The organism is Paenibacillus sp. FSL K6-0108, assembly GCF_045040695.1.
GTDB classification, from domain to species: domain Bacteria; phylum Bacillota; class Bacilli; order Paenibacillales; family Paenibacillaceae; genus Paenibacillus; species Paenibacillus pabuli_B.
Genome location: NZ_CP150288.1, coordinates 2,306,855 through 2,768,227, shown reverse-complemented (window position 1 = coordinate 2,768,227; position 461,373 = coordinate 2,306,855). Strand labels below are relative to the sequence as shown.

The 461,373-nt window shown below is 46.6% G+C and carries 407 protein-coding genes, 3 tRNA genes, 1 other RNA gene, 3 pseudogenes and 1 riboswitch (2 of these 415 only partly in view); of the genes and pseudogenes, 79 read left to right on the top strand and 335 right to left on the bottom strand.

What is annotated here, in order from left to right; genetic code table 11:
- From argS to MHB49_RS12785, 3 genes and pseudogenes are all read right to left on the bottom strand, one after another.
- A protein-coding gene (gene argS, locus MHB49_RS12795; protein ID WP_405156343.1) for an arginine--tRNA ligase crosses the window boundary here: on the bottom strand, positions 1–1,589 show its 5' portion. Its footprint begins 145 nt before the window's first position; only the first 1,589 of its 1,734 coding nucleotides appear in the window; the start codon lies at positions 1,587–1,589; the stop codon falls past the left edge of the window.
- Between the two features lie 604 nt (positions 1,590–2,193).
- Complete coding sequence (locus MHB49_RS12790; RefSeq protein ID WP_247902225.1) at positions 2,194–2,529, bottom strand: four-helix bundle copper-binding protein; 336 nt, start codon at positions 2,527–2,529, stop codon at positions 2,194–2,196.
- Positions 2,530–2,597: 68 nt separating this feature from the next.
- Positions 2,598–3,747, bottom strand: a pseudogene (locus MHB49_RS12785) (CobW family GTP-binding protein).
- A 168-nt stretch (positions 3,748–3,915) separates the two neighbouring features.
- Between MHB49_RS12785 and MHB49_RS12780 the strand changes: the two are divergent.
- The gene (locus MHB49_RS12780; RefSeq protein ID WP_405156342.1) at positions 3,916–4,434 is read left to right on the top strand and encodes a molybdenum cofactor biosynthesis protein B; all 519 of its coding nucleotides are present in this window, start codon (positions 3,916–3,918) and stop codon (positions 4,432–4,434) included.
- Positions 4,435–4,474: 40 nt separating this feature from the next.
- Here the strand turns inward: MHB49_RS12780 and MHB49_RS12775 are convergent, their stop codons facing one another.
- From MHB49_RS12775 to MHB49_RS12260, 104 genes are all read right to left on the bottom strand, one after another.
- The gene (locus MHB49_RS12775) at positions 4,475–5,029 is read right to left on the bottom strand and encodes a hypothetical protein (RefSeq protein WP_405156341.1); all 555 of its coding nucleotides are present in this window, start codon (positions 5,027–5,029) and stop codon (positions 4,475–4,477) included.
- Positions 5,030–5,103: 74 nt separating this feature from the next.
- Positions 5,104–6,123 (bottom strand): acryloyl-CoA reductase, encoded by a 1,020-nt coding sequence (locus tag MHB49_RS12770; RefSeq protein WP_405156340.1) that lies wholly within the window; start codon positions 6,121–6,123, stop codon positions 5,104–5,106.
- A gap of 95 nt (positions 6,124–6,218) precedes the next feature.
- Complete coding sequence (locus MHB49_RS12765; RefSeq protein ID WP_405156339.1) at positions 6,219–6,872, bottom strand: hypothetical protein; 654 nt, start codon at positions 6,870–6,872, stop codon at positions 6,219–6,221.
- 307 nt (positions 6,873–7,179) lie between these two features.
- Positions 7,180–8,634, bottom strand: coding sequence for a nicotinate phosphoribosyltransferase (locus MHB49_RS12760; protein WP_405156338.1), 1,455 nt, complete (start codon positions 8,632–8,634; stop codon positions 7,180–7,182).
- A 201-nt stretch (positions 8,635–8,835) separates the two neighbouring features.
- The gene (locus tag MHB49_RS12755) at positions 8,836–9,405 is read right to left on the bottom strand and encodes a cysteine hydrolase family protein (RefSeq protein ID WP_405156337.1); all 570 of its coding nucleotides are present in this window, start codon (positions 9,403–9,405) and stop codon (positions 8,836–8,838) included.
- A gap of 65 nt (positions 9,406–9,470) precedes the next feature.
- Positions 9,471–10,274, bottom strand: coding sequence for an NUDIX domain-containing protein (locus tag MHB49_RS12750; RefSeq protein WP_062326181.1), 804 nt, complete (start codon positions 10,272–10,274; stop codon positions 9,471–9,473).
- Between the two features lie 58 nt (positions 10,275–10,332).
- Positions 10,333–10,758 (bottom strand): PaaI family thioesterase, encoded by a 426-nt coding sequence (locus MHB49_RS12745; protein ID WP_247902218.1) that lies wholly within the window; start codon positions 10,756–10,758, stop codon positions 10,333–10,335.
- 304 nt (positions 10,759–11,062) lie between these two features.
- Positions 11,063–11,527 carry a RicAFT regulatory complex protein RicA family protein gene (locus tag MHB49_RS12740; RefSeq protein ID WP_405156336.1) on the bottom strand — a complete coding sequence of 155 codons (465 nt, stop codon included), beginning with the start codon at positions 11,525–11,527 and terminating at the stop codon, positions 11,063–11,065.
- A gap of 252 nt (positions 11,528–11,779) precedes the next feature.
- On the bottom strand, positions 11,780–13,336 hold the full coding sequence (gene miaB / locus MHB49_RS12735) for a tRNA (N6-isopentenyl adenosine(37)-C2)-methylthiotransferase MiaB (RefSeq protein WP_405156335.1): 1,557 nt from the start codon (positions 13,334–13,336) through the stop codon (positions 11,780–11,782).
- Between the two features lie 310 nt (positions 13,337–13,646).
- Positions 13,647–14,219 carry a phosphate propanoyltransferase gene (gene pduL, locus MHB49_RS12730; RefSeq protein WP_247902215.1) on the bottom strand — a complete coding sequence of 191 codons (573 nt, stop codon included), beginning with the start codon at positions 14,217–14,219 and terminating at the stop codon, positions 13,647–13,649.
- A gap of 239 nt (positions 14,220–14,458) precedes the next feature.
- Complete coding sequence (locus MHB49_RS12725) at positions 14,459–15,445, bottom strand: dipeptidase (protein ID WP_405156334.1); 987 nt, start codon at positions 15,443–15,445, stop codon at positions 14,459–14,461.
- 91 nt (positions 15,446–15,536) lie between these two features.
- A complete protein-coding gene (locus tag MHB49_RS12720; protein WP_019005392.1) occupies positions 15,537–15,797 on the bottom strand; it encodes a stage V sporulation protein S in 261 nt (86 codons plus the stop codon).
- 117 nt (positions 15,798–15,914) lie between these two features.
- On the bottom strand, positions 15,915–16,709 hold the full coding sequence (locus MHB49_RS12715; RefSeq protein ID WP_024630289.1) for a TIGR00282 family metallophosphoesterase: 795 nt from the start codon (positions 16,707–16,709) through the stop codon (positions 15,915–15,917).
- A gap of 162 nt (positions 16,710–16,871) precedes the next feature.
- Positions 16,872–18,416, bottom strand: a complete 1,545-nt coding sequence (gene rny / locus MHB49_RS12710) for a ribonuclease Y (protein WP_247902213.1) — start codon at positions 18,414–18,416, stop codon at positions 16,872–16,874.
- A gap of 310 nt (positions 18,417–18,726) precedes the next feature.
- Positions 18,727–19,461: a regulatory protein RecX gene (locus tag MHB49_RS12705; protein ID WP_405156333.1), complete on the bottom strand. Its 735-nt coding sequence runs from the start codon at positions 19,459–19,461 to the stop codon at positions 18,727–18,729.
- 229 nt (positions 19,462–19,690) lie between these two features.
- Positions 19,691–20,755: a recombinase RecA gene (gene recA / locus MHB49_RS12700; protein WP_282189462.1), complete on the bottom strand. Its 1,065-nt coding sequence runs from the start codon at positions 20,753–20,755 to the stop codon at positions 19,691–19,693.
- 239 nt (positions 20,756–20,994) lie between these two features.
- Positions 20,995–22,251 (bottom strand): competence/damage-inducible protein A, encoded by a 1,257-nt coding sequence (locus MHB49_RS12695; protein WP_247902211.1) that lies wholly within the window; start codon positions 22,249–22,251, stop codon positions 20,995–20,997.
- 107 nt (positions 22,252–22,358) lie between these two features.
- Complete coding sequence (gene pgsA, locus MHB49_RS12690; protein WP_405156332.1) at positions 22,359–22,946, bottom strand: CDP-diacylglycerol--glycerol-3-phosphate 3-phosphatidyltransferase; 588 nt, start codon at positions 22,944–22,946, stop codon at positions 22,359–22,361.
- Positions 22,947–23,272: 326 nt separating this feature from the next.
- Complete coding sequence (locus MHB49_RS12685; protein WP_247902209.1) at positions 23,273–23,764, bottom strand: YajQ family cyclic di-GMP-binding protein; 492 nt, start codon at positions 23,762–23,764, stop codon at positions 23,273–23,275.
- Positions 23,765–23,916: 152 nt separating this feature from the next.
- Positions 23,917–24,087 (bottom strand): hypothetical protein, encoded by a 171-nt coding sequence (locus tag MHB49_RS12680; protein WP_157258470.1) that lies wholly within the window; start codon positions 24,085–24,087, stop codon positions 23,917–23,919.
- A gap of 67 nt (positions 24,088–24,154) precedes the next feature.
- A complete protein-coding gene (locus MHB49_RS12675; RefSeq protein WP_405156331.1) occupies positions 24,155–25,186 on the bottom strand; it encodes a RodZ domain-containing protein in 1,032 nt (343 codons plus the stop codon).
- A gap of 66 nt (positions 25,187–25,252) precedes the next feature.
- Entirely contained in the window at positions 25,253–26,020 is a 768-nt protein-coding gene (locus MHB49_RS12670; protein WP_247902207.1) for a DUF3388 domain-containing protein, read from the bottom strand.
- A gap of 197 nt (positions 26,021–26,217) precedes the next feature.
- The gene (locus MHB49_RS12665; RefSeq protein WP_247902206.1) at positions 26,218–26,481 is read right to left on the bottom strand and encodes a DUF3243 domain-containing protein; all 264 of its coding nucleotides are present in this window, start codon (positions 26,479–26,481) and stop codon (positions 26,218–26,220) included.
- Between the two features lie 174 nt (positions 26,482–26,655).
- Positions 26,656–27,426 (bottom strand): elongation factor P 5-aminopentanone reductase, encoded by a 771-nt coding sequence (gene ymfI, locus MHB49_RS12660; protein WP_405156330.1) that lies wholly within the window; start codon positions 27,424–27,426, stop codon positions 26,656–26,658.
- 1 nt (position 27,427) lies between these two features.
- A complete protein-coding gene (gene yfmH, locus MHB49_RS12655) occupies positions 27,428–28,708 on the bottom strand; it encodes an EF-P 5-aminopentanol modification-associated protein YfmH (protein ID WP_405156329.1) in 1,281 nt (426 codons plus the stop codon).
- A 3-nt stretch (positions 28,709–28,711) separates the two neighbouring features.
- Positions 28,712–29,992, bottom strand: a complete 1,281-nt coding sequence (yfmF, locus tag MHB49_RS12650) for an EF-P 5-aminopentanol modification-associated protein YfmF (protein ID WP_405156328.1) — start codon at positions 29,990–29,992, stop codon at positions 28,712–28,714.
- Between the two features lie 126 nt (positions 29,993–30,118).
- Positions 30,119–30,949 (bottom strand): spore cortex-lytic enzyme, encoded by an 831-nt coding sequence (gene sleB, locus MHB49_RS12645; RefSeq protein ID WP_405156327.1) that lies wholly within the window; start codon positions 30,947–30,949, stop codon positions 30,119–30,121.
- A 190-nt stretch (positions 30,950–31,139) separates the two neighbouring features.
- On the bottom strand, positions 31,140–33,869 hold the full coding sequence (locus tag MHB49_RS12640) for a DNA translocase FtsK 4TM domain-containing protein (RefSeq protein ID WP_405156326.1): 2,730 nt from the start codon (positions 33,867–33,869) through the stop codon (positions 31,140–31,142).
- A gap of 90 nt (positions 33,870–33,959) precedes the next feature.
- Positions 33,960–34,190 carry a YlzJ-like family protein gene (locus MHB49_RS12635; protein ID WP_405156325.1) on the bottom strand — a complete coding sequence of 77 codons (231 nt, stop codon included), beginning with the start codon at positions 34,188–34,190 and terminating at the stop codon, positions 33,960–33,962.
- Positions 34,187–34,966: a ClpP family protease gene (locus MHB49_RS12630; RefSeq protein WP_247902199.1), complete on the bottom strand. Its 780-nt coding sequence runs from the start codon at positions 34,964–34,966 to the stop codon at positions 34,187–34,189. The genes MHB49_RS12635 and MHB49_RS12630 overlap by 4 nt, the downstream gene beginning before the upstream one ends.
- Before the next feature lie 215 nt (positions 34,967–35,181).
- Positions 35,182–36,861, bottom strand: coding sequence for a ribonuclease J (locus MHB49_RS12625; RefSeq protein ID WP_053783840.1), 1,680 nt, complete (start codon positions 36,859–36,861; stop codon positions 35,182–35,184).
- A gap of 475 nt (positions 36,862–37,336) precedes the next feature.
- Positions 37,337–38,212, bottom strand: a complete 876-nt coding sequence (gene dapA, locus MHB49_RS12620) for a 4-hydroxy-tetrahydrodipicolinate synthase (RefSeq protein ID WP_247902198.1) — start codon at positions 38,210–38,212, stop codon at positions 37,337–37,339.
- Positions 38,213–38,259: 47 nt separating this feature from the next.
- Complete coding sequence (dapG, locus tag MHB49_RS12615) at positions 38,260–39,477, bottom strand: aspartate kinase (protein WP_247902197.1); 1,218 nt, start codon at positions 39,475–39,477, stop codon at positions 38,260–38,262.
- A 423-nt stretch (positions 39,478–39,900) separates the two neighbouring features.
- Positions 39,901–40,497 carry a dipicolinate synthase subunit B gene (locus MHB49_RS12610; protein WP_024630269.1) on the bottom strand — a complete coding sequence of 199 codons (597 nt, stop codon included), beginning with the start codon at positions 40,495–40,497 and terminating at the stop codon, positions 39,901–39,903.
- Entirely contained in the window at positions 40,494–41,393 is a 900-nt protein-coding gene (gene dpsA, locus MHB49_RS12605) for a dipicolinate synthase subunit DpsA (protein ID WP_405156324.1), read from the bottom strand. Before dpsA ends, MHB49_RS12610 begins: the two co-directional genes overlap by 4 nt.
- A gap of 231 nt (positions 41,394–41,624) precedes the next feature.
- A complete protein-coding gene (gene dut, locus MHB49_RS12600; RefSeq protein WP_405156323.1) occupies positions 41,625–42,071 on the bottom strand; it encodes a dUTP diphosphatase in 447 nt (148 codons plus the stop codon).
- Complete coding sequence (locus tag MHB49_RS12595) at positions 42,031–43,314, bottom strand: M16 family metallopeptidase (protein ID WP_405156322.1); 1,284 nt, start codon at positions 43,312–43,314, stop codon at positions 42,031–42,033. Before MHB49_RS12595 ends, dut begins: the two co-directional genes overlap by 41 nt.
- Positions 43,315–43,413: 99 nt before the next feature.
- A complete protein-coding gene (locus tag MHB49_RS12590) occupies positions 43,414–44,367 on the bottom strand; it encodes a polysaccharide deacetylase family protein (protein WP_405157117.1) in 954 nt (317 codons plus the stop codon).
- A gap of 265 nt (positions 44,368–44,632) precedes the next feature.
- Positions 44,633–46,735: a polyribonucleotide nucleotidyltransferase gene (gene pnp, locus MHB49_RS12585; RefSeq protein ID WP_247902192.1), complete on the bottom strand. Its 2,103-nt coding sequence runs from the start codon at positions 46,733–46,735 to the stop codon at positions 44,633–44,635.
- Positions 46,736–46,988: 253 nt separating this feature from the next.
- Positions 46,989–47,258, bottom strand: a complete 270-nt coding sequence (gene rpsO / locus MHB49_RS12580) for a 30S ribosomal protein S15 (protein WP_056700672.1) — start codon at positions 47,256–47,258, stop codon at positions 46,989–46,991.
- Between the two features lie 158 nt (positions 47,259–47,416).
- A complete protein-coding gene (locus MHB49_RS12575) occupies positions 47,417–48,355 on the bottom strand; it encodes a bifunctional riboflavin kinase/FAD synthetase (protein WP_405156321.1) in 939 nt (312 codons plus the stop codon).
- Between the two features lie 66 nt (positions 48,356–48,421).
- The gene (gene truB / locus MHB49_RS12570) at positions 48,422–49,345 is read right to left on the bottom strand and encodes a tRNA pseudouridine(55) synthase TruB (protein ID WP_405156320.1); all 924 of its coding nucleotides are present in this window, start codon (positions 49,343–49,345) and stop codon (positions 48,422–48,424) included.
- A complete protein-coding gene (locus MHB49_RS12565) occupies positions 49,339–50,316 on the bottom strand; it encodes a bifunctional oligoribonuclease/PAP phosphatase NrnA (RefSeq protein ID WP_247902190.1) in 978 nt (325 codons plus the stop codon). The genes truB and MHB49_RS12565 overlap by 7 nt, the downstream gene beginning before the upstream one ends.
- A 19-nt stretch (positions 50,317–50,335) precedes the next feature.
- Positions 50,336–50,695 (bottom strand): 30S ribosome-binding factor RbfA, encoded by a 360-nt coding sequence (gene rbfA, locus MHB49_RS12560; protein ID WP_175381343.1) that lies wholly within the window; start codon positions 50,693–50,695, stop codon positions 50,336–50,338.
- A gap of 25 nt (positions 50,696–50,720) precedes the next feature.
- Positions 50,721–53,303 (bottom strand): translation initiation factor IF-2, encoded by a 2,583-nt coding sequence (gene infB, locus MHB49_RS12555; RefSeq protein ID WP_405156319.1) that lies wholly within the window; start codon positions 53,301–53,303, stop codon positions 50,721–50,723.
- On the bottom strand, positions 53,296–53,625 hold the full coding sequence (locus tag MHB49_RS12550; RefSeq protein WP_029880929.1) for a YlxQ family RNA-binding protein: 330 nt from the start codon (positions 53,623–53,625) through the stop codon (positions 53,296–53,298). The genes infB and MHB49_RS12550 overlap by 8 nt, the downstream gene beginning before the upstream one ends.
- Entirely contained in the window at positions 53,615–53,923 is a 309-nt protein-coding gene (rnpM, locus tag MHB49_RS12545) for an RNase P modulator RnpM (RefSeq protein WP_053783828.1), read from the bottom strand. The genes MHB49_RS12550 and rnpM overlap by 11 nt, the downstream gene beginning before the upstream one ends.
- Positions 53,924–53,949: 26 nt before the next feature.
- On the bottom strand, positions 53,950–55,047 hold the full coding sequence (gene nusA / locus MHB49_RS12540) for a transcription termination factor NusA (RefSeq protein ID WP_247902188.1): 1,098 nt from the start codon (positions 55,045–55,047) through the stop codon (positions 53,950–53,952).
- A gap of 123 nt (positions 55,048–55,170) precedes the next feature.
- Positions 55,171–55,632 (bottom strand): ribosome maturation factor RimP, encoded by a 462-nt coding sequence (gene rimP, locus MHB49_RS12535; RefSeq protein ID WP_247902187.1) that lies wholly within the window; start codon positions 55,630–55,632, stop codon positions 55,171–55,173.
- 259 nt (positions 55,633–55,891) lie between these two features.
- Complete coding sequence (locus MHB49_RS12530; protein WP_405156318.1) at positions 55,892–60,211, bottom strand: PolC-type DNA polymerase III; 4,320 nt, start codon at positions 60,209–60,211, stop codon at positions 55,892–55,894.
- A 152-nt stretch (positions 60,212–60,363) separates the two neighbouring features.
- On the bottom strand, positions 60,364–61,818 hold the full coding sequence (gene proS, locus MHB49_RS12525) for a proline--tRNA ligase (RefSeq protein WP_405156317.1): 1,455 nt from the start codon (positions 61,816–61,818) through the stop codon (positions 60,364–60,366).
- Positions 61,819–61,880: 62 nt separating this feature from the next.
- Positions 61,881–63,152 (bottom strand): RIP metalloprotease RseP, encoded by a 1,272-nt coding sequence (gene rseP, locus MHB49_RS12520; RefSeq protein WP_405156316.1) that lies wholly within the window; start codon positions 63,150–63,152, stop codon positions 61,881–61,883.
- 113 nt (positions 63,153–63,265) lie between these two features.
- The gene (locus MHB49_RS12515; RefSeq protein WP_405156315.1) at positions 63,266–64,405 is read right to left on the bottom strand and encodes a 1-deoxy-D-xylulose-5-phosphate reductoisomerase; all 1,140 of its coding nucleotides are present in this window, start codon (positions 64,403–64,405) and stop codon (positions 63,266–63,268) included.
- A 67-nt stretch (positions 64,406–64,472) separates the two neighbouring features.
- On the bottom strand, positions 64,473–65,267 hold the full coding sequence (locus MHB49_RS12510; RefSeq protein WP_247902182.1) for a phosphatidate cytidylyltransferase: 795 nt from the start codon (positions 65,265–65,267) through the stop codon (positions 64,473–64,475).
- Between the two features lie 16 nt (positions 65,268–65,283).
- Entirely contained in the window at positions 65,284–66,051 is a 768-nt protein-coding gene (locus MHB49_RS12505) for an isoprenyl transferase (protein WP_024630247.1), read from the bottom strand.
- A gap of 89 nt (positions 66,052–66,140) precedes the next feature.
- On the bottom strand, positions 66,141–66,695 hold the full coding sequence (frr, locus tag MHB49_RS12500) for a ribosome recycling factor (protein ID WP_024630246.1): 555 nt from the start codon (positions 66,693–66,695) through the stop codon (positions 66,141–66,143).
- Positions 66,695–67,423, bottom strand: a complete 729-nt coding sequence (gene pyrH, locus MHB49_RS12495; protein WP_024630245.1) for a UMP kinase — start codon at positions 67,421–67,423, stop codon at positions 66,695–66,697. Before pyrH ends, frr begins: the two co-directional genes overlap by 1 nt.
- A 229-nt stretch (positions 67,424–67,652) precedes the next feature.
- The gene (gene tsf, locus MHB49_RS12490; protein WP_062326078.1) at positions 67,653–68,303 is read right to left on the bottom strand and encodes a translation elongation factor Ts; all 651 of its coding nucleotides are present in this window, start codon (positions 68,301–68,303) and stop codon (positions 67,653–67,655) included.
- Positions 68,304–68,419: 116 nt separating this feature from the next.
- On the bottom strand, positions 68,420–69,118 hold the full coding sequence (gene rpsB, locus MHB49_RS12485) for a 30S ribosomal protein S2 (RefSeq protein WP_024630243.1): 699 nt from the start codon (positions 69,116–69,118) through the stop codon (positions 68,420–68,422).
- Positions 69,119–69,391: 273 nt separating this feature from the next.
- Positions 69,392–70,024 carry a hypothetical protein gene (locus tag MHB49_RS12480; protein ID WP_405156314.1) on the bottom strand — a complete coding sequence of 211 codons (633 nt, stop codon included), beginning with the start codon at positions 70,022–70,024 and terminating at the stop codon, positions 69,392–69,394.
- 3 nt (positions 70,025–70,027) lie between these two features.
- Positions 70,028–70,600, bottom strand: coding sequence for a hypothetical protein (locus tag MHB49_RS12475; RefSeq protein ID WP_405156313.1), 573 nt, complete (start codon positions 70,598–70,600; stop codon positions 70,028–70,030).
- Between the two features lie 65 nt (positions 70,601–70,665).
- The gene (locus MHB49_RS12470) at positions 70,666–70,980 is read right to left on the bottom strand and encodes a hypothetical protein (protein WP_405156312.1); all 315 of its coding nucleotides are present in this window, start codon (positions 70,978–70,980) and stop codon (positions 70,666–70,668) included.
- A 52-nt stretch (positions 70,981–71,032) separates the two neighbouring features.
- The gene (locus tag MHB49_RS12465; RefSeq protein WP_405156311.1) at positions 71,033–72,442 is read right to left on the bottom strand and encodes a DUF342 domain-containing protein; all 1,410 of its coding nucleotides are present in this window, start codon (positions 72,440–72,442) and stop codon (positions 71,033–71,035) included.
- Positions 72,443–72,509: 67 nt separating this feature from the next.
- Positions 72,510–73,298, bottom strand: a complete 789-nt coding sequence (locus MHB49_RS12460) for a FliA/WhiG family RNA polymerase sigma factor (protein ID WP_247902176.1) — start codon at positions 73,296–73,298, stop codon at positions 72,510–72,512.
- 15 nt (positions 73,299–73,313) lie between these two features.
- Positions 73,314–73,757: a hypothetical protein gene (locus MHB49_RS12455; RefSeq protein ID WP_247902175.1), complete on the bottom strand. Its 444-nt coding sequence runs from the start codon at positions 73,755–73,757 to the stop codon at positions 73,314–73,316.
- Between the two features lie 4 nt (positions 73,758–73,761).
- Positions 73,762–74,259 carry a chemotaxis protein CheD gene (locus MHB49_RS12450; protein WP_247902174.1) on the bottom strand — a complete coding sequence of 166 codons (498 nt, stop codon included), beginning with the start codon at positions 74,257–74,259 and terminating at the stop codon, positions 73,762–73,764.
- Positions 74,252–74,845 (bottom strand): chemotaxis protein CheC, encoded by a 594-nt coding sequence (locus MHB49_RS12445; protein WP_090807429.1) that lies wholly within the window; start codon positions 74,843–74,845, stop codon positions 74,252–74,254. Before MHB49_RS12445 ends, MHB49_RS12450 begins: the two co-directional genes overlap by 8 nt.
- Positions 74,846–74,882: 37 nt before the next feature.
- Complete coding sequence (locus MHB49_RS12440; RefSeq protein WP_053783811.1) at positions 74,883–75,344, bottom strand: chemotaxis protein CheW; 462 nt, start codon at positions 75,342–75,344, stop codon at positions 74,883–74,885.
- Between the two features lie 42 nt (positions 75,345–75,386).
- A complete protein-coding gene (locus tag MHB49_RS12435) occupies positions 75,387–77,462 on the bottom strand; it encodes a chemotaxis protein CheW (RefSeq protein WP_405156310.1) in 2,076 nt (691 codons plus the stop codon).
- 33 nt (positions 77,463–77,495) lie between these two features.
- Entirely contained in the window at positions 77,496–78,923 is a 1,428-nt protein-coding gene (locus tag MHB49_RS12430) for a chemotaxis response regulator protein-glutamate methylesterase (RefSeq protein ID WP_405156309.1), read from the bottom strand.
- Positions 78,924–78,956: 33 nt separating this feature from the next.
- Complete coding sequence (locus tag MHB49_RS12425; protein WP_405156308.1) at positions 78,957–79,844, bottom strand: MinD/ParA family protein; 888 nt, start codon at positions 79,842–79,844, stop codon at positions 78,957–78,959.
- Positions 79,841–81,196 carry a flagellar biosynthesis protein FlhF gene (gene flhF / locus MHB49_RS12420; protein ID WP_405156307.1) on the bottom strand — a complete coding sequence of 452 codons (1,356 nt, stop codon included), beginning with the start codon at positions 81,194–81,196 and terminating at the stop codon, positions 79,841–79,843. Before flhF ends, MHB49_RS12425 begins: the two co-directional genes overlap by 4 nt.
- On the bottom strand, positions 81,193–83,226 hold the full coding sequence (flhA, locus tag MHB49_RS12415; protein WP_247902169.1) for a flagellar biosynthesis protein FlhA: 2,034 nt from the start codon (positions 83,224–83,226) through the stop codon (positions 81,193–81,195). Before flhA ends, flhF begins: the two co-directional genes overlap by 4 nt.
- Positions 83,227–83,251: 25 nt before the next feature.
- A complete protein-coding gene (flhB, locus tag MHB49_RS12410; protein ID WP_247902168.1) occupies positions 83,252–84,334 on the bottom strand; it encodes a flagellar biosynthesis protein FlhB in 1,083 nt (360 codons plus the stop codon).
- 23 nt (positions 84,335–84,357) lie between these two features.
- Positions 84,358–85,146, bottom strand: a complete 789-nt coding sequence (fliR, locus tag MHB49_RS12405; RefSeq protein WP_247902167.1) for a flagellar biosynthetic protein FliR — start codon at positions 85,144–85,146, stop codon at positions 84,358–84,360.
- A 10-nt stretch (positions 85,147–85,156) separates the two neighbouring features.
- Positions 85,157–85,426 (bottom strand): flagellar biosynthesis protein FliQ, encoded by a 270-nt coding sequence (gene fliQ / locus MHB49_RS12400; RefSeq protein ID WP_024630226.1) that lies wholly within the window; start codon positions 85,424–85,426, stop codon positions 85,157–85,159.
- A 25-nt stretch (positions 85,427–85,451) separates the two neighbouring features.
- The gene (fliP, locus tag MHB49_RS12395; protein ID WP_247902166.1) at positions 85,452–86,207 is read right to left on the bottom strand and encodes a flagellar type III secretion system pore protein FliP; all 756 of its coding nucleotides are present in this window, start codon (positions 86,205–86,207) and stop codon (positions 85,452–85,454) included.
- Positions 86,204–86,740, bottom strand: a complete 537-nt coding sequence (locus MHB49_RS12390; RefSeq protein WP_405157116.1) for a flagellar biosynthetic protein FliO — start codon at positions 86,738–86,740, stop codon at positions 86,204–86,206. Before MHB49_RS12390 ends, fliP begins: the two co-directional genes overlap by 4 nt.
- Positions 86,741–86,751: 11 nt before the next feature.
- Positions 86,752–87,117 (bottom strand): response regulator, encoded by a 366-nt coding sequence (locus MHB49_RS12385; protein ID WP_017689175.1) that lies wholly within the window; start codon positions 87,115–87,117, stop codon positions 86,752–86,754.
- Positions 87,118–87,145: 28 nt separating this feature from the next.
- Positions 87,146–88,408, bottom strand: coding sequence for a flagellar motor switch phosphatase FliY (gene fliY / locus MHB49_RS12380; protein WP_405156306.1), 1,263 nt, complete (start codon positions 88,406–88,408; stop codon positions 87,146–87,148).
- Positions 88,398–89,396 carry a flagellar motor switch protein FliM gene (fliM, locus tag MHB49_RS12375; RefSeq protein WP_024630222.1) on the bottom strand — a complete coding sequence of 333 codons (999 nt, stop codon included), beginning with the start codon at positions 89,394–89,396 and terminating at the stop codon, positions 88,398–88,400. Before fliM ends, fliY begins: the two co-directional genes overlap by 11 nt.
- A 39-nt stretch (positions 89,397–89,435) precedes the next feature.
- On the bottom strand, positions 89,436–89,897 hold the full coding sequence (locus MHB49_RS12370; protein WP_405156305.1) for a flagellar basal body-associated FliL family protein: 462 nt from the start codon (positions 89,895–89,897) through the stop codon (positions 89,436–89,438).
- Complete coding sequence (locus MHB49_RS12365) at positions 89,897–90,118, bottom strand: flagellar FlbD family protein (RefSeq protein ID WP_024630220.1); 222 nt, start codon at positions 90,116–90,118, stop codon at positions 89,897–89,899. Before MHB49_RS12365 ends, MHB49_RS12370 begins: the two co-directional genes overlap by 1 nt.
- Positions 90,119–90,183: 65 nt before the next feature.
- Positions 90,184–91,002, bottom strand: a complete 819-nt coding sequence (flgG, locus tag MHB49_RS12360) for a flagellar basal body rod protein FlgG (RefSeq protein ID WP_405156304.1) — start codon at positions 91,000–91,002, stop codon at positions 90,184–90,186.
- A gap of 82 nt (positions 91,003–91,084) precedes the next feature.
- Positions 91,085–91,468: a TIGR02530 family flagellar biosynthesis protein gene (locus MHB49_RS12355; RefSeq protein ID WP_405156303.1), complete on the bottom strand. Its 384-nt coding sequence runs from the start codon at positions 91,466–91,468 to the stop codon at positions 91,085–91,087.
- Positions 91,465–92,010: a flagellar hook capping FlgD N-terminal domain-containing protein gene (locus MHB49_RS12350; protein ID WP_405156302.1), complete on the bottom strand. Its 546-nt coding sequence runs from the start codon at positions 92,008–92,010 to the stop codon at positions 91,465–91,467. Before MHB49_RS12350 ends, MHB49_RS12355 begins: the two co-directional genes overlap by 4 nt.
- A 19-nt stretch (positions 92,011–92,029) precedes the next feature.
- Positions 92,030–93,409 carry a flagellar hook-length control protein FliK gene (locus MHB49_RS12345; RefSeq protein WP_405156301.1) on the bottom strand — a complete coding sequence of 460 codons (1,380 nt, stop codon included), beginning with the start codon at positions 93,407–93,409 and terminating at the stop codon, positions 92,030–92,032.
- Positions 93,410–93,451: 42 nt separating this feature from the next.
- On the bottom strand, positions 93,452–94,387 hold the full coding sequence (locus MHB49_RS12340; RefSeq protein ID WP_405156300.1) for a MotE family protein: 936 nt from the start codon (positions 94,385–94,387) through the stop codon (positions 93,452–93,454).
- A 42-nt stretch (positions 94,388–94,429) separates the two neighbouring features.
- Positions 94,430–94,882 carry a flagellar export protein FliJ gene (fliJ, locus tag MHB49_RS12335; protein WP_072732398.1) on the bottom strand — a complete coding sequence of 151 codons (453 nt, stop codon included), beginning with the start codon at positions 94,880–94,882 and terminating at the stop codon, positions 94,430–94,432.
- An 11-nt stretch (positions 94,883–94,893) separates the two neighbouring features.
- Entirely contained in the window at positions 94,894–96,213 is a 1,320-nt protein-coding gene (gene fliI / locus MHB49_RS12330) for a flagellar protein export ATPase FliI (protein WP_247902159.1), read from the bottom strand.
- The gene (locus MHB49_RS12325) at positions 96,200–97,060 is read right to left on the bottom strand and encodes a FliH/SctL family protein (protein ID WP_247902158.1); all 861 of its coding nucleotides are present in this window, start codon (positions 97,058–97,060) and stop codon (positions 96,200–96,202) included. Before MHB49_RS12325 ends, fliI begins: the two co-directional genes overlap by 14 nt.
- Positions 97,053–98,078: a flagellar motor switch protein FliG gene (gene fliG / locus MHB49_RS12320; protein ID WP_405156299.1), complete on the bottom strand. Its 1,026-nt coding sequence runs from the start codon at positions 98,076–98,078 to the stop codon at positions 97,053–97,055. The genes MHB49_RS12325 and fliG overlap by 8 nt, the downstream gene beginning before the upstream one ends.
- A gap of 2 nt (positions 98,079–98,080) precedes the next feature.
- The gene (gene fliF, locus MHB49_RS12315) at positions 98,081–99,664 is read right to left on the bottom strand and encodes a flagellar basal-body MS-ring/collar protein FliF (protein WP_405156298.1); all 1,584 of its coding nucleotides are present in this window, start codon (positions 99,662–99,664) and stop codon (positions 98,081–98,083) included.
- A 137-nt stretch (positions 99,665–99,801) separates the two neighbouring features.
- Positions 99,802–100,113, bottom strand: coding sequence for a flagellar hook-basal body complex protein FliE (gene fliE / locus MHB49_RS12310; protein WP_405156297.1), 312 nt, complete (start codon positions 100,111–100,113; stop codon positions 99,802–99,804).
- 64 nt (positions 100,114–100,177) lie between these two features.
- Positions 100,178–100,630 (bottom strand): flagellar basal body rod protein FlgC, encoded by a 453-nt coding sequence (flgC, locus tag MHB49_RS12305; RefSeq protein ID WP_247902155.1) that lies wholly within the window; start codon positions 100,628–100,630, stop codon positions 100,178–100,180.
- A 5-nt stretch (positions 100,631–100,635) separates the two neighbouring features.
- Positions 100,636–101,043 carry a flagellar basal body rod protein FlgB gene (gene flgB, locus MHB49_RS12300; protein ID WP_053783790.1) on the bottom strand — a complete coding sequence of 136 codons (408 nt, stop codon included), beginning with the start codon at positions 101,041–101,043 and terminating at the stop codon, positions 100,636–100,638.
- Between the two features lie 988 nt (positions 101,044–102,031).
- Positions 102,032–103,432, bottom strand: a complete 1,401-nt coding sequence (gene hslU, locus MHB49_RS12295; RefSeq protein WP_247902154.1) for an ATP-dependent protease ATPase subunit HslU — start codon at positions 103,430–103,432, stop codon at positions 102,032–102,034.
- Between the two features lie 136 nt (positions 103,433–103,568).
- The gene (gene hslV, locus MHB49_RS12290) at positions 103,569–104,111 is read right to left on the bottom strand and encodes an ATP-dependent protease subunit HslV (protein ID WP_062326042.1); all 543 of its coding nucleotides are present in this window, start codon (positions 104,109–104,111) and stop codon (positions 103,569–103,571) included.
- A 26-nt stretch (positions 104,112–104,137) separates the two neighbouring features.
- The gene (gene trmFO / locus MHB49_RS12285) at positions 104,138–105,481 is read right to left on the bottom strand and encodes an FADH(2)-oxidizing methylenetetrahydrofolate--tRNA-(uracil(54)-C(5))-methyltransferase TrmFO (protein ID WP_371121177.1); all 1,344 of its coding nucleotides are present in this window, start codon (positions 105,479–105,481) and stop codon (positions 104,138–104,140) included.
- 23 nt (positions 105,482–105,504) lie between these two features.
- Positions 105,505–107,595: a type I DNA topoisomerase gene (topA, locus tag MHB49_RS12280; protein WP_405156296.1), complete on the bottom strand. Its 2,091-nt coding sequence runs from the start codon at positions 107,593–107,595 to the stop codon at positions 105,505–105,507.
- A 124-nt stretch (positions 107,596–107,719) separates the two neighbouring features.
- On the bottom strand, positions 107,720–108,850 hold the full coding sequence (gene dprA / locus MHB49_RS12275; protein ID WP_405156295.1) for a DNA-processing protein DprA: 1,131 nt from the start codon (positions 108,848–108,850) through the stop codon (positions 107,720–107,722).
- Positions 108,851–109,096: 246 nt separating this feature from the next.
- Positions 109,097–110,026, bottom strand: a complete 930-nt coding sequence (gene sucD / locus MHB49_RS12270) for a succinate--CoA ligase subunit alpha (protein ID WP_024630202.1) — start codon at positions 110,024–110,026, stop codon at positions 109,097–109,099.
- Between the two features lie 80 nt (positions 110,027–110,106).
- Entirely contained in the window at positions 110,107–111,267 is a 1,161-nt protein-coding gene (sucC, locus tag MHB49_RS12265; RefSeq protein WP_247902151.1) for an ADP-forming succinate--CoA ligase subunit beta, read from the bottom strand.
- Positions 111,268–111,521: 254 nt separating this feature from the next.
- Positions 111,522–111,977: a MarR family winged helix-turn-helix transcriptional regulator gene (locus MHB49_RS12260; RefSeq protein ID WP_109999820.1), complete on the bottom strand. Its 456-nt coding sequence runs from the start codon at positions 111,975–111,977 to the stop codon at positions 111,522–111,524.
- 525 nt (positions 111,978–112,502) lie between these two features.
- Between MHB49_RS12260 and MHB49_RS12255 the strand changes: the two genes are divergently transcribed.
- Complete coding sequence (locus MHB49_RS12255; protein WP_405156294.1) at positions 112,503–114,107, top strand: YifB family Mg chelatase-like AAA ATPase; 1,605 nt, start codon at positions 112,503–112,505, stop codon at positions 114,105–114,107.
- 219 nt (positions 114,108–114,326) lie between these two features.
- Here MHB49_RS12255 and MHB49_RS12250 read toward each other — a convergent pair whose 3' ends face one another.
- From MHB49_RS12250 to rplS, 10 genes are all read right to left on the bottom strand, one after another.
- Positions 114,327–114,878 carry a nitroreductase gene (locus MHB49_RS12250; RefSeq protein WP_405156293.1) on the bottom strand — a complete coding sequence of 184 codons (552 nt, stop codon included), beginning with the start codon at positions 114,876–114,878 and terminating at the stop codon, positions 114,327–114,329.
- Between the two features lie 277 nt (positions 114,879–115,155).
- Complete coding sequence (locus MHB49_RS12245) at positions 115,156–116,253, bottom strand: carboxypeptidase-like regulatory domain-containing protein (protein WP_405156292.1); 1,098 nt, start codon at positions 116,251–116,253, stop codon at positions 115,156–115,158.
- A 220-nt stretch (positions 116,254–116,473) separates the two neighbouring features.
- The gene (locus MHB49_RS12240; protein ID WP_405156291.1) at positions 116,474–116,584 is read right to left on the bottom strand and encodes a paeninodin family lasso peptide; all 111 of its coding nucleotides are present in this window, start codon (positions 116,582–116,584) and stop codon (positions 116,474–116,476) included.
- A 493-nt stretch (positions 116,585–117,077) separates the two neighbouring features.
- The gene (locus tag MHB49_RS12235; RefSeq protein ID WP_405156290.1) at positions 117,078–117,476 is read right to left on the bottom strand and encodes a YraN family protein; all 399 of its coding nucleotides are present in this window, start codon (positions 117,474–117,476) and stop codon (positions 117,078–117,080) included.
- Positions 117,470–117,778, bottom strand: a complete 309-nt coding sequence (locus MHB49_RS12230; RefSeq protein ID WP_247902146.1) for an EscU/YscU/HrcU family type III secretion system export apparatus switch protein — start codon at positions 117,776–117,778, stop codon at positions 117,470–117,472. Before MHB49_RS12230 ends, MHB49_RS12235 begins: the two co-directional genes overlap by 7 nt.
- On the bottom strand, positions 117,775–119,826 hold the full coding sequence (locus MHB49_RS12225) for a DNA ligase (RefSeq protein ID WP_405156289.1): 2,052 nt from the start codon (positions 119,824–119,826) through the stop codon (positions 117,775–117,777). Before MHB49_RS12225 ends, MHB49_RS12230 begins: the two co-directional genes overlap by 4 nt.
- A 30-nt stretch (positions 119,827–119,856) precedes the next feature.
- The gene (locus MHB49_RS12220; protein WP_405157115.1) at positions 119,857–120,561 is read right to left on the bottom strand and encodes a ribonuclease HII; all 705 of its coding nucleotides are present in this window, start codon (positions 120,559–120,561) and stop codon (positions 119,857–119,859) included.
- Positions 120,562–120,971: 410 nt separating this feature from the next.
- A complete protein-coding gene (ylqF, locus tag MHB49_RS12215) occupies positions 120,972–121,835 on the bottom strand; it encodes a ribosome biogenesis GTPase YlqF (RefSeq protein ID WP_405156288.1) in 864 nt (287 codons plus the stop codon).
- A 167-nt stretch (positions 121,836–122,002) separates the two neighbouring features.
- A complete protein-coding gene (gene lepB / locus MHB49_RS12210) occupies positions 122,003–122,623 on the bottom strand; it encodes a signal peptidase I (RefSeq protein ID WP_247902143.1) in 621 nt (206 codons plus the stop codon).
- A gap of 255 nt (positions 122,624–122,878) precedes the next feature.
- Positions 122,879–123,220, bottom strand: coding sequence for a 50S ribosomal protein L19 (rplS, locus tag MHB49_RS12205; RefSeq protein ID WP_024630190.1), 342 nt, complete (start codon positions 123,218–123,220; stop codon positions 122,879–122,881).
- A gap of 330 nt (positions 123,221–123,550) precedes the next feature.
- On the opposite strand from rplS, the gene MHB49_RS12200 reads away from it, so the two are divergent.
- On the top strand, positions 123,551–124,516 hold the full coding sequence (locus MHB49_RS12200) for a polysaccharide deacetylase family protein (RefSeq protein WP_405156287.1): 966 nt from the start codon (positions 123,551–123,553) through the stop codon (positions 124,514–124,516).
- Here the strand turns inward: MHB49_RS12200 and MHB49_RS12195 are convergent.
- The 20 genes from MHB49_RS12195 to MHB49_RS12100 all read right to left on the bottom strand — a co-directional run bounded on the left by MHB49_RS12195 (position 124,506) and on the right by MHB49_RS12100 (position 143,841).
- Complete coding sequence (locus MHB49_RS12195) at positions 124,506–125,774, bottom strand: hypothetical protein (RefSeq protein ID WP_405156286.1); 1,269 nt, start codon at positions 125,772–125,774, stop codon at positions 124,506–124,508. The two genes, MHB49_RS12200 and MHB49_RS12195, sit on opposite strands and share 11 nt — an antisense overlap.
- 216 nt (positions 125,775–125,990) lie before the next feature.
- Positions 125,991–126,758: a tRNA (guanosine(37)-N1)-methyltransferase TrmD gene (gene trmD / locus MHB49_RS12190; protein WP_405156285.1), complete on the bottom strand. Its 768-nt coding sequence runs from the start codon at positions 126,756–126,758 to the stop codon at positions 125,991–125,993.
- 1 nt (position 126,759) lies between these two features.
- A complete protein-coding gene (gene rimM / locus MHB49_RS12185; RefSeq protein WP_247902139.1) occupies positions 126,760–127,272 on the bottom strand; it encodes a ribosome maturation factor RimM in 513 nt (170 codons plus the stop codon).
- A gap of 282 nt (positions 127,273–127,554) precedes the next feature.
- Complete coding sequence (locus MHB49_RS12180) at positions 127,555–127,785, bottom strand: KH domain-containing protein (protein ID WP_024630185.1); 231 nt, start codon at positions 127,783–127,785, stop codon at positions 127,555–127,557.
- Between the two features lie 23 nt (positions 127,786–127,808).
- Complete coding sequence (gene rpsP, locus MHB49_RS12175) at positions 127,809–128,081, bottom strand: 30S ribosomal protein S16 (RefSeq protein ID WP_024630184.1); 273 nt, start codon at positions 128,079–128,081, stop codon at positions 127,809–127,811.
- 54 nt (positions 128,082–128,135) lie between these two features.
- Positions 128,136–129,512 carry a signal recognition particle protein gene (gene ffh, locus MHB49_RS12170; protein WP_247902138.1) on the bottom strand — a complete coding sequence of 459 codons (1,377 nt, stop codon included), beginning with the start codon at positions 129,510–129,512 and terminating at the stop codon, positions 128,136–128,138.
- A 65-nt stretch (positions 129,513–129,577) separates the two neighbouring features.
- Complete coding sequence (locus tag MHB49_RS12165) at positions 129,578–129,928, bottom strand: putative DNA-binding protein (RefSeq protein ID WP_405156284.1); 351 nt, start codon at positions 129,926–129,928, stop codon at positions 129,578–129,580.
- Positions 129,929–130,202: 274 nt separating this feature from the next.
- Positions 130,203–130,850: a hemolysin III family protein gene (locus MHB49_RS12160; protein WP_247902136.1), complete on the bottom strand. Its 648-nt coding sequence runs from the start codon at positions 130,848–130,850 to the stop codon at positions 130,203–130,205.
- Between the two features lie 142 nt (positions 130,851–130,992).
- A complete protein-coding gene (ftsY, locus tag MHB49_RS12155; protein ID WP_090993444.1) occupies positions 130,993–132,006 on the bottom strand; it encodes a signal recognition particle-docking protein FtsY in 1,014 nt (337 codons plus the stop codon).
- A 75-nt stretch (positions 132,007–132,081) separates the two neighbouring features.
- Complete coding sequence (gene smc / locus MHB49_RS12150) at positions 132,082–135,651, bottom strand: chromosome segregation protein SMC (RefSeq protein ID WP_405156283.1); 3,570 nt, start codon at positions 135,649–135,651, stop codon at positions 132,082–132,084.
- A 189-nt stretch (positions 135,652–135,840) separates the two neighbouring features.
- A complete protein-coding gene (rnc, locus tag MHB49_RS12145) occupies positions 135,841–136,539 on the bottom strand; it encodes a ribonuclease III (RefSeq protein ID WP_024630178.1) in 699 nt (232 codons plus the stop codon).
- Positions 136,540–136,552: 13 nt separating this feature from the next.
- Positions 136,553–137,791, bottom strand: a complete 1,239-nt coding sequence (gene fabF / locus MHB49_RS12140; RefSeq protein ID WP_247902133.1) for a beta-ketoacyl-ACP synthase II — start codon at positions 137,789–137,791, stop codon at positions 136,553–136,555.
- Between the two features lie 181 nt (positions 137,792–137,972).
- Positions 137,973–138,206, bottom strand: a complete 234-nt coding sequence (acpP, locus tag MHB49_RS12135) for an acyl carrier protein (RefSeq protein ID WP_024630176.1) — start codon at positions 138,204–138,206, stop codon at positions 137,973–137,975.
- Between the two features lie 151 nt (positions 138,207–138,357).
- Positions 138,358–139,107 carry a 3-oxoacyl-[acyl-carrier-protein] reductase gene (gene fabG, locus MHB49_RS12130; RefSeq protein ID WP_247902132.1) on the bottom strand — a complete coding sequence of 250 codons (750 nt, stop codon included), beginning with the start codon at positions 139,105–139,107 and terminating at the stop codon, positions 138,358–138,360.
- Positions 139,108–139,144: 37 nt separating this feature from the next.
- Positions 139,145–140,077, bottom strand: coding sequence for an ACP S-malonyltransferase (fabD, locus tag MHB49_RS12125; protein WP_405156282.1), 933 nt, complete (start codon positions 140,075–140,077; stop codon positions 139,145–139,147).
- 27 nt (positions 140,078–140,104) lie between these two features.
- The gene (locus MHB49_RS12120; protein WP_405156281.1) at positions 140,105–141,094 is read right to left on the bottom strand and encodes a beta-ketoacyl-ACP synthase III; all 990 of its coding nucleotides are present in this window, start codon (positions 141,092–141,094) and stop codon (positions 140,105–140,107) included.
- 8 nt (positions 141,095–141,102) lie between these two features.
- Positions 141,103–142,098: a phosphate acyltransferase PlsX gene (gene plsX / locus MHB49_RS12115; RefSeq protein WP_247902130.1), complete on the bottom strand. Its 996-nt coding sequence runs from the start codon at positions 142,096–142,098 to the stop codon at positions 141,103–141,105.
- Positions 142,095–142,643 (bottom strand): transcription factor FapR, encoded by a 549-nt coding sequence (gene fapR / locus MHB49_RS12110; protein ID WP_247903116.1) that lies wholly within the window; start codon positions 142,641–142,643, stop codon positions 142,095–142,097. The genes plsX and fapR overlap by 4 nt, the downstream gene beginning before the upstream one ends.
- A gap of 449 nt (positions 142,644–143,092) precedes the next feature.
- Complete coding sequence (gene rpmF, locus MHB49_RS12105; protein ID WP_017689233.1) at positions 143,093–143,266, bottom strand: 50S ribosomal protein L32; 174 nt, start codon at positions 143,264–143,266, stop codon at positions 143,093–143,095.
- 68 nt (positions 143,267–143,334) lie between these two features.
- On the bottom strand, positions 143,335–143,841 hold the full coding sequence (locus tag MHB49_RS12100; RefSeq protein WP_247902129.1) for a DUF177 domain-containing protein: 507 nt from the start codon (positions 143,839–143,841) through the stop codon (positions 143,335–143,337).
- A 452-nt stretch (positions 143,842–144,293) separates the two neighbouring features.
- On the opposite strand from MHB49_RS12100, the gene hmpA reads away from it, so the two are divergent.
- A complete protein-coding gene (gene hmpA / locus MHB49_RS12095) occupies positions 144,294–145,529 on the top strand; it encodes an NO-inducible flavohemoprotein (protein WP_405156280.1) in 1,236 nt (411 codons plus the stop codon).
- A gap of 300 nt (positions 145,530–145,829) precedes the next feature.
- Positions 145,830–147,065, top strand: a complete 1,236-nt coding sequence (locus MHB49_RS12090) for a nucleotidyltransferase (protein WP_405156279.1) — start codon at positions 145,830–145,832, stop codon at positions 147,063–147,065.
- A 45-nt stretch (positions 147,066–147,110) separates the two neighbouring features.
- Here MHB49_RS12090 and MHB49_RS12085 read toward each other — a convergent pair whose 3' ends face one another.
- Positions 147,111–147,254, bottom strand: a complete 144-nt coding sequence (locus MHB49_RS12085) for a hypothetical protein (RefSeq protein ID WP_405156278.1) — start codon at positions 147,252–147,254, stop codon at positions 147,111–147,113.
- A 102-nt stretch (positions 147,255–147,356) separates the two neighbouring features.
- Complete coding sequence (locus MHB49_RS12080) at positions 147,357–148,397, bottom strand: SepM family pheromone-processing serine protease (RefSeq protein ID WP_405156277.1); 1,041 nt, start codon at positions 148,395–148,397, stop codon at positions 147,357–147,359.
- A 204-nt stretch (positions 148,398–148,601) separates the two neighbouring features.
- On the opposite strand from MHB49_RS12080, the gene MHB49_RS12075 reads away from it, so the two are divergent.
- Complete coding sequence (locus MHB49_RS12075; RefSeq protein WP_405156276.1) at positions 148,602–149,918, top strand: nucleoside recognition domain-containing protein; 1,317 nt, start codon at positions 148,602–148,604, stop codon at positions 149,916–149,918.
- Here the strand turns inward: MHB49_RS12075 and coaD are convergent.
- The 18 genes and pseudogenes from coaD to MHB49_RS11985 form a co-directional block, all read right to left on the bottom strand.
- The gene (gene coaD, locus MHB49_RS12070) at positions 149,896–150,402 is read right to left on the bottom strand and encodes a pantetheine-phosphate adenylyltransferase (RefSeq protein WP_090807427.1); all 507 of its coding nucleotides are present in this window, start codon (positions 150,400–150,402) and stop codon (positions 149,896–149,898) included. The two genes, MHB49_RS12075 and coaD, sit on opposite strands and share 23 nt — an antisense overlap.
- A 1-nt stretch (position 150,403) precedes the next feature.
- A complete protein-coding gene (rsmD, locus tag MHB49_RS12065; protein WP_405156275.1) occupies positions 150,404–151,015 on the bottom strand; it encodes a 16S rRNA (guanine(966)-N(2))-methyltransferase RsmD in 612 nt (203 codons plus the stop codon).
- 328 nt (positions 151,016–151,343) lie between these two features.
- On the bottom strand, positions 151,344–151,907 hold the full coding sequence (locus MHB49_RS12060) for a GyrI-like domain-containing protein (RefSeq protein ID WP_405157114.1): 564 nt from the start codon (positions 151,905–151,907) through the stop codon (positions 151,344–151,346).
- Between the two features lie 12 nt (positions 151,908–151,919).
- A pseudogene (locus MHB49_RS12055) lies at positions 151,920–152,111 on the bottom strand (helix-turn-helix transcriptional regulator); the annotation flags it as partial.
- A 71-nt stretch (positions 152,112–152,182) separates the two neighbouring features.
- Entirely contained in the window at positions 152,183–152,620 is a 438-nt protein-coding gene (locus MHB49_RS12050) for a hypothetical protein (protein ID WP_405156274.1), read from the bottom strand.
- Positions 152,621–152,647: 27 nt separating this feature from the next.
- The gene (locus MHB49_RS12045) at positions 152,648–152,938 is read right to left on the bottom strand and encodes a hypothetical protein (RefSeq protein ID WP_405156273.1); all 291 of its coding nucleotides are present in this window, start codon (positions 152,936–152,938) and stop codon (positions 152,648–152,650) included.
- A gap of 139 nt (positions 152,939–153,077) precedes the next feature.
- On the bottom strand, positions 153,078–153,383 hold the full coding sequence (locus tag MHB49_RS12040; protein WP_405156272.1) for a hypothetical protein: 306 nt from the start codon (positions 153,381–153,383) through the stop codon (positions 153,078–153,080).
- Positions 153,384–153,616: 233 nt separating this feature from the next.
- Positions 153,617–156,667: a glycoside hydrolase family 2 TIM barrel-domain containing protein gene (locus tag MHB49_RS12035; RefSeq protein ID WP_405156271.1), complete on the bottom strand. Its 3,051-nt coding sequence runs from the start codon at positions 156,665–156,667 to the stop codon at positions 153,617–153,619.
- A 159-nt stretch (positions 156,668–156,826) separates the two neighbouring features.
- Positions 156,827–157,657: a carbohydrate ABC transporter permease gene (locus tag MHB49_RS12030; RefSeq protein WP_090895861.1), complete on the bottom strand. Its 831-nt coding sequence runs from the start codon at positions 157,655–157,657 to the stop codon at positions 156,827–156,829.
- Positions 157,650–158,549 (bottom strand): carbohydrate ABC transporter permease, encoded by a 900-nt coding sequence (locus MHB49_RS12025; RefSeq protein ID WP_111619183.1) that lies wholly within the window; start codon positions 158,547–158,549, stop codon positions 157,650–157,652. Before MHB49_RS12025 ends, MHB49_RS12030 begins: the two co-directional genes overlap by 8 nt.
- A gap of 133 nt (positions 158,550–158,682) precedes the next feature.
- A complete protein-coding gene (locus MHB49_RS12020; protein WP_405157113.1) occupies positions 158,683–159,975 on the bottom strand; it encodes an ABC transporter substrate-binding protein in 1,293 nt (430 codons plus the stop codon).
- A 363-nt stretch (positions 159,976–160,338) separates the two neighbouring features.
- On the bottom strand, positions 160,339–162,108 hold the full coding sequence (locus MHB49_RS12015) for a sensor histidine kinase (protein ID WP_111619184.1): 1,770 nt from the start codon (positions 162,106–162,108) through the stop codon (positions 160,339–160,341).
- Between the two features lie 18 nt (positions 162,109–162,126).
- Positions 162,127–163,674: a response regulator gene (locus MHB49_RS12010; protein ID WP_405156270.1), complete on the bottom strand. Its 1,548-nt coding sequence runs from the start codon at positions 163,672–163,674 to the stop codon at positions 162,127–162,129.
- A gap of 412 nt (positions 163,675–164,086) precedes the next feature.
- Complete coding sequence (locus MHB49_RS12005; protein ID WP_405157112.1) at positions 164,087–167,167, bottom strand: X2-like carbohydrate binding domain-containing protein; 3,081 nt, start codon at positions 167,165–167,167, stop codon at positions 164,087–164,089.
- Between the two features lie 369 nt (positions 167,168–167,536).
- The gene (locus MHB49_RS12000; RefSeq protein WP_405156269.1) at positions 167,537–168,412 is read right to left on the bottom strand and encodes an SMP-30/gluconolactonase/LRE family protein; all 876 of its coding nucleotides are present in this window, start codon (positions 168,410–168,412) and stop codon (positions 167,537–167,539) included.
- Between the two features lie 14 nt (positions 168,413–168,426).
- Positions 168,427–169,089, bottom strand: a complete 663-nt coding sequence (locus MHB49_RS11995; protein ID WP_405156268.1) for an SGNH/GDSL hydrolase family protein — start codon at positions 169,087–169,089, stop codon at positions 168,427–168,429.
- A gap of 106 nt (positions 169,090–169,195) precedes the next feature.
- Positions 169,196–169,984, bottom strand: a complete 789-nt coding sequence (locus MHB49_RS11990; protein ID WP_405156267.1) for an alpha/beta hydrolase — start codon at positions 169,982–169,984, stop codon at positions 169,196–169,198.
- Positions 169,985–170,184: 200 nt separating this feature from the next.
- Entirely contained in the window at positions 170,185–171,018 is an 834-nt protein-coding gene (locus MHB49_RS11985) for an AraC family transcriptional regulator (RefSeq protein WP_247902112.1), read from the bottom strand.
- 134 nt (positions 171,019–171,152) lie between these two features.
- On the opposite strand from MHB49_RS11985, the gene MHB49_RS11980 reads away from it, so the two are divergent.
- The 3 genes from MHB49_RS11980 to MHB49_RS11970 all read left to right on the top strand — a co-directional run bounded on the left by MHB49_RS11980 (position 171,153) and on the right by MHB49_RS11970 (position 175,278).
- Complete coding sequence (locus MHB49_RS11980) at positions 171,153–173,180, top strand: beta-galactosidase (RefSeq protein ID WP_405156266.1); 2,028 nt, start codon at positions 171,153–171,155, stop codon at positions 173,178–173,180.
- A 418-nt stretch (positions 173,181–173,598) separates the two neighbouring features.
- The gene (locus MHB49_RS11975; RefSeq protein ID WP_405156265.1) at positions 173,599–174,570 is read left to right on the top strand and encodes a helix-turn-helix transcriptional regulator; all 972 of its coding nucleotides are present in this window, start codon (positions 173,599–173,601) and stop codon (positions 174,568–174,570) included.
- 18 nt (positions 174,571–174,588) lie between these two features.
- Positions 174,589–175,278, top strand: a complete 690-nt coding sequence (locus tag MHB49_RS11970; protein ID WP_405156264.1) for a hypothetical protein — start codon at positions 174,589–174,591, stop codon at positions 175,276–175,278.
- A 105-nt stretch (positions 175,279–175,383) separates the two neighbouring features.
- Here MHB49_RS11970 and MHB49_RS11965 read toward each other — a convergent pair whose 3' ends face one another.
- Together MHB49_RS11965 and MHB49_RS11960 are read right to left on the bottom strand one after the other, a co-directional pair.
- Complete coding sequence (locus tag MHB49_RS11965) at positions 175,384–176,898, bottom strand: UxaA family hydrolase (protein ID WP_405156263.1); 1,515 nt, start codon at positions 176,896–176,898, stop codon at positions 175,384–175,386.
- A complete protein-coding gene (locus MHB49_RS11960) occupies positions 176,898–178,412 on the bottom strand; it encodes a tagaturonate reductase (RefSeq protein ID WP_405156262.1) in 1,515 nt (504 codons plus the stop codon). Before MHB49_RS11960 ends, MHB49_RS11965 begins: the two co-directional genes overlap by 1 nt.
- 202 nt (positions 178,413–178,614) lie before the next feature.
- Here MHB49_RS11960 and MHB49_RS11955 point away from each other — a divergent pair, with 202 nt between their 5' ends.
- The 3 genes from MHB49_RS11955 (at position 178,615) to MHB49_RS11945 (ending at position 182,316) form a co-directional block, all read left to right on the top strand.
- Complete coding sequence (locus tag MHB49_RS11955) at positions 178,615–179,496, top strand: helix-turn-helix domain-containing protein (protein ID WP_405156261.1); 882 nt, start codon at positions 178,615–178,617, stop codon at positions 179,494–179,496.
- A gap of 136 nt (positions 179,497–179,632) precedes the next feature.
- On the top strand, positions 179,633–181,621 hold the full coding sequence (locus MHB49_RS11950) for a GTP-binding protein (RefSeq protein ID WP_405156260.1): 1,989 nt from the start codon (positions 179,633–179,635) through the stop codon (positions 181,619–181,621).
- Positions 181,622–181,638: 17 nt separating this feature from the next.
- Positions 181,639–182,316 (top strand): tetratricopeptide repeat protein, encoded by a 678-nt coding sequence (locus tag MHB49_RS11945; RefSeq protein WP_405156259.1) that lies wholly within the window; start codon positions 181,639–181,641, stop codon positions 182,314–182,316.
- A gap of 221 nt (positions 182,317–182,537) precedes the next feature.
- Here the strand turns inward: MHB49_RS11945 and MHB49_RS11940 are convergent, their stop codons facing one another.
- From MHB49_RS11940 to rpiA, 13 genes are all read right to left on the bottom strand, one after another.
- On the bottom strand, positions 182,538–183,593 hold the full coding sequence (locus MHB49_RS11940) for a phosphotransferase (protein WP_405156258.1): 1,056 nt from the start codon (positions 183,591–183,593) through the stop codon (positions 182,538–182,540).
- A 121-nt stretch (positions 183,594–183,714) separates the two neighbouring features.
- Positions 183,715–184,341, bottom strand: a complete 627-nt coding sequence (locus tag MHB49_RS11935; RefSeq protein ID WP_405156257.1) for an SGNH/GDSL hydrolase family protein — start codon at positions 184,339–184,341, stop codon at positions 183,715–183,717.
- A gap of 194 nt (positions 184,342–184,535) precedes the next feature.
- Positions 184,536–187,703: an MMPL family transporter gene (locus MHB49_RS11930; RefSeq protein ID WP_405156256.1), complete on the bottom strand. Its 3,168-nt coding sequence runs from the start codon at positions 187,701–187,703 to the stop codon at positions 184,536–184,538.
- Positions 187,700–188,158 (bottom strand): MarR family winged helix-turn-helix transcriptional regulator, encoded by a 459-nt coding sequence (locus MHB49_RS11925; RefSeq protein WP_405156255.1) that lies wholly within the window; start codon positions 188,156–188,158, stop codon positions 187,700–187,702. Before MHB49_RS11925 ends, MHB49_RS11930 begins: the two co-directional genes overlap by 4 nt.
- Before the next feature lie 209 nt (positions 188,159–188,367).
- Positions 188,368–188,805 (bottom strand): GNAT family N-acetyltransferase, encoded by a 438-nt coding sequence (locus tag MHB49_RS11920; RefSeq protein ID WP_405156254.1) that lies wholly within the window; start codon positions 188,803–188,805, stop codon positions 188,368–188,370.
- Between the two features lie 63 nt (positions 188,806–188,868).
- The gene (locus MHB49_RS11915; RefSeq protein ID WP_405156253.1) at positions 188,869–189,855 is read right to left on the bottom strand and encodes a BadF/BadG/BcrA/BcrD ATPase family protein; all 987 of its coding nucleotides are present in this window, start codon (positions 189,853–189,855) and stop codon (positions 188,869–188,871) included.
- A 128-nt stretch (positions 189,856–189,983) separates the two neighbouring features.
- Positions 189,984–190,697 carry a class I SAM-dependent methyltransferase gene (locus MHB49_RS11910; RefSeq protein WP_405156252.1) on the bottom strand — a complete coding sequence of 238 codons (714 nt, stop codon included), beginning with the start codon at positions 190,695–190,697 and terminating at the stop codon, positions 189,984–189,986.
- 17 nt (positions 190,698–190,714) lie between these two features.
- On the bottom strand, positions 190,715–191,065 hold the full coding sequence (locus tag MHB49_RS11905) for a hypothetical protein (protein ID WP_405156251.1): 351 nt from the start codon (positions 191,063–191,065) through the stop codon (positions 190,715–190,717).
- A gap of 56 nt (positions 191,066–191,121) precedes the next feature.
- Positions 191,122–192,093: an alpha/beta hydrolase gene (locus tag MHB49_RS11900; protein ID WP_405156250.1), complete on the bottom strand. Its 972-nt coding sequence runs from the start codon at positions 192,091–192,093 to the stop codon at positions 191,122–191,124.
- A gap of 58 nt (positions 192,094–192,151) precedes the next feature.
- Complete coding sequence (locus tag MHB49_RS11895; protein ID WP_405156249.1) at positions 192,152–192,661, bottom strand: response regulator; 510 nt, start codon at positions 192,659–192,661, stop codon at positions 192,152–192,154.
- 174 nt (positions 192,662–192,835) lie between these two features.
- Positions 192,836–193,294 (bottom strand): MarR family winged helix-turn-helix transcriptional regulator, encoded by a 459-nt coding sequence (locus MHB49_RS11890; protein ID WP_247902092.1) that lies wholly within the window; start codon positions 193,292–193,294, stop codon positions 192,836–192,838.
- A 23-nt stretch (positions 193,295–193,317) separates the two neighbouring features.
- Complete coding sequence (locus MHB49_RS11885; RefSeq protein WP_405156248.1) at positions 193,318–193,968, bottom strand: GNAT family N-acetyltransferase; 651 nt, start codon at positions 193,966–193,968, stop codon at positions 193,318–193,320.
- A complete protein-coding gene (gene rpiA, locus MHB49_RS11880) occupies positions 193,934–194,605 on the bottom strand; it encodes a ribose-5-phosphate isomerase RpiA (RefSeq protein WP_405156247.1) in 672 nt (223 codons plus the stop codon). Before rpiA ends, MHB49_RS11885 begins: the two co-directional genes overlap by 35 nt.
- Positions 194,606–195,237: 632 nt before the next feature.
- Here rpiA and MHB49_RS11875 point away from each other — a divergent pair.
- Together MHB49_RS11875 and MHB49_RS11870 are read left to right on the top strand one after the other, a co-directional pair.
- A complete protein-coding gene (locus MHB49_RS11875) occupies positions 195,238–196,980 on the top strand; it encodes a methyl-accepting chemotaxis protein (RefSeq protein ID WP_247903111.1) in 1,743 nt (580 codons plus the stop codon).
- A 46-nt stretch (positions 196,981–197,026) separates the two neighbouring features.
- The gene (locus MHB49_RS11870; protein WP_405156246.1) at positions 197,027–200,734 is read left to right on the top strand and encodes an amino acid adenylation domain-containing protein; all 3,708 of its coding nucleotides are present in this window, start codon (positions 197,027–197,029) and stop codon (positions 200,732–200,734) included.
- 106 nt (positions 200,735–200,840) lie between these two features.
- Here MHB49_RS11870 and MHB49_RS11865 read toward each other — a convergent pair whose 3' ends face one another.
- Entirely contained in the window at positions 200,841–201,461 is a 621-nt protein-coding gene (locus MHB49_RS11865; RefSeq protein WP_405156245.1) for a TraX family protein, read from the bottom strand.
- 51 nt (positions 201,462–201,512) lie between these two features.
- Positions 201,513–202,010, bottom strand: coding sequence for a GNAT family N-acetyltransferase (locus tag MHB49_RS11860; RefSeq protein WP_405156244.1), 498 nt, complete (start codon positions 202,008–202,010; stop codon positions 201,513–201,515).
- A 204-nt stretch (positions 202,011–202,214) separates the two neighbouring features.
- Here MHB49_RS11860 and MHB49_RS11855 point away from each other — a divergent pair, with 204 nt between their 5' ends.
- The 4 genes from MHB49_RS11855 to MHB49_RS11840 are packed head-to-tail and all read left to right on the top strand — an operon-like array spanning position 202,215 to position 206,194.
- Positions 202,215–203,660 carry a spore germination protein gene (locus MHB49_RS11855; protein ID WP_405156243.1) on the top strand — a complete coding sequence of 482 codons (1,446 nt, stop codon included), beginning with the start codon at positions 202,215–202,217 and terminating at the stop codon, positions 203,658–203,660.
- Positions 203,657–204,808, top strand: coding sequence for a Ger(x)C family spore germination protein (locus MHB49_RS11850; protein WP_405156242.1), 1,152 nt, complete (start codon positions 203,657–203,659; stop codon positions 204,806–204,808). Before MHB49_RS11855 ends, MHB49_RS11850 begins: the two co-directional genes overlap by 4 nt.
- 43 nt (positions 204,809–204,851) lie before the next feature.
- Complete coding sequence (locus MHB49_RS11845; protein WP_405156241.1) at positions 204,852–205,058, top strand: hypothetical protein; 207 nt, start codon at positions 204,852–204,854, stop codon at positions 205,056–205,058.
- A gap of 14 nt (positions 205,059–205,072) precedes the next feature.
- Positions 205,073–206,194, top strand: coding sequence for a GerAB/ArcD/ProY family transporter (locus MHB49_RS11840; protein WP_405156240.1), 1,122 nt, complete (start codon positions 205,073–205,075; stop codon positions 206,192–206,194).
- Positions 206,195–206,201: 7 nt separating this feature from the next.
- Here the strand turns inward: MHB49_RS11840 and MHB49_RS11835 are convergent, their stop codons facing one another.
- Positions 206,202–206,675, bottom strand: coding sequence for an RbsD/FucU family protein (locus MHB49_RS11835; protein WP_405156239.1), 474 nt, complete (start codon positions 206,673–206,675; stop codon positions 206,202–206,204).
- A gap of 295 nt (positions 206,676–206,970) precedes the next feature.
- Between MHB49_RS11835 and MHB49_RS11830 the strand changes: the two genes are divergently transcribed.
- Both MHB49_RS11830 and MHB49_RS11825 read left to right on the top strand, forming a co-directional pair.
- Complete coding sequence (locus MHB49_RS11830) at positions 206,971–207,399, top strand: MarR family winged helix-turn-helix transcriptional regulator (protein ID WP_405156238.1); 429 nt, start codon at positions 206,971–206,973, stop codon at positions 207,397–207,399.
- Between the two features lie 31 nt (positions 207,400–207,430).
- A complete protein-coding gene (locus MHB49_RS11825; protein WP_405156237.1) occupies positions 207,431–208,750 on the top strand; it encodes an MFS transporter in 1,320 nt (439 codons plus the stop codon).
- A gap of 107 nt (positions 208,751–208,857) precedes the next feature.
- Here the strand turns inward: MHB49_RS11825 and MHB49_RS11820 are convergent, their stop codons facing one another.
- The 4 genes from MHB49_RS11820 to yicI all read right to left on the bottom strand — a co-directional run bounded on the left by MHB49_RS11820 (position 208,858) and on the right by yicI (position 216,745).
- The gene (locus tag MHB49_RS11820) at positions 208,858–210,159 is read right to left on the bottom strand and encodes an MFS transporter (protein WP_405156236.1); all 1,302 of its coding nucleotides are present in this window, start codon (positions 210,157–210,159) and stop codon (positions 208,858–208,860) included.
- A 178-nt stretch (positions 210,160–210,337) separates the two neighbouring features.
- On the bottom strand, positions 210,338–213,250 hold the full coding sequence (locus MHB49_RS11815; RefSeq protein ID WP_405156235.1) for a glycoside hydrolase family 3 C-terminal domain-containing protein: 2,913 nt from the start codon (positions 213,248–213,250) through the stop codon (positions 210,338–210,340).
- Between the two features lie 20 nt (positions 213,251–213,270).
- Entirely contained in the window at positions 213,271–214,284 is a 1,014-nt protein-coding gene (locus MHB49_RS11810) for a phosphotransferase (RefSeq protein WP_405156234.1), read from the bottom strand.
- 142 nt (positions 214,285–214,426) lie between these two features.
- Positions 214,427–216,745 carry an alpha-xylosidase gene (yicI, locus tag MHB49_RS11805; RefSeq protein ID WP_405156233.1) on the bottom strand — a complete coding sequence of 773 codons (2,319 nt, stop codon included), beginning with the start codon at positions 216,743–216,745 and terminating at the stop codon, positions 214,427–214,429.
- Between the two features lie 172 nt (positions 216,746–216,917).
- On the opposite strand from yicI, the gene MHB49_RS11800 reads away from it, so the two are divergent.
- The gene (locus tag MHB49_RS11800; protein ID WP_405156232.1) at positions 216,918–217,832 is read left to right on the top strand and encodes a helix-turn-helix domain-containing protein; all 915 of its coding nucleotides are present in this window, start codon (positions 216,918–216,920) and stop codon (positions 217,830–217,832) included.
- A gap of 77 nt (positions 217,833–217,909) precedes the next feature.
- Here MHB49_RS11800 and MHB49_RS11795 read toward each other — a convergent pair whose 3' ends face one another.
- The 20 genes from MHB49_RS11795 to MHB49_RS11700 all read right to left on the bottom strand — a co-directional run bounded on the left by MHB49_RS11795 (position 217,910) and on the right by MHB49_RS11700 (position 247,292).
- Entirely contained in the window at positions 217,910–218,830 is a 921-nt protein-coding gene (locus MHB49_RS11795; protein WP_405156231.1) for a hypothetical protein, read from the bottom strand.
- A 390-nt stretch (positions 218,831–219,220) separates the two neighbouring features.
- On the bottom strand, positions 219,221–221,077 hold the full coding sequence (gene ade / locus MHB49_RS11790) for an adenine deaminase (protein WP_405156230.1): 1,857 nt from the start codon (positions 221,075–221,077) through the stop codon (positions 219,221–219,223).
- Between the two features lie 317 nt (positions 221,078–221,394).
- Positions 221,395–223,770 carry an RNA polymerase recycling motor HelD gene (helD, locus tag MHB49_RS11785; protein ID WP_405156229.1) on the bottom strand — a complete coding sequence of 792 codons (2,376 nt, stop codon included), beginning with the start codon at positions 223,768–223,770 and terminating at the stop codon, positions 221,395–221,397.
- 241 nt (positions 223,771–224,011) lie between these two features.
- A complete protein-coding gene (locus MHB49_RS11780) occupies positions 224,012–224,473 on the bottom strand; it encodes a pyridoxamine 5'-phosphate oxidase family protein (protein WP_405156228.1) in 462 nt (153 codons plus the stop codon).
- 149 nt (positions 224,474–224,622) lie between these two features.
- Positions 224,623–225,690: an aromatic acid exporter family protein gene (locus MHB49_RS11775; protein WP_076289428.1), complete on the bottom strand. Its 1,068-nt coding sequence runs from the start codon at positions 225,688–225,690 to the stop codon at positions 224,623–224,625.
- 262 nt (positions 225,691–225,952) lie between these two features.
- Positions 225,953–226,678, bottom strand: coding sequence for an HD domain-containing protein (locus MHB49_RS11770; protein ID WP_405156227.1), 726 nt, complete (start codon positions 226,676–226,678; stop codon positions 225,953–225,955).
- 1 nt (position 226,679) lies between these two features.
- Entirely contained in the window at positions 226,680–228,119 is a 1,440-nt protein-coding gene (locus MHB49_RS11765; RefSeq protein ID WP_405156226.1) for an NAD-dependent malic enzyme, read from the bottom strand.
- 233 nt (positions 228,120–228,352) lie between these two features.
- Positions 228,353–230,425 carry a beta-galactosidase gene (locus MHB49_RS11760; RefSeq protein WP_405156225.1) on the bottom strand — a complete coding sequence of 691 codons (2,073 nt, stop codon included), beginning with the start codon at positions 230,423–230,425 and terminating at the stop codon, positions 228,353–228,355.
- 39 nt (positions 230,426–230,464) lie between these two features.
- Complete coding sequence (locus MHB49_RS11755) at positions 230,465–231,574, bottom strand: arabinogalactan endo-beta-1,4-galactanase (RefSeq protein ID WP_405156224.1); 1,110 nt, start codon at positions 231,572–231,574, stop codon at positions 230,465–230,467.
- 32 nt (positions 231,575–231,606) lie between these two features.
- Positions 231,607–232,485, bottom strand: a complete 879-nt coding sequence (locus MHB49_RS11750; RefSeq protein WP_405156223.1) for a carbohydrate ABC transporter permease — start codon at positions 232,483–232,485, stop codon at positions 231,607–231,609.
- A 29-nt stretch (positions 232,486–232,514) separates the two neighbouring features.
- Entirely contained in the window at positions 232,515–233,405 is an 891-nt protein-coding gene (locus MHB49_RS11745) for a sugar ABC transporter permease (protein ID WP_062321959.1), read from the bottom strand.
- 247 nt (positions 233,406–233,652) lie between these two features.
- Positions 233,653–235,344, bottom strand: a complete 1,692-nt coding sequence (locus MHB49_RS11740; protein ID WP_405156222.1) for a sugar ABC transporter — start codon at positions 235,342–235,344, stop codon at positions 233,653–233,655.
- Positions 235,345–235,468: 124 nt separating this feature from the next.
- On the bottom strand, positions 235,469–237,091 hold the full coding sequence (locus MHB49_RS11735; RefSeq protein ID WP_405156221.1) for a response regulator: 1,623 nt from the start codon (positions 237,089–237,091) through the stop codon (positions 235,469–235,471).
- Between the two features lie 62 nt (positions 237,092–237,153).
- Positions 237,154–238,926, bottom strand: a complete 1,773-nt coding sequence (locus tag MHB49_RS11730; protein ID WP_405156220.1) for a sensor histidine kinase — start codon at positions 238,924–238,926, stop codon at positions 237,154–237,156.
- A gap of 327 nt (positions 238,927–239,253) precedes the next feature.
- A complete protein-coding gene (locus MHB49_RS11725; protein ID WP_405156219.1) occupies positions 239,254–239,952 on the bottom strand; it encodes a hypothetical protein in 699 nt (232 codons plus the stop codon).
- Between the two features lie 115 nt (positions 239,953–240,067).
- A complete protein-coding gene (locus tag MHB49_RS11720) occupies positions 240,068–241,603 on the bottom strand; it encodes an ABC transporter substrate-binding protein (RefSeq protein WP_405156218.1) in 1,536 nt (511 codons plus the stop codon).
- Between the two features lie 181 nt (positions 241,604–241,784).
- The gene (locus tag MHB49_RS11715; protein ID WP_053783705.1) at positions 241,785–242,693 is read right to left on the bottom strand and encodes a carbohydrate ABC transporter permease; all 909 of its coding nucleotides are present in this window, start codon (positions 242,691–242,693) and stop codon (positions 241,785–241,787) included.
- A gap of 17 nt (positions 242,694–242,710) precedes the next feature.
- A complete protein-coding gene (locus MHB49_RS11710) occupies positions 242,711–243,706 on the bottom strand; it encodes a sugar ABC transporter permease (protein WP_247902059.1) in 996 nt (331 codons plus the stop codon).
- Between the two features lie 174 nt (positions 243,707–243,880).
- Positions 243,881–245,500 carry a helix-turn-helix domain-containing protein gene (locus MHB49_RS11705; RefSeq protein WP_405156217.1) on the bottom strand — a complete coding sequence of 540 codons (1,620 nt, stop codon included), beginning with the start codon at positions 245,498–245,500 and terminating at the stop codon, positions 243,881–243,883.
- A complete protein-coding gene (locus tag MHB49_RS11700; protein ID WP_405156216.1) occupies positions 245,475–247,292 on the bottom strand; it encodes a sensor histidine kinase in 1,818 nt (605 codons plus the stop codon). The genes MHB49_RS11705 and MHB49_RS11700 overlap by 26 nt, the downstream gene beginning before the upstream one ends.
- Positions 247,293–247,661: 369 nt before the next feature.
- On the opposite strand from MHB49_RS11700, the gene MHB49_RS11695 reads away from it, so the two are divergent.
- Positions 247,662–249,098, top strand: coding sequence for a hypothetical protein (locus MHB49_RS11695; protein ID WP_405156215.1), 1,437 nt, complete (start codon positions 247,662–247,664; stop codon positions 249,096–249,098).
- Positions 249,099–249,112: 14 nt separating this feature from the next.
- On the opposite strand, the gene MHB49_RS11690 is transcribed toward MHB49_RS11695, so the two are convergent.
- From MHB49_RS11690 to MHB49_RS11680, 3 genes are all read right to left on the bottom strand, one after another.
- Positions 249,113–249,703, bottom strand: coding sequence for a DUF4269 domain-containing protein (locus tag MHB49_RS11690; RefSeq protein WP_405156214.1), 591 nt, complete (start codon positions 249,701–249,703; stop codon positions 249,113–249,115).
- 21 nt (positions 249,704–249,724) lie between these two features.
- The gene (locus MHB49_RS11685; protein WP_063564738.1) at positions 249,725–249,931 is read right to left on the bottom strand and encodes a YwbE family protein; all 207 of its coding nucleotides are present in this window, start codon (positions 249,929–249,931) and stop codon (positions 249,725–249,727) included.
- Between the two features lie 126 nt (positions 249,932–250,057).
- Positions 250,058–250,531, bottom strand: a complete 474-nt coding sequence (locus tag MHB49_RS11680) for a hypothetical protein (protein WP_247902053.1) — start codon at positions 250,529–250,531, stop codon at positions 250,058–250,060.
- Positions 250,532–250,732: 201 nt separating this feature from the next.
- Here MHB49_RS11680 and MHB49_RS11675 point away from each other — a divergent pair, with 201 nt between their 5' ends.
- On the top strand, positions 250,733–251,368 hold the full coding sequence (locus MHB49_RS11675) for an HlyD family efflux transporter periplasmic adaptor subunit (protein ID WP_405156213.1): 636 nt from the start codon (positions 250,733–250,735) through the stop codon (positions 251,366–251,368).
- 8 nt (positions 251,369–251,376) lie between these two features.
- Entirely contained in the window at positions 251,377–252,918 is a 1,542-nt protein-coding gene (locus tag MHB49_RS11670; protein ID WP_405156212.1) for a DHA2 family efflux MFS transporter permease subunit, read from the top strand.
- 146 nt (positions 252,919–253,064) lie between these two features.
- Here the strand turns inward: MHB49_RS11670 and MHB49_RS11665 are convergent, their stop codons facing one another.
- From MHB49_RS11665 to MHB49_RS11655, 3 genes are all read right to left on the bottom strand, one after another.
- Positions 253,065–253,841, bottom strand: coding sequence for a polysaccharide deacetylase family protein (locus tag MHB49_RS11665; protein WP_405156211.1), 777 nt, complete (start codon positions 253,839–253,841; stop codon positions 253,065–253,067).
- 67 nt (positions 253,842–253,908) lie between these two features.
- Complete coding sequence (locus MHB49_RS11660; protein WP_405156210.1) at positions 253,909–254,847, bottom strand: aldo/keto reductase; 939 nt, start codon at positions 254,845–254,847, stop codon at positions 253,909–253,911.
- Positions 254,848–254,935: 88 nt separating this feature from the next.
- Positions 254,936–256,960 carry a Na+/H+ antiporter gene (locus MHB49_RS11655; protein WP_405156209.1) on the bottom strand — a complete coding sequence of 675 codons (2,025 nt, stop codon included), beginning with the start codon at positions 256,958–256,960 and terminating at the stop codon, positions 254,936–254,938.
- A 213-nt stretch (positions 256,961–257,173) separates the two neighbouring features.
- Here MHB49_RS11655 and MHB49_RS11650 point away from each other — a divergent pair, with 213 nt between their 5' ends.
- On the top strand, positions 257,174–257,473 hold the full coding sequence (locus tag MHB49_RS11650) for a hypothetical protein (protein ID WP_405156208.1): 300 nt from the start codon (positions 257,174–257,176) through the stop codon (positions 257,471–257,473).
- Positions 257,474–257,560: 87 nt separating this feature from the next.
- Here the strand turns inward: MHB49_RS11650 and MHB49_RS11645 are convergent, their stop codons facing one another.
- Positions 257,561–258,043, bottom strand: coding sequence for a MarR family winged helix-turn-helix transcriptional regulator (locus tag MHB49_RS11645; protein ID WP_076289407.1), 483 nt, complete (start codon positions 258,041–258,043; stop codon positions 257,561–257,563).
- Between the two features lie 189 nt (positions 258,044–258,232).
- On the opposite strand from MHB49_RS11645, the gene MHB49_RS11640 reads away from it, so the two are divergent.
- A complete protein-coding gene (locus MHB49_RS11640; RefSeq protein WP_247902046.1) occupies positions 258,233–258,757 on the top strand; it encodes an NAD(P)H-dependent oxidoreductase in 525 nt (174 codons plus the stop codon).
- Positions 258,758–258,999: 242 nt separating this feature from the next.
- Positions 259,000–260,109 carry an FAD-dependent monooxygenase gene (locus MHB49_RS11635; protein ID WP_405156207.1) on the top strand — a complete coding sequence of 370 codons (1,110 nt, stop codon included), beginning with the start codon at positions 259,000–259,002 and terminating at the stop codon, positions 260,107–260,109.
- A gap of 213 nt (positions 260,110–260,322) precedes the next feature.
- Here MHB49_RS11635 and MHB49_RS11630 read toward each other — a convergent pair whose 3' ends face one another.
- The 9 genes from MHB49_RS11630 to MHB49_RS11590 form a co-directional block, all read right to left on the bottom strand.
- Positions 260,323–262,899 carry a glycosyl hydrolase 2 galactose-binding domain-containing protein gene (locus MHB49_RS11630; protein WP_405156206.1) on the bottom strand — a complete coding sequence of 859 codons (2,577 nt, stop codon included), beginning with the start codon at positions 262,897–262,899 and terminating at the stop codon, positions 260,323–260,325.
- Between the two features lie 92 nt (positions 262,900–262,991).
- Positions 262,992–264,572 carry a helix-turn-helix domain-containing protein gene (locus MHB49_RS11625; protein WP_405156205.1) on the bottom strand — a complete coding sequence of 527 codons (1,581 nt, stop codon included), beginning with the start codon at positions 264,570–264,572 and terminating at the stop codon, positions 262,992–262,994.
- Positions 264,569–266,365, bottom strand: coding sequence for a sensor histidine kinase (locus MHB49_RS11620; protein WP_405156204.1), 1,797 nt, complete (start codon positions 266,363–266,365; stop codon positions 264,569–264,571). Before MHB49_RS11620 ends, MHB49_RS11625 begins: the two co-directional genes overlap by 4 nt.
- Before the next feature lie 29 nt (positions 266,366–266,394).
- Positions 266,395–267,249, bottom strand: coding sequence for a carbohydrate ABC transporter permease (locus MHB49_RS11615; protein ID WP_405157111.1), 855 nt, complete (start codon positions 267,247–267,249; stop codon positions 266,395–266,397).
- 39 nt (positions 267,250–267,288) lie between these two features.
- A complete protein-coding gene (locus MHB49_RS11610; protein ID WP_247903109.1) occupies positions 267,289–268,167 on the bottom strand; it encodes a carbohydrate ABC transporter permease in 879 nt (292 codons plus the stop codon).
- Between the two features lie 140 nt (positions 268,168–268,307).
- Entirely contained in the window at positions 268,308–269,621 is a 1,314-nt protein-coding gene (locus tag MHB49_RS11605) for an extracellular solute-binding protein (protein ID WP_405156203.1), read from the bottom strand.
- A gap of 227 nt (positions 269,622–269,848) precedes the next feature.
- Positions 269,849–271,951: an acyltransferase family protein gene (locus tag MHB49_RS11600; protein WP_405156202.1), complete on the bottom strand. Its 2,103-nt coding sequence runs from the start codon at positions 271,949–271,951 to the stop codon at positions 269,849–269,851.
- Positions 271,952–272,463: 512 nt separating this feature from the next.
- Positions 272,464–273,024: a flavin reductase family protein gene (locus tag MHB49_RS11595; RefSeq protein WP_405156201.1), complete on the bottom strand. Its 561-nt coding sequence runs from the start codon at positions 273,022–273,024 to the stop codon at positions 272,464–272,466.
- A 132-nt stretch (positions 273,025–273,156) separates the two neighbouring features.
- Positions 273,157–273,807 carry an HAD-IA family hydrolase gene (locus MHB49_RS11590; RefSeq protein ID WP_405156200.1) on the bottom strand — a complete coding sequence of 217 codons (651 nt, stop codon included), beginning with the start codon at positions 273,805–273,807 and terminating at the stop codon, positions 273,157–273,159.
- A 193-nt stretch (positions 273,808–274,000) separates the two neighbouring features.
- Here MHB49_RS11590 and MHB49_RS11585 point away from each other — a divergent pair, with 193 nt between their 5' ends.
- The 3 genes from MHB49_RS11585 (at position 274,001) to MHB49_RS11575 (ending at position 278,248) form a co-directional block, all read left to right on the top strand.
- Positions 274,001–275,761, top strand: a complete 1,761-nt coding sequence (locus tag MHB49_RS11585; protein WP_405156199.1) for a DEAD/DEAH box helicase — start codon at positions 274,001–274,003, stop codon at positions 275,759–275,761.
- A gap of 2 nt (positions 275,762–275,763) precedes the next feature.
- Entirely contained in the window at positions 275,764–276,990 is a 1,227-nt protein-coding gene (locus tag MHB49_RS11580) for a YqhG family protein (RefSeq protein WP_405156198.1), read from the top strand.
- A gap of 229 nt (positions 276,991–277,219) precedes the next feature.
- Positions 277,220–278,248, top strand: a complete 1,029-nt coding sequence (locus MHB49_RS11575) for a hypothetical protein (protein ID WP_405156197.1) — start codon at positions 277,220–277,222, stop codon at positions 278,246–278,248.
- 113 nt (positions 278,249–278,361) lie between these two features.
- Here the strand turns inward: MHB49_RS11575 and MHB49_RS11570 are convergent, their stop codons facing one another.
- Positions 278,362–278,562, bottom strand: coding sequence for a YqzE family protein (locus MHB49_RS11570; RefSeq protein ID WP_405156196.1), 201 nt, complete (start codon positions 278,560–278,562; stop codon positions 278,362–278,364).
- A gap of 197 nt (positions 278,563–278,759) precedes the next feature.
- Between MHB49_RS11570 and MHB49_RS11565 the strand changes: the two genes are divergently transcribed.
- Complete coding sequence (locus MHB49_RS11565; RefSeq protein WP_405156195.1) at positions 278,760–279,533, top strand: N-acetylmuramoyl-L-alanine amidase; 774 nt, start codon at positions 278,760–278,762, stop codon at positions 279,531–279,533.
- On the opposite strand, the gene MHB49_RS11560 is transcribed toward MHB49_RS11565, so the two are convergent.
- The 4 genes from MHB49_RS11560 to MHB49_RS11545 all read right to left on the bottom strand — a co-directional run bounded on the left by MHB49_RS11560 (position 279,508) and on the right by MHB49_RS11545 (position 284,238).
- Positions 279,508–280,464 (bottom strand): divergent polysaccharide deacetylase family protein, encoded by a 957-nt coding sequence (locus MHB49_RS11560; protein WP_405156194.1) that lies wholly within the window; start codon positions 280,462–280,464, stop codon positions 279,508–279,510. The genes MHB49_RS11565 and MHB49_RS11560 overlap by 26 nt on opposite strands.
- A 160-nt stretch (positions 280,465–280,624) precedes the next feature.
- On the bottom strand, positions 280,625–282,229 hold the full coding sequence (locus MHB49_RS11555) for an extracellular solute-binding protein (RefSeq protein ID WP_405156193.1): 1,605 nt from the start codon (positions 282,227–282,229) through the stop codon (positions 280,625–280,627).
- Positions 282,230–282,362: 133 nt separating this feature from the next.
- The gene (locus tag MHB49_RS11550) at positions 282,363–283,253 is read right to left on the bottom strand and encodes a carbohydrate ABC transporter permease (RefSeq protein ID WP_029880772.1); all 891 of its coding nucleotides are present in this window, start codon (positions 283,251–283,253) and stop codon (positions 282,363–282,365) included.
- A 28-nt stretch (positions 283,254–283,281) separates the two neighbouring features.
- Positions 283,282–284,238 carry an ABC transporter permease gene (locus MHB49_RS11545; protein WP_405156192.1) on the bottom strand — a complete coding sequence of 319 codons (957 nt, stop codon included), beginning with the start codon at positions 284,236–284,238 and terminating at the stop codon, positions 283,282–283,284.
- 222 nt (positions 284,239–284,460) lie between these two features.
- On the opposite strand from MHB49_RS11545, the gene MHB49_RS11540 reads away from it, so the two are divergent.
- Positions 284,461–286,218: a sensor histidine kinase gene (locus MHB49_RS11540; RefSeq protein WP_405156191.1), complete on the top strand. Its 1,758-nt coding sequence runs from the start codon at positions 284,461–284,463 to the stop codon at positions 286,216–286,218.
- A gap of 66 nt (positions 286,219–286,284) precedes the next feature.
- Here the strand turns inward: MHB49_RS11540 and MHB49_RS11535 are convergent, their stop codons facing one another.
- The 14 genes from MHB49_RS11535 to pelA form a co-directional block, all read right to left on the bottom strand.
- Positions 286,285–288,405: an alpha-galactosidase gene (locus MHB49_RS11535; protein ID WP_405156190.1), complete on the bottom strand. Its 2,121-nt coding sequence runs from the start codon at positions 288,403–288,405 to the stop codon at positions 286,285–286,287.
- Between the two features lie 166 nt (positions 288,406–288,571).
- A complete protein-coding gene (locus MHB49_RS11530) occupies positions 288,572–293,149 on the bottom strand; it encodes an S-layer homology domain-containing protein (protein ID WP_405156189.1) in 4,578 nt (1,525 codons plus the stop codon).
- A gap of 298 nt (positions 293,150–293,447) precedes the next feature.
- Positions 293,448–294,980 (bottom strand): response regulator, encoded by a 1,533-nt coding sequence (locus MHB49_RS11525; RefSeq protein WP_405156188.1) that lies wholly within the window; start codon positions 294,978–294,980, stop codon positions 293,448–293,450.
- A 100-nt stretch (positions 294,981–295,080) separates the two neighbouring features.
- Entirely contained in the window at positions 295,081–297,408 is a 2,328-nt protein-coding gene (locus tag MHB49_RS11520; protein WP_405156187.1) for a glycosyl hydrolase family 95 catalytic domain-containing protein, read from the bottom strand.
- A 156-nt stretch (positions 297,409–297,564) separates the two neighbouring features.
- Positions 297,565–299,622 (bottom strand): alpha-galactosidase, encoded by a 2,058-nt coding sequence (locus MHB49_RS11515; RefSeq protein WP_405156186.1) that lies wholly within the window; start codon positions 299,620–299,622, stop codon positions 297,565–297,567.
- A 129-nt stretch (positions 299,623–299,751) separates the two neighbouring features.
- Complete coding sequence (locus MHB49_RS11510; RefSeq protein WP_405156185.1) at positions 299,752–302,127, bottom strand: glycosyl hydrolase family 95 catalytic domain-containing protein; 2,376 nt, start codon at positions 302,125–302,127, stop codon at positions 299,752–299,754.
- A gap of 29 nt (positions 302,128–302,156) precedes the next feature.
- Positions 302,157–304,004, bottom strand: a complete 1,848-nt coding sequence (locus MHB49_RS11505) for a right-handed parallel beta-helix repeat-containing protein (RefSeq protein ID WP_405156184.1) — start codon at positions 304,002–304,004, stop codon at positions 302,157–302,159.
- Positions 303,988–305,631, bottom strand: coding sequence for an extracellular solute-binding protein (locus tag MHB49_RS11500; protein WP_405156183.1), 1,644 nt, complete (start codon positions 305,629–305,631; stop codon positions 303,988–303,990). Before MHB49_RS11500 ends, MHB49_RS11505 begins: the two co-directional genes overlap by 17 nt.
- A gap of 97 nt (positions 305,632–305,728) precedes the next feature.
- Positions 305,729–306,628 carry a carbohydrate ABC transporter permease gene (locus MHB49_RS11495; protein WP_076289382.1) on the bottom strand — a complete coding sequence of 300 codons (900 nt, stop codon included), beginning with the start codon at positions 306,626–306,628 and terminating at the stop codon, positions 305,729–305,731.
- Positions 306,629–306,643: 15 nt separating this feature from the next.
- Positions 306,644–307,528 (bottom strand): sugar ABC transporter permease, encoded by an 885-nt coding sequence (locus MHB49_RS11490; protein WP_143805411.1) that lies wholly within the window; start codon positions 307,526–307,528, stop codon positions 306,644–306,646.
- Positions 307,529–307,856: 328 nt separating this feature from the next.
- A complete protein-coding gene (locus tag MHB49_RS11485) occupies positions 307,857–310,067 on the bottom strand; it encodes a helix-turn-helix domain-containing protein (protein ID WP_405156182.1) in 2,211 nt (736 codons plus the stop codon).
- A gap of 302 nt (positions 310,068–310,369) precedes the next feature.
- Positions 310,370–314,287, bottom strand: coding sequence for a X2-like carbohydrate binding domain-containing protein (locus tag MHB49_RS11480; protein WP_405156181.1), 3,918 nt, complete (start codon positions 314,285–314,287; stop codon positions 310,370–310,372).
- Between the two features lie 352 nt (positions 314,288–314,639).
- A tRNA-Leu gene (locus tag MHB49_RS11475) sits at positions 314,640–314,723 on the bottom strand.
- 116 nt (positions 314,724–314,839) lie between these two features.
- Complete coding sequence (gene pelA / locus MHB49_RS11470) at positions 314,840–315,799, bottom strand: pectate lyase (protein ID WP_405156180.1); 960 nt, start codon at positions 315,797–315,799, stop codon at positions 314,840–314,842.
- Between the two features lie 412 nt (positions 315,800–316,211).
- Positions 316,212–316,343: riboswitch (cyclic di-AMP (ydaO/yuaA leader) on the top strand.
- A 4-nt stretch (positions 316,344–316,347) separates the two neighbouring features.
- Between pelA and MHB49_RS11465 the strand changes: the two genes are divergently transcribed.
- A complete protein-coding gene (locus MHB49_RS11465; protein WP_090895654.1) occupies positions 316,348–316,812 on the top strand; it encodes a C40 family peptidase in 465 nt (154 codons plus the stop codon).
- Between the two features lie 112 nt (positions 316,813–316,924).
- On the opposite strand, the gene MHB49_RS11460 is transcribed toward MHB49_RS11465, so the two are convergent.
- The 4 genes from MHB49_RS11460 to MHB49_RS11445 form a co-directional block, all read right to left on the bottom strand.
- Positions 316,925–317,254 (bottom strand): carboxymuconolactone decarboxylase family protein, encoded by a 330-nt coding sequence (locus MHB49_RS11460; RefSeq protein WP_062322073.1) that lies wholly within the window; start codon positions 317,252–317,254, stop codon positions 316,925–316,927.
- A 118-nt stretch (positions 317,255–317,372) separates the two neighbouring features.
- Positions 317,373–317,591, bottom strand: coding sequence for a hypothetical protein (locus MHB49_RS11455; protein WP_076289379.1), 219 nt, complete (start codon positions 317,589–317,591; stop codon positions 317,373–317,375).
- Positions 317,592–317,715: 124 nt separating this feature from the next.
- Positions 317,716–318,045, bottom strand: coding sequence for a hypothetical protein (locus tag MHB49_RS11450; protein WP_024629266.1), 330 nt, complete (start codon positions 318,043–318,045; stop codon positions 317,716–317,718).
- A 98-nt stretch (positions 318,046–318,143) separates the two neighbouring features.
- Complete coding sequence (locus MHB49_RS11445) at positions 318,144–318,725, bottom strand: xanthine phosphoribosyltransferase (RefSeq protein WP_247902015.1); 582 nt, start codon at positions 318,723–318,725, stop codon at positions 318,144–318,146.
- A 202-nt stretch (positions 318,726–318,927) separates the two neighbouring features.
- Between MHB49_RS11445 and MHB49_RS11440 the strand changes: the two genes are divergently transcribed.
- On the top strand, positions 318,928–319,986 hold the full coding sequence (locus MHB49_RS11440) for a hypothetical protein (RefSeq protein WP_405156179.1): 1,059 nt from the start codon (positions 318,928–318,930) through the stop codon (positions 319,984–319,986).
- Between the two features lie 91 nt (positions 319,987–320,077).
- Here MHB49_RS11440 and MHB49_RS11435 read toward each other — a convergent pair whose 3' ends face one another.
- The 6 genes from MHB49_RS11435 to MHB49_RS11410 form a co-directional block, all read right to left on the bottom strand.
- Positions 320,078–321,208: a glycosyltransferase family 4 protein gene (locus tag MHB49_RS11435; protein WP_247902013.1), complete on the bottom strand. Its 1,131-nt coding sequence runs from the start codon at positions 321,206–321,208 to the stop codon at positions 320,078–320,080.
- Positions 321,209–321,661: 453 nt separating this feature from the next.
- Positions 321,662–322,216 (bottom strand): GNAT family N-acetyltransferase, encoded by a 555-nt coding sequence (locus MHB49_RS11430; RefSeq protein ID WP_405156178.1) that lies wholly within the window; start codon positions 322,214–322,216, stop codon positions 321,662–321,664.
- Between the two features lie 113 nt (positions 322,217–322,329).
- Entirely contained in the window at positions 322,330–323,385 is a 1,056-nt protein-coding gene (locus tag MHB49_RS11425; protein ID WP_405156177.1) for a hypothetical protein, read from the bottom strand.
- A 96-nt stretch (positions 323,386–323,481) separates the two neighbouring features.
- Positions 323,482–324,285, bottom strand: a complete 804-nt coding sequence (locus MHB49_RS11420; protein WP_405156176.1) for a Cof-type HAD-IIB family hydrolase — start codon at positions 324,283–324,285, stop codon at positions 323,482–323,484.
- A gap of 420 nt (positions 324,286–324,705) precedes the next feature.
- Positions 324,706–325,452 (bottom strand): pseudouridine synthase, encoded by a 747-nt coding sequence (locus tag MHB49_RS11415; RefSeq protein ID WP_405156175.1) that lies wholly within the window; start codon positions 325,450–325,452, stop codon positions 324,706–324,708.
- Positions 325,449–327,137: an RsmB/NOP family class I SAM-dependent RNA methyltransferase gene (locus MHB49_RS11410; RefSeq protein WP_405156174.1), complete on the bottom strand. Its 1,689-nt coding sequence runs from the start codon at positions 327,135–327,137 to the stop codon at positions 325,449–325,451. The genes MHB49_RS11415 and MHB49_RS11410 overlap by 4 nt, the downstream gene beginning before the upstream one ends.
- 220 nt (positions 327,138–327,357) lie before the next feature.
- Here MHB49_RS11410 and MHB49_RS11405 point away from each other — a divergent pair, with 220 nt between their 5' ends.
- Complete coding sequence (locus MHB49_RS11405) at positions 327,358–327,906, top strand: thioredoxin family protein (RefSeq protein ID WP_405156173.1); 549 nt, start codon at positions 327,358–327,360, stop codon at positions 327,904–327,906.
- Between the two features lie 220 nt (positions 327,907–328,126).
- Here the strand turns inward: MHB49_RS11405 and MHB49_RS11400 are convergent, their stop codons facing one another.
- From MHB49_RS11400 to MHB49_RS11390, 3 genes are all read right to left on the bottom strand, one after another.
- Positions 328,127–328,621 (bottom strand): DUF309 domain-containing protein, encoded by a 495-nt coding sequence (locus MHB49_RS11400; protein WP_405156172.1) that lies wholly within the window; start codon positions 328,619–328,621, stop codon positions 328,127–328,129.
- Positions 328,608–329,423 (bottom strand): GTP pyrophosphokinase family protein, encoded by an 816-nt coding sequence (locus MHB49_RS11395; protein WP_063564788.1) that lies wholly within the window; start codon positions 329,421–329,423, stop codon positions 328,608–328,610. Before MHB49_RS11395 ends, MHB49_RS11400 begins: the two co-directional genes overlap by 14 nt.
- Positions 329,424–329,558: 135 nt before the next feature.
- A complete protein-coding gene (locus MHB49_RS11390; RefSeq protein ID WP_405157110.1) occupies positions 329,559–330,656 on the bottom strand; it encodes a quinone-dependent dihydroorotate dehydrogenase in 1,098 nt (365 codons plus the stop codon).
- 263 nt (positions 330,657–330,919) lie between these two features.
- Between MHB49_RS11390 and MHB49_RS11385 the strand changes: the two genes are divergently transcribed.
- Complete coding sequence (locus MHB49_RS11385) at positions 330,920–331,075, top strand: hypothetical protein (RefSeq protein WP_274570599.1); 156 nt, start codon at positions 330,920–330,922, stop codon at positions 331,073–331,075.
- Positions 331,076–331,165: 90 nt separating this feature from the next.
- On the opposite strand, the gene MHB49_RS11380 is transcribed toward MHB49_RS11385, so the two are convergent.
- The 5 genes from MHB49_RS11380 to tnpA form a co-directional block, all read right to left on the bottom strand.
- On the bottom strand, positions 331,166–332,602 hold the full coding sequence (locus MHB49_RS11380) for a L,D-transpeptidase family protein (RefSeq protein WP_405156171.1): 1,437 nt from the start codon (positions 332,600–332,602) through the stop codon (positions 331,166–331,168).
- Positions 332,603–332,774: 172 nt separating this feature from the next.
- On the bottom strand, positions 332,775–333,017 hold the full coding sequence (locus MHB49_RS11375; protein WP_062322102.1) for a ferredoxin: 243 nt from the start codon (positions 333,015–333,017) through the stop codon (positions 332,775–332,777).
- 119 nt (positions 333,018–333,136) lie between these two features.
- Entirely contained in the window at positions 333,137–334,441 is a 1,305-nt protein-coding gene (locus MHB49_RS11370) for a DNA polymerase IV (RefSeq protein ID WP_405156170.1), read from the bottom strand.
- A 221-nt stretch (positions 334,442–334,662) separates the two neighbouring features.
- Positions 334,663–335,742: an RNA-guided endonuclease InsQ/TnpB family protein gene (locus tag MHB49_RS11365; RefSeq protein ID WP_405156169.1), complete on the bottom strand. Its 1,080-nt coding sequence runs from the start codon at positions 335,740–335,742 to the stop codon at positions 334,663–334,665.
- Positions 335,743–335,747: 5 nt separating this feature from the next.
- Complete coding sequence (gene tnpA / locus MHB49_RS11360; RefSeq protein WP_047840510.1) at positions 335,748–336,146, bottom strand: IS200/IS605 family transposase; 399 nt, start codon at positions 336,144–336,146, stop codon at positions 335,748–335,750.
- Between the two features lie 632 nt (positions 336,147–336,778).
- Between tnpA and cimA the strand changes: the two genes are divergently transcribed.
- Positions 336,779–338,398 (top strand): citramalate synthase, encoded by a 1,620-nt coding sequence (gene cimA, locus MHB49_RS11355; RefSeq protein WP_405156168.1) that lies wholly within the window; start codon positions 336,779–336,781, stop codon positions 338,396–338,398.
- 93 nt (positions 338,399–338,491) lie between these two features.
- Here the strand turns inward: cimA and MHB49_RS11350 are convergent, their stop codons facing one another.
- Entirely contained in the window at positions 338,492–339,043 is a 552-nt protein-coding gene (locus MHB49_RS11350) for a TlpA family protein disulfide reductase (RefSeq protein WP_405156167.1), read from the bottom strand.
- Between the two features lie 184 nt (positions 339,044–339,227).
- Between MHB49_RS11350 and MHB49_RS11345 the strand changes: the two genes are divergently transcribed.
- Positions 339,228–339,716 (top strand): Mov34/MPN/PAD-1 family protein, encoded by a 489-nt coding sequence (locus tag MHB49_RS11345; RefSeq protein WP_090895618.1) that lies wholly within the window; start codon positions 339,228–339,230, stop codon positions 339,714–339,716.
- Here the strand turns inward: MHB49_RS11345 and MHB49_RS11340 are convergent.
- Genes MHB49_RS11340 through MHB49_RS11330 form a run of 3 tightly spaced genes read right to left on the bottom strand, consistent with a single transcriptional unit; the run spans position 339,702 to position 342,964 of the window.
- A complete protein-coding gene (locus MHB49_RS11340) occupies positions 339,702–340,439 on the bottom strand; it encodes an exonuclease domain-containing protein (RefSeq protein ID WP_405156166.1) in 738 nt (245 codons plus the stop codon). The genes MHB49_RS11345 and MHB49_RS11340 overlap by 15 nt on opposite strands.
- Positions 340,436–341,530, bottom strand: coding sequence for a DUF294 nucleotidyltransferase-like domain-containing protein (locus MHB49_RS11335; RefSeq protein WP_405157109.1), 1,095 nt, complete (start codon positions 341,528–341,530; stop codon positions 340,436–340,438). Before MHB49_RS11335 ends, MHB49_RS11340 begins: the two co-directional genes overlap by 4 nt.
- Before the next feature lie 33 nt (positions 341,531–341,563).
- Positions 341,564–342,964 carry an ammonium transporter gene (locus MHB49_RS11330; protein WP_110002278.1) on the bottom strand — a complete coding sequence of 467 codons (1,401 nt, stop codon included), beginning with the start codon at positions 342,962–342,964 and terminating at the stop codon, positions 341,564–341,566.
- 354 nt (positions 342,965–343,318) lie between these two features.
- On the opposite strand from MHB49_RS11330, the gene MHB49_RS11325 reads away from it, so the two are divergent.
- Positions 343,319–343,747, top strand: a complete 429-nt coding sequence (locus MHB49_RS11325) for a MerR family transcriptional regulator (protein WP_405157108.1) — start codon at positions 343,319–343,321, stop codon at positions 343,745–343,747.
- 29 nt (positions 343,748–343,776) lie between these two features.
- Positions 343,777–344,457, top strand: coding sequence for a zinc metallopeptidase (locus MHB49_RS11320; RefSeq protein ID WP_062322116.1), 681 nt, complete (start codon positions 343,777–343,779; stop codon positions 344,455–344,457).
- A gap of 36 nt (positions 344,458–344,493) precedes the next feature.
- Here the strand turns inward: MHB49_RS11320 and MHB49_RS11315 are convergent, their stop codons facing one another.
- Positions 344,494–345,405, bottom strand: a complete 912-nt coding sequence (locus MHB49_RS11315; protein ID WP_247901996.1) for a LysR family transcriptional regulator — start codon at positions 345,403–345,405, stop codon at positions 344,494–344,496.
- 70 nt (positions 345,406–345,475) lie between these two features.
- Entirely contained in the window at positions 345,476–346,102 is a 627-nt protein-coding gene (locus MHB49_RS11310) for a rhomboid family intramembrane serine protease (RefSeq protein WP_247901995.1), read from the bottom strand.
- Between the two features lie 146 nt (positions 346,103–346,248).
- Between MHB49_RS11310 and tpx the strand changes: the two genes are divergently transcribed.
- A complete protein-coding gene (gene tpx / locus MHB49_RS11305) occupies positions 346,249–346,767 on the top strand; it encodes a thiol peroxidase (protein ID WP_247901994.1) in 519 nt (172 codons plus the stop codon).
- A gap of 73 nt (positions 346,768–346,840) precedes the next feature.
- Here tpx and MHB49_RS11300 read toward each other — a convergent pair whose 3' ends face one another.
- From MHB49_RS11300 to MHB49_RS11285, 4 genes are all read right to left on the bottom strand, one after another.
- On the bottom strand, positions 346,841–347,233 hold the full coding sequence (locus MHB49_RS11300; RefSeq protein WP_024629239.1) for a DUF1499 domain-containing protein: 393 nt from the start codon (positions 347,231–347,233) through the stop codon (positions 346,841–346,843).
- 185 nt (positions 347,234–347,418) lie between these two features.
- Positions 347,419–347,610: non-coding RNA, 6S RNA (gene ssrS, locus MHB49_RS11295), on the bottom strand.
- A gap of 51 nt (positions 347,611–347,661) precedes the next feature.
- The gene (locus tag MHB49_RS11290) at positions 347,662–348,498 is read right to left on the bottom strand and encodes a YesL family protein (protein ID WP_405156165.1); all 837 of its coding nucleotides are present in this window, start codon (positions 348,496–348,498) and stop codon (positions 347,662–347,664) included.
- A gap of 183 nt (positions 348,499–348,681) precedes the next feature.
- Positions 348,682–350,256 (bottom strand): DEAD/DEAH box helicase, encoded by a 1,575-nt coding sequence (locus tag MHB49_RS11285; protein ID WP_247901992.1) that lies wholly within the window; start codon positions 350,254–350,256, stop codon positions 348,682–348,684.
- A gap of 313 nt (positions 350,257–350,569) precedes the next feature.
- Here MHB49_RS11285 and MHB49_RS11280 point away from each other — a divergent pair, with 313 nt between their 5' ends.
- From MHB49_RS11280 to MHB49_RS11265, 4 genes are all read left to right on the top strand, one after another.
- Positions 350,570–351,382, top strand: a complete 813-nt coding sequence (locus tag MHB49_RS11280) for a YitT family protein (protein ID WP_405157107.1) — start codon at positions 350,570–350,572, stop codon at positions 351,380–351,382.
- A 175-nt stretch (positions 351,383–351,557) separates the two neighbouring features.
- Positions 351,558–351,746 carry a hypothetical protein gene (locus MHB49_RS11275; protein ID WP_170867818.1) on the top strand — a complete coding sequence of 63 codons (189 nt, stop codon included), beginning with the start codon at positions 351,558–351,560 and terminating at the stop codon, positions 351,744–351,746.
- Between the two features lie 158 nt (positions 351,747–351,904).
- A complete protein-coding gene (locus MHB49_RS11270) occupies positions 351,905–353,086 on the top strand; it encodes a putative glycoside hydrolase (protein WP_405156164.1) in 1,182 nt (393 codons plus the stop codon).
- A gap of 208 nt (positions 353,087–353,294) precedes the next feature.
- Positions 353,295–354,656 carry an MATE family efflux transporter gene (locus MHB49_RS11265; RefSeq protein WP_405157106.1) on the top strand — a complete coding sequence of 454 codons (1,362 nt, stop codon included), beginning with the start codon at positions 353,295–353,297 and terminating at the stop codon, positions 354,654–354,656.
- An 80-nt stretch (positions 354,657–354,736) separates the two neighbouring features.
- Here MHB49_RS11265 and pfkA read toward each other — a convergent pair whose 3' ends face one another.
- Both pfkA and MHB49_RS11255 read right to left on the bottom strand, forming a co-directional pair.
- Positions 354,737–355,708 (bottom strand): 6-phosphofructokinase, encoded by a 972-nt coding sequence (pfkA, locus tag MHB49_RS11260; protein WP_247901988.1) that lies wholly within the window; start codon positions 355,706–355,708, stop codon positions 354,737–354,739.
- Positions 355,709–355,762: 54 nt separating this feature from the next.
- On the bottom strand, positions 355,763–356,842 hold the full coding sequence (locus MHB49_RS11255; RefSeq protein ID WP_405156163.1) for a tetraprenyl-beta-curcumene synthase family protein: 1,080 nt from the start codon (positions 356,840–356,842) through the stop codon (positions 355,763–355,765).
- A gap of 302 nt (positions 356,843–357,144) precedes the next feature.
- On the opposite strand from MHB49_RS11255, the gene MHB49_RS11250 reads away from it, so the two are divergent.
- From MHB49_RS11250 to MHB49_RS11225, 6 genes are all read left to right on the top strand, one after another.
- Entirely contained in the window at positions 357,145–357,423 is a 279-nt protein-coding gene (locus MHB49_RS11250) for a hypothetical protein (protein ID WP_024629231.1), read from the top strand.
- An 81-nt stretch (positions 357,424–357,504) separates the two neighbouring features.
- Positions 357,505–358,119 (top strand): class F sortase, encoded by a 615-nt coding sequence (locus MHB49_RS11245; RefSeq protein ID WP_405156162.1) that lies wholly within the window; start codon positions 357,505–357,507, stop codon positions 358,117–358,119.
- A gap of 180 nt (positions 358,120–358,299) precedes the next feature.
- Complete coding sequence (locus tag MHB49_RS11240; RefSeq protein WP_247901985.1) at positions 358,300–359,235, top strand: amidase domain-containing protein; 936 nt, start codon at positions 358,300–358,302, stop codon at positions 359,233–359,235.
- Positions 359,236–359,316: 81 nt separating this feature from the next.
- Positions 359,317–360,801: an oligosaccharide flippase family protein gene (locus tag MHB49_RS11235; protein WP_405156161.1), complete on the top strand. Its 1,485-nt coding sequence runs from the start codon at positions 359,317–359,319 to the stop codon at positions 360,799–360,801.
- 199 nt (positions 360,802–361,000) lie between these two features.
- Complete coding sequence (locus MHB49_RS11230; RefSeq protein WP_247901983.1) at positions 361,001–362,341, top strand: multi antimicrobial extrusion protein MatE; 1,341 nt, start codon at positions 361,001–361,003, stop codon at positions 362,339–362,341.
- A gap of 36 nt (positions 362,342–362,377) precedes the next feature.
- Positions 362,378–363,547, top strand: a complete 1,170-nt coding sequence (locus MHB49_RS11225) for an MFS transporter (RefSeq protein ID WP_247901982.1) — start codon at positions 362,378–362,380, stop codon at positions 363,545–363,547.
- Positions 363,548–363,683: 136 nt separating this feature from the next.
- Here the strand turns inward: MHB49_RS11225 and MHB49_RS11220 are convergent, their stop codons facing one another.
- On the bottom strand, positions 363,684–363,881 hold the full coding sequence (locus MHB49_RS11220) for a cold shock domain-containing protein (protein ID WP_017689394.1): 198 nt from the start codon (positions 363,879–363,881) through the stop codon (positions 363,684–363,686).
- A gap of 163 nt (positions 363,882–364,044) precedes the next feature.
- Between MHB49_RS11220 and MHB49_RS11215 the strand changes: the two genes are divergently transcribed.
- From MHB49_RS11215 to MHB49_RS11195, 5 genes are all read left to right on the top strand, one after another.
- Positions 364,045–364,278 (top strand): hypothetical protein, encoded by a 234-nt coding sequence (locus tag MHB49_RS11215; RefSeq protein WP_024629225.1) that lies wholly within the window; start codon positions 364,045–364,047, stop codon positions 364,276–364,278.
- Positions 364,279–364,281: 3 nt separating this feature from the next.
- Complete coding sequence (locus MHB49_RS11210; protein ID WP_247901981.1) at positions 364,282–364,467, top strand: hypothetical protein; 186 nt, start codon at positions 364,282–364,284, stop codon at positions 364,465–364,467.
- 200 nt (positions 364,468–364,667) lie between these two features.
- A complete protein-coding gene (pepF, locus tag MHB49_RS11205; RefSeq protein ID WP_405157105.1) occupies positions 364,668–366,458 on the top strand; it encodes an oligoendopeptidase F in 1,791 nt (596 codons plus the stop codon).
- A gap of 136 nt (positions 366,459–366,594) precedes the next feature.
- The gene (locus MHB49_RS11200; RefSeq protein ID WP_247901980.1) at positions 366,595–366,981 is read left to right on the top strand and encodes a lipopolysaccharide assembly LapA domain-containing protein; all 387 of its coding nucleotides are present in this window, start codon (positions 366,595–366,597) and stop codon (positions 366,979–366,981) included.
- Positions 366,982–367,103: 122 nt separating this feature from the next.
- Entirely contained in the window at positions 367,104–368,144 is a 1,041-nt protein-coding gene (locus MHB49_RS11195; RefSeq protein WP_405156160.1) for a M42 family metallopeptidase, read from the top strand.
- Between the two features lie 194 nt (positions 368,145–368,338).
- On the opposite strand, the gene MHB49_RS11190 is transcribed toward MHB49_RS11195, so the two are convergent.
- The 9 genes from MHB49_RS11190 to MHB49_RS11150 all read right to left on the bottom strand — a co-directional run bounded on the left by MHB49_RS11190 (position 368,339) and on the right by MHB49_RS11150 (position 377,815).
- Positions 368,339–369,277, bottom strand: coding sequence for a hypothetical protein (locus MHB49_RS11190; protein WP_405156159.1), 939 nt, complete (start codon positions 369,275–369,277; stop codon positions 368,339–368,341).
- 178 nt (positions 369,278–369,455) lie between these two features.
- On the bottom strand, positions 369,456–371,390 hold the full coding sequence (locus tag MHB49_RS11185; RefSeq protein ID WP_405156158.1) for an ABC-F family ATP-binding cassette domain-containing protein: 1,935 nt from the start codon (positions 371,388–371,390) through the stop codon (positions 369,456–369,458).
- A gap of 73 nt (positions 371,391–371,463) precedes the next feature.
- Positions 371,464–372,042: a TetR/AcrR family transcriptional regulator gene (locus tag MHB49_RS11180; RefSeq protein ID WP_247901976.1), complete on the bottom strand. Its 579-nt coding sequence runs from the start codon at positions 372,040–372,042 to the stop codon at positions 371,464–371,466.
- Between the two features lie 13 nt (positions 372,043–372,055).
- Positions 372,056–372,865 (bottom strand): DUF92 domain-containing protein, encoded by an 810-nt coding sequence (locus tag MHB49_RS11175; RefSeq protein WP_405156157.1) that lies wholly within the window; start codon positions 372,863–372,865, stop codon positions 372,056–372,058.
- A 236-nt stretch (positions 372,866–373,101) separates the two neighbouring features.
- Positions 373,102–373,875, bottom strand: a complete 774-nt coding sequence (locus MHB49_RS11170) for an ABC transporter permease (protein ID WP_076292050.1) — start codon at positions 373,873–373,875, stop codon at positions 373,102–373,104.
- Positions 373,876–373,891: 16 nt separating this feature from the next.
- Entirely contained in the window at positions 373,892–374,668 is a 777-nt protein-coding gene (locus tag MHB49_RS11165) for an ABC transporter ATP-binding protein (RefSeq protein ID WP_405156156.1), read from the bottom strand.
- A gap of 26 nt (positions 374,669–374,694) precedes the next feature.
- Complete coding sequence (locus MHB49_RS11160) at positions 374,695–375,687, bottom strand: ABC transporter substrate-binding protein (protein WP_405157104.1); 993 nt, start codon at positions 375,685–375,687, stop codon at positions 374,695–374,697.
- 84 nt (positions 375,688–375,771) lie between these two features.
- Positions 375,772–377,211 (bottom strand): aryl-sulfate sulfotransferase, encoded by a 1,440-nt coding sequence (locus MHB49_RS11155; protein ID WP_405156155.1) that lies wholly within the window; start codon positions 377,209–377,211, stop codon positions 375,772–375,774.
- 46 nt (positions 377,212–377,257) lie between these two features.
- Complete coding sequence (locus MHB49_RS11150) at positions 377,258–377,815, bottom strand: MarR family winged helix-turn-helix transcriptional regulator (RefSeq protein WP_247901971.1); 558 nt, start codon at positions 377,813–377,815, stop codon at positions 377,258–377,260.
- Between the two features lie 356 nt (positions 377,816–378,171).
- On the opposite strand from MHB49_RS11150, the gene MHB49_RS11145 reads away from it, so the two are divergent.
- Positions 378,172–378,579, top strand: coding sequence for a hypothetical protein (locus MHB49_RS11145; RefSeq protein WP_405156154.1), 408 nt, complete (start codon positions 378,172–378,174; stop codon positions 378,577–378,579).
- 117 nt (positions 378,580–378,696) lie between these two features.
- Here the strand turns inward: MHB49_RS11145 and MHB49_RS11140 are convergent, their stop codons facing one another.
- The 6 genes from MHB49_RS11140 to hemE all read right to left on the bottom strand — a co-directional run bounded on the left by MHB49_RS11140 (position 378,697) and on the right by hemE (position 385,247).
- Complete coding sequence (locus tag MHB49_RS11140) at positions 378,697–379,332, bottom strand: fumarylacetoacetate hydrolase family protein (protein ID WP_405156153.1); 636 nt, start codon at positions 379,330–379,332, stop codon at positions 378,697–378,699.
- A 105-nt stretch (positions 379,333–379,437) separates the two neighbouring features.
- On the bottom strand, positions 379,438–380,190 hold the full coding sequence (locus MHB49_RS11135) for a glycerophosphodiester phosphodiesterase (RefSeq protein WP_405156152.1): 753 nt from the start codon (positions 380,188–380,190) through the stop codon (positions 379,438–379,440).
- Between the two features lie 31 nt (positions 380,191–380,221).
- A complete protein-coding gene (locus MHB49_RS11130) occupies positions 380,222–381,631 on the bottom strand; it encodes a CapA family protein (RefSeq protein ID WP_405156151.1) in 1,410 nt (469 codons plus the stop codon).
- Between the two features lie 184 nt (positions 381,632–381,815).
- Positions 381,816–383,240 (bottom strand): protoporphyrinogen oxidase, encoded by a 1,425-nt coding sequence (gene hemY, locus MHB49_RS11125; protein ID WP_405156150.1) that lies wholly within the window; start codon positions 383,238–383,240, stop codon positions 381,816–381,818.
- A complete protein-coding gene (hemH, locus tag MHB49_RS11120; protein WP_405156149.1) occupies positions 383,240–384,190 on the bottom strand; it encodes a ferrochelatase in 951 nt (316 codons plus the stop codon). The genes hemY and hemH overlap by 1 nt, the downstream gene beginning before the upstream one ends.
- Complete coding sequence (gene hemE, locus MHB49_RS11115; RefSeq protein ID WP_405156148.1) at positions 384,183–385,247, bottom strand: uroporphyrinogen decarboxylase; 1,065 nt, start codon at positions 385,245–385,247, stop codon at positions 384,183–384,185. Before hemE ends, hemH begins: the two co-directional genes overlap by 8 nt.
- Before the next feature lie 204 nt (positions 385,248–385,451).
- Between hemE and MHB49_RS11110 the strand changes: the two genes are divergently transcribed.
- Positions 385,452–386,663 (top strand): MFS transporter, encoded by a 1,212-nt coding sequence (locus tag MHB49_RS11110; protein WP_247901963.1) that lies wholly within the window; start codon positions 385,452–385,454, stop codon positions 386,661–386,663.
- Between the two features lie 128 nt (positions 386,664–386,791).
- Here MHB49_RS11110 and MHB49_RS11105 read toward each other — a convergent pair whose 3' ends face one another.
- Entirely contained in the window at positions 386,792–387,997 is a 1,206-nt protein-coding gene (locus MHB49_RS11105) for a cytochrome P450 (protein WP_405156147.1), read from the bottom strand.
- Between the two features lie 507 nt (positions 387,998–388,504).
- Here MHB49_RS11105 and MHB49_RS11100 point away from each other — a divergent pair.
- Positions 388,505–389,716 carry an asparaginase gene (locus MHB49_RS11100; RefSeq protein ID WP_405156146.1) on the top strand — a complete coding sequence of 404 codons (1,212 nt, stop codon included), beginning with the start codon at positions 388,505–388,507 and terminating at the stop codon, positions 389,714–389,716.
- Positions 389,717–389,952: 236 nt separating this feature from the next.
- Here the strand turns inward: MHB49_RS11100 and MHB49_RS11095 are convergent, their stop codons facing one another.
- The gene (locus MHB49_RS11095; RefSeq protein WP_405156145.1) at positions 389,953–390,585 is read right to left on the bottom strand and encodes an O-methyltransferase; all 633 of its coding nucleotides are present in this window, start codon (positions 390,583–390,585) and stop codon (positions 389,953–389,955) included.
- Positions 390,586–390,824: 239 nt separating this feature from the next.
- Here MHB49_RS11095 and MHB49_RS11090 point away from each other — a divergent pair, with 239 nt between their 5' ends.
- From MHB49_RS11090 to MHB49_RS11075, 4 genes are all read left to right on the top strand, one after another.
- Positions 390,825–391,976 (top strand): class I SAM-dependent RNA methyltransferase, encoded by a 1,152-nt coding sequence (locus tag MHB49_RS11090; protein WP_247903104.1) that lies wholly within the window; start codon positions 390,825–390,827, stop codon positions 391,974–391,976.
- Positions 391,977–392,190: 214 nt separating this feature from the next.
- Positions 392,191–394,188, top strand: coding sequence for an LTA synthase family protein (locus MHB49_RS11085; protein ID WP_405156144.1), 1,998 nt, complete (start codon positions 392,191–392,193; stop codon positions 394,186–394,188).
- 96 nt (positions 394,189–394,284) lie between these two features.
- On the top strand, positions 394,285–394,710 hold the full coding sequence (locus tag MHB49_RS11080; protein WP_405156143.1) for a cytidine deaminase: 426 nt from the start codon (positions 394,285–394,287) through the stop codon (positions 394,708–394,710).
- Positions 394,711–394,867: 157 nt separating this feature from the next.
- A complete protein-coding gene (locus MHB49_RS11075; protein WP_405156142.1) occupies positions 394,868–395,602 on the top strand; it encodes a DsbA family oxidoreductase in 735 nt (244 codons plus the stop codon).
- 318 nt (positions 395,603–395,920) lie between these two features.
- On the opposite strand, the gene MHB49_RS11070 is transcribed toward MHB49_RS11075, so the two are convergent.
- Positions 395,921–396,751 (bottom strand): aldo/keto reductase, encoded by an 831-nt coding sequence (locus MHB49_RS11070; protein ID WP_405156141.1) that lies wholly within the window; start codon positions 396,749–396,751, stop codon positions 395,921–395,923.
- 175 nt (positions 396,752–396,926) lie between these two features.
- A complete protein-coding gene (locus MHB49_RS11065; protein WP_405156140.1) occupies positions 396,927–397,208 on the bottom strand; it encodes a hypothetical protein in 282 nt (93 codons plus the stop codon).
- Between the two features lie 205 nt (positions 397,209–397,413).
- On the opposite strand from MHB49_RS11065, the gene MHB49_RS11060 reads away from it, so the two are divergent.
- Entirely contained in the window at positions 397,414–397,812 is a 399-nt protein-coding gene (locus MHB49_RS11060; RefSeq protein WP_405156139.1) for a hypothetical protein, read from the top strand.
- A 61-nt stretch (positions 397,813–397,873) separates the two neighbouring features.
- Here the strand turns inward: MHB49_RS11060 and MHB49_RS11055 are convergent, their stop codons facing one another.
- From MHB49_RS11055 to MHB49_RS11010, 10 genes and pseudogenes are all read right to left on the bottom strand, one after another.
- Positions 397,874–398,095 (bottom strand): DUF1450 domain-containing protein, encoded by a 222-nt coding sequence (locus MHB49_RS11055; protein ID WP_247901953.1) that lies wholly within the window; start codon positions 398,093–398,095, stop codon positions 397,874–397,876.
- 21 nt (positions 398,096–398,116) lie between these two features.
- Positions 398,117–398,419 (bottom strand): heme biosynthesis protein HemY, encoded by a 303-nt coding sequence (locus MHB49_RS11050; protein ID WP_053783595.1) that lies wholly within the window; start codon positions 398,417–398,419, stop codon positions 398,117–398,119.
- Positions 398,420–398,620: 201 nt separating this feature from the next.
- The gene (locus MHB49_RS11045; protein ID WP_405156138.1) at positions 398,621–398,821 is read right to left on the bottom strand and encodes a hypothetical protein; all 201 of its coding nucleotides are present in this window, start codon (positions 398,819–398,821) and stop codon (positions 398,621–398,623) included.
- 233 nt (positions 398,822–399,054) lie between these two features.
- Complete coding sequence (locus tag MHB49_RS11040) at positions 399,055–400,263, bottom strand: M14 family metallopeptidase (protein ID WP_405157103.1); 1,209 nt, start codon at positions 400,261–400,263, stop codon at positions 399,055–399,057.
- A 250-nt stretch (positions 400,264–400,513) separates the two neighbouring features.
- A complete protein-coding gene (gene racE / locus MHB49_RS11035) occupies positions 400,514–401,323 on the bottom strand; it encodes a glutamate racemase (RefSeq protein WP_282189460.1) in 810 nt (269 codons plus the stop codon).
- A gap of 225 nt (positions 401,324–401,548) precedes the next feature.
- Positions 401,549–401,935, bottom strand: a complete 387-nt coding sequence (locus MHB49_RS11030) for a YtxH domain-containing protein (protein ID WP_247901951.1) — start codon at positions 401,933–401,935, stop codon at positions 401,549–401,551.
- A 187-nt stretch (positions 401,936–402,122) separates the two neighbouring features.
- Entirely contained in the window at positions 402,123–403,028 is a 906-nt protein-coding gene (locus tag MHB49_RS11025) for a DUF4261 domain-containing protein (protein WP_405156137.1), read from the bottom strand.
- 11 nt (positions 403,029–403,039) lie between these two features.
- Complete coding sequence (locus tag MHB49_RS11020; RefSeq protein WP_247903102.1) at positions 403,040–403,501, bottom strand: DUF86 domain-containing protein; 462 nt, start codon at positions 403,499–403,501, stop codon at positions 403,040–403,042.
- Between the two features lie 173 nt (positions 403,502–403,674).
- Positions 403,675–403,962: a Dabb family protein gene (locus MHB49_RS11015; RefSeq protein ID WP_247901949.1), complete on the bottom strand. Its 288-nt coding sequence runs from the start codon at positions 403,960–403,962 to the stop codon at positions 403,675–403,677.
- 285 nt (positions 403,963–404,247) lie between these two features.
- Positions 404,248–404,631: pseudogene (locus tag MHB49_RS11010) on the bottom strand (holin family protein); the annotation flags it as partial.
- A gap of 448 nt (positions 404,632–405,079) precedes the next feature.
- On the opposite strand from MHB49_RS11010, the gene MHB49_RS11005 reads away from it, so the two are divergent.
- Positions 405,080–405,676, top strand: a complete 597-nt coding sequence (locus MHB49_RS11005; RefSeq protein ID WP_247901948.1) for a helix-turn-helix transcriptional regulator — start codon at positions 405,080–405,082, stop codon at positions 405,674–405,676.
- Between the two features lie 444 nt (positions 405,677–406,120).
- Here MHB49_RS11005 and MHB49_RS11000 read toward each other — a convergent pair whose 3' ends face one another.
- The gene (locus MHB49_RS11000) at positions 406,121–407,275 is read right to left on the bottom strand and encodes a sn-glycerol-1-phosphate dehydrogenase (protein ID WP_247901947.1); all 1,155 of its coding nucleotides are present in this window, start codon (positions 407,273–407,275) and stop codon (positions 406,121–406,123) included.
- Between the two features lie 160 nt (positions 407,276–407,435).
- Here MHB49_RS11000 and MHB49_RS10995 point away from each other — a divergent pair, with 160 nt between their 5' ends.
- Entirely contained in the window at positions 407,436–407,615 is a 180-nt protein-coding gene (locus tag MHB49_RS10995) for a hypothetical protein (protein ID WP_247901946.1), read from the top strand.
- A 51-nt stretch (positions 407,616–407,666) separates the two neighbouring features.
- On the opposite strand, the gene MHB49_RS10990 is transcribed toward MHB49_RS10995, so the two are convergent.
- Positions 407,667–407,750 (bottom strand) — tRNA-Leu (locus tag MHB49_RS10990).
- Between the two features lie 235 nt (positions 407,751–407,985).
- Between MHB49_RS10990 and MHB49_RS10985 the strand changes: the two genes are divergently transcribed.
- The 4 genes from MHB49_RS10985 to MHB49_RS10970 all read left to right on the top strand — a co-directional run bounded on the left by MHB49_RS10985 (position 407,986) and on the right by MHB49_RS10970 (position 411,231).
- A complete protein-coding gene (locus tag MHB49_RS10985; RefSeq protein WP_405156136.1) occupies positions 407,986–409,173 on the top strand; it encodes an adenosylhomocysteinase in 1,188 nt (395 codons plus the stop codon).
- Between the two features lie 40 nt (positions 409,174–409,213).
- The gene (locus MHB49_RS10980; protein ID WP_405156135.1) at positions 409,214–410,206 is read left to right on the top strand and encodes a Gfo/Idh/MocA family protein; all 993 of its coding nucleotides are present in this window, start codon (positions 409,214–409,216) and stop codon (positions 410,204–410,206) included.
- 57 nt (positions 410,207–410,263) lie between these two features.
- A complete protein-coding gene (locus tag MHB49_RS10975) occupies positions 410,264–410,659 on the top strand; it encodes a DoxX family protein (protein ID WP_405156134.1) in 396 nt (131 codons plus the stop codon).
- A 212-nt stretch (positions 410,660–410,871) separates the two neighbouring features.
- Positions 410,872–411,231 (top strand): helix-turn-helix domain-containing protein, encoded by a 360-nt coding sequence (locus MHB49_RS10970; RefSeq protein ID WP_109999659.1) that lies wholly within the window; start codon positions 410,872–410,874, stop codon positions 411,229–411,231.
- An 80-nt stretch (positions 411,232–411,311) separates the two neighbouring features.
- Here MHB49_RS10970 and MHB49_RS10965 read toward each other — a convergent pair whose 3' ends face one another.
- The 5 genes from MHB49_RS10965 to MHB49_RS10945 all read right to left on the bottom strand — a co-directional run bounded on the left by MHB49_RS10965 (position 411,312) and on the right by MHB49_RS10945 (position 415,997).
- Positions 411,312–412,928 carry a diguanylate cyclase gene (locus MHB49_RS10965; protein ID WP_405156133.1) on the bottom strand — a complete coding sequence of 539 codons (1,617 nt, stop codon included), beginning with the start codon at positions 412,926–412,928 and terminating at the stop codon, positions 411,312–411,314.
- A 130-nt stretch (positions 412,929–413,058) separates the two neighbouring features.
- The gene (locus MHB49_RS10960; protein ID WP_405156132.1) at positions 413,059–413,808 is read right to left on the bottom strand and encodes a spermidine synthase; all 750 of its coding nucleotides are present in this window, start codon (positions 413,806–413,808) and stop codon (positions 413,059–413,061) included.
- A 96-nt stretch (positions 413,809–413,904) separates the two neighbouring features.
- The gene (locus MHB49_RS10955; RefSeq protein WP_079694876.1) at positions 413,905–414,807 is read right to left on the bottom strand and encodes a LysR family transcriptional regulator; all 903 of its coding nucleotides are present in this window, start codon (positions 414,805–414,807) and stop codon (positions 413,905–413,907) included.
- 146 nt (positions 414,808–414,953) lie between these two features.
- Positions 414,954–415,691, bottom strand: coding sequence for an SDR family oxidoreductase (locus MHB49_RS10950; RefSeq protein WP_405156131.1), 738 nt, complete (start codon positions 415,689–415,691; stop codon positions 414,954–414,956).
- Positions 415,692–415,721: 30 nt separating this feature from the next.
- The gene (locus MHB49_RS10945) at positions 415,722–415,997 is read right to left on the bottom strand and encodes an Atu4866 domain-containing protein (RefSeq protein ID WP_405156130.1); all 276 of its coding nucleotides are present in this window, start codon (positions 415,995–415,997) and stop codon (positions 415,722–415,724) included.
- Between the two features lie 167 nt (positions 415,998–416,164).
- Here MHB49_RS10945 and MHB49_RS10940 point away from each other — a divergent pair, with 167 nt between their 5' ends.
- The gene (locus tag MHB49_RS10940; RefSeq protein WP_405156129.1) at positions 416,165–417,097 is read left to right on the top strand and encodes an AraC family transcriptional regulator N-terminal domain-containing protein; all 933 of its coding nucleotides are present in this window, start codon (positions 416,165–416,167) and stop codon (positions 417,095–417,097) included.
- Positions 417,098–417,159: 62 nt separating this feature from the next.
- On the opposite strand, the gene MHB49_RS10935 is transcribed toward MHB49_RS10940, so the two are convergent.
- Positions 417,160–417,597, bottom strand: a complete 438-nt coding sequence (locus tag MHB49_RS10935) for a MerR family transcriptional regulator (RefSeq protein ID WP_405156128.1) — start codon at positions 417,595–417,597, stop codon at positions 417,160–417,162.
- Between the two features lie 169 nt (positions 417,598–417,766).
- Between MHB49_RS10935 and MHB49_RS10930 the strand changes: the two genes are divergently transcribed.
- Both MHB49_RS10930 and MHB49_RS10925 read left to right on the top strand, forming a co-directional pair.
- Positions 417,767–418,651, top strand: a complete 885-nt coding sequence (locus MHB49_RS10930) for an SDR family NAD(P)-dependent oxidoreductase (protein ID WP_405156127.1) — start codon at positions 417,767–417,769, stop codon at positions 418,649–418,651.
- A gap of 171 nt (positions 418,652–418,822) precedes the next feature.
- Positions 418,823–419,986, top strand: coding sequence for an oxalate decarboxylase family bicupin (locus MHB49_RS10925; protein WP_405156126.1), 1,164 nt, complete (start codon positions 418,823–418,825; stop codon positions 419,984–419,986).
- 25 nt (positions 419,987–420,011) lie between these two features.
- Here MHB49_RS10925 and MHB49_RS10920 read toward each other — a convergent pair whose 3' ends face one another.
- From MHB49_RS10920 to MHB49_RS10900, 5 genes are all read right to left on the bottom strand, one after another.
- A complete protein-coding gene (locus MHB49_RS10920) occupies positions 420,012–420,716 on the bottom strand; it encodes a L,D-transpeptidase family protein (protein WP_405156125.1) in 705 nt (234 codons plus the stop codon).
- 129 nt (positions 420,717–420,845) lie between these two features.
- Positions 420,846–421,631: a class I SAM-dependent methyltransferase gene (locus MHB49_RS10915; RefSeq protein WP_405156124.1), complete on the bottom strand. Its 786-nt coding sequence runs from the start codon at positions 421,629–421,631 to the stop codon at positions 420,846–420,848.
- Positions 421,632–421,826: 195 nt separating this feature from the next.
- The gene (locus MHB49_RS10910; RefSeq protein WP_247901930.1) at positions 421,827–423,821 is read right to left on the bottom strand and encodes a PTS fructose transporter subunit IIABC; all 1,995 of its coding nucleotides are present in this window, start codon (positions 423,819–423,821) and stop codon (positions 421,827–421,829) included.
- A gap of 136 nt (positions 423,822–423,957) precedes the next feature.
- Complete coding sequence (gene pfkB / locus MHB49_RS10905; protein WP_405156123.1) at positions 423,958–424,869, bottom strand: 1-phosphofructokinase; 912 nt, start codon at positions 424,867–424,869, stop codon at positions 423,958–423,960.
- A 2-nt stretch (positions 424,870–424,871) separates the two neighbouring features.
- The gene (locus MHB49_RS10900; RefSeq protein WP_247901928.1) at positions 424,872–425,618 is read right to left on the bottom strand and encodes a DeoR/GlpR family DNA-binding transcription regulator; all 747 of its coding nucleotides are present in this window, start codon (positions 425,616–425,618) and stop codon (positions 424,872–424,874) included.
- Positions 425,619–425,879: 261 nt separating this feature from the next.
- On the opposite strand from MHB49_RS10900, the gene MHB49_RS10895 reads away from it, so the two are divergent.
- Complete coding sequence (locus MHB49_RS10895; protein ID WP_405156122.1) at positions 425,880–426,563, top strand: G1 family glutamic endopeptidase; 684 nt, start codon at positions 425,880–425,882, stop codon at positions 426,561–426,563.
- A gap of 110 nt (positions 426,564–426,673) precedes the next feature.
- Here MHB49_RS10895 and MHB49_RS10890 read toward each other — a convergent pair whose 3' ends face one another.
- The 4 genes from MHB49_RS10890 to MHB49_RS10875 all read right to left on the bottom strand — a co-directional run bounded on the left by MHB49_RS10890 (position 426,674) and on the right by MHB49_RS10875 (position 430,830).
- The gene (locus MHB49_RS10890) at positions 426,674–427,162 is read right to left on the bottom strand and encodes a hypothetical protein (protein WP_405156121.1); all 489 of its coding nucleotides are present in this window, start codon (positions 427,160–427,162) and stop codon (positions 426,674–426,676) included.
- A 131-nt stretch (positions 427,163–427,293) separates the two neighbouring features.
- A complete protein-coding gene (locus tag MHB49_RS10885) occupies positions 427,294–428,721 on the bottom strand; it encodes an NAD(P)-binding domain-containing protein (RefSeq protein WP_405157102.1) in 1,428 nt (475 codons plus the stop codon).
- A 519-nt stretch (positions 428,722–429,240) separates the two neighbouring features.
- On the bottom strand, positions 429,241–430,191 hold the full coding sequence (locus MHB49_RS10880; protein WP_247901925.1) for an NAD-dependent epimerase/dehydratase family protein: 951 nt from the start codon (positions 430,189–430,191) through the stop codon (positions 429,241–429,243).
- Positions 430,192–430,308: 117 nt separating this feature from the next.
- Complete coding sequence (locus MHB49_RS10875; RefSeq protein ID WP_405156120.1) at positions 430,309–430,830, bottom strand: TetR/AcrR family transcriptional regulator; 522 nt, start codon at positions 430,828–430,830, stop codon at positions 430,309–430,311.
- 411 nt (positions 430,831–431,241) lie between these two features.
- Between MHB49_RS10875 and MHB49_RS10870 the strand changes: the two genes are divergently transcribed.
- The 3 genes from MHB49_RS10870 (at position 431,242) to MHB49_RS10860 (ending at position 432,725) form a co-directional block, all read left to right on the top strand.
- Positions 431,242–431,661 carry a MarR family winged helix-turn-helix transcriptional regulator gene (locus MHB49_RS10870; protein WP_247901923.1) on the top strand — a complete coding sequence of 140 codons (420 nt, stop codon included), beginning with the start codon at positions 431,242–431,244 and terminating at the stop codon, positions 431,659–431,661.
- A 27-nt stretch (positions 431,662–431,688) separates the two neighbouring features.
- Positions 431,689–432,339, top strand: coding sequence for a nitroreductase family protein (locus MHB49_RS10865; RefSeq protein ID WP_247901922.1), 651 nt, complete (start codon positions 431,689–431,691; stop codon positions 432,337–432,339).
- 89 nt (positions 432,340–432,428) lie between these two features.
- The gene (locus MHB49_RS10860) at positions 432,429–432,725 is read left to right on the top strand and encodes a putative quinol monooxygenase (protein WP_079694890.1); all 297 of its coding nucleotides are present in this window, start codon (positions 432,429–432,431) and stop codon (positions 432,723–432,725) included.
- 316 nt (positions 432,726–433,041) lie between these two features.
- Here the strand turns inward: MHB49_RS10860 and MHB49_RS10855 are convergent, their stop codons facing one another.
- From MHB49_RS10855 to nrdR, 10 genes are all read right to left on the bottom strand, one after another.
- Positions 433,042–434,049: a FecCD family ABC transporter permease gene (locus tag MHB49_RS10855; RefSeq protein WP_405156119.1), complete on the bottom strand. Its 1,008-nt coding sequence runs from the start codon at positions 434,047–434,049 to the stop codon at positions 433,042–433,044.
- On the bottom strand, positions 434,046–435,053 hold the full coding sequence (locus MHB49_RS10850) for a FecCD family ABC transporter permease (protein WP_405156118.1): 1,008 nt from the start codon (positions 435,051–435,053) through the stop codon (positions 434,046–434,048). The genes MHB49_RS10855 and MHB49_RS10850 overlap by 4 nt, the downstream gene beginning before the upstream one ends.
- A 12-nt stretch (positions 435,054–435,065) precedes the next feature.
- Positions 435,066–436,040 (bottom strand): iron-hydroxamate ABC transporter substrate-binding protein, encoded by a 975-nt coding sequence (locus MHB49_RS10845; RefSeq protein ID WP_405156117.1) that lies wholly within the window; start codon positions 436,038–436,040, stop codon positions 435,066–435,068.
- 115 nt (positions 436,041–436,155) lie between these two features.
- Complete coding sequence (locus MHB49_RS10840; RefSeq protein ID WP_405156116.1) at positions 436,156–437,802, bottom strand: helix-turn-helix domain-containing protein; 1,647 nt, start codon at positions 437,800–437,802, stop codon at positions 436,156–436,158.
- Between the two features lie 220 nt (positions 437,803–438,022).
- Positions 438,023–438,544, bottom strand: coding sequence for a MarR family winged helix-turn-helix transcriptional regulator (locus tag MHB49_RS10835; protein ID WP_405156115.1), 522 nt, complete (start codon positions 438,542–438,544; stop codon positions 438,023–438,025).
- 53 nt (positions 438,545–438,597) lie between these two features.
- A complete protein-coding gene (locus tag MHB49_RS10830; protein WP_405157101.1) occupies positions 438,598–439,407 on the bottom strand; it encodes an alpha/beta hydrolase in 810 nt (269 codons plus the stop codon).
- 390 nt (positions 439,408–439,797) lie between these two features.
- Positions 439,798–442,848 carry an IPT/TIG domain-containing protein gene (locus MHB49_RS10825; protein ID WP_405156114.1) on the bottom strand — a complete coding sequence of 1,017 codons (3,051 nt, stop codon included), beginning with the start codon at positions 442,846–442,848 and terminating at the stop codon, positions 439,798–439,800.
- A 373-nt stretch (positions 442,849–443,221) separates the two neighbouring features.
- Positions 443,222–443,425: a winged helix-turn-helix domain-containing protein gene (locus MHB49_RS10820; protein ID WP_405156113.1), complete on the bottom strand. Its 204-nt coding sequence runs from the start codon at positions 443,423–443,425 to the stop codon at positions 443,222–443,224.
- A 254-nt stretch (positions 443,426–443,679) separates the two neighbouring features.
- Positions 443,680–443,755, bottom strand: a tRNA-Ala gene (locus MHB49_RS10815).
- Between the two features lie 179 nt (positions 443,756–443,934).
- Positions 443,935–444,402, bottom strand: a complete 468-nt coding sequence (nrdR, locus tag MHB49_RS10810; protein WP_247901829.1) for a transcriptional regulator NrdR — start codon at positions 444,400–444,402, stop codon at positions 443,935–443,937.
- A 115-nt stretch (positions 444,403–444,517) separates the two neighbouring features.
- Between nrdR and MHB49_RS10805 the strand changes: the two genes are divergently transcribed.
- Entirely contained in the window at positions 444,518–444,739 is a 222-nt protein-coding gene (locus tag MHB49_RS10805; RefSeq protein ID WP_053783555.1) for an alpha/beta-type small acid-soluble spore protein, read from the top strand.
- A gap of 108 nt (positions 444,740–444,847) precedes the next feature.
- Here the strand turns inward: MHB49_RS10805 and MHB49_RS10800 are convergent, their stop codons facing one another.
- The 12 genes from MHB49_RS10800 to MHB49_RS10745 all read right to left on the bottom strand — a co-directional run bounded on the left by MHB49_RS10800 (position 444,848) and on the right by MHB49_RS10745 (position 458,036).
- Complete coding sequence (locus MHB49_RS10800; protein WP_247901828.1) at positions 444,848–445,411, bottom strand: lytic transglycosylase domain-containing protein; 564 nt, start codon at positions 445,409–445,411, stop codon at positions 444,848–444,850.
- On the bottom strand, positions 445,408–446,004 hold the full coding sequence (gene coaE, locus MHB49_RS10795) for a dephospho-CoA kinase (RefSeq protein ID WP_405156112.1): 597 nt from the start codon (positions 446,002–446,004) through the stop codon (positions 445,408–445,410). Before coaE ends, MHB49_RS10800 begins: the two co-directional genes overlap by 4 nt.
- A 9-nt stretch (positions 446,005–446,013) precedes the next feature.
- On the bottom strand, positions 446,014–446,793 hold the full coding sequence (locus MHB49_RS10790; protein ID WP_405156111.1) for a manganese efflux pump: 780 nt from the start codon (positions 446,791–446,793) through the stop codon (positions 446,014–446,016).
- Between the two features lie 153 nt (positions 446,794–446,946).
- Positions 446,947–447,777, bottom strand: a complete 831-nt coding sequence (mutM, locus tag MHB49_RS10785; RefSeq protein ID WP_247901825.1) for a DNA-formamidopyrimidine glycosylase — start codon at positions 447,775–447,777, stop codon at positions 446,947–446,949.
- A gap of 119 nt (positions 447,778–447,896) precedes the next feature.
- Positions 447,897–450,551, bottom strand: a complete 2,655-nt coding sequence (gene polA / locus MHB49_RS10780; RefSeq protein ID WP_405156110.1) for a DNA polymerase I — start codon at positions 450,549–450,551, stop codon at positions 447,897–447,899.
- 218 nt (positions 450,552–450,769) lie between these two features.
- Positions 450,770–451,429: a phosphate signaling complex protein PhoU gene (phoU, locus tag MHB49_RS10775; protein WP_090895411.1), complete on the bottom strand. Its 660-nt coding sequence runs from the start codon at positions 451,427–451,429 to the stop codon at positions 450,770–450,772.
- A 63-nt stretch (positions 451,430–451,492) separates the two neighbouring features.
- The gene (pstB, locus tag MHB49_RS10770; protein ID WP_247901823.1) at positions 451,493–452,248 is read right to left on the bottom strand and encodes a phosphate ABC transporter ATP-binding protein PstB; all 756 of its coding nucleotides are present in this window, start codon (positions 452,246–452,248) and stop codon (positions 451,493–451,495) included.
- Positions 452,249–452,466: 218 nt separating this feature from the next.
- Positions 452,467–453,660 carry a methyl-accepting chemotaxis protein gene (locus MHB49_RS10765; RefSeq protein ID WP_405156109.1) on the bottom strand — a complete coding sequence of 398 codons (1,194 nt, stop codon included), beginning with the start codon at positions 453,658–453,660 and terminating at the stop codon, positions 452,467–452,469.
- A gap of 152 nt (positions 453,661–453,812) precedes the next feature.
- Positions 453,813–454,541, bottom strand: a complete 729-nt coding sequence (locus MHB49_RS10760) for a response regulator transcription factor (RefSeq protein ID WP_405156108.1) — start codon at positions 454,539–454,541, stop codon at positions 453,813–453,815.
- A 116-nt stretch (positions 454,542–454,657) separates the two neighbouring features.
- A complete protein-coding gene (gene pnpS, locus MHB49_RS10755) occupies positions 454,658–456,487 on the bottom strand; it encodes a two-component system histidine kinase PnpS (protein ID WP_405156107.1) in 1,830 nt (609 codons plus the stop codon).
- 35 nt (positions 456,488–456,522) lie between these two features.
- Complete coding sequence (locus MHB49_RS10750; protein ID WP_405156106.1) at positions 456,523–456,867, bottom strand: cupin domain-containing protein; 345 nt, start codon at positions 456,865–456,867, stop codon at positions 456,523–456,525.
- A gap of 299 nt (positions 456,868–457,166) precedes the next feature.
- Positions 457,167–458,036, bottom strand: coding sequence for an SDR family oxidoreductase (locus MHB49_RS10745; RefSeq protein ID WP_405156105.1), 870 nt, complete (start codon positions 458,034–458,036; stop codon positions 457,167–457,169).
- 309 nt (positions 458,037–458,345) lie between these two features.
- Here MHB49_RS10745 and MHB49_RS10740 point away from each other — a divergent pair, with 309 nt between their 5' ends.
- Positions 458,346–459,905, top strand: a complete 1,560-nt coding sequence (locus MHB49_RS10740; protein ID WP_405156104.1) for a histidine kinase N-terminal 7TM domain-containing protein — start codon at positions 458,346–458,348, stop codon at positions 459,903–459,905.
- A gap of 244 nt (positions 459,906–460,149) precedes the next feature.
- Here MHB49_RS10740 and MHB49_RS10735 read toward each other — a convergent pair whose 3' ends face one another.
- Together MHB49_RS10735 and mdh are read right to left on the bottom strand one after the other, a co-directional pair.
- Positions 460,150–460,575, bottom strand: coding sequence for a hypothetical protein (locus tag MHB49_RS10735; RefSeq protein ID WP_405156103.1), 426 nt, complete (start codon positions 460,573–460,575; stop codon positions 460,150–460,152).
- A 138-nt stretch (positions 460,576–460,713) separates the two neighbouring features.
- Positions 460,714–461,373 carry the 3' portion of a malate dehydrogenase gene (mdh, locus tag MHB49_RS10730; protein WP_247901816.1) on the bottom strand. Its footprint extends 282 nt past the window's final position, so the window shows 660 of its 942 coding nt (coding positions 283–942); its start codon lies off the right edge, out of view; the stop codon is at positions 460,714–460,716.

Genomic DNA, 461,373 nt, shown 5'->3' with positions numbered 1-461,373 from the left:
GCTTGGGCAACATCTATCGCATATTTGGCAATAACCGAAGGCTCGTTGCGATGAATTGCTTTTTCCAGATACTGCGGGTAATCCGCCAGCAGTTTCAGCAATGCCCATGAAGTGTCACCAACCATGACCGACTTGTTTTCTGAGTTTGCCGCAGCATTGCTACCACTACTGTCATGGTCCAATTGGTTTTCATTTTCCACGCGCTCTGCCTCTGCTGCCTTCGCAAGCACACTCTTAATCCGAGCATGTGTGTATTGCACATAAGGTCCCGTCTCCCCTTCAAAGCTCACCGCATCTTCGAGCGAGAAGTCGACGTCATTCAACCGGTTGTTGCGCAGATCACCGAATACAATCGCACCCACACCAACCGCTTCCGCAGCCTCCTGCGAATTCGGCAGATTCGGATTTTTCTCCTGAATGATCTGTAATGCCCGAGCAACCGCCTCATCCAGTACCTCCTGCAAAAAGACAACTTTCCCCCGGCGGGTAGACATCTTCCGGCCTTCGAAACGCATCAAGCCAAACGGAATATGTTCACAAATCTCAGACCACGCATATCCCATCCGGGATAATACCGCAAATACCTGACGGAAATGAAGCTTCTGCTCACCCCCGACCACATACAGCATTTTATCCGCCTTCATCACATCATGACGATAAACGGCTGTTGCCAAATCCCGTGTTGGGTAGATGGTTGTTCCATCGGTTTTGATAATCAGGCAAGGTGGCATATTCTCCTCCTCCAAACGCACCACCAATGCGCCTTCGCTCTCTTCAAGCAATTCTTTGGCTTTCAGTTCTTCAACTATCGCGCCCATCTTGTCATTATAAAAGCTCTCACCCAGCGTATGGTCAAACTGAACATTCAGACGCTCGTACATCCGGTTAAATTCTTTCATGCTTACCTCTACAAAAAAGGTCCATAATCGCTGTGCCTCTTCATCCCCTTGCTCCAGCTTGCGGAACCAATCTCGTGCCTCGATCTCCAGAGATGGATCATTCTCCGCCTCATCGTGAAAGCGCACATACAGTTCCAACGATGTCCGAATCGGCTCAGCCTGTAAAGCTTCATCATTGCCCCAACGTTTGTACGCTGCAATCTGTTTGCCGAACTGCGTTCCCCAATCCCCCAAATGATTCACACTGACCGAAGTATAGCCTGCCTCGTTATATAATCGATACAATGCTGCCCCAATCACGGTGGAGCGCAGATGACCGATTCCGAATGGCTTGGCAATGTTAGGCGACGACATGTCGATCACAACACGTGCACCTGCCCCCAGCTGCAGCTTGCCAAATGTTTTATGTCCCAGTTCTTGCAGCAGCTTCGGCGCCAGTTCTTCCCGATTGAAACGTATATTTATATAGGGCCCTGCCGGTGAAGCATCCAACCCACTTGTCTGCAATTCGGCTGCAATATCAGCCGCGATGACCCCGGGTGCTTTCTTCAATGATTTGGCCAGAATAAAGCAGGGAAACGCCACATCCCCCATCTCCTCCTTTGGTGGAACCTCCAATAATCTCAATACCTCGTCTTGCTCCAAACCCGTTAGGGAAGCAAGTTGTGCTGCTGCCTGATTCATCAACATGTTGAACACTCCTATTCTTATCGTAATTAGCCATAGTAAATAAAAAAGCCCTCGTCTCTATATCAGAGACGAGAGCTGATCTTCACAGTTCCCGCGGTACCACTCTAGGTGAACAGACTGCAATGCACATTAAAGCACGTTACAGTCTGCTCCGCTCGGTGCGATTAACGGCCGCCTGCCGGATTGCCCTCTACTACCTGTTATGCATCCTCTCAAGGATGTAAACATTCCTTCGGACAACCATCTCACGGGTGCGCTTCACTCAGGTCATGTCATACCGGCTTCCACCTGCCCCGGCTCGCTGTCATGCATGGATTCTGGCTACTCTCCCGATCACAGATATTCATCGTTTCAATTCATTGCCATCATTATACAGATCACGCTCTGCTTTGGCAACCTGCCAATGTAGTACCAGCTGTCGATAGAGATGCTCACCGTCCAATGATGAGGATCAGTTACTATGCTGAACCATAAAAAATCCCCTCCAGCAGGCAACGTTGAAGTTCATCTATCCGATGTCCTTATTTCGTTGTCTGCTGTGAGGGGATTAGCCTGGCATCTTGTATTGCCAGGGCTTTTTATTTTCAATCCAATGGAGTTATATTTATGCTACCGCGGCCATCAGGCGGCAAGCCTCTGCACATTTGCGGCAGGCTTCCGCGCAAGCTTGGCAATGATCATGTTCATGTTTGCCACACTCAGCAGCACAAGCTTCACATGCTTTCACACACAGTTCGCAAATTTCTGCGATGAAATCACTTCCACGTGTCATGGCTTGAGCAGCAAAACTGCAAATTTCCGCACATTCCCGATCCAAACGAATGCAATCACGCAGCATCGCCAGATCATATTCTTTTAGACTCGATATGTAACATACGTTGCAAGCATTCATACATTCCAGGCAAGCATCGATACATTGTTGGTATTGTTGTTGTGTCATTTAAAGTTACCTCCCAGACTAAGTTTGCTATGCTTCTTAATACCCTGTCTGGAGGAACTTTGAATCATTTAAGACTGATTATTCGCCTCTAATTCCAGCAATTGGTGGCGAATGACCGACTGATCGAAATGTTCACCTATAAACACTGCTACGTTAGGCACGTCCCCTTGAGGCGTGATTTTCATATAATCCGATTCCCGGTAAGCATATTGGAACCAGAACCGACTGGACGTATCGCTAAAGGATAAAATCCCTTTTGCCCGGTACACGTCGCGCGGTAACTCGGCGATCAAACGCTCAAAGGCCTCGCTGTTCACTGGCTGGGTGAAATAGTGTGTATATACCATGACATGCTCATGCGAAGCATGGGGATGGACATGATTATGACTATGGTCGTGGTCATGAGGATGATCATGGACATTCCCCTGAGAATGTTGACGGTCTTTGTGATCATGATTCATATGCTCATGATGTTCATGTCCATGATCATGGCTGCATCCATGTTCTGCACAAGCCTCGGAATGCACGTGATGTTCCTGCTCTGCGTTTTTACTCGTTTCCTCAACAGATTGATAGGCATGCACATTGTCCCCGCTACGAAGCAGCACATCCATGTCGACCTCACACTTTACCGTAGGCAGTACCGGAGCGAAACCGTTCCAGCGTGCCAACAGGTCCTGCAGATCTGCCAACTGCTGCTCATTCACCCGGTCCGTTTTGTTCAGGAGAAGAACAGACGCACAACGAATCTGTTCCTGCATCAGCTTTAAAGGTCTGTCCCTTCTGCTCCTGGTACAGCCCTGACAGATGCGCGGCATCTACTACTGTAATCAGGCTTTTCAGCTCCAATCGCATATAGAGAGACGTTTCTGTTACTGCATCCAGAATCTCCATCGGGTTCGCCGCTCCCGTTGCTTCGATGATAATAACATCAGGTGATTCCTCCTGCACAAGATCCGCAAGTTGCAGCCCCAAGTCACCGCGCACGGTGCAACAGATACACCCTCCTAACATTTCCGTCATTGGCACGGAAGCATCCACAATCTGACCATCCAGATTCACTTCGCCCAATTCATTCATGACCACGGCGGGCCGAAGACCTTGTTGTTGCCAATGTTCAATCAATTGAACAAGCAGTGTCGTTTTGCCACTGCCCAAGAAGCCTGACAATATATATACAGGTATGGATGATTCATTTACTTTTAGTTCACTCACCATTGTTCACCTCTCTATTTGTCCAATGAAACTGGTTATCTCTATCCTAGCGAGTGTACACTATCCTGCAATCTTTGCGCAATCCTGACCTTCTCTTCTGTATACGTCCATTGCCTCTATCTACTGAATGGTCTATGCTATGAGGACATGTTGATTGAAGGAGGATGCGTTATGACCAATTCAGTGGAACAACATCGTCAGGAAGCCCCTGACACGGTATCCTGCTTGATTGTAACTGTATCGGATACCCGCACCAAGGATAACGATACAAGCGGACAGCTTATGCATAAGCTGCTGACTGAATCAGGCTACCAGATCGTTGATTATATTATTACACCGGATGAAACTGAAACGATTCGAAGCATCCTGCAGGATGCAGCCGTTCGTGACGATATCGAAGCCGTACTGCTCAGCGGCGGGACCGGAATAGCCCCCCGCGATACGACATATGAGGCAGTATCCTCTCTACTCGATAAGGAGCTTCCGGGCTTTGGAGAAATATTCCGTTTCCTCAGTTATACTGAGGATATCGGTTCTGCTGCCATTCTTAGCCGGGCGGTTGCCGGAACAATTGGGCGCACAGCCGTATTCTCCATGCCAGGCTCCAAGGGAGCGGTCAAACTGGCAATGGAAAAACTCATTTTGCCGGAACTTAGGCATGTTATGCGTGAAATATATAAACCCGTCTGAAAGATCAGACGGGTTTCCGGGTTTATTTTAGGCTAGTCCATTACTTCAGTTGCTCAAGCACATGCTGGAATATTTGCATGACCTCTTCTTCATAATCATCCTTTTCCCCACCGGAAGCCGTATACACGAGTGAGACGTACGCTTTGCAGCGAATCGTCGTTTTGCTAAGTCCATTTTCCACTACAGCCTCATCGCTCTCACGACCGTACATTTCCTTCATCCGGGCTACTCGCATGTGATCATCGCTGAAAATATGGACCTTAACAATGTGTCTTCCGCTTCCATTCAACAGGTACTTATAAGAGATTCCACCCTCATCATCATCTTCATACATATTGTTCATCAATTGGATGCCTTTAGCTGCAAAAGCGTCATTCAGCTCATGAATCAGTGGACCGTTTAACCCGTGGCCCTGGCTCTTTGCCCGAACTATGCCTTCATCCGTCGCTTGTCGGGTATAGATTTTTCGTTCCTGCTCAACATTGGATGCCGAACACGCCACTGCAGATATTGTACATAACACCACGATCATACTGAACAGAACAGACTTCACACGTCCAGATTTATGAGGAAATCCTTTTCCGTTAACACGCATACTCATCCTTCCTTTCCCGCCACATGCACGGTGACGCTCTCAGGTAGAGTTAGCATGTCTAGGAGAAAAGAATCTTATTCGGCAGGTATTTCCGACATCGTATTAACTACAGTGCGACCTACAGCACCACCCTTAAGAATCGTTTCAAGTGTCTGAGGAAGTTGTGCCCATGAGATTTCCTGAATCCCCAGCTCCAGTGCCCGATCCGGCTTCCATTCTCCGCCAAGCAGCTTCCATATCCGTTCCCGCCGTTCCATCGGGCAATAGACAGAATCAATCCCAATCAATTGAATCCCCCGCAAAATAAACGGAAATACGGTGGACTCGAACGCAGCCCCTCCGGTTAAGCCTGATACGGCGACAGCGCCTCCGTATTGAATCTGTTTCAGACGCTCGCCCAGTGCCGGACCTGCTGCCGGATCAATTACACCTGCCCAGAGCTGTTTGCCCATTGCTCCTTTGGCTGGCGCGTCCGCTTCTTCGCGTGAAATGACATGTGAGGCTCCCAGATTCTGAAGAAGCTGCTCCTGTTGATCTTTTTTGCCTGTACTTGCTGTCACTTCAAATCCCAGCTTCGCCAGAATAGCCACCGCCATACTGCCTACCCCTCCGGTAGCGCCCGTTACCAGAATATGGCCCATCTTCGGAGTCACTCCAGCCTGCAACAAAGCATCAACCGAAAGTGCTGCCGTAAACCCTGCCGTTCCAATCGCCATCGCTTCCTTTTCACTGAGTCCATGCGGCAGAGGAACAAGCCATTCACTTCGCAGACGTGCATATTGACTATATCCGCCAAAATGGGATACACCTGGCTCAAATCCCGTGCTGATTACCCGATCCCCCGGTGCAAACCGACCACTCACGGATTCCTCAACAATTCCTGCAAGGTCGATTCCAGGTACGATGGGATACTCACGCACCACACCGCCCTTTTCTATTGTGGCGAGTCCGTCTTTATAATTCACACTTGAATATTGAACCTGTAAGGTTACGTCACCATTTGGCAAATCCTCTTTTTTCAGCTGCTCCATAGCAGCCTTAACGCCACCCTGTTCTTCTTTACGTACGACATAGGCAGGAAAAGTATTTTTCATCGCTATCCTCTCCTCAAGTAATAAATTTACTTATTTTTCTATTCACATCATGAATTGTTCGCATTCAGATTAAACAAATACAAGGGTGACATCCGTCAAACCCACTCTCTCCTGCTGGTCATTAAATAGATGAGTGGGCCTATCAATGGGATTACCCCTGCAACGGCCCACCCGCGAAAACGACGATTGTCAGAAGCATCCCTGAACAATGCGATCAATGAAAGCAGCGTCAGGATGACGAAATCCATCGTCATAATATGTACAAAGGAAGACTCCCTGAACGCTTCCATGTATACATCCGGATGGCCTTGAGTCACTGCATAGAAGCCTGTGCCCAATGTAAGCAGCAAAAGAACTACATGGGTCAGCTTATGAGCTGCCACACGTCCAATACCTGATTCACGGTGACTGCCAAAGGAGAAGCGTTCGTATCTCGAACCTCTGTTCGTTGGCGAAGACCATGCAAAATACGGCAGCAACGCAAAGGCTCCCAAACCGAAAGACAGCAGTACAAACGGCCAAGCCGGTACACGAGTTCCTCTCGCTTTTGCCGACTTCCTGAACAGCAGACAAGCGAAAATTACCGGATAAATTCCAAGCCACGAAAATACGGTTAATAGCCAGGGTTCCTTGCTTTGCAGTGTAACCAGTTCCTTAAACACAGGGTCACTCCCAAGTGGCTGCCCAGGTACCCAGAACCATGCATAAGCAATGAAGGCCAGCCAGGTCAGTGCCAAAATCCATCTCATGGCTGCACCTCCTCTTTCATTCATCCCCGGCCTAGACGCAGTTGAAACAGACACAGAAACGGAACATGTCGAAAGGCAAGCTCGGAAAGATGCGGGATTTGACGTCTCCTGCGCTTTCCCGAGAAATAATTGCTTTATTTCCTAGTGAGCCTACGTCCGTTGGAAGATACAGTATACCTCAGTTCATATGCAGTCTGTCCATGATGTTTCACACACCCCGTCGTTCTGCTTGACACACAATGCTGAAAAGAGGATACCAAAAAGGCATAACCCGGTCTGCTTCCTTCCGGTTATGCCCTTAATTTGATTATTCTTCGGAAGATTGCACATGCTCAGCAATAAGCTTCTGCTTCATATTCCAGGCCGCAGGGCTGATATTTACACGGTAAATCTCAGGATTGAGTTTACGCAGATATTCCGGCCAGAAGAGATCCATCTGTTCGCGGTGATAACTGCGAATCTCATCCAGTGTAGGCAGTTCATATACTTTGCGCCCATTCACAAAGATCGGTTCCAGCATGTTCACTGCTTTGTAGCGGGTTACCGTCTTCTTCAGATAAGGGTGTAGCGGGTTGAACAGCTTGAGCGGCCCGCCCTGTAGCGGCTGCTCTTCTCCTGGATAGCAGATGTAATCTGCAATTGCCTTGCCATGTTTCGGATCAATGATCCGGAAGACTTCTTTTTTACCTGGTGTGGAGACTTTTTCGGGATTCGCTGAGATTTTGATCGTAGGCAGCATGGCCCCGTCCACTTCACGTTCCACCAATTTGTACACACCACCCAGAGATGGCTGGTCAGAAGCGGTAATTAGCTGTGTACCGACTCCCCATGTATCGATGCGAGCTCCTTGCGCTTTAAGGTTGAAAATCGTATTTTCATCCAAGTCGTTGGAGGCTACAATCTTGACGTAATCCAGTCCGGCGTCGTCCAGCATCTGCCGAGCTTGAATGGATAAATACGCAAGGTCACCGCTATCCAGACGAATCGCGTTCATCTTTTTGCCTTGGCTTTCCAGCTTCTTGGCAGTTTTGATTGCATGAGGAACACCGCTGTTCAATGTATCAAAGGTATCCACCAGTAGCGTCACTTGATCTGGCAGCACTTTGGCATAGACGTCAAACGCCTCCTGCTCACTCATAAAACTCTGCACCCATGAATGGGCATGTGTCCCTGCTGTCGGAATTCCGAAGCGCTCTCCGGCCAGCATATTCGACGTTGCATGGAATCCTGCCACATAGGAGGCTCGCGCTCCCCAAATGGCCGCGTCCGCTTCCTGTGCACGTCGTGTTCCGAATTCGAGCAGAGTGTCCTGATTTGCCACCTGTTTGATCCGGGAAGCCTTCGTTGCAATTAACGTCTGATAATTCATGAAGTTAAGGATCGCCGTCTCCACCAGTTGTGTCTCCATAATGGAGCCTTCTACCCGAATGAGCGGTTCGTCAGGAAAAACGATTGCCCCTTCCTTCATGGAATGAATTGTCCCCTGAAACGAAAACTGGAGTAACTCTTCCAGAAAGACCGGATCGTAATTCTCCTCTTGCCTGGACAAATATTTGATGTCCTCCATCGTAAACCGAAGCTGGCTAATATAATTCACAATGCGTTCCAACCCAGCAAATACAGCATATCCATTGCCAAAAGGAAGCTTGCGGAAATAGGCTTCAAACACCGCTTTCCGTTTGTGAGTTCCATTCACCCAGTGGGCGTACATCATATTGATTTGATATTTATCCGTATGTAAAGCCAGGCTAGTCGTCTGCATTTGTCTCATCCTCTCTGACTTCCGCTTGCGCCTGCAGGCCTAGCCTGCAGACACGGGTCAACATGTGGAGACTCGTTCCTCAATGATCCATGTTTCTGTCAATGTACCATTGCAAGAGTCTCCGGTTTATTTCATTCACCACATTCCCCAGCAACATAACACTTGTTCAGCAGCATATGCTGGTCGGGCTCACTGGTTCGTTTACAGGTTCAAGCCTGCGAGAACGGTATCGCTCGCCTTGACCACCTGAGCCCCAAGGCTGGAACGAAAATGTCCAAGCGCCCAATCATGTCCCGCTGGATTGAAGCTCGCTACGGCGTCTTCATATACCGTTATGTGAAAACCTTTATTATAAGCATCCACTGCCGTGTGCAGCACGCAAATATCCGTACATACACCGATCAGTGCAATGTCTGTTATTCCACGTTCACGCAACCGAAGCTCCAGATCCGTACCGCAGAATGCGCTGTATCTTGTTTTATCCATCCAGCGAATCTGAGATTCGCGTTCTTCCATAACCTGACCCAGACGGCCATAAAGCTGTCTTCCCTCTGTGCCCCTGATGTTATGAGGCGGAAAGAGCGCAGTCTCCGGATGGTAAGGATCGCTCTCTTCATGCAAATCCACAGCCATTACTACCTCATGGTTGTTTTTGCAATAAACCTCCGTTATCGCTGCAATCGTCTCCTCAATCTCCACAGCAGGCTGTCCTACAGGCAAAGAACCTGTCACAAAATCACGTGTAAAATCGATTACAATCAGTGCTTTCATCGTCCACACTCCCTTTTTTGAGAATAGGTTGATCCTGATTCAATCCATCATGATTCGCTTGCGAATTAAGTATAGATGGAAAGACGAGGTACAAGCTCGGTAAAACGGTATAACTGCGCTGGACGCTGTGAATATTGATTGGAGCTTAGCAGGTTGCCCTCCTCATCGCGAACCTCTTCTACAATACCTTTGCGGCTGCGTGTAGAAGTTATCTTCCGAATGAAATTCGGTTCCTCAAAGTCGGGTACAACACTCTGAATCACTTGGTATAACTCGCTTAGAGTAAAATCACGAGGCAGGAATTGTCGTGCAATCGTCGTTTCCAGCATTTGCTGCTGAATACGCCGGTATGCATCTTCTATAATCGTGCGGTGATCAAAGGCGAGCTCAAGTTCCTGCAATGCTTCCTGAATCGTAAACAACCCCACATCCTCAGCATCATCCGCCGCTTGACGGTGTTCCAGCATCCATTCCTCTACCAGCGCAAAAAACGCATGTGAGATAATCCATCCTCTGGGGTCACGCCCAGGCTGACTATATACATTCAAATACTCCAGATGTCCACCATCCACACCTGTCTCTTCCATCAACTCGCGCTTTGCAGCACCATAAATGGATTCATTTTCCTGACAAAATCCACCTGGCAACGCCCATCTTCCCGCAAAAGGCCAACCTTTACGTTTGATCAGCATGACCTTCAACTCCCGAATGGGGAGTGTCTTGGTTACCGTCTTGCGCTCCCGCTTGGTCAAGGTGAACATAACGATATCCGCAGGAACGCCATCGGGTGTACGATATTTCTTGGAACTATAGGCACGTGCTGCCTGTTCATCACTCTCAGCATTGAATTGTTCGTAGTTTTCGCTCATGGGCACCACCGACTATTTTCATTTTGATATTTTCATTATGACATAATAATATCTTTTGTCAACCTTGGGATTCCGTGTTTGGCTTTTTTGCTCCTGCTATACGGAATGTTGCAGTTGCCATACATCCCAGCGTACCTGATGCGTCACGTACCTCCGATTGTGTTGTCACACTACGACCAGCCTGATGCAGTATTGTGGACGTCACGATTAATTCCCCTTGTTTCATGGGTGCCAGGAAATGCACATTCAGGTTGGTCGTTACACAACTGTCTACTGCCATTGCGGCAGTAGCTACCATACCCATCGCCTGATCCATCAGGGAGGTCAGTACACCACCATGAATAATTCCCATGGAGTTGGTGTGGTGTTCGCCTGCTGTCAGCGCGATCTGTACTTCTTTCCCGTCCCCTTTAATAAACCGACAACCGAGAAAGCCCCAAAATCTTCCGTTTCCTTCTTCAACCATTTTGTCCAAAATACCCATTCTTCATTTCCCCTTTAGTACACTTTAAGTATAAAGCCCATGATGTATGTTGTTTCGGAAGATAAATTAGTTTCCAGCATTGATTCTTATCGTAGATGTTCCAGAGTGCTTCGTCATTATATAAAGCCTGCTCTTACCGGACAAGTCTTATCCAGTGGAGTTGCTAGGTACAGCCTATCACAACAAAGAACCCCACAGGATGGAGCTTTCGATAAGTGTCATGGTTTGGATCGGCCACTCTTTTTTCTCATGCTTCAGAGATGATCAAAAAAGGCGCGGACTGCGTCCGCACCCTTCCGTTTATTTACCCGCAGCTGGTCGGAGGTGAATCCGTACCTGCCTCCACGTTCACTTTCTCGGAGACGGTATCCCGAATTACAGAAATGACAAGCTGAAGCAAATAATTGATATCGCTCTGACTTTGCTGGAATTCCGTAACGAGTGGGATACCATCCAACTCTTCCTGCAAGTCCTCAATTTCCTGTTCAATTTTGCTGACCATGTCTGCATTTTTGAAGCTCTCAAAAGCAACGATCTCCTTTTGTTTCTTCTTAATCGTTGCAATCAATTGCTGGATGCGTTCATGATCCCGAATTTTGGACTCAGCCTGTTGGAACTGTTTTACTTCTTCGCTCGTTCCAAGCATATCAGCCAATTCTTTGGCTTTTCCCATAATGTCTTCGCGTATAACCAGATTGCGCGTATCGTAGGTAGGCATTCCATAATGGTTGTACTGCACTTCTTCCTGCGCCACTCGAAATCGCTCCATTCTATGAGATGATATAAGATGAAATACTCCATGTTGCACTAAGCTTAGTTGACGGCTTGAGTGACCGCTGCGGTTACGGATCGTTCTTTCGATCGCTGTTGTCACCAAATTTTTCTGATTGTAATTGTCCGTGGTTAAAATTTGGAGACAAAGGCGAACGCTTCGCTTCTACAGAATCGATTCCGTCACCTTCGCTACGCTAGGCCGTAATGCGCTAAGTGCAAAAGACATTCATCTTATTTGGTTTGTGTATTACTGATTGGCGGCTACTGGCTCTGTGAGCAGATTGCCCCGAATATAGAAAGTCATTGGATCGGTGATTTCCACATGTACAAAAGTACCGATCAATTCTTTAGGTCCTTCAAAGTGAACCAGTTTGTTGCTGCGTGTACGTCCTGCCAGAACATTGGAATTCCGTTTGCTCTCACCTTCAACAAGCACTTCAACAACCTTGCCGCGCTGCTTTTCATTGCTGCTATGGCTGTATGCGTTGATCGTCTCGTTCAAGCGTTTCAAACGTTCCTTCTTCACGTCCATCGGCACGTTATCCTCCATCACCGCAGCAGGTGTACCTTCACGCGGAGAGTAGATAAACGTATAGGCAAAGTCGTAGCCAACTTCCTTAACCAGTGACAGCGTTTCTTCAAACTGTTCTTCCGTCTCACCCGGGAAACCAACGATAATATCAGTGGTTAACACGACATTTGGAATTGCAGTTTTAATTTTGTCAGCAAGCTTCAGGTAGTGTTCCCGACTGTACTTACGGCTCATACGTTTCAGCACTTCCGTGCTGCCAGATTGCACGGGCAGATGGATGTGCTCCACCAGGTTCCCGCCCTTCGCAAGCACCTCAATCAGATGATCATCGAAGTCACGTGGATGACTGGTTGTAAACCGAACCCGTGGAATATCAATTTTGCGAATCTCATCCATCAGGTCACCGAAGCTGTACTTCAGATCCGTGAAGTCCTTACCATAAGCATTGACGTTCTGGCCAAGCAATGTGATTTCCTTGAAGCCTTGTCTTGCAAGTTCACGAACTTCGGCAATGACATCTTCAGGACGTCGACTGCGCTCTTTCCCCCGTGTGAACGGGACGATGCAATATGTACAGAACTTGTCGCAACCATACATAATGTTTACCCAGCCGCGCATGCCCTCACGTTTTTTCGGCAGGTTCTCAATGATATCGCCTTCCTTGGACCATACCTCGACAACCATTTCTTTACTGAACAGTGCTTCTTGAATCAGATGTGGAAGCCGATGCACATTGTGTGTACCAAAAATCATATCCACAAAGCCATGCTTCTGCATAATCCGGTTCACGACGCCTTCTTCCTGCGACATGCAGCCACATACACCCAACAATAAGCCTGGACGTTCGGTTTTCAGGGTTTTCAGATGACCCAACTCACCGAACACTTTATCTTCCGCATTTTCCCGAATCGCACAGGTGTTTAACAAGATGATATCTGCCTCTTTGCGATCCTCGGTAGCCTGATATCCCATTGATTCAAGCAGTCCCTTAATGGTCTCTGAATCATGCTCGTTCATCTGACATCCATACGTATATACGATATAGTGTTTGCCTTTCCCCACGTTTTTCAGTTCATCGGGGACGGCTGTTTCGTAAAGCACCTGAACGTCTTCCTTGCCCCGCTGTTTCTCCTGACGATGATTGGGTTCGGACTTGATATTAATCTCCCGACCCCGGATTCTTATCTTTTTGCTGAATTCATCTTGCGAAATTACTTTGGCATCGGAGAAATCAAAATATTGGGAGTAATCCTTTTTTGAGTCTTTAGCCATTTCCTTCGGTCACTCCTTACAGCCTCTATTAATAAAAAATCGTTATTTCATTTTGTTTCACATGATTTGCACGCTTTATACATCAAAAGAGCATTACAGCAAATTATAACATGAATTGGGCTGTAGTTCCACATCCAAAGCCACTGCCCTTTCGCCTATCCCGAAATCTGCGCAGGTCAGCTGAACAACCCGAAAACACACAAAAACCTGAGAGATCCTCAGGTCGGAATGTAACGACGCTGTGGATATACTCAGGTTTATACGTTCATTCAAACCGTCAGAATCACGGCTGAAGATTGTTCCAATGTGATTAGTCGATAATTTCAGCAGTATCGCCGGTACGAGCTCCGGCTGCATTAGCTTCATCTGTATCAATATGCATGTCCAGTGCAAAGGAATCCGACACACGAGCCAGTACATTTTCCAGTACCAGACCTCGGTCTCCACCCAGGCGAACTTTCAGCATTTGTTTGTCTTCAATACCCCATTTGGCAGCATCCGAAGTATGGAAGTGGATGTGACGAGCAGCAACGATAACACCTTTATCAATGGTTACTTCGCCAGCAGGTCCTTTAATGGTGATACCTGGAGTACCTTCGATGCTACCGGATTCACGTACAGGTGCCTTAACACCAATAGCGAAAGAGTCTGTCATCGAGATTTCCAGTTGTGTTTCTGGACGAACAGGTCCAAGAATACGCACTTTATCAAACTGTCCTTTCGAACCAATAACCGCTACAGTTTCATTAGCAGCATATTGTCCTGGTTGAGACAGAGGTTTAAACTCAGTCAATTCGTAGCCTTTACCAAACAAAATTTCAACGTGCTCTTGAGATACATGAATGTGACGGGCAGATACGCCCACAGGTACTGTTTTGCTCATTGTGAATTTCACTCCTTGTTTATCTATGGCCTGCCTGTAGACAGGCTCTTAACAATCCTATGGTATTATACCCCTTTTTGAAGTGAAATGAAAACGAACTGCTGAAAATTCATGAAATACACTTATTTTGCAATCATCAATCCTTTATAGTTGGTAAATAAATCTTGAACATGGATGATTTCGCTTTTACCCCTTTTTTCAGAAAACTCTTCAACAGACGCTTCGAGAGACCTAAAGCTTCATCCTTTCGAATGTTCCGTCTTCCCATTTTTCTCCGGCAAATTCTCTTCCAAATAGCTCATGGCATTGCCCCACATCCAACCCTGAACCAGTGATTCATCGTAATGCTTGAGCAGCGTGTTGATCAGCTTCGGATATTGCCCGGTATGTTCAAGTTCATGGATATACGTTGAAATGCCGTCAAAATCAGACCCCATCATCAGATGATGCTCCCCTCCCAGGGAACATATCCGCTCAATATGAGGCAACAGATCTTCAATACGTACTTCACCTTCCTGTTTCACGAACCAGGGTACAAACGTCAGACCAATGCGCCCTTCCCGGGCAATAATGGCCCGAATCTGATCATCCTTCAGATTACGCACATGCGGGCATATAGCGTAACTGTTGGAATGCGAAGCGATAAAAGGCCGTTCACTAAGATCGGCAAGTTCCCAGAAGCCTTTCTCGGTCAGATGTGACACATCCAGCAGCATGCCAATTTGGTTACAAAGGTGAACCAGCCCCCTGCCCTTCTCCGTAAGGCCCGCCCCACGTTTCTCCAGTACACCATCAGCTGCCCAATTCGCATAGTTCCATGTAAGCCCAACGATCCGCACTCCCATTTGATAACATAACTCCAGATAAAAGAGGTTGCCTTCCAGTCCATCGACACCTTCAAGAGTAAGCAGTCCCCATGGTCTGTCCGTCTGCCCGATCTGCGTAAGCTGTTCCCGCCATAACAATGTATGTGTACCTTCAGATTGTTTTTTGGTTATCTCCACACGCTTGCGGTAGATGTCCAACTGCCCCATCACATGTTCAAACTTTCCTCTGCCAAGCACTTCGGGCAAATAGATAGCAAAGGCCTGTAAACCGATGTTACCTTCTTTCATGCGTCTCAGATTCACATCCAGCTGTGAAGCATTTTCAAATGAAAGGCTAGGATCCATAAGCATTTTACTCAAAGCATCACAATGAAAATCGGCTACTCGCCAGTTGTGCATCGCAATCTCTCCTTTTACCGGTTATGTTATGGAAAAAAACGCAAAAAAACCTGTCTACTTCGTAAACAGGTTCAATGCATAAATGCATGTATTATCTGGGCTCCACAATCAGCTTAATGGCCGTTCGGTCCTCGCCGTCAATCACAATGTCTGTAAAAGCTGGAATACAAATCAAGTCAACTCCGCTTGGTGCTACAAATCCCCGGGCTATCGCTACCGCTTTAATGGCTTGGTTCAGTGCTCCCGCTCCAATTGCCTGCAGTTCAGCATTTCCACGTTCACGAAGAACACCTGCAAGAGCGCCGGCTACGGAATTGGGATTGGACTTTGCTGAAACTTTTAATACTTCCATGGTAAGTACCTCCCTGGGAATGTTGAATGTTTGTTTCCACTTACTAGATGTTATTCGCGGGAGGCAAAAAAATTCCTTCTTTTTAGATGGGTTTCCCTGCAAAATGGGACAATACCCCTATTCCATGCGCCACTCGTCCTCCATCAGACGAATTTTCTCAATGCGCGTTGCAGCACCTGTAGCTTCATCAATCTCCACAAATACACCGTGGAAATGCCATTTGCCATCATCAACAACAAATCGTACCGGAAGCTGGGTATAGAACTTGCGAAGCACCGCTTCACGCTCCATGCCCAATATGCCGTCACGCGGCCCTACCATGCCCGCATCGGTTAAATACGCTGTTCCTCCTGGCAAAATGCGATCATCATTGCTCTGCACATGTGTATGTGTGCCTACGACCAGCGAAGCACGTCCATCTAAATGCCAGCCCATGGCAATCTTCTCTGATGTTGCTTCAGCATGCATATCGACCAGAATACATTTATGATCTTGACGCAGCTCATCCACAATTTCATCGGCAACACGGAATGGACAATCCAGAGCAGGCAGGAACGTCCGCCCTTGTAAGTTGACAATCGCCAGCTCCTTGCCTTCTCCTTTAACTACTGTATACCCCCGGCCTGGTGTTCCCGGCGGGAAATTCGCAGGGCGAATCATACGCGGCTCATCATCTATAAAATCAAATATGTCCTTATTGTCCCAGGTATGGTTACCAAGGGTGATGCCATGCACACCCCAGTTGAAAAATTCATTCGCAATTGCGCCGGTAATACCTCGACCTGCCGCTGCATTTTCACCATTTACAATGACCACATGTGGCTTATACTTCGTTTTGAGATAGGGCAGGTTTTCCTTCAATGCCTTACGCCCCACGTTCCCCACAATATCACCAATAAACAAAACTTTCATGTTACTGCCTCCTTAATCCCTACCAAGCCGCAGCTTTCTTCAAAACATCCGAAACTTCGCAGGACCTCTATCTCTTGCTCATCATTTTATTATGAAAATGCCTTTTAACAGGCTATCAACAGGAAAAGTGGCCCACTACTGCGGCCACTTTTCCGTAATGCTCTATTTTGCGTATTCAACCGCACGGGTTTCCCGGATGACGGTGACTTTGATGTGACCTGGATAATCGAGTTCATTCTCGATCATCTTCGTGATGTCACGCGCGAGGCGGAAGGCTTCAGCATCGTCGATTTTTTCAGGCTGTACCATAACACGAACTTCGCGTCCGGCCTGAATAGCGTACGATTTCTCGACACCTTCGAACGATTCCGAAATCTCTTCCAGCTTCTCCAGTCGCTTGATATACGTTTCCAGCGTTTCGCGGCGTGCGCCTGGTCTTGCTGCGGAGAGCGCATCTGCTGCGCCAACCAACATGGCAATAACCGAAGTCGCTTCGCAATCCCCGTGATGGGACGCGATACTGTTGATTACAACCGGATGTTCTTTGTATTTCTTCGCTAGTTCCACGCCGATTTCGACGTGTGATCCTTCCACTTCGTGATCCAGCGCTTTACCAATGTCATGCAATAGACCTGCACGTCTTGCCAGGGTTACGTCTTCTCCGAGTTCGCCAGCCATCAATCCAGCCAGATAAGCGACTTCCATCGAATGTTTCAAGACGTTTTGACCATAGCTTGTACGGAACTTCAACCGGCCCAGAATTTTAATCAAGTCCGGATGCAGACCATGCACGCCCACTTCAAAGGTAGCTTGCTCACCGTATTCACGGATACGCTCATCCACTTCTTTGCGGGATTTCTCCACCATCTCTTCAATCCGTGCCGGGTGAATACGTCCATCAGCCACCAGTTTTTCGAGGGCAGTACGGGCGATTTCACGGCGAATCGGGTCAAAGCCCGACAGAATAACAGCTTCTGGCGTATCATCGATAATGAGGTCAATCCCGGTAAGGGTTTCAAGCGCACGGATGTTACGTCCTTCACGACCGATAATCCGGCCTTTCATTTCTTCATTTGGCAAAGTAACAACGGATACCGTTGTCTCCGCCACGTGATCAGCCGCACAGCGTTGGATAGCGAGTGTAATAATCTCGCGGGACTTTTTGTCCGCCTCTTCCTTCGCTTGCTGTTCAATGTCCTTGATCATTTGAGCCGTCTCATGACGAACTTCCTGTTCTACGTTGGACAGTATGATACTGCGTGCGTCTTCCATGGTGAGGTTGGATATGCGCTCCAGCTCCGTCACCTGGTTTTTGTAGATCATCTCGATTTGCTGCTGTGTCTCATCAATTCGTTTCTCTTTGTTAGCCACTTGCTCTTCTTTGCGTTCGAGTGATTCCAATTTTTTATCCAGCGACTCTTCTTTTTGCAACAATCGTCTTTCTTGTCGTTGAATTTCGTTCCGACGTTCACGAGTGTCTTTTTCAGCTTCGGCGCGAATGCGATGAATTTCATCCTTCGCTTCCAGCACCGTTTCTTTCTTCAGTGCTTCTGCCTCTTTCTTCGCGTTCTCCACGATTTGTACGGCAGCTTCTTCCGCACTGGAGATCTTAGCTTCTGCAAGAGATTTGCGAATAAAATATCCTACTCCGAACCCAATGAATAGCGCGGCAACAACGAGAACGATCATGATTGCAGTAGTTGGCATACTGTTCACCTCCTCGTTGGTTCCTCCAAGGCATTCCTTGGGTCAATTTGCAGTTTTCAAACCTTACATATTTTTGGGAATAACGAATACTTACGGCGATCCCCCGCCGATTTTCATTTCAAGTGTACATGTCTCCACGCACTATCCGCCGTCTCCGACGAACCCATAATCATGAATGGTATAAATCTTCAAAAACAGAAACCGCTTTTTTGGAAGGAAAAAGGGTTGTCCATTTCTTACAGACTCATGTCCATTTTAGTATTTGACGAAAGAAATTGTCAAGAGAATGCGGTATTGTGAGTCCAGTCTGCTAATCCCATAACAACGCTTCGCCATCTTCGTGGTCTTGTTCCTCGTCTTCTTCAATTAAACAATTTACGACTCGACGTACCATATCCATGGAAAAACCTCGTCTCATCAAGAAGGGAAGCGTTTTACGTTTCTTCTCCTGGATGTCTCCTTTGACCTGATTCCATTTTTTGCGTCCTGCGGTTAGAGCTGTTTCAAATTCCGTATCTGTACTTACACCTTCCAGTGCTTGGGCAATCAGTTCATTGGCAATGCCCTTCTGACGAAGCTCTTGCCTTATCCACAGTTTTCCCTTCCGCTGGCCCTCCATACGCTGGCGTGTCCATTCCTTCGCAAACAGTTCATCATCGACCAAATTCTCCCGCTCAAGCCGATCCAGAGCCTCTTCAATTAACGGTGCAGCAAACTCCTTCTGACGAAGCTTCTGACTTAATTCGTGGCGTGTACGGGGTTTATGTTCGAGATATCGCAAAGACTGCACATACGTCCGCTGTCGCTCGTCAGCTATGATAATCTCTTCCAAGTCTTTTTTCATAAAGGTATTCCCTCGGGTCATCCGATATTTAATCATTACATCTTCAAGCACCGTAATTGAATATAAACCAAAGGTAATTCGATAACGAGCCTCTCTACTCTTCGTTCGTTCAACTCGTGTAATGGTAAGTTCTTCGTTATCCGGGAATTGGGAAATACCCTCCAGCTTGGCTTCTTCATTTAAATCTTCATGTTGATCCATCTTGGTCTCCCCTTCACGTTTGTTTCTCCAAATATGCTAAACATATCTTCTACGAAGATAGCGTACAAATACAAAAGGCCGGGATCCTAACCCGGCCTCATCCTTATCAGTAAGCGTGCCAACAGCCTCTGTCCACTGGGACAGAGGCTGTTGGACAGCATGAGAACACCTTCCCCCTTAGCTAAAGGTTGAGCTAAGCTCAATCAGATCATTCCGGGAGTCTGGAGAATTACTCGTTAATTTCAAACAATTCTTGTTCTTCAGCTGCTTCTTTTTGCTGATCTTCCGTTGTAGGTACAGGAACTGCAGTAGTTAGATTGCTGGCTTCACGAATTTTTTGTTCAATTACTTGAGCAATCTCTGCATGCTCTTTCATGAACTGCTTCGCGTTCTCACGTCCTTGACCTAAACGCTCACCCTCGTAAGAGTACCATGCACCGCTTTTGTTCACGATATCCAGCTCTGTACCAATATCAATGATACTGCCTTCTCTTGAAATACCTTCACCGTACATAATATCCACTTCGGCTTGTTTAAACGGTGGCGCCACTTTATTTTTTACAACTTTGATACGAGTACGGTTACCGATGATGTCATTGCCTGATTTAATACTCTCAATACGACGTACATCCAGACGTACTGTAGAGTAGAATTTCAGGGCACGACCACCAGGTGTTGTCTCCGGGTTACCAAACATAACACCGACTTTTTCACGAAGCTGGTTGATAAAGATTGCGATGGTTTTGGATTTGCTGATTGCACCAGACAGTTTACGCAACGCCTGAGACATCAGACGGGCTTGCAAACCGACATGGGAATCGCCCATTTCACCTTCAATTTCCGCTTTGGGTACCAAGGCGGCAACCGAGTCAATAACGACAATATCTACAGCCCCACTACGTACAAGCGCTTCTGCGATTTCAAGCCCTTGCTCACCCGTATCTGGCTGGGACAGAAGCAACTCATCAATGTTAACACCCAGTTTGCTTGCGTAATTAGGGTCAAGCGCATGCTCAGCATCGATAAATGCTGCTTGTCCACCAACACGTTGCACCTCGGCAATCGCGTGCAATGCTACAGTGGTTTTACCGGAAGATTCCGGTCCATATATTTCAACAATACGGCCTTTGGGCAAGCCGCCTGTTCCTAATGCAATATCCAAAGCTAAGGAACCACTGGGAATTATTTCCACATTCATATGAGTGGACTCACCCAGTTTCATGATGGATCCTTTACCAAATTGCTTCTCTATTTGACGGAGCGCCATATCAAGCGCGGCACGACGGTCTGACAATAAGCTCACACCCTTTACTGTTTATAAGATAATGATACCTTGTTTTAACACGTTTGCCAAGCTTTTTTTCGAACATACATTCGTTTTTTTTATAAAGGCCGAGGCGCCTCTTCCTCTGGGAAACCTTCCATTAAACAGAAAAAAGAACCGTAAACAAGGCTGTTACGCCTAATTCTGCGGTTCTTCCGTCTTCCTTTATTATACTTGTTTGCCTATACAAATGCAATCCGGACTATGAATTAGTCCATTTCCACAAGTTTGCGCCACAAACGATAAAGAATCGCTTTTGCTGAACGAATCCGAACTGTTTCCCGGTTGCCATTAATGCGCAGTTCATGAATTTCCGTTTCTTGACCACGTTGAGCCAGACCAATGAAAACAAGTCCTGGCGGTTTGCGTTCGGAATAACCGGGGCCGGCCACACCTGTAACCGACAGACCGAAGTCCGCATCCCCAATCATGCGAATCTGCTCTGCCAGCACTTTGGCCACTTCCGGACTGACCGCGCCCGGTGCATCTTCACCTTCGAGATAGGCATGTGGCACATGAAGCAGTTTTTCCTTGATTTCATTGGAGTAACATACAATTCCGCCCTTAAGCATCGACGCACTGCCAGGGACTGATGTCAGACTCTGCATGACGAGCCCTCCCGTGCAGCTCTCAGCCGCACTAAGGGTCAGACCCATATCAGACATCATGGTTACAATTGTGTACTCTATAGGCACATCCTCGTTCGCGTAGAGATGCTCCGGCAAGCGTTCCCGAATCTGAACTTCCATTGCATCCAGCTTCAGCATCGCTTCACTCTCACTTGGAGCCTTGGTGGATATGCGTACTGTAACTTCTCCCTCACTTGCATAAGGAGCAATGGTAGGATCTGTCTGTGTATCAATTAGATCCAGGAGCCGGTCTTCCAATGCCGATTCGCCAATACCTGCAAACTTCAGCATTTTGGAGTAAATCGGCATTTCTTCTGTCAGCACATGCTGGAACAACCATGGCTTAACTTCCTGTTCAAACATAGGTATCAGCTCTTTCGGTGGTCCAGGCATAACGACATAATGCTTGCCATTGTCGGAAATCGCATTCCCTGCGGCAAGGCCTGTTTCGTTTGCCAGCGGTGTCCCGCCCTCTATAACAATCGCCTGACGACGATTGTTTTCAGTCATGTCCACATTGCGATTCCGGAAGAAGCTCTCAATTTTGTCCATAGCCATCCGATCTATATGCAGCTTGCGATTCAAGACTGCCGCAATCGCATCCTTGGTCAGGTCATCCTGTGTAGGCCCGATGCCCCCGGAAAATAAAATGACGTCTGCACGACCCTGAGCGATACGAATGGCGTCACAAAGTCGATTTAGATTATCACCAACCACCGTTTGGAAATACACATCAATCCCGATTGCAGCCAATTCACGGGATAGATATCGAGCATTGGTATTCACAATTTGTCCAAGCAACAATTCTGTGCCAACTGCGATGATTTCTGCCTTCATTCAGCATCCTCCTGTAAACGTGATGAGTGATCAAAGGGCAATAGGATGATTTCCTATTGCCCTTTGTACAAATGATTTCTTCCTGCTACCCATTTATCCTCAAACCGTTATGCTTTTGATAATTGAAGCAAATTTTTGTTTTTGATAAAGTAATCAATGCCTGACCAAATCGTAATAATCGCTGCGGCCCAAACGGCAATAATATCCATATGAATACCCGTGAACGAGAACGGAAAATTATTCAACAGCAGCAGCACAATCGCCACAATTTGCACGACGGTCTTCAATTTGCCCCAGGCACTTGCCGCAACAACCGAACCATCCAATAATGCAATCTGACGCAAGCCGGTAACCGCAAACTCACGACTAATGATGACCACAGCAATCCAGGAATCCAACTTGCCCATCTCCACAAGCGAAATCAGCACCGCAGTAACCAATAACTTGTCAGCCAGTGGATCAAGCAATTTGCCCAGGTTGGTAACCATATTATTTTTCCGCGCCAGATAGCCATCAATTCCATCGGTGCTTGCTGCAATAATAAAAATGACTGCAGCAATCAACTGATTATACGGAAGCAATAAGCTTCCCAATTGCAATGGTTCTGGATAAAACGGAAAATCCACGAGCAGGAATACCATCAAAAAAGGGATTAAGCAAATTCGTGCAAGCGTAATCCGGTTGGGTAAATTCACAAGACGCCCTCCCTCTTATCCTCCATTACTCCAAACATTCATCCTAATCCCGTATTCATCATCCGGAACATGAAATTTTCAGGTTTCACTGTCAAATCAGCACTAAAGTGCTCTCACTATGTAAAAAACGCAAAAAATAAAGTCAACCGTTCAAACGCAAAACCCGTTTTAAACGTTCCGGCGACTTCCAGAAGATGTACTGCTTTTCACAAAGTCAGCAAACGATGATGACTGGGCTTTGATGCTTATCTGCCAGCAATGCACACTTAGTATAATATACGCCAATTGCAGTGTCAAAAAACATATCCAGCTACAATGAGGAAATATTACTTAAAATTTGTATATTGCAGATCCAGAGGTAAATTGGCGCCATTCAACAACTGCATAACGGCTTGCAAATCATTCTTGCTCTTACCTGTTACCCGGAGTTGATCTCCCTGAATCTGACTTTTCACTTTCATTTTGGAGTCACGAATCAGAATATTGATTTTTTTAGCGACATCCTGATCAATCCCCTGCTTGAAATTCAAGCGTTGACGGACTGTACCTGAAGAAGCCGGCTCTACTTTTGCATAATCAATGTTTTTTAAAGGTAACCCACGCTTAGCCATTTTGGATTGCAGCACATCAATGACAGCCTTGAGTTTGGTCTCATCATCAGATACGATCGTTAACGCATCCTTATCCAGTTTCAGACTGCTCTTGCTGCCCTTGAAGTCATAACGCGTGCCAATTTCCTTTTCCGTTTGTGTAACGGCATTTGTCAATTCTTGCAAGTCCATTTTGGACACGATATCAAATGAATTTTCTGAACTCAAACCAGTCACCCTTTCAGTAATCATATGTTCTGTAACATTATAGAGGATACGCCAAGCAAAAGTCTAATTTTATGAGGTTTTTCAAAATAAAAAAGCATTTTTGGCTGCCATTTGAAATGGTTGCCAAAAATGCATGCCTTGCGGCTGCCATTCTAATAACGGCTGCGATTAGGCTGTCTGAACATGTCGAGCACTCCCAGAAGCACATGCGCAAGTCCAAAGCCCAAAATCCCGTAACCCCAGGCAGTTGGAGTCAAGTAATAACCCAGGAGGCTGACAATAATCCCCAAACCTGTTACGATCCAGCTGACTGTCACAGCCATCCACCTCACTTCACCAAAAGTTAACTGCAAGTTAAGACAAGGTTAGTCTCTCCCGCAGAAACTTTGGTTATTCACCGCTTGTGCCTGTGGTTCCTTCGGTCGTGCTTCCTGTTTCATTCGTCGAAGTGCCTTCAGAACCTGTCGAGGATGTATCCTGACCAAGTCTTAACCGAATGCGGTTGGTCGCTTTGCCGTCTGTCACAACCTGCCCTGCAACCTCAATTGTGGTCGCCGCAGCGTAACCGGACTTAATGTACATTCCTGAACTGTCCAATTCAAAAGTATAGCTGTCTCCCTCTGCGGTGTTGCCGTACTCCAACTTCTCTCCACTAGAGTTCTCGCCCTTGTATACTTCCAGCCAACTATGGCCCGTTGCTTTAATCGTAACCGTTACAGGCTGCCCTGCGCTGCCGTTAACCTTAAAGTTCGTAATATTGCCTGATTTTCCGTCTTCAGCAACGGTTACAGAAGCCGGCGGAATATTATCTGTTGGGTTCTCTTCATTTTCCCCTGTCGTTTGTCCGTCCGTCTGCCCCTCTGTCGTTCCGCCACCGTTACCGCCTGCCTCGCCTTCATTCGTTTCTCCACTACCTGATTCATTAGCTGGAGGTTTAGTAGCTTGGCCATTATCTACCGGCTTATCCGGCTCATCTTGCGGTTGCTGTTGACTGTCTGTGATCTTCGTCTGATCCAGCCCTTGTGTATCCGAATCATCCTTGTTCATCACCACATACACATATAACAGCACAAGAATCAACACCGGAAAAGTCCACATCAGTGCAACAGACATCCAGCGGTTGCTGCGCTCTACCGGACGACTTGAACGCTTTTGAATAACCGGCTCCATTGTTGCTTCCGTTTCTTCTGCAGGTACATCTTTCTTATGTCCCTCCAACAGCTCATCAGGATTCAGTCCCACCGTTTCCGCATAGGTTTTGATAAATGCACGCACGTAGAAGCTTCCAGGCAGCACTTTGTAGTCTCCTGCCTCTATCGCCTCCAGATACCTCTTGCGAATTTTAGTCATTTCCTGTACATCGTCAAGACTCATCCCTTTTTGCAGCCGGGCCTCCCTTAACTGCTGACCCAGTTCAGACATGCCATCTCCTCCTTATGTTTATCTCTTAAGTTGTTGCTTATCTATTTCATGATTCCGTAGGGAGCGTTACAGTTCGTCGGTGTAGCTACCCGTAAACGTATCATAAATAATTTCTTCATTCGGATTGTTTCGAAGTTCAATAATAATGTCAAAATCGTTGAAATCATATTCGGATTCCTGAACAAAAATGTCCGGATGTTCAATGACTTTGGTGCTGGGCATCGTCATAATATCCTGCAACAGATTATAGTGCCGTTCACTTGAACGGATGGTGCTGACAATGCCGTCAATGATAAACACATTGTTTGGATTCAATTCGTCCTCGGACATCTGGCTCCGGATGGTCTGACGAAGAAGTGTGGAGGAAACAAACGTCCAGCGTTTCATCGCACATACGCTGCCCGCAATAATCGACTCCGTTTTGCCTACACGCGGCATTCCCCGCAATCCGATAACCTGATTGCCTTCCCTCTTAAATACTTCACCCAAAAAGTCCACAAGTAACCCAAGTTCATCTCTTGTAAAACGAAATGTCTTGCGATCATCCGAATCACGATCAATATACCGACCATGACGCACAGCCAGAATGTCTACCAGTTTCGGTTGACGTAACGCAGACACAGTTATGCTGTTGACTTTGCCCAGCATTTCACCCAGCAGACGAATCTTCTCGTCATCGTCCGACTCCAGCAGCATGCCCCGGGTTTTGCCTTCAACACCGTTAATGGTCAATATATTCACTTCAAGCATCCCCAGCATAGAGGCAATATCGCCTAATAGACCAGGTCTGTTCTTATGTATTTTATACTCCATGTACCATTGTTTAGATTCCATTTAAACACCCCGTAAAGCATTATTCCACATTATTCGACAGTAACAGAACGTGTCCATTGGACAGCAATCTGAGATATCTTCTAAAAATGGGTCACGTTAATGATATATAAAATGAAAATGAATTACAAGAACAGGTCTGTAATCAATGTGTAATCATTAGAGAAAAGCCCCCTTGCGGGAGCTTTCCATCTGTAATCTTATGCGTTTTGTTTGGCCAATTTGACCATCAGGCACGCAATCGTGCGACGTTCATTCTCGTCGCCGACTTCCCATAGTTCTTTCAATGCCCGGTTGGAAGGGTTCGCCGGATCTACTTTCTCTTCCAGGAAGTCACCGATTTCATACGCAAGTTTGTTGATGGTTTCTTCGTTCATTCCCATCTTCTCTGCTTGCTGTACGCGGTCACCCAAAAACTTCTTCCAAGTGTCGAAACTCGTGAGCACCGTTTTTTCTGTTGACATGATAAATCCTCCTTTGCTTGACGCATGAGATTTAAAATCAACAGTTGTAATATGTGCTTCCCAGGCATTTTATATACAAGCATTTTGAATTAATCGAAAATCATCATCGAATCATTAATTTCCATCAAGACGCTACACGAAGTTAATTCAAATTTGAATCCGCACCCCAATACGTTAGGTGAGCCAGCCACCATTTGGACTTATGATCTGCCCGTTAATGTAGCCAGATTCGGGAAGTGCCAGGAAGTAAACCAATGATGAGATTTCATCTGGCTGTGCAAGTCTGCCTGCCGGAATTTCCTCTTCCAGCATTTTGAGTTCATCCTGATCCAGATGGTTCAGCATGGATGTCTGAACTGCACCCGGAGCTACAGCATTCACTGTTACGCCAGATGGAGCCAGCTCCTTGGCGAGAGCTTTGGTGAATGCATTTACACCACCTTTGGTTGTAGAATACAACACTTCACAAGAGGCACCCGACAATCCCCAGATCGATGACACGTTAATGATTCGGCCATATCTTTGTGAGATCATGTGAGGCATCAATTCCTGCGTACACAAGAACGTGCCTTTCAGATTGATCGCCATCACTTCATCCCAGATTTCTTCCGTTACATCGGATAACATTCCGTAATGTGATATCCCTGCATTATTTACCAGAATGTCCGGCATCAGCCCATGTAATTCCAGCTTCTCACGCATACGAGCAATTTGCTCCCGACTGCGAAGGTCAGCAGACACCGTCATGACTCTACCACTGCCTTGTTCCATGCATCTTCTCGCCGCTTCATTAGCTGCTTCATGCGATTTCATGTAGTGAATGACTACATTCATGCCAACCTTGGCAAAACGCTCTGCGATGGCCGCTCCAATGCCTCCGCTTGCGCCCGTTACAAGTACCGTCATTTCTCCAATCGGCTTCAATTGTCCTGTTCCCCTCTCCATATTAAGGACTCACAACAAGTGATATCGCCAGTTGATCCCAACGAATATGCTCTTTCAATCTGCGATTTACTTCTTCCAAGGTAAGCGATTCATACAACGGGAGCATGTTGAAAAAATCACCACCACGGAATTGCTGTCGCGTGAATTCATTTGCAATATTTTCAGGTGAATTGAGCATGCGCAAATATCCACCTATTTTCTTCTTGCGTGCGCGCTCAAAGTCGGTTGCATCAAATCCTTTTTCCACAATAGCATCAACTTCTTCACGGATACGGGCAAGCAGTAGATCTGGATCTTTGGTGTCCCCGCCAATAGCAGAAAAAGCATATTGCGGCGAACTGTTATATTCATGTCCAAAACTGTCTGAAATCAGGTCTTCATCATACAATTTTTGAAATAGTGGAGTACTGGAGCCAAATAACAGATCCATCATTAGTTTGGTTGTCATATCCCGGCGCAACAGGTCTTCTCCAGTAAGTCCCACATCCGTCTCCTTAAAACCAAACAAACATTTGGGCAGAGATACGGCCAGTTTGGATTCACGTCTGGCTTCACCCACTTGCTTAGGTTCCGGTTCAAATATTCGTTCGATTTGTCCTTGAGACTTGTAATCTTTCTTCGACTGGTTCGAACGTACCATATCGATCACTTCTTGTGGGTCTACTCCTCCCACGACAAATAAAAGCATGTTGCTTGGATGATAAAAAGAATTGTAGCATGTGTACAACGTTTCTTTCGTTATCGTACCTATGGATTCAACGGTTCCGGCAATATCAATATGCACGGGATGCTTCTGATACATTGCCTCGATCAAGCCAAAATAAACGCGCCAATCCGGATTATCCGCATACATGTTAATTTCCTGAGCAATGATCCCTTTTTCCTTCTCCACATTCTGATCAGTGAAGTAAGGATTTTGCACAAAATCAACTAATGTTTGTATATTTTCATTAACGTATTCCGTCGCTGAAAACAGATAAACCGTCTGGTCAAAACTGGTGAAAGCATTGGCTGAAGCTCCATGAGAAGCAAATGTGGCAAAAATATCGCCTGTAGGTTCTTCAAACATTTTGTGTTCTAGAAAATGCGCAATTCCGTCGGGAACTTTCACTTCCTCTTGTCCTTCAACCCGAAAATGATTGTCGACCGAACCATATTTGGTTGCAAACGTCGCATATGTTTTCTGGAATCCCGGTTTAGGCAAAATGTAGACCTGCAGCCCGTTATCCATCACTTCATAATACAGCGTTTCCTGCAAACGATCGTATGTTATGCTCTCCACCGATTATTCCCCCTTCTCATCACGCAAGAAATAAATCGTATCCAGACGGAATTTCTCTGCCGCCTCACGGACATTTTCTTTGCTGATCTGTTCTACCTGGGCCAGCAGTTCCTCGGCTGTGCGCTCTTTGCCAGACAACTGTCGATTAAAATCATAAGCAATCAGCTCAAATGCTGAATCCTGCATTTCTTTGAGCAGATTACGAATCATCGCCTTGGTCTGAGACATCTCCAGGTCAGTGATATTTCCATTCTTCATTTCATCCAGCTGCTGCATGATAATCTTGACGGCTTTTTCGTAATTGGGAATCTCAATCCCTGATTGAATCGTTGCGATACCCTTATGTCCGTCATAACGAGAGGAGGCATAATACGCCAGACTTTCTTTTTCACGAACATTAACAAACAGCTTGGAATGAGGATATCCTCCGAGAATACCGTTATACATCAAAGCTGCTGCATAATGAGGGTCACCATAAGTAATCGAAGTGCGAAGCCCCATGTTGAGCTTACCCTGATTAACATTAAGCCGTTCTACAACGGTTTGAACTTCTTTATCACCACGAATAGCTTCCTGTGTGTGATAGTCGGAAGAGGTCACACGGTCAACATTGAAATAACGCTGCACCAGGTTCTCTACCTCTTCCAGCGTTGTATCGCCCACCACATACAAGTCCATACTTGCCTGCTGCAACCATTCCTGATACGAAGCCGTCAAAGTATCTGGATCAATGCCGGGCAAATCCTTACGCTCACCAAGCGGGTGCAAGCGGTAAGGTTCGTTTTTACACATCTCCTCAATACTGCGTTCTGCAGCATAGCGCATTTTGTCATTGACGATGGATTCCAGCATTTTGCGAACAGTCTCCCGCTCAGCTTGAACATAAGAGGTTCGGAAATGTCCATCCTCCTGTGCGGGGCGTGTGAGCACCTCTCCCAGAAAAGCAAAAGAACGATCCAACAACTGCTCGTCCCCGCCAACAAAGGAATCGTTAATGGTATCCATACGGAACTGAACGATCTGGTAATCTCCACGTTTATAGACATCAAAGCCAAAACCCGCTCCATACAAATGTTCCAACTGTTCACGAAATTGCGTTGTTTCCGGATACGATTCAGTTCCGCGCCGGAGCACGAAAGGTGTTAGTGCTACTTTGGTTACCGTATTTTCCTGCAGGGGAACCCCTGCGTAAAGTGAGATCGCAAATGTCTTAAAACGTTTCGTAGGAAGAACATGTATGCGGAATTCTTTCCGGTTTCCTCGTTCAAATCCTGATGTATTCAAATGTCAAAACCCCTTTACGGCGTCATTTGTCATGCAATATGTGAAGCTTAAGCGTAACAACCATTTTAACCCATTCAAAAGGCAAGAAGCAACCGAAGTCACGCCTTCTGGTTGCTTCTAAGATCATCACATACAGAATATATGCTGCCCGATTGTTTTTACCTGAGGACGTGTCCAGATCCATTTGGATGTTGCTGTCTTCGGATTAAAATAATAGAGGCATCCACCGGATGGGTCCCAACCATTTATCGCCTGTTCAACTGCTTTTTTAGCTTGTGCATTCGGTTCCAAATAAATCTGGCCATCCGCAACGGCTGTAAATGCACCCGGCTGGAAAATTACACCTGACGGTGTGTTCGGGAAACTAGGTGATTTAACACGATTCAGGATAACCGCCGCTACAGCCACTTGACCTTCAAACGGCTCTCCGCGAGATTCACCATATACGGCGTTAGCCATAATTTTGATTTCGTTCTCCGACAACCCCATGGAATTGGCAGACCCCATATTGTCCTGCTCTTTATCCGCAGCATTGTTATTGTTGCCACTATTACCTGAATTTTGATCCTTGTGCATCGGTGTTTCTGTTGGTGACCATTGTTTTGAAGCATTGTAAAGTTTCAGCTTGGTTTTGGCCCCAACCACGCCATCTACCTTCATACCGAATTCCGACTGAAACCATTTTACCGATTTCAATGTGGTGCTGCCAAAATTACTGTCAATTTTACCATTGTAAAATCCCAAATACTTCAGCCGGCCTTGAAGCTCGTATACATCCTGACCATAACTTCCGTATTTCACAGCATTGGTGCTAAAGGTGGGTAAGGACTTCTCTTCAACCTGCGGGCTGCTCTGGTTTGGACTTTCGCTTGCTGTATTCCCAGGAAGTAAATATCGAATTCCCAATGCGGATATCAGCAAAATAGCAGTGAAAAGCCATATGTTCATTTTTCGCATCGACTGTGCTCTACCTTTCTCTTGTGGGATTAACAGAATCGCTAAGGTTATTATGACAAGCATACTTCGTTCCTATGCACCAAATCCTCCGATCATTGGGCATCATGGCAAATCTTCAGTCCAATGGCATGCAAAAAGCCCTCAACCATTACGGTTAAGGACTTGATTTATATCGTTTGCATATTGCGTATTACGAGCTTATTTTATTCTGTTGATACTGCTCCAGCGAAATCAATACTTCCCTTGGTTTGCTCCCCTCGTAAGGACCAATTACGCCTCGGGCTTCCATAGAGTCAATCAATCGAGCTGCGCGGGTATAACCAACTCGCATTCGGCGTTGCAGCAGAGAAACCGAGGCCTGTTTCGCCTCCAAAATAATCTGCACAGCCTGTTCATATAACTCATCCTGTACTTCATCTGCTGCCTGAACGGAATCATCCACCTCAGGAACAAGAGAGTCGTCATACTGCGCTTCACCCTGACCACGCACGTAATTCACGATATTTTCAACTTCCTCATCACTCATGAAGGCACCTTGTACACGAACCGGCTTTGAAGCTCCCATAGGCATAAACAGCATGTCTCCCCGACCCAACAGCTTCTCGGCTCCCCCCATATCCAAAATGGTTCGGGAATCCACTTGAGAGGATACACCGAAAGCAATCCGGGAAGGGATGTTGGCTTTGATTACACCCGTAATAACATCCACAGATGGGCGCTGAGTGGCAATGATCAGGTGGATACCCGCTGCACGTGCCATCTGAGCCAATCGTGCAATCGCGTCTTCCACGTCACCAGCGGCAACCATCATGAGGTCAGCCAGCTCGTCCACGATAACAACGATATAAGGCAAAACCGCCGCTGGATTGTCCTTCATCAGATTGTTGTAGCCTTCAACGTTCCGTGTACCCGATTTGGAGAACAGCTCATACCTTTTCTCCATCTCAACAACGATCTTTTTGAGAGCAAGCGAAGCTCTTTTGGGATCCGTGACGACCGGTGCCATCAGATGCGGAATACCATTATATACGTTCAGCTCGACCATTTTGGGATCGACCATCAGAAATTTCACTTCATCCGGCTTCGCTTTGTACAGAATGCTGGTAATAATGCCATTGATACATACGGATTTACCTGAACCCGTTGCACCAGCCACCAGCAAATGGGGCATACGAGCCAGATTACCAATAATCGTCTGTCCAGAGATATCCCGTCCAAATGCAATGGTCACTTTGGATTCGGCTTCCTGGAATGTAGCTGTCTCCATGACCTCCCGCATCGTTACAACCGACACCTCTCCATTCGGTACCTCAATACCGATAGCGGATTTGCCGGGAATTGGCGCTTCCATCCGGATATCCTTTGCCGCCAGGGCTAATGCAATATCATCTGTAAGACTTACAATTCTACTCACCTTCACACCAATATCCGGTTGGATCTCATATCGTGTAACAGCAGGCCCTCTGACGACTTCAAGTACTTTGGCGCGAACACCGAAGCTCTCCAGCGTTGCTTCCAGCTTGCGTGCAGTCTGCATATAGTCCTTCTGGTCGCCGCCCTTACCTCCGTTGTTGGGCTTCGAAAGAAGCCTGAACGATGGAAGTTTATATGGCTTGGGAGGTGGTGGAGGCGGCTTAACAGGCTGCACTTCCTGCCCCTCCGTATCCGAAGCATCCAATCCTTGAGCCGCATGGCTCAACGTAGATGCAACGTCTGAACCACCCTCAGCAGCATCCATCCCATCTGTTCCGGCATCTGCCGCTCCGGGCCACTCCATGTTATCCACAAGTTCATCTGAAATCTTGATTGGAAGCTCATCTGTCTGCATATTATCCGTTAGATCATCTGGGAAAGGATACGCATCATCCAGATCATCATCTTTACTCGCATCCTCGGATCTGACATGTTCAAAGAAGTCACGGATGATTGGAGCCGAATTAGGTCTTGATTGCACAGGAACTGCTGCGGAAGCCATTACATCGGATGCGATGATTGACTCGTCATGCCATGAATCTGCTGGAGTTTCCTGCTCAGCTCGGTAGACAACATGTTCCGTGTCTAAAGAATTATCCTCGTCCAAACCACGCTCATTCTTCGTCCGATCAGAACCCCATTTTCCAAAGAGTTGGAAAAATATCGGGGCTTTTCGTTTCGGTAGCTGCTGATCCTGCAGATCATCGTCATCATCTTCCTCATCGTCCACTGGAACAGGAACCACTTTGCGGACATTCCCGTTTTTCTTGCCGGTAGAGGTTGAGGCTGCCCGGGCTGTTGGTCTAGCCTCCAGCTTTTTGTACATCGCACTTCCTGCATCCCATATCTTGGTTCTGAAAATGCGAATCAGATCAACGTAAGAAAGATTGGTAACCAGCATGAAGCTGATAACAAACATCACGATCATAATCAATCGTGCTCCCAAGCTGCCAAACAACCACAAGAATAAGGCAAACTGCGCTGCTCCAATATAACCGCCGCTAATGTCCTTATTGAGCATCGAATCCCGTTCACCCGGCGCGGCAGGCGTGAGCAGCTCGGTTTGCATATCATTATGTATCTGCGTAAGTACAGCACCAGGCTCAAGGGCTCCAACCGGTATAAGCTTCTGGTGCATGGCAGAGACGGTACTCATCAGGGTTAAGGCAAACACAAGCAATACAAGTCCTGTCTTGCGTGTTGTCCAACCGCTTGGCCATTTTCGGTGAATCATCACCATTAAGCCATAATAAATTCCTATAAGCGGAATCGCAAAATAGAACTTGCCAAGCATTAAACCAAACATCTTGGAAAGCGAGCGCCCTACGGTTGCTTCACCTGACAAAGCAATGACGGCTAAGGTAATAAGCACAATGCCGTAAATTTCATATTTTAAAACGCCGCTAAAAGCTGCGGCCTTTTTTTTCCTCTTTTTTCTTCTGGCCAAAATCAGGTCACCCCCAGAAGAATATTATACCATACAAATATAATCCGTACATATGTTCTTTTTCTGCCCAATTTGTCTTAATTCGTCACGTTATGTTGGTCCCGGGTTACCCGAAAGCGGAACGATCGATCCAGGCATGTTGGCCGGATTCAGATATGCATCCAAGGGACATTCAAGCAAACGTACAATGACAGCCTCATTCTCATTAACAGGTCTGACCTGCATCAATAATCCGTTCATCCTGATCTCCCGAGTGTCTTCTCCCTCATTCCACATCCCTGACCACAGCAGCTCAGGTGGCATTACGGTGTAGAGTGTCATTGGGTATATCCTCCTCCTGCCTGCAGCGATTGCCTTTTGTCCCCTATGAGCTGATTCAACTGGACGATGGCCTGACCGATTCCGCCTACGGCATCCATCAGTCCGTATTTGACTGCATCTGCACTGCCCACAGCTGTTCCGATATCGCGATTGAGCTCTCCAGTCTTAAACATCAGTTCCTTGAACATTTCTTCCGAGATATTCGAGTGCGATGTAACAAATCGTACGACACGTTCCTGCATCTTCTCCATGTACTCAAATGTCTGAGGCACACCTATCACGAGTCCGTTCATCCGGATTGGATGAATGGTCATAGTTGCACTACCTGCGATCAGGGAGTAGGTTGAGGCAACCGCGATTGGTACCCCAATGCTGTGCCCGCCCCCAATGACGACGGTAACCGTAGGTTTGCTAAGTGAAGCAATCATTTCGGCAATAGCCAGGCCTGCCTCCACATCTCCTCCTACCGTGTTTAAAATGATCAAAATACCTTCGATTCGCTGATTTTGCTCTGCTGCAACCAGCTGCGGAATAATGTGTTCATACTTTGTTGTTTTGTTTTGCGGAGGTAAAATTAAATGCCCTTCCACCTGACCAATAATGGTCATACAAAAAATGTTCGACTCAGCTGCGGGTGACTGCGTTTGTCCAAATTGCTGAATGGCCTCCGTTACTGGGGAAAATGTCTTTTCCTCTTGTGCAGGTATTTCCGGTGCCTCGGTGCTCGGTTGTTGTTCCGATTTCGGTGTTTGCTTGCTTTTCATGTATTCACTCATTCAATTTATCCCCTTTTCCAAGAACATGTAATGTATTTCCTTAGTATGGGGAATGTTCCAGCTGACTTATACCCGCTTGCCAATCAATTTCTCCATAATCTGGTGTTGGGCCAGAAAACAACAAAAAAAGCCCCTTCTCTACGAGGAACCGTCCAATATTACTCGTAGAGAAGGGGCGACTGTGTGCCTGAATTTATGTTATTGTTTAATTTATTTTAAACTTCCATAATGATTGGCAAAATCATCGGTCTACGACGAGTTTGCTCATACAAGAAGCGTCCGAGTGCATCTTTAACATTCGTTTTGAGTGAAGCCCATTCGTTAACGTTCTCACTCATCAACTTCTGCAATGTGCTGCTGACGATACGATTGGCTTCATCAAGCAGTCCTTCCGATTCGCGTACATAGACAAATCCACGGGAGATGATGTCCGGACCGGAAACAATTTTGCCATCCTGTTTGCTCAGTGTTACCACAACAACCAGAATACCATCCTGTGACAGCAATTTACGGTCACGCAATACGATGTTACCTACATCGCCTACACCCAAACCGTCGATCAACACGTTACCTGCAGTAACTTTACCTGCCTTGCGTGCTGCTCCGCCTTGAATTTCAACCACTTCACCGATATCCGTAATGAAAATGTTGTCTGGATCAATACCTACAGATTCAGCCAGTACCGCATGACGGCGCTGCATACGGAATTCACCGTGAATTGGTAGGAAATATTTCGGTTTCATCAGGTTAAGCATCAGTTTCAGCTCTTCCTGGCTACCGTGACCGGATACGTGAACGCCACTGTTAGCACCGCTGTAATGCACGTTGGCACCCAAACGGAACAGTTCGTCAATCGTACGGCCTACATATTTCTCATTACCTGGAACTGGAGTTGCAGCAATAATGACCGTATCACCAGGCAAAATATCTACTTTACGATGAGTGGAACGAGCCATACGCGTCAATGCTGACATCGGCTCTCCTTGGCTACCTGTGCAGAGAATTACTACACGGTCAGCAGCCATTTTGCCTACTTCTTCCGGCTCAATGATCATGCCATCTGGAATCTCAAGGTAACCGAGTTCAGAAGCAATACCCACCACATTTACCATACTGCGTCCAATAACTGCAACTTTACGTCCAGTTACTTCAGCTGCATTGATAACCTGTTGAATCCGGTGTACGTTCGAAGCAAATGTTGCTACAACAACACGTTGGCTTGCTTTGCGGAAGATATCTTCCAGAACGATACCCACATTTTTCTCCGAAGGTGTAAATCCAGGTTTCTCAGCATTGGTACTATCGGACAAGAGGGCAAGTACGCCATTGGTTCCGATCTGTGCCATACGCTGGAGATCTGCATATTGACCATTGACTGGAGTGTGGTCAAATTTGAAGTCACCTGTATGAACAACAGCGCCTTCCGGTGTTTCGACACATACGCCGACGGAATCCGGAATACTATGGTTAGTAGCAAAAAACGTTGCTTTCAGTACAGAGCCAAGTTGGATCTCGGAATCCGCATCAATCAGGATGCGTTTGGTTTCACCAAGCAAATTGGCTTCTTTCAGCTTGTTCTCTACGAGTCCGAGCGTAAGCTTTGTTCCATATACGGGAACATTCAGATGTTTCAGAACATATGGCAAACCACCAATATGATCCTCATGTCCGTGAGTCAAAATAATTCCTCTTACTTTGTCACGGTTTTCAGTCAGATAAGAAATGTCAGGAATGACAATGTCGATTCCAAGCATATCTTCTTCCGGGAATTTAAGACCAGCATCTACGACTACAATGTCGTTCGCGTATTGGATGACGTACATATTTTTACCAATCTCGCCTACGCCGCCCAGTGCAAAAATCATCAGTTTATCGTTATTATTTTTCTTAGACAAATGAATCTAAACCTCCTATGGTAGTTGGACGTCGTACCTTATTATTTTATTGTAAGTTAAGAAAAGCAGTCCATTACACACATTCCCACGTAAAGAGATGAATGCAAAAGAGTACCTTTATTCACGATATTTGGAAGAAGTTCTTCGAAGTTATTCCCTTTCATCAACAAGATGGATTTGAAATGATCCTTCTTAGCCGTTCCTTCCTTTTTCACCACAAAGCTACACCAAGAAACGATGTCGCTTTCAATTTCAAAAAAATACCGCACCCAGTCACTTGACATCATTATACATGATTAAAAACAAAAAAAACAAGTCACTCTCTCGTTAACCTCTACGTTTGCCTTCAGTTGTGAAAAGAAACCTAACAATCATCGTCAAAAAAAGAACCGTCTCCTCTTGAGTAAGGAGCGGTTCTTTTGAAATCTATATCGATTTATAAAAGTTAACAAATCAGGTTCATGTTGTATTATTGCTAGTTAAACAAACCACGTATAAAGGCTTGCTCATCCTCTGTTGCGGCTATAAGCGGAAGGCGTACAGATCCTACATTCAGACCGCGCAGTGTCAGAGCGTATTTCACCGCTACAGGGTTCGGTAAAGGCTGCGGGCACTCAAACAGACCTTTGAACACCGGAAACAGCTTCTGATGTATCTGAGCTGCCTGTACAGGCGCACCTCCGAAGTAGGCATCAATCATTTGTTTCATTTCAGCGCCTACCACATGGCTAGCGACACTAACAATCCCGTGAGCACCTACTGCAATAGCAGGTAAGCCAGAGGCATCGTCACCGGAGTACACTCTGAAATGTACCGGCGCACCGGCAGCAATCTGCGTGACTTGCTCCAAAGATACACATTCCTTCGTAGCTACAATGTTTGGAATCTGCGCCAAACGAAGCGTTGTTGCAGCCGAAAGGCTGGCTGCCGTACGTCCAGGGACGTTATACAACATGATTGGCAGTTTCGTTGCATTCGCAATCGCTTCAAAATGTCTAAACATTCCCTCTTGACTTGGTTTGTTGTAATAAGGAACGACCAGCAAAACGCCATCTACACCAACACGCTCCGCGTCCTGAGTCAGATGGATTGAATGAGCGGTGTTATTGCTGCCCGTTCCAGCAATAATTTTGCACCGTCCTCCCGCATGTTTTACTGCGAATTCGAATAGCTCTACTTTTTCTGTGTCGGTAAGCGTGGGAGATTCTCCAGTTGTTCCTGAAATAACGAGCGTCTCTGACTTTTGATCTTCAATCAAATAGTCTATCAGACGTGCGGTCTCCTCCCAATGGATTCCCCCTTGTTCATTGAACGGAGTGACCATTGCTGTAATCAATCTTCCAAAGTCCAATTCGATTCCTCCTTCAAAACAGGCCCTGCTCCGTTGACTTCTAAGTTCTACAAGTGAAGTTCGAATGAGGCATGTAGCGCCCTCAGAGCTTGAACCATATCTTCTTTTTTCACAAGTACCCAAATCGTTGTATTGGAATCTGCAGATTGTAGGATCTGAATATCCGCCATAGTCAAGGATTCCACGATCCGTGCCATAATGCCTGGCACTCCATTGATACCTCCGCCAATGATTGAAACTTTGGCACAGCCGGAAAGACTTTGCGGTTTAAGACCAATTTCCTGCAGTACACGTATGGCTTTCTCGGAATCACTATCAAAAACGGTATAGACTGCTCCCAAGGGGGTAACATTAATAAAATCTACGCTAATCGAATTTTCAGCCATCGTTTTAAACACTTTTAGCTGCAGACGGTCAGCACCGCCTGGCACTTCCACCGTTATCTGCGTAACATTACTCACATAAGCAATCCCTGTTACATATCGGTCAACAATGCCTGTCTGCACATCCTGGAATCCTTCTGGATGCGTAACCAGCGTCCCTTCACTGTCTGCAAAGGTAGACCGGACACGCACTGGAATCTGGGATTGCATCGCAATCTCGACTGCACGTGGATGAATGACCTTGGCTCCTTGATGGGCCATATTACATATCTCGGCATAGCTCACAACAGTCAACGGCCTAGCATCCTCTACGATACGAGGATCTGCTGTAAGTATCCCATTTACATCCGTGTATATGTCCACCATTTCAGCGTGTAATGCTGCACCAAGCGCGGTTGCAGATGTGTCACTTCCGCCACGACCAAGCGTCGTAAAATCACCGTTCTCGGTCTGCCCTTGAAACCCTGTAACAATGACAACACGCCCACTCTGAAGCTGCTCCAGCACACGAACAGGACGGACATCCAAAATTCGGGCATTCCCGAAATTGTCGTCCGTCACAAAACCTGCCTGTGCACCGGTCAGCACCGTAGTTGGAATGCCTTCATGTTCAAGCAAACTGCTCAAAGTTGTTGCAGATATAATTTCACCGCAGCAAAGCAGTAAATCCTTTTCGCGTGCAGATAGTGCATTCCCGTTCTGTGCAGCCCATTCAAGCAACGTATCCGTAGCATAAGGCTCGCCGCGGCGGCCCATCGCTGACACAACAATAACCAGACTTAATCCTGCTTCAAGTTCACGTTTAACATGACGGAGCACATGCTCTCTCGCCTGAACGGTAGAGAGAGAAGTGCCTCCGAATTTCTGTACCATGATGCGCATCTTTATTCCTCCATTTGTGTACGCAAGAAGACTGGACACGGGTCAAATCAACAAATGGATCACCCTAGGGAGCGTTCCGATGCGATAATTTCAGCAATTTATACGGCATTTCATGCCGCTCCTCAATGAAGGATTGTGTGAGACCATCCCAAATGAAGGCCGCGGTTGTTATCGAGATCATGACGCACACGTTCCCCGTGCACTGGTCCCGCTTGCCTGACCTAAGGTTGCAAGCAGGAATTCCCTTTTAATGATTGGAACGCGGACACAGGCAGCTGGTTATGCCAGCATAACGTCCCCATGATTTTCTTTGTCTTTCGAACCATCATCATTTCTTCAAGCGTATAACCATTATCCCCGTAACGAAGTCTGTACAGAACCCTGTCTGTTAACAAACAGATGTTACGGCGGATCCATTAAACATCAAGCCTGTGCAGAACGCTGCACAATCATTGGCTGTAACTGTTTGCCTTCAAGCGCACTCCAGCATGCCTCCGGAATCAGCTCCATTTTGGCCACTAATGAGTTCGGTTTCTTTACCGGATCATCCTGCCCAAATGGTACAAAATACAAATATTTGGCCACCAGCAGTTTGGCGATGTTCGCAGCATTCAACCCCAGACCGTCATTGGTGGAAATGGCGAGTACCAGCGGACGCTGATTTCGCATCTGGGCTTTGGCTGCCATTAAAACCGGACTGTCCGTCATGGCGTTAGCCAGCTTACTCGTCGTGTTGCCTGTGCACGGAGCAATTACGAGCACATCAAGCAGCTTCGAAGGACCTAACGGCTCTGCCTCAACAATTGTAGAAATGATATCATTACCCGTTATATCTTTCAACTGTTTTTGCCAATTCTGCGCAGTCCCGAAGCGTGTATCCGTAGTCAGAACCGAATTGGAAATAATCGGGACAACATTGGCGCCTTCTGCCACGAAACGGCTAATCACCGGCATAACCTCTTCAAACGTACAATGAGAACCTGTAATTGCATAACCTACCGTTTTTCCCTGCCAGTTCATTGTTCAACCTCCCGTGCGTTTTGTTCTTCCAAAAGCAAACGGATTAACACGTCGGCAATAATGCCGCCAGCCGTTTTGGGAGCAACAATGCCGGGGAGACCAGGCGCAAGTAACGCTTTGATACCGCGTTTTTCAGCATACCTGAAATCACAGCCGCCAGGAGCGGATGCGAGGTCGATAATGACTGCTTTTTGCGGCATTTTGGACAGGATTTGTGCTGTGATTATCATAGTCGGTATCGTATTAAAAAGCAAGTCAACTTCCCCGGTATTAGCGGCCAAATCCGTTGTCACAAAAGGCTTCCAGCCCATTATAGCTGCTCGAGCAGCATCCTCTCCGCGCCTGATTCCCACCCGCACATTTGCCCCAAGTCCCTGAAGCGTTTTGGCCATTGTGAAACCTGTTCGACCCAAGCCAAGCACAATGCATTCCGAGCCGTGGATCGTGAAGTCCGTCTCCCGAATCGCCATGGCAATAGCGCCTTCGGCTGTCGGAATGGAATTGTATAGCGCGATATCATCACGATCGAGTACTTCAACAAGCCGCAGACCATTCTCCCGGCACAAATCACGTAAAAAAGGCTTCGCCATCCCCGTGAACACAATACAATGCTCCGGCAATGCCGCAACATGTTCCTTTTTCAAAAAAATCGGTCTATCACTGAACGAAGTGCTCACTTTTCCTTCATCGTCACACCCGACTACAGGAAGCACAAGTACATCTGCCGAAGCAAATACATCGTCCTCCAATTCCTGGTGTTCGATACCCGGGATGGAATGCTCCAGTTTGTCGAAACCCACCACACTTACCGTAGCATCCAGCTCTGCGCATTTTTGAATGACTTCAAGCTGCCGCGCATCTCCGCCCAGGACTATAATCCGGACACCGGTCAGCATCGGGACGTCACTCCTTTCACCACATGTATGCCTTATCGTATGCAGTGGCCCACAGGGGGGTGAAAACAATAAATTTGAAGCACCCTAAGAAACACCTCCATTATCGTCCATATAAAAAGAAAAAGAGCCGCCCCCCTTGGGGACGACTCTGCGAGAAATGCTCAGCAAATAAAGTTTGAAGCTCTTAGTATTTAGAAGAGACTGCGATTTATAGCTTGACTTCAGAACCTCTTATTTTCCGGTATGACCGAATCCGCCTTCTCCACGTACCGTTTGCGACAGTTCAGCTACCTCTGTTAATTCAACCGCTGGAACGGTTTGAAAGACGATTTGGGCAATACGTTCCCCACGCACAATTGTGAATGGCTCCTGACCCAGATTGATCAAAAGAACCTTGACCTCACCGCGATAATCAGCATCAATGGTGCCCGGTGTGTTCAGACAAGTAATCCCATGTTTAAAAGCCAGACCGCTGCGTGGGCGAACCTGTGCCTCCAATCCGGCTGGCATAGCCATTGCGAGTCCCGTAGGAATCAACGTACGCTGTCCAGGCTGCAATACAACCTCTTCCTGCAATGCCGCAACTACATCAAAGCCGGAAGCCAGCTCTGACATTTTTTGAGGCAGCTTAATATCTTCATTGCCCGGTAACTTTTGAATTTGAACGTAATGCAACAAAATCATCCCTTCTTAATCCAGCGATCGTTCGATCCGAAGCACCGACCATAGCGAGCGCAAACGGCTCGGCAAACATCAGGTCCAACACAGCATCGACATCGTTCATCGTCACTTCTTCAATTTTGGCTATCATTTCGTCCAGCGTGTGGTGTCTGCCCAGCATCAGCTCGTTTTTGCCCAGACGGTTCATCCGGCTACCTGTGCTTTCCAAGCTGAGGATCAGACTGCCTTTCAGCTGTTCTTTTCCTTTGCGCAGCTCATCTTCAGACAGACCATTAACAGCCAGATCATGCAGGACCTCTTTGGTCAAATCCAAAACTTCCTTCGTCTGTTTCGGTGCTGTACCCGCATATATGGTGAAGAGTCCACTATCCGCATGGGAACTATGATACGAATAAACGGAATAAGCTAGACCGCGTTTCTCCCGAATTTCCTGAAACAGTCTGGAGCTCATGCCTCCGCCAATCGCATTATTCAGCACGACCATGGCAAATTGAAGCGGATCTCCGATCTTACATCCCGGAAACGAGATACAGATATGATTCTGTTCCGTTTTTTTCTTGTGAAAGAGTTGTCCGCTCTGGAATGCAGGCAGTGTGACTTGCTCAGCTACTCCGTTGACATCAAACGCACCAAAATGCTTTTCCATCAAATCGATTACACTGTCATCAATATTACCTGCGATACTAATAACGGTATTTTCAATCGTGTAGTGCTCCTTCATATATGCACGGAGATGGCTGGAGTCCATCGCCTTGAGACGCTCTTCTGTACCCAGAATCGGATAAGCGAGCGGATGCTCACCGTAGGCCGCCAAGGCCATAAGATCATGGACCATGTCATCTGGCGTATCCTCATACATCGATATTTCTTCCAGAATGACGTTTTTTTCCTTGAGCAATTCACCATCATCCATTTTTGAGCGGAAGAACATATCGGACAACACATCAACAGCTATTGGCAGATGTTCATCCAATACTTTGGCGTAATAACAAGTGTATTCTTTCGAAGTGAACGCATTCACGTTACCACCAATGGCATCGAATTGCTCCGCAATCGCCTTGGCATCATAACGATCTGTCCCCTTAAACAGCATGTGCTCAATAAAATGCGATACTCCATTGTTTACAGGCTGCTCATTACGAGAACCTGTTTTGACCCATATTCCAAATGACACGGAACGACAGGTCGGAATCTGTTCCATGACAACCCTGAGGCCATTGCCCAGCTGAATTTTTTTCACGGTTGGCCCTCCTACATCTCTATAATTGCCCAGATTTCAACACAAAAATTGAAATCGACATTTGGTTCCAACTGTTTGATATTAACAAAAAAACATCATTCACTCAACCGCTGAGCCCTTAATTCGCTCCGATGACAACGTTTCGCTTACGGTTCCAAGTGTCAAACCCTTGGCTCGTATGGAATCAATCATTCCTTTTAAGGCTCCTGAAGAAGCAGCCGTGGGGTGCATCAGAATTAATGTGCCAGCTTCCACATTTTTAGCGATTTTGGCTACAACAGAATCAGAACTTGGTTTGCGCCAATCTACGGTATCCAGTGTCCAAAGTACCGTTTGCAGTCCCATGCGGGAAGCAATGTCAACCGTTTGTTGATTAAAATCCCCGGAGGGCGGGGCAAACCAGTGGTTTTCCACACCCAACTTTTCTTTGAGCAGGTCCTGGGTTTTACTGATCTCCAGCTTCGCCCGTTCCGTACTCAACCGACTCATGTTCGGATGTGAATATGCATGATTTGATAACTCATGTCCACGCTTTTGGATTTCTTTGGCCAGTTCCTCATTTTTGCTCAACCAGCTTCCATCCAGAAAAAAGGTAGCTTTGACTTTTTCGGCATCAAGCGTATCTAACATCGGGATAATGAATTCATTCCCCCACGCTACATTGATCATGAAAGACACCATTGGCTTTTCGGCATTTCCCCGGTAAATCGGGTGTGCACCCAAATCCTTAAGCTGAATTTCAGGTTCAGTCTGCCGATAGACATATGCTATCTTGGTATTCAGCGTGCCGCCGAGTGCTTTACGATACGTGGCTTCCACATCAATTTCTATTCCGTTATACCCAGGTATCGCTTTCCAGACCCGATCCACTCTGGCATTGATCGGAGCGATCTTCGTTTCGGCCGCTTTATCCCGGATCGCCGACAACAGCTGTTCTTCTCCAGTTGCCTCTTTGAACATATCAAATGCATTTTGCGTGCCCGGACCATCACGGATTTCCGTAATGTATGTACCTACACTGCCCACTTGTCCGATTAGTATGACAGCTGCCATACCTACCAGAACAGCCGCCAGCTTTTTGGATTGGTTTCTCACAGCTCCATCCTCCCGCCGTCTTTGTCCCCATCATATGAGGACAAGGGCAAGAATATGAATAAAACAAGCTGTTCAAGTAAAGTAACTTCAAAAGCTGGATTCAAAGGCTTTATGGAGTAGCCCACCGTTTTCATAAAGTATTTAAACGTTAAAAAAAGAGCCAGAAATTCACATTCTGTCTCTTCATTCAATCAATCTTTTCAAAAAAACGGTCGTGTGCAGCCTAAGATTGAGCCGGAGCTTCGGCAGTCAATACGGCTTTGCGGGACAAGTTGATCCGGCCTTGTGGGTCAATTTCCGTTACTTTTACCGTAATGGAATCACCAATAGCAACAACATCTTCCACTTTAGCCACACGCTCTGTGGACAATTGTGAGATGTGAACCAGACCTTCTTTGTTCGGCAGCACTTCAACGAATGCACCAAACTTCTCAACACGTTTCACTTTACCTACATAAATCTCGCCAACCAGAACTTCACGAACGATACCTTCGATGATCGATTTGGCTTTATCATTCATCTCTTGGTTGGAAGAAGCGATAAAGACACGGCCATCCTGTTCAATATCAATTTTAACACCGGTTTCTTCGATGATTTTATTGATAATTTTACCACCTGCACCGATAACATCACGGATTTTGTCCGGGTTGATGTGCATGGTTGTAATTTTAGGGGCATATTGTGACAACTGCTCACGCGGAGTTTTCATCACTTCGGTCATTTTGCTCAAGATATGCATACGACCTTCTTTGGCTTGAGCCAATGCTTCAGACAAAATTTGACGATCAATGCCATCAATTTTGATGTCCATTTGAATAGCGGTCACACCGTCAGGCGTTCCTGCTACTTTGAAGTCCATGTCACCGAGGTGATCTTCCATACCTTGAATATCACTCAGAATGGATACATGTTCTCCGTCTTTGATGAGACCCATAGCTACACCTGCTACTGGAGCTTTAATTGGTACACCTGCATCCATCATAGCCAATGTGCTGGCACAGATACTTGCCTGGGAAGTTGATCCGTTGGATTCCAGCACTTCGGATACCAGACGAATCGTATATGGGAAGTCCGTTTCGGAAGGAATGACTTTGGAAAGAGCACGCTCTCCCAGAGCACCATGTCCGATTTCGCGACGGCCTGGAGCACGCAATGGCCGAGCCTCACCTACGCTGAACGGCGGGAAGTTGTAGTGATGCATGAAGCGTTTTGTTTCTTCAAGACTGATTCCATCCAAAATCTGAACATCACCCAGTGCACCAAGTGTACAAATGCTGAGCGCTTGTGTTTGACCACGAGTGAACAGACCTGAACCGTGAGTACGTGGAAGCAGGGAAGTATCACATTCAATTGGACGGATCTCAGCGAGTCCACGTCCATCCGGGCGAACTTTATCATGTGTGATAAGACGGCGCACTTCTTCTTTCACGATATCGTGCAGCACTTCTTTCACATCTTTAAGCAGTTCAGGAGTTTCAATATACTTCTCTTCGAAGTGAGCAACGGTTTCGTCATTCACAACATCAATTGCGTCCTGACGGGCATGTTTCTCAGCAATTTTAACAGCTTCAACCAGACGAGCACTGGCGAACTCACGTACATTGCTGTTAACTTCTGCATTAACGGCATGTAATTTTACAGCCATTTTTTCTTTACCAGCCACTTGTACAAGTTGTTCAATGACTGCCACAATATTTTTGATCTCGTCATGTCCAAACATAATTGCCTCAAGCATTACTTCTTCCGGAACTTCGTTCGCTTCCGCTTCAACCATCATGATGGCATCTTTGGTTCCTGCAACAACGAGTTCAATCTCACTTACCTCAAGCTGTGCAATCGTTGGGTTAATGATGAACTCGCCATCAATACGTCCAACTTTTACGCCACCAATCGGTCCGCTAAATGGAACATCCGAAATGCTCAGTGCAGCCGATGTACCGATCATGGCAGCAATTTGCGGTTCGCAGTCCTGATCCACACTCATAACGATATTCAGAACTTGTACATCATTCCGGAAACCTTCCGGGAACAAAGGACGAATTGGACGGTCTGTCAAACGGCTCGCAAGAATCGCTTTCTCACTCGGTCTGCCTTCACGTTTAATAAATCCACCTGGAATTTTACCTACGGCATACAATCTTTCTTCATAGTTTACCGTTAATGGGAAAAAGTCCAGATCTTTAGGCTCACTTGATGCTGTCACGGTACACAATACAACGGTATCCCCGTACGTTACCTTAACGGCAGCATTAGCCTGCTTGGCCAAACGCCCTGTTTCAAGCGTAAGCTTTCTTCCACCAAGCTGCATTTCAACACGCTGTTCCATGAAATCCCTCCTTATAATTCGTTCCTAACACATTGGATTCTGCATTTTCACAGTATTTCCTGCTTGTCCTGCATTCATTAACTCCACAGCAACATGCTCACTTGCAAAACAAAAGCTCCTTGCGGAGCCATCAGCTACAAATATATGGCAACATGTTCATCTACAAAACAACCCGGCTGTAAGCTCCGCTTGTCCTTTTAGACAAAGGAATGACGGATAACAGCCAGGTTGATTTTGAAAACATGTACGATAATTAACGACGCAATCCGAGTTTTTCGATCAGTGCGCTGTAACGTTTAACATCTTTGTTTTTCACGTAAGCCAAAAGCTTACGACGTTGACCTACCATTTTCAAAAGTCCACGACGTGAGTGGTGATCCTTTTTGTGCGTACGCAAGTGGTCTGTCAAACTTCTGATGTTTTCCGTAAGGATAGCAACTTGCACCTCAGGTGATCCAGTATCGGACTCATGAGTTTTGTGCTCGTCGATCAGTTGTTGTTTACGTTCTTGAGTCAATGCCATCCTATTCACCTCCTTCATTATAATCGCCATTAGCCTCGTCGCCGCCGGTGAGAGCAAGCAACCAAGCCAAGGTTATTGTTGTCTCAAACGACAACGTAGTACATTATATCATAGTTGCCCAGATAAAGTAAATGTAAACATGCATTTTGTCCTGCGCCTTAAGATAACAGGCGGGCGGCGGTTAATGCATCTTCACGAATCTGACTGATTAAGGCATCAATCGAGTCGAATTTTCGCTCGGCACGAATGTAGTGAACAAGCTCAACCTTTAATTCCTGGTCATATATTTGCCCATCAAAATCAAGCAAGTGCACCTCAAACGTAGGTTTCATTCCATTTTCATGAAAGGTAGGTTTCACGCCAAGATTCATAACGCCACGCAGTTCCTGCTCCCCATATTGTACACGAACAGCATAAACGCCTTTTGCTGGCGTAACATAATGATCCGTAAGTTCAAGGTTAGCAGTAGGAAAGCCAATGGTCCGTCCACGTTTCTCTCCATGAATTACAGTTCCCCTGATGCTGTATGGTCGTCCGAGCCATTGACTGGCTTCGTCCATTTCTCCACGCTTCAACAGGCCACGAATAAGAGAACTGCTGACCTTCTCACCATTTAACAGGAATGGAGGTACAGTCTCCACCGTCATTTCTCCTTCTCCCAATGTGCGAAGAAGCTGCTCATCCCCTGCTCCCTTGTGACCGAAGCGGAAGTCAAAACCAACTACCGCTGTGCGAGTCTGAAGTGGAAGCAGCAGATCATGTGCAAATTGCTGCGGCGTCAACTTTGAGAATTCCTCATTGAATTCGACTACGTAGAGTACGTCTACCCCCATCTCCGCCAGGATGTCTTCTTTGTCTCTCAAGGGAGTTAAATACCCCTCGTAATCCCCTTTGCGCATAACTTCCTTTGGATGAGGATGAAAGGTCATCACCGCCGCCTGCATGCTCGTTTCGCGTGCAATGCGGACAGCAGACAAAATGACACTTGCATGTCCGAGATGCAGCCCGTCAAACTGACCGATCGCGAGCACTTGGGGACGTGTGCTCTGAACAGCCGAATGTAACGTCTGCGGATAGGTTAGCATTACGGTTTTCACAATCATTCACCTGCATTTCACTTGATAGGCCAAGCTTGAGTCAAACCACTCAAACCAGAAACCTGTTTATTCCGGCAAAAAGACTTTAACAGCTCTCACCGTTGCTTTCATTTCATCCCGTTCAAATATGCCCAGAAACGTCCCATCCTGATCATATAACCGCAATAAACCTGGTTGATCTGCAGGCGGTTCGAGCAAACGCGCCGACAATTTCTGGCCTTGAAGCGCTCCCTTGGCTTGATCCGAACCCACCGTATGTGCCGGAATGGAAGAGATGGCTTCATCCACTGGAATCAGCACTTCAGCTAATGTTCCATCGATCATGCGTTGTTCCACTTCTTCAAAGCGAAGGCAATGTTCTGCGGAAATTCCGGCCGACATCGTGCGCTCCAGCTGCAGCATGGTGGACGGGTACCCCAATTTTCTGCCAATATCCACACATAACGTTCGAATGTACGTCCCTTTGGAACATAAAGCACGAAATGATATATCCGTAGTATCGCCTTGATTCTCCATACCTGTCAATTCCAGCTCATAGATCGTAACTTCGCGACTCTTACGCTCTACCGTTTTACCTTCACGAGCAAGTTCATAGAGACGTTTTCCATCCACTTTAACCGCAGAATACATAGGTGGGACTTGAGAGATGGTACCCAGGAATTTCTCCAGCACCTGCTGAACCTGTTCCTCTGTCACCTCAACAGCAGTCTCCGACCGCTCAATAACCTCACCAGTCATATCCTCCGTGTCAGTAGAAAGACCCAGTCGCAGGGTTGCCAGGTATTCCTTGGGGAGCTCCTGCATGTACTCCACCACACGTGTTGCCCGCCCAAGACAAAGCGGAAGTACGCCAGTAACCTGAGGGTCCAATGTGCCTGTGTGACCAATACGTTTCATTTTGAGAATGCGACGCATTTTGGCCACAACATCATGAGAAGTAAATCCCGCTGGTTTGTACACTGGAAGTACGCCTTCAAATGGCTTTACCATTGAGCATTCACCTGCTTTAGTACCAATTCGACGATCTCCTCCAACTTGCCCTCCACGCGACATCCAGCTGCGAGTACATGTCCGCCACCACCAAAGTTCTGTGCAAGTGAGGCAACATCAACCTTGCCAGCTGACCGAAGAGATACCTTCACCGCATTGTCATTAATCACTTTAAAAAAGATGCCCACTTCCACCCCTTGAATGTTACGCGGGTAATTGACTACCCCTTCAAGATCTTCATTGGCCGCACCACAGGAGATCATATCTTCTGGTGTAATGACTACCCAGGCAATTTTGCCATCGTCAGTCATTTGTAGACTTGAGAGTGCCTGATTCAATATACGGACTTGGGGAAGTGTAACCTGTTCAAGCAAAAGCTGTGCAAGATAAGGCCCATCCACACCATGTTCAAGCAATTTGGATGCGGTGGTCATCACATTAGGACTCGTGTTGGCATAGCGGAATCCACCTGTGTCTGTTAGCAATCCTGTATAGACTGCTGTAGCCACGTCCTTATTCCATTTCACCGGGAAAAGATTGAGAAAATCAAACAAGATTTCAGCTGTTGCTGCAGCATCTGGCTTAATGATGTTTACTGTGCCGTAGCCGTCATTGGTCGGATGATGATCAATATTTAAAATGACTGCATCTTCGTCGAAATAATGACGAGTCAGGCCTACTCTGGAAAAGTCTGCACAATCCACACAGATTATCGCTTTATATTTCCGCTCCGGTGCTTGTTCGGTCATGTTCACAATTTTGTCAGCATTCCACAGAAAATGCATGCGCTGTGGAATTTCACCTTCATTAATCATTGTGAATGTCTTGCCCAGACATGACAGCAGCCAGCCCACCGTTACCGTCGAGCTGACTGCGTCACCGTCCGGCTGTACATGCGACACGACCAGGTAATCATCATGCTCCAGCAGAAATTGCTTTCCGTCCTGAAGCGCCTGTTCATAAGTGTGCATTGCCGTCTCCTTTATTCTGTTACTCGGATTCGTTCTTGTCGGTACCGATATCACCAAGCAGCTTCTCAATTCGGCTGCCATATGCGATCGATTCGTCGATCTTGAATATCAACTCGGGTACATGACGAAATCTAATACGCTTGCCCAGTTCAGAGCGCAAAAATCCATTTGCTTTTGCCAGCGCTTTAAGCGAATTATCCTTTTGTTCCTGTTCACCGAAGACACTCAGATAAACCTTGGCTTGCGACAAGTCGCCTGTAACTTCAACTCCCGTTACGGTAATAAAGCCGATACGAGGGTCTTTCAGTTCAGACTGGATGAGCACACTAAGTTCTTTCTTGATCTGCTCGCCCACTCTACCTGTACGAATCTTGGCCATCGTTGTTCACCTCATGCTTCCTTGCTTATCGTTGTACGGTCTCCATAACAAAGGCTTCGATAATATCGCCTTCTTTGAGATCGTTGTAGTTATCCAGTGTAATACCACATTCGTAGCCTTGAGCTACCTCTTTGGCATCATCTTTGTAACGTTTCAGGGAATCCAGTTTACCTTCGTAAAGGACAATACCGTCACGAATCAAGCGAGCTTCCGCGGAACGCGTAATTTTGCCTGAAGTGACCATACATCCGGCAATGGTACCCACTTTACTGATTTTGAACGTGCTGCGAACCTCAGCATGACCGATGACATTTTCTTTATAGATCGGATCAAGCATGCCTTTCATCGCTTGTTCAATCTCTTCGATAACACTGTAGATGACGCGGTGCAGACGAATGTCTACTTGCTCTTGATCCGCAGTCACTTTGGCCTGATTATCAGGACGAACGTTGAAACCGATCACGATGGCATTTGATGCAGCTGCCAAAATGATGTCGGATTCGGTAATCGCACCAGCGCCGCTGTGAATGATTTTCACGCGTACACCTTCAACTTCGATCTTCGCAAGTGAACCTTTCAATGCTTCAACCGAACCTTGTACGTCACCTTTAATGATTACGTTAAGGTCTTTGATTTCACCGTCTTTGATGTGCTGGAACAGATCGTCCAATGTCACACGTGTGTTTGTACCCAGATCGGATTCACGTTGTGTGATGGCACGTTTGTCGGCGATGGAACGCGCTTTACGCTCATCCTCAAACACCATGAACGGATCTCCCGCACCTGGAACCTCAGTCAGACCGGTAATTTCTACAGGTGTTGAAGGTCCGGCTTCTTTTAAACGACGACCTTTGTCATTCACCATCGCACGTACGCGACCGAAGCAGTTACCTGCAACAAAAGCATCTCCGACTTTCAAAGTACCGTGCTGTACGAGAATACGGGCAACTGGGCCACGTCCTTTATCCAGCTCGGCTTCAATCACTGTACCACGGGCACGTTTGTCCGGGTTTGCTTTGTACTCGTTCACTTCTGCAACGAGCAGGATCATTTCAAGCAGACCTTCCAGACCAATTCTTTGTTTCGCCGAAACGTTCACAAAGATGGTATCGCCGCCCCACTCTTCCGGAACGAGTTCGTAGTTGGTCAGTTCCTGTTTCACTTTATCTGCATCTGCACCCGGCTTATCAATTTTGTTGACAGCTACGATAATTGGCAGTCCAGCAGCTTTGGCATGGTTAATCGCCTCAACGGTTTGTGGCATAACACCATCATCTGCAGCTACAACAATAATTGTAATATCCGTAACCTGTGCTCCACGTGCACGCATAGCGGTAAACGCTTCGTGACCCGGTGTATCCAGGAACGTGATTTTTTTGTTGTTTATTTCAACTTGATAAGCACCGATATGCTGTGTAATGCCGCCTGCTTCTCCGCCCGTTACATTTGTTGAACGAATCGCATCAAGCAATGTTGTTTTACCATGGTCAACGTGACCCATGATCGTAACAACTGGTGGACGAGCTTGCAAGTCAGCAGGATCATCATTTTCTTCCAGTGTCTCGAAGCGGTCATCTTCAAGGACAATTTTCACTTCAACCTCAACACCGAACTCACCAGCAAGCAGCAGGATCGTTTCGATATCAAGCTCTTGGTTAATCGTTGCCATAACACCCATTGCGATGAGTTTTTTGATAACTTCGGAAGCATCTTTATGAAGCAGCTTCGCTGTTTCACCAACAGTCATGTCACCACGTACGATGATTTTCTTAGGTGTGTTATCAATTTTCTCACGTTGTTGATACTGTTGCTGATTTCTGTTGCGATTGTTCTTGCCACCACGGTTACCGCGGAAGTTGCCGCCACGGTTGTCGTCATAACGACGTCCACCGCCACCGCTGTTCGAACGGTTGCCGCTATTGTTGTTATTGCCGGAATTACCTTGACCGCCTCTGCGTTGGCCTTGTCCTGAGTTCTGCCCTTGGCCACCTGTACGGTTGCCGCCAGTGCCAGAGTTACCACCGCTATTCGGTCCAGCACTTCTTGCTTGACCGCCACCGCTGTTCGATGGACGTTGACCCGAACTTTGCGGACGGGATGCTGTACTGCTTTGTCCACCTTGAGCTGGTCTTGGACGATTACTTGATTGTCCTCCTTGGCTTGAGCCTTGGGAAGAGTTGGTTCTGTTGCGGCTATCTTGGCCGCTAGGTCTTTGGGAGCCATTGTTATTGTTGGAATTTGGTCTATTGTTCATACCTACCTGCTTTTCCTGTTGTATTTTTGTTTGTACGGGACTACCGGATGGGTTGCTGCTGTTCGGCGTGTTCACTCCGCCGGCCGGCTTGTTGCTGTCCACTGTTTTGTCACTGCGCACTGACGAAGTAGCAACGGATTTTGCTTCGTTGCTTTGTTTGGAAGCGGCAGTGGATTTTATATCTTTAAAAAATTGTTCCACCTTACCCACTGAACCATTCTCCATGACACTCATATGATTGTTTACGGGAATATCCAGCTTTTTAAGAATGGTTATAATTTCCTTACTACTCATATTAAGGGACTTCGCATATTCATAAACTCGCAATTTATCCTTGTTTTCCTGTTTACTCAATATACTCCACCTCCGACATTATACCGACTTGCTTGGAGATCATTTTTGCAAACCCTCGATCCGTTACTGCAAGAACAACCCGCGTTTCTTTACCGATACTTGAACCCAGACTATCCCGGTCAAATCCGATCACCAGTGGAACTTTATACGTCCCGCATTTGTCGCGAAATTTCTTTTGTGTATTGGCCGAGGCGTCACCCGCAACAATAACCATTTTAGCTTCGGAAGAACGGATCGCTTTAAGTACAATTTCTTCACCGGTTACAAGTTTGCCTGCACGCATGGAGAGTCCCAGATAAGACAATGTTTTATTATTCATCATGTTCACGCTCCTGTGCTGCTATGAATTCGTCCTCTACCGCAACGAAATCAGCTGCCAATTGCTCATAAATTTCCGGTGAGACTTTGCCCTTTAACGCCCGATCCAAAGACCGGTTTTTGAGTGCAAGCTTAAAACAGGACTCTTTGCCGCATAAATAAGCACCACGTCCGGATTTTTTGCCAGTCAAATCGATCAGCACTTCATCCTCTGGCGTTTTAACGATACGGATCAGCTGCTTTTTGGGCATCATTTCCTGACACGCCACACATTTGCGCAGCGGTACTTTTTTTGTTTTCATACGTTAGCGCCCCCCCGTGCTTTACTTTAGTCGACGGAGACGGAATCTTGGTGCATTTCCGAAGAAGAATCTTTCTCTCTGCCGAATTCCTGTTCCGCCTGGCTCTCGCTCTTAATGTCGATTTTCCAGCCAGTCAGTTTGGCTGCCAATCGGGCATTTTGACCTTTGATCCCAATGGCGAGGGACAGCTGATAGTCAGGAACAATAACCCGAGCCATCTTATCTTCCTCGAATACTTGAACTTCCAATACTTTGGAAGGACTAAGTGCATTAGCCACATATTCGTCTACCTGATCGGAGAAACGAACGATGTCAATTTTTTCACCGCGCAGCTCACCCACAATGGTCTGCACGCGCATTCCCTTAGGACCTACACATGATCCAACCGGATCAACTTCCTCATTGCGGGAATGAACAGCAATTTTGGAGCGGAAGCCCGCTTCACGTGCGACAGAGCGGATCTCGACTACACCGTCAAAAATTTCAGGTACTTCCAGTTCAAAGAGACGTTTCAACAAGCCCGGATGGGTACGGGACAAGATGATTTGCGGCCCTTTGGTCGTATTCTCGACCTTGGTGATGTACGCTTTAATACGGTCACCATGAACAAACTTCTCGTTCGGCATCAATTCGGTCAGCGGCAATGCCGCTTCGATTTTGCCCAGATCGATGTAGATATTGCGCAAATCCTGACGCTGCACCACTCCCGTAACGATATCTTCTTCCTTATCAACGAAAGCGTTGTAGATCAGGCCGCGTTCGGCTTCACGAATCCGCTGGGTCACTACCTGTTTGGCAGTTTGTGCGGCGATACGTCCGAAATCACGCGGTGTAACTTCAATCTCCGCAATATCTTCCAGCTGGAAGTGTGGGTTGATCTCTCGTGCAGCAGGCAATGAAATTTCGGTACGTGAATCCAGGACTTCTTCCACGATCAATTTACGAGCATACACCCGGATGACTCCCGTATTGCGGTTCATATCAACACGCACATTCTGGGCGGTGTTGAAATTACGCTTATAGCTGGAGATAAGTGCTGCCTCGATCGCTTCAAACAGCACATCCTTGCTGATCCCTTTTTCCCGCTCCAATTCATTCATTGCTTCAATAAAATCCATACTCATGAATGTTGATCCCCCTTTCAAACATGGCATCTCATACGTAAAACGGCGAAAGGCTCTAAACTCATGAGCACCTTGCCGTTATCGTGAGATGTGTCTTTTTTCATTAATAAGTGAACAAGGCACTTAAAACAGAATGGCCAGGCGCGCACTCGCAACCTTGTCATAAAGAATGGCATGCTGTTTCTTGCCTGATTCGATCACAAGTTCCCCGTTATCAAAGGAAAGCAGCTTGCCTTCAAATTCCTTTATACCATTTACCGGCTCGTAGGTTGTAACAAATACATTTTTGCCTACGGATTTGGCAACGTCCTCCGGTTTTTTCAGTGGACGCTCCGCACCGGGAGAAGACACTTCAAGGAAATAGATGGTTGGAATCGGATCATTCTCATCCAGCTTGGCGCTCAGCTTTTCGCTGATCAAGACACAATCATCGATGTCGATGCCACCCTCTTTGTCGACATACACCCGTAAAAACCAGTTGCTGCCTTCTTTGACGTATTCGATGTCAACCAGCTCGAAGCCTTGTTCGTTCAAGTAGGGTTGGATCATTTCTTCCACGGTAGATTTAATGTTCGTTGTGCTCAAAACCGATAACCTCCAACTTAGGTTACACCAGCAAATACTGACTGGCAATTTCTTCATTACCCAAGATTCTTGTATACCAAAGACTAAAGAGTGGGTTTCCCCACTCTTTAGAAATTCGTACTATCTCGTTCACTTCAAAAATTATAACATAGTCTGGTAATAGTGACAAGTAAGCGATCACTCAGCCATTTTAACCACTAATGAAGAAAAATTCGCGTAATCGCATATTAGAGCATAATCGAATACTCAAAACGCAGTTTTAGAACAAGGATAACTGATTGCTTTCCGGCAAACCTCTGAAGCATCCCATACCCGTCAGCAGCTCAACTATGGTTTTACTTGCTTTGGACTTCTGCTGGAAATCTTCAATCGACAGAAACTCCCCATGCTCTCTTGCCGCAGCGATATTGCGTGCAGCATTATCCCCGATTCCTCCCAATGCTGAGAACGGAGGAATAAGTGAATTTCCGTCAACAATAAACTTCGTCGCTTCTGAACGATACAGATCAATCGGTTTGAGAGAGTATCCACGTGCTGTCATTTCCAATGCCATCTCCAGGACAGGCAGCATGTTCTTTTCTTTTGGCGGTGCCTGGAAACCTAATTGCTCGATCTCTACGATCTTACGATAGATGGGCTCGTACCCCTGACATACCAGTTCAATATCAAACTCATCCGCACGGACTGTGAAATATGTCGCGTAATATTCAATGGGGTGATACAGCTTAAAGTAAGCTGTACGTACTGCCGAGATTACATAAGCGGCCGCGTGGGCCTTCGGAAACATGTACTGGATTTTCAGACAGGAATCAATGTACCATTGCGGCACTTTGCAATTTTTCATCTCATCAATCCATTCTTGCGGCAAACCACGACCCTTACGCACACTCTCCGTAATCTTAAAGGCAAGGCTCGCGTCCATGCCCGCCTTATAAATCAGGAACAACATGATATCATCCCGGCAACCAATTACCGTTTTGATGTTGCACGTCCCATTTTTGATTAGATCTTGTGCGTTGCCAAGCCATACTCCGGTACCATGAGACAATCCAGAGATCTGAAGTAGATCGGCAAAAGAAGAAGGCTGGGATTCGACAAGCATCTGACGTACAAATTTCGTCCCCATCTCTGGCACACCAAAAGTGGCCACTGGTGAACGAATCTGCTCTGGCGTAACGCCTAATGCCTCTGTCGAGTTAAACATACTCATGACTTTAGGATCATTCATCGGAATGGTGGTAGGATCGACACCAGTCAAATCCTGCAGCATTCGCATCATGGTTGGATCATCGTGTCCCAGAATATCGAGTTTTAGCAAGTTCTCTTCAAAGGCGTGATAGTCAAAGTGTGTTGTTTTCCACTCCGCGTTAACGTCATCGGCCGGGAATTGTACAGGTGTTACATCTTCCACTTCAATATAATCCGGTACCACGACAATACCACCGGGATGCTGTCCCGTACTACGTTTAACTCCGGTACAACCGGAAGCCAAACGGTTCAGCTCAGCCCCGCGCCATTTCTTATGATGTTCTTCCTCGTATTTCTTGGCAAAACCAAACGCCGTCTTCTCAGCCACCGTACCAATGGTGCCCGCACGGAACACACTCTTTTCGCTGAAAAGCACTTTCGTATAGTTGTGGGCATGCGGCTGATAATCACCCGAGAAGTTCAAGTCAATATCGGGAACCTTGTCCCCTTTAAAGCCAAGGAAAGTCTCAAAAGGAATATCCTGCCCTTCGCCTTTTAAAGGGCCTCCACATTGAGGGCACTCTTTTTCAGGAAGATCAAATCCACTCGGCACGCTGCCGTCGAGGAACCACTCGCTGTGCTTGCACTCCGGATTCACACAAATATAGTGTGCTGGCAGCGGATTAACCTCGGAAATCCCCAAAAAAGTAGCAACGACAGACGAGCCAACCGATCCCCGGGAGCCGACAAGGTAACCGTCCTGATTTGACTTTTTAACCAGACGTTCCGAGATCAGATAGTTGGCAGAAAAACCGTATTTGATAATTGGATTCAATTCTTTCTCCAGTCGTGCCACTATGACTTCTGGCAGTTCCTCACCATAAATCGACTTGGCCGTATTGTAGCACGTATTGCGAATTTCATCGTCTGCGCCTTCCAGAATCGGGGTAAACAACTTGTCAGGGAAAAGCTTGATTTCCTCGAATCGATCCGCCAATTCAACTGTATTCGTAACAACAACTTCGTAAGCTTTATCTTGACCCAGGTACTGGAACTCTTCCAGCATTTCATCCGTCGTTCTTAGGTGAGCATCCGGTTTACGTTGATCTTTGAGCGGGCTAAAGCCTGTTATCCCGTGAATGGTGATATCCCGATATAGCTTGTCGCGCGGCTCCAGGTAATGCACGTTACCTGTAGCTATGACCGGTTTCCCCAATTTAGCTCCTATGTCTACAACTTTACGAACCGCAAGCTTCAATTCCTCTGGTGTAGCCACCAGTCCTTTATCCACCAAGTGCATGTACATCGTCAGCGGCTGGATCTCCAGAATGTCATAGAAATGCGCGATCTCTTCCGCCTCTTCAAGCGATTTGTTAAGCACAGCCTCAAAAAACTCCCCTTTTTCACAACCGGATAAAATAATGAGGCCTTCACGCAAATTGATCAGCTTCGATTTTGGAATACAAGGCACCCGCTTGAAATGCTCTGTATGGGAGAGTGACACCAGTTTATAGAGATTTTTTTTGCCAACATCGTTCAAAGCATATATTCCGCAGTGGAATGGACGTGTATTTGAGAGATCAACTCCGACATAATCGTTAAGGCGATCCAGCATGGTCAGGCCTTTCAGCTGAGCAGCGTCATTAATCAATCCATTCAGGATCCCTGCTAGCGCAATCGTGTCATCAATCGCCCGGTGATGGCTTTCCAGTGCTACTTTATATTTATCCGCCAGCGTATTGAGACGGTGGTTCTTCATTTTGGGGTATAACAGCCTTGCAAGTTCCAACGTATCGAGGACAGGGTTCGGAAGCTCGGGCATCCCCAGCTGCTTCAGCGAAGCCTGAATAAAGCCCATATCGAATCGCGCATTATGTGCAACCAATACACCATCTCCGGCGAACTTTACAAAATCACGGATAACCGGCTCTAGTTCAGGTGCATCTTTCACCATATCGTCGTTAATGTTGGTCAACTGCTGAATGTTATACGGAATGCGCTCATGCGGATTTACAAACGTCGCAAAACGATCAATCTCTTTACCTTCCTCCACCTTTACTGCGGCAATCTCGATAATTTTGTTCTGGGTGACGGATAGACCTGTGGTCTCAATATCAAAGACGATATACGTCGCTGTTTTGAGTTCCAACGGCTGCGGTGCCATAACTACAGCAACCGAATCGTTTACCACATTGGCCTCAAGGCCATAGATCATTTTAATTCCGTTTTTCTTGGCCGCTTTGGACGCCTCCGGATACACCTGCACACCGCCATGATCACTTACCGCGATTGCTTTGTGTCCCCATTCCGCTGCAGTTTTTACGTATTTATCGATCGAAGTAACAGCATCCATCGTACTCATTGTGGAATGCAAATGGAACTCAACGCGTTTCTCAGCTGCATTATCCTTGCGGGATGGCGGAGCTTTCACTTCTACCAGATCCGATGGGATCATGGCCAGTTCCGGAATTTGCATAAACCGGTCATATTCGACACGACCACGGACTTTTACCCATTTTCCATTAGCCAGCAAGCTAAGGATTCTGACATCCTCTTTTGTTTTGGCAAACATCTTCATTTGCATGGAATCCGTGAAATCCGTCAGATAAAAAGTAAACAAGGTATTCCCGTTCCGCAATTCCTTGCGATCCAGACCGAAGACTGTTCCCTGCAACGTAACCTTTTTCTCTTCATCTTGAATTTCCTGCATAGGTACAGGTGGTTCCTTGATTTCATATCCCATTTGCAAACGAACATCGCCCTGTTCTTCCTCTTCAGGCATTTCTGTCTCCACTTCACTCATCATCTGTTCGATAACTTGAAGTTCTTCTTCCCGTTTCTTGAGCTGGAATTGCTCCATCGCTTCTTTGTTGCTTTCAACCTCACCAACCAGCAATTTGACCCGTAAGGGCAATTGAAAATACTTATTATAAAAAGTGGTAATGGCTTGATCAATCTGCTTCTTCTTTGCAAGCTCCATTGACATGGCATCACTCATCGTCAATTGCAGCAGATCTGCTTCACATTCAAACTTGGTACGATTCATCCAACCATTAACAGACGGAATCTCCCGTGTAACCCATTCAAGGAACAAGTTCCAATACTCACTGACAATATCACCAATCTCGACCTGCTCACTATATTTGAAACCAAACGTAATCTTGGAAATATGATTCATTTTCTCCTGGATGTGCAGGCAAAATGTTCGATAGATTGGAGCAGGTACCAGGGTATCCTTAGCAATCAAAATATTCCAGTCGCGGTTGCTACGGCTTGTCTCCACCCGTTCAATCCATCCATCCAAAAAGTAGGGCTCTATCAGGCCAGCCGGAAGCTCCGTCTGTTTCATCAACAACTCAAACCGTTTTCTCTTCTCCTCGAATCCACTCATCGTGTTCCTCCTTGTACCCCCTTGAAACAGGAAAAGCCTCTGCATTCAAAAATGTCCCCGATCCGAACCCGCACCGACTCATTTTATCCGACAGAAGCTCTCCATTCCTTACTCTTACGGTGAATAGGTGCTGTTAGTCAGGTTATCCTGACTTAATACGCTCTAGCAAACACTACCGTGTGTTTCGCTTGTTCACCACAAGCCAGGCAGGTATGCTTTTCTTCCGCAGGCTGGAACGGAATGTTCCGGCTCGTTGCACCTGTTACTTCTCTTACTTTATCTTCGCAAGCTTCTGAACCGCACCATCCAGCCAGTGTGAACCCGCGTTTGTTTTCCATCAATTCCTTCATCTCATCAAGCGTATCTACAGAGTAGAAGTTGTCCGACATAAACGTGCGAGCACGCTGCAACATATCGGATTGTACTTGAGTCAGCATGCTCTGGATCTCTTCCACCAGATTGGCTTGTTCAACGACTTTCTTCTCTCCAGTAATCCGGGAAACGAGAACACACACACCGTTCTCCATATCACGCGGACCAATCTCAAGACGAATCGGAACACCACGCATCTCGTATTCATTGAATTTCCAGCCTGGACGAACATCACTGCGATCATCCATTTTCACGCGAATTCCTGCTTGCTTCAGTTCAGCGAACAACTCGTCCGCACGGCCTACAACGGCATCACGTGTTTTTGGTGGTCCAATAGGAATCATAACCACTTGTGTTGGTGCGACTTTTGGAGGAAGAACCAAACCACGGTCATCCCCGTGAACCATAATTAACGCACCGATCAGACGTGTGCTCGTTCCCCATGAAGTCGTGTGAGCAAGTTCCAGCACGTTGTTGCGGCTAAGATACTGGATCTCAAATGCTTTTGCAAAATTCGTACCCATATAATGCGAAGTTCCCGCTTGAACCGCACGCCCATCCTTCATCATTGCTTCGATGGAGAACGTATCTACAGCACCAGCAAATTTCTCGGATTTTGTTTTCTGACCTGTAATGACAGGAATTGCCAGATATTCTTCGACCACTTCGCGGTAGATTTCAAGCATTTTCATCGTTTCTTCACGTGCTTCCTCTTCTGTCTCGTGCGCCGTATGGCCCTCTTGCCACAGGAACTCACTTGTGCGAAGGAAAGGCAGTGTTCTCTTCTCCCAGCGAACCACGTTAGCCCATTGGTTGATCAGTACTGGCAAGTCACGATACGACTGAATCCACTTGGAGTACATATGACCAATGATCGTCTCCGAGGTTGGGCGGATTGCCAGACGCTCTTCCAGCTTTTCTCCGCCCGCTTCTGTTACCCAAGGTAATTCGGGATTGAAGCCTTCAACATGTTCTTTTTCTTTTTGAAAAAAGCTCTCGGGGATGAACATCGGGAAGTAAGCATTACGATGACCCGTTTCACGGAAACGACGATCCATTTCATCCTTGATGTGCTCCCAGATTTCAAAGCCATCCGGTTTGAAAACAATACAACCGCGTACGGGTGAATAGTCCATGAGATCAGCTTTTTTAATAACATCAATGTACCAGCGTGAGAAATCCTCGCCCTGAGGTGTAATTTCGGTCACAAACTGCTTATCATTTTCCTTTGACATAAGACTCCAGCGTCCTCCCATAACGACTATCTCTGAGTTGTCAGAGCGTAGTCAAACCATAATTATCCGTTAATTAAACGTAATATATCATTATATGTTACTGCCAACATGAGCACAAACAACATGGCAAAACCGACAAAATGAACCATGCCTTCCCGGTTGGGATCAACTGGTCTGCCCCGCAGCCCTTCAATTCCAAGGAATACAAGACGGCTTCCATCCAGCGCAGGAATCGGCAACAGATTGAAAATCCCGAGGTACAGACTCAAAATAGCTGCCCATCTCGTTAACTGCTCAATCCCCTGCTTCGCAATTTGACCTGTTACTTCAAATGTACGTACAGGTCCCCCAATGTCATCCATGTTAAACTGATTGATCAAATGTTTGAAGCCTTCAAAGATTACTTTGGTCGTATCGACCATCGCTATCCCTGACACTTTAAAGGTTTCCACAAATCCAACAGATCGGGTTGGCAATGTTGGTACAATACCCACCTTGCCTCCCTCTTGTCCTTCTACTGCACGAGGCGTAATCGTTATATTAAACGTTTCATCTCCCCGACGCAGTGTCCATTCCATCGGTTTGTCTTTGGAATCGGCAATCATTGTGACCATTTTTTGCGAATCCGTACCAATGGCAGTACCATTAATGGTCTCAATGATATCTCCCTTGTGCAGATTCGCCTGGTCCGCAGCTCCGCCTTCAAGCACTTCACCAATCACGAGATTTTTCGGATTCTCCACGACAACACCTGCCATTTGCGCATATACTGCAAACAACACAAAGGCCAGGATGAAATTCATGAGTGGTCCCGCAAAGATAGCCATGGCCCGCTGCCCCACCGTTTTACTGCCAAATTGGCGGTCTTTGGGTGCAATCTGGGTTTGTTTGCCACGACTCACCAACATCGCTTGTGGATGTATCCGGTACTGTTGAATTTCGCCATCCACATCAAGTTGTAATTTCAATGCATTCTCCATATCAATGGAAATTACTTCACCACGAATTACATTTTTTCGGTTATCCAATTGATCGAGGTAGATCATTTTGACTTGGTCATCAGTCGGTCTTACTGCAATGGTCTGACCTTCTTGAATCTCTACCAGTTCCGGGTCTTCCCCTGCCATACGTGCATATCCGCCAAATGGCAGCAACCGCAGTGTGAACTGGGTCTCGTTTCTTTTATATGAGAACAATTTGGGACCAAAACCGATCGCAAATTCCCTTACAAGAATACCGGCGCGTTTGGCAAAGTAATAATGTCCCCATTCATGAACCGTCACGATGACAAAGAACATGAGCACCGTTAGAAATACCACTTGTATGGTTTCCAATCCCTATCCATCCTCCTTCACGGCACGAACCGCAGTCTGTCCCTTTAGATTATCATTATTCTCTGTTGCCGCACAAGAGAATCACTTCTTCCATTTTATCTTGAAAAAAGAGATTACAGACTGAACGCAAGTTGACGACTCTCCTGATCACATCTTGCAATTTCCTCCAGATCAGGCTCGTCCACATTGTGGTGTGCTTCCAGCACAGAAGCAATAATATCCTCTATTTTAAGGAACGAAATCTCATTACGCAAGAAACGGGCTACGGCAACCTCGTTGGCTGCATTAAACGCCGTTGTTGCTGTCCCTCCCATTTTACCACACTCATATGCCATTCTTAAACAAGGGAACCGTTCCATATCCATCTCGCTGAAATGCAACTTACCTGCTTGCGCTAGGGACAGACGTTGAGAAGGTGATGGCAGACGGTCTGGATAGGTCAATGCATACTGGATGGGAACACGCATGTCCGGGTTGCCAAGTTGAGCAATAATGCTCGTATCATTGAACTCCACGTAGGAATGAATGATGCTCTCCGGGTGAAGCAACACATCAATCTGATCATAACTTAGTCCAAACAGCCAATGCGCTTCAATTACTTCCAGACCTTTATTCACCATTGTCGCTGAGTCTATCGTGATCTTCGATCCCATAGACCAATTTGGATGTTTGAGCGCATCTTCTACGGTAACTTCCTTAAGCTGTCCTCGGGTCAAATGACGGAAAGAGCCTCCAGAAGCCGTAAGCGTTATTCCCATAACACGTTCACGAGGTTCTCCATTCAGACATTGGAAGATAGCCGAGTGCTCACTATCCACAGGCAGAATCGGCACCCCTTTCGCAGCCGCTCTGGCAGTAACAATGTGGCCTGCTGTAATTAGCGTCTCCTTGTTTGCCAGACCGATCTGTTTGCCTGCATCAATAGCAGCAAGGGTTGACTCAAGCCCGACACTCCCCATTACAGCAGTAACAACTGTATCTGCATCCGTTCCAGCGGCTACTTCCACCAATCCTTCTTTGCCATAAAAAAGCTGCGTTCCAGCAGGCAAATGCGATACCACGGTCTCTGCCAGCTCTTTCGAACCAACGGATACCTTTTTGGGGCGATAACGTTTCGCTTGCTCAATCAGCAGCTCTATATTGCCTCCAGCAGCCAGTCCCTCTACTTGAAAGCGTTCGGGATGCATATCGACTACATCCAGTGTCTGGGTTCCAATGGAACCGGTTGACCCGAGAATCGCAATTTTTTTCATGCTGCACCTCATCTTTATTTATCCAATGCCAATGACGAATAGTTCGTCATGTGACTTGTGCTCATCTTTAATAGGGCAGAAGCATTAGTATATGTACGAATGGAAAAACGACAATCCAGCTGTCGCATCGATCCAGAATACCACCATGCCCCGGGAGCAGATTGCCGGAATCCTTGATGTTATACACACGTTTGTATGCAGATTGAATCAGATCTCCCATCTGTCCTACAACCGCGCACGCAATTCCAATCCATATCGCTCTTTGCCAAGACAACAAGCCGTCCGACACCCATGCAAAAACAACAGAAGTGACTACCGCGATCACAATACCACCCAGCGCACCTTCCACCGTTTTGTTAGGACTGATCGAAGGCCAGAGTTTGTTCTTTCCGATCATTTTCCCTACAAAATAGGCACCTGCATCACTCGCCCAAATGGAGCCCAAAAGCAGAAACGTCCAGAACAACCCATGATGCAAATGTCTGGATTCCGCAATGTAATAAAAACCGATTCCAATATACATTACTCCCAGAAAGAGCATGGCAACAGTATTTACAGGGATCTTATTTTTAGTTACAACAGAGGCCGTCATTAATACTAGCATCACAAGCCAGCCGATCTGGAATAACGTTAACGGTCTGGCTTCCCATACCATTTCCCAAGGAAATACAATCGCAAATATACCTGCATAACCGATTAGGGCTACACCTGAAAAAGGCTGTACCCCGGTCATTCTCACAAATTCATAATAACCGATGAGAGCCATAAGCAATACCAAGCCATGGTACCAGGGTCCGCCCAGCATGCAAAAACCCAAGAACAACACACCTGCTATGATTCCTGTCGTTAATCGCTGTTTCAACGGCTTCATCCTCCATCTATTTCAAACCGCCGTAACGCCTTGTTCTGCGCTGATATTCGGCTACTGCTTCAAGCAAATGCTTTTTGCCAAATTCGGGCCAGTATATATCCGTAAACCATAATTCGCTATATGCAAGCTGCCAAAGCATGAAATTACTTAATCTTAACTCCCCACTCGTCCGGATTAGCAAATCCGGATCAGGCATATCTCCAGTAAGCATATGTCTGTCAATGAGTTCAGGTGTAATGTCCTCTGCCGATAGTTCCCCCGACTTTACCTGCAGAGCGATCTGTTTGACACAGTCCGTCATTTCGCGACGACTTCCGTAGTTCATTGCAAAATTCAAAACAAGCCCTGTGTTATGTTCCGTAAGACGAATAGCTTCACGCAAGGCATTAATGGTATGGGAAGGCAAGTGCTCCTCTTGACCCATCATACGGATGCGTACATTTTTTTCTATAAGTTCATCCAGCTCTATCGCCAAAAATTCTTGCGGAAGCCGCATCAGAAAATCCACTTCTTCTTTTGGACGCGTCCAGTTTTCTGTCGAAAAAGCGTACATCGTCAGATATTTGATGCCCAGTTCATCCGCCGCGATGGTCGCACGTTTAACAGCCTTCATCCCATTCTGGTGGCCAGCTATTCGTGGGAGACCCAAACGTTTCGCCCATCGTCCATTGCCGTCCATAATGATGGCGACGTGCTGCGGGATATTATCCTCGGATATAGTCAGCGTTTCCTGCTTGTCAGCCCCATTCCACCACGACCGAACCCGTTTGATCATTCCTGTTCCTCCAAAATCCCTGAAGTTTCTTCACCTGAAGCTTGGAAAAAGAGACAAAACCCCACCGTATTGGAGGGGCTGCACTTGTCTTACACTTCCATGATTTCTTTTTCTTTGGCAGCGAGTACCTTATCGACTTCAGCAATAAACTTGTCGGTCGATTTTTGGATGTCGTCTTGATGTCTCCGGGACTCGTCCTCGGAAATGTCTGACTTCTCCATTTTTTTAATATCATCATTCGCATCACGGCGAATATTACGAATGGCTACTTTGCCTTCTTCACCGAACTTTTTCGTCAACTTCACAAGTTCTTGTCTGCGTTCTTCCGTAAGTGCTGGAATGGACAGACGAATCATCGTTCCGTCGTTCGCTGGCGTAAGGCCAAGATCGGATTTCATAATTGCACGCTCAATGTCCCCCATGGAGGATTTATCCCACGGCTGGATCATCAGTGTCCGAGAATCCGGTGTGCTGATGTTAGCCAATTGGTTGAGCGGAGTCATTGCACCGTAATACTCCACTTGAATCCGGTCGAGAAGAGCCGGAGTTGCACGACCTGCACGCAAAGTGGCAAGATCACGTCGTAACGCTTGAATCGCTTTATCCATACGTTCTTCGGCATGTTTTTTAACCGCTTGTGGCATTAATCTACACTCCCTTTAACGATTGTCCCGATGCGTTCACCAAGAACAACACGTTTGATGTTACCTTGTTCCGTAATGGCAAATACGATCAACGGAATGTTGTTATCCTTACAAAGTGAGGACGCCGTTGAGTCCATTACACCAAGATCTTTGTTAAGTATATCCATGTAAGTCAACTGATCAAACTTGACAGCAGTGCTGTCTTTAAACGGATCTGCTGAGTATACACCATCAACTTTATTTTTGGCCATCAAGATGACTTCTGCTTCAATCTCTGCTGCGCGCAGTGCTGCTGTTGTATCGGTGGAGAAGAACGGGTTACCTGTACCTGCTGCAAAAATAACGACCCGGCCTTTCTCCAGATGACGAATAGCTCTACGACGAATATAAGGTTCAGCGATCTGCTGCATGGCAATCGATGTCTGTACGCGTGTAGGCACTTCGATCTGTTCCAGTGCATCTTGCAGCGCGAGCGAGTTCATAACCGTCGCCAGCATCCCCATATAATCCGCAGTCGCTCTGTCGATGCCGTTTTCGCTACCTGCAATTCCGCGCCAGATGTTTCCGCCGCCACATACGATAGCAACCTGCACACCTAGTTCAACTACTTCTTTTACTTGCTGGGCAATCGACGAGATCGTCTCTGCATCAATACCGTAGCCATTTTGACCGGAAAGAGACTCTCCGCTGACCTTTAAGACAACACGTTTAAATACTGGCTGTTCCAATTATTCACCCTCCACTTTGAATTGAACACCCTCGGTGTTCAACCAACAAAACTTCTCGCGCATGGCCTCCTGCTTAAAAAGAAAGGAACACAGTTGTGTTCCGCTCTTTTAGGAAAAACGTTCAACCGGTAAGGCATTGTTTTCCTGGGATATAAGGGAGTAGCGCTTCGAAGTTTCATCATTCTTATATCTTCGAAAATCATTCCTGCTTGCCGGTTTAAAAACCGTCTTATTTGTTTACTTGGGACATAACTTCTTCTACGAAGTTGTCTACTTTTTTCTCAAGACCTTCACCCAGTTCGTAACGAACGAAACGACGGATGGAGATGTTTTCACCGATTTGGCTGATTTTTTCATTCAACAGTTGGGAGATTGTTTTGTCAGGATCTTTAACAAAGGTTTGCTCCAACAAGCAGAATTCTTCGTAATATTTACCGATACGGCCTTCAACCATTTTCTCAACGATTTTTTCTGGTTTGCCTTCGTTCAGAGCTTGAGCTTTCAAGATTTCTTTCTCTTTTTCCAGCTCTTCTGTAGGCACTTCTTCACGAGTAACAAATTTCGGGCTCGCTGCTGCGATTTGCATAGCGATGTCCTTAACGAAATCTTTGAATTGATCTGTTTTACCTACAAAGTCTGTTTCGCAGTTCACTTCTACCAGTACACCAATACGACCACCAGCGTGGATATAAGATTCTACAACGCCTTCAGTTGCTGCACGGCCAGCTTTGCTTGCTGCTGCTGACAGACCTTTTTCACGAAGCAATTCAGCTGCTTTCGTGATGTCACCGTTTGCTTCTTCCAGAGCTTTTTTGCAATCGAGCATACCTGCGCCCGTTTTTTCACGGAGTTCTTTTACTGCACTCGCATTAACTGCCATTATTAATTCCCTCCAAAAATAAGTAATTGTACGTACACTCTAAAAAAAGGGCAGTGAGAGGTTATCCACCTACCAACCACCCTTTTCATTTAATTCATTAGATATGTTCGAATCTATTAAGCGGAAGTTTCTTCGCCTTGGTTAGCTTCGATAACGGCATCAGCCATTTTACCTGTCAACAGCTTAACGGCGCGGATTGCGTCGTCATTACCTGGGATAACATAATCGATTTCATCCGGATCGCAGTTAGTATCAACGATACCTACAATTGGGATACCCAATTTGCGAGCTTCCGCAACAGCGATACGCTCTTTGCGTGGATCGATGATGAACAGGGCGCTTGGCAGGCCTTTCATATTTTTAATACCGCCCAAGAATTTCTCCAGACGATCTTTTTCTTTGCGAAGCAAGATAACTTCTTTTTTAGGCAATACAGCGAAAGTACCGTCTTCTTCCCAAGCTTCCAACTGCTTCAAACGATCAATACGTTTTTGAATAGTTGAGAAGTTAGTCAGAGTACCGCCGAGCCAACGTTGGTTAATGTAGAATTGACCAGCGCGTTCAGCTTCTTCTTTAACGGAATCTTGAGCTTGTTTCTTAGTACCCACGAAAAGAATTGTACCATTCTCTCCTGCGATTCCTTTAACGAAGTTGTAAGCCTCTTCGACTTTTTTCACCGTTTTTTGCAAATCGATGATGTAAATTCCGTTTCTTTCAGTGAAGATATAACGATCCATTTTTGGGTTCCAACGACGAGTTTGGTGACCGAAGTGTACCCCAGCTTCGAGAAGCTGCTTCATGGAGATTACTGCCATCTTCACACACCTCCTAATATGGTTTTTATTGTGTCCTCCGCCGGCATCATTTTTCGCCAAGACTCTCCATCAGGAAAGCACCCTCAACAAAATTAGCACATGCGTGTGTTTTAACACCGTTATCTAATATAGCATAACTGATTGCCTGATGCAACAGTCTTTCAAACTAATTTGACTCGAGCAAGAAGGTGCCCTTCCATGCTAATTTTATATCCAGAGTAGAAATGCGAGACTTCCACATTTATACAAAAGAACCGTCCTGCCTGAGCGAACTCAGCTTGACGGTTCTTTTGTAATCTTGGCGATAATCGATTTGAAACTCTCGCCTTTCTGCAAGTCATAGGTGCCTACCTGTATTTTGGTATTAATTCGTTCTGCTCTTCCAGCTTGTATAAAAGCTTGTGCACTATCAACAATCCCAGCTTTCTCCAAATTCCCCGCTACAATGGCCAGACTGTTGCCTGAACGTACTTTGAAAGATACGGTATCCGTAGCTTTGGGACTGCTAGGGGTTGACGGCTCGCTCGTCTTTGGCTGATTGACTTCATTCTGCTTGTCACTATCATTGGTGACAGGTTGCTTGGGAATGTCGGGTTGCTCGGGTTTCACAGCAGACTCTGTGGCCTCCGGTGCCGTTGCCGTTTTCCCCTGCAGTTCACTGCTTTCCTGTTTTTTCTTCGCCACCCACTCTGCTTCTGTATACAGCACATCATCAGAAGCAACAACCCTCATATCCATACTTTTTGCGGCCGCTTCCAGCTGTTCCTTCGTCAGGTTAGCTGTAGCCAAATCCGCGTCGAGATTACTTTCAGATAATGCGTTTTGTCCAACCGTTGCAAGCTGCAGCAATACCGCACCAACAATCATCCCACTTCCAATTCCAATCCATAAGGAGCGCTTATCCATCTGTTAGCTCTCCTCCCGTTCTGCCAACTGTAAAATCAGCTGTACTTCTCCACGTTGTATGCCCGTCTGCTTGGCAATGGCATCCACTGACTTTCCTTCAGCATATAAATTAAACAGCTCTGCATATCGGTCCTTAATGGATTCCCGTGTCGGCTTCAATTCTTGAACAGGGGTCTGTTCTTCTGCTTCTAATACGTGTTGGACCGATTCTGCTCGCACACTATCTACAAGCGCTTGAGCTTGCAATCCGCTTGCGCTATGTACCGGAATGCTCTTGGGAAGTGTGTCTGTTTCTGTCGTTTTACTTTCTTCCAGTTGATCCAGCCTCCGCTGTAATTCCTGCAGCTGTGATTGCATACGCAGATCTGCCGCCGTCGCTTCACCCTTCATTTCAGCAACACGCTGAATGAGAGCATCATTGTCGTTTTCTATCTCTGCCATATAGTGTTCAAGCGTAGATTCCATCTCTTGCACCAGGCGATGCCCAGGCTCCTGCACTTTGTTTTTCTTGGGCATGATGAGCGCATATGCAATTGCGCAGGCTCCTAATATGACAATAATGATCCATGGTGACAAATTGGGTTCTCTCCTTTAATGCAGCCATCGAGGTTCAAAACCACATGTGAGTCACATGTAATCCATTACAACGACAGGTCAATATGTTTTCCTTTGTATGGATGCTCGGCAGGCTTGGCAGTTTCCAGCGCTGTAGTAGCTTCAGATTCGTTGATACCCTTCTGCTGCTCTTTGTTTCTAGATTGACCATCACGTACATCTGTGTGTGATGTTTCATCCATTGCCTCGCTTCGTTGCCTTGCTTCATTTGCTTCTTTAGCCGTTTGTTCCGCTAACAGGTTCTGGTCAATGACCGGTCTCTGCTGAGCTTCATTTTGATAACGCCCTGCCTCACTTGTTCTAGGTACGGCAATCTGCAACTCAACCGCTTTGAAACTCATACGCTCACCTCACGGTATCGAATGGATTTCTTCATGTGCTTGAATGCTGTACTTAAACGAATGGAACCATTGTTATATCCCCGTCATGATAATAAAAAGATATTCTACTAATCGGATCTTTAATAAATTTGGTGTATCTGCCGATAACTATTCTAGAGCCACCATAAATCATCTTATGAATATCGACGCGAGCCCTGCTTGTATCTTCAAGTACCTTCTCAATTTCAAAGATACGCGTTTTCGTTTCCTCACTAAGACGAAGGGCAGATTTTTGTGTAGCACTCAGTTTGATTCGCATGGACATTTTATCCGGACTCAGTTGGCCTGCAGCAGCTAACTGATCCAATAATGTCAATGCCTTTTTCGTTTTATCTAAAGCATCCATCTGCTCCCTGACTTCCTTCCGCAAGTCATTCAGCTCATTGCGGAGCTTAGGCAATACCCCGACTTCAATGGAAGTCACAGTAGACATGCTGTTGCCGACGACGCGTGCCGAGACGTTTTCACCAGCCTGGATGGAACCGCCAACGATAAGTCCTTTTGTGCCTTCACAAATTACCGCATTACCTGCACGAATCGTTGAATGCATAATACTTTGGGATACCAGGACATTTTCAGCCGCATCGACGTTACCTTCTTGAATAAAGGTGCATTTTACATTATGCCCTGCTTGTATAAGCCCTTTGTTATAACCAATAATACCGCCGGTAATTTCGACAGAGCCACCTGCTTCCAACTCCGCCCCCTCGACACCTCCGACGACACGTATATCCCCCGCTGCTTTTACTTTAAAACCGGTAAGCACATTGCCGCGGATGACAACGGTACCCACAAAATCAATGTTACCAGTGTTATAATCCACATCGCCATTGATCTCGTATACCGGAAACACATTCAATTTGTTGCCATCGGTTTTGGTAACCAATCCATCCAGAGCGGCATACATGGCAGACCCTTCCGGGTTAACGACAACATTTTTTCCCACTTTGAACCGTGCTTCTTTCCCTGGACGAAACGGTATTTCTTCACCAGTTACAGCCTTTCCCGCTGTGCCGTCCACAGGAGGAACTCGTTCGGCAATAATTTGACCTGTTCGAACATTGTTTAAGCGGGTCACTTCTTTGTAATCCACTTTTCCATCCTCTGCCTCCAGAGGACGCCGTTCATTAGAATCATCCATACCAACCAGTACCTTGATGAATCCATCCGTTCCCTGTACCGGTTTAATACCTTCAGCGATCTTATATTGATCCTTCACATACGTTTCAGGATGACTTGCAAAAACAAGCAACGCTTCGCGCAGCACACCATACTTAATACCCTGACTCGCTATATATTTTTCGAGCTCTTCCGGTGTACAGGAAAAACCCTCTTCCTGTTTGGAAAACTCAAGGTAGGCGGTACTTTTATCATCTGATAAAACAATGCTCAAACACTGTTCCAGAACAGTCTGCTGTGTCAATGCATTTCTTCCCCCTTTTGGCTTTCCACTCCCCAATATCCAAATGTCTAAACTCCATATTTATATATTAATCTTTACGCATAAGTAAGTCTTTCTGTTTATCCAGTGTTCCACGTAACCTCAAAATAGCCTTTGAGTGTAACTGCGAGATGCGTGACGGAGAAAGAGACATTACCTCAGCAATTTCACTAAGAGACAGGTCTTCATAATATAAGAGTGAAACAACCGTTCTTTCTTTGACCGTTAATTTTTCCAGGCCTTGCACCAGAGCATCTTTTAAGTAGAACTCATTGACTTTATAATCCGGATTTTTGGCTTTTTCGTCAACCATTAATGAAAGACGAGTCTCCGACTCTTCTTCCCGGATCGGGTCTTCTAGCGAGCAAAGTGACATAACTGCCACTTCCTGAAGCATATGCTGAAAATCTTTCGTAGACACGTCGAGATACTGACTCATTTCTTCATCACTAACAGAGCGTAAATATGTCTGCTCTAACTGCTGGTAAGCATCTTCGATCCGCTTGGCTTTCTCCCGCACGGAACGAGGAACCCAATCTCCCTGACGCAACCCATCAAGGATTGCACCACGCACCCGCCAGGATGCGTACGTTTCAAATTGCAAACCACGTTCATAGTCAAATTTCTCCAACGCATCAATCAAACCCATGACTCCATTGCTCTCCAGGTCATCTTTCGGGACATTTTTGGGTAGACCGACAGCCAAACGCCCGGATACATAGTTTACAATGTGAAGATACTTTTCGATTAAACTTTTCTTAGCTTCCAGATCGCCCTGTTCTTTCCACTTTTCCCACAAGTCAGCGTGGTTCAAATGCGAAGCTTTACGCTCGTTCAATTGCTTTCACCCTCCTTATTTGTCTGTCAGGTGACGAACGGCCTGCGCCAACTCCTCCGGATCCTTGGTCCGGACAAGTTTAGGCGGATCCAAAGGGGCAAATCCCGTTGGAGCTTTCGTCTCAGATGGTGGCAAATTCTCCCCGGAGGAGACATTCTGTCCAGGTTTGAGCAAGTCGTTCAGCTCTTGCCCATCATCTTCGAGTTTAATGTCCACCTGTGAACCTCTTAGTTCTTGAGCATCCGGTGAATCGTAACCATACCCATTCCTCTGTGTTTGAGGGTTCAGCAGCAATCCCAGTCCCCAGCGCAAACCATAAGCAAGGACAAACCAGGCTGCAAAGCCGATCAACCCGCGAATTAAACTGGTCATCAACACATTGCTGCTGTAAGCTACAAAAAAAGTCAGAATAAATCCGACTATGCCTGCTCCAAGATTAATGCGGTAGTTTCCCATCATAGTCTTATAGTTCCTTTACACCCATTTGGACACTTCGAATAGTCAAGAGTCCAGTTTCACAATCCATTTCAATCGTTCTTCCATAATTCCCGCCTGTATCTTCGGCAAGAAGTGGAATTCCAAGCTTATCTAACCATTCTCTACAAGAATCCGCATTCCTTGGTCCGATACGCATCGTATCCCCTGCCCCCGAAAAGGCAAACATTTGAGAGCCTCCAGCCATTTTGGATACAATACGTGAACGAGAAGCACCCAGTTGTATCATTCTTTGTAACAATTCGGGCAATGCCGTGTCTGCATATTTGGCTTTGTTCAAACTTCCTTCACGAGCAATCTCTGAAGTGGGGAGCATGACATGCGCCATTCCGGCAAGCTTCAAATGCGGATCATACATTGTTAATCCCACACAAGAGCCCAAGCCAGTCGTACGGATTACGCCGGGTAGATGAGCAATGTTCAAATCCGCCATACCGACTTTAACGACGCTTTTGTCCTCAATCATGATCCAGTGGCACCCCTAAAGATTCAAATATCTTTGCAAATGACGGCGGATCCGGAATCAGGAAAAATTGACCCTCTACCTGATCTTCACCTTCAAAGAAAGACGTGTCAATCAATAATGCATCATCACCCATTTCACCAAACTGCAACAGACCATAACTCAAAATGGCTCCTGCCATATCAATAGCAAGTCCAGGAACGGTTGGATACATAGATAGCTTTGTAAAATCTGCCAAAGAGGAAAGGTATGAGCCTGCCAAAATATTACCGATTTCGGATAGAGCCGATTGTTCCATTTCCGTGAATGCAAGACCTTCCTTCAGGTCAAAGCCAGCAAGACGGTTCAGCAGCATTTTGGCAGCTTCAGGTGCCATCATAAAGAACAGATTACCTGGCGCTTCGCCTTCAACACGAAGAAATACGGTAACAACGATACGTTCATCTCCACCCACTTTTTCAGCAACTTCTTCAAAAGGAAGCATCTGTACTGTAGGAACGCCCATGTCAATCGGTCTATTAAGGAGCTGAGACAACGCCGTTGCGGCGTTGCCTGCTCCAATGTTACCGACCTCTTTGAGCACATCCATTTGGAGTCCCTCAAATCGGTTGAACAGTTCCACGGTGTTAGCCCTCAATACTTTCCAGCTGTACAATCTCGCTTTTATTTAATACTTCGTTCAGGTTAAGCATAATCAACAACCGTGCATCCTCCAGCTTGGCTACACCGCGCAAATATCTTGCCTTAACCCCACCAACCACTTCAGGCGGACTATCGATAGCATCACGCTTAATATCAATAACATCATTGGCGGAGTCAACGATAAACCCTACTTGCATGTCATCCACACCTACAATGACAATACGTGTTTGATCCGTGTATTCTGTTTCCGGCAAAGAGAAGCGACCGCGCAGATCGATAACGGGAATAACGACACCACGTAAGTTAATAACTCCTTTTACAAAAGAGAATGTCTTGGGAACACGGGTAATTGGCATCATACGTTCAATGGTTTGAACCTTGTCAACCTCAATGCCATACTCTTCGGATCCTAATTTAAAGACAATGACTTTCAACTCTTCTTCCATGAAAAAAACCTCCCTATTAAATGTAAGACTTAGTTTGAGTGCTTATTTAATAAATGCATTAGGGTCAAGAATCAGAGCTACTTGTCCGTCTCCCAGAATCGTTGCACCGGAGATCCCTTCAATGGCAGGAAGATAAGTACCCATCGATTTAAGAACAATTTCACTCTGTCCAATAAATTCTTCAACAGCGATAGCTGCAAGACGCTCCCCTTTACGGATGACCACAATTTCCGTTTCCTGTTCGTCCGCATCATTGAAGTCAGGTACTCCGAAAACTTCGCTTAATGAAAGGTACGGAACCAAGGACTCTCGGAACGTGATCATTTTATTGCCATGAATGTTGCGAACCTGTTCACGCTGTACAATGGCTGTCTCCACAATGGAAGACAACGGAACAGCATACTTCTCGGATCCAAGTCGGACAAGCATCGCAGCGATGATGGACAGTGTCAATGGTAATTGAACAGAGAAGTTGGTGCCTTTCCCCGGTGTCGAATGAATCGTAACATTGCCACCAAGTGAAGTGATTTTGGATTTCACAACATCCAAGCCTACTCCACGGCCGGAGATATCCGAGATTTTATCAGCGGTACTGAAGCCTGGTGCAAACAACAGCTGGTTGACTTCATCATCGCTCATTTTGGCACCTTGTTCTTCGGTGACAACTCCGCGCTTAATCGCTGTTTTCAAAAGATTATCGCGATAAATGCCTTTTCCATCATCTTCAATTTCAATGAATACATGGTTTCCGCTATGGAAAGCGCGAAGGTTAACGGTTCCCATTTCTGGTTTTCCTGCTGCCACACGCTCTGCGATTGATTCAACCCCATGGTCAACAGCGTTACGCAATAAATGCACCAGTGGATCGCCAATCTCATCGATTACTGTCCGATCAAGTTCAGTTTCGGCACCTGAAATGACCAGGTCGATCTTTTTGTCAAGTGTTTTAGCCAGGTCACGAATCATACGTGGGAAACGGTTAAACACTGTATCTACAGGAACCATCCGCAGCTTCAGTACAATATTTTGCAAATCTGTGCTGACTCTGCTTAGATGAGCTACCGTATCGGACAAATCATTATTGCCCGTCTCACTGGCCAACTGTTCCAGACGCGAACGATCGATCAATAACTCGCTGAACAAATTCATTAGTACATCTAAACGTTCAATATCCACTCGGATGGTACGTGAAGGTGCAGCAGCTTGTTTAGGTGCAGCTGTTTTGGTGGCTGCCGGTTTCTTTGGTTCTTCTTTCGATAAAGAATTTGATGTCGATGGTGCATCTACTGGAGCAGGAACAGGTACAACTTCTACTTCAGCTGTGGCTGCTGCCTGATTGGTCATTTGCTGGAGAGTCTCTTGATCCAGCTGAATGACCTTGGCACTTTCAATTTCAGAGATGCTCATAATGCCTTTTTCAAGTTCCTGCGCCTCTTTGGTCGTTATGTAATACAACGAAAAACTGCGCTCAAACTTCTCTTGTTCGATATCCTGAACGGTTGGGAACGATTTAACAATTTCACCCGAGCGTTCCAGCAGATCGAAGACCATATATGCACGTACACCCTTCAGCTGGCTTTGCTCGCTGACAAGAACTTCAATATAAAGCACGCGGTGACCTTCAGCTATGGACTGATCCAATACGGAATACTGGAATTCGTCCAGTTCAACCGCACTTGGTGTTACTGTACTTGGGGATGGACTTACTGCGGCTGCGGGAGCAGTACCTCCCGTCCATTCACCACTCTCAATGGCTTGGAGAGAAGCTACGATGGAGGAGACATCCGCTTTACCTTCTCCACCTCCGGTAATATCCTGGACCATATTCTCCAAAGCATCCAAACTTTTGAACAGGGTATCAAAAATGAAATCCTGCATTTTCAACTTTTCGTTGCGCACCAGATCCAGCACATTTTCCATTTTGTGCGTCAATGATGCCAAATCCTCAAAACCCATTGTAGCAGCCATACCCTTCAACGTATGAGCAGAACGGAATATGACCTGAACAATTCCCAGATCCTCCGGACTGCCTTCTAATTGAAGCATATTTTCGTTAAGGGACTGCAGATGATCATTAGACTCATCAATAAACATAGATAAATATTGATTCATGTCCATTGTGAGGCACCTCCTCCATGAGTTACACTCCGTTTATTTCACAGCTTGAACAAGTTTAGGCGCAATCTCCTGCAAGGGCAGAAGATGACGCACGCATTGCAGCTCTACAGCAGAACGCGGCATACCATACACAACACAAGTTTCTTCATTCTCTGCAAAGGTTGATGTGACACCTGCTTCATACAATTTTTTCATCATACGAGCACCATCACTGCCCATCCCTGTCAGCAAAACCAGATGCCGTTGCAATGACGTATACGGCAGCAGCGACTCAAACATCGTATCTACTGAAGGCCTGTGTCCATTGACTGGATCTTCCTCTGTCAGCTTTATAGTGAACTTTCCATCGGCAGTTTTGTTGACTTTGACATGAAAGCTACCAGGAGCAATGTAGGCCGTTCCTTTTCGTAGAACCATGCCTTCCTCAGCTTCAACCACATGCAGTTCACTGAACGTATTCAATCGCTGGGCAAGGGAGCGGGTAAAGTTGGGCGGCATATGCTGTACAATAATGACTGGAGCAGGTAAATCACCTGGCAATTGCTCCAACAAAGTCTTGAGAGCTCTCGGCCCTCCAGTTGAACAACCAATAGCCACAAGTTTGTTAAATGATCCGTCCGCTCCCTTATGAGACGTTATTTCCCTGGCAATATCTCTGGATGGCTCAGCTGATGCTGTAGCTGTCTCCTGTTCTGCCAATCGAGATATATTGGACAACCGGTTTTCTTTGGAATTCTGGGTTGGCTTGTTTGGTTTTGCTAATTTGTCAGTGCTAGTAGAGGCTTTATTTGCATCTCGCAAAGACTCCAACGTTTTGTCCAAGCGTCCCATATTCTGCTTCGTCTGCGGAACAGTAGGCTGCTTCGGTTTTTCTCTAAAGGATTCAACTTGTCCGCTGCCATGTCGCATTCCTGATTGGGAAGGTTCTATTGTTTTCTTCAAAGCACCTTTGCGGTCTTGCAAAGGGGAATCAACCTGAACTCGTTGGGATTGTTGCAGCAGTTTGCTCTGTGCTTCATCCCGTTTCTTCATCGACGCTTCACGATCGGCTTTTCGTTTGATTTCATCCATTGCTGCTCGCATCCGCTCAACCAGTGCTTTACCTACTTGGGCAATATCCTGATCATGCACAATCGATGGCTTACGAATGAAGTCAAACGCACCTGCTTCGAGCGCCATGATGGTCTCCTTCATGCCTTGTTCATTGATACCCGAGAGCATTATCACCGGAACGAAGGACTGCTTCATGATCGATTTTAATGCGTCCAACCCATTCATTTCAGGCATCTCGACGTCCATAGTGATGACATCGGGCTTCAAATCAATTGCTTTTTGAATAGCTTCCTTACCATTTGATGCTGTTGCCGTAACCTTAAACTCCGAATCTGCCTCAATTAAATCTGAAACAATTTTACGCATAAAAGCGGAATCATCGACAACCATTACTTGATACACCGCCATGTTGTTTCCACCCCTGTTTCCTTTATTCAGAAATCATGTTGTCCGCTTCAGCCACTTTTTCATAAATCCTCTGATTCCTGTCAAGGTCTCGGATCCCGGAGCAGCAGGTGCAGCCAAATAGTGATGTGCGAGTTTCTGTATATCCCTTGAAGCTTTTGCATTTGGAAATGCCAGGCTGTATGGGACTTGCCTTTTAACGGCCTTGACAACCTGGGCATCTTCGGAAATATATCCAAGCAGCGGGATATCGATCTGTAAAAATCTCTTTGCCACTCCAGCTATTTTATCCGCCACCCGTTCTGCCTCTTGCTGGTCTTCAACCCGGTTAACGATCATCCGAAAGGGTGTGGCATTTTCCTGACCATGCATAACTTTAACTAATGCATAAGCGTCTGTTATTGAAGTCGGTTCAGGTGTGGTGATGATCAGGCATTCATCGGCTGCACCGATAAATTTCATGTTTTCTCTGGAAAGCCCTGCCCCTGTATCAAAAATGACATAGTCCATCTCCTGTGCAATCTCCTCAACTTGTGCAGCAAAAAACTCCAGATCTCGATCTGACAAAGAGAATAATTCTTTCATCCCCGAACCTCCGGCGATATAAGGCAACCCGCTTGCACCAAGCTGTATGATTTCCTGTATGGATTTCTGTCGGTATAACAGATGGTACAGATTATAGAGAGATGAGGTCCCCATTAGGACATCGATATTAGCCATACCTATATCTGCATCAAACACCAATACCTTTTGTCCCATTGCCTGTAAGCTCAGTGCAAAGTTAAGCGTGAAGTTGGACTTGCCAACCCCTCCCTTTCCACTGGCAACGGTTATAATTTTGGAGGAACGTGAATTACTTCCTCTTTCCTCCACTTCGTTAGGCATGGAGACCATACTTCTGAGTGAGGCTGCCTGATCCTTCATCGTACAAGCTCTCCTAACAATTGTTTGGTCAGAGAATTCGCATCAGGTTTAAGTAAATCATCTGGCACATTTTGCCCGTTAGCCACGTAAGCAAGCTTGAGTGGAAAACGATGCAGCAGGTTAAACATGGGGCCAAAACTTCCGGTCTCATCCAACTTCGTAAAAATGACCTTATCCAGCCCATACTTGCTGAAATGCTCCGTAATTTGAACCATATCGCTACTTTTAGAGGTCATGCTCAAAACCAAAAAAGTTTCACTATTTTCCACAGGTGCGAGTAAACTTTGCAGTTCTGAAACAAGCAACTCATTTCTGTAGTTTCTTCCGGCTGTATCCATGAAGATCAGATCACAATCCTCAAGACGGGAGATCGCACGTTGTGTATCACCTGGGGATTGTACAACCTCTAGCGGTACATTTAAAATGGATGCGTACGTTCTAAGCTGTTCTACCGCTGAGATCCGATAAGTATCCGAAGTGATGAACCCCACCTTTCGCTGTTTGTTGAACATCTGTTCAGCAGCCAGCTTGGCAATGGTCGTTGTTTTACCAACGCCTGTGGGCCCGGCTACATATACAATGCTTGTGGTTGGCAAAATGCCCGCGTCGATACGTTTCTCCAAAAAATGGGCTATTTCCAATTGAACTGCTTGAGCTGTTTCAGCTTCATTCATTTCTTTATCTGAGTTCGCCATCTGAACATTGTCAAACCAAGATTCCCATACTTCTGGCCAAATATCTTGCTCCATCAACCTTTCTCGAAGAGAATGAAGCTCCTCTGGTAAGGGGTCTGCCGAGGCTCCTTGCTTGGACAACTTGGTCATCATCAGTTTGAGCTCCTGCAGTTCAGACATCAGCTGGTCTTGTTGCGGATCGATCACCCGCTCCTGTTGTTCACTGGCAGATGTTAAACCCGAAAAATCCGCCCCTTGCGGTCGCGGTTTATGCTCAATACTCAAAGAAGACCTGCCTTTGCTCATGTCTGAACCGAGTTTACTCGATTCAGACACAGCTATGGGATCCGTACTTTTCTCATGTACATTTTTTTCAGCAGCACTTACAGCCGATTCGTCAGAAGCGGAGACAAACGAACGGGCCGTTTGTCGATATGCTTCAGGAACAAATGAACGAGGTACGGGTGTAAATTGGCTTTTCGCTTGCTTTGTTGCTTGTTTTTGTTCTTCCTTATCCACTGCTGCTACAACTTCGATTCTTTTCTTACGGAACATCCCCAGCACACCGCCCACCTTAATTTCCTTGGTGGACAGAATGACGGCATCACTTCCCAGGTCTTTGCGAATTTGAAGCATAGCTTCGGGCATGGTTTCAACGACGTATTGTTTTACTCTCATAAGTTCACCACCCCGACACTTTGAATTTCAACATTCGGCTCCAGCTCGCTATAGGAAAGCACTGGTATATCCTGCATGGTACGTTCGATCACCTGACGCAGATACATACGAATGGTTGGAGAAGTTAATACGACAGGCTGCTGGCCCGACTGAATCAATCGATTGACTTGTTCAGTTAATTTTTGATATACGCTTTGTGTTGAAGCCGGATCCAATGCAAGGTAGCTGCCTTGATCGGATTGCTGTACACTCTCGGCAATCTTCTTCTCGAGACCAGGTCCAACAGTGATTACTCTAAGTGTCTCTCCTTTTTGGGAGAACTGTTGAGTAATCTGACGTGAGAGAGATTGTCTCACATATTCCGTCAGTACATCAGGGTCTTTGGTATACGTTCCGTAGTCCGCCAATGTCTCGAAAATTGTAACCATATCACGAATGGATACTTTCTCACGCAACAACTTGGCGAGCACTTTCTGTATATCTCCGATAGACAAAACGGATGGGATAAGTTCATCCACGAGCGCAGCATAATTCTCTCTAAGATTATCCACAAGCGCTTTCGTTTCTTGTCTGCCCAGTAACTCATGCGCATGTTTCTTAATCAATTCGGTCAGATGTGTCGCTACAACCGAAGGAGGATCTACAACTGTATATCCAGCAAGTTCAGCTCTGTCTTTGGTTACTTCATCAATCCATAACGCTGGAAGTCCAAAAGCCGGTTCTGTCGTTTCGATCCCTGTAACAGATTCTTCATCGTAACCCGGACTCATAGCCAGATAATGATTCAACAGCAATTCTCCGCCGCCAACAACATTACCCTTAATTTTGATGACATATTCATTCGGTCTTAACTGAATATTGTCCCGAATCCGGATAACCGGGACGACTAACCCCAGTTCAAGTGCACATTGCCTCCGAATCATAATGATCCGATCCAATAAATCTCCGCCCTGCTGGTTATCAGCAAGAGGGATCAAACCGTATCCAAATTCAAACTCGATAGGGTCCACCTGAAGAAGATTGATTACACTCTCTGGACTTCTCACTTCTTCGATCTGCTGCTCCTCTTCCATTTGCTCCTCGGCCACTTGCTTCTGATTCAGATTGTTCTGCATCCTCCAACCCGAAAAAGCAAGCAAACCTGCAAGAGGCAACGTTGTAATAACATGGATCGGAGTGAAAAACCCGAGCATTGCTATTACAAAAGCTACAATGTAAAGGAGCGTCGGGTATGTAAACAATTGCCCCGTAATGTCATCGGCCAAATTCCCTTCCGATGATGCTCTTGTTACAATAAGGCCTGCTGCTGTAGATATCAGGAGTGCAGGAATCTGACTTACCAGTCCATCCCCGATCGTCAACACGGAATAGGTGGACAGCGCATCGGCAAAAGCAAGGCCATGTACTGTCATTCCGATGATGAATCCGCCAATTAGATTGATTAGGAGAATAATGATACTCGCAATAGCGTCCCCTTTTACAAACTTACTGGCTCCATCCATGGCTCCGTAAAAGTCCGCTTCACGTTCAATTTTGGAACGACGTTCACGTGCCTGTTGTTCGTTGATCAGACCAGCATTCAAGTCCGCGTCGATACTCATCTGTTTACCAGGCATCGCATCGAGGGTGAATCGTGCTGCGACTTCAGCTACACGCTCCGATCCCTTCGTAATAACGATGAATTGAACAACGACGAGAATAAGAAACACAATAAATCCAATGGCAATCTGACCACCGGCTATCCAGCTACCAAAGGTGGCTACAACAGATCCTGCGTTTCCTTGTCCCAGAATCAGTTTCGTTGTCGATATGTTGAGTGCTAATCGAAACAACGTGGTGATCAGCAACAATGCAGGAAAGATGGAAAATTGCAGTGCTTCTTTGCTGTTCATTGCAACAAGCAGTATCATAAGTGCAAGTGAGATGTTGATGACAAGCAACATGTCCAACAACCAGGTTGGGATCGGGAGAATCATCATCAACACGATGCCGATGATACCCGCAAGGACAGCTATATCTTTTGTTTTCAATGGATGTACGGCCTCCGATCCCCTGTTATTTCGTTCTGCCCTTTAATTTATATACATAAGCCAGCACTTCGGCTACCGCTTGAAACAAATCAGCCGGTATGGCGTCACCAATCTCGGCTCTCTGGAACAATGCCCGTGCCAGCGGCTTGTTTTCCATTGTAATGACACCGTGCTCTTTGGCAATTTCCTTAATGCGCAAGGCGACATAATCCTGACCTTTGGCTATAATCTGCGGCGCTTCCATCTCGGAACCCTCATACTTTAGCGCAACAGCAAAGTGAGTCGGGTTGGTGATGATCACATCCGCTTTGGGAACTTCCTGCATCATGCGCTGAACAGCCATACGACGCTGACGCTCCCTGATTTTCCCCTTAATCAGTGGGTCACCTTCCATTTTTTTGTATTCGTCCTTGATGTCTTGTTTGGACATCCGAATGTTTTTCTCATAATCATACTTCTGGTACATATAGTCGAGTACAGCAAGTACTAACAGGGCTACTGCAATCTTGATTCCCAAGTTTAGGGTGATCGAAGCAGCAAAATGCAGAATCGCATCCAACGAAAAATGAGAAAGTGAAGCAATATCTGACTGATAACCTGTGATGGTGCTGTAGACCAGAAAGCCGATAATCGACATTTTCATTATGGATTTAGCAAACTCCACCAAAGAACGAAGAGAAAAAATGTTTTTGAACCCTTTAATCGGATTCAACTTTTCCAGTTTCGGCTTTAATCCCTCTCCTACAAGCAGGAAACCAACCTGCATGTAATTGACGATTAACGCAATCAGTACTGCACCGAGCAACACAGGAGCAAGCAATAACATCACCTCGATGCCATAACGCATCAATAAGGCTACGACGTTCTCCCCTGTGACCTCCATACTCAGCCGATTAATGAAAATGTCTGTAAACAGTCGAACCATACGTTCTTTGTAAAAGTTACTAAACATCATCATGATCAAAAAGGAGAATAGGAGGATGGATGCGCCGGACAGCTCCATACTTTTGACAACCTGTCCTTTTTTTCGCGTATCCTGCCTTTTTTTCGGGGTAGCCTTCTCTGTTTTCTCCCCTGCGAACATCTGGAGGTCGAGTTGATATTTCATTCGAATCTTGTCCTCCGTTTCACTCAGCCCGGCCTTTGTCCAATGGTCCCAAGCAATTTTTCCATGGATCTGAACATCACTTCGAACAATTGACTAAACACAAAGGCAAAACTGGGAACCAGCAAAAGCAAAATAGCAAGCCCAACGAGTACCTTAAGCGGCATTCCGACGGCAAACACGTTAAATTGAGGAGCCGTCTTTGCCAAAAATCCCAATCCCACGTCCGTCAAAAACAGAGCAACTACAATGGGTGCAGACATCTGAAAAGCCAACATAAATGATTGCCCTAATGTACGAACCAAAAATTCGGCTATACTTCCATCTGCCAATCGTAGAAAAAATACATTCGACAACGGTATCCATCGATAACTGTACACGATCGCATCAAGCAGATAATGATGTCCGTTCATGGTTAGAAAGAGCAATACAGCAAAGGCATACTTGAAGTTACCAGTAAGTGGTGCGGAAGCACCTGTCATCGGATCATATACGTTGGCCATACCAAAACCGATCTGAAGATCAATAAAGGTTCCGGCTGTCTGTACAGCCGTCATTAACAGGTAAGCAACAAAGCCTAAGAGTAAGCCAATCAATATTTCTCGGATGATCAACAGAATATAACTTAGATCCGTAGGTACAACCTGATTTATGCCGTATACCATATATACCGTCAAGGTTACAAATGCCGATAAACCAATTTTAAGAGAATTCGGCACATTCCGAGCCGAAAAGACCGGCGCAGTTACAAAAAATGATGCTATTCGACAAAACATAAGCAGAGCGACAGGAAAACTTTGCAACAATGTCTCCATCTGCAACAGCCTACCCTATATATCTGTATAAATTATCGAGAATGTTATACGTGAAATCGACCAGTATATTCAATATCCAGGGCCCAAACAACAGCACTGCCAGAAGTACGGCAATGATTTTAGGTACAAAGGCGAGGGTTTGCTCCTGAATTTGAGTTGTTGCCTGAAATACACTGATAATGAGTCCTACAACCAGAGCTAGAATAAGCATGGGTGCGCTGGCCAGCAGTGAAGTATAGACCGCTTTCCCGGCCAGACCGATAATAAACTCCGAAGTCATGACCGTCCTCCTTTAATATTCCGGCTCAAGTGTTAAAACTCAGCAACAGTGACTTCACGACCAGATACCAGCCATCAACAAGTACAAATAGCAGTATTTTGAAAGGTAACGAGATCATGACAGGTGGAAGCATCATCATCCCCATAGCCATGAGTGTACTCGCAACTACAATGTCTATTACGAGGAAAGGAATAAAGATCATGAACCCCATCTGGAATGCTGTCTTTAACTCACTGATTGCATATGCCGGCACCATCACAGTAATCGGAATATCCTGGTATGTGCTGGGTTTTTCGGTTTGGTTGTACTTCATGAACAGTAATAGGTCTTTCTCCCTAGTGTGTGAAAACATAAACTTCTTCATGGGATCCGCAGCTTTTTCCAGCGCCTCGGTTTGAGTAATGTCTCCCTTGAGATAGGGCTGAAGCGCTACCTGATTGATGGATGACAACGTTGGTGACATGATAAATAGTGTCAGAAAAAGTGCCAAACCAACCAGCACCTGATTGGGTGGCATTTGTTGCGTACCCAAGGATGTCCGCACAAAACCGAGAACGATAACAATCCGGGTAAAACTGGTCATCAGTACTAGCAAAGCCGGTGCTATACTAAGTACTGTGATCAATAGAATAATGGACAGTGAACTCGTACTTGGTGTGCTCCCATCTCCGCTGCCAATTTGAATATCAATATTCGGAATTGGTTCTGCAAAAGCAACTGTGACGGAGGCCAGACTGATGAGTCCTATGAAAAAACACGCTAACCAAATCTTTTTCTTCATGAATCCCTCGACCGATCTGTAGTATTGTCTTCTTCCAGGACCTTCTCCATCTTCTCTTTACGGTTAGGCATCTGCCGAAGCTTAGATTCAAACAGTTCGTGAAAAGAGGTTGTATCCTCCAGTTCCATTTCCCGCGGCGGTTCATCTTTGCGCAAGCGGGCTGCCAGCTTTGCAATAAGAGGCGAAAGGCTTCCCTGTTGTGCTGAAGCATCCCGTTCAAATGAATCAATGATTTGCTGTGCCTCTTCAAGATCCGAAACCTTATCCACCAGCTGTATGTCATCACCCACACCGAGCAGATAAACGCTACCGCCAATTTCTATAATTTGCAGCGACTTGTTCGGTCCCAGTCCGACCCCACCCAAAATACGAATTGTGCCGTTCCGGAACCATCGCTGATTCCGTTTGTTTAGAAAACGAATCAGATAGACTATAAGAACCAGAATGACGGCCAGGACAACAATCACCCATACAAGCTGAAAATAATAATTGACTCCTGCGCCCACTTCATCCGGAATCTTATCCTGAGCCATCATCATGTCTCTTAAACGCCCAGCGTTTTGCTGATTGCTTCGATAACACGATCAGATTGGAACGGCTTCACGATGAAATCTTTGGCTCCAGCCTGGATTGCATCAATAACCATTGCTTGTTGCCCCATCGCAGAGCACATAATCACTTTTGCATTGGCATCAATTTTTTTGATTTCTTTCAATGCTGCAATACCATCCATCTCAGGCATGGTAATATCCATTGTGATCAGATCAGGACGAAGCTCCTTAAACTTCTCAATTGCTTGTGATCCATCCTGTGCTTCGCCAACGACCTCGTATCCGTTTTTGGACAAAATGTCCCGGATCATCATTCTCATAAATGCAGCGTCGTCCACGACTAAAATTCGGTTTGCCATCTTGATTCAAGTCCTCCCTAAATTGTGCTTATTGTAATTTCTGAATTCGGTCCCATTGGCTTACGATATCTATAACACGAACACCGAAGTTTTCGTCGATTACGACAACCTCACCTTTGGCAATCAACTTGTTATTCACCAAAATATCAACAGGTTCACCGGCCAGTTTGTCCAGCTCGACAATTGAACCTTGTGACAGTTCTAAAATATCCTTAATTTGCTTTTGGGTCCTTCCTAATTCTACGGTGACTTTAAGGGGAATGTCCATCAATAAATTCAAATTGTTTTCGTCTACCTGGCCAAACGCCCCATTTTGCAAATTGGCGAATTGAACCGGTTGTACGTTTACATTCCTATTCGGCACACCGCCGTAATGCTGCGGTACACCATACGGTTGCTGCGGAGGCATACCATAAGGCTGCTGTGGCGGCATTCCTTGCGGCATTCCCATCGGAGCCTGTCCATAGCCATTATAATCTTGAACAGGCGGCTGCTGCGCCTGTGGTGGCATCTGTTGCTGAATCGGAGGTTGCTCAGGGGCAACCGGTACTGGTGCCGGTGCTGGCTCAGGTGTAGATGCCACTGGCGAATTAGCAGTAGACTCCTGGGCTCCTCCAATCAACATCTCCACCATTTCTTTTGCAAAATGTACTGGAAGCAGCTGCATAAGATTAGAATCGATCAGATCGCCAATCAACAAACGGAACGATACCTGGATTAATGTCTCATCTTCTGGAAGATTGCTGACTCCTTCACCACTTTCCATATTGAGAATATCAATTCCCGGAGGAGAAATATTCACGAAACGGTTAAAGATTGTGGACATGGAAGTAGCGGACGAACCCATCATCTGATTCATCGCTTCCTGTACTGCACTGATATGGATTTCATTCAGTTCTTCGTCAGCCGGATTTCCTTCGCCGCCAAGCATCAGATCAGCTATGACTTGAGCATCACGTTTCTTGATGACTAGCGAGTTGATCCCTTCAAATCCATCTACATAATTCACATGGACTGCGACATGAGGCTTGGGAAATGCTTCATCAAACTGTGAACGACTGATGATGGACACCTTAGGTGTTGTAATATCTACTTTTAGGCCTAATAGTGTGGACAAAGCTGTCGCCGCACTACCAAATGTAATGTTGCCAATCTCCCCCAAGGCATCCTGCTCCAGATCGGTCAAAAAATCATCAACTGTTTTCTCAGCCGGTTCCGAACTATTCATCGATTCCGATTGTCTGAGCAAAGCATCGATTTCTTCTTGGGATAAATAATCCTTACTCGTCAAATTCTTCAACTCCTTCGGTGACAATCTTGTCTATTTGCACAGCCACACGATCCTTGATCGTTCCCGGGCTCCCCATATACTTCAGCCTATCTCCAACTTTAATGGATAGTCCCTCATCAACGGGTTTGTTCAACGTAATGACATCGCCAACCGAAAGACCCAAAAATTCAGCAATCGAAATTCTGGACTCCCCCAACTCTGCAACAACGGGCAATTTGGCTTTGTTCACACGCTCTTTGAGAGCATCATATTCTTCCGGTGCTCTAGTCTTTTTCTCCGAAACAAACCACTGATGAGTCGACAACCGAGACATAATAGGTTCAAGAACGACATGCGGGATACACAAATTGATCATGCCTGTGGTGTCGCCGATTTTGGTACTCAGTGAGATCAATGCAATGGTCTCATTGGGGGAAACAATCTGCATAAATTGCGGATTGGTCTCCAGCGCTTCCATCCTTGGAGAAATATCCAACACAGTCTTCCATGCTTCCTGCAAACTCTCAAACGCACGGCTGAAAATCCGCTCCATAATCGTCGTCTCAATTTCCGTCATCGATGCGATCTTTGTCGGTGCATTTCCTGTTCCGCCAAGCAGACGATCCAGCATTGCATAACCCACGTTGGGGTGAACCTCCATCACCATCCGTCCCTGTAATGGCTCCGCCTCGAATATGTTCAATATCGTCATCTTCGGAATAGAACGGATAAACTCGTCATAAGGCAACTGTTCGACCTGAACGACATTGATCTGAACGAACGTCCGCAGTTGGGCTGAAAAATAAGTGGTGAGAAAGCGTGCAAAGTTTTCGTGTATACGGGTCAAGCTTCGAATATGATCTTTGGAAAAACGAACCGCCCGCTTAAAATCGTACGATCTAATTTTCTTTTGAGTTTCTTCCTTTTTCAATTCCTCAGCATCCATCTCACCAGAGGAAAGGGCAGCTAATAGGGCGTCAATCTCATTTTGTGATAATACATCCACCATGTTCTCACCCCCTTACAGATTTACAGCGTGTCCTGTTCATTACATTGGCGCCATCACAAAAGCAGAAAAGCTAGTGCTGGCCAGCTTACCTTCCGGTAAAGCTTCATTAATAAGCTCGGTCAATTTTTTATTAAATTGAATGCGACCTTTCGCTGTAGCCAGCTCATCAGACTTGGTATCCGCAAAAGTCTGGATGATAATAGGCTTCACCGTGATTTCCTTGATTTTCTCAAAATCTTCTTTAGCCTTTTTGTCGGATAATTTGAAAGAAAAACTTACAACGACGACATGGTCTATATCAGCCAAATTCGTTTTAATTTCTCCAAGCTCTGAGGACACCTCAACAATCTCATCCGCAGTCATCTTCTTCTCTGCAGCTGCGGCTGCCGTATGTGTATCATTCTTATTCCCGTTCTGTCCTTGCATAAATACAAACACAACCACCACAATGAGTGTTATAGCTAGCAAGCTTGTTGCAAGCCAAGGCAACATCTTTTTCATCAGGACTCCTCCGTTTGCTGCACTTTAATAGTGGCTGCCTGAACCCCGATTTCACGGTTGTAATCTTTAATTTTGGAAATAACCTCATCAGCCTTCTCAAGCACAATAAGTCTCTTTCCGGTTACCAGCGTAATATACGTGTCTGGTGTTTCTTCCACAATTTCAACCATCAGCGCATTTAACCACATGGGAGAACCGTTTAACCGCGTAACCGAAATCATGCTAAGCCTCCTCAATCAGAGTGGAGGAGCTAGCTCCCCCACGCATTAAAAATTGCTAATCAATTTTATCGTTTCAGGTTAACAACTTCCTGAAGCACTTCATCGGACGTTGTAATAATACGTGAGTTCGCCTGGAAGCCCCGCTGAGCTACGATCATCTCTGTAAATTCACCTGTCAGATCCACGTTGGACATTTCAAGTTGTCCTGCAATAATAGAACCCGTACCATTCTCGGCATCATTTGCTGTTAAAGGATCAAGTGCACCATCAGGATTGGCATTTGCCGTCATGCGATAGAGGTTCCCCCCTATTTTTTCCAGACCTTCAGGGTTGACAACTTTCCCGATACCCAGTTGAGTTTCACCTTCGATTGTTCCGTCAGCCATTGTCTGGTTAATCATACCGTTTTGGCCGATTGTAAAGGAAACGACATCATCAGCAATTGTGATTGGTGCACCTTCACTGTCCAAAACAAAGAGACCGTCAGAGGTAACCAGATTACGATCCGCATCTACGTGAAAATCCCCAGCACGAGTTAGGAATGGAACTTCCTGATCCGCCGACATCGCAACCAGAAAGAAGCCATCTCCATTAATACGCAAATCTGTTGGATTGTTTGTTGTCATAGGACTTCCGGCAAGATGCAATGTGTCAATAGATCCTACAGATACACCCAAACCGATTTGCTTCGCGTTTACACCACCTGTTGGAGTATCCGTCGGTGCAGTAACACCAGCAGTGGTTTGGCTCATAATATCTTTGAACATGACACGGCTGCCTTTAAAACCAACCGTATTTACGTTCGCAATATTATTACCGATTACATCAAGTTTCGTTTGAAAACCCCGCATCCCGGAAACGCCTGAGTACATTGATTTCAACATTTTTTATAAATCCTCCCAGCCTTAATTTGGTTACCGCGTCAGTCGGTCAGCGGCATTCCGGCTCCCGAGAAGGGCCAGCCGGTTAAGAAATGATTACAGCACTGTCAATCTGGGTGAATACATTATCCTTCATGCTTTCACTATCCATGGCTGTAACGACAGTACGATTTTTGACATTAACGATAAGAGCCATATCTTTCATCAAAATCAAGGATTCCTTGGCTCCTTTGGCAGCAGCCTTATCCAGAGCAGTTCCAATTTGCTGCATCTGCTCAGTTTTGAGTTCAATACCGCGCTGCTCCAACCTTTTGGCAGCATGATTACTCAATTTCAGGAGGTTGTCTTCCAATACCTGTGCAAAAGGGCGCTCAGGTACAGTGGATGCTTCTCCCGCTTTGGAGCGATTATGCAAATTGGGTGTAATTGGACCTGTGTACAGTTGGCCTACTGTTATGCGGTCACTCATAACGTGTTTCCGTTGTCTTCAGGCTGTGCTGATGCTTCTGGTTGCTGGCTTTCATTCGCTACAGCTGAATCTGCAGCGTTCTGAACTGGAGTTTCATTTTCTTCAGCCTGTGTTGGATTGGTTACCTGAATAATTTCATCCAGTTTAATTTCGTCATTGCCTACTTTTGCATACTGAACACCATCTCGTACGATGATGGAATCCACGATACCTTGGCGGAGGGTTCCGTTATCCTCTTTATTAGAAGAAAGCCAACTGATCTCGCGGCCAATCATACCAGACACTGTCCCAAGAGACTGATTCAAAGTTTTGAGCTGTGATGAGATATTTACCAATTGTTCTACCGAGCTGAACTGAGCCATCTGTGCGATAAATTCCTTATCTTCCATTGGCTGCATCGGATCCTGATTTTGCAGCTGAGTGATCAATATTTTAAGAAACTGATCCTTACCCAGTTCCTTTGTTGCAGCGCTTGTTGTAGCTTTATTCGCTGCCGAATAGTTAGGCCATGTATTATTGGTTGAAATCACTTCATTAGCCATATTTTCACCTCATTTCCGATTAAGCCTCTGCTGTAAACGTGTCTCTGCGCAAGTCGCTTCCTTCCTCATGCTCACTGCGCCAGTTGCGCAATTCTTCCTGAAGAGTTGCTGTAGTTACAGCATCATCCGATTGTTCTTCACGTTCCCGTGAGCGTCGCTGTTGCTGAGAATTGCTTCCTGGCTGGCGTCCACCATCCTGGTACATTTGTGATCCCAGAGAACTGTTCTGAGTCACCTCAAGTCGTTCCACTTGAATACCTTGAGCTTGAAGTGAGCTACGTAGTTGCATCATTTGCTGTTCCAGCATGTCTTTCGCCATCGTATGCTCGGTCATAAATCGTGCAACAAGTTGTCCGTTTTGCAACGTTATCTGCACATCCAGTTTACCGAGGTGCTCTGGGCGTAGTGAGATAGTCGCCTCCGATAACCCCTTTTGCTGCACAATATCCAACTTGTTCACAACAAACTGAGTCATTTCTTTAGCAAACTGGGACGCTTGCATGACAGGTTCAGCTGGTTTGCCTGCTGATATCCCTGATGAACGTAAAGACAACTCTCCTGCCGTAATGATAGTTGAATGGTTCACTTCTCCTACTTCATTTGTAGAAGGTGTTGCGTCTGTTTCTACTGAAACTTTAGTTCCAGGATTTGAAGCTGCCGCAACAAGAACTTGTGGTGACACTGAGTCTTGCTTGGACGTTTGAACGGGATTGCTTGGTGCCGCTTGCACCACCTGATCTTTTGCCATCGCTAATGTATCCAGAATGGATTTAAGTTCAGTCCATCCTTTGTTATGACTGATCTCCACGCCAGCATCTTGCAGCTGACTTTGGAGAGATTGAAGCAGGTGCTTGAATTCTGGAGCATTTTTTACAACTGAACTATCCGAATCATTCATACCCGCAATTAACTGTGTGAGCACATCCTGTAATACAAAGCGCACTGCTGCTGGATGTTCCGCCAGATCAATTGCTGATGCTGCATTCCCCGCTTCACTTGTAAGTTCATCAGAACCTTCGGCTTGAATACCAGGATTAGCATCTAATTGAGCGTACATCTGCTGAATCAGACTTTGTAAATCCGCAAGTAGTGACGGATCATTTTCCAAAGCTTCATCTAGCGAATCCAGATCTGCGAACAACGAACTTAAGATATCGGTGATCGATGTTTGTTCCCCATCTTCACCAGCTGCAAAGGTAAACATCAGCGGATTCGCTGTTAAGCTCGCTGCTGCAGCCGAGCTGCTGTCCGCCGTTGCACCACCATTTAAAGATTGAGCGAGAGTTTGCAAAAAATCACCGCTTCCAGCAGTTGCACCTTTGGATCCAGTTCCAGCCGTTTGAGTTGCTCCTGTTGTCTTTGCGGATGATGTGGATGTCATTTGATATACAATCGACATTTGTTTTCACCTCCTCTCCGTAGTAAACAGACGATACAAATCCTACTTGTTACCCATTAATTTATTTAGGATTTTTGCAGTTTCAACCGAATTTTCAGTCGACATATTTTCAAGCAATTGAGATCGCGTAGCATCGTCGACAGAATTCAAAATGGTCAAGGTTTTGTCCGGACTCAGCTTGTATGTTTCGAGCAACAGCTTGGCTCCACTAGAGGCGGACATGGAAGCAAACGTTTGACTAAGCTGATTTTTATCCAAATTTTTGGAGTTAGTTGTAGAAGCCGTTGATGTTGTTGCAGTCTCTTTCTTTAAGCGAGATTGCAGTGCATCCAGCGCTAGATCACCGGATGGTTTCGCATCTTTCATCATCATCGTGACATCAGCCGCTGTTTTTGGGTCCATCTTCTCTAACACTTTGGTTCGTGCAGCCGATTGCATCGAACTCAGAAGCAACACCATCTCTTCATTCGTCATATTCTGCAAAATCGGCGCGGCTTTACTTGGACTCATGTCCGCATACATTTTCGCCAAGTCTTTAATTTGTTTCTGATAATCAGACTCGGTCTCCGGATTCTGCGCAGCGATTTCAGCCGCTTTTTCCGCATCATCCAATTTTTTTTGCAGATCAGTTGCTTTTTTGGCCTCAGTCGTTGTGGCTTCCTGCGCTGCCTTGAGCTCAGTTTCTTTTGCATTTACCTGTGCCTTAAGCTTTTCTATTGTCGCTTCTGCACTTTCAACCTGTTGCTCGCTCTTCTCCAGTTCCTTTTTCTCCGGGTCTAGCACAGGATCAGGGACCCAGTTCTTCACAACTGGTATTTTGTTAGCTACTTCAAGCAGGTTGTTGCGAATATCTACATTAAACAGAGTGAGCAAAACCCCCAACAAAACCACAGTGAACACGATTGGGATTGAGATCATCAGAAACTTTTCCCAACCACCGCTCGACTCTTTTTCCATATCTGTGTCTTTAACAGCCATTGTTCTTTCCTCCTTCACGAGACAACTTCGCGTCCGGCCACATCAATTCGCGCGTCCGGCTTTGGCAGCGAAGCGTACAGTAGCCATCTCGTCCAGATCGTTCTGTTCCCGGAGGAGCATCTCCTGCTGAAATTTGATTTTGGCCTTGTCTCTCGCCCCAAGCCATACTTTTTCGTCCATCATTTTGCCGTTTAGAAACGTCTGATTCCGTTGCACATTGACCTCAGCATGTCTGACATCACTACTTTTGCGTGAAATACACTCGTCAAGGTGATGGACATACCGCTGCATCTCCTGCAAGCTGGATACGGAAGCCGTACTTTCCGTAGCGGATTGAATGACATCAATTAATTCCTTTTTATCATTCAATAGTTGTAAAAGATGCTCTTCCTCCGTCTGAAGTTTCCCGATCGCTGTGGATAACATCCACTCCGCTTGTGTTTTTTCATTGCTTTTCAGGTCAACAACCTTCTGGAAATGATATCGAAATTTCATCGTTTACCCATTCATCTCCTTGCAAATTCAAGAATCAAACGTTCCTGCACTTCTTCCAGCGTTACTTTTTCATCGACTTTCTGCCTTGTAAAATTCCAGATGCTATCAATCTGGTCAATCGATTCATCAATGGCAGCATTTGAACCTCTTTGATAGGCCCCAATGTTGATTAAATCCTCAGATTCCTTGTACACTGCCATCAGTCTCTTCATATTATTAACGGCTTCCAGCTGCTCTTCAGGAGCAATATCCTTCATAACCCGACTAATGCTCGCAAGCACGTCAATGGCAGGGAAATGACCTTTGTTTGCAATGGAACGATTCAGTACAATATGACCATCCAATATACCTCTCACCGCATCTGCAATCGGTTCGTTCATATCATCCCCGTCGACAAGAACGGTGTAAAACGCCGTAATTGAACCTGTGGGTCCAGTCCCCGCTCGCTCAAGCAGCTTGGGTAAACTTGCAAAAACAGAAGGAGTGTATCCTCTCATCGCAGGAGGTTCTCCCACGGCAAGTCCCACTTCCCTCTGTGCCATGGCATAACGTGTAACGGAGTCCATCATCAACATGACATTCATGCCTCTGTCTCTGAAATACTCCGCAATCGTAGTTGCGATGACCGCGCCTTTGATTCGAATCAGAGCAGGTTGATCAGAAGTAGCGACGATCACGACGGATCGTTCCAGTCCTTCCGGACCCAGATCCCGTTCTATAAAGTCACGAACCTCACGGCCCCGCTCCCCTACCAAAGCAATGACATTGACGTCTGCCGCTGTATTGCGGGCAATCATACCCATCAGTGTACTTTTACCAACACCGGATCCGGCAAATATGCCGACCCTCTGTCCTTTACCAACCGTCAACAGACCGTCAATGGCTCTTACACCTACACCCATCGTTTCGAGTACACGTGGACGGTCCATCGGATTCACTGGCGTATTGGATGTGGAGTACATTGGCATTCTGGAGGGTAACAAAGAACCGTCAAGAGGTTGCCCCAATCCATCTAACACCTTACCAAGCAATTCTGATCCAACCTGAACCCCAAGTGGTTTACCCGTTCCGACTACATCACATCCAGGACCAATGGATTGCAGTTCACCGAGTGGCATGAGCAATACTTTGTTATCCCGAAACCCGACAACCTCAGCCTGAAGTGGCTTGGCAGATTTCCCGGGGTAGATGTAACATACATCACCGATGCTTGCATCCGGACCTTCAGACTCAACCATAAGGCCAATAACTTGGGTGACCTTACCGTTAACGCGAACGGGATCAAAATGCTTAAGATGTTCCATGTATCGCTGTGAGCTAAGAATCTTCATGTTGATTTTTTCGCCCCTCATCCTCAAGTGCTATGCGGATCAGTTCTTTTTTAATTTCAGCGAGCTGAGTATCAATTCTGGCATCTACGCTTCCAAACGACGAGCGTATAACACATCCCTTGTCTTTCACCGTAGCATCAGGCAAAATTTGCAATTCTGCCTGAGAATCAATCGCCATAGCCAACTCTTCACGTGCAGCCTGCACAAAAGAGAATTGATCAGGTGCCACACATAAGGTGATCATGCCCTGTTCTCGTTTGCGAGACAAATTCTGACGAATCAGTTCAAGCGTATGTTCCGGTTCAACCGAAAGTTGTTTGTCAATTACCTTCTCAGCAATTCCACAGGCGAGATCCACAAGGAAAGGCTCTGCTTCCTGAATAATCTGATCTTTGGCAACATAAGCTTCTTCAAGCACCTCACGGGCTTCCTTCATCATCTCTTCGATCTTTACCTGGAGATCCAGTTCAGCCTGTACTTTGCCTTCTTCAAAACCCTGCTGAAAACCTTGTGAACGAAGTGCTTCAGTCAGATGTTCGTCCTGCTGACGCTGCTCCTGCCACCAGCTATCAATCTGTTCACGGGCTTCTTGAAGCAATCGCTCCGCTTCCTCCGAAGCTTCACGTACCTGCTTTTCTGCAAACTCCTTGGCATCCTCCAGCATCTCCGCGGTAAGACGTTGTGTTTCTTCGTCTACGCGTGCCTGCAGCATCTCAGCTTCGGAACCTTCAGCACGTTCACCATCCAACTCGGCATCAGACTCAGGTCCACCATAATGATGATGATTTTCAAGTCGTTTGTGGTCATCGACTGGTACATACTGGAAAGATTTAATCAAATTAGACAATGATATCATCTCCTCCACCGCGAGCGATAATGATCTCACCAGCTTCTTCCAATCTACGGATTGTTCCTACGATACGGGTCTGAGCTTCCTCAACATCACGCAACCGAACGGGTCCCATGAATTCCATTTCTTCCTTGAATGTCTCGGACATCCGTTTCGACATATTCCGGAATACAGCATCCCGTACTTCTTCGCTTGCCACTTTGAGCGCCAACTGCAAATCTGCGTTGTCGATATCCCGGATAATGCGCTGAATGGAACGATCATCCACATTGACAATATCTTCGAATACAAACATGCGTTTTTTGATTTCTTCTGCCAGTTCCGGATCTTGAATCTCCAGTGAATCGAGAATGGTACGTTCCGTACCACGGTCGACGCCGTTCAAGATCTGAACGATGGACTCAATACCACCCGCATTTGTATAGTCCTGCGTAACAGTAGATGACAGTTTCTGTTCAAGCACGCGCTCTACCTGAGAAATGACCTCTGGAGAAGTACTGTCCATAACTGCCACTCTACGTGCTACATCTGCTTGCTTTTCTTGTGGTAACGAAGACAAGATGGCTGCCGCCTGCTCAAATTGCAGATACGATAATACAAGAGCGATCGTTTGTGGGCTTTCGTTCTGAATAAAGTTCAATATTTGATTTGGGTCCGCTTTACGTGCAAAGTCAAATGGTCTAACTTGCAGTGTCGCGGTCAAACGATTAATAACTTCAAGTGCTTTTTGCGACCCGAGCGCTTTCTCCAGAATCTCTCTCGCGTACGTAATACCACCCTGAGAGATATACTCCTGTGCCAGACAGATCTGGTGAAACTCAGCCATAATCATATCTTTCTCAGAAGCATCCACTTTGCGGACATTGGCAATTTCCAGTGTCAGTTGCTCAATCTCTTCATCACGCAAATGTTTGAAGATTTGTGCGGATACTTCCGGACCTAATGTAATCAACAAAATTGCTGCTTTTTGTCTTCCAGTCAGACCTTGACTGCTTGCCTTCGCCAATGCGTTCACCTCTATTCGTCAGCCAGCCACGTACGCAGCAGATTGACGAATTCGTCTGGCTTTTTCTTTGCCAAACTCTCCAATTGTTTGCGCACTTGACTTTCGTTCGTTACACTGTCCAACGTAATGGACGGAAACTCTGTTGCCACCGGAAGAGGAATGTCCTCTTCTTCTATTTCGTTTTGTTTGCGACGACGGCGCACTAACAAAATAACAACCACTGCAATCAATGCTGCCACCAGTGCTCCTATGCCCCACATCATTCCGGTGGAAAGCTGGAAACCTGTATTGGTTGCCGCAGCAGTCTGGAAACCTTGTGACATTACCGAAACTTTTTTGGCCAAATCTGCGTCACTTATTACAGTGCCTGAGTCTGCCAATGATGCGCGAACAATGTTAACCAAAATGTTTTCAATCGCATCCTGAACCGGTGCTTGTAATTCTGTTTGTCCTGCCGGTGGTTCAACCGCAACGTTAATGGTTAAATCTTTTACAGTATAGGGACTGGAAACGATATCTTTAACAATTCGATTGACATCGTAGTTTTTAGTGCTCGATGTTTCTTCCGAGGTCGAGTTACCTGACGCATCTGATGATGGATAACCTGGAACTTCCTCTTGACCCGTGCCAGCAACACCACCTGTTGGATTGCTTGCTCCGGTATAACTCTTTTGAATCTCTTGCACACTAATCTCGATGCCCTTCATGTTATCTACATCGACCGGTGTGACCAGATTTTCTTTCCGCGTTTCCTTGTCAAAATTAAGCTTGGAAGCAACCAGAACATTGACGTTCTCGTCACCCACAATCTGGGAAAGAAATTGTTTCACGTTATTACGAACATCATTTTCGAATTTCTTCTGTAACGCCATGTTCTCTTGGACTTCAGAAGATAATCCCCCGCTACCACCTCGGGCTGTCGGAATCAATTCCGCTTCATCCGTATTTGTAATCGTTATGTTTTCAATAGGCAGATTGGGAATGGCTGTCTTGACCAAATTAAAGTATCCATCTACAGCAGCCTGATTGGGGTGATAACCCGGTTTAAACTGCAGGGCCACTGATGCTGATGCTTTATCCTGTTCTTCCAATCCAGCAAAGATATTATCTTTTGGCATATTGACCAAAACTTTGGCATCCTGTATGCCTTGCATCCGTTGAAGCAGCTGCTCCACTTCTCCGTTTAATGCATTGTTATACTTCACATCAAACTCTTTATCCGTCATCCCGATTGGGGATGATGATTCCTCGAATGACTTATAACCTAATGAACCATTCTGAATAATTCCTTGTGATCCGATATTCACTTTTGCAATAGCAACATCCGTGCTCGGTACAGATATGGTTTTGCCGTCTGCACTTAATTTGTATGGAATATTAGATGAATCAAGATAATTAATGACACCTGCTGAGTCACTTGCATTCAAATCCGTGAAAGCAACTTCATATTCCGTCTTTGACAATTGCATGGTTAGTACAACTGCAGCCAAAATTAAAAACAAGAAGGTGGAAATAAATAATACTTTTTGCTTTTTGCTAAAACTATTCCAATACTGGGATGCCTTATCCCTGTACTGGGCAATTCTCTCATTCACTCTGTCACCCCATCCGAAACTTTGCTTAGTCTGTCCTTCCGCAATCTCTATAGATTATAAAGCTTAACGGTCAGGAGCAGCATCGCAGCTGCTTGTTGTAGTTATCAGCGCTGTTGTCGAAGCGCATGTAAGCCATTTTACAATTGCGTACGCATAATTTCCTGATATGCTTCGACTACTTTGTTTCGGACTTGAGTCGTAAGTTGTAGACTCAACAGGGCCTGTTCAGAAGCGATCATCACCTGATCAACGTTCGCTTTTCCAACCAGGAATTGGTTTGACATTTCATGTGCTTTGGTCTCCTGTGCAGCTACAGACCCTAGCGCATTCTGTAGGTATGTACCGAAGCTCTCAATGGTTTCGGCTGGTGTAGATGGTTTACTTTGTGCCGTGCTTTGCATCTGAAGCGGTTGAACCCCTTGTGTGCTAAACATGTTGTTCTGAATCATTAATGTCCCTCCCTTTCATCTCTGTTCTTTGGTTTTATGGATCGTTCCACCTTTAAGCCGTTAACTAGGCTCTTCCAATCTCCAATGCCTTAGATATCATCGCTTTGGTTGAGTTCAAGGCTGTAACGTTTGCTTCATATGAACGTGAAGCCGAAATCATATCTACCATTTCTTTCGCGATATCCACATTAGGCATGTAGACATACCCCTCAGCGTTGGCATCCGGATGTGTAGGATCATAGACCGGTTTTAGAGGCGACTGATCTTCACGAATCTCGGATACCCGAACTCCCTCTCCAGACCCACTTCTTTTCATCTGGTTTTGAAGCAAACTGTTGAAGGAAGTCTTGTTGGGTTCAAGCACAACCATCTTGCGCTTATAAGGAACCGCCTCCCCGTTGGTTACACTCGCGCGAGTCGTCTCCGCGTTAGCAATGTTGGAAGATATAACATCCATTCGCAAACGCTGAGCCGTTAGAGCCGATGCACTGATACTGAAACTGTTACTGATGTTCACCTAAGTTATCTCCCTTCGACTCCAACACGCATCATTTTGATCTGTTCATTCACTTGCTGAATATAAGCGTTGTAACGCAGCTGGTTCTCCGCCAGAAGACTCATTTCTTTGTCTACATCGACGTTGTTCTGGTTGTTATTCATGGAGGTTGACTGGTCCATATTAACTACCGGTGTAGGTATGGAAGAGGAAGGACCTATGACAAAATGCCTTGAATCCGTTACTTTTCCTTTAAGAACAGGCATATCCCCATTCATTTGTTCCTGCAGCATTTCTTCAAAAGCAACGTCCGAACGCTTGAAATACGGGGTGTCCGCATTCGCAATGTTGTCAGCAATCGTTCGTTGTCTAATGTTGGAGGCGTCGAGTGCACCTTGCAGCCTTTGAAAACTAATATCATTCAAAAGATTCATAATCGCCCTCCTCTCTTTAGTAATTATGGAAATAGCTTCAATCTTTTCCCGTCAGGATGCATATGTTTTTTCGACAAAAAACATTCGCTTTTACACGGTTTTCTAGGACTTAAGTAGAATTAACTCTGATGTTGTCGTATAACATAAGTTTCTTCGAGATTGGGATATATTACAATAAGAAAAAAGCCCTATCTTTTCTGAAAGAGAGAGCTTTTTGTGTATTTTCTGCAAATTATGAATTTTTTCGTAAATGTCGGGGCCCAAAACAAAAATAAGCTTAAGCGCTCGATATAAGCTCTTAAACATTCTTAAAACTTATGCTATGTATCTACACGTTTCAGTACATCATAATAATACAAACCCGTTCTGCATTGATATGCTTTAGACTGATTTCTGTTAGAAATATTTACCGATATAATAAGCTTTCTTATAATTTCCGATAGAATCTTTAGAATTCTATGAAATTGATAATTGACAGAATATCCATTCCTGATTAATTGTTTCATCTTTATTTTCAAAACACTTTTTTAACATTTAAACAGAGTAAGATCCCTTTAATCACACAATAATATTTTGTCACACCCACAATATCAACTCGCTCATTTTTTGCGCATTTATGCAAATCTTTCTTAAACTACTGATTAAACCGATAACAAGACTTGGAAAAACAAAATCCTTTTATTGGAATTTATAGAATTATCAATTATGAGTTGTTAGTACGTCTTTAGAGTTTAAATACATGAATCTGCGGCACAAGTCCTAGATTATCTTTCGTCTTATATAACTTCATCTCTTTTATCGGTTACAATAGTGCATTATATTAGGCTGAAATAAAAATAAACGGCATACAGACGGATTGAATAAAGTCTTCTACAGTTAGATCCAGGACCAAATATCCTATATCCGTGTAGTCGTTTTGCCTTTATTCATCCATTGTATACCGTCGTTCAACCTTCAAACACGCTCTGAACAGAGCATTATCCCTCTGTTACAAGATATATTGACTTAAATCGCGATCCAGTGCAATGTCATTCAATTTTTCACGTACATATTCAGGAGTGATCACCATACGCTCAAGCGTAAGTTCTGGCGCTTCAAAAGACAGATCCTCAAGAAGTTTCTCCAGAATGGTATGCAGACGCCGTGCACCGATATTTTCGGTATTCTGATTCACGGACTCAGCCAGTTTGGCAATTTCACGAATGGCATCATCCGAGAACTCAATCTCAATATTCTCCGTACGCAGCAAATCCACATACTGCTTGGTTAACGCATTTTTAGGTTCCGTGAGGATCGATACAAATTCATCAAGTGTCAGACTGTTCAATTCTACACGGATTGGGAACCTCCCCTGAAGCTCTGGAATGAGATCTGAAGGTTTTGCTACGTGAAAAGCACCGGCTGCCATAAACAGGATGTAATCCGTTTTGACAGGGCCATACTTGGTCATTACCGTAGATCCTTCCACAATTGGCAAAATATCACGTTGTACCCCTTCACGGGATACATCAGGCCCGCTACCGCGTCCCTGACTGGCCACTTTATCAATTTCATCAATGAAAATGATACCTGTCTGTTCCGCCCGGCGAATGGACTCCTGAGTCACATCATCCATATCGATCAACTTGCCTGCCTCTTCCTGAATCAGAACTTTGCGAGCTTCCTTAATCGCGAGTTTACGTTTTTTGGTACGACGAGGCAATAAACTGCCGAACATCTCCTGCATGTTCATCCCCATCTGATCATTTCCTTGACCCGCGAACATATCCATCATATTTGGCGTGGTATCTTCCACATCAATCTCGATAACGTCATCTTCCAGCTTGCCAGATAACAAATCAAATTTGATTTTGCGTCTCCGCTCAGCTACTCCTGTATCCGGCTCTTGCTCATCATTTTCTGGCGTATTGTTTCCGTTATTGCCAAAAATCATTTCGAACGGATTTCGCTGATTTTTGGATTTGGATTGTGAAGGGGCCAAAATATGTACGATCCGTTCATTGGCAGCCTCTTCCGCTTTGTCCTTGACCTTTTCTGTACGTTCCAGCTTAACCATCCGCAGCGATGTTTCAATCAAATCACGAATCATGGATTCTACGTCACGGCCAACATAACCCACTTCCGTGAACTTGGTAGCCTCCACCTTTACAAATGGAGCTCCTACCAACTTGGCGAGTCGACGTGCAATCTCTGTTTTACCAACACCAGTAGGTCCAATCATCAGAATATTTTTAGGTACAATATCATCTTGGGTATGTTCGGGCAAAAGGCTGCGGCGATAACGATTGCGAAGGGCGACCGCTACCGATTTTTTAGCCTGTTTTTGACCTACGATGTACTTATCAAGCTCTGCAACGATTTGTCTTGGCGTTAATGCTTGAGTATCCATATAGCTTCCCTCCTACCAGTATGCGAACCTTGTTATGAGATTGAACATTATAAATTTCACCTACAAGGACAAAGAATCTCCACGATATAACTGGAGCCGATTCAATCATCAGGCCCTATCACGGAGATTGCTTTCCTTACAACTCTTCAACAATAATATTATTGTTGGTATATACGCATAACTCAGAAGCAATCTGGAGGGATTCACGAGCGATGTCTTTTGCTTCCAGATTCACTGCATGGCGTTTTAATGCACGTGCAGCAGATAAGGCGAAGTTCCCCCCCGAGCCAATGGCGATAACGTCATCATCCGGTTCAATAATTTCGCCCCCACCTGAAATCAGCAGCATACCCGTTTTATCCATCACTATAAGGAGTGCTTCCAGCTTGCGCAAAATCCGATCCTGGCGCCAATCCTTGGCGAGCTCTACCGCTGCGCGCTGCAGATTGCCATGGTGCTCCTCCAGCTTACCTTCGAATTTTTCAAACAAGGTTATGGCGTCCGCTACGGAACCAGCAAAACCAGCCACAACCTGCCCACGATATAAACGTCTTACCTTCTTGGCTGTATTTTTCATCACAACACTTTGCCCCATGGTCACCTGACCATCGCCAGCAATCGCTGCTTTTCCATTATGACGAACTGCACAGATCGTTGTAGCATGAAATGACATATCCATGATATCAGCCTCCTCCCACGATTAATTTACACGCGTTCCGGAACGGTTAGACCTTCTGCTGCTGCAAAACGGGCAATGCCATCCAGTGCACGCTGCGCAAGTGCTTCATTCTTTTCCTTTTTATTGCGTATTTTAGTTTCCAGCTTCGGCAGCAATCCGAAATTTGCATTCATGGGCTGGAAATGTTTGAAATCTGCTGTTGTAATATACTGTGCCATACTGCCCAGCGTGGTCTCCACCGGCAATACCACCAGTTCCTGTCCAAGCGCTGCTTTGGCTGCATTCATACCCGCGATTAAACCGGATGCCGCAGATTCTACATACCCTTCTACTCCCGTCATTTGACCTGCAAAGAACAGGTTCGGACGCTCTTTGAACTGATACGTTGGACGAAGTAGCTTCGGAGAATTGATAAATGTATTACGGTGCATTACGCCATAACGGACGAATTCCGCATTTTCAAGTCCAGGGATCAAAGAAAAGACACGCTTTTGTTCTCCCCATTTCAGATGCGTCTGGAACCCAACCAGATTGTACAGTGTTCCTGCTGCATTGTCCTGTCTAAGCTGAACAACAGCATGAGGCAGTTCCCCAGTATGCGGATTGACGAGTCCTACAGGTTTCATCGGACCAAACAAAGCCGTTTGTTTACCACGCTTCATCATGACTTCGATCGGCATACAGCCTTCGAAGTAAATTTCCTTCTCAAACTCTTTCAGTTGAGCAACTTCCGCTGTGATCAATGCTTCATAGAATACATCGAATTCCTCTTCTGTCATTGGACAGTTCAAATACGCTGCTTCGCCCTTATCATAACGTGAAGCCAGATACACTTTATTCATATCAATGGAATCTTTTTCGATAATTGGTGCAGCCGCATCATAGAAGTAGAAGTATTCTTCTCCCATAAGGGCCTTGATTTGCTCGGACAATGCCGGTGAAGTCAAAGGCCCCGTTGCAACAACAACGATTCCGTCTTCCGGCAAAGAAGTCAGCTCTTCATTGACTACTTCGATGAGTGGATGCTGATGAAGCGTAGATGTAATCTCTCCTGAGAATCCATCCCGGTCCACAGCAAGTGCTCCACCTGCTGGAACTGCATGACGGTCTGCTGCACCCAAGACGAGAGAATTAAGCATTCTCATCTCTTCCTTCAATACACCGACTGCGTTGGTCAACCCATTGGCACGCAGCGAGTTGCTGCACACCAGCTCTGCAAATTTATCCGTATGGTGAGCCGGCGTTTTCACAACCGGTCTCATCTCGTAAAGTTTTACACGCACACCACGACTTGCAATCTGCCAAGCTGCTTCTGTTCCTGCCAACCCGGCACCAATAACGGTTACTTGTTGTTCATTTGTCAAAATCATTTACCCCCATTATGCTAATCCGTTCATTCTTCTTCCGGTTCCTCCACCGGCTCTTGATGATCACATGAAGTACACTGTAATCGTGTCCCCTGTTTGTTCCGCTTCTCAATCATTAGTGATCCGCAACTTGGACATGGTTTCGCTGATGGCTTATCCCATGATACAAAATCACATTCAGGATACTTGTCGCAACCGTAGAAAATGCGTCCCTTTTTACTGCGGCGTTCAACAACATGCCCTTCCTTACATTTCGGACAGGTTACACCGATATCCTTGATAATTGGCTTGGTATTCCGGCAATCCGGAAATCCGGAACATGCGAGAAACTTGCCGAATCGACCCAGCTTATAAACGAGCGGTTTGCCGCACTTCTCACATATTTCATCCGATACTTCATCTTCAATCTCAATTTCTTTCATTTCTTCTTCTGCAAACTCCAGACGTTTCTCAAAAGATTCGTAGAATTCTGCGAGTACTTTGACCCAATCCTCCGACCCTTCCTCTACATGGTCAAGATCACCTTCCATGTTCGCAGTGAACTCCACATTCAGGATTTCCGGGAAAAACTCCTCCATCTGTTCAATGACCAGTTCGCCCAGTTCCGTTGGCATGAATTTCTTCTCTTCGATTGCAACATATCCGCGCTTTTGAATGGTTTCCAGCGTTGGCGCATACGTACTCGGACGCCCTATACCCAGTTCCTCCAGCGTTTTGACCAACCTTGCTTCCGTATAGCGTGGTGGCGGTTGAGTAAAGTGCTGTTTTGGCTCAATCTCCCGATTCTCCAGCACATCTCCATTTTTCAATGGAGGCAGCAGGCGATCTTCTTCTGTTGTACCGTCATCATTACCTTCTACATACACCTTCATGAATCCCTGAAAACGAACCTTTGAACCCGCTGCCCGGAAAATTGTATCTCCTGCAGCAATGTCCACAGATAATGTATCCAGAATAGCAGATGACATTTGGCTCGCTATAAAACGTTCCCAAACCAGTTTGTACAACCGGAATTGATCGCGGCTCATAAACGATTTGATAGAATCCGGATCACGTAATATCGAAGTTGGACGAATCGCTTCATGCGCGTCTTGAGCATTGGCTGCCTTTTTGGAATAGTTTCTAGGCGACTCTGGTGCAAATGGCTCACCGTACTTGCCAATAATATATTCCTTCGCTTCTTCCTGAGCCGATGCTGCAATTCGGGTAGAGTCTGTACGCATATACGTTATGAGACCTACTGTGCCTTCTTTTCCGAGGTCTACCCCTTCATATAGCTGCTGAGCGACAGACATCGTCTTGGAAGCTCTGAAATTCAATTTACGTGCGGCTTCCTGCTGTAGAGAACTCGTTGTAAACGGAGCAGAAGGGTTACGGCTGCGTTCTTTTTCTTTAACTTCTTTGACTGTAAAAGAAGCCCCTTCGATCTGTTTTAAAATGGCCTGTACTTCTGCCTCACTGCCAAGTTCGGTCTTGGTGCCGTTTAACTGATGGAATTTGGCTTCAAACGGATTTCCGTCCGCTGTCAGTTTGGCAGTAATGCTCCAGTACTCTTCCGGTTCAAAATCATTAATTTCATTTTCACGATCCAAAATGATTTTGACAGCCACGGACTGAACGCGGCCAGCGGACAATCCTTTTTTGACTTTCTTCCATAATAATGGACTAATTTTATATCCAACAAGCCGATCAAGAATACGTCTTGCTTGCTGCGCGTTAACCAGATCCATATTAATCTTGCGCGGTGTTTTGAACGCATCTTTGACAGCCTGTTTCGTAATTTCATTAAATACTACTCGGCAATCCGCCGTATCGTCCAGTTCAAGTGCATGGGCCAAGTGCCAAGCAATAGCCTCTCCTTCGCGATCCGGGTCAGCTGCGAGATACACTTTTTTCACTTTCTTTCGTGCATCCTTCAGTTCTTTCAAAATTGAACCTTTGCCGCGGATCGTAATATATTTCGGATTAAAATCGTTCTCTACCTCAACGCCGATCTGACTCTTTGGCAAATCGCGCACATGTCCCATCGAAGCTTTTACGATGAACTTGCTGCCTAAATATTTGCCGATCGTCTTCGCCTTTGAGGGCGACTCCACGATTACGAGTGCATCCGCCATAGGTTCATCCTCCTCTCAGTCATGAAACTGCTGCTTGTTTTTGGATTCATACTTCACTTCATTAGCAGCAGGACTAACTTCCGCTAATAATCTATTTTCACATGCCGCCATGATCGCAGCATCGTCATACCCTCGCGTATTTGGTCCCAGGTAATTGGCTAATCTGCTTTTTTATGATTAAAGATAACAGAACTGAATGCAAATGTCCAAAATCCCAGTTGAGCTGTTCCACAAGTTGGTCCAGTGATTGCTCCTCCTGCTCCAGCAGAAAAATAACTTGTTGTTCATCTGAAGATAGTTTTACAACAGGGAATATTCCTTGCTTGGAAGTTTCACTGCGTTCCGTCGAACGTCCTCTATTGTAAGGAAGTTGTTCCGTATTTGGCAAGTCCAATTGAAACTCTTCCAATAAATCTGTGGCGGAGGTCACCAATTTTGCCCCCTGACGAATCAAATTGTGTGAGCCTCGACTTTTGGGAGATGTAATGGGACCTGGGACTGCAAACACGTCTCTTCCCGCTTCGAGCGCTGCATCTGCAGTAATGAGTGAGCCGCTTCGGATATCAGCCTCAACGACTAACGTACCGAGGGTTAATCCGGCAATGATTCGATTACGTTCTGGAAATAACCCTTGACGGGCACGTGTACCCGGAGGATATTCCGACAAGAGTAGTCCTGTTTCGGCAATTCGTTCGGCAAGACTTGTATTTTCAGGAGGATAGATGTTGTCAATTCCTGTCCCAAACACTGCAATGGTTTTGCCATCTGCACGAAGAGCCGCATCATGACACACACTATCTATTCCTCTCGCAAGCCCGCTTACAATGGTCAAGCCAGCCTTGCATAATTGCTCCGCCAGCTTCTCACCAATTTTGCGTCCGTATACAGTGGGCATGCGGGTTCCTACCATTGCAATGGATTGAGTGTGCAACAGATTCATATCTCCGCGACCGTACATTACCCAGGGTGGCTGAACGGTTTCCTTCATTAATATAGGATAGTCCTGATCCAGATAGGTAACGACCTCAATCCCCTGTTTATAAACACTCTCTTGTCTTTGCTCAATCCAGTCGACATTGAATTGTTTGGTTAGACGTGCAGCTTGATCCTTGCGCAACCCCGCAGCGATCCAATCTCCTTCTGAATAATCCAGCAACTCCGTCAGTTGATATTGTCCTGACAGCAGTTTCGTGATTGTTTTTTTACCTATACCCTCCGTTTCATGCAACCCAATCAAAATCCATCGTTCTTCCATATCAAAAACCTCCCATAGTGGGAAGAAAATCTTCCCTCATATTGTGTAATAAGTGACAACGGAATGCAAGCGTTTACTCTACCAGGCAGATATCCTCTCCCTCTCTCACCCGATAAAAAAACGCAAAAAAGCAACCCTTCGCCCTGTTAAGGACAAAAGGTTGCTTACCTTTTCCGTATCAACAATAGTCGGTTCACCAGAAAAATAAATTTCCTAAACCGTTTCTTCTATTATAACGGAAAAGAATTAATGTGTCGTGCACAAATTCAGAATACCACGTTCTTCAAGTACGCTCACAAGAGTCGAGCCCATTTCAGCAGGCGTTGGAGCAACTTTGATTCCGCAAGATTCCAGTTTCGCAATTTTTTCTTTGGCTGTACCTTTACCACCAGAGATAATAGCACCCGCATGACCCATGCGCTTGCCTGGAGGCGCCGTAACCCCACCGATAAATCCAACTACCGGTTTGGTCATGTTATCGCGAACCCACTCTGCAGCATCTTCTTCAGCTGTACCACCGATTTCGCCGATCATGATAACCGCATGTGTCTGCGGATCTTCATTGAAACGTTTCAGGATATCGATGAACTCGGAGCCTTTAACCGGGTCGCCCCCGATTCCGACAGCAGAAGATTGTCCAATACCACGTGCAGACAATTGATGAACAGCTTCATACGTGAGCGTTCCACTACGGGAAACCACACCAACGTGACCAGGCATATGAATATAGCCCGGCATAATGCCGATTTTACACTCTCCTGGTGTAATAACGCCTGGACAGTTTGGTCCGATCAGAACGGTATCTTTGCCTTCCATGAAACGGTCAACCTTGACCATATCAAGTACCGGGATACCTTCCGTAATACAGATCACGAGATCCAGCTCTGCGTCAACAGCTTCCATGATGGAATCCGCTGCAAATGCCGGAGGAACGTAGATGACGCTCGCTGTTGCGCCAGTAGCTTCCTTCGCTTCCTGTACTGTATTAAACACCGGGAGACTGACTACTTTGCCATCTTCCAGCGTGATATCAACATTGGTTCCGCCTTTACCCGGTGTAACGCCGCCTACCATCTGGGTTCCGTAGTCTAATGCGCCCTTCGTGTGGAACATTCCCGTTGAACCCGTAATGCCTTGCGTAATGACTTTTGTATTTTTATCAATCAAAATACTCACGTTGCTTCACATCCTTACGGTTATTTTTCAAGTGCCGGACAGCTCCGGAACTAAGGCAGCAATTTGCCCAGGAATGAACTTTATTTTACGAGGGCAACAATTTTCTGTGCACCATCTGCCATGGAATCAGCAGGAACGATATTCAGGCCGGATTCACCCAAAATACGCTTACCAAGTTCCACGTTAGTTCCTTCAAGACGAACAACCAGCGGTTTAGTCAGGCCAAGCTGCTTCGCTGCTTCAACAACACCATTGGCAATGACATCACAACGCATAATGCCGCCAAAAATGTTAACGAAGATACCCGCTACTTTGGCGTCAGACAAAATGATTTTGAAAGCTTCGGTCACTTTCTCTGTTGTCGCACCGCCCCCAACATCGAGGAAGTTGGCCGGGTCGCCGCCATAGTATTTGATGATATCCATCGTCGCCATCGCAAGTCCTGCACCATTAACCATACAGCCGATGTTGCCATCAAGTGCTATGTAGCTCAGGTCGTATTTGGAAGCTTCGATTTCTTTTTCGTCTTCTTCATCCAGGTCGCGCAGTTCCAAAATGTCTTTGTGACGGAACAATGCGTTGGAATCAAAATTCAATTTCGCGTCCAGTGCGATAACGTTTCCATCTCCGGTAACAACGAGTGGATTGATCTCGGCAATGGAGCAATCTTTTTCGACAAAAGCAGTGTACAACGCAAGCATAAACTTAACCGCTTTGTTCACCAACTCATTCGGAATACGAATGCTGTACGCCAGTTTACGTGCTTGGAACACTTGCAATCCAATTGCAGGGTCAATAACTTCTTTGAAAATTTTCTCTGGTGTAGCTTCAGCTACTTCTTCGATCTCTGTACCGCCTTCTTCGGAAGCCATCATTACGACGCGGCCTGTGGCACGGTCCACAACAACACCCACATAATACTCTTTGCGGATATCGCATCCTTCTTCAATCAGAAGACGCTTTACTTCTTTACCTTCAGGTCCAGTCTGGTGTGTTACCAATACTTTTCCCAAAATTTCGGATGCGTAAGCACGAACTTCGTCGATACTTTTCGCTACTTTCACGCCGCCGGCTTTTCCCCGGCCACCTGCATGAATTTGCGCTTTGACTACAGTCACCGGACTGCCCAGTGCCTCTGCGGCCGCAACCGCTTCATCGACTGTATAAGCAACCTTTCCGTTTGGAACGGTGACTCCATACTGTTTCAGTACTTCTTTTCCTTGATATTCATGGATATTCATTCTCGAATCCTCCTATCAACATGACTGCAACAAGGCGGGTTGGTAGACTAACAAAAGACAAATGTTGACTATTTTCACTTAAACCCAATTCATTGTAACATGTTTTTAAAACGCTTTCCTTAAAAAAGTAATGGTTAATAGACAGTATTTTGATATGGGTATGATCCCATATTGTGAATGCTTGGATATTAATGGAAAAAACCTCGGCTATTAAGCCAAGGTTTTTTGATTGAATCACAATACGATGATGCATTTTATTTTCTGGCTTCTTTGGTGTTGGTTTGATGGACTTTCTCAAGCAGGCCCTTGAACTGTCCCAGCAAAGATTCGAACTCAGTACTGTTCAGACACGCATCTTCCTGGATTGCTTCAGGTATAGACAAAGCTTTATGGCGGAGTTCCCGCCCGGCGTCTGTAAGTGTAATCAATACTTTTCGTTCATCCTGGGCTGAACGTTCGCGGTGAATAAGTCCTGCTGACTGCAAACGTTTCAGAAGAGGCGTCAGTGTGCCTGAATCGAGATAAAGTGCTTCTCCGATTTCCTTAACCGTACATTCTTCGCGTTCCCACAACACCATCAAGACCAGGTATTGAGAATAGGTTACACCCAGCACCTCAAGATAGGGCTGGTACATCTTCGTAATCTCACGTGAACAAGCGTATATGGCAAAGCATAATTGATTATCCAGCTTCAAACTTTCATTCTGCATATAACTGTCTCACCTACCTATTGTGCATTGTATATTCCTTATATTAAAGATTCCTTCCCTGATATAACCACTAAAACGTGGGAATTATAAGGAATCCTTCATCTATCTTATCATAAATTAGAAAAAAAACAGAATAATTGAGCACAAATGATTTTACTTTTCTATTTAATATTGATAAATTAAATTGTATAAAATATAATTTGTATAGATGGTCCTAAATATACGATAACATTATTATAAAAAAATTTAGAGGTTGCACTCGCTCACCACACGTCGACTATGCCACCACAACAGCACAGCATTGTTTCGGAACTGAACACCCTTTTCATTTTACGAGAAACCTTCGTGCGATAAACTGTAACAATCCAGGAGTCAGGGAATAGATACACAGCAGCTATGACGAAGACGGGTTGACGCCCTGATTTCTTTTATATAAAATGCTTGTTAGAAGCTGAGGAAGCACCTTAATTCGTAGACTGGCCCGTATTATGCGCGCCAAGGACGAAGTGAGGTGTTTCTTTTATTATGTACGGAAAACTGCATAGCGCCTGCTTATATGGAATTGACGGCGTTTTAATTGAAGTGGAAACAGATTTGTCGAATGGTCTACCTCAGACGTCTATTATCGGACTGCCAGATTCAGCTATTCGTGAAGCGGTTGAACGCGTTCGTGCAGCTATAAAAAACTGTGGCTACCAGTATCCGTTGCAACGAATTACGATTAATCTCGCCCCTGCCGATCTGCGCAAGGAAGGATCTTCTTTTGATCTTGCCATTGCTATTGGTTTACTGACAACAAGTGGTCAACTGGTACTTCCAGTTGAGGAACGAACATTGGTGGTGGGTGAGCTAGCATTGGACGGTTCAGTGAGATCGGTGCCTGGCATTTTGTCCATGGTAGATTTGGCGAAACGTCAAGGTTTTACCTCTGTTCTTCTGCCCGCCGATAATCTGGAAGAGGCTTCGTTGATTCAGGGTATTCAAGTATATGGAATTCGTCATTTGCAAGATATCGTTCCAGAGAGTGCAACAGCTGCTAAAAGCACGAATGGAGCAATTCAAAATACGGGGCCCATTGTTTTAAAAGACTACACTCACCTTTCTGTGCGATTATCAGATTACGGAAATTTAAATAACCGAGAGCGCTCGAAACACACTTCATTTCTGGAAGATGATTATAGTGATGTGTTAGGACAACATCATGTGAAGCGGGCACTCATGATTGCCGCAGCAGGGATGCACAATATTTTGCTGGTCGGCCCGCCAGGAACAGGGAAAACCATGTTAATTAAACGGCTGCCTACGATTCTCCCCCCATTGTCCGAAGACGAAGCGCTGGAAGTAACCAAAGTACTAAGTGCCGCAGGCAAACTGAAAGATACCTCGAATGGTCTTATCGCAGACAGACCCTTTCGCTCCCCACACCATACGATATCCACCTCGGGTCTGATTGGAGGCGGCGGAATTCCCAAGCCGGGCGAAGTTAGCCTTGCCCACCGAGGTATATTGTTTCTGGATGAGCTGCCTGAGTTTCAGCGGCAAGTCCTTGAAGTGTTGAGACAGCCCTTAGAGGATCGCAAAGTCACCATAAGCCGCGCGCGAGCCGCGTTCACATTCCCAGCCCAATTTATGCTCGCTTGTTCCATGAATCCCTGCCCTTGTGGGTATCTCTCTGCCCAATCGGAGGATCAGCGCTGTATATGCAGTCCTACTCGTGTTGCCGCCTATCGTGCCAAAATTTCGGGACCACTACTAGATCGCATCGACCTTCAGGTCGAAGTTCCTTCCCCAGGCGAGTGGCGCAAGGCCGGAGTTTCTCCTTCATCTGCTGAAATGCAGGCCAAAGTCATTTATGCGCATCATATTCAGGCTGCCCGATATGCGAACAGTTCAGTTCGCTGGAATAGCCAGCTATCAGGAACCCTTCTGCGCCGAACGATCCGTCTGCCTGAAGAAGCAGACCAACTGCTCCAGCAGACACTGCAGGCACTGAACCTGAGCATGCGTGCACATGATCGTATTATTAAGATGGCCCAGACGATCGCAGACTTGGACCATGATGGCGTCATTTTGACAGCTCATGTGGCTGAGGCGATACAGTATCGGCAGCTCGATTTAAATTTGTTTTAATATCCTCTAGTAATAACGCCGAGGAGGAATCCATCCATCCCATTCGCCATGCAGCATACAGCAGCCTGAAAGGGTTTAAACGAGAGCCTTATTCATTTTAATCCAAGTTCACACGACTGAATAAATCAAATACCCCTGCATTTATCCTCTGTATGAGAGGCATACTTGCAGGGGCTTTTCATAAAGCAAAGTTCAACTGTATATCAAAAAAGATATCAATTATTCAAAAATAGTCAGCTTGTCCTTGGCTGGTGTACGTTCTTTGGCAGAAGGAATAACCTCTGGATACCCCATGTAAACCATACCTATAATTTTTTCTCCAGCCTGAATGCCAAGGGACTTACGGAATTTGGGTCCATACAGGAATGGCTTGGTTACCCAAAACGTACCAATGTCTTCACTCCATGCCGCGAGTAGGAAGTTCTGTACCAATGCACTCACTGCTGCAAAATCTTCATCCCAGATATTCTGGCGTGGATCTTCTTCCATAACAACAAGCATGACGGCAGGGACCTGCTTAATATTCGCAGAAAACTTATTATCCTCTCCCATCTCGGCATCTATGGCGTCTGCCAGCTTGTTCAGTCCATCTCCACTAAATAGCAAAAACCGCCAAGGCTCACGCAATTTATGATTAGGTGCCCATACGGCTGTGTCCAATAAATCAATAATCTGCTGTGTGGGAACAGCTTCTTTTTTAAACTTTTTGACAGTACGACGATTTTGAATGGCTTCTCTTACAACGTTACCCGTTTGGGTAAATTTACTCATGACCATGCCTCCCAGGTTATAAAAAGTTATCCGTGACCGCAGTTCAAGCCTGCGATATGACTCGACTTAATTATGAAAAACGAAACGGTGCAGCAAAGCTTGATTAGCATCTTGATTATACACTGATCGGTTCATAGGATTCAAAGGAATGCTGATTACATTATTTCGTTCCAGTCATTTCGAATGCAAAAAGACGACTCCATCTCATACCCCTCGAACGGATTTATAGAGTCATGTCGTCTTTCTTCATTATAAGCAGCTATTTATAACTATTTAATCAGTACAGGTATGATCCTGCGCCTTCAAACTTCCCGTTTACAAAATCCATTTTGTTTATTTTCTCTTGGTTGCCGGCGACGTCGGTACTGAAATATTCCACTGTTTTGACATCAGGAGCATAGATTTTTATTGGTACGGTAAACGTGATCCATTCCCCTCCATTAATTCTGTACTGGGTCATCTTCAAGCCTGATCCGTTAACTTCGTCCGTGGCCTTTAATTTAAAATTAAATCCATTAATATATTGTTTTCCGTTGGATACCTCTGTCAGAGGCACTAAATTATATTTGGTTACAGGCGGGGTTTTGTCCACATTACTCTTGAGAATAAAATCAAAAGTATTGTTAGGTCCTTTGACCAAAGTTCCCCTAATCGTTTGCTTGATATAACCATCCGCTTCGACAGAGATCATGCTTGATCCCGGAGACAGTCGATTTATGGAATACTTGCCTTGTTTGTCTGTTATCGTCTTGAGATTATAAATAGATACTGTGGCCCCAGCCACTGGCCTCCCCTGTTCATCTTGCACCAAGCCACTAACATCCGCTGCATCTTGCAGTACTATGTTCAATTTCATTGTTTTCCCAATGTCTGGAAATGTATTTGTTGTGTAAAGCACATACCCTTTTGCATCAACCTGTATCGTAATTTCATTGTAAGCATAGTTATCTATTCCTGTAATCGCATAGTTGCCCTCCTTGTCTGTCTTAACAGATTGGCTGACTGTTGTTGCGCTAATGACAGCACCCACAACAGGTTTTCCTGATTGATCAGTAACTTTGCCTACAATTGTCGAAGGCTCATAGAGGACAAAATTCAATTCCGTTGTTTCTCCCGGAAACAAATAAAAGTTATTATAATTATTGATGGTCCCCAAGTACCCCTTGGCAATCGGTCTAATAATGATGTATATGCTTTCACTTATCGTTGTTTCAAAACTGTATTCTCCCTTGGAATTGGTTTTAACTGTTTTGGTTGCTATTTCGCTGCCTTCGAATGTGTGCATCTTAATATTTACATTTACATCTTTCACCGGAAAATCATCCATATCCGTAATTTTTCCATAAATGATTAACTTGCCCCTCAGCAGAAGCATTTTTGGATGCAGCATATGTCGATCCAGAATGCAGCAGACCACACCCCCCGAAAAATATTAAAAACACACTTAAACGAATCATCCATTTCCATTGACTACTCATGACAATCGTTCACCTCATCCAAATATAGTAGTAAGTCCGGTCACCCTATGAACTCGTTTTATCTATCTAACTGACCAACATTTCGAGCCTCCAAAATTCCCCTCCCCATACATATTGTCAAATCCCTTCACCACCGTTCATAGTTTCGCTAATATTCAACACTTCCAATTGCGGTGTCATCCACTCCTGTTTCATTTTGTTTGCCGCATCAGATTGAATTTTTTTCATAGTTCACACCTCTTTTTCATATTTGCTTTTCTCATTTTATTATAAACGATACAATTTGTATCAATTTATTTTAAGTGCTCCATTCTCTTTCGTCATCTAGTAAACCAGTTATATAACATAGTGAAACTTCATTGTTTGTGGAATTAAAACGAACTTGTAAAAGGGTATACATGCTAAGGAGAAAGAGTTCACTTTATAACAGGTAACTTATTATCGTATACTGAATTCAAACATATGTTTGTGCTCTTATTTAGAGAACTATTAAAAGCTGTAGTCCATTAACGATCGAAAAAAGAAAATATTGCATCCAAATATAATTTCAATTACCCGCATTTGGATACGAATCGTATCATCATTGCTGTATGTGAAGTAGCTATTTTCTTAATCTCTTTCTAACCTAAAACCTGCCAAAAAAATAACCCACAAGAGAGTCACTTTTTAAAGTGTCTTTCTTGTGGGTTAACACATCAGAAGAATCGCGTATAGTAGAAACTCAAAATGCATTAATGATATGATCGACCGAAACAGTTTCGCCTGCTTTATCCAGCATGACGGCAATCACATCAAAACGAATTTGATGATTTGTCTCTCCCTTCATTTGCAAATATACAGATGCAGTTGCACGTACCTGCTGCATTTTACGGACATCTACAGACTCCTGGGGTGTTCCATATTGTCCAGTTCCGCTTCTACTGCGAACTTCAAGAAAAATAATCATGCCTTCATGGGAGGCAACGATATCAATCTCTCCGCTTCGGCAGCGCCAGTTGCGCTTCAAAATGCGATAATTATGCTCCCGGAGCCATCCGCAGGCAGCTTCTTCACCCAATCGTCCTTTTTGCTGACGAGTCAGTTTTGAAGTTGGACCTTGTTCTGATCTGTGCTCTACCATGATTCTTCTTCCTCTCGTCCAGAAGCCAGACGGTCAGCGCGATAAATATAAGTTAATACTTCGGCAACCAATTGATACAGTTCGGCTGGAATTTGCTCGTCCAAGTCCAGTTTGGACAGAACCTCCACCAGAGCAGCATCCTCCTGAACAGGAACCCCGTTTTCTTTGGCTTTATCCAGAATGGCCTCTGCCACTTTGCCACGGCCTTTGGCTACGACCACTGGCGCTTCATTCTCACCAGGTACATATTTTAAAGCAACGGCCTTTTTGGATATCAGATCCGGTTGCGAATCCTCTTTCATACCCGCATGTCCACCCCTTTGTAACGTTCAGGACTGTAGTCCGAGGCAGTTGTTTTTCGTTCGGCTCCCGGTTCCTGGCCAACAGGCCAAGGTTCCGCTTTGAAAGTCAGCAACTGGTAACCGAGTTTGTCCAACGCCCGATGGATCTCTTCACGTCCATTTTCCAAGAGCGGTCCCATCCCTTCGCGGTCATTCAGTACACGCAGGCTGACGATATTGTTGACCACATGCACATCCACCAGTGTTGGACCGAGACTTTTCATATCTAGATCAAACCACAGGCGGCAGTTGGATGCATCCAACTCACCACGTTGCCCCCGGCGAGACTGAATCTGGACGGAAGCCGTTTCTTCCCCATCAGGTCCGGTAATCGGGATAAACCAATGCATCTGGGCAAAGGTTGCACTGCGATCTGTTGTCAGCAATAACTGCTGTCCTGTCAGAAATTGCACAGCCTGTCCGGCGGCATCCTTGAGCGCCGCCGGTGCACCATCGCTGCTGGCAAGCTGCAGCAGCAAGCCCTTGAGCGTGTCCGCGGTTCCCGGACCCGCTGCATCCCCCACGCGCGCCTGCGCAGCCGCGCCGTGCACTGCCTGCTGCTCGTGCTCCGCACCGAGCAGCTTCAGCACGCGCCCCACCCACGGGTCCCCCTCGTGGGTGACAGGCGCGTGCGCAGCCGCAGCTCCCGCAGGTGCTGCGGCACTACCGCCAGCCGGCAGCGCATCTGCGCCGGCTGGCAAAGGCTGCGGCACGCCTCCGGCAGCCGCAGCCGCCTGGCCGCCCTGCGATGCAGGGGCGGCCTGTGTCGCCGCACCGGGCCTTGCCGGTGCGGCTGTGGACGCGCTGCGCAGCGCGTCCAGCAGCGCCAGCAGCTTTGGCGCCAGCTGCGCTGCCGATGGAGCTGCTGGCGCCGCCTGCCCTGCTGCGGAAGCGGTAGGCACCGCAGCAGCAGGCATTTCACCGCGGCCATCGGTTCTCCCGGCCGCTCCCCCTTCAGGCTGCCCCGCAATGACGCGGCCAGCTGCTTCCACTGCGGCCCCCGTCGTGCCCGGGCGGCTCCCAGCAACGCCCGCGTCAGCTGCACGCGGGCTCTCACCAGGTATTCCGGTTCCTGCCGGAATACCTGCACCCTTGCCAGCATTTGCACCATTGCTGACCTCTAACTTTATTCCAATAGTTTCAGCTTTTGCCGTACCTGTACCTGTCTGTCCATTGCCCTTCACCGCATTACCAGCAGCATCCTGCGATCCATCAGCCACTGGAGCAGCTCCTGAAGGCGACCCAGGCAGGAATTGCCCGGCCAAACCAGACGTTCCTCCTGCTGCTCTCCCACCGCCTGACGCAGCTATCGTTTCTCCTGTCTGCTCTCCACTTAACGGTACAGGCAAGCCACCCATTACAGCCGGTTTCACCGTTGCCGCCTGTTCACCAGTCGGCAACGTTTTCCCCGCAGTTTGGGCCAGCATCGATTCCAGCTGTTCAGCCAAACCCTTCAACATCTGATGTAGTGGCGGACCGAATACAGCCTGATGCAAACCCTTTACCGTTTCCCCCGTAACCGGAAGACCACGCTGAAAAGCAATACCTGTCGCCTGCACCCATTCTTCAACTGGCACCTGTGCAGGTTTGGCTGTCATCATATTTTGAACCATCGCAACATTATCCTTGGTTAAAGGTAATCCGCTTCGCTGCATGGCCAACAACAGCTCCCGATTTCCCTTGGTATCTGGCAAACCTATCTCCTGAAGCAAATTGTTCAAAGACGCCTGTGGTAGTTCAGCCAATGTACCCGTCAATGGTTTCATTACCGTTACACCATTCTCACCTGGAGGCTGGACCTGAAGCAATGTAGTTTCACCAGGTCTGAGCGGAGTTTCCAGTTTGGCCCGTACCTGTACACCCTGAATCTGGAGAACCGCATCTGCTCCATCATCGGATACACTAACCACGGACCCACGCACAACCTGTCCTTCCTTTAACTCCAGCGGCTTGGCATTACCCGGCTTACTATCCCCCAATAACCCACGAATCACGGAACTTATATTCATGACCTTCCCATCCCTCCGTGTATGGACTAATTAAAATAAAGTGTGTTGTTCTCCAAGCAGATTGCCGAGAAAACTGCGACGATGCATCGGTGTAGCACCCAGAGCCATAATTTGCTCACGATGAAATTTCGTTGCATATCCCTTATGTATCGATAAACCATATTCCGGATATAACGTATCCCAATCCTCCTTGCAAAGCCTGTCCCGGGTAACCTTTGCAACAATGGAAGCTGCCGCAATAGACTGACTGTTAGCATCACCTTTAATAATGGACAGCTGTGGTATATTTACATCTACCTTCTCGGCATCCACCAACAGGTAATCCGGTACGCCCTCAAGCGCTTCTACCGCACGTTTCATGGCAAGTCTCGCAGCCTGTTTAATATTTATATGATCAATCGTCTCTGCGTCCGCATAACCGATCCCCACTGACAACGCCTTTTCCATTATGATGTCATATAACGCATCGCGCTTTTTCTCCGTTAATTTCTTGGAATCATTAACCCCTTCCAGAATCAGATCACGAGGCAAAATAACGGCTGCCGCTACGACATCTCCAAACAAACAACCACGTCCCACTTCATCAATTCCGGCAATACGGTCAAATCCGCTTTCCCAATATTCACGCTCATAGATCAGAAGATCTTTCGGCTCCACTAATTCTTTTTTCTTCTTTTTCGGTTCAACCAGGGCATCCGGTTGCGTTAATTCAGTTAATTCAGTTAATTCATTCATTTCATTCATTACAGTGTCATCTCCTCTGCCCGCTCTTGCTTTAACCCATCTCTTTTATATCATTTTATTATATAGACGTAGATTCCCGATTTTTGTTCTATCAGATCCCACTCAAACAAGAAATAAACTTTTGTGAACATATATGATCATACGATGGTGAGTTATTATTTTATCGGTATCTAATGGCTTGAATTGAAGATATTAAGCATTGAGCAAGCTAAATCTTCATCATTCATCATAACATGATTTAAGAGACCCAGATATACGCACAAACCAATCCCATAAAGTGCAATTTTCTGGGTTCATCTTCCACACAAGTCGAAGTTACTGTCTTTTAAATTCAGTACGACAAAAAGCGACCGCTCCCGGTAATCCGGTAACGGCCGCTTCTTTCGGCAGTTGTCTCTTATTTAATAAGGAGCTTCCATAGAGAAACGTCCCATTTTGCCTGCACGCAGTTCACGCAGAAAAGCTCGCGATGCTTTTTCCAAATCGATACGCCCGCCACTCACAACGCAGCCACGTATGCGACCCACTTGCTCCATGATCGCAATGACACTGTCTGAATCATCCGCATCCCTGGAGAACTCCTGAAGTCCATATCGTTCTTCAAGAGAATCCCAGTAATAACGCATCAGATAACTGATGCCAAAAAAGGCGATGTCTTCTGCATTCAGAATTTCTTCCTTAATTGCACCTGTTACCGCAAGACGATATCCCACGTTTTGGTCTTCGAATTTCGGCCAAAGAATACCTGGGGTATCCAGCAGCTCCATTTCCTTGCCAACTTTGATCCACTGTTGTCCCTTTGTCACCCCAGGACGATCTCCCGTGGCCGCAATGTTCCGTCCAGCCAGTCGATTAATTAATGTAGATTTACCCACGTTTGGAATACCAACAATCAGTCCACGAACCGCTCGAGGATTAATCCCTTTTGCCAGTTGACGGTCAATTTTTTCTTTCAACAGAAGCTTCGCCTGAGTTGGGATGTCTTTCACGTTAGTACCTGTTGAAGCATCTACCGGAAAAGCAGTGATTCCCTCTTTTTTGAAATATTCAATCCATTCCTGCGTCACTTTCGCATCCGCCAGGTCAGACTTATTCAACAAAATCATCCGGGGTTTGCCCTGTAAAATCTCGTCAATCATCGGGTTGCGGCTGGAGACAGGCAGACGGGCATCCAGCAGTTCGATGACCACGTCAATCAGCTTTAACTTATCCTGAATCTGGCGTCTGGCTCGGGTCATATGACCTGGAAACCATTGAATCGTCACCTTGTCTTCACCTCATTATTTGTTGATATACAAGCTTTATCTTTAACATCTACACCTATCAATTCAATGGCAAAACAATCTTCCGTTCTCTATTATCCCCAGATTAGTTCTGCCCTCTACGTATAAGTGTACATTTTTATAATTGGCTTATATATCCTGCATTCATATTAATGGTTAATCCACTTGATATCGCCAATCGGCCAGAAAATCACATCTGCACGACCTACAATATCCGTCAGTGACACATAACCGATCATCCGGCTATCCGTGCTGTTTGGACGGTTATCGCCCATTACAAAAACATGACCTTCAGGTACTTTTCCATCCGGGAATTGCTCGTTAGGGAAGTCCTTCACGTTATAGGTTCCACCGTTCGCTTCAGCAGCATCGATTGCTCCCTGAATGTATGTCTCATCGACTTTTTTACCATTGACAAGAACTGTATCGTCTTGAACCTCAACGGTATCACCAGCGACAGCAATAACACGTTTAATGAAATCGCGGCCTTCAGAAGGAACGTGAAATACGATAACTTCTCCGCGCTTTGGTTCCCTGATGTCATATAAAATTTCATTGACGATCACACGTTCACCTGTATGAAAATTCGGCTGCATTGAAGGCCCGTCCACAACAAACGGTTTGAACAGCAACCACCGAATCAAAATGACAAGTACTAGTGCAATCACGATGGCTTTGAGCCATTCGAAAACTTCATTTTTTGCTTTTTTGGATCTACTGCCTTTCTCTTCGGCAGCATTGCCCTGGTCCTGTTGAACTTCCTGTTCCATTAATGATCTTCCTCTCTTCACAGTACATGTTATAGCAGTTTTTACACATCATCAGTTATGTAATCTTACATGCAAGCATTACCAGTACATTTAATCCACAATTCAAATGCCCTTCAATAACTGATTCACAAGCCTCCCGGACTATTCGAGCGTGTGCCGCCATACCATTTTACTCGGAAGTGCACCTCCGGTTCAACTTTTCCCGGACAAAAACGAAAAGGGCTTGTCTCCAAGCCCTCCCCGGTATCCGTTATATTAACGAATTTCTTTAATTCTCGCTGCTTTACCGCGTAGTTCACGAAGATAATAAAGCTTCGCACGACGCACTTTACCACGGCGAGCCACTTCGATTCTATCGATTTTAGGGGAATGAAGCGGGAAAGCTCTTTCCACACCTACACCGTAAGAAATTTTACGAACTGTAAAAGTCTCACTGATTCCACCACCACGGCGTTTAATCACAACACCTTCGAACAATTGGATACGCTCACGAGTTCCCTCGATTACCTTAACGTGCACTTTCAAAGTGTCACCAGGACGAAAACTCGGAATATCTTTACGAAGTTGTTCTTGTGTAATCGCTTGAACGATATTCATCTATGACTCCCTCCTTCCGTACAGGCGTTCATACTTCTTCCAGAGAACACCTTGTCTCCTTCATTATCCATAGAGGACCGCCGTATTCCACATAACAGACTTATTGTATCACGCACCATAACAAAACACAAGGAAAATTAATCAAAAGTTCCTTCCTGCAGATCGTCATGAATAGCATTCTTGGGATAAGTCAAGTATTGGATGGAAAAAATACTGTAACTTTCTGTCCAGAAAGATCGTCTATGATATAGCTTGTTGGATTACGTATTGATGTAACCGAAGTATAACTACATAAAGAAATGAAATGGTAAAAGGAGAACCTGTTGACTTATGAAACACTTGAAAAAAATCGCGCTTGTTACACTCGCTGTACTCACTTGTACCGTTACAATGTATTCGTATATGGTCACTCATCCTACCAATGCAATGTCCCACAAAGCATGCACGTCTTGGGATATGGTCAAGCGTAAGGCATTTCTAATGTCTCACTCCGACTATTCCAGCAAACCCACACTTGACCTAGCTACCTTTCACATCGCACAAGGTTCAGCTACTGAAGTGCCTGTACTGATGTATCATTACATACAGCCCAAAATCAACAATCATGAAACCAACAACAAATCAATCATTAATCTGGAAGACTTCGAAGAAAACATGAAATATTTGCATGAAGAAGGGTACAACACCATTACACTGGAACAACTTGAGCAGTATGTGAATGGACAGATCTCCCTGCCCAAAAAGTCGATTGTCATCACCTTTGATGATGGGTATCAGAACAATTATACTTTAGCCTACCCTGTGCTCAAAAAATATAATTTTCATGCTTCCCTGTTTGTCATAGGCAGCAAAATCCAGGATCAGCCTTCGACTTTTGATCCATCCAAAAATACGTTCATCTCCAAACAGGAGATGCAGGCTGCTAAGGACGTTTTTGAGTTCAATAGCCATACCTATAATCTTCATCACAAGGGATATATGCGTTGCGGCGAAACCGTGCCAGTTGGACTCGACACAAGCCTGCTGAATGATGACGTCAAGCTAATGAAAGAAACGGGTATAGATACTCCATACCTTGCCTATCCTTTCGGTTATACCAGCACGCAGATGATCTATCAATTGCAGCAAAATGGGTATCGCATGGCCTTTTCCGTACGTTCAGGATTTGTTCGACCTGGGGATAATCCCATGAAGCTCCCACGCTTAACCGTTACAACAGGAACCGATTTGGCTGCATTGCTCCATCCTGAATCAGACCGACAGGACATCCTTCCTGTCGTAGAGATCAGTCATTAAGCTGGATCTGAACTTCCCCACCTGGATATAGAGTCGAGCTATACAGTCTTTTCGACTGGAGCTGGGCTCTTTTTATGTCTATAGAGGTTGGAGTGGTTACATTCATAACTACATTGGAATAGATCACGGCCTCATGTTCATCATAGATGATGATCTGTTCCCTGCCGCTCTGACACAAGTCTGCATGTACAGCGTAGCCCTCTTTTCCGAACTCTGCAATCGTTTGTAAATAACCATTGATTAAAGAGGGCAGGACACCCCCACCTCGACGATATGCTAGGATATAATCAAGCCCGCTGTCATCCCAGTTGCGTACAGGCTCAATAATGGTTAACCACCCACGAGTTTTACGATCTTCTTTCCACAGCTCTTTTCCTTTACTATCCAGCATAAACATTCCATCCTTGCCATGCTCATCTCCTCGAATAATCCGATCCAAGCCGGCAACCTGTAACCCTTGTCTGTCTTCATAAAATTTTCCCAAAGCTATATGCTGTGATTCAATCGAATCCTCGTAGCGCCATCTCTCATTACCATACCTGTCCATCATAACCGTAACACTGCCACCGATAACTATTTCAACCTCGCCGTCCTCGTCCACATCGCCAAACCATATGCAATCTGCGTGGTCATCAAGATTCTGACAGGACCATAATAAAGTTCCATCGTGATCCAGCATATCATACCCAGCCATCACTTCATCCTTACCATCCCCATCAATATCGTATACCCACGGAAAATGACCAACATTACCTTCATGCTTCCACAGCAAATTAAAATCGTGATCCAGTGCCCAGAGCGTCTTATACCGATCCTTTAGTAAAACATCCATCGTCTGTTGGTCCCCAGTCAGGTTTGCGAGAATAATGCAGTCATGCGCATGCTCATCAGGCAAAGTATGACGTTTTTTTATCTCTCCGGTGCTTCCGTCCAGAATAAGAAATTGTTTGTTCATTATGCAAAGCACTTCATTATTTCCGTCCCCATCCCAATCTGCAATCTGAGCGGGATAGTCTGATCCTGGGCCGCCTGCATCCGGATCCGGCGTTCCGACCTGCCACATTAATGTTCCATCCAGATCATATGCCGACAAACAGCATACCTGATGCGGAACGTAACGATCGTCTATACCACCATCGGCCTGTACCAACAGCATCTCAAGCCTGCCATCACCATTCAAATCTCCCAAAAGCATCTTGCAGCGCTCTCCAGCATCGCTAATATCTACTCTGCCCACTTCATAAGGATTATGATTCATAATTTCCCTCCTTAGCATGTCGTGTTTATACACTTCTAACTGAGATCACCATAAAGAAATTCTTCACTGTATACAACCCCATTTCGAAACATGCAAAAATGTTCAAAGCGGCAAAAGTGTTCAATACAAAAAAAAGACCAACCTATATATCATAAGGCTGGTCTTTCAGGTTTTCGAATGAGATTATTTTACGAGCTCAAACGAGATAACATCAAATTACTCTGTATTCTTTTCACGATCGGAACGAATCTTATTTAGCCAAATCCGTTCTTTGTCCGTCAAGTCTGCCGTCTCCAACATATCCGGTCTGCGTTCCAGTGTACGAAGCAAAGACTGCTCCCTGCGCCACGCCTCAATATTCAAGTGATGCCCGGATAACAGCATATCCGGTACCTTCATGCCTCTGAATTCCGGAGGACGTGTGTAGTGTGGATATTCAAGCAATCCGGTACTGAATGAATCCGTTACAGCACTTGTCTCATTACCCAGAACCCCAGGAATAAGACGTACAATACTGTCAATCGCCACCATCGCAGGCAGCTCGCCACCGGTCAGCACGTAATCACCAATCGACAACTCGTCCGTCACAAGAAATTCCCGGATGCGCTCATCATAGCCTTCATAATGTCCACAAATAAAAATCAAATGATCTTCCTGCACAAGCTCTTCTGCTTTTGACTGCGTGAATGTCTCACCTTGCGGACACATTAGAATAATCCGTGGCGGTTTCATCGTTGCGGCAGCTTCGCCGCGCTGCTCTAATACATCTTCGACAGCAGCGAAGATGGGATCTGGCTTTAACACCATGCCCCCACCTCCACCGTAAGGTGCATCGTCGACTGTATTGTGTTTATTGGTCGCATAATTCCGGAAGTTGGTTGCACCAAGGGATACAAGCCCCTTTGTTTGGGCCTTGCCCAGAATGCTGGTTCCGAACACACCGTCAAACATTTCCGGGAACAGGGTTAATACATCCACCTTCATGTTACAGCAGCCCTTCCATCAGGTGAACCTTGACTTGCTTTTCTGTAACATCCACATCAAGAACAACATCATCAATAACCGGAAGCAGAATTTCTTTGCCTGCCGGCGTTTTGACAACCCATACATCATTCGCTCCAGGAGTCAAAATCTCAGAGATCGTTCCAAGTGTTTCACCTTCATCAGTAATGACCGAGCATCCAACAATTTGGTGGAAGTAGTATTCATTCTCTTCCAGCTCAGCCAGGTTTTCTTTCAGCACTTTGGCCATGCCACCCTTAAACTTCTCTACTTCATTGATATTTCCGTATTCTTTCAGATTAAGGATGTACATATTTTTATGCAAACGTGCAGATTCCACATTAACCAACACGGGATGATTATCCGGCGTAAAAAGAAACAGTTCCGCATTTTTCGCGAACCGCACTTCCGGGAAATCTGTTAAAGGCATGATTTTCAACTCACCACGAATACCGTGCGTATTGACGATCTTGCCTACATTCATAAATTCTGCCATAAGTTCCTCCTGCAATCCATTCTGTAAAATTTAATCCTTATTACACAGCACACTGCGCGGTTAGAACAATCTTCCGATCACTGTTACCCTCAGAGTTCTTTGACTCCTTATTCAAAGGATGAAATCCGGTGGTAAAGGTGAGCGCTACGCTTCTTCAGATTTGTTCTGCCCTCTCCGTTATTGTGTAATCCTAAAATCAATTTATTTAATGGGTTTTATTAATAAATTCAGCATGCACGAAAAGGGGCTAGGACATGCATCCTAACCCCCTTTCGTATATCTTTAAGATATGATATCAACGGTTACCCGTTTATCCATCTTAACTGCTGCTGATGTGACGACCGTACGAAGAGACTTTGCGATTCGTCCCTGCTTACCAATCACTTTCCCAACATCGTCAGGATGAACGGTTAACTCATATACGACAAGCCGATCTTTCTCAACCGTCCGAACCGCCACATCTTCCGGATGATCGACCAAAGCCTTAGCAATTATGCTTACTAATTCTTCCATAGATGACCCTCCGAATCAGCACCTTATTTAGTCAATTTAGACTCGTGGAACTTCTTCATCACGCCCGCTTTGCTCAGCAAGTTGCGGACAGTGTCGGATGCTTGCGCACCATTTTGAAGCCATTGCAATGCTTTATCTTCATCGATCTTAACAACAGCCGGTTGTTCAACCGGGTTGTAGTAACCGATCTCCTCGATAAAACGACCGTCACGTGGGGAACGGGAATCCGATACCACTACGCGGTAGAAAGGAGCTTTGTGAGCACCCATACGTTTCAGACGAATACGAACTGCCATTTGAAAATTCACCTCCTTCAATGAAATCTGTGTATTCCTCAGCAACCCATGTAATCAACGGAAAGGAAACTTCATTCCTTTGCCCAGACCCTTCAGCTGCTTCATTGCCTTGTTCTTGCCGCCTTTAGGTCCCATCATATCCGAGAACTGTTTCATCATGCGGCGCATTTCATCAAACTGCTTGATTAGGCGATTAACCTCGGCCAGAGATGTACCACTACCTGTAGCAATACGTTTCCGGCGACTATGATTGATCATGTCGGGGTTGCGCTTCTCCTCTGTAGTCATGGAGTACACAATCGCTTCAATCCGGCCCATTTGCTTGTCGTCAACCTTCAGGTCTTTGGCTTGTTTCATCTTGCCCATACCAGGAATCATATCCATGATCTGATCGATGGGCCCCAGTTTCTTCACTTGATCCATTTGCTCCAGGAAATCTTCGAACGTGAATTCAGCATTACGCATCTTCCGTTCCATTTCCTTGGCTTTTTCGGTATCAATGTTGGACTGTGCCTTCTCAATCAGAGAGAGCATGTCACCCATGCCAAGAATACGAGAAGCCATACGCTCTGGATGGAAAGGCTCTAGTGCATCCAGTTTCTCTCCAAGGGAAGCAAACTTGATCGGACAACCGGTAACTGCTTTAACAGAAAGCGCGGCACCACCACGAGTATCTCCATCAAGCTTAGTAAGAACCACTCCGGTCAGATCAAGCTGCTGGTTAAAGTGTTCTGCCACATTAACTGCATCCTGACCTGTCATGCTGTCTACGACAAGCAATACTTCATCCGGGTTCACTGCGCTGTGAATCTGACGAAGTTCTTCCATCAGTTCTTCATCGACATGCAGGCGTCCAGCCGTATCGATAATGACGTAGTCGTTACCGTTATCCTTGGCGTGCTGTAAACCCTGACGTGCGATCTCTACAGGGCTTGTCTGATCTCCCAGTGTAAATACTGGTGCTTTGATCTGCTCGCCAAGTACTTGCAACTGCTTAATTGCTGCTGGACGATAAATATCTCCTGCAACAAGTAACGGTCTGCTATTTTGCTTTTGCAGCATCTTAGCCAGTTTACCGGACGTGGTCGTTTTACCCGCACCCTGCAGACCAACCATCATCAGTACCGTAGGCGGTTTGTTGGCTTTGGCCAGTTTCGATTGGCTTCCACCCATCAAATCCGTCAGTTCCTTGTTTACGATGTCGATAATGACCATTCCGGGCGTGAAGCTCTCCATCACTTCTTTGCCGACAGCCTTCTCTTTCACCTTGGCGATGAATTCCTTGACCACTTTGAAGTTTACATCCGCTTCGAGCAATGCCAGACGTACCTCGCGCATAGCTTCGGCAACATCTTCATCAGACACCTTGCCTTTGCCGCGCAGCTTGCTGAACACATTCTGCAATCGGGTCGTTAATCCTTCAAATGCCATGATCCCACCTCCTTAAGCTGTAATACTGTTTTCAGGACCGATACGTTTCGTTCAACTCTTACGAACTACTCTCTGAGCTGTTGAATAATATCGTTTATTTGTTGGTTGTTATCAATGGAAACGCCTGCGCGCTCCAATGCCTTTTGCAAATCTTCAAGATTACGGTTGCGCCGTTCATGCTTCTCCAGCAAGCCAAGCTTGCTTTCGTAATTTTCTAGCACCTGTTCGGCACGCTTGATATGCTCGTATACCGCCTGGCGGCTGATCTCGAACTCGGCTGCAATCTCGCCTAGCGAGAAATCATCATGAAAGTAATACTTTAGAAAAGTCTGCTGTTTCTCGGTAAGCAACCGTTCATAGAAAGCAAACAGCAAGTTAATTCGGTTTGTCTTTTCAAGCCGATTTTCTTGACTCATAACGGGGCACTCCCTTCGTCAAGGAAAAACACTTTACACTCTTGCAACGTTCCTAATAATACCTAAAACAAATCAGGTTGTCAAGCAAAAATACTTGTCACAATAAAAACGTCCATTTTGCGCTCATATTTCTTCCCTACACACTTGATCATAGCCATTGCTCTACACATTCCCCTACAGTAGAATACGGCCTGCTGTATTCTTTTTATAGAACAAAAAAAACGAATGGGTCTCCACAGATGGAGCCAATTCGTTTTACGCTATCTACTGCGACCTAGCGAAGAGGCGTCAAGTACACTAATACCGCAAAGAAATGAAGGATACTGCCTGCGAGCACAAACAGATGCCAGATCGCATGATGATACGGAAAGCCACGCCACACATAAAATAGCGTACCTAACGTATACATCAGTCCTCCGGTGACCAGCAGCACGATTCCACCTGTAGGAATAGCAGCGACTAGTGGTTGCCAGGCAATGACGATGAGCCAGCCCATCGCTATATAGAAAATCGTGGACATGAACAGAAACTTCTTGGTGAAAAAGGCTTTAAAGATAACCCCCGCTAACGCAATGCCCCAGATCACTCCAAACAGACTCCAGCCAAGTGTTCCTCGAACTGCGACAAACAAAAACGGTGTGTATGTCCCTGCAATAAACAGATAAATGGACGAATGGTCGAAAATCTCAAATAAATCTTTCATTTTTCCATCTTTCCATGCATGCACGAGTGTAGAGCTCGTATAGAGCAGCAGCATGGTGATCCCGTAGATCGTGAAACTAACCACATGCCAAGCCGTACCTTTCATACTCGAAAATACGATCAACAGCACCAGTGCAGCTACACTGAGTACAGCACCGATTCCATGAGTTATCGCATTGGCGACTTCCTCACGGCGGGAATAGGTATAGGTATTGGCCATTTCAACCGTCCTTTCTAGCCCTTTAGCCTTGCCTTCTTTATTCCCATTATACACGTATTGCCAGTGACATTACACGTGACACTTATCACGTCTATCACTGGCAAATACGGTTAACGCTATTATTTCATCCTATTAATTGGTTCTAGGAATTAGCTTCCTCTTCTTCAGCACTTTCAGCTGGCTGTTCCTGGATCAGTCCGGCAAACAACGCATGCACAAATTGCTCCGAGTCGAATGGCTGAAGATCGTCAATTTTCTCACCAAGTCCGACCAGCTTCACAGGCAGATCCAACTCCTGACGAATTGCAACAACAATACCACCTTTGGCCGTACCATCCAGCTTCGTCAGCACCAGCCCGGTTACCCCGCTCTTCTCTCCGAAGAGTTTGGCCTGATTGAGCGCATTCTGGCCTGTAGTTGCATCCAGCACCATTAATACTTCATGAGGTGCTTCCGGAATCTCACGTTGAATGACACGATAGATTTTGTTGAGCTCGTCCATCAGGTTGGATTTATTTTGCAAACGGCCCGCTGTATCACAGAGCAATACATCAGCACCCCGTTGCTTCGCAGCCTGTACCGCATCATACATTACAGCGGCAGGGTCAGAACCTGATTGTTGCTTGATGACTTCCACGCCGGCACGTTGTCCCCATACTTCGAGTTGTTCAATCGCTCCGGCACGGAACGTGTCGCCTGCTGCCATAATGACCTTTTTGCCCTGCTGTTTGAAGCGATGGGCCAGCTTACCAATCGTTGTTGTTTTACCAACACCATTAACACCAACAAACAAAATGACCGTGATGCCATCCGGATTCATTTTCAGTTCATTGTTCTGCTCGCCGCGGAGCAAATCCGTCAATTTTTCAGACAACACAGGCTGTAGTTCAGCTGCATCCTCAATTTTGCGTTTTTTGACTTCATCACGCAGATCCTCAATCAGTTTCATGACCGTATTGACACCTACGTCGGCTCCAATCAGAATCTCTTCCAGTTCTTCATAGAATTCCTCGTCAATTTTTTTGCGACGAATAACGAGATCCGACACTTTCTCCACAAGGCCTTTACGTGTCTTTTCCAACCCGTCCTTGAACTGTTTGGTAACCGACTCCGTTTTGCTTGCAATGCTGTCTCTCAGCTTTTTAAAAAAACTCATAAAGCCCCTCCATCGTGTACATTTCTTGGTTTAAATGATATTTAGATGAGTTCATCTCTGACAACTGCTCCAAGATCAGGCAATGACTGCCTCCTCATCTTCCAGTTTAACCGAAACGAGCTTGGATACTCCACCCTCTTCCATCGTAACACCATACAGCACATCCGCCTCTTCCATTGTGCCTTTGCGATGGGTAACCACGATGAATTGTGTTTGTTCAGAGAACTCACGCAAATATTGGGCAAAACGTACCACATTGGCTTCATCCAGCGCTGCTTCGACTTCATCCAGAACGCAGAACGGCACGGGTTTAACATGCAAAATAGCGAATAACAATGCCATCGCAGTCAACGCTCGTTCTCCACCGGATAATAACTGCAGGTTTTGCAGCTTCTTGCCTGGGGGCTGAGCGACGATATCAATGCCTGTTTCCAGCAATCGCTCAGGATCCATCAGGACCAGATCAGCGCGTCCTCCGCCAAACAGCTTGGTAAAGACGGTACCGAACTCCCGGCGAATCGCATCAAACGTCGCCTTGAATCGTTTGGCCATCTCGTCTTCCATTTCCCGAATAACCTGATACAACGTAGTTTTGGCTTCGACCAGATCATTCTTCTGCGTGCTGAGGAACTCATACCGCTCGTTAACCCGCTGGAATTCCTCGATGGCTCCCAGGTTAACGTCACCGAGAGCTGCAATGCTGCGCTTCAGCTTCTGCACCTCTGCCTGTGTGCTTTCCACATCTTCCGGCACAGGATAACGCTCTTTGGCAAGTTCATAGCCAAGTTCATACTCATCCATCAGCTTGCGCAAAATATTCTCTAACTCAACGTCAAGTCTGTTGACGGAAATCTCCGTCTGGCGCATCTGCTCCTCCACAGCTTTGAGCTGTGTGCGCTGTTCCTTCGTTTCACTCTCGGCAAGTTCAAGCTTCTTCGACAGCTCGCTTCGGGCCGCACGCTTGAAGTCCAGCTCCTGTGCAGATTCCGCTTTTTTCAGCTTGTATTGGTTAAGATCCTCAATCTGTTTGACACTCTCAGTCTCTGTTTTCTTCAGATCGGCTTCCATGGAGGCCAGCAGCGTGCGATTTTGGCGTAAATCCTTCACCAGTGAATCCACTTCACGCTCCAGACGCCGCAATTGCTCCTCGTTAGAGAATCGCTCCTGATCCAGTTTCCCCTCTCGCACTTTCAGTTCGGTGAGCTGGGTCTGCAATTCCTCCTTCGCAGATTCATTCGCTTTACGCGCGAATTCTGCGGCATGAATGGCACGATGGGTCGCCTTCTCTTCTTCCTCAAGCTGCTCCAGCTTCTTCACAGCGACATCACGGGCTGTATCCATCTCTTTGATTTCTTCAGTAAACCCGCTCTTCTCCTGCCCGGCTACGGCAACCTGTTCCAGTACGTGGCGCAGTTCATGCTCAACCTGCTTCATTTCCATTGAAGCCTGCTGTTCTGCATTCCGGGTGTCGTCTCCGGACTGACGCAGCTCGTCCAGCTTATCCTGGCACTGCTCCAGTTGGGCTTTTATATCATCCACACTGCGATGCAGTTTTACGATCTGATTTTCAGTATCCAAAATATCCTGATCCAGCTGATCCAGCTGCCGTTTACGGCTGAGCAGACTACCATTTTTCTTGTGCTGGCTACCACCAGTCATGGAACCACCCGCGTTAACCACATCGCCTTCCAGGGTTACGACCCGGAAACGATATTGACAGCGAGCTGCGATCTTGTTGGCATCCTCCAGCTTCTCAGCAATAATGACATTTCCAAGCAGACTTCCAATGATCGCAGCATAACGGGAGTCATATTGTACAAGGTCCGCACCAATTCCCACAAAACCATCCATGCCTTCAATCATCGAACGTTCACCCGCGCCAATGGTACGTGCACGAATAACATCCAGCGGGAGGAACGTAGCTCTGCCCAATTGGCGTTGTTTCAGAAAAGCGATTGCCTGTCTGGAAACCGATTCATTCTCCATGACAACATGCTGCAGGGAAGCGCCCATCGCTGTCTCTACCGCAAGCTCGATCTTCTCAGGCACTTTAACGAGCTCTGCAACGGCTCCATGAACCCCGTTCAGTGTGCCTTTGCGTGATGCCTTAAGAACTTCTTTGACACCCAGCATGAAACCGTCAAAATCATCCTGCATCTCTTTCATTGTATCGCGACGGGAGACCTGAGCCTCACGCTTCTGCTCCCATTTACGAACCGTTCCCCGGCTTTCTTCGAGCAGCTTCTGCAACGATTGGAGACGTTCACTTTCCGTAATATATCCACCGCGCAGATCACTGATTTCCTTGCCTAAACGAACGACTTTTTTCTCGATCTCCTTTTTGCGGGCTTCCAGCATTTCCTTCTGGCCTTCCCACTTGCCGGATTCCTCAGTCGCGCGATTCATTCGCCGTTCCAGCGTTTCTTTCTGTTGGTCCGCGTAACGAATTTCATTTCGTGTCTGAGCCATCTGATTCATCAGTTCCAGCAAGTTTCCCTTAAGGCTCTCCTCCTGCTGTTGGCTAATGCCGCCAGTGACACCGATAAGCTTGGCCTCTTCTTCCGATAGGCGGTTTCTTACGTCACTCAATTCCGTTTCAAGCTTGGCAAACTTTTCGCGTAATGCAAGTAACTCGGCCTCACGCTCCCGATGTCTTTCTTCACTCGCTGCAAGCGTCACTTTAAGCTGTTCCTGGTTCGTCTGCAGATGACGCGAACGCTCCCTAAGCAGTTCCCCGAGCCCTTCACTTTTCTCCGTTGCTTCACTGAATTGCAATAAGGCCAATTGCAGCTGTTCGGTCTCCGTTTCCAGCGTCCGCAGTGCATTCCGGTCACTTTCCAGCTTGGCATCATGAGTGGAGACGATGGCGGCCAATCCGACTTCTTCCTGTTTCAACGATTCAAGTCGTTGGTTTGCTTTGCTCCAGGAAGCGTGAATTTGTTCAATCTGATATACATACATGGAGATTTCCTGTGACTTCAGCTGTCCACGCAATTCCTTGTAGTGGATCGCTTTCTCCGATTGTTCCTTTAACGGACCAATCTGGTCTTCCAGCTCGGTCACCAGGTCATGAATACGCAACAAATTCTGTTCCGTCTCATCCAGTTTGCGAGTAGCATCCCGTTTGCGAGATTTATATTTAACAATACCTGATGCCTCTTCAAAGATCCCCCTGCGATCCTCTGAACGGGTACTCAGAATCTCTTCAATTCGTCCCTGTCCAATAATCGAGTAAGCTTCCTTGCCGATCCCGGTATCCATAAACAATTCGGTAATATCCTTCAACCGACACGACTGCTTGTTGATAAAATATTCACTGTCTCCGCTGCGATGTACACGACGCGTCACCGTTACTTCACCAAAATCCAAAGCAAGCGCATGATCTTCGTTATCCAGCGTCAACGAAACTTCACCATAATTAACAGCCTTACGTGCATCACTGCCGGCAAAAATGATATCTTCCATCTTGCCGCCACGCAGTGATTTGGCGCTTTGTTCCCCAAGAACCCAACGTATGCCGTCGGAAATATTACTTTTTCCACTTCCGTTCGGGCCCACAACAGCGGTTATACCACGAACGAATTCCAATTCCGTTTTGTCGGCGAATGACTTGAATCCACCCAGTTCAATCCGTTTCAGAAACATAGGGTTTCCCGTCACCTCCTCTTGCAAATTTCAAATGTTGCATTCCGCGCCTAGTGACCAATCAGAAAAAGCAAATCCTGATCCTCCTTACAAAAAAAAGAGCAAAAAGCAGTCCGGCCGATAAATTCCGCCAGGCGGACCCGCGGGCTGCTCTTTGCTCTTCGTTTGTCTATGCGCTTACGGTAAAGCTCAGGCTTCCGGAAGCTTCAGTCGATCCAGTGCTGCAGATGCAGCCTGCTGCTCGGCTTCCTTTTTGGAACGTCCCGTACCTCTGCCAAGCCGTTCTTGTCCCATATGGACCTCGGAGACAAACTCCCGTTCATGGGCAGGGCCCCGTTCCTCAACAATACGGTATTCCAGAGCTCCCATATTGTGATGTTGAGTGAGTTCCTGCAATTCCGTTTTGTAATCGCTCATCTGCAGCTTACTGCCCAGAACGATCAACGGAAATACATGCTGATCCAGAAATGTCCGGACAGGCGCCAATCCCTGATCCAGATATAATGCACCGATGAAAGATTCAAACACATCCGCTAATAAAGCCGGTCTAGTTCGTCCTCCCGTCAGTTCCTCACCTTTACCAAGAAGTACATACTGCCCAAAACCCAACGCTTCAGCAAATTTGACGAGGGAAGGCTCGCAGACAATGGATGCCCGCAGCTTAGTTAACTCACCCTCCGGCCGGTTAGGAAACAAGTGATACAAGTATTCCGATACAGTCAGTTCCAGTACCGCATCGCCCAGAAACTCCAGACGTTCGTTATCCTGATGCTGACTGAACCGGTGTTCGTTTACATAGGAAGCATGGGTAAACGCTTGTTTTAAAAGCTGCCGGTTGTCAAATTTGATTTGAAGTTTGTGTTGTAACTGCTTCAGATCTTCACTCAAACGAACTAGCCCCTTATGCTTCAAATTTTTTGAGAATAATGGTGGCATTGTGACCGCCGAAACCAAATGAATTGGACATGGCAATATTGACTTTAGTTTGACGCGGAACATTCGGCACATAATCCAAATCACATTCCGGGTCCTGATTTTCCAGGTTGATTGTTGGAGCAAGCGTCTGATGTGTCAGCGACAATCCGCAGATTACGGCTTCCACGCCACCAGCAGCACCAAGCATATGACCTGTCATTGATTTGGTGGAACTCACCGCAAGCTTGTACGCATGATCGCCAAAGGCCTTTTTGATCGCAAGCGTTTCGGATCTGTCACCTACAGGTGTTGATGTACCGTGTGCATTGATATAATCCACTTCTTCTGGTTCAATTCCAGCATTACGCAGAGCCATCTTCATACAACGAGCTGCTCCGTCCGGATCAGGCTCCGTCATGTGATGTGCATCACCAGTGAGACCGTAACCAATCACTTCGCCATAAATGCGAGCACCACGTTTTTGAGCATGTTCAAGGGATTCAAGAATCAAAATACCCGCGCCCTCGCCCATAACAAACCCGTCACGTTCAGTATCAAAAGGACGGCTCGACTTGGCCGGATCATCATTACGTGTAGACATGGCACGCATTGCACAGAAACCAGCCAAACCGGTTGGTCTAATAGTTGCTTCCGCACCGCCACAAATCATCGCATCCGCATCACCGTTTGCAATCAGCTTGAAGGAATCGCCAATAGAGTGGGTTCCTGTAGCACATGCCGTTACCACGTTGATGTTAGGACCTTTCGCCCCGAGAGAAATCGACATCTGACCTGAGGCCATGTTGGAGATCATCATCGGAATGAAGAACGGGCTTACACGTTTGGGACCTTTTTGCAACAATGCATTATGTTGGTCCTCCCAAGTACCCAATCCACCGATACCCGATCCGATCGACACACCAAAACGCTCGGCATCAATGTTCTCGTCAATTTTCAATCCACTGTCTTCAACGGCTTTGAAGCCAGCTGCTACAGCGAACTGAACAAAGCGATCCATCTTACGTGCATCTTTGCGATCCATGTATTCTTCCGGGTTGAAATCCTTGATCTCGGCTGCAATTTGAGTGGTGTATTCACTTACATCAAATGCCTCAATCTGAGAGATTCCGGACTTGCCTGCCATTAAACTGCCCCAGAACGTTTCCAAATCTTTTCCGAGCGATGTCATTACGCCCATTCCGGTAATTACAACTCTTTGTTTCAAACCGACTCACCTCTATATCGACTGCATTACGCAAGTATTTTGTGGGAATATCCGCAAGCAGACGTCTAGCCAAGCAGGACCCTAAGATCCTTTTTGACCAGCGCCGCATGCGGAATGAGAAAAACCAATGAATGATGAGAAGTCCCGCCTGTTCGAAAACAGGTGCGGGACTGAATTGACTTTAGGTATGAGATTGTATGTAGTTTACAACTTCACCTACGGTCGTAATTTTTTCTGCATCTTCATCAGAGATTTCCAAATCGAATTCATCTTCCAATTCCATGACCAATTCCACTACATCCAAAGAATCAGCACCCAAATCTTCTTTGAAAGATGCTTCAAGTGTAACTTCAGCTTCGTCTGCGCCCAAGCGGTCGACGACGATGCGTTTTACACGCTCCAATACATCGGACATCCGGTTCACCTCCTCCTTGGTATTATACGAGAATCGCAGGCAAAATGCCATAGAAGACATATGCGGCTCCCGGCCGGGGAACCCGGCCTTTTTCCGGCATTTCGGATCGTCCAGCGCCTGTTCCCCGACTATAGTTCAAGTCCGGGAAGAATTACATGTACATACCACCATCAACATGCAGTGTCTGCCCTGTCATATAAGATGAAGCTTCTGAAGCCAGGAACGTGACAACACCGGCAATTTCATCCGGCTGGCCCAGACGGGCTAACGGAATACCATTCAACATGTTGTCCACGATCTCCTGAGACAATTCCTTCGTCATATCGGTCTCAATAAATCCTGGTGCAACGCAGTTCACTGTGATGCCGCGGGAGGCAAGCTCACGTGCAGATGCTTTCGTCAAACCGATGACCCCTGCCTTGGCAGCGACATAGTTTGCTTGTCCAGCATTTCCGAGCACACCCACAACAGAGGAGATATTGATGATTCTACCAGACCGCTGCTTCATCATTGGACGCGTAACCGCCTTAAGGCAGTTAAACACCCCTTTGAGATTGGTTTCGATCACCTGATCGAATTCCTCTTCTTTCATGCGCATGATCAGATTATCACGGGTAATCCCTGCATTGTTGACAAGGATATCCACGTTACCCCACGCTTCAATCGTAGCTTTGACCATTTGCTCAGCTTCGTCCATCTGGCCCACATTCGCTTGAATCGTAATGGCCTGAACTCCTTTGGCGCGAATCGCTTCCGCTACTTCCTCAGCTGCCGCTTGGCTGCCCGCATAATTCACGGCCACGTTGGCGCCAGCCTCGGCCAAAGCGAGCGCAATACTGCGCCCAATACCACGGGATGCACCGGTAACGAGCGCATTTTTACCTTGTAATGGTTTAGACATAATCATTCCTCCTTTCCCCAAATCTAATCCTTGTTAATCAAATTAGTGCAGCTGCCGTTGCTTCGAGCGTCTCAAGACTGTTTACATTGTACAGTTTAACGGTTTTATCTGTTTTTTTAATCAAACCTGTTAACACACTGCCAGAACCAATCTCGATAAAGGTATCCACACCTTGCTCAATAAGCCATGTCACACTGTCTTCCCATAAAACCGGAGAATAGACCTGAGCCGTCAATAATTCCTGAACCTTACCGTCCTCTACAGGTCTTGCAGTCACATTCGCGACTACAGGGATCAACCCGGATGAGAACGAAACAGTTTGCAGTTTCTCAGCCAGCTTCTCTGCCGCATCCTTCATTAAGGAAGAATGGAACGGACCGCTTACTTCAAGTGTGATGGCACGTTTGCCGCCCGCTTCCTTAACCCGTTCGGCGACAGCAGCTACCCCTTCCTTCACACCGGAAATCACGATTTGCCCCGGACAGTTGATGTTGGCAAGTTCAACGGCATGACCACTTTCGGATACGTCCCGGCAAAGCACCCCCAGCGCTTCCCGATCCGCACCCAATACCGCAGCCATCGCACCCTGTCCACCAGGAACAGCCTGTTCCATATATTGACCGCGTGCCCGCACAATGCTTACCGCGTCCGCGAACGAAAGAACGCCCGCCGCGACCAGTGCACTGTATTCACCCAAACTGTGTCCAGCCATATAATCAGGCTGAATTCCTTTTTCTTTAAAAGCCTCAAACAATGCAATACTTGCTGTCAGCAGAGCCGGTTGCGTATTTGATGTCTGTTTCAACTCGGTCTCTGGTCCCTCAAAAACAAGATTGCTCAGCGAGAAACCCAGCGTCTCATCGGCTGTACGGAAAATTTCTGTTGCCGCAGGCACAGACTCATATGCGTCCTTGGCCATGCCCACAGTCTGCGATCCCTGTCCGGGAAATACAAATGCTATTTTACCCATCCAATTCATCTCTCCCAGCTGTCTAATTTACCAAACGAGTACCGATGCGCCCCACGTCAAACCGCCACCAAAACCAACCATAAGCACGGTATCTCCGGCTTTCATGCGGCCTTCTTCAGCAGCTTCTACCAAAGCAAGCGGAATGGAGGCTGCAGATGTGTTGGCGTATTTATCCACATTGACTACAACTTTCTCTTCTGGAAGCTCAAGCCGCTGCATTGCAGATTGGATAATCCGAATATTGGCTTGGTGAGGAACAAACAGATCCACGTCCGTACGTTCCAGGCCAGCCTTGCGCAGTACTTCGATTGTCGCTGTACCCATCACCCGTACTGCAAATTTAAACACTTCACGGCCATTCATGTAAATATAATGTTTTTTGTTCTCAACTGTTTCTACGGATGCAGGCAGACGTGAACCTCCGCCCTCCATTTGAAGCAGGCTTCCGCCCGCGCCTTCAGCTCCGAGATCAAATGATTTAAATCCACGGCCTTTTGGCACTTCACCAACAATAACCGCGCCCGCGCCATCACCAAACAGCACACAGGTATTACGGTCGGTATAGTCAGTAATTCGAGACAAGCAATCTGCACCAATAACAAGTGCATTGTTGTACATGCCGCTTTGGATAAAGCTTGTTGCTGTTGCCAGACCGTATACAAATCCCGAGCAGGCAGCAGACAAATCAAATGCCGCAGCACCCTTGGCACCAAGCTTATCTTGCAAAATACAAGCAGTAGAAGGGAATGAGGAATCCGGTGTAATAGTCGCCACAATAATCAGATCAAGGTCACTGCCCGTCATGCCAGCAGATTCAAGTGCTTTGATGGCTGCCTCGTATGCCAGATCGGAGGTTGCCTGATCCGGTGCAGCGATGTGGCGCTCCTTGATCCCTGTTCGGCTGACAATCCACTCATCGTTCGTATCAACCATTTTCTCCAAATCGCTGTTTGTCAAAATTTTCTCAGGTACATATTTACCTGTACCGATAACCCCTACCGGGCGCAAATTATTCATGTCGTCACTCACTTCCCGCTAATTTCCTTAGATATGCTCTCTACCAGCTGGTTCTGTACTGCAATCCGTGCTTGGCGCACAGCATTTTTGATAGCATTGCCATCAGCCGATCCATGACTTTTCACCACAAGTCTGCTCAAACCGAGGAGTGGTGCACCACCGTGCTCGGTATAATCCAGTTTCCTTTTCAAACCGCGCAGCTCAGGCATAAGTACAGCAGCAGCCAGTTTGCTTTTGAGCGACGATGAGAATTGATCCTTAAGCAGAGCGAAAATGGCACCTGCTGTGCCTTCAAGCGATTTTAACAATATATTTCCGGCAAACCCATCACATACAAGCACGTCACACGCACCTGTAAGCACGTCACGGGCCTCCACGTTACCAACAAAACGAATCGGAAGTTGCTCCAGCAAAGGATAGGCATGTTTGGTCAACTCATTCCCCTTACCCGGCTCCGTTCCCACATTGAGCAGACCCACTCTTGGCGACGCGATCCCCTGCACTTTTTGCCGATACAAGCTTCCCATCAAACCGTACTGTGCGAGATGTTCCGGTTTGGCATCCATATTCGCACCAAGGTCAAGCGCAAGTACACCCACATCATCAATCGTTGGAATCATGGGCGCAAGAGCCGGGCGCTCAATGCCTTCCATCCGACCAACGACAAGCAAGCCGGCTGTCATCAGCGCTCCGGTATTGCCTGCAGAGATCATGGCATCTGCTTCGCCTTCTTTAAGCATGCGACCTGCAACCACCATGGAGGCATCCTTCTTGCGTCGAACTGCCCTGACCGGTTCATCATCCGAACCGATTACTTCGGAAGCATGCCGAATAGTCAGATTAGCAGGTTTGGCGCCTGACTGACTCAGAAGAGGTTCCAGCTTGGCTTCATCGCCGACCAGGACGATCTGTGTATCCGCCCATTCCGTAGCCGCGGCGATCGCACCTTCTACTGTTGCCGCAGGTGCGTTATCGCCCCCCATGGCATCAATGACGATTTTCATCCCGAATGTCCTCCTTCTACGCTGTCTTCTCCACCTGAACGGTAGATTACAAAGTTGCCTTGAAACACCATTTCTTCACCCACATAAGTGAATACTTCCACTTTGGCTTTGCCCTTTTGACCTGAGATCGATCGCACATAAGCCTTCGCAATGCATTTCTCGGACAAATGCACCGAACGGACAAAACGAATGTCTGCGGATGCCGTCAACGCGATCTCGTCATTAATAACGGCAACAGCCAACGAGTTGGCCTGTGCAAAAACATAATGCCCCCGAGCAATGCCCGTTCTCGAAAATACATGCTCTTCCTTAATCTCAAACAAGGAAATCCCGCTCTTGTCCAATTGCAGGTCCACAATATCACCGATAATCTCATGAAGGGGCAAGGATCGCACCTGATCATAGGAACGCTCCGCCATCAGTTTCATTCGCTCCCGCAACTCGGGAATCCCAAGCTCCAGTCTGTCGAGACGAATCGTCTGAATACTCACCTTCAATTGGCGTGTAAGTTCCTGATCCGTCACAAACGGGTTGTCTTCGATCATTTTGGTTAACTGCTGCTGCCTCTGTCTCTTCGGTACACGTTCGATGCCTGACACCCCCCGCTGTATCGTTTAAGGAACCGCCCAATCAGGTCAGTTCTAGATTCTTTCACATTGCTTCTATAGTTGCATCCCTGTTCAGCAGGGCATTCTCACACGAATCATAATTCATGTTTATGTAACGTCAAATCTTAGAACCTGGTACTAAACTATAGTATATCTCATCCCGTGTCAAAAAGAAAGGCTGGCTAAACAAAAACAGTCCTGCCTTGCACAGCGCGGCTCCACATTGCCGAACACAACCCGTGCCATGCCTTACTAAGTATATCAAAAACATGTATTAAACAATATTCAAGAAGATAGAATACAGGAGGAATTTGCTATTCTTGTGATGATATTGTCCAAAAAAAGTAGCACCTCATCGAAATGAAGTGCTACTTGATGTCTGGCTATTATTGAGAGATGATCTCTCTTGCTTTGTACGTTCCGCACACTTTGCACACGTGGTGACTAAGTTTAAGTTCGCCACATTGTTCACATTTCACCATGCCCGGTACAGCCAATTTAAAGTGAGTACGACGTTTGTCGCGACGCGTCTTGGACGTTCTCCGTTGAGGTACTGCCATTATTCCCACCTCCTTATCAAAATCAACCTTTGCAGGTAGTTGTTACATTGTTCGATTTTCACTCATGCTCATTTAAAAAAATCCTTGAGCCCTGCAAGCCGCGGATCGATAACTTGGTTATCACAACCGCAGTCACCTTCGTTCAGCTCATGGCCACACTTGGGGCATAACCCTTTGCATGTATCGCTGCATAGCGGTATAAACGGAAGATCCAGCAGAAAAGCTTCCTCGGCATAAGCCTTCAGATCAATGCTTTCTTCATCCACATAGAAAGTATCGTCATCTTCGGGCAAATCCTCTGGCTGTTTCCCCTGCTTGAATTGCTCATGAAAATCAATATGAAAATGTTCATTAACTGGCTTGAGACACCGGGAGCACAACATGTCCACCCCTGCTGTCAGCTGGCCATGAACATCCACAACGTCGCCCTCTCTGTACTCTGCAGATAAATCTGCGGTCAGCGGGGTAACGGCTGTGATATCCTGTCGGTTAGAAACCAGTTCCTTAATATCCCACTGTTCCTTGAACTGCAAGGGACGGTCACTGGTAGCCACTTTACGAAATGGCATTAACATTTCCCATCACTCCAAACGAAACCAATTTCATAATTCAAGTCATACGCATCACGACAGTTATACAGATCAAGTCTGACTGTTGAAGATCATCATTTTCCCGCCTGTATGTATTCTGACGATTCATCGTTAAAAGTATTATGAAATTGACTTAACAAACAAAAATCATTATACCGATTTCTCAAGACGTTTGTCAACACTTTTAACTTTACACCCTTTTTAAAATGACGATTCTAAGCCGCATCCAATCTCTGATACATTATAGGCTTACTACCAGATAAACTACAAGTCATGCATTTTGCATGCCATTCTGGTCACACTTCGTTAATCTTTAGTGTGATCTATATCACACGAAGCTCCAAATTCCCTGCCTATACTTGCTTAGAACAAAAGCACGCTCAGCCCGTCACTGACCTATTCTTCAGCTATTTTATACATTATCGGGAGGGAATATTTTGTTAAGTCCACATACCATTCAAGTGATCAAGTCTACTGTACCCGTTCTTGAAGTCCACGGTGAAGCCATAACACGGCATTTCTATAAAACGATGTTCAACGCTCATCCGGAATTACTGAATATTTTCAACCATGCTAACCAGAAGCAAGGACGACAGCAAGCCGCACTGGCCAATATGGTATACACCGCTGCCCTTCATATTGATAATCTGTCCTCGATCCTGCCCGCTGTAAAACAGATTGCACATAAACATCGCAGCCTCGGCATTGTCCCTGAACAATATGCGATTGTAGGCACATACCTGCTGCAGGCAATCCAAGATGTACTTGGAGACGCAGCGACCGATGAGATTATAACGGCATGGCGCGAAGCCTACAGTGTGATTGCAGATGCCTTTATCGGACTTGAACAGGATATGTACATTGAGGCCGGGAACCAAAGCGGCGGCTGGGAAGGGTTCCGTACTTTCAAGGTTTCCAAGAAAGTGCAGGAAAGTGAAGTCATCACTTCTTTTTACCTCGTTCCGGAGGATGGTCTGCCCATTGCCAGCTATGAACCAGGCCAATATATCAGTATCCGACTTCAACCAGAAGGTCAGGCATATACCCAGATTCGTCAGTATAGCCTTTCCGATGCCCCGGGTAAACCGTATTATCGCATTTCCGTTAAACGTGAACATGCTGTGATGGAGCGTCCTGACGGAGTTATCTCCACATATCTCCATGATCATATCGCAGAAGGAAGTCTGGTGGAGTTATCCGCCCCTGCTGGCGACTTCACGCTGAAAATGGAAGATGACACTCCTGTTGTGCTTTTAAGTGGCGGTGTCGGCCTAACACCCATAATTAGCATGTTAAATACACTGGCAGACTTAAACGACAATCGTTCAATTACATTTATTCATGCAAGTTCAAATGGCCAAACCCACGCTTTCCGTGATCATGTGAACCTTCTGGCAGAACGTAACCATAACCTTAAAGCGTACTATTGTTACACACAACCCGCTGCTTCTGATCGTGAAAACGATTATTTCCACAAGGAAGGTTATCTGGATGAAGCCTGGCTTCGTCAGGTGATTGATGAACTGGATGCCACTTATTATCTGTGTGGTCCGGCTTCGTTCATGCGAGCAGCGTATGCGGAGCTTGAGGCCATTGGGGTCGCAGCAGACAGAATCCATTATGAATTTTTTGGACCCAAGGCCAGCCTTTCTCCTTCACCAGAAAATGTATAACGGTTGGATAGCCCCCCACCATCTTGACCAAAATTCAAACAATAAATTGTCTATGCTCGAAGGCACAGTCTGACATCTGATGATGTTGGATTGATGCCTTCTTCGTTTGTTTGAAGGAATGCATGATTTGATCTACCACAAGTCATCACCTATGATGGAAGGAAAGAAACAGCATGGTCTAAAATGATAGTATATGTATCAAATGTTTACTTAAAGATACCAGCACAGCTTGATGATGAAGATTATCTACAGCCACATGTACTACTTACCCCTTCATCTCAATCGAAAGGAGTACGTTTAATGAGCCCAGCCGTAGGCGTCATTGTTGAATATAATCCCCTGCATAACGGCCATGTCTACCATTTGAGCGAGGCCAGACGGCTCAGCGGAGCAAACGCCGTTGTGGCCGTGATGAGCGGCCCTTTCCTTCAGCGCGGCGAACCCGCCATCGTTGGCAAAAGGGCCCGCACTGAGATGGCGCTGCATGCTGGCGCCGATCTGGTTCTTGAACTGCCGGTTGCCTATGCAGTACAACCGGCCGAGTGGTTCGCCTATGGTGCGGTGTCGCTGCTGCACCGCACAGGCGTTGTGGACTCGCTCTGCTTCGGCAGCGAGTCCGGCGACCTGGACAGCCTGCAGCGCATTGCGCGCGTGCTGGCTGTGGAGCCCGCAGGGCTGCGCGAGGATATCGCGCGCCGCCTGCGGGAAGGCGCCAGCTACCCCGCCGCGTACGCAGGTGCGGCGGCAGCGCTGGCGCCTGGCGGCGTCGATGCCGACGACGCCGCTGCACTGCTGGGGCAGCCCAACAATTCGCTTGGGCTGCACTACCTGATCGCGCTGCAACGTCTGGGCAGCGCGATCAGGCCCTTTACAGCGGCGCGTACCGGTGCCGCGTATCATGAGGCGACGCCCGGACCGGGGGCGATCGCCAGTGCAACCGCCGTCCGCCGCCTGCTGATGGCGGACGGGCCCGAAGCCGCCGCGCCATACGTGCCGGCGGCAACCCTTGCCATTCTGCAGCGCGAATGGCAGGAAGGGCGCGCTCCCGTGCACTGGGAGCGCTTTGCACAGCCGCTGCTGCACATCGCGGCCACACGCCGTGCCTCCGAGCTGGAGCAGATCGCCGAAGTCACGGAAGGGCTTGAACACAGGCTGAGCCGCACGCTCGCTCATCTGCCGGAGGCTACAGTCGAGGCGCTGCTGAACGCGCTCAAAACGAAACGCTACACACACACCAAGCTGCAGCGCATGCTAACCCATATCCTGCTGAATCATGCCAAGGCCGAATGTTCGCCCGTCAAACTGGCCGAAGGTCCGGCATATCTTCGGGTGCTTGGCTTTAATGCACAGGGACAGAGCCTCTTGAAACAATTGAAAAAGACAGCTACTCTGCCTGTTCTGCTGAAACCATCTACCTTCACCCATCATCAGCTGGAGATGGATGTACAAGCACAGGCAGCATACGCACTCGCTTGCGAATACATGGATACACGCATGATGTACAGCGATTACTATGAACCACCTGTAAGGCTCTAACTCAGCATTTAGTCACATCCCTACTGGTTAAACAGGCACAAAACCTCAACATTGTCCATTCCATTTGTATCGACTCAGCCATTTTTTGCGGGAGCCAACAGCTGCATACGGTTTGATGCAATCCCGATCTGCTCGGATAACATTAATCAGATTCTGTTGATGATGCGTTAAATTATATCGATCACTCAAACTAAATCCCCCCTATTGCACACCGATTCGGTGTGCAATAGGGGGGATTTCATATCATCCTCAAATTTATTCAACCATTCTAAGGTCGTGACAATGATCGTTTTAGGATTTGACAGACAAGGTTTTCAGATAAGCCAGCGCATCATCCACCGTGCTGACCGGAACGAGTTTCATTTTGGTACCAATCTGCTTAGCCTTGGCTTCGGCTTCTTTATAATTGTCCTTCGGCACAAAGAAAAACTCCGCTTCTTTCCGATCTGCCGCAACAATTTTGTGCACAACGCCACCAATTGCGCCAACCACACCTTCTTTGTTAATGGTGCCCGTGCCCGCAATCCGATGACCTTTCGTCAAATCTCCAGGGGTTAACTGATTGTAAATCTCCAGAGTGAACATCAGTCCGGCAGATGGGCCGCCTACCTGAGTATCCGTGAAAGATATCTGTTTATCCGGATCTTCTGCTTTCACCTTCTGTACCGCACCGATCATGACACCCAATGCCGGGCGAGTTTCACCCGTTTTGCTGTCTTTCACTTCAATCAGTTGAACGTCGCGGCTGATGGTCTCCCCGCCTCGCTCCAACTGCATCTCAACCGTATCTCCGACCTTTTTGTTCTTTAACTGCTCAGACAGCACCGTATTGTCGGGAGTTGCCGTTCCGTCTACCCCCAAAATAATATCACCGGGCTCAATATCTCCCTTAGGTTTGGGGTCTTCGGACAGCCCAAATACAAAAATGTGCTCAGGAACGATGGAGTATTTCACTCCCGCCTGCTCATACGCTGCTTCCATGGCGGAGGATTGTGAATCACTCATGAACCAGACCTGTTCGGCAGAATATTCGGCTTCGCTTTTACCGCGCAGCCGATCTTCTTTTTTATCCACTTGTGCATTTCGATTAAACAAGGAGGTACCCAGCAAAAACACATTGGCGTATGTTGCCGACACAGTCGTCATCATAAACACACCGCGTTCTTCCCTATCCCCCTCTTTCACGGTAACCATGGGTTTTACCTCGTCGGCGCTGCCAGGCATATAAATGATATATGGTGTTGGCATATACACCGCCACATAGACGACTAGAGCCACCACGATCACAAAGATCGAAGCTCTGAATCCGCCAGATTTCCGAATCCGATTCATTGCATGAGCCCCCGTTCTTTGCGTTTCTTTCAATAATTATAAGTCTAACACTCTCATGCTTTTGCATACAATGGTACAGGCCGGATAGGCCGCTGTTTACAGCCGCTTATCCGGTCAAGGCCGAAGCGTCCACGGACGTCATTCGGCCGTCCATAACTAAATTCCGGCCGAGTGTATGCGGCACGATCCATATGAGGTGAAACAATGACAATGCAGAGCGAAGTTACGGGCTCTGGACCGTTACGAACGGTGCTTATGAGCACCGGCGCTTTATTGCTGGTAGTGGCAGTAGTTGTATCTCCAAAAGATGCATTCGATGCCTCTATTCAAGGTTTGGACATCTGGTGGAAAGTCATCTTTCCGGCCATGCTTCCATTCCTGATGTTATCCCAAATGCTCACTGCGTTCGGCTTTACCCACGCGTTTGGCGTCCTAGTTGGGCCATTGATGCAACGCTGGTTCCGTCTGCCGGGCAAAGCCGGACTGGCTATTGCTGTCGGCATGTGCGGCGGTTTTCCGGCAGGAGCGGATACCGCATCCCGCTTAGTGCAGGATCAACAAATTACCGCCAAACAGGCGGGGATGGTGGCAGCAGCAGCTCATTTCGCCAATCCGTTGATGATTATCCTTGTCATAGGTGCAGCTTTTCTCCATCAGCCTGCTGCCGGATATTTCCTTCTGATCGTTCACTGGGTTAGTGGCTGGATCGCCAACATGATCGGAGTACGTCTTCTGCCTACGAAATCAAAAAGTACCCGAATCGCCATTTCATCAGCTGATTTGGAACGTAATAAGGTTGTTTCCGAACCAAAAAAACTCACATCTGCGAGCCACGCTGCTTCACTCAAAAAGCGCAGCCTATGGTCGCAAATGATGCTTGCAGCCCGCGAAGCGCAGGAACGTGATGGGCGCGGGTTCGGCAAATTGCTTGGTGACACGGTCTCCCAAGCTGTACAAACTTTAATGATGACCGGAGGATATATGATTGTGTTCGCCGTGTTTGTTCGGCTGCTCACCCTCTATATCACCCCCGGTACTTCAGTTGCTTTTTGGCCCTCACTGCTGGAGCTCCATCTGGGAACGTATCACCTGAGTCAGAGCTCACTGACACCTGTTCTGCTAATATCTTTGCTTGCAGCTGTCCTCGGTTGGGGAGGTCTTTCCTCTCATCTGCAAGTCTCGGCCGTGCTAAAAGCTGCGGGGCTTACCACAACGTCCATGTTGTATTTTGCTGGGATCCGGCTTCTTCATGCATTGGTTGCATTTTTCATTAGCTTGCTGCTGTGGCTGCCATTCAGCCGTTACAGCTCCGAGGTCTTGGCCACGTTTCAGACAAATCCGGACAATGGTTGGGCACCCTTCTTAACCAAGCAGTCCCTGGCAGACATGAACACCTCCGACATCATCGAAGCAGTCTGGAGTGGTTTCCCTACTGCCTGTATCGGTCTGGCAATGCTGCTCACCGTCATGATCAGCCTGTCCGGGCTGACCTTCTGGTTTAACCGCCGGTTTTCTCGCTAATTTTCTGACGCAGCGCAGCTTCCACTTCAGGTGAGACCAGATCGGTGACATCTCCGTGGTAGTGGGCAATTTCCTTGACGATGCTGGAGCTCAGATAAGAATATTTCGGATTGGTCATCATAAAGATGGTTTCCGCATCCGGATTTAACTTGCTGTTCGTTGAAGCCAGCTGAAGCTCATATTCAAAGTCCGTCACCGAGCGGATCCCGCGGACAATGACCTGAGCATCTTTTTGCCGTACATAATTAGCCGTCAGGTCACGGAAGCTGTCCACTTCCACATTAGGCAGATGACTCGTGACTTCCGTAATAAGACTCTTGCGTTCTTCCACCGTAAACAATGGATTTTTGCTCATATTATTCAATACAGCCACGATGACGCGATCAAACTGTTTTGACGCGCGGGCAATAATGTCCAGATGGCCCATGGTTACCGGATCAAAACTCCCTGGATATACGGCAATTCGTTCCTGACGATGTATCATTTCACTCATGAGGAGCCTCCTCTTCCGCTGTGCTAGGTTCTCCATCTTCTGTTGTTGCAGCAGGTGCATAATGATAGATGGATACAGCTGTCTCCCCATACAATGCCTTGCGCGTTTGTTCAAACGGGCCGAATTGCTCAGGGTAATGATATTTAGATTCATATTCAAGCACAATGGTCGCTTCCGGTTCAAGCAGATCCAGTTCGTGCATTGTAAGCATTAACTCATCCCCATTTTTCATACGGTAGGGCGGATCCAGAAATACGAGATCAAATTGTGTGCTTCGCTTGGCGAGCGCCTTCAATGCACGACTGGCATCATTCCGGTATATGGCCGCTTGATCTTCCAGCCTGGTTGCCTTCAGATTTGCACGGATCACTTCAATACTTTTCGATTCCAAGTCAACAAAAACAGCCTTGTCCATGCCGCGGCTCAGCGCCTCAATCCCGAGACCTCCACTGCCTGCAAACAGATCCAATGCTGTACCGCCCTCAAAATACGGGCCAATCATACTAAACAACGCTTCCTTCACCTTGTCGGTGGTCGGCCGCGTCCCTGTGCCAGGAACAGCCTTCAGCGGTCTGCCTTTCGCACTCCCAGATACCACTCTCACTGATGAGTCACCTTTTCTCTCTATGTAAGTTTATTGATAAAGCTATCGTACCACAATCAGGTTCAGTTTGAAAAACAGTCCGTCTGACTTTGCTCAAGAAAATTGATGACGTAATTGTTGACGGATATGTATAAAAAGGAAACAATCGGGCGATTCTATAATTATCGACATCACAAGTGTCGTAGACAACCGCGGAGAAGACTTACGTTTCCCCATAAGCTCTTCGTCCGGTTTCTCCTCTCCCATGAAAGATAGGCCCTCGAAAGAGGGCCTATTTTTGTTGTTGGAACGTTGGTTGCTGATCATTTCCTGAATCATTTAATATGATCTACTTTTTACGAACTGGAATCCACACTTCAGTGATGAAATCTTGATGCTGATCATCAACCCATTCATATTTCTCGATACATGGTCCTTCCGCTTGTTCAAAACTCGTTGACGGAAACCACTCGGTGTAGATACGTTTCCAGATATTCATTATACTTAAATCAATATCGACATCTTCAGTCATCGTCCCGCGACTGTCAAAGACCGCATAAGTTTGACCAGGTAAATGAAGAACGGTAAATCCATCAGGGACCTGAATACCATCTGGCACTTCTGCTCCCATTAAATAACGTTTTGAACCATCCTCATCAAAGTCAAAATGATAACCATACAGCAATGCGCCAGCCTGTCTCCCTACAAGCTTGTTAATCTGATCATGAGTACCATCTTTCCAAATTCCCTCCACAAATCCAGGTATCTCTTTGTACGCATCCTCATGGACGATAACACTTTTTCCACATACAGTAGAGCCTTTTTCCTCAACCATTCGATAATTCATTTCTGTTTCCCCTCTAACCTGAATTTGAAAGGAGATTCGAGGGAAAGCTTTAAGTTTCACATTCATTTTCTTGGCTTCAAGCGGTGTTACCCCGTGCATTCTTTGAAATGCTTTCGTAAAAGCCGCCGGGCTGTCATAACCGTACTTCAGCGCAGCATCAATGACTTTACAATTCGTTCCCACTAAATCCTGTGCCGCAAGCGTAAGCCGCCTATTTCTCACGTATTGGGTCACGGTAACACCAGTTACTGCATGAAACATTCGCTGAAAATGGTATTTCGAACTCTACCTCATGGGTAGCTGTGCGTTTCATTCTCGCCCGATTTCCACAATACAGATGTTCAAGGTCCATACTTCTCGTCCAACTCACCCTGCTCAGCTTCTTCTTCCGTCTGCAACCATCCAATCTCCTTGAGCCAAACACCCATATCAGCAATAAATTCCTCAGTATTCAAATGCTCTATCTTGTACTTCTTCATCTTTTCACTCAAACATGTATAAAACGCATGGCTTAAGGCATGTCGCTGTTTGCTTACGCTCCAGTTCTTGTACCGGTCTTCACTCACCGTTTGATCAAAATAGATGACCTTCTCCGCCTTCACATGCCTGACGCTGGATTTGCGTCCGTATTCATCAGGCAGGCAGCGGAATACAAAGTACAGTTCAATATCACACAAAGCATACTTCTCGGCCGCTCTTTCAAAAACAGGCTGTAATTCATCTGATAGCTCTGCTACCTTGGTCAGTCCTGACGTATCTGTTGTTTTGCCCAGAATCACAGCATGGCCCTCCTTATCCACGACAATTCAAGCTAATTCCCGTTTAATGCGTTCTCTGTACTTCCGATTTGAAATGCGCATATTTTTTAATGTTATGACAAGTAAGACAGCCGGTAAGATTGTAAAAGATGACCACGATTTAATGCTATAAAATACAATAAATATCAAAGCAAGCCAAGTCATAATTTCTAAAATTTCGTATTTCGTCAACGTCACTTTAAACCCTTTTTTTGATATCAGACGGATTAAAAAATAAGCAAGCAAACTATAAAAAGCAAACATGCCTAATATTGCGAGAGCAACCATGAAAATCATCATTCTGTATCACTCACTTCTCAATCTTTTTCCTTAATTTCACTACAGAAGTAGAGATATGTCTCCTCAAGCTGGTTGGCCTTGCTCTGGACCGCCCGAACACTCGTCACTTTGCATCTATCTCTCAATTCTCTTTACTGCTTTACTTCTCTTCCGTTACAACCGTTGCATTATAGATCACAATACGTTTACCGTTCAGGTCAAAAAGTACCTTGTTGCCATACTCGGTATCCTGCACATCGATCTTGCCTTCATAGGTCTGGATCAGCTCACCTGAGCTGCTGTACACCTTCACTACACGCTCCAGCCCTCCGGTATTATTGGATCTCATCGTTTTGAGTGCACGCTCTCCAGAAGCGGTGTTGAAATACCAGATAAATGATCCAACAATAATGCCCATAACAGCCAGCACCGTGAGCCACATCCCTGTTTTTGCCTTTCTGCTCATCCTGTCCCCTCCCTCATCTCTTTGTTTCTGTACATTACGAGAACCGAACGAGAACGGTTTCAACCATACATAGACTCCGCTGCCTGCTTCACTCTTCTACTCTCTCCTTTATTCAAAATAAAACAAAACAGAGGCCCTCTTCATCGAGTAACCTCTGCTTCAGCTTTTGCTACAAACTATGGCTTACAGACTTGATATATAAGACTGTGCACCAAGTTTTATTAACCTTTCTCTTATAATGAACGGATGACAAATTCGAAGCTCAGCTCACCATTGGAAGGGATTTGGTATTCCGGATGTACCGGAGCGCCCCAGCTGTCGTCACCGCCAACACCCATTTGTTTGCCAGCAACGGTCACTACTGTGTAGTGAACGGGTGGCAATTCATACACATGCTGCGCATTTTCCAGCTCAAACGCTGTATATGGTGACACATTCAGTTCAACCGGCGCGCCTGAAGCTTCGATCTTGAACCCGCGTCCTGCGTTGTCGGTCAATTTGGCCCAACGTACACCCGTACGGTTGCCCGACTCCTGCGGTACAAGATATGGAGCAACGGTATCAGTTACTTTGCTGTCATGGATACCCAGACGAGCGCCAAATGCGCGGTCCGCATAGTTTTCTTCCGGTCCCATCGCCAGCCATTCCACATTTTCATAGTCTGGAGACGTTCTGAACGAAAGAGCGTGGATTGGCAGGTTTGGCAGGCCCTCGGTGCCTTTGTACGTGTTATGCACATGCACACTACCATCTGCAAGCACAGTATAAATCACTTTCACCTCTACATCTGCGGAGATGTTGAGCTTGTAAGTGAACTCAATCCGGTATTGATCCGGTTTCTGTTCATGCTTCCATTCTACAAGGCGCGGCAGCAGGCTGGCAGCATACCATGCGCCAAGCTCAAAGCCCATCGCTGTACCTTTGTCATTGTCTGTCGTTGCACGCCAGAACAGTGGTGCCGGCGGAATCGCAATGGTTTCGCGTCCAGAGAATTTCAGGGAAACCAGTGTTCCAAATTGCTTGGAGAACAAAGCATGGGTTTGACCAACGCGAACACCGATGTTTACGTCACCTTCAACCACTTGTATATTGCTCACCCGATTTTGATCCACAGCTACAGCCGTTTGTTTGCCTTCTTGTGTGAAAACAAACTGCCCAAATGCAACTTCCTCACCTTTGTCAGCCCACAATGTAGCTGCGTTTAATACAAACGCGGTATTCACTGCATATTCTCCACCAACAAGAGATTCCACATCAAGTGGAAGTTTCACAATGGTCTCGCTTTGTGGGCCCACGTTTACCTCCAGCGTTCCACGCAGCACTTCGTGACCTTCACGATCCAGACTGTAAACCAGTTCGAATTCAGACGTGTCCGCAAACAAATTATCGTTAACGATCTTCACACCTTCCCGATCCGGGAACAGCTTGATGTTTTGGTACAGGAATTTCACTTCCTGCATCTTGGCAGTCACTCTGCGGTCCGCGTACACAATGCCGTCTCCACAGAACGAATAGTCCGAAGGACGATCACCGAAGTCTCCGCCGTAAGCTAGGAACTCTTTGCCGTAACGGTCTTTTTTGAAGATAGCCTGATCGATGTAATCCCAAATGAAGCCGCCTTGGTACATCGGATATTTATCTTCCAATTCCGTATACTTATGCATACCTCCAATGGAGTTACCCATAGCATGCATGTACTCACAGCTGATATACGGTTTTTCCGGATTGGCATTCAGGAATTCCTCGATGTCCGCCGGTTTGGCGTACATGCGGGATTCCATGTCACTCGTATCGTTGAAACGACGATCATGGAAAACTCCTTCATAGTGAACAAGACGAGTTGGATCTGCTGTTTTAAAGTACTGAGACACTTTATAGATCACTTCACCACCATGAGACTCGTTACCACAAGACCAGATCAGAATAGATGGATGGTTTTTATCCCGCTCGACCATGGACACCGCACGATCCATAACGATGTCATGCCACTCCGGTTTATCGCCAGGAATAACCCATGAAGGCTCGACAGCACCCAGCTTCTGCCATGATCCATGTGTCTCCAGGTTCATTTCATCAATCACATACAATCCATATTCATCACACAATTCATACCAAAGGCTTTGGTTTGGATAGTGCGATGTACGCACAGCGTTCATATTGTTTTGTTTGATGGTGCGAACATCCCAAAGCATATCTTCCTTGGTTACAGCGCGCCCGCGACGCGGATTGAATTCATGACGGTTTACCCCTTTGAAAACAATACGTTTACCGTTGATGTGCATCACTTTGTCGATCATTTCAAATGTACGGAAGCCAACGGCCTGAGGTACAACTTCCAACAGCTCGCCTGCTGCATCATATACTTGAATGTACAGGCGATACAGGTAAGGAATCTCCGCGCTCCACAGGTTTACTTTGCCAATCTCCTCACGAAGACTCACCAGACCATTGGTAACTTCAATCCCACCAAATGTTTTCACCGTGTTGCCTTCAGCATCCCGCAGTTCAGCCTTCACTTTGGCTCCATCAGCAGCTTTACCTTCAAGCTTGAGATCCACGTTTAACGTACCATGGGTATAAGACTTGTCCAGATTCGTCACAACCCGCACATCGCGAATATGCGCAGGCGGCACAGTATACAGATACACTTCTCTGAAAATGCCGGAGAACCGCCAGAAATCCTGATCTTCCAGCCAGCTGCCTGTACTGCGTTGATACACTTCAACAGCCAGTTTGTTCTCTCCGTCCTGAAGGAATGGGGTCAAATCAAAATCGGATGGCGTAAAGCTGTCTTCTCCATATCCGACAAATTGTCCGTTAAGCCATACATAGAATGCAGACTCTACACCTTGGAAAGAAATATATACCGGATTCGACTCCCAACCTGTCGGCAGGTGGAATGTGCGAATGTAACTGCCTACCGGGTTTTGGTCCTGCGGCAGTGCCGGTGGGCGAAGTTCATTCAGACCGTCCCACGGATACTGTGTATTCACATATTGGATCTGACCGTACCCTTGGAGCTGAATATGCCCTGGCACTTCAATATCGTCCCAACCGGCACTGGAGAATTCCTGCTTGTAAAAAGCTTCGGGGCGGCAATCCGGACGGATCGCATAGTTAAATTTCCACGTTCCGTTAAGGTTGTAGCGCATAGCCATTGCACCCGATGCTTTCGCCTCTTCCATAGTACGGTAATAGCGATGATCCGAGTATGCGTTCAGGCGGTTTACTTCAAAAACGCTTACATCACCCAGCCAGTTGATATCTGCATGTGTTGCTTTCATTCGGCTCTCTCTCCCTCTTGAAACAAATATGTCTATTACTTATTCAGTACAGAATCTTGTTTTCCTTTTTCAAAAACCACAATCAATCCTTGACAAACAGAAAGGCAGAGGCACGCCTGCGGCGGCCTCCACTATCATACGGGCATGAATGTTATTCCATTATTTCACAGAACCAACCATTCCGGCGACAAAATGTTTCTGCATGATGAAGAATACGATCGCTGTCGGCAGCGTGGCAATAACGATCGCTGTCATAATTACGCCATAATCTGGAGCGTATCCCGAACCGAGATTCGAGATCAACAGCGGAATCGTTTGTTGGTCAGGCGTTTGCAATACAATCAGCGGCCACAGATAGTTATTCCAGCTGCTCATGAATGTGATAATCGCGGCTGCTGCGTATGTGGTTCTCATCGTTGGCATGTAAATCTTCAGGAAGATTCCCAGCTCGCTCAGTCCATCAATACGTCCAGCTTCCAGCAGATCTTTAGGGAACATTTTGGTGTTCTGACGGAAGAAGAAGATCAGAAACGCTGTCGTAATGGTTGGCAAAATGACGGATGCCATGGTGTTGATCCCGATGACCGGTGTAACACTTGAGATCGTTGCAAACATACGGTACAAGGGCACCATAATCGCTGCAAACGGAATCATCATGGATAACAGCAAGATGTTGAACACAACATCACGCGATTTCGTACGATATACCTCAAAGCCATAACCTGCCATCGAACCAATCAGCAGAGCCAGAACCGTTGAGACAACGGAGATAATAGCCGAGTTCCCCAGAGCCTGCACCAGATTGGTCGAGTCAATCAGTTTGTTGAAGTTATCAAGGAAAGCCGAACCTGGCAGCAATCTGCCTTTGGTAACATCGACAGATGCATTTGTAGAGCTGACCAGCATCCAGAAAAATGGAAAAATGGATACAAAGGCGACGATGGATAGGAAGACGTAAGTGAAAATCCGTTTTGCTTTAGCTTTAGCCATTTTTATTATCACCTGCCACTTTAAACTGGATGATGGACAATATTATGATCAAAATTACGATGGAGTAAGAAACGGTTGCCGCATATCCGAAGTCCGGTGAATATTTGAACGAAAGGTTGTAGATATATTGCGAAATGGACATGGTCGCGTTACCCGGACCACCTTTGGTAATGTTCATAATCTCATCAAAGATCTGCAAAGTACCGATCGTTGATGTAATGGATGTGAATAGGATGATCGGTTTGAGCAAAGGTACGGTAATTTTGAAAAATTGGGTAAATGCATTGGCTCCGTCAATTCTGGCTGCTTCATAGATCGATTGATCGATATTTTGCAGAGATGACAGATAGAAAATCATGTTATATCCGGTCCAACGCCAAGTGACGGCGATTATGATCGTAATTTTAGCCCAGAACGGGTCCGTGATCCATTGAATTGGAGTGCCGATGATGTGCAAGCCCAACAACGCCTGGTTCACCATACCATCCGGTGCAAACAAATATTTGAATACAACCGAGTAAGCTACGAGTGAAGTAACGCAAGGCAAGAAAATAGCTGTACGGAAGAAGCTGCGGAAACGCAGTGTGCTGTCATTTAGCAATACGGAAATGAACAAACCGAGAATAATCATTACAGGTACTTGAATGATCAAGTAAATGAACGTATTTGATAATGCTGTACGGAACGTTGTGTCAACCAACAATCTCTTGTAGTTCGCAAGGCCCGAAAATTCAAGGTTGGCGCCTTTGCCAGACTTGAATGATAAGAGCAGCGCTTGAATCATCGGATAGAAGTAGAAAGCTACAATTCCGACAACAGCCAGCAAAACAAAAGCCCATCCAGTCAAATTATTTTTCTTTTGGAGACTGTCTCCTGTATTTATGGCTTTCACAGTATGGCTCCTCTCTCTCCATGGAACATGGGTAGAACCTACAGAGCCTCTCGCCTTTGTCCGGTTCAGCTTGCGCCAGACAAGGGAGACGGCTCCGATGTTACCTAGGGTTCTATAAGTTACCTTGGGTATCTTAGTTTAATTGTGCTTCAGCTTGTTTTTGTGCATCGGCTAGAACGTCATCAATTGCTTTACCGTTCAGATACGCTTGCATTTCAACAACCAGAATGTCTTCAATTGCATATGTGTTACTACCGTAGTTTACATTCGGAATTTCTTTGGTCCATGCTGCAAAATCACTAAAGATTTTTTGACCGCTGAAGAACTCATCTGCCTTGTTGTATGCATCACCATCTACAGCCGGTTTGTACGTACCGATAGCACCAATGTTCGTCAACAAGTCTTGATACAGTTGTTTGTCAGAACCAAATGTTTTTGCCAGGAAGTCAGCTGCTTGATCTGCACCAGGAACGTTATTCATAACATACCAGGAGCTGCCACCCAGGTTGGATGCGTGTACAGAGTTTGGTTGGCCAGCCATTTTTGGCATTGGAGCTACAGCCCATTTACCGGATTGGGAAGCTTCTTGACGTACAGATGGTGAGAACCAGTTACCTGTAGGAATTGTTGCTACGCTACCGTTATTGGCATTGGAAACAAATTGACTCCAGTCAGAGTGCAATTTAACAATGTTGGCATCCATCATTTTTTTGTACGTTTCGAAAGCTTCTTTCAATGCAGGGTTGCTGCTGATGTCAGGTGTCTTGCCATCTTCTGCAGTGTACCATTTGCCTGCAGTCTGGATCATCATGCGAATGATTCCAAGATCATTCGGGTCAAGAGACAGCAGCTCTTTACCTGTTTTTGCTTTTACGTCTTTACCGATTTGGATGTAATCATCCCAAGTGATGTCTTGCAAGTCAGCAGCCTTGTAGCCCGCTTGTTCCAGCAAATCCGTTCTGTAGTACAAACCTGCTACGCCAGAGTCAAATGGAACTCCATATTGTTTGCCCTCATAGGATGTTGGTCCAATTTTGTAATCTGCAAAATCGGAAGCTTTAATCGTGGAAGACAAATCTTTGAATGCATCAGGATATGCACTCAGGAAGCTTTGTGAACGATAGTCCTCAATCAGAACGATGTTAGGAAGACCGCTGCTTGTTCCAGAGTTCAGGCCTGTGTTCAGCTTCTGAATAATCGCATCTTGAGCATTCTCAATGATGTTGATTTTCAGATCGGGATTTTGTTTCTGATATGCTTCTTTTGCTGTTTCAAGTGCAGCAACGTTAAATGCTTTGTCCCAAGCCCAAATTGTGATCTCGTTTGTTTTTTCGTCACCACTACTAGCCGTTTTGCCTCCACCGCCGGATGAACATGCGGACAACAACAGGACAGTAGCGAGCATCAATACCCACATTTTTTTCAAATCATTCAACTCCCCTTCAACCTCTTTGTGTGTAATTTGTTTGCGTTTTCTGAAAGCGGTTGCTTTCGATGTAATCATCTTATCATTCCCAAATCGCCATTCGTTAGTAATAATTTTGTGCCGATTTGTCATCTTATTGCCACAATGAAAACCTTTACAGAAACCGCTTGCATTAATTTTGGATTATGGTAATTTCTTTTGAATTTGTACTTTCCCCATCTAAAATGTTTACCCAATGATCCTTTTTGCTTCTTTCGATGGATATTATTTTGCATTAAAAAGAGCCCTCCTATTCTGCTACAATGCAGCGTTCGGAAGACTCTTTCTGAACGGTCTATATTTGATTCTCAGCTCGTTGTGCCATTATTGAGTGATTAAAGGGAGCGTGACCGTCACTCTGGTTCCCTCGCCAGGCGTGCTCATGATCGTAACACCATAAGGCGTACCATAAAGCAGTTGAATCCGGTCGTGAACATTACGTATACCGATTCCACTAAACAGCTGTCGATTGTTCTTCGGATTAGGCAGCGACTCTCCCATGGAGAACCCCTCAATCCCGTCGCCATTGTCCATAATCTCACAGATTAGTGATTCACCTGCTCTTGACACCATCACATGAATCGTTCCTGTATCCTTCTTGATAAAGGCATGGAAGAACGCATTCTCGATAAAAGGCTGAATCACCAGCTTGGGCACATGATAATGGGTACAATCCGGGGATATATAAAAAGCTGCCTTGATCCGTCCGCCGTACCTGACATGATTAATGAACACATAATTTTTTAAATTCTCCACTTCCTGCTCCACCGTAACCGTCTCACTTACGTCACTAATCGTATTTTGCAGGAGCGAGATCAATGCGTTGATGGTCTCGGCTGCACGATCCTTATTGCCTTGCTGTACCAGCACCTTAACCGAAGCGAGTGTATTGTACAGAAAATGCGGATTAATCTGGCTTTGCAGAGCAGCAAGCTCCGCATTTCGTTGCTCACGTTGAGTCAACACCAGTTGATCCACATAATCATGCAGTTCGTCCAGCATGTAATTGTAAGCATGACTCAGTTGTCGGCTCTCATAGCTGCCACTGACCGGAATATAATTATCCAGATCACTTTTCGTAATATTGGACATCTGTTTCACCAGCCTGCGGAGCGACTTGGTAATCTGATTCGTAATAAGAAACACCAGCACAAGCGCTCCTGCAACGATAGCCGTACAGATGAGGACAATCGTCTTCATATCCAGCAGCTGCCCCATCGCCTGCTCCTTATCGACCACATTGACGATATAGAAGCGATAAATGGGTAAGTATTCGGACAGAACAACGCTATCTTGGTCCATTACATGTGCGTTAACCCCTTTACTGTTATCATTGCTCATTTGTCTCGCATACGATAGCAGTTCCAATTGCCGAGTCCCGATCCAATCTTCCCGATTCGAGGAAACAATCTCCCCGTTTTCGTTCAGGATGACCACATCATTGCCCCTGCTCGTAAAGCTGCTGTAGAACTGACGGAACATACGCTCTCTCATCGTGACGTATAACATGCCATACATACTGCCCTGGCTTCGATTGGTCAGCGCTTTGGTCGCGGATATCATCTGTTCTGAACCCGAGCCCTCGTCGAGACGATAATCGTCGAAAATCAATCGGCTGGGCAGCTTGGTCGCCTCCACCGTAATAGGCATCTGTTTTAGATCGTCGACCGACATGCTCAAGTGAGAACGATCGGTTGAATACGTGCGTCCGTTGATGCCACTGATCGTGATTCCCACCTCATACGATTCTGTGATGGTCTGAATTCGATCCATCGCCTCTCGCATATGATAGTAGGACTTCGCCATAGTAAGTGAATCGCCCTCACCTTCGGACAAAAAGCCGCGAATCGAGCCGCTCTGGCTTACGTTGTTGGCTACCGCTGCGATAGCATCATTAAAGGATTCAAAATTCGTTTTGATCTGGTTCAGCACTTTGGAATTGGTAATGCTGAACGTCTCGGTAAACAGTCGGGTCGACATGTGAATGGTCGTCCACAGGATAAGTACCGACACGAGAACAATGCTGATTACCATAACCAGAAATAATTTTGGAAACAATCCAAGACGGGATAACGCATTGATCCATTTCTTCATCGTTTTGCCCTTCTGACTTTATGCCCAGAACTTGCGCCGGTATCGGCTTGGAGACAGTCCGGTAAATTTTTTAAACACCTTGCAGAAATAGCTATGGTCTGAATAGCCCACCATGCTGCTGATTTCAGAGATTGTAACATGATCCGATCGCAGAAGTTCCTCTGCCTTTTCAATCCGAATTTTATTCAAATATTCGTTAAAACCTTCTTTTTTGTGTGAAGAGAAATAACTGGACAAGTACGATGGATTAAAATGAAAATGCTTGGCGACTTCGGCAAGGCCGAGCGGCTGATCAAAGTGCTCATGCATATATTCCAGCAGCATTTTCATATTCGGATCACTTCGTCTTGCACCCTCTCCACTCGTGCATTCCTGTACCTCAGCCATGAACTGATCCAGTACGCTCATCGCTTCTGTCAGACTGGAGGCACCATCCACATGTTTGAAATAGGCATATTTGCTTTCTTCCAACGCAGAAGACTGCACATCCATATCTGCCAGGGTAATGGTTACGTTAAAGATCAGATTGCCCAGAAAGGACTTAATCTCAAACACATCGGCAATATAATCCCGACCAAGTGTAAGTGCATGTTCCTGCAAATATTCTCTTGCCGCTTCTGTTCGATTTCGCTTCACATGCTGCAAAAACATGTTCACATTAAACTGATACCCAGCAGGGTGAAGAGGCGGAAGTTCGCTATATACGAGAATAGATCGATCCTCATAATAAAAGCGATACTCCATCAGCTTGATTAGACGTGTTCGATATACGTCCCCCATCTCCTCAAATGAAGAAAAACTGTCACTCAGTACCCAGCAAGATCCGTCCTGTCTTTCCTTATTCTCGCTTGCCAACTTCTTGATCCGCTGTACCATCCATTCATCCTTGGAAGGCTCGACATTAAGAAGAACCACTGGCGAGTTGCCTTCGGCCGGAACGATTGCGCACTCCACGTCGGGGAGCTGTTCCCGTAAACTGGACTCCAGTTGCTCATTATCCAGCTTGTGCAAATGTACTTGTGTATCCTGCGGCTTATATACGAGTAAACGGAAACAATGATGAGGAAAAGTCTCCCTTATCATATGCATCTCGTTTTCCTCATCCAACGTAAAACCGGACAACATCTTTTCCATCAGCTGCCCGAGCCTCCACCCGTCATGTGAAGGCTCAAACTGCAATTCGGGAATTTTGCCAGCCGTACGCTGAAGCACTTGTAATAGTTCATTGGTATCCAGTTTCGGTTTCAATATATAGTCTGCAGCCCCATTCTGGAGCGTTGAACGTACATATTCGAATTCACTGAAGCTGCTAAGTACGATAACCTCTATTTGTGGGTGGCTCGCTTTTAGCGTCCGGACGAATGTTTCCCCATCCATCACAGGCATCACGATGTCTGTAATGACAATATCCGGCTGCAGCAAATGTACTTGCTCAAGTCCTTCCTCCCCGTTGGAAGCCTCGCCCACAATCTGGAAGCCTTCGGCTTCCCAATTCATATGGTGCTTAATGCCTTGTCTTACAAGAAACTCATCGTCAACAATCAGCACCTTACACAACCGGTTCATGATCCTTGACCCCCTTGTCTAATTCTAATCTTTCTTCTATGTCTGTGCAGATATACCTCATATATCGGAGTGGAATGGACTCCCCGCGTGTTAGCGGTTACATTAACGCAAAACTTTTGTACTTCTTTTTATATCTCAAAACGAATGTTTAATCAATGGTAAGCATTTTGCATAAATCCAAAGTGCAGCTTTCAATCAGCAAGATATAGATCGAAATTCATCTATTCGTCTCTATCTTGCAGCCGGAGCAAATTAAATTAAATTATGCCAAATGCTGATGCTAACTTTCTTTAGTGTACACCATATTTCGACAAAATAAGAAGCCTCGGCCCGCCATGAATCATTTTCGGCGAGCCAGGACTTCTTATCTGTCTGCGTTTAGATTAATTACGCTTTCCATTCAGTTCCATGTCTAAGGTTCGATCCCCCATTGAAGACTTCCAGCAATATATCCCGTTACCTTGGTCCATTCGGCATAGGCTGTCTGAGTTGGCGCAAACGAATAATCATCCGTCTGAGTGTAGTTGGTCCAGTCTGTTTTGGAGAAACGTGCCTGAATTTCAGTACTTTGCCCCGCTGCCAGTGAACCCGCAGAAGCCTTGAAACCAATCTCTAACACGGAATCTGCTCCGGAAACTGCGGGCGACAGTGCACTAAACGTCCCTGTGACATTGTCGTTTCCAGCTGTTGCCCAATCACAGAAAAAGTTCTGGGTCTGAGCGCCATTAATTGTATAGTAGTAACGAATTTTAACATCGGACAGATTGATCGCCGCAGTGCCAGTATTCGTTAATTTGAACTTGGGATTAATGGAGTTCCCCGTTGCTGAAGTCGTTCCATTAAACATCTCAATTCGAATGGCTCCTGCGGGTGCAGCAGTAGTGTCTTTGATGGTCAGATTCAGGATTGCATCATTGCCTGCACTGAAATGGAAGGTTAAAGCTGCGCTTCCCTTGGACAATGAAGCTAAATAGGTTTTATTCAACACAACCAGATTTCCCGATAATGTGTAATCCGTACCTGAAACCAGCGTTGTATTGCCATTACGAATAGCGTTAAGTGTATTTCCGTTTAGTGTCAACGTCACAGGAATATTGGCCTGAGTGCCTATGTTCTTGTCAAATTCCGCATTGACTGGTGTAATAGTTGAACTGGTCACCGGAGTGCCCCCACCTTCTCCACCACCATTGTTCCCACCAATACGGTCAGCATATAAAATGCCCCGTCCATTCGTACCCAGATATACCCTTCCATACAGACGCGGATCACCTGTAATCGTGGTTACGCGCGCATATTGATGCTGATCATCATTAATACGTACCCAATTCGCCCCGCCGTCATCGGAACGGAAAAATCCACGGGTTCCGTCAATCTTCGCAATCGTGTACAGCGCGACCACGTTCTGCCCAGGTGCCGCTTTACCAAAACCGATGCTGTCCGCTTCCTCCACATTTGCAAGTTTGGTAAAGGTTGCTCCTGAATCGGTGGAATGCCACAGACCATATGGTCCCCCATCTTCACTGCCGCCTGCAAACCAAAGTTCGCCTTCCGTACCTGGAACTGCATCCAGATCTGCATTTCCTTCTACCGGAAGCCCGGTAGCCGCAGATGCAGTAAAGGAGACACCACCATTGGTGCTCACGTAGACTTTGCCTGCAGCAAATCCATAGAATTTGTTCGGATTTACCCGATCGGAGATCACTTTGGCCTGTGCGGGTATACCTGAACTCGCTGTCCATGAGTTGCCGCCAGTGGAATAATGCACACCCTTGTCTGACGTGCTCCATAGAAGTCGGTTACCATTTGCAGAAATAGCAACGGTTCCTCCTCCGGCTGTACCGGCAGGTTCTGTGTTCGCCTTATACCACGTGGTCCCACCATCGCTGGATAAACCAATCGATTTTGCATTCGGATCAGCACTGTAGTCTGCTTTTCCTACGCGAACCATGGTATTCGGGCTTAACTCTGCAAAATCCAGACTTTCCGTAGAAGAGTAGTTGGGGCTGGTAAACATCGTAGCTGGTGCCTGATCCAGATCATTATGACGGAATCCCGAGACATCCCCTACCCCACTTAACAAATGTGCTCCGCTTGGCGGGCTGATCAGATCCAGTACTGCGATCTCCTCGACCCCTTTGGCCATTACCGAAATATTGATTTTGTTCCCGTCATCCCAGTCTGTCAGATTTTTCGTTCCGTAGATAGTCGCTCCTGTCCCATACATCATGCGGTCAGAGTCAAACGGATCAATCTCCAGATCGCCAATCATCCAGCCCAGCTTTGGAGTAACTTCAGGCAGTGCGGGATTCGTCCCAAAGGTCAACCAAGGAGCGGCCGAAATATCCTGTGTATAGCGCATTTTGCGGTTTGGATATCCATCGAATTCCCAGATGCGGGTCCAAGTAGCTCCACTGTCCGTACTGCGGAACAAATTGGCATCAGGCCACCAGGAGTTGAGGGTTGCCACCATCAATGTACCAGGATGCTGAGCATCTATAGCCAGTCCACCGTATCCAAAATAATTGTCCGAGCTGCTGCTCGGCACCGGACTAATGTTGGTCCATACCCCTGTAGTCGTATTTAATTTCCACAGGTCTCCCTTTTCCCCATCATAAGGACCTGCACCATCGCTGTATGAAATATAGAGATTTCCATTGGCATCCAGTTCCCCGTGATGAGGTAAATAACCTGTAGGCTGTCCAGCAACAGCAGTCCACGTTGCGCCTCCATTGATACTGCGATATATGCTTTGATTTTTGTCGGCTACCCCGACATAGATAGTTTGTGTTGCCTGTCCGGAAGAACCTGTTGATTTGTCAAACGTGATCCAGGAGAGACCTACGATGTCACTGGTATACTCATAGGACGGGTCCTCCACATACGTACCCGGATTCGGGAAGCTCGTTACTTTGTTCCAGGTTACGCCGTAATCCGTACTTTTCCAGAGTCCGTTGCCACTACGTGCACCAAAATACAAAATGCTATTTTTATTCGGATCAACGGTCAGTCGTTCCCCCATCGAACGTCCCGGCATGTTACCGCCGACTTTGAACGGAAGAGTGGTGGTCTGCCAAGTATCACCGCGATCCGTAGAGCGCAGGATAGAGCCGTTATTTTTGTCCCATGAATTCGTGTACGTGCCGACAGCCATATACACCCGATTCGGATCAACCGGGTCTGTTGCCAGCGCATCGACACCGTTTTTGTTCCAGTCATCCCAGCCGACAAAATCGGTGAGTGGAATCCAACTCTCATTCGCAGGATTCCAGCGATAGGCTCCCCCAATATCCGTCCGGGCATAGATCAGATCTTTCTCTGACTTATTGAAAATAATTCCCGGCACAAAACCGCCGCCTGCCCCAGTCACGACATTTTTCCACTGGTATGAATCACTCGGCGCCGCATCGGTCGTTCCAGATAACACACCCAGTGAAACAGCGGCAACGGCAACCGTCAAACTCATGATCCGCAGCTTCCCCAAAAACGTTTTCATCATTACTTAGCCTCCTCTTCAATATGTTCGTCGCATCCCGGTAAACCCCGCTGTATCATCATGTTGATGAGTAGAGTGTCAGACATTTAATGCGATGGATCAGGCAACCAGCCCCACCTCCTCTCCGTTTTAAATAAAACGCTTTCATAAAATTATTGAGTATCGCTAATTTGGATAATACTTTCAATAAATAACATTCGATGGCAATCCCGAAACACCTTCCCCCTTAACCTTATTCCTTTCTTTATTTTTTTTTGAGAATTCGAGCTGATTACCTGCACACAAAAAAAGGATGCCGTATCAAACAGCACCCTTGATTCTAATCTTAATTTCCGTAACTAGGAAAGAACATTGTCCAATCGACTGGTGTTACTTGCCATATGCGTAGGTATTCTGTCCTTTTACCCCAGGTCTAACCACAAAGAGAGAACCGGCATTTGGCGTCTCCACCAGCCGCTCTTCCGGAATACCAATTCGGGCTGTTGTAATATACAAGTCTTCCAGCTCCGGACCTCCAAAACAGCAGGATGTCACCTGATCTGCGGGGATCTCGATCTCTTGCAATAACTCTGCTGTATGCGGATTCCAGCGAGTGACTTTTCCCCCTCCCCAGTGGGCAACCCACAGCATTCCCTCACTGTCTACGGTCATTCCATCCGGAAAGCCTAATTCCTCCGGTATGGCAATGATACTTGCCCGGTTCGTAATTTCTCCAGCAGCCAGATCATAATCAAAACGGTCAATGGAACGAGTCGGTGTATCGATGTAATACATCTTCTGTTGATCCGGGCTCCAGCCCAAGCCATTGGATGTGGACACATCCCTGAACAACGTTCGAACAGGCTGTCCCTCCTCCAGACAATAAAATGCCCCTGCTTTGCTTTCACCGTTCATGCTCATCGTACCTGCCCAGAAGCGGCCAAGCGCGTCACATTTTCCATCATTGAATCGATTGTTATCCTTGCCTGTCTCTGGATCTTCAATCAGATGCAGCTCTCCTGTGAGCAAGTGATACGTGTGAAAGCCACTGCGTAAAGCAACGATAACCTCGTCACCATGGTAAGGCACGACAGCCCCAACATGCTGCCCAACATTATAAGCCTGATCTTCACCTGTAGATGGATTAAATACATGGACCTTGTACCCTTCAATATCCACCCATAACAATCGGTTGTTTTTAGCATCCCAGCTTGGACCTTCTCCCAGTAAGGCCGGGGTATGTACCGCAATGTTCAAGTTGCTCATGCCATCACATCCTTTTATAGTTTGACGCCGCCTGACCATTCGAAACCAATGGCATCCAGGAACGCTTTGGATAGCACCATATGGCCTGTTGCATCGGGATGAACGCGGTCATAAGTCAGTACGGACGTATAGAAATGATCCCAGAATGGTGTGAAGGCAGCCTGTGTATCCACGAAGATGGCATCATACTCCGCGGCTACTCTGCGAACAGCTTCACCGTATATATCCATCGTAGCCCGCATCGGATCTTCCGGGTTGGCTTCCAAATAATAAGGAGACATCAGCACAAGTCCTTTCAAGCTAGGACGAACAGAAGCAACCAGATCACGCAGTGTGGACTCATACTCCTCCAGGAAAACATGCGAATCTGTGGATAGCGGATTGTCAAACTGACGCCATACATCGTTAATCCCGATCATGATGGTCAGCCAGTCCGGTTTGAGCTCAAGCACATCTCGGTCCCAGCGCTGTTTCAAATCACGGATCGTATTCCCGCTATTACCCACATTTTGAATCCGCAGCATCAATTCCGGATAGATGGAACGCAGCAAAGCATATACTTGTGCCACATAGCCATGACCCAGTCCGGAACTGCCTTCCCCAATAGGATGCTCACGGCCACAATCTGTGATTGAATCTCCAATAAAAAGCAGCTTATCATTTTTTTGCAACTTCATTGTCGTTTTCTCCTTCGCTCTCATCAGCGTTAAAATATGTGAGACTACTCGTACTCGTATTCATATTTCATATTCAGGGAAGACAGCGTTCATCAAGCTTACCGTGTTACCACCCTTGATTTTTAAGCCAGGTCAGGCACAGGTCAGACCAGGGCCGAACGGCAGGGTTGTCCTCTGCTAATCCGAGACCATGTGAACCTTTTTCGAATACATGCAGATCATAAGGAATGCCGTGCGCGCCAAGGGCGAGCGCGTAACGCAAGCTGTTCTCTACAGGAACCGCCTGATCATCACTCGTATGCCAGATGAATGCCTCAGGAGCATCGGCTTTCACCTGCTGCTCCGCACTGAAAGCCTTGATCTGTTCAACAGACACATCTGGCCCAAGCAGATTCTCACGAGAACCGGCATGTCCATAAGAGTCCATCGTAATCACCGGATAACAAAGAATTACCCGATCCGGACGTGAACTTTCCCGTTCGATTGGGTCTTCATGATCTGGTTGACCTTCGTCATACAAGGTTCCCAACGTCGCTGTAAGATGACCACCTGCCGAGAAACCAAGCACCGCAATTTTGGAAGGTTGAATGCCATATTGCTCGGCATGAGCACGTACATAGCGAATCGCACGCTGACCATCTGCCATCGGTGCCGGATGCTGATGAGGAGCCACACGATACTTCAGCACAAACGCACTGATTCCCGCACGGTTCAGCAATTCAGCGATTGGAGCTCCTTCATGATCGGCCAAAAATCCATAACCCCCACCTGGACATACAATGACAGCGCTCTCGGAACCGGGATGAATAAATGGAATAAGATGGGGCATTTCATCCTCATGTCCCTTGGCCGCATAAGGTGCTGCATGGTCCCACAATGGTATAGTTGTTGTCACTTCAATCATCCTCTCTAAGTTGAACGGATACGTTGATCCGTATATTCGTTTTCCAATCTAAGGAATCGATATCATCATAACGGGAAGCACCCTTGCGCATCAATACCTTCCTGGCATCACTTTTTGTTCAATTGGGTACAGATTACACGGAATCTTCATGCTTGAACAGTGTTTTTTAGCACACTGTAACCTTGGAATGATTAATATAACGTCCGATACTGCTCTGGAGTTACGCCTTCAATCCGCCGAAATGTAGCCACAAAATGACTTGCATCGCGAAAACCAACCTTCGCTGCCGTTTCCTTGACGGTCAATTTGCTGTCTCCTGTCATCCATTCCTTCGATTTGCGAATACGGAGGAGAATGAAATAACTATAGGCGGTCATGCCAAAGGATTGTTTGAAAAGGGTATTCAGATGTCTGGGCGTAATGCCTGGTATGGCCGCCATCTGTTCAAGGCCAATTTCGGGATCGGCATAGTGTTTATTCATAAACGAAATTAACGGGGCCAACCGTTCCACGGCATGGGAGATCGAAGAACGACTGCCCGTCATGCCATGTTTCTTGAGCAAAATCAGAAATCGGTACATGTCAGCTGACGCCTCCAAGCCGGATAAATCCTGGTCACTGCTGATTGAACCCAGCACTTCCCTGCCATAATACTCAAGCGGGCTCCCTGGATCCCACTGGTGAAGGGCAGCCTCTCCCAAACCAAGTGACTCTGTGATTGCCGGGCACTGGGAACCCCCAAATGTAATGTAAAGTGTCTCCCACTCTCCCTGCGAGCGTACATACTCGTGCGGTTCATTAGGCGGCAGCAAAATACCGGCTGACTCGCCCAGCAGTACAGTTGAACCTGCAAATCTGAATTCTCCGGCTCCCTTCACCGTCTGAAGCCAGTGATAACAAGGATATCCGGCAGGTCTGTACACATTCTCCTGATTGCCGTTATATCCTATACTCTCGATGTAGAGCGGAAGCGGCTGATCCCGCGGGGTCATAAAATAGCGCCGATGATCGGGTGTAATGAGCATAGGAATTCTCTCCTTTGAACAAAAAACCAAAATTAAAGTTCCATATTCTTATATGTTTAATTACTTTTCTTATATTTTAAAAGTCATATTCATCATATAGTATAGAATTATTCTTATACAAGAGGTGAACACATTTGATTAGCAGCAAGTTACCCAAAATGTTCTACGGCGGCGACTATAACCCTGAACAATGGGATCACGAGACTCATCTTGAAGATCTGCGCATGTTCGAATTGGCAGGTATTGATATTGCAACCATCAACGTATTTTCATGGGCACTGATTCAGCCTGATGAAGTTACTTATCATTTTGAAGGACTGGACCAGTTAATTAATAGTCTGTATGAAAGCGGTGTATACGTCTGCCTCGCGACAAGCACTGCTGCACATCCAGCATGGATGGCGAAAAAATACCCGGATGTACTGCGTGTGGATGCCGATGGACGCAAACGCAAATTCGGTGGACGGCATAACTCCTGTCCGAATAGCCCAACCTACCGCAAATACTCCGAAAAGATTGCAGACAAGCTGGCGGAACGTTACAAAGACCACCCAGCTGTTCTTGTATGGCATATCTCCAACGAATACGGCGGCGACTGTTATTGTGATAACTGCGAGAAAGCGTTCCGCGTGTATCTCAAACAACGCTACCAGACCCTGGAGCAGCTCAACAAAGCATGGAACACCAATTTCTGGGGTCATACTTTCTACGATTGGGATGAGATTGTACTGCCAAGTAACCTGAGCGAGCACTGGGGAAATAATAACTCCACATTCCAGGGCATCTCGCTGGATTACTCCCGTTTCAATTCGGACAGTATGCTCGACTGTTATCGCCTTGAATATGATGCAATCAAAAAACATATCCCGGATTCGGTCGTTACGACCAATCTGATGGGATTTTTCAAACAGCTGGACTATTTCAAATGGGCCAAATATATGGATATCGTCTCCTGGGACAGCTATCCGGGTCTTGCAACCCCGGTAAGTTTCACAGCCATGGCACATGATCTGATGCGCGGATTGAAGGATGGACAGCCGTTCATGCTCATGGAGCAGACACCAAGCCAGCAGAACTGGCAGCCTTACAACTCTTTGAAGCGTCCCGGCGTCATGCGCCTGTGGAGCTACCAGTCCGTTGCCCATGGTGCAGATACAATCATGTTCTTCCAGCTCCGCCGTTCGGTTGGCGCCTGCGAGAAATATCACGGTGCCGTCATTGAACATGTCGGTCATGAGCATACCCGTGTATTCCGTGAAGTCGCGGAACTCGGTAAGGAATTACAGTTACTGGGCGACAAAACACTGGATGCTGCCGCAAATGCCAGAGTGGCAATTGTGTTTGACTGGGATAACTGGTGGGCGATCGAGAAATCCAGCGGACCTACGGTTGCACTAAACTATGTAGACCAAATTCACAAATACTACGCTGTCTTCTTCCGCCGAAACATTCAGGTGGACATCGTTAGTGTGGATACCGATATCAGCAAATACGACATCGTGCTCGCTCCAGTACTCTATATGGTTAAACCAGGCTTTGCTGCCAAACTGGAAAAATTCGTTGAAGCAGGCGGTACATTCCTGACAACCTTCTTCAGTGGCATCGTTAATGAGAGCGATATCGTAACTACCGGTGGTTACCCGGGAGAACTTCGCAAGCTGCTCGGTATCTGGGTCGAAGAAATTGACGCCCTCCTGCCGGAGCAAAAAAACAGTATTGTCCTGAAAGAAGCTTATGGCGATCTTCAAGGAGAATATGGTTGCGGCATGTTGTGTGACTTGCTTCACAGTGAAGGTGCCGAAGTCATTGCCGAGTATGGGGACGATTTCTACAAAGGCATGCCAGTGGTCACTCGCAACACGTTTGGCCAAGGCGAAGCCTGGTATGTAGCTTCCGATCCGGAAGATCGATTCCTGGACGGCTTGCTGGGACAGCTGGCTGCATCCAAAAAGATCGATTCTCTTCTGGATACTCCTGAAGGTGTTGAAGTAACTTCTCGTACCAAGGATGGACAGCAGTACCTGTTTGTCATGAATCACAATGCTACTGCTCAATCCTATGATCTGGGCAAGGCTGAGGCTCATGATTTGCTCACAGATCGATCCCTCTCTGGTAAGGTCGAGATTGAAGGCCGCGGTGTACAACTGCTTGAAATGAAATAATTATTCGAAAACCAATGATACAACATGTTACATGGATATCGCATGGTTCTATAGTTGAAGATTAAAAACGTGTCAATTGTTAAAATTTAAAGTATTATATGGATGAACTTGTTTCAATCTGCTACTTCCCGTATCCGTTTAGACCGGATACGGGTTTTTGTCATTATTTGTGAGGCTCCCGGTTAGAAGGAAATACCGAGAAGCGAAGCGAATTGGACGAGACACACAATTTAACGACGCCCCGCCGGCAAGAAGGAAACGTCCCCTCCGAAAGTAGTCGCTGCACTGTATGGAATACAAAATATAATGCTGCGATATATTGGTGACAGCCATGATGTCACTTATACACTGCTACAATGGGAGGAACACTTAGAAGCATTCTTTCCGGCGGCGCAACCCTCGAAACGGAGTGGCTGACATGAATAGAACAAATCGGCTTGCCGCCATCGTTATGGCATTGCAGCACGGTCACGAAACGGCACATTCGCTTGCAGAAAAGTTTGAAGTTTCCCGCCGGACCATCCTGCGGGATATCCAATCACTCTCTGAGATGAATGTCCCGATCATTGCTATCTCCGGTCCCGGAGGCGGCTTCAGACTTATGGAGGGGTATGTACTGCCCCCACTGCAATTGGACCCGGTTGAAGCAGCTACTCTCATTTTTGCTCTCGAAGGCCTAAGCCATTATGCAGATACCCCTTTTCAAGAGAAACGCTGGACAGTAATGGACAAAATCAAAAGCATTATTCCAGATGATGTCAAGGCAAAGATGGATCCCATGTTCAAACAACTGAAGCATGATGTACCCGAGCGGAACTACATCCTTCATCATCTGGAACCGCTTCTGGCTTGTATCCCGGAACAAGGATGGCTGCGTATGTTATACCGCTCTGCTTCCCGTCAACGCTGGCTTACAATCTGCCCCATTCGGATCTATGCTTCGGCCGGTTTCTGGTATTGTGAAGCGTATTCGGAGGAGCATGGCGAACAGCGCCTGTTCAGGGCTGACCGCATTCTGGAAGTTACGGCGATTGACCTGTTCGAATCACAAAAACTGTCTGAACAGGCTGAACGACAGCGCAGCAAACGGCAATCTCCTGAACGTTCTCCAACGCGCGTAACCGCACGTCTGAGTTACAGCGGTATGATCGAAGCAGAACAGGACAAGCATATTGGAGAACGAATGACCGAGATCGCTCCCGATGTCTGGGAACTGTCCTTTCTCTGCCCTCCCGGTGAGTGGGAATGGGCCGTGCGATTCTTTTATCGACTTGGACGTGAGGCAGAAGTACTTGAACCTGAGAACCTCCGCCGTGAGATTCGCAAACATGCCGAGGAAGTAAGCCAGATGTATCTGACTTCCAACCATAATTGTTGTAGCACACATTAAAAAGGAGCTTGCCCATTTATGATGAATGAGAATGAATCCATCGTAACTTACGAAGAAGCTGTTCAGCGAATAAAGGCTGTGGGACTGCTCCCGCTTGCACCTTTATTCCCTGAATATCCTTCACTGTCTTCCATAACGCCAAAAGAAAACTGGCACAAGGATAATGCACTTGATCCCTGGTTGTGGCGATCACGTCTGGCTGAGGAAGGGATCGCTGCCTATGGCAAATTTGTCAAAAAGAAAGCTATCCTTGTCTCACGCGAATATTTCCCATGGGTGCACCGTCTGTTAGCGGGCTCCAGAATGATAGAAGAACAATATGACGCGGGATTGCTCTCTCGAGAAGCATTCAAACTATATGAAATAATTGAAAAGCAAGAAGGGATTGATGGGCGAGCGTTGCGTTCACAGGCAGGTTTTAGGGCCAAAGAAGACAAAAAATCGTTTGACCAGGGGCTCCTGGACCTTCAAAGCATTAGTGCCATTGTAATCTGTGGCACCAAAGAAAAAGAAGGTCTCGCTGAAGGCAAGGTGGCTTGGAACAGCTCTGCCTATGAGACCTCAGGCTGCTGGATGAAGCGACAGGGTATTGCTCCGTTTGAGGGCAGCGTTGCCGACGCGAGCGGACTTTTGGTGCAGCAACTGGAAAAACACGCTTCTACTGCCGCACTGACCAAAATCAAAAAAGTCTTTGCGATAAATGATTGAAATACCTGTAAACGACAAATCCCGGAAGCCGTAGAGGGCCGCCGGGATTTGCTGTACATTCGTATATCATACATACAATAGGGATAAATCAGCGAACGAGTACAATTACAGGATGACTCCATCCTTGAAAATCGCAATTTCCCGGAATCCATGCCGCTCGCTGAGCGTATGCGCCCGTCCTGAAGCAATATCAATCAGTTGGCTGAACATCTGTATTTTCACGTCTTCCATCGTTTTTCCCTCCAGCAGTTGACCTGCGTTGAAATCGATCCAGTGCTTTTTCCGATTGGCGAGGTCGGATTGGGTTGCAATCTTGACGGTAGGTACCGGGCCTCCAAACGGTGTGCCGCGACCTGTCGTGAAGAGAACAATATGCGCACCCGCAGCAGACAGGGCCGTAACAGACACAAGATCATTCCCCGGAGCCTCCACAATATTCAGACCAGTTTGAGTGACACGTTTGCCATAACGAAGTACATCCACTACGGCAGAGCGTCCTCCCTTTTGCGTACAGCCCAAAGACTTTTCCTCCAGCGTGGTAATCCCGCCTGCTTTGTTCCCTGGTGAGGGATTTTCATATATATTCTGACCGTGATTCACAAAGTATTGCTTGAAACCGTTCACCAAGTCTACCAAATCATCAAATACCTGCTCATTGGCCGCCCGATTCATCAGAATGGTCTCCGCACCAAACATCTCGGGAACTTCGGTCAATATGGCCGTGCCCCCAGCGGCCACCAGCATATCCGCAACAGTGCCGACGAGCGGGTTCGCTGTAATCCCGGACAAACCGTCCGAACCACCGCACTTCAATCCAATTTTGAGCTTGCTCAGGGGCAGCGGCTGACGCTGTTCATGTTCGACAAGCTCCACCAGCTCTTCCATCAGACGCAGTCCTTCTTCAAGCTCGTCGTCCGTTTCCTGCGCTTTGAGAAAACGGACTTTCTCCCGATACTCCGGTGCGATACATTCGCGAAACTGGTCTACCTGATTATTTTCGCAGCCCAGACCAATGACCAGCACGCCGCCTGCATTCGGGTGCTCTACCAGGGAAGCCAGTACTTGCTGTGTGTATTTCAGGTCATCCCCCAGCTGTGAGCAGCCGAACGGATGCGGGAAATGATAAACACCATCCACCCTGCTGCCGAACTGGGACTGCCCCATCCGAGCCAATGCCTCGCATACTTTATTAATACAGCCGACCGTATTTACAATCCAGATTTCATTACGGATACCTGCTTCACCGTTCGGACGCAGATATCCATCAAATGAGCGCAGATGTTCCGGGGGCATGTCTGTCTGGACAGTTGGCCCAGGCTGATACTGATACTCAAGCAATCCGTGAAGACCTGTCTTGAGGTTGTGACTGTGAATCCAGCTCCCCTGCTCAATCTGTTCTTGGGCTATTCCAATGGAAAAACCATATTTCATTACATCCTCGCCTGGTGCGATGGTATGCACAGCAATTTTATGGCCTTTGGGCACATCATCCCTTAGTGTAAAAACAGAACTGTCTGGCAGGGTAATGCTTTCCCCTTTTACATAATCTCGAAGGGCTATAATGACATCATCCTGCGGTTGAATCGCAATCCAGTCATTGACTGTACGTATGGTGTTCATCAGCTCTCACCTTCCAGTAGACCAATTTCATGAACGAGTGCTTCGCGAAGCCCCTCTCGATCATCCAGATTCTCGCCCCAGATTGATACATCAGACAATACAGCAGCTACACTCTGGTCTAATTGCTGTTTATCCCTCTTCAAAGAATCATAGCGATCCCAATGCTTGGCAAGTGCAGCCAATACATCCACATCATCCCGAAGCAGGACGGACTCACCGTTCAATCGCTGTCCCATGTAACCGTCTGGCGTGTTCACTGGGCGATAAAGATACAGCAATCCGGCAAATCCCTTTACGAGCCGAACAGGCCAGCTTCCCTGACTTTGCTCATAGGCCAAAAGTGTGGGCAGCACACGAACCTTGAATTTCCCTACTATATTTAATGCAATATCCTGCAGCTTGTGATTAATATACGGATTGAGGAAACGTTCAAACACTTCGGCTGCGTACTGATCCAGATTATGATCCGGCATATCCAGTGCAGGCACAATCTCCTGATGTACAGCTTCTCTGATCCATGAGCCAAACTGGGGGTCTTCCATCGTCTCTCTTACATGATCCTTGCCTTGCAGTATGCCGAGTGATGACATGAGAGTATGGGCACCATTCAAAATACGAACCTTACGCAGCTGAAAAGGCTTTAAATCCTTCACCCAATGTACGTTGAGTCCCGCCTGTTTCAGAGGGAGTTTCTTGTCCAGTGCTTCATCTGCCTGAATGGCCCAGAAATGATACGGCTCTGCGGTATTGACCAGTTGATCCTCGTATCCCCAGCGATTGGTCAGGGAATCGGCTTCTTCCTTGGCCGGTGCACCCGTGACAATTCGGTCAACTAGATTGTTCAGAAACAGGTTATGGTTCTCAATCCATGAACGAAACCCCTCTGAATAACCAAAATCTTCACTATGCTGCAGCACACAACTTCTCAGTACATCCCCGTTGCCCTCAAGCAGCTCACACGGTAGGTGAATCAATCCTCTGGATGGGTCCCCATCAAACCGCAGATAACGCTGATGCAGAAAAACCGTCAGTTTACCCGGAAACGATTGTATCGGTTCACCCTGCGAGTACTCTGCATACGTATATTTCAGTCCCGACTCGGTTGTATTGGAGATTACAAACTCCAGGGAGGGCAATTCCGCCAGCTTCAGAAAATCCTGCCATTCTTCGTACGGATTAATACACTGTGAAAAAATCGAGATCATCTCCGTACGTTCCACTGCTTTTCCCTGTGACAGCCCCCGGGTAATCATCGTATACAATCCGTCCTGGTCACGAATTTGTTCCAACTTTGCCTTTCCCCCAGGCCGAGGCTGGGTCACCGCAACACTGCCATGGAATTTGCCTTGTCTGGCACTTTCATGAAGCATCCAATCTGCAAACCCACGCAAAAAGTTGCCTTCCCCAATCTGCAGTACCTTTACGGGACGTTCCATCACTTCTTTGCACTTGCGCTGGCTGTCACTTCCGAGCAGATTCAGCTTAAGCCTTGGTCTTTTCGTGCTCGCCGACATGAACACTCACCTCATCGTTTTATTTGTCACCATCAGATGTCCCGCTGCATGGCATACAGCCGCTTACACTCTCATTGAAAACGCTTTAAATTCATTGTATCATCAATAAAAGGAAATTTAATTGCTTATATTGCGATAAATGTACTCTTTCATGATCAGATGTAACCACTTTTTTGTAAGCACTGTTTTGAAAGGAGATCAAATGGAACGTTCGCCCGTTCGTACAACTATTCAGGCGGAATCGGGGATTCCCTTTCGTCTGGTGTATGCAGATACCAAGTCTCCACAGAACGAGCTGCCGGATCATCTTCATGACTGGCATGAAATTATTTATGTATATCGTGGTCAGGGCACCATTTTCATTGATAACGGTCTTGAAGACATGCAGGAGGGTGATTTGTTTATCATTCCTGGCAGCACGGTACACCGCGCATTGCCGGATGCCGGGAATCCGGTGACGTCGTCGGCCTTGTTCTTCAGTCCGGGATTACTGGCCTCCACAGCGGGAGGTAATGCGTCAGCCATGCTCTCCCTATTTGAACGCTGCCGCAAACGCAGGGTGTACAAGAGGCATCTGGAGGCCAAGGAGCAAGCCCAGGTGGCTGCGTTAATTGACGACATTCATACAGAGTTCCAGTTAGAACATCACCTGAGTGCCCACGCCGCTCTGCTGCGGTTGCAGCTCTTACTTATTTATCTGGAGCGATTGGAGGCGATCGGACCTGCAAGTCCTGCCAGAAACGTCCCTGGACCCGACTGGCTCTCCTCTACGCTCACTCATATGGATGAAGAGCTGCGCAGTGGTCTTTCCTTGCCAGAACTGGCACGGCAGGCAGCCGTATCCCCGGCTCACTTCAGCCGTGCGTTCAAAAGATATACTGGCATGACGCTAACGGACTATGCATTGGCCCGCCGGGTCATTATGGCGAAAGAGCATCTGCTTCGAAGTGATGAGACGATGGCTGTTGTTGCCGATGCTTGCGGCTTTGAGAGCCTGCCCCATTTTTATCGGCAATTCAAGAAACTGACGGGTACCACACCCGCTGCCTACCGTAAAACCATGAAGAGTCAGGATCAAACATGATTGTCACGAAATCCTGATTTGTAGAGATTTGTCTGTGTGTAACATATTCTTCCATACTATTCGTGTGGTATGTTATAATACTGAATTACAATGTCGGAAACGATGCGTTTCTGCTGCCAGAGGAGCCTTACATCCCATGTTAAACGAATTGAATCGCAGAAATATCGGCATCTTCGCACACGTCGATGCAGGTAAAACAACAACGACAGAACATATGTTATTTCAAAGTGGTGTCGTACGTAGTCCAGGTCGCGTAGATGACGGAACAACCGCAACAGACTCGTTGGATATCGAAAAGGAACGAGGCATTTCCGTGCAGGCGGCTATGACCTCTTTGATCTGGAAGGATACGGTTATTGACCTGATCGACACGCCGGGACATATTGATTTCAGCTCTGAGGTGGAGCGATCCCTGCGTGTTATGGACGGAGCCGTTCTGATTGTGTCCGCCGTGGAAGGGGTTCAATCCCAAAGCGAGACCATCTGGCACGCTCTCCGCTCGCTTGGAATTCCTACCCTGATTTATATCAACAAAATGGATCGGGTTGGCGCCTCTGCTGAGACGGTCATGGCTCAGATCCACTCCAGTCTCTCTCCATTCGTATGCGAGATCCAATCCTATCGGATGAATGAAGAAGTGTTCGAGGGCATTGACTCCCTTTGGAGTACGAGCCAAACGGACGTAACGGATTCCCCTTTATCTATCCCAGGCCTTTTTGAATTATTGGCCGAACTTGATGAAGATCTGATGGAAGCCTACATTAATGGTGAAACGCTACCTGCTGACCTGCTGGATGAAGCATTTCGCAAAAAAGTACATCAGGGCGAAGTGTTCCCCATCTGTTATGGCGCCTCTGGCAAAGGGATCGGCGTAACAGAACTGCTGGATGCCATTATTGAATTTCTTCCTGCACCCGCGCAGCCTCAAGAACCTTCAGTATCCGGGGTTGTATTCAAAATTGAACGGGATAAAACGATGGGCCGTACTGTCTATGTTCGCATGTATGGTGGCAGCGTGCACAATCGGGATACAATCTATAACTCCACTCGGGAACTGGAAGAGAAAGTGACACAGATTCGCCGAATGGATGGTCGGAAATGGGTGGATACGGGTGCTGTTCATGCCGGACAGATTGCTGCACTGTATGGACTAAGCGAAACTCATGTTGGTGATATTATTGGCAGCCCCGCAGGTGTACCTCCTGTACCGCAGCTTGCTGTTCCCTTGTTGACCGTGCAGGTCCATGGTAAAGACACGGCTCGTTACCCTGATCTTGTAGCCGCACTGCAAGAGCTGACGGACGAAGATCCGCTGCTTGATTTGCAATGGTTGCCTGAAGAACGGGAACTGCATCTTAAAGTCATGGGAACCATTCAGCTTGAGATTCTGTCCAGCCTGCTGATGAGTCGTTTCGGACTGGATGTCGTATTTGACCCGCCGTCCGTCATCTATAAGGAAACTCCTCGTTCCTCCGGGGAAGGATTCATCGCGTACACGATGCCCAAGCCCTGCTGGGCCATTCTTCGATTCAGCATTGAACCTTTGCCGCGTGGCAGCGGTCTGATCTATTCATCCACGGTCAGGACGGATCATCTCCTGCTTCGCTATCAAAATGAAGTGGAGCGCCGCATTCCCGAAGCGCTGGCGCAGGGTTTGCTCGGATGGGAAGTTACTGACCTCCGCATCACGCTGATCGAAGGAGAGCACCATGTCTGGCATACGCATCCACTGGATTTTGTGGTAGCCACCCCGATGGGGATCATGGACGGATTGGCAAGGACCGGTACGACTTTGCTCGAACCCATCCTGAATTTCAGGTTAACAGTCCCGGAGGAGTACGGTGGCAAAGCGCTTAGTGATCTGGTACATATGCGAGCAACCTTTGAAGCGCCGATCATTGGAGGCGGACGATGCATTGTTGAAGGACGTATGCCTCTGGCAAGCTCCATGGATTATCCGGTGAAGCTGCGTTCAGAGACGAGCGGACGCGGGGTACTGACGACTTCTTTTGCCGGGTATCAGGATTGTCCTGCGGATGTGACACACACGCGGAAACGCAGAGGAGTTAACCCGCTGGACCAATCCAAATATATTTTAAGTGTTCGAAATGCGATTACATCATAATTGGAGTTGACTTTGTCGTGCTGATTAAATTTCTAATCTTTGGCCTGCTGTGGCGGATTGTAGGCAATCCGTTCCTGGCGGTTCTTATTTTCCTCATCATTCTGTATTTCCTGGATCGTCGATATGTTGGGGTGATGCCAAGCTTCATGAAGCCACTTAAGCGTATGCGTAACATCTCACGGCTCCGGCAGCAGCTTGCCATGAGTCCGAATGAAGTCTCTTCCAAGCTGGATCTGGCCCGTCTGTTGATTGAACGCAAACGTTATAGCGAAGCTCATGCCTTGCTGCTGGAACTGGAGCGTCCTTACGAGCAATCAGCCGAATACTGGGAGGCACTGGGCACAACTGAGCTTCATCTGGGACAAACGGAAGAAGGCGAACGTCATATTTTGCAGGCACTCGAAATTAATCCAAGAGTGAAATATGGACGTCCTTATCTGACACTTGCAGGTGCGTTCAAGGACACTCATCGAGACAAAGCTCTTGCATACGTCCATCAATTTCAGGAGATTCACTCCTCATCCAGCGAAGCATTTTATTTGCTCGGCTCCGTGTACCGCTCCCTTGGGCGTACTGCTGATGCAAAGCAAGCCTACGAACAATCACTGAACGTGTATCGCTCCCTGCCAAAATATAAGAAGCGCCAGGAGCGTCGCTGGGCTGTACGCAGCTGGTTCCGCAAGCGAGGACTGTAAAGCTGCCTGGTACGTTTAATTTAACGATTTGCATATAATGAGCGTTTACACTCTCTCGTAACAGACGATTTCACCACATAAAAAGTGCACTGGCTCTGCCTTAAAGCGGGAACCAGTGCACTTTTTTGCATATTGGAAATACATCCCATCCGTTATCCATTCCACTTATCCAAAAATGGGGATAATTCGGACAAGACCATTACAACGTTTATCTCGTTGGGCTAGACTAACAACTCACGCAGGCGTTTCTCATTTCCTTTCATCCAGTCTACCCGTTCTCTCAGCTTCCTGATTTGCTGCACAGCCACTTCAGGTTCATCTATACCTTCGAACAACCGACTGATAAAATGCATCACCACATCCAGACTTCGAAGCAAAATAAGCGCTGGAATCACGTTCAACTCCTCTGGCTCCAGGCTGACCTGTTCCCTGAATCCCTGAATCAGTCCCTCCAAAGCTTCCCACATCCATGCCTGCTCCTTGTCCATCGTCAGGAGATCAGACATCGGTACAGCAAGCTCCATTACCCGCAGATCCCATGTGGCAAATTCAAAATCCAAAATGGCACATATGGTATCCTGAGAATCTGCCAATACATTGGATGCATTCAAATCCCCATGTACCAGTTGATGCGGCAAAAATTCCATGCCTCGCAGCGTATCAAATAAATCTGGCAATACAACCTTCAGTTTCTGCAGGTCATCCGCACATTCCATCAGCGTATCCGGGGGTGAGGTGCATAGTTGTAACAATGTATCCGGCGAACAGAGCGGGTAAGCTTCCTGAATCTGATAGTAAGGCGGGTAGACGGGGGGCAGGGATATGGAGAGGCACGCCATAACGGAAGATAGCATGCCTGCCGCCCTGCCCAGTCCGATCAGTTGATCAGGTGTATTCCAGACCGGGTTATGTCCCTCGCGATAATGGAACAGGGTCACGATTTTGGTATGGCCAGTTAACTGATCCTGCACAGAAAGAAATGTGGCATCCTTATTATCAGGAAGGTTAACGGGCGCAGGCACATCAAGCTCAAACTCTGAACGTGACAATGCAGACAGCACCTCGTGTTCAAAAGCAATTTTCATTGGATCATTATGCGTTTCATACTGCCTTAGCACGTAACATTCCTGGTTGATCTCTACGATAAAGGTAGAGTTGTTCATGCCCCCCCTTCCACGATGGGCTTTCCAGTTGGACGTGAAGCCATATAAGGATAAAACGGTGGATAAGAGCTCCTGTTCTGAATCGTTTAGGGAAGCTGAATTGATGATGTGCACTAAAAGTAACTCCTTTATCTCACTTAATACAACCTTTATATGTCCTCATCTTAACGGAAGTATTTCTTTCGGTCTAGTCGGCTAAGAGGTAATAGTCATTCTAAACTTCACCGCCTTCTGCTCAGGCGAATGGATAGTATCCCGTACGATTTAGCTGTTCCGCAATCACGCGATAGCCTTTGGCATTTGGATGAACCCTGTCCCAAAATAACAGTTCACGTTCTCGCCCTTCAAAGCGATCATAGATCTGGGCACAGGCATAGTTCCCCGATCCTGCAACGTTTAGAAAGGAATTATATTGTCGCACCCAATATGCCGCTTCCGCCGCTTGCGGATACGGGTTGTACAACCCAATCGTACGGATCATATATACACTGTTTCCTTTCAACTGCCGGATGTGCCTCATGATCTGGGACACGTTACTGCGAGTATCCCCGAGCACCTGTGTCATCTTACTTGCATTCGGGACTCCGCCGCTCGCTTTGAACGTACGAATCAGATCGTTCCCACCAATGGACAACGTAATCATATCGGCTTCACGCAGCGATTGCCGTACTCTTGGATTGTTGGAAATCATCTGCAGCATTTCTCCTGACGTAAGTCCATTCACTCCCAAATTATCCATCGATACAAATGTGCGCACATTCATTTCTGCCATTCTCCGATATAAAGGAACAAAGCCGGTGCCCAGCAGCGCTCCTGTACCTACCGTTAATGAATCTCCTATAGCCACATATCGATATACCATCCCGCCGCCCCTCTCTGCTGTGTTATTAACCACTCACTATGCAAATCCTATATATCGTATGAGAGGAATGGAGACAAGGCGCGGGATGGTGTCCGTAGGCATACACATTTATTTGTCCATTTCAGAAATGGTTCACACCAAACCAAACCGAAAGCCCCGCCGGGAATACCAGCGGGGCTGTTGAAAATCATAGATTACATGCCTAGGTTACGATCCGAATCGACGGAATTGGCCTGTTCCTTGTTCGGGAATGGCCACCAGTTGGCACGGCCAAACATTTTCACCATTACAGGAACGAAGAATGGCAGGAACAGCAGAGAATACAAGATCAGTCCGCTGAGTACAACCGTCGCAATCTGCATCATCGAAAGAACTCCCGATGGATACATTGCAGCAAAGGTACCACTCAGAATGACGGCTGCAGACAGGATGACGGTACCCATATTTTTCATGGCATACAGCATGGCATCCTGGACTCTCATACCTTTGTTCTCATTGAAACGGTCCATCAGGAAGATGCTGTAATCCACACCAAGTGCAATCAGCATGACAAAGCCGAAGAACGGCGTAACCCAACTGATACCCGAGAACCCGAGTATATTCACAAAGATTGCTTCAGTCAGGGCCATGGATGTGAAATAAGCCAGTAACAACGAGACAATCAGATACAACGGCATAATCACCGAACGGAGCAGCAGGACCAGAATGATAAACGTTCCTGCAAGCATTAGCATAACCGTGCGTGTGTAGTCGTTGTTGGAGACTTCCTGCAAGTCTGCAAACGTACTGGTTACCCCGCCAATGGCAATATCCGCTTTTTCAAGTGCACTACCTTGTACGGCACGATGTACAGCAGCTTCGATATCCGGAACACGATCAATCGCTTCAGTTCCATATGGATTCTCGGCAAAAATAACGTCAATCGTCATCGTTTTCCGATCTTTGGACAGATACGTATCAAATACCTGTGTGAAGTCTTTACTATTCAGTGCTTCTTCAGGAACATACCAGCCTGCCAGATCGGAATCAGGAGAGTTTTGCAATTGTGTCAGGTAGTCTTGTGCAGAATCGAGTCCACCTGAAACCTGTTCGATTCCATCAACACTCTGATTAAGACCATCTGTCAATTGAGTCAGTTGACCACTCAGATCCGAGAAGCCTTGCTGAATCTTCTCCTGACCCCCTTGAAGCTGGCCAAGTCCATTCTGGATGGAAGGAATTTCACTAATGACTTTACCTTGACCGTCAGCGGCCTGTTTGAGACCGGATTGCAACTGACTGATTCCCGTCACAATTTGACCCAGACCATCAGCAAGTGCCTTCTGTCCGGAAGCTGCGGAGGCAAAACCTTCGTTAGCCTGATTGATTCCAGCCGCGGCTTCGCCAAGCTTGGTTTGAATTTGACCCAAACCTTGAGCAAGCTGTGCCGTGCCGGTACCTGTTTCACCAAGGGTGCCTTTGACCCGCTGATAATCGGCGTCTTGCAGCAAATCGGGATAGCGCTCTTCAAGCGCTGTGAACGATTCATTCAAGCTGGTCAACGCTGTAGATACACCTTTGAGTTGTTGTTGCAGCTCACCTACACCATCACCCAGCGCTGCGACACCTGCTCCTGCCTGACGATAGGCTTGAAGCAGCTGATTGTTGGCCTGTGCAAGTTGATCTGCACTCGTTTTGGCTTTCTGCAGACCTGCTTTTAGATCACCAGCGCCCGAAGAGCCGTCACGAATTCCTTTTTCAATCTGCTGAAGTCCTTCCGACAACTGTGTAATACCAGACTGCAGCTGGGAAGTACCTTTGGTCAGTTCTCCAGCCCCATCCGCAGCTTCTTTAAGTTGTGGTTCATTTTTGCTTAACTGACTGCTGGCTTCGCTCAGACCATCACGGATTTTATCCAGACCCGTTTTGCCTTCGCCCAAACCATCAGACAATGTCCCCACTTGTTGTGTCACTTCAAAATCTTTGATTTCATCACCGGTTGGACGTGTCATGCTGCGGACACCAGAGATCCCTGGCACCTTCTCCACTTCCCGGCTGATCTTTTCGGCGAGCGCCATATACTTGGCGTTATCCATGGCTTCATCATTCTGGATAACGACCTGACCCGGCAACGATTCACCCGGACCAAAGCTGTCCGAAATGATATTGAATGCTTTGACCGAATCATATTTCTCACCAATCTCATCGAGACTGTTAAACGACAGTTTGCCGTCGTAAGTTGCCAGTAATGGCACACATACCGCTGCAACGATGAGCAGGGCTGCCCATGGACGTTTTAGGGAGAAACGACCGGCTGCACCATAAATCTTGCTCTCGGCATGCTCCAGTGAACCCTTGGAAGGCCAGAACAGCCTTTTGCCCAGCACTGCCATGAAAAATGGAACAATCGTGACTAATGCCAGCATCATCACGGCAATACCGACAGCAACCGCAACCGCGGAACGATACAGCATAAACTGTGCAAAACCAATGGCAATGAATCCAACCAGTACGGCAAGTGCGGAGAAGAATACCGTTTTGCCTGCTGTGCGGTAGGTAGCAATGATGGCATCCCACGTATTTTCATGATGAGCCAATTCTTCCTTGAACCGGCTAATCAACAGGATGCAATAGTCCGTACCAATCCCGAACATGACCGCCACCATAAAGATCTGCGTAAACGTCGATATAGGGAAGTCTAGTCCATCCACAAGGAACGCAACAATCTGCTGTGAAACAATGTAGCTGATCCCTACCGTAAGCAGCGGAACAAATGGAGCTACGAATGAGCGGAATACGAGGAACAGAATAAGCAAAATAAATACAACGGTAATGTACTCCGATTTCTTGAGCCCCTCTTGGGAACTCTCTACTGTATCCTCATCAATCAAACCTTTACCGGTTATGTAATGTTCCACATTGACCGATGACAAAACTTCATTAAGGTCTTCGCGCATTTCCTTGACTGTGCGGTCTCCCTGATCAATGGAAAGCGATGTTAAGATCGTCTTGCCATCGGCAGAGATCATTTTGTCTGACAATTCAGGCTGAGAGAATGGTTCCAGTATGGACAGAATGCCCAGTTTCTCTTTTTCGGCCTCCAGTTTCTTAACGGCTTGTTCTGCCCCTTCTTTACCATTGGCACCCAAACCATCCGGATTATAAAATACAAGAGCCAACTGGCTTCCCTGCTGCTCTCCCTTTTGGGCTGCGGCTTCGTCCAGAATCGCCGCTGCCTGGGTAGAGGAGTGTCCTTCAGGAACCGAGAATTGTCCCTTTTCCCGAATCAACTCACTCATATTAGGGGCGGTGAACATCAATACGGCGGCTACAACGACCCATAGTCCCATTAACCACCATCGCGCTTTCAAAATCGTTCTCATTCGTTCTCCTGTCCTCCTTCATGCGTTAGCAAAGCTGCAAGCTTCTCAAAAGATTCAATGAAATTACGAACCTCTTCCGGTGTAAAATGAACCAGGTACGGCTCCAGAATCTGCTGTATTTCCTGTTCCGTTTCCCTGTATACTTCCCGTCCATTGTCCGTCAGGGTCAAATAAACAACTCTGCGGTCGCGCTCATCCCCGGCCCGATGGACCATGTCACGATCCACCAGCTTGTTGACTAGAGCTGTGATACTGCTCTTGCCTATGCACAGCAGCTCTGCCAGATCAGAAGGCGTACATGACTGCTTCTCATTAATGAGTCGGAGTGAACAGAACTGATCCATTGTCAAAATCTGCCCCAAGCGTTCACGTATCTGGGTATCAAACCGTTTGGTTACCAGGAAAGAAGCATCCAAATAGCGGTTAACCAAACTTTTGGCATCCGGTGTGTTCATTCATCATTCTCCTTTCGTAATATAGTTCATTTGGCGAACTATTCTTCAATGAAACTATTCTATAATGAAACTATATTGCAAAGCAATACGTTTTTCCTGTTTTTTTAAATTAAACGACAAAAAAACAGGACGTCCGACTCAGCTGCTTCGCCAAATCCAACATCCTGTTATGATATGCTCTCTTTATGTTACAAAGTAGTAGACAGATACTAGTCTTCGTCTTGCTCCTCGTCCTTCTCCAGTACACAACGGAATCGCTCCACACCCGGATATAATTCACCCAGGCTATACACCACAAATCCCGTATTTCGATAAAACTCTACAGCTTCCACGTCAGTTTCCGCGATCAATCGGTCGGGATTATATTTGGCCAGCACTTGTGAAATCATGCCCCGACCATAATTTTTAAAACGGTTTTCCGGCAGAACTGCGATATGATGAATGGTAACCTCACTCGCTCCTGTATTCTCATATCCAATCAGACCGATTAGCTGGCCTTCGTCTTCATAACCGTCCAAATGCAGCTCATCATTGTCAACATATTGTTGTAACGCACGATTCAGATGATCCGGGTCGGGAAAGACCGAGTAGGACAGCAGTTCCTGCACTTCCGGTTCCTGTATGCGTGATTTCAAATGAATTAACACCCTGATTCCTCCTATAACTTGCTTGATTCCGTTATCGTATTGTAGTCGTTAGCTCTCAAAAGTTCAAGTCGCATGACGTTTCAGCTGCCATTGGAGTTCAGACGTGATACCTTCAGGCACCTGGATTCCTGCCAAATGATATGCATCCAGCAGCGCACCTCCAACTGCCGGCATATCGCTGGTAATATAACGAATCTGTTGTCCTCCGGGTTTATAGGCTGCATCCAGCCCTTTTTGGACGGCCGCTACCATGTAAGGTGTGCTCAGACAACTTCCTGAAAGCGTCATGGATACCTGCTGATCTTTAAAACACGATGCAAGTATGAGAATACCCACAACAGCCGTATCCGCTGCTGAATCACATACTCTGACGGCAAGGGGAATATTCTCGGCGGCTGCTTGGGTAACCAAAGGAGCCATTTGACCAAATATCCGATTGATCGCCTGTCTGCTTTCAGCAAAACCTGATGCGCCCAGTGCAGCAAGCTCGGGAATCGAATTTACATTCCAATAATCTAATATCCGCTCAATCCAGGGATGGTCGTGTGGACTATAACGTCCCGCAAGGATAGAATGTACGGCATCATAAGCCAAAAAGCGAGCTGCTGTTGGTGCATAGTGGCCGAACTGGTCATTGCGGAGCCAGGTCCCTTGTTCCGTTTTACCCAGAATCAGAGAGCCTGTGCCCCCAATAGCTACAATGCCCGGCTCACCACCAAAGGCTGCCGTATGTGCAATATGCGTGTCATTTACTGCGCTGATTCTGCCCGATATGCCGGTTCGGGCGAGTAAGGCTTCAGCCCATACTGTATCCTCTGGCTGATCCAGCCCTGCCATCCCTGCCTGAATGGAAGCAACCTGCTTCACTTCTAACCCTGCTCCATGAATGGCTTCAGCGATCCCCTCTAATACGTGCTGCTCTGCATTGGCATCATGATAGCGGTTGCAACCACCTTTTTGCACATATGACAAAACTTTTCCGTTCTCATCAGCCAATGCTACACGTGTATGGCTTCCCCCGCCATCCATTCCAATCACATATGTACTCATTCTGATCCCCCATGTTCTGGTGTGATGATGTCCCCTATCCCAAGATGCTTCTCGTGATGTTCCTGTTAAGTTACCAAGTCATACGAACTGCCGGGGACCTTACTACGCGATCCCGGCAGGCGCTACTGCTACTGCTTCTGTGCAGCGAAACGAAGCAGTTCACAACGGAACTGTGTCGGTTCATCATATTTTTCCTCTTCGATCGTCTGGGTTACATGTTCCTGGAGAAGAATATTCCAATCCGCATAAGTCTTCTCCAGTAATGCGATAGCCTCCGCAGTGGGCAAATTCAATTCAATCAATGGCTCAATCTCCCGGCCTGTGTTGATTTCCTTTTCCTCTACACTCGTACTCATGGTAATACAATGAATGCCGCCTGTACGGGTTCCCGCTTGCAAACGTCCAATAGCTTCCACTAAGGCTTGTTTAGTTGAAACATGTTCCAGGCAAGAACAAGCAGCAATAAAATCAAAATGATCCGGCTCGACAGCGTAATGCTCAACATCTGCTTTCTCTGCTTGCACGATATGATCAACCTGATATTCTTTCGCATATTTGCGAAGTCCGTCTACAGCCTCATCCAGCAAATCCACACCAATAACTTCACTGTTCGTTTGCCCGAGACGCTGTGCAATCGGTATCGTATGTCTGCCTAAACCGCATCCCAAATCAAGAACACGCAGTTCTGCCTTATGGGTAAGCAAACGATCCAGCATGTCCATAACCATAGGCATGGGCCTCGACATCCAGGTGCCGGAAGCGAATAATTCGTTGTTCTGATAGAAGTTGGAATGGTAACCTGCCTCCGCTTTCCTTGCAGCCTCAAATTGTTCATTTGCCATAAAAGCACCTCCATAGATTAGATATTAATCGTCAATGTCCCCGAACCTGCAAACAGAATAATGGTGAGAATGACCATCACTACGAATGCCCCAGTTACGAGTAATTTACCTGTATCCTGCTTATACGTATTGTCATTAAATAACATCACGCCGCCGATGGTCATGGCGACTGGAGGAAGAAACAGTGTCATCAGAACAAGCAACACAATTGAATATCGATCCAATATCCATTCATCATTTTCAATCATGTGCGGTTGTTCAGGCTGAACCGTTTTGGTCGTAACCAGATTGCCGCAAGATTTGCATTTGAACTCATTCTCTGCCATTTTTTCATGACAATATGAACAAACTCTAGGTGTATATGGCATCTCGCACCTCCCCTTAAGGACATCTTCTACTTAATACCCAGGTTGCTTTATTGGAATCAGATGAATGATGATACTGCAGAAGAATTCGATAGGTTCTTTGTCAAAAAGGATTCCAGCACCTCCTCGTATCGGGGACGATCCACTTGAAACGCTGTTCCATGACCAGCACGGGGGATAGTCAACAGTTCTTTTTCTGTCTGACAAGCTTCATATAGTCTGTAGACCATTTCTGTTGGAACAAACCTATCTGCCTCACCATGAATAAAAAGAACAGGAACTTGAACTTTGGTGAGTTGATTTAGTGCCGATGCCTCCCCAAAGAAGTAACCTGCCTTCCATTTAGAGATAAGACTGGTAACGGGTATAAACGGAAATGCGGGCAACTTGTATAGCTGCTTGAGCTGGAAGGTCAGTTCATCCTTCACTGAGGTATACGCACAATCCGATACGATGGCCTTCACCTGATCAGGGAGAGCTTCACCACCTGTCATTAATACTGTAGCCCCTCCCATCGAAATTCCGTGCAAGATGATCTCCGTCTCTGTGCCGACCTTGCCCAGAACCCAATGGACCCACTGAACATAATCTCTACGGTCCAGCCAGCCGAATCCGATGATATTGCCTTCACTTTGACCATGACCCCGATCATCCGGCATCAGCACGTTGTAGCCCCGCTTTTCAGCATAAAAGCGGGCAAAGCCCGCCATCTCTCTGCCTTTTCCAGAATAACCATGCGCTAGGATAACCGTTGGATGCTGCGATCCGTTGGGAGAAGGAAGCCATGTTCCATGCAGCTTTAATCCATCATGGGATTCAACATATATATCTTCGATTGGCTGCGTATCAAGCCACGTCAAGTCAGATGCACTGCTTATTATTTCGTTATCCGGTTCAGACATCAGATTCGGATTGTCAACCAGAAATGATTTTGGAGCACGCCGAATGGCGGTTTTGAAGAAGTAAAGTCCACCTAACCATAGTAAGGCAAGAACGATCAGCACCAGAACGGCAAGGCTGTATAATAACATGAACATTTCCCTCTCTTTCAGTCGATCTTCCACGTGAAACAAGTATGTATACTATCTATCATTTCGTAATTTCTCCGGACTGTGATGTTTGTTGCCACTTCTGAATCACGTTGTTTAGAGCTTCAAGCGTGAAGGGTTTACCAATAAAATCATTCATCCCGGCTTCAAAACATTTCTCTTTCTCTCCATCCATCACATTTCCTGTCATCGCAATAATCGGAATAGGGTGCCACATCTTATCCTGTTCTAGGGCTCTGATATGACGTGTAGCCTCCAGTCCATCCATTACAGGCATCATGTTATCCATCAGGATCATACTATACTTATTGCTAAGAAAGGCCTCGCTAGCCTCTTCCCCATTAGAGACGGCATCCACTTGCGTCATGCCCAGCCTTTTGAGTTGCATCTTCACAACTTGCCGATTGATGACGTTATCATCTGCAAGCAAGATTGATATCGGAAGAGATATACAACTCTGCTCTTGGCTCTCCTTGCCGTGAACCATCTGATTGGATAACGGTTCAATCGTTTTGTGCGATGAGTTCTTCTCTCCATGTTCATTAGACATCACATGATCACTCTCCTAATCGCGAATTAAGCCCTACTGCTTATACAAAGGCTTTCTCAATCTCTTGCAGCTGCTTCAGCAGCCTCGATTGTCCCCGTTCAAATACAACCTGTTTATTCATTATACATGAACGACGAATGGCATACATTCATATAAAAAAACTGACCTGCGTTATTAACGCAAGTCAGTTTTCCCCTCTGCAGCGAGTCCAAGCTTTTTTAGTAAACGAATAGCATTCGCCTTTTCCGAAGGTTCCAGTCCATCCACCGCATCAATGATCACCTGGTGGTGCTGAGGAAAGATTTGTGTAAACAGATGTCTTCCTTCCTCTGTCAATTCAGCGTATATGACACGCCGATCTTCCTTGGACGCTCGACGAATCAGCAGATTTTTGTTTTGAAGCTTGTCCACAACATACGTGATATTACCGCTGGACATTAATACTTTCTCACCAATCTTTTGCAACGCCTGCGGCCCTTTATGGTATAACAAATCAAGCACGCCGAATTCTGTCGTATTCAGTCCATGACTCTGGATATCCCGGTTGGACCTGGATGTAACGGAATTATACGCGCGAGCGAGAACCACAAATAATTGCAAAGACAGTTCCCGATTGTCCTCGTTGTTCGGCATTTCTATAATCCTCCATCAGTTGTTTACATTTCGACCTGCGCCATAATTCGCATCTGCTCCCACTCTTCACGCAGCATTCCCATACGTATTGAATCATAATGCTTGCCATCCACGATGCGGCATTTGCGCATGCGTCCTTCCACCTGCAATCCCGCCTTCGAAGCTGAACGCATCATTCGTTCATTGCCTGACCATGTTGTCAATCCAACCCGGACTATGGGCAATTGCTCGAATAAATGACTGGACCACATCTGAAGTACTCGCGTGCCGATTCCGTGCCCCCATTGAGCTGAGCGGTATAGCACTATTCCCATTTCCAGCCACAGGGATGGGCGATGTTCCCAATAATAGCTGATTGTGCCGACGATTCGGCCATTCAACTCAATAATTCGAATGGAATCCGGGTCAGCATTGCTCCGAGTTGCTTCAAGTCTTCTTGACATGCTGCGCTCGAAGTCTTCGTAGCTCTCATGTTCAAGGGCATAATAGGGCGCATCCCATTGTTTCCATTCCGGTACGTCTTCACTGTAGATTAATTCATAGAGTCCCGTAAGATCCTCTTTCTCCACACAACGAAGAACAATTTCACCATCCACTAAGGGGTTTTCATTCATCCGTGCAAACGACCTCGCTTTCCGTTCATGAACGATGAAGCTCATCGATATTGCCATCATCCTTCGCAAGAATGACGGTATCCGCCATGTTGATAAACAGTCCATTATCGACAACACCTGGCAGCATATTTAACTGAACGTTAAGTTCCGCAGCATGTTCTATGACTTCCATGCGGCAATCCGCAATGAGGTTTCCATTATCCGTAAGATAGCGTTGATCCCCATCCATCCGCCATTCAGGATGACACCCGAGTTTCTCCAGCGCCTGGTAGGTCCACTCTGACGCAAACGGAACGACCTCAACCGGCAACGGAAATTTCCCCAGCTTTTGAACTGCTTTGCTGCCATCGGCTACAATAATCAGTTTGTCACTGTTGGCAGCTACAATTTTCTCACGCAAAAGCGCACCGCCGCCACCTTTGATCAGGTTAAACTCAGGATCAACTTCATCTGCACCGTCAATGGTAAGATCCAGACGTCCAATTTGATCAAATGGAACGATCGGAATTCCCCACTCTTTGGCGAGCTTGTCCGATGCTTCCGAAGTAGCTACAGCCTGAATGTTCAACCCTTCACGTACTCGCTCACCAATTCGACAAATAGCGTAATACGCCGTTGACCCTGTACCCAATCCAACCTTCATTCCATCTTGAACATATTCTGCCGCGCGCTCAGCTGCTATCTGTTTAAGATTCATCTATAAACCCCCGCCTGCTCATGATTTGAGAAATGCATACTGTAGTTATTATAGATAAAACCGCTTCCGATGTATATCTGTGCATGACGTATTCAACTGGGAAACTTGGCCTGTTTCTCTGCTTCACCTGTGTCCTGGATCCTGCTTATGTAAATTCTTGGTTAGATTCTCCTTCCTGATCTCTTATTTGTGAGACAGAAAAAAATCCGTTTTCTTTCGTTTTCACTATTTTTTCAATGTTTAAGGATGTTTTTTAACCCACCATGTTATAGAATACAGAATGAAACTAAAAAATGGGAATTTTTCTAAATAAACAGTTCTAAATACCTAAACCTGACTTTCATATGTCCATAAATACGTAAATTATTAAAAAAGTTTTAACAAAACTATTCAATTTGACGACATTTTATACGACATATTAAGTATAGATGTGTTTTAATAATTAGACACCTATGGGTATCCAGGTAAAATTATCTCTATATATAGCGACCAGAAACCCAAGACCATGGTCGCATATTTACCTTTGGAGGGGATTAGGAAATGACTTAATTTGCAACAAAAAGATATCAGCATATTATCAATTCAAAGAAGATCAGGAGTGGACTTTAGTGAAATCATTAAGTTGGAAAAGTATGTCTTTTTTCTCCAAAAATCTGTTACTTTCATTTACTAACATTATCATCATTGGCGTGGCACTTATTGCCAGCAGCTATTACTTTCAAAAAACAATCCTCGTAGATCAGCTACATGGTCAGGTCGAACAAATCACCAAAAAGTGGGCGGAAGACATTGATTCAGCCGATGTGCAGGCAGCTATTACAGAAGGAAGTTATGACGGAAAAGCACAAACCAAATTGCGTGCCTATTTTGATGAAATGCAGCAATATTACCCTAACATCGCACAAGCCTACATCTTTGGCGTTGAGCTCGGTGGAGATAACAAGCGTTTAACTTCCCTTGTAGCTATGCCAACCAATTTGAAGGAAGCTTTCCAGAGTGAAAATGTAAATATCGGCGACATGTATGAACAGCCTGTTGTTGTGGCAAATGCACTGAAAGAAATGTTGAATACCGATCGTCCGACGTTCACCACATTCTATTCTGACGATTTCGGAACCTGGACAACCATTGCTTATCCGATCAAAGATAGCAACGGCAAAATTTACTCTTACTTTGCAGTCGATGCAGACGCATCAGCAGTACCTGCCGGATTGAATAAATTGCTCAAGAACGGAATTATCATCCTGGTAGCGTTCTTGCTGTTGTTCCTGATTATCCAATATCTTGTTGTCAAAAATACACTTTCCCCTATCCGTCATCTGATCAAAGGGATTGATGACGTAAGTCGGGGTAATTTGAATGTCAACATTCCAACAGGCAAAGACGATCTTGGCATTGTGAATGAAAAGTTTAATACCATGGTTCGCAAAATTAACGATACCATCGTTAAAGTGCAAATCACTTCGCAAGAAGTTAACGAGTCTGCCAAGGAACTGTATGAAGTCTCCGAGAGAAACAGCGAGAATGCGGATTCCATTAATACCAACGTTACTCAGATCACATCCAACATTCGTGCCCAGGAACAGGCCACCCGGGACAGTGCCCGTGCTATGTCCGAGATGGCTATTGTCATTCAGACGATTGCCAGCAGTTCGGCGAGTGTAGCTGATGAGGCTTATGAGATGGAACGTCGATCCCAACTAGGAAACAGTGTGGTCCGTCAGGTATCCGAACAGATGAATCTGATTACAGAATCGGTTAAAAATACCGCCTCTGCGATTCAGGTCCTGGAGAGCCGCTCTCAGGAAATCGGCGATATTCTGAACATCATCTCAGGCATTTCCAGCCAGACAAACTTGCTTGCACTGAACGCATCCATTGAAGCAGCGCGTGTTGGTGAAGAAGGTCGAGGATTCGCGGTTGTGGCGGGTGAAGTACGCAAACTTGCTGAGCAGTCGGAACAAGCCACTAGCCAGGTTGCTGTACTGATCCAGGAGATTCAGGCCGAAATTAGACAAGCCGTTCGTGCAATGGAACAAGGAACGTCTGAAGTAGATACCGGACTCAGCGTGGCTGATCAAACGGGTCAATTGTTCGAAGAAATTCTGGAAGCAGCCAAGAAAGTATCGAATCAAATTCAGGAAGTATCCAGCGCTACAGAAGAAATTTCAGCAGGCACAGAAGAGATGACCGCGACTGCGGATGATTTGTCTGCAAGTGTGAGTAAAACTGCTGACAACAGCGAACAGATTTCTTCATCCGTTGACGAGCAAAAAGCTTCTCTGATTACACTAGTTGATTCCTCTACTCGTTTGAACACCATGTCTGAGGAACTGCAAGAACTGATCTCGCATTTTAATGTAAGCAAACTATAATTCAACCCAAAACTTGAACGGTTTGAACCAAGGAGGAACAACTGAAGTGGTCGAAAATCAATCATTATCTCACCAAACAGTGGAATCTGGCCTGCCAGTTCTTCAGATTCCACTGGATTTTGGGCGCCGTCAACAATCATTCACTTATGAGTCTGCTCATATTTCACTCGAATCGTCCCTGAGTCGGGAACTGCAACAAAAATTCGGCTCAGAGGGCTTGTATCCAGCATTATTGTCTGCGTATGCAGCATTATTGTTCCGTTTATCAGCTGAGCAGGAACTTGCCATCGGCACACTGGCTCCCGATCAAACAGCTTCTTATGTGTTATTACAGATTCAAGGCAAGTTAACCTTTAAAGAGCTGATTCATCAGATTTCAGACCAACTCCAGCTTCATAACACGCTCCAAATGGGAGGCCGTCCGGAAACGCTGTTCATGTTTAACAGTGTACAGCTGCCTAAAACACCCCAGTTGTTAAATTGGAATATTCGTAATGATCATAATATGCTCACGCTGGATCTGTTCTATGACAGTTCACTTTTCAAAGAATCTACGATTACAAGATATGCAGAGTATTATCAGACTCTTCTTCTGGCCATGTTGCGTGACCAAGGTAAAGCTATCGGCACAGTGGACATTTTATCCACTTCAGATCGGTTATTATACCGAGAGATGAATGATACCACCGTTCTCGAATCGGAGCATCAGACCATTCATGGCTGGTTTGAAGCAACAGCAGCTGAATATCCGGAATCTCCGGCAATTACTTCATCAACGGGTCGATACACCTATAGAGAATTGAACGAACGTGCCAATCAGGTTGCCCGTGTGCTGTTATCCAACGGGTTGCAAAAAGGGGAATTCGTCAGCATCTATATGGAACGGAGTCTGGAAACAATTATTTCTTTGCTAGGTATTCTCAAAGCTGGCGGAGTATACGTTCCTGTCGATCCTGAGCATCCCCAGGAACGCAACAGTTATATTGTCGAAGATACAGCTTCATCATTTGTCCTGACCAAAGAGTCCTCTTTACCTGAAGCTTCACGGTTATTCTCAGGAATTACTACCGTTCGCCAAATCCTGGCCGTGGATGGACGCCTTGCCGGATTTGCAGCAAGCAACCCCAATTTGGATATTCAACCAGACGACCTGGCGTATATTATCTATACCTCAGGATCTACTGGCAAACCCAAAGGTGCGCTAATTGCCCATCGGGGTGTTACCAATCTCGGTAGTGTGGTGCAGCGAGATTGCGATATTGAACCAGGTGATGTATTAACCCAGTTTGCTACATACAGCTTCGATGCATCAGTGTGGGATACGATTGGGGCCTTGTTCTACGGAGCAGAGCTGTACCTGTTGTCGGCGGAAGAACGTGTATCCGTTGAAGAATTTGCGAGTGCAATTGAGCGCACAGGCACAACCATTATTACGATACTGCCAACCATCTTTTTCAACCAGCTTGCTTCCTTCCTGTCTGATGAAGGCTTCCACAAGCTGAGCAAAGTCAAAATCATTACAGTAGCTGGAGAAGCACTTTATGGTGAACAAGTTCGTGCGTTTCAGCGCAAATTCGGCAACCAGATTGATATCGTCAATGTATACGGGCCTACGGAATGTACGGTAGCAACTGCGACCCACCGAATTAGTGAGCAAGTTCCGGAAAGTGTCGTTAACATTCCAATCGGCAGACCGATTCATAACTATAAAGTGTATATCGTTAATGAAGAACAGCAGCTCTGCCCTGTAGGCGTCCCTGGTGAGGTATATATAGCAACACCAGCACTTGCCAAAGGTTATCTGAATCAGCCGGAGCGTACAGCGCAGTCGTTCATTGATAATCCATTTGCCATTGACGAGAAGATCTATAAGTCTGGCGATATTGCCAAAATGCTCGATAGCGGACTGTTGGAATATGTAGGACGCAGCGACTCACAGTTAAAAATCCGGGGCCACCGGATTGAGATTGGGGAGATCGAGGATCATTTTGCTCGTCTTGATCAGGTTCAGGATGTTGCCGTGATTCCGAAGAAGGAATCCGATGGTCAAAACATGCTCGTAGGATACTTTACATCCAAAGATGGCAATACAGTTTCCGTTGCGGATATTAAAGCGGAGTTAACGGCTAAGCTTCCTTCCTATTTTGTACCTAAATGGATTTGTCAGCTCGATGAAATGCCGATCGCACCGACAGGCAAAATCAATCGTAAAGCGATGGTCACCATGCCTCACGTAGAGCGTCATGAAGATCGGCCTGATCGGGTACTGCCGGAGACGGAAACTGAAGCGATTATTCTGGAAGCATGGAAAGAAATTCTTCAGCATGATGACTTTGGTGTGGAGGACAGCTTCTTCGCCATTGGTGGCGATTCTCTTCGGGTCATCCATGTGCTGGTCATTCTGAAGCCGCATTATCCACAGCTAAAAATTGCCGACTTTTTTGCAGAGAAAACGATTCGCGCTTTGGCACAACGTGTGGAGACATTGTCACAAGCTACAGAAGACAGGGCCCAATCCCCGATGCAACAAGGCGTAATCACCCAACTGTCAGAACATCCTGTAGAGCTGAGTTCCCAGATCGGATATCCAGAAATTTTGAATCCCGAGCATGTGCTCTTGACCGGGGCTACCGGATATCTTGGATCCCATGTGTTGCAGCAGTTGATTCTAACTTCGAACACACGCATCTATGCTCTTGTTCGCCGCCCGGCAGACGGAACCTCTGCGATGGAACGACTGTGCAGCGTCATGAAAGGTTACTTTGGACCGGAACTGCTGCCACTCCTCACATCCCGTGTCGAGATAATCGAAGGCGATCTGGAGCAACCGAATCTCGGTCTTTCAGCCGAGCAGACGACTTATGTGCAAGAACGAATTGACCGTGTGATACACTGTGCAGCGGATGTACGTCATTTTGGGGATGCAGCACAATTCGCCAAAACCAATGTAGATGGAACCATCGCATTGCTTAAACTCGTTCGCAACAAGTCGGGTGCTTCCTTCCACCATGTGTCCACAATGGGCATACCGGAAGATCTTGCACTCAGTGGTCAGTGGGAGTCCTCATTGCAATATGATCGCTTCCCAGCGGATCTGCACGTGGACAACCTGTACTCGGACAGTAAGCTCGAAGCCGAGAAAGTGCTTATGATTGCTGCTGAAGAAGGTGTGCCTGTGAGCATCTATCGTGCAGGTAATCTGACCTGTCATTCCGAGACGGGACGTTTCCAATCCAATATTGATAGCAACGCCTTTTATCGTATGATTAAAGCGATGTTATTGCTGGGCAAAGCTCCGGCAGCCGACTGGATGGTTGATTTTACACCGATTGATTATGCAAGTCAGGCGATTGTACATCTGGCATTACGTCAGGACACAGCAGGACGTGTATTCCATATCTGTAATCCGGAGCCTATCAGCTATGATGATCTGATTCGTTCTGTGAATCGGGCAGGTTATGAAGTGGAGACTCTGCCTTTTGCAGAATATACCAACTGGTTATTCGATGGCAGTGTTAGCAAGGACTCTGAGGCGCTTCAACTGGCGATCGCCCAGCTTGAAGGAGATGGTGCCAAGGATTCTGCATACGTCTATGCCTCTCCTGTAACAACTGCCTATGTGGAACCAGCTGGCATTACGTGCGCCAAAACGGATGATCGTTTCATCTCGAAAATGTTGGAACATGCCATCGAGATTGGCTATTTCCCTAAGGCTGTCCGACCGCAGTTTGGCAGTTCTCCAACGGTGGAATAGAAACCCATAAAATGAATGAATGCATTATTGCATTAATGAATATAAAGAAGCCGCCTCAACGTCAGTAATGACGGATAAGGTGGCTTCTTTCTTCGTGAAAACTTCTTTAAATCCAGCGGATCAGAGCAATGACAGCCAAATGTGCAGGATAAAAATAACGCCAAATCCAACGCGGACCTTTCAGACGGAACCCTGCGTTATAATATTGGGCAATTGCAATGCCTACGGTAGCAGCCACACTGTACATCTGAATTGAGCTGCTGTGCAAATAAATATACAGCACATTTAAGAGCAGATGAGCCATTACCAGTACGGGTCCCTGGAAGTAACGGAACAGCAATACAAGCAGTAAGCCATACATGCCGTAATCCATATGGGTTATCTCCATAACCAAGCCTGCTCCGACGACAATTGGAATTCCCAGCATACGAACCGTAAGTTTATCGAGCATGAGCAATACTAGCAAGGCAGAACACAATGTCCATACCACATTCAATGAAAAATGATTAAATGCCGCCATAAACGGTAATTGAGAAATCACTGCAATCCAGAACAACCGCCATATGTATTTTTGTACGTTACGAGTATGTTTATAACCCATATAAACGGCAAAAGCATAGATTGGAAAAGCAATCCGACCAATGATTCGCAGTTCCCCTACCTGTGGATAAAAGACGGCTCCTATATGATCAATCAACATCGTGACCATGGCTATCCATTGCATCATTTTGTGCTAATCCCTCCTGCTTATCCTGAACTTCAGGGCTCCAAGTCTTTCTTATATTTGAAGTTCATAATACATGAAATTGGTGTCCAGCGTATAGCCTTCCGATTCATATAATGCCTGCGCCTTTTTGTTGCTTATCGCTGTAGAGAGCACGATTCGCACAGCTCCACCCTCATCTCCCAATCGTCGTGCAGCTTGCAGCAACTTACGCGCAATTCCTCGCTGGCGATGATCCGCATGTACGTAGAGATCATTAAGTACCCAGATTGGCCTCATGGACACTGAACTAAAGCTGGGATACAGCTGTACAAATCCACCAAACTCATTTGATACAAGTTTATCCTTCAAGCTGCTTTTATCTCTAAGGTCGGTATTCATTTCCAATTCTGCGATCAAAATAACGGATTCATTGCCTTCCATTCGTTCTTTAATATATTCACTCGCTCCGTTCAGATCTGCTCGTTGATCGTAAAACATTCTGTACTCATTGAATAACTGTGACACCCCATTAACATCGCCAAGCTCCGCACGTCTAATCCGATACCCCATCTTCCCTCAACTCCTTATATAAAATGTCTACTCGCTTTTCCCCCTCTTATATTAAGCCAAATTCGACGTTTTCCCATTCACCATCTGCATCAAAGTTTGTAATATATTTCGATAAGCCAAACTTAAAAGTATATTTCATTGGAAGCGTCGCACACTATAGTCAGATTAAAGACTCAGCATCCAGCATAGGGAGGCGAAACTGAAATGGAAAAAGACAATATCTATGAACAAGTTAGGGCCAATCTGTTGGGTGTTGCCGACATAATCTATCAGCCTTTTCAAATCGGACCTTTCCATTGTGAACTCATCTATATTCAATCCATTGTGGATACCCCTACCATGCGGGAAGCCATCGTCAAACCACTGCTTGAGGAAGCCTCACGAAATGAAATAGATCATCAATTCATTACCCGTGTCTTGACCGGATCATTTTTCACCCTTAACAGCCACCACTCGAAATCAGCAGAAGCGACAGTGGATGATATCGTTTCAGGTAATGCAGCATTGTATATCGAAGGTATTTCGGGCATGATCCACTTCGCTCTTCAAAATTATCAAAGGCGTTCCGTAGCGGAATCAACCAACGAAGTTGTGATTGTTGGCCCTCAGGAAGCCTTCATCGAAGATGTTCATGTAAATATGTCACTGCTTCGGCACAAGATTAAGCATCCTGATTTTAAAATGATCAAGTACACCGTTGGAAAGTATACCAAAACTGAGGTGTTCGTTGTCTATATCCAAGGGTTATGCAAGCCAGACATTTTGGAAAACGTATTGGAAAGTCTTGGTAATATTGATATGGACAGCAGTTTGGGCGTAAGTTATCTATCTGAATTTCTGGAGGACCACCCTCTCTCTCCTTTCCCACAATATCAATATACCGAACGTCCCGATACGGTGGCTGCTGCACTGGTCGAAGGGCGGATTGGGGTCATGCAGGACGGAACACCGTTTTCCCTGCTCATTCCCGTAACCTTTTTCTCTTTAATGCAGTCTTCGGAAGACTATTATCAACGATTTTATTCTGCATCCTTTATCAGGATTATTCGTCTGCTGTTTGCTTTTATAGCCTTCCTGCTGCCATCCTTTTATGTGGCTGTTACCACATTTCACCCGGAAATCATTCCGACCAACCTGTTGATTACGATCGCTTCTGCTAGAGAGAACATCCCCTTTCCCGCCCTCATTGAAGCGCTCATTATGGAAGTGACCTTTGAAGGTTTGCGTGAAGCGGGGATTCGTATTCCAAAGCCGCTGGGGCAAACGGTGTCCATTATTGGCGGGATTGTTATTGGTCAGGCGGCCGTACAGGCAGGAATTGTCTCTGCACCATTGGTTATCGTCGTATCCATCACTGGTATTGCCGCCTTTATCATCCCACATTTTGAGCTCGGACTGGCCTTCCGTCTGCTTCGTTTTCCAGTGCTGTTTATGGGAGGAACGCTGGGTCTGTTCGGCATCGTGATCTCGATCTACCTAATCTATTGGTATATGGTCAGTCTTCGCTCATTCGGCGTTCCATACATGCAGCCCTTTGCTCCTCTCGTACTGCGTGATATCAAGGATACCATCGTTCGTGTGCCCTGGTTCCTGATGAAGCAGAGACCAACAGCTTACGAAGATGCTAATAAAAAAAGGCAAAAGACATGAAAACATTAATAATTACAATTAAACTAAGTGTGGTTTGGATATGCGTTTTACTTTGCAGTGGCTGCTGGTCCAAAGTGGAGATAAATGAACGTACGTTTATTACGACCATGTATGTGGATAAAGGAGAAAAGCCAGGTGAAATTGATATTTCACTAAGTATGCCACTGCCGAACCGCCTCTCTCCGGAAGGAACGGGAGGACCCGGGAAAAATCCATATGCTCTCGTTTCGGCTACTGCATACACCATTGCTGATGCCATGGAGAAAATCCAAACAGATCTCACACGAAAAATTTCCTGGGGTCACACACGGGTAGTGGTGTTCGGTGAAGCATACGCCAGAGAAGGAATTCAGGATACGATGGAATGGATCTCACGCGAACCCTTGTTCCATCTTAGCAGTTACGTCATGGTTGCCAAGGGCAGAGCCAGAGACGTGGCTGATCTGACACCGGTTTTCGAAGAAACACCCAGTGATGTGTTAAGGGAATTTGCAACCGAAGAGAACATGCTAAAGACACAAATGCTCAGTGTACTTATGGCTGACAAAATGAATCAGGGCTTTGTCGCCCCCTTACTGGAATCAAAATCAACCGCGATGGCAAGTGAAGATAATAAACGAAAGCAATGGACCAGCCAAGTAGGGGGTGCTCTTTTTAAACAGATGAAGATGGTCGATTCGATCTCTGCCGATGAAACAAGGAGCATAGCCTGGGCCAATCGTAAATTGGATACCTTGGCTGTCTCTGTGGTAACCGAGGATGAAAAAGCAAGCATGACGGTCTATAATACGAGTTCCAAAATCAAGGTTAGACTTGTAAACGGACAGCCTTTCTTTGATATCACTTTACGGGGGAAAGCAGAACTGAATTCTGTAATTCCGATTCTCAAAGTGAAAGATATTGTGGGCGTGAAACAGATTGAACAAAAGGCCAATGAGAAAGTGAGTGCCTATCTAACAAATGCGATAAAGAGCGGCCAACGAAAAAAAGCCGATGTTCTGATGCTTGGTTATCGTTTGGAATGGGCATATCCTCGCATCTGGGAGCAGTTGCGTCCCATTTGGAATGAGTATGTCAAAAAAGATTTGCAGTTTAACGTGCATTCCCAAATTAACATCCAGTTCGTGGGATCGGAATCCAGCTACTGATCGGAACAGAGGAAAGCATCAGGCCACTTTAGGAGGTAAACCAATGATTGCTGTTGTTTTGTTTGCCGTACTGTACATACTCGAGTGGCCCATGATCAAGTCCAGCAAAAAGGAAATGAAAAGGGCCTATTTCGTTCTGCTGGGGATATTTCTTCTGTGGAACACATTGGCTGTCTCTGTACCGGGCTGGCCTAATCCCAATGATGTCATCAGGCTGGTCTTTGGCTGGGCAGACCGCTTATTTGGCTAAGAAAGGAGTACGCCATGATCAAATTGTCTGCCGGACAAGCGTATCGTTTTATGTTTGTATACCTGTATTCCGAACCCATTGCATTCCTTCTGCAGCGCTTGTTCAAAATGAGCGGTTATCAAGGGTGGATATCCGTCCTTGGCGGGTTTGCGATCAGTCTGATCCTTCTCTTTTTCACATACAGATTGGGAGCGGTTAACCCGGATAGACCCTGGATTGATTTTGGTGAAGAAATTGTGGGCAAGGTCGTTCACAAGCTGTTCCTCGGTCTAATTGTGTTACTGTGCCTGTATCTGATATCCGTTGACGTAGAGAATTTCATCGTTTTTCTGCAGTCCATGTACTTACCCGAGACTCCCATATGGCTGACAGCAACTATAACCATTTTATGTATCAGCTTCTCTGCGCGCTCAGGTTTGATTACCATTGTCTATTTATCAGAGGGCATATTTCTGGTACAAGTCTTTGCGTCTACCTTTCTCATGCCTGCTGTATCAGGCGGGGGCAATCCGGATGTACTGCTAGCCATGCTCACTCACCATGATCTGAAAGAAATTTTCACGGGTTCGCTATCAACCATGCCCTGGTTTTCCGAATGGATGATGTTCCTGTTCCTCGCCCCTGCCATTGCTTTCAGGCGGCCGCTTTTACGAAGTATGTTATTTGCAGGCTCTACGCTTGCATTATTCATTATCGTGTTCTGGATGTTTACTTTAATGAATTTTGGACCTTACGAAGCCAGCAGTCTTCGCTACCCTTTGCTGGAAATGATACGTTTTGCCCGTTACGGTGATTTTCTGGATAACCTGGACCCTTTCCTGATTGCCATTTGGTCTACAACTATGTTTACTCGCAGTTCGTTTCTGTTATACGTAGCATCGATTTGTCTTGCCAAACTTACCGGAGTTCGAAAGGATAAAACGGTCGTCTACCTGCTAGCAGGAACTGCGGCGTCTTTTGTCCTTCAATATGCGAAGGACGCTGCTTCGTACGAAATGGCTATTCGTTCCTATGCCATCGCTACATATGCCGTGATTATTGAGTGTATGCCCATATTTTACATGATTGTGTACTGGCTCCGTTGTTTCGGCAAAGGCAAAAAGGCGAACAAAGCATCTGCTGCTCCGTCGCCGTAATTTGGATTCAGTTTGATTCAACCTTTTGAATTTGCGAGTATTGATCCTCTTCAGGAAAAATGACCCCTTTTTTCAAAATCAAATTGGCATACTGCGCACGTTCACCGGTTGCAATGATTGCATAGGCGCGGGAAGCCCTTTCATAAAAATCGAAACGTTCTTCATGATCAAAAGGATCGGCAATGCCCTCATGCTCAAGGATCAGCCTGCGGTAATCTTCCCAAATAATGGGCACTACCTGATCTCCCTTGACGACCTGCATAACGGTTGCTGGCCGCTCAGCGTATGTATCCAGCGGATACAAGCTCAAAATGGCATCCAGTAATTCCACGGTACCCAGTCCATCACAGCGAATTAGCCGCTGGGCATGACTCGCTGCTGGAAAGTTGCCATCAGCCAGTACCAGTTCGTCCCCATGACCCATTTCGGACATTAATTTCAGCAGTTCCGGAGGTAATATTGCGGGAATGTTTTTCAGCATACTCAGCTCTCCTCAGTCAGCTCCAGAATCAGCTGGAGCAGATTCGTCTTTGTAACCTCGCCCTCATGTCGTCCAATATCCGCAATACAGCGGCATCTCTATTTTATCAGTGTTTACCAACGTTTGCATTTCATTATTCGTATCAAATTACTCCACTGTCGCTTTACATAGATAAGAGTTCGTATGGCGATGATAACTTCATAAATCTGTTTTGACAAAATTAATTGTTTGGCATATAGTTGTTATAACAAGTAAATGAATTGAGACTATTTTAACGAAAGAAAGAGAGGATTATATGGAGGCCGACTACTCACTCGATCAATCCATTGGATTCATGCTTGGCATGACCCACCGCAAGGCGTCTGCTTTACTGGCCATACGATTCAAACCCTATGATATTACGACAGAGCAATTTTCCGTACTATTCAATATTGGAAGAGGCGAAGGCGTGAATCAGAAGGAGGTCGCCAATCGCGTTTATAAGGACCAGCCCACGACTGCCCGTATTATTGATCTGTTGGAAAAGAAAGGCTTGGTTGAGCGCCGAACCAGCGAACAGGATCGCAGAGCCTATTTGCTCTACTTGACCGAAGATGGAAAAAGATTGCTTGACCAGCTTGTTCCGCTCGAAAGAGAAATGAATAAAAATCTTACTGAAGGTATTTCCGAAGACCAGATGGAAGCATTTAGACATACTCTCTCCCTCATGAACGGCAACCTGTAACGAATTTGACACCAGGGGGAATGAACAAAAAATGAAATCACAATCATCGCAAGTCAAACTATGGACCACCGATTTTATCCTGCTCATGTTATGTAACTTTCTACTCTTTTTGCAGCTTCACATGATTGTATCCCCACTGCCTTCCTATGTGCAGGATCGTTTTCATGCCAATGCCTTTGAAGTCAGCCTCTTCACTTGTCTTTTTGCCCTTAGCGCCATTGCCGCGCGGCTCTATTCAGCCAAAGCATTGGAGAAGGGCCTTCGCAATGCCATGATCTATATTGGCCTGACAGTTGCCTTACTTGCTACACTAGGATATTACTTTGCCGCGGGGATTGCAGTGCTGTTATTGCTGCGCATGGTGTTTGGTATCGGATTCGGCATGAGCAGCACGGCTTTCCCAACGATGGCGTCGGATATTGTACCCGTGAAACGGATGGGCGAAGGTATGGGCTATTTCGGCCTGTCCACAAGTCTGGCCATGTCCATGGGTCCCATTATTGGGGTTACCGTTCTCCAAGGTGCCGGGTTCGTGACACTCATGTTATGTACGGCAGGTGTTATTGCGGTCATCTATCCACTCAGTTATTCACTGACACGCAAGAAAGCTCGCAGGGTTAATAATGAAACGGTTCCAACTCCAACCGTTGAAACAGCTGCGATATCAGGCACAAAGGTAAAAACACCTTTTAACCGCAAGCTGATTCTGCCAAGTGTACTGAACTGTTTACTGTCCATCACCTATGGCGGACTGGTGGGATTCATCGTTTTGTATGGTAAGGAAGTCAACCTGGCTAACCCTGCCCTGTTCTTTTTGTTCAATGCTCTCGCTGTATTGCTGGTCAGACCATTTGCAGGGCGGATCTATGACAATAAGGGTCCAAAAGCGTTACTGATTCCCGGAGCGATATTCATCGCTGCAGGACTGATCATACTCTCATACGCTACTTCTATGTCCATCTTGTTTGTCGCTGCATTTTTATACGGAATTGGATATGGTTCCATACAGTCCTCCATACAGACCTGGATGATTCAGATCGTCTCTCCTTCACAGCGCGGAATGGCTAACGGTATGTTTTTGAATACGCTGGATCTGGGAATTGCTCTCGGCGCACTTCTGCTGGGCGCTATTGCATCCATAACCAGTTATACCGATATGTATCGTTATTCTATTATGTTCATCATCCTATTTCTCCTAATCTACCTTGTTCAAGGAAAACGAAATGGAAGTTTTGCAGTGCCCGTGCATCCGATATTGTCTCATACACATATCCCCGGGCAGGATTCCAATCAGCAGGAGCATGCCGGGACTGTTGTGAATGACACACCTGCTCCGCGAAAAGATAATTGATGTAACTGATGCAAATACGTTCTATCCTTTCCAAATCATTAAAATGCGTTTACTCTGTGAGGAAAATCACCTACCTTCAGAGTAAACGCATTTTTTATAAACTTAAATCAGAGTGGACTTTTCTTTCTGCGCCTTGGCAGATAACCACTAGGCTGTTTGACTTCATCATAATCACGCTCACGATGATTTTGGCCACTGCCTGATGTGGGCTGATTTCCCTTATCCGGTTTGACCGCCAATAACGTGAGTAGCCCCCCCACCGCACCGGACGCGGCTAGTATGCCAAACAGAAGGAAATGGTGTGAAGCAATCAACAATGACACGACAGGAGGACCTAGAGACACGCCGATAAAACGCATGCTGCTGAACAAGGCCGTGATGGTGCCCCGCTGTTCCTTGTCCACCCCTTCAGTAACCATTGCATCCAGACATGGAAGTGCTGCCCCTATTCCTGCTCCGCCAAGGGTGAACAAACCTACAACCACATAAATGTTGTCAAAAAGACCAATCACGCCAAGAGATACCGTTAAAACAGCCAGTCCAATAAAGCCAAGCCATTTCATCCGTGTCTTGTTTTTCCCTATCCATTTTCCTGCAAAAAAAGAAGCCAGACACAAGGCTGCCAGCGGTATTGCAAGGACAAGTCCTTTCATAACCCCTTTTAATTTGAACTCCGATTCCAATGTCTCCGAGAGATAAAAGAGCACACCAAAGAGAACAAACATGCAAATACCGCCAATCGCAAAAATGGCATATAGCCAGCGACCTTTTTCTTTCAGCACACTGCGGATGGAAGCAACAAACTCGGGAAAGCTGTGTGGCTCTTCTTTCCTCTTGGGTGTTTTGACCAGGAAAATAACGAGGACCAATGAAAGCACACAGAGTACCGGAATAGCCATAAAAGGCAAATACCAGATCCAGACAGCCAAAGCCGCACCCAAAATCGGACTTAGTACCTTGCCGAAGGTATTCGAGGTTTCAATAATCCCAAGGCTTTTACTTACCTCGTTTTCATCATCGAACATATCTCCAACCAATGGAATGACAATGGGAAAAGCCCCTGCCGCTCCAATCCCCTGCAAAAGTCTGCCACCAAGAATGGTCCAGTATGCCGCATTTCCATTCAGCATCCAGGCTGCTCCTCCTGCTACCGCGCCTCCTGCAGCTGCAATGATGAGACTGGGAATAATGACGGCTTTCCTGCCGAAACGATCCGACAGATATCCTGCAAGTGGAATGAGCAGGATTGCGACGACCGCATAAACCGTAATTAACATGCTGACCTTGAATGAGGACACTTTCAATTCACGCTCAATTTGCGGTAGGATGGGAATCAGCATAGAGTTGCCCAGCGTCATTATTACCGGAATGGAAGCAAGTGCGACGAGGTCCCACTTTTTATCGTTCATGCCTCAACCACCTTTACAGAATCAGAAACAACAACGTTATTGTGGGTTGTTCTGCAGATGAATATACGGCATATGTAAAAAAGGTCACTTGGGATGACAGCGCAAAAAGGCTGTTGCACTAAATTCAGTGTCAGGACAGCCTTTTCACTATCATTCATGAAGATTAACAAATCAACATTTATTTCAATACAAATTGCTGAAGAGCTGCACCGCCCTTGAAAACGATGCAGAGCTGTTCAATCTCACGCTCTACCTTCAGGGAACAGCGAACTGTGCTCCACTGAAGATTCTTTGCGTTGACCGTTCCAGCGGAACCTGGAACGACACAAGTGCCGAGCAGCGGGCCTTCTGGACCTTCCACCCGAATTTCCAATTCGCCACCCTCTCCAAAGGCTGCCACCCGACCTTCAAACTCACTAGCTTGCCGGAAAGCATTGTCGTGGAATGAAAGCCAGGAAGAATGGCCTTCACGATACAACGGTTCGCCTGAAGCAATGGCACGGACGGCTGAACGACCTTCCTGACACTCATCCAACAGAACGCCTGCATACGCATCGTAATTTTCTGCAAACGTAGGCAGATTTAGCGCTCGCGCAGGAATGGTTTCACCCTCAATGTGAATTTCTGAGGTCTGACGAATATCTGCCGAGGAACGTCCAGCCATTATTGACCAAGTGGCGGTTTCAAGACAATATCTGTCACGAGTGACATCCCATAACGCCAGTTTCTGCACAGGAATTTCGAAAGAAAGATTTTCCACAGCGCCTGAGGCAAGATGAATGCGCCGGAAACCGATCAACTGACGTTGTGGTCTCTTCACCCGTGAGGTATGAGCGTGCCCATACAGCTGCACCACTTCATCGCTGGCACGTTCCCCTTTGTTCTCGACTTGTACTTCAATCTTTAGCACATCATCTCCGGAAGATCCCTGTGCCCTCTCTACTCGAAGCGCCTTATACTCAAAATCCGAATAGGTCAATCCATGACCAAAGGGATACAGGACTGGACCTTCATGATACATATAGGTTGTACTGTTATGAATAACGTCATAATCCATAATGTCAGGGAGCTGCGATTCATCCTCATACCATGTCATGTTCAGTCTGCCAGCAGGAGCATAATTTCCGAGCACCACATCTGCAACTGCATTCCCCAGTTCCTGACCTGCATGCGTCAGGTATACGATTGCCGGAGCTACATCTTTCAACTCCTGCAACGCGAATGGATAACTGCCCACAATGACAACGACCGTATTAGGGTTCACTTGGCATACTTCTCTTACCAGTCGGGCCTGCTCAGGCGGAAGCAGCAGGCTTGGGCGATCAATTTCCTCTTTGCCATTAATATAGGGGCTATTACCAACAACAACGACAGAAACGTCGCTGTTCTGTGCAGCTTCTTTTGCCTGCTCTATGCCGTTAGCAATAACGTCCAACTTAAACACAACAGGTTCCTTCGTCCCTTCGATGGCATTCGGATTGCCAGAAGCACTCATGTCCTCGTCTTTTTGTTCCGAAGTTGGGGACAGCACAAGTTGCCCCTGATGTTCATCCAGCACGATCGGCAATCCATTCCAAGTACTTAACGTGCTGCTGCCATCTGCTTGTGAATCCACCTGTACCACTTCCTTGACGAACCAGCCACCAATCTCCGGCGCATTCGCCTGATAGATGCCCTGTTCGGTTAACGAAACGTAGCGATTATTCTTCACACTTCGCAGCGTATGACTTCCCCATCCCCAGTCCTGATGAATGAATTCTGCGGCTTCTGCACTACCTTCCGGCACCGCTATAAGCTTTCCTTCAGCCCCAAGCGAGATTACCTTGCCATCGGCTGTCTTCAGGCTGATGCGATCATTCCCATCGGTAAATGATACTTCTGCTCCGGCAAGCTGCTTGCGCAGTCCTTCCAAAGCCGTAACACGATAAGGCAGTGTGCCGCTGTACCAATCAGTATAGACGACATCCGCAAGGGGACCAATTACACTGACCTTCTTCAATCTATCCGATTGAAGAGGAAGCAGTCCGTCATTTTTAAGTAAAACGATAGACTCCGCTGCTGCTCTATAACTTAATTTGGCATGTTCAGGCGCACACAATACCGATTCTGATATCGAAGCATACGGATTAAGGCCCGTTTGATCCAGTTGTCCAAGTCGCATCCGCACGCCAAAAATATTGCGAATGGCCCGGTCAAGATCCTTAACCTCCAGCAGGTTTCGCTCAAGTGCCTCTTCCAAGGCAGATACGACTAAGTCAACCTCGTCTGTCAGACAGTCCACGCCTGCCTTTAATGCCCCTGCTGCCGATTCTGCATGCGTGGCATGATAACCGTGATAATTGACCGTCTGGGACAAATCTCCCCCGTCACACACGATAAATCCAGGCATGGCCCACTCACCCTTGACCACATCATTCACATATGGACTTTCAATGGCTGGTGTGCCGTTGATCGAATTGTAGGCTGTCATCATGGACAAAGCCCCGCCTTCTACGAAAGGCGTCTCGAATGCTTTTAAATAATATTCACGCAAGTTCCGTGGATCGATACTGGATGAACATTTCAACCGGTCCTTCTCATTATTGTTGGCAAAAAAGTGCTTCAGCGTCGCTACCATTTTCAGATAAAACGGGTGGTTACCCTGCATGCCCTTCACAAGAGCGGCCGACATCTCACCTGTCAGTACCGGGTCCTCACCATAGCCTTCTTCCGTTCTGCCCCAACGCGGATCCCGTTCCAGATCAACGGTTGGCGCCCATAAGGTCAATCCGTGACGCTCGGGTGCACGATGGTGGTATGCTCTGGCTTCATCTCCGATGACAGAGCCAATCTCGCGCATGAGCTTTGTATTCCAGGTGCTCGACAGACCGAGCGGCTGCGGGAAAACGGTAGCCTCACCGATCCAGGCAACCCCGTGAGCCGCTTCACCTCCCACATTGTAACCGGGAATTCCCAAGCGGGGGACTGCTGCTTCGCGTGTAGGAATTAATCGAATTTTCTCCTCCGTTGTGAGACGCTCAATCAAGTCATTTAATCGTTCTTCTAAGGGCAAAGTCGCGTCCCACATCGGATATTGATGATATTCATTCATTCTAAAACCCTCCTACTTATTCAATTAATTTCGAGTCTCTTCCACTCTTCCAGTAGATTCAGTGTCCGCTCACAATACTTCTGTCCTGCCTCCGGCTGATCAACCTGATGTTGATGGACATAGGCATTGAAATAAGAGGACAATATGCGATAGGCAAGAAGACGTGCCTGTCCCTCATTAGACATATCCTGTGGTCTTCCATACCCTTCATGAAAACCAGCAGATGATTCTGTCGATAAAATAGCCTCAAACTGCCTGTCCGCAAACATGGAACGATCCCCATCAATGATGGCGGCAATGTTTAGCTGCCCCTTCTCCTCATGGACAAGCACGTTGGCTTCCCACAGATCGTTATGAACAAGAACCGGAACAGTTACCTGATCAAATAAACCCTTATTTGTTATGAACATATCTGCGATTTCTTCCCCCACACCTGGCATATACCCCACTTGTGATGCTTTGAGTGCCGTCTCTTCTGCAAAAGAGTGCAGCACCTCGGACCAATGTTCCGAGCCTCTAATCGTCCCATCACCTTGCGGCCAGCCAAACGTTGCACCCTCAATCTGATGCATGACAGCGGTATACGCGCCGAGCTGATGATTTAGACGCTCTTTATCTGCTTCCGAAATCGATGGATGATCCAGCTGCTTACTGGGGATAAACTCCATAAACATATAGGTTCTCGGAATGATTGATCCGCTGTCATCACAGGCAATAATGTTTGGAGCGGGAATGCCTGCCTTACGGTAATATTCATAAACAACAGGTTCAGCAGACATCATTGTGCGCTCAAACGAGAATAGCGGATCACTTGCTGAACCGGATGGCATATCCCCCTGCTCTGGTGCCAAACGTAGTATCACATCTGCGTACGATGCATGTTCGAGCTGAATCCGATACGTTGTATTAAAAAGCCCACCCTGCAAAAGTGCAAAACTCTTCACGATGGTAGCGGTTCCAAAAGTATTCTCTACCAACCGATGCAGCATCTCTGCTGTAATGGTTTGGTGTAAACCTGAATTCGTTGTACTCATTTGATATATAATCCCCTATCTTTATCTGTCTCTAGCAACTAAATGATACTACCATTTCTTTGCTAGAACCATACTTCCATGGCACGACAGTAGACAAACAGACGGCACCTTGCGGCACCGTCCTTATGTCACCCAATAAATATTACAGTTGAATTGTAAGCGAGCCAGCACCTGCTGCTGCTGTAACGACAACACCATTTGCACCAGACGCTTGGGAACCGCCCTCTACGCCGGATACACTCTCGATGCCGCGCAGCACGAGATTCCATGGCTTGCCTGCACCTTCAGCACGAACTTCTAGAACAGAGCCGTTACGTGATACGTTAACAACCAGCTCCTGCTCAGCACTTTGATTTACAACCACCGCTTGAGCGGAGTTACCGTCAGCCAGTTCGAACAAGTGAAGGGACACGTTATCCGCAAAGTCATAATCCGGTTTGCTATCCACAGCACCAACAGCAATCAGGCTGTTCGGCTTAATCATCATTGGCAGTGTTTTGAAGTTATGGTTTTCGCTAACCCAGCGTCCACCTTCAACTTTGGTACCTGTCAGATAGTTGGTCCATGTACCTTCAGGCAGGTAATAACGCACATCACCCTCCTTGTTGAAGATTGGAGCCACCAGGATCGAATCACCAAACATGTATTGCGTATCCAGGCTGTATGTTGTTGGATCGTCAGGGAAATCCAGCAGCATAGCGCGCATCATCGGAATACCTTTTACAGTCGACTCCACCGCAGAATTGTAGAGATACGGCATCAAGCTGATTTTGAGTTTGGTAAAGTCACGAACAACGTCCACGGATTCCTCGTCAAACAGCCAAGGCACACGATACGAAGTGCTTCCGTGCAGACGGCTGTGAGAAGATAAAAGTCCGAATTGTACCCAGCGTTTGTATACGTCAGGGGTTGCTGTACTCTCAAAGCCACTGATATCATGGCTCCAGAATCCGAAACCGGAAAGTCCAAGCGAGAGGCCACCACGAAGTGATTCAGCCATGGATTCATACGTAGAAGAGCAGTCTCCGCCCCAGTGAACCGGGAATTGTTGGCCACCTGCTGTTGCCGAACGTGCAAACAGGGCAGCTTCATTCTTGCCAATCTTCTCTTCAAGCAATTCAAATACAGCTTTGTTATAGAGCTGTGTATAATAGTTGTGCATTTTAACCGGATCAGAGCCATCGAAGTACACGACATCTGTCGGAATTCTTTCACCGAAGTCTGTCTTGAATGAATCGACACCTTGATCAAGCAGAACTTCCAGCTTACTCTTATACCAATTAACAGCATCCGGATTGGTGAAATCAACCAGAGCCATACCCGCTTGCCACATATCCCACTGCCATACGCTTCCATCTGCTGTTTTTACCAGGTAACCGTTCTCCATGCCTTCATCGAACAGATAGGATTTTTCTGCAATGTATGGATTAATCCACGCACAGATTTTGAGTCCTTTCTCTTTCAGACGTGCAAGCATGCCTTCCGGATCTGGGAACATCGCTTCATCCCATACGAAATCAGACCATTGGTATTCCTTCATCCAGAAGCAGTCAAAGTGGAATACAGACAGCGGAAGATCACGTTCAGCCATTCCATCTACGAAATGGTTAACCGTTGCTTCATCATAATCAGTTGTGAATGATGTTGTCAGCCACAGCCCAAATGTCCATGCCGGTGGAAGCGCTGGTTTACCCGTTAATTTCGTGTAATTATCAAGTACATCCTTTGGATTGTCACCGCCGATAATAAAGTAATCCAACGTCTCTCCTTCTACGCTGAACTGCACTTTGGATACGTTCTCAGATGCAATCTCATACGATACGCGTTCGGGATGGTTTACAAATACGCCATATCCTTTATTGGACAAATAGAAAGGAATGTTCTTATAGGACTGCTCACTGCTTGTACCGCCATCCTCATTCCAGGTGTCTACGATTTGACCATTTTTAACAAACGGTGTGAAGCGCTCCCCGAGTCCGTAAATGTATTCACCAATGCCGAGATCAAGCTGCTCGCGGAAGTATGCTTCCTTACTCGGACCTGTAATGTAACCGGCCGCTCTTTGACCACTACCTGTAATCCGTTTTCCTCCATACAGGAAGCTTACGTCCCAACCGTTCGTTTTATCGATTTGAACTTCCAGATTGCCGCTTTTCAAAACAGCGCCTTGTTCATTTTTCGAGATGTTAACGTTTGTATCTTGATTGTTAAGCTCAAATACAGGCCCTTTTTTTACTCCGCCTTTATGATGATTCAAGGTTACACGAATAACGTTAGGCATAGGTGAGCTGTACGTTGCTTTAAGCAATGTACCGTTCAGAGTGTCGCCTTTGGTACGAATATATTTAGTTGCCGCATATACGGTCAAAGAATCTTCTTTTTGCACAATATCACGAATGTCAGTCGGGTTTTGAATGTGGTACCCTTCACGAGTCATCCAGAATCCATCAGTAAATTTCATGTTTTCTTTCCCCCTTCGGTTATACTATAATAATATTGACATTAATAACGAATTTCTTCTCATATTTTGACCAAATATATCACGATTCTGATATTTCTTATCCGTTTCTTTATAAACACCACCAATCTATGGGAACGTTTACATTAATAATGATGCAAAAGGAGATTCTCATATGGAACGTGAACGATTACGGGAAGACCGGATTCACGGCAATGCCATGTATCCAGTTAGTGTGTATCCAGATATTCAGCAGTTGAACGGCGACAGCATTCTCGATTGCCACTGGCATGACGAGATGGAGTTCACCATGGTGACTCAGGGCAGTGCTGTTTTTCAAATTGATATGAACACGGTAGAAGTTCAGGCAGGAGAAGCCATTTTTATCAATCGGGGGGAAATTCACGCAGGTTATCTAAAAGGAGATGTCCCTTGCGTTTTTTCATCCATTGTATTTAATCCAGAGCTGTTAGGCAGTCGGACGTTCGATGCTGTACAGGAGAAATTCGTTGGCCCACTCGTGCACAAAACGGTTCTCCCCCCTTACCATATCCAAACCGATGAAGCGTGGGGACAAGAAATTATTTTTTATTTGAAACGTATTTTCGCCGATCATGCCTCCGGGACACCAACCTGCGAGATGACAACAAAAGCTTACCTGTACCTAATATTTGCGCAAATGTTTGAACATATGAGACCTGCTGCACTAAAAGGAACCGTTCCATCTGGCAGTCATGATAAAGTGGAGCGTCTTAAATCAGTGTTAAGTTATATTCACAAGCGTTATCCTGAACCCCTCAAGTTAAAAGAACTGGCAGATGAAGCCAATATGAGCGAAGGACACTTTTGCCGCTTTTTCAAACAAATGGTGCAGAAAAGTCCAGTCGACTATATCAATTATTATCGCATTTCGCAGGCCTGTGTTCAGCTTGAGAATACCGATCACAAGATTGTGGATATTGCCATGGATGTCGGGTTCGAACATTTGAGCTACTTCATAACAACATTCAAGAAACACAAGAACATTACCCCCTCCCAATATCGCAAAATGTTTTATGAGAAAGTGGAGATGGAACCTGCTCTGGTTTAAAGCAGATGCAAAAAAGGTGCTACAGCCGTTCCGCTGTAAGCACCTTCTTTATCATGCCTGATGGATGGAATTTCATTTTACTTTTTCAATGTTTCCCATGAGCTGTACTCATGCACCGAGAATCCGTTATAGGACGAATGAACACTTGCCATTTTCTCGACCAGCTTGAGCTGTTCTTCCATATATGCCGATCCTTCTTCATAAAAGGTAATAAAATCGCCTTCCTTGCTTTGCTTGGTCTCCACGGCAATTGATACCGTTTTACCCAAAAGTGACGCTTCCTCAAGCTCATCCTTCGCCACATTATAGATGGCCGCTGCAGTATCCCGGTAAGCCATAATGGTAATCGAGTCAAACTTGCTGATCATCCAGCTGCTTACATTCATTGTGGAACCCGGGATCTTGTAACCGTCCAGCCAGAAGGGCAAATCCGCAGCTACAGGCATCTTCATCCGAGCAGCCCGATCAACGATATATTGAACGTTCCCTTGCCACTGCGTAATCACACTTGCTTGATTGGTTTTCCACTCTGGATGTACATGAGGTTCGATGTCCAAATGGATGCCGGCAAATTTCTCTTTGGGCTCTACTTGATTTTGATACGCTTCAACCCAGTCCAGAAAATCTGCAATTTGCCCCCGACTCTCTGTCAGTCCCCAAGCTGGTCTTCCATCCATAACGTCCACGGCAATATTTTTCTCTCTGGCTTGACGAATGAAATCCGTATAGTATGGGAGCTTTACATCGCGGTTCATCTGTAGGTAGATCGTATTGATTTTGTTCGTTGCGGCAAACTTTAGCACTAACTGAGGGTTACTTTGAATCTGCGTGGTGTCCCATACCCAGGTTGCTCTTACGGACCCCTGTACCGTTCCATGAATCGTTTCATAACTGTCCACTGAACCAAGTGCAGTAGCCTTGCAAACATACGCATTCCCTGTAAACAGCAGAAAACAACTAAAGAATAAAATAAAATGGTAACCCCTTTTGCTTTTCATATTTACACACTCCCTATCATGTTATGCAGCTCTAACGTGCAAATCCTGATGACATTCTGTCGTTTTATATTCATTCCATAAGCACTATTTCAAAGCACGACTATTTACATTGCTTTTATATGCAACATCATCTCTTAGACTTACGACGAAAGGATCACATAACATTATTTCGGGTATTCACACTTCTGTATTTATAGTCCTTAAGACTCATTTATAAAAAATGTTTTAATTTCAGCTGCATTCCACCTCACCATGGGTCACTTTTTGCATATGTACAATAAACGACTCAAGACCTAGTAAGCGTTTTCTAATGAAACTCAAAAAGGCCGCCCTAAGGCGACCTATGCTTCTCTACCTAATTTAAAGGAAAAACAAATAAGCTATCATTCGTCAGTTTCCTGCAGGAGCAGCCGGTGTATTCTCCACCATCTCATCAAACAGAGATACCAGCTCAATGCCTCCTGCCGAAATGCGTACCAAGCCTTTGTCAGACAAGCGCAATTCCGGAATAACAACAAGCGCCAACAGAGACAGCGTCATAAATGCGTTATTTAACGTACAGCCAGCAGACTGTAACGCTTCACTTATAGCTGCAGATTGAGATGCTACTACTTCAAAAGATTCCGTGGACATCAGTCCTGCAATGCGCAGCGGGAATTCGGTCACACCAGAGGCAGTCACGACTGCTACTCCGCCCTGCATTCCAATGACCCTGTTGCCCGCCTCAGCCATCAATGCGTCATCATTACCGATGATGAGCAGATTGTGGCTGTCATGTGCAACGGTCATCGCAATGGCCGCAGGACCTGTGAAGCCAATGCCCCCAACAAGAGCAACGGCGCGATTGCCCGTTTGTTTGTGACGCTCCAGCACCGCAATTTTGCAGATTTCACCTGATGTTGAAACGACGACATTGCCATGTTCCACCGTGACATTAACATGCTTCTCCTTGGTATCCACATGATTCTCCGTCACATGAATCACCTTTGCTCCAATTGTACCTTCGGTAATCGGCGCAGACAGTTCCATGTCCTTCGGCTGAATATTCGCTTCCAGTTTCACGGTATTCAGCGCCTCTTCCGGGTATGTGAAGCTGTCCCAGACGGCTGTCATTTTGCCGTTCTCTGCCACGACATGCCCTGCGGCAATCGTCATGCCTACACGGACATCAGCCAAGCGTCCATCGAGCAAAATAATATCGGCGATATTCCCCGGAATAACCGCACCAACGTCGCGTGCTACACCGAAACGTTCAGCCGTATTAATTGTCGCCATCTGGAAAGCGGTAACCGGCTTCACCCCTTGAGAAATGGCCAAACGCACAACAAAGTCCATATGGCCTTCTTTGAGCAGTGATTCCGAACTCCGGTCGTCCGTCACCAGCATCATGCGGCGTGTATCCAGGCCAAGCTCTGTGCAGGCCTTAATCGTTTCCGCCACGTCATGCCACGCAGAGCCCTGACGCATTTTGGCGTACATGCCAAGCCGCAGGCGTTCCACCACATCTTCCTTCGTAACACATTCATGATCCCCCGTAACGCCGCTTGCTGCGTAGGCTGGCAGACGCCAGTCATCCGCGGCCCAGGTGAAGTGACCGTCTGCCACCTTTCCTGCTCGAAGCGTCGCCTGAATCTCACCAATCATCGTCTCGTCCCCGTACACAACCCCAGGGAAGTTCATCACTTCACCAAGACCAATCATATCCGGCCCCCAGGAGAGGGCTTCCGCTACTTCTTCCGGTCCAATATAAGCGCCTGTTGTTTCCAGTCCAGGATGGGTGGAAGGAACACAGGAAGCCACCTGCATATAAGCAGCCATGGGCGTCGTCCGAGCTTCATCCAGCATCAATCGCAGACCTTTGAGTCCAAGCACATTGGAGATCTCATGCGGGTCAAAGAATCCTCCCGTTGTACCGGAAGGAAGAACGGCTCTCGCAAACTCCGTTACTTTCATTTGTGTACTTTCAATGTGACAGTGCCCATCCAGCAATCCGGGAGCAATGTATTTGCCTTCTGCCTCAATAATACGGGTATGCTCTCCGATCGTATGGCTTACATCTTTGCCAACATATGCAATCCGGGCTCCCTGTACCGCTACAGACATGCCCGGCAGAATTTCACCCGAAATCACATTAACCAGTGTTCCGCCCCGAATGACCAAGGTCGCAGGCAAGTCTCCCCGGGCCGTTGCCACCAGATCTGGTACGCAATCCGCCATTAATGGGCGTTCAAAAGATGGTGTGTTCATGTTGCTGCCTCCTTCATGAAATAAACGATCCAAAAAAAATAGATTGTTACGATTATATGAGTCTCGCCGTCATGTGTAAAGAAAATTCACACCTATTGTGCGTGAACACAAATGATGGATTATTTTTTATCCATGAAACCTAATCCATCTAATATCATGTCAGAAGAGATATCTATATTTCAAGGATCTCCTCCAGCTATTCACACTCACAGCCAACCTTATGGAGCTTCTTATTCCCCACATCGTATTCCGCAATACACAGAAAAACTCCCGTTCCTTCGAACGGAAGCCTTCTTTAAAGACCATGAAAGACAAAGTTAATCGGCTTGGGCCGCAGACACCTTGCCCATATCATATAATTCTTCGGACTGGGAGGTAATGAACGGGCTCGGTTTACCCATGCAATAGACATGCAGCAGATGCATCGCACGGGTACAAGCCGTATAGAATAGCTTACGCTCATGTTCCTGCGCATATTGTGATGCAGATCCGTCATAGATCAGAACCGCATCAAATTCCACACCTTTAGCCAGATACGCCGGGATGACATGCACACCCCGTTCAAATGCCAGCGTAGTCTTCTTAATCAGCTTCGGTGCCGCAGGCAGTACTTTGCTTAACGCTTCATGGATGTCCTTGCTCTCTTCCGCCGTTTTGCAGATGACCGCAACCGATTCATATCCTTCCTGAATTAGGTGTTTGAGATCGGCTGTAATCATATCCAGATGCTCCTGTTCATTGGAGGAAACGATCACTTTCGGCTTCTCCCCACCGCGGTTAAATGGAACAATCTCTTCTCCACCCGGAACCATGCCGCGAGTAAACTCCACGATTTCCTGTGTGGAACGATAACTTCTCGTCAGCTCAATGACTTCTGTATTTTCCGGTCCATAGAGGTTAGTTAGCGGCCCCGTACCACTCAATACCGATGAGTGTGCATAGATGGCTTGATTAAAATCTCCAAGTGCGGTGAATTTCGATCTCGGGAACAATCTTTTCATAAAGGCGAGCTGGAATGCTGAGTAATCCTGCGCCTCATCAATAATCACATGGCGGATATTGGAGTTAATATGGAAACCGAGCAGCAGCTCACGCAGATACAAATAAGGTGTGATATCCTCATAGGCCAGCTCCTGCACTTTCAGTCTGCGAAGAGTCATCTCACCAATCTCTTCCCAGTGTGAAGGCAGTGCTTCCTCTCCCAAGAGGCGAACCATCTGGGCCCGGTCACTGAACAAGTGCGCGTACAGCTGACGGACATCGACAAAACGTAACGATTTGATCCATTTACGCAAAGGCTTAAGCCGATCACTGACGACCATCCGGGCAAGGATCTCACGTTCCTGCTGGAAATCATCAAACGTGTCCGACTTCCCTTTTTGCTTTCGCTTGAGACGCTGATAGGCACGCTGCAGATCTTCGGGTTCCATAATATCCAGCTGCTGATCTACCCAAGGCGCTTCCAATTCACCTTTGCCAAAGGCCGATAACTCTTTCAGCATCCAGTCCCGCAGGATTTCCAGTCGATTCACCAGCTTGACGGATGGTTCGAAGCTATAGAATTTCTCTGCCATGGCCTCAGCCGTAACAACAGCCCGCCCCTGAAAACGAACCGGTTTGAACTTCATGCCTTCAGACATCATGCTGTCCTTATAGCGCGTTATCACCTTCAGGAAAGATTCGGATGACTTGAAGCGAATGCCCGACATACGCGCTTCGTATTGAGGATCCTCTGTTCCTGTAAGTACGTATTCAAGCTGAATAAATGGATCTTCCAGCTGATATTCACGACCCAGACGGCGTTCCAGATACTCCTGGAAGGTCGTCTGCAGCATATTTTCCTCTCCAAGCTCAGGCAGTACGGTGGAAACATAACTGTTGAACATCGGATTTGGCGAAAAAAGAACCATCTGATCCGCTTGCAGATGCTCGCGGTATTTATAGAGCAAATACGCGACACGCTGGAGTGCAGCGGATGTTTTACCACTGCCGGCAGCTCCCTGCACAATCAGCATGCGAGTCCGGTCATTACGAATAATCCGATTTTGCTCCTTCTGGATTGTCGCCACAATGCTTTTCATCTGTGCATCTGAGGTTCGACTTAGAACGGCCTGTAACAGTTCATCCCCAATCGTAACCCCGGTGTCGAACATAAAGCGAATACGTCCATCCCGAATGACAAACTGCCGCTTCATCTCAATATCGCCACTAATCTCACCGCTCGGTGTATGATACGTGACCGGACCTGGTGCTCCATCATAGTACAAGTTCGATATGGGTGCACGCCAGTCATAGACAAGAAAGGATTCCTCCTTCTCATCCAGCAATGATGCGATCCCCAGATAGATTCGCTCTGCATTTGGATAACCATGTTCCTTAAAATCGATGCGTCCAAAATACGGTGAGTGATGCAGACGTTTCATTTTGTCCAGCGCTGCTGCCGTATTCAGATGACTGCGCTCCCGATCCGATAGAACCTGTGATTGCTGCCTCATACTGGTGGAGGTCTCACCCACGTCATCTGCTTCACTGAAGTTCATGGTGACTTCGTCCCAGAAATCTTTTCTCATCCCCACAACTTCGTCCCGGAAGGAACCTACCTCTTTTTCCAGAATGTCGATTTTTCGATCAATCTGTTCTGTTACAACGTTGACCCGCTGCTGCTCCTCGCTCCATTGCTGGTCTGTACTCATATGTTAATACGCCCCTCTTTCCCCGGATTGTGTCCTCAAAAGCCCATTTGACAAGCCCGAAAAGGATATGGTATAATTAATTAGAAAGTAAACATTTTTATTTTATGTTAATTAGTTCTAATTTTCTGAAAACCATTTTTTATTGTACCAGTGACAACGTCCCGATGCAAGCGGAGGCGTTTTTTGTTGTTTTCATTCTATTATTACCCTCAATTGGGATGAATATAGAACACGCCAACCTTTATCGTCGTAATTCTTCTATGGTCTCTCTCCAGCGTGTGATGGCCCCGGATTCGTCTTTTAATTGAAATGTTATTCCTGAAGTAATCTCCGCATAGGGTGCATGATCTACTCGAACGTTTAACAACTGAGCCTCAAAACGATCTCTCGGATGCAAAGCTTCCATGAGCTGTGGCAGTGAAGTCACATCCAGACGAATAGATAATAAGCTTTGCTGATGAACAGCAATCAAGGTAGCCTTGCCTGTTCGACTCATATTCATACTTGTCTGTGTTCCCGGCCATAAGGCCAGTCTCAGCAAGTTGGGTGCGATAGCAACGACTTCTCCCATACTAATCATCGCCTGATGCGGCCATCCATCTTCGGACACAGTCAGCAATTGCATCGCTTCGTGCTGCTTCTGCTCCAGATCCTGTCCATTGAACCACTCCATCCATTCAGGGCCAAGCTGTGTTAAATTCATTCGTATCTACCTCGGTTCGATTGAGTTGGTTGCGCAAGGTTTGCGCTATGTATACAAAACAACCCGGACACGCTGTCCGGGCTGGTTGTGGTTCCATCCATTGTATAGGATGAAACCACTTCGCCGCAATCCGTACTACAATACAATGTTTACGGCCATTTAAGCCAATTCAGAATTTTATCCTGTGACTCCTTGTCTTCACTGGCACTATGCACATGTTCGGCAAGCCGGTTTAATCGTTCCAGCTGATAGCCATAATCATAGATTGCAGCAGCTACGATGGACAGCCTCAGCATCCCTTCCTGATCAATATCAAACTGGGAAATGGCCTGCTCCATGAAACGATCATTATCCAAAATGAACTGTGCCGCTTCTTCTCCGTTGGGTTTCAGCTTATCCTCGAATTTGAGCAGCGCATGTTCATGGAATTTGATCACAAGCTCCAGATGTGTATCAAAGAACTGATCCATTTCCGGTGTTCGCTGTGCCTGGAAATAATGGCGCTCTACGGAATCCAGCACATCGAATCCTTTTTGCAAACTCAACAGCATCTGTTTGTAGACGACCATCTGCCGAGTCTCGCTAAATTTGGAACGTTTCATCTTCTTCTGCTCTTCCTCAAACAAATTATATTTATCTGACAAAGATTTAATGGAACCGCCCAGATTGTTTTTCTCGTCCCGGAACACCACTTCCTTGATCTCATCCGAGATGGATGTACGCAGCAGCAGTGACATGCCACTGAACACACTCTGGATCTGCTTTACGAACTGGATCTTCGGCTTGGGTGGAAATACCGTGATATTAATGAGAAACGCAGATACAATGCCGACAAGTGTCAGCAGGAAACGGTTCAATGCAAAATGCCAGTCACCCGACGCTTCCATAATCGATACAACGGTTACCAGCGTCAGGCCTACCGTTTCGCCCATATTCAATTTAAGACAAATCATAATAACCAGCACAATAATTAACCCGACGGCGATGGGCTCATTGGACAGCACCATGCCTCCCAGCAGGGCCACAATTGCCCCGAGTGTGGTGGTCTGCAGCTGATCCAGGAAATACTTCCAAGAACGATAAATGGATGGCTGCATCGCAAAGATAGCCGCAATCGCGGCAGGAACGGGAGATTGCGGGTTCAGGAACATGCTGCTAAGGTACAGGGCCAACGTGACCGCAATCCCTGTCTTAAGTACACGTGCACCAAATGACATGGTGACCCCTCCTCTTTTTCGAAACGGATTTCATTCGTTGGATGATCATTATCATTATCATTATCATTATTACCCCATATTTCTTTTTTTGCCCGAATCAATTCAGGAGAACGATTTATTGTATCATGGAAGCCATTTGGTTACCATGCCCTGTATCCTGTAGCTAAGTTAAACTCCCCATTACTTCTATGTATACACAACAATACCCCACACTCCACTTTCGGAAGTAGGGGTATTGTAGGTTTAACTCAAACGGAGAAAGTTATGAGAACCTTCCCTCCCATTCACGCTTAAATTGCTCCACGAACTGTACCATAAAGTCATGACGCTGCTCTGCCAGTTCCTTGCCATAGGACGTGTTCATCAGATCTTTTAGCTTAAACAGCTTTTCGTAAAAGTGATTGATCGTTGTACTGCGTCCATTCCGATATTCCTCCCGCGTCATCTGCTCTCGTGGCGGAAGGGCGGGATCATACATCTCACGGCCTCTCGCACCGGCAAAAGCAAACGTACGCGCAATCCCAATGGCGCCAAGCGCATCCAGACGATCCGCATCCTGCACCACCTGGGCTTCCAGGGATGAAACGGCAGCGCGCTGTCCTCCTGCATAGGAAATGGAATTAATAATGTTTACCACGGCTTCCCGTGTACCTGCTTCAAGCGGCTGGGTATCCAGCCACACATTCAGCTTCGCCAATCCGGCTTCGAGACTTTCGTTCAGCTTCTCATCCGGAACATCATGAAGCAATGCAGCGAGTTCACAGATAAAGGGATCGGCACCCATACGGTGTGCAAGCTCGACTGCTAGCGCGGTCACCCGCTCGATATGAGGCCAGTCATGACCATCCGTATGTGCGGCCATATCTCCCTGTACAAAAACACGAGCCGCCCGAAGAATAGCCTCTCCTGTTAACGTTCCATCAACCTGATCCCCATGCCCTGATTGTTGCATGCTTTGGTTCAGATGTTGAGGGGAATTCTCTTCCATCTTACACGTCCCCGCCTTCGCGAGCTTGTTCACGTGGTATACGTCTTGCAACACCCGTCTTGACCGCTGCCTCAATCACGCGATTGCGCATCGATTTGACAATTTTATCGTTAAATACACTCGGAATAATATAATAACGGGTGCGTTCTTCATCGGAAATGGCTGAAGCAATTGCCTGAGCCGCTGCGAGCTTCATCTCTTCATTAATCTCACTGGCACGGCAATCCAGAACGGCTCTGAACATCCCCGGGAAACACAATACGTTATTGATCTGATTCGGATAATCCGATCGTCCTGTCGCCATGACAGCCACGATGTCTTCCACCACAGATGGCATAATCTCCGGTACCGGATTCGCCATGGCGAAGACAATCGGGTCGGCGGCCATGGTTTGCACATCTTCCCGGGTTAACAGATTACCGCGTGACAAGCCAATGAAGACATCTGCTCCGCGAATTACGTCACGAAGTGAACCTGTCTCCAGTTCCGGGTTGGTACGCGCTGCATAGTCGCTCCATACTTCATTTTCATAGGTATTCGTCCGTACCAATGCACCATCACGATCGACCCCGACAACCCGACTCGCTCCCGCGGACAGCAGAATATTACTGCATGCCACACCAGCTGCACCGATACCACAGACGACAATTTTTACATCCGTGATGGATTTGCCGACCAGCTTGAGTGCATTGATCAGACCTGCATACAATACAACTGCTGTACCATGCTGATCGTCATGAAATACCGGAATGTCCAATTCCTCATTCAGGCGACGCTCGATTTCAAAACAACGCGGTGAGGAAATATCCTCCAGATTAATCCCGCCAAATGCTGGTGAGATCGCTTTCACAGTTCGAATGATTTCCTCAGTATCCTGTGTATCCAGGCAGATTGGGAAAGCGTCCACTCCTGCAAATTGTTTGAACAACATCGCTTTACCTTCCATGACCGGCATCGCGGCACGTGGTCCAATGTTGCCAAGTCCAAGCACGGCACTGCCATCCGATACTACGGCAACCGTATTCCGCTTGATTGTCAGCGAAAATGCCTTTCCAGGCTCTTCTGATATAGCCGAGCATACCCGGGCCACATCCGGTGTATATACACGTGACAGGTCTTCCCGGTTATGAATCGGGACCTTCGGTGTAACCTCGATCTTGCCGCCCAAGTGCAGCAGGAACGTCCGGTCCGATACGTTTATGATGGATGCCCCTTTAAGCTGACGCACCCCTTCTATAATTTTGCTGTTATCTTGTGCATCCGTTACAGCGACAGTTAAGTCGCGCACACTAACATCCTGATTGGTCGAAATGACGTCGATGGCGATGATGTCCCCGCCAGCTTCCGAGATGGCCGAGGCCACTTCCCCAAACTTGATATCTTTTGTTGTCATTTCCAGCCGAATAATAAAGCTGTTGCCGTCTAAATTCCTTTGATTCATTCCAATTCCTCCCAGACTGAAAGTCATGAGTTGCAATGTTACCTGTTTGTCTTCGCTGCGCGGACACGTTTATCCTTTATCTTGCCCAGAAAAAGTACTCAGCGTGCTCTTAGTACGATAAAAAAGGACCACCCTCTCCGTCTAATCGAGACGGTAAGGGTGACCCTTCTGCATGCTATATAACCTTCCAATGGCTGTTATCCCCATATTTTCAGCCAATAAATAATAATATATTATTTACGCTCTGCTGCTCTACGCAGTACCCGGATGTCATATGGCTGCAAATCCAGGCTGCCCTCCACAGCATCACCACTCAGCAGATCACGATAGGACTGGTTGTCCAGTTCTACTTGCTTCGGCTCCGGTGTGTAGTTCTGCACAAAAACATAATCCGCTGTGCCATCTGTACGGATGTGTGCCGTAACTCCAGCAGGAAGCTGAGTTTCAAGAGCACGCTCTATACCCAGATCAGCGATTAAACTGCCATAGAAATCATCGTAAAATGGAGCTTTGAAACGTGTAGCCATATAATAGGCTTTACCTGAACCAAGACGGTTAACGGTCAAAGCAGGCCGTCCGGCATAGAAGTCGGAACGATATGTCGCCAGCGCTTCTGCACCTTCCAGATGAATCAGGTCACATAATTCGAAAGCATCATACTCGGCATTCAGTTGAAGTTCGTTGCCTTTCACAGGCACAACCCCATTCAGATCACGGTCATGCAAGCCGTCAATCTCTTCAGACCAGATCCCCAGCGTCTTGCGAAGCGGTCCAGGGAATCCGCCCAGGAAGCACAGATCATTCTCATTTACGATACCTGACCAATACGTGGCTACAAATGTACCGCCATTTTCCACAAATCGCTCAATACGTTCGCCGACGCCTTCACGTACCAGATAGAGCATAGGTGCGATGAGCAGTTTGTACTTGGAGAGATCAGCATCCATGTCGATCACGTCCACAGGCACACCTTTTTTCCAAAAGGCATCATAATGCCATTCTACCGTCTGCTCGTACTTCACACCGATGTTACGCGGTCCTTGGGAATCCTTTACTGCCCACCGGTTTTCCCAGTCGAAGATGATAGCAACTTCGGCCGGAACGGAAGTGCCAACCACGGCCTGCATTCCTTCCAGTGCCGTTCCTACGTCAGTTACATCCTGGAACACACGGGTATGTTCATGCCCAACATGGTCCACAACCGCTCCATGAAGCTTTTCACTGGAACCCCGACTCTTTCTCCACTGGAAGTACTGTACACTGTCCGAGCCGTGCGCTACTGCTTGCAGAGATGCCAGCAGATGCATGCCAGGACGTTTCAATTTGCTGGTCTCCTGCCAGTTGGTTGAGCTTGGTGTACTCTCCATCAATAGAAACGGCTGCCCACCCTTGATGGAGCGAACGATATCATGCATCATGGCAATTCGGGATGCCAGCGTATCTTCTTCATCCGCATCATGCCATGTCGGATAACTGTCCCAGGACAGGAAATCCAGAATGTCAGCGAACTTCCAGTAGTTCAATCCTTCATAAAATTCCATCAGGTTAGTCGTTACCGGCAGATCGGGATTTTTGGCCTTTAGCGGTTTTGTTTCGTGCACGATAAAGTCAGCAGTCTGATCTGTGACAAACCTGCGCCAGTCCAGATTCATCGCATGGACCTGTGTCTCTCCGTGCGGGGCAGGAGACTCCACTTGACTCCAGTCTGTCACGGTATGACTCCAGAATGTTGTCCACCAAGAGTGATTCAACTCGTCCAGAGTTCCGTATTTGTTTTTCACCCAGCCGCGAAAAGCGTCCTGGCAATAATCACAGTGGCAATCCCCGCCGAATTCATTCGAAATGTGCCAGCCAATGACTGCCGGATGATCCGAGTAACGTTCTGCAAGTTTGGTGTTCATTGCCGTAACCTTCTCCCGGTATACCGGGGATGTATAACAATGGTTGTGACGGAAGCCATGCAGGTTGCGCACCCGATTCGCCCCAACACGCAGCACTTCAGGATACTTGGCCGACATCCAGGCAGGTCTTGCACCGCTTGGGGTAGCCAGAAATGCATAGATTCCATTGGCAGCAAAACGATCCAGTACTTGATCCAGCCACTCAAAAGTGTACACGCCTTCCTCCGGTTCAAGGGATACCCATGAAAAGATGCCAATGGACATTACATTACATTTGGCCAGCTTCATCAGGCGAATATCTTCCTCAAGGACTTCAGGATAGCGGAGCCACTGCTCCGGGTTATAGTCTGCACCATGAAGCATATGAGGTGCTTTGGAACTTACCGGTGGATATTTGTATGTCATGTTGAAAACTCCTTTGTATTTCATTTCATTTTGAATCATCTATTTGATCAATGCAGCACTCGGCTGCTCATCCAATGCCGTGTCATTTTCCTCTCCAGCCTTGAGCGCTGAAAACGATTGCAACTTCTGTCCCTTAAAGTCAAACATCGTCAGGTTGCCCCAGTTATTCGGATGTCCAACAGACCACTCTTCCTTGCTAGGGATCCAGGCAGGCTCCCAGTAATAGAACCCCGCTCCGAGACCGCCCGGAACTTCACGAATAATCTGCAGCAGATCCTTCAGATAACGTGTCTGTCCTTCTACACTTGCCGGATACCCGGGCAGAAGCAGTTCTTCCTGATTCAGAATCCACTCGTGGCCTTCAGGCTGCTCCAATGTCCAAGGATAAGCGGTTTCAACCACATTGATGGGTTTGCCGTAGCGTTTAGCCAGGTCATGCAGATTATCCCGCAGTGCATCCAGTGTTCCATGCCACCAAGGGTAATACGAGAGCCCAATGACATCGAACTCCACACCAAGCGCTTCAAATCGATCATAGAACTTGCGGCTCTCCGCATTATCACCACCGCGGTCTATATGGATCATGATCTTGATGTCAGGATCGATGGATTTAACCGCAGCAATGCCATACTTCACAAGTCCAGCAAAACGCTCCCACTGTTCGTCAGTATCATGCTCTTCCCCACCAACACGCCCTTCATCCCACAACATGCCAGGTGTAATCTCATTTCCCACCTGCACCATATCCGGCAATGCATCATGCTCCTTGAGTGTTCTCAGAACGTCTGCCGTATAGGTACATACCTCACGTTGCAGTTCTTCATAGGACAGCTTCTCCCACGCCTTTGGCTTCCATTGATTGGCTGGATCAGCCCAGCGATCCGAATAATGAAAGTCCAGCAAAAATTGCAAGCCTTGTTCCTTGATCCGTTTGGCTACTGCTACCGTTCGCTCCAGATTACAGAATCCGCCTACAGGATCATTCCAGATTCGCAACCGAATTGCATTGGCATCACCCAGCTTGAGAAGGGTCAGCAAGTCCTCCTGCTGCCCATGCTCATCACGATAGCTCCCACCATGCTGCTCAATTTCATCCATAAATGACACATCCATCCCAAGAATGAATGCCTCTTCCTTTAAATTGCTCACTTTATCAACCTCCGTTTAATTTAGATGCAGGCTCAGCCTTTAACCGAACCCAAGGTCATACCTTTGACAAAGAAGCGCTGCAGGAATGGATACACAATGAGGATTGGCGCACTTCCGATAAAAATCTGTGCCGCTCTTACTGTGGTTTGAGAAATGGTTTCCATCTCTTTTGGGTTCATGGCCATCGTACTCATATCACGTTTGATAATTACGGTCTGCATGAAAGTAGCCAGCGGATAATCCTTGGCATTGTTCATATAGAGCAATCCGTCAAACCATGAGTTCCAGTGAAACACCATGCTGAACAGTGCAATGGTTGCGATCGATGGCATGGAAATCGGCAGGAAAATACTGAACAACGTTCTGAAATGATTGGCTCCATCCATCAGCGCCGCTTCCTCAAGCTCCTTCGGAATACCCCGGAAGAAGTTTAGCATCAGAATAACAAGGAAGGTGTTAACAGCTCCCGGAAGCACCAGCACCCAGAAGGAATCCATCAGGCCGATTTTCTGGATGACCATATAGAAGGGAACCAGTCCCCCATTGAAGATCATACTAAAAACAAAAATCCATGAATAGACGGTTCTACCTTTAAATTCACTATTTTCTTTCGACAACGGGTACGCCGCCAAAAAGGTAATTAGCAACGTAATCCCCGTACCAATAACTGTCCGCAGCAAGGAAATCCAGAGAGAGTTTAGGAAGATCGGATTATTCATCGTTTTTTTGTATGCTTCAAGCGAGAATCCTACCGGCCAAAGGCTGACGATGTTGGCATCTGCGGCAGCCTTGTTACTGAAGGATACAGCCAGGACATGAATCATCGGTACAATACACATAATGGCAACCAAAATGAGAAAACAAATATTAATGACGTTGAACACGCGATAAGGCGTTGATTTATGATACATCGTGGTCCCTTCTTTCTCCGTTCATTCGATTAGAATATGCGGTATCCGGCGTATTTTTTGGCTAAGCTGTATGATACAAGAATCAAGACCATGCTGATGACCGATTTAAATAATCCAATGGCGGTCGCGAAGCCCATCTCTCCATTTTCCAGCGCCGAGCGATAAACGAATGTATCAATAATGTCGCCCGTTTGATATACTAGCGGGTTGTACAGGTTGAAAATCTGATCGAACCCGGCGTTAAGCACGTTGCCCAGTGCCAGTGTTCCAACCACCATCAGCATTGGTACAAGAGACGGAATGGTAATATGCAGCGTCTGCTTCCAACGACCCGCTCCGTCAATCTCTGCTGCTTCATACAGCGCCGGGTTAATGCCGGCAAGGGCAGCCAGGAAGACAATCATGTTATAGCCAAATTCCTTCCACACATCCGTTAAAATGATCGTTGGTCGGAACCAGCTGTTATCGCCAAGAAAGAAATATGGCCCAAGTCCGAATGTCCCGAGTACCCGGTTCACCAGTCCTCCGGTGGATAACAGATCAATCAGAATTCCGCCCAGGATGACCCAAGACAAGAAGTGAGGCAGATACACCAAGGTTTGGATCGTTCGCTGGATCGCCATCTTGCGAACCTCATTGAGCAGAATCGCGAACACAAACGGGACAAACAAGTTAAAGATGAGTTTGAGCACAGCAATGATCAGTGTATTCCAAATGACTTGCAGGCTGTCCTCGCGTTCAAACAAATATCTAAAATTATCAAGCCCGACCCACTCCGAGCCGCTGATGCCGAGCCAAGGTTTGTAGTTCTGAAATGCCATAACAATTCCGCCCATAGGCACATAACTGAATATAATCAGAAAGATAATGGCTGGCAGCAGCATTACGTGGAATGGCCAAGTTCGTTTTAAAGTTCTCATGATTGCTCCCCCTGTAATTCTTCCTACTCAAGTGCTCCCTGAGTGGCTTATACTGCGATTATATCAACCGTTTGCATAGGTCAAACAGCACATAAAAGCAATATAAATGGCACAAAAGCAACCAGTTTGGACTCGCTGTCATTCGAGTCATTCATTCACTGCTGACACACACCTCCCGCAAGCAAATCAAGCTCTCCTAACGACAAAAAAAGCGTGCAGACTGGTTGGTCTGCACGCTCCTGTAGGCTTATTTTTTCACACTGTCATACCATTCGTTGACCTCTTGTGTGATTTGGTCACCGCCACCCGATTTCCACGTTTGTACAAATGTATCGAACGCATCTACCGGATTTTTGCCATAAATAATTTCGTTAAACGTTTGGTTCTCAATTTTATTGAGATAGTCGAGCTTGGATTTCATCGTTGAAGTTGTAGGACCTGTAAACATGTTTTTGAATGAGATGTCCTTCTGGTCAAGCAATACTTTTGCTGCCGCAGGGGTCTCTGGCCCATAGTTCACCGCTACATCTTTCTCCAGCTTTGTTTCTGGTTCCTTGCCATCAGCCAGATTCATCAGGGCTTTCATCTGTGCATCCGGAATACGTGCGCCATCACGAACGAGCAAATAACGTACAACATTCACATATCCACCATCCATATCAGCCGGTTTCACTTGTTTCCCATTTGCATCCAATTGATAATCATAGCCTTCAAACAGACCGTTGTCATACGGACTTCCTTTGGCTGGATCAGCATAGTTGTCGAACAGGTAGTTCTGGTATGTGAAGAATGCTTCCGGATGTTCCATATCTTTTTTGATCAGCGTAACACCATTAACAAATTGTGTTCCGTGACGCATCGCTTTGCCATCAGGGCCTGCCGGAATTGCAATCGGTTTCCACACAGCACTTGGTACATTTTTCACTGTGTCGATCAGCGGCCATCCGCTCATCCAGTAAGGACCAGGGATAATACCAGCTGTACCTGCCACTGCAGGCTCTGCTGTTTTGTTCTCATCCCACAACGCTGCTTCCTGCGGGATATATCCTTTTTTGAGCCATTCGCTCAATTTGGTCAGACCTTGCTTCATGCCCGGATTGATGGAGCCGTACTCCAACTTTCCATCTGCTCCTAAATTCCATTGCTGAGGCAAAGTACCATATGCGCCGAAGATCCAGGATGGATCACCCATCCAGGTGTTCATGGAAGTTTTGAAGCCAATGCTCAGTGGAGTAACCTTGTCTGGAGCCAATCCATCCGGATTTTTATTTTTGAAAGCTTCCATTACGGTTTCCAGTTCGTCAATGGTTTTTGGTGCCTCCAGATTCAGCTTGTCCAGCCAGTCCTGGCGAATCCACAGCAGGTAATCATTGTTGTACGCATAGTCCAGTACGGGAATACCCATTCTTTTGCCGTCACGGCTGTACTGATTCCATACATTGGGATCCTGCTCCATCGCTTTTTTCCATGTATCAGAAGCATATTTGTCGAACAGCGGCCCAACTTCCTGATACATGCCGGAGTCAATCAAATCTTGAGCAACTAAATTATCCGGCTGCCCTATTGTCACAACATCCGGCATTTCCTGACCGGAAGACATTGCAAGACGAAGTTTGGTTGCAAATGCACTGTTCGTATCTGTCACAGACCACAAGGATTTGATTTCAATTCCAAATTTGTCTTTGGCCCACTTGGTTGCCACGTTATTTTCCATCGATTCGCCATTTTTAAATTTCAGCTCAGGGTCGATTCCCCATGCTGTTGTAATCGTTACTGCCGGATCATATTTTTCTTTGTATTCGTTTTCAACGGCTGGCGTGCTCGAACCCGCGTTCTCACCGCCACTACTGCCTCCTCCACATGCAGATAGGATGACAGCGAGACAGGTTGTCGTAGCGAGGAGCGGTAGCCATCTCTTTTTTGTAGATTTCGCTCTCATTTGTTGTTCCCCCTTAATCATTTTGGTTACCCTTTCATTATAGGCCTGCCAGGTCTTTCAGCCTATGTCACGAAAACAAGATTTCTGCACCTTTGGCAACCTATATGTTGGAATGATGTTGAAATTATGCCTGATCCCGATATTCATTCGGCGTCATACCGTAATGCTTTTTGAACATTTTGCTGAAATATTGCGGATTCTGGTACCCCAACTCACTGGTAATCTCGTATATCTTTTTGTTGGTATTTTTGAGCAAATACAATGCACGCTCCATCCGCATGCGAATCATATAATCGCCCAGCCCCTCACCGGTCTCAGCTTTGTAGATCTTGGACAAATAAACGGGATGCAAATACACCTTGTCTGCGATCATCTTCACGGACAGATCCTGTCCTGCGTCTCTGGTTACCATCTCCTGAACCTGCTTGATGACGTGTCTGCGACTCTGTACCCCTTCGTGATCGGAGAGCTCATCCTGCAATTTGGCAAGCATTTCTGTCGCCCAGCGGCGAAGTTTGTCAGGCGATTGAATCAATTGATGCGCCAGCAGCAGGTCAAATCCCGCATGATCAATCTCATGCACGAGATGGCCCTGCTTATGCGCGATATACATAAAAGCATTCGTTACAGACAAATACATCTCATATACATGTTCTCTGGAAAGACATACGCGTTCCGCTGCATCAAAGACGGCATTCAGTTTGCGCGCGGCAGCCTCCCATTGTTTGGTTTCGAGCAATTGAGGCAGTACGGGTGGCTTATAGAGCTCTTCTAGCGCTTGTGCCGCATCGTTCTCCGCGCGTTTGGACAGATCTTTATCCATGTAAATGATTGTATTTTCCTCTGGCCCGGACAACACGAGTGATCCCAGTCCTTTACGATAAGCCGTAGTCAGATCGGAAAATTGAAACGGTGCTGTGACGACCATGGAGAGATCCCCTTGCAAATATCGAATGACATGCTCGCGGAAAGTTCCAGCTGGCTGTTTCAGTTCATCCACATTTGTCTGAGCAGGCTCCGTCCAACCCCCACTCTGTATAATCATGACCAGACATTCATGGGGGCCACGTCCGAACCACACATTGAAATGCGGACCAAACACCTCTTCGGCAATATTGCCCACCGCAAACTCCATCAAATCCAGTGATTGCTGATCCATTGCCGAGAACCTGCCTGTAAGACGAATCAGCATCATGACTGCCGATTGATCCGGCTGGAGCACAATCTCATACTTCTCAAGCTGCTCACCCAGTGCCCGTGCTGAAATCTCGCGGCCCAGCAACAGATCGTGCATCAGATTTTCCCGCAAAATTTTATAATCTGACTTCCGGCTGTATAACAATCGATGGTATTTATCAAATTCATCCCAATCATCCCGAAGGGATGTGATGGCGGCGGAGACCGAAGCCATGAACTCCTCATCGTTCACCGGCTTGAGAATATAATCGGCAGCTTGCAGCTGAATCGCTTTCTTGGCATATTGAAAATCACTGTGTCCGGTCAGCAGAATACAGCGAATATGCGCCCAGCGACTGCTTACCTCCTCAATCAGCTCCAGTCCGGACATGCCTGGCATTCGAATATCGGTCACCACGAGGTCCACCGCATTCTCTTCCAAAATCTGCAGCGCTTCCTTCCCAGATGCCGCACGGAAAACCGTCGTAACCCCGAGTTCTCCCCAGGGAATGGTTAGTTCCAGACTTTCCGTTACATACGTCTCATCATCCACCAGTAAAATATCAATCAAGACAGTCACTCCCTATTTGCTTCGTTATGCAATGTAATCTTTCTTTGGTTATCATGCTGTGATCATATGACGTCTCTATTGCTATCTTTCAATTCAAGAAGATGTTTCTCATCAGCAGGCCAGGACAAGGCAACACGCAGCCCACCGAGCGGTGATTCCGTTATGCTGATGCCCGCCTGGTCCCCATACCTGAGCTGAAGACGCTGATTAACGTTCCACAACCCGCAACCCATCTCTTGATCCATACCTCCTGTGAGTTTGTGGAGCAGCATCTGCCGGGCCAGCTCATTCATACCATGCCCGTCGTCATCTACGGTAAGAATCATCATGCCATTTCTCTGTTCTCCCGACACCCGTATTTCCCCAGCTTCGGCATCGGCTTCAATCCCATGTATAACGGCATTCTCGACCAGTGGTTGTACGATGAGCGGAGGTACCTCCTGCCGCAAAATATCCTCGGATAAGTCAATTTTGAAACGTATTCGGTCCATACGCATCTGCTGAATCTCCAGATAACAGGTGACAAATTCAATTTCCTCTGTGAGCGGCACCACATCACGCTCCTGCCTTGTCGTATACCGATAGTATCGGGACAGATTATGCGACATGGCAACGACAGCGTCGACACGCTTCAACTTGGCCATGCTCGTAATGAACGAGAAACAATTATAGAAAAAGTGTGGATTAATCTGCGATTGCAGCTGTTTCAGCCGGGCTTCACGCACATGAATCTGTTCCAGATACACATGTTCAAACAACTGCTGAATCTGCGCCACCATGGAGTTGAATCGTTCGGACAAAAAGCTGAATTCATTGCGTCCTTTGGGCGTGATTCGGACTGAATAATCCTCCTGCTTCAATCGTTGGAATCCACGAATCAACTGTTTGACAGGGACTTGGACCTGTACATATAACAGATAGGCCACGGCAAAACTCATCAATAGCAGACAGATCATGGCTGAATAGAACAGGATATTGGACTGATGAATCGGCTTCAGAATAGCTGATAATGGCATGTAATCAACCAGATACCAGCCTGTCGTGCTGGACTTTACCGTATTAACCATGTAAGGCTCGCCGTCGATGACTACTGTCCGGTTATCCACATCCTTGAGCTTATCAATGGCTAGCTTGTCCATCAACTGACCTGTCAGGGCACGATCCGAGGTTCGGTTATAGATAACCCCCGTCTCTTCCCGGTAATAGAAGGGATCATGGCGACCATCGTCCTTGAATTTGTCCAGCATATCCCGAATGTTGTCACTGTCGAATTCAAGCTTAATTACAGTCTGCGCATTGGCTGCAGGATCGCTAATGCCGTATGGTGATACGGTGATCCAGCTGAAAATAAATCGCTCATCCTGCCCCTCTTGAATCTTTCGAACATTCCATCCGGATGATATGCTGCCTCGCAGCGTCTGCTGATCGTAATAGCCCGCATCTCGTTCAGAGATGACCCTGCCGAGCGTCGGTGAATAGAGGTACAATTTCGTTGTCCAGTTGGACGAACTCTCCTGGATGCTCAGCTTGTTCTGAATACGTTTGACCAGATTGATCGTATCCAGATCGAAATATTTACTGTCGGCGTAGATCCGCCGGAAACTCGCAATATCCGGATCATGAATGAGCAGATTTGGCCACGAGGATAACAATTCGATGTGTGTATTCACTTGATTTTGAAAAAATTCCAGTTGGTTGCTGTTGGAGCGATTGAGCTCATCCCGCAGAACTGCTGTCGTTTTATGGTTTGAATACCAGTACAGCAGTACGACTGGGACCAGCATAATTAGAATTAAAATGACCATTTTGGAAAATAGATTCGTCCGGTATGACATCTTCTTACCTCACCTTGCCTTCATTAGTCAGTGAATCTAATTTTAACGATGAAAGCGATAAACACAAACTGTTTTTTCTGGGCGAATCCGCTTCATAGCTCAACTGTTACTCCTGACTTAACCTCTTTAAAGAGCTTCTATATATATCGTAAGCGTTACCATCTACATGCATAAAGGTAACAAAACCAACTTTTCTGCACTAATTGCAACTTCCACGCAAAAAAGAGCCGACAACCGTCAGCTCTTCTAAACACTATATATAGGTTCATTTTTTCTAATTCGCAATGCTCATCTTATGTATTCATTCTATCGTGCTAACGCAAATCATTATGGAATATCGTAGTCAAACACAGTGTTCTCTCCATCTACGGCGACATCCATTACAATATCGGTTAGCTTACCTTTAACTCGCAGCGGGGAGCCAGCCAAACCGGAAAACGCCAGTCGACCCTTAAATGTTCCATGCGGCTCAATCTCTATATGCACCGGCTTCAGCTGTACAGATTGCAGGGATTGATACAGCGGATCATCCTGGTGTTTGTAACTTCGGGCCAAGTCAGGCAAGAGCACAGCTGCTACAGGCTCTCGGGTGTAATTTTTGAGTGTCAGGTCACAGTTTACCCGTGTAATGCCATTGTCCAGTACATCATAGGTACAGGAGCTATCATTTTGGACATAGGAAACTCCATGGATACCGGAAGCCCCCCATTTCGCTACATACATCAATTTATCCGTCATGTAGGAATAACTGAGAACAATCGCGAGAACGATCAGCCAGAGCCGTTTGGCCAGAACCGGATACAATGTCATGATTTCTTTGCGTGTAAGATAGTAACTGCACACTAGTATACCCATTCCCAAAAACAATGTAATATGGACACCACTTACATAGGATGTGGTATAAGGCGACATTCCTATAGCAGACAACATCGTATCCCCCACTGAGAAACCGAGGTGATGCTTAAACGTAAAAATGATACCAAACAGCAATAACATCGCAGAGAACACAAGTCTGGTTCTCGACACACGCTCACCTCCTAATTAGCTACCTGATTATATCATATTTTCCCTTATTATGGTTTACGATCCAAATAAAAAAGACGCTCCGGTTTTTAACCGAAAACGTCTTTGGCTTTGTACATCAATTATTATTTTTGGACAGGAATGCGTCGAGCTGTTCTTGTTTGGCGGCAATGATTTTATCAATACCTGCAGCTTTCAGCTTCTCCAGATATTTCGGGATCATCTCGTTCGGATCTACTGCACCCGAGGTCATACCCGGCTTGAACTGCTTGTTTACGTTGTTGACCGCAGCAATTTCGTTTTTGACGGATTGACTGTTGAACGTAAAGCCCAGTGCAGGTGACTTAACGCCCTTGGCATTAAACTCCTTGAACTTTTCCCATTTCTGCGGATCTTCATTATCCCAGAGATAGTTCAGGAACTGGTTGCCCAGCTGCCATTGTGCGCCCGGATTGTATGTGCGATTGTTCGCATCTACCCCTTCCGGGAGGGTAATGATGTTGTCCTGGCCGTCTTTTTTCACATAATGTGTGCCTTCAATTCCGAAGTTAAGCAGGTTGTTAATTTCTTTGTCGGAATGCAGCAGGTTAATGACTTGCATCGCCTTCTCCGGCTGTTCCGAGGAACGGGAGATCGCCAGCATCGCACCGGAAGCATCCCCGGTTGTAATCGTTGGCTGTGTCATCTCAATCTGGGTCAGTGGATATCCAACGTACCCTTCTTCTTCCTTATCCTTGCCCGGCTTCATGCCATCGGTCCACAGGAAAGCCTTGCCTGCCTTCGCCTGATCTTTCGGGAACACATTGGAAGTCGCTGCGTCACTGTTAATGTATCCAGCCTGATACCACTTGCGTGCAAGCTCAGCAGCTTCCTTGAATTCAGGGGTCTCTACTTCGTTCAGTACCGTCGTTGTACCCGCTGTTTTGGAGATTACGCCTGGAACGGATGCATCACCGAGATAATCCCAGTCCAGATTTTCCAGCAGCCCGTTACCGTTGGTGTTCGACATATAGAACGGGGTGACGCTCGGCTCATTTTCCTTGATCGTTTTGAGCAACGGCTCCAGATCAGCCCACGTTTTCACTGCGGTCAGATCGAGCTTGTATTTGTCAGCCAAATCTTTGCGTACCAGTACGCCACGCGTCGCTGCCAACTCCTTGTTGGTTGGAACGCCATAGTTTACGCCATCCACTTGGGAACCTTCCAGAAAGGCTGGATCAAGATTTTTCTTGATATCCTGCCCATACTTGTCAAGCAGATCATTGAGCGGCAGGAAAGCGCCTTTTGCCACATTGACCGTATAGTTTTGCCATGCCGCCGTGAAAATGATGTCTGATTTTTCGCCGGAAGAAATCATCAGATTCAGCTTGTTATCCCACTGGCCCCAGTCGATTGCATTAATCTTGAGTGTTGCCCCGATCTTGGGCTCCATCTTTTTATTGATCTCTGCTTCGACCAGAGCTACATCTTTCTGTGGTGTCCCCGGATAATACAACGTCACTTCATAGGGCTTGCCGCCACCACTCTCCGCTGCACCGCCTCCTTGTGCTTCCGGTGCTGTTCCGCCTTTGTCCGATGAGCAACCTGCCAGCACCAGGCTCAGCGCCATACCTACTGCCGCGATGCGCGGCCATACCTTAAACGTTCTAACCAAGTGAACCCCTCCCGTCATATGTTGGACCCTGCAACCGATTGCCCCAATTCCAATGTTCCCCAATCTGCAAAAGTCCGTTCGCTTGCCGGCCCTCCGGCGGTCTGTACTGGCTGCTTTTTGTATATGCCCCTTCAGGTCCATCTTCAATGATCCATGCCCCTACTCCGCTAACCGGTCGGAGTTAGCCCTTCACTGCGCCTACGGTAAGGCCTTTGATGAAATACCGCTGAAAGAATGGATATGCCAGTACAATCGGACCAATACCGACAACAGCCATCGCCATTTGCAGTGTTTTATTCGGCAGATTCAGCAATCCGCCCTGTGACGAAATCTGTGAAGAGACATTGGAGTTGGATGTTAAATATTGAATATCGAGCAGCGTCCGGTACATAAGGTACTGAAGACTGATCGTTCGGTTATCGGATATAAAAATCATGCTGAGATACCAGTCGTTCCAGTAATTCAGTGTGCTGAACAGTGCAACGGTCGCCATCACCGGAAGGGAGAGCGGAAGCACGATGCGTGTAAACGTTCTCAGTTCACCTGCTCCATCAATCCGTGCCGATTCAAGGATCGATACCGGGATGGAGTTAGCGAAAAATGTACGCATGACGAGTACGAAGAACGGTGACAGCAGCAGCGGCATGATCAGTGCCAGAATCGAGTTTTTCAAATCCAGTACGTTCACGTAGACGAGATACCAAGGGACCAGACCGCCATTGAACAGCATGGTGAAAAAGATGAAAAAGGCGAACCACCCACGATATGGCAAATCTCTCCGGGAAAGCGGGTACGCGTACAATGCTGTCAGCGCTACACTTGTGATCGTACCGATCACGGTTACGATAATGGAAATGCCATAGGAATGGATGATCTGATCCATGTCCTTGAACAGAAACTCATAGGCCGTCAGGCTAAATTTCTCCGGAATCAGCTTATACCCGTTCGCAATGACCGTCGTCTCGTCCGAGAATGAGATTGCGAAGACAAGCAGGATCGGCACGATGCAAGCAATGGCATAGAATATAAACATGGCGTGTATGATAGATGCTGAACGCCGCGACACGGCTAATGGATCACGTGATTTCACAGCTGGCTTGCCTCCTCTCAAAATAATGCATTATCTTTGTCCATTCTCCGTACGATGGTATTGGATACGAGAACAAGCACAAATCCGACCACAGCCTGATACAGCCCGGCTGCCGAGGACATCCCGATATCTCCCCCAATAAGGAAGGTTCGATACACATACGTATCCAGAACGTTCGTGACCGGGAACAATGCACCCGATTCCAGCGGAACCTGGTAGAACAAACTGAAATCCGCGTAGAAGATACGACCGATTTGCAGCAATGTCATAATCACGATCAGGGGTACGAGAAACGGAACGGTAATGAAGCGAATCTGATGCCACTTGCTCGCCCCATCCAGCACGGCCGCTTCATAATATTCCTCATCGATGCCTACCACTGCTGCCAGATAAATGACGGCATAATAACCGATATTCTTCCATGTATTCACCAGCGGCAAAATGTACGGCCAATACTTGGGCTCTGAATACCAGTCAATGGGCTGTCCGCCAAATAGCTGAAGAATCGTTGAGTTCATGAAGCCCGAATCCTTGCCGAGAAACGCGAGCACCAGATAGCTGACTACAATCATCGACAGAAAATACGGAAGCAGCATGAGTGACTGATACAATTTGGACATCGCCTTGTTCTTCACTTCATTCAACAATATCGCAAGCCCTACACCTACGAATAAATTCAGCGCAATAAATACGGTGTTATATGCGAGCGTGTTGCGTGTGATCTCCCAAGCATCGCTCGTGGAGAACAAATACTTGAAATTATCCCAACCGCTCCACGGGCTGCCCCAAATACCGTCGGCATAGTTCACATTTTTGAACGCAATCAGAACACCAAACATTGGCATATAGTTGTTCACCAGCAGAAACAGAATGCCTGGCAAAAACATGAGATACAAAACCTTGAATTTACCTAGATTGTACAGGACAGACTTTCGTTTACGAACCGGTATGTCCGGTATGTCCCTTCGATCTGATAGACGTGCTGCCTTACCCGCCTGGGGTTGTGTCTTCATAACTTGTTCTCCCTCACTCCTCTTGAATTTCATCCTCAGGATGAAACACCGCTGTGTCTCCTGTGGTTCAAGTATACGGCGGGGCGCTCAGGTCCACTATCTGCTGTGGTGACCTGTTCACTTATCAAATTATGACTTTGGGGCATAAAAAAACAAAAGACGCAGCATGCTGCGTCAAATCTGAACCGTTCGGGACTGTTTGCGAAACTCCTGTGGTGTAATGCCCGTGCATTTTTTGAACATTTTCGTAAAATGAGAGTAATTGTAGTACCCAACCTTGCCTGCGATATCCGTCACCTTCACGGTCGACTGGGACAATAAGGTCTTCGCTTTGGCGACTCTTCGCTGGAGAATGAATTCGGATAGCGACATGCCCTTTTCTTTTCGAAACAGGCGAGATAGATATGCAGGGTTAAATCCGGCAAAAGATGCAAGTTCTTCACGCATCAGCTCTTCGCCAATATGATTTTCAATGTATATGCACAGCTGGTCCACAATGGTCATCGGACTGTGATCGTCCGGGTACAATACCGGGATGGCACGACTGATCAGGTCTGAGGTCCACTGCTTCAGTTGCGGCAACGAACGGGTCACAACGTTTTCTTCCGGCTCCCGTTCTCCGGGATACAGACTGCGTACGGATACATTTTTCTGATGAAGCAGCGGGTAGATTACATGCAGCATCGCGTGATAATACAAGTGCAGAATTTCGGGAGACAAACGCTCCTGGGCAGACAGCAATTCAAAGATTTCATCCACACGCTCGCGCAGGTCGTCAATTTTCCCCGTTTCGAACAGGATGGACAGCTCGGAAAACCACGGTATGGGCAAAAAGCGATCCTCCGTATCCCGGCCCTCCTCATCATAGATGAAGACGCCTTCAAGCTCATTGATATTGCGACGCTCCATGTCCATCAGTTCATTCAGCATTCCCTGTAAATCTGTAACAGCAACCGGGACTCCAACGTAACAGGATAATCGGCAATAAAAATAGGTACCGCACTCCTCGATGTAACTCTGACATCCCTGTTCCACTTCACTCGCCGTTGGTACGATACCATCCTGTTCGTATGCTAGCACAATATTCAATCCGCTGTGGTCCTGAAACACTTCCCCAGGTTTGTCACCAAGCAGCATTTCCTTGGCTGCATTGCGGAGTGCATATTCCAGCACTTCCTCATCACGCAGGTCAAAGTCCCGCACCCATTCTTCAACGGATATTACAATCGGCAGCACGCGCGCCTTTGGATCAATCTCGGCTCCGTACACCTCGGCCAGCTCCTGAAGCTTTTGCTGGGTTAAAGTTACGCGCTGCGAAATGGCGTCTTTCCAGAAACGCTCGGTCAACAGCGGTTTATGTGTCTGCCAGCGTTTATACACGGTCTCATATACTTCATTGGTTCGGGTACGCTGCTCCCCATCCTTAATTTTGTCCATTGCCTGGGTCACAACCTTGAGCAGCTGGTCTGCGGGAGCAGGCTTCAGAACATAATCGAAGCTGTTCAGCTTGATTGCCGTTTGCGCATAATCGAAAAGGGCATGACCTGTAAGAAATATCGTCATCATGCCGGGATCATGCTTTAATACCCAGCTCTGCAGATCCAGTCCCGTTTCACCCGGCATCTCAATATCACAGATCATAATATCAATGCGCTGGGTTTTCATCAGCATTCTTGCCTCTTCCGCATCATTAGCACTGAATACCTGATCAATACCCGCCAGGCTCCAGTCTACCTCTTCCACCATCGCTTGCAGGGCGTATACTTCATCATCCACGATCAACAGGTTTCGCATAGGCTCTCCCTTCTTCCTCTTCCGTCTGGGCTGGCATATGAATATGGACTGCTGCCCCTCCTCCAGTCTGATTGCTGAATTGCAATCCGGCATGTTCGCCGTACTTCACCAGCAGCCGATGGATCACGTTCCAGATGCCAATATGCTTTCCACCTGGATTTTCGGCGTACTGTCCCTGTTGCAGACGCTCCAATATGTCTTGTTTAAAACCAACACCGTTATCCGTAATAGAGAGTTGAAGTACCCCATGATCTTGATTTCCTTGATGTGAATCAGACCCAGATAACGTTTTCGACTTGCGTGCTGATATGCAAATAACAAAAGGTTCTGTACGCCGCTGAAATCCATGAATAATCGCATTCTCCACAAAAGGTTGAATTGTTAAGGGCGGCAATACATAATGCCCAAGATTTGCTTCCACATCTAGAATGAAATCCAGTTTGTTTGGAAACCGGAGCTTCTGGATCTCCAAATAATGGCCGATATGTTCCAATTCTTCATCCAATCGGATGACACGTTTGCCAGCACGCAGGCTGAACCGGAAATAATCAGCCAGATGGCCAGCCATCTGCTGCACCAGCCCATGGTTCTTCAATGAAGCCAGACTATGAATAATATTTAATGAATTCAGGTAAAAGTGCGGATTGATCTGCATCTGTAATTGTTTGAACTCCGCTTCCCGGGTTCGCAATTGCTCCTCATACACATCAATCTTCAGATGCTGGATCTCACTTGTCATCTGATTGAAACTGTGCGTGAGAAACTGCAGTTCAGATGAAGATGGCGTCTCCAGTCTCACATCAAGTTCCCCTCGGCTGACCCTCCTCATCCCGCGAATCAGCACATTCATCGGACGAAACAAGAGTTGTCTAAGAAAGATCATGGCAGTAAACAGGATGATAGCTGCCCCAATCGGAAGTAGGCGAATAATTCGCTGAAAGAATGGCAGGTTGCGCATCATGTCCTCCTCGGGCAACAGGACGATATAATTCATCTCTGACATAGCTGAGGGAATGCCCAACATCAGATACTGACGTGCATTGCCTTTGGAATTCACTTCAGAAATCACCTGATAGGGGTTCTTCAACCCAGCAATATGGGCTGCAGCGAGTTCAATCTGCGCCGGATTCAACGCCGAATTAGACAAAGCCCCGCCATCTGCTCCCAAAATGACTGCCCCTCCCCGGTCCCCGGATTCCGTGAACTGCTCTGGATGATTCAGTGCATTCATATCCACAAGCGCCCCCGCATAGAACTGGGCGTTGATCCGCACCGTTTTGACTAAGGCATTCCATGTGCCTCCCCGGACGATACTCCACTCGGGCTTCTGGATTTCTCCTTCAAGCTGCTGCATCTGGACCGGCATGCTCTCCTGCACCATCGACATTTTGACATCATAATTGCCTGAGGTAGCGAGTAACAGATCTTCATTAACTGCATCGTACAGAAAAAATGAATCGATCAGATTATAAAATCCGATATCGGTCATGAATTTGTTCATAATGCGCTGTTTCGCAATAATATAATCGCCGCTGCCGTATTTCAGAAAAAACAGGGAGATAATATCCGGGTCTCGCTCGCCCAGACTGTATAAATAACGATTGGTCTCCTGCAGCACGCGCTCGTTCTGCTCCACACTCTTCGCCAGATGATTCATATTGGTGAGAGACACCTGATCACGTACGACTTTCATGGCGTATACATTGTTGTAATATAACAGCATGAAGAGTGGAAGCATGATCAATGTCAGACCCACAATAAACTTAAAGCGCAGTGAACGTATGAAATTCATGAATTCCCGCCCTTTTGTTTAATCTGGATTTCAGTTCTTTTACATATCGTTGTAACCGCTATCAATCCTAAGCGATTTCTTCTGTTTTCTTATGTTATACTTCTGTGTCTCTTTCATATTTTTTCCCTTATATTCCCATGTTCATTGTAGTCATACTTGCTTGCATCTGTCTATGTGCTTCCGTGACCTGTCACTGTCAATTCTGGTGACTTGCACTTGGCCTCCGGTACGTCTTTAAGGTCCACGTTCTAGATTAGTTCTCCATCTGCAAAAAAAATCCTGCTCCATGCTCCACGAACGCCCGGTGATGACATGCATACGATATATCACTCCTTGGGTTGACACCAAGGATGTAAGGAGGCATGTCCGATGAATATTCAACTTGTCCCGTTGCATTATGTATATCTGGCTTTTATCGTCCTGATTATCGCCGTCATGGTTCGGCGTAGAGACACAACTATCATTTGTGTCACAGGTATCATGACCATTGGACTCCTGGCGACCGAAACATTAAGCGGATCGGTTTCCGGAATCTTCAGCAGCTTTATCTACGCAGCAAAGGAGCTGCTCAGCACCATTTTTATCATCTCAATTATTGTCGCAATGAGCCGGGTGTTAATTCAGACGGGGATCAATGAAGTCATGGTGACTCCGCTCACCCGGTTCATCCGGTCTCCACAGGTCGCCTATTGGGGAATTGGATTTATTATGATGGTCGTATCACTGTTCTTCTGGCCCTCTCCTGCCGTTGCCCTGGTTGGAGCTGTACTTCTTCCGGTAGCAGTGCGAGTCGGACTTCCTCCCATCGGCGCTGCTATTGCCATGAATCTGTTTGGGCACGGAATTGCCTTATCAGGGGATTACATCATACAAGGGGCTCCCAAACTGACAGCTGATGCAGCAGGAATTCCCGTTACGGCTGTCATGACTGCAAGTGTCCCACTTGTCATAGTGATGGGAACGGTTTCTACCGTAACGGCATTCTGGATGCTGCGCAAGGAGATGAAGTCAGGTCCCCCCGTTAAACTCAGTGATTCGATCTCTGATGAAGCAGTAACCGTTCATCCACCTTCATCAGACTCTGCGCCGATTACCGAGGAGCCAGCCGTTCAACGTCAACCAATGCCGCTACGTTTGCAAAAGGCATTCGCTCTGATCATCCCATTGTTATTCTTAATCGATGTCATTCTGATGTTTTTACTTCAACTTCAAGGCGGTGATGCCACAGCGTTAATTGGTGGAACAGCTGTGCTCATTCTGATTGCCGTATCCCTTGCGGCGCATCGCCATACAGGTCCGGAAGAAACAACAAACTATTTAATTGAAGGATTTCAGTTCGGTTTCAAGGTGTTTGGTCCTGTCATACCCATTGCTGCTTTCTTTTATCTTGGGGATGCTGCGATCACAGAACTGTTCAACAACCCGCTGCCTGCTGGTTCACACGGTATTGTGAATGATTTGGGTGTTGCTCTTGCAGGGCTAGTGCCATTGAATAATACGGTAGGTGCTATAACGATGACTGTGACCGGAGCGGTCACGGGAATGGATGGTTCGGGGTTCTCTGGAATATCCCTGGTCGGCTCCATTGCGTCCATGTTTGCAGGCTCAGCAGATTCCGCACCTGTACTTACGGCACTGGGTCAGGTCGCCGCCATATGGGTAGGCGGTGGGACCTTAATTCCATGGGCCTTGATTCCAGCCGCTGCCATTTGCGGAGTTAGTCCATTTGAACTGGCACGCCGCAATCTGAAGCCGGTACTGCTGGGATTAACCGTTACTACTATTGTAGCTATATTTTTAATCTGATTGAGGAAACCATTTTATTCAAACTGAAAAGACGTACGCAAGCGGGCCCATGACCAAAGCTCATCCTTACTCATGGCGGCCAAATGAAGCATTTCCTCATAGGGGTCTCCCTGAAGCCCCAGTACAGCAGCGAATGCAGGCTCCGTCTTCAAGCCTTCCAGCTTTAGTTTGCGAATCTCCCGATGTCCTGCTTCACCCCAGAGTTGCAACAATTCCCACTCTACCAGCATATGATTATAAGCATTTTGCCTGCGTACAGATAGGGACTGAGCGAAAATTTCTACAGGCCATTTTCCAATATCCACACTACAGGTCACATAAGGATGCTGGCCTGCACGGCCATCCCCCCGGTCGCATCGAAAACCCTGCATTCCGCCCAGTTGTTGGTGCACCATGGTTTCGAATGCCTCAAGATCCGCTGCCTCACATAATAGATCAAGATCACTTCCGGGAATATCAATATCAATTGGCACTGTTCCAGCCGGATAAGGCTGGTAAGCAGCCAATATGCTCAACAATCCACTGGATTGCAGCACCTTATACGCATCCTGCTGACGCTCGTTACCCGAGGCCAGATGTGCCATTACATCCGCAGTTGTAATCATGTCACAACCTCGGGCATCGGCTCATTCCGACGCTCCTGTAACGACTTGTTTCACTCGACCTACCTGTCCACTGGTCAAACGCACTTTGATCCCATGCGGGTGCGTGGGCGATTTGGTCAACAAATCTTTCACGATACCACGTGTCAGTTTTCCTGTCGGCTGGTCTTGCTTAAGGACGATATCCACTTCAAGACCCGGTTTGATATTTACTCGTTGTTGTCCGTTCATGGGTTTCCCTCTCCTCTTCAACGTATTCCATGTCATGCAGCCATCATTCACAAAGCTTCATCTATTGTAGACGTTTTGGATTGAAAACGAAAGCCATGTCCTATGTTCAAAAACATAACTGAATGGTTACTTCCGTTTTGAGGAGGGATCAGAAGATTTACTTTTCATCACTTTCAGAGCTGATCGATAGACTTCATCAGCACTTTTTTCAGGTTCATTGGTATCCGTCCGCACTGCTTCCTCTTTCACTTCAGCAGGTTTACGGAAATGAAGCAATGCTTGACGGTAAGCTTGATCGCCATCTGTCGTCTGCGTCTCCCTTTTTTGAGGCAATGGGGTCACTTCCGAAGTGGAATCCGTCTGGTAAATATCCGTTTGCTGCTTGTACTCTTCATGTCCTAAAACCTCTGTATGCTCTGTCTGTTCGTAACTTCTGTCTTCATTACGGGTTTGATCTTCTTCATGCAGCAGGACTGGCCCCTCATCCACCTCTGCTATTTTGGAAGCTCGTGCTTCTGCAGCCTTGCGGGACGATCTGGAGTTATAAATCATCAGAAACACAACCCCAATAACAACGATTACCGCCAAAATGATCAACATATGAGCATCCTCCTTATCATCCGCCTGTAGGCAGCCTTAATCAATATATTGGTGCCCTATTCTGCGAATAATATTTCACCTTGTTTCGTATAGAGCGACAAAGTAGCGGGAATGCTCCAAACAGGATTGTCAGCAGAAGACGTTCAGCACCGATTGAAAGAGAAGGTGTACAGAAAACCGAATTGAGGAGGAATGATCAGCATGAATTCACGTGCCATTTTGATCAATATCATCGTTATACTGGTGATTTTGGGAGCTGGGGCGGCCGGAATCTACTATTACAACCAATCCACCAGCTACGTTAAAACCGATAATGCGCTTGTTACCGGGCAGCCTATCTCCGTGGCTTCTGCAGTAAGCGGTGAGCTTCGATCCTGGAAAGGCAAGGTAGGAACAACATTTAATGCAGGCGATACTGTCGCCACCGTTACCGCAGCGGGCAAATCAACCTCTGTGACGATGCCTGTTAATGGCACCATTGTACAACAGACAGCCGTCGAAAATTCGCTAGTATCTGCCGGTACACCCCTCGCGCGGGCCTATGATTTCAATAACCTGTACGTGACGGCCAATGTGGACGAAACGGCGATTGATAAAATTAAAGCGGGTCAGATCGTTGATGTATATATTGATGCTTTTCCAGACACCACATTAACAGGAAAAGTAGACCAGATCGGTCTTGCCACTGCATCCTCCTTTTCGCTGCTGCCGTCGTCCAATACCAATGCGAATTACACCAAAGTAACACAAGTCATCCCGATTATTATTACGATCGAAGGATATAAAGGACTGGGTGTGGTTCCCGGCATGAGCGCTACTGTGCGCGTTCATATCTAAGGCTGCCGATGGATAATCAAGTACCTCTTGGGAAAACCATCGCTGTCCTGCTGCTCGGCGCATTTATCGCCATTCTGAACCAGACCTTGCTCAATGTAGCCATCCCCCATCTGATGAATGACTTTAATGTCTCAGCAACGACCGTGCAGTGGCTGTCTACAGCTTATTTGCTGGTAAACGGGGTACTCATTCCGATTACCGCCTACTTGATCGAATCGTTTGGGACCCGCAAATTATTCGTGACTGCGATGCTGTTGTTTACGTTAGGTTCGTTGATCTGTGCCATCAGTCCCGGATTTACGGTCATGCTCATCGGTCGTATCGTACAAGCCAGTGGGGCTGGTATTATTATGCCTTTGGTTATGAACGTGTTTCTGACCGTTTTCCCTCCAGAGAAACGGGGAACCGCCATGGGCACGATGGGCATTGCCATGATGTTTGCCCCAGCTATTGGCCCGACATTATCCGGCTGGATCGTGGAACATTATACATGGCGCATTCTGTTTTACATGGTCATCCCGCTTGCCTTGCTTGATATTTTGTTTGCCTTCATATGGCTGAGAAATGTGTCCAAGCTTACTTCACCGAAATTTGATGGTTTTGGCGCATTATTCTCTACCATCGGTTTCGGCTTTCTGTTATATGGATTCAGTTCTGCCGGGGATAAAGGCTGGACCAGTGCAACCGTGCTGTTGACGCTGATTATCGGCGTGCTCTTCATCGTCTTCTTTGTTCTTAGAGAAACGGCCATGAAGAACCCTCTGCTGGAATTTCGTGTATTCAAATACGACATCTTCACCATCTCGACGCTGGTCAGTGCAACGATTAACATGGCACTCTTTGGCGGAATGCTGCTGTTACCCATCTATCTGCAAAATATAAGGGGATTCTCTCCCCTTCAATCCGGTTTGTTATTGCTGCCTGGTGCATTGCTAATGGGCGTCATGTCTCCCATCTCAGGAGCGCTGTTTGACCGGATCGGCTCTCGCCCGCTCGCCATTGTCGGTTTGATCATCACCGCCATCTCCACCTTTGAGTTTAGCAAGTTGACGGGGGAGACGCCCTATGGTCACATCATGATGCTATATACCTTCCGCAGCTTCGGGATGTCCATGCTGATGATGTCTGTACAAACAGAGGGGTTAAACCAATTGCCGCCTCATCTCACCAGTCATGGTACAGCCATGTCCAATACAGTCAGGCAGGTGGCAGGTTCCATCGGGACCGCACTGCTCATTACCGTGATGGCAACTCGCGCAGGCATTCATTTGGCCGATTACAGCAACACTGTGACCACAACCAATGTAGCCCTGACGGAACAAATCGGTATGCTAGGCACGCAAATGGCTACTGCGGCAGGAATGCCGCCAGAACAAGGTTCCAGTCTCGCACTGCAACAGCTCTATGGTATTGCTGTTCAGACGTCAACGATTGAAGGTATTAATGATGCTTTCATCGTAGCGACCTGGATTTCCATCATTGGTCTGTTTCTGTCGTTATTCTTGCGGCGGGCTCGCTCCCGTCCTCGTAAAGTCAAGCCTGAACGCTAAAATTGGGCGCTTGGCAACTTGGCAACTCCAAAGCCTATATAAAACCCTGTATCACGGATCGGATCTGCAAGCTTGCCTTTTATAAATTGAAACAATAAAAAACCGCAAGTCTCTTTAATCAGAGACCTGCGGTTTTTGGCTTGCAACTATGGATGCTGGGGCATGGATGAATTGTCATCCTTGGCAGCCTCTCTCGCCTTAACGGCAAGCAGTTCCGATACAGTTACAAAACGATAACCCTGCTCCTGCAGCTTGGGCAGAATCGTTTTAAGCGCAGCAACGGTCTGGGACTTGCCCTCCACCTTGTCATGAAACAGAACGATATCCCCATTACGCGCGTTCTTCAGCACTTTGTTCACAATGGCTGATACGCCTGGAGAAGCCCAATCACGCGTGTCCTGATGCCAGGACCATAACACAATCGTATAACCTTGCTGCTTGGCGACCTGAATGACCATGTCATTGTAATAGCCTCCCGGGGGTCGAAACAGCGTGGGACGCTGAGCCCCTGCTCCAACAATGGATTTCTCCGCTATGTTCATTTCGCGGCTGTACTTGTCCGCCCTTGTTGACCTGACCGCGTACGTATGTGCATACGTATGATTGGCGATTTCATGTCCTTCCCGCTGCTCCTGCTTAATCAGATCAGGAAACTTTTCCGCCCATTTCCCAAGCACAAAAAAAGTACCTTTGGCCTGATATTGCTGGAGCAAAGCCAGAATCTGCGGGGTCTGGACCGGATCAGGTCCATCATCAAAGGTCAGTGCGATGAGTTTGTCATGCGTGGGAACCTCCCACACAATTTCTCCCCGTTCCTCATAATACTGTCGATTCTTCTGCACAGGTTTGGCGTAGGCAGAACTGCTGCCAAGCAAAAAAACGAGCGTACACAATCCGATGCATCGGGCTGCCTTCAGGTTCATGTTTATGTCCTCTCTTTATCTTCAAACGTAAACTCCCTGTTAGCATTTCCCGATTCATTCGAACTAATTAACGAAATATTTGATCAATGACTGCAATTTCCTCGGCTGTGAGCTCAACATCCAGTGTTTTTAGATTGTTGATGACTTGCTCCGGTTTCTTGGCACCAGGAATGAGCGCATCAATGGATGGCTGTCTCAGGTACCAGGCCAGAACGAGATGTGCCACCTCCGCATTCTTGGACTGTGCAATGCTTCGCAGTTGGTCCACCTTGTCTAAATTCTGAATAAAGGCCTCCCCAGTGAATAAAGGATTCTTGGCCCGTCCATCCTGGAAGGTTGTATCCCGATTATATTTGCCTCCCAGCAGACCTGCTGCCAGAGGGAAGTAAGGTACAAAAGAAATGTTATGCTCTGCCGTATAGGGCAGTAATTCTTTCTCCGCTTCTCTTTTGAACAGATTATATTCAGACTGCAGTACATCCACATCTCCATCCTGATTTGCCTCACGCAACTGATTAATGGAGAAGTTGGACACTCCGATGGCACGAATTTTACCTTCGTCCTTCAAACGTTTCAGCGCACCTACTGCTTCATCTTTCGGTGTATGTTCATCCGGGAAATGGATATAAAACAAGTCGATATAATCGGTCTGCAGACGTTTCAAAGCCTCATCTACAGAGTTTTTGAGGAACGCAGGCGAGTTATCAAAAACGACGTTGCCATCCACAAATTGATGTGCCGCTTTCGTTGCAATGATGGTATCTTGGCGCTGACCCGTTTCTTTCAGCACTTCACCAATTAATCGTTCTGAATGCTCAGGACCATAGATGAAAGCAGTATCCAAAAAGTTAATACCCTGTTTCAAAGCCGTACGAACGACATCCTTGCCTGTCTCATCATTCAGCATATTCGGATAGATGTTATGTCCTCCTACTGCATTTGCCCCCAATCCAATCGGGTTAACCATCAGATCGGTTTTGCCCAAACGAGTACGTTGTTCTGCCATTCTCATCCATCTCCTTTTCTGAGCGTTGATAACTCAAATGATATTATATCAGAGGATTAAGCATATTTAAATTATCGGGTTTATCGGATTAAGTATTTTTCAACGCAGTGGCTTCCACATCATTGATGAATCGACGAAGTTTAGCGGCTACATCACGGTTGATTTCACCATTTTCGTATAGCTGCTGTATCGTATTGCGCTGCTCCTGAATCGCCACCATTTGCAATTCCAGCTTTTCCTGATCAAATGGATCTTCGGTTTTGCCCTGATTCCAGGTGCGTAATTTGGCAATAACCCGTTCATATCTGGAGATAACCGACAAAGCCACGATCCGGTTACTATCATTCATATGAGCACGAATGGCCTTAATCGCTGCTTCAGAGGTACGCATCTTCACTTGACGGAACAGGTCCGCATTCTCAAGCATAAATGGCTGATCCGGTTTCTTTGAACGATTCATAAACACATGTCCGAACACGCGTCCAATTTCACTGAGCGAGAACATCATCTGGGTATTCGTACGGTTCGCAAGCATCATTTCCTTACGATCCAGCCAGCTGTTACATTTAAAGGCGGCTTCCGAAGCAATGACATTTTCATCCATCATTTTCTCAATCTCCTTGCGTTCAGCCCGCGTAGCGATGAGATTAATTGCTGTTTCCTGTTTCAAAATGTCCTTGCGCTTACCGGCAGTAAGCTCGCCAGCCGCCTGCCTGATATATTTCGAAAGGTCGGAAACAACCGCAAGCGCAGCCGCTTTGTTCTCATCATTCATTTCCGACTTGACTGCACGAATGGCAGCATTCAGCATAATACCCTGTGCTTTTCGTTCCGTCGTTAGCGGTGTACCTTCCTCCGCTTTATCTTCGTTCTTCGCAAGAATAGGTAGGAACACACTCGCAGCAATCAGAGTGAACAGAATCACACCTGCTGCCAGGAATATGATCAGATCCCTTTCAGGAAAAGGAGACCCGTCTTGGAGAACATAAGGGATGGAGAAGGCCCCCGCCAGTGTTACAGCCCCTCTCACACCCGAAAGGGTAATGATTGTAATTTCTTTCAGCCGGGGCTTCCCGCTCGACAACGCCTCGCCTGAATTTTCATTTCCTTTCCAGAACAGATAGATCCAGACAAAACGAAGCACCAACAACAGCACTGAAATGAGGCCCACATAGCCAAGTACTTGGAGGTTATCAAATGAGACATTCTCGAAGATGGTATTCAGCACATCCGGGATCTGTACCCCCAGAATGACAAAGACCAAACCATTCAATATAAATAAAATGACAGACCAGGTACTGGCAGATACCACCTGCATCTTCAGTTGTACGGACTCGGTCCGATCACGCTCAATCGCATGAATGATCCCGCCGGCGACGACTGCCAGAATGCCTGATACACCGACCTCTTCACTGACCAGATAAATCACAAATGGCGTTAAGATTTGCAGCAGCATATGAATGGTGACATCTTCCATGCCCAGACGCCGAATCCAGACACCCAGTCGGATCAACAGGAACGATAACAAGGCACCAATCAACAACCCGCCAATCGCGATAAGTACAAAACTAAATGATGCCTGTGCCAGGGAAAACACCCCTGTAACCGTGGCGGCAATCGCAAATTTGAATGCAACCAGACCGGATGCATCATTCATTAATGCTTCCCCCTCAAGAAGCCTATGTATGCTCTTGGGCAAATGCACACGACCTGCCATGGCGCCTACAGCCACAGCGTCTGTCGGGGACAGGATTGCAGCGAGTGCAAAAGCCGCAGGAAGCGGAATAGTTGGAATAAGCCAGTGAATGGCGTATCCAGCCACGACAACCGTAACAAATACAAGTCCCAGAGCCAGTAAAAGGATGGGGGCTCTTAGATTCCACAGCTCATGTCTTGGTGTTCGCTTCCCGTCGTTATACAGCAACGGAGCAATGAAGAGGACAAAAAACAATTCCGGATTCAGTCGCAGATGAACACCCGCAGGTAATAATGCAATGGCTACACCGAGAACAATCTGAATCAGCGGAACGGGGATAAAGGGTACAAACCGGTTCAAAATATTTGATAAACCGATCAGTACCAGCAAAACAAGCACGGCGATAAACAGTTCCATGATGACAATCCCTTTCCGAATAATGAAGTGGTGATACCATTTTGAGTAGCCTTATTTTAACATAATCTTAAGTTGATTATAAAAATGTTGTCATAATCGATGCCCGTCGAAAGAGAATGGATAGCAGTCCGATTGCAGATTTCTGATTGATTCTGTTTATAAGATGTTACAATATGCTCAGGACAATACCCGTTTAGAAAGGAACTTGTGTCTATGGCATTTGGAATTAAACGACAGGAGCTGGCCGATTGGAAAGAACGTGTATCACGCGGCGACCTTGCCTATCTTACTCATTTCTGGATCGACAATCGTTTTCCGGGCATTACCAGTGTGACCAAAGTGGGCTGTGCGGATCTGAACCGTCTCGAGGACTGGTGTAGAACCCACGGACTTGACCCACGTTATATACATCGGCGTCAGCCTTTTCCCCATTTTGACCTGCTCGGTAAAAAACAAAAGGAAATTCTGATCCAGGAAGGTCTGACCGATCACATTCAACGCTTCCATCTCTGATTGAAAAAATGAAAACGCCAGCCTTCCAAGATTCGAGTCCCAGAGCGGGGTCAAATCTTGAAGGCTGGCGCTTAACACACCATTTATTTAGCGATGCGTTTGTTCCAACGTTTTCATTTTTTCCAGCAGTTTCAGCTCAATCTTCTTCAGCATGCCAAACATCTGCAGTTGTTCCTCTTCCGTAAGCGCCTGCAAAAGTTCCCATGTCATCCGACCGCGATTATTAATCAACGTTTTTGCAAGCTGCTGCCCATCTTCCGTTAAAGATAACCATACAATTCTTCGGTCCTCTTCACTGCGCACCCGCTGGATCAGACCTTCACTCTCCAGTTGATTCAGTACAATCGTGGTTGCTCCTGAAGACAGACTCAGTTGTCTGGCCACATCCACAGCCATGCAGCGTTCTTCACGTAAAATCATGCCCAATATATGACTTTTCGTCGGATTTAATTTGCAGTTTGTTTCATTCTTTTGCTGCTGATCCAGTACTTTATTTTTATATCTGAAGAAGGCCTCCAACAATTGATCCACATTTGCCAATTGAGAGTTTCGCTCCGTATCCGGGCTCATAAACGTTCCTCCTACCTTTGATCATAACCTACCTTATATTGTAACATATTTGTACTATTTTGTTTGTGAAAAATGCGCTTGTTTCCCAAAACCCTTTACTTGTCTGTAAAGTTCATGCTTATTTTGCCGTTTCATGTGACAAGCTACGTTATAGCATGAACAGATAACCACACAAGGAGGAATCAAGCAATGAACATTTATATTGTTTTCGATAGTGAAGGCGGTCATACACGTGCGCTTGCCGAATCGATTGCTGCTGGCGCAGCCAGTGTGCATGGTGCAACCGTTCATTTGCATTCCACAGAAGAAGCCGACATCTACAAGCTGGTGGAAATGGACGCCATTATATGGGGCTGCCCCGGACATTTTGGCTCCATCAGTTCGGGTTTGAAAAAGTGGATCGACAGACTGGGCTACCTCTGGGCAGAGGGCAAACTTGTCGACAAAGTGGGAGCGGTGTTCTGTACGATCGCCACTGAGCATGGTGGACTGGAGTCAACATTAATCCATTTGCTCACACCTATGCTCCATCAGGGTATGATTATTACCGGATTGCCTGGCAACTTTGCGGATAATGCATTATATGGCTCTTACTATGGTGTTGGAGTTACTTGTCCGGTGGATAGTGATGATCTGCTCAGCGAGCAGGGTATAGCCTTGGGTAAAGCCTTGGGAGAGCGTGTGGCTCGCATAACGAACCGACTGATCACATAGAAATCAGAGTATTTCGCATAAAAGTTCTTATCAAGCCTGCGCTCATAAGCTGAGAAGCAGACTGCAGGCTTGGAATTCCCAACCTATATAGAAATATAATGATTCTATTGCATTATTGGATTGGATTTGTTTATAATAACGTATATCTTTAAAGTTACTTTTAGTTACTTAATGATTTTTATAAATTTGTTATTATAAAGTAATAAGATATTCATCCATTATATTGCAAGGGAATTTTACACATGAATCAAAATACGTATTTAAAAACTGACGTTTGTATTGTGGGAGCAGGCCCCGGAGGGGCTCTACTCTCATTTCTGCTGAAACAGCAAGGAATATCCACCATTCTGATTGAGCGTCAGCCACACCTGCTTAAGTCGTTCCGCGGGGAAGTGCTCAACGCAGATGGTGAGGCTGTACTGAAAAAACATGGGTTATATCCTGCTGTCACCCAGCGTGGCGTGCTGCCACTGGAGCAAATTCAATATTGGGAGAATGGTCAGATCATTCATACCATTTTCCCTGGAGAGCAAGAATCCCATGTGGGTATTCATGTGCCGCAGGATCATCTGCTGGAAGTCATCGTGTCACATTCACAGAACCAGGAAAACGAACAAGTCCTTTATAATACCGTTATGACTGGATTGTTACGGAATAAAGCTGACCAGACGATCGGCATCAACATTCGGCAAGAAGGACGGCCAGCTTCCATTGAAGCAGCGGTTATTGTTGGAGCGGACGGCAGATATTCAGCTGTACGCAGACACGCTGGTCTGACACCGGATACCCGTAAACATGGATACGACCTGTTATGGGCCCGAATTCCTGCTCCAACAGGCTGGGAACCAGCTGTTCGGATGGCCAGCATGGATGGTCAGCAGTTGGCGTTATTCTCACAATTCGGAGGTTATGTGCAGATTGGATGGAACATCCCGCAGGGGTCATTCTCCAAGCTGCGCGAACAGCCTTTTGCTCCCTTTGTTCAGAAACTCGTGGCAGCCTTCCCTTGTCTCGCTGATTCGGTAGCTAAGCATATCCAGACCTGGAGTGATTTTGTTTTGTTATCCGTAGAGAGCAGTTTCGCGGAATCGTGGGCTCAAGACAACGTGGTCCTGCTTGGCGATGCGGCTCATACGATGACCCCCACAGGCGCTTTTGGATTGAATGCCGCATTGGAAGATGCGGACGTTCTCGCTGAGCTGCTCATTGAAATGGCAGCCGATCAATTCACTTCTACAGAACGACTGCAACAACTGCAAACCAGACGTGGAAAAAAAGTGAAGCAGCAGTTGGTTAGGCAATTGGAAATGGAGTCTTCGTTCCAACAGCGATACGAATCATTTCAATCATGAGGTGTGTAATTATGCACAGCCTTAATCGCCAAACGATTGAGCACTGAATGTACAAAGAAACCGTCTCCCTTCTAATGGCAGGTCGCACTTCCATTTCAGCAAGGAACGGTTTCTTTTGTTTTTGAATTTGGAGAATAGGGCTATCTTCAGTCATGCTCATGACTTATGGGACAGCTTTGTTTTCTTCTTTTTATGGACTGTTAGGATAGCGATTTACACTTCACTACCATTCATGGCGCTAACCCTTAGCTCAGTCAAAGGTAGAGACATCTTATCGGGATGACGCAATCTCACCGTACGGCTCTCACCAGGGAGCAGATCGAAATAGTTATCGCTGAAACGAACGCGTCCAAGAGGCAGTTCAAGCTTCACCAACCGGGCTATTGCACCCAAGGCTGTAACCGAGACGGATTGCTCCTCTTCGTTCACATGCACACGGAGCTGCGCTTGAGGCAGATTAACATCCTTCGGATCACGTAAGAAATATCGATTCAGTGGTGCAGTGAAACCTTCGGAGACCAATTCAACCATCACTTCTTCTGCCAATCTGCCTCCCAATACCTCCGCTTCACTCAGCTCTGCAATGCGAGCAGAGCATTGTGAACCTGTCTCCACATGATGCGAACTGGAGTATACCTTTTCCCCATCCATTCCGTAAACATGGAGTCGAAGCTCCCCCTTCAAAGACTCCCGTGTATCATTTACAACCCATAGGGTAAGCGGCTCACCGGGTTCATGTTCCAGAGACAGCAGGATCGGATGAAAGAATACTTTTCCGTAATAATAGGAGGCTTTGGGCAGCAGCTCATAGTCAATCATGGACCAGCTAGTGCCTGGCCAACTGTCATTCAGCTGCCATACAAGGGCTCCGCTATTGCGATGATTGATCCGCCGGAAATGTTCGATGCCGTACCGTAATCCTTCCGCTTGTGTCAGCATCGAATAGTTCATGTACTCTTCGATATTCTGCGGAACGCCCGTATGTCCCTCCATTAGAAGAATGCCTTTCTGGTGATTGGTATCCTTATTCCGATAGGCCATCTCGGGACTGCCCCAGTAGAATTGTCCTGCAGGCATGTTTTTCTCCAAGGTGTAGCGGTTGGCCGAGGCGTGCATGCCAAATTCACTGCTGAACAAGGCATTGTCTTTTTTATAATTTTTGAATGTCACGCCCTCAATACTGTAATCGAGCAGCGGTGGCTCGCCGTGTTTTCGCGGATAGACGGAACCATGCCATACTTGCCAGTTATGACGATCCCCCAAATCCGGATCATTGGCATCGTTGCCGCTGCTATCCCCATACGGAGAGGAAGGCCAGTATGGACGAGACGAATCCAGACGCTCCAGCATTTCGGGGATCAGCTCATGGTAGATCAGCTCTCCATAGAAGGGGCTGGTGATATCTCCACTGGCGGACTTCATGTCATAGAGCCAGTCAATTTCGTTATTGCCACACCAGAGTGCAAGCGAAGCATGATTGCGCAGCCGCAGCACATTGTTTTCAACCTCATCCCGCACGTTGTTCATGAAGTCACGATTGAAGTCCGGGAATAGAGCATTTGCAAAAGCAAAGTCCTGCCACACCAGTACACCTTGTCGATCACATTCATCATAGAAGACGTCCTTCTCATATATACCGCCTGCCCAAACACGGAGCATATTCATATGTCCTTCCACGGACAACTCGATGAGTTCACGATACCGGGAAGCAGGGATGGAACCAATCAGGTGATCGGCGGGAATCCAGTTGGCTCCCTTCGCATACACACGTACTCCGTTCAGGATAAAAGTAAACGCATCCTCACCCTGTTCATTATGAAGCGCCAGTTCAATGGTTCGTATACCATAAGACTCTTTGTAATGGTCTACTTCCACGCCGTCAGCGAACAACGTAACTTCCAGGCGATACAAGTAAGGTTCGCCCAAATCATGCGTCCACCATAATTGCGGTGAATCCACTCTCAGTGTTGTATCCGCCAGACCACTCGCTACAGCGACTTCAGCAGAACGTGCAACTTCACGCCCCCCTGCATCCAACAAACGTATATCACAGGACAAGTTCACCGCTTGTTCACGTTTCTGCCTGCTGCGGAAAGACAATACGGACTTCACATCAGCAGTGACATGAACTACCGCCTGCCGCTCGCTGGCTGATTCGGTACGGGCAAATACGTTCTCCAGCTTCGCAATCGTTCTTCTCTCCAGCCGAACTCCGCCCCAAATTCCTACTGTGACCATCCGTGGACCCCAATCCCAACCGAAATTCATCGCGGATTTGCGCAACCATGGCCGTTCCTTTGTATATGAAGACCAGTCGAACGTTTCCTTGTCCCTGTGATGCAGATAAAGGGGATCGAACTTGACCGCCACGGCGTTCCAACCATGACGAACCAGGTTCGTCACATTGAATGTGTGGGACATAAGCATATTGGCCGTTTTCCCCACTTCATGCCCATTCACATATACGGTGGCGAACGTATCCAACCCATCGAAAACCAATTCGAAATACTCCTCCGCATCCCCATCTTTCACCAGATTGAAGTTGGTGCGATACCACCATTCCTTCTGCTCGATCCAGCGACTCTTGGCATCGTTATGCCCATAGTAAGGTGGATCAATGATGCTGCGTTCCACCAAAGCGGAGTGCACATCCCCTGGTACCTCTGCTCCAATCCAGAATCGATCATCCAGCGCTGCCGCTGCAACATCCATGGCCCGCTTCTCCCCAACCTCAAAATGCTGTATCTTCCAATGTCCCGACAAATCCTGATTTGAATTATTCATCTCCATCCTTGCCTCGCTCCCCTGATTTGTTGATCATTACATTTCCGAAAACGTTTGCAATAAAATGTAACTTCGTTTCTTGTTTGTTCGGCTAACGTTTAATGTTCAGCATTCTTGCACACCACTGCCTCCTCACGATACTCGCTCGGAGTCTTGCCCGTATGTTTTTTGAATAGCCTGCTAAAATACTTAACGTCCTCATATCCGCTGATAGCGGCCACTTCACTTACTTTCGCGGGAGAAACGACCAGCATGTCCATCGCACGCCTAATTCGCATATTGGTTACATAATCACCAAACGTGACACCCGTTTCCTTTTTAAACAGTTCACTGAGATGGCCCGGATGCAGATGAACCTGACCTGCCACATGTTGCAGGCTAATATCCTGTACCAACGCGGATTCCATATAAGCAATAGCCTTCTGTACATGTGTAATCCGCCCTTGCCCCATCTGACTGTGATAGGTATGCATCAGCCCATATAAATAATGAAACAGCATATCCCGGAGTTCAGCAGACTCGGCATCCGGGTCTGGCTTCCATGGTTCAAATCGTTCCAGATCGTCTCTTCCAATGGCTCGCATGGTACGAATCAACCAGCGCTGTCCGGCATTTACCGCAGCATGCAGACAGGCATCGAAAGACTCTGGCGTTGCTTCGGGATCCATCAGGAGTCCATCCACCAGTTCTCGCGTCCATGTAGTCAGCATAATTGAATCGTTATCCATTAGAAAAGTACCAAGAGTGGTTTCTTCCTCATGTTGAAGGACCGTTTTACCTCCTATGCGGTGCAATACGTCTTCATAATTCCATATCCTGTCCTTAATTAACCCATGGTAACGGTAAGCGATGGAAGCCGTTCGGTAGCTCTCATGCAGAAGTTGAGCTTCCATGCAGGACCGGCCTGCTGCTGCACGCAATGTACATTTCAATAGTTGCTCTATCCGGGATAACGCAATGCCCAACGTATATTTGAATTCCTGCTCGTCCGGCGGCAGCTGCACAACACAGATAATCCGTTTTTTTTGAATGTGTGCAATTGCACCTGGCAGAACCTCCTCCAGCATATTCTGCACGGCAAAGTTCAATAATGCAGCAGAAGAACGATTCCAGCCTGCTGCTTTCAAAATCAGAACTTGTCGGTTCAGCTGCTCCATGTCGGAAGAATCCGATGGCACATGCATTCCCTGCTGGAGAAAAAGAGGACTGGAGCCGGATTCAACGTTTCCATCAATAATCCAGGCAGTGAACAGCTGCTGTTTATTTTCTCGCAGCAGCTGTCCTTCTCTTGATTTCTCAGCCCAGCGTTCAGTAATTCGATGTTTGGCCTGAAGTACCGTCTTGATGATTTCTTCCGGCTTGCTCGTCTTAAGCAGATAATCGGTGACACCTTGACGAATCGCTTGCTGAGCGTAAGAGAAGTCATCGTATCCGGATAAAATAATGACCTCGAGTTCCGGCAGCATATGCAGCCCTTCCTCAGCCAGTTCAAGCCCCGATCTTCCTGTCATTCGAATATCAGTCATCAGAATATGAGGCCTCTCCTCGGTCATGCGTGTTAACGCCTCTTCTGCCGAGGCTGCTGGGGTTAGCAATTCAATCCCCAGTTCATGCCATGCGATTACACTGGCGAGACCTGTGCGGATAATCACTTCATCATCAACAATCAGTAACCTCATGGCGATACCTCCAAAATTGGAATGGAGAATGAAATTCGGGTTCCACCTCCGACCCGGCTATCCACTTCCAGCTTCGCTTCCGCTCCATAATGAAGCAGTAGTCTCTCGTTCACATTTCGGAGCCCGTAGCCCCCTTGCTTCACAGTCTCGCTTTCCGTGCAATGGTGGGTTGAATAATGTTGCTCTTCTTCATCCGATGGCACAAGGCTGCTTCTGATTTGCTCCAGTCTGTCCCTCCCCATGCCAGCCCCGTCATCCAGAACCAGCACATTCATTCGCTCCTGTTCTTGCCGAATCATGATCGTAATTGTCCCCATACCCGCTTTCGGCTGAATTCCATGAATCATGGCATTTTCGACGAGCGGTTGGAGCAGCAGCTTCAGCATCATTCGCTGTTCAAGTGCCGGATCAACAATATAATGTACAGCGAACTTGTCGGGAAAACGGATGGACTGCACACGAACATAATGGCGAATGTGGGCAATCTCCTGCCCTACAGGACAATAATCCCTACCCTGATTCAAGCTGATACGCAAAAAATCACTTAATCCCTCGACCATCTCTGCGATCCGCTTTTCCTCAGACATTAAGGCAATCCAGTGAATCGACGAAAGGGTGTTATACAGAAAATGAGGATTGATCTGCGCCTGAAGCGCCCTGAGATCGGCCTCCTTTTTGCGTGCTTCCCCACGGATAACCTCTTTTTTCAGTCTCTCAATATGTGCCCCGAGCAAATTATAACTCTCCCCCAGCTCGCCAATTTCATCATCACTTTCCGATCGGAATAAGGGCAGCGGTCGATCCGGGTCGATTCGAGACAAATGCCTGGTAAGAACTCGGAGCGGTCTTGTCACTCGTCTCACGGTAAACCACACAAGTCCTGCGCTGATCGCAGCAGACAAGCTCACTGCAGCGGCAGTGAGAATCAGAATATAACCGTTTTCGGACTTATATTGATCATAGGGAACCGTTCCGGTCAGCGTCCAGCCGGTCAGCTGTTCCGGATAATAAAGCAACGTACGTTTCTCATTACCTCTGCCATACGTAGCTGTGCCGCTTCTTCCTTGTTGGATCAGTGCCTGCACTTCAGGCTCGATCTTCTGCAACGACTGTCCAAGACGGGATTGATCCATGGAAGACAAAATCTCTCCAGTGGAGCCGATCAGTTCCAGTCGACCTTCACCCATACCCAGTCCCAGCGCCGCCCAGCCTTTCGAGATGGCCTTCTCATCGAGACTGATCGCCAGCCATCCGATGGGTCGATAATCATGAATACTGCGAATGGGCCGAACCAAGGTGATTACATTTTGGATACCGGCATAATTCTGAACCGGATATATGCCCGTCCATGCTTTAACTGCATCCCCACGCGGAGCAGGAGGATACGAAACATTGGAGGATTCATACCATGTAGCCGTGGACAGAGTCGCATCAAAACGGTCCGGATAGATGGCAATGTTGGCAATATATTTTTTGGAAGCGGCGAGATTAGTCATCCTGCCCAGAATATCTACACGCTCCTGCACATCGTCCTCATTGCTGCTTAAATACTGCTGAATGTCCCTTTCTCCAATCAGAAAAATGGATAGCGTTTCGACATCCTGCAGCATATAACGCAAATTCGCTTCCACCTGCTTCAGTGTGTCCATGCCCGAAAGCTTTGTTTTTTGTTCTGTGATGCGGGAAGAGATGAGAAAGGCGAACAGCCCCAGTGCCAGCAGCGGCACAATCATGGAAGCTGTAACCACGACGGAAAGCTTCCGTTGCAGTGAAGATGTTAGCCAGCGTCCCACATCTTTTCCTCCTCTGGATACGCTTTCGTTTACCCTTTGACTGCTCCGGCCGTCATGCCTTTCATGACTTGTTCTTGAAATACCAGGTATAGAATGATAGTCGGAATTACAGACAAAGTCATGGCAGCAAGAGTCAGGCCGTAATCGGTCTGATATCCGTCGGCAAAATTGGCGATCGCGAGCGGTAACGTTTTCAAACCTGTTTTGTTAATAAACACGAGTGCGAACGAAAAGTCATTCCACGCGTGCAGGAAACTCAGAATCGTGACCGTTGACAAGGCAGGTACGGACATGGGAAGCATGATTCGGGTAAACAGCCCCCATAGACCTGTTCCATCAATAAAAGCAGCCTCTTCAATATCACGTGGAATACTTGTCAAATACGCTGTCAGCACAAATATTGCAGTTGGCAGCGCAAATGCAGTATACGGCAATATCAATGCCCAATACGTATTAAGCAGGGACATCTGTTTCATCAAAATAAATAACGGGACCAGTGTGCTGTGAATGGGAATCAGCATGCCTACAACGAAGAAGGTCATAATTAGCCCTTTCCAGCGAAACTGGAAACGTGAAAGTATAAATGAGGCCAGCGCTGCAATAAACAGCGTTAGGATAAGCGAACCTACAGATACAATCAGGGAATTGCCAAACGCGGTTCCCAGCTTGGAGCTTTCCCAGGCATTGCTGAAATTTTCCACGTTCCATTTTCCCGGCAGCCCGAAGGGCTTGCTATAGAACTCTTCATTCGTTTTGAATGCACTGATCACAAGCCAATAAAACGGATACAATGTTAAAATACCATAGACCGTCAACAGCGTCCAAACAATTCCACTACGGAATCGGCGAACCGGATGGCCTGAAGTATTTCCTGGTGTTCGCATCGATAACGGTGTAACACTCATTACAGTCCCTCCTCTCTCCTAACTCTCTTTTTTCTTACGACTTGTGGCCCACTGGCTTGTTCCGATAAGCAGCAGGGAAATTAGCACGATGGTAGTCGAGATCGCGCTCCCGAAACCATAGCGATACGTTGTGAAGGTTGAATTATACATATACGTTGCCAGCAGCTCTGTTGCATGTGCCGGGCCGCCTTTGGTCATGATGTACACCAGATCGAATGATTTCAGGCTGCCCGAGATACATAGAATGATTGCCACCTGAACCGTTCCCCAGATCATGGGCAAAGAAATGGAAACCAGCTTGCGAATTCCGGAAGCACCGTCAATCTTGGCAGCATCATGTATTTCTCCCGGAATATTTTGCAGCGCCGATATAAAAATAATCAGGTACAAACCGACAAAACTCCAGAGCAGCGGTGGCACCAGGGAGAAAATCGCAATTTTGTCATCCGAAAGCCACTGCAGCTTCCAGCTTTCCAGACCCAATGCATCCAACAGGAAGTTCAGTATCCCAATTTGTGGATGATAGATATATTGCCAGATCATACCGATAACTACTGTGGACAATACCATCGGCAGAAATACGGCTGAACGCAGAAAACGCTGTAACGGGTTGCTTTTATGCAATATGACCGCCAGCATCAACGCTAACGGAATTTGTCCAAATACCGAGGCCAGTACAAAAATGACGTTGTTTTTCAATGCCCGCCAAAATACGGAATCATGCCATATTTCCACATAGTTATCCAGTCCGATATATTTGGATTCACCGATCCCCGACCAGTTAAAGAATCCATAGTACGCTGACCATACTACCGGTACAAATACAAACAAAGCGTAAATCACAACTGCCGGAGCGAGCCCCAGCATGATAAAACGTCGACTGCGCAATGCGTTCAATTTGCTCACTTCCTTTCAACAAACCTTTGGTAAATACAACTCTCTTGATATCCATGTAAAACCCCTCCCCTGACGGGAAGGGGTCAGAATCTTACCTCATTTCGTACTAGCGCTCATCCAGATCTGAATGACCTTTAACCTTAATTTCCGACTGTACTCGCTTGCGATGCCTGAATTTTATTTGCGATATCTTCGGCTTTACCGCCCATCAACAGCTCCTGCAATCCATTATTGATAACCTCAACGGTTGCAGAACCCAGCTTGGAATCATACACCGGCGTAATCTTTACCTCCTGCATTAAGTCATAGAGCTCCACAAACAACGGATGGGCTTTGGATTTATCCAGATCAATCTTATAGCTGACCAGCGTGCTGCTATCCAGGGTTGCCTTCTGGCCTTCAGGACCTGCCAAAGCGTAGAACAGCTCCATGGCTGCATCCTTCTGGGCACCGCTTAACTTTTTGCTTACACCCAAGCCAGTCCCTACAACGCCAGATGTTGTTCTGGCCTCACCCTTGCCTCCATCTACTGCTGGTAAAATTGTAATATGTGTATTATTCAAAATGTCTTCCGGTGCGTTGTTGACGAGGTTGGCCAATGCCCATCCACCGTTTATCACCATCGCTGCTTTTCCCTGGAAGTACAGCTGCATCATCTGTGTTTCGTCAATGCTGTTGAAACCATCCTGAAATGCTTTGCTGTTACCGAGTTCCTGCATTTTGTCCAATGCCTGGATGAACTGTGGGTCTGTAAAGCTGGCTCCCTCCTGGGCTGCTGCCTTTAAGAACCAGTCTGTGCCGGTTACCCGGTCAGCCAGTGTACTGAAAATTGTGGATTGGGCCACCCAATTGGCTTTGTTCCCCAGTGCGATCGGTATGATTTTGTTCTCATTAAATGTAGCAATCGCCTGCTCCAAATCAGCCCATGTTTCAGGTACTTTCACGTTATACTGCTTAAACAGTGCTTCATTGTAATAAATAAAAGAAGTAGGTGCGAGATTCATCGGTACCGAGTAGATATCCCCATCGATCGTATATCCATCCAGGGCATTCGGAATAAAGTTGTCTTTCCATTCCGGCTTCGCGTCTAACTCAGCATTGATCGGCTGTAACAGATCTCCCTTCACAAACTCCTTGGTCATCGCATCCGGCCACATGACGAACAGATCCGGCATTTCGTTGGCCGCTGCCACCGTCCGGAGTCTTGTTTTCAGGCCATCTGTCGGCAGACCTTCATCCACTACTTCAATATCCGGATGCGAGGCACGGAAGTCTTCAATGATTTTGCGCATCGCCACCGCTTTGGCGTCTTGTCCCGTCCAGTTGTGCCAAATGGTGACGGTTACTTTATCCTTGCTGTCGCTGCCTTCTGAGCTGTCCCCGCCGCCGCAACCTGCCAGCACGATGGAAAACAACGCCATTGCCAACATTCCTGAAAGCCATCTTTTCAACATCTTTATAGTCCCCCTTGGCGATTTGAATACACTTATTGTAAATGGTAACGCTATCATGTTGTAAGGTGACGATGCACGGATGCAGGGGTGAAAAATATCGGATACCGATTGATCCTCCAACCCTTGGTTTACACACACAGAAAGAGCCCTCGCATGGAGAGCTCCTTCTGTTATTTGTATTCGCATACCATTCATGACTATGAATAAATGAATAGATAAGTTCTGATTTATTTCATACTGTCTTTCACAAGTGCTGCAAAAGCCTCCGAACCTTCCTTCGTCAGATGTACACCATCTTTTTCGAAATATTCGTCATGTCCTTCACTTGCAGTGTGCCAGTCAATAAGAGATACATTGCTATAATCGGAAGCCGCTTCGTTCAGTGCTTTGTTCACCGTTCGTTCCCATGGGCGAGGAACTCGCACGGTAACCAGATATACATGTTCTTCATCTTTCAAATAATCCAGCACGGAATTCAGACTTTTGGAATTGAATGAACCGTTCGTCCCAAGTTCCAGCACGACCTGACTGCCCAATTGGTTATTTCTCTTCAGGCCATCCAGTACATCAGCAGCTTCCCACATCTGACGACCGATATGACCGTCCACATGCACGCCCGAAATGGTTTGTTCAAGATAAGGCTTCGCGTCCAGAATAACCGAATCTCCAATGACCGTATAATGAATTTTGCCATCTTTGGCTGGAGGAGCAGTTCCCACTTCCTCTTTGGACGAATCTGACGTATTAACTGGATCCTCCGTTTGTTCATTACCGTTGTCTTCTGGATTTCCCGGATTGCCGGTGCTGCCTTTGGGTCTACCCACAGTGTGGTTCGAATCACCAGGAGTTGATCCTTTCACCTCACCTGAGGTAGGTGCCTCAGATTGGGGAGCATTATCTGGCTTCGTCGTTTGCTGTTCTCCTTTATCTGGTGGATATTCAGCATTATCCGCTGGTTTATCGTTTTTCTGTGGCGCAGGTTGGCTGTTGGTCCCGGAAGTGCCTGAAGTGCTCACTGCTGCTGGGAGGACGCCCTGACCTTTTTCCTCTGTTACGGAGTGTTCTCCATTCAGCGTAGCTGACATCGATACCGAGTGCGAATCGGAATTCGCTGCGGACGTAATCATCATCTGTGATACGGTAAATGACATAAGCAGAATACTCATCAGCAATCCAGCGCGCTTCAACCATACGTTACGTATTCCTGCTGCATTGCGATCCCTTCCCCATAATCGGGACCAGGAATCACGAAATCCGTTGTGACGAATTGGATTTTCAATATATTTAAGTGACAAGGATGCCAATGCAACCGTTGCTGCAACCTGCAAAACCATTCGCACAGGATGTGCTCCACCTGTATCAACCGTTGGACTCGTCAGAACAATGACAGGATAATGCCACAGATATAATCCATAGGATCGCTCCCCGATCCAGCGCAATGGCTTAGCGCCAATAAGCCGTGCCAGGAAGGATGATGGATGAGCCAGTACAGCTACGAGCAATGTCGTCGCAATGGCCTGAAGCACCATGCCTCCTCGATACAATGAAGGGTCGTACTCACTGCTGTTCAGCATCATGTAGATTAACCAAGCCAGCGCAGCTAAGCCTAATACGTCCAGGACAAGGCGATTGATGCGGGCAAGGGATGACGATAGTTTGCGACTCGGCCATACCACGGCCAGTGCAGCACCAGCCAATAGAGCAAATGCTCTTGTGTCTGTTCCATAATAAACACGGCTCGGGTCCAGATCCGGATTATACATGATGGCCATTGCACCAGCAGACAATTCAGCTGCCACAACAATAAAGACGACCAGCCATCCCTTTCTTTTGAACAAGACGATTGCTGCGACCAGTAGAATGGGCCATACAATATAAAACTGTTCTTCCACAGCCAGTGACCAGAAATGTCCAAAGGGGGATGGAGGGCCGAAGCTTTCAAAATAGGAAACGTTATGAAAGATATACCACCAATTGCTTATGTATAATACTCCCGAAACAATGTCACCACGCAACCCAGCGAGGCGAGAAGGATCAGTGCAGAGAAGCCAAATCATCACCACTGCTGTCATCGTGATCATGCCAGGTAACAAGCGCCTTATTCTTCGCACCCAGAAATCACCGAGCGATATCCGGCCATGCTCCTGCCATTGTGTCAAAAGAATGTCTGTAATCAAATATCCTGATAGAACAAAGAAAATGCCTACCCCGAGCAAACCGCCCGGAAGAAAACCTAAATTCAAATGATACCCTATGACTGCAAGCACTGCGATGGCTCGCAAACCATCCAGTCCGTTCATATGCCGCTTGCTTTTCAAAGATTGTGACATGCGAGCCCCTCCTTGGCAATGTGAGTTGACATCATCCATGTCTGGGGCGTTCTAGAACTCCTTGTGGTTCTGGTTGTCATTAACATACGTATTGCACCTTCCATCATTCATTTACAACATAAAGAAGACGTATTACTTAACCATGAAGTTTTATGATTACGATTTCTTTATATCTTTGTTGTTATCTCCCGTTTAGCATTATACGCCCGAAAGATTATTCACAAATTACAGCAATAGTTACAATCCAGTGAAACGATGTAACCTTTCCTGCCAAGCATATATAGCTGTAAAATCATACTCTAATTCTATTGTTAAATACAGCATTTTTCATGGAATGGATAATATTACCTTACTCTATATTTCATATATCATCAGATCCCTCTGGGGCCTGAAAATACACTTGAGAAAATAGGAAAAGGCTGCCGACTTGCTCAGCAGCCAATAACCATTATAAACCTATCCCTTGCCGGAATGAAAGTTTTGCTCATAAATGCATCTTGGTGCCTAGGACCCTAGAGGTGAAACGGATGAACCTTCTCTTCCGCCCTCCCATCGAGGATTCGATAAGAGGATCGTCCTGCGTACATTGGAATTTGCAGTTTATCCAAATTAACCATTCCGTTTTCCAGAAAATATTCCGGGTCTTGATAGCGTTGTAACACTTCACCTGCAATCCATTCATGATCCCCATACGTTGTGATATCGATCACCTTGCACTCATATGCAAAATAGGCTTCGGTCAGAATAGGTACGTTTATTTTGATTCCTTCTTCGTATGTAATCCCGAACTTCGAGAATTTATCTGTGTCTCTTCCACTGAAGGTTCCCGCTGCCTGAATCCACTCCGAATAATGACCCGGAAGGAAGTGAACCCCGAATACTCCACTCTGTTCAATCAATTCATAAGAGTACGTTTCCTTCCGCAATGATATTCCGTAAATTCCGGGAGACGATCCAATATAGGTATGCCAGCCAGATGCCATGACATTCTGCATGTCCTTATGACGAGATGTCACTACCGCTACCATGCCTGGATATGAATAAAACATAGGTTCATCTATCGGTTCCCGCATCTGATCACCTCTTTGTTTTTTAATTGGCCCCAAAGCTGCACCAGGCCTTTTTCTCATCCATTATTATACAATATAAGTAAAGGATGAAAAAGAATTACTTCCTTCATCACAAATCACTTTTTGAAGGCCATTTTACAGTACACCGATTAAGGTCTCCAACTCCTCGATACTATCAATAACCCGATCCGCCTGAGCTAGTTCATCGGCTTGAGCAAAGTCAAAATTGCATCCGATGGAAATTAAATCATTATCCTTCGCAGCCTTAATGTCAGACAATCGATCACCGATGACCATCCCTTTGGTGATCTTATATTTCTCCACAATGGATCGTACGAGATCAGACTTATTTTGTGATGAAATCTGCTGTATGCTGAAGGTTTCCGTTACCCATTCATCCAGATGATAATAATTTACGATGGAATTCAAGTATTCGGTTTGTCCATTACTCGCTATGTATATCGGTATTCCTTTCCCTTTGCAGTATTGGAAGAACTCTTCTACGTACGGATACAACGCACCCTGCCCTGCCTCGATATTCGCAATCAACTTCTCATGAAACCATTCATTTGCTTGTTGTCTGATCTGGTCCGAGCAGCCTGGCAATAAAGTCTCCCACACGATAGGCAAAGGAACTCCCATAATTTCACGGTACTTTTCTATTGGTGTATGCTCCTCCCATAACCCCTTTGATCTCAGATGATTAAACGTGTCATGCAGAGAAGTTTCCAATATTCGATCTGTCTGAAATAACGTACCATCCATATCAAAAATCAATGAAAACATGAACGGATTCCCCTCCCTTATATTCTGAATATACATTGATTAACATACGTGAATACCTGTCTTTTGACAATCCTTCCAGATTTCGCGACCGAAATCACCCCCGTACTCCAAGGTTGGTTATGAACTGCCTCTCATTCGTCCATACTATTACCTACGAATAAACGTCATCACGAATGGCAGGGGAGGAAGTACCATGAACCGGAAAAACCCGCAGCAGATTAATCAACCTGCAGCAGAACTACCTGTTCCGCTTGAATTCGATCGCAGCTGGCTGACCCAACTGGAATCCAGGCTTGATAAAGGTGGCCCTTGGGGTGACTACAGACTATTTCAACTTGGCATTCAAGCGGAAGAGACAAATCTGATTCCCAACTTTGATGAAATTCAGTGTCTCAAGCATTTACAGGGGCTTACCCCTCTTCCACACCAGATGGACACTGCACGCAGAGTACTGTTTGAAATGTCAGGCCGTGCGATTCTCGCTGATGAGGTTGGACTCGGCAAAACGATTGAAGCTGGCCTGATTTTGAAAGAATATATGGTCCGAGGACTCGTATCCAAAGTTCTGATTCTTGTGCCTGCGTCCCTTGTATTGCAATGGGTCCGGGAGCTCAATTCCAAATTTGGCATCCCTGCAGTTGCACAGAAAAAGGCGTATTCCTGGCAAAATGAAGTGGTCGTTGCTTCCATGGACACAGCCAAGCGTGATCCGCATAAGGGTATGCTGCTGAATACGGATTACGACATGATTATTATCGATGAAGCTCATAAGCTCAAAAATAAAAAAACGACCAACTATCAATTCATGTTGAAGTTGCGAAAAAAATATTGCCTGCTGCTTACGGCTACGCCGGTACAGAATGACATGAGCGAACTGTTCAACCTCATTAACCTGCTCAAGCCGGGACAGCTTGGCCGTCAGGGTGATTTTGCAGCCAATTTTGTCGTCGACAAACGTATTCCGAAAAACCAGGAACAGCTCAAGGATGAGTTGTCCAAAGTCATGATCCGTAACCGCCGCGGCGAAGGGCCTGTTCAATTCACCAAACGGAACGTGTCCAATGTGAATTTGCAACTTTCGCCCGAAGAACAGGCCCTATATGATGGGGTAACTTCCTTTGTTAAGGATCAGTACCAGGAAGCGGGTGGCAACCTGAGCAGCATGCTTTCCCTGGTGACGCTGCAGCGAGAAGTATGCAGCAGTCGGGATGCCGTGTTTGTAACGCTGGTTAATCTGTCGAAGAAGCTTCCACTGGACTCTCCGCTGCGGGACAAGATTTGGGAGCTCGTTGCCCATATTAAAGCGATTAAGGAAAATACCAAAGCGGAAAAAACGATGGAGCTCATTCGTAATATGAATGAGAAGGTTATTATTTTCACCGAATACCGTGCCACGCAGGAGTATTTGCTCAATTATTTTCGCAATAACGGCCTGACCGCTGTTCCCTACCGTGGCGGCATGAACCGGGGTAAAAAGGACTGGATGATGGACCTCTTTCGCGGCCGCGTTCAAGCAATGATTGCAACCGAAGCGGGTGGTGAGGGCATCAACCTGCAATTTTGTCATCACATGATTAACTTCGACCTGCCCTGGAATCCCATGCGTGTTGAGCAGCGAATCGGGCGCGTTCATCGATTGGGACAGCAGAATGATGTCAACATCTACAACCTTTCGACGACAGGCACAATTGAGGAGCATATTCTGAACCTGCTTCATGAGAAGATCAATATGTTTGAGATGGTTATTGGTGGATTGGACGTTATTCTGGAACGGCTGGAGAAGAAGGAATCGATTGAAAAAAGCTTGTACAAAATCATGCTTGAGTCACAAAACGAAGAGGATATCCGCCGTAAAATGGACTCGCTTGGACAATCGCTGAACTCCATTCAGCGCGAAGTCGCAGATGAAGCACCAGCCCCATCCGGGCTTGACCTTCGTAAAGGAGGCCTCTAACCATGACCATGTCACCCCATGAAGTGCAGGCGTATGTGCTCACTTACCTGGAAACACTCGATTGTCAGATTATGGAGCGTTCCCCTGCCCATGTTACGGTTAAACTTTCACCTGAAGCCGACAAGGCGTTAACCAACCGTCCGTATTATTGGGGGTTTGTGGAGCGAACCGGAGCCCCTGCGGAGACGATGTCCTTTACATTTGTTTTTGATCCTGATGCCTATCAACACGCGCTGGAAGCCGAGGAAGCAAGAGCCGCACAATTAGCTCCTCCAGCCCCACCAGGTGCCGGCCCCGGCAGCCTCGAGGCCCCCAAAGAGACTATTCTAGGCCGATACTTCGGCATAGTGCCTTCTCTGCCTCAGCTGGGTCCCGGACGGATTTTGAAAGAAGATGTTTTATATGGCAGCCGCAGGCTGCAGCAGATCTTCAATGCAGCCCGGGAAGGCGGCGAATTCGTGAATCTGTTTGAACAGGCTGCAAAAAGGCAATTGCGAGCTACCGCACCAGCAGTATATGAGCCTTGGCTTGGCGTGTGTTTTAAAGTGGAATTCGCCTGTGATTTAAAAAAGGAGGAACTTCATTTTATCGGCATTTCCCTTAGAACAGGGGAAATTGTCGAGAAATTCGGCTCAAAGCTGAACAGGCGTGACCTTAGCCCAAGGCTGGCTGAAAATATGCACGTACAGACCGCCAAAGTATCACTAGCCGATGCCGGGGCTGCTCTCGAATCCCATTTGACAAATCATTTGCTGCAACTCGACTATAGCTGGGCAGAGAAAGCCAAAGAACGGCTTGATCTGGAGCTTGCAGTTGTGGATACGTACTATGAAGCCGTTCTTCGAGAGGATACACCTGAGGTTTACGCAGATTCGACCAATGCCTACAGCACAAGTGGTGGTTCAAATGATCAGGCTCAGGCGAGGACGGAGCCTTCTATCCATGTTCAGAGCGCTCGGCCCGGCCCTTCTCGTATTCAACAAAATGAACATCTACAATCCATTGAACCAACTGGTGTATCGATTGGATCAGATGTCGAGCTCGCGGCTGAAGCTGATGTTCAGGCAGAATCAGAAACGGACCCGGAACAGGACAAAGCACGGCAAGCGATGCTGGACCGGGAAGCCATGAAACTTCAATACGAAACACGCCGTACTGAGATGATCTGGCAATATGAGCCCAAAGTTAAGGTGACCGCAATTAACAGCGGCATGTTTCATTTAAGATAGATGACATTGAAGATAGACGACGAAGACACTACTTTTCCCGCAAATGACGGCAAAAGTAGTGTTTATTCATGAGTGGCAACCCGACAGGTTGCAGCAACCTTTGCACAGCCTGTCCTCTAAAATGGAACTAGTAACAATCACGCAGCGAATAGATAGACCATTTTGTCATGATATGTACCCCAGAAAAGTAGGTGTTAACATGAAACGACCCTTCCATAAGGGATGGAATGTGATTCGCCGAATAATCGGCATGGTAATATGCCTTCTCTGTGTAGCCTCCCTGCTCCCTTTACTGCAAGCTGAAGGTGCCGAAATTCAAAAAGCATCCAAATCGATGCAACACTCTGCACTGACCAAAAGTACAACGGAACTTCATTCTGACAAACTGGCCCCGGGTGCAGTACAACAATTTGCTCGCGAGCAAGCTAATGTCCTTGCTACTGAACATGCAGGAAACCATTGGGATCATGCTCAATTGGACTTTTACCCCCTCGGTCCAGGCACACGCAGCTGGCTGGTATACGCAAATGTTCGAGGGGCTCCCATTGGCTATATGATTATTTCAGCGAACGACCAAGGGCATTTGCTACTTAGCGAGTATGGTCAGGGAGAACAACGACCGTATAACATTTCCTTGTTGGATCAGGCCCTTAACAGGAACCAATTAGACTTAAAAGAGCTTATTCATGACGGTGGAGGGCTTCAATTACGTTATGCGCCTCCCCTGCTTGCTTATTGGAAAGTGGAAAGACCTAATGATGATGCAATGTATATTGACGCGACAAACGGCGATATCCTGCCACCGGGTGTGCTGAATGTACTGGATGCACTGGATGCGGACTCCCAGCCGGCTACAGAACGAATGATGTCGATAAGATCAATATCCGGACAGGCTGTTGTTATCACGCCAGATGTTTTACCTAAAGTCTCCGCGTTGTCTGTTGATTCCATGGATCTGCAACCTCTGTTTGATCCAGCGGACAATCTGTTATGGATCACGTCAAAAGCACTTTCCGTCAGCGGCGTGAAGACATTAAACCAGCAATGGAAAGAACATAAAAAGGTCGTTTTTTCTGCGGATCATCAAAATGTCATATATGGCGGACCTTTGCCTGTCGGTGGTTATCAGATCTGGCGTGATGACCGTGGCACAGTTCAAAATCAGTATGTAGCTATTGGCGGCAATACGTCGGTAAGACGATTTGTACCTCTTCAGACCTTGCTGCGGGATGGGAAATTCTACGCTGTGAAACCATGACAATCCTCACAACAAATAAGACGCCTTCCTCTAATCTTCATAGGAATGCGTCTTTTTTGGAGAAGAAGCTTTTGCCTGCCAACGTTCTTGATTTACCCTTTGCCTGCAAAACTTCATTTTTGCATTTTCCGCTGCGATTTTATCGCTTCTTCCTTTTTCCCCATCCAGAGGGACACGGCAAAAGGAATCATTCCAAACCACTTCATTGCCCACGGCTCTTTGGTCTTGGTTCGTCTACGTTCATCCTTCGGTGTGTCGATATAATGAACGACTCGCTCTGTAATGTATTTCACAAGCTCATCACTTTTGGTCATATCCTCTGCCTCCCCATAGCTCCGGCAAAGCGCCGGGGCTTTTGTTATCTCTATTGTGTGCAGAAGGGATCATCAATAAACATTTTTTTTGCTACAAAGAGTATGAAAAACAGAAGAATGCACAGTCTAATGCCAAAGGTATCCATCCACTCCGTTTACGGCATAAGAGTCTATTTCAAGAAGGAGCGTGTATTCTCATGTATAAGCTGCTGGCCGCATCGCTGGCACTGTTAATCAGCATCAGTTGCTTTCCCCTGACCTCGCATGCCAGTGCGGCGAAATTCATCCTAACCGACTTGCCTACACTGTATTCACAACGATCACCCATAAGCCCATCCATGCTGCCAGTAACTGATGGAGATGCGTATCACTCCACTCATCATGCGTTTGCAGCACCTGTAATTTTGCTGGATGTTGGTCACGGCGGCATTGACGGTGGAACAACAGAGCATGGAGTACTGGAGAAAGACATTAACCTGGCCATTAGTCAAAAGGTATATCTCCTGCTTCGCACTAAGGGCTATGCGGTAATCATCAACCGACTCGGCGACTATGCGCTGAGTGACGAGAATCGCTGGTTAAACAGTCGCTCACGTCATATTAAAGATTTGGCTCAACGCAAGAGCCTTAGTGAAGAGGTCAGCACCGACATTGTCGTCAGTATCCATGCTAACTGGAGCCCAAGATCGTCTGCACAAGGACCTGTTGTATTACATCAGAACGAAGGGCGCAGCTATATGCTGGCGAGTTCCATTCAAAATCAGCTTAATCAATTGTACGATACACAACGTGATGTAGTGTGGGGCAAGCCCTTTTACCTGTTAAATCATGTGAAGCAGCCAGCTGTAATTGTTGAAACCGGATTTCTGAGCAATGCACGTGATCGCGCAATGATCAGCGACCCAAGTACACAAAAACGGATTGCCCAATCCATTGCCAACGGTATTATTTACTATCTGTCGGCAGTTTAGGTTCAGCTTGCCAATGCCATACATCTCGGACCAGATCGCTAATTCCGACGAACTCGATCTGATCTTTGAGCCGTGATACGGACTCATGTACGACAGCTGAGGTATTTAATCCGGTGTGACCCACATGACCAATCACTACACATACATCTTTGTCGAGAGCACGTTGGGCAGCCAATTCCATTTGCTTGCGTATATGTTGTTTGGAATTATGATCATCCAGAAATATGTCGTTACCGACGGGTGGCATGTTTTTGGCGATGGCCACTTCACCCACCACGGAGCGGAAGTTGGTACGACTATCTACAAAAAACAGCCCACGCTCTCGACATACATCCAAAACAATGGACATGATTCGTTTATCAGAGGTAATTTTGGAACCCATGTGGTTGTTCATACCGACGGCATAAGGAACTTCGTCTATGGCTTTCTCGACTCGTTCACGTACTTCCTCATCGGTCAGATTGGATGTGATCGCTCCTGGACCGAGCCATTCCGGTCTGCCTTTTTTGGGCTCCATAGGCATGTGAACAATGACATCCATTCCCTTTTCATGTGCGGCAATCGCATCTTTCTTCGTCGTTGGCAAGAACGGCATTACGGCCAGCGTAAGCTTAACTGGGGTCGCCAAAATTTCAGAAGTTCCTTTCATGTCATTTCCCGCATCATCAATGATGATTGCCATACGTTTATGCTTGGATTGGTCTGCTGTAGAATCTGATGATGTATGACCTGAAGCTGAACCTGAACCTGGTATTTCTATTGAGGCTTGCTTCGTTATAATTTGTTCCATCACCTGCCCTGAACGAAACTGGGATTCCGCACTGCTGACAGAAAGACCCACACCATAACACATGAATATCGTGCCTGTTAATACCAATGACATTTTACATTTCCAGGTACAGGACCACCCTTTTCGTCCGGCCTTGTTCATCCATCGTTCCCTCCTTTGTTCTGTCCCATCATTATTTGAACAATGAAGGGGGAATATGTAGACCAAAAAAGCCTGTTCATTCCAAATGGGGGAACATTGCGGTCATAGACAATAAGCGTCCCGGAACATCACGGGACGCTTACAAAAAACTTTGGATTATTTATTTGGAATTCCACAATTCCATACGCTGAGCATATTTCTCGTTAATGATATCTTCCACTTTCTCATCGCCGGCCTTTTTCATATCCTCCAGCATTTTGTCGAATACAGAATTGGCTTCAGCTTCACTTGGAGCAATAATGGCTCTCGTAATGCTCTGATCCATAATATCCTTCACCTTCTGGGCCGTCAGTGCTTGAGGTGTTCCCCCATCCGGATTCAGGTTGTCATACTGTGCTGTATCCCATACGGAATCACCAAGACTCTTGAGAGCGAGTTCATCCACTTCACTGCGTTGGAATTTAACGGCCATGTCATATGGCTGTCCATTTGGATCAAGTCCGTTTTTGACAAACCATAACCATTTGCGAACACCGCTTTTCTTCACCGTATCATCCCAGTTATCCTTGAAACTCTGCAGGAATGCAGGGTCTGGTTGGCGCTTGCCATCCACCATGGTATATTGCTCGCCTTCCTTACCCCACAGCAGCAAATGCTGTCCTTCATCACTCGCCAGATAATTAAACAGCTTAACGGTCTCTTCCGGGTGTTTGTTGTTTTTGGTAATGGCGATTGCATCCCATCCAAGCGAGCTTCTTGGGCCAAATGTGGTTTGGGCCGGATCTACACCTGGAGCAACAACCTTGTATGCGAACAACTGATTCTTTTCCCCGCCATCCTTCTTCAGGGCCGCATTGCCGTTACCTGGGTCCCAATATGCTCCTGGGGTAGCGAATACCGCGCCAGTCGTCAGCTTTTGAATCCATGTCTGCGTTTTGCTAATGGCAAATTCCTTCTCAATCAGACCTTCTCGATATAACCGATTCATATATAACAGCATTTCACGATATTTGGGGTCCTTGACATCATATTGCAGACGTCCGTTGTTGTCATAGTACGTTTTCAAACCCCACATGCCTTTGAATGTCCCCAGATTCGCGCCCATGTTCTCACCGTTCATGGTCATCGGGATGGATTCTTTGCCATCAATCGTGTTGTATTTTTCTTTAAAATTTTTCAGAAGAGCTTCAAACTCATCTGTTGTAAGTGGCTGAGAACCATCTGCTTTGTCTGGAAGAAACTCTTCCAGCAGACTCTGCCTCATCAGCATACCAAAGACCGGATCACTGTCGAGTCCATACCAGTTTGCCAGATAGTAGTTCTTGCCGTCTGTATAACGTGTTTTGGTCAAGGTTTCGCCGTACATTTCTTTCAGATCAGAACCATACTTTTCAATTAACTCATCCAGTGGAATGAATGCGCCGCTTGAAATGTACTTATCGAGGGAAGCATCTCCACGACTCATGACCACGACATCCGGATAGTCACCACTCGCCAGCATCAGACTCAGTTTTTCCGTTGGATTCCCCGTTGGCTGTTGGATGGAGATCTCTATGCCCGTCTTTTTGGTAATTTCCTGGGCCACTGCATCGGTAAAAGGTTCTCCTTTGGTATTGCCATCAAACCAGGTCAGCGTAATCGGCCCTTGTTCCCCATCTTTACCTGCTGTGTTGTTCTCCCCATCACTGGAGGAGCAGCCCGCCAGCAAACCAACGACTAATGCAGCTGTAATCCCCATGGTCATCCATTTTTTTGTCTTTGTCATTGACACCCTAATTCCTCCCAATGAATAAATTCCTGTAGTGCTAGATTGAGCATTTCCAAAACGATCTTTGCCCACCCCCTTTCAGGAAGAGGCCACCGGACAAGCCTTCCCTGCAACCGGATTATGGAACAGATTAACTCTTCACCGCGCCCAAAGTCATGCCTTTAACAAAGTATTTTTGCAGGAACGGATATACCATAACGATTGGCAAGGTAGCTACCATCGTAGCAGCCATTCGAATGGTATCGCTTGAAACGGCATTCCGCTTGGCCGAGTTGGCCAGCATTTGCGTTTGTGAGATCATGCCGCCAGTCTGAAATTGATTCAATATTTTGACAAGCACGGCTTGCAAAGTCTTCAGGTCCGAGCTGTAGGTAAATGCATAGGAATCAAACCAGGCATTCCAATGCCCAATGGCTTGAAAAAGCCCCACTGTTGCAAGTACAGGTGTTGTCAGCGGCATCACAATCCGGAAGAAAATCGTCAGATCGTTAGCTCCGTCAACCCTCGCCGATTCTTCAATTTCATGGGGCAGCTGCTCCATAAAGGTACGGACAATAATCATATAGAAGACATTCATCAAACTTGGCAAAATGAATACCGAGAATGTATCGATCATGTTCAGTGCCTTAAGCACCATGTAGAACGGAATGAGCCCACCACTGAAATACATGGTAAAGATAAAGTACAGGTTCCAGCCTTTGCGACCAATCAGATTCCGCCGACTTAGCGGATATGCAAGCATCGTAATGACGAGAACCGACAGCGGTGCGCCAATCAGCGTTCGTTTGACGGTTACCCACAGCCCGTTTAATATCTCGCTATCTTTTAAAATCTGCTGATAGCTATCCAAGGTCAAATCCCTTGGCCACAGGTAAACGCCGCCCCGTACCGTATCCTCCGCGCTGTTCAATGAAAGAACGAGTATATTCCAAAACGGAAGAAATGTAACGAGTAATACGAGAATAAGAATGAAATACACAATGATTTTGAAAATACGATCCCCGAATCTGTTCAGAATCATCACAAGCGCTCCCCTCTGTCTTTTATAGTTAGAACAACGCCTGGTCGTTCACTTTTCTGGAAATCCGGTTCACGATGAGAACAAGAATAAAGGCAACAACGGATTTGAACATCCCCACGGCAGCCCCGTAAGAGAACATGCTGTTCTGTAGTCCGTATTTGTAGGCATAAATATCGATAACTTCGGAGTATTCAAGCACGGTATTATTTTGCAGCAGGTATTGCTGTTCAAATCCTGCATTCAAAATGCCTCCGACCGCAAGAATAGCCAATATGACAATTGTAGGGCGCATGGATGGCAGCGTAATATGCCACATTTGCTTAAATCGGCTGGCTCCGTCCACCCTGGCCGCTTCGTAGAGTTCAGGATTTATGGAAGCGATTGCGGCGAGATACATAATGGCACTGAAACCCATCTCTTTCCACATATTCGATAATGCGATTATCCACCAGAATAGAGGCCCGTTCTGCAAAAATGCAACTGGTTCTTTGACAATACCCAGCAAAACCAGAATATTGTTAAGCATTCCATCCGAAGCCAGCAGCGTAATTACAATGTTGGCTGCAATAACCCATGAGATAAAATGCGGCAGATAAGAAACCGTCTGTACAAAACGCTTGAAAAATCCCTGTCTCGCTTCATTCAACACAAGCGCGAGAATGATCGGAGCAGGAAATCCGAAGAACAGCGTCAGCAAGCTTGTCGCAAGCGTATTACGCATAACCCGATAGAAGTCCCCTGTAGTAAAGAAATACTCAAACCACTGGAAACCTACAAATTCGGCATGGAAGAACTGGTAAAAAAACGATCCCCCACCCGGCTGATAATTCGTAAACGCCATATATAGTCCAAACATCGGACCATAGGAAAATAGCAATGTCGCAATGAAGGCAGGAAGCATAAGCACGAATAACCATTTTTGCTCTTTTAGTCTGCTTATCAGATTACTGCTCCTGACTGTTTTGATAGCGCTTACCTTATGCATTAAATACCCTCCCTTTTTCTATACAGCAGCATGGCCAGCCATATCTTGATTAACTTCTCTCCTATTTATCATAAATTTGACGCCAATCGCTTGCCATAGTCGAATTCTCCGAAAGATACCGCTTTTTAAAGATGTTTTTGTGCAAAGAGAGGATTGGATTTCAATATTTACTCTGCTATGATGAACTGTGCAACGAATAATCAGTCAAGAGAGGGCTCCCTAATGCGCCAATTCTATCGAAAATATATATACATGCCTTTTGTTAACCTGAGCTTTCGTTCCAAACTGTTTATGGTATTTGTACTCGTTACCATCATTCCGATGATGTTATTGGTTTATTTTTCCTATGAACTTACCAAAACAAAACTTACTGAGCAGATCTACATCAACATGACGAACTCAACAGCTCAGATCACTAAAAATCTGGAAAATAAACTGGATAGCTACGAACATATTTCCGCCTCCATTTATTTGGATAATCGTCTTGCCAATTACCTTACAAACGAGTATCAGGATGATCCATCCTATTTGGATGTCTATAATTATATTGGCAATCGAATCGACACCGTGATGGCTGCCTACCCTGATTTTGATAGCGCATTCATTTATTCAGACAATCCATCGCTGCCCAAAGACAATTATTATATCAGGCCGATTACACCCGAAGTTCAGAACACGGAACTGTTTCACAAATTGAAACAATCTTATGGGAACATTATTCATCTCTCATCGCCGCAGACCGAGAATGGTCCCGCGATGTTTACGCTTGCCCGGCTGCTGAACAACAATAGTAATCAGTATCCCTACGGCATGCTGGTCTTTCAAATTTCCGAGTCTGTCATCTACTCTCTCATGGAAAAAGAAGCAGGCGGCAAAGATATTTTTATTATCAATGACAAGGGCATTATTCTATCTTCAGCGGACAAGCAGTTAATCAACACAAGCCTGCCCGAATTGCTTCATCAAAATTTTGACGAGACACCTTCAGGCAGATTTGATACAACGTATCAAGGGGTCAAGGCTCTAGCGGTGTATAATACGCTCAAAAACGGCTGGAAAACGGTATCCATCTTCCCTTATGACAGTATTATCAAAGATGCCAAATCTCTCTCTCAGCTTATTATCAAAATTTCACTGGGATTCATCGGTGTGGCGCTGTTGCTCATTTATATTACCGCATCGCTGTTCAGCAAACGCATCAGGACGTTAATACGGATGATTCGACGCATTGAACGGGGGGATTTCAATCCTACCCATGAGGAACAAATGGGCAATGATGAGATAGGACAGCTTCACTTTGCATTCGAACAGATGACAACCCGGCTGAAAAGTCTGGTTACGGAGGTCTACCAGAAGGAGCTACAGAGCAAAGAAGCCGAGCTCGACCTGCTTCAAGCTCAGATCAATCCTCATTTTCTGTATAACACACTCGGCTCGATCTCCTCTCTGGCCGTAAAACATCAGGATCCGCAAATTCAGGATATGGTCCTTCATCTGGCCAAGTTTTATCGGATATCCCTGAATAAAGGAAAGAGCATCCTGACGATCAATGAGGAATTGAAATTGACGCAGAGCTATAATGCCATTCAGCTTATACGATTTAAAGGCAAGCTGAACATCATCTACACGATAGATCAATCGATCCTGCCCTACTCGACCGTAAAGCTTGCGCTACAGCCTTTTGTGGAGAATGCAGTGATTCATGCACTTTGGAATCAGGATCGGCCCCTCAATATCCATATCAAGGGAGTCATTGAGAATAATAGTATCATCTTATCTGTTATAGACGATGGGATGGGCATGCGGCGTGAGACGCTTCAGTCTTTGTTTGAAGAGAAAGAAGGCAGAGGCTATGGCATTTCCAATGTGGATCGGCGAATTAAGCTAAAATTTGGTGAATACTACGGTGTTAAAGTGTATAGCAAACTAGGCATGGGAACCACGGTCCAAATCCGACTGCCACAAAAAGAGATTCAATAGAAAAGGAGTGCGTTGCAGCCACTATCGGCTTGCAAAGCACTCCTTTTAAACAGTTCTATAGAACCATTATACCTGCTCACGGATACGGTATACCAGACTGTCGAAATCGCCACGTAGAGGCAGCTCCACCCCGATGTTCATCAGCGCACGGCCACTGACCGATAACCCCAGCTCTTCAATGAGATAGGTCTTGTCAGCCTGAAGGCCCGCCAAACGCAGTCTAGGCAACGGTTCACCCAGCTTCTGCGAGTGAAGAAAAGCGAACAGAACATGTTCACTTGCGGTAGCATCGCTGTACTGGACAGCCGTAACCCCCTTATCGCGAAGCGCAGTCAGGCGGAATTGTCTGCCGAATTGTACGAGGTGGCGAATGGCTTTGTACTGACTGATGAATTCCCCAGATTGCTCAATCCACTCATCACTCCACTCGTTCAGATTGGAGCCAATACCAAGCGTGCCCATCATTGCACTGTGGAAACGATACTTCAGGGAGACGTTTCGACCGTTCATTCCTGTAGGTGACTCGGTTACCCAACAGGTCATCATACGTGGCGCGTACGTATACGAGAACCCTTCCTGAATGCTCAGACGGTCGAACGCATCCGTATTGTCACTCGGCCAGGATTGGTCGGCATAACGGAAGATGCCCAGATCAATCCGCGAGCCACCTCCTGCGCAAGTCTCAAATTCCACATCCGGGAACTTGGCTCTCAGCTGTGCCCATATATCATAGAGACTCTGGACATGCCTTACCCATACTTCCTTCTGACGGTTAATGGGGTGACCCTTCATGCCAGGCTCCGTGATGGTCCGGTTCATATCCCATTTAATGAACTTAATCTCATGGTTGCCAAGCAGTTCGGTCATAAAATGGATAATGTATTGCTTAACCTCCGGCTTGGAAATGTTAAGCAGCAGCTGATTACGAAGCTCCGTACGTCCCCGGGTCTCAAAATGATATACCCAGTCTGGATGTTCTCTATAAAGATCACTATCCGGATTGACCGACTCGGGCTCTACCCATATGCCAAACTCCATCCCAAGTCCTTGAACCCGGTCAATCAGCTCCACAAGTCCGTTCGGGAACTTATCCTTATTCACGTTCCAGTCGCCCAACCCAGCTCGGTCGGAATGCCGCTGTCCAAACCAGCCGTCATCCACAACGAACAGCTCAACGCCCATCTTGGCTGCCCGCTCGGCAAGCGCCATTTGGTCCTGTGCGTTAACATCGAAGTAGGTAGCTTCCCATGAGTTGTACAGCACTTTCCCGATTTCACTGCGAGGCAGTATGTAATTGTATTGATATTGGTGCAAGCGGTGGCTCATTCCGCCAAAGCCTTCTGGGCTGAATCCGCCGACAAAGACAGGCGTCTCAAACGTTTCACCCGCACCCAGCAGCCATTCATTGTCAAAATCATTGATGCCACCTGTTACCCGCACATGCGTGAATGGGGTCTTCTCAGCCACAATCTTCCAGTTGCCGCTCCAAGCCAGAGCACCAAACCATACCCCGCCGCCGCTTTCTGTCGAAAGACCATCATCAATCGCAAACCATGGGTTGGCATGACCGTCAGTGAAACCTCTCCGCGATTCAAGTACCTTCTTTCCCTCTGTCAAAATGGTATTGCGCAGTTGGAATTCACCCGACCATTTCCCCGTAACATGAGTTAGGCGGTAATCCTGGAGATATGGCAAAGTCCAGGCTGCGGATTGCATGCTTTCCAGCACGATATCCTCTTGTCCCTTATTTACGATATTGGCATAACGCTCCACCAGGTCGAATTCCGGGATGACCCGATATATCAGCTGCGTTTCAAGTGCATAGACCTGATCCTTCAACGTAATAATCAACGTCTGTCTGCCATCTTGTTCAATGATCTCGTGACGGTCATACTTTACATGAAGATCGCGGACACCATCAGACATACGCAGCTTCAGAGATGGCTCTGTATAAGATGCACCTCCCCAGACGCTATACTCCTCCACCTCTCCTTCCACTTCCGCGTCAAAAGAGCTGTGGGATTGTAGATGGAGCAACGGAGCGCTGTCCTCGATGTCCACCGGGTTACCCCAATACAGATGCTGGAGGTGTTCCCTCTCATTAATTCCGAAAATGTAGGACGAATTTTGCGTCTGTATTGCAAATATACGTAGTTGTTCATTATATTGAATCGTCAAGTTTATCATCCTTTCGAGTTCCTGTTACCCTCGTGCTGTGTGTTGTGAACATACATATTATTGTAGGAAGCAGGAGTTAAATTAGCCATATCGCATTCTTACAATCCATAGGGGAAATCATCTGTCATTCTAAGTTATGAAAATAAGGCTGCGATGCAATTCGCAGCCTTATAGCTTACTTCAAAATCAGGTTATAGATGACCTGAGCCGCCTCTGCTCGGGAAGCTATCCCTTTAGGCAGGAACTGCCCTTGTTTTTGGCCTTGGACCAGTCCTAGTCGGGCTGCATCCTTCACCGAAACAGCTGCCCATGAAGAAACCTGAGCCATATCGGTAAACAAAATGTCTGTAGAACCAACAGGCACTTTACCATCATTCAGTTCGTATGCTTTCATCAACATCACCGTAATTTCTTCACGGATAATCTGTGCGTCCGGCTGGAAACGGGCTGCGCTTCGGCCGTTGACAATACCGGCTTGGGTCGCAATCGAGATGGGTTCCGCGTACCAGGCATCTGTCGCTACATCTGTAAATTGTACTTTCCCCGCTGCGGTCAGTCCCAGAGAATGAACGAGCATGGCAGTGAATTCAGCGCGAGTGACTGCCCGTCCTGGCTCAAATTGATCCACGTTTGTGCCTTCGACATACAGCTTAGCTGCCAACTCCTTGATTACAGAGCTGGCCCAATGATTGGCCGGAACATCGGCAAACGTCCGATTCAATTCTAGAATGGCATACTTGCTGAAGTGGCTCACTTTAGTTGTTAATACGCCATTCACGTAATCCGATTTGAGAAATTCCAATTTTCCATTTTCGTTAATATAATATATTCCTCCCTGTGAAGGGTCGAAGCCTTCAGCCGCTGCCAGACTTAGCGTAACTGGATGATCAAACACAGAGAGTATTTCGGTTGCGCCAGATTTGGTTGTTGCCGAAAGGCTGAATTCAACGATTTCACCCTTAAGGGAAACCGTTGCCCGGGAAGATGACTCCACTGCAGCAACGACCTCCTTGGCCTTGCTGCCAAGCGGAACCATTTTCAAGGAAATCGTACTTTCTTCCTGCTGCCCCGCTGGTAGCTTGCTCAGCAGCTGTTGGAACAAACTCGCAGGTATTTGCAGGGTTAGCTTACCTGATTTTACTTCCAGTGTATGGTTGCCGAGCTGGCGTAAAACAGCAGATGACAATTGTAGCTCCTGAGTACCAGCCTTGATGTCCACAACGGCTTTCCCTGCCCCACTGTCCACTTTCAGCATATCGGCTGTAATGACCAGTTTTGCTGTATCGTTCTCTTGAGCAGTGCTGTTGCCGGAGTTCCCGCTAGTATTATTGGTATTGCCATTGTTGCCAGGGTTGCTTGGATTACTTGGATTACCTGGGTTGCCTGGGTTGCCTGGGTTGCCTGGTTTTTCGGTCAATTTAACCAACTTCGATTCAGCCGGTCCAAGCGAGATGGACCATGAAGCCGTGGCTGACGAAGATTCACCTGTCCACAAATCTTGTAACGTGTAGGATTTGGATTCATTCAATCCGGCACGACCCAAATGAATCGTTTTGCTCGCTGAACTATTGGCGCTGTAATTAAATACGGCAAGGTAATAATCATTGCCGTCTTTTAGAACAAACGTATCTGCAGCATTTGCATTCGTATTCCCTTCAAGCGGCTTGAATACTTTGCCTTTCAGCGCCACCTGAAGAACATCCGTATTATTGTACAATGCTGTCATGTATTCCTGTGCCTTGGGATCGTTCACATCATCGGAATCCATCATCACCGTGCCGGCAATCACACCGGAATTCACCCGACTGCGGGCTTCCTCCAGGCTTGAAGCACTGCTTAATGCCAAATGATCTGGGTCTGTATAAGAATAGATCGTTCCATTTTGCCAGAAACCATATGTCAATGAATTGAGCATGTACTCCGTCTCATTGATTTTGCCATAGGTGTCACAAGAGATCCGTCTGCTGTGCGCATATTGACTTGGAAAGATCGGTGCAATAGACGCACTAATAAACATTTTCCCGTCCAATCGCTCTTCAACATAACTCATCCCTTCATTGTATGCCTGGATTCCTGTCGTCACAGTAGTGTCATAGTGTTGGCCTTCCAGTGAGCCATGGGTTAGGAAATCCAGTTTGATGAAGGTGAATCCAAGTGATTTAAACTTATCCAGAAAATAATTCATACGCATTTGACTCCCCGGATGTGTCACATCCAGTGCATATGCTCCATCCAGTGTAGGCAGAGGTTCCCCCTCAGCATCCTTAAGCACAATATCACCATACGTATATTGCCCGTTGGTACCATCTACTTTTTGGCTCATATCGTTACCCCAATACACAAATGGTCCCCAATAGATGCCCGCATGCTGACCATTGTCCTTAATTACAGATACGGCTTGGGCAAGCTCTGCATCACTCAGATTATCCCAGTAGGAATCCATATTAATGAATACATTGCCGTTATTATTAAACTTCTTCAAGCTGTTCTTGAAATAATTCGATACATCTACTACATTCTGATACGAAAGGCTGCTGTCATAAGCTCCCCAGCTATTCCAACCTACTGGAACACCTTGTGGCAGCTCCGGATTCAACGCTAGCGGAGGTGTAATAATTGCATTGGCTTTTCCGTATTCTTCAAGTCCTGTGCGGTAATCACTGAAACCACCTACCATAATCAGTGGCGAGGACAGTTCAGTACCAGTCAGGCTGCCATGTGGCTGAGTATCGCGAGTAACGTCACTCGCTGCACCACCATACACAGCAAATTCATTCAGACGATTAGCTGAGCCTTTCCAGTCAATACCGGTCTTCCAGATGTCATGGGTTACTGAACCGATCACAAGACCATTACGTGTTGAGTTATTGAATACCGTTGTCATTTCGTAACTGGTATCCGCCCGGTTCATCGTTTGAGATTTATAGCGAATCCATGCATCGTTGTCAAAAGGCACCGTAAGCACGCGGTTATCCGAGCTGACGCCGATATCCACACCACCCGTATTTTTCACGGTAATGGGTGACATGTAATTACTCTGGATCTCTGTATCACTGATGGCGTCCAGACGGTTGAGGAAATACGATTTATTTTCATAAAACCGATAGATCTGCTTCAGGGTCGGTTTTCCAGTTGACGTATGAACAAAGTTCAACTCAATACCTTTGCCGAATCCATCCTGAATCTCCAGCGGTGCTCCACCGCTCGCATGACTCTCATAACCTTTGGTTTCCAAAAGGCTCTCGCCAAGTTTAATGCTGCTGAAAATCCCCCGCATCTTCTGCCCTTCTGCCCAGCTATAACCGACGAATCCAGTCTGGGTATTATAAGACACTTCGTATTGTCCATTCGATACCAGAAGACCATGAGTGTAATCAGTCACCGTGATATCCCCGTATCGTTGCGAGTCACCCGGTGTCCCTAGATCGTCATCTCCTTCACCTGGATTTTCGGGTTCTGTCTCTATCGCAGGCTCGACGATAATCCGGTCCAGATCGGGAGAATAGCCATTGTTGTCTGAAAAGGTAATCGTATTCTCGCCTTCAGTTAATGGGAGGGTAAGATCATACGTACCTACCGTATCCCAATCCGGGGTTTTGGGTAGGTCGTGGTACTGCTCTTCCCCACCATTTGCATGGACATAGAAACTCCGCGGATCACCTGAAAAATAATCTACCTTAACGCGGTAATCACCTGTCATGGGGGCTATAATTTTATTGAATGTCAAGGAGCTCCCACCATTCAGGTAGCCGACCTTTTTGCCGCCGGAAGCATTCGGACTCTCTGTTATACGCGCTTCACCAGTCAGCGTATTGCCCGCATCTTCGGCTTCATAGCTAAGCGTATACGGGATGACTTCAATTCGGTCAAAATCGGGGGAGTACCAATCATGATCCGAGAACGTAATAGTATTAGCTCCCTTATGGAGGGAAGCTTCCGCATCATATGTGCCTACCGTATTCCAGCTTGCCGTTTTGGGCAGATCGATCATCTCATCCGTGCCATTGTTCACCTGCATATAAACAGGACGCTGGTCACCGGAGATATAAGATATCCGGATCAAATATGTACCATCTGCCGGTACAGTAACATTCGTAAATTGCAGTGAACTGTTTTTGTTCAGATCCGTTACTTTTTTTCCGCCTGAACTGATACTGCTGTCCACCACCTTGGCATTGCCTTTCAAAATATTGTCAGCTGCTTCTGCCTCAATGATTGCACCATGCAGATTTTTCTTCCAGTCGTCTCCGCCACCTTCTCCCGGCATGTCACTGTCCAAACCGCGGATCACAATCTTGTCGATGTCGGGAGAATACCAGTTGTTGTCATCAATCAGGATGGTGTTGGTACCCGCGTTCAACGGAAGAGTCACATCATACGTTCCCACCGTATCCCAGTCGACTGTCTTGGGTGGTTCTTCAAATTGCTTTTCCCCGCCATTAACACTAATATTGAACGGCCGCGAATCACCTGAAATGTAGTAAACGGAAATCTTATAATTTCCTGTCTCACTTACAGTAACATTGTTAAATTGCAAGGAACTGCCTTGGTACATGCCTCCGACCTTTTTGCCGCCTGAAGCCGTCGGGCTATCGGAGATTTTCGCGTTGCCAAGCAAAATATTCCCCTCGGCCTCGGCTTCATAGGTATTCATATCATCGGCGTGAGCTGTGCGGACAAACTGGCCCCCGCCAACTACCAAGCAAAAAATGATTAAGAACACAAATCCTTTTTTCATCATCCGTCCCAACATAACATGCCTCCATTTTCTTATGATTGAGTCAGGTCTCCATATGCCTATCCTGGCAGTGGTTCACAGCCATTATCTGTAATCGCTTTCATAAAGAGCTGTCAAATCCCCTCTCTCCTCCTTCCTTTCCTATATGCCTAATTGTAAAAAGGAGGAGGGGGATGTTCCATACCACAATGTTACTATTCATACAGGAAAGCCTCTTTTATTTGCCATATTACGGGTTAGTCAGAGGGAGCCTATCCAAATCATGTTCAGGGAAATCTGGAGGATCATTATCGTTATCAGAGGACCAGTATGGTTATATACTTTTCCTGTATTCGTTGGGTGTTACGCCCTGTGTCTTTAGGAATAGAGAAATAAAATAGGACGTACTCTCATAGCCCACGTTCTGCGCGATATCGTGAATCTTGAGCGAGCCATCTGCCAGCAGTTCCCTGGCTTTATCCAGTCTGATGCGTGTCAGATAATCGTGAATCGTCATCCCTGTTTTGTCCTTAAAAATGGATCTCAAATAGTTCGGTGACAAATAGACCTGATCAGACAGGCTGTTGATGGTAATCGGCTGATTGTAATTCTGATCGATGAGGGTACGAACCTTGTGAATCAATTTTGCATTTTTGTCCATAAACCGCTCACCCAGCATGCTCACCGCATCTTCCGCAGTACCGAGAATCAGATCTTCGATCTCATGCAGAGTCAGTGCATTATAGATGGAATGATATAGCTCAGCCCGCTTCGGAACAGGTTTATGAAGCTGCTCCAGCAGCTCATTCACGAGATCTATCGACCAGTCGCAGATGATTTTTTTCTTGACTCGCAATGTTGCCAATCCCTCAATATACCCGTGCAGCTTCTGTGCGGCCCATTCAAAATCCAGTCGGTTAATAGCCTCAAACCATTCCTTTTGTTCAAAAGGGGGCATATGCTCCGTATAAAATTGGTTCGAAAGCGTCTCAGCATGAATTATCGTGCCTGTACCTTCATAGAAACGCTCGTTCAAGATGGTTCGCGTCTGTTCGTATAGACAGTGAATGTTGGATAACTCGGTCTCTTGTCCGCCTACTGCTGCCGTTACCGTAAAATCCAGAGCACTACGAATAGCCTCCGCCAAGTCTTCCCACGCATAATGTCCCGGCTGCTGGGACGCTTCCATAAATACACCGGTCTCTCCTTCCTTGTAATCCACAAAGATCGCTTTCAGGTTCTTCGCTTTGAAGAAATGATCGAGAAAAGACACCAGCCGAGCTGTACATTCCTCCAGACTTTGCTGTTCCTCTTCAGCCTCCTTGGGATCGATGCTGAACAAGGCCATTGCATATCGGGTGGTCTCCGATTGTCGGGTTAGACGGCTGAAACTACAAGCGAGATCCATAGCACGATCCTCATTTTTTTCGTAAGATAACTCCTTCAGGATATTGGCTTTGGCGGCCTCCATGGAACGGTTCTTCATTGCAACTTCGTCACAACGCTGTTTAACTTTACTGATAACGCTTTCAATTTCATTTAAATCCAAAGGTTTTAGCATATATCCCACGGCCCCTACGTTGATAGCCGATTTTACATATTGAAATTCATCGTGCCCGGTCAGAAACATCACCTGGATCGAGTCGTAGCTCTCATGTATCTTTCTCGCCAGATCAATACCGTTCATTATCGGCATCTGAACATCGGTAAGAACGATATCAGGCTGGGTGGCCTCGATCTTCTCCAAGGCCTCCCTGCCGTTACTCGCCGTTCCCATGATATAGATACCCAGCTCTTCCCAACGGATATAATCCCTCATCATCTCAAGTCCCAGCTCTTCATCGTCTACCAAAAAAATACTATACATCAGCGTCCCCTCCCTTTGTCTCTTTCTGTCTCTATTATATGTTTTTCCCCCCGTGGGACCATGGTCCATATAAATGAAAGTTATTTTCAAGTATAGATCGTTATTTTACCAACTCCAGCTCGCTATTGAAATAATAACTTTCGCCTGCTTCGGCATGAAGGATCGTTCTATGCTTGCCCCAACAAATGGTGAACGTTCCTGGCGAGAATGTGTGAACGTTAGTTGAGGTCAGCTTTCCATTCTTCCAAACGATGTCCACCTCGGCATTTCCTTTAGCTCTCAGCCCGGTGATCGAGCCTGTGCTCCATGCCTTTGGCAGCGCTGGGAGAAGGTGAATCTCGCCCGCATAACTTTGCAGCAGCATCTCCGCTAAGACAGCTGTACCGCCGAAATTACCATCAACAACGAAAATATTACTTTCTGCTCCAGCAATTCCGGATTTGGAATAGGTGAACAGATTATCAAAGCACAGACCGCCGATCAAATGTGAGAGGTGTTTATATGCCGTTTCCCCATCGTGCAATCTCGCAAAACCCAGTCCAAACAAAGCAGCTGTAAATTCAACATCCTCCAGCTCTTCCTGGACCATACGGTTCTCCAGCGTTACACGCGCTGCCGCACTGAGTTCCGGTGTACGGTCAGGTGTAATCTGATTGTCCGGATACAGCGCATACATATGAGACAAATGCCGATGCTCCGGCTGCACCTCTTCATAATCTTCCAGCCACTCCTGTAACTGGCCTTTCTTGCCGATCTGTAGAGGTGGAAGCTTGCTGATTGCTTCTTCCAGTTTGCGTCCGAGTTCCTCGTCTTTATTCAAAAGTTCAACTGAATGAAGACAAAATTCGAAGAGCCTGCGCACCAGCATCTGGTCCATTGTTGTTCCCATAGACAGCTGCTGTGCCCCCTCCCTCGAACCGGGATAGAAATGATTCTCCGGCGAATTGGAAGGACCCGTCACCAGCCAACCTTTCCGAGGATGCTCACACATGTAATCCAGATAGAAGATCGCGGATTCTTTAAGTACAGGATAGGCGACATTCTCAAGGAAAACACGATCCTGATTGTACTCATAATGCTCAATCAGGTGTGTAGCCAGCCATAATCCGCCCGTAACGTTCAGCCCCCACGACGTCTCCCATCCAGGCAGCGTAAAGCCCCATACATTGGAGAAGACATGAGCGACCCATCCGTCGCATTCATATAGATTACGAGCCGTTTCCCTGCCCGCCTGTGCCAGATCCTCAACATACCGAAGTAACGGAAGATGGCTCTCCCCCAGATTCGTAATTTCTGTGGGGTAATAATTCATCTGGGTATTCACGTCCAAGTGATAATCACAGCTCCAGCCCATTCGGCATGCTTCACCGTCATTCCAGATTCCCTGGAGATGAAGTGGCAGCGGAGAGTTCTCGCGCGAGCCCGCAATGGTCAGATACCGTCCATATTGAAAAAATAATGCGAACATCTGCGGATCTTCATCTCCATCACCCTGTTCCAACAAACGAATGCGTTGATCTGTAGCCAGACCGGATTTCCCTTTGGACCCCAACTGAATATCTACCTTGTCATACTGCTTGCTATAATCGCGGATATGGTCCTCTCTCAGCAAGGCATACCCTTTGTTTAAAGCCTTCATCAGTGTAGACTCGTTCTCTGATTCCCAATCCTGATCTGTACGGCGATAATCCGTGCTTACACTAAAATAAATCCATGCCTCATCCGCCCCGGTCACGGTCAATCGATTATCTCTATTAGCGATGGCCCCTCCGGATACAACCAACTTGACCATACCCTTGGCCCATACGCCACAAGTCCCATCACTATGTACATTTTCCGTTGCCTGCCCTTGGAATTCAAGCATGTTGTCATCCAAGGCTACAACCTTGAATGATTCCGTGCCTGCCTGCAAGCCAAGTGTAAAGGATACGCTACCCGGGGCATCGCCCCAAATTCGGGAGGCCACTATATCATCGGCGTGAGAAGTAAAAACTTCACGAAGAATCGTGATGTCGTCATTCTTCCAGAACGCCCCGGCCAGCGCTTGAGTCAGATCCAGCTCACGTTGGAAAATCCCCTCTTTATCAGAATCCGAATTCTTCTTCTCGAAATCAATAACAACTTCACATAGTCCAAGATTGGTGCCGAAATTACGCTTCGTTGGCTGCAAATGTTGTTTGGCAAGACGGTCTCCTCCATCATAATCCCCGGAGAAAAAGTGATCTCGCATCTCTTGCAGTGCAGCCTTGCCTCCTTCGGAAGGGTGCTCCGGATCAATTCGACCCGACCAGTAGGTGACCTCACTCATACTCCACACCTCACGATGGGATGACGCCATGACAACCGCCCCTATTCTTCCATTGCCCAGCGGCAGGCCTTGAGACCAATCCGCTGCAGGGGTTGAATACCATAAAGTAAAATCGTTCATATTCATGTCCTCCAGTCCAATAATGATTATCTTTAAAAATAGGATGCATGGCCCAAAATAGACAAACGCGCGATTTGTAAGATACATAAGCGCGCGTTTGACTTTGTTTTTATATCCTAAAACCGTTTACAACTCTGGGTTGCCATTTCGCCCAGGTCAATTTCCCTTCACGGTCAATCTGAAGATTTTGGATTCTGCCGGTTCCAGCGAGACCGTAAGCTCCCCAGACGTTTCCCCTTGTGAGCCTTCCCACAGATCCTGCAAGCTGTATACGGCATTGACGTTTAGTCCGGCCCGCTCCAGCGAGATGGATTTAACCGCAGTTTGTTCAGCATCAAAGTTGAAGACAGCGAGATAGAAACTCTTCTCTTCTGGCGATTCAAGGACAAACACATCAGAAGACAGCTTCCCATAATCACCTTCAACTGGACGGAAGGTTTTGCCCATACGAGCAACGTTCAAAATATCCTTGTTGCCAAGCCATTCTTTTGCTCGTTCGGCAGCTTCCTCTTTACGGAAGTCATCCCCGAGCAGGAGCACCGTACCGGCGATAACTGAAGCAGTCAGACGGCTGCGTCCTTCATGCCAGCCGGTAGCTTCCTGGTTGAAGCTCTTGTATAACACCGAATGATCCGGATCATTGTAGCGATAGAGTGTGTTGCTCATCCACCAGCCGTGTGTCAGCGAGTTCAGCATATATTCCGTATCCGCAAGTGTACCGAAGACATCACAGGAAATACGGCGGCTGTGGGCAAATGCATATGGAAATAATGGAGCGATGGACAAGTTAATGAAAAATGGCCGTCCGATTACTTCTGGCGAGAGCTTATGCTGCAAATAAGACATGCCATAGTGATAAGCTGCGATCCCTGTTGTAATATTCGAATTGTGGTGCTGTCCTTCCAACGAGCCATGTGCCAAGAAATCCAGTTTGATATATTCGAAACCTTCCGAGATGAATTTATCCGTGAACCAGTTGATTCTTTGCAGGTTGCCTGGATGTGTCGGATCTATCGCCAGACCACCGTCTACATCTGGCAGAATTTCGCCCTCACTGTCACGCAGCAGGATATCTGCATAGGTGTATTTGCCGTTTGTTCCTTCGACCGCCTGACCGAACTGATCAGGCCCTCCCCAGAAGGCAAATGGGGTCCAGTACGTTCCCGCTCTATGACCATTTTGCCGTACCCGGTCCAGTGCACTCTTCATCTCTTCCGGCGTAAAATTGTCCCAGAAAGCATCAAAGTTGATATATAACGTATCCTCATTCTCGAATCCAAGCGGCTGTACTTCATTTTTCAGAAAATCGCTGGTCGCTGTATACAGATCATAGTCCAGATCACTCATGGCCGCAGACCAGCTGTTCCATCCGATCGGGACACCGCCCTCCCAAGGTAATTGAGCCTCAATCCAGGTATTCGCCTGGCCGTAGGCTTCAAGACCTTCACGGTAGTCTTCATAGAACCCGATGAATACCAGAGGAGATTCCACTCTTTTTCCCTTCACATAACCATGAGGCTGGGAATCACGAGTCAGTTCACTCACGGCACCGCCGTACAGATCAAGTCCCTCGATATGTCCGCTTTTTTCACTTTGCATACGAATCCCTGTTTTCCATACCTTATGCGTAAGGGAACCCATCACAATTCCCCGGCGGCTGTCGGGCGCAAACAAGGCTGTCGCCTCGAAACTTTCCACATCAAGCGGCGGCTTAACCACCGTATATCTGACCCATTTATCGTTGTCAAACGGAACACGCAGAATGCTTGGTTCATCCTGCCCGGATTCTCCGCCGAGGGATATGGTTTTGGATTGGATGACAGCCATGCGATTCGCCTTAAGCTCTTCATCACCGACTATAGCGGTCTGCACCAGTACAAACGGTGAGGATTCATACATATAGAAATGCTGCTCCAGCTGCGGCAGCAGCGAGGCTTTATGCAGAACAACCAAGCGGATGCCTTTTCCAAATCCTTCTCGAATAATATCTTCCTGTGCTGTCAGCTCATGGTTCTGATAATGATCCGTGCTGTATTCCCGGCCCTGCCAGCGAAAAGCACTACGAATGCCCTTCACATGGGAAGAATGCTTGCCGATGCAGGACACCTCACCATTTTCAAGATTGATCTCCAGGCTCACGTGCCCATTTGTAACGCTTACAAGATTAACATTCTGTTGCTGCACTTGTACGGCTGTATCGCTAGTTAGCATCATATGCCTCCTTATTGTTGCATGCTGTGCCCTGAGTGGAGTTGGTTATGTCTCTCCTGCCCAAGTCTGCCCTCATTATAAAGACCGAATAGAGCATTTTCCATGCAACGATCTTCCGATCCATAACGCGATTTAACTCAACTTAATCTTGTAGGTATGTCCTGCAGATGTAGGAAAAATTATGATATTTGAATCGGTGTCCTCCGTTACAACCACGCTGCCGTCAAGAGTTACCACAATTGGGCCTTCACCTCTAAGCACACAGTCCCGGCCCAGGTGTGAAGTGATGTACGCTTCTGCAAGTTGTCCGTTGTCCCACCGGATGCTGACCTCAAATCCGCCTCGGGCACGCAGGCCGGAAACGCTGCCCTGCTGCCAGGCATCCGGCAGTGCAGGTAGCAGTTCCATATAAGGACGGTGAGATTGCAGCAGCATCTCGGCTATCCCGGCAGAGGCCGCGAAGTTGCCGTCGATCTGAAACGGAGGATGTGCGCCCAGAAGATTCGGGTATACACCACCATGGTTGTATTGCTCAGACGATCCATCTCTGACCAGGCGCAGCATGTTAGAGAGCAGATGCAGGGAACGATTTCCCTCCCTGAAACGACTCCATAGCGCAACACGCCATCCCAGGCTCCAGCCCGTGCTTTCGTCTCCACGCCGCTCAAGTGAGGTTCTGGCGGCGACAAACAGCTTCGGCGTCTCTTCGTCCGAAAGCTGCCGACCTGGATACACACCTACCAGATGTGAGGTATGCCGGTGGTAAATGTCCTCATCCTCATAGTCCTTCGCCCACTCCTGCAATTGGCCATATTTTCCGATTTGCAGCGGCAGCAGACGTTCGCGGGTGCTCAACAGTTCTTTTCTGAAATCCGGGTCCGTTCCAAGGATCTCCGAGGCTTCAATACAGTTGGTGAACAACTCCCAAATCAATGAGATATCCATGGTTGAACCCGGACTGACCGCTGCTACGCCTTCCGCTGTCCGGAATTTATGCTCCGGCGAAGTTGAAGGTGAAGTCACAAGGTGACCGCTACCATCGTCAACGAGCCAATCCAGTGCGAACAGTGCAGCTCCCTTCATCACTGGATAAGCGGAATCACGCAAATACGTCTCGTCTCCACTGAAGGCATAATGCTCCCATAAATGCTGGGTCAGCCATATACCTCCCATCGGCCAGAAAGCCCAGCTTGGATCACCGTCACCATAATTGCCCACCGGTGCCGTCTGTCCCCAGATATCCGTGTTATGATGCGTGGTCCATCCGCGAGTGCCGTAGTTGACCTGTGCGGTCTCAACACCCCTCTTCGCCAAATTGCTGATCAAATCCAGCAGCGGCTCATGGCATTCAGCCAAATTGCATATTTCAGCCGGCCAATAGTTCATTTCAGTATTAATATTCAGCGTATAATTGCTGCTCCAGGGAGGACGGGTTACTGCATTCCATATGCCCTGAAGATTCGCAGCCTGCGTTCCCTGACGAGAGCTTGCGATCAGCAAGTAGCGTCCATAATGAAAGAGTAGTTCCACAAGCCCCGGATCCTCCGCCCCAAAGGTCGTAATCCGCTGTTCAGTGGACATTTCCTCCGTAGCAGGTGAATTCCCAAGCTGAAGCTTCACCCGATCGAACAGCAAACGGTAATCCGCAATATGGGAATCAAGCAGACTGTCATATGACTTGCCTACCGCCTCATTCAGAAATGAATTTGCAATGACAGAAGCATCTTTTCCCTCGACTCCCGGAATCGCATCCATACCATTAAAACTTGTAGCCGCACTGAAATAAAAGGTTGCCGTTGTCGCACCCAACACATGAATTCCTCTGCCATCCACCGTTACCTGTCCATCCTCTGTCTTCACCGCTAGCTGTCCTTCAAAGACCATGCCCTTGTTATCTCCAGGGTCACCGTATCGGATCGGGTCGTCGTTTGCAAAGTAGCTGGGATCAACATGCTCCGGGGCTGTTCCTTCCAGAACAAAGCGGCCTTCCCTAACACTAGTCGCATGCCGAAGCGGGCTATCCAGTGATGCATGTACATTCAGCGCACCTTCCACACTTGCAGCCAGCCGCAGTACAAGTACCTGATCAGGATGCGAAGCAAACATTTCACGGGTATAAATAACAGAGCCAATCTGATATTCCAGGCTGTGCACTGCATTTTCGATATCCAGCGTCCGCTTGTAGGAATGATGGATGTCCCCGTGCTCAAAACGCAGGAGTAAATCCCCAAAAGGCAAGTACGATTGGGTGTACGGACCCAACATCTCTTTGGTCAGCGTGTCTGCTTCCGTATAACGTCCCTCCTGTAACAGCTTGCGAACCTTTGGCAGAGCGTCCTTTGCGCCAGGATTACTGCCGTTCTTCGGATAACCGGACCACAGGGTGTCCTCATTCAAGCTGATTTTCTCCTGCTCCACCCCACCAAAAATCATGCCGCCAAGTCGGCCATTACCTATGGGAAGCCCTTCGGTCCATACATGTGCAGGTTTGTCATATTGAAGTTTCATGTGCACTCTCCCTTATGATTACTTAATTACTAGTCAGTTCCTTCTGAAATACTAATGAATGTATTATCTACAATATCAACCTCGCTGCAGGCGGTTGCATAGACAGCTTCTTCAACGCAGGATAACTTTCCTGTCTCGCTGGAGGAACATATTTTATTCGACTTGAAAACCAACCCACGAGTGGACTTAGCACTCAGAATCTGAACTTCACTGCAAGTTTCAAAACGGTTATTCAAGATAACGACCTGTCGGTGGACAGGAGCGCTCTCATCAACCACCACATTCTCCGGGGATATGAAGATCACGGGATGCTCACTGCCGCCACATTCAATAAAATGGTTATCGGAGATCGTCACATCCTCTACCCTTCCGGACTCATACCAGGACTCGGCATCCACCGCAATCAAAATGGCATTCATGGACATGCGTTCAAATGTATTTCTGGTAATCAGCACTTTCCGACGAGTCGTTACGAGTATGCCTCGTGTGGGTACTCGGGCAAAATGATTATTTGCAATTTCCACTTCAGGTGTCCAAGTTACATTCTCAATGACATCATGGCGGCCAATACCATCAGGTATTGGATGAGCAAGAGTCAGCAAGAGCTCACGAGCACTTAAACGCTCTACCGCAACCACATGGTTAGAAGCGTAGGTCGTCAACGAACCGGAACGGACAAATTCGATCTCATCACCAGGATAAAAGGCCGGAAGCCCATACGTCTGGGGATGCATGAATCGAACTTTCACGCGATCCACCGCCGGCTGATCTACAATTCGTAAATAGGTACCGTGGACATTGACAGGATCATCATGCGAACCGGAAAAATAGCTGTCTCTTACGGCTACCTTACCTCTGCAGCTGGAGATGTGCAGAAAATCCGCAAAACCGGCAACTGTACGTTCCGTTTCGGTGCGGGGAGCCAGGTTCATCCGTGAGAAAGTCAGATTTGTGCTGAACTGTCCAACAACACCGAGTCCATGCAGAAAATGCAGACTCACGTCTCTCCACGTTATATCCGAGCATTCGGTCATAAAAGCTCCAACTTGATCACGAATGCCATCGCGGTTTTGTAGTACATGACCAGGAATTACATCTGGCTGAAAATCAAAATGCAAACGGATGGTCATGGGCTCAAGCTCCTCCACAGATTGGGCCAATTCCAGCCAATTGTCGATTCGCCAGGTTGTATTCCGCAATGGATCATAGGTTTGCATGGGACCTTCCGCAAAACTCCAGCCTTCACCGAGCCAGGTTAGCTTGTTGTCCCGAATCTGATAGCGGGAATCGGGATGAACCCGCGCATCGAAATAATGCCTTCCGCTGGAGATAATCGTCATCTCCGTCACCGTTGGCTGGTGATAGTCTGTACGCAGGTTGCGAATCTCTACATTGGTGCAATTATCCAACAAAAACAGGGTCTGTTTGCCGTGGAAAATAAACAGGGAGCCGTTGCCCTCCAGTGTTACATCATTCATTCCTTTAAGCAAAATGGCAATGGTCTTGGTTATGTCTGGGTTCTCTTCTCCACTCGTTGTATTGGAGATATAATAAGGAGCCCGAATCGCCTCTTCCGGGTAGAAATGATACCTGCCTCTCGCACAGTCCAGCACCACCGGACCAGGGATTTCAGCCGCCGCCTGAATGGCACGAGCCATAGCTGGCTGGGTGTCCAACTCAGAGTCTGGCACAGCGCCATAATCCGTCAGTCTTATCGTCGTGGAATTCGTGATATGTTCTTGTTCAGTCACAGGAATGTTGATCCCACCCTTCTTGGTATGTAACCTTCTCTTCTGCCTAAATACAAGAAAAATCAGGTGCCGGTACATCATAGGCACCTGATTCCGATATCCCTGTACATTACTTGCTTGTGTCATATGCTTTTTGCAAAATTTCCAGATAACGATCAAGCTTCAGGTTCTGTAAACCTTTTACATAAGCATCCCAGTCCTTATTCAAGTCCTTGTTGCCTGTGATGAATTGCAATTCATTTTGCTCAATGTAGTTTCTGATATTGGTTTGCAGCAAGCTGGCTTCGTCAATTTCATTTGGATCAATCCAGACGGACCAGATTGGGAACAGCTCTTTGGGCTCATGCCCTTCATACAACAGCGATGCGTCATATAATCTGCGTTCATAACCATTGGATGCATAAATATCTGTGCCCTGAACGAAGGTATCACGATATTCTTTTGGCATATAGAAGTGAGCCATGCCGCTCCAGCCTGCATTACGTGGTGCCTCACCTTCAGCCATAGGGATTTGTTTGACTACAGGTTTAGCGTCTTTACCCAATGCCACATCGCCATCCACCGGGTCCGTCCAGTCGATTCCCTTCATGCCGCTTGCACCGTTCGTTTGACCTTCCGGAGTGAACATGTAGTCGACCATTTTGATCAGGGCAATCTGTGCTTCTTCACTTGCCTTGTTTGTGATGACAAATTTCGCTCCTGGAGATACACCACCCGCATCATGCGTCGCATAGGACACACCCTGAGGTCCAGTAATCGGTGGCAGCGGGTTGTAGTGCGCAGAACGAGTGTTGCCTTCGTCAATGTTTATGAAGATCGCGGGGTGCATGCCCGCACCGGCGCCCAAAATTTCAGCATCCGCATTTTCACCTATTTTCTTGAACGCTTCTGCGTTTTGTGTGAATGCGCCCGGGTCAATCAGACCTGCATCAAAGAGGGACTTGATGTAAGTTAATCCTTCTTTCCATTCGGGTGTTATAGCAGCAGATTGAACTTTCCCATTTTCCATTTGCAAATAGTTTCTGTCATCATCATAGACAAATGCATTCATCAGGAAAGGAATAATTCGTACGCCAAACTCCTCTATGGAACCACTCAGCGGCACCTCATCTGCTTTGCCGTTTCCGTTCGGGTCCTGCGTTTTGAAAGCTTGCAGCACGTTTTTGAATTCTTCGGTCGTCTTTGGCATTTCCAGATTCAGCTTTTTCAGCCACTCGGTATTAATCCACATCTTGCTCGGATAGGAGCAGTGGAAACATTCTGTATACGCAACAAGTCCATAGATATTACCGTCAGGCGCTGTATTAAGCGTTTTCAAATTAGGATTTTTCTCCATGGCCGCTTTGATGTTGGGAGCGTATTGATCAATGAGATCGTTCAAAGGAACGAGCACACCCTGCTTGCCATACTTCAGCAGATCTGCTTGAGAGAATTGGTCTATATAGTGGGTTAGCAGATAGGCATCGGGATAGTCACCGCTTGCCAGTGAGATTTGGCGCTTTTCCTTGGCTCCATCCGATGGATTGATCTCCCAATTGAATTTGATATTGAATTTGTCTTCCACAAATGCTGTAAATTTATTGGTCGGAATATCAATGCTGGAATCCTGAACCGCGAACACGCTGATATTCACCTTGCCGCCCTCTTCCGAGCTCCCCGGTTGTGCTGTAGATGAGCTGCCATTGGAACACCCGCTCATGACAACTGTGAATGCCACTACCAGCATCAATAACGTTACCATACTTTTCTTCAAATCTGATCACTCCCTTTTTGTAGTTTACCAGTTGAGACGATGGTACCTTGCGTATGAACTGTCTATATCTTCTTTCTCCATACACCGAATCTAAGGATCAACCCTTAACGGAACCTACCAGCATCCCCTGTACAAAATGACGCTGTACAAATGGATAGATGACAAGTACAGGCAAAGTGGCGACCACAATTAACGAATATTTTAACAGTTCGGTAAGCTGCTGTCTTTCCACCATTTTCGCCACGTCCATGGCACCCGAACCGTTGTTTTGAATGATGATACTTCGCAAGATGAGTTGCAGCGGGAAAAGGTCTGCCGATTTGAGATAGATCAGAGCATCAAAGTACGCATTCCACTGCCCCACTGCATACATGAGAACCAGCACGGCGATAATCGGCTTCGATAATGGGAGTACAACACTCCAGATAAATCGCATATCACTGCAGCCGTCAATTTCACTGGCTTCCAGAAGCTCCCCCGGAATAGAAGATTGAAAGAACGAACGAGCAATAATAACCTGCCATACCCAGATTGCATTCGGGATCAATAACGCCCAGCGGGTATCAATTAGATGAAGCTGCTTCACCACCATATAAGTCGGAATCAGCCCTCCACTGAAAATCATGGTGAAGGTGATGATCATCATCAGGGTGTTTCTGCCGAAAAAAGTTTTGCGTGACAACGGATAGGCGATCATGATGGTCAACGCTACACTGATCAGCGTACCAGCGGCCGTATAGAAAATGGAGTTACCGTAGCCGATGAGAATCTCAGGTGTATTAAATAATGCCTTGTAACCGTTGAAGGAAATATCTACGGGCCATAGCCATACCCGGCCGGAAGTTACTGCTGCCGGGCTGCTAATGGAGCTGCTGACGATAAATATAAGTGGGTAAATGACCACCAGCGCCACGAGACTGAGCAAAATATAGATGGTAATCAGAAACGTTTTGTCCACGGCGGACTCTTTAATCTTGGTTTGAACGTTTGCAGCCATAGGTGAACTCCTTTCCTACCAAATGCTATTCTTAGTAACTCTCTTCGCCAAACCATTCACCGTAACCAGTAAGACCAGATTGATCAGTGAGTTGAACAGCCCTACCGCAGTTGCAAAGCTATAATTGGCATTCAACAGGCCGACGCGATAGACATAGGTTGCAATGATCTCAGAATTAGCCAGATTGAGCGGGTTTTGTAGCAGGTAGACTTTCTCAAAGCCAATCGCCATGACATTCCCGACATTCAGGATCAAAATAATAACAATGGTTGGCACCAACCCTGGCAGATCCACGTGACGGATTTTTTGAAAACGCGAGGCTCCATCGACTTTGGCTGCTTCGTACAATGTGGGATCGATTCCGGCAAGTGCTGCCAAATAAATAACCGCACTGTAGCCCGCAGTCTGCCAAATGTCGGACCAGACGTAGATCGAGCGGAACATGCCCGGCTCACCCAGAAAATTCACGGAATCCAGCCCAAAGAAGTTCATGGCGATGTTCACAAATCCAAGCCGTGGTGCCAGGAACAGCATAATCATGGACACCATCACGACTGTTGAGATGAAATAGGGTGCAAAGGATACGAGTTGGACGAATTTCTTGAACTTGGCTCCACGTACCTCATTAATCATGAGTGCGAGCACAATCGGAATTGGAAATCCGGCCAACACTAAATAACCGCTAAGTAAAATGGTGTTCTTCACCAGGGTCCAGAATAATGGGTTCTCAAAGAACAGACGAAAGTTTTGAAAACCAACCCAATCACTTCCCCATATTCCCTTGATGACGTTATAGTCCTTAAAGGCAAGAACCGCATTGATCATCGGATAATACTTGAAGATGAGAAAAAATAGCAAGGGCGGAATCACCAGTAGATGTAACTGCCAGTGCTTCATCATTCTTTTGCGGGCATTGGTCAGAAAACCAGGTGCCTTCGGCTGTGTTGATGTCTTGTGATTTAATACGATTTCCTTCTCCAGAACAATCCCCCCTTACCAAGCTGTCTACTACGCGTAAAATTTTGATAGCGCTTTCTTGTTTCTGATCATAGTCGATTTTAATGTCCCATAAACAGGTACACCTGCGCCGTTAAACGTACAGTTATCCTGTTTTTGGGGGCACAAATCCGCAGTACGACAGCCATTTTTCCATTACGGAGGCGTATTCGCAAAAAAAGACCGCATTGTCCGGAGCACGGACAACACAGTCTAAAGGTCTTCCTTTCATCTAATCGTCAACCGATTGTCTGTACACACTAGGTGAAACGCCATTCAATCGTTTGAAGGCCCTCCTGAAGGAGTGAGAACTATTATAACCTACCCGTGACGCAATCTCATCCACCGTATAATTGCTCTCTTTCAACAAGATCTCCGCCTGGTCCATTCGAACTTTGATCAGGTGGTCGGAGAAATTAACACCGGTAAACTCTTTGAATAATTGAGAAATGTATTTCTCGGGCCGCTCCACATGTTCTGCCACCCGATACAGCGTCAGCTCTGTATCTGAATACATTTTCGCAGTGAATTCCTTAATCTGTTTGATGATTTGAATATGGGCATCCTTCTTCTTGTTGGCAATAACGGAGCAAAGCTCTTCCATGATTTCATAAAACTCAGCTTTGATCGTTTCGAGCGGCTCCGAGGAACCAATATCAATGACCCGCCGTTTCACATTCTCGATGGAGGTGTACTCCATAAACGCCTTTTGATCAAGCAGTTTGAGAAATGTCCCCTTCATTTCTCCGACAAGTTGATGTTTCATTTCCATGGACAACTCCCGCTGCTCCATGTTCTGCACAATAATTGCATCGACAATCCGTTTGGCCTCTTCAAGCTCTCCTGCACGGATCGTGCCAATCAGTCGCTGCTCCGAATCCAGCGGGTAATAATACGTTGTATTTTCGGTTTGGGCTTCGTTATTCCACAGCATGCCTTTTTTGTTCATGTAGACTGCATACTCCAGCGCTTGATTGGCCTGATCAAAGGAAAGGCTGACCTCTGTCAACGATGTAAATAAATTTCCGAATCCGGACTGGATGGTGATCCTGTATTCATTAAACACATACTGTGCCAAATTCTCCATGATATGCGTGATATCTTCCTTTTCACGATCCTTTCCGGAGTCGGTTTCCCTGGAAAAGAACAGGATGACCACTTTATCCGAGCCCATATCCGTCATCAGGACATCTACGCCCAGATCAGCCAAAGCCTGCTTCAACAGTAGCCGGGAGGCATTCAGTTCATTCAGGATTTCAACACTGTCCATACTGGCATACCCCTTAATCTGGACAATTCCTGCATATCCCGTGCCTTGATACAAATTAATATCTGCCTGTTCGGCCGTGGAAAGAATCTCATCCCGCGATTTGAATTCGCCGGAGATCAGCCGCTTCAGAAAGGCATCCCTGACCAGTGGGAGCTGGCGATTCAATTCGGATTCAAGCAGCTTGTTCTTGGTAAGCATATCCGCGATATTTCCACTCAAAAAATCAAATTCATTTTTGGGAGCTGAATCATCCTTTCCAAACTGCTCTTTCATTACACTTAACAGTCGATTGATTGGTACGCTGTTGCGGTAGGCCAACACGAGTCCAGCAATCAGTCCGATGAGCAGTGTGCCGCCCGTAATCAGCATCGTCATCCCCTTGATCCTGTTTGCATTCTCCATCAGGACATGACGGGGAATCCCCGCCTGATATACCCATCCGTTCTTATCAGATCTTGTTGTAATCACAAGATCATCCCCATAAAACTGGCTGACTCTACTTGGATCAAAATGAGAGTCAGAGGCCATTCTCATCATGTCAGGCTCAGCGCTCCCTTGAAGTGCAATGGTATTGCCCTCCGCATCGCTGATATGAACCCAGCCACCGTATCGATCATTCAGGCTGGACAACAGATTGAGAATCATCTTCTCGTCAATGATTACAACGGCGACAGCCGGTGAAGAATCATTGAAGCTGTCCAGAGGCAATGACTGCATATATGTGATTACCGAAGTCTGCTTCCCCCTGCTGACGTAGGAACTGAGCGGTTTAATCTCACTCCGGTGGGTCTTCTGCAACACGTCCTTCATCCATTCTTCCAACGAAAGATCGTTATAACGAAAATCAGTGTAATAGTGATTCGGTCTATAAGAAGAACCTGGGGTCAAAATTAGATTGTAATTCGCAAGATAAATATAATAATTTTGCAGAAAATCATTCGTCTGTCCAAAGGTCAACACATTCTCCATCGTTCTCCATATCCCATATACGTTGGTTTCGTTGTCCCTTTCATTCATGAGAACGTTCAATTCCTGATTGACCGCAAGCTGTCGGGTGAATCCCTCCACTTCTGCCATGCGGCCCTCCAATATTTCCTGGCTTTTCTGAAGTTGGGTAACACTATTGTCAATGGAAATGGACTGTGTTACGGAGATGGACGTCAGATAAGACATATAACCGCCAATGCTGGGTATCACCAAAATGATCACGTAGGAAATTAAAAATTTACGAAAAACATTGGAATATTTAATGGGTAACCCTCCTCCCCCTCCTTGAGGTATTGGTAGCGTTATCAAAGATAATAATATTTTCCGGGTTAGTCAATTGTTTTATCTCATTCTTCAATCATGTTTCATTCGGGAATGAATAAAAGGCAACGATAAAATAAAGATTATCATTGCTTTTTTTAACATTTCCGAAGTTACCTTTATCATTCAGAAAAAGGGGCCAAGATGGCCCCCAATCCTAGTTAACCTTATTTCTTATTTGGCTCTTCCGCTTCCGTCCGGGGTTTTACAATCTGATCCGTAGATGCTGCTTCAATATCGCCATAGGCCCAGTGTGTGGAAGGAACATCCTTCCACTGCGGTTGCGAAACGTTCGTGAGTGGTTCTCTGCCCAAAGCTCTGTTGATTGCTACTACGGCTTCCGCTCTTGTCAGTAAGGCATTCGGTCGGAATGTTCCATCACTATAGCCTTTCAGGATGCCTAGGCTTTGCGCTTTCAAAATGGCTTCCTTGGCCCAGTGGCTGCTAATATCAGAGAATCCATTGGCTGAAGTTCCTGCATCCGGACCAAGAAGGGCTACAAGACTGGCCAACTCCGCCCGAGTTATTGACTGATTTGGCTTAAACGTGCCATCCTTGTACCCATTCATCAGCCCCATCTTGCTTACCTTGGCTATGGCGTCGGCTCCCCAATATTCAGATTTAACGTCACTGAATGCAACAGCAGATCCCTTGGCTTCTTTCTCAGATACCATGGCGATTATGGTCGCCATCTCTGCACGGGTGAGTTTGTTATCCGGCTTGAACAAACCGCCCGGATATCCTTGAATATACGCCTTATACCTTATATCCTGACCACTCTCTATTCCTGTTGTCCCGTCAGTAGTTCCGGATTCAGGAGTTGTTCCGGGCACAGAAGTGTCTGAGGGCTTGACGACTGGAGTCGATGGTCCGCCTGGATTGGATGGTGCACCCGGATTGGATGGTCCACCGGGATTCGACGGATTCGTTGGTTCACCGTTTCCATTTCCAGTAGGGACAGTAAATTTCAGCTGGTCGGCCAGCATGAGTTCACCGGATTTCTTAACAACTTTGAGTGTATGCTGGCCTTTCGCCAGTCCTGAGATGCTGTAGATCTCCTGCATCATTTTCCGACTCGGACTGTATGCGTTCACGGTTTGCTTCAATTGTCCGTCGACATAAATATCCACTTCTCCCTGCTCTGGTCCAGTAGGTGTAATTAAGCTTATTCCGGTACCTTTGAAGGTGTATTCGAAGAAATCTCCATCCGCCGTCGTAAAATGTACGTCATTGAGATAATCACCGCCGAAGGAAAAACGGAGATTCAACGTTCCCACAGGCTGGGCAGCAAGATACGTTTTGCTCAGTGTAATGTGGTCGCCACTAACCGTATAATCAGTGCCCCAAATCAGTTCATTGGGGCCGTTGGCAATGCCCTTAAAGCTCTCCGCCTGAACCAGCAGTGTGACATCAATGTCAGCCTGAGCGGAAGCTGATTTGTCAAAGCTCGCATTCACCGGATTAATCATATTTGGAAGCTCAATCTTGAGCATATCCAGCAGCATGAATCTACCCGATTTCTTGACGGCCTTCAGCGTGTGCTGCCCATCCGGTAGGCCCGATATGCTGTACAGATTCTGCTGTGCCAATCTTCCGTTGCGATACGCACTGACCGTTTCCTTGAATTGACCGTCCACATAGATATCCATATCTCCCTGAGACTGGTCTACCTCCGTGAACAGCTGGATTCCCGTTCCTCGGAAGCTATATTCAAAAGAATCACCATTCGTCTCGGTATACTGCACATCATCCTTATAGTCGCCCATCCCTCGCCCTGTGCTGCGGGACCATGAGCCATTGTACTTAATGGCCGGATCGTCGTTATTGATCAGTTCATAACGAATGCCCGTTGTATCACTGACCCGAACGGTAAGAGTTTGCGAATTACCAGCGCTGAAAGCGACCACGAAGTCTGTTGTTCCTACAGGCAGTTTGGCGAGATATTCTTTCTTGATGTTCAGTTGGTCATTGACCACCGTGTAGTCGTCTTCACTAAGCATTACTCCGTCATTTTCAATGCCAGTTAATGTATTTCCGTTCAATGAGAGCGTGACAGTAATATCCTTCTGTTGTTCTGTTGCCTTGTCAAAGTCAGCAGAAGCAGGACTAATGGTGCTGTTCTGCCCTCCTGTAGGAATTTCCATTGTTACTTTAAGTGCGTCCAGCAACATGTACTGCCCCGATTGTTTGACTACCTTCAAGGTATGCGAACCGTTAGTCAACCCAGCAGCACTATACAGCACCTGTTGGACTTCTCGTTCACCATTGGTATAAGCGCTAACCGTTTCAGGCGTTCCATCGTCGAGTGTGACAATCATGTCTCCCAGACCCTGATCCTTCTCCGTCAGCAGGTCAATGCCTGTTCCGGTAAAGGTATATTCAAAAGAATCACCGTCTCTTTCCGTAAAATGTACGTCATCTTTGTAATCCCCGAAACTTCTGCCGGTATTTGGACTCCATGAACCCTTGTATTGAATATGGCTGTCATCATCATTAATGTACACCACATCGGTAACAGCAGCCGCATCCATGGAAGCAGCATTTGCTACATTTTCTGCATTCGCTGTTGGGTCATCTCCGGCTTCCAAGTCAGCTCCCTGCTGCGTATTCATATTTGCTGGACCAGTGGTCGAGGAATCCGTAATGGCGATGCTTATATCCTGGCTGCCATCGATTTGCTCCTTGCCTCCGTTGCGCTTCCAATCCCCACTATAACGCATGCCCGTATCATCATCATTAACGGCCGATGTTCCGCTCAGTGCGGTTACTTTAAGCATCCGGGAAGCATGGGGTTCCAGCACGCCGCCACTGAATTCATGATTGAAATTCCCCAGCTCGGAATGGCTCCAGAGATCACGGACCGAAGCCGGACCTTCGAGGCCAATATCACTCCATTTGACTTTAACCTCGGCACTCCGATTGCCCAAATTGAACAGAGCTACGTTGTACGTACCATCTCCGTTATTGGCATACCAAACCTGCTGTTTGGTGTCCATGGAAACCGGATGGGCTGGACGTCCGGCCTGATTGACCGCGATAACTTCGTCATTCGTCAGCAGCTCCAGTCCATAGCTATCCAGCCTGGTCAGATCATTACCTGTATATAACGGTGCCGAAGAGATCGCCCAGAACGTTGTAGCGGTCTTCCGCTCGTCCCTGGTTAGACCATCCATCGAGCCATTCCCGACATTGAGGGAATCAAAATCGTTCCAGCCCCCCGGACCTGCATCACGCCACCAGAGGGACGCTATGGGGAATAAGCGTGAAATACTCGACCACTCCGTTAAGCCCTTACTGCTGTCATAGGCTTCAACATCCCAATCGATCCTCCAGCCGTTTGCATACTTTTTCCAAAAGTCCACGTAATTGTGGTCAAGCGCCCAGGAAAGCTCAAACCAGATATTATTTCTGTCCAGTGCTTTGGACCATGCCTCCACATCACCGCGTGCATCCCGGCTCAGGTTATTGATTCCTGATCCTGGCGTCACACTGTCGAATTTGACAAAATTGATGCCCCACTCGCCAAGAAGATCCGCGATAGAGTCAACATACTTCTGTGAGCAAGGATTCGAAAAATCAATTTTGTAAGTGTATGAATCCCAAGCATCCATTACAACGAGCGGCTTTACTGCAATATCCTGCATACGACATGCCCCACCCGTTCCATACACCTCCAGATTTTTATTGTAGGCGGTGATTGATAGTCCCGGAATGAGATAGATCCCGATCTTCTGTCCGTTATTATGGACATAATCAATGACTTCCTGAAATCCATTTGGATAAAGTACAGTACTCGGAATAGGACGGCCGTATTCATCTTCGTCACCGTTCCAGCCAGCATCAATATTAATGTATTCATATCCATGAGCTTGCAGCTTCTCGCGCATGGCGTCCGACTGCTTCTTAATACTCTCGGCCGATGTCCAGTTACCCGCCCCGTCATATACCTGCATGCTGTAACTGCTCCAACCCATATACGGCTTTTGGGCCAGGCTCTTATCTGCTGCTTGTGCCACATTGCCTGTCGTTCCCATAATCCCGAACTGCACCGCCGCAATCATGAATACCATAAAACACATTGCCATCCTTTTTCCGATTCGTTTCAAATTATCCCTACCCCCTCTGAATTTGGTCATTCAAATCCCTGTTGATAGCGCTTCCATACGAGAAGAGAATAGTGGATGAGGCATTCCCAAGATAGGTACAATTCGGTATTTTACGTACAATTAACCTGAAATACAGGGGCAAACCGTCGCAGAACAAACACTTTTCCATTTTTGGATAAATAAACAAAGATAAACTTCTTCTTTGCTCAAGTTGAAGGAATGGTTGAAAAACAGTCAGGATGAGCAACCACTCTGATCCGTAAAAAAATAAAAAAGGTTCCTAGAGTGGCAGCAATGCCATTCTAGGAACCTTTCTTCGTGTTACACATGATGCGGTCGAGAGGACTCGAACCTCCACGGGGGTTAGCCCACACGGACCTGAACCGTGCGCGTCTGCCAATTCCGCCACGACCGCGTATATCTTATCCCCGAGAAATTATATCGCGGCGACAAGAAATAATATATCATGTGCAGATAATTAGTGTCAACAAAAAAATAATTCCTCTTCTAATGTGTAAAGCTTTTTATAAATTAGATCTTGGAAGGCCAGTTGCCGTACCAGGCATACCCACCTCTTCTTTCCTTATCGATATCGCTGAGTTTGTATTTCACAACCCCATCACGTCCTACGAAAATCGGTTTATCCGTTCCAATTTCGTAGAAACGTGCCCAAATTGGCGCTGCACCTGAATCTGCAATGAGTTGGCTGTCTCCGTTTTCTCTGACATACTTGTAACCAGTAATTTTAACTTTGTTGAACCAGGCTTCTGCCGCTTTGATGGAGGCAGTAATTTTGGAGTTAGCCGGTCTAGTTTTTAAAAACTTCACAATTGTACTGCTCTCTCCAGCACTCAGAGAAGGCACTTCATAAATCCTAGCTCCTGCAGGTTTAAGGGTACTGGAATCATGCTGCTGCCCCCATGCAGTCAGTTTACCGTTTGTTACAACCTGTGTATTGAGAATAGCCTCTACACCTTTGGCAACTGATTTTTTACTGCGATCTGCAAGAGAGCTGTCGATGAATGAGAAATCTCCTTTACGTGCACCTACTTCATCCAGCATGTACATGACATTAATCATGGCATCGTCGTTGAAGGTAATGTGCTTGTGATAGCCCGAGCTCTGGTATACTTGCGGCCACCCTCCATTGGAGTACTGCATATTCAGCAAAAAGTTGATTCCTTTGATAGCAGCAGCCGAGTAGCGTGGATCATTCGTCTTTTTGAATTCCTTGGCTAATCTTCTAATTTCTGAGTATGTAGCTTTGTTATCAATCGTAGATTTGGTCCACTCGCCACTTGTTTCTTTGTAATCTTTCTTCCATCCCCCGTCAGGACGTTGATTCTTCAAAATATCAGAGATACTTGCTGTCGTTCCAGAGGCGTCTGCAGCAGATACCTTAGCAGCAGGCTGAAATACCATTCCGACAACAGAGAAAACCATTGTACATGCCATAACAAAAGATGCAAACCTTGTTTTTGCCTTCAACATAGATTAGAAACACTCCTCAATTCATTTTCTGCAAACTGTTCCCCTGCCAATCTGTCCTCCTTATATTTGTTTTTAAACTCAAACTATTTCTTTTCATCCAATAAGTGGAATGTATAAAAATGATTCTATGCAAAAATATGAATTTTGTCAATATTTGCAACAACATGTAACAAATTCTTTGGATTACCCTATAATTATCTTTTAATTGTATGTGAGAAAACCAATAAATTGTCCAATTTCTCTCCTTCTGAAACAGTAGTTACTTTTTTGTCATCTATTAGAACCCATCATTCGAGTTTTTTCTACATAATAATCTAGAATTCCGTTAACATTGAGATGATAAGAAGGGTTCAAGATCGGTTTGACATTTTCGCATTTATGCAATATAGTTTCAAAAGGTTACAAAAACTTAATTATTCATTTGCCGAGTTTCATGTTTGAAAACGGGGGAACCATTTTGGGTGAATTATTCTTATACATAGGAAATATAGGGAACCTTCTACCGAACCCTTAGCTAACTCCGTAGGCATCGAAGGGAGAACATAATTTTGAAAAAGCTTATCATTTCTATTTTTGGAGCAGCAGTTCTATTTACATCTGGTGCAGCAAGCACAGAGGCAAGCAGTATTAACACCGTCGTTAACAACATGACAGGCATACCTTACAAATGGGGTGGCACTACACTGGCCGGGTTTGATTGCTCTGGATTCATGAGATATATTTTCAACAAATACAGCATTGAATTGCCACGCACTTCGCAACAGCAAGCCAAGGCCGGAACGCCGGTATCCAAAGCCAATCTGCGTACGGGTGACCTGGTATTCTTTAATACGATGGGCAATGGTATTTCACATACAGGTGTATATATCGGGGGCGGACAGTTCGCTCATGCTTCAAGCAGCAAGGGTGTAAGCATCACCCAATTATCCAATCCTTATTTCAACGATCGTTACGTAACAGCACGCCGGGTAACAGGACAGTTTATGTATAACAAAATGCTGGGAAAAATATAAGTTAAACAAGGAAAAGGCTTCGGTTATCACCGGAGCCTTTTCTTTGTTTACATTGATTTTTCTACAATACTTAAAATTCGAGATCGTAATCAGCTTCAACACATCATCATTACTAATGCAAAGCTTTCTGTACCCTCATTGCACCCTGAGACAGCGCATGACCTCCGCCTACGGCTCCTGCCACAGCAACCGTCTCCATAATCTCCTGATCTGTTGCTCCCTTGGCACGTGCCTCTTCCACATGGTAGAACGTACACACTTCATTATTAGCGAACAAACCAATGCCCAGCGCAATCAGCTGTTTGGTCTTGGCATCAATCGCCCCTGCCTGAAAACATTCTCCAGTGAACTCATGATAAGACTTCACCACAGCTGGCAGCACGTCGCTTAATTCACCAATCTGATCTTTATAGGCATGAACCTTATCATTCATCAATGTCATGGTTACCGCACATCCTCTCGGCTGATATGTTACAAGCTCTCACTGTACCTATCTTTTCACCCGAGAGGTGCAATTATGCCAAAACATCCATGGTAAATGAACCTAAAGAACGCATGTCCTATTCTTCGAGCGGACTCTTACGTGGCTCGCTGAACAACTGATACTGATAATTCCGGTCGAGCTTGACCACACGACGATTCTGACGGCGAATGAGCACCTGCTCCCCGTCCCAGGCCACTACAATGCCCGTCACATCATTGGACTGAATCTCGTCCCGTACTACCCTTACTTTTTCACCCGATAAACGCAGTGCATCCAATTCTGCATCACTGATCATATTTATGGCGCCTACTTTCTCCAAAAAAATTATTTACAAAAAGAGACCTAAATGAAAAGTCATTTAGGTCTCACGTGACTGTATTGGACTGTCATGTCATTCGAAAGTATGTCCCGACTGAAAGTTACCGCTGCGCGTGCTCTTTGCTGTCGTTCTTCTCAAACCAAAAATCAAGCACTTTGGCGGACATCACACGTTCTTCAAGGTACTCCACTTGATGCGGTGTAAATTGTTCTTTCCAAGAGAAGGACAACTCTTCGCACAAGCCTACAATCGTCAGCAATTCTGACCAGGCAACGTAGCGTTTGTACCAGAAAAATTGAGGATGTTCAATCATATAGGGATAAAGGTCATCGAATTCCGTATGTTTACAATCCAGGGCACGCTCAAAATGTACTTTCGATTCCGCCAGCTTATCAATAAAAAATTGTTCTGTTGCCGGTTGGTTACCCATGGTGTTGCCTCCTCTCCCTAACATAACCCCATTATAAATGAAATCAGCGGTCATGCAAAGGCATTGTTATAAAATTAGGCACTTTTTCCTTTAAAAAGTCACAATTCGTTATCATCAAATTGCACGGTGCCATCGTTCAGTGAACGAATACGCACCAAGGCTTCTACCGGGATGCCCTGCTCCCGAATGGTGCGGGCTCCTGCCTGAAAACATTTTTCGACCACGACACCAAATCCAACCAGTTCCGCACCCGAACGTTCGATAATTTTTATGACACCACGAGCGGCATCGCCATTCGCAATAATATCGTCAATGAACAAAATACGGTCATTCTCATGAATATATTCACGGGACACCATAATATCAGTTACGATTCCTTTGGTAAAAGATGGAACCCTTTCACAGTAGGCGTCGGGGTCAGCCAAAAGTGTCTTTTTGCGACGGGCAAATACCAGCGGAACACCCAATTCATGTGCGGCAGCAAAGGCAACCGGAATCCCGGAAGACTCCACTGTAACGACCCGGGTAACACCACTTTCACGGAAACGAGCGGCAAACTCACGCCCCATTTCCATCGTCAATGCAGGATCTATCTGGTGATTCAGCAGACCATCCAGCTTAAGCACCTGATCTGACATGACTACACCTTCTTGTAAAATTCGTTGTTTCAATACTTCCATAATTTGACCTCCCAAGCCTATCCTATGACGTAAAAGTATCATACATCCGGCTATCAGTTCAAGCGAAATTGCCTTTGCTCTTGTCCAGAGCATCTAAATGACCCTGTCACACTTTAATTGTCATGACTTTGATGGGTCAAGCATACCTTGTACCATGGCACCCGCATGTCCAAACTATTCAGGGGCCTGAGAGGGGAAACGCATGAAACAGGCATTACGGGTGCTGCAGATCGCATTTACATACATTGGAACGGTAGTAGGAGCCGGCTTTGCAACAGGACAAGAGATATTGCAGTTTTTTACCCAGTATGGCAAATGGGCCACCATTACCATTGGCTTATCGACCATGCTCTTTGTCTGGTTAGGTACAAAAATGATGCTGATTGCCCATGATACCGGCTCGCGCTCTTACGAAGATCTCAACAAGCATCTATTCGGTCATAAAGCTGGAATCTGGATTACCTGGGTTACCCTCATAATTTTGATCGGAGTAAACAGTGTCATGCTGGCCGGAGCAGGATCGGTCTTTGTAGAGCATCTGGGGCTTCACTATCAGACTGGTCTGATTGTTACCCTTATAGGTACATATCTGCTGCTTGGACGGGGTATTCAAGCCATTCTGCAAATGAACAGTATCGTGGTGCCCATGATGCTCCTGCTGTCCCTGCTTATGATCACCAGCACCATACATCATCCCGGCGCAAACCGATTTATTACATTGACCACTGACAGCAATCCAATCCAGGTCTGGTTATCTCCTCTTTTGTATAGTTCATTCAACCTTGCACTTGCCCAAGCAGTACTCGTTCCAGTGGGTAATCAGATTCGCAGCCGAAAGGTACTGAAATGGGGCGGCGTTCTGGGCGGGATTGGTGTTGGATTCATGCTTATGGCAGCTCACTTTGCCATGTCAGCCCAGATGCCTGGCATCATCCAATTTGAAATTCCAATGGGAAGCATTGCCTTTCAACTTGGATGGATAGTCCAGTCTATCTATGTATCCCTCATTTTTATGGAAATCTTCAGTACATTTGTAGCCGATATCTATGGAATGACCCTCCAGCTCAGACAGCATGTCCAAGTACATCCCAAACTAATTATGCTGACCATCATGATGTTATGTTATTCGCTCAGCCAGTTTGGATTCAGTTCACTGCTCTCTATTCTTTACCCCATTTTCGGTAGTTTGGCACTGATCTGGGCTGCAAAATTAGTAATGGATCAATGGGGAAGCTTTCGCGGTCGTAACAAACACCTATAACAGAGGATCTTTTTGTTGCGAATCTTCGAATCCCTAAACATAAAAAAGCCACTGTTTACACAGTGGCTTCCTTCTTTTTCCTTTCCAGAAATTAGAACTGGCTCGGAAATTGCAAATACATTTTTTTCAGTTCATTGACTGATCTGCCCAAAGAGTAATGGGTTTTGGCCTTCTCACATGCCGAACGGGCGAGCTCATAACGGTACGCCGGGTCAACCATCACCTTCTCCAGCGCTTCTGCCAGTGCAGACGGATCTTCTGAAGGCACCAGTAAGCCGTTGCTGCCGTTCTCGATTTGCTCTGGTATGCCGCCAACGTCTGTACCTACAAGGGCAAGACAGCTAAGCGCAGCTTCGGCGAAAACAGATCCAAACGCCTCCGCCCGCGACGGAAGTACAAAGATATCAAAAAATGGCATGAATTCCTCAGGATGCAGCGTGTAACCATAGAAAATAGTCTCATTATAAATACCCAGCCGCTGGGCCAACTCTTCCAAGTCTGGACGGATCGGTCCGTCCCCAATAATATGAAGCACATAATCATGTCCCCGCGCTTTCAGTTCGGCACAGGCTTTGAACAGAATGTCCAGCCCTTTCGCCGGAACCAGACGGCATACGGTGACCAGCTGTGGTATCGCATTCTCATGGGGAATTGGCTTAAACCTTTTCTCATCAAAACCATTCGGAATGACACCGATGACATCGGGATGTTGCACATAAGGCGACAAATAACGACGGAAAGAATCCGATACGGTTAACAACCGCTCTGCCTGATGCTCCAGCTCACCATAGATGGACAACAGGAATTGATGCTCCGGTCCGTTGGGCTCAATGCGTCCGTTCAATATCAGTTCTCGCTCATAACTGGAGTGGATCGTTTGAATGAGGGGAACATCCGGGAAAACCTTCTTCATCGCAAGCCCCGCAATAGGGTGATGGGCATGAATCAGATCATAAGGCTTCTGAATACGCAGCTTGGTCCACCACAAATAATCCCGATACGTTTGCATATATTTTTGAACGACAGGACTATCCTGATACGGAGTCCAATCGAACGTCTCAAACTGGATATCTTCTCTGCCCTTGTTACGAATACGCTTGGGTAAAGAGAACAGATCCATCTCCCACCTCGGGGGGGTAAACCTCTCTTGCATATACGGAATCATAGAGGATACACCTCCGGGCTGCTCCGGAGGAAAGAAAAGCGCCTGCAGCAATCTCACCGTTAGTTTCCCCCTTTCTAGCATAAGTCTTCTCAGTACATCTTCAATCATGATATATCAGAACATATGTTCAGTAAAGGTACAAAATGAGATTTCTTATCACTCGGTCATGTTACCGCTTTAATCATTGAATTCATTTCAATATCAATTGTACCATGTTGGTTCTGATATTGACGACATTACGAATATTGTTAGGTCTTGAGCACAACTCCACCGGAAATAACCGCTCTCCTGGTGTCTTTATTCTACTATACGTTCATTTTCTTCATCTTGTTTGAGCGTAAGCCTTCACTCCAGAGCCGTATATACAACATATTCGGGATATGCTCGGCTAAGAAGCGGATATATGGAGGGAGATTAAACCTCTTTTGACGACATACATATGAAAGCCGGTGAGCATTGCTAGCTCCCGGCTAATTTGAGTTCTTCATATATTGCAAATTGTGGTGAAAATTATACAGACAGACGTGTGATCGCCTTTTCATACGTACTGAAGCCGTCTGTCTCTCGCACAAAGGTATAGTCGTTACGCGCATAAAAAGCGTTCAACGTGGCGTTATCCGCTCCACAATCCAATCGGACGATATGTTTATCCTCAAATTGTATCCCGCTGCTGGACCATTGCAAAATCGCGCGTCCCAATCCACTCTGGGCATATTTTCTGCGAATGGCTAATCGGTGCAAATAAAGTGCACCATCCCCGGCATACGCTTTGCTTCCCCACAAATGCACATCCCATGCACTTGGCTGACTCATCAAAATAACCATGCCAGCTACGTCAGAACCCTGCTTAAATACAAATACGTCGCCACGCTGAATCGCCTCCGCCGTATTATGAGAATCCTCACCTTTTAACAACGCATTCCATTGAGAAGATCCCTGGCTCCGCAGCCATTCGGCTGTTTCCATAAGCAGAGACATCACATCCTCCGTGTCTTCCTGCTGAGCCTGCAATGCTTTAAATTCGTCATTAATATAGTCTGTTATGATACTGAATGAGTGCTTCATGATTCTCCTCCACTTCCAGGTCTCTCTTAAACTAATGGTACTATACCGAGAAATGGCCTGTTCGTCAAAAAGAAAACAAAAAAAGGCAAGAGGCTGTGCCTCTTACCATGTCTCTACCCTTCTATCTTCGCTTCATCAATAATTTGATTTCGATATAACATCGTGAGATGTAATGTATCAAATTCAAGCTCTTTGTCCAGCTCCCGCATCAGAACTTCAACCAGACTCTTTCGCTGAGCACTTGTGCCTGGAACCTGATAATCCATATAGCCTGACAAATCCGCTTGTGAAGTATCAATCGTTGCTGTACCTACAGGTAACCCTCCGCGTTCTTGTAGAAACAGTTCATATACCCGAAACTCCCGATCTTTGCGTACCAACATGACATAACAGGCTTCTTCAGCAGCTTCAATCTCTTCGAGATCTTCTTCTGCCTCTATCTCATCCTCATCCGCAAAATCCCGATGCACCCATTCCGCTGATTCCAGCTCCTGCCCTTGATGCCACATGCGGATCGTAATCGTATCGATGATTTCTTCATCCAGCTCTCGTACGAGCAGCTCGGCAGCCGCATCCTGATAATTCTCTGCCGGGTCTTCATACCAATGGATCTCCCCCTGTACATCGGCACCATATTGTTTCAGAGAGGCTTCAGCCAGTTCCTGCCCATGGGCGTCATTAAATACATAGGTGGATATGCTGCGTCCGGCGCTTACCATCTCCATCTCCAGCAAATGTTCCGGGTCTTCATATGTAAACGACTCGGCTTGTGAGCTGGGAATGACATGCACTTCATTTATACCAGCCCAATCATTCTGTCCATCGTGGTTATACGTATCTTCAGACTGCGGCGACTGAATTAACGCATCCATTTGAGACTCTGACTTCTGTAACACAGAATGCAATGTGCCGCAGCTTACAATCACTTCATATTCAGCAGCATTTACCGCATCCGTGAAAGCACGAATATATTCGTGCACCTGCTCCACAATATATTGTTCTGTCTCGTCAGGTAGCGAATCCTGCTCCATCTGAAGGCTGCCGGATACCCGATCCCCTTCCCTGAACACAAGCAGCAGCGAACCCGCATATATACCTTCCACCATAATATCCATCACTTCGCCACCTGATGTACGAATATCAGGAATCAGCTCCACTTTCAGTTCCATGTACCTGTCCCCCTCTGTTCCTAACGTTATTCTATTAGGTTACCCCTGAGAGCGGCAGTTTATAAGATACAACGTTATTCAGATTTGAGGGCGCTGTTACACGGACAACACATATTTTTGGATAGCGTGGGCAACACCCTGATCATTGTTCGAAAGTGTCACCTCATCCGCAGCAGCTTTGACTTCATCTGGGGAGTTGTCCATCGCAACCCCTTTGCCCGCAAAAGTCAGCATGGTAATGTCATTGTAGTAATTACCAACCGCCATGATTTCGGAAGGCAGGATTCCTTTTGCTTCGGCCAGTCTTTTTAGAGCTGCACCTTTGGAGGCCTCGGGATGCATCAGATCAATGAAAAAATCACCGCTACGCGTCATATAATACGGAAGATTCCAGGTCGACCACTCCTGTTGCACTGTATTCATCTGCTCAATGGGTCCAAACGCAGTGAATTTTGCAAGCGGTTCTGTCATATCTGCCCATTGCGGCAGTTTTAAGGGCTCTGCCATGAAGTTTTGATACATTTCGCGTACCTGCAATTCCAAACCTTCCGGCTGATCCACATAAAGTCCAAACGCCGTGTTGATATCAAAATGTACACCTTGCGTGCGGCAGTAAGTTATGAAAGGCTCCAGTCCCTGTCCATCCATGGCAAAATGGTGCACTACTTCACGAGTCTGAACCTGTGCAGTTACCGCACCATTATGTGTAATGACATATCCGTCAAGTCCCATTTGCTCCATAAACGGGATCGTGTTTGCAGGACCTCTGCCGGAACACAGGACAACCTCAGCTCCCTGGCGGGATGCACGAATTAAAGTCTCTTGCGTCAATTCGGTAAGTTCATGATGATCGTTAAGCAGCGTTCCATCAACATCCAGTGCGATTAATTTAATTGTCATTGTCTTCATTCCTTATCAGTAAAAGAGTCGCACCCACCCAAACCCTCCCTTCCGAGGGAGGGCCCCAGAGGGCTCTGCCCTCTGGACTCCCGTCTCGCTCACCGGCGGCAGGTAGGATCTTGCTATGTGACGGTCGGTGTGGGAGCGCTTGGTTGCCGGGTCTGCCGCTTGCAGCGGCGGTCCCGCCCAAGCTCAAGCGGGACCATTACGGGCAGGGCTTCGCCTCCTGCACGAGCTCCCTGCTCCGCTTCGCGAAGGACGGGAGCTCGTGCGCCTTCGGCGTGAGGGCAGGGCTTTGCCTCCTGCCCGGCTCCCTGCTCCGCTTCGCGAAGGACGGGAGCTCGTGCGCCTTTGGCGCGGAGGGCAGGACTTCGTCTTCTGCCCGGACTCCCTGCTCCGCTTCGCGAAGGACGGGAGTTCTTACTTCCGCAGACGATCTAACTCGTCTGCGGTTAGCTCGCGGTAGCTGCCGATTGCCAGATCGGCATCCAGCTCCAGATCACCCATGGCAACACGTTTTAAATAAACCACGCGCTTGCCTACGGCCTGGAACATTCTTTTCACCTGGTGGAACTTGCCTTCATGTATGATCAATGAAATGGAAGAAAACACGCCTTCTTCCGTTTCCTCACGCTGAAGCACAGTCAGTTCCGCAGGCAACGTCTCATATCCGTCATCCAGCTGAATACCGGCTTTGAACCGTTCAATATCTTCTTCATCAACGTTCCCAAGGACACGAGCTTCATACGTCTTGGGTACATGTTTACGCGGGGATAACAGATCGTGGGCAAGTGGCCCATCATTGGTTAAAATCAGCAAACCCTCCGTGTCTTTGTCGAGTCGTCCCACAGGGAACGGATCGAAAATACGATCCTCTTTACGCAGCAGATCTATCACCGTTTTATCCCGATTATCTTCAGTTGCCGACACTACGCCAGGTGGTTTGTGCAGCATCAGGTAGATCATTTCCCGATATACGATTCGCTCTCCGTCAGCTTCAATAACGTTCACGTCGGGGTTGACCTGCACCCCGCTGTCTTTCACCGGTTTCCCATCCACACGGATTCTGCCCTGCTTCACCATCTTTTTTAGTTCACTTCGTGACCCCACACCCATATGGCTTAATATTTTATCCAGACGCATCGTTTGTTTGCCTTTTCCACTCATGCTGATGTCCACCTCCAGCCTGCCGGATATTCATTTTTCAGTACACCATCCAGCCATTTCCCCCAGCCAGTTGCAAAACCGTCTACACACACCAACACATAACCTTTGGCAGCCATATCTGCTTGACGTTCAACTCGTGCTTCTTCGATGTTCAACGTTTCTCCTTTTAGATACCTTACTGCTTCACCGTCAGCTGAAGATAAATTAATGGATCTCAGGGCTTCAGCTGCATTCAAAGCACATGCAAGCGGATGAGAGGGCACAAACCGCCCATTCTTCACGGTACCCATAAACCATCCTGGTCGTATAACCTTGAGCCCTTCCAGACGGGCAGCACCCACAGAAGATTGATACACACGATCGCCGTAAAACACGGTTTCTCCAGCAAGCTCGATTTTCAGATTTTCTTGTACAAATTGAGCATACACCGTTCCTGGATCGACGCTCGCTTGATCGGCTCCTCGTCCATAACTTCGTTCGTTTTTGCGACCACTACGTTCGTTGCCTTTTCCCTGTTTTCCCTGAACCTTGCCACCACGGGTATGATTTTCATTATGTTCTCTGGATTGGGTTCTCATTAGACGTTCCCGTTTGCGCTCTTCTTTACTGATTGGTGCAGATGCACGGATAGATCGGTCTATCAATTCAGTTCGTTCCGAGGAGTCTGTGCCCACGGCCTGTCCAGACTGTAAACCGCTATCCTGCTCTTGACTTCCGTCTTCTTCTGAAAGAGATTGGGCACGATGCTGCAGTACAGCCACATAATGACCTTCCCCCTCCAACAGGTGAGGCCACAACCTCGCAGTGCCACGGGTTTGGTCCAGTACCGATTCAGTCTTCTGTGCTGTCTCAGGCAGCATCTGGCGTACCCATTCCGGTCGTCCTGGAGCAAATCCAGCACTTTCGGGGATGTCATTCACCACAAAATCAGGATTGATGTTCAGAAACTCCGCAATCATCGCTTCATTTTCCTCTGGCGCAAACGTACAAGTGGAATATACGATAGTTCCCCCTGGAGCAAGCAGCTTGGCCGCCGTCTCCAGAATATCGCGCTGCATCAGCACACATTTTTCCACCGAATGATTTTCCCAGGATTTCACCATATCCTCATCTTTACGAAACATGCCCTCACCCGAACAAGGCGCATCGATTAACACTTTGTCAAAATAATGAGGAAATGCACTCGCAATCCGTTCCGGTGATTCATTCAATACTACAGCATTGCGTACTCCATATAATTCCACGTTTTTGGCGAGCGCTTTCGTACGTTCCGCATGGATATCGTTCGTAACGAGTACCCCCTTGCCCTGCAGCTTGGCTGCAATCTGGGTTGTTTTCCCACCAGGAGCAGCACACAGATCCAGCACACGTTCCCCAGGCTTCACATTCAATAATTCAACCGGGGCCATGGCACTTGGTTCCTGGATATAATACAAGCCCGCATGATAATAAGGATGTAACCCTGGCTTAACCCCGTGAGGCACATAAAAACCCGTTCCGCACCACGGAATGGGCCGCATATCAAATGGAGCAATTTCCTTGAATTGTTCCAGCGATATTTTCAACGTATTCACTCTCAGCCCCGCATGTGGCGACTGCTCATAAGATTTCATAAATTGTTCAAATTCATCGCCTAACAAGCTTTTCATTCGCTCGGCAAATATCGAAGGCAGCTGTACAGCCATAATCCCACTCATCCTGTCTTGTTAAAATTGCATATAGTTCTATGTTATCATATCCGGGCAATGCTTTCCTATTGCTTCATTCATATTCCACTACAGCGTGTAATGTAGTATAATGGCAAGTAGATTGATTGATGTGCAAAAATACGGGTGTTTATGCATATTATCCCATCCTGTTTTTTTGCCACACTATATTTTGATATGATCGATGGGGGATGTCTTAATGAAATCCAAGAAGAAAAAGAAAAGTGCAGCGATCCTTATTTTCCTGGGAATATTCGTGGTATTAATTGCAGCACTTGTTCTGGTGAATCAGCAATCCAAGAAACAAATGGACGCTGTGGCGAACGCATATGGTATTGCAGCCTCCAAGCTTAATCCGGCAACCCGCGAATTGCTGAATGATCCAAACTATCAACAAATTATTTTGCCTGATGATCTGAAAGCCAGAATCGATAACAAAGACAGCTTTTTTGTATACTTCTTTGCCTCCGACTGCTCACACTGCCGTGCGACAACACCTCAGTTGATGCCACTGGTGGACAGTGAAGGTGTCAAGCTTCCTCAGTTCAATCTGCGCGAATTCGATTCCGGTTGGACAGACTACAACATTGAGTACACGCCGACTCTGGTCTATTATCAGGATGGTGTTGAGAAAGACCGTATGGTTGGCGGGCTGCAGGAAAATGGCAGTGACAACGGTTATACCCTGGATGACTACAAGCAATTTTTCGAGAAATATAAAGGCAGTGCCACTCCATCAGCAAGCTAATCGTATAATGCTTCGCGGTTGCGACGGACCGGCATAGATCATACTGTCCTTTGCAATGGACAAGCTCTGGAATCATTCCAAACTTTAATGAGCTCCTTTAATCTCAAATATCAAACACCCCAGCAATTCCTCTAGAGGAATTGCCGGGGTGATTTTTTATAGATCATATATCAGACAATATGTTGATGAATGAAGTGAATGATGACTTTCCATTATAAGCTTACTCGCTCTGCAAACTCTGCTCCTGCTGCATTGCCTTCATCTTCTCTTCATAGATTCGTCCACGTGTAGGACTTCGGCGTTGGGGAACATTAGGCTTCAGTTCAAGAGCACGTTCTCGAACCTCCTGCACCAGCACCTCATCCTGAATCTGAATATGCAAGTCTCTGTAAGGAAAATGCTGCGGCTCAGGACCCGAAAGTCCATGAACCAGCTCCTGTACTTGGTGCACCAACAGTCCGAGCGCAATGCCTAGCGAATTTTCCGGATAGGACTTTAACAGTTCTACCGAACTCTGTAACATCATACGTCCCCCGCGAAAATTAGCATTTCTGAAATGATACAGCCCTACTGCAATCTGCAGCAATCCTTTGTACATCGAATCCCGATCCCGTTCAAGCCACAGCTCTTCCAATACCTCATGGCATTCAAAGTAGTCCTGATCGCGATTGAAATAGATCAGATAATCCACATACAGCGGTTCATAGCTGCTCATCCGGGTTTTCACCCTTTCTAGCCGCATTCAGAAGTGCTTTCACATCATCCAGAAGGTCTTTTAGCCCTTCCATATCATGACGCTCCCAGCAGTCGTTGAAGCGCTTCTGTGCCTCAATCGCTTCGTTAACAAGATGATAGAAATACAACTGATGTATGATGCTCAGCGTTCTTGATACAATATTGGAATCATCCTCAAAGGCCTTTTGCGCCTCCAGAATTTGCAAACGGATCGCCGACATCTCATTATCAAGTACAAAAGCGGCTTCCGCCGTCTTTTTCAATCTTGCACGCATATCATCCGGCAGACTCTCCCGAAACTTGTAACTCAGGGAGTGCTCGATCGTGGCCCAGAAGTTCATCGCCAGCGTCCGAATCTGAATCTCGGCCAGCACATTCTTCTGCCCAAGAGCCGTCTGAACAGGATACTCAATAATCATATGGAAACTGCGGTAGCCGCTCTCTTTGAAATTGGTGATATAATCCTTCTCGATTAATACCGTCAAATCCTTGCGACCACGAATATACTCGGCTACCCGTCGAATATCATCCACAAACTGGCACATAATGCGGATACCTGCAATATCCTCAATGCCTGTTTCCACCTGATCAAGCGGCACATTCAGGCGTCTGGACTTCTCCAGAATGCTGGATATTTTTTTGACACGACCGGTAACGAATTCAATCGGGGCGTATTCTTCCCTTTTCTTAAGCTCCGCCCGCATCGTTTTAAACTTAACTTTCAATTCCTCTACCGCTTGTTCATAAGGAAGTAAAAATGTACCCCAGTCTCTACCGTCCATGCTTATGCCTCCTGTCTCTATAGCTTCCCCTGTTCTTATCCATTATACATGATGTTAAGCGGGGGGAAGAGTCCCGTACGCCACTACCCTCTTCCACGCTTCTAGTTTTCAATCTGGGGAACTCCGAAACATTGCTTAACGATGCTCTGCACCGACAGCTTCCGAAATATGACTGTAACCGTCTTTGCGCAGCAATTCACGCAGTCCGGCATGAATGCGCCGATTCACTTCAGGTCCTTCATAGATCAATGCCGTATATATTTCCACCAGGCTGGCCCCTGCTTTAATCTTTTCGTAAGCATCTTCGCTTGTGAAAATGCCCCCCGATCCGATGATTGGCAGTTTGCCTTCTGTCTGGCGATAGATTTGGCGAATGATTTCCGTGGAACGATCACGCAGCGGCTTGCCACTTAGCCCACCTGTCTCTTTGGCATGCTGATGAGACAGACCCTCGCGGCTGATCGTTGTATTCGTTGCGATGATACCGGCAACTCCACTATCTGCAATGGTGCTCACCATATATTCAAGCTCCTGGTCATTCACATCAGGTGCAATTTTGACCAGCACCGATTTAGCGGAACCGCCCGCTCTCTTGCGCTGTGTCTCCATCTCATTCATGACTGCGGCAAGCAATTCCTTCAATTCATTCCCATGCTGCAGATTACGCAAATCCGGTGTATTTGGTGAACTGATATTCACCACAAACAGGTCCGCATAATCGTATAGCGCCCGAATGCATTTTGCATAGTCCAAATGCGCTTCTTCATTGGGTGTTGCCTTATTTTTACCTATATTTACGGCCACTGGAATACGGCGCTCCGTGAGGCGTGCCAATTCACCCGCCATCGCATCGGCTCCGAGGTTATTAAAGCCCATCCGGTTTACCAATGCCTCATCGGGAGGCAGGCGGAATAACCGCGGCTGGTCGTTGCCTGGCTGTGCAAGCGGTGTGACTGTGCCCACTTCCATGAAGCCAAACCCGATGGAAGAAAAGCCCGTTACAGCCTGTCCGTTTTTGTCCAAACCGGCCGCAAGTCCTACAGGTGTAGGAAAATGGCATCCAAACATGTCCACAGCCAGATCCGATGTTTCACGCACGCCATACATGACTCGCAAACCGGAAGGAACTGGGCGAATGCTCCCCATGCCGCTGAGGCCGCCGATAATCAGATGATGGGCCTGCTCAGGGTCCATTTTGAACAATAAGGGTTTAGCAAGACTTCTGTATAACAAATCACTCACTCCGTTCTGGTCCGGTACGCTGAAAAAACTGCTTTCCGTCTTTTTCATATGTAAAAAAACACTCTATACACAAGTCTATCCGTTTCTTCTTCAAAAGGAAAGTAGTTTGAGCATAGACAGAAGCATTTTGCATCCCCCCAAGCCACAGGAATCGTATGATGCAAAATGCTCACAAGAAATCCACCCGCCTACTGGAAATGGCGAGTTGAATTCTTTACAATGGGAGCATGGCTACATCGATATAGCCTTATTCCATGAAGGAGGAACAGCCCATGGCTCCCAAACGCAAACCACCTACTTTGCAGCAAAAGAAAGATGAAGTCAACCGTAAAGCCATTATCTGGACGGCAGCCAGCGTTGGCGGACTAATCATTATCATTGGTGCGCTTATTATTATCGCCAACCTGTAATTGCTTCAAACGACTGTGTCTGCATCTACATACCAATCCAGCATGGATATTAATTTTTTGGTCTGAATCACATGATATTTCGTTAAATCATTAATTCAACCAATGATACGTCTTATTCGGGTTATTTTGCTTGGGAACAAGTTTGTACCGGTAACGATCCTTCGTTTCTGGAACAACAGCTGTCTCCGGCAGCAAATCTTTCCCGATGCGTACCGGAGTTCCCTGTGGAGCAAGAGCAAATAGCTCTTCCACATCTTCAGTACTCATTCTCACACATCCAAGGGATTCATCCAGCCCAATACTGTTTGGCTCGTTGGTCCCATGGATGGCATAATTCGTGTCCGACAGCTGCATTCCCCTGCTTCCAAATTCGCCGTTGGAGCGACCATTTGGATTAACAACCTTGTCTGAAATGACAAACGCCCCCTCTGGAGTTCGATCTCCCCCAAGCCCTACTTCGTAGTTTCTAATGATGGTGTTGCCACTGATCAGCGCAAGCCTATGCTGTTTCTTGTCCACGATAATCTCAAGCCGATCCTGCAAAAAAGGCTTTCCACCCAACGTATCCACAAATGCAGCGTTTTTGCCTTGCGGATCATCTAAATCTTCACCTGTTCCCTCAGCTGTGTTTTTCCCTTGTTCCATTTGCCCTTTTTGGTGAAGGGAAAGAAGTGCCGGAAACATCTCATTCATGCCAGGTGCAGTCTCTCCCAAAATATTATTTGGAAATGGCCTGGCAAGTTGCGCCACACTTTTCGGCCAGCTTCCATTTTGTTTTTTATATGTAATCATTGCACTAGATAGCGCTGCTGCGGATTCTTGCTTAACGATCCACGCTTGTGCCAGCTTCTTGATTTCTCCAGACACCTCCGGCGGCTCACAGTTACACTGTTTGGCATCATAACTCTGTGCCACCAGTTTGCCACTGCCATTCGTTTGAACGATATATTTCACAGGCATATTACGCTTCCATAAAGACCAATTACCCGACGCTTGCATTCCGAGCACAGCCGATGTTTCCACTTTCGGACCAGAGCCGGACCATGCAGCAGCCAGAGCAACCTCACCTTGATTGCCTCCACCGAATGTTCCAGCGGTGAACACGTTGGAATGTGTAACAGCGGACGAATCCCTCCCGTTTTCTCCTGACCCTCCTTCGGTGGTGTCGTCCGTCGAATCCAACGCCGAAGCCAGCGCGTCCGCTGCATCGCGATTGAAACCGGGAGCATCCGCAGGCGGGAGTCCTGCCAGTACTAGCAGCATCAGCAGGGTGAGCCACATTTTGCGAACACGATGTTTTTTCTCTTTTTGCTCAGCCATTTCAACCAGCTTCTCCTGATAATCCACCCATATATCTGCCGGTGCCTTGCTTCGCTCAAAAGCCTCGTAGACTTCACCCGCCTGCTGAAAACAATAGTTTGCCTTGGCCTCCTGCCCTTCACCCAAATATTCCTTACCGAGTAAATACCAGGCCATTTTATTATCGGGATGTTTCTTAACATATGTTCTTAGATGAGTATTCTGCATCCGATCCTCCATCATTTTGCTTTTTTCCGTTTCTTTATATATCGGCAAAAGATGACTAGAAATCCATAGGACTTGAGTACCCGGATCTAAGCCTCAACATTCGACAAAAAAAGCACACCCCCGCTGTCTCAAAGACAGAAGAATGTGCTTTTGTATGTTCATATGAAAGGAATTAACCTTCTTTGTTGAAAGGTTCATCCGCAACTTTAATGGAGTCCGTAGGGCAGCCGTCGCAAGCGTCCTGCATGTCGTCGAACAAATCATCCGGAATTGCTTTGATCCCTTGGTTGGCATCTCCATCGAAAATTACTTCTGCCAAACCTTCATCATCATAATCATAAATGTCTGGCGCCGTTGCTCCGCATGCTCCGCACGCAATACATGTATCTTTTTCTACCCAAGTATATTTACTCATTACCAATCTCTCCTCCTATTATTCAAAAACGTACAGTATTTTTATCTAGAAACATATTAATACAAAGTAAGAGTTATTACAAATCATTTTAACAGCCTCAAGACTCCATTATGCCCTATTTAATCGACACTTTGCAAATTATCTTTTTGCAGCGATGTTCCCCGCACTTTATGATTGCGCAGTAATACGGAAGGATCATCCCCAAGCATACCAGCCGTAACGACAGCATTTTCGCCAAATTTGTCACGTAACTGATCCATGATGCGAATCAGGTTTTCCTTCTTCGGCTTCTGTTCATATTCAAAGAGGTCAAGCTGTATTGCTGATTCCTCACGTGGAATCAGCGTTTGAAGGGTCACACCCAACATCCGAACAGGCTTCCCGCCGCCCCAATGTTTTGCAAATAAAGCACAGGCCTCCCGGTATATGATTGATGCATCTTCAGTAGGCACTTCCATCATACGTGATCTCGTAATCGTCTTCATATCCGGTGTACGAATCGTAATCTGGATGCCCTGACTGAGCATTTCGTGCTTACGCAGCCGTCTGGCAACCTGGTCACTTATATTCAGTAACACCCGATGTACGTCATCCATTTCAGATATATCTGCGGGTAACGTTGTTGTGTGTCCAATCGATTTGTTCGCTTCACGTTCAGCCTGAACTGGCGAATGATTAATGCCGTTTGCTGAATTTTTTAACCAGGAGCCATTAATTCCAAACACATCGGTTAACATCCGCTCGTCTGATTTGGCCAGCTGTCCTATGGTTTCAATGCCCAGTTTCTTCAGCTTCTCCGCCGTCTTTTTGCCGATCCCAAACATTTCGTTACAAGGTCTATGCCATAAAATCTGAGGTACATCCCTCATCCGTAAAATCGAAATGCCATTAGGCTTTTTCAAATCAGAGGCCATCTTGGCAAGCAGCTTGTTGGGTGCAATTCCAATCGAACAGGGCATTCCCAGCTCATCCCGGATTCTGGTCTGAATACTTTCCGCAATTTCCAGCGGTGTACCGAACTGCCTGGACCCCGTAATATCAAGATAACACTCGTCGATTGAGGTCGCTTCTAGCAGCGGAGTATAACTGTAAGCTATTTTCATGAATTCTTTCGAATACCTACGATATAAATGAAAATCCGGCCGAATCACAATTAAGTCAGGACATTTCTTCAAAGCTTGATGTACAACCATGCCTGTAGAAATGCCCCTGCGTCGAGCCGTGTACGAACAAGTTACAATGACACCTTTGCGCACTTCACTGCTACCAGCAACGGCCGTCGCTTTCCCCCTATATAATTCCGGTTCCTCGGCTTCATGTACAGAGCAATAAAAAGCATTCATATCGACATGCAAAATCACTCTTCCGGCGGTAGGATAATATCGATCTACATCTAGGTTGTTATGCGTTTGGTCTGAAGACATGATCCACCACCGCCCTTTCGTATACACAATTCCGTTACAAACACTCTCTGCCTCTATTATATCAAAATCTCTTATTTGACACTCCCACCCCTAAAGGGGCAAGATCACTAAAGTGATTGGGATTCTTAGCTAAACTTAACGTCCTCATTTCATTTCTGCTTTGGACAGATGCTAAGATTAGGGTATGCCATTACCCCTCCTAAGACAGTGCATATAGCATCTTAGGCTGATTGACTGTTACCGCCAATCACAGTTGCGTAGCGAATATTCATCGCCCCAACGATATCACGATGTTTCTTGAATCCACATGGACACGTATATCTTCTATCTTGCGCCTTGTTCTTTTTTGAACATTCTGGACAGGTTTGACTTGAATATGCAGGGTTCACATATTCCACTTTGATCCCTGCCATATTTGCTTTGTATTCAATGAAGTGTGCCAAACGGTAGAATGACCATGTGTGTAGATTCTTTTCGTTTTTACGACTTGTTCTTGTCGTCTGCCTAATATTCGTTAGTTGCTCTAAGCGAATGACAGAAGTCTTATTTTCGACTGCGAAATGAACGATTTCACGACTGACTTTGTGGTCTTTGTCTTTTATCCATCGTTGTTCTTTATCATCTAACTTGCGAATAGCGTTCACTTTCTTTTGTTTTCCTAGCTTTTGACGAACACTACGAAACTTCCGTTTCTTGTACTTGTTTTCTCGCCCATTCCCAAAGAAGCGAACGTGATTATTATCTGTGATGGCTACGGCAGGGACTTTCAGCCCTAAATCAACGCCCAAAATCCGCATACCCGTTTTTTCAGTTGTTGGCATGGTGACAGCAATTTGGGCTACCCACTTACCTGAGCTTTTCGTGACACGGAGCGTACCAAGTTTATGCTTCAAAAGGTCAACGTTTCGATGGTCCCTGCCTATGAACAATGCACGAATTTTTAAACGCTTAGATTTTCCCTCTACCATGAATGGAATGAAAATGTGCGTGAAGTCAAGAGAATAATTTTGGTTATTCCATACGCAAATCGGTTTCTTTAGGATCGGTATGATTGCGTATTTACTTTTCTTAACTTTGGTAGAGAATACACTATTCGCATCTTTAATCGCTTGATTTTTTACTGCACTTGGTAGATTAGCAGGAATGTCTTTTGTTGTCTTTTTCAACCTTTTCTTTTCTTCTACCATCTCGGCCACGAGTGTATTCACAACTCGGATATATTCATGACTACTTTGTTGCAATAGTTGGATCTGCTCTTGAGTCGGCAGCAGCTTTACCTTAACCGTTACGGTCTGAGACATATACTTCACCCCCTTGTCTTTTGTTGTTCAACATAACGCTTGATGGTCTCACTGGATACATTTCCAGCGGTAGAAACAAAATAGGAACGTGTCCACAAACTGGGCAAATGCAGAAGGTGTGGAAACTCTTCTCGTAGTTTTTTTGATGTGACTCCTTTTATTTTTGCCATGATATCAGCAGGGCTTAAGGTTGGAAGTGCATTGAGAAACATATGTGTATGGTCTTTGTCGCACTCCATGGCAACAATCACAATTTTAAGCTCTGCACATACCTCATGCACCAATTCCTTGAAGCGCTGTTCTACCTCTAATTTGAGAAATATCTTTCTCCTGTATCGTGGGCAGAACACAAAATGATAGTTCAACAAAGATACGGTTGTGTTTGTTCTTCTATATTCATTCATATCTATATTGTATCAGTTTAATAAATGAATTGAAACAAGCTAAAAAAATTAAGAACGCAGACATTTCGGATACTTGAAGCATCACAATAGTGATACTCTGTATCCGACCTCACTTTCATCCCACATCTAAAGAATTGGGCTTTCTCGTTCGGGGATTATGTAAAAATCATTTATATCCCCTTATTTTCGGCGAGATTTAACGATCGATCGAATGATACCCCACACAGCAACGACAATAATAGCAATTATAATGAATGAAATAATTGTATTCTCCCACACAAAATGCATCCTCTTCCCTCCTTTTATAAAAATATGATATGAATCTCTATTCAATCCCGGAATAGCTGCATATAGATGAAGCATAACATATTGCAAGGACTATGTTTACAACACACTCTACTCTACAATCCATCATTTGTTACACCAAATGGTGAATTCGATGTAGCATTTGGCGATAATGGTGCTATAATAATTAATTATACAAATTCACGATTTTAGGACAAATCTACACTTTGAATTTAATACAGTGTAGCGGTACAGAATCGAAGGATTCGTCACCAACATGCTCATATGTTTTTTAAACACACCATTAAACTTTCTAAAAAAGCGCTTCATCTTAAAGGAGGATCTTCATGTCAAAGGCCATTTCCATCTTCGATACGACTTTACGTGACGGCACACAAGGGGAGGGAGTCAGCTTATCGGCAGATGACAAGCTCAAAATTGCTAAGAAGCTCGATGACCTGGGTGCTCATTATATTGAAGGCGGAATTCCAGGCAGCAACACCAAGGACATTGAGTTTTTTAAAAGAGTCAAGGAACTGAACCTGAAGGCGAAGATTGTCGCTTTTGGCAGTACGCGTCGCAAAGGCAGCATCGCCAGTGAAGACGCCAACTTGAATCGCATGATCGAATCCGGTGCTCAGGCAGCGACTCTGGTTGGAAAATCATGGGATTTCCACGTGCACACTGCTTTGCAAACCACTTTGGAAGAAAACCTGTCCATGATCTACGACTCCATCGCCTATCTGAAACAAAACGGTATGGAAGTCATTTTTGATGCAGAGCATTTCTTCGACGGATTCAAGCACAACCCTGAATATGCAGAGGCCGTAATGACCAAAGCCCATGAAGCTGGAGCGGACTGGCTAGTGATGTGTGACACCAACGGCGGAACGATGCCGCATGAGGTGTACGAGATCGTATCTGCACTCGCTGAACGCCTTCCCCAAGCTCATCTGGGCATTCATACCCATAATGACTGTGAACTTGCTGTCGCCAATACTTTAAGTGCAGTACAAGCTGGTGCCAGACAGGTTCAAGGTACAATGAATGGGTATGGAGAGAGATGCGGCAACGCAAATCTGGCTTCCATCATCCCTAATCTGCAGCTGAAGCTTGGATATGAGTGCGTTTCAGAGGATTCAATGAAACAGCTTACGAATGTTGCCCGTTATGTCAGTGAGATTGCCAACGTAAATATGCCAATCAACCAGCCTTATGTCGGAAATGCTGCTTTCGCTCACAAAGGCGGTATTCACGTCTCTGCCATATTGCGTGATTCCCGGACCTACGAACACATCGTGCCTGAGTTGGTTGGTAACAAACAGCGTGTGCTCGTCTCCGAACTGGCAGGACAAAGCAACATCGTATCCAAAGCACAGGAACTGGGTCTTGAATTTGATCCAAGCAGTGCCAACTCACGTCAGATCATTGAGAAGATCAAAGATCTGGAACATCAGGGCTATCAGTTCGAAGGTGCCGATGCTTCTCTTGAATTGTTAATCCGTGAAGCCAACGGTGACATGAAAGAATTGTTTGCCTTTGAATCGTTCAAGATGCTTGTTGAAAAAGTGGCTGGCAAGTCAGTTGTATCGGAAGCCTTTGTTAAACTTAATGTAGGCGGAACAAGTGCGTATACCGCAGCCGAAGGCAACGGTCCGGTCAACGCACTCGATAACGCACTTCGGAAAGCACTTGTGCAGTACTTCCCTTCCCTTGCCAACATGCATCTGTCCGACTATAAAGTACGTGTTCTGGATGAGAAAGATGCTACTGCCGCGAAAGTCCGTGTATTAATTGAATCCAAAAACACGGAAAACACGTGGAATACGGTCGGTGTATCCGAGAACGTCATTGAAGCGAGTTGGGAAGCCCTCGTACACAGTTTCCGTTATGCCCTTCTTCAGGAAAAATTGCAGGACGAGCCTGGTGTAGTCAACATTCCTGCTCACGGACTAAGCAACCATTAATGCATATTTCCCGGAAAATAAAAGAAGCGCCTTTCTCCAAAAACATTGGAGGACAGGCGCTTTTGCTTCTCGCTTGGCTAGTTTCTCGCTTGACTAATCTGCAATTAAACCCTTAATTTTGCGCTCCAGCTCTTTCTCAGGTAAAATCCCCAAAATAATTTCCTGAACGACACCTCGGGAATCAATCAGTACATTCGTCGGAAAAGCTAAACCGTTATATTTGGCATAGGCTGTTCCGTCTTCATCAAGCAGAATGGGGAACGTCAGTTTGTATTCATCCACAAAAGCTTTGGCATCCCTGATTTTATCGTATGTGGTTACGTTCACACCGTAGATATCCAGTTTGTCCTTGTATTTTGCTGCCAATGTATTAAGCGCAGGAGCTTCCTGCTTGCACGGTTCACACCAGGATGCCCAGAAACTGACGAAGATGGCCTTTTCCTTGGCTCCACCTACAGCGTAGGTTTTCCCATCCATGGCTTTCAAAGAGAATGCTGGTGCCAGTAAACCTGCTTTCGGCCCCGTCTCCGTGGGCATCGGCTCCTCTTGTTTAAACACGGCTGCGATTCCGTTGTCTGCATTTTGAGCCAAAGCAATGCCCACCAGCAAAACAACACCCAGCAGTATGTATATATTTCGTTTCATGACCAGCCACCCTTTTGTATAATCAAACATATTGAGACTCACGTTCTTCTAACATGTGAGATATTTCAAGCTCTCTCTCATATTGTACCCTTTTCCTTTAAAATTTTACAATCCGGGTCACGCAAAATAAAATAAAAAAGGACTCCTGCCGAAGCAGGAGCCAAAGAGAGAGGGGTGAATACAAATGGCAGCACTTCACGAGCAGCAAAACACCTTCTACATCCCTTCCTCCGTAGAGCAGGAGATGTCTAAGTACATGTTCGCTTCGCTGCCGCAGGAAGCCTGCGGGGTTGTGCTGGGTGAAGCCGCAGCGGGCGGCATACGAATCAGTCGGTTTCAGCCCATTCGTAACGTAGCGCCTGACCCGCTGCACCATTTCGCATTGGAAGATGCAGAATGGATCCGATGTGTGTTCAATGAGCCACAACTTATCGGGCTCTTTCACTCCCACCCTCGAACCACGCCCATTCCTTCCAATGAGGATCTGCGCAACCTACCACTTTTCGCTGGACTACTCCAGGTCTATTTTATAGGCGCGCCTGATCTTACGGCTGATACACCATCAAAGATGCTTCTAAATGGTTATCAAATTCATTCAAATGTTGATTCAAGCATTGGAATGAGTCCTGGCCAATCATACAGCTTACAGCCCGCCCGGCTAAGCGTGACTTAACTGGGTGTACAGGTCACCCAATGTTTCTACATTTTTGCTAGACATTTCCTCCAGATAACAGGACCATAACTGTGCAGTCATTTTTGCGTCCTCCAAAGCATGGTGCCGTCCGTAGATCGGAATGCCTTTGGATTCCAGCAATTCATCCAGACCATAGCCCGGTCTGCTCGGTTCAAGCCAACGCGCCAGCATCATCGTATCGATGAGCCGGTGCGTTAGCCTTACTTTGGATGTCCGCCACAAGGCCGCATTTAGAAAAGCCCGATCATGCGCGCTTGCATGGGCAACCAGTACACTCCCGCCAACAAAAGACATGAAGTCATGCAAGCCTTTCAGAAGCGATGGAGCATCCATCGTCATTTGCTGTGTAATTCCTGTCAGTTCCGTAATGTGTTCCGGAACGGAGACTTTAGACTGAACCAACGTATAGAACTGCTCATGCTCCAGCATCACACCACCATTAATACGCACCGCTCCAAAGGAAAGAATCTCATCCCCATGCTGGGGGGAGAATCCCGTCGTTTCCAAATCAAATACAACTGCATTCAATTCATTCAAGGGCGTGTGCAGCACCTCGGGTCTTCGCTGTTCTCTCATCATTGAACGGATAAACGCCATATGCTGCGCCGTAGGGGCCCCCATTATGGAAGCGATGGCGGAAGGAACCCCTCCCTGGCGCAGCGAATTCCAGAATCCTGTATTGCCCCTTGCCGGCTCTCTCATGGACGTCTCCTTTCTGCAAAACGAAGTTGTCTTTGCAGCGCACGATGTACTCGCCGCACCAACCCTAACGTATCCCGTAGTTCATAAAGCATTTGTTTTTCCTTCAACTGTTTCTCATTCAGGTAACCACCGCTATGCTGTAACCCTTGTTTCATCTCAACGGGTGTACTGCGTCGCAGCTTCAAAGCCGTCATAAAAGCACGCTGAGCTGCATCCAGCAAAGTAAGCGGAACGGCTTCGAGTGATACCAATCTCTGAATTCGCTTGAGCGTGGACGTTTCTTTGATACCATGCTGCAAAGCCAGAAAACGCGCACTGTTCACTAGCGGAATATACAAGCCGTATTTCACATCAAATCCACCTGCATGTTCACCGAATCGTTCTGTTACCACCCTTCCAAGAATGTTCAGTGTCGCCTTGTGTTTAACGGTATTGCGCAGCACAGCATCGGAAAGCTCAGGAACCGATCTGAACCCTTCATAAAATGTAGATATCCATTCCTCCGCAAGCTCTGGCTCACCCGCAACAAAACGCATGTCTGAAGCGATAATCAGATTGCGAACCGGCTCCCAGGACAGGTCCGATCCCCACTCTTTTAGTTGTTGTTTCCAAGATGCCAGTGTTTTCCTCCATAAAGGCTCCGAACACATCACTTTGCCTTCACATTTGGCGTAGCCAAGCTCCTCCAGCATATTGGTCATTCGAAGTCCGAGTTCGGCAAAATATACCTCTTTCCCCTCATCCGGGGCATCGCTGATAATCATGCCATTATCCTGATCACTCCATAACGTCGCTTCCTGCCTGCCGGAACTGCCAAAAACGATAAAGGCATAGGGGACGGGAGGTTGGCCTAGGCCTTCCTCTACCATCCCCTGGATGCATAACTCTACTGCTCGCCGAGCAACCCGGTCATGCAGTTCATTTACCGTCTGGTACCATTCGATCGGCGACAAGGAAGCGGACAACAGTTCCTGGAGCTCATTCTGCAATATCACACGTGCCTGACGCAGTTCTTGAGAAGATGCCGCACCATCTATTCCCTGATAGGACCAGGATTGATTTATATACGGGATGGGTTCCATCATGTCCAGCCTCCTTGAAGCATGATTCAGCAATCATTCCTCTTAGGAGCTGAACGTACCGCCATTGGATTTAGTTTCTACATTTTTCATTTGTTCAGGGTACCCGTAAGTACCATGCTCACTTAAATCCAGCCCCATCGTTTCTTCTTCTTCCGTTACACGGATTCCCATGATAGCTTTCATACCACCGAGAATAATGAAGGACATGATCAGAACGAAGGCAAATGCGCCTGCCAGACCCAGAAGCTGAACGCCCAGTTGGTGGAAACCACCACCGTAGAACAATCCCGCTTGACCTACACCTGCATTCTCAGCAAGTTCTGATGTTGCGAACAAACCTGTGGAGATCGCTCCCCACATACCGGCAATACCGTGTACAGAGAAGGCGTAGATTGGATCGTCAATTCCTTTACGTTCAAAGAATTGAGCAGTGAAGAATGTAATAATACCTGCCAGAGCACCAATAACCAGAGCTGCCCATGGTTCTACGAATGCACAAGCACCTGTGATAGCAACGAGTGCCGCAAGCACCCCGTTCAGCATGCTAGGAATATCGGATTTACCTAATACAGCCCATGAGATCAACAGTGCAGCCACACCACCAGCAGCCGCAGCTACGTTTGTAGTCAATGCTACATAACCGAAGAATCCATCACCCATGGCAGATAATGTACTACCTGGGTTGAAGCCGAACCAACCGATCCAAAGGATAATGACACCAAGTACAGAGTACACTTGGTTATGACCTGGGATGATGTTAGGTTTACCATCTTTGTTGTATTTGCCGATACGCGGCTTTAACAGAATCGTAGCTACCAGCGCGGCAGTTGCACCCGTCAAGTGGACAACCGTCGAACCTGCAAAGTCTTGCATACCAAGCTCAGCCAACCAGCCGCCGCCCCATACCCAGTGAGCAACAACCGGATACATGATAATGGTATACAGCGTACCAAAAACGATATATACACTCATCTTTGCGCGTTCTGCCATACCACCGCAGGCAATAGCCAGAGATACCGCTGCAAAGGCAAGGTGGAATACAAATTTAATGGTTAGCGGAACATCAGAGAAGGCCAGTGATTCGAACGAAGCAGCCATTCCGTCCCCACTCAGGAAAAATCCAGTTGTTCCGAAGAAACTGTTACCATTACCGAAACCGAGACCGAAGCCAAGAGCCCAGAAGGCAATAACTGAAATTCCCAATGTCAGGATTGTTTTACCCGCAATATGTCCTGCATTTTTCATTCGGGTCGAACCCGCTTCAAGTAGAGCAAATCCCCCTTGCATCAGGAAAACCAGCACAACAGCCAGAAACGTAAAGGCTGAGTTCAGACCACTTTGCAGTTCGATGTTAGTCGGCCCCTCCGCAGCTGCAAATGCGCTGACCGGGAAAGCCAATAAAGTAAGCATTATTAACACCGAAACCAACCATTTCTTTCTCATATACCCCACTCCCTCTTGTGTTAAGTTTCTTCACATATCGTGAAACTCTTAATGCCATTATAAGCAGAAGACAGGAAAGTTGACAAGAGTATTTTCAGCAAAACTGAAAAATATTTCTGGGAATAAAGTCTTACGTCTTTTTCTTGCACTTAAGCACATAATCATGTCCTATAAGTACATAGATATAGAAACGCAGCCTGACAATAACCAAAGCGTAACGTTTGACTGTATGGTTAAAGATCATGTATCATAACTATTAGTAAGAAAAAAAATGGGCGGGTTATGCATAGCCGCAACTGGAATCTACAATTCCCTACATTTGAACTTGCAAGCGAGGTGAATATCATTGGGGATATGAAATTGTTTCGGATTGGCGAACTTGCCAAAACTGCTGGAGTGAGCGAACGGACGATTGATTATTACACAAAACTCGGTCTCATCGCTCCGGAAGAGCGCACAGAAAAAAACTATCGTCTTTATAGTAATGAAACTTTAACCAGGCTTGAACGTATTGTACACATGAAACAAGAGAAGTATAGTCTCGACGAGATCAAGAAATCTCTTGAGAAGTGGAGTCTGGTGAGCACGGAAGAACAGGTTGCCAGCAAACTGACAACATTGGAGCTTCATGTGCAACAGCTTGAGCGAGAGGTAAATGAGCTTAAACCGCTGCTTGGCGAGATGAAACCTGTACAAGCACGCAAGATGATGGCCGGACTACTCACCAAAAGCGCTGGTACAATGGAAGCCTTGAAAATCTTGCTCGAGAACACCATGATGTAGCTTATTATTTAGAAAGCGGAGGAATGAATATGAGTTTTAATAACGGTATGTTCGTTTTGATCATTATCGCCTTTTTGCTCTCCTTATGGGCGCAATTTCGCGTTAAGAGTACATTCAATCGTTGGTCTGATGTCAAAAACCTGAACGGAATGACCGGATACGATGCTGCCCGTCACATGCTTGATTCCAATGGCCTGCACGACGTTCCTATTGAACCCGTGCGCGGAGCACTCTCCGATCACTATGATCCAATCAATCGGGTAGTGAGGTTGTCTGAGCCTGTATATTACGAAAATTCAATCTCGGCTGTCTCCGTGGCGTGTCACGAAGTGGGCCATGCGATCCAGCACAAGGAAAGTTATCCGATGCTGGCACTGCGTCACCGGATTTTCCCAATCGTCAATTTTGCATCCGGACTTGCGCCCTTCTTGCTTATCGCCGGATTCATCTTTAATGCAATGAACCTTGTCGGTATTGGTATTATTTTCTTCTCCGTAACCGTTGCTTTCCAACTCATTACATTGCCGGTCGAATTCAATGCAAGTAACCGCGCAAGAGAAATTATGGTATCGGAAGGTTACATTCGGAATGAAGAAGAGAGAGGCGTCGCTAAAGTATTGAATGCCGCAGCATTAACTTACGTCGCTGCAGCGTTAATCTCATTGCTTGAGCTGATTCGTTACATCGGAATTTTCAATAGCCGTGACTAATTAAATACTCAAACAAACCAAAACAATACCCCACCCTTAATCGGGTGGGGTATTGTTTTGCTGTAAACCGAAATAATTAAGCAAGAATGAGCGAAACGACTGTGCAACAAGTGGAAGCTTATCATCCGCACGGTGGATCAACCCGATCGTACGCGTCACTTTTGGATGAGAAATGGCCACATGCGCTGGTTGCAGCGGGTTCGTCTGAAAAAGTGCCATTTCCGGCAGCAAACTCACACCCATACCGGCAGCAACCAATCCACGAATGGTATCCGTCTCTTCACCTTCAAAAGCAATCTTGGGCGTAAATCCTGCTTCAAGACAAGCATGCCAGACAATCGGACGCAGAGAATACCCTTTGCTGAAAAGCACAAACTTATCATCTTTAAGCTGCTCTAACGCAATGTTCTCTTCCCCGGCCAATGGATGATTGGGCGGAAGGATAGCATGCAATTCTTCCGTAAGCACAATGTCACCATCCACCTGGTCGTGCTTCTCCGGAAATGGAGATATGAATGCCAAGTCCACTTCAGCCGATAACACATCACGAATGAGCGTCGGGAACATGCCTTGTTTGAATCTGAATTTAACGTTAGGGTAACGCTGACGGAACGCTGCTACAACCGAAGGAATCAAGTGAATACCGAGACTATGAGGAAAACCGATACGAATCTCACCATGCTCCGGATCGAGAAACTCATGAACCTCCCCGACCGCTTTGTCCAGATCTTTCAATATGCCTTCAACCCGTTTACAAAAGAGCTGCCCAACTGCGGTCAACTGCAGATTTCGCCCTTTTTGCATAAAGAGGTCAACTCCCAGTTCTTCCTCCAGCTGATGAATCTGACGACTCACCGCAGACTGCGCTACGTGCAATTCCTCCGCCGCCTGCGTAACATGCTCCTTCTGTGCCACTTTCAAAAAGTAATGCAACTGTCTTAATTCCACTGCCCCTGATCTCTCCAATCTGCTATACCCTACTTATCCTTGATTACATTCCGTCTTCAGACCAATCCGACTACTGCTTAAAGCTGCGGGGTTTCCACAAGCGGATGAGAAGTCCATAAATGAAGAATCCACCTAACAACCCACCCAAATGCGCCATCCAGTTAATGCCTGTCATGGCAAAGGAGAATATAATCCCAAATATAAGCAGCGTATACAACGTTTTGCGTGAGGTTTCGTCCATCATTGTCCGCTGGAACAAGGCAACATACAGAAACGCACCATAGATGGCATAGATCGCACCTGAAGCACCTACCGAGATTGTCGTTGCCCCAACCGAGTTATACCACGCAACAGCCAGAATGTTGCCTAGGATGCCCCCACCCAAGTACAGCACACCATACCTTACCGAACCGAGCAGTCGTTCCATTGGTGGTGCAAATACGATAAGAGCGAAGCTGTTAAACAACAGATGGCTGAAACCAGCGTGCAGGAACATGGACGTAATATAACGCCACCAATCTGCTGCAAATAACTCATGGTTAACAAGTGCTCCAAACTTAAGCAGCGTCATACTGTTTGTGGAACCACCATTAAAACTTAACACAATAAACATAACAACATTGGCAATTAACAGAATCGACGTCAAAGGGAAAAATTTTAAATAACTTTTCCAGTTCTCATACCTTATAAATATCATACGTTTCTACTTTCACTCCACCCTGTTCAGATCGGCCCGCAAGTCTGAGCCATGCTAAAGATCCTTCGTCCGAATTGGACAATGCCTTTCATAAAAGATTATAATGGATTTTGGCACGGATCACCAATTTAAGGAGGAACATTATTATGGCACAAGAACGTACAGGCGCAGCCACTTTTAAAGGCAACCCTATTACATTGATCGGACCCGAGTTGAAAGTGGGCGATCAAGCTCCCGATTTTACATTAAGCAAAAATCTGCTTGAAGATGCATCCCTGAAAGACTTCGCAGGTAAAATCAAATTAATCAGCGTTGTTCCTTCACTGGACACTGGCGTATGCGATGCCCAAACTCGCCGTTTCAATGTTGAAGCAGGGGATCTTGGCGACAATGTAGTCGTATTGACAGTAAGCGTTGACCTTCCGTTCGCACAGGAACGCTGGTGCGGAGCAGCCGGTGTAGACCGCGTCGTAACACTGTCTGATTACAAAACACGTTCATTCGGTGAAAACTACGGTGTTCTGATCAAAGAATTCCAACTGGACATGCGCTCCATCTTCGTGGTGGATGCTGAAGACCGAATTACATATGTGGAATATCTGCCTGAAATGACAGACTCCCCTAACTTCGAGCAAGCGATTTCCGCTGTAAAAGCTTTGCTGTAAAAGGTAGTTCACGTTCAGAACAAAAGCGAGGAAGGTTAACCTTCTCTCGCTTTTTGTTATTCAGCCATCTATTTCAATCGTTTGACTTATACTTACTCAGCTTTTTATCCAATACGGAGAACAAGTTCATAATCGTGCGATAATTAGAACCCAGATCTCCAAGTGAACCACGTGAAGCCGAATACATATCGACCGCGCTGCGTACAGGACTTACCGATATAATGGAAACCGTAATATCCATCGTCCGTCCAAAGGTAGTCCGCTTCTCAAGTATGACCTCTCCTACAGAAGGCACCTCATGCAGCACTTTATAACCCGGAATTTTTTTGAGTGTCGAAGAAACTTCTTCCCAAGCTCTGTCTTTGGATAAGTTATAATACCGTGTTTTTAATTTGGGATCCTTGGCTCGATCGCTGGTTCCCTCCATGCTGCGGATGATACCGACGAGCGTTCTCTTTAAGGTCAAGACCCTTCCTCCTTTGAATTTAACCGTTCCATTTATGTATACTAGTGTATCATTGTTCATGTAGTAACAAAAGGGCAAGCGACACTTTTAACAAAATACAGCCAATTCAACAAAATGAATTCAAATAAAAAGCACCCTGAATTCCTGGATTAGAGGAAAGAGTCAGGGTGCTGTACATGGTAAAATAGGAACCCGCCTATGCCGTCCGGCTACATTGTCTTATGAACCTGCTTAGCAGGTGGGTGGCCGCAAGAATGCTTTTTGAAGTCCCCATGTCATATAGACAGGGCGTTTCAGCAACATTCTGTATTGATCTCCCGAAGACATCATCATTGGTTCAAAACAACGAATAACCGAAACGTACATCGCAGGATGTACAATTATTATATCCCTAACTGTGTAAAAAGTAAATGGTGACAGCTCATGTTTTATTTTTGAAGATTATCGTGTTTTTCGTCAGATGATTTGGATTCTGCAGGCTCAACCGCCTCAACCGCCTCAGCTGGGCCATCAGCCTCTTCAGCAGCTTTTGCCGCTTCCTCTTCTTCCTTCTTCAGCTGCATCTTCTCCATCTGCTCCTGCATCTTGTTAAAGGTGGCGTAGAAGTTGAAGAACGCAAACCAGGCAATAATGCTAATAATGAAGAAGACAAACAAGACCGGATAACGGAAACCGATATAGAACAATAATCCACTTCCCAGCAACGTGGAAAATACACGGAATGGTCTAATCAGTGTCAAAAGAACTGCATTTTTAATAATCAACCCGATCGACATGTGGTAGTGCACAACCATTGAGAAAAAGTTAAAGAGAGAAACAAACAGCAGCAGCAGCAGTACAAGCATTATAATTCCAACCAACTGCATATTGCGGAATTGTGTCATGTATACGGTGTAATCCAGATACATGATGGCAAACAGCAAGGTATAGAAAATGCCTCCAATTAAACTCTGTTTATAGTTCTCCTTGTAACCTACAAAGAAAGTACGGAAGATCGGCACGTCCGTATCCCCCATATTCCATTTGCGCACAACTGTAAACAGCGCAGATGTCGCAGGAAACAGTGTAAGCGGTGCCACAATGGCTATAGCCCAGTTCATTTGTAATGATTCGTTGGCCAGGTTCTGCTGAATCACGAGCAGTTTCATAATCAAGAAAAACAAGAACGGAGACGAACAAATAGCCCACAACAGGTTGGTTGCGGCCAGTCTCGTAATCCACTCTGTAAGTCGGTAGATCCCACCCATAGCTCCTTTAAATTCCAAACAATTCTCCTCCTCCGCAGCCTTGCGTCTAACCTGAAGTCTAATAATATTAATATACCTTATTCTAGATAGGAAAAGCCAGCACTTCCCGAAAAGAGATCAACGAATCACTGGTTTGGCATAATCTGAGCATAAAAAAATGGAGCAGTCGCCCTGCCCCATTTCCCAATTCACACTTGTATATTATTCGAAAGAAGAATCTTTGGCAGGACGACGTCCTTCGTTGTTGCTTGGACGCGGTTTGCGGTCACGGTTGTAACCACCTTCTCTGCTTCCACTTCCGCTGCTGTTACGATCGCGGTTGTATCCACCACGTCCGCCACCACTGCTGTTGCGATCACGGTTGTAACCACCGCCACCACCACTGCGGTTGCCGCTGTAACCAGATGGTTTGCGTCCGCCAGAGCGAACATCCGGTTTGCGACGCTTCGCACGGATCGGATCTTCAGGAGTCAGATCAATCTGAGCATCTTTCTTGTCACCAGTCAGGAGCTTCAGGGCTGCCGACAACAGTTGAACAGAATCATATTGCTCAAGCATTTGAATCGCGATACCTTTGTATTCGTTCAGTTCGCCAGATTGTACGATTTCGAGCAAACGCTCAGCTGTCAAACGTTGTTTGCCTTCTACCGCTTCTGCCATTGTTGGCAAAGGTTTGCGTGGAATACGGTGACGTGTTACACGCTCGATAAAGTGCAGGTGGTCGATTTCACGCGGAGTAACGAATGACCATGCAGCACCCTCTTTACCTGCGCGACCTGTACGGCCGATACGGTGAACATAACTTTCCGGATCTTGTGGAAGGTCAAAGTTCACAACGTGAGTTACACCGGATACGTCGAGACCACGAGCAGCTACGTCTGTTGCAACAAGTACATCAATGCTGCCGTCACGGAACTTACGCATTACTGTATCACGTTGGTTTTGGGACAAGTCACCATGAAGACCGTCAGCAGAATATCCACGTTTTTGCAAAGCTTCAGCCAATTCGTCAACACGACGTTTGGTACGTCCGAATACGATCGCCAGTTCAGGAGATTCCATATCCAGCAGACGGCTGAGTGCTTCGAACTTTTGACGTTCAGGCACTTCAATGTAAGCTTGGTCAATCAAAGGTGCGCTTACTTGTTTAGGGATCACGGATACGTGCTCAGGGTTGTTCAAGAATTGTTGTGCCAATTTTTGAATGTTAGGAGGCATTGTTGCTGAGAACAGCATCGTTTGACGCTCGTCCGGAACTTGTTTCAGGATGGATTGAATATCCTCCATGAAACCCATGTCGAGCATTTCATCTGCTTCATCCAATACAACAGTTTGTACATCATCAAGTTTGATTGTTTTGCGGTTGATATGATCCAGGAGACGTCCTGGTGTACCAATGATGATCTGTGGTTTTCTTTTCAGTGCACGGATTTGACGAACGATGTCTTGTCCTCCGTAAATTGGCAGGGAGCGCAAACCTTTGAAGCGGGTGAGTTTTTCGATTTCTTCGGCAACTTGAATCGCAAGTTCACGTGTAGGTGCCATAATGAGGGCGCGGATTTTTTCATCGCTTTTGGAGATTTTGCTGATCAATGGAATACCAAATGCAGCGGTTTTACCAGTACCCGTTTGAGCTTGACCGATCAAGTCTCTGCCTTCAAGAGCAAAAGGGATTGATTTGGATTGAATCGGAGTTGCCTCTTCAAACCCAAGTTCGGTGATCGCTTGAAGCACCAGTGGTTCAAGATTAAAATCTGCGAAATTTAAATTTGTCAAAATTATTCATACTCCTTCTATATGGTGGACATGGTGGACAATCCACTTTGTTGTCTGTATTCTTAAGTAGCATTAATATTTATAGGTTATCCCATCAAGCCAAATTATTTTCATACAACAAACATAATTCGTGAATGGGTCCCCAACATAAGACTAAAACTACATACATGCGTTTGAAACATTTCAAATTTTATCGTTCGATTTGGAAAAAGTTTCCTACTCAAGAATATCCACAAATCATTATATCACAAAACAATTCAAGATTACCAGCAATCTGGTTTTAAATATAAATGAGGTGATTAAATTGCCCAAAATGATTTGGCACTTTTTAGTGATCGTATTGGGTGCTGCAGCTATTGCCTGCGGCTTCAACTGGTTTTTGGTTCCCCATCAGCTTCTCAGCGGCGGGGTATCCGGTATTTCCATGCTTCTCGGCTATTTCACAAATTTGAATCTTAGTATAATGTATTTTGTTCTAAACATTCCTCTGCTCATTGCAGGTTGGTTTATTCTTGGACGACGTTTCATTACATTAAGTATTGTTTCGGTAGCAGCCACTTCATGGTTCATCGGGCTTCTGCCTGTTTTTGCTGTGGCAACAGATCCTCTGCTAAGTTGTGTATTTGGGGGTGTGTTAGTGGGGCTGGGTACCGGAGTTTCTTTCCGAGTAGGCGGCTCAACGGGCGGGCTCGACATTGTTGGTTCCATTTTCACCCGCAATCGTGATTTCCCGATTGGAACGGTAATGGCTGGCATGAACGGAGCCATCATTATGCTCGCAGGCTATCTGAATGATAACTGGAATATCGCACTTGCCTCCATGGTATCCATCTATATCACAGGCAAAGTGCTGGATCTGATTCATATCAGCCATGTGAAAGTCACATTGTACATTATCACCAATGAAACCGACGCGATGTTGAAAAAATTGCTTATTCGCCCTCGCGGGGTCACCAAAATTAAGACTCAAGGAGCATATACAGACATTGAAAAGGACATGTTAATGACAGTGACTACTCGCTACGAACTTGTTGAAATCAAACGAATTATTAAGGAAACCGATCCGACCGCCTTTGTTAATATCGTGGAAACTGTTGGAGTCATGGGTTCTTTTCGCCGAAGTTGAGACAGATGTACGGTTAACAATTCAAAACATTGTGGTATAATAACAGTGTACGGCTCCTAAATATGTTGTATAGCAGGATGTGCCATTCAATTTCACAGCACCATGTGCTTTTCCGATTCGCGCCGAATGACTTACCATTTTGGAATTCGAGTAGGAAAGGGTGATTATTGTGGATATGGAAACGGTAAAACTGTTTGAAATCGTCAACAAATGGTGCCCGGAAATGCTCCCTTTCTTGAAACCGAATGAACTCGACTCACTGATTGTTCTCCGGGATGGGCTGGGCATCTTGGAACAGGGAGACGCAATGGAAATCATTCAGTACAGTATTTGTGAGCATCAAAATGAGATTTACATTCAATAATTTTTTGGATTGATCACGCCGTTTCTTGTGGGGATTCCCTTAACAGGAAGCGGTTTTCATTTTTCCCATGTGTTTCATTACTTGCTTGATATGGTTAAAAGCCCAGAGGCTTTATTGTATAATTCAAACATGGAATGCACATAGGGGAGTGGAAATGAATGAACATGTTTTGGGCTTTACTTGCTATGGCGTGGGGAGCCTTCAGTGGGGCACCCGTTACAGCGGATCAAGGAAAACAACCCTTTCAATCATTAACAAACAGTTTCAACACCGCCATCATCCAATCTCAAAAAGATAAGGTCGTTATTGATGCGGATAACCCACCTGCAAAAATTGACCCACAACCCGATGCACCCGTTGTCAAAGGAATCTATGTGACGGCGTACAGCGCTGGTGGTCAGCGCATGACATCATTACTCGATCTGATGGATAACACGGAGCTCAATTCCATGGTCATTGATATCAAAGACGACCTCGGATACATAACTTACCCTACAAAAAACAAAACATTACAGGAAATGGGCAAATCTCAGCCTTTTATCCGCGATATTGATGCCTTGATGAAACGCCTGCAAAAACATGATGTTTACCCGATCGCACGAGTAGTTGTATTCAAGGATACAATTCTCGCCAACAAAAATCCGGAGCTCTCTTTCCGCAACAAGGACGGTTCTGTATGGGCCAATGGCAAAGGCGACAGCTTCGTGAATCCCTACAGTAAGGAAGTATGGGATTACAACATAGAGATTGCCAAAGAAGCTGCTAAATTGGGATTTAAGGAAATTCAGTTCGACTATGTCCGTTTTCCGGAAGGGTTTGAAACGCGTGCAGATGCATTGAAATACACCAAATCTGACAAGTCCCGGGTCGACATTGTAGCCGAATTTGTGCAGTATGCACGCAAAGAGCTTGCACCGCTCGGTGTTCGGGTCTCGGTGGATATTTTCGGTTATGCAGCCTCTGTGCCCGCAGCTGAAGGCATTGGACAGGATTTCGTGAAAATTTCCGAAAACGTGGATGTCATCTCGCCGATGGTTTATCCAAGTCATTATTCCACTGGCTGGTATGGTGTAAAAGATCCTGACAAAGATCCCTATACCACCATCAAAGGCTCCATGAAAGATACACATAAGAAATTGGATCCAACAAAGGAACTCAAACCCGTTATCCGCCCATGGATTCAGGACTTTACAGCAAGCTGGCTAGGCAGTGGACATTACATCAAATACGGCAAAAAACAGGTTGAAGACCAAATTCGTGCGATGAAAGACATGAATGTGGATGAATATCTGCTCTGGAATGCCTCCAATCGCTATACACCAGACGTAAACTATAAATAATGCACTTTTATACTTCTTCATTGAATTCGATGACCTCGTTCCGTCTAAGCCGGAGCGAGGTTTTTTTGATGTATCCTCGGCTTTAACTTTTCCTCATACCTGATCCATCTCTATTCAAATTGAGCAAAATCCACTACAATAAATAGCTGTCCCTACATGACAGTTTTTAGAGATAACTCTTAAGAATAGCGAGGCACTGCCAGTGAACATGACAACCACCAGCTTTTCTCAGAAAGTAAAACAATTCCTGATTATATTTCTGCCCATCTTCACCACACAAATCGCCCTTTCTGCCATGTCGTTTTTCGATACCAATATGTCAGGCAAGTTCTCCCCTGCTGATCTCGCAGGTGTCGCCGTTGGCACCAGTCTTTGGATGCCGGTGCAGACAGGACTGAGTGGTATTCTGATTGGAATTACTCCTGTCGTCTCCCACCTGCTTGGTTCGAAGCGTAATGACAGGATTGGTCATAGCGTTGTACAAGCCTTGTATCTTGGTGTGGCCGTTGGAATAGTCGTTCTTGCAGCAGGCGCATTGTTGCTCAGTCCAATCCTGAACGGGATGCCTTTGGAGCCACGGGTTGGCCGAGTCGCCTTCTATTTCCTGTGTGCCTTGGCTTTTGGGGTTATCCCCCTGTTTGGTTACACGGTGCTGCGGAGCTTCATGGATGCACTGGGCCAGACAAGGATCACAATGATGATTACGCTCGTCTCACTTCCCGTCAATATTTTCCTGAATTATTTGCTTATCTACGGACGTTGGGGCTTTCCCCAACTGGGAGGTGTCGGAGCAGGTGTTGCTACGGCAACTACATATTGGCTCATTTTCCTCATCAGCCTCTTTTTTGTCCATCGGGTTGAGCCTTTTGCCAAGTATGGCATCTTTCGACAGATGCCCAAAATCTCACTAACCAAATGGAAAGAGCTGCTTAAGATTGGTGTTCCCATTGGATTCGCTACTTTTTTTGAAACCTCCATATTTGCAGCGGTCACATTATTGATGAGTCGGTTCGACACCATCACGATTGCTGCCCATCAAGCGGCCCTGAATTTCGCTTCTACGCTGTATATGCTCCCTGTGAGTATCTGTATGGCTCTTACGATTCTTGTGGGCTATGAGGCAGGCGCAGGGCGTGTGAGAGATGCAAAGCAGTATAGTCTTCTGGGTATCGGAGGTGCTATTGCGCTTTCCCTGTTAACGGCTGTACTATTACTCGTATTTGGGGAACAAATTGCGAGCGTGTACTCAAACGATCGTCAGGTTATCGCTTTGACACAACATTTCCTCATCTACGCCATTTTCTTTCAAATCTCTGATGCCATTGCCACCCCAACGCAGGGAGCACTCCGGGGCTACAAGGATGTTAATCCGGCATTAATCATAACGTTTGTCGCGTATTGGATCATCGGTCTGCCTGTCGGGTACATCACCGCAACGTATACTTCACTTGGTGCGTTTGGTTACTGGGTTGGACTCATTGCAGGTCTTGCTGTTGGAGCAACGGCACTTCTATGGAGGTTGTTCCTTGTGCAGAAACAATCATCGGTACGTTTGGCCGAAAATAAATAATGGAAATATAACAAAAAGAGCACAGCCCGCGATAAAACGGGACTGTGCTCTTTTGATTTGAACTTTTGGTGATGACTTGATTATTGGGACAAACGCTGTGCAAGCTGGTAAGTCTCCATATCGAAGTCTTTTTTCGTATTAACAACTTTATCAATATCCGTCAGGGTCAGTTCTCCCTTGATAATGCCGCATCCTTTGTCTGTCTCACCTGCGATCAGACTGCGAACGGCGAAATCTCCCAGACGACTGGCAAGGTTACGGTCAAACGGAGTTGGCGTGCCTCCACGCTGAATGTGACCCAATACAGTTACACGTGGCTCATACGTTGGGCAACGTTCCATCAGTTCTTTTGCTACATCCTCACCTTTACCTACACCTTCAGCAACAATGATGATACTATGACGTTTACCATGAGCAAAGTTGGCTTTCATGCGTTCTGCCACTTCGTCCATGTCAAACGGAACTTCCGGCACAAGAATCGTTTCTGCGCCTGATGCGAGTCCTGCATGCAATGCGATATCGCCACAATGACGACCCATAACTTCAACGATGGAAGAACGTTCGTGTGAAGACATCGTATCACGCAATTTGTTAACGGCGTCTACCACTACGCTTACTGCTGTATCGAATCCGATCGTGTGATCGGTGAAAGAAACGTCATTGTCAATTGTTCCTGGAAGACCCATCGTGTTGATGCCCAGCTTGCTCAGTTTGTTGGCACCGTTATATGACCCGTCTCCCCCAATAACAACCAGACCATCTATGCCGCGTGCACGCAAAATGTCTGCACCTTTTTGCTGACCTTCAGCGGTATAGAACTCCTTGCAACGCGCAGACTGCAGAACCGTTCCCCCACGTTGGATGATGTCCCCTACACTCCGGAGATCCATTGGGAAAATGTCGTTATTCAAAAGCCCCTGATATCCACGTTGAATACCATATACTTCGAGACCGTGAAACAGTCCGCTGCGAACAACCGCACGAACAGCCGCGTTCATCCCCTGTGAATCACCACCGCTCGTTAAAACTGCGATTTTCTTTACTGCTGTCATGATGTTTCTTCCTCCTCTAGTTTCACTTCAGACTCCCACCACAATACGCCTGACTTACATATGCTTACGAATCCAGCGGCTAAAGATAAAGAAAAAAACTCTCGTCATTGGACTATTCTTCATCAAACGCTTGGAGACGACGCGAACTTCCTGTTGTTCGCTGACTTTGGGATCAGACAGGTAAATGGCAAGCAGTCCTTCGATAATCATCCGGTGAAACGAACTTCCCGGAATCTTCTGCACATCACTGCGGGCCATCTCCACAATAAAAGCAATTCGGTCCAGCATTGTCTCTACATTCTCATAATAATTGCAGAAGTTGAGATCTCCCCCGATACGATCCTCATCCTGATCGATTAAATAATCGAGCATAATGTGCAATGCGCATACATGAGGAAAATAGGCAGTATGGATTGAAGCCGCCTGCTCTTCCGTTAGCTGATCATCACTCGCAGCCAGAAACAGCATGAATACCCCCAGCGTAGAGCCAGTAGCAGCGGCAAATTCGTTCCAACGGAACTGAGGTGTACGGTGGCGATGCTCTGACCACCATTCGAGCAATGCCGTTTCTCTCAGTTCCGGCTTGATGTGCTTATATACCTGCAGGTCCGTGTATAGGCCTGCCAGATCCTGAATTTGAGGCTTGGCGGATGCATAGCCTGGCAGCTGACGGGTCAGCTCCTGACATGAGGTCACCAGATTCCTTAGATACCCGCCGTCATCCTGCTCATCACGGAGCGCGTAGTAATTGACAGGGGTTGCTTCGGGATCTACCGCATCAAGCATGGATTGATGGAGAAGACGAAAGTCATTCGGGTCCATCGATGTACTGCGATCACACAGATTGTCCAAATAATCACTAATAGTCTGATATGAAACGATCAATGGAATCAGAATGTGCCTGTTCGGCAAATCAGGCAAAGCATAAACGGTCCCGCCTTCACAGTGGAACTGTTTGTCCCTGAGACTGGCCAAGGCCTGATTGCGCAATTCCTCATTCGGAATTTTCTCGGCTTGGGCACGCCATCCATCCAATTCCTTTCGCGTTTCCGGAATGGTGTATTTGTACACCCCTCTCATCAATGCCAACGGTCCACGCGGATATTGATGACGATTTCGATTTGATTGGCTCAAAATAAATGTGCCTCCACTTGGTTGAATACGTATTAGAGCGATTTTTAACCAATCCTATTATAATATGATCCCCTTAATTGTACAAATGATCTCCCGCATAATCACGGCAAAAAATCACACCTACGAACGACTTGTTGCAAAATACCCCTTCCATTCACACCACACGTCATTCTATTTTACCAAATCAACAATAAACCTCCATGACTTCGATAAGCACTGTAAAAAAATACAATCGATAATCATGTAAGACCTGGGGATATTAAATTATGCAATGCAAATTACCCACTAGGAGGAATTCAAGTATGAATAAAGCAACCATTGTTTCTCTGTCTGCTTGCCTAATGCTGGCTGTATCCGGTGCTTCTGCATCCGCATCCGCTGCAACTGAACCGATGCACAAAATGGAGAAATCCATGCACAAAGCAGAGCATAAAGCAGAGCACAAAATGCACATGAAATCGCATAAAGGCAAGGAACACAAGCTTCATCAGAAATCCGTCAACAAAGAGCATAAAATCCATGCAAAAAGCGTTACACCAAAAGCCCTTCCTAAAACAGGATATGGCGGCGTAAGCGAGTAAAAAAAAGGAATAAGAGAAGAGAAAAGAAAACGATTTTTCTTTTCTCTTATTCTTCAATTTATCATTAAGGATGAGAAACGTATGAAAAACAACACTTCATTCGCCGCAATTGTAATTTTTTTAATCATTGCATGCCTTATCTTATCTCCAGCAAATAACATGAAGGAACAGACCGCTTTCCAAACATCAGCTCCTAAAGATCAGACTAGTGCTGATCCCGAGATACAGACAAGGATTCCGCAATCCATAGTCATGAAGAAGCCGGTTCGTTTGTGTATTCCATCGGTTCATTTGAGTACTTCAATCATTCCTATTCATCTGTCAGCAGATGGACAATTGCAAGTACCCAAGTCCAGTGAGGTGGCCGGTTTATATGTAGATGGAGTTTTGCCTGGAGAAAAGGGAAATGCAATTGTTGCGGGTCATGTAGACAACTATACAGGTCCAGCCATATTTTACCCTCTCAAGCATCTGAAACCGGGTTCTTTTGTTTTGCTGTTTGACCAGAATAACCAATATCTCAAATATGAGGTTCTGGCGGTTCAATCCTATTACACGCAGGAAGCACCTTTGGAGAAAATATTCGGTGATACCCCTGAAAAGCAGCTGAATCTGATCACATGTACAGGAAAATACGATCGCAAAAAAAAGGAACACGAAAAACGCCTGATCGTGTATACCCGATTGGTTGAATAACTTTCAAGAGGAGAAGACATGTATAAGTGGATAACTATGCTCCTGATATGCAGTTTGTTTATAACTATACATCGAGTGAGCCCAGCAGAAGCATCTTCCATAACAGAATATGAGGTCAAGAAAAATCTGGAAGACCTTTTTTCACAAAGATCAAATTACTTAGCAGAACGCAATCATCACATGGAACAGTATTATGATATTAAATCTCCTTTGAGCCGTCAGGCTTACACAATGGAAGTCAAACGCAAAACGTATCTTCATACATGGGCCAAATATCGAAACATGAAGATTACCGACTGTAAGTCCAAAATCCATATCTCCAAAATCCATATCAAGGATCAGACAGCCACCGTTTCTTTGGGTCATTCGCAGCAGATCACCTACGCCTATAATGATCAAATGTCAGCCAGTCATTCGTTCGGGCTCGGAACATGGCATGCTGTCACGCTGAAAAAAGTTCATGATCAATGGATCGTCTCGAAGGAATGGTACCTGGACCCGCTGGAAGAGAATCCTCGTCTGATTGCCGAAGGAATTCCCTCTCCGCCGCCCGATCGACCGGTGCTGAAGGATGGCAAGAAGTACAAAAGAAAGCAAGCGGTAGCTTATGCAAACAAATATGCCGGAATCGCTTGGAGAACCAATGACAAGGTTAGGTATAATGCCAAATACAAAAATTACAATAATCTCGGGGGCGACTGTACCAATTTTGCTTCCCAGGTGCTTGGCGACCGGGAGGAAGGCGGAGGATTGCCCATGAGCGGTCCGTGGAGATATCATTTCCCCAAGGGCGGCACCAAAACGTGGGTACAGACGGACGCATTCAAAAATTTCCTGATATATTCCGGGTATGGCAAAAGAATCGCCACCGACTCGTTCTCGAAACTGGTCGAAAAAACGGCCGCTCACCCTTATGGGGCGATAGGCAAATTGGAGGCTGGCGATCTGATCGCCCATGTCATGCATAATGATGTGGATCACTTTTCCATCGTGACCGGATTCGATCAACGCGGCTACCCCCTTGTCAATTCTCACACAGCTGACCGCTTTCAGGCCCCGTTTGATCTGGGATGGGACAACAAAACGTCGTATATTCTCATCCATATTCAGGACTGATTACGCCACAACACACATACTTGGCACCCTTGGCTCATATAAATGATGGACAAGATGTTTGTGTTGGATGGAGTGAAATGGATGAATATCCCTCCCGGTCTCAAGCAGACGGGTATCCGCATCGGTGCTGTCTCTCTGGTCAAAGCGATCGGTCTGACTGGACGTGTCATACTTACCCGTATGGCGGGCCCTGAAGGTATAGGTTTATTTCAGATCGCCTATTCCTATTTCGGTTTTATGCTTATGTTAATTACGGGAGGGCTTCCTACCTCCCTTGCCATGTATACAGCTAGGAGACCAGCGCTTGGCTGGGTCTGGTTCAAGCGCTTATCTACCTTGCTGATGCTCATTGGCGGAACGATCTGTTTATTTACACTCGCCTACTCTTCAACCATTTCCAAGTGGCTGGGAACCCCTGTTCTGGAGCCATTTATACGCTCTCTGTCCCTGGCCATATTCGTCGTGCCTCTGTTAAGCCTGCTGCGAGGCTATTTGCAAGGTCTTGAACATTATGGTGCCATTGCTATCTCAGAGATAATGGAACAAGCGGTTCGTGTCGGGCTGATGTTAGGCATTACCTGGCTGTGGCTGCCTCAAGGTGTAATGGCGGCGGTCGGAAGAAGTCTGATTGGAACGGCGATGGGCGGAATTGCAGCTTTTGTGATCCTGCTTCTTTTTTTGCGTCATGCCGGGCAACAGAATGAAATACATACTTGTGTCCCCACAGGGAGGGCTGACGGCTTTTGGTTTATCAAAAGCTCCCTGGTTATTTCCCTCACACGGCTGCTGATTCCATTTTCCGACATGCTGGATGCGGTCATTATTCCGTCAAGGCTGCAAACCGCAGGCTACACCTCCACACAAGCGACTGCAATGTACGGCCTGCTTATGGGTATGGCCATGCTAGTTGTTTATATGCCAACCATTATAACTGCGGCCATATCACATACTCTGACCATGAAGCTTGTTCTCTCTTGGCAGGAACAGGCTTATGATTATTTTGCAAAGAAAAGCAGGAAAACCATGGAGATGGTGTGGATTTTGGGAATCGCCTCCAGCTCCTTTTTATGGATTTTCAACCGCGATCTGGCACAGCTCTTTTTCAATTCTGCAGCAACCGCAGAGCTGATTCGCTGGTTAAGCATCATACCGCTGCTTGTCGGCCTGCGTGAGGTATCCACCAGTATATTGTGGTCACAGGATAACAAAAAAATCAGTTTGATCGGAACGGCAATCGGCATTACTGCGGCTACCCTCTGCCATTACTTCCTGATCCCTCTTGATGGATTTCATCTTAAAGGTGCAGTGGCGGGTGTAGTGCTGATGGAATTCATCATCATGTCTGGAAATCTGATTGGATTGAGAAGCTTGCTCAAAGAGATTCGCATCGGCAATCTTGCTGTTCATGTCCTGATGGTCGGGGCGATCTCGGGATTTGTGATATGGATGAGCGAGTGGAGCAGCCTGACCGTGAACTGGGGAAGCTATGCCATTCTCCCAAACATTTTGCTGTTTTTCTTCTTGAATGGCATTTATCTGATGATCCAATATCGCTTGAGAAGTTGACATTCAATTGTCGATTGTCACAATGCCATCTATTTACATCAACTCCCGACAAGAATATAATGTCTTTAATCTTTCAAAAGTATCGGAAACTTTTTGACCCGCTGGCATTCAATGCTGGCGGGCATCTGTTTTATGTAAGCATTATGTGATACTCACTTTATTTCATCCATTCATTTCATCCATCAAAGGAGTCGTTGACATGACGTCAAGTGAACCACTTTCGTGGAGACGGTTATTTGCATTTTTTGTGCCGCTTGGCATATCCGCCTCTCTCGTTACCATTTCGCACGTAATCATTAACAGCACACTCGCACGTTCCGCTCATCCCGAGACGGTCATTGCCAGCTACGCCATCGCCGGTAGCCTGCTGACTCTCACCGAGCGCCCTTCAACCCTGCTGCGTCAAACCTGTTCAGCGCTGGTTCGGGACCGCCTTTCCTTTCAGGCCCTCACGTTTGTGACCAAAATATTTCTCGCTTGTGTGCTTCTGATCGGATTTCTCATCGTATATTCTCCCATTGGTACAGGTGTATTCAAATATCTGTTTGGCGTAAGCCCGGATCTGTTATCCAAAGTGATTGACGTTTACGAGATTCTTATGTATGTCAGCATCTTTTCGGTCATCCGCAATATCTATCAGGGCATCATTATTACGAATAACCGTACGAAATGGCTGACGATCGGCATGTTATTCCGTCTTGCCGGCATGTATGGCCTGTCCTTGTATTTCATCTATACAGACAGCATTGACAGCGGACGTGTAGGCGCTATCATTTTTGCCGCGGGTATGATGATTGAGGCTTTGGTCAGTTTTCTCGAAGGGAACAGCATCAAGCGCAAGATGCCAGCCAAGCTGGAGGATCATCCTGTTGAGAACAAGGGAGATGTCTTTCGCTTTTATAAACCACTGTTGTTGTCCAGTTTCGTGGCCCTGTTTATCGGACCCGTCATCAACATCGTTCTTGGCAAAACGACCGGGATTGCTCTGGCCATTTCTTCCTTTGCCGTTGCGAGCAGTCTGATGCAGCTGATGCTGAGCTTTTTTACATACATTCACCAGATCGTGCTGAACTTCTATCTTGTTGATGCCAAACTTGTGAAGAAGTTCGCACTTGTCACCGGATTTGTTCCTTTTGCCATGACCGTATCGATTGCCTACACCCCGCTTGGACCGTGGGTACTGGAGAATGTGATGAGCGTTCAGGGCAATCTGCTGCAGCAAAGTTTGTGGACACTGCGTGCATTTGTACTGTTTCCGCTGATTTCACCTTTTCTCGACTTCAGCAATGGTTTGATTCTGCTGCGTGGACAGACCAAAACGATGTTTCGCTCCCAATCGGCCAATGCCATATGCACGGTTATCGTCCTGCTTATTCTGGTTAGCATATTCCCTGCGTGGAACGGCATGATCGGCGCAGTGGCTCAATCCCTCGGTCTGCTTGCCGAGCTGGTCATTGTCTGGCTTGTCATCCGGCGCACACAGAAGGAACCTACCATGTATGTACCCTCATCCGGGAAATCATCCTCCCTCAAGGGATAATCAATTTGAACTGTATCAAGAATGGAGCTTTTCATCATGAAATCAAATCATACCGCCCGCCCAGATCAGAACTGGCTGCGGGCACTCATGTTCACCATCTTCGGTTCCACTGTACTGGTGGTATCGTATTTTCAGCTTTATTTCAGTCATCTGGGATTCAGCCGGGCCGAAATCGGTTATCTGTACGGGATTGGCCCTCTCGTCTCCGTATTCTCCAACATGTTCTGGAGTATGGCCAGTGACCGTTACAACACTGTACGCAAAGTAATGATCATCTTGCTTGCCGGACAACTGATTACCGGTGTCCTGCTCGCCAATGCCACATCCTTTGGTCAGGTATTTGTACTGGTGACACTGTTTTACTTTTTCTACTACCCGGTTTACCCACTTTCCGATACGATGGCGATTACAACTGCGAGCAAGTATGGGCGAAATTTCACTTCCATTCGTGTCTTTGGCTCCATCGGATATGCGTTCTTTGCGTTAAGCATCGGCTACTTTCTCGGATCTTTCGGTCCAGGATGGACGATGTGGGTATGTATCGTGCTGGCCGCGACTACACTTCTGATCGGTTTTCAATTGAAAGATCAGCCTTCCGGCAGCAGCACTAAAATGGATCTCTCAGGGCTGTGGTCCATCTTGAAACGAAGGGATGTCCTCACCTTTTTCGGCTGTGTTTTCCTGCTCGCTCTGGGTCACCGGATGAATGAAGCTTTTCTTACCATTACATTGAAAGATCTGGGTGCCAGTGAAGGGTTAATCGGCTGGTCGCTGTTAATCTCATCCGTAAGCGAAATTCCGGTGTTTCTGCTGTTAAGCAGGTACGGCAATCGCTACAAGGAACTACCTTTGCTCACGATCGCTGCGCTGATGTATACGATTCGCTTGTTTCTGATGTCCATCTCGGATACACCCGCGGCGGTCGTTGCTATTCAAACCATGCACAGCGTGACCTTTGGCATCTTTTACGTAACTGCGGTCCGCTACATTACCCGTCTTGTTCCGGATGGTTATCGCGCGACTGGTATGGCCCTATTCACTATTGTATGGTCCAGCGCTTCCGGTCTGCTCAGCGGAACACTGGGGGGATTGCTGCTGGAGCATACCAATAGAAACACCTTCTACCTCACTGCGATGGCGTTTTCCCTGGCCGCACTTGTTGGATTTTCCATAAAACTTTGGTCAAGCATGACTAGCCGCGCATAAACAACTATGAGAACTTCCCTTATGGAACTCAACAAATCAAAAAAAGCACAGCCTCCCATGGGGGGACTGTGCTTGGGTTCTTATATTCAGCTAGAAGCCAATCATTTATAAGAAATCCGTTTGACCGGAAATATTCTTACAATTTGTTTACGTTAGCTGCTTGAGGACCACGGTTTCCATCAGTGATTTCGAATTCTACCGCTTGACCTTCTTCCAATGTTTTAAAGCCGTCGCCTTGGATTGCGGAGAAATGTACGAATACGTCCTCGCCGCCTTCAACTGAAATAAAGCCATAGCCTTTTTCTGCATTAAACCATTTAACTGTACCTTTCAAATGAACAACCTCCTAAAAATATCGCCATCTATGGCGAATACCCTTATTATACTGTATGAATTTCCACTTTGCAATTTATCTTTTCATTAAAAGCCGAAAAAATTTGCTTTGAATCGTAGGGTACGGTATCATTTTACCAAAACCGTTAGTTTGGAGACTACCTATGATAAAAAAACATGAAATATACAAAACAGACAAGTGGAATATGATGACCGTGGAAGTACAAGGAAAATATCTGGTGCTTCGTGAGATTTCAGAAGAATGGGGCGAGGAATGCCATACTTTCCTCAGCCGACCTGCGTTGATGCACTGGGCTGAACGCCGCTTCCCGAAAGAAGATTTTGAGAACCGCGAGGATGAATGGCGTCAACTGATGGCGGCCTTCAAAGGGGTCTAGCCCATGCAGCTTGACTCAAGCAATGTCGTCATCTTTATTATTCTTGCTTTTTGCCTGGGAATCGTGCTGATTCTGGGACGTAATTCCATCCCGGATCGTCTAAGACGGGGCATGGCTCTAATCGCCACCCTGCTGATTTGTTTCGCATTTTTCCTGATCGTTTACTTTTTGGTGAACATGGGTGCCTAGCTTCTTCAAATATTTCAATGCCTCTCAGGTCATACTATACGGGATTATTCGTATAGTGAGGAGGAAGGCTATTGAAATACCGCAAATCGCTGTTCATTCTGCTGGTACTTAGTCTGATTCCTTCGTCTCTCTCCGCACAAGCGAGTGGGACGAAGGCAGCTTCGTCTATATATTCATCACTTCATCAAAGGAGGATTCCCATGAGTCAATTATTGAAACGTTCCGAGGTACCTACTGAACAAACCTGGAAACTGGAAGATCTATTTGCCGATCAGAAAGCTTGGGATCAGGAATATGAAGAAGTATCGTCTTTGACCAAGAAAGCCTCCGAATTCCAGGGCAAACTGAACAAACCTGAAACACTCAAAAGCTGTTTTGAACTTGAGGATGAAATCAGTCTCAAAACCGAACGCCTCTTTGTGTATGCACGGATGCATCAAGATGAAGACACAGCTAATCCTACATATCAAAACCTTTCCCAAAAAGCACAAAAGCTAAGCGTGCAGGTTGGTGAAGCGCTATCTTATGTCACACCCGAAATCTTGTCCCTTCCGGATGATCAGTTGGATGCCCTCATTGCCAACGAGAAACTCTCTGCCTACAAGTTCACATTGGAAGAGATGAAACGTGAAAAGGCTCATGTACTGAGCCAAGCCGAGGAAGCACTGCTCGCACAGGTAGGCAATCTGTCACAGGCACCACAAACCATCTTTAGCATGTTGAACAACGCTGATCTCAAGTTCCCGAAAATCAAGGATGAGCATGGAAATGAAGTGGAACTAACCCACGGCAGTTATATTCAGTTCTTGGAAAATCCGAATCGGGAAGTTCGTGAACGTGCATTCAAAGCTGTATATGAAACTTATGCCAAGCAAAAGAACACGATTGCTGCGGCTCTGAACGCCAACGTAACCAAAAACATGTTTTATGCGGATGTTCGGAAATACCCTTCCGTCATGGAAATGTCCCTTTATGGAGACAACATTCCGAAGGATGTCTACACCAATCTTGTGGATACGATTCATGAGAGCCTTCCGCTGTTACACCGTTACATGGACCTGCGCAAAAAATTGCTCGGCGTAGATAAGCTGCATATGTATGACCTTTTCGCCCCACTGGTGGATGAGTACAAAATGGACATTACCTATGAGGAAGCAAAACAAACGGTCAAAGATGGCTTGAAGCCGCTTGGTAAGGATTACGCAGATGCATTGCAGGCTGGCTATGATGACCGCTGGATTGATGTATACGAAAATGAGAATAAACGTTCAGGAGCATACAGCTGGGGAGCCTATGGCACCCACCCTTACGTCTTGTTGAATCACAAAGATAACCTGAACAGCATGTTTACACTGGCACATGAAATGGGCCACGCGCTGCATTCCCACTATTCGGACACTACGCTTCCGTATCGGGATGCACAGTACACCATTTTCCTGGCTGAAGTTGCATCCACAACGAATGAAGCCTTGCTGATGGATTATCTGCTCCATAAATCGACAGATCCGAAGGAAAAACTGTACTTGCTGACGTATTACGCAGATCAGTTCCGTACCACTGTATTCCGTCAAACCATGTTTGCAGAATTCGAAAAAATGATTCACGAGCGCGCTGAACAGGGTGAAGCTCTCACACCTCAGCTGCTTTCCGAAATTTATTATGACCTTAACGTCAAATACCATGGAAACAGCATGGTTGTGGACAAAGACATCGAAATGGAATGGGCTCGTATTCCCCACTTCTATAACAGCTTCTATGTGTACAAATATGCGACCGGCTTCTCTGCAGCGACCAGTTTCTCCAAGCAAATTCTGGAAGAAGGCCAACCTGCTGTTGACCGCTATCTTGGATTCCTCAAGAGCGGTGGCAGTGACTATTCCATTAACATCCTGAAAAAAGCAGGAGTGGATATGTCTACGCCAGAGCCGATTCGCGAAGCAATGAGTGTGTTCAAGGAACTGATTGAGCAAATGGAACAACTAACGAAATAAGGTTGCTTTCTCGTCCATGTGACCTGTGTCCCTTGCCCATTCGGGCAAGGGATTTTATAATCAAGCGAGATGCAAGATACATGTATTAGGGTAATTGCATACATAGCTCTGAATCGTTCAACAAGGAGGCACCACCATGAAAATGCAATGGACACTCATCGCAGGTCTCGTTTTTGCATTGCTTACCGGAATTTTTGCGGTTATAAATGTGGATTCCGTACAAGTTAACCTGCTGTTTAATACGGTTCAAATCCCCCTGATTCTGCTCATTCTGGGCTGCACCCTAATCGGTGGAATCATTGTAGGGTCTTATGGTATCTTCCGCCAATATCGACTGCAACGTGAGAACAAGCAATTGCAGTTACGTGTATCCGAATTGGAAAGCTCTGCAGCAAGCAGTTCTTCTTCTCTGGATTCGTTTAAATCGATGGATACATTCGGAACGATTGATTCGGACAACGCTTCTGTGGAGTCCGATTCCATTCAGAGTCAACGAAAAGGAAATCCTTCGGGTACGCTGTAACACATCTGAAGCAGCCTGCTGGCCATCAAGAATGGGATTGTACATTCTGCCAGACAGGCTGTATTCTGTTTTTAGAACAATTTTCTACTGCACACAACCATTAACAAGGAGGAAATTCCCATATGAGTTTTACTATCAATGAATCCTATGTCCTGTCTTTTCTGAAAAAACTACTGGATACCCCCAGCCCTAGCGGTTATACCCATGATATTATCGAGATGATCCGCAAGGAAGCCCAATCACTCGATGTCGCTTTTGAATTGAACAACAAAGGCGGAGCTGTGCTCACATTGCCAGGGCAAGATCCTTCCAGAACGATCGGACTGAGTGCACATGTAGATACTTTGGGAGCCATGGTGCGTTCCATCACTTCCTACGGTACACTGAAGCTCACTTCTGTCGGTGGTTTTACCATGAACAGTATCGAGAATGAGTATTGCACCATCCACACACGTGACGGAAAGACCTATACAGGCACCATCCTCTCCCTGCATCCTTCTGTGCATGTCTATCCAGATGCACGTACGTTTGAAAGAAGCGAGAGCCATATGGAAGTGCGTATTGATGAAGTGGTCTCTTCCAAGGAAGATGTTCTGGCGTTGGGTATCTCTGTCGGGGACTTTATTTCCTTCGATGCCCGTGCGTTCATTACGCCCAGCGGATATATCAAATCACGTCACCTCGATGATAAAGCCAGCGTAGCTGCCTTGTTCGGTATTCTGGAATCTGCACATCGCGAAAACTGGAAACCTCTGCATAACATTTCGCTGCTCATCTCGAACTATGAAGAAGTTGGACACGGCGCTTCTTATATTCCTGCCGAAATCAGCGAATTGATTGCTGTAGACATGGGCGCAATGGGCGACGACCTTAGCTGCAAGGAGACGGATGTATCTATCTGTGCCAAGGATTCGTCCGGACCATATGACTACGATATGACCACTCGGCTGATCAAACTGGCCAAACACGCAAACCTTGATTATGTCGTTGATATTTATCCACAATACGGCTCCGACGGCAGCGCAGCATTACGTGGAGGAAATAACATCCGCGCTGCGTTGATTGGTCCGGGCGTTCATGCTTCCCATTCCATGGAACGCACACATAAAGACGCTGTCCTGAATACAGCGAGACTGCTTGCCGCATATATTACAACCAAGTAAATGGTAAACATGGACATCGGCAAATAGAATGGCTATACAGTATTTGAATAAATGATCAGAGTTCTTGATCTCAATCTTGTCGGGCATGCACGCCGGCTTGGGTACCTATAATTCACCTGTATCATGTAAAAAAAGGACACTTCTGCTGCGCCGTTTAGGGGCATGCTGAAAGTGTCCTTTTTCTTCTGAAATGTCTAATCCGCTCGTTCAACACGTTCATGATAACTACGGTCCAGAAGTTTCAACTTCACTCTGTGTTCCTGAATCTCATTCCTAAGTACATGCAACGTGCTTCGCACTGCACTTAGTCCATCCTTCACCTGAGTCTCCGCTTTGCGAATTTTGTCTTGCACCATCCAGTCCACAAAGAGATTGTCGAAGAAATAGTCTGCGAATGAAAGCAAACCACCAAGGTGTAATTCCGTGTTTACAGCCATCTTCACATCTTCCAGCTCCTTCTGAAATCGGCGAAGACGTCTTCCAGCATCCATAATGGCAACCTGGGCATCATCCATCCTGCTGCGCTTCATATGAGTTGAGATCATTCCCCCACCCATCATGTCGTATATTCCCCAGTTTCCAGCAGAGGACAAAGCCTTCTCAGCGCGTTCAAGTGCAAGGAGCAGGTACTGCCCCTCTTGATCCGCTTCATTTAGCTCCTGAAGCTCTCCCGAGAGATGTTCTCGGTCCTCAGCCATTTGCTGTAATTCTGCATCTTTCTCCAGCAGATCCGTTTCCTTCTTCCCCCATAACACCTTGTAATCACTCTGCCAGAACTGATATTTCCGCTGTTTGTCCAGTTCTTTCTGCACTTGCGAGCGTTGCTCCTGGATATCGTTCAACATCTGGCAAGCCGTATCGTACTCTGCTTTACTTTCCATTAACTCCAATTCTTCTTTCTCCAGTCGATCCTCTTTTTGGCCAATTAAATGATAAAAGAATGCGGATAACGTCATGCTGTTGAGTCGATCGACATCATGTTGTTCCTTCTGCAGGTGCTCCAGACGCTGCTGTACTTTCCTTTTCCATTCCGCTTCCTCCTGGTTCAGCTTCTCCAACCGATCATTCCATTTCTCATACATTCTCCCCTTTTCCTTAATCACTGCCAATTGTTCATTCAGTTCTCTATACATGGATGTAGTTTCCTCCCCTTCAATGAATTTCTTTATTTAATAAACGGTTCGAATATGGTTAACGTTTCATATAAATTCATTTACCTCCATGCAAAAAAATCGCCCTTCCCAAAAGGCGACTGTTTGGTCACTCTTGAAGAGAGGGCGATTCATTGGAATATAGCTTTTGGGATATAGTTTAAGACTTGCTATTTTCAATCTGTTCCGCAAGTTCATTCAGAACGGTCCATCGTTCCATCAGTTCATCCAGATGGCGTTCCGCCTCAGCCTGTTCTGCCATTAACTCCTGCAGACGAGCTGAATCACTGAATGATTCTTCCATCTCTTTATTAATGCGGGCCAGATTGGCTTCAGCTTTCTCGATATTCTCATCAATCTGGTCATATTCACGCTGTTCCTTGAAGCTGAACTTCAGCTTAGGTTTAGCCGCCGGGGCAGCAGGTTTATTATCCTCCGTTGCCGGTTTCACTTTAGCTGCTGTTCCCGCCCCGCTATCCTGAGAAGATCCAGGAGCATTTTTCAGCATCCATTCTGCATATTCACTATAGTCCCCAACATGCACACGCACAGCACCGCCACCTTCAAAAGACAGTACTTTATCCACCGTCCGATCCAGGAAATACCGGTCATGGGACACGACAAATACAACACCCGGGAAATCATCCAGGTAATCTTCGAGTACAGCGAGTGTCTGAATGTCCAGGTCGTTCGTCGGCTCATCCAGCAGCAGAACATTCGGTGCAGCCATCAGCACACGCAGCAGGTATAGACGACGCTTTTCTCCGCCAGACAGACGGGAGATGGGTGTCCACTGTGACGCAGGTGTGAAGAGAAAACGTTCCAGCATCTGAGCTGCGGTAATGAGAGATCCATCCGCCGTTTTTATATTCTCGGCCACTTCCTTAATATACTCAATGACCCGCAGAGATTCATTCATCTCCTGATGCTCCTGAGTGAAGTAACCCAGATTAACAGTAGGGCCTACAACAACCTCCCCGGCATCGGGTTCCAGCTTCCCGGAAATCATTTGCAGTAAGGTCGACTTACCGCTGCCGTTCGGGCCGACAATACCTACCCGGTCACCTGGTACCGCAATGTAACTCAGATCGTCAATCAATGTGCGGCCGCCTGCCGATTTGGACAGATGCTCAATCTCCAGTATTTTTTTACCCAAACGTGTGGAGCCCACGGATACCTCTAGTGAGCCTGAGCGATTGGGACCCTGTTGATCCTTCAACTGTTCGAAACGATCAATTCTCGCTTTTTGTTTCGTAGTCCGTGCTTTGGCACCGCGACGAATCCAGGCGAGCTCCGTGCGCAGCAGATTTTGCCGCTTTTGTTCGGATGCGGATTCACGCTCTTCACGCTCAGCCTTCAGTTCCAGAAAGCGGGTATAGTTGGCTTCATACCGGAACAAGCGTCCATGATCCAGCTCCAGCATCACATTGGCTACACGATCCAGGAAATACCGATCATGCGTAATCATGAGCAATGCGCCGCGCCGTTTTTGCAAATACTGTTCCAGCCAAACTACGGAATCATTATCAATATGGTTCGTAGGCTCATCCAGAATGAGCAATTCGCAAGGATGAATCAGTGCAGAGGCAAGCGCTACCCGTTTGCGTTGTCCACCAGACAACGTTCCCATCAGCGCATCAAATTGACGAATGCCAAGTTTGGACAGAATGCTTTTGGCTTCACTTTCCATCTGCCAAATCTGGAGCTGCTCCATCTGCTGGTTCAAACGCAACAAACGTTCTTGCAGTGCTGGATCGGAAGGATTAAGCTCCAGCAGCTCCATCGTTTCCGTATACTCACGTACTGTTCTCATCTCCGGGCTGTCGCCCTCGAATACTTGTTGCAGCACCGTATTATCCGGGTTGAACTGCGGATTCTGTGCCAGGAACTGTATGCGCACGTCATTCCCAATCGAGATCTGTCCCTCATCCGCTGGCTCCATGCCTGCAATAACACGCAAAAACGTGGACTTCCCGGTTCCATTGACACCAACGACACCAATCTTGTCCTGATCGCCCATGCCAAACGAGGCGTCTTTAAACAATATTTTCTCACCATAGCTTTTCGCAACTTGCTCTACCGTCATTATGTTCATTGCTCGTAACCTACTTCTCTATAAAATAAATTCAATATAAAGCTGCACTTAAGATGCAATAACGCCACTCACGCTATACTTGCAAAAAGGAACGACATCCATCCAGAAACAGAGCTGCTGCAAAGGCAATTCGTTTGTTCAGATGTTCCTCATTAAACTCCGGATTCAGCATGATATCCATCTTGAGGCGATCAAGAATCCCGATATAAGCTTCTGCGAGCAGCACAGGCTCAGGTACGCCAGCATTCTCTAACACCTCACGCACCATGCTCATATATTCATTCATAAATGCCTTCATGAATTTCATCAGGTCCGGATCATTATTCGGTGCCATAAAAAACAGCTTGGTATGATTGCGACGCTCATAATAATACGTAAGGTGTGTCTTGGCGATTGCGCCCAGCTTATCCCCCGTACTCTGATGTGAGTTCAACGCATGATTCAGGCGACTGATAAAACTGTCGCAATCCCGCTTGGATACGGCAACAAATAATTGTTCCTTATTTTTGAAATATAAATAAATGGTGCCTTTCGCAATGCCCGCTTCGTCCGCAATATCGGACATTTTCGTCTCATAGAATCCTTTGGAACCGAAAATACCATAAGCTGCATCCAGAATAGCCTCAGATTTGTCTCCCTGCACAGTGCTCAAATGCACTCCCTCCCTACAACGCCAAAATGATACCCAGACCGATCGCCAAACCTCCACCGATCACCGAACTAAGCACGTTTACCAAATCATTGCTCATCCAGGACCAGCCACGCGACCGAACGGTTTTATGCCCACAATGTTCACTCACCTCGACCTCACGGCCGCACACAGTACAACGATACATATACTGAACTGTTGCGCCCAGATAGGAATCGGCAAAAGCTCCTGCCAATCCGCCTACTAGGCCGACACACGTCCAGCTGAGCAGATTCAAACTCCCGATCCCGACAATCCAGGAAAAGAAGAACGCACCCACACCGATTAAAGCTCCACCTATGGCCGCAGCCAGTGTCCCAAGTAATGAAACACCTCCAGAGGTACCTGGCGTCAGCACCTTCCACGTCACAACAGAGCGCGGCGGCTTACGGCTGAGACTTCCCCACTCGGTTGCCCATGTATCTGAAGTAACGGTAGCCATGACACCGATAAAAGCATACATCCATGCCGGGTGTGGGAGAACCCAGTTCCCCAGCACAAGAAACATGCCGATTCCACCGTTAGCCAAGACCTGTCCCGCATCACGATTGCCCGTCTTCGCATACGATTTCTCAAGCTCCTGCTTGCGATCCTTGCGAAATTTGGAGAACAGCGTTGAGGTAATGAAAAACAACAGCAGTGTTCCAAACCAGAACAGGTTGCCCGCTCCGTAATATATCGTCCCCATGATCACAGCCGCCAGGCAGCCGGACAGGGTTAGCGACTTCTTCGCGTAGGCAGCACCCGCCACAATTAAAGCGCATACGGCGCCAATAATCCAGTCCATAAGTTCTCCTGCATGTGGCAGTATCTATGGCCCACATGACGTTTTATATTTTTGAAATTCAATTATACCACGGTTTGATCCCAATGCCGAAACTCCCTGGCCCCGCATACCAAAAACCTGATTCGGCAGCTTTGAAAGCTGTCAAATCAGGTCTAATGATACTGCAATACATGATATGCATGATCCTGCTTTCGTTTGATCAAGGATCTGATAGCTCCATCACCTCAAGCGCCAGTTCAGACCCGCTTCGTTCCACCAATGACACCATAACGGTAGAGCACGCTGCGACCAAACCAATTGAACAACCGATCGGTGAGAAAGCCCATAAAGCCCAGAGAAATCAGGCCGACAAAGATCCAATCCGTGCGAAAGAATAATCGGGAATTCCAGATCAGATAACCCACGCCTTCATTTGCAGCAATCATCTCCGCACCGATAATGGCCATATAGGAAGTGCCCATTGCCAGTCGTACCCCTGTGAAAATATACGGAGTCGTCGCCGGAACAACGACATGCAGCAAAATCTGCCATTCGTTTGCTCCCATACTGCGGGCTGACCGGATCTTGTCTTCTTCAATGGAGAGTACACCTGTCAGCGTGTTTAACACAACGATGAAGAACGTTGCATACATGATGAGTGCAATCTTCGATTGCTCCCCGATCCCGAACCAGACCAGAAATAGGGTAATGAATGCAATCGGCGGAATAAAGCGGATAAAATTAAGGAAAGGTTCGGCAAACAGTCGAATCATATGAACCTTGCCGATGATAAGCCCTACCGGGATCGCTATCACACTGCCAAGCACCCAACCCGCAAGCACACGTGTAAAACTAATTCCGATATACTGCATCAGTGTACCGTCAGCAAGCAGTTCACGGGCACCAAGAATGGTATCCCACGGACCGGGAATCACTTCAGGACCATAGAGCATGGCCCCTAGCTGCCAAATCAGAATTACCGTCACCCACAATAGAGGGATAGACACCCACTTTTTCTCCAACCACCTCATCTTGCTATCACCTCAATTATTCTTCAAAATGGCTTTGAATCTGGTCATATAGGGTGTTGAACTCCGATGAAGCAATGTTCCTCGGATAAGACAGAGCATTGTCATATATATCCGTTATCTTGGATGAAGGCCCTACGGACATAATTCCTATCCGTTGACCCAGCAAGAGCGCCTCCTGAATATCATGAGTGACAAAAATAACGGTCTTGTGCGTCTCCTGCCAAATATTGACCAGCTCTTTCTGCATCGTACGCCGAGTCATTGCATCCAACGCTCCAAAGGGTTCATCCATCAACAGGATGGCCGAATCGTTAGCTAGCACCCGGGCCAATTGCACCCGCTGCTTCATGCCACCTGACAGTTCCTTTGGAAATTTTGCTTCATGACTACCCAGTCCAACAAGCTCGATGTATCGGTCTGATATTGTACGCCGCTGAGACTTGGGCACCTTGGCCATCCGAAGTCCAAACTCCACATTCTCCCTTACGGTAAGCCATGGAAAGAGAGAAGAATCCGCCTGCTGGAATACCATGGCCCGATCCTTGCCCGGTCTATCGATCTCCTTATTATCCACCTTGAGCTGACCGCCAGACTTGGAGATAAAGCCTGCAATCATATTTAGAAGCGTGGACTTGCCACATCCGCTGGGGCCAAGCAGGACAAAGAATTCCCCTCCCTTGATGACCAGATCGACATCCTTGATAATATAGTGTACATCCCCATGGGTGGGGGCATTGTATGTTTTGTGAAGCTGCTCGATACGAATCGTATGCTGATCTGCAGGTAAGGACATGAGAACACCTCCATTCAATTTGCGAGTTATTTACTATAAGTCACTTTATCTGGCAGTGTCTGCTTTAGGGGCTCCAGGTTCAGTTTGCTATCGAGATCAAAATCATGTTCGATGATTCCGTTATCCACCATATACTGCTTCTGCCCTGCCAGACTGTCATAAGCTGCCTGGGTAAATCCAACTTCCCATGGATTGATTGGCAGATCCTTCAATGTGGCCTCCTTAGGCTGCTTGGTTTCCTTATACATCAGGTCTGCAACCTCTTCAGGATGTGCCTGGGCATACACGGAGGCTTCATTCAGCGCCGCGAGAAAACCACTCACTGTTTCAGGGTTCGTCTGGATGAAATCATTGCTTGCTACAAGCCCCATTCCAAGGCGTACAGGGGTCTGGGACATATCGATGAGCTGATGTACTCCTTCAAGCGCATCGAACTTATCAGTCAAGGCGGAACCAATGACCCAGGTTGCATCTAGATCGCCCTGCTTTAGTGCAATGTACGCTTCGTCAAATGCTCCCTGACCCACCTGGGTTACATCACTTAAACCCAATCCCTGGTCCTTCAAATATTCATCCCACAGGTAAGGAATAAAGGTACCGCGGATGAAACTTACTTTTTTACCCTTCAGATCTGCACCACTCTGTATATCGTTCTTGGCATACAACTTCCATGCAGCTGCTGCTTCATTCGTAGCCTGACCTGCGGAAGCAATGACGGAGTAATCCCCTTTTGCCAAAGCGTTCAATACAGGAAAATCAGCGCCGTAGGCAATATCCACCTGCTTGATAAATAGCGCATTGACACCTTCCGCCGGCGAACCAAACGTAATGCTCTCTGCATCAATACCGTGGCTTGCAAAGAAACCTTTGGCAATGGCTACCCTGAACGTTGGATTCGTACTTGTATCTGCGATCCGGATTTTCACTTTTTTGGCCTCAGTGCCGGATGCGCCTTTTGCTTCGGATACCGATTCGTTTGCAGAACATCCCGATAATATCAATAATATGGATAAGAGCATTAATAACGCACCAGTTAAGGTGGATGGTTTTCTCACAATGTGCACCCCTTTCGTTCTAATCATTGTTCGTCGCTCTTCGCCACCTTACTTGCCTTCGTCTGACGTTGCCACACAGGCTGCACCTTCAACAAACGGCAGTGTTACCTCAACACTTACAACGGATGAAGAACCTTTGGGCGCTGCTCCCGGCACTCTGAAGGCGGACACATCAATCGCATCAATGGCAACCTCCTGAGGCTTCTCCAGCTGTGGTACCCAGTGATAAGGCACACGATACGAACGATAGACCATATTGGTGTTCCGTCCATCCTTATAAGGGGATATATATTCCCAAACCAGTTCATACTCGGATGTAACCTCGAACAGTCTGCCATTGGAGCCTTCGGTAATTAGCGTGTTTCCATTAGGCAGGCGCTGAGCGGAACTAATATATGGACTATAAAATTTATAGGAATCTGTCGGAACGGAGAATCCAGCTTCTGCAGATGTATATTGCCAAACGATCTCCAGGGTCACCGGATTGATCTCCAGCACGCGTGAATGGTCGCGAACGGCATGTTTCAAGCCGTATGGAGAAGCTGGATTAGGTAGACCATAACCGGCCCAGCCGCCATTATCGAATACCAGCAGATTTCCTTCTCCGGGCAAACCTTTGGGAATGATATGCGCATGATGCTGTCCAATAATAGTGCCGATATGCTTCACTTCAGGCAAAGAGTAATCCGGACCTAATTTCCATACGATCTTTCCACTCTGTCTGTCGGTTATTGCGATAATATTTGCTTCTCTGGCATCCCAGATAATATTGTCAGGGTGGAACCGCTCGTCTCCATTTTCATAGAAATGGTTTGGACCAACATAAGAAGCTGAATTAATATGCAGCCAATCACCTACCCCACCACCGAGATGTCCAAATGAGCGTGTGTTCGGGTCACGGAACAGAACATTACGGGCAGCCTCATCGAATCCAAGTTCCTCAAAGTGCTCGTTTGGCAGCCATTCCCATAATACATTTCCCTCCCAATCGACTTCTATAATGGCATCATCAAGCAAAGGCTTATCTGAAATGGACGGGTTATTCACATTTTTATGAGCAAGAATCAGTGTCTTCCCGCTCTGTGTCTTTGGTGCGAGCCCAGGGGCGTAATAGCCGACCGGATTGCCTTCGCGCTGGAAATCATGGTGCTGACGAGCGTACCACAGCGGTTCATATCCCGTATCTTCAATGTGTTCGTAGCTGTTGTATTTCCACACAATATTGCCATCCCAATCCACCTGAACCAAATCAACGTTGTCCTGGATACCGAACTTCGGATCTCTTCGCCCTGTGCTGCCCAATACAAAACCCCCGGGGAAGACTTTGGCCGGGAAGCCCAGCAGCCCTTTCCACAGGTGAACCTCCTTACCATTCATATCAATCAGTACAACCCCTTCCTCGCCTGCCTGATAGACGGTATAACCGCCCCAAGCCTTATCAGGGTTATATACGGTTGCTCCGGTTGGATAAATTGTTGAATGCCCCATTGATCATCTCTCCCTTGGATTGTTGGTTTTAACATCGGATCAATCGTTAATAACTGAGATAGCTGCTCTTTCCGGTATTCTCTCTCTGCTTCTGTTCAGGGTCACTTTCGGTGGATGGATCGTTTTTCTGTCTCCCATTGTTCTCTGCCAATTCCAGCAGCGTATCCGAGAACCCCTCCAGATTCGCTATCACCCGCTCATAAAATTGGCTTTGCTGCTCCAGTTCCTCCGTCGTAAATCCCTCAAACAGAAGCGTGATACATCGGGCACCGATATTGCTGTTCCGCGCAAACATCTCCCGTCCACTTGCAGTAATGTCCAGCAGAACCGTCCGGCGGTCATCTTCCTTGCGCCTGCGGATCGTAAGCCCCTTTTTCTCCAACTTGTCTGTTAAAGCTGTAATGGCACCTGAAGTGAAATCCAGTTGTTCAGCCAAATCCCCCAGCCGCTGTTCCCCTTCACGAATGATTTTGTGCAGGATGAGCATGCCTGGTAAACTGACCCCCTCTACCGATATGCGATCTCGTTCTTTCACGAATCGTCTGACCATTTTACGAAACAACCAATCTGCCTTTTCCAACGCTTCCCAGTCGTTATCGTTCATTTCATCCTCCTGTCTAACTGAACGGCAGCAAATACGAAAAAAGGCTCCCGCGGACATTCCATAGTGGAGTAGTCCCGGGAGCCTTTGGTGGTCCAATCAGCTCGCTTCAGTTCAAATTATTTCACTGTTCATTTAATTAGTGTTAAAATAATTGAGTTCATCATATAACCCACTATCCCAACCTGTCAAGTGTGAATTTAAATTTGTTTTCTGCTCGCTCGATGTCCCTCATATTTAGATTACTTATCCGGTTTTAAGTTTCACTTCAGCTTTCCCGTTTACACTATCCTCAGAGCGTTACATCAAACCAGCTACGATTCAGTTCGTACTTAACTATAGAAATGAGGATGATACATATGAATATGAAGCGCGTAATCATTGTCGGAACAATGATTATCACCATGTCTTTCGCAGGAACAGCCTGGGGCAGATCAGCGATATCGCCTATACCTTTGACGAAATGGTCCATCGTTAACATAGATACCAAAGACGAGAGCGGAGATGAGTTGCTGAGTGCTCTGAATCAAAAGTCGGAAGACGACTTGGTTCAGAATCTGTACGCGGGTAAATCACTGAGGATGATTGCAGATGAGAACGCTGGTGACTATAACCAGGTTGTCGCATTGCAAATAAGGCAGCTCAAGAAGCAATTAGATCAACGACTCGCAAGTGGGAGTATTAGCGCGGAGCAGCACGCCGTGCAAAGCAGTGAATTGGAAGAGTTGGTCACGGAGAGTGCCAATACAGCATACAGCTTCGCGTAAATGAATAGTCTCCCATGTGCTTTAGCAGAGAATGAGGGCACGCCAAAAAGGAGCGTCGAAACGCCCCTTATCTGTTTCATATTTACTCTAAATAAGCAAATTGATGATGTATGATACTTACTGAACTGCTGCTGCAATCGTGCATTTGCCCAAAGATTCGCCGTCCCAGGCTAGTTCAAGCACATCTCCTGCTGCCGTTGGTCCAACCCCTTCTGGTGTGCCTGTAAAGATGATATCTCCAGGTCCCAGTCCGTAATGATGACCTACATAATCCACAATGGCCTGTAGACTGAAAATCATGTTACGAATATTGCCACGTTGGACCTCGGCACCGTTCTTGGTGAGTGTAAAGTCTTTCTCAAGAAGAGCCTGGGCCCCCGGAAATGGCTGGAATGCAGTAACCGGAGCGGAGTTCTTAAACCCTTTGGCCGCTGTCCACGGATGGCCCTTTTTCTTAATAACCGTCTGTACGTCACGTAATGTAAAATCAATGCCAAACGCATACGCGTCAACCAACTCATCCACAGCCATACCCGGCTCATAATCCCGCCCGATTTGAATGATCAGTTCAGCCTCATAATGAACCTCGCCCTTTGTCGCAGGCAATTGCAGCGTTTCACTATTCAAGGCCACAACCGCATGGGAAGGCTTCATAAAGATCATCGGTTCATCCGGAACCGCGTTACCCAATTCTTCTGCATGAAGTTTATAATTTCGTCCTACACAGTATACATTGCGAATGTTTGTCAGCATGGATGTTACGACCACCTTTATCGGATTCATTAGCGTATATGGAGCAAGTTCATCTTTTTATTATATAAGTACATATCATATTTTCGCTATTATATAAATTAAAGTTTACGGTCTGAAAAATCGGCTGCTCGTTTCCTGAAAAGCCTGTTCCCACACATCAGGCCGATTTGTACATAACATCAGTTCCGGATCAATCGCAGCGAGCCTTTTCATAATGACTTTGTCATCGACTGTCCAGGCCATGACCTGAATGCCTTCATTACGCATCTCGCGCATCAGCGATTTGTCCACATTGGTGTATCCGATGGAAAGAAAACTGCAATTCATCTGCCGCAGCACTGCTGCCAGATCACCTGGACGCGCATCAATAATCAACCCCGTTTTGAACTCCGGAGCCAGTTTCTTCACCTCAACCAGAGCCGCAGGTTCAAACGAAGTGATGACCACATCATGCTGCATATGTCTTTTCCTTACCTCATGAATGACTGCTGCCGGAAGGCCGGGATACATGTTTCCTTGCGTTTTAAGTTCAATATTCAATCGCACTTTGCCACAGCAACGATCCAACACCTCACTAAGAGCAGGAACTCGCTCGCCCTTGTAGGCTTTTCCCTTCCATGCACCCGCATCAAGCTGCTGTATTTCTGACCAGTCCGTCTCCCGAACGAGTCCTTTTCCATTCGTAGTCCGGTCAAAAGTAAAGTCATGTATAACTACCGGCACACCATCACGCGATAACTGTACATCCAGCTCCATCCACTGAACTTCAGGCTGTTCCATGGCAAGCAGAAATGCTGCCATCGTATTTTCCGGTGCAATGGACGAAAATCCACGGTGCGCTACACAAAGGTTGTTCATTTCATCCCCTCCTAAATAAATAAAATGCTTTTTAACTTGGCGATGCTAATCCCTTCGCATCAAAACGAATACCTGGCGAGAGCTGTGTCATCTGCTCCAGCAGCAGTTTGTTGGCTTCATCCAGCATCGGAATAGCTTGACCCAACCCTGCTTCATAAGGGATAACCTTCATGCTGCATTTGGCATCCTTACTACAGTTCGCCTGAAAAATCGCTGTTTTCCACGTTTCCTCTGTTGTTGATCTTGAGAAAATAAAATTGCCTGTACTGTATGCAATCCATTTGCCTTTATAGTACTCCACCCCTTGCAAGACATGGGGATGCCCGCCTATAACCAGATCGGCTCCAGCATCTACAAATTCATGTGCCAGGCGAGTCTGATCATTATTCGGTGTGCTGACCCGCTCCTCTCCCCAGTGTGCAACAACGATGACCAGATCAGCCTTTTGACGGGCTTCCTGAATCGCCTTTAACGCACCTGTGGAATTGTAAGCTTCGGCAACACCTGCCCGATTTCCTTCCGCTTTCCAGCTTGTTTCAGGCACTACCCGACTGAATCCTAGCAGTGCAATCTTCATGCCTTTGCGCTCCAGATAAGCAGGTGCATAGGCCTCATTTTCGTTCATGCCTGCCCCGGTATAAGCAATACCATATTCCTTGAGATACGTCAGTGTGTCGACCAAACCTTCAACGCCCTGATCCAGAATATGATTATTGGCCAAATTAACCGCATCAAAACCAGCTGAAGCCATCGCTTTGAGCGCCTTTGGTGAAGATTTGTATACATAGGTTTTGTCTGCTGCACCAGTTCCGCCAAGGGTAACGGGGGTTTCAAGGTTGCCGATGGTCAGATCATCTTCCTTGAACAAGTTGCCGAGCTTTGCAAAAGGATAATCATAGCCGTTTTTATCCAATAACTCAGCCACTTTACCCGAAAACTGGATGTCCCCAACAAAGTTGATGGTTACATTTTTCGCCGGGTTAGATGGCTCTGTCGTCCCAATACCGTCACCCTCGCTCTCCTTAGAGCCGGAAGAAGCGGGAGTATCCGTCGGTTTTTTCGTTCCTGTATCTGTCTTTCCATTTGCCTTGGAGCCTGCAGCATCAGGCTTTTCCTCATCCGACTTACCGCCGGAATTTTCAGTTGCCCGCTCAACGGAATCCTCCGACCCTTCATCCGAAGTATGACCAGCCTCCGAATCCGTTTCAGGTGAACTTACCTGATCACCGCCTTGAGGCCCCTCTTCATCCGCAGGTTCCTGATTCACAGTCGTTTCTGTCACCGTCGGATCTGCTTGCTGATCCTGCATGCCCACTGCATAATAGATGCCGACGAGTCCAATTGCCGCAAGCAGTACCAAATTAACGATCCAAATCCGGCGGCTGCGGGTACGTTTTTGTTTTTTCTTCTGTACACTTCGTTTTGATCTTGGGGGATACATAGGCAGCTCCTCTTCTTCACAGCAATCCTTATCATATTATATCAGGCATATTCTGGATTTCCATCATTCCTTGGAACTGCAAGCATTGAAGAGTACCACTTCTCCTTTATTTCTCACTTTATTAGTATAAAAAAGGCCGTCTCCCTTGTAGAAAACTCTACGATTGAGACAGCCATGTCCTTCATTATGATGCAGTAATTCGCTGTGTCGCTTGAACTGACATTTCCTTCGCCTGTTTAATACAGTCAGGCAACCCCACACCTTCATAACCGGCGCCCGCGATGTATACCCCCGGCAATTTGCTGTCAAGCTCCTCCCGGAGTGCTGCAATGTGCTGCAGATGACCTACCGGATACTGCGGCATGGATTTGCGCAGCCGGGTAATTTCCGAGAAGATCGGAACCGCCTCTACGCCCATCGTTTCACGCAAGTCCTTAAGCACCAGATCCGTCAGTACATCATCCGGCAGTTCCACATTCTGTTCGTCTCCCGAACGGCCAACATAACAACGAAGCAGTACTTTGTCGTCCGGGCTCGTGTGAAGCCACTTGGTTGATGTCCAAGTACACGCTGTAATATTGCGGCCTTCCTTACGCGGAACAAGGAAACCAGATCCATCAAATACATGTTCGATATCTTTTTTCTCAAAAGCCAGCACCACATTCGCTACCGATACGTAATTAATTGCATCCAGAGCCGCTGTATCCACGTGCGGTTGCAGCAGTTCGGATGCAACATACGTAGGTACAGTAATGACTACATCATCTGCTTCAAGATACTCTCCGTTATTCAGTTGAATGCTATATCTGGCCGAATCACCAGTCTGAACATCCAGGGATTGCACGGAAGTGTTCAGTCGTTGATCCACGTCCTGCAATTCATGTACAAGCGCGTGAACGAGGCTCTGCAAGCCCTGACGGAAGTTCAGAAAAGCACTTCTCTTCGTTCCCGTATGGGTCTCAGCCGGTTTGCGGCCAGTCATCATTCCCCGGATCAAACTGCCGTAATCCCGCTCCACTTCGCCGAATTGCGGGAAGGTTGCCTGAAGACTCAATCGCCGCATATCCCCTGCGTAGATGCCCGCAAGCAATGGCTCAGTCAGGTTTTCAAGCACTTCCGCTCCAAGACGGCGCTCAATCATGTAACCGAGCGATTCATCCTCCGTTGTGCGACGGGGAGGGATGACAAAATCCATTAATGCCCGCAGCTTGCCTGCCGGAGATACAAGACCACTTTTTAGAAATGGTCTCAACTCCGTTGGAATTCCCAGCACGAGTCCTGCCGGCATGGGATGTAACTTGCCACGCTGCATGATATACGTTTTTTTGGATTCCGGGTTCTGGCTGACCAGCTCATGATCGATTTCCAGCTCTTTAGCCAAGTCAATCATCGCCGTTTTGCGAGCAAGGAATGAATCTGGCCCCTTCTCAATAACGAACCCATCCCGGTGCAGCGTCTCAATCATGCCACCCATGGAAGAACTCTTCTCAACCAATGTAATTGCAGGTTCAATCCCGGCTTCCCTGTAATGCTTCCGGATATAAAATGCCGCGCTCAGGCCGGTCAGACCTCCGCCGACAACAACAACACGACGTTTATGGTCTTCCATTACACATCTGTTCCTTGCTGCCACTGGCCAATAATGACGTCACTTAACGTTTCCATGTAAAGCGGGTCGCTATTCAGAGAATCGATACGCATGAGGCGCATGTCGATCTCTTTGGCAATCGCTTTTGCTTCAATATCAAGATCATAAAGTACTTCCAGATGATCCGATACGAATCCAATCGGTGCTACAAGCACATCCTCAACCTGCTCCCGAGCAAGATCCTGAAGCGTGTCCAGAATATCAGGACCCAGCCATGGCTCCGCCGTCCGCCCCGCACTTTGCCACGTGAACTGCCAGTTCGAAATTCCTAGACGGGAAGCAATAACTTCCGAAGTCTCCAGCAGTTGCTGCGGATATGGATCACCGATATCTACAATTCGCGCTGGCAGGCTGTGTGCACTGAACAATACCCGTACATCCCCACGCTTGGCTCCCGCTTCCTCGAACTCATCCAATTTGGCGCTAACACGTGTGGATAGAGCCTGAATCAACTTCGGATGCAGGTGATAACTCTCAATAAAGGACATCTGAATACCCAGTTCTTCCGCTTTCTCACGTGCCCGCTTGATATAGCTCCCTACACTCATCGTGGAGAAATGTGGTGCCAATACGATGCCTATTGCGGTCTGAATGCCATCCTTGGCCATCTGTTCGACGCCATCCTCTATGAACGGATATGCATGCTTCAACCCTTGATAACAACGGAATTCAACCTCACGGGAACGGTCATCTCTGTTTAACGTCTCTTGAAGAGCCTTAACTTGATTATCCGTGTTTTCCCGAAGTGGGAATACCCCCCCGACGATCGCTTCATAACGGTCGGTCAGTTCCTTAAGTTGTTCCGGTTCAGGCGGACGGCCTCTCCGGATATGAGTGTAATACGCTTCAATACTTTCCATGTTCTCAGGTGTGCCATACGACATCACCAGTACACCTATTGTATTAGTCATTAGTAACCGTCACCCCAGTCTTCAATGCTTCAGCAGAATATTCATGAATATACGCCGTGAGTTCTCTTAATTTATCCAAAGATGCTTCAGGAAATAATCCGTGTCCCAGGTTGAAAATATACCCCTGCTCCCTGATACCTTCGTCAATAATCAATTTGGCATGCTGCTTGATCAGATCCATCGGTGCAGTCAGCACATAGGGGTCCAGATTGCCTTGCACGGCAAATTTCCCACCCAATCGTCTGCGTCCCTCGGATATCGACACTCTCCAATCGAGCCCAATCACATCAGCTTGAAGATCATGCAGGGTTGGCAGCAATTCACCAGAAGCCACACCCGGGAAATAAATTTTCGGTACATTCAAATCCGATAATTCGGTAAAGATACGAGTAATCGTCGGCAACACATACGTTCTAAAATCATTTGGTGAAAGCGCGCCTACCCAGCTGTCAAACAGCTGGAATGCCTTGCCGCCGTTCGCAATGTGTGCACGGACATATGTAATCACCATATCGCCCAATTTCTGCATCAATTTATGCCACATTTCCGGTTCACTGTACATCATCGTTTTGGTTCGTATGTACCCTTTGGAAGGTCGGCCTTCAATCAAATAGCTGGCGATGGTAAACGGTGCACCGGCAAATGTAATCAGGGGTACATCCAGTTCCTTGTCCAGAATTCGGATCGTCTCCAGTATATGAGACAGATCTCCTTCAACATCAATCGGACGCAAACGATCCACATCTGCCGCCGTGCGGATTGGATTGTCTATCACAGGTCCAATATTTTTAACAATATCAAAATCTATACCGAGGGAAGCAACCGGATTCATAATATCGGAATACAAAATAGCCGCATCCACACCGAGTTTACGTACCGGCATGAGTGTAACTTCAGCTGCTAGCTCAGGTTGACGGCAAATTTCGAGCAAAGAATACTTTTCCTTAATCTTGCGATATTCAGGATCATAACGCCCAGCCTGACGCATGTACCACACGGGAACACGGTCCACCTGCTGTTTGAAGCTGGCCTGAATCAGACGATCATTATAGCTCATGTAAGAAGCCTCCAATAGTTTTTGGACTCATAAATAACATTATGCCCTTTTTAAAGAGCGGTAACAACCACGTGTCGATCTGTTCCGATGACAATACTATGACATTCGTTACATCCCCTCATCCATATGCAAATTATGTTATAATGAAAGAATCGTGTTTTTTTGAAACTTTGCAGAAACGATCGGAAAGGAAGTGAAAGCACTTTGAAAACGTGGAAAATAAACCTCATTGTGCTTTGGTTTGGACAATTTCTGGTCAATTCGGGCATGACCATGATTACACCGTTTTTGTCCCTGTATCTCGCCAAGGATCTTGGCGTGGTTGGTGAGCATGAGATTGGCATATGGGCGGGATTTATATTTGCTGCCAACTTCCTCACCTCATTTTTGTTCCAGCCCTTGTGGGGCAAATTGTCCGACAAGTACGGCCGAAAAATTATGTTGCTGCGATCCGGATTCGGGATGGCGATTGTTATCGCCCTGATGGGTTTTGCACAGAACCCGTGGCAGCTTCTTTTATTACGACTGCTCAACGGTACGATCTCCGGGTTCAATCCGGCAGCCGTTGCATTGATCTCCGGTACAACGCCGAAGGATCGCATGGGTTTTGCCATGGGTATCAGCCAATCCGGCCAAGTAGCCGGTACAATTCTGGGTCCTCTGATCGGTGGTTTGCTCGCTGATGCAGTTGGCTTCCGCCCTATCTTCTATATTACTGGCGGACTGATCTTCGCAGCTTCGATGCTCGCCATGTTCCTGGTCAGAGAGAAGTTTGACCGCAAGGAAGCGGCCAAACTACCCGAACAATCCGTATTGTCCGGCCTGAAGGAACTGAACAAGTCTCCCCAGCTGCCTGCGTTATTTGCTGTAACATTCCTGTTGCAGTTTGCCATGATCAGCCCGATGTCACTCTTGCCGCTGTATGTACAGAAACTGCACGGTTCGGATGTGAACGTCGCCTTTTGGGCAGGGCTTGTCGGAGCAGTCACGGGACTATCCAACATGGCCATGTCCCCGGTTCTCGGGAAGCTCAGCGACAGGATCGGTTCACACAAGGTACTTACATTCTCTTTAATAGGAACTGGGCTCATGCTTATACCTCAGGCTTTCGTACAGACGGTATGGCAGCTCATCATCGTCCGATTCATGATGGGTGTGTTCATGGGTGGCCTGCTTCCAAGTGTCAACGCGCTCATTCGCTCCTACACACCAGACAGCATGATAAGCCGGGCGTTCAGCTTTAACACGAGCACACTCGCTCTGGGTAACATGCTTGGAGCCGTAATCGGCGGCTTTATGGCCGGTTTCATCGGCATCGAAGGCCTATTCATCGTCTCTGGTGGTTTATTGCTTCTGAATATGGTGTGGGTGAGATTCAAATTGTACAAAAAGCCCCCTCTGATCAGGGAATCCTAACATTGAATTCCCAATAATATTAAGTTCTTATGTAAGGCCGCTTTCAGCATCTATTTAGGCTGAAAGCGGCTTTTGGCATTTAAGTATTTATTTGTTCAATCACTTGTTTATTTAAACCTCAAACGGATTTATGGCGCCAGATGGCTTCTGAATTGAATCGGGTATTCTTTGACACCGAATACAAAAGCACTTTGAATCGGCTGCAAAACGCTATCAGGCATAAGTTGAATATCTTCCATTTGCCGAAGCATCGTCTGAAGTACAACCCTTGCCTCAAGCCTTGCAAGCGGCGCACCGAGACAAAAATGAATACCAAATCCAAAGCCCATATGCCTGTTCGGCTTGCGGTCAGGTACAAACTTTTCTGGCTGATCGAATTGAGCACTGTCCCGATTGGCCGATCCTACCCAGGATATCACCTGTTCCCCCGCCTGAATCGTTTGTCCGTTCAATTCTACGTTTTCTTTGGCAATACGCCCAATAGCCACAATTGGCGGATAATAACGCAGTGTTTCCTCTACTGAAGTTGAAATAAGTTCAGGATGTTCTCGCAGCTGCTGCTGAAGCTCAGGCTGCTCTGACAGAATACGAACAGCATTGGTAATTAGATTGGTTGTGGTTTCATTACCGGCAGCAAGTAACAAGATGCAAAATCCGACCACTTCCTCTGCCGTCAGCTTCTCCCCTTCAATCTCCGCAGCAAGCAGTAAAGAGATCAGATCATCCTCGGGTCGCTGACGTCTTTCTTCCATAATGGCCGTGAAGTAGCTTGCCAGTTCCTGCTGGTTTCGTTTCTTTTCTTCCATCAATTCCTGGAAAGCTTCATCACTGTCATCCCGCGCACCCTTCACAAGTGCATCAGACCACTCTTTAAACTTTTGGCGATCTGAGGCAGGGACACCTATCAGTTCGGCAATCACGATAACAGGAAGTGGAGTTGCAAGATCATCAATAAGTCGCATACGACCTTCTGAAAAATGCGGAGCCAATAATTCATCAGCGATTTCCTGAATCCGCGGAGCTAACGCTTCAATTGCTTTAGGGGTGAACGCCTGATTAACCAGATCCCGCAGTTGTTTGTGCTTCGGCGGATCTGTCGTAAGCATGCTGGCGTTGGCACGATCACGTTCAGAAGAGAAAAGTTTAGGGTTTTTCAACACATATTGCACATCTTCATAACGGAAAACATCCCAGCATTTTCGATGGTTGTCATAGCGGACTGGAGTATTTTCACGAAGTTCAGCGTACACCTGGAAGGGAAGTAATTGCTTCTCCACCGCCTCCAGCTCCCGGATCGGAATGTAATTGGCATACTTTCTGGGTGCTCGGTTCATCGTTTCTCCTCCAATCATTTATATATATTTTTTTACATATTGAAATCACCCTATATTATAGACTCAACGCTATGAGCATACAAATATTTGGCAATAATTGAGCCTCATTTCCTAGATCGTATTACAAAAATCGCCAAGACTTGCTAACTTACACCCCCATTATTCGTTTTGGATAAGGTCACTTCTGCTGTGGACGATCCTGCAACACTTTCCCCAAAATTTTCCTCTAAATTGATCAGGCCAAAAGACTCATATGTTATAAAATATAACATTAAAATTTATGTATTATGTTTTTATATCCTTTATTCTCTTTTTTTATTTCCTCATATTTATCCATTAAACCTCATAAATACACTATATACTCTACATTTCTATCAATGTAACCGATTACTCTATCGTTATCTACAATTGTCATATTACTTAACATCAAATACAATCAATTTAATTCATCTACATATCATCCTCAACAAACATCACACGAAACTAACCTGAAGGAGAGTGCTTTTCATGAAAAAAACTTCAAATCTTCGTCCTTGGGCTGTATGGAGCACAGCCGCTTTGACAGCTCTGACCATCTCCCTGTCCCCCATCGGGACCTATTCGGCTCAGGCTGCTACGGTAGAAGTGAGCGGCACAACCAGTGCAGTTCAGTCCGCATCATCCACTCCGGCTCGCAATACGACCATCCCTGCTCTATCTGAGTCGTTCAAACAATCCGCACTGCCTAATGTTCTGGTCATTGGAACGGGTGGTACGATTGCAGGTCAATCCGAGGATGCAACCAGCTTCCAGAACTATAAGGCTGGTACACTCCCGATTGGAGAAATGGTCGATGCCTTACCGGACAAACAGAAGATTGCAGATGTTAGCACACTCCAATTCGGAAATTCAGGTTCAGGCTCTTATACCATGGCTGATCTCTATGACTTATCTCAGACGGTAGACAAGGCTCTGGCTCAGTACGACAGCGTTGTGGTTACCACCGGTACAGATACGATGGAGGAAATCGCCTATTTCCTCGATATGACCGTACAAAGTGACAAACCCGTCGTCATTACTGGGTCCATGCGCCCTTGGACGGTTATTGGCTCAGATGCACAAGCGAATCTGTACAACGCCATCAAGCTCGCAGGCAGTGGGCGCACCACTTCATTTGGAACCGTGCTGATGTTGAACGATACCATTCAATTGGCACGTGGCGTGACCAAAACGAATGATTATCGAACAGACACGTTCGAAACCCCGATGCTTGGTGCAGTAGGTTATATTGATGAAGAAAACATTCGAATTTACCGTGCTCCTGCACGTGCCTTGAAGCCTGAAGGTGCATTGAAACCGGCATTCGACCTGAGCAAAATCACGAAGGCGGATCTCGCCAAGGTGGAAATTGCGATTTCCTATCAGGAAGCTGGCGGCGAAGCCATTGAAGGATTTGTGAAGGGCGGCGCCAAGGGAATCGTCACGTCCGGTACTGGAGCAGGCGGGATCTCCAGAGCGATGGGACAAGCACGTACCAAAGCGGTGGAGGATGGCGTAATCTTCGTAACGACCACTCGGACAGGTTCAGGCAGTGTATACGGTGGAGGGAAAGGCGTGATCGCCGGTGACAACCTCAGTCCGCAGCAAGCACGCATTTTGTTAATGCTTGGGTTATCCTTCAGCGATGATTTTGACACAATCAAAAAATGGTTTGAGACTTACGGAACACCGGAAGTTTAATAAGGCTCTTATCACTTTATATTTTGCCAAAAAGAAGAGACGACATCCCCTAGTACCCAGGGTCTGGTCGTCTCTTCTTTTTGGCTGATGTCCTCAATCTCCTGCATGCAAAATACAGAATGCAACATGGGCATCGTTTCATTTATATACCGTTCATTTCATTTGGATGGATGGCAGTGACGGACAGACCTCTTTAATGTCGGTTCATCAGAGCTTTGCCTTGTGAGCTGATTTTCTTACTTCACCCAGGCCAGAGCCAGACCATCATAATCCGGGAGCATCGTTGTTACGAGGCGCGAATCACTGGCCATCTGCTCGTTAAAGCGTCGAACCGCTAGGACAGCCGGACCCTGCTTATCCGGATTCAGCGTACGGCCACGCAGGAAACAATTATCTCCCACAATGACCGCCCCAGGCCGTGCGAGCTTAATAGCGTAATCGAGGTATACGGGATAATTCTCCTTGTCTGCATCAATGAAGAAGAAATCGAAGGTACGTCCTTCCTGTGCCAGCTGCTCCAGACTGTCAGCTGCGGGGCCGATTCGATATTCGACTTGATCCCCAAAGCCTCCTTCCTCCAGATGACCACGAGCCATCGCTGCGTATTCCTCTTTCAGTTCCAGCGAAGTCAGGGTTCCCCCGTCACTTAAACCGCGAGCTAGACAAATCCCGCTATATCCGCCCAGCACGCCGATTTCGAGTACAGCTTCCGCTTTCGATGTCTTCGCGAGAAAAGTAAGCAAACGCCCATAAGCCGCTGCAACCGAAACTTCCGGCATACCGTTCGATCGAATGGCTTCTTTTACCTTTAACAAGAGATCATCCTCTTGAAATAATTGATTTACATATTCGTCAGGGGTCAGATTCACCGCTAAAATCCTCCTTGGACACTTGGACTGCTTTCCATATGGATGCCAATGTTCTATAATAAATGTTTGTTGTCAAACACAGGCGGTTGACTGCTGCATCAGCTCGAAAGATGAATGCAAAGCTCACCGCATTTCTCATTGTAAGTTTTTTCACGGAAAGCGGCAAGGCCGCCCCGTCACTATACAGCTGAGAGAAGGACTTTCCTTCTCCGGCTTGAAATGGAGTTGAAATGAATCACATGGCTCAATTGCAATTGATTGCGACCTCGGCGATGGGACTCGAGGCTGTTGTCGCTCGGGAACTGAAGCAGCTGGGGTATGAGGATGTTACGATCGACAATGGCCGGGTTTTCTTCACTGGAGATTATATTGATATTTGCCGGTGTAATCTGTGGCTGAGAAGTTCCGATCGGGTATTGGTCAAAATGGGTGAATTCCCGGCGACAACTTTCGATGAATTGTTTGAAGGTACCAAAGCATTACCTTGGGAGGAATGGATTCCAGCCGATGGCGAATTTCCAGTTGAGGGTCGTTCCCACAAATCTCAGCTAAGCAGCGTACCTGCATCACAGGGAATTGTGAAAAAAGCGATCGTAGAGAAACTGAAGCTGACTTATGACACGGAGTGGTTTCCAGAGGATGGGTCTCGTTATGTGATTGAGGTCATTCTGCTGAACGATCGCGCCTTGCTTACTTTAGATACGACGGGACCAGGTCTCCATAAACGGGGTTATCGTAAACTCGTAACCGAAGCACCGCTCAAAGAAACGCTTGCTGCGGCGCTTATTCAGCTCAGCCGCTGGAATGTATCCCGTCCATTCTATGATCCCTGCTGCGGTTCCGGCACAATGCTGATTGAAGCCGCCATGATCGGCTGGAACATTGCACCAGGACTTCGTCGGACCTTCAACTCCGAGAACTGGGCTGTCATTCCTGAAGAATTGTGGGAACAGGCGCGCGAAGAAGCATTTGACGCGGTTCGCGATGATATTCCATTGCAAATTTCGGGCAGCGACATTGATCCGGAAGCCATTGAGGTAGCACAGGCAGCAATCAAGAGTGCTGGCTTCGCCAAAGATATTGAAGTCAGCGTTCTGCCCGCTCATCGGGCAAGACCACAGGGCGAATATGGTGTCATTATTACCAACCCTCCATATGGTGAACGTTTGAGTGAAGAAAAAGAAGTGCAGAAGCTGCTGCGCTCTTTAGGGCGCACTTACCTTGAAATGCCAACATGGTCCTTTTTCGCCATTACGTCGACCAAATCTTTCGAGGAAGACTTTGGCCACAAGGCAGACAAGCGCCGCAAGTTGTTCAATGGACGCATTGAAACCCAATATTATCAGTATTTGGGCCCACTGCCTCCACGCAATAAAACACCACAACAATAATAGTATCGGAATGATCAAGCGCCCTGCCTTTCACGGCTGGGGCGTTTTTTTGTATGTATTCCAGGAGACTTTATGGATGATCTTGATAACATTGCTTCCGCATGAAGTTTTTCTCCCCTGGGCATAGTTGAAAAGCCATGACACCACGCTATAATGGATAAAGTCCTATTTTACATTCCGTTAACAAAACCATTCATCCGGGGGGGAGACATATATGTTTGTCACTAAGCCAACACGCAGCCTTACGCCGCGCGGGCTTCTGAATCATCCACTTACGTTATATCTTATTTTTCTTGTACTCATGCTGCTCAAATTAATGTGGCTCCACCACAATCTGCACGCTTACAACATTACGATGGGGCTTCTGGACAAAGTGATTGCCATCGGTTCGCTGCTGCTTCTGTCCTTCTGGACCTGGTGGCTGCCTCGCCGGGGTATGATTATATCACTCGTTATACTCCATCTGCTGCTCACTGCACTGATCTATGCCGATATGGTTTATTATCGCTACTTTCAGGATTTTCTGACGATTCCTGTGTTGATGCAAGCCAGACAGGTCGACGCTCTGGGAGACAGCATCGCTACGCTCATCTACGCCAGTGATCTATGGTTCTTCGCCGATTGGCTTGTAATTATCCCCTATGCAGCGATCCTTTTGTTCAGCAAACGTAACCGCCGTGGAGATTACAGCGCATATTCGAACGGGTTGAACTCTTACTCATCAAATTCCCGCAAAACAACCATGCGTCGTCGACTCACGGCAGGCAGCATTGCCCTTGTGCTGGGTCTAGGTCTGGCGGTAGGTCCGATTTATTATTATAGTAAAACCTGGGCGAAAGGCTTGTTTGATAACAATTGGTGGAACGTATCCATGTACAATGTTACCGGACTTCTTGCTTTTCATGGCTATGATCTGTACAACTATGCCAAAGATCATCTGGGATCTGGACCTGAGGTTGATCCTGCCGATTTGGAGCAGGCAAAAGCTTATTTTGCGAGCAGACAACAGGCTGATCCACTGAAAGATGCGATGTTTGGCAAGTACAAAGACAGCAATGTGATCATTGTTCAAGGTGAAGCCTTCATGAATTTCATGATTGGCAAGAGCATTGGCGGTCAGGAAATTACGCCTCATTTTAACGAGCTGATGAAGGAAAGCCAGTACTACAGTCACTTTTATCACCAGACAGGTCAAGGGCGAACATCGGATGCCGACTTTGGAGCCAATATTTCATTGCATCCACTGTCAGTTGGATCCGCGTTTGTCCGATACGCAGACCACAGTTACGATTCCCTGCCTTCGATCTTGAAGGATCACGGTTATAGTACAAATGTATTTCATGCCTATGAGAGCGGATTTTGGAATCGCTATACGATGTATCAGAATATGAAGTATGACAAGTTCTACAGTAAAAATGATTTTGAACAGGATGACCCCCTTGGCTGGTCGCTGTCGGATGAGTCCTTTTTCCGTCAATCGGTTGAGAAAATGAGCAGCGAGGTTACAGAACCGTTCTATTCATTCCTCATTACGCTCAGCAGTCATCATCCATACGCGCTGCCCCAAGATAAACAGCAGCTGGATGTCGGGGAATTCAAAGGAACGATGTTTGGCAACTATCTGCAATCCGTTCATTACGTGGACTCTGCGCTCGGCAGCATGGTGGAAGACCTGAAAAATCGGGGATTATGGGACAAAACGATCTTCATGTTCTATGGGGATCACGATAATTCCATCAAGGAGCAGCCTCAATATGAGAAATTTCTCGGACGTTCGCTGAATGATGTGGATATGGAGCAGATTATGAACGAGGTGCCTTTGCTGGTACATCTGCCTGACGGAGCCGCCACGGGAACGATTGACGAGCCTGCGGGACAACTGGATATTACACCTTCAGTACTGCATCTGCTGGGTATTTCAGATCAATCCTACTACCACATGGGCAACGATGTGTACGACGGTTCCTCCCGCATGGTGGTATTGCGTAGTGGTGCATTTACAGATGGCTCCCTGTTCTATATCCCTTCGGATGATTACCTGTACGACAGCGGCTCCTGTTACGATCTGTCTACAGGCACCAAAACCGATATTAATGCTTGCCGACCTGGTCATGATGAAGCAACAAAGCGACTGCATGTGTCAGATACGGTTAATACGTTTGACCTGATCTCGCGTTTTCGCGAGGAGCAAGCGTCTGAATCCGAATCCTAACAGATAAGGAACGGTACGCTTACCAAGCCACTAAGTGCAATTTCTTATTATAAAATTTAACCCGATACTACAATGAAATGGAGCTAGCGCACTACCATGACGTCACATACAGATCAATTCAATATCGAACAAAAACTGTTCGAGGAAGCTGCAAACTTTGTCAAACATCGCTACCCTCAAGGGTGGGGCGGCGCAGCTGCCATTTATACTGAAGCTGGCTCGCTGTTAATCAGCGTAGCTCCAGAAGTGATTAATGACGCCACGCACTTATGTATGGAAACAGGAGCCTATCTGGAAGCCCACAAATTAAACGAGCGGGTCACCCACTCGATCTGTGTGGCACGGGACGATGAGCACTCGGAATTCAAGGTCCTCACCCCCTGTGGTGTGTGCCAGGAACGACTGTTTTTCTGGGGAGAAGACGTGAAGGCTGCCGTGCACGATCCGGATGGAGCTTTAATTTATAAGAGATTGGACGAAATCCAGCCTTACCATTGGACCAAGGCATACCGGGATAAGTAAGAAGATACACTACAAGTGTTGAGGCTGCACTTCGTTGCATGCTTCAGCACTTTCTTTTTTTAGTCGCTGGATGTAACCACAACCTTGCGATTGAAGGAAAGTCACTATATAATTGTAACTGTATTAGTTTCATTTATAATGATGGAGGTTTTGATTGATGAATATTGAAATATGGTCCGACTTTATGTGTCCTTTCTGTTATATCGGCAAACGTCGTCTGGAGAATGTATTGGAAAAATTCCCACACCGCGATGAAGTAAAATTGCAGTTCAAAAGTTTTGAACTCGATCCAAATGCTGAATTGAACAGCGGCAAAACCAACGCAGAATATCTGGCTGCCAAATACAATATGAGTGTGGAACAGGCACGCGGCATGAATGCCCAGATGAATGCCAATGCTCGTACAGCTGGACTGGAATACAATATTGATGAGATGATTCCTACCAACTCCTTCTCCGCTCACCGTCTGACCCATTGGGCAGAAACTCAAGGCAAAATGCTTGAGCTGAGCGAACGGTTATTTCAAGCGATCTTCGTGGAAGGCAAACATGTCGGCAATACCGATGTACTGATCGAGTTGGCTGAAGAAGTGGGTCTGGATCGCAATGCAGCAGCAGAAGTGTTGTCAAGCAATCAATTCGCAGACCAAGTGCGTGCCGACCAGGCCGAAGGTGAACTGTTAGGCATCCGGGGTGTACCATTCTTCGTATTTGATCGCAAGTTCGCTGTATCTGGCGCTCAGCCGGATGAGGTGTTCCTTGACGCTATCCAGAAAGCATGGGACGAGCGCTCTCCTTTCACCATGGTAGAGTCCAGCACCACTGACGCAGATGGCAGTGGAGTATGTACAGAAGACGGCTGCGAGGTTCCGCAACCGGATCAATCCAAATAACACAAAAGCAGCAGGATCAAGGGTTATTCCTTAATCCTGCTGCTTTTTTTACACTCTACAATTCAAGCTCATTATAAAGTTTTAGTGTTTGATGAACAGTTGCAGTGGAGGGGACGGAATCGATTCTGAAGAAGCGGAGCGTTCGCCTGAAAGCTTTCTGTAAGAAAGCTGCTTCGGAAGCATAAGCTGTCTCCAAATTTTCACCTTGAGAATATTGAATCAAAAAATTTGGAGACAACAGCGATCGGAAGAACGATCCGTCACCGGAACATCCACAAGCAAATCATTAAACACTCATTTTGGAATTGAGCTACACACTCAATCCCAAAACAGCTGATCCGGATGTGGTCCCGTCCGTTTATCCGAATCCAGCCCATCGATCAGTTTCAGCTCATCAGGAGTCAATTCAAAATCAAAGATGTCCGCATTTTCGCGAATCCGCTCCGGGGTAACCGACTTCGGAATCGTCACGATCTGGTTCTGGATATCCCAGCGCAGAATAACCTGTGCCGGTGTTTTCCCGTATTTCTGGGCCAGACTTTTCAAAGTCGATTCCTTGTTCAGTTTACCTCTCATAATAGGGCTCCACGCCTCCAGTTGAATACCCTGCTCCCCGCAGAAATCCTGCAGCTCCTGTTGAATCAGACCCGGATGCAGTTCCACCTGATTCACCGCGGGTACCGTTCCACCTTCATCTATGATATCGCGCAGATGGTGTACTTCGAAATTACTTACACCAATGGCACGTACGCTTCCTTCGCTATATAGACGTTCGAATGCTCTCCACGTCTCTTTATACTGGTCTCTGCCAGGCCAGTGAATTAAGTAAAGATCAATGACATTCAATCCAAGCGCCTTCTGACTAGCCTCAAATGCTCTCAAGGTCGAATCAAACCCTTGATCCTCATTCCACAGCTTGGTTGTCACAAACAGCTCATTACGGGCAATACCGCTACTTGCAATAGCTTGTCCAACTTCCTCTTCGTTTCCATATACGGACGCTGTATCAATACTTCGATATCCAACTTCCAATGCAGTCTCCACCGCTTGCTGAACTTCCTTTCCTTTCGCTCGATAGGTCCCAAATCCCAGCCATGGCATCGTCACGCCGTTGTTCAGAATCGTACAATCGGTAATATGTTTTGTCATTCTGTACCTCCTGTGTGAAATTTGCCTGCTCTTGGTCTATTAACCTTCTCACCAAATTTTAAGCGGCACTTTACACAATTGGGATAGATCCAGATTACGACGGGTGTTGAAAAGAAACATGGAATAACCCGCAAAGCAGCTGCTGCTCTGCGGGTTTCTGATGTGACAGGAACGCCTATAAATCCCCTTGCCCATTCTGACTCTGGATCGAGCTCAATCTTCTCTTCTCCTCAATGAACATCTCTTCTGCCAGCTCAACGCCCTGACCTCCAAGCGAACGTTCTGCTTGACGCATAGCCTGCTCGGTATGCGCCAAACGGCGTTCTGCCTGTTCAATGGTCTGTTCTGTTGGATGTGACATTGCCTGGGAAACGGCAAAATGAAGTTTGTTCACTGCATTCTGCGCCTGGGATACGGTGGTATCGGCTTGCAAACTGGAATCATAACGCTTCGGCATGAGTATTCCTCCTTGGGATCATGTTCCTGTTACCCCTTTAGGATGGTTGACATCGGCCTTCCTTATTCTTCTTTTGCTGAAACAATGACGGATTACTCTGATATTCCTATGTAAAATTTATAGATGAATAAAAATGATGTGTATAACCTTTTCCGGTCTGACTGCGTTTATTAACTAAATACCCTTTCCACCAGGAGGTGTGTGTTTGAAGAACTTTGGGATTATGTTCGTTCTGCTATCTTTATTGCTGCTCATTAGCGGCTGTACAACTTCGACGTATGAAATAACGGGATATACAGGCTCCTCCTTAAATAGCGAGATTCCGGTTCCCGTGAATGCAAAGCAGCTAAGCATAACGAAACATTCAGACAATCCAAACATTAACACAGGCATTACATATGAATTGAAACATATCGGGGGAGAACAGGGATTATATGTACCGTCCGATTATTTTGAGAAGTTATCCGAAGCCGGATGGGCTGAGGTGAAAGAAGAGCGGATGGGAAATATTCATTTTTTCAAAAAAAGCGATACGGTCATCGCCATTGAGATTCAAGAAAATTCCTTTGATATTTTTGAAATGATGCAGGGCTTTACGTTCTAACCTCGTACTATTCCTAATGACAACTAAAAAAGAGAGGCCACGGCCTCTCTCTTCTCTTTTCCTACTTCACGAATTTCGCTACTTTTGCAAGCACTTCTTCTTCTGACGGAGCACTGATGTACCGACCATTGATGAAGACAAAAGCACGCTTCGCGCAAGGACCGCAATACGATTTGCATCCAATTTTGATCTCCGTATCCGGAGCCATTTTCTCCAACTTGGCTACAATCGATTTCAGTTTGATATGATTACATTTTTCGCATACGCGGATATCGTTAGCCATGAGTTCCCCTTCTTCGCTCCCTTAGTGGTCGCCGTGGTTGCCTTTGGATGGGTTCGTAATAACGAATCCTTCTTCAGGGAAGTAAAGGTAATCAATTTTAACGCCATCCAGCAAAGGTTGATCATTTTCAAGAATAACGTCGATCTCTTTATCCGTAGATACGACCGTATCATTTTCTTTTGGCGTATCGATATCGAGTCCGTAGTGGGCATGATCTCCATGTGCATGTGTGATCACAACACGAAGCAACTTCCCTTCGTTCTCAGGCTTGTCCAGTTCAAGTTTCAATACTTTCGCGGCATTACGTGTAATTTTGCAGTTCATTCCATTCATCTCCTATATCGTAATTGCTGGTTCCAACAATTTTTCAGTATTTCTAAACTCCAGCATCTATTGTAAAGAAAATTACGGCGCTTCGCAATAACATTGATGCAAAATCGATGTTAAAACCACCCATTTTGTGTCGAATTAAGACGACGTCTCCGCTGTAAGTACCGGATATTTGCGCTCCGCACGACTTACAAATCAGTTCATCAGCAACAACGTAACCCCGATATCATCTATAGGCATAAATGGCATCACGTCGGGAAGTACCCAGTATAGCAGCGCCGGGATGATGAACAGCAGCTTCTCACCCAATGGGATTTGCGGAGCCCGCAACAGACGCGGCAGCCGTTTGAATACTTGTGTCCATCGTTTGAATGACAGCAATCTTCTCCACTTCATATGAACCCCTCCGTATCATTATTGCACTGAAACAGAACAGCACACGTTATCGTCACACCCATCATTACCCGCTCCAGAGCGAACCGGAACGATTGAGGCGATATGCAAAATGAAAAAACGAACGCCGGAAACAGCGCCCGTTCCTGTTATACGAGTGGACAACCCGTAAGTTTCATATCTAACCCATCCAGATTATGTGAAGTCAGGTTTCTTGAATTTCTCAGTGTTTCCTGTCAACGCTCCCCACCTGATAATAATTCAGCCAACAGCATGCCAACCTCGACGCAGATATCATCGAATTGATCCATGGGGAGCGGGTTAACGCCGAGTCCCACTTCTACCGTGAAGCCAGGCTTCCGAAAGTTTTGAATAAACCAGTCTTTATACCCTGCATCGCTACCACCCAGCTTGACTGCCTTGTAGCCCGAGGCCCGTGCCAGTCTGCGTGATAACGGTGCACTCTCCTTCGGCTCCAAATCGCGGTAATTCCAATAAATCTCCTGCCCCTGGCTGTGCAGAGAGACGACAGCATCGAACTGACGCTGCTCTGTCCACCGTGCAAGTGCCAATGCCTCCGGCTCTGATAAGGCAGAGGTTCCTGCGTAATCTCTTGGTCCAGGAGACGTTATCCCTCTTCTAGCAGCCTCTTCCTCCCAATAAGCCGGGAATTGGTCGTTAAGGTCCACTCCCCTGATATTGGACTTCCAGTGTGTAAAATGGCAGCGTCCAGCATTCCATTTTAACAGTTTTTCTGCATGGGGATGATTATTGACCACACCCTCTTGCACCAATTCAACTCCATCCGGATTAACCATGGGCACAGCCCATAGCGTAGTTTCCTGCATCCAGCGTTCCGTCTGGAATTGATGCCATGATGTATTGGTACTGTAGGCCATCGCATATTCTTCAATGAAACGCATCAGAACCGCCGTTGTCAGCCACTCATTCGCATGAACAGATGCGTTGACATGAATATGTCTGGGTCCTTGACCCAAACGCAGATAAGGCAAAGACTTGCCCATGACACTGCTGCCAATCGAGCCGGTCTCGATAAATGGATACTTCTTTTCAAGCAAACCGATATCACGATTCATTTCACGGTAACCATACTCTCCCTGCAGCTTGACGATAGTTTTTCCATTTGAACCCGGAATATGAATGCATCGCCCGCACCAGTCCGGAATGTTCGCTATTTCCGGATTGGCCTCACGCAATTCTTCTTCGTTCAATCCAAAACGCAATGCAATTACAGCCACGTTCTCCCCAGGTTGCACAGCGTACCTGCGTCCCGTTCCCGGCAAAATCCGAAGCATCTGTCCTGTCAGCAAATAGGGCTGAGTCGCTGCTTCCGGGTTAAGAGCGGCCAGTAACTCTTTTGTCATATGGTTTGCTGCCGCAATACGTGACATGGTATCTCCCTGATGAACAATAATCCATTGCAGCTCCATGTTGATCTCCTTTCCATTGGTAAATTGTGTAATCTCCTGTCCTTTTATCACCCTGTGTCCTTACGTATGTAATATGTATGCGGATCAGGTTGTCCGTCATGTGACATGAATCGCGTAAATCCCTCCATCAACAGGAAAAGGACGATTTTGATAGCTGCGGCTATTTCAACTGGCATAACGTAAAAAGGGCTGCCCCGTCATTTTCATGACATTATGGGACAGCCCCTTCTAATCAAAAAAAACGTTATGATAATTTCGTAACCTGCCACACAACTGGCGTTTTGGAGATCTGCTCTCCCAACCATTGGCGGGTGATATTCTGGAACATGCGTGGGTCGCCTGTGCAAAAAAATTGATGTACGGGCGTCTCATCCCCGCTGGCCAATTTTCGTTTATCATACAAAATCGTACTAATTTCCCTCGCCGTTTCATCTGCCGAACTAATCAGCTTCACTTCCTGCCCCATAACCTCCTGAATGGTATCCATGAGAAAAGGATAGTGCGTACAACCCAGAATAAGACAATCTATCGGCTGTTGTTTAATCTGGCCTAAAGATTGCTCCACCGTACTTGTCGTTTGCTCGGAACGGAATTCGCCTTGCTCCACCAGCGGCACAAGTGCCGGACAAGCCTGACTCACCACATCAATATAAGGGGATAACTGTTTAAGTGCAGACGTATACGCACCACTTCCAATGGTTCCCACGGTGCCAATGACACCGATGCGTCCTGTGCGTGTCGCTGTGATGGCTGCTCGTGCTCCCGGATGAATGACACCAATGACAGGCACATTCACCTTGGCTCGAATATAGTCGAGCGCTGCTGCCGTAGCCGTATTACAGGCGATAACGATAACCTTCGGATTGAACTGGATCAAGAAATCAACGATTTGTTCCGTGAATTGTTTAACTTGTTCGGACGAACGGGGTCCGTACGGTGTCCGGGCAGTATCTCCAAAATAGATGATCTTTTCCCGCGGGAGCTGACGCATCACTTCCTTGGCAACTGTCAGTCCCCCTACACCGGAGTCTAATATAGCGATTGCTTGCTGCACGAACACACCGCTTCCTTCTTCATTGAATTGGTTCTGTTAACAAATTGGTTCCCAGAGCTTTCTTCCTACCGTATGATTTTTCAGGCAAAAAGGTACCTACATCTTACCCGATTTCATCGCAGGGTTCAAACAAAATGCCGTATCGTACAACTCCTGCATGACCACACACAACAAAGCAGACTCCCCTCCGGATAGAGGAAAGCCTGCTCGCGTTCAAGCTTAGCTTTAAATGTTATCTTTGGAGTCGTCAGCAGGAAGCTTCGCGATGACTTCAACGCCTGCCTCATTTGCTGCATCTGCATCGATGGAAGAATCGGAATTAGCAATGACTGCGGATACGCGTACTTCTTTACCTTCAGCGCAATTGCGCCAGGATTGAATATCCTGGATAACGACATCTGCCGTCTCTTTTACTTTGGATACAATCTGTGCGCTTTGTTCGCCAACCTTGCTAGCCAATTCCTGACCCTTCTCACTTACCTGACGTGCACCTTCCGAAATATCTTGACGAAGTTCGCGTCCGGATTTTGGTGCCAGCAGCAAAGCTGTCACTGAACCTACAACCGAGCCGATTAATGCTCCCCACAACAAACTTTTGTTAGAATCCTTCACGTCGCATCTCTCCCTTTACCTTAAATGAAGTACCGAATAACCAAGCAACGACCTGTTGCTCGTCAATCCGGGCGAATGCCTACTCTGTTGATGCAGTATAAGCAGCAAGGGCTTGACCTGACACTCGGATACCAAAAAAAATTTTGGATACCGTCTTTCGCACCTTCTGACGTTATAGTGACATGCCTCAGGTATGCCGCGCCGGCTCTAGCGGAGCAGCGGCATGTTCATCGCCTGGGTCCAGATCAATTACATATCGTCCTGGTGCAATCAACGCCGCCTGATGCTCACAACGCCAGCGTCGTCCGCCGGAAGATCCCAACGTCTGTCCATCCTGCAGAACATCTCCCTGATCAAATATGTAATAGGCGGCGCCCAATAAGGTCTGGGCAACCGTATCCGGATCGAGTCCAACAAAATGACACTGAACGTCAGGCACACCAAGTGCCGACAACCCTACCGTGTCCATAACCAGCTGACGCTGTTCCTCCGTGCCCCCAGCCTGATACATGCGCACATTCATCGCAGCGTAGAGGTGTTCCTCACGCTCCTGGGACAGCACATAGGCTTCCGGTTCCACTAATTTGTCACTGCCGTACCAGTATAACGCTGCACAAGGCAACACTTCCATAACAGCCTGAATCGTCTTTTGGAACAATTCAAGTCGCTGTTTGCGCGGCATGGCTGCAGTGAACATATCGTGAATACGGATGGAATATCGGATCGTTTCCATAGCTTGTCCTGCTTCCGGCCAATGCCAGGCCTGCTGCAAAGCCCCTCCAAAGCGGCCACGATCTACAATTTCAGTTACGGGAAGCATACAAGTCTGTGCTGGAATGTTACCTTCCTGAAAAGAAACCTTGTGGTCCAGATGGTAGAAAACCAGCATTTCAGGATGTTGCTCTGCATTGCCCTGCTTCACGTCAAGGCGGACTTGTCCGGTATGGCGGCTAAGTGCATCCTGTAAACGCCCCTGATCTATAACGGGACGTTCCTGAAATAACAGCTCAATCATATATACCGGATGAAACCCGGAAGGTATGTCATTCGTTTCATGATTTACTTCTCGATCTTCTTTCCATTCGTTCGTCATGCTGCTTCCCCTCATTCCTTGCTCTGTCCCTCGGCCTGCGCAGTCTGGAAAGGTCCGAGTTCTTTTTCCACATAGGTATGGACCTGATGGGAAAAACGTTCAAGCACGCCTGGCAAGTCACTGCTCAGCGGATGCAGTTCAGACCGCTCCCAGCTGTAATAGTCCTGAACGAGCGGCTTGCGCAACGATACGAGGCGACTAAGCACCTCATAGGTTGCATGATCAAAAACCTTCTCTTCGTGGTTAATCTGAATAATATCGTCATAACTGCTTGCATCACGCATGATAAAGCCATCAATGAGATAACTCCCCACATCCGTAACAATTTCAATCGCCAGATGAAGACAGCGTTCCTGTACCAGACCCAGCACAAGACTGCCATCCCAAGCTTGTGACGCGAGGCGAAGACCTTCGGCCACCTCCGGAACGGCAGCAAGCCGGCGTGCAATCTGTTCCCTGTTTACGTAATACAATGTGTTCACTTCCCGTTCAGTGAATTATCGGTTCCTTTTCCCTCTACGCTTAAGCCAAAATAACATCACAGGACAAGCGATCAGAAACACGACAAAAATATATAAAAATTCCATAACGTCTCTTAAATCGCTCATGCAGAGTCCCCTTTATCCAAAGTAGAATGAATGACAGATTAGATTTCGTAGTCCACTGCGATTGACTGCTCTCTGACCTCGTTCATATACTTGATAACTTCCTGATGCAGCGGATGTACCTGATATGCCTGAAGATCTTCCAGTGATGCAAATTCGGCAGTAAGTGAGATGTCAAAAGATCTGTCCGACCGAAGCACGTCAATACCAACTTCAAGCGAGATCAGAACATCAATTTTTCCCTGCAGATTACGAAGAACACTCGCAGCTGCTTCAATGCTTTCAGAAGAACGATCTTTCATTTTAAACAGAACAATATGTTTAATCATTAGACAAGCACCTCATTTGAGTATAATAAGTTGGTATGAATGAATTTTCTTGTATCCAAAATATATCATAACGCCCTCTATTGCGAAAGGATACTTGGAAACGTTCTCTTAAAAGACAACCTAATCTGGGCTGCTTTCATTTGTTTTTGATTTCTCCCGAGACATTTGATCGGACGGTTCACTTTGGTTTGTCCGTTTGTCCGGAACAACTTCTGTTGCTTGTTCTTTGGTTTCCTGGTTCTCCAGGTTCGGTTGTGGTTGAGGCCATTCCCGATCAGACAAATCTTCCTGTTTTTTTAACACCGCTATAGCCTGTCTGAGCTTGTCAGGCAATGGAAGCCCGATTCGGGCATAATTTTCGGTAATGGATATCAGCTCATTCACAAGATAAAAGTAAATGGCTCCGCCCTTAATGAGGTCAGTTCCCATGAGCAGGTCAATTCGGTGGGCAAGCAGAACAACCGTCAGCATGAGACCTTTACGAGCGAGCCCCCAGAATCCAATATTACTATTCAATCCTTTACCCGTTCTGACTGCTGCAGCGAGACCCGTAATATAATCCACAGCCATTGCCACCGCCAGCAAGCTAAGCAGTTGATCCCATCCTCCAAAAGCAAACGTCATGAATGCCCCTGAAATGGCAGCAAAGGTACTTACGGATGGATTCACATTCCTCACCTCTCCCTCTCATTTGATCTCCATACAAGATATGTAAGAGTAAGAGATTTTGACAGTCCACATGCCTGGCTGATCAAGCGGATTTCCAATTTCAGATTTGTGCATATTGGAAACCAAACCCAGCAACAGAAAATGAATATTTATGGGTAAATCATGGAAATAAACCGCATCATATCAACAAAAAACAGATAAAAGTACTTTAGTCCCACTATTAGGTAATTAGACTTATTTTATTTTTATACATTATCTATTTAACCCCTTAAATTTAGTGAATCATTGTAATCTAGGAATATACTAGGATGTGAATTGCGTCTGGTCTAGTCCATAATTCCTCCTTTGGAGCGGATTCACGCATCCGTTCATTTGAAACAGGTGCACCCGGCACTTGAAAGTACCCCCGTACTTATTGTAGTATTTGGTTAAAAAAATCGGAGGAAATATGCCTAATCAACCAGAACAACATTCCATCCAGGCGTGGTCTCTGATCAACCGTAAATATTTGGGAAAAGGCGTCCGTGTTAAACGATTCCGCAAACCGACACGCTGTCAAATCCGTAACCGTGTTCTTCTTGCCGTGCTGATGGCCAATGATATCAAACTGTCCCAGCTCGCAGAGGATCTATCCATCTCTTCACGCAGCGTCAGCGCGTGGGTGTATGAAGGACGGATACCCGGCAGTACCAATTTGGACAAGGCTTGCCAATTGCTCGGCTACCCGCGCCACATTCTGTTTAATGAAGAAGTGGTACGCAAGAGCCCTGTCATTTGTCAGCCCGAGCCTTCCCGCTTTATGAAGCGTACGGTGACCCGTTCTCCGGTTAGCAACCGTATTCTGACAGGCTTGTGTATGGTCCATGATTTGTCGGTGACAGATGTCAGCCACTGGATCGGGGTTCACCCCGGCACTTTCCGCAAATGGCTGCATCAGGGAACGCTGCCTTCTGCTGCGTTTCAGGAACAAGCGGAACAATTTTTCCGCATCCCGAAGACTATTTTGTTCGCAGATGTCATCTTGAAAGATCGCCACACTAACTAAATTAGCGAACAACCAAAAGGCTCTGTCCTCCCACTTGGGAAAGACAGAGCCTTTTTAAAGTTAAACTTTCATCAAACAGGTTATATAAATCCCTAATTATTTAGTGAAATACAACTTCACCATCAGCTTCATTTTCATCAAATATTTGTACGAACAATTTAATTCCACACCTTTTATAAAGAGTATTAAATTCTTTCTCTCAATGGAAACATGCTTAAATTCACCCTCTGTCCCAACTTGTATACGTTGTTCTGATCCATCCTGAACCCTTGTATACTCCGTATTTCACAAAAACACTATAGATATGTTGATGTCGAATCAAGTGCACTATCCTCTACTGAAATGATGACACCATCTTGTCTCGTCCATTACATTCATTTCTGTTAATTTGTGCGTACAACTAAAGACATAGAATGATGATTGTTTACATTATTTCTTCCATCCTTATTTTGTTCCCACGTTAAGAATTTCGTTGATATATTTCAATCCAGTATACCGATCCCGAAGCAAATGAGCTGTGGCAAAAGCATGTTCTACCATCTCCATGGATACACCCAATTGTTCTGTTGTTGTCGGGCCACCGACTTGCTCAAGCCAAGCTGTAAGCTGAGATGCATCCGGCAGATTATTGTACACACGGAAAACCGGCTCGTCGGATTGTTGTGCAAGATTCTTGTATTTAACGGTCAGCAGCGCACAGGCTACTCCCACCTTGGCACCATGCAATACAGGCTTGTGCCCCGCCTCCATCAGATCCATCTCCCACCGATGGGACAGATGATGTTCTCCACCCGATGCAGGACGGGAATGATCAATGATCAGCATGGAAATACCGGAAGCAATCAGCGCATCCATCAATACAGTCACACCGTCGGCCCTTCCTTCGGCGATACCTTGTACATGCTCCACACAGGTCATCAGCGCTTCTTCCGTCATGCGATAAGCTGCTGGACAGAACGGTTCCCCGCCCAGATCCCTGGAAACCACCCAGTCCGCCAGTGATGTATATTTACCAAGCATATCTCCGAATCCGGCGGCATTCATCTCTTGGGGGGCTTGCTCCAGAATATCGATATCCGCGAAAATAGCTTCAGGTGCTACCGCCTGGAAAGTTTGTTTGACGCCGCTTACAACAAGTGGCGCACCTGCCGAAGTAAATCCGTCAACGGAGGCTGCCGTAGGCACTGACAGAAAGGGCTTGTTCATTTTGGAGCAAACAAATCGCACCAGATCATGAATGGTTCCTGAACCCGCAGCAATGACCGCCTGACTTTCCTGTTTCACACCCAGCAGTACCTGTACAATCCCGCCCTCATCGGCAATCACGTCGCCTGCTTTGTTCTCTGGCATGCATATTTCATCCACATGAACACCTGCTTCTCGAAGGTTCCTTACCACCTCGTGCCCTGCTGCCGGACCCGTAAATCGATCATATACTACTGTTACATGTCTGTACCCTTGCTCGGACAAATAGCCAGGTATCCGCTGAATAGCTCCATGTTCCAGTTCGACCTGCATTTGCACCAACCGATGATCATGCCCGCAAGTACAATTCTGCGCTTCTTCATTCCATGTGGCAATTCGCTCGTTCATATCCATTCGCTCTTAACCTCCCTTAAGAAATATCATGCATAATTACATGGATAAAACCACAAAATGAAAAAAAGGAAATAAAATGTGAGTATTTTCCTGATCACACTTTACTTCCTGTATTAAAAATTTGCAAATCCTAAACTCACATTCCCAAGTAGGTGAAGCTATGAAATTAACCAAAGAAACAGGGATTTCTCTAGGATTTCTCGCAGGAACGACATTGGGCAGCGGCATTGCTTTTCTGTTTCGTTTTCAGGCGTATGAGGTTATGGCCAGTGTTGCGGTCTTCGGTATTGCCGGAGCGATTGCAGGGCTTTGTGTGCAACATTTCAGATTCAATAAATAAAAAAAGCTCGTGAATTGCCTTTAGAGCAATTTCACGAGCTTTTTTCTTCGATGCGGTCGAGAGGACTCGAACCTCCACGGGGGTTAGCCCACACGGACCTGAACCGTGCGCGTCTGCCAATTCCGCCACGACCGCATAATATGTATCTTCTCATAATGGATGAAAAGCACTCTGGTGAAACAATTGCTTGTTTTACCGTAATTAAGAGTATACATACTCTACAATAAGTTTGCAACATCTTTTTTTCCAACCAGCAATAAGTGGGACATATGTCCTTTTTTAACCCGATTAAACTCCCTATCGTAGACATTAAGCAGATCAAGTGTCCTGTTGGACACGCTGTACCTTACATCGAAAAGGGGAGCTTTGCATGACTCTCGAGAACACAACATATGAACGTATTGAAAAAGGAAAACGCAGCATTCACTGGACCGAAATGCATATGCCCCTGCTCGGCGAACTGAAATCCAAGTTTGCCAAAGAGCTTCCTTTTGCTGGCTTAACCATTGGGATTTGTATTCATGTGGAGCCCAAAACAGCTGTGTTATGCCGCACACTCCAGGCAGGTGGAGCCAACGTTGTATTGACGGGCAGCCCCGGCACAACCAAAGACGCCGTCGCAGCAGCTCTGCAGGAAGAAGGCATCACGGTATATGGTCAACGTTCGGATAAACGCAATGAGCATCTGCAAAATATCCACAATGTGCTTCGTCACCAGCCCCATCTCATCATGGATAACGGAGCTGATCTGGCACGCACCTTCATTCAACAGTATGATATTAGCTCTCTTATTGGTGGTACGGAGGAGACAACGACAGGGGCCAATCTGCTGCGTGAAGAGACGGGTGAGAACATTCCTTTCCCGATCATTGTTATTAATGACAGTCCACTCAAACGAATTATGGAAAATGAACACGGTGTCGGACAGACCGTTATTGAAGGTTTCATGCGTACTACCAACCTGATTTTGCCCACACGTCGTTTCGTCATTGTAGGGTATGGAACCTGTGGACGAGGCATTGCCAGGTATTTGCGGAATCTGGGCAGCCAGGTCGTCGTTGTTGAAACCGATCCAATTGCTGGCCTGGAAGCGGCCCTGGATGGGTTCAGAGTGGCACGATTGGAGGAAACCTTTGCATTTGCCCAAGTATACATTACTGTCACTGGTCGTCCTAACGCCATTCTGAAGGAGCATTTTAATCAAATGAATGATGGAACGATTCTCGCCAATGCCGGACATTTTTCTTGGGAAATGGATTTGGAAAGTCTCCGTCAGGATGCGCAGCATACCAAACAACTGACAGCGGATATCGAACAATTTACATTAGCCAATGGCCGTCGACTCATGTTACTCACGCAAGGCGAGATGCTGAACCTGGCTGGTGGCAGCGGTAACCCTGCCGAAACGATGGATCTGGGCTTGTCCCTGCAAGCCGCCTCCCTGCTATATCTGGTACAGCAGCGCCAACATCTCACCCTCGGACCACAGCCGGTCCCTCATAGCGTTAATAACACCATTGCCGGACAGATGCTGAAGCATTTAAGCTACAAAATCTAATCCGTGTGAATGGTGATATGCATTTAAAGGAGAGGTTCACATGAAAAAAGCCAAACTTTGTTTTATCGGTGCAGGATTCCATGCCTCCACGAATATATATCCTTCTGCTGTTGAAGCAGGAGCAGAAATTCAGGCCATCGCCACCCGCAGTATGGAACGGTCCGAGGCGGCCCTCCTTCGTTTTGGGAGCAGCGGGAAAGCATATGACAATACTCAGCTGATGCTGCAAAATGAAGACTGTGATGGCGTCATTGTTGTGGCGCAACCAGAGGATCAGACAACCCTTGCCCTTGAATGCATCCGGGCTGGCAAAAATGTCTACGTGGACAAGCCGCTAGGATGGAACGCTGCTGAAGCTGCTGCTGTGGCTGAAGCTGCCCAAAAAGCAGGTGTGGTTGTCATGGTTGGATTCATGAAACGATATGCGCCGGTTTACATGAAACTCAAGGAACTGATTGATGGTGGATCATTGGGCAAAGCACGTTCTTTCCAAATGAAATTCGCTGTAGACAGCACACCCTTCTGCAAGGATGAGGAACAATTCATGAAGCTGGCTGCCATTCATATGGTCGATCTGATGCGTTATCTGTTCGGGGAAGCCGTACATGTCACAGGCACAACGGTTAAGGACGGAGAATATATTAACCAGAGCATTTCCCTCAAATTTGATCATGGTGTGGTGGGCAGCGCCTACTTTGCTGGCATGAGTGCATGGTCACGCGAGAGCGAAAGTGTACTCGTCACCTTTGACGACGGATTTGCGTTAGCAGATGAGATTAACACACTTACGGTTCATCAATCTCGTACAGGAAATACCCTTCCCTGGAAATCCCTTGAGGAGCAGGATACTGTTTTTACCCCTTCTGGCTCTCCCATGTCAGGGGCTTATCGCGATCTCTACTTACGAGGATTTGTAGGGGAGATGGCTCATTTTATGGAATGCTGCCAGAACAAATCCGATCCACGTTCCAGTGGTACGGATAATATTGAAACCATGGCGTTGTGTGATACCATTCTGGCGTCGCTGATCTGAGATTCGTACGATATTCGTTCCATCATTTTATACAACTTGAGAAGAGGAAATAAACATATGTTAGACGCCGGATTACTTATCATTCGACTTGTTATTGGTTTCATTATGATGGGTCATGCATGCAAGAAACTGTTTGGCTGGTTTGGTGGAGAAGGCATATCAGGAACAGCCGAATTTTTCGGGGCGGTAGATCTGAAGCCTGCAAGAGTTATGGCTGTCTGTGGAGGCCTTGTTGAATTGATCGGCGGATTCCTGTTTGGGACGGGTTTCTGGACTGGTTTTGCTGCCATATTGCTCATCATCCCTATGCTTGTTGCCATAGCGAAAGTCCATGCAGGTAAAGGGCTTTGGAATCTAAACGGAGGATTTGAGTACAATTTGGTTATGCTCGGATCTTTAATCGGTGTTGCACTAGCGGGTGCAGGGGCGTATTCTCTGGACGCTTTAATCTAATCTAGCTTTCCATTCCTTTCTATTCCTAAGAACCTCGATGTTTCGTGATACGAAACCGGGGTTCCTTTTTGTTTTAACCTCATGCCGGTGCATGGGGTTTATAATCCAGTGGAGAAGTGATATGCTCATAGATGAGTAATATGTGCATTTAAGTGCTGTAGTACTGAAATGGATACTATAAATAACCACCACAAACTGGAGGTGCAATTATAATGAAAATGAACGCGAAAGATGTGTGTCCCTCGCCTTATGGCTGTTCCGTTGAAGTCACGCTGAGCGTCATCGGAGGCAAATGGAAAGGTGCGATTCTATATCACCTATTCTCCGGCTCGTTAAGATTCAACGAGATCAGAAAGTTATTCCCTGATATTACTCAGCGGATGTTAACTCTCCAATTAAGAGAGCTGGAAAGCAGCGGAATTGTTCACAGGGAAATATATCCTCAGGTTCCGCCCAAAGTGGAATATTCGCTTACGCCATTTGGAGAAACCCTTCAGCCGATTATTTACAGCATGCGAGACTGGGGAGAACAGTATACAAATGAAGTCCTGGCCAGATCACAAGAGGTCTAAACAAATGACAAAAAGAAGCTAATCCTTTCTTCGATGGGATCAGCTTCTTTTGTTTTTCAAGATATGAAGGTACGCAAACCTTATTTTATGACCGTCTGAATGGTAATGGTACGATTACGCCCCTCTTCCTTGGCTTGATATAACGCATTGTCAGCCAAATGGAACAACTCTGTCGCCGTTGTGGAATGCAGTGGATATTCGGCAATGCCTGCCGAAATCGTCACAGAACGATCAATGGGCAATATACTTTGTTCCACCGATACACGGATATGCTCGGCAATCTGATACGCTGTTTTGGAATCCGTATGTCGCAATAACACAACAAACTCCTCCCCGCCAAAACGGGAGCCTACATCCTGCGTCCGAACGGACAGTTTAATAATATTCGCGATATGCTGCAGAACCTGATCCCCTGCATGATGCCCATACGTATCATTTATGGATTTGAAGCGGTCAATATCCAGGACTACAATGGAGAAAGGAATTTCTTCATCAATCCAGCGCTGGATGACTTCTTCAAATGTTCTGCGATTCGTCATTCCGGTTAATACATCCGTTCTGGCATCATAAGTAAGCTGATCCTTCTGCTTTCGAAAATTCGCCAATGCGGTCAGCACGGTACGTGTTAACAAATCCGCTTCCCTGTTCCAATGCGGCTTCATTACAGGCAAATCTACTTTGCCCTGATCCACCTGGTTCACCAGGTCTGCAAGATAAACAAATGGACTGGCCAGCTTGCGCGCTACACGAATAACGATAAGTGTCAGAATGATAAACGGGATTGAAGTGTACAGCAGCAGCATGCGAATATGTTGATTCAGCTGATCGTATACCATCTGGGTTGGAGATACAACGACAACTCCCCAATCTGTTGTGGGAACCTTATAATAACCTGCGAGTGAATCCACACCCGCCAGATTCTTGTATTGTTCTTTGCCTGTCTGGTCGTGAAGCAATTTTTGCACAACTTGATTTTTGCTTAGATTTTCACCAATTCTTTCCGTATCCGGATGAAACAACAACGTCCCTTTGGCATCAACAATAAAAAAATAAGAGCCATTACTGGTCTTCAGCTGACTGCCAAATGACAGGTTCAAGATGTTGTTTTCCTGTAGATAGATGCTCCCACTAATTAAACCATTGAATTTACCTGATGGACTGAAGATCGGTTCACTTATAAATACGATTCTTCGTTCCGAATAAGGCCCGCGGTAGGCTTCGGATATATAGGAAGACCTCGATTTAAACGCCTTTTTGGCTGCATCAGAAGTTATAGGCTGTCCGAGGCTTTTTTCCAAATAAGGAGAGGAACCCCTAATAATTCCCGATGCATCAACCAGAGAAACCGAATTGAAATAATTGCTGCTGTTTCGAATCAAATCCAGTGTGGAATCCAGTTTTTTCGCATCTGAATAGTCTATTTCCGGAAAATAACTAGCTGAATACTTCAAACTGGTCTGCATGGATTGAAACAACGAGTCCAGTGTTTGGCTCATCTGCACGGCACTTGAATAATTAAGTGAGAGTGTACTATCAATTAGCGACTGCTTCTGGGATGTATAAGATGAAATAAACATAATGGTCAATGTCATCAAAACGGCAATGGTGACCAATCCACTCAACAAAGCGGTAAGGCTGATTTTTTTGTTCTCTCTTACTCTTCTTCTTAATCTGGATGTTTTATTCTTTGCGATCATTATTGCTTCCCCCGGTTTTCATGAAAAGGCACATTCCTTCTATTTTATACGAAAGTTGTTAAGAAGAAATAAATAGTTTATGAAGTTGGAATAATTACATCGGAAGATTGACAATTTTTTGACAAATTAATTAACATTCATCTGAGTCCACAATAATATAACCTTCGCCCAACTGCTGTTCTATAAACCCTGCCATATGACGCGATTGATATGAAATTGGGCTGTCACAGCCCACCAAGATACGATTTTGGACTTCATCGGGTGACTCAGCTGGCAATGCAAAAGAGCGCGTATAAGTGAAGTGTTCCTGTAATGTCGTATGAATCGCATTCACAAGTCTGTCATTGCCTGCACGACCAAATACATTCAGCAATACGATACCACCAGAATGCAATTTGTCTTTCAGCATCGCAAAAAAAGTGCTTGAAGTAAACTGTGCAGGAGTTCCCGCAGCCGTAAAGGCATCTACAATAATATAATGGTATGAGCCTGAGGCTTCCTGCTCCAATAGTTCACGACCGTCACCGACCAGCACATGATCTCCACGATATCCAAAGAAAGTTCTGCTGAGCTCAACGACTTCTGCATCGAGTTCGGCAACTTTTATTTGACGGTTGGACAGGTAGGTTGATAAGGTTCCAATACCATGTCCAATGACAAAAACCGATTCATAATCGGGATGATTTCGTTCCATCAGATGCACCATCGCTCTTGGATACTCCAGCACCATTCGGGATGGCTCGTCCAGATCCATTGCCCCCTGAACTGCTGCATTGGAGAACTCCAGCACACGAAAACGGCCCTTTTCCCCATAAAGCTTGGATGTATCATATATCATCAACTCATGCTGTTCACTCTTATTTCGGTATAAAACTCGCACTGACCGTTCTCCCTTCGTACTTTTACGCAAATGACTATAAGTGTGTTCCTAAAAAAAACCGACTCCGCTGGAACGGAAACGGTTTTCCATGACTATTTACGATTGAATCGCCTCATGCAGAGCCTGGACATACTCCATCCCCAGATTGGAAAGCGAAGCATTTTTGTGGCTGATCCATCCGACATTAATGGTCTCTTCACACTCCAGCGGCACGGGGATGATCTCGTTCCCGTTCAGGTCGGCACTAAGTACACCTGTCGAGATCGTGTATCCGTTCAAACCGATTAGCAGATTAAACAGCGTAGCTCGGTCATTAACCTGTATGCTTTTGGGATGAGAAAGCGTGCTTAGGATCTCCTCTGAAAAATGGAAGGAGTTATATTCCCCCTGGTCAAAGGACAGGTATGGATAATCCTGAAGCTGTTCAATCGCAACCGATTCCTGCTTCGCCAGCGGATTTTGCACACTGATAAAAATATGCGGCTTGGCAACAAACAGACTGTTGAACACCAGCCCCGCATCCTTAAGCAGCTTATTGATAACCTTGGAATTGAATTCATTCAGATACAGAATGCCAATCTCGCTGCGCAGGCTTTTTACATCCTGGATAATTTCATACGTTTTCGTTTCCCGCAGAGCCAGTTCATATTCATCCTGTCCATACTGCTGCACCAGCTTCACAAAGGCATTTACTGCAAACGCATAGTGCTGTGTAGAGACGGAAAAATGTTGCGGAGACGGCTTCGCGTTCAAATAACGATTCTCCAGCAATTCCGCCTGCTCTACTACCTGGCGTGCATAACTTAAAAATTCCACGCCTTCTTTGGACAAGGTTATCCCTTTATTCGTGCGTTCAAAAATGGTAATCCGCAGCTCCTGCTCCAGATCCCGAATGGCATTCGACAGGCTGGGCTGGGAAATAAACAGCCGCTTGGCGGCTTCATTCATCGAGCCGCGCGTGGCGACTTCAATCACATATTTTAGCTGTTGCAGCGTCAATGCATTATTCCCCTCTCTCTGGTGCGTTACTTGATCATACTATACCATATTGCAACCCGGACGAGCTCTCTTTCCGGGTACAAAAAGACGCCCTCAACCCGTATATATGGTTGTGGACGTCTTTGGAGTTTTATTTACAGAGAGGTTTAAGCCATACTAGCTGTGGGTCTCACCACGATTTCATTCACATCCACCTCAGCCGGCTGGTTGATCGCGTACAAAATGCTCTGAGCAATCGCCGTGGCCGGAATGGTTATGCGCCGATAGTCTTTCATAAACTCGCGTGCTTCAGCATCCGAGATGGATTCGGCAAGTTCGGATTCAGTCACACCTGGCGATACGAGGGTTACGCGGATATCTCCGCCTACTTCCTGTCGCAGACCCTCCGAGATCGCACGGACTGCGTATTTGGTTGCACAATATACAGCGGCTGTTGGTGTCACGGCATAGGCTCCGATAGAGGCGATATTAATAAACTGGCCAGAACCCTGTTCTTTCATAACCGACAGCCCAACGGCAATGCCGTGAAGAACACCGCGAATGTTAACATCAATCATACGGTTCCACTCGTCCACTTTTCGTGCTTCAAGGGGCGATAGCGGCATGACTCCTGCATTATTAACAATCACATCCAAACGTCCATAACGACTGAGAGCAAGCTCTACGATCGTTTGCATCTCTTCCAGCTGTGTAACATCAAGTGTATGATATTCTACTGAACCACCTTCCGAGCGAATGGAGGACGCCAGCGCCTCCAGACGATCCACCCTTCTTGCACCAATGACAACATGTGCACCATGTTCTGCCAACAGACGCGCCGCTGCCTCCCCAATTCCGCTGCTTGCACCCGTAATCACAACGACTTTTCCTTTTACATTATACATTTTGATTTCTCTCCCCATTAGATATTTATTTCATTGTGCGTTTTCTCTGTACAGCACCATGCCCGCATGGTAAAGCACACCGTCCTTAAAGTCTCCATCGGCGGTAAAGCCAGTATCATCCACATATTCAATATGGTCTCCATCGACTACATACCGACCTTGATATGCATTTTGCCTATTTCCCCGCGCTTCATCATAGCGACCGTTAGGGAGAAGTTCGTGCCTGATGTACCCGTCCTTCGTCACCCACATTCCAACATACGGATGCTCCGCTTCTTGTTTATCTCCCGATGTGTTGCCTGCCATATTTCCATGTCACTCCTTTCCTGTTTGCCAACAGATTCAATTGCTTATCTTCATTATGTAAGGGATCAGTCTATGTGCGATAGAAGAATCCCACAGTATTCTTGCCTATTCGTCCAGAACATTCTAAAATGGTTAAACAAGTACGAGGAAAGGAGGGCCTGCAATCCATGCTTTCAAAATTGGAACAGAATACAGCTATTATTCAGCAGCAGCAGGAATTGGCTCGCTTAATCGGCCGATTCACCCACGAAGACGGGGTTCATCTAACAGCAATTCCTTCGCTTGCTTTGATCCGTGCTTCCCAGGTTTCAGAGCCCATTCATACTGTACATGAACCCGCCTTGTGCATTGTGGCCCAAGGTACTAAACTGGTTATTCTCGGACAGGAGAGCTACACCTATGACTCTTTACAGTATTTGGTCGCTTCCATCAACTTGCCTATTTCAGGGCAAGTTGTACAGGCTACAACAGAACATCCCTATCTCTGCCTGCGAATTGATTTTGATTCAGGGCAGATTTTTGAACTTATTCAGGATTCTCCTCCCGTACAAACCAAACCCGACAAATCAACACGTCGCGGGTTGTTTGTAAGTTCAACCAAACCTCCGCTTCTGGAAGCCGTAATCCGATTGGTCAAATTGCTGGACACACCTGAAGACATTCCTGTACTTGCACCACTTATGACTCGCGAGATTCTATATCGCCTGATTCAGGATGAACACGGACATTCCATTAGGCAGTTTGCAGTTCAGAACAGTCACGCACAGCATATTGCTCAGGTCATTGAAGTGATTCAATCAGAATACGCCCATCCCCTGCGAATCGAGCAATTGGCTTCCATGATCAATATGAGCACGTCCTCATTGCATTATCATTTCAAAGCCATTACCGCCATGAGCCCACTGCAGTATCAAAAACAGATTCGATTGCAGGAGGCCCGGCGAATGCTGCTAGCAGGTTCAACCGATGCAGCCGATGCTGCATTCCAGGTTGGGTACGAGAGTCCTTCCCAATTCAGTCGGGAGTACGCCCGCATGTATGGCCTTCCTCCCAAAAGTGATATCAAACGCCTTCGCCATACACTCCATATCGAGTGCTAACTATAAGTAAAAAAACCACGTCGTAATGACGTGGTTTTTGGGTTCTGCTGAGCTTGCAGCATTCAGGAGAAGATGTTCTTTTTTTCAAAAACAGACATCTGGTTCTCCCCGATAATCGGGCACTCATCCGGAAACATGCTTCGCTTCTCCATCTTTTCATCAATAAAATCGACGATCTGCTGCAGGGATGCAATCTGCGCTTCGATCTTCTTCCGGTGGTTTAACAGCATTTCACGTTCATCCGGGAAATCTTCCAGATCCGAATCCATCGACATCTGTAAATAAGGTTTCATCTCCTCCAGAGACATGCCTGTTTTTTTCAGACAAGTAATAAGCTTCATCGTCTGAATATCCTCCGGACGGTATACCCGATGGCGATTGGCCTTGCGTTCAGCCCGGGGAAGAAGTCCAATCTTCTCATAATAACGAATGGTATCTTCCGATAATCCCGCCCGTTCTGACGTCTCTTTAATGGAGAACACTTCAGTATCTTTCAGCATCGTCAGCCTCCTCCGCCTTCATTGATCTCCATCTTACAACTTGGAGTCAGCTCCAAGTCAAGGTTGTTATAAACCAACAGAACGCTTGACTTGGAGTCGGCTCCAAATTATAGAATGAGCGCATTAGACAGACTGGCTCTGTCATTCCATTCACTCAGGAGGAATTGATATGAATTCAAACCATACACTTCGTACAGCCTTAATTACAGGATCAACTTCCGGAATCGGTCTTGAACTGACCCGCACCTTGTTAGCTGAAGGCTGGCAAGTTATTGGCCTTAACCGTTCCGCTTTTCCAAAGGAAGACAGTGATATTCAGGACGGTTTGCGCTCCGGCCAGCTCCGTTGGGTTCAAGCTAATCTTACTCAGTACAATAGTCTGAGAGAAGCACTGAATCAGATCAAATCCGAAACGGATGCCATCGATGTGTTGTTTAATAATGCCGGGGGCAGTGGTAACGATCTTCGTTTGTCCGATCAGGGGCATGAAATGCATTTTGAATTACAGACCGTGGTGCCATATATCATTTACACGGAACTACAGGATCTCCTTCGCAAAGGAAGCATGAAAACTGTTATTAATACATCCACCAGTGCATTCACTATGGTCAAACAGTTTAACCTGGACATTCTGGAACATCCAGCCGAGTTCAAAAAGCTGTTCGGTCCTTATGCCACTTCCAAGCTCGCACTTTCTTTATGGACACGTGAAGCTGCTTCTACCCCTGCGGCTAAAGGAATCCGGTTACTCAGCGTGGACCCTGGAGGCAATAATACACTCAGAGGTAATAAAACATCAGGACTGCCTTTTTATATAAAGCCAATCATGAAGCTCTTCTTCCCACATCCAAGTCACGGAGCTTCTCTGCTTTATAACGCCGCCATCGCGCAAACCAAGCATACATCCGGTACGTTCCTGATGAAAAATAAACCCACTAATCTCCGATTTACGGAGCAAGGCTCAGCCATTCTGAACAGAGTACATGAAATTTATGAGCATGAATTTTTGCAGCTTGACTCCAAAATCGACTCAATAAGCAATAAAAGCGTCTGATCTTTGACAATGGTGGATAGCGAAACACCCACATGGTGAATTTTCACGTTATTTCCCACTTCCTCAACGCAGATTATTCCAGTTTCTCATAATAAACAGGCCCTGGTTCATAATATTCACTTATACCACATCTATCCATGGGATGAAGGGATGAACGGGGGGAATCTGTTTATGAGAAATGAAAACAAGAACAATGGCAAGCCATTAATTATACCGCAGCCAATACGAAAAGATGGTGCCGGAGGACCCGATCTGGGACCTCGGGATGTGATGAGAGATTTACAAAATCCAGATTTGCTGGTGCCTCCGGTAACCGACAACGGCTTATTACCCAACCTGAGAATGTCTTTTTCCGATACACATATGCAATTGAACCATGGCGGTTGGTCCCGTGAAATTACAGTACGGGACCTGCCCATCGCTACGACACTGGCCGGTGTAAATATGAGTCTTACACCTGGAGGTGTACGGGAGCTGCACTGGCATCAGCAATCGGAATGGGCGTATATGATCTGGGGTACAGCACGAATTACGTCCGTGGATCAGCAAGGTCGTAATTTTATTGCAGATGTGGGACCGGGAGATCTATGGTTTTTCCCGAAAGGTCTGCCCCATTCCATTCAGGGATTGGCTGATGGGTGTGAGTTCTTGCTTGTATTTGATGATGGGTCCTTCTCCGATCTGAATACATTATCCATCTCTGATTGGTTCGCACATACCCCACCGGAAGTGTTGTCCGTCAATTTCGGTGTACCCGAATCTGCATTCCTATCCATGCCAACGGACCAGGTTTACATTTTTCAGGATCAGGTCCCCGGATCCCTCGAAAGTCAGAAAGTGCAGTCCCCCTATGGTACGGTGCCTCTCTCCTTCAAGCATCGGCTGTTAGCCCAGACACCTATCATTACACCGGGAGGTAGTGTACGCATTGTAGACTCCACCAACTTTCCGATCTCCACAACAGTAGCCGCAGCACTTGTTGAAATTAAGCCTGGCGGAATGCGCGAGCTTCACTGGCATCCCAATGCGGATGAATGGCAATATTATTTGACTGGGCAAGGAAGAATGACGGTTTTTGGAGGGAATGGTATTGCACGCACATTCGACTATCGGGCTGGAGATGTTGGTTACGTACCTGTAGCCATGGGGCATTATATTCAGAACACGGGCACCGACACGTTATGGTTTTTGGAGATCTTTAGAAGTGATCACTTTGAGGATATCTCTCTAAATCAATGGATGGCATTAACCCCGGAAGAGCTTGTACGTGACAACCTGAACGCTTCCCCGGAACTACTTCATGCATTACGTAAAGAAAAATGGCCTGTTGTTTAAGTTTGTATGACCTCTTCCATTTTAATTACTCTAATAACCCCAATTCTTTATAGACCTGGATCGTGGCTACACCGTCTTGTGCTAACTGATGATTTCTTTGATACTTTTTTAAAGCTGCTGTTGTATCCGAACGAAATTTGCCGTTGCATACCCCTTTGAAATACCCTGCGCTCTTTAGGCGGGATTGGATCAACTGTACATCTCCTCCAACGTCACCTTCGGCCAACACTCTCGGTTCGTGATTCGGATCTCCTAAAACATGTCCGTATATCGTCACTTTTGTTCCGAGAGGAATCAATTGAAATAACTCGATAACATCGCTGTTGAGCATTCGAATGCAGCCGTGACTTTGATGCTGTCCGATAGAAAACGGTTTGTTCGTCCCATGAATGCCATAATATCCCCAAGGGACATTTAATCCAAGCCAACGTGGTCCAAATGCAGGCCCCCAATTTTCCCCTTTGTACACAATTTTATATTCTCCTATAGGGGTGGGGGTTGACGGATTCCCGACGGCAACCTGGTACGTTTTAATGATCTTCCCATGGGCTTTGACTTTAAGGCGATGTTGCTGGGGATACACTACGATTTGGTAATCACCCTCATCAGCCACGATCGGCAGCGACGGATCAGCGAGAACAAGTGCAGTCCGAACATAGCTTGACAAAATCGACATCAGCAAAATGATTATGATAACACGAAGAGGGGCTAAAATCGTATTTCGACTCATTGTTTATCACCATTAAGTGTTTTTTTTATTTATATCCAGTTAATGCTTATTGCAGGTTTTCTCTGAATACAGTTACCTTCTTTTTATTTTTTTATACGTTCATTCAGGTAAGGCCTCGGTGCACCTCTGCTATTTTGCTTTTATCGCTTGAATATATACACTCTCACCTGTGAAACTAACGAGTCTGTTAGGCTGCGTCACTTCAAAATTGAAATACTTCTTAATCACAGATGGCGCGCTCAACATGCTTGCTTCAAGCTCTCTTCTCTCCGGCTCCGGAAGTCCAGCCCTATTGCACCAGTCTTCAAATATAAAGTGTTTCTCAAAGGAAACCATCGTTTCCATTCGAAATCCGGCAAGCTCCAACATCCGAATCCATTCCGTCTTACGCCATGCCCGAACGTGACTTCCATCACGCCACTTCTCGATTTCATTGTAAAATTGGTCGTTCTCATCACGTTCAGGTGCCACATTATCAATTAATAACAGTCTGCCACCAGGTTTCATTACACGAAGTGCCTCTGATACAAAGGAAGGCACGTCTGGAAAATGGTGTGCAGCAATGCGACAGGTCACAAGGTCAAAGTAATCATCCTCGAAAGGGATATGTTCAGCATCTCCTGCAACAAAATCCACATTCTGGTGCCCATTTCCGCGGATAAAGCGTTCAGCCACTTGTAACATTTCATCCGTTAAATCCAATGCAATAACCTGCTCCACAAGCGGAGCTAATGCATTGGCAACATGTCCTCCTCCAGTAGCAATATCCAGTACCTTCATATCCGTGCTCGCTTGCGACGAAGCCACAAGCAATGCCAGATCATCCCCCTTGGCATGACCGGCACTAGTCACATATTTCTCTGCATTTTTAGCAAATTGTTTGCGCACCTGTCCTTTGATCTGATCATTAGACATACTGTCTCCTCCTCGAAGTTTCAATAGATGAAACTCAGTTTCATTTAAATTATATTATTTATCTTATCACAGAATGATCTGGAGCGAAATAAAAAAGCATCTTCCCGTGAATATCACTGAGAAGATGCCATCTTATTTTAAACAAATCTATGAGATAGAGGTTGTTTATAACTTTTAGAAACTTTACCCTTTGATTTATTTCACAGCGGTCGGTGATTTCTTCCACAGTCCCAGAACAAGACCAGAGATAACTGCACCGATTGCTACAGCAAGCAGGAAGAGCAATGCGTGATTTGCCAGTGCCGCAACGAAGATTCCACCATGCGGAGCAGGTACGTTAATGCTCCACAGTTGAGTCAGCCCCCCTGCAACAGCTGAACCGATAATACAGGATGTCAGGACACGCAGCGGGTCAGCCGCAGCAAATGGAATGGCACCTTCTGTGATGAAGGAGAACCCCAGCACGTAGTTCGTCAAGCCTGATTTGCGTTCTTGCTCCGTAAATTTGGATTTGAAGAACGTTGTAGCCAGTGCAATTGCCAGCGGTGGTACCATACCGCCAGCCATAACAGCGGCCATCCAGGCACCATCCGTATTACCACTGGATGTAAATACACCAATGGCAAACGTATAAGCCGCTTTGTTAAACGGTCCACCCATATCGATGGACATCATTCCGCCAAGCAGCAAGCCCAGCAACACAGCATTACCGGTACCCAGGTTTCCAAGTGCATCTACAAGCCATGTGTTAAGAGAACCAAAGATTGGATCGAAGACATAGAAACTTATTGCACCCACAATAAGCAATCCGAATACAGGATACAGCAGGATTGGTTTCAATCCGTCAATTGCTTTAGGCAAACCTTTAAACAATTTGCGCAAACCGATTACTACGTAACCTGCCAGGAAACCGGCAGCCAGTCCACCAAGGAAACCGGCGTTCGAATTCACGGCCATCAATCCACCGACCATACCAGGCATCAGAGCTGGACGATCACCAATACTCATTGCAATAAATCCGGCTAGAACAGGAATCAGAAAGTGGAACGCACCAGTCCCGCCACCAATGGTTTGCAGCAGTTGCACAATAGGATTTTCCGGACTCGCAATTTGTTCAAACAAGAAGGATATGGCGAGCAAGATCCCGCCACCCACGACAAATGGGAGCATATGCGAGATTCCGTTCATCAAGTCTTTATAAATCTTGCTGCCCACACTCACTTTGCCTTGGCTTTCCCCTTCACTCTTGCCACTGTTACCATCCTGGCTTCGGTAGATCGGAGCATCTCCGTTAACGGCCTTGCGAATCAGCTCTTCGGATTTGCGAATGCCATCGCTCACCGGTCTTTGCAATACCGGCTTGCCATCAAAGCGGGCCATTTCCACATTTTTATCGGCAGCAATGATCACCCCTTTGGCGCGAGCGATTTCGTCTGCTGTCAGTACGTTCTGTGCACCTTCGGAACCGTTGGTCTCCACTCGAATATTAACGCCCATTTCCTGCGCTTTCTTCTTGAGAGCATCTTCGGCCATGAACGTGTGAGCAATCCCTGTTGGGCAAGCGGTTACGGCCACGACAAAATCATCAGACGACGCATCGCCAACAATAAGGCCAGATGTATGCTGCTTCTGTCCATTCGTATTGCCCGAGCCAGATACAGCGTTTGTTCCATTTGCAGCATTTGCTGCTTTTTCCGCTTCGGCTTTTTCTTTGGCAGCTTTTTTCTCCGCTTCCTCCGCCTGTTTGGCATCGAATAATGCAGTCACTTCTTCAGGAGTGTCCGTGCTCATCAGCTGCGAGATGAAATCGCTATCAATCAACAGCCTGGAAAGAGCCGCAAGCGTACGAAGATGTGTATTGGCCGCCCCTTCCGGAGCTGCAATCATGAAGAAAATATGAGCCAGTTCATCATCAAGTGCTTCAAAATCAAGTCCTTTCCGACTCTTGGCGAATACCACTGTAGGTTCATTCACAGCTGTTGTCTTGGCATGAGGCATGGCAATACCGCCACCGATCCCCGTGCTGGATTCAGCTTCGCGTTTATAAATCATTTCCTTGAACAGTACCGGGTCATTAATACGTCCGCTCCGGTTTAAACTAGCAATGAGTTCATCAATAGCCTCTTCTTTCGTCGTGGCTTGCAGGTCCATGATCATCGTTTCCTGGATCATCAGGTCTGTTATTCTCATTTTGGTACACTCCCTTAAATTCAGTCAGCCTGCGTGATGCAGACCGAATTATAATTGTACTTTTTACGCTGTTATCTGCGATTCTATTGCCCATCCCCTTCTTAGAAGGGGATGCATTTCACTTTTTTTGCAGAAACTATATTTGGGTTATTGTGACTTGAGTACGAAGCTCTTCGATGAGTTCCCGTGTGGCCAGATCATCCGAGAAAGCCGTTGCACTGCCCGACGCAACACCCGTTCTAAACGCTTCAAGCAGGTCTTCGTTTAATCCAAATGTTCCTACGAATCCACCGATCATGGAGTCTCCCGCACCAACCGAGTTCTTGACAACACCTTTTGGCACATTCGCATGGTAGACATCTGTTTTGGTAATCAACAGCGCACCTTCTCCAGCCATGGAGATCAACACATGTTTGGCACCTGCCTCCAAAAGCTTGCGACCATATGTCACTAATTCCTCTTGAGTGTCAATGGTTACTCCAAAAAGTTCAGCCAGTTCGTGATGGTTTGGCTTCACCAGTAAAGGTTCATACACCAACGCATCCATTAAGGCCGGTCCTGTTGTATCAATTACAAATTCGGCACACGTTTGCTTGCACACGTTAATCAGACGATCGTAGAAATCAGCTCCCAGCGAAGGTGGTACACTTCCCGAAAGAATGACGATATCTCCTTTTTTCAAGGCAGATAATTTGTTAAGCAGCTGCTCTGCTTCCTCTGGAAGAATGGTTGGTCCCAGTCCGTTAATCTCTGTCTCGTCTCCATGCTTCAGCTTGATGTTAATCCGGGTATCATTTGCAATGGTAACGAAGTCCGTCTTGATCTTATCTTCCTGCAATTTGTCATTAATGAAACGGCCTGTGAACCCTCCCAAAAATCCGATTGCGGTGTTCTCGGCTCCCAGTTGATTAAGCACTCGTGATACGTTAATGCCTTTTCCTCCAGGAAGTTTCAGGTCACGATTCATACGATTCAAATTACCAAGCTTCAGATCATCCACTTCCACGATGTAATCTATGGAAGGATTAAGTGTTACGGTGTATATCATGGCTATCCCTCAATTATTTTAGTTTTCTGGGCGATTACAGAGCGCCAGTGTTCCGGCATATGTTCTGTGATCAAGTCTGCCTCCTCAAGGTCAAACAGTTTGGCAAAAGTAATTTCCCCAATTTTGCTGGAATCAGCCAGCACGTAAGTTTTCCCGGACAATTGGTGCGCACGCCTTTTAATCAAGGCTTCCTCCGGATCGGGAGTTGTATACCCCATTTCGGCGTCCACCCCGTTGGTTCCGATAAAACATTTATCAAAACGGAAGTTGTCCATATTCTGTAAGGCGATACTGCCAATCACGGCTTTGGTGTGAATTTTCATCATTCCGCCAAGCAGATAGCTGCGTATTCGTTTACTTACCAGCGCTTCTACATGAGAAAGTCCGTTGGTCACTACCGTAACGTCCTTGGCTTCAATATAGGGAATCATGGCTAAGGTCGTCGTCCCTGCATCCAAATAGATACATTCACCATTGTTGATCTCCTGTGCAGCTAAACGAGCAATTGCCGTTTTCTGTTGAATGTTTTTGAACGTTTTTTCTTCCATACCTGGTTCAGGCATTTTTTCATTCACAAGAGAAGCACCACCATGTATGCGTTTCAGCATCTGACGGCTCTCCAGATCAATCAAATCACGCCGTATCGTTGACTCAGAAGCACCTAGCACATCGACGAGTTCTTGAAGCTTTACAATACCTCTTTCGTGTAAGCGCTCTATAATTGCAGCATATCGTTCTTCAGTTAGCATTTTCATTCCTCCAACTGCCTTTATAGTAACATAAAATCCGCAAAAAACAATCATTTTCATTCAAATTAATTTAAAATCATTCAAAAGTTATCAATATTCGACTTATTTTGAACATCAAACATTCTATTCAACCGTGAATATCATCCAAAATCCTTCAATACTTATTTCTTTTCAGATTGTCCATGTCCTCTTTCGACTTCCATGCATTTGATAATAGCGAACGAATGATTTCGTCTCTATTTTTACATGGGAGGTGGACTTATGGCGAATAATCGAAACAAACGCCGAAAACCCTGTATTCCTCTTACAGGCAAAACGAATTCTCCATTACGTTTTGGATGGATTTCCTCCAACTGGAGCGGTTATGCCCGAGCGGGGGGCAAATGTGAGTTCAGTCGTATCTCGGCTGAGTGGAACGTGCCCTTCGTTTTACCATCATCTAAATCTTCCTACTCTTCTGTCTGGATCGGGATTGATGGATACGAGAACTCCAATCTGATTCAGACTGGTACAGGCCATGATTGGGTTAACGGCCGAGCCTGTTATTATGCTTGGTGGGAAATACTGCCGGATGTTGAAACAGTCATCCCATTTCCAGTGTCTCCAGGAGATCGGATCAGAGCAGCCATTTATAGAATCAATCATATGCGCTGGTGCATCACACTTCATAATCTGACCCAAAATTGGACCTTCCGAACTGTTCAGCAATATTCAGGTCAGCAGTCATCAGCGGAGTGGATTGTAGAAGCTCCTTCCGTTGGTAACTCCATCTCCCGGATGGCAAAAATCACACCTGTCACCTTCTCCTGCTGCCGTCTGAATGGTCGATCCCCCTGCTTCGTCACCAAAGAGAAAGGCATCATGATACAGCAAAAACAGGTTGTTTCCATTCCAGGAGAACCGGGATCACGAGGAGACTCTTTCGTCGTGAAACGAAACGAATGAACCTCAATCGTTGCCAGATTCGTTAATGAAAAAAACTGCAACGCGCCATATTTCGGCGTATCATTGCAGAATGATATTCGGTCATTATGGAATTAACACAAGTCTTTTTCTCACAATAGGAATAGCTCCGCCTTGTCTGGTTTGGGTTTGACCCAATTTCCTTCTTCATTGATAAATGCACCCTTGAAACGGCCCATCTCCAATTGTTCTATTAGCTTCTTCTCATCAAGTACCAGAATTTCGGACAACTGCTGCAAACTATAAAAATCACTTGGATCGTAATCCAGCAGAATAGGAACTGCCATGTCGTACAGTTCTTTGATCAGATTCTCCAATGAATGACGTCCGAGATTGTCCATCGTTTGGAAAAACTTCAAATCATGGGACACCAGATTACGGAACGATTTATCTTTCAAGTTCATCCACAGCGTGTTACACGCTTGAACGCTCATATAGTTCTGTTCTACATCATAATATTGGATCTCATCAATTTTCATATACTTTTCCTGAAAAGCCACAATTTTGATTAAGGGTTCATTCCGTTTGCGTGACGCTTTCTTCAGGTGGGTTCTGAACTCCTCATAATCCATGATTCTCACAATATTCTATCGCCTGCCTTAACGCTGTATAATTCGATATTTTACAGCATTATATAAGCACTCGTAAATGTAACTTTCGGAAAACAAAAACCGTACAGCATCTTACCCTGCTGTACGGTCATTTTGAGTACTCAGATTCCAACTTCACTTTCCACCCAATTTGCGGTGAACTCCTGTTCATTATACTTAAAAAATTGCTCCAGGATCTGTTCACGGTCATCCAGGAAAAGCTGGTCAGCTACTGCTGAAATCAACTTCGGCACAGCATTCCGTGTCCCCGATATTGCCGAGGCAGACAGGCCGCAACTTGCAAGTGCAGAGTAGTTAAAGACAAACAACCCTCGCAGCTTATCTTTCCCCTCCTCATCTCTGCTGGTCATTGCAAACCCGGGACTTAGGTAGGGATGTGCATCAAGCAACGCATTCCTTTGTCCTGTCGGGGCTTTAAAGCGGTCTGCCCAGCGTGCAATGTGGGTCTCCACCATTCTGAGCTCAGGACGCAGAGCCGGGTCACTCACCATCCCCGTACTTATGATCAGAAAATCAAAGGAATGCAAACCCTGTGGCGTAGTCACTACCGCTCTTCCATCCTTCATCTGTAGATCCAGCCAAGGTGCATGGAGATGTAATTGGAAGCCTGGCCAAGCAGCGGCCCGGTTGAAGGTATCGTTGGTGGGTGGCTGATTGTATTTGAAAAAATGGGAAATGACCGCGTACTTATCCTCATCCGACAATACGTGAAACCTTTCGATCATACCGGATTGCTCCATTTGACGAATCGGGTTAATGTTCGGCAATTGTTCCCGTCGCACAAAAACGTGTGCCTCAGCCACACCCGCCGCAAGTGCAAAGTTGGCATTATCAAAGGCAGAAGCCCCGCCGCCAAGTATGGCAATCCTTTTTCCTTGTAACCGTTCAAAATCAATGATCTCCGACGTATGTGCGTACAGATGTTTTGGTATTTTCTCCGCAACCAGGGGTGGTACATGCCACTCGCCGCCTCCTTGGATACCGGTAGCCAAAACAACTTTGCGGGCCAACAACATGTTACTTGGAACCCCTGCACCTGTAATGTGCAGCCGGTGTATGCCGCTATCTGCAGGTTCAATCAGTCTCAATTTCACTTCATTCATGACTGGCAGATGAAGTACTTGTCTGTACCAGCGCAGATAGTTCATCCACTCACTGCGCGGAATTTTATCAACTTCTTCCCATCCAGAAGGGCCTACTTTCGCCTCCCACCATGCTCGAAAAGTCAGTGAAGGGATACCGAGATCAATGGAAGTCAGATGTTTTGGTGTACGTAACGTGACCATACGCGCGTAAGTTTCCCAAGGTCCCTCCAACCCTGCAGGATTTTCGTCGATGACCAGAATGTTGGAAATTCGCTCACGCAGAAATCCAAAAGCGGCACCCAAGCCGCTCTGCCCACCACCTACGATAACGACATCATAGATATGGCCTTCTTCATGTTCCCGCGGGCGAATCCAATCCGCGCCTCCATATGCGAGATAAGCCAGATCATCTTGTACTCGTTGGTTTAATGCTTCAAGGCTCATCATTCATCAACCCTTTCAACGTCCACTCGTATACTTCTTCGAACCCCTCGTTTAATGTTAAGTTGGTGTAATAATTTGATTTTTAATGGATATTCTGCAAGTCCAAAGCAGTCTAATTCCTTTACCCTATGGATGAATACAATAATTCCGTCTCAATCCCTTACATCATTTTCGTTAAGATTAGCGTTATTATATGAGGTGAGATCAATTTTTTGAAGGTCGCGGAAGATTTCTTGTCACCATACCTAAAAATATCTAACATGCTTGTTGACCATAACGAAACTATTTTTAGCAACCTTGTCATGTATGTAGAAAGACAGATCAGGTTGGATATTAACGGAAACGCGCTCCCTGACACCGATAGGTTTTATGTTACCTGTCTTTTTTAGAGAGGAAGCCCGATCAACCCTGATCTGTTTTCGTTTGTCTTATTTCGATGGTTCTGTAGTATGAATACCTCATGTCAATTTAATGAAGATTTTTATTGATTGATCAATTACAATTTGACATAGCTTATTATTACTTTTGCAGCTCACCTATCGTCCGAGAGATCCCTTCTTCAAAAGAAGTCATCTTCACCGGCCCAATGCTGGCTTCGTATTTCTTTTTACTCAACACCAGCGGTTCTTCTGTCAAATACAACATTTCAACAATTTCTTTCATTACCGGTACCGCTAAACCAAGCAGCGTAAGTCCTGTTTTTCCAAGTGCTATCACTGGTTTCGCCTTACCTGCGGCCTGTTGTGCAATGCGTACGATTTCCTTGCCCGATATTATGCCAGCACCAGGAATATTCCAGTTTTGCCGATAAGCATCATCTCTGCGTGCCAACTCCACAACCATGACCGCTGCATCTGGCAAATAAATATATTCTCGTGGTATTTTCATGTTTCCGATAAAAAAAGCCATTTTCCCTTCCGCTATTGCTTCAAGCGTGGATCCCAAATAAGAAGCCTGATTGGCAGTAGGGCCATAATAATCAGGCAAACGAACAATCATCACTTGCGCTTTGCGCCATTTGCTGCTAAATAACATCTGCTCAAAGGCAAGCCGGGTTTTACCTTTTCGAGTATGCGGCTGCTTTGGATGTTCTTCAGTCACTTCGTTCATTTGTCTTCTGCCATAAGGATAAATCCCGTCAATGACGACCACCTTTAGCCCCAATTGTTCTGCAGCCTTCATAACGGATTCACCCAAAGGAATCAGCTTACTCTCCATCTCGTTATAAGGTACATTCGCACAATGAAACATGACATCAGCTCCTAATGAAGCAGCTTTAATATCATCAGGTCGGAACGCATCTCCCACAGCAATTTGAAGGTAATCAGGAGATCCCAGCTTTACCGCAAGTTGCTCCAGTTTTTGACGTGAGCGACCAAAAATAATTGTAGGAATGCCGAGTTTAATCAATTCCTCTGTAATTGCTGCACCCGTTCCACCTGTTGCCCCAACCACGATAGCTCTTTTCATTTCATCTCAACCTCTTTCTCTCAAATAGTTATTGATCAATTACTTACTTAAACACAATATAACGTATATTTAGTGATTGATCAATAACTAAAATGTAAAAAGGGACACTTCCCCTTTCTATCTCTCCATAAGCGTAGGCAAATCCAGTGCCTTCGATACATTACATAACATGCCTATAGCGAGAAATATCAACGTTTTTTGCTTTGGATTGGTAACGTCTGCCGCTGTGAAAGCTTCCAATACCATATCTCGCACCTCAGTGAATCCTTTTTGCATTGCTTGACGAATGACTTCTTCCTGAACCGTCTGCGCTTGCATTTGCAGTAAAATCTCGTTTTTGTGAGATTGAAGAATCTCTTCATAAGCTTCAATCAACTCGTTCTCCAACTGATCTGGAGTAGCTGTCTCCACCACCGCCCGGAATGAATCGATTACTCGTGTCCAGGATACCTCCAATGCTGTTAACAGCAAAGCTTCTTTGGTTTTAAAAAAACGAAAGATATACGGTTGCGAAATGTTGGCCCTCTCTGCCACCTGAGCTGTGGTCGCTCGGAAATAACCGATTTCTGCAAACACTTCAATCGCTGCGGATATGATATCATTACGTCGGTTAACCGTTACCACTGCATCTTTAGCCATGGTAATTACACCTCCACTTGATAGTAATTAATTGATCAATAGCTTGAAGTATATAGGAAACTCTAATGCATTGCAAAGAGACTCCTCTCTCTAATCCAGGATAAATTATTTCTCAATTACAATATAAATCGTTATAAAACAGCTTGAATGGATAACCTACACCTAAGGATTAGGGGAGATTGCCCCTTTGGAATAGATGGATTTATCTTCACAACATGACCCTGTTGCAAAATCAAAACACCCATGATATATTAATTGAGCCATCAATGATTGATGCATCAAATATTGATACGTCAAAGATTAACTTAGCGGATATTACTGACTAAGCAATGGCAGTGTATAATGGCAACTTATGTATTTTGTTCACATAAGCCGTTGTTCATGGTCGAGATTCACCCGGGAGGTCTAGTCATGACACGTGTTTTTTCCAAAGAGGAGCAGATTATCAATCTGCTTAACGGGCTGGGCAACAGGATCAGTCCCAAGTTCGAACGCTGTACAGGCATCAGTTCCTCTCGCTTTGAGATTTTGCATGAGTTGGATCAGGTTGACGAGATTAACCAGTCCATGCTTCAGAAAATCATCAACATCGATAGTGCTGCAATTACACGCCACCTGAAGCAGCTTGAGGCGGACCAGATGGTCACGAGACGTAAGAATCCGGAAGACAACCGAGTCACTTTTGTTCGTCTGACGGACCATGGTCGTAAGCAAATAGAAGGCTACAAGGCAGAGAAAACCAATTTCATCAATCAGATCCTACAGGATTTTAGCGAAGAAGAAGTTCATCTGCTTGCTGACTTTCTGGAACGGATGCAAAACAATTTCTAAACCCATTTATAGAGGAGAGAACCATACATGAGCACATACCAAAGCACTTTTCAAAAGACAAATGATTTTAATGAAATTACTTACGGCCGTCGGTCTGTAAAACTATACGATCCTGAAGTCAAAATCAGCCGTGAAGAAATGACAGAGATTTTGGCTGAAGCTTCTCGTGCCCCATCTTCCATCAATTTGCAACCTTGGCGTTTTCTCGTTGTAGATACGGCAGAAGGTAAAGAAAAGCTTGCTCCTCTCGCGAGATTCAATCAAAATCAGGTTTTGACTTCGGCAGCAGTAATTGGCGTATTTATTGACATGAACAATGTCGAGTACATTGAAGAAATATTTGGCAAGGCTGTAGAGCTCGGTTATATGCCACAGGAAGTCAGAGATATGCAGCTCAAAACTGTAATGCCTTATTATGAAAATATGCCCGCTTCCGCTCTGCGCGATGTCAATCTCATTGACGCAGGTCTCGCTTCCATGCAATTGATGCTCGCTGCACGTGCTCATGGGTATGATACGAACCCGATCGGTGGTTACGAGAAAGATCAAATTGCTGAAACTTTCGGCATGGATAAAGATCGTTACCAACCAGTAATGCTGATCTCCATCGGTAAATCGGCCAAAGAAGGTCATCCTTCCTACCGTCTGCCTGTTGAGACAATTACGACTTGGGCATAATATCAGGCAATGTTTGTTTTACAAGTTTCAGCACGGTTTACTTCAAAACAATAACAACAATCTAACTACACTAATGGAGGTTGAATATTATGATTATCATTCACGCTCACTTGCAAGTTAAACCAGACCAGGAACAAGCTTTTTTGGAGGCAACAAAAGTACTGATCCCTGCAACACGCAATGAAGAAGGCAACATCAGCTATGATCTCGCCAAAAGCACTGAACGCGAACATCATTACACGATGATTGAGCTGTGGAAAGACGAAGCCGCTACAGCTTCCCACAACACCAGTGCTCATTTCCAGGCTTTCGTTCAACAAGCAGCAGCATTCATGGCCGCTCCAATGAACGTTGAAGTATTCGCTGGAGAAGCGGTTAAACGCTAAAACACGAGCCTTACATTAAATAAATTAAGCATACCGACGAGATTGTCGGCTTGTAAAAAAGAAACCGCTCCTCGTCATGCTGACGGGTGAGCGGTTTTTGATTTTGCATGAAAAACGTTAGGATAACCATTCTCATTTGTGTATTTTATTTGGTTTATAAATGATTCAACAGCTCATGGTTTTTCTGTGTGAACAAGTTTTTGTGCGAGGAAACCATCCCATGTGTATTGGCTTCGGGCTAACAAAGGCTATCCCTTGTCTTGACGACAAAAGATAGCCTGATCGCTAAGAGTTCAAACAGTAACGTTTTTGGGGATTACTTTTTCAATAACAAATAAACAAAATAAGGCACACCGATCAGGGAGACCATAATTCCTGCGGCAATTCCGTCAGGATCAACCAGATTACGCCCAACTGTATCGGCTATTAACAGAAGCCAGCCTCCAAGCAGAACAGCAACAGGAAGGAATAACGAGTTACGTGGACCGACCAGCGCTTTGGCGATGTGTGGAGCCATCAAACCGATAAACGCGATTCCACCAGTTACCGATACCGCAGAAGCCGCAGCGGCAACCGCAATCACCATAAGTACCAAGCGTTCCCACTCCAGCTTCAACCCTACTCCGATCGCCGTTTCTTCGTTCAGCCCCATCAGATCAAGTCTTCTTGTTCTGAACAATGTAAGCGGGATTAACACAATCAGCCAAGGCAGCAAAGCCCATATGAATGGCCAGTCTGCCCCCCATATGTTTCCGGATATCCACTTGGCAATAAAATCGACCTTGGAACGCTCCGCCGAAGATATGATGACGATCATGATGCCAGACAGCGCCATCGAGAATCCAACCCCGACCAGCACCATTTTTATGGGATCAAGTCCCTTGGTCCGGCTGTAGGAGAACACATAGATGAGCGCCGCAGTCAGCAATGCTCCGATAAAAGCAGCTAACGGCAGCATATAGACGAACGTACCAGGTTCGATCGGGAAATACAGAAAGAAGATCGCAACGGCTACACCTGCACCGGAATTGATCCCGATGATACCTGGATCGGCCAAGTCATTACGTGTAACACTCTGCAAAATGGAGCCTGACAGCGCAAGCGCCATACCGGCCAGTAATGTAATAAAGATTCGGGGTAATCGGACCGAAAACAGAACAAAGTCTTCCTTAAATGTGCCTTGACCAAATAACACTGGGATTACCCTTTTGAAAGACAACGAGGAATAACCCCAGCTCATACCTACCACAGCCGTGATGAGGATCAGCAGCAAACAAACGAGCAGAATCAGTCGTTGCTTGCGAATTCGCGCAGACATCGTCATGATAACGCTTTGCCCCCTCTACGCACAACGAACAGGAAGAAAGGTAAACCAAGCATGGAAGCAATGGCGACCACAGGTGTTTCGTATGGTGCATTTATCGTTCGACCTAATGTTTCGGCAAGCAGCATAAATGATGCTCCTGCAAAAATGGATACGGGTATAATATACCGATAGTCCGTGCCCACCATTTTACGAACAATATGGGGGATCATTAAACCGACAAACGCCATATTTCCGATCAATGCAACCGACGCTCCGGTAAGCACAATGACGAGCAGGAACAGAACAGTTTTGATGAGTACAAGCTTTTGCCCCAGTCCAGTTGCCACCTCATCGCTCAGACTAAGAATATTGATCTGGTTGGATAGAAATGGAATTATAGCTAGACCAATCAGTATGACGGGCGCAATGGCTTGAATCTGGCCCCATGTCGTTCCGATAAGTCCTCCCGAAGTCCACATGGATACATCCTTGGAAATTCTGAAAAAGATACTGATGCCATCCGAGATGGCATACATAAAAGCAGATACCGCTGCCCCGGCCAGCACTACACGGATAGGAGACAAGCTCCCCCTCCGCATCGAGCCGAGCACTATAACCAATGCCGCTCCGAGTGCAGCACCGACAAAACAAGCAACCATTATCCCAAAATATCCGAGTGATGGCATGAAAACAAAAGCCAGGGCGAGTGCCATATTGGCACCTGAAGTCAGACCGAGCAGTCCGGGATCAGCCAGTGGATTGCGAGTAATTCCCTGCATGATGCCTCCGGAGACGGCGAGAGCCGCTCCGATCAGCATGGCAGCAAGTTCCCTTGGAAGTCTGATCTCTCGCAGAATAAGAATATTATCGTTCTTAGTGACAGAGGTCAGGGTCAACCACAGATTGCGGAATGTCGTTTCTTCTGCGCCAAACATCATGGCGATGATGAAGCACACGATAAGTACGAGAACACTACCCAGCAGCTTGGTTGCAAACCGAAAAGGAAGTCGTTTATTTTTCATCGCATTCAAGGTCTACTCGCCAAGAAAATGTTGGATAAAGAATTCCAGCTGGTATTCCATGCTCAGTGGATCATTGAAGTAAAATGCCTTGGCATCCGCTTCGAATACTCGATTATTTTTCACCGCATCAATATTTTTGTATGTTTCGGTATTCTGGAAGGAGTTGTCCTCGTCGACATTTTTACTGAATATGACATAGTCCCCCATGTAGTCTTTCAGCACTTCATTCGATACAGCAAAGAATCCGTCTTTCTTGGTAGCTTCCTTGACCTTATCTGGCATACCTATGCCGAATTGATCATACAGTATTTCCGTTCCACGTCCGAATTTTTCGCCATACACATAGAGTTGTTTATTGAACGTTTCAATCACGGATACAGTTGCATTGGTACCGATTTTGGCTTTGATTTCTTCTCCTACTTTTTTGCTTCGAGCATCAAAATCAGTAACCCAAGCCTGTGCTTCTTTTTCTTTGTTCACAAGCTTTCCGATCTCCAGTTGCTGCTGAAGGAAGTCCACTTTGCCATATGTATAGGTGACTGTTGGAGCAATCTGCTTCAGCTTATCGACGTTCTTGATATCAGACAGCCCGATAATCAGATCCGGGTTCAATTCAATAATTTTCTCCAGACTTTCGTCGGTGACCGCCTCTGTATTTGCAAGTTTTTCTTTGAAATTCGGGTTCTCCTTGGACATTTCATCCACACCAACCAGGGGCACATCCAGTGCCATCACGTTTCCTGTCAGGAATCGGGTCAGCACAACCACACGTTGAGGATGGGAAGGAACTTCTACAGGGCCTGCCTCCGATTGATAAGTGAATGTGCCCGCATCTGACTCGGATGAAGAACCTGCTGAATCCGTGTTGGAAGAAGTAGATTCGTTGGATGCAGCTGCATTATCCGTTGTATCTTTGGTTGAGTTGGTTCCACAAGCGCTAAGCAATAAAACCAGAATGAATATAAATGGAACAAAAAGCTTTCTCATTAGATGACTCTCTCCCTTTTCTCTTTGAATATGAAAATCATTCTCATTACAATAGCTAATTATAGGCATGGAGGATGAACCTAACCATGCCTTTTTGTTCGAGAAAACCTTTGGATTATTGGATGCCAGTCCATAAGGATACAGCCCGTCCAAGCTGCAAACGAATAGATACCGGATTGTAGGGTATCCACTCTTCCTGCTCCAGATCATAGGTTCGATTATGCTTCACTGCCTCAAGCTCTTTCCAGTATTCGGAGTTGTATATATGTTCTGAATGAGCCTTTGACCCTTTTTCATCTGGAAAAACAATAACGAGCATGCAAGTGCCCTCGTAATCCTGAAGTTCTGACAGTTGGATAGATACTGAATGAAATTGATCCCCAAACCTCTGTATTTCCTGGGCAATCTTGGCCGGAGGACGTAATCCGAGCGATTGATACATTACATAACCGACATTTCTGATTCCATATATTTGTAAACCATCCGGTTTAATGACGAGAATGGTCAGTGTCTCATTCACAATCTGGCTCGTTTGAATGGCTTCTCGTGCCTGCTGTTCTTCCCTTTCAAAGTCTGCGAGCCATTGTTCTGCCTGCTCCACCCTGTTAATCCCCTGTGCGATAAACCGCAGATGTTCTTTCCACCCAAGCTCCATCCATGCAATTTCAACCACTGGGGCGATAGATCTCAGACGTTCAGAACTTAATCCGTTCATGTGAAGGTGCTGATTTGCTGCAATGATGAGCTCAATATTGGCATCCAGCAATGCGGATTTTATTTGTTCAGGTGAACTGTCAGAATGGACAAAACGTATCGTTTGAGGCGGGGTCACTCCGTCTGTGCTCACATATTCGCTGCTTTCCGAGATGACAACCGATGGCTCCAATCCAAGTAACATCAGATGGCTCGCATAAGGTGCACACCATACAGCTACTCGCTGCAAAGGTCTGCGACGTGTGTAACCCGAAGGACTCTCTCCTGTCTGCTGCTTGAAGCGGCGGCTAAGATAGAATTCATCCTTATATCCAACCTTCAGCGCAATCTCACGAAGTGAAGCGGATCCACTAATTAATAACTCTTTGACCCGGTGAACACGCAAGCGAGAAAGATACTCATTCGGTGTGAATCCAGTAAGCTGCTTAAATAGAGTGGAGTAGTGGGAGCGACTGACCCCCGCAATTTCAGAAAGTCCTTCGGTTGTTATTTTCTCACTAAAATGGTTCTCCATAAATGCGATGCTTCGTTCCATGGACGGCTGCTCACTCGCATTATATTTTGCTTCCATTCGCTCCAACAAGCTCATCAGAACCTGATGAAACAGAATCTGGTTGCGCATATGCCTGACTTCATTGCCAGGTAAACGAAATATATAGAGCTCCTCAAGCTGAGCTGCAATCGTTGGATCATAGAACTCAATATGGGTTCCTGCTGCAAGCACACTGGACCGTCCCATGGCTTCCATTGGCAGTGATCTTTTCTGTTCTTGTGTGCTGATGGAGAGCGTGTACATATGGAGAGGGTGCATCCGATTCCCCTGTATTACAACATTACTCATCGCAGGAATAAGGATCACCATGCCATCGGCAAGTTCATATATGTGATCGTCGAGATGAAGTGAACCCTTTCCACTGGAAACGGCCAACAGAACGGTAAGGCTCTCATGGATTCTATGTATCGGCATCGTTGATGTGCTATACAATGATTGAATGCTATCTGCTGTATAAATTGGAAAATAGGACTCCGCCCATTCCGAGTTATTCATTTTCGTATCCTCCGTGACATTTACCGGGTGGGTAATCACTTAAATTTCAGCTCACTCTACGCGGTTCAATTGGCTATACCCATTTTAGCATTGCTGATTCATCTGGAGTACATTCTTCCCATAGTAACTATTTATAAAATGGAATAAACATAAACGACCGTTCCCCATTAGAATATGAGGACACGGTCGCCGCTTCCATGTTGTCGTTCATGATACACATTTAATCACGATTTGGATCAATTTTAATGAGCTTGCGCGGCTCCTGTTCTTTTTCACCATACCAGACCAGCACGTCGGCAAGCAAATCCATAATGCGTATAAAACTTTCCTTGTCAGCCTCTGATATCGTGCCGGCATACCGAAAAATATCATCAAAGCACAACTCACGAACAAATTCGGTGTATTGGGCGTACACCTTGCGTCCATTCGCCGAAGGTTTGACATAAATGTCTTTGCGATTACCACTTAAATGGAATTTTTCGAGCAATCCTTTTTCCGTCAGATTCTTCACATTTTTGGAAAACGTGCTGCGGCTCACGCCAAGTCGTGCTGCCATTTCCGACATCTTTTCTTCCTTGTCCTCCGCTTCCAGAATATACTCCAGCGTCTGAATCTGCGAAGCAGAGAACATCATATCCGTACCATAACTTCGCTGCAGCTTATAGGTGTTTGAATATGCATTACCATACTTGATGATCTTTTCAATAAGTTCCCGATGGTCGCCCATCCAATCTAGTTTCATGAATAATCCCTTTCACCTTCAAATTCTCTCTCTTCTATTCCAATGTACTGAATTTAGATATGTTTTTCAATCCATGTGATGGCTTCCTCAATGACTTCATCGCGATTCGGTTCATTAAATATTTCATGCATGAGGTGAGCATATATTTTCAGCGTTTTATCGCTTGAGGCAATATCTCCATAAAAGTCGCGCGAATCCTGTTCACTCACCAGTCCGTCGTTTGCTCCATGCAGAACAAGTACAGGATCAACAAACTGCTGCGCATGTGCTTTTAACCATGTCACCCCATAACCCAAGCTATTGAACAAATCGACGGAGATCTGTTTTTCTACGAGCGGATCATTCGCGTAAGCGGATACTACCTCCGGATCACTGCAAACTCCGCTGCCAAGCTCATTCGGGAAATACGTACCCGGGGGAAGATCAAGCGGAAGTTCTCCCGCAACCTGTGTATGGTAACGAGTTAGCGCTCCGGATAGAACGATCCCTTTTACCTTGCCCGGATATTTCGTTCCAAATGAAGAAGATGCAAAGCCACCCATGCTATGCCCAATGACAAAAAGCGGAATGTCGCCGCTCTCTTGCAAGGCTGTTTCAACAACTACATTCACATCATCAATGATCTGATGAAAATCGCTGTAGAACGTACGCTGCCCTTCTGATCTTGCATGACCACGATGGTCAAAACGGTATACGTTAAACCCACGGTTATTCAGTTTGTCCGTCAAATAATCATAGCGGCCAGCATGCTCACACAAGCCATGGACAATAACCACGGCCGCCTTGGCATCGCTTACAATATTTTTACTGAAATAAAGCTGGGTTCCGTCAAAAGATTTAATTGTTGTTTCATTAAGGCTCATCATCATTCCATCCCTTCATTGTGCTCAAGCATCCACAGGCTAATCGTCTTGAGCCATTTTGTTGATATGATATACATTTTTCTTTGATATGCATTATTCGCAAAGTAACCATAACGAGTTTATCATTTATAATTTCCTTCAAGAATAATATTGTTTCTCACAGAAACAATATAACATCCCTTTTACGCGCTGTCCAGATTCATATGAGTGAATCAAAAATAAAAAAGGACTGCCCCGCAGTCATGAAATGACGGAGACAGTCCTTGGTTCACGTTATTCTAATGTGTTTTGGTGTTCTGGCAGCAATACGCTCTCCCATCTGCGCTAAGGCCCGGGTTATAAAAAACTCGCCTGAACAGTATTATATCTGCTCAAGCGGGTTTTCCATTCTTATCTATCGATTGAACCCAGCGCCAGTAGCATCCTGATGAACACAACCGCAGCTTGCGCACGTGTCGTCTCCCCCTTCGGATCGAACGTATTTGCGCTCGTGCCTGTCATGATATGAAGCTTGACCATCAGACGAACGTCTTCAAGATAGGCTATATCCGTGTTTCCGATATCCTTGAAGCCATTAAGGCTCACCGGCTCTTTGGATATCGGCAACTGTTCAAGTCTGCCGACTGCCGCCAGCATACTAGCCATTTCCTCTCGTGTAAGCGGCTGATTAGGGGTAAAGCTGTTTCCTTTCACAAAGGCGAGCAGTCCGAGCTCCTTCGCTGTGGATACCTCGCCGGAATACCACGTACCTGGTTTGACATCGTTATAAGGCGCCATGTCCTTATCAGAGGTGTCGCGTCCAAGCGCCCGGACTAACATAGCGGTAAACTCTGCTCTTGTTACCGCTTTGTTAGGATCATACAGTCCACCGCCTACGCCTTCGACTAGACCTTTCGCAGCAGCAAGATCGACATCAGATTTGCTCCAATGCTGCTGTACATCAGCAAAACTTACCGTGTTTTGTGCCACAACGTAGACACTATTGGAATAGGAATTGATCTTCACAACCCATACGCCGTCAATCTGTTTTTTCTCAGCTGCCACAAACTCCAATTTCTTTGTGATTACGTTATAACGGAATGCCCCCCATTGAGCAGGCATGTCGGTCACGCTCTTGGGCATCGGAATCACTCTTGTAAGCGCCTTGCTGAACTTATCTGCCGTTCCGATTGTTTGTCCCGTCTTGGTGTTGATGATATCGATATGAAAATCTACAATTGCACCCATTGTTTGGCCATTCGGCATGCTGTTTGCAAATACTTCCCGGAAGTCCTTATCGCCAGACTTGTTGGTTAACGTGATTTTAAAGCTAATATCATCGTTGTTCACGTTATTCTTAGCTAACAAGTCCTTCAGCCCCGGAATGATCGATGCCAAATTGACCGGCACTTGATAGCTGCCGTAAGGAGTCTTAATCTCGATAAAGAAAGTAGCGTTCTTGCCCTCAATGCTCTTTAAAATGCTTGCTGGTATTCTGACATAAGCAACGCCGTCTTTTGGTGTAACTTCAAGAGTGACGGACGGCTTACTGCTGTCGATTTTAGCCCAGTCAATCATATTGCCATTTTGGTCAATATCCAAATGGGTCGAAGTAACAGGAGTAGTTCCACCACTACTGCCACTGTTACTGCTACTATTAACAACCTGCGTTACAGTAAAGGTAACCGGCGTCATGCCACCTGCCGACACTGTTACCGTAGCATTATACGTCCCTGCGGCCAGTCCGTCATTCGCTTTTACCGTAAAGGTCGTCGACGGAGTCCCACTATTGAGCGTTGTCACCGTCGGCTGCGTAATCGTAAAGCTGCCGGCGTTCGTTCCGCCGATCGCTGTCGCCAAGCTTGTCAAGTCGCCGGTTCCCGTTCGTGTCAAGGTGATCGTTTTCGTTTCCTGCGTCCCCGATGCATACCCTGCGGTCAGCGCATTCAGCACCTTATCCGACAACGGGCTGATCGCGTACGTAACAACAAACCGCGTAAATTGATTCGCCGCCGATATCGCTGATGTACCGCCCGGCGTCGTTACCGTTACGTCTACCGTTCCTGCACTACCCGCCGGGGCGATGGCCGTGATTTGTGTCGCCGAGTTCACCGTATAGGACGTCGCCTCCGTTGCACCAAACATCACTGCCGTTGCATCGGTCAGATTCGTACCGGTCAAGGTGACGGTCGTGCCTCCGGTCGTTGGACCCGATGCCGGCGACACGCTTGCGATCGTTGGCGCGGCATGGTATGCATATTGGTCCGCCGCCGATGTCGCCGATGTACCGCCCGGCGTCGTTACCGTTACGTCTACCGTTCCTGCACTACCCGCCGGGGCGATGGCCGTGATTTGTGTCGCCGAGTTCACCGTATAGGACGTCGCCTCCGTTGCACCAAACATCACTGCCGTTGCATCGGTCAGATTCGTACCGGTCAACGTGACGGTCGTGCCTCCGATCGTCGGACCCGATGCCGGCGACACGTTTGCGATCGTTGGCGCGGCTATATACGTATACTGATCCGCCGCCGATGTCGTTGATGTGCCACTTCGTCTCTTTACAGTTACGTCTACGGTTCCTGCACTACCCGCCGGAGCCGTTGCCGTGATTGACGTTTCCGAATTTATGGTAAAGGACGTGGCCTCCGTTGCACCAAACATCACCGCGGTGGCCCCAGAGAACTTCGTACCGGTCAACGTGACGGTCGTGCCTCCGGTCGTCGGACCGGATGTCGGCGATACGCTTGATATCGTTGGGGGGATTGCATCTACTAGCACGTCCGACGTACTGCCCACACTATTAAGCGTTAATACTGCGTCGTTGCCTGCTTCATCCTTAATTGATCCGCCATTCAGTGACAAGGCTCCTATGGTAATCCCGTTACTATCAGATAGTCCAGTTTGGACGGTATATCTAAATTGCAACGCGCTTGTCCCCGAACCGCCTGCATAGGTCGCATATACAGTCGTTGCTCCTACGACTATCGAGATTGTTGGAATGCCCGTTACGACCACGATCTCGTCCATGTTCACTGTAAAACTCAAGTCCTCTACACCATAAGTGCCATTGCTAGGAACAGATACACTTGTAACGGAAGGCATAACTGTGTCAACATAGTAATTGTTAGATACTGTGGTTCCGCTCCCCACATTGCCTCCGGCAATTACACCTGAATGATCGAGCGAAATATGGAAGGGGCCGCTGCGATTGCTTAGAGGCGGCGTGAGGGTTGCGGTATAGGTGATATTGTCAGAAGTTGTTAATTCACTAAGAATGCCGCTACCTGTTGTCAAATCAGCAAGGTCAAACCCAGTCACCGCTTCTGAAAAGGTAATCGTTACCAATGACGTTTCTCCGTAAGTCAGCAGTTCGTCAGCTACAACAATGCTGGCTGTTGGAGTGGCGGCAAACGCCTTGTCAAATAAGTACAACGGCAGCAAACTTAAAATGATTAAACCCATAAATAACTTTCTTATTATTCTTGTTTTATACATATCCTGTTACCCACTCTCTAAGTTAGGATTCACTGCGAATTTCAACCGTAATAAACCGTTCCGAACAAATTTTACACGAAAAAAAGGCTCAACTCCGTCGAACTTATAAAAGATGAACTAAAGATTTTTATATTCAAGTTAGAAGCCGACCAATAACTCTGCTTGGAGAGTTGCCATTTAAAGAAACCAGTTGTATTGCAGCGCCAAACATGCACGAATCATCGACTCGTTTATTAAATAGTAAGTGATCTGTTTTTCCTTGCATGACCTGCTCTTTCAGTGCTGGGAGCGTGATCTCACGAAATGCTCTTTTCTCAGCCGGTTTTGGGTGGGCAAGTATTTATGTATCTTTGGTGTAGATAAGTAGTCCAAGCCGTGTAAGTAACTTAGATCCACCTTTTTCTGTTAACGACTGGCCAAACTGTCGCTCGATCCAAGCAATCAAGATAGCTAATGTCCAGGTATGCCGAGCTTCGAAACCCACATCGACTGGTTTCTTGCTGACAATCGTCTCGGCGATTATAGTTCTTGATTTTGTTGTCATTGTCTATACCGTCCTTCGGTTGACTCTCTTTTTCTTTATCCGTATTGGCGAGGTACAGCACTTTGTAGAAACTATGAATTCAAATTATGTAGCAAGAAAATGCTTGTCCAGTTATCTGCTATTATATAACATTATGAGTTCTCGTTCAGTAAATATCGAATATTATTTCGTATGGCACTTTCTTCGTTCTATCAGCGTATGTCCATGCAAAAACAAAAAACGCAGTTCCGAGGAACTGCGTGCATTTACTATTTTGGTGGAGCCTAGGGGGATCGAACCCCTGACCTCATCGCTGCCAGCGATGCGCTCTCCCAGCTGAGCTAAGGCCCCAAACTATGAATGTACCACGTTGTCCAACTCTGCAATGCTCCGCAGGCGACTCCTATATCATATAAAATACAGCTTTTGCTGTCAACAATTTTTTTGCCAACCAAAATGATTGGAGAAGAACAACCTTTTACCTGGAACACATGACCGTAACCAGAATGCTCTTCTCCTTTTCCGCTCCATTACTCCTCGATGTCTTCTTTGGACAAAAGAGATTTCAGTTCCTTCATAAACATATTGATGTCTTTGAACTGACGATATACCGAAGCAAAACGTACATAAGCTACTTCGTCAACGGGAAACAGCTGCTCCATCAGCAGTTCGCCAATCTGACGGCTCTCTACTTCTGCATCGGCTGTATTGCGCAGGGCCTTTTCCGTCTCAGATACCATCATTTCCAGCGTCTCAACTGAGACAGGGCGTTTCTCACATGCCCGAATCAGGCCACGAAGAATCTTGTCCCGGCTAAACTCCTCGCGACTTCCATCTTTCTTGATGACGATCAGCGGCGTTTCTTCAACCATTTCAAAAGTTGTAAATCGACGGCTACATTGCTCACACTCACGACGACGACGAATCGATTTCGATTCATTGGCCGGCCTTGAATCAAGCACCTTTGTGCCCAGATAGGCGCAATAAGGACATTTCAAATCAGATCACTTCCCATGTTTTATCTTTTACCATGAATTTCCTACAAGCATTTAGTTATGAAAATTGTATTGTCGACACATAATACTTTTACCAACCGCGAGGAGGTGAACAGCAATGGCACAAAGCAATGGTAACTCCAACAACCTGGTGGTAACTAAAGCTTCCGCAGCTCTCGAACAACTGAAATATGAAGTTGCTCAAGAACTCGGAATCAGCATCCCACAAGACGGATACCAAGGTAACATGACTTCTTACGAGAACGGTTCGATCGGTGGATACATCACGAAGCGTCTGGTAACAATTGCAGAACAGCAATTGGCAGGTCAATACCAATAATATCTGCATCGTAATACGGTAACACAGAGGAGCATGGGGCGGCCGGTGAATAACCGGTCTGCTCGGTGCTTCTACTTATTTTAGACCAAGAATCCAGAGTGTCTTGTCTTAGAACGTATTATAGATCTTTACATATTGATTATAATAATAAATGACGCGTTGTACATAGTGCCGGGTTTCACCAAACGGAATATCTTTGACCGTCTCGAATGAACCATCCCAGACGCCATCCCTCAGCCATGAATTTACTTTGCCTGGACCTGCATTGTAAGCAGCAATCATAGCCGCTTCGTTCCCGTCAAATTGATCTGACAGATTGCGTAGATACCAAGTACCTAATTGGATATTCCTTTCTGGCTCGTGCTTCAATTCTTCCAGTGAGGTGCCCGGAATCTTTGCTTGCTCCATAATCCAGTTCGCAGTATCGGGCATCAGCTGCATCAACCCGATGGCTCCTCTTTTGGATTCCTTGCTTGTCTTAAAATTGGTCTCCACCTTGATAATGGAAGCGATGAGAAACGGATCGACTTCATAACTCTGAGACTGGGCACGGATCTCGTCCTTATAATGAATCGGATAGAACCATGACATCCAATTGGTATTCAGGAACAGCACCAATACGAAAGACACAAACATCAACAACAGTACCCGTTTCTTGCGCAGCAATCTCATAACAGGCCCTTACGATGCAAAAACGAAATGATTTGCTGCTCCGTCTCTGACCACAAGCCGCTGTTATCAATAACGATGTCAGCACGCTGCTTTTTATCTTCAATGTCCATTTGCAGGTCAATGCGGGCATCTGCCTGTTCCGCCGTCATTCCATCCCGGTTCATCAGTCGTTCCCGCTGCACAGACCTCGGGACGTATACAACCATCACTTCCTCAAAGCCATCCTCCAGCCCTGATTCGTACAACAACGGTATGTCGGATACGACCAGCTTTTCCGGATGTTTATGTTCATATTCAGCAGCGCGCTCGCGCATCTCCTTGCGGATCGCTGGATGTGTAATAGCCTCAAGTGCCTTACGTTCCTCTGGGTTCTTAAAAACAATACTGCCCAGCTTTTTCCGATCCAGTGTCCCATCCCCATTCAATATGGCTTGTCCGAACCGCTGAACAGCCGCAGCCAAAACGGGATGCCCGGGCAGCATGACTTCCCGGGCAATCACATCTGCATCAATGAGCAACGCTCCTTTACTGGCGAGAAAGGCGGACACGCTGCTTTTGCCTGTCGCGATCCCGCCGGTTAAGCCAATATTCATTATTTCACCTCACAACAACTTCATTATTCCCATAATCATTAATAAAAGCGCAGGGAGTACGGATAATCTTTTCATCCAGCGTAAGGCAGCAAACCTTAACCCAACCTTCATGCCCAGTGAGAGAAATGCCCCGCTAAACAACGCAATAACTAATGCTGTCCACAAGGTTGGGAACCCCAACAACGCCGCCCCCAGTCCTGCACCGAAAGCATCCAGAGAAAGGGCTATACCAAGCCACATCGCTTCCTGAACGGATATACTACCCGAGTTATCCATGTCCGCCTTTGAGGGACTGCGCAGAATTTGAATAACCACACCCAGCTTCCGCAGCTCCAGGGTAAAGACCATTCGTTCCAGAGATCCTCCGGAAGCAGATGGCTCAAGCTCAAGTGCTAGCACCTGATTTCTGCCTTTGGTCTGTGCTTCTTGTGAGGCTTGCGTACCACTGAGGATTGATCCTTCTGCTGCTACTGTTCTGTCACTAACTCCATTGTCTGTTTCCTGCTGTTCCTTGCCCCGTTTTCGAATGAGTTGCAGCAACGACCATGCGCCAATACCGATCAGAATAACCGCTCCCACAATCGAAGCCACGTCCGGAGATACGACATGAGACAGAAGCACACCTACTTGCATGGATAATGCAATAACCAGACCCGAACAGATGGAAATGACGACAATGGACAACAGCGGAATTTTAGTTCTCCGCAGTCCATATGTAATCCCGACTCCAAAACCATCTAAACTAAGCGCCAAAGCCAGCGCCAGTAATGAAATAAAATGATGCAGCACCCCGGATTCCTCCCCTGTGCGGAACTCGTTCCCACCGGCAACTGCCAGTAGGCATACGCCCGCTTATTTCTGCCATATCAGTATATGGAGGGAGGAATCCAAGGGTGCTACAATTTGACGATTTCGTTCATGGTGCCAAACCCAACCACCAATTTAGAGCAGCGGTTGACACTTCGGACAGTAATGTGTACCTCTACCGCCTACTACGCTCTTTTCAATTAATGTACCGCAGGTTGCACAGGGTTCAGACTTGCGTCCATATATTTTCAACTGGTGCTGGAACATGCCCATCTCGCCCTGTCCGTTCACATAGGACTTAATGGAAGACCCGCCTGCATCCACCGCATCCTGCAGCGTAGCCACGATCGCTTCATGCAGCACGGTTAACTGGGCTTCGGTCAATGTCTTGGCAATGGTCTCTGGATGAATGCCTGCTCGAAACAAGGCCTCGTCCACATAAATATTCCCGATGCCAACTACATATGCCTGATTTAACAACACGGCCTTGATTTTGGTTGTCCGTTTGCCAACAGCCTCACGGAAAGCAGCTGCGGTAAATGCAGGCTCCAGCGGCTCCAGCCCAAGTTTTACCAAAGGTTTGGATACCAACTCCTCCCCTGCATTAAAGAGATGCATTGTACCAAATTGACGGACATCTTTGTAACGTAATTCTGTACCATCGGTAAAGTGAAAGATGACATGGGTATGTTTCTCCACTTCCTCATGCTTTTGGTACACTCCGTACCTTCCTTCCATCCGCAGATGGGAGACAAGCACCAGCCCGTCCAGCAAAATACGCAAAAACTTGCCTCTTCGCTCCACACCGGTTACGGTATGTCCTGCGAGTTCCATTGCAAATGCATCTATGTCGTCCGGCCGCTGAATAATCCGCGGCAAGCTAACGGTAACTGAGTCAATGGTCTTGCCAACAATAAGTTGATTCAATGTTCTTCTGACTGTTTCGACTTCCGGTAATTCCGGCATGATGTTCTCACCTCCCTTATATTATAACGGAAGATGGCGTTCAGCGGGACCCCTTCTTGTGTCGAAAACAGTTGAAAGACATTTTGTTAAATAACGGAAATCCAGCTTGGGGTCAGTTGTTATTTAGCTTCGTACCAGTTTTCACCATAACTGACTTCCGCTTTCAGCGGCACGGAAAGCTTCAATGCGTTTTCCATCACCGAAGGAACCAACTCTTTCATCAGTTCCAGCTCATCCGCAGGCACTTCAAATACAAGCTCATCGTGCACCTGAAGTAACATACGGCTCTCCAGCTTGCGTTCACGCAGTGCTTCATCCATCTGTACCATAGCCAGTTTGATAATATCAGCCGCAGTTCCCTGAATCGGCGTATTCATCGCTGTCCGTTCTGCGAAGGAACGCAGGTTAAAATTGCTAGCGTTGATCTCTGGCAGATAACGACGACGTTCCAGCAGCGTTTTGACATATCCGTCCTGGCGCGCTTCCTTCACAATGTCGTCCATGTATCGGCGAACACCCTGGAACACTTCAAAATATTGATCAATAAACTGCGCTGCCTCTTTCCGCGTGATGTGCAGGTTCTGCGAAAGGCCGTAATCGCTGATGCCATATACAATCCCAAAGTTAACTGCCTTGGCTGAACGACGCATGTCTCCATCTACTTCTTCAGGCTTCACGCCAAACACATCGGAGGCTGTCTTGGTATGGATATCCATATCCTGGACAAAAGCTTCCTTCAGACGCTCATCATCTGAAATATGTGCGAGTACGCGCAGTTCAATCTGCGAATAGTCTGCTGCAAGGATGGACCATCCCGGTTCAGAAGGAACAAATACCTTCCTGATCTTGCGGCCTTCCTCCATCCGAATCGGAATATTCTGCAAGTTCGGGAACTGGCTGCTCAGACGGCCGGTAGCCGCAATCGTTTGCCGGTAGAACGTATGCACCTTGCCATCTTTATCCGAGATCTCTTTGAGCAGTCCTTCTACATATGTGGACTGCAGCTTGGCAAGTTGACGATATTGCAAAATGTGCTTAACCACATCATTATATGGAGCCAGCTTCTCCAATACTTCGGCATCCGTAGAGTATCCTGTCTTTGTTTTCTTCACTACAGGCAGACCAAGTTTATCAAATAAAATCTCACCCAGCTGTTTTGGTGAATTCAGATTGAACTCCGTACCGGAAAGCTTGTAGATTTCCGCCATCAACCTGCTGATATTTTCTTCAAATTCGCTGCCCAAAGCCTGCAAATCTTCTGTATTCGCCTTAATCCCCTGTTTCTCCATATCAGCAAGAATACGTGACAACGGCATCTCCAGTTCATGGAAAAGCGAATTCATCTCATTGCTTTCAAGCGCCTGCTCCTGGAGTGGAATAATGGCTGCTACTGCCGCTGCTTTGCGACACAGAAAATCGCCCAGTATATCCGCCTCAGGCACTCTGTATTTTGCACCCTTGCCCATAACCGTATCATCCTCAACAAGGGAAGGCAGACCATACTTCGTGGTCAGGCCGCTGATCGTCTGATTGGATTCGGTTGGATCAAGCAAATAGGCAGCAAGCTGCACATCAAAGGATGCACCTGCAAACTCAATACCATGCGCATGCAGCGCCAGGTCGACACGGTGCAAATCATAGCCACGTTTGGGTTGTTCTGCATCCCCCAGCCATTCCCGCACGGGTGCAGCAACTTCTGACTGCAGCAATTCGGGGGACAAGAATGTATATGTTCCGGCTGAACCAACAGCAAGTCCGATTAACTTCGCCTGATGTGGGTTATCACCATGTGTCTCCACATGCAGCACATCGATGGATTTAAGTGAACCGAATAGTTCACTAATCGTTTCTTCTGTTGCAACGGAGGACTCCACCGCAGCAGCTGGAACGGCTTCCTGTTCAGAAACTACACTTCCACGGAAGGACAGACGCTCAAGCAAAGACTTGAATTCGAGCTTGGCCAAAGCCGGACCTGCCAGTTCCTCTTTTAACCCTGCGAACTGCATATCTTCCCAAGTTTGTTCCAATGGAACTTCACGGTGGATCGTGGCAAGCTGCTTACTCATACGGGCATCTTCAGCGTGAGCCTCAATTTTTTCTTTCATTTTGCCCTTTAACTCACCTGTGCCGTTAAGAACTTCCTCAACCGAACCGAACTGGTGCAGCAGCTTCAGAGCCGTTTTCTCTCCAACGCCGGGAATGCCCGGAATATTGTCTGACGTATCACCCATCAGGCCTTTAAGGTCAATAATTTGCAACGGAGTCAGACCATATCGCTCCTTAATCTGAGCAGGATCGTACAGCTCAATCTCGGTTACCCCTTTACGAGTAAGCCCGATATGCACATGTTCAGAGGCAAGCTGCAACATATCTTTGTCACCCGACACAACGAGAACCTGTCTTCCGGCTTCATCCGCACGTTTCGTTAATGTTCCAATGATGTCATCCGCTTCGAATCCCGCAAGCTCAAACTGGGCAATGCCGAAGCCCTTAAGCAGCTCTTTCAGCAGCGGAAATTGTTCCGACAACTCCGGCGGTGTTTTCTCCCGGCCACCCTTATACTCCTCATAACCTTCGTGCCGGAACGTGACTTTGCCTGCGTCAAATGCCACCATCACATGTGTCGGTTTATGCTCTTCCAACAAGCGCAGCAGCATCGTGGTGAAGCCGTACACCGCATTGGTGTGCAAACCTTTCGAGTTCGTTAACGGCGGCATTGCAAAAAACGCTCTGTAAATAATGCTATTTCCATCTATAAGAATAAACTTGTCCATTCCAGCACCTCGCGTATCGTATGGTCAATCCTTCAATTACATCTACTCTCATGATACCATACACATCAGTTACAACAAAAAAATTAGTCATTTTTACATGTCATCATCTGCCTGCAAAAAAGGAACTCCCTCCGCAGATGGCCTGATCACAGGCCACCCGAGAGAAAGTCCCTTCATTTCGTTACAAATGATACCCCAATTCAACTAAAAGCGGTTACCTACTGATTCAAGTCAGGGCGTTTCCCTGTTACCAGATACACCGTGCTCTCACCAATATTTGTTGCATGGTCACCAATCCGTTCGATGTAACGTCCGACCAGCATCAAAAGCATCGCTTGGGAAGCCTTGTTCGGATGGTCTGTCATAAACGAGTAGAGGTCACTGATCATATGACTGTACAATTGGTCAACCTGATCATCGGTCTGAGCCATTTTGTAGGCCAGATCCGTATTTTCTTTCAGGAAGGATTCAATGGACTCCTCAATCATGGCTTTCACAATTTCCGCCATTCTTGGAATATCCACAAGTGGTTTGATGAGCTGCTGCCCATCCATACGAAGGGTCACTTTTGCCACATCCAGCGCAAGATCACCCATACGCTCCAGGTCACTTGAGATTTTGAAGGCAACTATAATGCGCCGCAAATCTTTCGCTACCGGCTGTTGTGTAATGATAAGTTTGGAACCCAGTTCCATAATCTTGTCTTCCAGGGCATTCAGATTCGCATCATTCTTGATGATGACCTGAGCTTTCTCGGCATCCATCGTCTGTAAACTTTCAATAGCACCATCCAACGCTGTGCCTACATGCTCACCCATTTGCCGAAGCAGTGTGCGCAGTTCCTCAAGCTCCTGATCAAATTCTTTTCTGCGAATCATAGATTCCATGTCCTCCTTATCCATCATCTCCGGACACGCCGGGATCGTTCGAACTCAGTTTGCTTATCCGAACCGTCCGGATATATAATCCTCGGTTCTGGAATCCTGCGGTGTGGAGAATAATGTTTCGGTATCCGCTGCCTCCACCACCTCACCATTCAGGAAGAATACAGTACGACCGGAAACCCGTGCAGCCTGGTGCATGTTGTGGGTTACCATCACAATCGTGTATTTGTGGTGCAACTCCTTGACCAATTCCTCAATTTTGAGGGTCGAGATCGGATCAAGTGCAGACGTTGCTTCATCCATCAGCAGCACGTCAGGCTGAACGGCCAGTGCACGTGCAATACAAAGCCGCTGCTGTTGTCCTCCAGAAAGACTGAGTGCCGATTTTTTTTGCACATCCTTTACTTCATCCCACAGAGCAGCATGAACAAGACTTTGTTCAACCAACTGATCAAGCTCGGCCTTTTTTGTCACCCCATGAAGTCTTGGTCCATAGGCCACGTTATCGTAAATGGATTTTGGAAAAGGGTTCGGCTGTTGAAACACCATTCCGACGCGCTTGCGCAGCGTCTCGACTTCAATGTCATTGCTATAAATGTCGGAACCGCCCAACATAACTTGTCCTTCCACACGTACGCCTGGAATCATGTCATTCATCCGATTCAATGTACGAAGCAAGGTCGATTTACCGCAACCTGACGGACCGATAAACGCGGTAACCGTCTTCTCCGGCAGGTCCATCGATATATTTTTAAGCGCGTGATGCGTATCATAATATAAATTAAGTTTTTCAATATGAATGAGGTCTTTCATGGATGTTCACTTCTCCTTCGCGACAGGGATAACCAGATTCCCTTGACGTAGACCGATGCCAATGATTGAACCTGGCTCTCGGTCATCTATAATATCCTACCCTCTCATTGTAAAAACAGTATCACTTTCATGTTAACGGAATGTAAAAAGAGACATCTTTCACACTCATGACCCCCTATCCGATCATTGTGTATGAATGATGCCCGCTCTTTCTTCATTTAGTCATCCGCCTGGACCATCTCTTCCAGTCTCTCCCGAATGTGCTCTGCCATTTCACCAGCCGTTTTGCCTTCCAGCGCAATATCCTCTGCAATGTGGGACATGCCCGCTACAGCCGTTTTCAGCTGTTTGAACGCAGCTCCTCCCTCGTTTACATGAACGGAGCTGCTGTCAATCTCTGCCGCGCTTGCTCTCACCAGTTCTACAGTCTGTCTGGTCAATTCCCCAATATCATCCAGCAAAGAGGACATATTTCCCGCTACCTCACGGGTTTGCTTGGCAAGTATGCGAATCTCTCCAGCCACGACCTGGAAGCCCCGTCCGTACTCTCCCGCATGCGCTGCTTCAATGGAAGCATTCATCGCGAGTAGCCCACTTTGGTCAGCCAATGAACGAATGGAGCGTGCCATCCCGGAACCCGTGTTGATGGAGCTCAGCATGTCATCAGCGTGCTTCTGCTGACCCTCCATATGCTGATATACACGGTTATATGAAGCATCAACCTGACTGAGACTGCTCGCTCCCCGTTCAGACAACTGCATGATCTGTGATGCTTCTTCCCCCGTCTTTTGAGCTGCTTGAACCAGTTTGGTGACCGAGTCGTTAATTCTCGTTATTTCCTGTCTGCTCTGTGTAATAATATGTACACGTTCTTCCGAAGCGACATGCTGCAACTTACGGGAAAGAGACATGACATCCCTCATCGTCAGCACACCCAGCAATCGGTCTTCTTCCGTAACGATCAAACAATCGTAGAAATATTGCTCGCTGCGAGCCAGAGCGATATCAATAATCTCGGTCGCTTCTGCGTGCACATCGACAATGACTGGAGAAGAGTCCGCTGCATGTACAACCGGCTTCCGATAGAAAAGATCTGCCGCAAAGCGTCCATTCAACATCCGGTATAACGTCTCTCTCATTAACAAACCTGAAGGCTGCATGCCCTCATCACATAATACAATACAAGGGTACTCCTGATCCTGATTCAACAGGCTTGCCGCTTCCCCACAGGTCGTATGAACGCCAACTACAGGTATTTGACGACAATAGTCCCTTAAAGAAATTGCATGTTCTTTGGTGGCCACAACTTCTTCTTCATCTTTTTGTTCTCCAATGGGAGCAATGGCTTGTTCTTGCTGCGAATGTATCATTTCTTTGGACTGGTCGGGCTTCACTTCGAGCAACATGGGCATAAATGCGCAATCTCCTTTACGTATGAGCTCCGTCCTGAGGTGGAATATATAGGTATAAAGTATCACTCAGACAGCTTCATCCTACTCCCTATACGTAAAGGAAAATGATTCTTTATGTTAACGGAATGTAAAATAAAACTCCCCAATCATTGTTAACTCGAATGATGGGGAGTTTTTCTTTTTACAACCAATTTATATCCTACACCGCGAATCGAATCAATGTGAACCGACTCCGGGTCAAGCTCGAGCTTTTTCCGCAACGAACTGACATGAACGTCAACCGTGCGCTGTCCTCCGATATAATCGAAGCCCCAGACCGCATTCATCAGATCATCCCGCGTAAGCACAACGCCCGGTTTCTTGGCCAGATAAAGCAGCACCTCGAACTCTTTGGGACGAAGACTTATGGATTGTCCGCCCAGTGTCACTTCATACTTCAAAGGGTAAATCTCAAGCTCTCCCAAAATAATACGGGAGCCGTCCTTATCCTCTGGCTGCGGCAAATCTTCACCGTTTGAATAACGTCTTAACACCGCATCTACGCGGGCTAGCAATTCGGATACACCAAATGGCTTTGTAATATAATCATCGGCACCTGATTTTAAGCCTTGTACAACTTCGGCTTCACCGTTTTTGGCTGTGAGAATAATGACCGGCGTGCTTACACCCTGAATTCGTAACTTGTTCAGAATATCGAGACCATTCATTCCAGGGAGCATCAGATCCAGCAGAATCAGATCAAACTTCTGGGACAACGCCCGATCATAACCTGAAGATCCGTGATCCTCAGCAACAACATCATAGCCCTCTTGTGTCAGGTTGTACGTAAGCAATCTTGATAATGTTGGTTCATCTTCAATAACGAGCAAACGCTGCGCCATGATACCCCTTCTCTCCTTATAGGTTGTCTGTTGCCACAACACTTTCTTTATCATAGCACCTGTTTGTTAACTCTGTGTAAAACAGTACATTCCTTTTACATTTCACTTCCATCGCACTAGATTTCTTCATCCTGAATTAATGGAAGGATAACACGAAACCTTGTTCCCATGCCAAGTTCACTCTCTACAGCCAGTTTGCCATGGTGTAATTCAACCAGATGTTTTACGATCGAAAGTCCTAGTCCAGTCCCCCCCGAATTACGGGATCTGCCCTTGTCCACCCGATAGAAGCGTTCAAAAATCCGCGGCAAATCTTTCTTCGGAATTCCAATCCCTGTGTCAGATACCGCAAATACAACCTCTTCTTCGTCCTCATTATGTTCAACGGACACTTGTAATTTTACACGACCACCCTCGGGGGTATAATTAATGCCGTTGGATAAAAGATTAATAAAGATCTGCTTCATTTTATCCTCATCCGCTTCAATATACAATTCTTCAGGTACATTCATCTCCAGCCGAATTTCTTTCTTCTCGGCCACCTTGGACAGGGTACCCAGAACCATCTCGAAGAATGAATGCACATGTACAGGCGAGCACTGCAGTGGAGCCCGTTTGGACTCGATTTTGGACAACTCCAGAATATCTCCGATTAATCGGTTCAGTCTGTCGCCTTCATCATATATAATCTGCAGGAATGAACGCTCAGTCTCTTTGTCCTGTACCCCACCGCTAAGAAGTGTTTCAGCAAAACCTTTGACCGCAGCTACCGGCGTCTTGAGCTCATGAGATACATTCGCTACGAACTCACTGCGCATCGATTCCAGTCTACGGATTGCGGTTACATCCTGTAAGAGAAAAAGCATCCCCCGATAAGCGCCATCATCTTCTGACATTGGCACCCCGTCAATTCGAATCAATTTTTCGACCGGATTGAATACACTGACTTCTTCATGCATGGGTTCCCGCAGCGCAACACTCTCTTCAATGGTGCGTGTCAGCTCATAATGTCGCTTTAATTCAATATAGGGTTTGCCAGTAACCCGCTCTGCCTGAATGCCTAGCATACGCTCCGCTTCCCGATTAACCAGCGCAATGGATTGACCTGCATCAACCATAATAATGCCGCCTGTCATGTTGGCAAGTACGCTTTGCAGCAGCGCTTCATTATCTCTGATCGTCTTCAGCTGCATCTGTAGACTGTCTGCCATTCCGTTAATGGCAAGCCCCAGTTGACCGATCTCATCATTACGGGTGACATCCACTCTCGCATCATAGTCCAACTTGGTGATTCGGTGAGCCACCTTCGTAATATGCTCTATGGGTGATGTCAGTCCACGCGCAACCCGATAACTAACCAATGCCACAATCAGGAACAGAAGGCCCAAGGTGAAGAACATCAAAATCCAGCCCTGCTGCAGACCCTGATCTACTGCTTCAAGACTCATGGATAGCCGAATGTAACCATCAAATTTCCCATTGGGTAAGTCAATCATATCACTTTGATCCGAATTCACAGGAAGCGCCACATACAGCATGTCCTGCCCCAATGTTGCGCTATAACGAATCGACTGACCATAATTTTGCCCAGCCGCTTCTTTGATCTCCTGACGGTTCAAGTGGTTGTCCATTGAATTGGGATCGCTCTCCGAGTCGCCAATGACCGTTCCGTCTTTATTGATAAAGGTTACACGTGAATCCGTTAGTCGATCCAGCTCGACAGCACGTTCTGAGTAATATTTCTGTGTCGCTGCATTTCTTGGATCGGACGCATCATGAAACGGGAACGTCGCTTTCAGCAAGTTGATCTCACGCACCATCGTTTGCTCCAGTGCAGTAATGTGAGTAGTCTTAAAAACTCTGCCCATCGTATAACCCGCCACAATGACGGAAATACCGATCAGCACCATCATGATGACGGCAAGGCGAATTCGGAACGGTCTCATCTATCTCTTCCTTTGTTATAAAATTAATAATCTAACTACATGTCCATTTCTATTCGATCACCACGAGTGGTGGGCTGTGAAATGACAAGAAACTCTACGTCTGCTTCGCTCCGATTCTGCATCTGATGTGGCATACCCGGTGCAATCTCTATCCCTTCATGAGGTTCGAGCATGAACTCTTCTCCATTAAGTTCCATACACGCCTCTCCGCTGAGTATGAAAAAAAACTGACGACTTGTCGAATGATAATGCCGAGTTTCAAATGTTCCTGCAGGCATGCGTTCATGGATGATGCTCAGTGTATCATTTTGAACAAGATGCCAACCATCACACTGTCCACCCCATACATAATGTGCCGCATTCTGTTTGCTAATTTTCATGTGACCGCCTCCGAAACTTACTTGTTCGGTCTATATCATATCACAGATAGCACGAAGGCCTGCCATTTTTGATAAGCAGTAAAGCAGCGGTACTGTTCCAGTATGATTTCCAGGCAAGACTAATGATAAAATATCATGGTTGTATCAACACCGATCCCGACTTTTGTAAACCGGATCAAAATACTATCTATTAGATGGTTCGATTAAACCATACCATCCCGCCACAGACTCAAAAAAAGACGTACCGACCCAGTCATGCTGGAACGACACGCCTTTATTTGGAACACTTCGTCAATGGATTATCCGTTCACCACTTCGCCGCCATTGACATGCATCACCTGTCCGCTCACGTAGGAAGAATCATCCGAAGCGAGATACACGTAAGCGGGAGCCAATTCATCCGGTTGTCCGGGACGCTTCATCGGCTGAGTAGCTCCAAATTCGCTCACTTTTTTCTCATCAAATGTGGATGGAATAAGCGGGGTCCAGATCGGTCCTGGAGCAACAGCATTTACACGTATCCCCTTCTCAACAACGTTCATCGATAAAGAGCGTGTAAATGAGGTGATCGCTCCTTTGGTGGAAGAATAATCAATCAACGTCGGATTTCCGCGATATGCGGTAATGGAGGTTGTATTAATGATTGTACTGCCTTTCTTTAGATGTGGCAGAGCAGCCTGTGTCATATAAAACATGCCAAAAATATTGGTCCGGAATGTACGCTCCAACTGTTCTGGAGTAATATCTTCCAGCTGCTGCTGGGGATGCTGCTCCGCTGCATTATTTACGACAATATCCAGCTTGCCCAGTTGATCCACCGTCTGCTGCACGGATTTCTTGGCAAAGGCAGCGTCACCAATGTCACCTGCAATCAATATACATTTGCGTCCTTCCTGCTCGACCTGACGCTTGGTCTCTTCTGCATCCCCGTGTTCACTCAGGTATACGATCGCTACATCCGCGCCCTCCTTCGCATATGTAACGGCAACAGCACGTCCAATTCCACTATCTCCACCCGTAATCAAAGCAACCTTATCCAATAACTTGCCGGCTGCTTTGTATTCAGGTTTTTCAAATTCTGGTTTGGGGTGCATCTCCGATTCAATCCCCGGGCGCTGATCCTGATGTTGGGCAGGCATCGTCTTTTTGTTTTGTGTGTTTGTTGACATCTGGCATTTCTCCTCTCAAAATGGAATTTCTGATCCAGTCTCATTCTGTAGGATGGCATGAACAGTGAAGATTATTCCCTTTTCAAACATTCATGCCCCAAAGCAGCTATCTGTTTCCTCGAAACTTACTTACCACTGCTTTTTGGACATTAATCAGAAAGTTTTGAATTCTTCCCTTTTTTGCCGAAATTTGAATTTTATTTTAAGAAAGGACGGACATACTGTCTAAATTGTATTCCTATGCCGTATAGGCTGATGTACAATGATTGTATACAGAAATATTCTGAGATGAATATGGAGACCTAGCCAATGGGAGAGCACATTAATTCTTATATAACACTTGTAACCACTTCAGCGGTGCTGAATGTTTTTCTATGTTTATATACGTATTTTAGAAGATCTGAAATCCCCAGTTCTAAAATATTCATTCTCTATACCGCAGCTCTGTCCGTGTACACTTTCGGATACGCGATTGAACTCGCCAGCAATACTCTGGAGCAAATGAAATTTTGGACGGTCGTAGAATACATCGGAATGCCTTTCTCTGCCCCTCTTGGGCTGATGCTCATGATGCAATATACGGGTAAAAGGTTATCCAAAAAAACTTCTGCGGCGCTGTTTGTGATCCCTTCCATTACCTTGTTCATGGTGGCAACAAATGATTTTCATCATCTTTTCTATAAAAAAGTATGGCTAAGAGAAAACAGTTCCTTCCCCCTAATGGATATTGCCATAGGGCAATGGTACGTCGTTCATGGCGCATTCGCCTTTGCCTGTCTATTATGCGCCTGTCTTATTCTCATCGGACAATGGCGACATACCAAAAAGATGTATCGTCGGCAGCTGCTCACACTAATCACTTCACAGATTATTCCGATGGTGGCAGCTTTTGTGTATTTGCTTGGCTTGACCCCAGGTGGTCTGGACCCTGTTCCGGTTCTTATGTGCGTTACATCCGCAATGTATATATGGGCGATTCTATCTTCCCGTTTGCTTACCATCGTGCCAATTGCCAAGGACAGTATCTTTGAGAGCATGCGCGAAGGCGTTATCGTGCTGGATAGTTCCAATCGTCTCGTCGACTACAACAAGTCTCTGCGTGAAATGCTGCCAGAGCTTGATCTCAGCATGGTAGGCAAATATCTGAACGATATTTGGCTTTCGCTTGCCGGGGAGACGTTTCCAGTAGAATATGGCCGAGAAGGTCTGCAAACGGATCTATACTGGCAATTGAACGGTGAGACTGTCTGTTATCAGGTCAGAACCTCCTATGTCCATAACAAAGAAGGACAGGCCGTAGGTACATTGATTATGCTGATTGATATTACAGAACAACGTTTCCTGCAAGAACAATTAAAGCAACTGGCTTATTTCGATGGACTTACCAAAATTTATAACCGTACACAATTCCTGCACAGAGGTCGGGAGATATTGAGCAATGCCCAACTCAACCTTCAGCCTGCAACCTTTATATTATTTGACATTGATCATTTCAAACGCATTAATGACACTTATGGACATGACGTTGGTGATCAGGCCATCATTCATGTGGTCTCTGTATGTAATCGTTATCTGAGCCAGGAGATGTTATTTGCACGTTATGGAGGAGAGGAGTTTGTTATTGCAGTTCCCAATGCATCCCTCCAAGATGGTGAGCAGCTCGCCGAGAAGTTACGCGTGGCTTTGCTGAATGACCCTCTAGAGATACAGGGTGCTCGTATTCCATTGACTTCAAGCTTTGGGGTGGCGCAATATAATGGGGTGGCCGATTCTCTGGAATCTTTGCTGCGTGATGCCGATACGGCACTATATGAGTCTAAGCGTAACGGTCGTAACACCGTATTTGCTCACGCTGTAAGCCTGGGTTAACCAGATATAGGGTATAACAACGTGAGCCCATATGTACCGTTAATTCCACACGATATGCCATGCTGGCTGTCATATATTATCCCGAACTTATATTATCCCAAACTGAAGGAACAAAAAATAGACAGCCTCTGGGCTGTCTATTTCAATACGGTTCAAGCCTAAATCTCTTATTAAGCTTGTCCCAGCGTCCGAGGTGCAAACGCTTTAAGTTACACTCGCAAATAAAGCTCGTTCGCATTTGTTCTTAGATAACCTGATTATTCACCATCAGATACACCATAATGAGCAGGAACACAGCCAGCAGTGTACTGAACATACGAATCTTGCTCTGTTCTGCACTCACGTCACGATTGCTTTTCACAGCCTCTGCTGCCATCCGTAGCGGTTTACCCATTATGCCGCCGATTGCCGCAATAGCCAGCAGCAGAACAACTACCACACCCATCCACAGATAGGAATACTCACCCTTGGTCATCAAATAACCACCCGTAAGAAGCTGAATCACGAGTCCATACTGTGCAATACGATTCAATGAACGGAGCGATGCAAATGCTCCTTCTTGAGCAGCAACGCTCAAGGTACGGATTTTACCAACCACAAATGGCAAAATCAGATAGAACCCCATCGCCAGTGCCCCAATAATATGAAGCAAATACATAATCATTGTCAAAATGTCCATCCTCCTCAGAAATTTCAGTCAGTGTGCTATACATCACATCTCATTATACTGGGGAACTTATCCAAAGAAAAGAAAACCTCCGGAAACTCCGGAGGTTTTCTGTCTGTTTCTGTCAAAAAGTTTTCAAACTTACAGGTTCACGACTGAAATGACGTTGCGAACTGAATCCGCAGATTTGTCGAGTCCCGCTTTTTCTTCAGCTGTCAGTTCCAGTTCGAATATTTTTTCAATCCCGTTACCCCCCAGAATGGTTGGCACACCAAGGAACAAGTCGTTGTAGCCATATTCTCCTTCGAGGTAGGCAATAACCGGAATGATTCGTTTTTTGTCTTTCAAAATGGCTTCAGTCATTTGCACCAATGAAGCTGCAGGTGCATAGTATGCGCTGCCGTTTCCGAGCAAATTTACGATCTCACCGCCACCAACACGTGTGCGTTGTACGATCGATTCGATGCGTTCTGCCGGGATGAGGGTATCGATTGGAATACCACCAACGCTGGAATAACGAACGAGTGGTACCATATCATCTCCGTGGCCGCCGAGGACGAATCCACGGACATCCTCAACAGATACATTCAGTTCTTGCGCGATGAATGTACAATAACGCGCAGTATCCAGGACACCGGATTGACCGATTACACGGTTTTTAGGGAAACCAAGCGTCTGATAAGCTGCATAAGTCATCGCATCTACCGGGTTACTTAGAATAATGACGATCGAATCAGGGCAATATTTTTTCACATTTTCACAAACGGACTTTACGATTCCTGCATTCGTGTTGACCAGATC

Coding starts and splice junctions, on each gene's coding strand:
- tpx (WP_247901994.1), top strand. CDS start 346,249: ATGGCACAAGAACGTACAGGCGCAGCCACTTTTAAAGGCAACCCTATT.
- MHB49_RS11675 (WP_405156213.1), top strand. CDS start 250,733: ATGAATTCACGTGCCATTTTGATCAATATCATCGTTATACTGGTGATT.
- MHB49_RS12705 (WP_405156333.1), bottom strand. CDS start 19,461: ATGGATCAACATGAAGATTTAAATGAAGAAGCCAAGCTGGAGGGTATT.
- MHB49_RS11325 (WP_405157108.1), top strand. CDS start 343,319: ATGAAATTGTTTCGGATTGGCGAACTTGCCAAAACTGCTGGAGTGAGC.
- MHB49_RS12075 (WP_405156276.1), top strand. CDS start 148,602: ATGACAATGCAGAGCGAAGTTACGGGCTCTGGACCGTTACGAACGGTG.
- hemE (WP_405156148.1), bottom strand. CDS start 385,247: ATGAGCTATAATGATCGTCTGATTCAGGCCAGCTTCAAACAGCAGGTG.
- MHB49_RS10855 (WP_405156119.1), bottom strand. CDS start 434,049: ATGACGATGTCTGCGCGAATTCGCAAGCAACGACTGATTCTGCTCGTT.
- tnpA (WP_047840510.1), bottom strand. CDS start 336,146: ATGAATGAATATAGAAGAACAAACACAACCGTATCTTTGTTGAACTAT.
- MHB49_RS10935 (WP_405156128.1), bottom strand. CDS start 417,597: ATGCTGAAAGATACTGAAGTGTTCTCCATTAAAGAGACGTCAGAACGG.
- MHB49_RS12790 (WP_247902225.1), bottom strand. CDS start 2,529: ATGACACAACAACAATACCAACAATGTATCGATGCTTGCCTGGAATGT.
- MHB49_RS12740 (WP_405156336.1), bottom strand. CDS start 11,527: ATGGAGCGATTTCGAGTGGCGCAGGAAGAAGTGCAGTACAACCATTAT.
- MHB49_RS11965 (WP_405156263.1), bottom strand. CDS start 176,898: ATGAACACCATACGTACAGTCAATGACTGGATTGCGATTCAACCGCAG.
- dpsA (WP_405156324.1), bottom strand. CDS start 41,393: ATGCTGACCGGTGTCCGGATTATAGTCCTGGGCGGAGATGCGCGGCAG.
- MHB49_RS11520 (WP_405156187.1), bottom strand. CDS start 297,408: ATGAACGATTTTACTTTATGGTATTCAACCCCTGCAGCGGATTGGTCT.
- MHB49_RS12245 (WP_405156292.1), bottom strand. CDS start 116,253: ATGCTTCTGCTGAGGGGCAAGTTAATCATTTATGGAAAAATTACGGAT.
- MHB49_RS12195 (WP_405156286.1), bottom strand. CDS start 125,774: ATGAATCATAATCCTTATGAAGTGGGCAGAGTAGATATTAGCGATGCT.
- MHB49_RS11210 (WP_247901981.1), top strand. CDS start 364,282: ATGCAGCTTGACTCAAGCAATGTCGTCATCTTTATTATTCTTGCTTTT.
- yicI (WP_405156233.1), bottom strand. CDS start 216,745: ATGAAATTTACTGATGGATTCTGGATGACTCGTGAAGGGTACCACATT.
- MHB49_RS11085 (WP_405156144.1), top strand. CDS start 392,191: ATGTTTGTCACTAAGCCAACACGCAGCCTTACGCCGCGCGGGCTTCTG.
- MHB49_RS12080 (WP_405156277.1), bottom strand. CDS start 148,397: ATGAATCGGATTCGGAAATCTGGCGGATTCAGAGCTTCGATCTTTGTG.
- MHB49_RS10920 (WP_405156125.1), bottom strand. CDS start 420,716: ATGAGTCGAAATACGATTTTAGCCCCTCTTCGTGTTATCATAATCATT.
- MHB49_RS11450 (WP_024629266.1), bottom strand. CDS start 318,045: ATGGGTAACCAACCGGCAACAGAACAATTTTTTATTGATAAGCTGGCG.
- MHB49_RS11420 (WP_405156176.1), bottom strand. CDS start 324,285: ATGACAATTAAATTAATCGCACTGGATGTTGATGGAACGCTGCTTAAC.
- MHB49_RS12515 (WP_405156315.1), bottom strand. CDS start 64,405: ATGAAAAAAATTGCGATTCTCGGGTCAACCGGTTCCATTGGAACCCAG.
- MHB49_RS12370 (WP_405156305.1), bottom strand. CDS start 89,897: ATGAAAAAGATGTTGCCTTGGCTTGCAACAAGCTTGCTAGCTATAACA.
- MHB49_RS11690 (WP_405156214.1), bottom strand. CDS start 249,703: ATGATTACAACTGCGGATGTAATGGCACATCTGGCCTCGGGTAACGAG.
- MHB49_RS11560 (WP_405156194.1), bottom strand. CDS start 280,464: ATGAACAAGGCCGGACGAAAAGGGTGGTCCTGTACCTGGAAATGTAAA.
- MHB49_RS10760 (WP_405156108.1), bottom strand. CDS start 454,541: ATGGCGCAGCGTTTGCTCGTTATTGAAGATGAACCAACATTATCAAGA.
- rpmF (WP_017689233.1), bottom strand. CDS start 143,266: ATGGCAGTACCTCAACGGAGAACGTCCAAGACGCGTCGCGACAAACGT.
- MHB49_RS12670 (WP_247902207.1), bottom strand. CDS start 26,020: ATGGAATCTAAACAATGGTACATGGAGTATAAAATACATAAGAACAGA.
- MHB49_RS11815 (WP_405156235.1), bottom strand. CDS start 213,250: ATGAATGAATATCATCAATATCCGATGTGGGACGCGACTTTGCCCTTA.
- MHB49_RS11430 (WP_405156178.1), bottom strand. CDS start 322,216: ATGAAGCACTCATTCAGTATCATAACAGACTATATTAATGACGAATTT.
- MHB49_RS10895 (WP_405156122.1), top strand. CDS start 425,880: ATGGCGAATAATCGAAACAAACGCCGAAAACCCTGTATTCCTCTTACA.
- MHB49_RS12550 (WP_029880929.1), bottom strand. CDS start 53,625: ATGATGAATAATAAAACATTGTCTTATCTGGGACTCTCCATGCGTGCA.
- MHB49_RS11640 (WP_247902046.1), top strand. CDS start 258,233: ATGAACATTTATATTGTTTTCGATAGTGAAGGCGGTCATACACGTGCG.
- MHB49_RS11700 (WP_405156216.1), bottom strand. CDS start 247,292: ATGAATTTCATACGTTCACTGCGCTTTAAGTTTATTGTGGGTCTGACA.
- MHB49_RS10825 (WP_405156114.1), bottom strand. CDS start 442,848: ATGGGTTTAATCATTTTAAGTTTGCTGCCGTTGTACTTATTTGACAAG.
- MHB49_RS11460 (WP_062322073.1), bottom strand. CDS start 317,254: ATGACATTGATGAATGATAAGGTTCATGCCTATAAAGATCAGATTGGT.
- MHB49_RS12035 (WP_405156271.1), bottom strand. CDS start 156,667: ATGAAAGCAACACATGCAGATATCAACTGGCTGGGTGATGTAAGCGTT.
- MHB49_RS11245 (WP_405156162.1), top strand. CDS start 357,505: ATGAAAAACAACACTTCATTCGCCGCAATTGTAATTTTTTTAATCATT.
- MHB49_RS12760 (WP_405156338.1), bottom strand. CDS start 8,634: ATGCAGACGACTAGCCTGGCTTTACATACGGATAAATATCAAATCAAT.
- MHB49_RS11845 (WP_405156241.1), top strand. CDS start 204,852: ATGATTGCTGTTGTTTTGTTTGCCGTACTGTACATACTCGAGTGGCCC.
- rimM (WP_247902139.1), bottom strand. CDS start 127,272: ATGGCAGAATTTATGAATGTAGGCAAGATCGTCAATACGCACGGTATT.
- fabD (WP_405156282.1), bottom strand. CDS start 140,077: ATGGGTAAAATAGCATTTGTATTTCCCGGACAGGGATCGCAGACTGTG.
- MHB49_RS11545 (WP_405156192.1), bottom strand. CDS start 284,238: ATGCATAAGGTAAGCGCTATCAAAACAGTCAGGAGCAGTAATCTGATA.
- MHB49_RS11665 (WP_405156211.1), bottom strand. CDS start 253,841: ATGAACCTGAAGGCAGCCCGATGCATCGGATTGTGTACGCTCGTTTTT.
- fliQ (WP_024630226.1), bottom strand. CDS start 85,426: ATGACTTCGGAGTTTATTATCGGTCTGGCCGGGAAAGCGGTCTATACT.
- MHB49_RS12390 (WP_405157116.1), bottom strand. CDS start 86,740: ATGGCTCAGGATAAGATTCCGGATGAAGTGGGCGCAGGAGTCAATTAT.
- MHB49_RS10750 (WP_405156106.1), bottom strand. CDS start 456,867: ATGAAAATTAGCAAACAGAATGCGGCACATTATGTATGGGGTGGACAG.
- MHB49_RS11215 (WP_024629225.1), top strand. CDS start 364,045: ATGATAAAAAAACATGAAATATACAAAACAGACAAGTGGAATATGATG.
- tsf (WP_062326078.1), bottom strand. CDS start 68,303: ATGGCAGTTAATGCGAGTGCAGTAAAAGAACTCCGTGAAAAAACGGGC.
- acpP (WP_024630176.1), bottom strand. CDS start 138,206: ATGTCCGATGTATTGGAGCGTGTAAAACGCATCGTCGTCGACCGCTTG.
- MHB49_RS12455 (WP_247902175.1), bottom strand. CDS start 73,757: ATGATGGGAAACTACCGCATTAATCTTGGAGCAGGCATAGTCGGATTT.
- MHB49_RS10915 (WP_405156124.1), bottom strand. CDS start 421,631: ATGTCTAATGATCAGATCAAAGGACAGGTGCGCAAACAATTTGCTAAA.
- MHB49_RS11090 (WP_247903104.1), top strand. CDS start 390,825: ATGGCTCAATTGCAATTGATTGCGACCTCGGCGATGGGACTCGAGGCT.
- MHB49_RS11625 (WP_405156205.1), bottom strand. CDS start 264,572: ATGAGGTTACTGATTGTTGATGATGAAGTGATTATCCGCACAGGTCTC.
- hemH (WP_405156149.1), bottom strand. CDS start 384,190: ATGACTAATACAATAGGTGTACTGGTGATGTCGTATGGCACACCTGAG.
- MHB49_RS12000 (WP_405156269.1), bottom strand. CDS start 168,412: ATGAGCAACTTGAACATTGCGGTACATACCCCGGCCTTACTGGGAGAA.
- MHB49_RS11840 (WP_405156240.1), top strand. CDS start 205,073: ATGATCAAATTGTCTGCCGGACAAGCGTATCGTTTTATGTTTGTATAC.
- MHB49_RS11075 (WP_405156142.1), top strand. CDS start 394,868: ATGAATATTGAAATATGGTCCGACTTTATGTGTCCTTTCTGTTATATC.
- MHB49_RS11070 (WP_405156141.1), bottom strand. CDS start 396,751: ATGACAAAACATATTACCGATTGTACGATTCTGAACAACGGCGTGACG.
- MHB49_RS11515 (WP_405156186.1), bottom strand. CDS start 299,622: ATGATGCTAACTAGCGATACAGCCGTACAAGTGCAGCAACAGAATGTT.
- MHB49_RS11340 (WP_405156166.1), bottom strand. CDS start 340,439: ATGAGAGAGCCGGCAAGGGGCAATACAGGATTCTGGAATTCGCTGCGC.
- MHB49_RS11900 (WP_405156250.1), bottom strand. CDS start 192,093: ATGTTATTATACAGCCTTGCCGTTCTGGTGCTGATCGTTCTTGCCTTA.
- MHB49_RS11170 (WP_076292050.1), bottom strand. CDS start 373,875: ATGAGGTGGTTGGAGAAAAAGTGGGTGTCTATCCCTCTATTGTGGGTG.
- MHB49_RS12225 (WP_405156289.1), bottom strand. CDS start 119,826: ATGAATATAAGTTCCGTGATTCGTGGGTTATTGGGGGATAGTAAGCCG.
- MHB49_RS12750 (WP_062326181.1), bottom strand. CDS start 10,274: ATGAGCGAAAACTACGAACAATTCAATGCTGAGAGTGATGAACAGGCA.
- MHB49_RS11375 (WP_062322102.1), bottom strand. CDS start 333,017: ATGAGTAAATATACTTGGGTAGAAAAAGATACATGTATTGCGTGCGGA.
- MHB49_RS10885 (WP_405157102.1), bottom strand. CDS start 428,721: ATGAGCCTTGAAGCATTAAACCAACGAGTACAAGATGATCTGGCTTAT.
- MHB49_RS11905 (WP_405156251.1), bottom strand. CDS start 191,065: ATGCCATATACACCTAGAGTTTGTTCATATTGTCATGAAAAAATGGCA.
- MHB49_RS11405 (WP_405156173.1), top strand. CDS start 327,358: ATGAAATCCAAGAAGAAAAAGAAAAGTGCAGCGATCCTTATTTTCCTG.
- MHB49_RS11015 (WP_247901949.1), bottom strand. CDS start 403,962: ATGATTAAACATATTGTTCTGTTTAAAATGAAAGATCGTTCTTCTGAA.
- fapR (WP_247903116.1), bottom strand. CDS start 142,643: ATGATCGAAGACAACCCGTTTGTGACGGATCAGGAACTTACACGCCAA.
- MHB49_RS11365 (WP_405156169.1), bottom strand. CDS start 335,742: ATGTCTCAGACCGTAACGGTTAAGGTAAAGCTGCTGCCGACTCAAGAG.
- MHB49_RS12765 (WP_405156339.1), bottom strand. CDS start 6,872: ATGAGATGGATTTTGGCACTGACCTGGCTGGCCTTCATTGCTTATGCA.
- MHB49_RS11995 (WP_405156268.1), bottom strand. CDS start 169,089: ATGAAGTTGCAAAAAAATGATAAGCTGCTTTTTATTGGAGATTCAATC.
- MHB49_RS11195 (WP_405156160.1), top strand. CDS start 367,104: ATGAGTTTTACTATCAATGAATCCTATGTCCTGTCTTTTCTGAAAAAA.
- cimA (WP_405156168.1), top strand. CDS start 336,779: ATGTCAAAGGCCATTTCCATCTTCGATACGACTTTACGTGACGGCACA.
- MHB49_RS10860 (WP_079694890.1), top strand. CDS start 432,429: ATGATTATCATTCACGCTCACTTGCAAGTTAAACCAGACCAGGAACAA.
- miaB (WP_405156335.1), bottom strand. CDS start 13,336: ATGGCTAAAGACTCAAAAAAGGATTACTCCCAATATTTTGATTTCTCC.
- MHB49_RS12440 (WP_053783811.1), bottom strand. CDS start 75,344: ATGGAAGAAGAGTTGAAAGTCATTGTCTTTAAATTAGGATCCGAAGAG.
- MHB49_RS11885 (WP_405156248.1), bottom strand. CDS start 193,968: ATGATGGCAATATCGATGAGCTTCATCGTTCATGAACGGAAAGCGAGG.
- MHB49_RS12090 (WP_405156279.1), top strand. CDS start 145,830: ATGAGCCCAGCCGTAGGCGTCATTGTTGAATATAATCCCCTGCATAAC.
- MHB49_RS11530 (WP_405156189.1), bottom strand. CDS start 293,149: ATGTTGGGACGGATGATGAAAAAAGGATTTGTGTTCTTAATCATTTTT.
- MHB49_RS11495 (WP_076289382.1), bottom strand. CDS start 306,628: ATGGCTGCAAACGTTCAAACCAAGATTAAAGAGTCCGCCGTGGACAAA.
- MHB49_RS11925 (WP_405156255.1), bottom strand. CDS start 188,158: ATGAACACACCGGATGCCAAAAGTTTGGTTAACCGCTATTTGGATGCT.
- MHB49_RS11240 (WP_247901985.1), top strand. CDS start 358,300: ATGGAACAGTATTATGATATTAAATCTCCTTTGAGCCGTCAGGCTTAC.
- MHB49_RS12755 (WP_405156337.1), bottom strand. CDS start 9,405: ATGAAAGCACTGATTGTAATCGATTTTACACGTGATTTTGTGACAGGT.
- MHB49_RS12430 (WP_405156309.1), bottom strand. CDS start 78,923: ATGGCGGTGTATCAAGTAATGGTTGTCGATGATTCCGCTTTTATGCGT.
- frr (WP_024630246.1), bottom strand. CDS start 66,695: ATGCCACAAGCGGTTAAAAAACATGCCGAAGAACGTATGGATAAAGCG.
- MHB49_RS11005 (WP_247901948.1), top strand. CDS start 405,080: ATGCCTAATCAACCAGAACAACATTCCATCCAGGCGTGGTCTCTGATC.
- MHB49_RS11850 (WP_405156242.1), top strand. CDS start 203,657: ATGAAAACATTAATAATTACAATTAAACTAAGTGTGGTTTGGATATGC.
- MHB49_RS11440 (WP_405156179.1), top strand. CDS start 318,928: ATGAAACAGGCATTACGGGTGCTGCAGATCGCATTTACATACATTGGA.
- MHB49_RS10925 (WP_405156126.1), top strand. CDS start 418,823: ATGAGAAATGAAAACAAGAACAATGGCAAGCCATTAATTATACCGCAG.
- MHB49_RS11415 (WP_405156175.1), bottom strand. CDS start 325,452: ATGAGTGGAAAAGGCAAACAAACGATGCGTCTGGATAAAATATTAAGC.
- flhF (WP_405156307.1), bottom strand. CDS start 81,196: ATGAGAGTAAAACAATACGTCGTTGAAACCATGCCCGAAGCTATGCTT.
- MHB49_RS11270 (WP_405156164.1), top strand. CDS start 351,905: ATGAACATGTTTTGGGCTTTACTTGCTATGGCGTGGGGAGCCTTCAGT.
- plsX (WP_247902130.1), bottom strand. CDS start 142,098: ATGAAAATCGTCATTGATGCCATGGGGGGCGATAACGCACCTGCGGCA.
- MHB49_RS10930 (WP_405156127.1), top strand. CDS start 417,767: ATGAATTCAAACCATACACTTCGTACAGCCTTAATTACAGGATCAACT.
- MHB49_RS11830 (WP_405156238.1), top strand. CDS start 206,971: ATGGAGGCCGACTACTCACTCGATCAATCCATTGGATTCATGCTTGGC.
- MHB49_RS12565 (WP_247902190.1), bottom strand. CDS start 50,316: ATGCACACTTATGAACAGGCGCTTCAGGACGGAAAGCAATTTCTGCTG.
- MHB49_RS11525 (WP_405156188.1), bottom strand. CDS start 294,980: ATGTATAGTATTTTTTTGGTAGACGATGAAGAGCTGGGACTTGAGATG.
- MHB49_RS12720 (WP_019005392.1), bottom strand. CDS start 15,797: ATGGAAGTATTAAAAGTTTCAGCAAAGTCCAATCCCAATTCCGTAGCC.
- MHB49_RS12610 (WP_024630269.1), bottom strand. CDS start 40,497: ATGAACTGGCAGGGAAAAACGGTAGGTTATGCAATTACAGGTTCTCAT.
- MHB49_RS12385 (WP_017689175.1), bottom strand. CDS start 87,117: ATGGCAAACCGAATTTTAGTCGTGGACGACGCTGCATTTATGAGAATG.
- pfkA (WP_247901988.1), bottom strand. CDS start 355,708: ATGACAGCAGTAAAGAAAATCGCAGTTTTAACGAGCGGTGGTGATTCA.
- MHB49_RS12530 (WP_405156318.1), bottom strand. CDS start 60,211: ATGAGTGGATTCGAGGAGAAGAGAAAACGGTTTGAGTTGTTGATGAAA.
- MHB49_RS12445 (WP_090807429.1), bottom strand. CDS start 74,845: ATGGATGTGCTCAAAGAGGTCGGTAACATTGGAGCAGGCAACGCCGCA.
- MHB49_RS11860 (WP_405156244.1), bottom strand. CDS start 202,010: ATGGGGTATCGGATTAGACGTGCGGAGCTTGGCGATGTTAATGGGGTG.
- MHB49_RS12240 (WP_405156291.1), bottom strand. CDS start 116,584: ATGAAAAAAATTCAATCTGATGCGGCAAACAAAATGAAACAGGAGTGG.
- MHB49_RS11950 (WP_405156260.1), top strand. CDS start 179,633: ATGTTAAACGAATTGAATCGCAGAAATATCGGCATCTTCGCACACGTC.
- MHB49_RS11770 (WP_405156227.1), bottom strand. CDS start 226,678: ATGGAAGAGAATTCCCCTCAACATCTGAACCAAAGCATGCAACAATCA.
- phoU (WP_090895411.1), bottom strand. CDS start 451,429: ATGATTCGCAGAAAAGAATTTGATCAGGAGCTTGAGGAACTGCGCACA.
- MHB49_RS12040 (WP_405156272.1), bottom strand. CDS start 153,383: ATGAGCAGAAAGGCAAAAACAGGGATGTGGCTCACGGTGCTGGCTGTT.
- MHB49_RS12030 (WP_090895861.1), bottom strand. CDS start 157,657: ATGGCTAAAGCTAAAGCAAAACGGATTTTCACTTACGTCTTCCTATCC.
- MHB49_RS11135 (WP_405156152.1), bottom strand. CDS start 380,190: ATGAACAACCTTTGTGTAGCGCACCGTGGATTTTCGTCCATTGCACCG.
- MHB49_RS11895 (WP_405156249.1), bottom strand. CDS start 192,661: ATGTCTAATGAACATGGAGAGAAGAACTCATCGCACAAAACGATTGAA.
- MHB49_RS12725 (WP_405156334.1), bottom strand. CDS start 15,445: ATGCACAACTGGCGAGTAGCCGATTTTCATTGTGATGCTTTGAGTAAA.
- MHB49_RS10875 (WP_405156120.1), bottom strand. CDS start 430,830: ATGGCTAAAGATGCAGTGGTAACGGTTAACCGACGTAATGATATCATA.
- MHB49_RS11505 (WP_405156184.1), bottom strand. CDS start 304,004: ATGACACAAGCAAGTAATGTACAGGGATATCGGAATCAGGTGCCTATG.
- MHB49_RS12470 (WP_405156312.1), bottom strand. CDS start 70,980: ATGAGTTTCAAAGCGGTTGAGTTGCAGATTGCCGTACCTAGAACAAGT.
- MHB49_RS11100 (WP_405156146.1), top strand. CDS start 388,505: ATGAAAAAAACTTCAAATCTTCGTCCTTGGGCTGTATGGAGCACAGCC.
- MHB49_RS11230 (WP_247901983.1), top strand. CDS start 361,001: ATGACGTCAAGTGAACCACTTTCGTGGAGACGGTTATTTGCATTTTTT.
- MHB49_RS12160 (WP_247902136.1), bottom strand. CDS start 130,850: ATGGCCAATACCTATACCTATTCCCGCCGTGAGGAAGTCGCCAATGCG.
- MHB49_RS11130 (WP_405156151.1), bottom strand. CDS start 381,631: ATGTATCCCCCAAGATCAAAACGAAGTGTACAGAAGAAAAAACAAAAA.
- MHB49_RS10910 (WP_247901930.1), bottom strand. CDS start 423,821: ATGAGAATAACAGACCTGATGATCCAGGAAACGATGATCATGGACCTG.
- MHB49_RS11660 (WP_405156210.1), bottom strand. CDS start 254,847: ATGGCAGAACAACGTACTCGTTTGGGCAAAACCGATCTGATGGTTAAC.
- MHB49_RS11410 (WP_405156174.1), bottom strand. CDS start 327,137: ATGGCTGTACAGCTGCCTTCGATATTTGCCGAGCGAATGAAAAGCTTG.
- MHB49_RS10835 (WP_405156115.1), bottom strand. CDS start 438,544: ATGAAACTAGATTGGATGGGCGACCATCGGGAACTTATTGAAAAGATC.
- MHB49_RS11765 (WP_405156226.1), bottom strand. CDS start 228,119: ATGAATCAAAGGAATTTAGACGGCAACAGCTTTATTATTCGGCTGGAA.
- rbfA (WP_175381343.1), bottom strand. CDS start 50,695: ATGGCCAAGATTCGTACAGGTAGAGTGGGCGAGCAGATCAAGAAAGAA.
- fliR (WP_247902167.1), bottom strand. CDS start 85,146: ATGGAGACATTGTTGCAAAGTTTTCCTGTCGCTCTGCTTATGTTTTGT.
- fabG (WP_247902132.1), bottom strand. CDS start 139,107: ATGTCTAAACCATTACAAGGTAAAAATGCGCTCGTTACCGGTGCATCC.
- MHB49_RS10765 (WP_405156109.1), bottom strand. CDS start 453,660: ATGCCCATGTTGCTCGAAGTGAAGCCCGACCAGTCCAAAGAAATGATA.
- MHB49_RS12675 (WP_405156331.1), bottom strand. CDS start 25,186: ATGTCTGAACTGGGTCAGCAGTTAAGGGAGGCCCGGCTGCAAAAAGGG.
- fliJ (WP_072732398.1), bottom strand. CDS start 94,882: ATGAAATTTCGATATCATTTCCAGAAGGTTGTTGACCTGAAAAGCAAT.
- MHB49_RS12250 (WP_405156293.1), bottom strand. CDS start 114,878: ATGAGTAAATTTACCCAAACGGGTAACGTTGTAAGAGAAGCCATTCAA.
- MHB49_RS11680 (WP_247902053.1), bottom strand. CDS start 250,531: ATGTTGATCATTTTGGCGGTAATCGTTGTTATTGGGGTTGTGTTTCTG.
- MHB49_RS11025 (WP_405156137.1), bottom strand. CDS start 403,028: ATGACGAACGAATGGAAAGAAGATCGAGAAGTAAATCATGAAACGAAT.
- polA (WP_405156110.1), bottom strand. CDS start 450,551: ATGGACAAGTTTATTCTTATAGATGGAAATAGCATTATTTACAGAGCG.
- MHB49_RS11970 (WP_405156264.1), top strand. CDS start 174,589: ATGATGAATGAGAATGAATCCATCGTAACTTACGAAGAAGCTGTTCAG.
- MHB49_RS12780 (WP_405156342.1), top strand. CDS start 3,916: ATGACCAATTCAGTGGAACAACATCGTCAGGAAGCCCCTGACACGGTA.
- MHB49_RS11780 (WP_405156228.1), bottom strand. CDS start 224,473: ATGAATTTAACACAGCTTGGCCCTGAATGGATGGAGTGGTTCAATGGA.
- MHB49_RS12715 (WP_024630289.1), bottom strand. CDS start 16,709: ATGAAAGTTTTGTTTATTGGTGATATTGTGGGGAACGTGGGGCGTAAG.
- MHB49_RS11265 (WP_405157106.1), top strand. CDS start 353,295: ATGACAACCACCAGCTTTTCTCAGAAAGTAAAACAATTCCTGATTATA.
- MHB49_RS12220 (WP_405157115.1), bottom strand. CDS start 120,561: ATGAATGAATTAACTGAATTAACTGAATTAACGCAACCGGATGCCCTG.
- rnpM (WP_053783828.1), bottom strand. CDS start 53,923: ATGAAAACAAAAAAAGTACCGCTGCGCAAATGTGTGGCGTGTCAGGAA.
- trmFO (WP_371121177.1), bottom strand. CDS start 105,481: ATGATTTTGACAAATGAACAACAAGTAACCGTTATTGGTGCCGGGTTG.
- MHB49_RS12630 (WP_247902199.1), bottom strand. CDS start 34,966: ATGAGTGAATACATGAAAAGCAAGCAAACACCGAAATCGGAACAACAA.
- MHB49_RS12180 (WP_024630185.1), bottom strand. CDS start 127,785: ATGGAAGAATTAGTAAGCATAATTGCTAAGGCTTTGGTCGATCATCCG.
- MHB49_RS11600 (WP_405156202.1), bottom strand. CDS start 271,951: ATGTCACAATCTTTGAAAAGCAAGCGGCATATGAACGGACTGGATGGT.
- MHB49_RS11710 (WP_247902059.1), bottom strand. CDS start 243,706: ATGAAGACACAACCCCAGGCGGGTAAGGCAGCACGTCTATCAGATCGA.
- MHB49_RS10900 (WP_247901928.1), bottom strand. CDS start 425,618: ATGCTAACTGAAGAACGATATGCTGCAATTATAGAGCGCTTACACGAA.
- fliI (WP_247902159.1), bottom strand. CDS start 96,213: ATGAAGATTCTTAGCTCACAGCGATACATGGAACATCTTAAGCATTTT.
- MHB49_RS12345 (WP_405156301.1), bottom strand. CDS start 93,409: ATGTCGATTGTATATCAAATGACATCCACATCATCCGCAAAGACAACA.
- MHB49_RS11550 (WP_029880772.1), bottom strand. CDS start 283,253: ATGATTCTGAACAGATTCGGGGATCGTATTTTCAAAATCATTGTGTAT.
- pnp (WP_247902192.1), bottom strand. CDS start 46,735: ATGGAACAGCGTGTTGAAATGCAGCTTGGTGGAAGAAAGCTTACGCTT.
- MHB49_RS11330 (WP_110002278.1), bottom strand. CDS start 342,964: ATGAGAAAGAAATGGTTGGTTTCGGTGTTAATAATGCTTACTTTATTG.
- MHB49_RS10845 (WP_405156117.1), bottom strand. CDS start 436,040: ATGAGAAAGCTTTTTGTTCCATTTATATTCATTCTGGTTTTATTGCTT.
- MHB49_RS11595 (WP_405156201.1), bottom strand. CDS start 273,024: ATGCGGGAACCGATAGATGAACCTATGTTTTATTCATATCCAGGCATG.
- MHB49_RS11630 (WP_405156206.1), bottom strand. CDS start 262,899: ATGGAGATGAATAATTCAAATCAGGATTTGTCGGGACATTGGAAGATA.
- MHB49_RS10945 (WP_405156130.1), bottom strand. CDS start 415,997: ATGGCAGGCAACACATCGGGAGATAAACAAGAAGCGGAGCATCCGTAT.
- MHB49_RS11320 (WP_062322116.1), top strand. CDS start 343,777: ATGAGTTTTAATAACGGTATGTTCGTTTTGATCATTATCGCCTTTTTG.
- MHB49_RS11760 (WP_405156225.1), bottom strand. CDS start 230,425: ATGACATACAAATATCCACCGGTAAGTTCCAAAGCACCTCATATGCTT.
- MHB49_RS11555 (WP_405156193.1), bottom strand. CDS start 282,229: ATGACAAAGACAAAAAAATGGATGACCATGGGGATTACAGCTGCATTA.
- MHB49_RS11280 (WP_405157107.1), top strand. CDS start 350,570: ATGATTTGGCACTTTTTAGTGATCGTATTGGGTGCTGCAGCTATTGCC.
- MHB49_RS11590 (WP_405156200.1), bottom strand. CDS start 273,807: ATGTTTTCATTGATTTTTGATATGGATGGTACGTTATTTCAGACAGAT.
- MHB49_RS10975 (WP_405156134.1), top strand. CDS start 410,264: ATGTTAGACGCCGGATTACTTATCATTCGACTTGTTATTGGTTTCATT.
- MHB49_RS11820 (WP_405156236.1), bottom strand. CDS start 210,159: ATGAACGATAAAAAGTGGGACCTCGTCGCACTTGCTTCCATTCCGGTA.
- MHB49_RS10980 (WP_405156135.1), top strand. CDS start 409,214: ATGAAAAAAGCCAAACTTTGTTTTATCGGTGCAGGATTCCATGCCTCC.
- dapG (WP_247902197.1), bottom strand. CDS start 39,477: ATGCGCATCATGGTACAGAAATTCGGAGGCACTTCTCTCTCTACCGTT.
- MHB49_RS11105 (WP_405156147.1), bottom strand. CDS start 387,997: ATGAACCGAGCACCCAGAAAGTATGCCAATTACATTCCGATCCGGGAG.
- nusA (WP_247902188.1), bottom strand. CDS start 55,047: ATGAGTATGGATTTTATTGAAGCAATGAATGAATTGGAGCGGGAAAAA.
- MHB49_RS12590 (WP_405157117.1), bottom strand. CDS start 44,367: ATGGCAGCTGTCATACTAATCGGACAAGTGGGCAGTGTAGGTACATAC.
- ftsY (WP_090993444.1), bottom strand. CDS start 132,006: ATGAGTTTTTTTAAAAAGCTGAGAGACAGCATTGCAAGCAAAACGGAG.
- hslU (WP_247902154.1), bottom strand. CDS start 103,432: ATGGATACTCAAGCATTAACGCCAAGACAAATCGTTGCAGAGCTTGAT.
- MHB49_RS12100 (WP_247902129.1), bottom strand. CDS start 143,841: ATGTTAATGCCATTTCGTAAAGTGGCTACCAGTGACCGTCCCTTGCAG.
- MHB49_RS11000 (WP_247901947.1), bottom strand. CDS start 407,275: ATGGATATGAACGAGCGAATTGCCACATGGAATGAAGAAGCGCAGAAT.
- MHB49_RS11835 (WP_405156239.1), bottom strand. CDS start 206,675: ATGCTGAAAAACATTCCCGCAATATTACCTCCGGAACTGCTGAAATTA.
- MHB49_RS11175 (WP_405156157.1), bottom strand. CDS start 372,865: ATGGACTGGATTATTGGCGCCGTATGCGCTTTAATTGTGGCGGGTGCT.
- MHB49_RS11480 (WP_405156181.1), bottom strand. CDS start 314,287: ATGGCAATGTGTTTTATGGTATTCATGATTGCGGCGGTGCAGTTCGGG.
- MHB49_RS10940 (WP_405156129.1), top strand. CDS start 416,165: ATGCTTTCAAAATTGGAACAGAATACAGCTATTATTCAGCAGCAGCAG.
- MHB49_RS11915 (WP_405156253.1), bottom strand. CDS start 189,855: ATGAGTACATATGTGATTGGAATGGATGGCGGGGGAAGCCATACACGT.
- MHB49_RS11745 (WP_062321959.1), bottom strand. CDS start 233,405: ATGAGAACTTTAAAACGAACTTGGCCATTCCACGTAATGCTGCTGCCA.
- MHB49_RS11150 (WP_247901971.1), bottom strand. CDS start 377,815: ATGAACGATAACGACTGGGAAGCGTTGGAAAAGGCAGATTGGTTGTTT.
- rny (WP_247902213.1), bottom strand. CDS start 18,416: ATGCCAACTACTGCAATCATGATCGTTCTCGTTGTTGCCGCGCTATTC.
- MHB49_RS12045 (WP_405156273.1), bottom strand. CDS start 152,938: ATGATGATTTTCATGGTTGCTCTCGCAATATTAGGCATGTTTGCTTTT.
- MHB49_RS12435 (WP_405156310.1), bottom strand. CDS start 77,462: ATGGACATGAATCAATATTTATCTATGTTTATTGATGAGTCTAATGAT.
- MHB49_RS12695 (WP_247902211.1), bottom strand. CDS start 22,251: ATGAAGGCAGAAATCATCGCAGTTGGCACAGAATTGTTGCTTGGACAA.
- MHB49_RS11635 (WP_405156207.1), top strand. CDS start 259,000: ATGAATCAAAATACGTATTTAAAAACTGACGTTTGTATTGTGGGAGCA.
- MHB49_RS11730 (WP_405156220.1), bottom strand. CDS start 238,926: ATGTCATACCGGACGAATCTATTTTCCAAAATGGTCATTTTAATTCTA.
- truB (WP_405156320.1), bottom strand. CDS start 49,345: ATGGTAAAGCCATTTGAAGGCGTACTTCCAGTGTACAAACCAGCGGGA.
- MHB49_RS12770 (WP_405156340.1), bottom strand. CDS start 6,123: ATGAAAAATACTTTTCCTGCCTATGTCGTACGTAAAGAAGAACAGGGT.
- MHB49_RS11345 (WP_090895618.1), top strand. CDS start 339,228: ATGGCAGCACTTCACGAGCAGCAAAACACCTTCTACATCCCTTCCTCC.
- MHB49_RS11310 (WP_247901995.1), bottom strand. CDS start 346,102: ATGATATTTATAAGGTATGAGAACTGGAAAAGTTATTTAAAATTTTTC.
- MHB49_RS11490 (WP_143805411.1), bottom strand. CDS start 307,528: ATGATGAAGCACTGGCAGTTACATCTACTGGTGATTCCGCCCTTGCTA.
- MHB49_RS12775 (WP_405156341.1), bottom strand. CDS start 5,029: ATGCGTGTTAACGGAAAAGGATTTCCTCATAAATCTGGACGTGTGAAG.
- MHB49_RS11975 (WP_405156265.1), top strand. CDS start 173,599: ATGAATAGAACAAATCGGCTTGCCGCCATCGTTATGGCATTGCAGCAC.
- MHB49_RS12450 (WP_247902174.1), bottom strand. CDS start 74,259: ATGATTGAGGACAAAAGCGTCGTTAAAGTCGGTATGGCGGATTTGAAC.
- MHB49_RS11930 (WP_405156256.1), bottom strand. CDS start 187,703: ATGAGAACGATTTTGAAAGCGCGATGGTGGTTAATGGGACTATGGGTC.
- dprA (WP_405156295.1), bottom strand. CDS start 108,850: ATGGAAGAACGATGGATTTTGATTGGGTTGCATGAAACGGAGGGTATA.
- MHB49_RS11875 (WP_247903111.1), top strand. CDS start 195,238: ATGTCTTTTTTCTCCAAAAATCTGTTACTTTCATTTACTAACATTATC.
- MHB49_RS11685 (WP_063564738.1), bottom strand. CDS start 249,931: ATGAACGGACAACAACGAGTAAATATCAAACCGGGTCTTGAAGTGGAT.
- hemY (WP_405156150.1), bottom strand. CDS start 383,240: ATGGAAGACCATAAACGTCGTGTTGTTGTTGTCGGCGGAGGTCTGACC.
- rpiA (WP_405156247.1), bottom strand. CDS start 194,605: ATGAATCTTAAACAGATAGCAGCTGAGCGCGCGGCAGAATATGTTCAA.
- MHB49_RS11540 (WP_405156191.1), top strand. CDS start 284,461: ATGCGCCAATTCTATCGAAAATATATATACATGCCTTTTGTTAACCTG.
- MHB49_RS11425 (WP_405156177.1), bottom strand. CDS start 323,385: ATGGAACTGAAAGTGGAGCTGATTCCTGATATTCGTACATCAGGTGGC.
- MHB49_RS12260 (WP_109999820.1), bottom strand. CDS start 111,977: ATGCAGAATGAAAGTTTGAAGCTGGATAATCAATTATGCTTTGCCATA.
- MHB49_RS11140 (WP_405156153.1), bottom strand. CDS start 379,332: ATGCTGACAAACATTCGCAATGTATACTGTGTAGGACGAAATTATAAA.
- MHB49_RS11185 (WP_405156158.1), bottom strand. CDS start 371,390: ATGAACATAATGACGGTAGAGCAAGTTGCGAAAAGCTATGGTGAGAAA.
- MHB49_RS10800 (WP_247901828.1), bottom strand. CDS start 445,411: ATGAGATTGCTGCGCAAGAAACGGGTACTGTTGTTGATGTTTGTGTCT.
- fliP (WP_247902166.1), bottom strand. CDS start 86,207: ATGAAGAAAAAGATTTGGTTAGCGTGTTTTTTCATAGGACTCATCAGT.
- ymfI (WP_405156330.1), bottom strand. CDS start 27,426: ATGGAGAGGGGAACAGGACAATTGAAGCCGATTGGAGAAATGACGGTA.
- MHB49_RS11235 (WP_405156161.1), top strand. CDS start 359,317: ATGAATATCCCTCCCGGTCTCAAGCAGACGGGTATCCGCATCGGTGCT.
- hslV (WP_062326042.1), bottom strand. CDS start 104,111: ATGGATATGTCATTTCATGCTACAACGATCTGTGCAGTTCGTCATAAT.
- MHB49_RS12340 (WP_405156300.1), bottom strand. CDS start 94,387: ATGGCTGTTAAAGACACAGATATGGAAAAAGAGTCGAGCGGTGGTTGG.
- MHB49_RS11160 (WP_405157104.1), bottom strand. CDS start 375,687: ATGCTCTTATCCATATTATTGATATTATCGGGATGTTCTGCAAACGAA.
- flgG (WP_405156304.1), bottom strand. CDS start 91,002: ATGTTGAAATCAATGTACTCAGGCGTTTCCGGGATGCGGGGTTTTCAA.
- rpsB (WP_024630243.1), bottom strand. CDS start 69,118: ATGGCAGTAATCTCCATGAAGCAGCTTCTCGAAGCTGGGGTACACTTC.
- MHB49_RS11275 (WP_170867818.1), top strand. CDS start 351,558: ATGGAAACGGTAAAACTGTTTGAAATCGTCAACAAATGGTGCCCGGAA.
- MHB49_RS11445 (WP_247902015.1), bottom strand. CDS start 318,725: ATGGAAGTATTGAAACAACGAATTTTACAAGAAGGTGTAGTCATGTCA.
- flgB (WP_053783790.1), bottom strand. CDS start 101,043: ATGAATCTTTTGAATGATATTAGTTTTCAAAGGCTGCAAGGTGCACTC.
- MHB49_RS12230 (WP_247902146.1), bottom strand. CDS start 117,778: ATGAAAGAGGATTCGCAACCGGATCTGATATCCAAAAAGGCCGTTGCT.
- fliM (WP_024630222.1), bottom strand. CDS start 89,396: ATGGTGGATGTATTATCACAAAATGAGATTGACGCCCTATTAGCTGCC.
- MHB49_RS12120 (WP_405156281.1), bottom strand. CDS start 141,094: ATGAATAATTTGCGCCCGGTAGGGGTTATCGGTACAGGTAAATATGTA.
- rpsP (WP_024630184.1), bottom strand. CDS start 128,081: ATGGCAGTTCGTATTCGTCTGAAACGTATGGGTGCTCACAAAGCTCCT.
- MHB49_RS11190 (WP_405156159.1), bottom strand. CDS start 369,277: ATGTATAGAGAACTGAATGAACAATTGGCAGTGATTAAGGAAAAGGGG.
- proS (WP_405156317.1), bottom strand. CDS start 61,818: ATGTCAAAGGAAAATGATAAGCAGTTTGTGACCGAAATTACACCTCAG.
- MHB49_RS12425 (WP_405156308.1), bottom strand. CDS start 79,844: ATGAAGGATCAGGCAGCCTCACTCAGAAGTATGGTCTCCATGCCTAAC.
- trmD (WP_405156285.1), bottom strand. CDS start 126,758: ATGAAGGTGGATGTATTAACCCTGTTCCCGGAAATGTTTGACGGTGTG.
- MHB49_RS10870 (WP_247901923.1), top strand. CDS start 431,242: ATGACACGTGTTTTTTCCAAAGAGGAGCAGATTATCAATCTGCTTAAC.
- ffh (WP_247902138.1), bottom strand. CDS start 129,512: ATGGCATTTGAAGGATTAACGACCCGATTGCAGAATGTGTTCAGCAAG.
- MHB49_RS12015 (WP_111619184.1), bottom strand. CDS start 162,108: ATGAAGAAATGGATCAATGCGTTATCCCGTCTTGGATTGTTTCCAAAA.
- MHB49_RS11670 (WP_405156212.1), top strand. CDS start 251,377: ATGGATAATCAAGTACCTCTTGGGAAAACCATCGCTGTCCTGCTGCTC.
- MHB49_RS11955 (WP_405156261.1), top strand. CDS start 178,615: ATGGAACGTTCGCCCGTTCGTACAACTATTCAGGCGGAATCGGGGATT.
- MHB49_RS10740 (WP_405156104.1), top strand. CDS start 458,346: ATGGGAGAGCACATTAATTCTTATATAACACTTGTAACCACTTCAGCG.
- MHB49_RS11585 (WP_405156199.1), top strand. CDS start 274,001: ATGAACCGGAAAAACCCGCAGCAGATTAATCAACCTGCAGCAGAACTA.
- MHB49_RS12680 (WP_157258470.1), bottom strand. CDS start 24,087: ATGGCTGTGACAGTCAGCTGGATCGTAACAGGTTTGGGGATTATTGTC.
- MHB49_RS11985 (WP_247902112.1), bottom strand. CDS start 171,018: ATGCTCATTACACCCGATCATCGGCGCTATTTTATGACCCCGCGGGAT.
- MHB49_RS11370 (WP_405156170.1), bottom strand. CDS start 334,441: ATGTCTTCAGACCAAACGCATAACAACCTAGATGTAGATCGATATTAT.
- MHB49_RS10865 (WP_247901922.1), top strand. CDS start 431,689: ATGAGCACATACCAAAGCACTTTTCAAAAGACAAATGATTTTAATGAA.
- MHB49_RS10970 (WP_109999659.1), top strand. CDS start 410,872: ATGAAAATGAACGCGAAAGATGTGTGTCCCTCGCCTTATGGCTGTTCC.
- MHB49_RS12480 (WP_405156314.1), bottom strand. CDS start 70,024: ATGGATAAGCGCTCCTTATGGATTGGAATTGGAAGTGGGATGATTGTT.
- coaE (WP_405156112.1), bottom strand. CDS start 446,004: ATGAATATTGGCTTAACCGGCGGGATCGCGACAGGCAAAAGCAGCGTG.
- helD (WP_405156229.1), bottom strand. CDS start 223,770: ATGAGTACAGACCAGCAATGGAGCGAGGAGCAGCAGCGGGTCAACGTT.
- MHB49_RS10850 (WP_405156118.1), bottom strand. CDS start 435,053: ATGAAAAATAAACGACTTCCTTTTCGGTTTGCAACCAAGCTGCTGGGT.
- MHB49_RS11510 (WP_405156185.1), bottom strand. CDS start 302,127: ATGAAACTTCAATATGACAAACCTGCACATGTATGGACCGAAGGGCTT.
- MHB49_RS11740 (WP_405156222.1), bottom strand. CDS start 235,344: ATGAGAGCGAAATCTACAAAAAAGAGATGGCTACCGCTCCTCGCTACG.
- pduL (WP_247902215.1), bottom strand. CDS start 14,219: ATGAGCAAAACAGTACCTGTGGGCGTATCTGCCCGTCACATTCATGTA.
- MHB49_RS11055 (WP_247901953.1), bottom strand. CDS start 398,095: ATGGCTAACGATATCCGCGTATGCGAAAAATGTAATCATATCAAACTG.
- rplS (WP_024630190.1), bottom strand. CDS start 123,220: ATGAATATCGTTCAAGCGATTACACAAGAACAACTTCGTAAAGATATT.
- MHB49_RS11910 (WP_405156252.1), bottom strand. CDS start 190,697: ATGGCAAATGAACAATTTGAGGCTGCAAGGAAAGCGGAGGCAGGTTAC.
- MHB49_RS11650 (WP_405156208.1), top strand. CDS start 257,174: ATGGCATTTGGAATTAAACGACAGGAGCTGGCCGATTGGAAAGAACGT.
- MHB49_RS10950 (WP_405156131.1), bottom strand. CDS start 415,691: ATGTATAATGTAAAAGGAAAAGTCGTTGTGATTACGGGTGCAAGCAGC.
- topA (WP_405156296.1), bottom strand. CDS start 107,595: ATGGCGGATGCACTCGTAATCGTGGAGTCGCCCTCAAAGGCGAAGACG.
- MHB49_RS11535 (WP_405156190.1), bottom strand. CDS start 288,405: ATGATAAACTTGACGATTCAATATAATGAACAACTACGTATATTTGCA.
- pnpS (WP_405156107.1), bottom strand. CDS start 456,487: ATGAGACCGTTCCGAATTCGCCTTGCCGTCATCATGATGGTGCTGATC.
- MHB49_RS11385 (WP_274570599.1), top strand. CDS start 330,920: ATGAAGGAGGAACAGCCCATGGCTCCCAAACGCAAACCACCTACTTTG.
- MHB49_RS11800 (WP_405156232.1), top strand. CDS start 216,918: ATGGAACGTGAACGATTACGGGAAGACCGGATTCACGGCAATGCCATG.
- MHB49_RS11065 (WP_405156140.1), bottom strand. CDS start 397,208: ATGCCGAAGCGTTATGATTCCAGTTTGCAAGCCGATACCACCGTATCC.
- MHB49_RS12505 (WP_024630247.1), bottom strand. CDS start 66,051: ATGATCAAACGGGTTCGGTCGTGGTGGAATGGGGCTGACAAGCAGGAA.
- MHB49_RS11865 (WP_405156245.1), bottom strand. CDS start 201,461: ATGATGCAATGGATAGCCATGGTCACGATGTTGATTGATCATATAGGA.
- MHB49_RS12235 (WP_405156290.1), bottom strand. CDS start 117,476: ATGGTAGAGCACAGATCAGAACAAGGTCCAACTTCAAAACTGACTCGT.
- MHB49_RS11855 (WP_405156243.1), top strand. CDS start 202,215: ATGGAAAAAGACAATATCTATGAACAAGTTAGGGCCAATCTGTTGGGT.
- sleB (WP_405156327.1), bottom strand. CDS start 30,949: ATGCGAAAAATGAACATATGGCTTTTCACTGCTATTTTGCTGATATCC.
- MHB49_RS10820 (WP_405156113.1), bottom strand. CDS start 443,425: ATGACAACAAAATCAAGAACTATAATCGCCGAGACGATTGTCAGCAAG.
- MHB49_RS11080 (WP_405156143.1), top strand. CDS start 394,285: ATGACGTCACATACAGATCAATTCAATATCGAACAAAAACTGTTCGAG.
- MHB49_RS10830 (WP_405157101.1), bottom strand. CDS start 439,407: ATGAGCCTTAATGAAACAACAATTAAATCTTTTGACGGAACCCAGCTT.
- sucC (WP_247902151.1), bottom strand. CDS start 111,267: ATGAATATCCATGAATATCAAGGAAAAGAAGTACTGAAACAGTATGGA.
- MHB49_RS11775 (WP_076289428.1), bottom strand. CDS start 225,690: ATGTCATTTGGTGCACGTGTACTTAAGACAGGGATTGCGGTCACGTTG.
- MHB49_RS11890 (WP_247902092.1), bottom strand. CDS start 193,294: ATGCCGAACAACGAGGACAATCGGGAACTGTCTTTGCAATTATTTGTG.
- MHB49_RS11580 (WP_405156198.1), top strand. CDS start 275,764: ATGACCATGTCACCCCATGAAGTGCAGGCGTATGTGCTCACTTACCTG.
- MHB49_RS11935 (WP_405156257.1), bottom strand. CDS start 184,341: ATGGTATATCGATATGTGGCTATAGGAGATTCATTAACGGTAGGTACA.
- fliE (WP_405156297.1), bottom strand. CDS start 100,113: ATGATTCAGAACAACATGTTTAGCACACAAGGGGTTCAACCGCTTCAG.
- MHB49_RS11645 (WP_076289407.1), bottom strand. CDS start 258,043: ATGAGCCCGGATACGGAGCGAAACTCTCAATTGGCAAATGTGGATCAA.
- mutM (WP_247901825.1), bottom strand. CDS start 447,777: ATGCCGGAATTACCGGAAGTCGAAACAGTCAGAAGAACATTGAATCAA.
- MHB49_RS11350 (WP_405156167.1), bottom strand. CDS start 339,043: ATGAAACGAAATATATACATACTGCTGGGTGTTGTTTTGCTGGTGGGC.
- MHB49_RS11825 (WP_405156237.1), top strand. CDS start 207,431: ATGAAATCACAATCATCGCAAGTCAAACTATGGACCACCGATTTTATC.
- MHB49_RS11795 (WP_405156231.1), bottom strand. CDS start 218,830: ATGAAAAGCAAAAGGGGTTACCATTTTATTTTATTCTTTAGTTGTTTT.
- MHB49_RS11250 (WP_024629231.1), top strand. CDS start 357,145: ATGAATAAAGCAACCATTGTTTCTCTGTCTGCTTGCCTAATGCTGGCT.
- MHB49_RS11145 (WP_405156154.1), top strand. CDS start 378,172: ATGAATATGAAGCGCGTAATCATTGTCGGAACAATGATTATCACCATG.
- MHB49_RS11615 (WP_405157111.1), bottom strand. CDS start 267,249: ATGCGAACACCAGGAAATACTTCAGGCCATCCGGTTCGCCGATTCCGT.
- coaD (WP_090807427.1), bottom strand. CDS start 150,402: ATGATACATCGTCAGGAACGAATTGCCGTATATCCAGGGAGTTTTGAT.
- flhB (WP_247902168.1), bottom strand. CDS start 84,334: ATGAAATATCAACTCGACCTCCAGATGTTCGCAGGGGAGAAAACAGAG.
- MHB49_RS11155 (WP_405156155.1), bottom strand. CDS start 377,211: ATGGGGCATTCAACAATTTATCCAACCGGAGCAACCGTATATAACCCT.
- MHB49_RS11200 (WP_247901980.1), top strand. CDS start 366,595: ATGAAAATGCAATGGACACTCATCGCAGGTCTCGTTTTTGCATTGCTT.
- pstB (WP_247901823.1), bottom strand. CDS start 452,248: ATGAAAGACCTCATTCATATTGAAAAACTTAATTTATATTATGATACG.
- MHB49_RS10965 (WP_405156133.1), bottom strand. CDS start 412,928: ATGATCGCAAAGAATAAAACATCCAGATTAAGAAGAAGAGTAAGAGAG.
- MHB49_RS11225 (WP_247901982.1), top strand. CDS start 362,378: ATGAAATCAAATCATACCGCCCGCCCAGATCAGAACTGGCTGCGGGCA.
- MHB49_RS10985 (WP_405156136.1), top strand. CDS start 407,986: ATGACTCTCGAGAACACAACATATGAACGTATTGAAAAAGGAAAACGC.
- MHB49_RS11395 (WP_063564788.1), bottom strand. CDS start 329,423: ATGGACGGTAGAGACTGGGGTACATTTTTACTTCCTTATGAACAAGCG.
- MHB49_RS11655 (WP_405156209.1), bottom strand. CDS start 256,960: ATGGAACTGTTTATCGCCGTGCTTGTTTTGCTGGTACTGATCGGTTTA.
- MHB49_RS11485 (WP_405156182.1), bottom strand. CDS start 310,067: ATGTCTTATCTGACGTCCATCTCCGTAACACAGTCCATTTCCATTGAC.
- MHB49_RS12365 (WP_024630220.1), bottom strand. CDS start 90,118: ATGATTTCGGTTACGCGGTTAAACGGTTCTCCCATGTGGTTAAATGCG.
- lepB (WP_247902143.1), bottom strand. CDS start 122,623: ATGGAACAGGAAGTTCAACAGGACCAGGGCAATGCTGCCGAAGAGAAA.
- MHB49_RS11695 (WP_405156215.1), top strand. CDS start 247,662: ATGAATATTCAACTTGTCCCGTTGCATTATGTATATCTGGCTTTTATC.
- MHB49_RS12255 (WP_405156294.1), top strand. CDS start 112,503: ATGTACGGAAAACTGCATAGCGCCTGCTTATATGGAATTGACGGCGTT.
- pepF (WP_405157105.1), top strand. CDS start 364,668: ATGAGTCAATTATTGAAACGTTCCGAGGTACCTACTGAACAAACCTGG.
- MHB49_RS11570 (WP_405156196.1), bottom strand. CDS start 278,562: ATGACCAAAAGTGATGAGCTTGTGAAATACATTACAGAGCGAGTCGTT.
- MHB49_RS12165 (WP_405156284.1), bottom strand. CDS start 129,928: ATGAGTCAAGAAAATCGGCTTGAAAAGACAAACCGAATTAACTTGCTG.
- MHB49_RS11750 (WP_405156223.1), bottom strand. CDS start 232,485: ATGTATCATAAATCAACGCCTTATCGCGTGTTCAACGTCATTAATATT.
- MHB49_RS11400 (WP_405156172.1), bottom strand. CDS start 328,621: ATGAGCAGCTATGAACCGCTGTATGTGGATTATCTGATCTATTTCAAT.
- pelA (WP_405156180.1), bottom strand. CDS start 315,799: ATGTTGAAGGCAAAAACAAGGTTTGCATCTTTTGTTATGGCATGTACA.
- MHB49_RS12350 (WP_405156302.1), bottom strand. CDS start 92,010: ATGGCTAATGAAGTGATTTCAACCAATAATACATGGCCTAACTATTCG.
- MHB49_RS11165 (WP_405156156.1), bottom strand. CDS start 374,668: ATGTCCTTACCTGCAGATCAGCATACGATTCGTATCGAGCAGCTTCAC.
- pfkB (WP_405156123.1), bottom strand. CDS start 424,869: ATGATATACACCGTAACACTTAATCCTTCCATAGATTACATCGTGGAA.
- MHB49_RS11810 (WP_405156234.1), bottom strand. CDS start 214,284: ATGAGTACAACGAATTCAGGTTTACACCAAACCATTACAGCAGAGATG.
- MHB49_RS10805 (WP_053783555.1), top strand. CDS start 444,518: ATGGCACAAAGCAATGGTAACTCCAACAACCTGGTGGTAACTAAAGCT.
- rpsO (WP_056700672.1), bottom strand. CDS start 47,258: ATGGCATTGACTCAAGAACGTAAACAACAACTGATCGACGAGCACAAA.
- MHB49_RS11455 (WP_076289379.1), bottom strand. CDS start 317,591: ATGATCAGTGATGCAGAATTGGATGCACTGCGTTTATCGGGTGAAAAA.
- MHB49_RS12745 (WP_247902218.1), bottom strand. CDS start 10,758: ATGGGTATTTTGGACAAAATGGTTGAAGAAGGAAACGGAAGATTTTGG.
- MHB49_RS12665 (WP_247902206.1), bottom strand. CDS start 26,481: ATGTCAACAGAAAAAACGGTGCTCACGAGTTTCGACACTTGGAAGAAG.
- MHB49_RS11565 (WP_405156195.1), top strand. CDS start 278,760: ATGTATAAGCTGCTGGCCGCATCGCTGGCACTGTTAATCAGCATCAGT.
- MHB49_RS11605 (WP_405156203.1), bottom strand. CDS start 269,621: ATGTTGAAAAGATGGCTTTCAGGAATGTTGGCAATGGCGTTGTTTTCC.
- MHB49_RS12010 (WP_405156270.1), bottom strand. CDS start 163,674: ATGAACCGGTTGTGTAAGGTGCTGATTGTTGACGATGAGTTTCTTGTA.
- MHB49_RS11960 (WP_405156262.1), bottom strand. CDS start 178,412: ATGTCGGCGAGCACGAAAAGACCAAGGCTTAAGCTGAATCTGCTCGGA.
- MHB49_RS10840 (WP_405156116.1), bottom strand. CDS start 437,802: ATGAATAACTCGGAATGGGCGGAGTCCTATTTTCCAATTTATACAGCA.
- MHB49_RS10745 (WP_405156105.1), bottom strand. CDS start 458,036: ATGTCAACAAACACACAAAACAAAAAGACGATGCCTGCCCAACATCAG.
- MHB49_RS11380 (WP_405156171.1), bottom strand. CDS start 332,602: ATGCAGAATACTCATCTAAGAACATATGTTAAGAAACATCCCGATAAT.
- MHB49_RS12355 (WP_405156303.1), bottom strand. CDS start 91,468: ATGAGTGACCGCATAACAGTAGGCCAACTGTACACAGGTCCAATTACA.
- MHB49_RS12060 (WP_405157114.1), bottom strand. CDS start 151,907: ATGAATGTGAAACTTAAAGCTTTCCCTCGAATCTCCTTTCAAATTCAG.
- MHB49_RS11045 (WP_405156138.1), bottom strand. CDS start 398,821: ATGAAGTGGAGAAGATTGCTGTCATTCAAACGATGGACACAAGTATTC.
- MHB49_RS10995 (WP_247901946.1), top strand. CDS start 407,436: ATGAAATTAACCAAAGAAACAGGGATTTCTCTAGGATTTCTCGCAGGA.
- MHB49_RS12005 (WP_405157112.1), bottom strand. CDS start 167,167: ATGAAAACGTTTTTGGGGAAGCTGCGGATCATGAGTTTGACGGTTGCC.
- MHB49_RS11050 (WP_053783595.1), bottom strand. CDS start 398,419: ATGAACTGCAAAATTACACGTAATGCCGCGAAAGTATTGAAACTTGAA.
- ade (WP_405156230.1), bottom strand. CDS start 221,077: ATGAACACACCATCTTTTGAACGCCCATTAATGGCGGATTGCGTACCA.
- MHB49_RS12200 (WP_405156287.1), top strand. CDS start 123,551: ATGAAACACTTGAAAAAAATCGCGCTTGTTACACTCGCTGTACTCACT.
- MHB49_RS12635 (WP_405156325.1), bottom strand. CDS start 34,190: ATGACACTCTACACCGTAATGCCACCTGAGCTGCTGTGGTCAGGGATG.
- MHB49_RS11705 (WP_405156217.1), bottom strand. CDS start 245,500: ATGCGAAACCTGTTGATCGTGGATGATGAAGTATACGCCCTGCAAGCG.
- MHB49_RS10880 (WP_247901925.1), bottom strand. CDS start 430,191: ATGAAAAGAGCTATCGTGGTTGGGGCAACAGGTGGAACGGGTGCAGCA.
- smc (WP_405156283.1), bottom strand. CDS start 135,651: ATGTTTCTGAAACGGATTGAACTGGGTGGATTCAAGTCATTCGCCGAC.